Origin of the sequence: Streptomyces mutabilis (assembly GCF_046628145.1) — a bacterium.
GTDB classification, from domain to species: Bacteria; Actinomycetota; Actinomycetes; order Streptomycetales; family Streptomycetaceae; genus Streptomyces; species Streptomyces mutabilis.
In genome coordinates this window covers 4,471,476-4,918,492 of record NZ_CP176874.1, presented here as the reverse complement: position 1 = coordinate 4,918,492, position 447,017 = coordinate 4,471,476, and the positions used below count along the sequence as shown (strand labels likewise).

Annotated in this window: 421 protein-coding genes, 4 tRNA genes, 5 pseudogenes and 3 riboswitches (2 of these 433 cut by a window edge); of the genes and pseudogenes, 144 read left to right on the top strand and 286 right to left on the bottom strand. The window is 71.6% G+C overall.

Annotation, left to right across the window (positions count from 1 at the left end):
* Positions 1 to 497, bottom strand: partial view of a restriction endonuclease gene (locus tag ACLIN4_RS22310; protein ID WP_411576774.1) — the beginning only. It extends 1,564 nt beyond the left edge of the window; the window shows 497 of its 2,061 coding nt (coding positions 1–497); the start codon lies at positions 495 to 497; the stop codon falls past the left edge of the window.
* 176 nt (positions 498 to 673) lie between these two features.
* Between ACLIN4_RS22310 and ACLIN4_RS22305 the strand changes: the two genes are divergently transcribed.
* On the top strand, positions 674 to 1,348 hold the full coding sequence (locus ACLIN4_RS22305; protein ID WP_107479865.1) for a hypothetical protein: 675 nt from the start codon (positions 674 to 676) through the stop codon (positions 1,346 to 1,348).
* Positions 1,349 to 1,363: 15 nt separating this feature from the next.
* Here ACLIN4_RS22305 and ACLIN4_RS22300 read toward each other — a convergent pair whose 3' ends face one another.
* Positions 1,364 to 1,954 (bottom strand): TetR/AcrR family transcriptional regulator, encoded by a 591-nt coding sequence (locus tag ACLIN4_RS22300; RefSeq protein WP_107479866.1) that lies wholly within the window; start codon positions 1,952 to 1,954, stop codon positions 1,364 to 1,366.
* 162 nt (positions 1,955 to 2,116) lie between these two features.
* On the opposite strand from ACLIN4_RS22300, the gene ACLIN4_RS22295 reads away from it, so the two are divergent.
* The gene (locus ACLIN4_RS22295; protein ID WP_289904404.1) at positions 2,117 to 3,172 is read left to right on the top strand and encodes an aldo/keto reductase; all 1,056 of its coding nucleotides are present in this window, start codon (positions 2,117 to 2,119) and stop codon (positions 3,170 to 3,172) included.
* Here the strand turns inward: ACLIN4_RS22295 and ACLIN4_RS22290 are convergent.
* Entirely contained in the window at positions 3,156 to 3,971 is an 816-nt protein-coding gene (locus ACLIN4_RS22290) for an SDR family oxidoreductase (protein ID WP_100045987.1), read from the bottom strand. The genes ACLIN4_RS22295 and ACLIN4_RS22290 overlap by 17 nt on opposite strands.
* 144 nt (positions 3,972 to 4,115) lie before the next feature.
* A complete protein-coding gene (locus ACLIN4_RS22285; RefSeq protein WP_107479867.1) occupies positions 4,116 to 5,156 on the bottom strand; it encodes an NAD(P)-dependent alcohol dehydrogenase in 1,041 nt (346 codons plus the stop codon).
* 169 nt (positions 5,157 to 5,325) lie between these two features.
* Between ACLIN4_RS22285 and ACLIN4_RS22280 the strand changes: the two genes are divergently transcribed.
* The gene (locus ACLIN4_RS22280) at positions 5,326 to 6,219 is read left to right on the top strand and encodes a helix-turn-helix domain-containing protein (protein WP_289904407.1); all 894 of its coding nucleotides are present in this window, start codon (positions 5,326 to 5,328) and stop codon (positions 6,217 to 6,219) included.
* A 167-nt stretch (positions 6,220 to 6,386) separates the two neighbouring features.
* Here ACLIN4_RS22280 and ACLIN4_RS22275 read toward each other — a convergent pair whose 3' ends face one another.
* Both ACLIN4_RS22275 and ACLIN4_RS22270 read right to left on the bottom strand, forming a co-directional pair.
* Positions 6,387 to 7,631: a L,D-transpeptidase gene (locus tag ACLIN4_RS22275; RefSeq protein WP_100046007.1), complete on the bottom strand. Its 1,245-nt coding sequence runs from the start codon at positions 7,629 to 7,631 to the stop codon at positions 6,387 to 6,389.
* 232 nt (positions 7,632 to 7,863) lie between these two features.
* Entirely contained in the window at positions 7,864 to 8,217 is a 354-nt protein-coding gene (locus ACLIN4_RS22270; RefSeq protein ID WP_107479154.1) for a hypothetical protein, read from the bottom strand.
* Between the two features lie 109 nt (positions 8,218 to 8,326).
* Here ACLIN4_RS22270 and ACLIN4_RS22265 point away from each other — a divergent pair, with 109 nt between their 5' ends.
* Positions 8,327 to 8,644, top strand: a complete 318-nt coding sequence (locus ACLIN4_RS22265; protein ID WP_107479155.1) for a hypothetical protein — start codon at positions 8,327 to 8,329, stop codon at positions 8,642 to 8,644.
* A 90-nt stretch (positions 8,645 to 8,734) separates the two neighbouring features.
* Here the strand turns inward: ACLIN4_RS22265 and hutH are convergent, their stop codons facing one another.
* The 3 genes from hutH to ACLIN4_RS22250 all read right to left on the bottom strand — a co-directional run bounded on the left by hutH (position 8,735) and on the right by ACLIN4_RS22250 (position 12,391).
* Positions 8,735 to 10,273, bottom strand: coding sequence for a histidine ammonia-lyase (gene hutH, locus ACLIN4_RS22260; protein ID WP_411576773.1), 1,539 nt, complete (start codon positions 10,271 to 10,273; stop codon positions 8,735 to 8,737).
* A 93-nt stretch (positions 10,274 to 10,366) separates the two neighbouring features.
* The gene (locus ACLIN4_RS22255) at positions 10,367 to 11,515 is read right to left on the bottom strand and encodes a diguanylate cyclase domain-containing protein (protein ID WP_269955348.1); all 1,149 of its coding nucleotides are present in this window, start codon (positions 11,513 to 11,515) and stop codon (positions 10,367 to 10,369) included.
* A gap of 75 nt (positions 11,516 to 11,590) precedes the next feature.
* Positions 11,591 to 12,391, bottom strand: a complete 801-nt coding sequence (locus tag ACLIN4_RS22250; RefSeq protein ID WP_100045992.1) for an enoyl-CoA hydratase/isomerase family protein — start codon at positions 12,389 to 12,391, stop codon at positions 11,591 to 11,593.
* A gap of 225 nt (positions 12,392 to 12,616) precedes the next feature.
* On the opposite strand from ACLIN4_RS22250, the gene ACLIN4_RS22245 reads away from it, so the two are divergent.
* The gene (locus ACLIN4_RS22245) at positions 12,617 to 13,309 is read left to right on the top strand and encodes a hypothetical protein (RefSeq protein ID WP_411576145.1); all 693 of its coding nucleotides are present in this window, start codon (positions 12,617 to 12,619) and stop codon (positions 13,307 to 13,309) included.
* A gap of 168 nt (positions 13,310 to 13,477) precedes the next feature.
* Here ACLIN4_RS22245 and ACLIN4_RS22240 read toward each other — a convergent pair whose 3' ends face one another.
* Together ACLIN4_RS22240 and ACLIN4_RS22235 are read right to left on the bottom strand one after the other, a co-directional pair.
* The gene (locus ACLIN4_RS22240) at positions 13,478 to 14,620 is read right to left on the bottom strand and encodes an adenylate/guanylate cyclase domain-containing protein (protein ID WP_107480385.1); all 1,143 of its coding nucleotides are present in this window, start codon (positions 14,618 to 14,620) and stop codon (positions 13,478 to 13,480) included.
* A gap of 114 nt (positions 14,621 to 14,734) precedes the next feature.
* Positions 14,735 to 15,604, bottom strand: a complete 870-nt coding sequence (locus ACLIN4_RS22235) for a biotin--[acetyl-CoA-carboxylase] ligase (RefSeq protein ID WP_107480386.1) — start codon at positions 15,602 to 15,604, stop codon at positions 14,735 to 14,737.
* Positions 15,605 to 15,714: 110 nt separating this feature from the next.
* Between ACLIN4_RS22235 and ACLIN4_RS22230 the strand changes: the two genes are divergently transcribed.
* The 4 genes from ACLIN4_RS22230 to ACLIN4_RS22215 all read left to right on the top strand — a co-directional run bounded on the left by ACLIN4_RS22230 (position 15,715) and on the right by ACLIN4_RS22215 (position 18,414).
* Positions 15,715 to 17,307: an acyl-CoA carboxylase subunit beta gene (locus ACLIN4_RS22230; RefSeq protein WP_107480387.1), complete on the top strand. Its 1,593-nt coding sequence runs from the start codon at positions 15,715 to 15,717 to the stop codon at positions 17,305 to 17,307.
* A 9-nt stretch (positions 17,308 to 17,316) separates the two neighbouring features.
* Positions 17,317 to 17,523, top strand: a complete 207-nt coding sequence (locus tag ACLIN4_RS22225) for an acyl-CoA carboxylase epsilon subunit (RefSeq protein ID WP_269955342.1) — start codon at positions 17,317 to 17,319, stop codon at positions 17,521 to 17,523.
* A gap of 109 nt (positions 17,524 to 17,632) precedes the next feature.
* Positions 17,633 to 17,761 carry a morphogenic membrane protein MmpB gene (gene mmpB / locus ACLIN4_RS22220; RefSeq protein WP_100045997.1) on the top strand — a complete coding sequence of 43 codons (129 nt, stop codon included), beginning with the start codon at positions 17,633 to 17,635 and terminating at the stop codon, positions 17,759 to 17,761.
* A 32-nt stretch (positions 17,762 to 17,793) separates the two neighbouring features.
* On the top strand, positions 17,794 to 18,414 hold the full coding sequence (locus ACLIN4_RS22215; protein ID WP_100045998.1) for a nucleoside triphosphate pyrophosphatase: 621 nt from the start codon (positions 17,794 to 17,796) through the stop codon (positions 18,412 to 18,414).
* On the opposite strand, the gene ACLIN4_RS22210 is transcribed toward ACLIN4_RS22215, so the two are convergent.
* Positions 18,383 to 18,862: a hypothetical protein gene (locus ACLIN4_RS22210; protein ID WP_107480478.1), complete on the bottom strand. Its 480-nt coding sequence runs from the start codon at positions 18,860 to 18,862 to the stop codon at positions 18,383 to 18,385. The genes ACLIN4_RS22215 and ACLIN4_RS22210 overlap by 32 nt on opposite strands.
* 374 nt (positions 18,863 to 19,236) lie before the next feature.
* On the opposite strand from ACLIN4_RS22210, the gene ACLIN4_RS22205 reads away from it, so the two are divergent.
* Positions 19,237 to 21,009, top strand: a complete 1,773-nt coding sequence (locus tag ACLIN4_RS22205) for an acetyl/propionyl/methylcrotonyl-CoA carboxylase subunit alpha (protein WP_100046000.1) — start codon at positions 19,237 to 19,239, stop codon at positions 21,007 to 21,009.
* A gap of 102 nt (positions 21,010 to 21,111) precedes the next feature.
* Here ACLIN4_RS22205 and ACLIN4_RS22200 read toward each other — a convergent pair whose 3' ends face one another.
* Both ACLIN4_RS22200 and ACLIN4_RS22195 read right to left on the bottom strand, forming a co-directional pair.
* Positions 21,112 to 22,089: a DeoR/GlpR family DNA-binding transcription regulator gene (locus ACLIN4_RS22200; RefSeq protein ID WP_289904433.1), complete on the bottom strand. Its 978-nt coding sequence runs from the start codon at positions 22,087 to 22,089 to the stop codon at positions 21,112 to 21,114.
* 179 nt (positions 22,090 to 22,268) lie between these two features.
* Entirely contained in the window at positions 22,269 to 23,717 is a 1,449-nt protein-coding gene (locus ACLIN4_RS22195; RefSeq protein ID WP_179342813.1) for an NAD(P)H-quinone dehydrogenase, read from the bottom strand.
* Positions 23,718 to 23,788: 71 nt separating this feature from the next.
* Between ACLIN4_RS22195 and ACLIN4_RS22190 the strand changes: the two genes are divergently transcribed.
* The 4 genes from ACLIN4_RS22190 to ACLIN4_RS22175 all read left to right on the top strand — a co-directional run bounded on the left by ACLIN4_RS22190 (position 23,789) and on the right by ACLIN4_RS22175 (position 28,751).
* Complete coding sequence (locus ACLIN4_RS22190) at positions 23,789 to 24,226, top strand: gamma-glutamylcyclotransferase (protein ID WP_100046002.1); 438 nt, start codon at positions 23,789 to 23,791, stop codon at positions 24,224 to 24,226.
* Positions 24,227 to 24,319: 93 nt separating this feature from the next.
* Positions 24,320 to 25,144, top strand: coding sequence for a purine-nucleoside phosphorylase (locus tag ACLIN4_RS22185; protein WP_381911743.1), 825 nt, complete (start codon positions 24,320 to 24,322; stop codon positions 25,142 to 25,144).
* A 540-nt stretch (positions 25,145 to 25,684) separates the two neighbouring features.
* Entirely contained in the window at positions 25,685 to 27,346 is a 1,662-nt protein-coding gene (locus tag ACLIN4_RS22180) for a phospho-sugar mutase (protein ID WP_411576772.1), read from the top strand.
* 169 nt (positions 27,347 to 27,515) lie between these two features.
* Positions 27,516 to 28,751 carry a hypothetical protein gene (locus ACLIN4_RS22175; RefSeq protein ID WP_411576144.1) on the top strand — a complete coding sequence of 412 codons (1,236 nt, stop codon included), beginning with the start codon at positions 27,516 to 27,518 and terminating at the stop codon, positions 28,749 to 28,751.
* Positions 28,752 to 28,826: 75 nt separating this feature from the next.
* Here the strand turns inward: ACLIN4_RS22175 and ACLIN4_RS22170 are convergent, their stop codons facing one another.
* The gene (locus tag ACLIN4_RS22170; protein WP_107480252.1) at positions 28,827 to 29,528 is read right to left on the bottom strand and encodes a PH domain-containing protein; all 702 of its coding nucleotides are present in this window, start codon (positions 29,526 to 29,528) and stop codon (positions 28,827 to 28,829) included.
* 173 nt (positions 29,529 to 29,701) lie between these two features.
* On the opposite strand from ACLIN4_RS22170, the gene deoC reads away from it, so the two are divergent.
* From deoC to ACLIN4_RS22155, 3 genes are read left to right on the top strand one after another with little or no spacing between them, the layout of a single operon-like run.
* Positions 29,702 to 30,667 (top strand): deoxyribose-phosphate aldolase, encoded by a 966-nt coding sequence (deoC, locus tag ACLIN4_RS22165; protein ID WP_411576143.1) that lies wholly within the window; start codon positions 29,702 to 29,704, stop codon positions 30,665 to 30,667.
* Between the two features lie 5 nt (positions 30,668 to 30,672).
* Positions 30,673 to 32,109, top strand: coding sequence for an aldehyde dehydrogenase family protein (locus ACLIN4_RS22160; RefSeq protein WP_107480251.1), 1,437 nt, complete (start codon positions 30,673 to 30,675; stop codon positions 32,107 to 32,109).
* Complete coding sequence (locus tag ACLIN4_RS22155; protein ID WP_107480250.1) at positions 32,102 to 32,995, top strand: aldehyde dehydrogenase family protein; 894 nt, start codon at positions 32,102 to 32,104, stop codon at positions 32,993 to 32,995. The genes ACLIN4_RS22160 and ACLIN4_RS22155 overlap by 8 nt, the downstream gene beginning before the upstream one ends.
* A 92-nt stretch (positions 32,996 to 33,087) precedes the next feature.
* Here the strand turns inward: ACLIN4_RS22155 and ACLIN4_RS22150 are convergent, their stop codons facing one another.
* Positions 33,088 to 33,492 carry a hypothetical protein gene (locus tag ACLIN4_RS22150; protein ID WP_107480249.1) on the bottom strand — a complete coding sequence of 135 codons (405 nt, stop codon included), beginning with the start codon at positions 33,490 to 33,492 and terminating at the stop codon, positions 33,088 to 33,090.
* A gap of 191 nt (positions 33,493 to 33,683) precedes the next feature.
* Between ACLIN4_RS22150 and ACLIN4_RS22145 the strand changes: the two genes are divergently transcribed.
* Entirely contained in the window at positions 33,684 to 34,286 is a 603-nt protein-coding gene (locus ACLIN4_RS22145; RefSeq protein ID WP_411576771.1) for a uridine kinase family protein, read from the top strand.
* Between the two features lie 243 nt (positions 34,287 to 34,529).
* On the opposite strand, the gene ACLIN4_RS22140 is transcribed toward ACLIN4_RS22145, so the two are convergent.
* Positions 34,530 to 35,285 (bottom strand): SigE family RNA polymerase sigma factor, encoded by a 756-nt coding sequence (locus tag ACLIN4_RS22140; protein ID WP_100046688.1) that lies wholly within the window; start codon positions 35,283 to 35,285, stop codon positions 34,530 to 34,532.
* Between the two features lie 245 nt (positions 35,286 to 35,530).
* On the opposite strand from ACLIN4_RS22140, the gene afsQ1 reads away from it, so the two are divergent.
* The 5 genes from afsQ1 to ACLIN4_RS22115 all read left to right on the top strand — a co-directional run bounded on the left by afsQ1 (position 35,531) and on the right by ACLIN4_RS22115 (position 39,489).
* Positions 35,531 to 36,208: a two-component system response regulator AfsQ1 gene (gene afsQ1, locus ACLIN4_RS22135; RefSeq protein WP_029394402.1), complete on the top strand. Its 678-nt coding sequence runs from the start codon at positions 35,531 to 35,533 to the stop codon at positions 36,206 to 36,208.
* Positions 36,205 to 37,854, top strand: a complete 1,650-nt coding sequence (locus ACLIN4_RS22130) for a sensor histidine kinase (protein WP_107478722.1) — start codon at positions 36,205 to 36,207, stop codon at positions 37,852 to 37,854. The genes afsQ1 and ACLIN4_RS22130 overlap by 4 nt, the downstream gene beginning before the upstream one ends.
* Entirely contained in the window at positions 37,854 to 38,474 is a 621-nt protein-coding gene (locus ACLIN4_RS22125; RefSeq protein WP_107478721.1) for a hypothetical protein, read from the top strand. Before ACLIN4_RS22130 ends, ACLIN4_RS22125 begins: the two co-directional genes overlap by 1 nt.
* A 163-nt stretch (positions 38,475 to 38,637) precedes the next feature.
* A complete protein-coding gene (locus tag ACLIN4_RS22120) occupies positions 38,638 to 39,189 on the top strand; it encodes a VanZ family protein (protein ID WP_289904458.1) in 552 nt (183 codons plus the stop codon).
* A gap of 96 nt (positions 39,190 to 39,285) precedes the next feature.
* Positions 39,286 to 39,489 (top strand): PspC domain-containing protein, encoded by a 204-nt coding sequence (locus tag ACLIN4_RS22115; protein ID WP_100046691.1) that lies wholly within the window; start codon positions 39,286 to 39,288, stop codon positions 39,487 to 39,489.
* An 89-nt stretch (positions 39,490 to 39,578) separates the two neighbouring features.
* On the opposite strand, the gene ACLIN4_RS22110 is transcribed toward ACLIN4_RS22115, so the two are convergent.
* Together ACLIN4_RS22110 and ACLIN4_RS22105 are read right to left on the bottom strand one after the other, a co-directional pair.
* Complete coding sequence (locus ACLIN4_RS22110) at positions 39,579 to 39,947, bottom strand: ATP-binding protein (RefSeq protein ID WP_107478719.1); 369 nt, start codon at positions 39,945 to 39,947, stop codon at positions 39,579 to 39,581.
* 138 nt (positions 39,948 to 40,085) lie between these two features.
* A complete protein-coding gene (locus ACLIN4_RS22105; RefSeq protein WP_411576142.1) occupies positions 40,086 to 41,255 on the bottom strand; it encodes an adenosine deaminase in 1,170 nt (389 codons plus the stop codon).
* 154 nt (positions 41,256 to 41,409) lie between these two features.
* On the opposite strand from ACLIN4_RS22105, the gene ACLIN4_RS22100 reads away from it, so the two are divergent.
* A complete protein-coding gene (locus ACLIN4_RS22100; protein WP_100046694.1) occupies positions 41,410 to 42,171 on the top strand; it encodes an alpha/beta hydrolase in 762 nt (253 codons plus the stop codon).
* Positions 42,172 to 42,203: 32 nt separating this feature from the next.
* Here the strand turns inward: ACLIN4_RS22100 and ACLIN4_RS22095 are convergent, their stop codons facing one another.
* Positions 42,204 to 43,157, bottom strand: coding sequence for a LysR family transcriptional regulator (locus tag ACLIN4_RS22095; RefSeq protein ID WP_100046695.1), 954 nt, complete (start codon positions 43,155 to 43,157; stop codon positions 42,204 to 42,206).
* 63 nt (positions 43,158 to 43,220) lie between these two features.
* Here ACLIN4_RS22095 and ACLIN4_RS22090 point away from each other — a divergent pair, with 63 nt between their 5' ends.
* Positions 43,221 to 44,522 (top strand): MFS transporter, encoded by a 1,302-nt coding sequence (locus ACLIN4_RS22090; RefSeq protein ID WP_107478718.1) that lies wholly within the window; start codon positions 43,221 to 43,223, stop codon positions 44,520 to 44,522.
* A gap of 123 nt (positions 44,523 to 44,645) precedes the next feature.
* Positions 44,646 to 45,650 (top strand): sigma-70 family RNA polymerase sigma factor, encoded by a 1,005-nt coding sequence (locus ACLIN4_RS22085; protein WP_100046697.1) that lies wholly within the window; start codon positions 44,646 to 44,648, stop codon positions 45,648 to 45,650.
* Here the strand turns inward: ACLIN4_RS22085 and ACLIN4_RS22080 are convergent.
* On the bottom strand, positions 45,543 to 45,929 hold the full coding sequence (locus ACLIN4_RS22080) for an STAS domain-containing protein (RefSeq protein ID WP_100046698.1): 387 nt from the start codon (positions 45,927 to 45,929) through the stop codon (positions 45,543 to 45,545). The two genes, ACLIN4_RS22085 and ACLIN4_RS22080, sit on opposite strands and share 108 nt — an antisense overlap.
* Positions 45,930 to 46,055: 126 nt before the next feature.
* On the opposite strand from ACLIN4_RS22080, the gene ACLIN4_RS22075 reads away from it, so the two are divergent.
* Positions 46,056 to 46,976 (top strand): AEC family transporter, encoded by a 921-nt coding sequence (locus tag ACLIN4_RS22075; RefSeq protein WP_100046699.1) that lies wholly within the window; start codon positions 46,056 to 46,058, stop codon positions 46,974 to 46,976.
* Positions 46,977 to 47,249: 273 nt separating this feature from the next.
* Here the strand turns inward: ACLIN4_RS22075 and ACLIN4_RS22070 are convergent, their stop codons facing one another.
* The 14 genes from ACLIN4_RS22070 to ACLIN4_RS22005 all read right to left on the bottom strand — a co-directional run bounded on the left by ACLIN4_RS22070 (position 47,250) and on the right by ACLIN4_RS22005 (position 64,389).
* Positions 47,250 to 48,533 carry a thymidine phosphorylase gene (locus tag ACLIN4_RS22070; RefSeq protein ID WP_107478717.1) on the bottom strand — a complete coding sequence of 428 codons (1,284 nt, stop codon included), beginning with the start codon at positions 48,531 to 48,533 and terminating at the stop codon, positions 47,250 to 47,252.
* A 30-nt stretch (positions 48,534 to 48,563) separates the two neighbouring features.
* The gene (locus ACLIN4_RS22065) at positions 48,564 to 48,956 is read right to left on the bottom strand and encodes a cytidine deaminase (RefSeq protein WP_019330083.1); all 393 of its coding nucleotides are present in this window, start codon (positions 48,954 to 48,956) and stop codon (positions 48,564 to 48,566) included.
* Entirely contained in the window at positions 48,953 to 50,218 is a 1,266-nt protein-coding gene (locus tag ACLIN4_RS22060; RefSeq protein ID WP_107478716.1) for an ABC transporter permease, read from the bottom strand. Before ACLIN4_RS22060 ends, ACLIN4_RS22065 begins: the two co-directional genes overlap by 4 nt.
* On the bottom strand, positions 50,215 to 51,339 hold the full coding sequence (locus tag ACLIN4_RS22055; protein WP_019330081.1) for an ABC transporter permease: 1,125 nt from the start codon (positions 51,337 to 51,339) through the stop codon (positions 50,215 to 50,217). Before ACLIN4_RS22055 ends, ACLIN4_RS22060 begins: the two co-directional genes overlap by 4 nt.
* Positions 51,339 to 52,898: an ABC transporter ATP-binding protein gene (locus ACLIN4_RS22050; protein ID WP_100046702.1), complete on the bottom strand. Its 1,560-nt coding sequence runs from the start codon at positions 52,896 to 52,898 to the stop codon at positions 51,339 to 51,341. Before ACLIN4_RS22050 ends, ACLIN4_RS22055 begins: the two co-directional genes overlap by 1 nt.
* A gap of 223 nt (positions 52,899 to 53,121) precedes the next feature.
* Positions 53,122 to 54,168 carry a BMP family lipoprotein gene (locus ACLIN4_RS22045; protein ID WP_100046703.1) on the bottom strand — a complete coding sequence of 349 codons (1,047 nt, stop codon included), beginning with the start codon at positions 54,166 to 54,168 and terminating at the stop codon, positions 53,122 to 53,124.
* A gap of 274 nt (positions 54,169 to 54,442) precedes the next feature.
* A complete protein-coding gene (locus ACLIN4_RS22040; RefSeq protein WP_107478715.1) occupies positions 54,443 to 55,495 on the bottom strand; it encodes a BMP family lipoprotein in 1,053 nt (350 codons plus the stop codon).
* Between the two features lie 273 nt (positions 55,496 to 55,768).
* Complete coding sequence (locus tag ACLIN4_RS22035; protein ID WP_100046705.1) at positions 55,769 to 57,004, bottom strand: M20 family metallopeptidase; 1,236 nt, start codon at positions 57,002 to 57,004, stop codon at positions 55,769 to 55,771.
* A gap of 309 nt (positions 57,005 to 57,313) precedes the next feature.
* Positions 57,314 to 57,694: a hypothetical protein gene (locus tag ACLIN4_RS22030; RefSeq protein ID WP_381911768.1), complete on the bottom strand. Its 381-nt coding sequence runs from the start codon at positions 57,692 to 57,694 to the stop codon at positions 57,314 to 57,316.
* 43 nt (positions 57,695 to 57,737) lie between these two features.
* Entirely contained in the window at positions 57,738 to 59,456 is a 1,719-nt protein-coding gene (locus ACLIN4_RS22025; protein ID WP_411576141.1) for a hypothetical protein, read from the bottom strand.
* A gap of 174 nt (positions 59,457 to 59,630) precedes the next feature.
* Positions 59,631 to 60,698: a hypothetical protein gene (locus ACLIN4_RS22020; protein ID WP_100046708.1), complete on the bottom strand. Its 1,068-nt coding sequence runs from the start codon at positions 60,696 to 60,698 to the stop codon at positions 59,631 to 59,633.
* A 52-nt stretch (positions 60,699 to 60,750) separates the two neighbouring features.
* On the bottom strand, positions 60,751 to 61,689 hold the full coding sequence (locus ACLIN4_RS22015; RefSeq protein WP_289904489.1) for an N-acetylneuraminate synthase family protein: 939 nt from the start codon (positions 61,687 to 61,689) through the stop codon (positions 60,751 to 60,753).
* A 13-nt stretch (positions 61,690 to 61,702) separates the two neighbouring features.
* On the bottom strand, positions 61,703 to 62,962 hold the full coding sequence (locus tag ACLIN4_RS22010) for an N-acylneuraminate cytidylyltransferase (protein WP_289904492.1): 1,260 nt from the start codon (positions 62,960 to 62,962) through the stop codon (positions 61,703 to 61,705).
* Between the two features lie 77 nt (positions 62,963 to 63,039).
* The gene (locus ACLIN4_RS22005; protein WP_289904494.1) at positions 63,040 to 64,389 is read right to left on the bottom strand and encodes a DUF6716 putative glycosyltransferase; all 1,350 of its coding nucleotides are present in this window, start codon (positions 64,387 to 64,389) and stop codon (positions 63,040 to 63,042) included.
* A 198-nt stretch (positions 64,390 to 64,587) separates the two neighbouring features.
* Here ACLIN4_RS22005 and ACLIN4_RS22000 point away from each other — a divergent pair, with 198 nt between their 5' ends.
* The 6 genes from ACLIN4_RS22000 (at position 64,588) to ACLIN4_RS21975 (ending at position 73,152) form a co-directional block, all read left to right on the top strand.
* Positions 64,588 to 65,577 (top strand): glycosyltransferase family 2 protein, encoded by a 990-nt coding sequence (locus ACLIN4_RS22000; RefSeq protein ID WP_219182728.1) that lies wholly within the window; start codon positions 64,588 to 64,590, stop codon positions 65,575 to 65,577.
* Entirely contained in the window at positions 65,574 to 66,908 is a 1,335-nt protein-coding gene (locus ACLIN4_RS21995) for a polysialyltransferase family glycosyltransferase (protein ID WP_381938901.1), read from the top strand. The genes ACLIN4_RS22000 and ACLIN4_RS21995 overlap by 4 nt, the downstream gene beginning before the upstream one ends.
* 299 nt (positions 66,909 to 67,207) lie before the next feature.
* Positions 67,208 to 68,473: a hypothetical protein gene (locus ACLIN4_RS21990; RefSeq protein WP_411576140.1), complete on the top strand. Its 1,266-nt coding sequence runs from the start codon at positions 67,208 to 67,210 to the stop codon at positions 68,471 to 68,473.
* Positions 68,470 to 70,704, top strand: coding sequence for a polysaccharide pyruvyl transferase family protein (locus tag ACLIN4_RS21985; RefSeq protein WP_411576139.1), 2,235 nt, complete (start codon positions 68,470 to 68,472; stop codon positions 70,702 to 70,704). The genes ACLIN4_RS21990 and ACLIN4_RS21985 overlap by 4 nt, the downstream gene beginning before the upstream one ends.
* Positions 70,705 to 70,827: 123 nt before the next feature.
* Entirely contained in the window at positions 70,828 to 71,793 is a 966-nt protein-coding gene (locus ACLIN4_RS21980) for a glycosyltransferase family 2 protein (protein WP_289904511.1), read from the top strand.
* Between the two features lie 3 nt (positions 71,794 to 71,796).
* Positions 71,797 to 73,152, top strand: a complete 1,356-nt coding sequence (locus tag ACLIN4_RS21975; RefSeq protein ID WP_107480169.1) for a polysialyltransferase family glycosyltransferase — start codon at positions 71,797 to 71,799, stop codon at positions 73,150 to 73,152.
* Positions 73,153 to 73,238: 86 nt separating this feature from the next.
* Here the strand turns inward: ACLIN4_RS21975 and ACLIN4_RS21970 are convergent, their stop codons facing one another.
* Complete coding sequence (locus ACLIN4_RS21970) at positions 73,239 to 74,330, bottom strand: acyltransferase (RefSeq protein WP_100046716.1); 1,092 nt, start codon at positions 74,328 to 74,330, stop codon at positions 73,239 to 73,241.
* Positions 74,331 to 74,710: 380 nt separating this feature from the next.
* Here ACLIN4_RS21970 and ACLIN4_RS21965 point away from each other — a divergent pair, with 380 nt between their 5' ends.
* The 3 genes from ACLIN4_RS21965 (at position 74,711) to ACLIN4_RS21955 (ending at position 77,874) form a co-directional block, all read left to right on the top strand.
* A complete protein-coding gene (locus ACLIN4_RS21965) occupies positions 74,711 to 75,607 on the top strand; it encodes a class I SAM-dependent methyltransferase (protein ID WP_289904517.1) in 897 nt (298 codons plus the stop codon).
* Positions 75,608 to 75,652: 45 nt separating this feature from the next.
* On the top strand, positions 75,653 to 76,795 hold the full coding sequence (locus ACLIN4_RS21960; protein ID WP_411576138.1) for an acyltransferase family protein: 1,143 nt from the start codon (positions 75,653 to 75,655) through the stop codon (positions 76,793 to 76,795).
* Between the two features lie 77 nt (positions 76,796 to 76,872).
* Complete coding sequence (locus ACLIN4_RS21955; protein WP_307652213.1) at positions 76,873 to 77,874, top strand: class I SAM-dependent methyltransferase; 1,002 nt, start codon at positions 76,873 to 76,875, stop codon at positions 77,872 to 77,874.
* On the opposite strand, the gene ACLIN4_RS21950 is transcribed toward ACLIN4_RS21955, so the two are convergent.
* The gene (locus ACLIN4_RS21950; RefSeq protein WP_107480181.1) at positions 77,859 to 78,509 is read right to left on the bottom strand and encodes a TetR/AcrR family transcriptional regulator; all 651 of its coding nucleotides are present in this window, start codon (positions 78,507 to 78,509) and stop codon (positions 77,859 to 77,861) included. The two genes, ACLIN4_RS21955 and ACLIN4_RS21950, sit on opposite strands and share 16 nt — an antisense overlap.
* Before the next feature lie 71 nt (positions 78,510 to 78,580).
* On the opposite strand from ACLIN4_RS21950, the gene ACLIN4_RS21945 reads away from it, so the two are divergent.
* A complete protein-coding gene (locus ACLIN4_RS21945) occupies positions 78,581 to 80,005 on the top strand; it encodes an FAD-dependent oxidoreductase (protein WP_411576137.1) in 1,425 nt (474 codons plus the stop codon).
* A gap of 34 nt (positions 80,006 to 80,039) precedes the next feature.
* On the opposite strand, the pseudogene ACLIN4_RS21940 reads toward ACLIN4_RS21945, so the two are convergent.
* Positions 80,040 to 81,619 (bottom strand): annotated as a pseudogene (locus tag ACLIN4_RS21940) (methylmalonyl-CoA mutase).
* 267 nt (positions 81,620 to 81,886) lie between these two features.
* Here ACLIN4_RS21940 and ACLIN4_RS21935 point away from each other — a divergent pair.
* Positions 81,887 to 82,789 carry a L,D-transpeptidase family protein gene (locus ACLIN4_RS21935; protein WP_411576770.1) on the top strand — a complete coding sequence of 301 codons (903 nt, stop codon included), beginning with the start codon at positions 81,887 to 81,889 and terminating at the stop codon, positions 82,787 to 82,789.
* A gap of 155 nt (positions 82,790 to 82,944) precedes the next feature.
* Here the strand turns inward: ACLIN4_RS21935 and ACLIN4_RS21930 are convergent, their stop codons facing one another.
* The 8 genes from ACLIN4_RS21930 to ACLIN4_RS21895 form a co-directional block, all read right to left on the bottom strand.
* Entirely contained in the window at positions 82,945 to 84,153 is a 1,209-nt protein-coding gene (locus ACLIN4_RS21930) for a hypothetical protein (protein ID WP_289904525.1), read from the bottom strand.
* Positions 84,153 to 84,815, bottom strand: coding sequence for an RNA polymerase sigma factor (locus ACLIN4_RS21925; protein WP_100049393.1), 663 nt, complete (start codon positions 84,813 to 84,815; stop codon positions 84,153 to 84,155). Before ACLIN4_RS21925 ends, ACLIN4_RS21930 begins: the two co-directional genes overlap by 1 nt.
* Positions 84,816 to 85,481: 666 nt before the next feature.
* Positions 85,482 to 86,402 carry a hypothetical protein gene (locus ACLIN4_RS21920; protein ID WP_411576136.1) on the bottom strand — a complete coding sequence of 307 codons (921 nt, stop codon included), beginning with the start codon at positions 86,400 to 86,402 and terminating at the stop codon, positions 85,482 to 85,484.
* Between the two features lie 50 nt (positions 86,403 to 86,452).
* Positions 86,453 to 87,070 carry an RNA polymerase sigma factor gene (locus ACLIN4_RS21915; protein WP_107480570.1) on the bottom strand — a complete coding sequence of 206 codons (618 nt, stop codon included), beginning with the start codon at positions 87,068 to 87,070 and terminating at the stop codon, positions 86,453 to 86,455.
* Between the two features lie 150 nt (positions 87,071 to 87,220).
* Positions 87,221 to 87,616 (bottom strand): hypothetical protein, encoded by a 396-nt coding sequence (locus ACLIN4_RS21910; RefSeq protein ID WP_373420376.1) that lies wholly within the window; start codon positions 87,614 to 87,616, stop codon positions 87,221 to 87,223.
* A gap of 266 nt (positions 87,617 to 87,882) precedes the next feature.
* Positions 87,883 to 88,449 carry a hypothetical protein gene (locus ACLIN4_RS21905; protein ID WP_307652218.1) on the bottom strand — a complete coding sequence of 189 codons (567 nt, stop codon included), beginning with the start codon at positions 88,447 to 88,449 and terminating at the stop codon, positions 87,883 to 87,885.
* A gap of 86 nt (positions 88,450 to 88,535) precedes the next feature.
* On the bottom strand, positions 88,536 to 89,117 hold the full coding sequence (locus tag ACLIN4_RS21900) for a hypothetical protein (protein ID WP_289904536.1): 582 nt from the start codon (positions 89,115 to 89,117) through the stop codon (positions 88,536 to 88,538).
* Between the two features lie 248 nt (positions 89,118 to 89,365).
* Entirely contained in the window at positions 89,366 to 90,931 is a 1,566-nt protein-coding gene (locus ACLIN4_RS21895; protein ID WP_411576135.1) for a beta-N-acetylhexosaminidase, read from the bottom strand.
* 281 nt (positions 90,932 to 91,212) lie between these two features.
* Between ACLIN4_RS21895 and ACLIN4_RS21890 the strand changes: the two genes are divergently transcribed.
* From ACLIN4_RS21890 to ACLIN4_RS21870, 5 genes are all read left to right on the top strand, one after another.
* Positions 91,213 to 91,707 (top strand): 2-oxo-4-hydroxy-4-carboxy-5-ureidoimidazoline decarboxylase, encoded by a 495-nt coding sequence (locus tag ACLIN4_RS21890; protein WP_107479641.1) that lies wholly within the window; start codon positions 91,213 to 91,215, stop codon positions 91,705 to 91,707.
* A 262-nt stretch (positions 91,708 to 91,969) separates the two neighbouring features.
* Positions 91,970 to 92,350 carry a succinate dehydrogenase, cytochrome b556 subunit gene (gene sdhC / locus ACLIN4_RS21885; RefSeq protein WP_043380764.1) on the top strand — a complete coding sequence of 127 codons (381 nt, stop codon included), beginning with the start codon at positions 91,970 to 91,972 and terminating at the stop codon, positions 92,348 to 92,350.
* Positions 92,351 to 92,355: 5 nt separating this feature from the next.
* Positions 92,356 to 92,844 carry a succinate dehydrogenase hydrophobic membrane anchor subunit gene (locus ACLIN4_RS21880; protein ID WP_055418225.1) on the top strand — a complete coding sequence of 163 codons (489 nt, stop codon included), beginning with the start codon at positions 92,356 to 92,358 and terminating at the stop codon, positions 92,842 to 92,844.
* 19 nt (positions 92,845 to 92,863) lie between these two features.
* Positions 92,864 to 94,618 carry a succinate dehydrogenase flavoprotein subunit gene (gene sdhA / locus ACLIN4_RS21875; protein WP_100048779.1) on the top strand — a complete coding sequence of 585 codons (1,755 nt, stop codon included), beginning with the start codon at positions 92,864 to 92,866 and terminating at the stop codon, positions 94,616 to 94,618.
* Entirely contained in the window at positions 94,618 to 95,391 is a 774-nt protein-coding gene (locus ACLIN4_RS21870; protein ID WP_029394386.1) for a succinate dehydrogenase iron-sulfur subunit, read from the top strand. Before sdhA ends, ACLIN4_RS21870 begins: the two co-directional genes overlap by 1 nt.
* 82 nt (positions 95,392 to 95,473) lie before the next feature.
* On the opposite strand, the gene ACLIN4_RS21865 is transcribed toward ACLIN4_RS21870, so the two are convergent.
* The 3 genes from ACLIN4_RS21865 to ACLIN4_RS21855 all read right to left on the bottom strand — a co-directional run bounded on the left by ACLIN4_RS21865 (position 95,474) and on the right by ACLIN4_RS21855 (position 96,833).
* A complete protein-coding gene (locus tag ACLIN4_RS21865) occupies positions 95,474 to 95,740 on the bottom strand; it encodes a TM2 domain-containing protein (RefSeq protein WP_031018284.1) in 267 nt (88 codons plus the stop codon).
* 234 nt (positions 95,741 to 95,974) lie between these two features.
* Positions 95,975 to 96,394 (bottom strand): DUF2752 domain-containing protein, encoded by a 420-nt coding sequence (locus ACLIN4_RS21860; RefSeq protein ID WP_355561732.1) that lies wholly within the window; start codon positions 96,392 to 96,394, stop codon positions 95,975 to 95,977.
* Entirely contained in the window at positions 96,387 to 96,833 is a 447-nt protein-coding gene (locus ACLIN4_RS21855; protein ID WP_107479644.1) for a TM2 domain-containing protein, read from the bottom strand. The genes ACLIN4_RS21860 and ACLIN4_RS21855 overlap by 8 nt, the downstream gene beginning before the upstream one ends.
* Before the next feature lie 168 nt (positions 96,834 to 97,001).
* Here ACLIN4_RS21855 and ACLIN4_RS21850 point away from each other — a divergent pair, with 168 nt between their 5' ends.
* The 4 genes from ACLIN4_RS21850 (at position 97,002) to ACLIN4_RS21835 (ending at position 99,178) form a co-directional block, all read left to right on the top strand.
* Entirely contained in the window at positions 97,002 to 97,412 is a 411-nt protein-coding gene (locus ACLIN4_RS21850; protein ID WP_043380779.1) for a VOC family protein, read from the top strand.
* 95 nt (positions 97,413 to 97,507) lie between these two features.
* A complete protein-coding gene (locus ACLIN4_RS21845; RefSeq protein WP_107479648.1) occupies positions 97,508 to 97,915 on the top strand; it encodes a hypothetical protein in 408 nt (135 codons plus the stop codon).
* Between the two features lie 4 nt (positions 97,916 to 97,919).
* Positions 97,920 to 98,405, top strand: coding sequence for a thiol-disulfide oxidoreductase DCC family protein (locus tag ACLIN4_RS21840; RefSeq protein WP_411576134.1), 486 nt, complete (start codon positions 97,920 to 97,922; stop codon positions 98,403 to 98,405).
* An 11-nt stretch (positions 98,406 to 98,416) separates the two neighbouring features.
* Positions 98,417 to 99,178, top strand: coding sequence for a TetR/AcrR family transcriptional regulator (locus ACLIN4_RS21835; RefSeq protein ID WP_411576133.1), 762 nt, complete (start codon positions 98,417 to 98,419; stop codon positions 99,176 to 99,178).
* On the opposite strand, the gene ACLIN4_RS21830 is transcribed toward ACLIN4_RS21835, so the two are convergent.
* Positions 99,169 to 100,524 (bottom strand): metallophosphoesterase, encoded by a 1,356-nt coding sequence (locus ACLIN4_RS21830; RefSeq protein ID WP_107479646.1) that lies wholly within the window; start codon positions 100,522 to 100,524, stop codon positions 99,169 to 99,171. The genes ACLIN4_RS21835 and ACLIN4_RS21830 overlap by 10 nt on opposite strands.
* A 36-nt stretch (positions 100,525 to 100,560) precedes the next feature.
* Complete coding sequence (locus tag ACLIN4_RS21825) at positions 100,561 to 100,800, bottom strand: SCO4848 family membrane protein (RefSeq protein WP_107479647.1); 240 nt, start codon at positions 100,798 to 100,800, stop codon at positions 100,561 to 100,563.
* Between the two features lie 91 nt (positions 100,801 to 100,891).
* On the opposite strand from ACLIN4_RS21825, the gene ACLIN4_RS21820 reads away from it, so the two are divergent.
* The gene (locus tag ACLIN4_RS21820) at positions 100,892 to 102,184 is read left to right on the top strand and encodes a D-alanyl-D-alanine carboxypeptidase family protein (RefSeq protein ID WP_411576132.1); all 1,293 of its coding nucleotides are present in this window, start codon (positions 100,892 to 100,894) and stop codon (positions 102,182 to 102,184) included.
* Here the strand turns inward: ACLIN4_RS21820 and ACLIN4_RS21815 are convergent.
* The 4 genes from ACLIN4_RS21815 to ACLIN4_RS21800 are packed head-to-tail and all read right to left on the bottom strand — an operon-like array spanning position 102,132 to position 104,986.
* Positions 102,132 to 103,067, bottom strand: coding sequence for a YihY/virulence factor BrkB family protein (locus ACLIN4_RS21815; RefSeq protein WP_289904571.1), 936 nt, complete (start codon positions 103,065 to 103,067; stop codon positions 102,132 to 102,134). The genes ACLIN4_RS21820 and ACLIN4_RS21815 overlap by 53 nt on opposite strands.
* On the bottom strand, positions 103,055 to 103,543 hold the full coding sequence (locus ACLIN4_RS21810) for a GtrA family protein (RefSeq protein ID WP_107478353.1): 489 nt from the start codon (positions 103,541 to 103,543) through the stop codon (positions 103,055 to 103,057). The genes ACLIN4_RS21815 and ACLIN4_RS21810 overlap by 13 nt, the downstream gene beginning before the upstream one ends.
* Entirely contained in the window at positions 103,537 to 104,487 is a 951-nt protein-coding gene (locus tag ACLIN4_RS21805) for a decaprenyl-phosphate phosphoribosyltransferase (RefSeq protein ID WP_107478352.1), read from the bottom strand. Before ACLIN4_RS21805 ends, ACLIN4_RS21810 begins: the two co-directional genes overlap by 7 nt.
* Positions 104,480 to 104,986 (bottom strand): phosphatase PAP2 family protein, encoded by a 507-nt coding sequence (locus ACLIN4_RS21800; protein WP_100046867.1) that lies wholly within the window; start codon positions 104,984 to 104,986, stop codon positions 104,480 to 104,482. The genes ACLIN4_RS21805 and ACLIN4_RS21800 overlap by 8 nt, the downstream gene beginning before the upstream one ends.
* Positions 104,987 to 105,119: 133 nt before the next feature.
* On the opposite strand from ACLIN4_RS21800, the gene ACLIN4_RS21795 reads away from it, so the two are divergent.
* Both ACLIN4_RS21795 and ACLIN4_RS21790 read left to right on the top strand, forming a co-directional pair.
* Positions 105,120 to 106,511, top strand: a complete 1,392-nt coding sequence (locus ACLIN4_RS21795; protein ID WP_307652222.1) for an FAD-binding protein — start codon at positions 105,120 to 105,122, stop codon at positions 106,509 to 106,511.
* A gap of 19 nt (positions 106,512 to 106,530) precedes the next feature.
* Positions 106,531 to 107,286, top strand: a complete 756-nt coding sequence (locus ACLIN4_RS21790) for a decaprenylphospho-beta-D-erythro-pentofuranosid-2-ulose 2-reductase (RefSeq protein ID WP_100046865.1) — start codon at positions 106,531 to 106,533, stop codon at positions 107,284 to 107,286.
* Between the two features lie 4 nt (positions 107,287 to 107,290).
* Here the strand turns inward: ACLIN4_RS21790 and ACLIN4_RS21785 are convergent, their stop codons facing one another.
* The 6 genes from ACLIN4_RS21785 to ACLIN4_RS21760 form a co-directional block, all read right to left on the bottom strand.
* Positions 107,291 to 107,869 (bottom strand): 2'-5' RNA ligase family protein, encoded by a 579-nt coding sequence (locus ACLIN4_RS21785; protein WP_100046864.1) that lies wholly within the window; start codon positions 107,867 to 107,869, stop codon positions 107,291 to 107,293.
* Between the two features lie 186 nt (positions 107,870 to 108,055).
* Entirely contained in the window at positions 108,056 to 109,069 is a 1,014-nt protein-coding gene (gene trpS / locus ACLIN4_RS21780) for a tryptophan--tRNA ligase (RefSeq protein WP_100046873.1), read from the bottom strand.
* 53 nt (positions 109,070 to 109,122) lie between these two features.
* Positions 109,123 to 110,568 carry a glycine hydroxymethyltransferase gene (locus tag ACLIN4_RS21775; protein ID WP_289904579.1) on the bottom strand — a complete coding sequence of 482 codons (1,446 nt, stop codon included), beginning with the start codon at positions 110,566 to 110,568 and terminating at the stop codon, positions 109,123 to 109,125.
* Positions 110,569 to 110,594: 26 nt separating this feature from the next.
* A riboswitch (ZMP/ZTP riboswitch) is annotated at positions 110,595 to 110,681 on the bottom strand.
* Between the two features lie 59 nt (positions 110,682 to 110,740).
* Complete coding sequence (locus ACLIN4_RS21770) at positions 110,741 to 111,925, bottom strand: glutathionylspermidine synthase family protein (RefSeq protein WP_107478348.1); 1,185 nt, start codon at positions 111,923 to 111,925, stop codon at positions 110,741 to 110,743.
* A gap of 10 nt (positions 111,926 to 111,935) precedes the next feature.
* Positions 111,936 to 112,295 (bottom strand): hypothetical protein, encoded by a 360-nt coding sequence (locus ACLIN4_RS21765; RefSeq protein ID WP_411576131.1) that lies wholly within the window; start codon positions 112,293 to 112,295, stop codon positions 111,936 to 111,938.
* A 76-nt stretch (positions 112,296 to 112,371) separates the two neighbouring features.
* On the bottom strand, positions 112,372 to 113,763 hold the full coding sequence (locus ACLIN4_RS21760; RefSeq protein WP_307652224.1) for a PLP-dependent aminotransferase family protein: 1,392 nt from the start codon (positions 113,761 to 113,763) through the stop codon (positions 112,372 to 112,374).
* A gap of 47 nt (positions 113,764 to 113,810) precedes the next feature.
* On the opposite strand from ACLIN4_RS21760, the gene ACLIN4_RS21755 reads away from it, so the two are divergent.
* The gene (locus tag ACLIN4_RS21755) at positions 113,811 to 114,323 is read left to right on the top strand and encodes a carboxymuconolactone decarboxylase family protein (protein WP_100046860.1); all 513 of its coding nucleotides are present in this window, start codon (positions 113,811 to 113,813) and stop codon (positions 114,321 to 114,323) included.
* Positions 114,320 to 115,063, top strand: coding sequence for an isocitrate lyase/PEP mutase family protein (locus tag ACLIN4_RS21750; RefSeq protein ID WP_107478347.1), 744 nt, complete (start codon positions 114,320 to 114,322; stop codon positions 115,061 to 115,063). The genes ACLIN4_RS21755 and ACLIN4_RS21750 overlap by 4 nt, the downstream gene beginning before the upstream one ends.
* A gap of 3 nt (positions 115,064 to 115,066) precedes the next feature.
* Here the strand turns inward: ACLIN4_RS21750 and ACLIN4_RS21745 are convergent, their stop codons facing one another.
* The 9 genes from ACLIN4_RS21745 to ACLIN4_RS21705 all read right to left on the bottom strand — a co-directional run bounded on the left by ACLIN4_RS21745 (position 115,067) and on the right by ACLIN4_RS21705 (position 126,951).
* Positions 115,067 to 116,023, bottom strand: a complete 957-nt coding sequence (locus ACLIN4_RS21745) for an ABC transporter substrate-binding protein (protein ID WP_290013968.1) — start codon at positions 116,021 to 116,023, stop codon at positions 115,067 to 115,069.
* Position 116,024: 1 nt separating this feature from the next.
* Complete coding sequence (locus ACLIN4_RS21740; RefSeq protein WP_107478345.1) at positions 116,025 to 117,968, bottom strand: ABC transporter permease; 1,944 nt, start codon at positions 117,966 to 117,968, stop codon at positions 116,025 to 116,027.
* Positions 117,968 to 119,101 carry a quaternary amine ABC transporter ATP-binding protein gene (locus ACLIN4_RS21735; protein ID WP_290013969.1) on the bottom strand — a complete coding sequence of 378 codons (1,134 nt, stop codon included), beginning with the start codon at positions 119,099 to 119,101 and terminating at the stop codon, positions 117,968 to 117,970. The genes ACLIN4_RS21740 and ACLIN4_RS21735 overlap by 1 nt, the downstream gene beginning before the upstream one ends.
* Entirely contained in the window at positions 119,098 to 120,630 is a 1,533-nt protein-coding gene (locus ACLIN4_RS21730) for a GMC family oxidoreductase (protein WP_107478343.1), read from the bottom strand. The genes ACLIN4_RS21735 and ACLIN4_RS21730 overlap by 4 nt, the downstream gene beginning before the upstream one ends.
* Positions 120,631 to 120,712: 82 nt before the next feature.
* Positions 120,713 to 122,242: an aldehyde dehydrogenase family protein gene (locus tag ACLIN4_RS21725; RefSeq protein ID WP_307652225.1), complete on the bottom strand. Its 1,530-nt coding sequence runs from the start codon at positions 122,240 to 122,242 to the stop codon at positions 120,713 to 120,715.
* A 234-nt stretch (positions 122,243 to 122,476) separates the two neighbouring features.
* On the bottom strand, positions 122,477 to 123,466 hold the full coding sequence (locus tag ACLIN4_RS21720) for a malate dehydrogenase (protein ID WP_411576130.1): 990 nt from the start codon (positions 123,464 to 123,466) through the stop codon (positions 122,477 to 122,479).
* A gap of 362 nt (positions 123,467 to 123,828) precedes the next feature.
* A complete protein-coding gene (locus ACLIN4_RS21715; protein WP_290013970.1) occupies positions 123,829 to 125,112 on the bottom strand; it encodes a helix-turn-helix domain-containing protein in 1,284 nt (427 codons plus the stop codon).
* A gap of 392 nt (positions 125,113 to 125,504) precedes the next feature.
* Positions 125,505 to 125,942 (bottom strand): DUF3017 domain-containing protein, encoded by a 438-nt coding sequence (locus ACLIN4_RS21710; RefSeq protein ID WP_290013995.1) that lies wholly within the window; start codon positions 125,940 to 125,942, stop codon positions 125,505 to 125,507.
* A 154-nt stretch (positions 125,943 to 126,096) separates the two neighbouring features.
* A complete protein-coding gene (locus ACLIN4_RS21705; RefSeq protein WP_100046852.1) occupies positions 126,097 to 126,951 on the bottom strand; it encodes a bifunctional methylenetetrahydrofolate dehydrogenase/methenyltetrahydrofolate cyclohydrolase in 855 nt (284 codons plus the stop codon).
* A 272-nt stretch (positions 126,952 to 127,223) separates the two neighbouring features.
* Here ACLIN4_RS21705 and ACLIN4_RS21700 point away from each other — a divergent pair, with 272 nt between their 5' ends.
* The 4 genes from ACLIN4_RS21700 (at position 127,224) to ACLIN4_RS21685 (ending at position 130,808) form a co-directional block, all read left to right on the top strand.
* The gene (locus ACLIN4_RS21700) at positions 127,224 to 127,805 is read left to right on the top strand and encodes a hypothetical protein (RefSeq protein WP_100046851.1); all 582 of its coding nucleotides are present in this window, start codon (positions 127,224 to 127,226) and stop codon (positions 127,803 to 127,805) included.
* Between the two features lie 126 nt (positions 127,806 to 127,931).
* Positions 127,932 to 128,678: an FHA domain-containing protein gene (locus ACLIN4_RS21695; protein WP_179342514.1), complete on the top strand. Its 747-nt coding sequence runs from the start codon at positions 127,932 to 127,934 to the stop codon at positions 128,676 to 128,678.
* Positions 128,675 to 130,240 (top strand): protein kinase domain-containing protein, encoded by a 1,566-nt coding sequence (locus ACLIN4_RS21690; protein ID WP_411576129.1) that lies wholly within the window; start codon positions 128,675 to 128,677, stop codon positions 130,238 to 130,240. Before ACLIN4_RS21695 ends, ACLIN4_RS21690 begins: the two co-directional genes overlap by 4 nt.
* Positions 130,241 to 130,337: 97 nt before the next feature.
* On the top strand, positions 130,338 to 130,808 hold the full coding sequence (locus ACLIN4_RS21685) for a hypothetical protein (protein WP_100046849.1): 471 nt from the start codon (positions 130,338 to 130,340) through the stop codon (positions 130,806 to 130,808).
* A gap of 122 nt (positions 130,809 to 130,930) precedes the next feature.
* Here ACLIN4_RS21685 and ACLIN4_RS21680 read toward each other — a convergent pair whose 3' ends face one another.
* Complete coding sequence (locus ACLIN4_RS21680; protein WP_290013973.1) at positions 130,931 to 131,944, bottom strand: helix-turn-helix domain-containing protein; 1,014 nt, start codon at positions 131,942 to 131,944, stop codon at positions 130,931 to 130,933.
* Between the two features lie 250 nt (positions 131,945 to 132,194).
* On the opposite strand from ACLIN4_RS21680, the gene ACLIN4_RS21675 reads away from it, so the two are divergent.
* Together ACLIN4_RS21675 and ACLIN4_RS21670 are read left to right on the top strand one after the other, a co-directional pair.
* Complete coding sequence (locus tag ACLIN4_RS21675) at positions 132,195 to 133,127, top strand: hypothetical protein (protein ID WP_411576128.1); 933 nt, start codon at positions 132,195 to 132,197, stop codon at positions 133,125 to 133,127.
* A gap of 113 nt (positions 133,128 to 133,240) precedes the next feature.
* Positions 133,241 to 133,693 (top strand): peptidase inhibitor family I36 protein, encoded by a 453-nt coding sequence (locus ACLIN4_RS21670; RefSeq protein WP_107480260.1) that lies wholly within the window; start codon positions 133,241 to 133,243, stop codon positions 133,691 to 133,693.
* A 92-nt stretch (positions 133,694 to 133,785) separates the two neighbouring features.
* Here the strand turns inward: ACLIN4_RS21670 and purH are convergent, their stop codons facing one another.
* Positions 133,786 to 135,357, bottom strand: a complete 1,572-nt coding sequence (purH, locus tag ACLIN4_RS21665) for a bifunctional phosphoribosylaminoimidazolecarboxamide formyltransferase/IMP cyclohydrolase (RefSeq protein WP_289904608.1) — start codon at positions 135,355 to 135,357, stop codon at positions 133,786 to 133,788.
* The gene (gene purN / locus ACLIN4_RS21660) at positions 135,354 to 135,992 is read right to left on the bottom strand and encodes a phosphoribosylglycinamide formyltransferase (RefSeq protein WP_289904610.1); all 639 of its coding nucleotides are present in this window, start codon (positions 135,990 to 135,992) and stop codon (positions 135,354 to 135,356) included. The genes purH and purN overlap by 4 nt, the downstream gene beginning before the upstream one ends.
* A gap of 300 nt (positions 135,993 to 136,292) precedes the next feature.
* Here purN and ACLIN4_RS21655 point away from each other — a divergent pair, with 300 nt between their 5' ends.
* The gene (locus ACLIN4_RS21655) at positions 136,293 to 137,105 is read left to right on the top strand and encodes a hypothetical protein (RefSeq protein ID WP_289904613.1); all 813 of its coding nucleotides are present in this window, start codon (positions 136,293 to 136,295) and stop codon (positions 137,103 to 137,105) included.
* A 312-nt stretch (positions 137,106 to 137,417) separates the two neighbouring features.
* On the opposite strand, the gene ACLIN4_RS21650 is transcribed toward ACLIN4_RS21655, so the two are convergent.
* The gene (locus tag ACLIN4_RS21650; RefSeq protein ID WP_411576127.1) at positions 137,418 to 139,133 is read right to left on the bottom strand and encodes a DUF6350 family protein; all 1,716 of its coding nucleotides are present in this window, start codon (positions 139,131 to 139,133) and stop codon (positions 137,418 to 137,420) included.
* Positions 139,134 to 139,229: 96 nt separating this feature from the next.
* On the opposite strand from ACLIN4_RS21650, the gene ACLIN4_RS21645 reads away from it, so the two are divergent.
* The gene (locus tag ACLIN4_RS21645; RefSeq protein ID WP_307652228.1) at positions 139,230 to 140,717 is read left to right on the top strand and encodes a helix-turn-helix domain-containing protein; all 1,488 of its coding nucleotides are present in this window, start codon (positions 139,230 to 139,232) and stop codon (positions 140,715 to 140,717) included.
* 108 nt (positions 140,718 to 140,825) lie between these two features.
* On the opposite strand, the gene sucD is transcribed toward ACLIN4_RS21645, so the two are convergent.
* The 6 genes and pseudogenes from sucD to ACLIN4_RS21615 all read right to left on the bottom strand — a co-directional run bounded on the left by sucD (position 140,826) and on the right by ACLIN4_RS21615 (position 150,363).
* A complete protein-coding gene (gene sucD / locus ACLIN4_RS21640) occupies positions 140,826 to 141,710 on the bottom strand; it encodes a succinate--CoA ligase subunit alpha (protein ID WP_073724911.1) in 885 nt (294 codons plus the stop codon).
* 28 nt (positions 141,711 to 141,738) lie between these two features.
* A complete protein-coding gene (gene sucC, locus ACLIN4_RS21635; RefSeq protein ID WP_100045435.1) occupies positions 141,739 to 142,920 on the bottom strand; it encodes an ADP-forming succinate--CoA ligase subunit beta in 1,182 nt (393 codons plus the stop codon).
* A gap of 744 nt (positions 142,921 to 143,664) precedes the next feature.
* Entirely contained in the window at positions 143,665 to 144,807 is a 1,143-nt protein-coding gene (locus tag ACLIN4_RS21630; RefSeq protein ID WP_411576126.1) for a hypothetical protein, read from the bottom strand.
* Between the two features lie 223 nt (positions 144,808 to 145,030).
* Entirely contained in the window at positions 145,031 to 146,200 is a 1,170-nt protein-coding gene (locus ACLIN4_RS21625; RefSeq protein WP_289904628.1) for a vWA domain-containing protein, read from the bottom strand.
* A gap of 359 nt (positions 146,201 to 146,559) precedes the next feature.
* A pseudogene (locus ACLIN4_RS21620) lies at positions 146,560 to 148,986 on the bottom strand (DUF5682 family protein); the annotation flags it as partial.
* Between the two features lie 237 nt (positions 148,987 to 149,223).
* Positions 149,224 to 150,363 (bottom strand): ATP-binding protein, encoded by a 1,140-nt coding sequence (locus ACLIN4_RS21615; protein WP_107480150.1) that lies wholly within the window; start codon positions 150,361 to 150,363, stop codon positions 149,224 to 149,226.
* Between the two features lie 131 nt (positions 150,364 to 150,494).
* On the opposite strand from ACLIN4_RS21615, the gene ACLIN4_RS21610 reads away from it, so the two are divergent.
* Positions 150,495 to 151,850 (top strand): SWIM zinc finger family protein, encoded by a 1,356-nt coding sequence (locus ACLIN4_RS21610; RefSeq protein WP_381938852.1) that lies wholly within the window; start codon positions 150,495 to 150,497, stop codon positions 151,848 to 151,850.
* A gap of 34 nt (positions 151,851 to 151,884) precedes the next feature.
* Positions 151,885 to 153,525 carry a DUF5691 domain-containing protein gene (locus ACLIN4_RS21605; RefSeq protein WP_289904633.1) on the top strand — a complete coding sequence of 547 codons (1,641 nt, stop codon included), beginning with the start codon at positions 151,885 to 151,887 and terminating at the stop codon, positions 153,523 to 153,525.
* Positions 153,526 to 153,821: 296 nt separating this feature from the next.
* Here ACLIN4_RS21605 and ACLIN4_RS21600 read toward each other — a convergent pair whose 3' ends face one another.
* A complete protein-coding gene (locus tag ACLIN4_RS21600; protein WP_019329998.1) occupies positions 153,822 to 154,238 on the bottom strand; it encodes a cobalamin B12-binding domain-containing protein in 417 nt (138 codons plus the stop codon).
* A gap of 432 nt (positions 154,239 to 154,670) precedes the next feature.
* Between ACLIN4_RS21600 and ACLIN4_RS21595 the strand changes: the two genes are divergently transcribed.
* Together ACLIN4_RS21595 and ACLIN4_RS21590 are read left to right on the top strand one after the other, a co-directional pair.
* Positions 154,671 to 155,618 (top strand): esterase/lipase family protein, encoded by a 948-nt coding sequence (locus ACLIN4_RS21595; RefSeq protein ID WP_289904645.1) that lies wholly within the window; start codon positions 154,671 to 154,673, stop codon positions 155,616 to 155,618.
* Between the two features lie 271 nt (positions 155,619 to 155,889).
* Positions 155,890 to 157,491, top strand: a complete 1,602-nt coding sequence (locus ACLIN4_RS21590) for a M23 family metallopeptidase (RefSeq protein ID WP_411576125.1) — start codon at positions 155,890 to 155,892, stop codon at positions 157,489 to 157,491.
* Positions 157,492 to 157,574: 83 nt separating this feature from the next.
* Here ACLIN4_RS21590 and pcrA read toward each other — a convergent pair whose 3' ends face one another.
* Positions 157,575 to 160,064, bottom strand: a complete 2,490-nt coding sequence (pcrA, locus tag ACLIN4_RS21585; RefSeq protein ID WP_411576124.1) for a DNA helicase PcrA — start codon at positions 160,062 to 160,064, stop codon at positions 157,575 to 157,577.
* A gap of 231 nt (positions 160,065 to 160,295) precedes the next feature.
* Positions 160,296 to 160,479: riboswitch (cyclic di-AMP (ydaO/yuaA leader) on the top strand.
* Between the two features lie 6 nt (positions 160,480 to 160,485).
* Between pcrA and ACLIN4_RS21580 the strand changes: the two genes are divergently transcribed.
* Both ACLIN4_RS21580 and ACLIN4_RS21575 read left to right on the top strand, forming a co-directional pair.
* On the top strand, positions 160,486 to 161,673 hold the full coding sequence (locus tag ACLIN4_RS21580; RefSeq protein ID WP_107479575.1) for a C40 family peptidase: 1,188 nt from the start codon (positions 160,486 to 160,488) through the stop codon (positions 161,671 to 161,673).
* Between the two features lie 27 nt (positions 161,674 to 161,700).
* The gene (locus ACLIN4_RS21575; RefSeq protein ID WP_289904652.1) at positions 161,701 to 162,729 is read left to right on the top strand and encodes a tellurite resistance/C4-dicarboxylate transporter family protein; all 1,029 of its coding nucleotides are present in this window, start codon (positions 161,701 to 161,703) and stop codon (positions 162,727 to 162,729) included.
* Here the strand turns inward: ACLIN4_RS21575 and ACLIN4_RS21570 are convergent.
* Positions 162,707 to 163,060: a hypothetical protein gene (locus ACLIN4_RS21570; protein ID WP_107479573.1), complete on the bottom strand. Its 354-nt coding sequence runs from the start codon at positions 163,058 to 163,060 to the stop codon at positions 162,707 to 162,709. The genes ACLIN4_RS21575 and ACLIN4_RS21570 overlap by 23 nt on opposite strands.
* A 308-nt stretch (positions 163,061 to 163,368) precedes the next feature.
* Here ACLIN4_RS21570 and ACLIN4_RS21565 point away from each other — a divergent pair, with 308 nt between their 5' ends.
* A complete protein-coding gene (locus ACLIN4_RS21565) occupies positions 163,369 to 164,424 on the top strand; it encodes a C40 family peptidase (protein WP_307652235.1) in 1,056 nt (351 codons plus the stop codon).
* Between the two features lie 57 nt (positions 164,425 to 164,481).
* Here the strand turns inward: ACLIN4_RS21565 and ACLIN4_RS21560 are convergent, their stop codons facing one another.
* Together ACLIN4_RS21560 and ACLIN4_RS21555 are read right to left on the bottom strand one after the other, a co-directional pair.
* Positions 164,482 to 165,228 carry a LuxR C-terminal-related transcriptional regulator gene (locus tag ACLIN4_RS21560; protein ID WP_043380887.1) on the bottom strand — a complete coding sequence of 249 codons (747 nt, stop codon included), beginning with the start codon at positions 165,226 to 165,228 and terminating at the stop codon, positions 164,482 to 164,484.
* Positions 165,225 to 166,517, bottom strand: a complete 1,293-nt coding sequence (locus ACLIN4_RS21555; protein ID WP_100045447.1) for an ATP-binding protein — start codon at positions 166,515 to 166,517, stop codon at positions 165,225 to 165,227. The genes ACLIN4_RS21560 and ACLIN4_RS21555 overlap by 4 nt, the downstream gene beginning before the upstream one ends.
* Positions 166,518 to 166,697: 180 nt before the next feature.
* On the opposite strand from ACLIN4_RS21555, the gene ACLIN4_RS21550 reads away from it, so the two are divergent.
* The 3 genes from ACLIN4_RS21550 (at position 166,698) to ACLIN4_RS21540 (ending at position 169,169) form a co-directional block, all read left to right on the top strand.
* Positions 166,698 to 168,188 (top strand): PspC domain-containing protein, encoded by a 1,491-nt coding sequence (locus ACLIN4_RS21550; RefSeq protein WP_381911856.1) that lies wholly within the window; start codon positions 166,698 to 166,700, stop codon positions 168,186 to 168,188.
* Positions 168,175 to 168,417 (top strand): hypothetical protein, encoded by a 243-nt coding sequence (locus ACLIN4_RS21545; RefSeq protein ID WP_100045423.1) that lies wholly within the window; start codon positions 168,175 to 168,177, stop codon positions 168,415 to 168,417. Before ACLIN4_RS21550 ends, ACLIN4_RS21545 begins: the two co-directional genes overlap by 14 nt.
* Before the next feature lie 221 nt (positions 168,418 to 168,638).
* Positions 168,639 to 169,169, top strand: coding sequence for a DoxX family membrane protein (locus ACLIN4_RS21540; protein ID WP_179342590.1), 531 nt, complete (start codon positions 168,639 to 168,641; stop codon positions 169,167 to 169,169).
* A gap of 53 nt (positions 169,170 to 169,222) precedes the next feature.
* Here ACLIN4_RS21540 and ACLIN4_RS21535 read toward each other — a convergent pair whose 3' ends face one another.
* Both ACLIN4_RS21535 and ACLIN4_RS21530 read right to left on the bottom strand, forming a co-directional pair.
* Positions 169,223 to 170,518, bottom strand: a complete 1,296-nt coding sequence (locus ACLIN4_RS21535) for a hypothetical protein (RefSeq protein ID WP_411576123.1) — start codon at positions 170,516 to 170,518, stop codon at positions 169,223 to 169,225.
* A 401-nt stretch (positions 170,519 to 170,919) separates the two neighbouring features.
* A complete protein-coding gene (locus ACLIN4_RS21530) occupies positions 170,920 to 171,723 on the bottom strand; it encodes a class II aldolase/adducin family protein (protein ID WP_100045420.1) in 804 nt (267 codons plus the stop codon).
* 192 nt (positions 171,724 to 171,915) lie between these two features.
* On the opposite strand from ACLIN4_RS21530, the gene ACLIN4_RS21525 reads away from it, so the two are divergent.
* Complete coding sequence (locus ACLIN4_RS21525) at positions 171,916 to 172,416, top strand: pyridoxamine 5'-phosphate oxidase family protein (protein ID WP_411576122.1); 501 nt, start codon at positions 171,916 to 171,918, stop codon at positions 172,414 to 172,416.
* A 3-nt stretch (positions 172,417 to 172,419) separates the two neighbouring features.
* On the opposite strand, the gene guaA is transcribed toward ACLIN4_RS21525, so the two are convergent.
* Positions 172,420 to 174,000 (bottom strand): glutamine-hydrolyzing GMP synthase, encoded by a 1,581-nt coding sequence (guaA, locus tag ACLIN4_RS21520; RefSeq protein ID WP_100045417.1) that lies wholly within the window; start codon positions 173,998 to 174,000, stop codon positions 172,420 to 172,422.
* Between the two features lie 347 nt (positions 174,001 to 174,347).
* Here guaA and ACLIN4_RS21515 point away from each other — a divergent pair, with 347 nt between their 5' ends.
* A complete protein-coding gene (locus tag ACLIN4_RS21515; RefSeq protein ID WP_107478915.1) occupies positions 174,348 to 174,680 on the top strand; it encodes a chorismate mutase in 333 nt (110 codons plus the stop codon).
* Between the two features lie 658 nt (positions 174,681 to 175,338).
* A complete protein-coding gene (locus ACLIN4_RS21510; RefSeq protein WP_382088913.1) occupies positions 175,339 to 176,424 on the top strand; it encodes an LAETG motif-containing sortase-dependent surface protein in 1,086 nt (361 codons plus the stop codon).
* 85 nt (positions 176,425 to 176,509) lie between these two features.
* On the opposite strand, the gene ACLIN4_RS21505 is transcribed toward ACLIN4_RS21510, so the two are convergent.
* From ACLIN4_RS21505 to ACLIN4_RS21465, 9 genes are all read right to left on the bottom strand, one after another.
* Positions 176,510 to 178,327 carry a GMC family oxidoreductase N-terminal domain-containing protein gene (locus tag ACLIN4_RS21505; RefSeq protein ID WP_289904672.1) on the bottom strand — a complete coding sequence of 606 codons (1,818 nt, stop codon included), beginning with the start codon at positions 178,325 to 178,327 and terminating at the stop codon, positions 176,510 to 176,512.
* A 38-nt stretch (positions 178,328 to 178,365) separates the two neighbouring features.
* Positions 178,366 to 179,979 carry a succinic semialdehyde dehydrogenase gene (locus tag ACLIN4_RS21500; RefSeq protein ID WP_100045413.1) on the bottom strand — a complete coding sequence of 538 codons (1,614 nt, stop codon included), beginning with the start codon at positions 179,977 to 179,979 and terminating at the stop codon, positions 178,366 to 178,368.
* Between the two features lie 112 nt (positions 179,980 to 180,091).
* Positions 180,092 to 180,955 (bottom strand): protein kinase domain-containing protein, encoded by an 864-nt coding sequence (locus ACLIN4_RS21495; RefSeq protein ID WP_354671066.1) that lies wholly within the window; start codon positions 180,953 to 180,955, stop codon positions 180,092 to 180,094.
* The gene (locus ACLIN4_RS21490) at positions 180,955 to 182,655 is read right to left on the bottom strand and encodes a serine/threonine-protein kinase (RefSeq protein ID WP_289904676.1); all 1,701 of its coding nucleotides are present in this window, start codon (positions 182,653 to 182,655) and stop codon (positions 180,955 to 180,957) included. The genes ACLIN4_RS21495 and ACLIN4_RS21490 overlap by 1 nt, the downstream gene beginning before the upstream one ends.
* A gap of 81 nt (positions 182,656 to 182,736) precedes the next feature.
* The gene (locus ACLIN4_RS21485) at positions 182,737 to 183,822 is read right to left on the bottom strand and encodes a serine/threonine-protein kinase (protein ID WP_107478920.1); all 1,086 of its coding nucleotides are present in this window, start codon (positions 183,820 to 183,822) and stop codon (positions 182,737 to 182,739) included.
* Positions 183,823 to 183,942: 120 nt separating this feature from the next.
* Positions 183,943 to 185,643 carry a serine/threonine-protein kinase gene (locus tag ACLIN4_RS21480; protein WP_289904680.1) on the bottom strand — a complete coding sequence of 567 codons (1,701 nt, stop codon included), beginning with the start codon at positions 185,641 to 185,643 and terminating at the stop codon, positions 183,943 to 183,945.
* Between the two features lie 156 nt (positions 185,644 to 185,799).
* On the bottom strand, positions 185,800 to 188,526 hold the full coding sequence (locus ACLIN4_RS21475; RefSeq protein ID WP_411576121.1) for a protein kinase: 2,727 nt from the start codon (positions 188,524 to 188,526) through the stop codon (positions 185,800 to 185,802).
* A gap of 151 nt (positions 188,527 to 188,677) precedes the next feature.
* Positions 188,678 to 190,783 carry a serine/threonine-protein kinase gene (locus ACLIN4_RS21470; protein WP_411576769.1) on the bottom strand — a complete coding sequence of 702 codons (2,106 nt, stop codon included), beginning with the start codon at positions 190,781 to 190,783 and terminating at the stop codon, positions 188,678 to 188,680.
* 159 nt (positions 190,784 to 190,942) lie between these two features.
* Positions 190,943 to 192,649: a glycerol-3-phosphate dehydrogenase/oxidase gene (locus tag ACLIN4_RS21465; RefSeq protein ID WP_107478888.1), complete on the bottom strand. Its 1,707-nt coding sequence runs from the start codon at positions 192,647 to 192,649 to the stop codon at positions 190,943 to 190,945.
* A gap of 317 nt (positions 192,650 to 192,966) precedes the next feature.
* Here ACLIN4_RS21465 and ACLIN4_RS21460 point away from each other — a divergent pair, with 317 nt between their 5' ends.
* Positions 192,967 to 194,175, top strand: a complete 1,209-nt coding sequence (locus tag ACLIN4_RS21460; protein WP_289904683.1) for a nucleotide sugar dehydrogenase — start codon at positions 192,967 to 192,969, stop codon at positions 194,173 to 194,175.
* Between the two features lie 67 nt (positions 194,176 to 194,242).
* Here the strand turns inward: ACLIN4_RS21460 and ACLIN4_RS21455 are convergent, their stop codons facing one another.
* The 4 genes from ACLIN4_RS21455 to ACLIN4_RS21440 all read right to left on the bottom strand — a co-directional run bounded on the left by ACLIN4_RS21455 (position 194,243) and on the right by ACLIN4_RS21440 (position 198,599).
* The gene (locus tag ACLIN4_RS21455; protein WP_100049447.1) at positions 194,243 to 195,367 is read right to left on the bottom strand and encodes a GuaB3 family IMP dehydrogenase-related protein; all 1,125 of its coding nucleotides are present in this window, start codon (positions 195,365 to 195,367) and stop codon (positions 194,243 to 194,245) included.
* 105 nt (positions 195,368 to 195,472) lie between these two features.
* Positions 195,473 to 196,981 (bottom strand): IMP dehydrogenase, encoded by a 1,509-nt coding sequence (gene guaB / locus ACLIN4_RS21450; protein WP_100049446.1) that lies wholly within the window; start codon positions 196,979 to 196,981, stop codon positions 195,473 to 195,475.
* A gap of 139 nt (positions 196,982 to 197,120) precedes the next feature.
* Complete coding sequence (locus ACLIN4_RS21445) at positions 197,121 to 197,708, bottom strand: sigma-70 family RNA polymerase sigma factor (protein WP_019329587.1); 588 nt, start codon at positions 197,706 to 197,708, stop codon at positions 197,121 to 197,123.
* A gap of 279 nt (positions 197,709 to 197,987) precedes the next feature.
* Positions 197,988 to 198,599 (bottom strand): response regulator transcription factor, encoded by a 612-nt coding sequence (locus ACLIN4_RS21440; RefSeq protein ID WP_003948568.1) that lies wholly within the window; start codon positions 198,597 to 198,599, stop codon positions 197,988 to 197,990.
* Between the two features lie 389 nt (positions 198,600 to 198,988).
* On the opposite strand from ACLIN4_RS21440, the gene ACLIN4_RS21435 reads away from it, so the two are divergent.
* A complete protein-coding gene (locus ACLIN4_RS21435) occupies positions 198,989 to 199,327 on the top strand; it encodes a WhiB family transcriptional regulator (RefSeq protein WP_100049329.1) in 339 nt (112 codons plus the stop codon).
* A gap of 63 nt (positions 199,328 to 199,390) precedes the next feature.
* Here ACLIN4_RS21435 and ACLIN4_RS21430 read toward each other — a convergent pair whose 3' ends face one another.
* Positions 199,391 to 200,311: a LysR family transcriptional regulator gene (locus ACLIN4_RS21430; RefSeq protein WP_289905995.1), complete on the bottom strand. Its 921-nt coding sequence runs from the start codon at positions 200,309 to 200,311 to the stop codon at positions 199,391 to 199,393.
* Positions 200,312 to 200,392: 81 nt separating this feature from the next.
* Between ACLIN4_RS21430 and ACLIN4_RS21425 the strand changes: the two genes are divergently transcribed.
* Both ACLIN4_RS21425 and ACLIN4_RS21420 read left to right on the top strand, forming a co-directional pair.
* Positions 200,393 to 201,061, top strand: a complete 669-nt coding sequence (locus ACLIN4_RS21425; protein WP_411576120.1) for an MOSC domain-containing protein — start codon at positions 200,393 to 200,395, stop codon at positions 201,059 to 201,061.
* 97 nt (positions 201,062 to 201,158) lie between these two features.
* Complete coding sequence (locus ACLIN4_RS21420; RefSeq protein ID WP_100049326.1) at positions 201,159 to 201,932, top strand: SDR family NAD(P)-dependent oxidoreductase; 774 nt, start codon at positions 201,159 to 201,161, stop codon at positions 201,930 to 201,932.
* A gap of 18 nt (positions 201,933 to 201,950) precedes the next feature.
* On the opposite strand, the gene ACLIN4_RS21415 is transcribed toward ACLIN4_RS21420, so the two are convergent.
* The 5 genes from ACLIN4_RS21415 to ACLIN4_RS21395 form a co-directional block, all read right to left on the bottom strand.
* Positions 201,951 to 202,193, bottom strand: a complete 243-nt coding sequence (locus tag ACLIN4_RS21415; RefSeq protein WP_100049325.1) for a cold-shock protein — start codon at positions 202,191 to 202,193, stop codon at positions 201,951 to 201,953.
* Between the two features lie 150 nt (positions 202,194 to 202,343).
* Positions 202,344 to 203,969: a chaperonin GroEL gene (groL, locus tag ACLIN4_RS21410; RefSeq protein WP_100049324.1), complete on the bottom strand. Its 1,626-nt coding sequence runs from the start codon at positions 203,967 to 203,969 to the stop codon at positions 202,344 to 202,346.
* Positions 203,970 to 204,089: 120 nt separating this feature from the next.
* Entirely contained in the window at positions 204,090 to 204,398 is a 309-nt protein-coding gene (gene groES, locus ACLIN4_RS21405; RefSeq protein ID WP_019329594.1) for a co-chaperone GroES, read from the bottom strand.
* A 245-nt stretch (positions 204,399 to 204,643) separates the two neighbouring features.
* Positions 204,644 to 205,363, bottom strand: coding sequence for a polysaccharide deacetylase family protein (locus tag ACLIN4_RS21400; RefSeq protein ID WP_269958166.1), 720 nt, complete (start codon positions 205,361 to 205,363; stop codon positions 204,644 to 204,646).
* The gene (locus ACLIN4_RS21395; RefSeq protein WP_289906002.1) at positions 205,360 to 206,301 is read right to left on the bottom strand and encodes a polysaccharide deacetylase family protein; all 942 of its coding nucleotides are present in this window, start codon (positions 206,299 to 206,301) and stop codon (positions 205,360 to 205,362) included. The genes ACLIN4_RS21400 and ACLIN4_RS21395 overlap by 4 nt, the downstream gene beginning before the upstream one ends.
* Before the next feature lie 90 nt (positions 206,302 to 206,391).
* On the opposite strand from ACLIN4_RS21395, the gene ACLIN4_RS21390 reads away from it, so the two are divergent.
* Positions 206,392 to 207,567: a THUMP-like domain-containing protein gene (locus ACLIN4_RS21390; protein ID WP_411576119.1), complete on the top strand. Its 1,176-nt coding sequence runs from the start codon at positions 206,392 to 206,394 to the stop codon at positions 207,565 to 207,567.
* Here the strand turns inward: ACLIN4_RS21390 and ACLIN4_RS21385 are convergent.
* The 4 genes from ACLIN4_RS21385 to ACLIN4_RS21370 form a co-directional block, all read right to left on the bottom strand.
* The gene (locus ACLIN4_RS21385) at positions 207,564 to 208,850 is read right to left on the bottom strand and encodes an RNA polymerase sigma factor (RefSeq protein ID WP_382052171.1); all 1,287 of its coding nucleotides are present in this window, start codon (positions 208,848 to 208,850) and stop codon (positions 207,564 to 207,566) included. The two genes, ACLIN4_RS21390 and ACLIN4_RS21385, sit on opposite strands and share 4 nt — an antisense overlap.
* Before the next feature lie 46 nt (positions 208,851 to 208,896).
* Entirely contained in the window at positions 208,897 to 209,253 is a 357-nt protein-coding gene (locus tag ACLIN4_RS21380) for a YciI family protein (RefSeq protein WP_107478883.1), read from the bottom strand.
* Between the two features lie 121 nt (positions 209,254 to 209,374).
* A complete protein-coding gene (locus tag ACLIN4_RS21375) occupies positions 209,375 to 210,412 on the bottom strand; it encodes an LCP family protein (RefSeq protein WP_411576118.1) in 1,038 nt (345 codons plus the stop codon).
* A gap of 175 nt (positions 210,413 to 210,587) precedes the next feature.
* Positions 210,588 to 211,640 carry a LacI family DNA-binding transcriptional regulator gene (locus tag ACLIN4_RS21370; RefSeq protein WP_100049630.1) on the bottom strand — a complete coding sequence of 351 codons (1,053 nt, stop codon included), beginning with the start codon at positions 211,638 to 211,640 and terminating at the stop codon, positions 210,588 to 210,590.
* A gap of 425 nt (positions 211,641 to 212,065) precedes the next feature.
* Here ACLIN4_RS21370 and ACLIN4_RS21365 point away from each other — a divergent pair, with 425 nt between their 5' ends.
* Positions 212,066 to 212,584: a hypothetical protein gene (locus ACLIN4_RS21365; protein WP_411576117.1), complete on the top strand. Its 519-nt coding sequence runs from the start codon at positions 212,066 to 212,068 to the stop codon at positions 212,582 to 212,584.
* Here the strand turns inward: ACLIN4_RS21365 and ACLIN4_RS21360 are convergent.
* From ACLIN4_RS21360 to tsaB, 4 genes are read right to left on the bottom strand one after another with little or no spacing between them, the layout of a single operon-like run.
* Positions 212,535 to 212,792 carry a hypothetical protein gene (locus ACLIN4_RS21360; RefSeq protein WP_100049632.1) on the bottom strand — a complete coding sequence of 86 codons (258 nt, stop codon included), beginning with the start codon at positions 212,790 to 212,792 and terminating at the stop codon, positions 212,535 to 212,537. The genes ACLIN4_RS21365 and ACLIN4_RS21360 overlap by 50 nt on opposite strands.
* Complete coding sequence (gene tsaD / locus ACLIN4_RS21355) at positions 212,789 to 213,892, bottom strand: tRNA (adenosine(37)-N6)-threonylcarbamoyltransferase complex transferase subunit TsaD (RefSeq protein ID WP_100049633.1); 1,104 nt, start codon at positions 213,890 to 213,892, stop codon at positions 212,789 to 212,791. The genes ACLIN4_RS21360 and tsaD overlap by 4 nt, the downstream gene beginning before the upstream one ends.
* On the bottom strand, positions 213,885 to 214,370 hold the full coding sequence (rimI, locus tag ACLIN4_RS21350; protein ID WP_411576768.1) for a ribosomal protein S18-alanine N-acetyltransferase: 486 nt from the start codon (positions 214,368 to 214,370) through the stop codon (positions 213,885 to 213,887). Before rimI ends, tsaD begins: the two co-directional genes overlap by 8 nt.
* Positions 214,371 to 214,414: 44 nt before the next feature.
* Positions 214,415 to 215,068, bottom strand: coding sequence for a tRNA (adenosine(37)-N6)-threonylcarbamoyltransferase complex dimerization subunit type 1 TsaB (gene tsaB / locus ACLIN4_RS21345; RefSeq protein ID WP_107480424.1), 654 nt, complete (start codon positions 215,066 to 215,068; stop codon positions 214,415 to 214,417).
* A 212-nt stretch (positions 215,069 to 215,280) separates the two neighbouring features.
* Here tsaB and ACLIN4_RS21340 point away from each other — a divergent pair, with 212 nt between their 5' ends.
* The gene (locus ACLIN4_RS21340; RefSeq protein WP_107480423.1) at positions 215,281 to 215,835 is read left to right on the top strand and encodes a hypothetical protein; all 555 of its coding nucleotides are present in this window, start codon (positions 215,281 to 215,283) and stop codon (positions 215,833 to 215,835) included.
* A 50-nt stretch (positions 215,836 to 215,885) separates the two neighbouring features.
* On the opposite strand, the gene ACLIN4_RS21335 is transcribed toward ACLIN4_RS21340, so the two are convergent.
* The 4 genes and pseudogenes from ACLIN4_RS21335 to alr form a co-directional block, all read right to left on the bottom strand.
* Positions 215,886 to 216,044: a hypothetical protein gene (locus ACLIN4_RS21335; protein ID WP_179342810.1), complete on the bottom strand. Its 159-nt coding sequence runs from the start codon at positions 216,042 to 216,044 to the stop codon at positions 215,886 to 215,888.
* A gap of 145 nt (positions 216,045 to 216,189) precedes the next feature.
* A complete protein-coding gene (gene tsaE, locus ACLIN4_RS21330; RefSeq protein ID WP_107489179.1) occupies positions 216,190 to 216,723 on the bottom strand; it encodes a tRNA (adenosine(37)-N6)-threonylcarbamoyltransferase complex ATPase subunit type 1 TsaE in 534 nt (177 codons plus the stop codon).
* Positions 216,692 to 217,996 (bottom strand): annotated as a pseudogene (locus ACLIN4_RS21325) (alpha/beta fold hydrolase); the annotation flags it as partial. The pseudogene ACLIN4_RS21325 and the gene tsaE, both read right to left, overlap by 32 nt.
* 240 nt (positions 217,997 to 218,236) lie before the next feature.
* Entirely contained in the window at positions 218,237 to 219,403 is a 1,167-nt protein-coding gene (gene alr / locus ACLIN4_RS21320; protein WP_107480440.1) for an alanine racemase, read from the bottom strand.
* Between the two features lie 63 nt (positions 219,404 to 219,466).
* On the opposite strand from alr, the gene ACLIN4_RS21315 reads away from it, so the two are divergent.
* Positions 219,467 to 219,838 carry a holo-ACP synthase gene (locus tag ACLIN4_RS21315; RefSeq protein ID WP_100049488.1) on the top strand — a complete coding sequence of 124 codons (372 nt, stop codon included), beginning with the start codon at positions 219,467 to 219,469 and terminating at the stop codon, positions 219,836 to 219,838.
* Between the two features lie 267 nt (positions 219,839 to 220,105).
* Here the strand turns inward: ACLIN4_RS21315 and ACLIN4_RS21310 are convergent, their stop codons facing one another.
* Positions 220,106 to 220,708, bottom strand: a complete 603-nt coding sequence (locus tag ACLIN4_RS21310) for a helix-turn-helix domain-containing protein (RefSeq protein ID WP_100049487.1) — start codon at positions 220,706 to 220,708, stop codon at positions 220,106 to 220,108.
* A 70-nt stretch (positions 220,709 to 220,778) separates the two neighbouring features.
* Between ACLIN4_RS21310 and ACLIN4_RS21305 the strand changes: the two genes are divergently transcribed.
* Both ACLIN4_RS21305 and ACLIN4_RS21300 read left to right on the top strand, forming a co-directional pair.
* Positions 220,779 to 222,245, top strand: a complete 1,467-nt coding sequence (locus ACLIN4_RS21305; RefSeq protein ID WP_411576116.1) for an NAD(P)H-hydrate dehydratase — start codon at positions 220,779 to 220,781, stop codon at positions 222,243 to 222,245.
* Positions 222,246 to 222,314: 69 nt separating this feature from the next.
* A complete protein-coding gene (locus ACLIN4_RS21300; protein ID WP_411576115.1) occupies positions 222,315 to 222,782 on the top strand; it encodes an ASCH domain-containing protein in 468 nt (155 codons plus the stop codon).
* Position 222,783: 1 nt separating this feature from the next.
* Here the strand turns inward: ACLIN4_RS21300 and glmS are convergent, their stop codons facing one another.
* The gene (gene glmS, locus ACLIN4_RS21295; RefSeq protein ID WP_100049484.1) at positions 222,784 to 224,631 is read right to left on the bottom strand and encodes a glutamine--fructose-6-phosphate transaminase (isomerizing); all 1,848 of its coding nucleotides are present in this window, start codon (positions 224,629 to 224,631) and stop codon (positions 222,784 to 222,786) included.
* A gap of 100 nt (positions 224,632 to 224,731) precedes the next feature.
* Positions 224,732 to 225,544, bottom strand: coding sequence for a hypothetical protein (locus ACLIN4_RS21290; RefSeq protein WP_382085858.1), 813 nt, complete (start codon positions 225,542 to 225,544; stop codon positions 224,732 to 224,734).
* A 248-nt stretch (positions 225,545 to 225,792) separates the two neighbouring features.
* Between ACLIN4_RS21290 and coaA the strand changes: the two genes are divergently transcribed.
* Together coaA and ACLIN4_RS21280 are read left to right on the top strand one after the other, a co-directional pair.
* Positions 225,793 to 226,761, top strand: coding sequence for a type I pantothenate kinase (coaA, locus tag ACLIN4_RS21285; protein WP_373420277.1), 969 nt, complete (start codon positions 225,793 to 225,795; stop codon positions 226,759 to 226,761).
* 31 nt (positions 226,762 to 226,792) lie between these two features.
* Complete coding sequence (locus ACLIN4_RS21280) at positions 226,793 to 227,734, top strand: DUF389 domain-containing protein (RefSeq protein WP_381911921.1); 942 nt, start codon at positions 226,793 to 226,795, stop codon at positions 227,732 to 227,734.
* An 85-nt stretch (positions 227,735 to 227,819) separates the two neighbouring features.
* Here the strand turns inward: ACLIN4_RS21280 and glmM are convergent, their stop codons facing one another.
* From glmM to ACLIN4_RS21260, 4 genes are all read right to left on the bottom strand, one after another.
* Entirely contained in the window at positions 227,820 to 229,178 is a 1,359-nt protein-coding gene (glmM, locus tag ACLIN4_RS21275) for a phosphoglucosamine mutase (RefSeq protein WP_107477118.1), read from the bottom strand.
* A 210-nt stretch (positions 229,179 to 229,388) separates the two neighbouring features.
* On the bottom strand, positions 229,389 to 229,901 hold the full coding sequence (gene rpsI, locus ACLIN4_RS21270) for a 30S ribosomal protein S9 (protein ID WP_043380984.1): 513 nt from the start codon (positions 229,899 to 229,901) through the stop codon (positions 229,389 to 229,391).
* A 42-nt stretch (positions 229,902 to 229,943) separates the two neighbouring features.
* The gene (rplM, locus tag ACLIN4_RS21265; protein ID WP_043380986.1) at positions 229,944 to 230,387 is read right to left on the bottom strand and encodes a 50S ribosomal protein L13; all 444 of its coding nucleotides are present in this window, start codon (positions 230,385 to 230,387) and stop codon (positions 229,944 to 229,946) included.
* Positions 230,388 to 230,594: 207 nt separating this feature from the next.
* Entirely contained in the window at positions 230,595 to 231,803 is a 1,209-nt protein-coding gene (locus tag ACLIN4_RS21260; RefSeq protein WP_289906035.1) for a glycosyltransferase 87 family protein, read from the bottom strand.
* 74 nt (positions 231,804 to 231,877) lie between these two features.
* Here ACLIN4_RS21260 and ACLIN4_RS21255 point away from each other — a divergent pair, with 74 nt between their 5' ends.
* Positions 231,878 to 232,774 (top strand): hypothetical protein, encoded by an 897-nt coding sequence (locus tag ACLIN4_RS21255; RefSeq protein WP_100044844.1) that lies wholly within the window; start codon positions 231,878 to 231,880, stop codon positions 232,772 to 232,774.
* 12 nt (positions 232,775 to 232,786) lie between these two features.
* On the opposite strand, the gene ACLIN4_RS21250 is transcribed toward ACLIN4_RS21255, so the two are convergent.
* Positions 232,787 to 234,163: a cellulose binding domain-containing protein gene (locus tag ACLIN4_RS21250; RefSeq protein ID WP_289906040.1), complete on the bottom strand. Its 1,377-nt coding sequence runs from the start codon at positions 234,161 to 234,163 to the stop codon at positions 232,787 to 232,789.
* A gap of 505 nt (positions 234,164 to 234,668) precedes the next feature.
* Between ACLIN4_RS21250 and ACLIN4_RS21245 the strand changes: the two genes are divergently transcribed.
* Positions 234,669 to 235,751, top strand: coding sequence for a glycosyltransferase family 2 protein (locus tag ACLIN4_RS21245; protein WP_107477115.1), 1,083 nt, complete (start codon positions 234,669 to 234,671; stop codon positions 235,749 to 235,751).
* 3 nt (positions 235,752 to 235,754) lie between these two features.
* The gene (locus tag ACLIN4_RS21240; protein WP_107477114.1) at positions 235,755 to 235,961 is read left to right on the top strand and encodes a hypothetical protein; all 207 of its coding nucleotides are present in this window, start codon (positions 235,755 to 235,757) and stop codon (positions 235,959 to 235,961) included.
* A gap of 75 nt (positions 235,962 to 236,036) precedes the next feature.
* Here ACLIN4_RS21240 and ACLIN4_RS21235 read toward each other — a convergent pair whose 3' ends face one another.
* From ACLIN4_RS21235 to ACLIN4_RS21065, 35 genes and pseudogenes are all read right to left on the bottom strand, one after another.
* Positions 236,037 to 237,545 (bottom strand): polysaccharide deacetylase family protein, encoded by a 1,509-nt coding sequence (locus ACLIN4_RS21235; RefSeq protein ID WP_289906046.1) that lies wholly within the window; start codon positions 237,543 to 237,545, stop codon positions 236,037 to 236,039.
* A gap of 220 nt (positions 237,546 to 237,765) precedes the next feature.
* Positions 237,766 to 238,623, bottom strand: coding sequence for a tRNA pseudouridine(38-40) synthase TruA (gene truA / locus ACLIN4_RS21230; protein ID WP_107477112.1), 858 nt, complete (start codon positions 238,621 to 238,623; stop codon positions 237,766 to 237,768).
* Between the two features lie 140 nt (positions 238,624 to 238,763).
* Entirely contained in the window at positions 238,764 to 239,270 is a 507-nt protein-coding gene (gene rplQ, locus ACLIN4_RS21225; RefSeq protein ID WP_290014290.1) for a 50S ribosomal protein L17, read from the bottom strand.
* Positions 239,271 to 239,428: 158 nt separating this feature from the next.
* The gene (locus tag ACLIN4_RS21220; RefSeq protein WP_003966937.1) at positions 239,429 to 240,451 is read right to left on the bottom strand and encodes a DNA-directed RNA polymerase subunit alpha; all 1,023 of its coding nucleotides are present in this window, start codon (positions 240,449 to 240,451) and stop codon (positions 239,429 to 239,431) included.
* Between the two features lie 115 nt (positions 240,452 to 240,566).
* Positions 240,567 to 240,971, bottom strand: a complete 405-nt coding sequence (rpsK, locus tag ACLIN4_RS21215; protein ID WP_003948617.1) for a 30S ribosomal protein S11 — start codon at positions 240,969 to 240,971, stop codon at positions 240,567 to 240,569.
* A 66-nt stretch (positions 240,972 to 241,037) separates the two neighbouring features.
* Positions 241,038 to 241,418 (bottom strand): 30S ribosomal protein S13, encoded by a 381-nt coding sequence (rpsM, locus tag ACLIN4_RS21210; protein ID WP_004984507.1) that lies wholly within the window; start codon positions 241,416 to 241,418, stop codon positions 241,038 to 241,040.
* A gap of 188 nt (positions 241,419 to 241,606) precedes the next feature.
* Positions 241,607 to 241,720, bottom strand: coding sequence for a 50S ribosomal protein L36 (rpmJ, locus tag ACLIN4_RS21205; protein WP_003974245.1), 114 nt, complete (start codon positions 241,718 to 241,720; stop codon positions 241,607 to 241,609).
* A 69-nt stretch (positions 241,721 to 241,789) separates the two neighbouring features.
* Complete coding sequence (gene infA / locus ACLIN4_RS21200) at positions 241,790 to 242,011, bottom strand: translation initiation factor IF-1 (RefSeq protein ID WP_003948620.1); 222 nt, start codon at positions 242,009 to 242,011, stop codon at positions 241,790 to 241,792.
* 150 nt (positions 242,012 to 242,161) lie between these two features.
* Positions 242,162 to 242,998 (bottom strand): type I methionyl aminopeptidase, encoded by an 837-nt coding sequence (map, locus tag ACLIN4_RS21195; RefSeq protein ID WP_191884731.1) that lies wholly within the window; start codon positions 242,996 to 242,998, stop codon positions 242,162 to 242,164.
* A 127-nt stretch (positions 242,999 to 243,125) separates the two neighbouring features.
* On the bottom strand, positions 243,126 to 243,779 hold the full coding sequence (locus ACLIN4_RS21190; protein WP_100044800.1) for an adenylate kinase: 654 nt from the start codon (positions 243,777 to 243,779) through the stop codon (positions 243,126 to 243,128).
* Complete coding sequence (gene secY, locus ACLIN4_RS21185; RefSeq protein WP_043381009.1) at positions 243,779 to 245,092, bottom strand: preprotein translocase subunit SecY; 1,314 nt, start codon at positions 245,090 to 245,092, stop codon at positions 243,779 to 243,781. Before secY ends, ACLIN4_RS21190 begins: the two co-directional genes overlap by 1 nt.
* A 241-nt stretch (positions 245,093 to 245,333) precedes the next feature.
* On the bottom strand, positions 245,334 to 245,789 hold the full coding sequence (gene rplO, locus ACLIN4_RS21180; protein ID WP_100044801.1) for a 50S ribosomal protein L15: 456 nt from the start codon (positions 245,787 to 245,789) through the stop codon (positions 245,334 to 245,336).
* A gap of 2 nt (positions 245,790 to 245,791) precedes the next feature.
* Positions 245,792 to 245,974, bottom strand: a complete 183-nt coding sequence (gene rpmD / locus ACLIN4_RS21175; protein ID WP_003974250.1) for a 50S ribosomal protein L30 — start codon at positions 245,972 to 245,974, stop codon at positions 245,792 to 245,794.
* A gap of 2 nt (positions 245,975 to 245,976) precedes the next feature.
* The gene (rpsE, locus tag ACLIN4_RS21170) at positions 245,977 to 246,582 is read right to left on the bottom strand and encodes a 30S ribosomal protein S5 (protein WP_004927232.1); all 606 of its coding nucleotides are present in this window, start codon (positions 246,580 to 246,582) and stop codon (positions 245,977 to 245,979) included.
* Between the two features lie 43 nt (positions 246,583 to 246,625).
* A complete protein-coding gene (rplR, locus tag ACLIN4_RS21165) occupies positions 246,626 to 247,009 on the bottom strand; it encodes a 50S ribosomal protein L18 (protein WP_043381015.1) in 384 nt (127 codons plus the stop codon).
* Between the two features lie 3 nt (positions 247,010 to 247,012).
* Positions 247,013 to 247,552 carry a 50S ribosomal protein L6 gene (gene rplF / locus ACLIN4_RS21160; protein WP_100044802.1) on the bottom strand — a complete coding sequence of 180 codons (540 nt, stop codon included), beginning with the start codon at positions 247,550 to 247,552 and terminating at the stop codon, positions 247,013 to 247,015.
* Between the two features lie 24 nt (positions 247,553 to 247,576).
* Positions 247,577 to 247,975, bottom strand: a complete 399-nt coding sequence (gene rpsH, locus ACLIN4_RS21155) for a 30S ribosomal protein S8 (protein WP_007384075.1) — start codon at positions 247,973 to 247,975, stop codon at positions 247,577 to 247,579.
* 209 nt (positions 247,976 to 248,184) lie between these two features.
* Entirely contained in the window at positions 248,185 to 248,370 is a 186-nt protein-coding gene (locus ACLIN4_RS21150) for a type Z 30S ribosomal protein S14 (protein ID WP_003948630.1), read from the bottom strand.
* Between the two features lie 5 nt (positions 248,371 to 248,375).
* Positions 248,376 to 248,933: a 50S ribosomal protein L5 gene (rplE, locus tag ACLIN4_RS21145; RefSeq protein WP_019329632.1), complete on the bottom strand. Its 558-nt coding sequence runs from the start codon at positions 248,931 to 248,933 to the stop codon at positions 248,376 to 248,378.
* Complete coding sequence (rplX, locus tag ACLIN4_RS21140) at positions 248,933 to 249,256, bottom strand: 50S ribosomal protein L24 (protein ID WP_003992365.1); 324 nt, start codon at positions 249,254 to 249,256, stop codon at positions 248,933 to 248,935. Before rplX ends, rplE begins: the two co-directional genes overlap by 1 nt.
* A gap of 2 nt (positions 249,257 to 249,258) precedes the next feature.
* A complete protein-coding gene (gene rplN, locus ACLIN4_RS21135; RefSeq protein ID WP_003974257.1) occupies positions 249,259 to 249,627 on the bottom strand; it encodes a 50S ribosomal protein L14 in 369 nt (122 codons plus the stop codon).
* Between the two features lie 98 nt (positions 249,628 to 249,725).
* Entirely contained in the window at positions 249,726 to 250,013 is a 288-nt protein-coding gene (gene rpsQ / locus ACLIN4_RS21130; RefSeq protein WP_019329634.1) for a 30S ribosomal protein S17, read from the bottom strand.
* Positions 250,013 to 250,237, bottom strand: a complete 225-nt coding sequence (gene rpmC, locus ACLIN4_RS21125) for a 50S ribosomal protein L29 (RefSeq protein ID WP_003974259.1) — start codon at positions 250,235 to 250,237, stop codon at positions 250,013 to 250,015. The genes rpsQ and rpmC overlap by 1 nt, the downstream gene beginning before the upstream one ends.
* Positions 250,237 to 250,656 (bottom strand): 50S ribosomal protein L16, encoded by a 420-nt coding sequence (rplP, locus tag ACLIN4_RS21120; RefSeq protein WP_019329635.1) that lies wholly within the window; start codon positions 250,654 to 250,656, stop codon positions 250,237 to 250,239. The genes rpmC and rplP overlap by 1 nt, the downstream gene beginning before the upstream one ends.
* A 5-nt stretch (positions 250,657 to 250,661) precedes the next feature.
* Positions 250,662 to 251,492 carry a 30S ribosomal protein S3 gene (gene rpsC / locus ACLIN4_RS21115; protein WP_019329636.1) on the bottom strand — a complete coding sequence of 277 codons (831 nt, stop codon included), beginning with the start codon at positions 251,490 to 251,492 and terminating at the stop codon, positions 250,662 to 250,664.
* Positions 251,492 to 251,839, bottom strand: coding sequence for a 50S ribosomal protein L22 (gene rplV, locus ACLIN4_RS21110; protein WP_019329637.1), 348 nt, complete (start codon positions 251,837 to 251,839; stop codon positions 251,492 to 251,494). Before rplV ends, rpsC begins: the two co-directional genes overlap by 1 nt.
* Before the next feature lie 44 nt (positions 251,840 to 251,883).
* Positions 251,884 to 252,165: a 30S ribosomal protein S19 gene (gene rpsS, locus ACLIN4_RS21105; protein ID WP_003974263.1), complete on the bottom strand. Its 282-nt coding sequence runs from the start codon at positions 252,163 to 252,165 to the stop codon at positions 251,884 to 251,886.
* Positions 252,166 to 252,177: 12 nt separating this feature from the next.
* Positions 252,178 to 253,014 carry a 50S ribosomal protein L2 gene (gene rplB, locus ACLIN4_RS21100; protein ID WP_019329639.1) on the bottom strand — a complete coding sequence of 279 codons (837 nt, stop codon included), beginning with the start codon at positions 253,012 to 253,014 and terminating at the stop codon, positions 252,178 to 252,180.
* A 40-nt stretch (positions 253,015 to 253,054) separates the two neighbouring features.
* Positions 253,055 to 253,474: a 50S ribosomal protein L23 gene (rplW, locus tag ACLIN4_RS21095; RefSeq protein WP_107477109.1), complete on the bottom strand. Its 420-nt coding sequence runs from the start codon at positions 253,472 to 253,474 to the stop codon at positions 253,055 to 253,057.
* Complete coding sequence (gene rplD / locus ACLIN4_RS21090) at positions 253,474 to 254,130, bottom strand: 50S ribosomal protein L4 (protein WP_043381026.1); 657 nt, start codon at positions 254,128 to 254,130, stop codon at positions 253,474 to 253,476. Before rplD ends, rplW begins: the two co-directional genes overlap by 1 nt.
* A gap of 8 nt (positions 254,131 to 254,138) precedes the next feature.
* Positions 254,139 to 254,783: a 50S ribosomal protein L3 gene (gene rplC, locus ACLIN4_RS21085; protein WP_219184289.1), complete on the bottom strand. Its 645-nt coding sequence runs from the start codon at positions 254,781 to 254,783 to the stop codon at positions 254,139 to 254,141.
* A gap of 16 nt (positions 254,784 to 254,799) precedes the next feature.
* Entirely contained in the window at positions 254,800 to 255,108 is a 309-nt protein-coding gene (rpsJ, locus tag ACLIN4_RS21080) for a 30S ribosomal protein S10 (RefSeq protein ID WP_003948644.1), read from the bottom strand.
* A gap of 419 nt (positions 255,109 to 255,527) precedes the next feature.
* Positions 255,528 to 255,851 (bottom strand): hypothetical protein, encoded by a 324-nt coding sequence (locus ACLIN4_RS21075; protein ID WP_289906591.1) that lies wholly within the window; start codon positions 255,849 to 255,851, stop codon positions 255,528 to 255,530.
* Positions 255,852 to 256,059: 208 nt separating this feature from the next.
* Positions 256,060 to 256,395: a hypothetical protein gene (locus ACLIN4_RS21070; protein WP_381911942.1), complete on the bottom strand. Its 336-nt coding sequence runs from the start codon at positions 256,393 to 256,395 to the stop codon at positions 256,060 to 256,062.
* A 17-nt stretch (positions 256,396 to 256,412) separates the two neighbouring features.
* A pseudogene (locus tag ACLIN4_RS21065) lies at positions 256,413 to 256,771 on the bottom strand (hypothetical protein).
* A gap of 508 nt (positions 256,772 to 257,279) precedes the next feature.
* Between ACLIN4_RS21065 and ACLIN4_RS21060 the strand changes: the two are divergent.
* Together ACLIN4_RS21060 and ACLIN4_RS21055 are read left to right on the top strand one after the other, a co-directional pair.
* Positions 257,280 to 257,639 carry a MerR family transcriptional regulator gene (locus ACLIN4_RS21060; protein ID WP_100044805.1) on the top strand — a complete coding sequence of 120 codons (360 nt, stop codon included), beginning with the start codon at positions 257,280 to 257,282 and terminating at the stop codon, positions 257,637 to 257,639.
* A gap of 49 nt (positions 257,640 to 257,688) precedes the next feature.
* Positions 257,689 to 258,048, top strand: a complete 360-nt coding sequence (locus ACLIN4_RS21055; RefSeq protein WP_107477103.1) for a hypothetical protein — start codon at positions 257,689 to 257,691, stop codon at positions 258,046 to 258,048.
* Positions 258,049 to 258,128: 80 nt separating this feature from the next.
* Here ACLIN4_RS21055 and ACLIN4_RS21050 read toward each other — a convergent pair whose 3' ends face one another.
* The 6 genes from ACLIN4_RS21050 to ACLIN4_RS21025 form a co-directional block, all read right to left on the bottom strand.
* Positions 258,129 to 258,416: a CBS domain-containing protein gene (locus tag ACLIN4_RS21050; protein WP_100044807.1), complete on the bottom strand. Its 288-nt coding sequence runs from the start codon at positions 258,414 to 258,416 to the stop codon at positions 258,129 to 258,131.
* An 83-nt stretch (positions 258,417 to 258,499) separates the two neighbouring features.
* Positions 258,500 to 259,990, bottom strand: coding sequence for a DEAD/DEAH box helicase (locus tag ACLIN4_RS21045; RefSeq protein WP_290012751.1), 1,491 nt, complete (start codon positions 259,988 to 259,990; stop codon positions 258,500 to 258,502).
* A 229-nt stretch (positions 259,991 to 260,219) separates the two neighbouring features.
* Complete coding sequence (locus ACLIN4_RS21040; RefSeq protein ID WP_100044809.1) at positions 260,220 to 260,423, bottom strand: cold-shock protein; 204 nt, start codon at positions 260,421 to 260,423, stop codon at positions 260,220 to 260,222.
* Positions 260,424 to 260,692: 269 nt separating this feature from the next.
* Positions 260,693 to 262,051: an NADP-specific glutamate dehydrogenase gene (gene gdhA / locus ACLIN4_RS21035; RefSeq protein ID WP_411576114.1), complete on the bottom strand. Its 1,359-nt coding sequence runs from the start codon at positions 262,049 to 262,051 to the stop codon at positions 260,693 to 260,695.
* A 272-nt stretch (positions 262,052 to 262,323) separates the two neighbouring features.
* Positions 262,324 to 262,533 carry a 4-oxalocrotonate tautomerase family protein gene (locus ACLIN4_RS21030; RefSeq protein WP_100044811.1) on the bottom strand — a complete coding sequence of 70 codons (210 nt, stop codon included), beginning with the start codon at positions 262,531 to 262,533 and terminating at the stop codon, positions 262,324 to 262,326.
* A 1-nt stretch (position 262,534) separates the two neighbouring features.
* On the bottom strand, positions 262,535 to 263,305 hold the full coding sequence (locus tag ACLIN4_RS21025; protein WP_107479375.1) for an SDR family oxidoreductase: 771 nt from the start codon (positions 263,303 to 263,305) through the stop codon (positions 262,535 to 262,537).
* 77 nt (positions 263,306 to 263,382) lie between these two features.
* Between ACLIN4_RS21025 and ACLIN4_RS21020 the strand changes: the two genes are divergently transcribed.
* On the top strand, positions 263,383 to 264,288 hold the full coding sequence (locus ACLIN4_RS21020; protein WP_179342643.1) for a helix-turn-helix transcriptional regulator: 906 nt from the start codon (positions 263,383 to 263,385) through the stop codon (positions 264,286 to 264,288).
* Here the strand turns inward: ACLIN4_RS21020 and ACLIN4_RS21015 are convergent.
* Positions 264,236 to 264,451 carry a DUF397 domain-containing protein gene (locus tag ACLIN4_RS21015; RefSeq protein WP_107479373.1) on the bottom strand — a complete coding sequence of 72 codons (216 nt, stop codon included), beginning with the start codon at positions 264,449 to 264,451 and terminating at the stop codon, positions 264,236 to 264,238. The two genes, ACLIN4_RS21020 and ACLIN4_RS21015, sit on opposite strands and share 53 nt — an antisense overlap.
* A gap of 311 nt (positions 264,452 to 264,762) precedes the next feature.
* On the opposite strand from ACLIN4_RS21015, the gene ACLIN4_RS21010 reads away from it, so the two are divergent.
* The 5 genes from ACLIN4_RS21010 (at position 264,763) to ACLIN4_RS20990 (ending at position 268,928) form a co-directional block, all read left to right on the top strand.
* Positions 264,763 to 265,692 (top strand): helix-turn-helix domain-containing protein, encoded by a 930-nt coding sequence (locus ACLIN4_RS21010; RefSeq protein WP_290012752.1) that lies wholly within the window; start codon positions 264,763 to 264,765, stop codon positions 265,690 to 265,692.
* 109 nt (positions 265,693 to 265,801) lie between these two features.
* Positions 265,802 to 266,149, top strand: coding sequence for a hypothetical protein (locus tag ACLIN4_RS21005; protein ID WP_107479379.1), 348 nt, complete (start codon positions 265,802 to 265,804; stop codon positions 266,147 to 266,149).
* Entirely contained in the window at positions 266,146 to 266,403 is a 258-nt protein-coding gene (locus ACLIN4_RS21000) for a hypothetical protein (RefSeq protein WP_107479371.1), read from the top strand. Before ACLIN4_RS21005 ends, ACLIN4_RS21000 begins: the two co-directional genes overlap by 4 nt.
* 76 nt (positions 266,404 to 266,479) lie before the next feature.
* Positions 266,480 to 267,427, top strand: coding sequence for a LysR family transcriptional regulator (locus tag ACLIN4_RS20995; RefSeq protein WP_100044817.1), 948 nt, complete (start codon positions 266,480 to 266,482; stop codon positions 267,425 to 267,427).
* 115 nt (positions 267,428 to 267,542) lie between these two features.
* Positions 267,543 to 268,928 (top strand): carbohydrate-binding protein, encoded by a 1,386-nt coding sequence (locus tag ACLIN4_RS20990; protein ID WP_411576113.1) that lies wholly within the window; start codon positions 267,543 to 267,545, stop codon positions 268,926 to 268,928.
* Positions 268,929 to 269,063: 135 nt separating this feature from the next.
* Here the strand turns inward: ACLIN4_RS20990 and ACLIN4_RS20985 are convergent, their stop codons facing one another.
* The 3 genes from ACLIN4_RS20985 to ACLIN4_RS20975 form a co-directional block, all read right to left on the bottom strand.
* A complete protein-coding gene (locus ACLIN4_RS20985) occupies positions 269,064 to 270,257 on the bottom strand; it encodes a hypothetical protein (protein ID WP_107479370.1) in 1,194 nt (397 codons plus the stop codon).
* 232 nt (positions 270,258 to 270,489) lie between these two features.
* Positions 270,490 to 271,152, bottom strand: a complete 663-nt coding sequence (locus ACLIN4_RS20980) for a response regulator (RefSeq protein WP_307652254.1) — start codon at positions 271,150 to 271,152, stop codon at positions 270,490 to 270,492.
* Positions 271,122 to 272,519: a sensor histidine kinase gene (locus ACLIN4_RS20975; protein ID WP_411576112.1), complete on the bottom strand. Its 1,398-nt coding sequence runs from the start codon at positions 272,517 to 272,519 to the stop codon at positions 271,122 to 271,124. Before ACLIN4_RS20975 ends, ACLIN4_RS20980 begins: the two co-directional genes overlap by 31 nt.
* Before the next feature lie 180 nt (positions 272,520 to 272,699).
* Between ACLIN4_RS20975 and ACLIN4_RS20970 the strand changes: the two genes are divergently transcribed.
* Positions 272,700 to 273,446, top strand: coding sequence for an ABC transporter ATP-binding protein (locus ACLIN4_RS20970; RefSeq protein ID WP_290012758.1), 747 nt, complete (start codon positions 272,700 to 272,702; stop codon positions 273,444 to 273,446).
* Positions 273,440 to 275,902, top strand: a complete 2,463-nt coding sequence (locus tag ACLIN4_RS20965; protein WP_411576111.1) for an FtsX-like permease family protein — start codon at positions 273,440 to 273,442, stop codon at positions 275,900 to 275,902. Before ACLIN4_RS20970 ends, ACLIN4_RS20965 begins: the two co-directional genes overlap by 7 nt.
* Positions 275,903 to 275,923: 21 nt before the next feature.
* Here the strand turns inward: ACLIN4_RS20965 and ACLIN4_RS20960 are convergent, their stop codons facing one another.
* The 6 genes from ACLIN4_RS20960 to ACLIN4_RS20935 form a co-directional block, all read right to left on the bottom strand.
* Entirely contained in the window at positions 275,924 to 276,430 is a 507-nt protein-coding gene (locus ACLIN4_RS20960) for a hypothetical protein (protein ID WP_411576110.1), read from the bottom strand.
* A gap of 118 nt (positions 276,431 to 276,548) precedes the next feature.
* A complete protein-coding gene (gene tuf, locus ACLIN4_RS20955; protein WP_043381065.1) occupies positions 276,549 to 277,742 on the bottom strand; it encodes an elongation factor Tu in 1,194 nt (397 codons plus the stop codon).
* Between the two features lie 172 nt (positions 277,743 to 277,914).
* Entirely contained in the window at positions 277,915 to 280,041 is a 2,127-nt protein-coding gene (gene fusA / locus ACLIN4_RS20950) for an elongation factor G (protein ID WP_100044823.1), read from the bottom strand.
* Between the two features lie 39 nt (positions 280,042 to 280,080).
* Positions 280,081 to 280,551, bottom strand: a complete 471-nt coding sequence (gene rpsG / locus ACLIN4_RS20945) for a 30S ribosomal protein S7 (RefSeq protein WP_003974303.1) — start codon at positions 280,549 to 280,551, stop codon at positions 280,081 to 280,083.
* Positions 280,552 to 280,553: 2 nt separating this feature from the next.
* Positions 280,554 to 280,925 carry a 30S ribosomal protein S12 gene (gene rpsL, locus ACLIN4_RS20940; protein WP_003948652.1) on the bottom strand — a complete coding sequence of 124 codons (372 nt, stop codon included), beginning with the start codon at positions 280,923 to 280,925 and terminating at the stop codon, positions 280,554 to 280,556.
* Between the two features lie 288 nt (positions 280,926 to 281,213).
* Positions 281,214 to 282,230 (bottom strand): glycosyltransferase family 2 protein, encoded by a 1,017-nt coding sequence (locus tag ACLIN4_RS20935; RefSeq protein ID WP_107478459.1) that lies wholly within the window; start codon positions 282,228 to 282,230, stop codon positions 281,214 to 281,216.
* Between the two features lie 101 nt (positions 282,231 to 282,331).
* Between ACLIN4_RS20935 and ACLIN4_RS20930 the strand changes: the two genes are divergently transcribed.
* A complete protein-coding gene (locus ACLIN4_RS20930) occupies positions 282,332 to 283,636 on the top strand; it encodes a glycosyltransferase family 39 protein (protein WP_179342530.1) in 1,305 nt (434 codons plus the stop codon).
* 75 nt (positions 283,637 to 283,711) lie between these two features.
* Here ACLIN4_RS20930 and ACLIN4_RS20925 read toward each other — a convergent pair whose 3' ends face one another.
* The 11 genes from ACLIN4_RS20925 to ACLIN4_RS20875 form a co-directional block, all read right to left on the bottom strand.
* Positions 283,712 to 287,611, bottom strand: coding sequence for a DNA-directed RNA polymerase subunit beta' (locus ACLIN4_RS20925; RefSeq protein WP_100044826.1), 3,900 nt, complete (start codon positions 287,609 to 287,611; stop codon positions 283,712 to 283,714).
* A 110-nt stretch (positions 287,612 to 287,721) separates the two neighbouring features.
* Positions 287,722 to 291,207: a DNA-directed RNA polymerase subunit beta gene (gene rpoB / locus ACLIN4_RS20920; protein ID WP_043381080.1), complete on the bottom strand. Its 3,486-nt coding sequence runs from the start codon at positions 291,205 to 291,207 to the stop codon at positions 287,722 to 287,724.
* Between the two features lie 588 nt (positions 291,208 to 291,795).
* On the bottom strand, positions 291,796 to 292,185 hold the full coding sequence (gene rplL, locus ACLIN4_RS20915; protein WP_100044827.1) for a 50S ribosomal protein L7/L12: 390 nt from the start codon (positions 292,183 to 292,185) through the stop codon (positions 291,796 to 291,798).
* A gap of 115 nt (positions 292,186 to 292,300) precedes the next feature.
* On the bottom strand, positions 292,301 to 292,831 hold the full coding sequence (gene rplJ, locus ACLIN4_RS20910; protein WP_019329679.1) for a 50S ribosomal protein L10: 531 nt from the start codon (positions 292,829 to 292,831) through the stop codon (positions 292,301 to 292,303).
* A 314-nt stretch (positions 292,832 to 293,145) separates the two neighbouring features.
* Complete coding sequence (locus ACLIN4_RS20905; protein ID WP_107478457.1) at positions 293,146 to 293,994, bottom strand: DUF1396 domain-containing protein; 849 nt, start codon at positions 293,992 to 293,994, stop codon at positions 293,146 to 293,148.
* Positions 293,995 to 294,120: 126 nt separating this feature from the next.
* On the bottom strand, positions 294,121 to 294,915 hold the full coding sequence (locus ACLIN4_RS20900; protein WP_411576109.1) for a hypothetical protein: 795 nt from the start codon (positions 294,913 to 294,915) through the stop codon (positions 294,121 to 294,123).
* Between the two features lie 146 nt (positions 294,916 to 295,061).
* The gene (rplA, locus tag ACLIN4_RS20895) at positions 295,062 to 295,787 is read right to left on the bottom strand and encodes a 50S ribosomal protein L1 (protein ID WP_100044830.1); all 726 of its coding nucleotides are present in this window, start codon (positions 295,785 to 295,787) and stop codon (positions 295,062 to 295,064) included.
* An 81-nt stretch (positions 295,788 to 295,868) separates the two neighbouring features.
* Positions 295,869 to 296,303, bottom strand: a complete 435-nt coding sequence (rplK, locus tag ACLIN4_RS20890) for a 50S ribosomal protein L11 (RefSeq protein WP_006130605.1) — start codon at positions 296,301 to 296,303, stop codon at positions 295,869 to 295,871.
* Positions 296,304 to 296,485: 182 nt separating this feature from the next.
* Positions 296,486 to 297,355 (bottom strand): transcription termination/antitermination protein NusG, encoded by an 870-nt coding sequence (gene nusG, locus ACLIN4_RS20885; RefSeq protein WP_289906732.1) that lies wholly within the window; start codon positions 297,353 to 297,355, stop codon positions 296,486 to 296,488.
* Positions 297,356 to 297,435: 80 nt separating this feature from the next.
* Complete coding sequence (secE, locus tag ACLIN4_RS20880) at positions 297,436 to 297,723, bottom strand: preprotein translocase subunit SecE (RefSeq protein ID WP_043381098.1); 288 nt, start codon at positions 297,721 to 297,723, stop codon at positions 297,436 to 297,438.
* Between the two features lie 108 nt (positions 297,724 to 297,831).
* Positions 297,832 to 297,904 (bottom strand) — tRNA-Trp (locus ACLIN4_RS20875).
* A gap of 225 nt (positions 297,905 to 298,129) precedes the next feature.
* Here ACLIN4_RS20875 and ACLIN4_RS20870 point away from each other — a divergent pair.
* A complete protein-coding gene (locus tag ACLIN4_RS20870) occupies positions 298,130 to 299,356 on the top strand; it encodes a pyridoxal phosphate-dependent aminotransferase (RefSeq protein WP_100044832.1) in 1,227 nt (408 codons plus the stop codon).
* A 129-nt stretch (positions 299,357 to 299,485) separates the two neighbouring features.
* Complete coding sequence (locus ACLIN4_RS20865) at positions 299,486 to 300,517, top strand: adenosine deaminase (protein ID WP_411576108.1); 1,032 nt, start codon at positions 299,486 to 299,488, stop codon at positions 300,515 to 300,517.
* A gap of 298 nt (positions 300,518 to 300,815) precedes the next feature.
* Here the strand turns inward: ACLIN4_RS20865 and ACLIN4_RS20860 are convergent, their stop codons facing one another.
* Entirely contained in the window at positions 300,816 to 301,424 is a 609-nt protein-coding gene (locus ACLIN4_RS20860) for a TetR/AcrR family transcriptional regulator (RefSeq protein WP_100044834.1), read from the bottom strand.
* 102 nt (positions 301,425 to 301,526) lie between these two features.
* Between ACLIN4_RS20860 and ACLIN4_RS20855 the strand changes: the two genes are divergently transcribed.
* Complete coding sequence (locus ACLIN4_RS20855) at positions 301,527 to 302,159, top strand: NAD(P)-dependent oxidoreductase (protein WP_100044848.1); 633 nt, start codon at positions 301,527 to 301,529, stop codon at positions 302,157 to 302,159.
* A 67-nt stretch (positions 302,160 to 302,226) separates the two neighbouring features.
* Here the strand turns inward: ACLIN4_RS20855 and ACLIN4_RS20850 are convergent, their stop codons facing one another.
* The 9 genes from ACLIN4_RS20850 to ACLIN4_RS20810 all read right to left on the bottom strand — a co-directional run bounded on the left by ACLIN4_RS20850 (position 302,227) and on the right by ACLIN4_RS20810 (position 307,596).
* Complete coding sequence (locus tag ACLIN4_RS20850) at positions 302,227 to 303,282, bottom strand: UDP-N-acetylmuramate dehydrogenase (protein ID WP_411576107.1); 1,056 nt, start codon at positions 303,280 to 303,282, stop codon at positions 302,227 to 302,229.
* An 80-nt stretch (positions 303,283 to 303,362) separates the two neighbouring features.
* Positions 303,363 to 303,743, bottom strand: a complete 381-nt coding sequence (locus tag ACLIN4_RS20845) for a DUF3291 domain-containing protein (protein WP_289906739.1) — start codon at positions 303,741 to 303,743, stop codon at positions 303,363 to 303,365.
* A gap of 30 nt (positions 303,744 to 303,773) precedes the next feature.
* Positions 303,774 to 305,297: a DHA2 family efflux MFS transporter permease subunit gene (locus ACLIN4_RS20840; RefSeq protein WP_411576106.1), complete on the bottom strand. Its 1,524-nt coding sequence runs from the start codon at positions 305,295 to 305,297 to the stop codon at positions 303,774 to 303,776.
* Between the two features lie 117 nt (positions 305,298 to 305,414).
* Positions 305,415 to 305,990: a TetR/AcrR family transcriptional regulator gene (locus ACLIN4_RS20835; RefSeq protein ID WP_411576105.1), complete on the bottom strand. Its 576-nt coding sequence runs from the start codon at positions 305,988 to 305,990 to the stop codon at positions 305,415 to 305,417.
* 106 nt (positions 305,991 to 306,096) lie between these two features.
* On the bottom strand, positions 306,097 to 306,525 hold the full coding sequence (locus ACLIN4_RS20830) for a MaoC family dehydratase (protein WP_100044839.1): 429 nt from the start codon (positions 306,523 to 306,525) through the stop codon (positions 306,097 to 306,099).
* An 8-nt stretch (positions 306,526 to 306,533) separates the two neighbouring features.
* On the bottom strand, positions 306,534 to 306,986 hold the full coding sequence (locus ACLIN4_RS20825) for a MaoC family dehydratase N-terminal domain-containing protein (RefSeq protein WP_100044840.1): 453 nt from the start codon (positions 306,984 to 306,986) through the stop codon (positions 306,534 to 306,536).
* A gap of 162 nt (positions 306,987 to 307,148) precedes the next feature.
* Positions 307,149 to 307,313, bottom strand: a complete 165-nt coding sequence (rpmG, locus tag ACLIN4_RS20820; protein WP_003948671.1) for a 50S ribosomal protein L33 — start codon at positions 307,311 to 307,313, stop codon at positions 307,149 to 307,151.
* 91 nt (positions 307,314 to 307,404) lie between these two features.
* Positions 307,405 to 307,477, bottom strand: a tRNA-Met gene (locus ACLIN4_RS20815).
* 46 nt (positions 307,478 to 307,523) lie between these two features.
* Positions 307,524 to 307,596: transfer RNA gene (locus tag ACLIN4_RS20810), tRNA-Thr, on the bottom strand.
* A 211-nt stretch (positions 307,597 to 307,807) separates the two neighbouring features.
* On the opposite strand from ACLIN4_RS20810, the gene ACLIN4_RS20805 reads away from it, so the two are divergent.
* Positions 307,808 to 309,073: an amidohydrolase family protein gene (locus ACLIN4_RS20805; protein ID WP_411576104.1), complete on the top strand. Its 1,266-nt coding sequence runs from the start codon at positions 307,808 to 307,810 to the stop codon at positions 309,071 to 309,073.
* A gap of 184 nt (positions 309,074 to 309,257) precedes the next feature.
* Entirely contained in the window at positions 309,258 to 309,914 is a 657-nt protein-coding gene (locus tag ACLIN4_RS20800; protein ID WP_411576103.1) for an NAD(P)H-binding protein, read from the top strand.
* A 180-nt stretch (positions 309,915 to 310,094) separates the two neighbouring features.
* Here the strand turns inward: ACLIN4_RS20800 and ACLIN4_RS20795 are convergent, their stop codons facing one another.
* Both ACLIN4_RS20795 and ACLIN4_RS20790 read right to left on the bottom strand, forming a co-directional pair.
* Positions 310,095 to 310,313 carry a hypothetical protein gene (locus ACLIN4_RS20795; protein WP_100044843.1) on the bottom strand — a complete coding sequence of 73 codons (219 nt, stop codon included), beginning with the start codon at positions 310,311 to 310,313 and terminating at the stop codon, positions 310,095 to 310,097.
* Positions 310,314 to 310,417: 104 nt separating this feature from the next.
* Positions 310,418 to 310,499: transfer RNA gene (locus ACLIN4_RS20790), tRNA-Tyr, on the bottom strand.
* Between the two features lie 236 nt (positions 310,500 to 310,735).
* Between ACLIN4_RS20790 and ACLIN4_RS20785 the strand changes: the two genes are divergently transcribed.
* A complete protein-coding gene (locus tag ACLIN4_RS20785; RefSeq protein WP_043381130.1) occupies positions 310,736 to 311,224 on the top strand; it encodes a YajQ family cyclic di-GMP-binding protein in 489 nt (162 codons plus the stop codon).
* A 79-nt stretch (positions 311,225 to 311,303) separates the two neighbouring features.
* Here ACLIN4_RS20785 and ACLIN4_RS20780 read toward each other — a convergent pair whose 3' ends face one another.
* The 13 genes from ACLIN4_RS20780 to ACLIN4_RS20720 all read right to left on the bottom strand — a co-directional run bounded on the left by ACLIN4_RS20780 (position 311,304) and on the right by ACLIN4_RS20720 (position 323,733).
* Positions 311,304 to 311,570 carry a GlsB/YeaQ/YmgE family stress response membrane protein gene (locus ACLIN4_RS20780; protein ID WP_043381134.1) on the bottom strand — a complete coding sequence of 89 codons (267 nt, stop codon included), beginning with the start codon at positions 311,568 to 311,570 and terminating at the stop codon, positions 311,304 to 311,306.
* Positions 311,571 to 311,779: 209 nt separating this feature from the next.
* Positions 311,780 to 312,196 (bottom strand): YccF domain-containing protein, encoded by a 417-nt coding sequence (locus ACLIN4_RS20775; protein WP_381911976.1) that lies wholly within the window; start codon positions 312,194 to 312,196, stop codon positions 311,780 to 311,782.
* Positions 312,193 to 313,056 carry a zinc metalloprotease HtpX gene (gene htpX, locus ACLIN4_RS20770; protein ID WP_100048946.1) on the bottom strand — a complete coding sequence of 288 codons (864 nt, stop codon included), beginning with the start codon at positions 313,054 to 313,056 and terminating at the stop codon, positions 312,193 to 312,195. The genes ACLIN4_RS20775 and htpX overlap by 4 nt, the downstream gene beginning before the upstream one ends.
* A gap of 302 nt (positions 313,057 to 313,358) precedes the next feature.
* On the bottom strand, positions 313,359 to 314,906 hold the full coding sequence (locus ACLIN4_RS20765) for an NADH-quinone oxidoreductase subunit N (RefSeq protein WP_289906825.1): 1,548 nt from the start codon (positions 314,904 to 314,906) through the stop codon (positions 313,359 to 313,361).
* Positions 314,903 to 316,477, bottom strand: coding sequence for a complex I subunit 4 family protein (locus ACLIN4_RS20760; RefSeq protein WP_289906827.1), 1,575 nt, complete (start codon positions 316,475 to 316,477; stop codon positions 314,903 to 314,905). Before ACLIN4_RS20760 ends, ACLIN4_RS20765 begins: the two co-directional genes overlap by 4 nt.
* Before the next feature lie 6 nt (positions 316,478 to 316,483).
* Positions 316,484 to 318,478 (bottom strand): NADH-quinone oxidoreductase subunit L, encoded by a 1,995-nt coding sequence (locus tag ACLIN4_RS20755; RefSeq protein WP_307652283.1) that lies wholly within the window; start codon positions 318,476 to 318,478, stop codon positions 316,484 to 316,486.
* Positions 318,475 to 318,864, bottom strand: a complete 390-nt coding sequence (nuoK, locus tag ACLIN4_RS20750; RefSeq protein ID WP_100048950.1) for an NADH-quinone oxidoreductase subunit NuoK — start codon at positions 318,862 to 318,864, stop codon at positions 318,475 to 318,477. The genes ACLIN4_RS20755 and nuoK (ACLIN4_RS20750) overlap by 4 nt, the downstream gene beginning before the upstream one ends.
* Entirely contained in the window at positions 318,864 to 319,562 is a 699-nt protein-coding gene (locus ACLIN4_RS20745) for an NADH-quinone oxidoreductase subunit J (protein WP_411576102.1), read from the bottom strand. The genes nuoK (ACLIN4_RS20750) and ACLIN4_RS20745 overlap by 1 nt, the downstream gene beginning before the upstream one ends.
* On the bottom strand, positions 319,559 to 320,314 hold the full coding sequence (locus ACLIN4_RS20740; protein ID WP_381911981.1) for a 4Fe-4S binding protein: 756 nt from the start codon (positions 320,312 to 320,314) through the stop codon (positions 319,559 to 319,561). Before ACLIN4_RS20740 ends, ACLIN4_RS20745 begins: the two co-directional genes overlap by 4 nt.
* Before the next feature lie 2 nt (positions 320,315 to 320,316).
* Entirely contained in the window at positions 320,317 to 321,285 is a 969-nt protein-coding gene (locus ACLIN4_RS20735; RefSeq protein WP_100048951.1) for a complex I subunit 1/NuoH family protein, read from the bottom strand.
* The gene (locus tag ACLIN4_RS20730) at positions 321,282 to 322,625 is read right to left on the bottom strand and encodes an NADH-quinone oxidoreductase subunit C (RefSeq protein ID WP_411576101.1); all 1,344 of its coding nucleotides are present in this window, start codon (positions 322,623 to 322,625) and stop codon (positions 321,282 to 321,284) included. The genes ACLIN4_RS20735 and ACLIN4_RS20730 overlap by 4 nt, the downstream gene beginning before the upstream one ends.
* A complete protein-coding gene (locus ACLIN4_RS20725; RefSeq protein WP_179342675.1) occupies positions 322,622 to 323,290 on the bottom strand; it encodes an NADH-quinone oxidoreductase subunit B in 669 nt (222 codons plus the stop codon). The genes ACLIN4_RS20730 and ACLIN4_RS20725 overlap by 4 nt, the downstream gene beginning before the upstream one ends.
* A complete protein-coding gene (locus ACLIN4_RS20720) occupies positions 323,281 to 323,733 on the bottom strand; it encodes an NADH-quinone oxidoreductase subunit A (protein WP_373420344.1) in 453 nt (150 codons plus the stop codon). The genes ACLIN4_RS20725 and ACLIN4_RS20720 overlap by 10 nt, the downstream gene beginning before the upstream one ends.
* 271 nt (positions 323,734 to 324,004) lie before the next feature.
* Between ACLIN4_RS20720 and ACLIN4_RS20715 the strand changes: the two genes are divergently transcribed.
* The 7 genes from ACLIN4_RS20715 (at position 324,005) to rarD (ending at position 333,397) form a co-directional block, all read left to right on the top strand.
* Positions 324,005 to 325,249, top strand: a complete 1,245-nt coding sequence (locus tag ACLIN4_RS20715; protein WP_290012784.1) for a sensor histidine kinase — start codon at positions 324,005 to 324,007, stop codon at positions 325,247 to 325,249.
* A gap of 150 nt (positions 325,250 to 325,399) precedes the next feature.
* Complete coding sequence (locus ACLIN4_RS20710; protein WP_289906842.1) at positions 325,400 to 326,770, top strand: sensor histidine kinase; 1,371 nt, start codon at positions 325,400 to 325,402, stop codon at positions 326,768 to 326,770.
* A 421-nt stretch (positions 326,771 to 327,191) separates the two neighbouring features.
* Positions 327,192 to 327,851: a response regulator transcription factor gene (locus ACLIN4_RS20705; protein ID WP_289907232.1), complete on the top strand. Its 660-nt coding sequence runs from the start codon at positions 327,192 to 327,194 to the stop codon at positions 327,849 to 327,851.
* Positions 327,852 to 328,160: 309 nt separating this feature from the next.
* Positions 328,161 to 330,089 (top strand): 2-oxoacid:acceptor oxidoreductase subunit alpha, encoded by a 1,929-nt coding sequence (locus ACLIN4_RS20700; RefSeq protein ID WP_411576100.1) that lies wholly within the window; start codon positions 328,161 to 328,163, stop codon positions 330,087 to 330,089.
* Positions 330,082 to 331,140, top strand: coding sequence for a 2-oxoacid:ferredoxin oxidoreductase subunit beta (locus ACLIN4_RS20695; protein WP_290012788.1), 1,059 nt, complete (start codon positions 330,082 to 330,084; stop codon positions 331,138 to 331,140). The genes ACLIN4_RS20700 and ACLIN4_RS20695 overlap by 8 nt, the downstream gene beginning before the upstream one ends.
* A gap of 207 nt (positions 331,141 to 331,347) precedes the next feature.
* Positions 331,348 to 332,202, top strand: a complete 855-nt coding sequence (locus ACLIN4_RS20690; protein ID WP_411576099.1) for an SDR family oxidoreductase — start codon at positions 331,348 to 331,350, stop codon at positions 332,200 to 332,202.
* Positions 332,203 to 332,338: 136 nt separating this feature from the next.
* The gene (gene rarD, locus ACLIN4_RS20685) at positions 332,339 to 333,397 is read left to right on the top strand and encodes an EamA family transporter RarD (RefSeq protein ID WP_107480072.1); all 1,059 of its coding nucleotides are present in this window, start codon (positions 332,339 to 332,341) and stop codon (positions 333,395 to 333,397) included.
* A 43-nt stretch (positions 333,398 to 333,440) separates the two neighbouring features.
* Here rarD and ACLIN4_RS20680 read toward each other — a convergent pair whose 3' ends face one another.
* Entirely contained in the window at positions 333,441 to 334,064 is a 624-nt protein-coding gene (locus tag ACLIN4_RS20680; RefSeq protein WP_179342753.1) for a CGNR zinc finger domain-containing protein, read from the bottom strand.
* A 21-nt stretch (positions 334,065 to 334,085) separates the two neighbouring features.
* Here ACLIN4_RS20680 and ACLIN4_RS20675 point away from each other — a divergent pair, with 21 nt between their 5' ends.
* Together ACLIN4_RS20675 and ACLIN4_RS20670 are read left to right on the top strand one after the other, a co-directional pair.
* Positions 334,086 to 334,556, top strand: a complete 471-nt coding sequence (locus tag ACLIN4_RS20675; protein WP_107480067.1) for a VOC family protein — start codon at positions 334,086 to 334,088, stop codon at positions 334,554 to 334,556.
* Between the two features lie 176 nt (positions 334,557 to 334,732).
* Entirely contained in the window at positions 334,733 to 335,707 is a 975-nt protein-coding gene (locus ACLIN4_RS20670; protein WP_307652291.1) for a M28 family metallopeptidase, read from the top strand.
* 30 nt (positions 335,708 to 335,737) lie between these two features.
* Here the strand turns inward: ACLIN4_RS20670 and ACLIN4_RS20665 are convergent, their stop codons facing one another.
* From ACLIN4_RS20665 to ACLIN4_RS20645, 5 genes are all read right to left on the bottom strand, one after another.
* Complete coding sequence (locus ACLIN4_RS20665; RefSeq protein WP_307652292.1) at positions 335,738 to 337,147, bottom strand: tetratricopeptide repeat protein; 1,410 nt, start codon at positions 337,145 to 337,147, stop codon at positions 335,738 to 335,740.
* 313 nt (positions 337,148 to 337,460) lie between these two features.
* On the bottom strand, positions 337,461 to 338,342 hold the full coding sequence (locus ACLIN4_RS20660) for an ABC transporter permease (RefSeq protein ID WP_307652293.1): 882 nt from the start codon (positions 338,340 to 338,342) through the stop codon (positions 337,461 to 337,463).
* Positions 338,329 to 339,375: an ABC transporter ATP-binding protein gene (locus ACLIN4_RS20655; RefSeq protein ID WP_290012790.1), complete on the bottom strand. Its 1,047-nt coding sequence runs from the start codon at positions 339,373 to 339,375 to the stop codon at positions 338,329 to 338,331. The genes ACLIN4_RS20660 and ACLIN4_RS20655 overlap by 14 nt, the downstream gene beginning before the upstream one ends.
* 40 nt (positions 339,376 to 339,415) lie before the next feature.
* Positions 339,416 to 340,639, bottom strand: coding sequence for a LolA family protein (locus tag ACLIN4_RS20650; RefSeq protein WP_307652294.1), 1,224 nt, complete (start codon positions 340,637 to 340,639; stop codon positions 339,416 to 339,418).
* Positions 340,640 to 341,041: 402 nt separating this feature from the next.
* Positions 341,042 to 342,052 carry a polyprenyl synthetase family protein gene (locus ACLIN4_RS20645; protein WP_043381182.1) on the bottom strand — a complete coding sequence of 337 codons (1,011 nt, stop codon included), beginning with the start codon at positions 342,050 to 342,052 and terminating at the stop codon, positions 341,042 to 341,044.
* Between the two features lie 807 nt (positions 342,053 to 342,859).
* Positions 342,860 to 343,027, top strand: a riboswitch (cyclic di-AMP (ydaO/yuaA leader).
* 4 nt (positions 343,028 to 343,031) lie between these two features.
* On the opposite strand from ACLIN4_RS20645, the gene ACLIN4_RS20640 reads away from it, so the two are divergent.
* On the top strand, positions 343,032 to 343,523 hold the full coding sequence (locus ACLIN4_RS20640; RefSeq protein WP_107479949.1) for a transglycosylase SLT domain-containing protein: 492 nt from the start codon (positions 343,032 to 343,034) through the stop codon (positions 343,521 to 343,523).
* A gap of 16 nt (positions 343,524 to 343,539) precedes the next feature.
* On the opposite strand, the gene ACLIN4_RS20635 is transcribed toward ACLIN4_RS20640, so the two are convergent.
* Positions 343,540 to 344,349, bottom strand: a complete 810-nt coding sequence (locus ACLIN4_RS20635; protein WP_290012792.1) for an HAD family hydrolase — start codon at positions 344,347 to 344,349, stop codon at positions 343,540 to 343,542.
* Positions 344,350 to 344,607: 258 nt separating this feature from the next.
* Here ACLIN4_RS20635 and ACLIN4_RS20630 point away from each other — a divergent pair, with 258 nt between their 5' ends.
* The 3 genes from ACLIN4_RS20630 (at position 344,608) to ACLIN4_RS20620 (ending at position 347,961) form a co-directional block, all read left to right on the top strand.
* Entirely contained in the window at positions 344,608 to 345,678 is a 1,071-nt protein-coding gene (locus tag ACLIN4_RS20630; RefSeq protein ID WP_373420359.1) for a GNAT family N-acetyltransferase, read from the top strand.
* A gap of 40 nt (positions 345,679 to 345,718) precedes the next feature.
* Positions 345,719 to 347,086, top strand: a complete 1,368-nt coding sequence (locus ACLIN4_RS20625) for a glycosyltransferase (RefSeq protein WP_290012793.1) — start codon at positions 345,719 to 345,721, stop codon at positions 347,084 to 347,086.
* 119 nt (positions 347,087 to 347,205) lie between these two features.
* The gene (locus ACLIN4_RS20620) at positions 347,206 to 347,961 is read left to right on the top strand and encodes a polysaccharide deacetylase family protein (RefSeq protein WP_107479907.1); all 756 of its coding nucleotides are present in this window, start codon (positions 347,206 to 347,208) and stop codon (positions 347,959 to 347,961) included.
* A gap of 10 nt (positions 347,962 to 347,971) precedes the next feature.
* Here ACLIN4_RS20620 and ACLIN4_RS20615 read toward each other — a convergent pair whose 3' ends face one another.
* From ACLIN4_RS20615 to ACLIN4_RS20595, 5 genes are all read right to left on the bottom strand, one after another.
* Positions 347,972 to 349,111, bottom strand: a complete 1,140-nt coding sequence (locus ACLIN4_RS20615) for a glycosyl hydrolase (protein WP_289906862.1) — start codon at positions 349,109 to 349,111, stop codon at positions 347,972 to 347,974.
* Positions 349,108 to 349,704, bottom strand: a complete 597-nt coding sequence (locus tag ACLIN4_RS20610) for a hypothetical protein (protein ID WP_307652296.1) — start codon at positions 349,702 to 349,704, stop codon at positions 349,108 to 349,110. Before ACLIN4_RS20610 ends, ACLIN4_RS20615 begins: the two co-directional genes overlap by 4 nt.
* A gap of 18 nt (positions 349,705 to 349,722) precedes the next feature.
* A complete protein-coding gene (locus ACLIN4_RS20605) occupies positions 349,723 to 351,555 on the bottom strand; it encodes a glycosyltransferase (RefSeq protein ID WP_107479908.1) in 1,833 nt (610 codons plus the stop codon).
* Positions 351,556 to 352,126: 571 nt separating this feature from the next.
* Positions 352,127 to 354,742, bottom strand: coding sequence for a lipopolysaccharide biosynthesis protein (locus ACLIN4_RS20600; protein ID WP_411576098.1), 2,616 nt, complete (start codon positions 354,740 to 354,742; stop codon positions 352,127 to 352,129).
* Positions 354,735 to 355,976 (bottom strand): DegT/DnrJ/EryC1/StrS family aminotransferase, encoded by a 1,242-nt coding sequence (locus ACLIN4_RS20595; protein ID WP_290012797.1) that lies wholly within the window; start codon positions 355,974 to 355,976, stop codon positions 354,735 to 354,737. The genes ACLIN4_RS20600 and ACLIN4_RS20595 overlap by 8 nt, the downstream gene beginning before the upstream one ends.
* 405 nt (positions 355,977 to 356,381) lie before the next feature.
* Here ACLIN4_RS20595 and fahA point away from each other — a divergent pair, with 405 nt between their 5' ends.
* The gene (gene fahA / locus ACLIN4_RS20590; RefSeq protein WP_307652299.1) at positions 356,382 to 357,614 is read left to right on the top strand and encodes a fumarylacetoacetase; all 1,233 of its coding nucleotides are present in this window, start codon (positions 356,382 to 356,384) and stop codon (positions 357,612 to 357,614) included.
* A 358-nt stretch (positions 357,615 to 357,972) separates the two neighbouring features.
* Positions 357,973 to 358,911: a M56 family metallopeptidase gene (locus ACLIN4_RS20585; protein WP_307652300.1), complete on the top strand. Its 939-nt coding sequence runs from the start codon at positions 357,973 to 357,975 to the stop codon at positions 358,909 to 358,911.
* A gap of 79 nt (positions 358,912 to 358,990) precedes the next feature.
* On the opposite strand, the gene recQ is transcribed toward ACLIN4_RS20585, so the two are convergent.
* A complete protein-coding gene (recQ, locus tag ACLIN4_RS20580) occupies positions 358,991 to 361,006 on the bottom strand; it encodes a DNA helicase RecQ (protein ID WP_381915089.1) in 2,016 nt (671 codons plus the stop codon).
* Between the two features lie 260 nt (positions 361,007 to 361,266).
* On the opposite strand from recQ, the gene ACLIN4_RS20575 reads away from it, so the two are divergent.
* On the top strand, positions 361,267 to 361,866 hold the full coding sequence (locus ACLIN4_RS20575; protein ID WP_289907234.1) for a Uma2 family endonuclease: 600 nt from the start codon (positions 361,267 to 361,269) through the stop codon (positions 361,864 to 361,866).
* 77 nt (positions 361,867 to 361,943) lie between these two features.
* Here the strand turns inward: ACLIN4_RS20575 and nuoN are convergent, their stop codons facing one another.
* The 14 genes from nuoN to ACLIN4_RS20505 are packed head-to-tail and all read right to left on the bottom strand — an operon-like array spanning position 361,944 to position 378,025.
* Positions 361,944 to 363,602: an NADH-quinone oxidoreductase subunit NuoN gene (gene nuoN / locus ACLIN4_RS20570; RefSeq protein ID WP_307652301.1), complete on the bottom strand. Its 1,659-nt coding sequence runs from the start codon at positions 363,600 to 363,602 to the stop codon at positions 361,944 to 361,946.
* Positions 363,599 to 365,170 carry an NADH-quinone oxidoreductase subunit M gene (locus ACLIN4_RS20565; protein ID WP_073725304.1) on the bottom strand — a complete coding sequence of 524 codons (1,572 nt, stop codon included), beginning with the start codon at positions 365,168 to 365,170 and terminating at the stop codon, positions 363,599 to 363,601. The genes nuoN and ACLIN4_RS20565 overlap by 4 nt, the downstream gene beginning before the upstream one ends.
* Positions 365,171 to 365,175: 5 nt before the next feature.
* Positions 365,176 to 367,140, bottom strand: a complete 1,965-nt coding sequence (gene nuoL / locus ACLIN4_RS20560) for an NADH-quinone oxidoreductase subunit L (protein ID WP_307652302.1) — start codon at positions 367,138 to 367,140, stop codon at positions 365,176 to 365,178.
* 11 nt (positions 367,141 to 367,151) lie between these two features.
* Positions 367,152 to 367,451 carry an NADH-quinone oxidoreductase subunit NuoK gene (gene nuoK, locus ACLIN4_RS20555; RefSeq protein ID WP_004927567.1) on the bottom strand — a complete coding sequence of 100 codons (300 nt, stop codon included), beginning with the start codon at positions 367,449 to 367,451 and terminating at the stop codon, positions 367,152 to 367,154.
* Entirely contained in the window at positions 367,448 to 368,305 is an 858-nt protein-coding gene (locus ACLIN4_RS20550) for an NADH-quinone oxidoreductase subunit J (RefSeq protein WP_107478276.1), read from the bottom strand. The genes nuoK (ACLIN4_RS20555) and ACLIN4_RS20550 overlap by 4 nt, the downstream gene beginning before the upstream one ends.
* Positions 368,302 to 368,943 (bottom strand): NADH-quinone oxidoreductase subunit NuoI, encoded by a 642-nt coding sequence (gene nuoI / locus ACLIN4_RS20545; protein ID WP_100046791.1) that lies wholly within the window; start codon positions 368,941 to 368,943, stop codon positions 368,302 to 368,304. The genes ACLIN4_RS20550 and nuoI overlap by 4 nt, the downstream gene beginning before the upstream one ends.
* Positions 368,936 to 370,312 carry an NADH-quinone oxidoreductase subunit NuoH gene (gene nuoH, locus ACLIN4_RS20540; RefSeq protein ID WP_107478275.1) on the bottom strand — a complete coding sequence of 459 codons (1,377 nt, stop codon included), beginning with the start codon at positions 370,310 to 370,312 and terminating at the stop codon, positions 368,936 to 368,938. The genes nuoI and nuoH overlap by 8 nt, the downstream gene beginning before the upstream one ends.
* Positions 370,309 to 372,813, bottom strand: coding sequence for an NADH-quinone oxidoreductase subunit G (locus tag ACLIN4_RS20535; protein ID WP_107478274.1), 2,505 nt, complete (start codon positions 372,811 to 372,813; stop codon positions 370,309 to 370,311). Before ACLIN4_RS20535 ends, nuoH begins: the two co-directional genes overlap by 4 nt.
* A complete protein-coding gene (gene nuoF / locus ACLIN4_RS20530; RefSeq protein ID WP_289906901.1) occupies positions 372,810 to 374,162 on the bottom strand; it encodes an NADH-quinone oxidoreductase subunit NuoF in 1,353 nt (450 codons plus the stop codon). The genes ACLIN4_RS20535 and nuoF overlap by 4 nt, the downstream gene beginning before the upstream one ends.
* Positions 374,159 to 375,031, bottom strand: coding sequence for an NADH-quinone oxidoreductase subunit NuoE (gene nuoE / locus ACLIN4_RS20525; protein ID WP_107478273.1), 873 nt, complete (start codon positions 375,029 to 375,031; stop codon positions 374,159 to 374,161). The genes nuoF and nuoE overlap by 4 nt, the downstream gene beginning before the upstream one ends.
* Positions 375,028 to 376,350 carry an NADH-quinone oxidoreductase subunit D gene (locus tag ACLIN4_RS20520; protein ID WP_100046796.1) on the bottom strand — a complete coding sequence of 441 codons (1,323 nt, stop codon included), beginning with the start codon at positions 376,348 to 376,350 and terminating at the stop codon, positions 375,028 to 375,030. The genes nuoE and ACLIN4_RS20520 overlap by 4 nt, the downstream gene beginning before the upstream one ends.
* The gene (locus tag ACLIN4_RS20515) at positions 376,347 to 377,102 is read right to left on the bottom strand and encodes an NADH-quinone oxidoreductase subunit C (protein ID WP_100046797.1); all 756 of its coding nucleotides are present in this window, start codon (positions 377,100 to 377,102) and stop codon (positions 376,347 to 376,349) included. The genes ACLIN4_RS20520 and ACLIN4_RS20515 overlap by 4 nt, the downstream gene beginning before the upstream one ends.
* Positions 377,099 to 377,653, bottom strand: a complete 555-nt coding sequence (locus tag ACLIN4_RS20510) for a NuoB/complex I 20 kDa subunit family protein (RefSeq protein ID WP_018528252.1) — start codon at positions 377,651 to 377,653, stop codon at positions 377,099 to 377,101. Before ACLIN4_RS20510 ends, ACLIN4_RS20515 begins: the two co-directional genes overlap by 4 nt.
* Positions 377,654 to 377,665: 12 nt before the next feature.
* A complete protein-coding gene (locus ACLIN4_RS20505) occupies positions 377,666 to 378,025 on the bottom strand; it encodes an NADH-quinone oxidoreductase subunit A (RefSeq protein ID WP_003974383.1) in 360 nt (119 codons plus the stop codon).
* A gap of 765 nt (positions 378,026 to 378,790) precedes the next feature.
* Here ACLIN4_RS20505 and ACLIN4_RS20500 point away from each other — a divergent pair.
* Together ACLIN4_RS20500 and def are read left to right on the top strand one after the other, a co-directional pair.
* On the top strand, positions 378,791 to 379,621 hold the full coding sequence (locus ACLIN4_RS20500) for a C40 family peptidase (RefSeq protein ID WP_107478272.1): 831 nt from the start codon (positions 378,791 to 378,793) through the stop codon (positions 379,619 to 379,621).
* Between the two features lie 147 nt (positions 379,622 to 379,768).
* Positions 379,769 to 380,404, top strand: a complete 636-nt coding sequence (gene def, locus ACLIN4_RS20495; protein ID WP_107478271.1) for a peptide deformylase — start codon at positions 379,769 to 379,771, stop codon at positions 380,402 to 380,404.
* Positions 380,405 to 380,494: 90 nt separating this feature from the next.
* Here the strand turns inward: def and ACLIN4_RS20490 are convergent, their stop codons facing one another.
* Positions 380,495 to 381,787 carry a geranylgeranyl reductase family protein gene (locus tag ACLIN4_RS20490; protein ID WP_289906961.1) on the bottom strand — a complete coding sequence of 431 codons (1,293 nt, stop codon included), beginning with the start codon at positions 381,785 to 381,787 and terminating at the stop codon, positions 380,495 to 380,497.
* 97 nt (positions 381,788 to 381,884) lie between these two features.
* Here ACLIN4_RS20490 and ACLIN4_RS20485 point away from each other — a divergent pair, with 97 nt between their 5' ends.
* Positions 381,885 to 382,400: a GNAT family N-acetyltransferase gene (locus ACLIN4_RS20485; RefSeq protein WP_100046800.1), complete on the top strand. Its 516-nt coding sequence runs from the start codon at positions 381,885 to 381,887 to the stop codon at positions 382,398 to 382,400.
* Between the two features lie 67 nt (positions 382,401 to 382,467).
* Here ACLIN4_RS20485 and ACLIN4_RS20480 read toward each other — a convergent pair whose 3' ends face one another.
* The 4 genes from ACLIN4_RS20480 to ACLIN4_RS20465 are packed head-to-tail and all read right to left on the bottom strand — an operon-like array spanning position 382,468 to position 387,082.
* On the bottom strand, positions 382,468 to 383,163 hold the full coding sequence (locus ACLIN4_RS20480; protein WP_100046801.1) for a demethylmenaquinone methyltransferase: 696 nt from the start codon (positions 383,161 to 383,163) through the stop codon (positions 382,468 to 382,470).
* Between the two features lie 43 nt (positions 383,164 to 383,206).
* Positions 383,207 to 384,379, bottom strand: coding sequence for an acyltransferase family protein (locus tag ACLIN4_RS20475; protein WP_411576097.1), 1,173 nt, complete (start codon positions 384,377 to 384,379; stop codon positions 383,207 to 383,209).
* On the bottom strand, positions 384,379 to 386,619 hold the full coding sequence (locus tag ACLIN4_RS20470) for a bifunctional polysaccharide deacetylase/glycosyltransferase family 2 protein (RefSeq protein WP_411576096.1): 2,241 nt from the start codon (positions 386,617 to 386,619) through the stop codon (positions 384,379 to 384,381). The genes ACLIN4_RS20475 and ACLIN4_RS20470 overlap by 1 nt, the downstream gene beginning before the upstream one ends.
* Positions 386,620 to 386,638: 19 nt before the next feature.
* Entirely contained in the window at positions 386,639 to 387,082 is a 444-nt protein-coding gene (locus tag ACLIN4_RS20465; protein ID WP_411576095.1) for a hypothetical protein, read from the bottom strand.
* Positions 387,083 to 387,266: 184 nt separating this feature from the next.
* Between ACLIN4_RS20465 and ACLIN4_RS20460 the strand changes: the two genes are divergently transcribed.
* On the top strand, positions 387,267 to 388,289 hold the full coding sequence (locus ACLIN4_RS20460; protein ID WP_381915108.1) for a chitinase: 1,023 nt from the start codon (positions 387,267 to 387,269) through the stop codon (positions 388,287 to 388,289).
* 105 nt (positions 388,290 to 388,394) lie between these two features.
* On the opposite strand, the gene ACLIN4_RS20455 is transcribed toward ACLIN4_RS20460, so the two are convergent.
* From ACLIN4_RS20455 to ACLIN4_RS20440, 4 genes are all read right to left on the bottom strand, one after another.
* A complete protein-coding gene (locus ACLIN4_RS20455) occupies positions 388,395 to 388,994 on the bottom strand; it encodes a hypothetical protein (RefSeq protein ID WP_107476938.1) in 600 nt (199 codons plus the stop codon).
* A 7-nt stretch (positions 388,995 to 389,001) separates the two neighbouring features.
* Entirely contained in the window at positions 389,002 to 390,201 is a 1,200-nt protein-coding gene (gene mqnC, locus ACLIN4_RS20450) for a cyclic dehypoxanthinyl futalosine synthase (RefSeq protein WP_107476937.1), read from the bottom strand.
* Positions 390,202 to 390,279: 78 nt separating this feature from the next.
* Positions 390,280 to 391,017 (bottom strand): prepilin peptidase, encoded by a 738-nt coding sequence (locus ACLIN4_RS20445; RefSeq protein ID WP_307652307.1) that lies wholly within the window; start codon positions 391,015 to 391,017, stop codon positions 390,280 to 390,282.
* Positions 391,014 to 394,013, bottom strand: a complete 3,000-nt coding sequence (locus ACLIN4_RS20440) for a BTAD domain-containing putative transcriptional regulator (protein ID WP_411576094.1) — start codon at positions 394,011 to 394,013, stop codon at positions 391,014 to 391,016. The genes ACLIN4_RS20445 and ACLIN4_RS20440 overlap by 4 nt, the downstream gene beginning before the upstream one ends.
* A 283-nt stretch (positions 394,014 to 394,296) precedes the next feature.
* On the opposite strand from ACLIN4_RS20440, the gene ACLIN4_RS20435 reads away from it, so the two are divergent.
* Together ACLIN4_RS20435 and ACLIN4_RS20430 are read left to right on the top strand one after the other, a co-directional pair.
* On the top strand, positions 394,297 to 394,947 hold the full coding sequence (locus tag ACLIN4_RS20435) for a hypothetical protein (protein ID WP_107476935.1): 651 nt from the start codon (positions 394,297 to 394,299) through the stop codon (positions 394,945 to 394,947).
* Positions 394,947 to 396,014, top strand: coding sequence for a hypothetical protein (locus ACLIN4_RS20430; protein WP_107476942.1), 1,068 nt, complete (start codon positions 394,947 to 394,949; stop codon positions 396,012 to 396,014). The genes ACLIN4_RS20435 and ACLIN4_RS20430 overlap by 1 nt, the downstream gene beginning before the upstream one ends.
* Positions 396,015 to 396,146: 132 nt before the next feature.
* Here the strand turns inward: ACLIN4_RS20430 and ACLIN4_RS20425 are convergent, their stop codons facing one another.
* Complete coding sequence (locus ACLIN4_RS20425; RefSeq protein ID WP_100045596.1) at positions 396,147 to 396,572, bottom strand: ATP-binding protein; 426 nt, start codon at positions 396,570 to 396,572, stop codon at positions 396,147 to 396,149.
* A gap of 215 nt (positions 396,573 to 396,787) precedes the next feature.
* Here ACLIN4_RS20425 and ACLIN4_RS20420 point away from each other — a divergent pair, with 215 nt between their 5' ends.
* The 7 genes from ACLIN4_RS20420 to ACLIN4_RS20390 all read left to right on the top strand — a co-directional run bounded on the left by ACLIN4_RS20420 (position 396,788) and on the right by ACLIN4_RS20390 (position 402,079).
* Complete coding sequence (locus tag ACLIN4_RS20420) at positions 396,788 to 397,639, top strand: helix-turn-helix domain-containing protein (protein WP_289906986.1); 852 nt, start codon at positions 396,788 to 396,790, stop codon at positions 397,637 to 397,639.
* A gap of 10 nt (positions 397,640 to 397,649) precedes the next feature.
* Complete coding sequence (locus ACLIN4_RS20415; RefSeq protein WP_107476933.1) at positions 397,650 to 397,841, top strand: DUF397 domain-containing protein; 192 nt, start codon at positions 397,650 to 397,652, stop codon at positions 397,839 to 397,841.
* Between the two features lie 112 nt (positions 397,842 to 397,953).
* Entirely contained in the window at positions 397,954 to 399,543 is a 1,590-nt protein-coding gene (locus ACLIN4_RS20410) for a putative adhesin (protein WP_411576093.1), read from the top strand.
* Between the two features lie 13 nt (positions 399,544 to 399,556).
* Positions 399,557 to 399,973, top strand: coding sequence for a DUF4279 domain-containing protein (locus ACLIN4_RS20405; RefSeq protein WP_411576092.1), 417 nt, complete (start codon positions 399,557 to 399,559; stop codon positions 399,971 to 399,973).
* Between the two features lie 662 nt (positions 399,974 to 400,635).
* Entirely contained in the window at positions 400,636 to 401,094 is a 459-nt protein-coding gene (locus ACLIN4_RS20400) for a hypothetical protein (protein ID WP_235787180.1), read from the top strand.
* Positions 401,095 to 401,113: 19 nt separating this feature from the next.
* Positions 401,114 to 401,449, top strand: coding sequence for a hypothetical protein (locus ACLIN4_RS20395; RefSeq protein WP_107476930.1), 336 nt, complete (start codon positions 401,114 to 401,116; stop codon positions 401,447 to 401,449).
* Positions 401,450 to 401,647: 198 nt separating this feature from the next.
* Positions 401,648 to 402,079: a hypothetical protein gene (locus ACLIN4_RS20390; RefSeq protein WP_411576091.1), complete on the top strand. Its 432-nt coding sequence runs from the start codon at positions 401,648 to 401,650 to the stop codon at positions 402,077 to 402,079.
* Between the two features lie 24 nt (positions 402,080 to 402,103).
* On the opposite strand, the gene ACLIN4_RS20385 is transcribed toward ACLIN4_RS20390, so the two are convergent.
* From ACLIN4_RS20385 to ACLIN4_RS20335, 11 genes are all read right to left on the bottom strand, one after another.
* Complete coding sequence (locus tag ACLIN4_RS20385) at positions 402,104 to 403,141, bottom strand: hypothetical protein (protein ID WP_411576090.1); 1,038 nt, start codon at positions 403,139 to 403,141, stop codon at positions 402,104 to 402,106.
* Positions 403,138 to 403,803, bottom strand: coding sequence for a hypothetical protein (locus ACLIN4_RS20380; RefSeq protein WP_411576089.1), 666 nt, complete (start codon positions 403,801 to 403,803; stop codon positions 403,138 to 403,140). Before ACLIN4_RS20380 ends, ACLIN4_RS20385 begins: the two co-directional genes overlap by 4 nt.
* A 64-nt stretch (positions 403,804 to 403,867) precedes the next feature.
* Positions 403,868 to 404,329: a TadE/TadG family type IV pilus assembly protein gene (locus ACLIN4_RS20375; protein ID WP_289906997.1), complete on the bottom strand. Its 462-nt coding sequence runs from the start codon at positions 404,327 to 404,329 to the stop codon at positions 403,868 to 403,870.
* A complete protein-coding gene (locus tag ACLIN4_RS20370) occupies positions 404,326 to 404,775 on the bottom strand; it encodes a TadE/TadG family type IV pilus assembly protein (protein ID WP_289906999.1) in 450 nt (149 codons plus the stop codon). The genes ACLIN4_RS20375 and ACLIN4_RS20370 overlap by 4 nt, the downstream gene beginning before the upstream one ends.
* Complete coding sequence (locus tag ACLIN4_RS20365) at positions 404,776 to 405,237, bottom strand: TadE family protein (protein ID WP_107476925.1); 462 nt, start codon at positions 405,235 to 405,237, stop codon at positions 404,776 to 404,778.
* 31 nt (positions 405,238 to 405,268) lie between these two features.
* Positions 405,269 to 405,529, bottom strand: a complete 261-nt coding sequence (locus tag ACLIN4_RS20360; RefSeq protein ID WP_290012826.1) for a hypothetical protein — start codon at positions 405,527 to 405,529, stop codon at positions 405,269 to 405,271.
* A gap of 117 nt (positions 405,530 to 405,646) precedes the next feature.
* On the bottom strand, positions 405,647 to 406,570 hold the full coding sequence (locus ACLIN4_RS20355) for a type II secretion system F family protein (protein ID WP_179342333.1): 924 nt from the start codon (positions 406,568 to 406,570) through the stop codon (positions 405,647 to 405,649).
* Positions 406,567 to 407,625: a type II secretion system F family protein gene (locus ACLIN4_RS20350; protein WP_107476941.1), complete on the bottom strand. Its 1,059-nt coding sequence runs from the start codon at positions 407,623 to 407,625 to the stop codon at positions 406,567 to 406,569. The genes ACLIN4_RS20355 and ACLIN4_RS20350 overlap by 4 nt, the downstream gene beginning before the upstream one ends.
* Positions 407,626 to 407,630: 5 nt before the next feature.
* The gene (locus tag ACLIN4_RS20345; RefSeq protein ID WP_043381296.1) at positions 407,631 to 408,938 is read right to left on the bottom strand and encodes a CpaF family protein; all 1,308 of its coding nucleotides are present in this window, start codon (positions 408,936 to 408,938) and stop codon (positions 407,631 to 407,633) included.
* Entirely contained in the window at positions 408,935 to 409,792 is an 858-nt protein-coding gene (locus ACLIN4_RS20340; protein ID WP_100045604.1) for a hypothetical protein, read from the bottom strand. The genes ACLIN4_RS20345 and ACLIN4_RS20340 overlap by 4 nt, the downstream gene beginning before the upstream one ends.
* Before the next feature lie 17 nt (positions 409,793 to 409,809).
* A complete protein-coding gene (locus tag ACLIN4_RS20335; protein ID WP_107476924.1) occupies positions 409,810 to 410,529 on the bottom strand; it encodes a hypothetical protein in 720 nt (239 codons plus the stop codon).
* 465 nt (positions 410,530 to 410,994) lie between these two features.
* Between ACLIN4_RS20335 and ACLIN4_RS20330 the strand changes: the two genes are divergently transcribed.
* The 3 genes from ACLIN4_RS20330 to ACLIN4_RS20320 all read left to right on the top strand — a co-directional run bounded on the left by ACLIN4_RS20330 (position 410,995) and on the right by ACLIN4_RS20320 (position 414,748).
* Positions 410,995 to 411,960, top strand: coding sequence for a hypothetical protein (locus ACLIN4_RS20330; RefSeq protein WP_289907008.1), 966 nt, complete (start codon positions 410,995 to 410,997; stop codon positions 411,958 to 411,960).
* 277 nt (positions 411,961 to 412,237) lie between these two features.
* Positions 412,238 to 414,463 (top strand): hypothetical protein, encoded by a 2,226-nt coding sequence (locus ACLIN4_RS20325; RefSeq protein ID WP_411576767.1) that lies wholly within the window; start codon positions 412,238 to 412,240, stop codon positions 414,461 to 414,463.
* Positions 414,464 to 414,547: 84 nt separating this feature from the next.
* Positions 414,548 to 414,748, top strand: a complete 201-nt coding sequence (locus ACLIN4_RS20320; RefSeq protein WP_043381307.1) for an SCO3870 family protein — start codon at positions 414,548 to 414,550, stop codon at positions 414,746 to 414,748.
* Between the two features lie 41 nt (positions 414,749 to 414,789).
* Here the strand turns inward: ACLIN4_RS20320 and ACLIN4_RS20315 are convergent, their stop codons facing one another.
* Positions 414,790 to 415,350, bottom strand: a complete 561-nt coding sequence (locus ACLIN4_RS20315; protein WP_411576088.1) for a hypothetical protein — start codon at positions 415,348 to 415,350, stop codon at positions 414,790 to 414,792.
* A 332-nt stretch (positions 415,351 to 415,682) separates the two neighbouring features.
* Here ACLIN4_RS20315 and ACLIN4_RS20310 point away from each other — a divergent pair, with 332 nt between their 5' ends.
* Entirely contained in the window at positions 415,683 to 416,375 is a 693-nt protein-coding gene (locus ACLIN4_RS20310) for a hypothetical protein (RefSeq protein WP_411576087.1), read from the top strand.
* Between the two features lie 80 nt (positions 416,376 to 416,455).
* On the opposite strand, the pseudogene ACLIN4_RS20305 reads toward ACLIN4_RS20310, so the two are convergent.
* The 12 genes and pseudogenes from ACLIN4_RS20305 to ACLIN4_RS20250 form a co-directional block, all read right to left on the bottom strand.
* Positions 416,456 to 416,524 (bottom strand): annotated as a pseudogene (locus ACLIN4_RS20305) (transcriptional regulator); the annotation flags it as partial.
* A 292-nt stretch (positions 416,525 to 416,816) separates the two neighbouring features.
* Entirely contained in the window at positions 416,817 to 417,410 is a 594-nt protein-coding gene (locus ACLIN4_RS20300; RefSeq protein WP_289907015.1) for a hypothetical protein, read from the bottom strand.
* Positions 417,403 to 418,047 carry a hypothetical protein gene (locus ACLIN4_RS20295; RefSeq protein ID WP_290012831.1) on the bottom strand — a complete coding sequence of 215 codons (645 nt, stop codon included), beginning with the start codon at positions 418,045 to 418,047 and terminating at the stop codon, positions 417,403 to 417,405. The genes ACLIN4_RS20300 and ACLIN4_RS20295 overlap by 8 nt, the downstream gene beginning before the upstream one ends.
* 32 nt (positions 418,048 to 418,079) lie before the next feature.
* Positions 418,080 to 419,300 (bottom strand): hypothetical protein, encoded by a 1,221-nt coding sequence (locus tag ACLIN4_RS20290; RefSeq protein WP_411576086.1) that lies wholly within the window; start codon positions 419,298 to 419,300, stop codon positions 418,080 to 418,082.
* 163 nt (positions 419,301 to 419,463) lie between these two features.
* Positions 419,464 to 420,981, bottom strand: a complete 1,518-nt coding sequence (locus ACLIN4_RS20285; protein WP_411576085.1) for a putative T7SS-secreted protein — start codon at positions 420,979 to 420,981, stop codon at positions 419,464 to 419,466.
* Positions 420,978 to 421,301, bottom strand: a complete 324-nt coding sequence (locus ACLIN4_RS20280; protein WP_289907023.1) for a hypothetical protein — start codon at positions 421,299 to 421,301, stop codon at positions 420,978 to 420,980. Before ACLIN4_RS20280 ends, ACLIN4_RS20285 begins: the two co-directional genes overlap by 4 nt.
* Before the next feature lie 21 nt (positions 421,302 to 421,322).
* Positions 421,323 to 421,982, bottom strand: a complete 660-nt coding sequence (locus ACLIN4_RS20275; RefSeq protein ID WP_290012835.1) for a hypothetical protein — start codon at positions 421,980 to 421,982, stop codon at positions 421,323 to 421,325.
* Positions 421,979 to 422,665: a hypothetical protein gene (locus tag ACLIN4_RS20270; RefSeq protein ID WP_290012836.1), complete on the bottom strand. Its 687-nt coding sequence runs from the start codon at positions 422,663 to 422,665 to the stop codon at positions 421,979 to 421,981. Before ACLIN4_RS20270 ends, ACLIN4_RS20275 begins: the two co-directional genes overlap by 4 nt.
* Complete coding sequence (locus ACLIN4_RS20265) at positions 422,662 to 423,009, bottom strand: hypothetical protein (protein ID WP_289907029.1); 348 nt, start codon at positions 423,007 to 423,009, stop codon at positions 422,662 to 422,664. The genes ACLIN4_RS20270 and ACLIN4_RS20265 overlap by 4 nt, the downstream gene beginning before the upstream one ends.
* Before the next feature lie 117 nt (positions 423,010 to 423,126).
* Complete coding sequence (locus ACLIN4_RS20260) at positions 423,127 to 424,419, bottom strand: putative T7SS-secreted protein (RefSeq protein ID WP_289907030.1); 1,293 nt, start codon at positions 424,417 to 424,419, stop codon at positions 423,127 to 423,129.
* 3 nt (positions 424,420 to 424,422) lie between these two features.
* Entirely contained in the window at positions 424,423 to 424,737 is a 315-nt protein-coding gene (locus ACLIN4_RS20255; protein ID WP_289907031.1) for a hypothetical protein, read from the bottom strand.
* A 151-nt stretch (positions 424,738 to 424,888) separates the two neighbouring features.
* Positions 424,889 to 425,188 (bottom strand): WXG100 family type VII secretion target, encoded by a 300-nt coding sequence (locus ACLIN4_RS20250; RefSeq protein WP_261699441.1) that lies wholly within the window; start codon positions 425,186 to 425,188, stop codon positions 424,889 to 424,891.
* Positions 425,189 to 425,470: 282 nt separating this feature from the next.
* Here ACLIN4_RS20250 and ACLIN4_RS20245 point away from each other — a divergent pair, with 282 nt between their 5' ends.
* Positions 425,471 to 430,117, top strand: a complete 4,647-nt coding sequence (locus tag ACLIN4_RS20245; protein ID WP_411576084.1) for an FtsK/SpoIIIE domain-containing protein — start codon at positions 425,471 to 425,473, stop codon at positions 430,115 to 430,117.
* Positions 430,118 to 430,186: 69 nt separating this feature from the next.
* Here ACLIN4_RS20245 and ACLIN4_RS20240 read toward each other — a convergent pair whose 3' ends face one another.
* The 3 genes from ACLIN4_RS20240 to ACLIN4_RS20230 all read right to left on the bottom strand — a co-directional run bounded on the left by ACLIN4_RS20240 (position 430,187) and on the right by ACLIN4_RS20230 (position 435,225).
* On the bottom strand, positions 430,187 to 432,508 hold the full coding sequence (locus ACLIN4_RS20240; protein WP_411576083.1) for a protein kinase domain-containing protein: 2,322 nt from the start codon (positions 432,506 to 432,508) through the stop codon (positions 430,187 to 430,189).
* Positions 432,509 to 432,645: 137 nt separating this feature from the next.
* The gene (locus ACLIN4_RS20235; protein WP_381941899.1) at positions 432,646 to 434,301 is read right to left on the bottom strand and encodes a serine/threonine-protein kinase; all 1,656 of its coding nucleotides are present in this window, start codon (positions 434,299 to 434,301) and stop codon (positions 432,646 to 432,648) included.
* A gap of 75 nt (positions 434,302 to 434,376) precedes the next feature.
* Positions 434,377 to 435,225, bottom strand: coding sequence for a menaquinone biosynthetic enzyme MqnA/MqnD family protein (locus ACLIN4_RS20230; RefSeq protein ID WP_107476908.1), 849 nt, complete (start codon positions 435,223 to 435,225; stop codon positions 434,377 to 434,379).
* Positions 435,226 to 435,517: 292 nt separating this feature from the next.
* On the opposite strand from ACLIN4_RS20230, the gene ACLIN4_RS20225 reads away from it, so the two are divergent.
* Together ACLIN4_RS20225 and ACLIN4_RS20220 are read left to right on the top strand one after the other, a co-directional pair.
* Positions 435,518 to 435,721 (top strand): cold-shock protein, encoded by a 204-nt coding sequence (locus ACLIN4_RS20225; protein WP_004984723.1) that lies wholly within the window; start codon positions 435,518 to 435,520, stop codon positions 435,719 to 435,721.
* Between the two features lie 216 nt (positions 435,722 to 435,937).
* Entirely contained in the window at positions 435,938 to 436,582 is a 645-nt protein-coding gene (locus ACLIN4_RS20220; protein ID WP_411576082.1) for a class I SAM-dependent methyltransferase, read from the top strand.
* 11 nt (positions 436,583 to 436,593) lie between these two features.
* Here ACLIN4_RS20220 and ACLIN4_RS20215 read toward each other — a convergent pair whose 3' ends face one another.
* Both ACLIN4_RS20215 and ACLIN4_RS20210 read right to left on the bottom strand, forming a co-directional pair.
* Positions 436,594 to 438,525 (bottom strand): AMP-dependent synthetase/ligase, encoded by a 1,932-nt coding sequence (locus tag ACLIN4_RS20215; protein ID WP_289907062.1) that lies wholly within the window; start codon positions 438,523 to 438,525, stop codon positions 436,594 to 436,596.
* Positions 438,526 to 438,762: 237 nt separating this feature from the next.
* Positions 438,763 to 440,049, bottom strand: coding sequence for an acetyl-CoA C-acetyltransferase (locus ACLIN4_RS20210; protein ID WP_107479044.1), 1,287 nt, complete (start codon positions 440,047 to 440,049; stop codon positions 438,763 to 438,765).
* A gap of 94 nt (positions 440,050 to 440,143) precedes the next feature.
* Between ACLIN4_RS20210 and ACLIN4_RS20205 the strand changes: the two genes are divergently transcribed.
* Together ACLIN4_RS20205 and ACLIN4_RS20200 are read left to right on the top strand one after the other, a co-directional pair.
* Positions 440,144 to 441,442 (top strand): 3-oxoacyl-ACP reductase, encoded by a 1,299-nt coding sequence (locus tag ACLIN4_RS20205; RefSeq protein WP_411576081.1) that lies wholly within the window; start codon positions 440,144 to 440,146, stop codon positions 441,440 to 441,442.
* Positions 441,442 to 442,353 (top strand): MaoC family dehydratase, encoded by a 912-nt coding sequence (locus tag ACLIN4_RS20200; protein ID WP_411576080.1) that lies wholly within the window; start codon positions 441,442 to 441,444, stop codon positions 442,351 to 442,353. The genes ACLIN4_RS20205 and ACLIN4_RS20200 overlap by 1 nt, the downstream gene beginning before the upstream one ends.
* Here the strand turns inward: ACLIN4_RS20200 and ACLIN4_RS20195 are convergent.
* Together ACLIN4_RS20195 and ACLIN4_RS20190 are read right to left on the bottom strand one after the other, a co-directional pair.
* The gene (locus tag ACLIN4_RS20195; RefSeq protein ID WP_411576079.1) at positions 442,341 to 443,045 is read right to left on the bottom strand and encodes a TetR/AcrR family transcriptional regulator; all 705 of its coding nucleotides are present in this window, start codon (positions 443,043 to 443,045) and stop codon (positions 442,341 to 442,343) included. The two genes, ACLIN4_RS20200 and ACLIN4_RS20195, sit on opposite strands and share 13 nt — an antisense overlap.
* A gap of 31 nt (positions 443,046 to 443,076) precedes the next feature.
* Positions 443,077 to 443,661 carry a TetR/AcrR family transcriptional regulator gene (locus tag ACLIN4_RS20190; RefSeq protein WP_411576078.1) on the bottom strand — a complete coding sequence of 195 codons (585 nt, stop codon included), beginning with the start codon at positions 443,659 to 443,661 and terminating at the stop codon, positions 443,077 to 443,079.
* Between the two features lie 70 nt (positions 443,662 to 443,731).
* On the opposite strand from ACLIN4_RS20190, the gene ACLIN4_RS20185 reads away from it, so the two are divergent.
* The gene (locus ACLIN4_RS20185) at positions 443,732 to 444,625 is read left to right on the top strand and encodes an NADP-dependent oxidoreductase (protein ID WP_107479041.1); all 894 of its coding nucleotides are present in this window, start codon (positions 443,732 to 443,734) and stop codon (positions 444,623 to 444,625) included.
* Between the two features lie 129 nt (positions 444,626 to 444,754).
* Here the strand turns inward: ACLIN4_RS20185 and ACLIN4_RS20180 are convergent, their stop codons facing one another.
* The 4 genes from ACLIN4_RS20180 to ACLIN4_RS20165 all read right to left on the bottom strand — a co-directional run.
* Entirely contained in the window at positions 444,755 to 446,020 is a 1,266-nt protein-coding gene (locus ACLIN4_RS20180; RefSeq protein WP_107479047.1) for a dicarboxylate/amino acid:cation symporter, read from the bottom strand.
* Positions 446,021 to 446,159: 139 nt separating this feature from the next.
* A complete protein-coding gene (locus ACLIN4_RS20175; protein ID WP_333482840.1) occupies positions 446,160 to 446,261 on the bottom strand; it encodes a putative leader peptide in 102 nt (33 codons plus the stop codon).
* A 153-nt stretch (positions 446,262 to 446,414) separates the two neighbouring features.
* A complete protein-coding gene (locus ACLIN4_RS20170; RefSeq protein WP_100049070.1) occupies positions 446,415 to 446,714 on the bottom strand; it encodes a DUF4229 domain-containing protein in 300 nt (99 codons plus the stop codon).
* A gap of 82 nt (positions 446,715 to 446,796) precedes the next feature.
* Positions 446,797 to 447,017, bottom strand: the end of a protein-coding gene (locus ACLIN4_RS20165) for a GNAT family N-acetyltransferase (RefSeq protein WP_100049069.1). 304 nt of this gene lie beyond the right edge of the window; the window shows 221 of its 525 coding nt (coding positions 305–525); the start codon falls outside the window, past its right edge — the gene reads right to left on this strand; the stop codon is at positions 446,797 to 446,799.

Below are 447,017 nucleotides of genomic sequence, written 5' to 3'. Positions count from 1 at the left end.
TCGGCCCACTGCTGGTACTGACGTCGGTACGCCGCCAGCTCCCGCTGTCGGTGGGCCTCCGCTGCCTGAGCCGCCTGCCAGTCCCTCTCGAAGCGCGCTCGCGCTTCCGCCTGGGCCTGTGCCCGGCGGTTCGCCGTCCAGCCGGTCTGCGTCTGGTAGCGGCTGAAGTCCGGCATGGGCACTGGCTGCGCCAACGGGCCCGGCGCGAAGGGCTGGACTTCCTCGGACCGCATGAGCGAGGCCGCTCGGAACGCCGGAGCCTGGCAGCCCGAGGCCAGAAGACCCTGCAGCGAGGTGACCCGGGCGTCCAATTCTTCGGTACGCCGCAGAGCCTCTGCTTGCCTGTACTCGCGGTGACTCCGGTCAGCTCGGCGTCGATAGGCCCGCGCCTGCTGTTCCTGCTGCCTCCGCCGTCTGGCTTCGGCTTCCATCTGCCGCTGCTGCTGCCGCTGCACTTCGGCCCAGACGCCGACAAAACCAGTAGACCGACGACTCATGCGCTGCATGCCCTCCCCAAGGCACTGGCTGTCCCCACAACCAGTCGTAACCAGACGACTCTAGCCAGCAATCACTGTCTCGCCCATCCAGTCGTTGAAGAAAGCACGATCGGTCCGCCCCCGCAGGTGGAGATCCAGGGCGCGGGTCCGCTCACCCAGGCGTGGATCATGGACCCATGACGAAGGGGACGAAGAACGTGGCGCCGGTCGAGCAGCCGGTGCGGGAGCCGGAACTCACCGCCCACCAGCGGTCGCTGCGGGACCAGCTTCTCGCGGCGCCGATGGTGGCCGCGCCCAGGCCCTGGCGACCCGTCTTCGAGTACCGGTACGGCGTTCCCGTGGGCGGCTTGCTCGGGATCGGGTTCGCGACGCATCCCGGCACCGGCCGTGATCTGGTCATGGTCGTCTCGCAGGACGGGCACGGTCTCTTCGACGCCGTCACCGGCGAGAAGATCGCCAGAGACCGCGACCCCGATCCCGATCCCGAGCACAGCACGCCCGGCGGCGTCGCCGACCTGTCGTGCCCCGGGCTGGGGCCGGTCGCCGGGAGCCGCGTGCGCATCACGGGGCTCTACGGCGGCGGGCTGCACGCCACCACCGAGGACGGCTGGTCCCTGGACGTGGTCGCCCCTGCCTGGCCGAACGAGCGCGTCCTGCTGTCCCGTGGCGGCGGCTTCCACACCGGCCCGCACGGAGAGCGGTGGTGGCACATCTTCCACTCGCGCCACTCCACATTCCGCGCCGCCGGCTTCTCCCCCTCCGGCCGTACGATCGCCGTGGCCACGAGCAGCGACCTCTCGCTGTGGACGCGGGAGACGGACACCGGCCGACGTGACGGTGCCGGGTCCTGACGCTCGGCGCCCGGGTCACTCCGTTCGCCGCACCCCCGTGACGAGCACACCCACCAGCCGCCGGGCGTCGTAGCGCGGGTCGTTCTCCGCGCCGATGCAGAGGTTGCCGACGCCGCGCATGAGTTCGTAGGCGGACAGGTCGGAGCGGATCTCGCCGGCGGTGGCCGCGGCGTCGAGGAGGTCGGTGCACACCGGCACGAGGCGGTCGAGGAAGTAGGCGTGCAGCGTCTCGAAGCCGGCGTTGTCGGACTGGAGTACGCCGGCGAGGCCGTGCTTGGTGACCAGGAAGTCGACGAAGAGGTCGATCCACCGCGCGAGGGCGGTGTAGGGGGTCGGGCTGCTCGCCAGCAGTTCGGGGCCGGCCGCGGCGCAGGCCTCCACCTGGTGCCGGTAGACGCCGATGATGAGGTCGGCCCGCGTCGGGAAGTGCCGGTAGATCGTGGCCGTACCGACGCCCGCCTCGGCCGCGATGTCGCGGACCGGCGCCTCCACGCCGGACCTCACGAAGACCGCGGCGGCCGCGTCCAGGAGGGTCTTCTGGTTGCGCCGGGCGTCCGCGCGTCTGGGACGGTCCGTACGCCCCTCGGTCTCGTCGCCGTCCACCATCGCGTCGTTCCCTCCACAGACCGGCATTGCTAAACGGGACACCGTTCCGTATCGTCAAACGGGACGGCGTTCCGGTTGCCCATGATGCCAGAGCCCGGGGCCGTCGTGCCACGCCGTGCGCCCGTGCGCACCGCTCCCTTCCCTCGACGGAGGAACACGATCATGCAGTACCGCACCTTGGGCCGCACCGGTGTCCAGGTCAGCTCCCTCGCGCTCGGTGCCATGAACTTCGGCGCCATCGGACGCACCACCCAGGACGAGGCCACCGCCATCGTCGACGCCGCCCTGGAGGCCGGGGTCAACGTCATCGACACCGCCGACATGTACGGCCGGGGCGAGTCGGAGGAGATGGTCGGCAAGGCCGTCGCCGGTCGCCGGGACGACATCGTGCTGGCGACCAAGGCGGTCATGCCCATGAGCGAGGACCGCAACCACCGGGGCGCCTCGCGCCGCTGGCTGGTCACCGCGCTGGACAACAGCCTGCGCCGCCTCGGCGTCGATCACGTCGACCTCTACCAGATCCACCGGTGGGACCCGGAGACCGGCGACGAGGAGACCCTGTCGGCACTGACCGATCTTCAGCGCGCGGGGAAGATCCGCTACTTCGGCTCCTCGACCTTCCCCGCGTACCGCATCGTGCAGGCGCAGTGGGCCGCCCGCGAGCACCGCCTGAGCCGCTACGTCACCGAGCAGCCCAGCTACTCCGTCCTCCAGCGCGGTATCGAGGGCGACGTGCTGCCCGTGAGCGAGCAGTACGGGCTCGGGGTGCTGGTGTGGAGCCCGCTGGCGTCGGGCTGGCTGTCGGGCGCGGTGCGGGCGGGCAGGGAGATCACCACCCATCGGTCGGCGGTCATGCCGGAGCGTTTCGACCCCTCGCTGCCCGCCAACCGGGCCCGGCTCGACGCCGTCGAGCGGCTGGCCCGGGTCGCCGACGAGGCCGGCCTGACCCTGATCCAGCTGGCCCTCGGCTTCGTGACCGCCCACCCCGCCGTGACCGCCGCCCTCATCGGCCCCCGCACCCTGGACCACCTGCACGCGCAGCTCGCCGCCGCCGACACCGTCCTCCCCGACGACGTGCTGGACGCGATCGACGAGATCGTCGCGCCCGGCACCGACCTGGCGGCGCACGAGAAGTTCGACACCCCGCCCGCGCTGCTCGACCCGGCGTTGCGGCGCCGTCGGGCCCCGGTCCCGGCCGGGCTCACGGGCGGGCGGTAGCCGCCGCCTCCGTCGCCTGTCCGGCCCGCTCGGCCAGGAACTGCTCCCACGTCCGCCGGCCCACCTGCGCGCCGTCCAGCGTGAGGTTGGCGCCCGCGCGGTAGGCGCGGCCCGCCTTGCCGGGGATGCGGACCGGCAGGTGGGGGCGCCGGCGCCTGCCGTGCAGGGTCAGGTAGGGGCGGACCAGGGCGGCCAGGTCGTGGACCTCGGGGCCGGTCAGGTCGGGGACCCGGCCGGACGGGGCCGCGAGGGCCAGTTCGGCCAGGCGGGCGGCGACCTCGCGGGAGTCGACGGGCTGGAGGCGCAGGCCGCCGGGGACGGGGAGGAACGGCAGCTTGGTCATCTTCTCGATCATGGTCAGCGTCAGCTCGTGGAACTGGGCCGCCCTCAGCACCGTCCAGCCGATGCCCGAGCCGGCGATGGCCCGCTCCGACTCCAGCTTGGTGCGCAGCCAGGCCAGCGGGACGCCGTCCGCGCCGACGACCGAGATGTACACGATGTGCCGTACTCCCGCGCCGACGGCGGCGCTCACCAGGGCGCGGGTCGCCTTGTCGTCGCCCTTGGGGCCGCCCGCCAGGTGCAGGACGGTGTGCACGCCGGCGACGGCGGCCTCGACGCCCTCACCGGTGAGGAGGTCGCCGGTGACGTAGGTGATGCCGTCCGCGTCGGGGCGGGGGCGGCGGGTGAGGATCCGCACCTCGTGGCCGGCCGCCCTCAGCAGCGGGACGACGTGGCTGCCGAGGGTGCCCGTGCCGCCGGTGACCAGGAGGGGGGTGGTGGGGGTCGAGGGGTGCGTCATGACTACTGCTCCCGGGGTCATGGCGCCCGGGGGAGCGGGTACTGATCCGCCCCGCCCGGACGTCCGCCGTGTGTGTCCGTGGCGGTATGACCCGGGGCGGGGCGGGAGTGTGACAGGGAGGGAGGGAAATTCTTCCCGGTCGGGTCAGATCGTCGCGGTGTCGATCACGAAGCGGTACCGCACGTCGCTCGCCAGGACCCGCTCGTACGCCTCGTTGATCTCCGACGCGGCGATCAGCTCGATCTCGGCGCCGATGCCGTGCTCGGCGCAGAAGTCCAGCATCTCCTGGGTCTCGGCGATGCCGCCGATCATGGAGCCGGCGAGGGTCTTGTTGCCGCCGATGAGCGAGAACAGGTTCAGGGCGACCGGCTCCTCGGGGGCGCCGACGTTCACCAGGGCGCCGCCGGTCTTGAGCAGGCCGAGGTAGGAGCCGAAGTCCAGCGGCGCGGAGACCGTGGAGAGGATCACGTCGAAGGTGCCCGCGAGCTCCTGGAAGGTCTGCTCGTCGCTGGTCGCGTAGTAGTGGTCGGCGCCCATCTTCAGGCCGTCGTCCTTCTTGCGCAGCGACTGCGACAGCACGGTGACCTCGGCGCCCATCGCGTGGGCGATCTTGACGCCCATGTGGCCGAGGCCGCCCAGGCCGATCACGGCGACCTTCTTGCCCGGGCCGGCGCCCCAGTGCTTGAGCGGGGAGTACGTGGTGATGCCCGCGCACAGCAGCGGCGCGGCCACGTCGAGCGACAGCCCGTCGGGGATGCGGACGGTGAAGGCCTCGGCGACGACGACCTTCTGCGAGTAGCCGCCGTAGGTGGGCTCACCGTCGTAGCCGACGGCGTTGTACGTGCCGACGCTGCCCTTGAGGCAGTGCTGCTCCATGCCGGCCTTGCAGTTCTCGCACTCGCGGCAGGAGTCGACGAGGCAGCCGACGCCGACCCGGTCGCCGACCTTGAACTTGGTGACGCCGGGGCCGACGGCCTCGACGACACCGGCGATCTCGTGCCCGGGGACCATCGGGAAGATGGCCTCGCCCCAGCCCTCGCGGGCCTGGTGGATGTCGGAGTGGCAGATGCCGGCGAACTTGATGTCGATCAGGACGTCGTGCTCGCCCACCTCGCGCCGCTCGATGGTGGTGCGCTCCAGCGGAGCCTTGGCGGCGGGTGCTGCGTACGCGGCGACAGTGGTCATGCCGGGTTCTCCGGAATTCTCTTGGCATTGACTGGGTGATGCCTCCACCCTGCCTGCGGCCTGCGGTTTCACCCAGACCACGCCTTTGCGTACGACCGGCGTGCGTACCACTGGCGGGGACAGGCTCGTGTGCGTACGACCGGGAATACGTCCGGCGATACTGGGACACATGGATGGACAGCTGGACCGGCGTGCCGAACTGAGCGAGTTCCTGCGCACCCGCAGGGCCCGCCTGAAGCCGGAGGACGTGGGGCTGCCGTCCTTCGGGCGGCACCGCCGGGTGCCGGGGCTGCGGCGGGAGGAGCTGGCGCAGCTGGCCGGGGTGTCGGTGGCGTACTACACGCGCCTGGAGCAGGGCAACGGGCGGAACGTGTCGGCGGAGGTCCTGGACGCGATCGCCCGCGCGCTCAGACTGTCCGACGCCGAGCAGGCCCACCTGACGCACCTGGCGAGGCCGAAGCAGCAGCGCAGGCGCGCCACGGGGTCGCGGGCACAGCAGCCGGTGCGGGTGGCGCTGCACCAGTTGCTGGAGTCGATCGACACGGTCCCGGCGTACGTCTCGGGCCGGCGCTCGGAGATCCTCGCCTGGAACCGGATGGCGGCGGCCCTCTTCGGCGACTGGGGCAGGCTGCCCGCCGAGGAGCGGAACTGGGCGCGGCTGGTGTTCCTGAATCCGGACTACCGCGAGCTGTTCGTGGACTGGGACCAGAAGGCGTACGACATGGTCAGCTTCCTGCGGATGGACGCGGGCCGGCACCCGGACGATCCGCGGCTGTCCGCGCTGGTGGGCGAGCTGTCCGTGAAGAGCGAGGAGTTCCGGCGGCTGTGGGCCACGCACGACGTCAAGGAGAAGAGCCACGGCGTCAAGCGGATGCGGCACCCGCTGGTCGGTGAACTGACCCTGTCCTTCGAGACGTTCCGCCTGGTCGACGACGACGAGCAGGCGTTCGTGACGTACCACGCCGAGCCGGGCTCGCCGTCGGCGGAGGCGCTGCGGCTGCTGGCGAGCTGGGGGACGGACGCGGCGGCCGCGCGGCCCGCGGCGGCCCCGCCGCAGCCCTGAGGCGACGGCCGGCACCGGTCGGGCGTGCGGCCGGGGAGCCGGGCGAACGGCGGGCGCCCGCCGCCCCGTTGCGCGGGGTGGCGGGCGCCTGTGCGAAGCCCTGACCGAACCGGGCGGAAGTCCTCCCGGGAAGCCGGAAGTACTCCCGTACCGCCGGGAGTTCGGCGTCAGACCGCCGAACCCGCCTTCCACTGGGCCCAGTCCATGTTCCAGCCGTTGAGGCCGTTGTCCGGGGCGATGGTCTTGTCGCCGGTGTTCTGGACGACGACCACGTCGCCGATCATGGAGTTGTCGTAGAACCAGGCGCCCGGCGTGTTCGGGTCGTCGGCGCCCTGGGCGTCGGCCAGGCCGACGCAGCCGTGGCTGGTGTTGGCCTTGCCGAAGATGCCCTTGCCCCAGTAGTTGCCGTGGATGAAGGTGCCGGAGGTGCTCAGGCGCATGGCGTGGGGCACGTCCTTGATGTCGTACTCACCCTTGCCGTCGTCGTCGGTGAAGCCCACCGTCGAGCCGTCCATCCGGGTCTCCTTGTACTTCTCGGAGATCACCATCTGGCCTTCGTAGGTCTTGTTCTCGGGGGAGCCGGCGGAGATCGGGATGGTCTTGACGGTCTTGCCGTCCTGCGTGACCTTCATCTGCTTGGTCTTCGCGTCGACGTAGGAGACCTGGTTGCGGCCGATCTTGAAGGTGACCGTCTTCTGCTGGACGCCGTAGACGCCCTCGGCGCCCTCGACCCCGTCGAGCGCCAGCTTGAGGGTGACGGTCGAGCCCTCCTGCCAGTAGTCCTGGGGGCGGCAGTCCATGCGCTGGGTGCTGAACCAGTGGCAGGCGACCTCCTGGCCGCTGCTGGTGTTGACCGTGATGCCCTTCTGGACGGCGGCCTTGTCGGTGATCTGCTTGTCGAAGTTGATCGACACGGGCATGCCCACGCCGACGGTGGTGCCGTCGTCCGGGGTGAAGGTGCCGATGAAGCTGTTCTTCGGGGAGACCGTGGTGAACGACGCGTTCTCGTGCGCGGCGCGGCCGTCGGAGTCCTGCGCGGTCGCCGTGATCTGGTACTTGGTGGCCCGCTCCAGCTGACCGGCGGGCTTCCAGCTGGTCTTGTCGGCGGATATCTGGCCCTCGACCACGGTGCCGTCGGTGGCGGTCATCTTGACCTCGGTGAGCGTGCCCTTGCTCACGGTGACGGCGGCGGAGTTGTTGATGGAGGCGTTGTCGGAGCCGTCCCCGGGCGTGATCTTGATCTGGGCCTCGGACGACTTCTTCGCCGCGGCCTCGTCGGCCTCGGCCTGCGAGGTCCTGCCGTCCCCGCCGGAGGTGCCGGCGTCGCTACTGGAACATGCCGAGAGCACCAGCACACCGCCGAGCAGTGCGGACGCGGCCACCATGCCCTTGCGCCGCTTACCGTCCGTCATCACACGCTTCTCCATCGTCGCCGATTCCCGTAACCCCGAGATTCCCCGTCAAGAACTTTCAACGCTACGACCGGTTCGTCCCGTTCCACATCGCTCTCCGGTGTGGGGCATACCACGTTTCCGCTCAGGCGGGGCGGCCTGCCGCGGTACGGGGGCGGTCCGTGCGCACCGTGAGACGACGAAACCCCGGACGGCGGTTGCCGCCCGGGGTCGGGAATTTCCCCACGCGGCGTCAGCCGACCTTCATTTCATCGTCTTCCGGGTCGTTCTCGTCGCCATCATCCTCGTCGAGGTCCCATTCGGGCGAGTCGGGGTCGTAGTCGATCTGCTCACTGCTCCAGGACGCCTGCTGGAGTTCCACTCCGGGCACCTCGCCCACCAGGTCGAACGGGTCGACGAGGTAGGCCAGGGCCTCCGCGGTGTCGTCCGTCACAGCCTGCTCGGCGTGGGCCCGTTCGGCGTCGGAGAGGTCGGCGTCGCCGGCGAGTGCCTGGAGCGCGGCCCCGGTGACGGCCTGCTCGTCGTCGACCTCGAGGACGAGGTCGACGCGAACCCGTACAAAACGAGATGTCTCTGGAGTGCTCATGCCCGGAGCGTAAGGCCGACCGCGCCCGTGACTTTCCTGTGACCCGCGACTTTCACTAACATCTGCCCACACGGCCAATTCGCCAGCGCCACAAGGGGATCGATATTCCGTGTCATCCGCTCGCCGTCCGTTGCTGACCGCCGCCGCCGCGGGTGGTCTGCTGTGCGCCCTGTGGTTCGTCCCGTCCGCGAACGCGACCCCGGACACACCGGTGCTCGCGTCCGCCGCCGCGAGCCCGTCCCCGCAGGTCACCGCACAGGCCAGAGCCGCGTCCACGGGCACGGCGACCACCGGAGAGGACACCGCCCGCCTGGCCGACACCGGAAGCTTCGACAGCACGCCGTACGTCGTCGGCGGCGCCCTCTGCCTCGGGCTCGGCGTCGGCTTCGTCGGGTACTCGGTGCGCCGGGAGCGCCTTGATTTTTAGACACTTGACGTTGTTTCCGCATTCTTGAACCAGTGAGGCGCGGAGGGCCCCGTCGTCCCGACAGGGTCCCTCCGCGCCTCGCGGGTCGGGTCAGCGCAGCGGCCCGGTGACCGTCTCCGCCGCCGCGACCAGGCGCCCGTCGCGCACGAACGCGTCGGCCGCGGCGAGGTCGGGTGCCAGGAAGCGGTCCGGGCCGGGACCCTCCACGCCCGCCGCCCGTGCGGCGTCGATGACGGCTCGGGAGGCCGGGGCCGGGGTCAGGCCCTCGCGGAGCTGGATGGCGCGCGTGGCGGCGTACAGCTCGACGGCGATCACGCGGGTGAGGTTGTCGACCGCGGTGCGCAGCTTCCGCGCCGCCGACCAGCCCATGGACACGTGGTCCTCCTGCATCGCGGAGGACGGGATGGAGTCCGCCGAGGCCGGTACGGCCAGCCGCTTCAACTCGCTGACCAGGGCGGCCTGCGTGTACTGGGCGATCATCAGTCCGGAGTCGACGCCGGCGTCGTCCGCGAGGAACGGCGGCAGACCGTGGCTGCGGTTCTTGTCCAGCAGCCGGTCGGTGCGCCGCTCGGCGATGGAGCCGAGGTCGGCGGCGGCGACGGCGAGGAAGTCCAGGACGTAGGCGACCGGGGCGCCGTGGAAGTTGCCGTTGGACTCCACGCGTCCGTCGGGGAGGACGACCGGGTTGTCCACGGCCGCCGCCAGCTCCCGCTCGGCGACCAGGCCGGCGTGGGCCATGGTGTCGCGTCCGGCGCCGGCGACCTGCGGGGCGCAGCGCACGGAGTACGCGTCCTGGACGCGGGGGGCGTCGTCCTGGTGGTGGCCGGTGAGGCCCGAGCCCTTGAGCACGGCGGCCATGTTGGCGGCGCTGGCGGCCTGCCCGGGGTGCGGGCGGATGGCGTGCAGCTCGGGGGCGAGCACCTTGTCGGTGCCGAGCAGGGCCTCCATGGTCAGCGCGGCGGTGATGTCGGCGCTCTTGTAGAGGGTGTCGAGGTCGGCGAGGGCCATGACCAGCATGCCGAGCATGCCGTCGGTGCCGTTGAGGAGGGCGAGGCCCTCCTTCTCGCGCAGCTCGACCGGGGCGATCCCGTGCTCGGCGAGCAGTTCACCGGCGGGCCGCACGATGCCGTCGGGGCCCTCGGCGTCCCCCTCGCCCATGAGGGTGAGGGCGCAGTGCGAGAGCGGGGCGAGGTCGCCGGAGCAGCCGAGGGAGCCGTACTCGTGCACGACCGGGGTGATCCCGGCGTTGAGCACGTCGGCCATGGTCTGCGCGACCTCGGGTCGGACGCCGGTGTGCCCGGAGCAGACGGTCTTCAGCCGCAGGAACATCAGCGCGCGGACCACCTCCCGCTCGACGCGCGGGCCCATCCCGGCGGCGTGCGAGCGGACGATGTTGCGCTGGAGCTGCGCCCGCAGGTCGGGGCTGATGTGCCGGGTCGCCAGGGCGCCGAAGCCGGTGCTGACGCCGTACACGGGGTCCGGCTTGGCGGCCAGCGCGTCCACGATCTCGCGGGCCGCGGCGAGGGCCGCCACCGCCTCCTCGGAAAGCTCGATCCGGGCGCCGGCGCGCGCCACGGCGAGGACGTCGGACGCGGTGACCCCGGACGTCCCCACCACCACAGTGTGCATATCCATATTCAGGAGCGTACGCAGTGAATTCGATGATGTCACGAGGGGGTACGTCACGGATGCGTGCGGCTTGCGCCCCTTACCGGCGCCAGGTCACGGCGAGTGCCGGCCGCGGAACCGCCTGCGCTCCCCGTCCTCCTCCCGGGACGGCTCGTCCGCCAGCCGCACCACGGGGTCGTCGGGCCCCTCGCGCCCCGCGACGACCGGCCCGGCCGCCCGTTCCGCCTTGGCACGGTACTGGGCGGCGTCCGCGAGCCGGAACAGCCGGCGGGCGGAGCGCACCGGACCCACGGGGTCCTCCGTGGACGCGACCCCGCAGGCCACACCGTCGCCGAGCTCCAGCTCGGCCGCCCGCCGGCACAGCTCCTCGGCGGCCTTGGCCACCGCGTCGGCCGGCGGCCCCACCGCGAGCAGGCAGAACTCGTCCCCGCCGAGCCGTGCCGCGAGCGCCCCCGGCAGCATCGCCCCGCACAGGGACAGCACCGAACCGAAACGTTCCAGCAGCCGGTCGCCGACGGCATGCCCGTGTGTGTCGTTGACCCGTTTCAGGCCGTTCAGATCGCAGACGACGAGACTGACGACGACGTGTTCCGCGCGGTGCCGCTCGACGGCCTCGTCCAGCGCGGCGTCGACGGCGCGGCGGTTGGCCAGTCCGGTGAGCGCGTCCGTGTAGGCGAGGCGCCGGACCTCCTCCAGCCGCTCGGTCTGCGCGATCCCGGCGGCCACCACCGAGGCCAGCACGGTGGCGAAGTCGGCGTCCGCCCGCTCGAAGACCCGCTCCCCCACCGGCCGGGCCACGTACAGCTCCCCCCAGGCGCGGCCGTGCAGCACGATCGGCGCGACCACGCAGCAGCCGCGCCCCCGGCGGCGCAGGGCGGCGACCCGCTGGTGGACGTACCCGGGGCGTCCGGCGGCAGGACCCTCGGCCGTCTCCACCCAGGCGTCGGGCTCACCGCCGCCGGCCCAGCGCTCGTGCAGGAACTCGGTGATCTCCGCGAACTGGTGCACCGGGTAGGACTCGTCCTCGGGGAACTCCTCCTCGCCCTCGGCCAGCTCGCCCACGTTCACCAGGACCCGGAGCCGGCCCAGTTCGCGCTCCCACACCGACAGCGCCGCGAAGCTGCCGCCCAGCGCCAGGCACCCGCCGAGGGCCGCCGCCCGCCACGCCTCCTGCGTGCTCTGCGCGGCGGCCATGCCCTGCGCCAGCGCCACCACGGCCGTGAGCCGCCTGTCCTCACCCATCACTCCAGGCTAGGGAGATTCAGGGAGAAACGGGATTCAAACAGGGCGAACGGGGGCGCCCATCACGCGGCGGCCTCACTCCCCCGGCCAGCGCGGCGCCCGCTTCTCGTTGAACGCCGCGACACCCTCCGCCCGGTCACCGGAGAAGGCCACCGACCGCCACGCCGCGTCCTCGACCTCGAGGCCGGCCCGCAGGTCCAGCCCGTGTCCGAGCCGCAGCGCCCGCTTGGCCGCCCGCAGCCCCACGGGCGAGTTCGCCGCCATCCGGGAGGCCAGTTCCAGCGCCTCCTCCCGGTCCCGGCCCTCGTCCACGAGCTGGTCCACGAGCCCCAGCTCCCGTGCCTCGGCGGCCTCCACCCGCCGCGCCGTGAACACCAGCTCGGCGGCGCGCGCCGCCCCCACCCGGCGCGGCAGCAGCTGCGTGCCGCCACCGCCGGGGATCACGCCGACGGACACCTCGGGCAGCCCGACCACCGCCGTGGGGTCGGCCACGATCACGTCGCAGGACAGCGCCAGCTCGAAGCCCCCGCCCAGCGCGAACCCGTGCACGGCCGCCACCGTCGGCACCGGCAGCTCCAGCACCGCGGTGTACGCGCCGCGCGTCACCGGGCGCTGCCGCAGCAGGTCGGCGTCGGAGAAGGAGTTGCGCTCCTTGAGGTCGGCGCCGACGCAGAACGCCCGCTCGTGGGTGGAGGTCAGCACCACGACCCGTACACTCGGGTCGCCGCCCAGGGCCGCGCAGGCCGCGCCGATGGACCGGGCCATGGCGGTCGACACGGCGTTCATGGCCTTCGGCCGGTCGAGCGCGAGCTCCGCGACATGCCCGTCCCCGTGCCGCCGCACCAGGACGAACTCTCCGAACCGCTCCTCGCTCATGACACCCTCCGGTTAACGCGGGTTAACAACTCGACGGCCCGATCATCGCAGGCGGACCCGCTCCGGGAAAGGCCGGGCACGCCCGCTCGCCCGCATCGCCCCCGGCACCGCCCCGCCCACCCGTTCGAGTGACATCGGGCCGACCGCCGTATCCCGGCCGCCGCCGGCGCGTAGCGTCGCTCCGCCACGGCGCAGGGGGGCGCGTGCGCGCATCGGGGAGGGCCCATGACGACGACCGGTACGACCGGTACCACCACGTCCGGTACGGCGACGAGGCCGCGGCACTCGTGGGACCACCGGGGGCGGCACCGCCGCCCCCGCCCCCGCCCCCGCACGGCGCTGCTGACCACCGGCGGCCTCGCCCTGGCGGCCGGCGCCCTGAGCCTCGTACGCCTGCTGCCCGACACCGGCGGCACGGACGCGGAGGGGTTCCGCGCGGACGCCGGGCCGCGCGTCGAGACGGGCGCGGGGCGGGACACCGCCACGGACCGGGCCCCGGCGCCTGCCGCCACGCGCACCGCCGGTTCACCGGAGGCGAGCCCGTCGGCGACCTCGGCCCTGGGCGGTCTGGGCGGATCTCCGGAGCCGGGCCTGCCACCGGGCCCGTCCGCCGAGGGCCCCTCGGACGCGCTCCGGCCCTCCTCGACAGCCGTCCCGGAGACCCCGGACCGGCACGGCCCGGATCCGGACGCCGCGCGGCCGGACGCCCGGACTCCGGCCACGCGCGCTCCGCGGTCACCGCGGCCACCGGAGCCGCCTCCGGGCGCCAGCACTCCCCCGGGCGCCGGTGCTCCCGCACCACCCCCGAGCCGCGGTACGCCACCGCCGTCCCCCGCACCGGCCCCGGAACCCGATGACCCGGGCCTGTGCGTGCCGATCATCGGCCTCTGCGTGGGCCTGCTCGGCGACGACGGCTGAGGCGGTCCGTGCCGCCCCTGGGCAGGGCGGCACCGCACGGGACGGCTCGGCACACAGCAGCCCGGCACGGGACGGGCCCGGCACACGACGGGCCCGGCACACAGCGGGCCCGGCACACAGCGGGCCCGGCACACAGCGTCTGCCGCAGGACGCCCTGGTCAGGGAGCCCTAGGACTCCCCGCCGTCCCCCCGCCGCGTGAGCAGCCACGGCTCGACCACGCCGAGGCCGCGCACCGGCCGCTGCCACATCGGCTGGAGCGCGAAGCGGTACGCCGGCGGCTCCTCGCCCTCCTTCTCGGCCGTGGCGGCCTCCTCGGCCGCCGCCGCCTCCGAGGCGGGGGCGTCCCGGGTCCGGACCAGCTCCTCGGCGAGGGCGGAGTCGACGAGGACGGCGTCGCGGGGGGCTATCGACGTGAGCCGCGAAGCGAGGTTGACGGTCGTGCCGAAGACGTCGCCCATCCGGGTGGTCACCGTGCCGAAGGCTATGCCGACGCGCAGTTCCGGCATGGTCTCGTCGTTCGCCATCGTCTCGACGAGGAGCAGCGCGATCTCGGCGGCGGTGCCGGCGTCGTCGGCGGCGTAGAGCACCTCGTCGCCGAGGGTCTTGATCAGGCGCCCGCCGCGCGCGGCGACCAGGTCGGCGGCGGTGGTCTCGAAGGCCTCGACCAGCTCGCCGAGCTCCTCCTCCTCCATCCGGCGGGTCAGCCGCGTGAAGCCGACCAGGTCCGCGAAGCCGACCGCGAGCCGCCGGTCGACCATCTCCTCGTCGTCCCCGGCCTGGACGACCCGGCCGGCCGACGCGGCGAGCTGGCGCCGCCAGACGTAGACCAGGAACTCCTGCAGCTCGGGCAGGAGCAGCTCGACGATCGGGTACGTCACCTCGGTGCGTGTCATCCCGGGCTCGGGCGGCTCGGTCAGTCCCTCCAGGAAGGAGTCGATCTGCCACTCCGCCAACCGGGCGGTGGTCTGCCCGGTGGACCGCGCCACCTGCACCGCCATCGCCTCGCTGAGCAGCCCCGCCTCCACCAGGCCGGCGAGCCGCCGCAGGGCGAGGACGTCCGCCTCGGTGAGCGCCCTGGCCTGGCCTATGTCGGCGAAGCCCATGGCACGCCAGAAACGGGAGGCCAGCTCCATGGAGACGCCCGCGCTGCGGGCGGCCTGGAAGGGGGTGTAGCGGCGCTCGGCGCCCAGGATGAGCCCTTCCAGGCGCAGTGCGAGCGGGTCCTCGCCGGAGTCGGCGGAGTCCGGGCCGGGCTCGGGGTCCACCCGGCCGTCCCCGTCCGCGCCGGAGCCCGTGTCGTCGACGGTCACGCCTGCTGCCCTTCCGATCTGCCGCGGTCAGGTTCGACCGGCCCCAACTTTACGTCAGGTGTGCCCCAGCTCACTCCCGCTCGGCCCGCGCACCGCGCCCGCCCGGGGCCGCCCTCACGCCAACCGCAAGTGCACGATGTCCCCCGCTCCCACCGGCTCCTGCACGCCCGCCGCCGTGGCCAGCACCAGCCGCCCGTCCCCGTCCACGGCGACCGCCTCACCCACCAGCGACCGGTCGCCCGGGAGCTCCGCCCGCACCATCCGCCCGAGCGTCGCGCACCCGGCGGCGTAGGTCTCCTGGAGCCCGCTGACCTCCGGGTCGCCCTCGGCCTCCCGCCACCGCCCGTACCAGTCCTCCAGGGAGCGCAGCACGCCCCGCAGCAGCGGGTCCCGGTCGGTGTTCGCGGCTCCGGCCAGCGCCAGCGAACCGGCGCGGGGGACCGGCAGCTCGTCCGCCCGGAGGCTGACGTTGATGCCGACGCCGATGACGACCCCGTCGTCGCCGGCCCGCTCGGCGAGGATGCCGCCCGCCTTGCGCTCCTCGTCGCCGACGGTGACGAGGAGGTCGTTGGGCCACTTCAGGGCCGTGTCCACACCCGCGACGCGGGACAGCCCGGTCGCCACCGCGACACCGGTGAGCAGCGGCAGCCAGCCCCAGCGCTGCACGGGCACCTCGGCGGGCCGCAGCAGTACGGAGAAGAAGAGACCGGAGCGCGGCGGCGCCGACCACTGCCGGTCCAGCCGCCCCCGCGCGGCGGTCTGCTCCTCGGCGACCAGCACGGAACCCTCGTCCGCCTCGCCCGCGGCGGCACGGGCCACGAGGTCGGTGTTGGTGGACCCCGTGCGCTGCACCACGTCCACCCGCCGCCACAGCCCGCCCTCCCGCACGAGCCCTCGGCGCAGGGCCGTGGTGGCGAGGGGCGGCCGGCTCAGGTCGGACCACGGGTTGTTGCTGGAGGAGCCAGAGGCATCTGGGGGCGTCATGCAACCCACCCTAGGTGTGGGAAACACCGCACTGCCGATCGGAAGACCCCCTACTACTCTACGAACGAGTAACCGTCCCCCCTTTTGAGCAGGCAGGGAGCCGCATCCCGATGTCCGAGCCGGAAGAGCAGCAGCCCGACATCCACACGACCGCGGGCAAGCTCGCGGACCTGAGGCGCCGTATCGAGGAAGCGACGCACGCCGGTTCGGAACGCGCCGTGGAAAAGCAGCACGCCAAGGGCAAGCTGACGGCCCGTGAGCGCATCGACCTCCTCCTCGACGAGGGCTCCTTCGTCGAGCTGGACGAGTTCGCCCGGCACCGCTCCACCAACTTCGGCCTGGACGCCAACCGCCCCTACGGCGACGGCGTCGTGACCGGCTACGGCACCGTGGACGGCCGCCCGGTCGCCGTCTTCTCCCAGGACTTCACCGTCTTCGGCGGCGCGCTGGGCGAGGTCTACGGCCAGAAGATCGTCAAGGTGATGGACTTCGCGCTGAAGACCGGCTGCCCGGTCATCGGGATCAACGACTCCGGCGGCGCCCGCATCCAGGAGGGCGTGGCCTCCCTGGGGGCGTACGGCGAGATCTTCCGCCGCAACACCCACGCCTCCGGCGTGATCCCGCAGATCAGCCTGGTCGTCGGCCCGTGCGCGGGCGGCGCGGTCTACTCGCCCGCGATCACCGACTTCACGGTGATGGTCGATCAGACCAGCCACATGTTCATCACCGGCCCCGACGTCATCAAGACGGTCACCGGCGAGGACGTCGGCTTCGAGGAGCTGGGCGGCGCCCGCACCCACAACTCCACGTCGGGCGTGGCCCACCACATGGCCGGCGACGAGAAGGACGCCATCGAGTACGTCAAGCAGCTGCTGTCGTACCTGCCGTCCAACAACCTCTCCGAGCCCCCGGCCTTCCCGGAGGAGGCGGACCTCGAGGTCACGGACGAGGACCGCGAGCTGGACACGATCGTCCCCGACTCGGCGAACCAGCCGTACGACATGCACGCCGTCATCGAGCACGTCCTCGACGACGCCGAGTTCTTCGAGACGCAGCCGCTGTTCGCGCCGAACATCGTCACCGGTTTCGGCCGGGTCGAGGGCCGCCCGGTCGGCATCGTCGCCAACCAGCCGATGCAGTTCGCCGGGTGCCTGGACATCACCGCCTCCGAGAAGGCGGCCCGCTTCGTGCGCACCTGCGACGCCTTCAACGTGCCCGTGCTGACCTTCGTGGACGTCCCCGGCTTCCTGCCGGGCGTGGACCAGGAGCACGACGGCATCATCCGCCGCGGCGCCAAGCTGATCTTCGCCTACGCCGAGGCCACCGTCCCGCTCATCACGGTCATCACCCGCAAGGCCTTCGGCGGCGCCTACGACGTCATGGGCTCCAAGCACCTGGGCGCCGACCTCAACCTGGCCTGGCCCACCGCCCAGATCGCCGTCATGGGCGCCCAGGGCGCGGTCAACATCCTGCACCGCCGCACCATCGCCGACGCGGGTGACGACGCCGAGGCCACCCGCGCCCGTCTGATCCAGGAGTACGAGGACGCCCTCCTCAACCCCTACGTCGCGGCCGAGCGCGGCTACGTCGACGCGGTGATCATGCCGTCCGACACCCGCCGCCACATCGTCCGCGGCCTGCGTCAGCTGCGCACCAAGCGGGAATCCCTTCCTCCGAAGAAGCACGGCAACATCCCCCTGTAAGGAGCCGTTGTGATCAAGGTCGTACGGGGCAACCCCACTCCGGAGGAGCTGGCCGCCGCCCTGGCGGTGGTCCGCGCCCGCGCCGCGACGGCGGCCGCCGAGCCGTCCGGCGCCGAGGGCCCGCGCGACGCGTGGTCCGACCCGTCCCGCATCGCGGCGGCCCGCCTGCCCCACCCGGGCCCGGCGTCATGGGGCCGCACTTACTGGCCGAGCTGAGGCGGACGCCCTCAGGGGCGCGGGAACCGCGCACGGAGGGACAACGGGGGCGCCCATTTGAGTACCGCTACTCAGGCGCCCCCTGCCGCTGAAGCCCCACGCTGGAGGCATGCTGTGGTCCGACCCCGAGAACGAGCCGCCCGAAGAGCTGCGCGACATGCAGCACATGCTGCGGCGGCTGAGCGTCCTCCTGGCCACGGCCATGCTGCTGGCGATGATCGTGATCGGCCTGAGATGAGCCGCCCCCGCACCGGTGGCTAACCTGACCGCATGACCGCTCAGCGCCGCAGGCGACTCGTCCTCGCCTCCCAGTCCCCGGCCCGGCTCGGCCTGCTCCGTCAGGCCGGCCTCGTCCCCGAAGTACTCGTCAGCGGCGTCGACGAGGACGCCGTCACCGCGCCCACGCCGGCCGAGCTGGCCCTGGCCCTCGCCGAGGCGAAGGCCTCCGTCGTGGCCGCCAAGCCCGAGGTCCACGGCGCCCTGGTGATCGGCTGCGACTCGGTGCTCGACCTCGACGGGCAGGCCCTCGGCAAGCCGGCGGACGCCGAGGAGGCCACCGCCCGCTGGAAGGCGATGCGCGGCCGGGCGGGCACGCTCCAGACCGGCCACTGCGTCTGGGACACCGCCTCCGGCCGCCACGTCTCGGCCACCGCCTCCACCGTCGTCCGCTTCGGCGAGCCGACCGACGAGGAGATCGCCGCCTACGTGGCCTCCGGCGAGCCGCTGTACGTCGCCGGGGCCTTCACCCTGGACGGCCGCTCGGCCCCCTTCATCGACGGCATCGAGGGCGACCACGGGAACGTGATCGGCCTCAGCCTGCCCCTGCTCCGGCGTCTGCTGGCCGAGCTCGGGGTCGGCATCACGGAGTTGTGGGCGCCGGCGGAGGGCTGACCGGGGAACCGTCGCCGGGCGTGCCGTCGTCGGGCCGGACGGCGGCGGCCTCCTCACGGGCGTCGTAGGTCATCAGCAGGAGCACGATGAGGCCGAGGACGAGGACCATGGCCAGGAAGGCGTGCCAGCCGACCAGGCCCCAGGAGAACGCGCCGAGCAGCCCGTGCACCACGGCCGCGCTGATCAGCAGGATCCGGCCGAGGCCCGCGGGCGCCCGGTCGCGCACCGCCACCAGCAGGGCGACCAGCCCGCACAGCGCGAAGTAGAGCCCGAAGACAACTCCGCCGATCTTCGAGGACACGGACATCATGTCCGGGTCGAGACCGGCCAGGGACATGTCCTGCCGGTCGACGACGACCGCGAGGAACCAGTTGAGCGCCGCGACACCGACCGCCTCCGCGAAGAGTACGACCGCCACGGTCCACGCCACCGGCCTGCGCACTGTCACCGGTCCCCACCCACTTTCGACCGCTGCCGCACACGGCAGCTGTTACCCCAAGTACGTTCGAGACATCCAGAACGCTACTCACGGGTAAACCTGGGGACAAGGGGTCTGCGACAGGCAAAGAATCATTGGGCCATTCGTAGGGACTCCACAAAGAAACGGAGTGGCCCGCAGCACCCTCTTACAGAGACCTTGCCCACACCGTGGGGCTAGGGTTTCCCCGAGGAGTCCTGCGTATCGCGGTACGACAAGGACTTTCGCGGGTCGAGCGGGCCTCGAATCACGCTCCGTGTGGGCAAGCTCACCATTGGGGACGGGTCGAAGTGCCGTGTCGGCAGTCCCTAAACTCGGCTTGTTTCAAGGAGGGAGCCTCAATCGTGCGCAAGGTGCTCATCGCCAACCGTGGCGAAATCGCTGTCCGCGTGGCCCGGGCCTGCCGGGACGCCGGGATCGCGAGCGTGGCCGTCTACGCGGACCCGGACCGGGACGCTCTGCATGTCCGCGTCGCTGATGAGGCGTTCGCCCTGGGTGGTGACACCCCCGCCGCCAGCTACCTGGACATCTCCAAGGTCCTCAAGGCCGCGCGGGAGTCGGGCGCGGACGCCATCCACCCCGGCTACGGCTTCCTCTCGGAGAACGCCGAGTTCGCGCAGGCGGTGCTGGACGCGGGTCTGATCTGGATCGGCCCGCCGCCGCAGGCCATCCGTGACCTGGGTGACAAGGTCGCGGCCAGGCACATCGCCCAGCGGGCCGGTGCCCCGCTGGTCGCCGGCACCCCGGACCCGGTCTCGGGTTCGGAGGAGGTCGTGGCGTTCGCGAAGGAACACGGCCTGCCGATCGCGATCAAGGCGGCCTTCGGCGGCGGCGGACGCGGCCTGAAGGTCGCCCGCACCCTCGAAGAGGTCCCCGAGCTGTACGACTCCGCCGTGCGCGAGGCGGTGGCCGCGTTCGGCCGCGGGGAGTGCTTCGTCGAGCGCTACCTGGACAAGCCCCGGCACGTGGAGACGCAGTGCCTGGCCGACCAGCACGGCAACGTGGTCGTCGTCTCCACCCGTGACTGCTCGCTCCAGCGCCGCCACCAGAAGCTGGTGGAGGAGGCCCCGGCGCCGTTCCTGTCCCAGGAGCAGTTGGCCGAGCTGTACGCGTCGTCGAAGGCGATCCTGAAGGAGGCCGGCTACGTCGGCGCCGGCACCGTGGAGTTCCTGGTCGGCGCGGACGGCACGATCTCCTTCCTGGAGGTCAACACCCGCCTCCAGGTCGAGCACCCGGTCACCGAGGAGGTCGCCGGCATCGACCTGGTGCGGGAGATGTTCCGCATCGCCGACGGCGAGAAGCTCGGCTACGACGACCCAGTGCTGCGCGGCCACTCCTTCGAGTTCCGCATCAACGGCGAGGACCCGGGCCGCAACTTCCTCCCGGCCCCCGGCACGGTGACCACGTTCGCCCCGCCGACCGGTCCCGGTGTCCGCCTGGACGCCGGCGTCGAGTCCGGCAGCGTCATCGGTCCGGCCTGGGACTCCCTGCTCGCCAAGCTCATCGTCACCGGCCGCACCCGCAAGGAGGCCCTCCAGCGCGCCGCCCGCGCCCTGGAGGAGTTCACCGTGGAGGGCATGGCCACCGCCATCCCCTTCCACCGCGCGGTCGTCACCGACCCGGCCTTCGCGCCCGAGCTGACCGGCTCCAGCGACCCGTTCACGGTCCACACCCGCTGGATCGAGACGGAGTTCGTCAACGAGATCAAGCCCTTCACCGCCCCCGCCGACGCGGAGACGGACGAGGACGCGGGCCGCGAGACCGTGGTCGTCGAGGTCGGCGGCAAGCGCCTGGAGGTCTCCCTCCCGTCCTCGCTCGGCATGTCCCTGGCCCGCACCGGCCTGGCGGCCGGCGCCAAGCCCAAGCGCCGCGCGGCGAAGAAGTCCGGCCCCGCGGCCTCCGGCGACACCCTCGCCTCGCCGATGCAGGGCACCATCGTCAAGATCGCCGTGGAAGAGGGCCAGGAGGTCCAGGAGGGCGACCTGATCGTCGTCCTGGAGGCCATGAAGATGGAACAGCCCATCAACGCCCACAAGGCCGGCACCATCAAGGGCCTGGGCGCCGAGGTCGGCGCTTCCGTCACCTCGGGTGCCGCGATCTGCGAGATCAAGGACTGATCACCCGCACCACACGATGACGGGGCGCCCGGCGGACACCGACCACTCGGTCCGCCGGGCGCCCCGTCATCGCTGCCGGGGAGGCGGCGAACCGTCGGCGGCTCAGCGTCGGCGCAGATCCGCGACGCGCGCCCGTTCCGCACCGGCGTTCTGATCGCTCAGGGCCGCGGCCGACCGCAACCCCGCGGCGGCACCCGGGACCTGACGGCGTGGCCCCGGAAGCGGCACGTCCCGACGCTGCTGACGCGCCGGGACGGATTCACCCCCGGAGGGCCCCGAGGCCCCCGTCGCACCTCCGGACGCCCCCGCCACGGCGATCTGCACGCCCTGGTCCGCCAGGGCCTGGAGCTCGGTGGCGCAGCGGTCGTCGTGGGCGGGCGGTTCGTCCGTGACCAGGCGGGTGATCACGTCCGTCGGCACGGTCTGGAACATGGTGTCCGTGCCCAGCTTGGAGTGGTCGGCGAGTACCACCACCTCGGCGGCCGCCTGCACCAGTGCGCGGTCGACGGACGCCGACAGCATGTTGGACGTGGACAGCCCCCGCTCCGCCGTCAGCCCGCTCCCGGACAGGAAGGCCTTGGACACCCGCAGCCCTTGGAGGGACTGCTCGGCGCCCGATCCGACCAGGGCGTAGTTGGACCCCCGGAGCGTGCCTCCGGTCATCACGACCTCGACCCGGTTGGCGTGGGCGAGGGCCTGGGCGACCAGCAGCGAGTTGGTGACGACGGTCAGCCCGGGCACCCGCGCGAGCCGGCGCGCCAGCTCCTGCGTCGTGGTCCCCGCCCCCACCACGATGGCCTCGCCCTCTTCGACGAAGCCCGCGGCGAGGTCGGCGATGGCCGTCTTCTCGGCGGTCGCGAGATGTGACTTCTGCGGAAAGCCGGATTCCCGCGTGAACCCGCCCGGCAATACCGCACCGCCGTGCCGGCGGTCGAGGAGTCCTTCTGCCTCCAGTGCGCGCACGTCCCGCCGTACGGTCACTTCGGAGGTCTGGACGACGCGGGCGAGCTCACGGAGCGACACGGCCCCGTTCGCTCGCACCATTTCGAGGATCAATTGGCGACGTTCTGCAGCGAACACGAAACTGACAGTAACCCCAACGACCGTCTGCTTTCAGCAGTATGCGCCGAATAACAGAAGTTGTTCGCACAGCAGAGGCGGAAGTGGTATACGCGCCTACCCCGGCCGCCTATGCCGCCCGCAAGGGCCACAACTCCCCGTGACCGGCGGGGATTCGGTTCACGCCGCGACGGCGGACGCTAGCCTTCCCCGCCGGCCTTGCGCGTGTGCAGCTGCCGTGCCACCTCCGCGATCGACCCCGAAAGGGACGGGTACACGGTGAAGGCGTTCGCGATCTGTTCGACCGTCAGGTTGTTGTCGACCGCGATCGAGATGGGATGGATGAGCTCGGAGGCGCGCGGCGCCACGACCACACCGCCCACGACGATCTCGGTACCGGGCCGGCAGAAGATCTTGACGAAGCCGTCCCGGATGCCCTGCATCTTGGCGCGCGGGTTGCGCAGCAGCGGCAGCTTCACCACGCGGGCGTCGATCTTGCCGGCGTCGACGTCGGCCTGCGAGTAACCGACGGTGGCGATCTCGGGGTCGGTGAAGACGTTGGCGGAGACGGTCTTCAGGTTCAGCGGCGTGACCGCGTCCCCGAGGAAGTGGTACATCGCGATCCGCCCCTGCATGGCGGCCACCGAGGCGAGGGCGAAGACGCCGGTGACGTCACCGGCGGCGTACACGCCGGGGGCCGAGGTCCGCGACACCCGGTCGGTGCGGATGTGCCCGGAGTCCTTGAGCTTGACCCCGGCCTCCTCCAGCCCCATCCCCTCGGTGTTGGGGATGGCGCCGACGGCCATCAGGCAGTGCGACCCGGTGATGACCCGCCCGTCGGCGAGCGTCACCTCCACCCGGTCGCCCACCCGCTTGGCGGACTGGGCCCGGGACCGCGACATGACGTTCATCCCGCGCCGCCGGAACACGTCCTCCAGCACGGCGGCGGCGTCGGGGTCCTCCCCGGGCAGCACCCGGTCCCGCGACGACACGAGCGTGACCCGCGAGCCGAGCGCCTGGTAGGCACCGGCGAACTCGGCGCCGGTCACACCGGACCCGACCACGATCAGCTCTTCCGGCAGCTCGTCCAGGTCGTAGACCTGGGTCCAGTTCAGGATGCGCTCACCGTCGGGCCGCGCGTCCGGCAGCTCGCGGGGGTGACCGCCGGTCGCGATCAGCACCGCGTCCGCGGTGAGCGTCTCCTCGCTCCCGTCGGCGGCCCGCACCACGACCTTCCGCGAGCCGTCGAGGGCCTGCATGCCCTCCAGCCGCCCACGCCCGCGCATCACCCGCGCACCGGCGCGCGTCACGGAGGCGGTGATGTCGTGCGACTGAGCGAGCGCGAGCCGCTTCACACGCCGGTTGACCTTGCCCAGATCGACTCCGACCACCCGGGCTGCCTGCTCCATGGGCGGGGTGTCGTCGGCGACGATGATCCCCAGCTCCTCGTAGGACGAGTCGAAGGTGGTCATCACCTCAGCCGTGGCGATGAGGGTCTTGGACGGCACGCAGTCGGTCAGCACCGACGCCCCGCCCAGACCGTCGCAGTCGACGACGGTCACCTCCGCGCCGAGCTGAGCGGCCACCAGCGCCGCTTCGTATCCGCCGGGTCCGCCACCAATGATCACGATCCGAGTCACGTACTCCATTGTCCCGCACCCTTCAACGTGGGGCCGCCCGGGGGCGCCGTCGTTACAGGAACGGCGCGTACCCTCTCCCCATGTCGCTCTACGCCGCGTACGCCGGCAACCTCGACGCGCGGTTGATGACCCGCCGCGCCCCGCACTCGCCGCTGCGCGCGACCGGCTGGCTGAACGGGTGGCGGCTGACCTTCGGGGGCGAGCACATGGGCTGGGAGGGCGCGCTGGCGACCCTCGTGGAGGACCCGATCTCCCAGGTCTTCGTCTCCCTCTACGACATCGCCCCGATGGACGAGGACTCCCTCGACCGCTGGGAGGGCGTGGGCCTGGACATCTACCGCCGCACCCGCGTGCGCGTACACACCCTGGACGGCGAGGAGAAGGCGTGGACGTACGTCCTGAACGCCTACGAGGGCGGCCTGCCCTCCGCCCGCTACCTGGGCGAGGTGGCGGACGCCGCCGAATCGGCCGGCGCGCCCCACGACTACGTCATGGAACTCCGCAAGCGCCCCTGCTGAACGCCCTCTCGTCGAAATCAACAAACCAACAATCCGAATCCCGTGACCTCCATCATCTACGCGCGTAGGCGTAAACCGGCTACCCTCTTCGGCGTGAACGCATCTCTTCTTCCGGACGACATCCAGGGCGACCCCTACGCCGCCGCCGACGCCGCCGCGGCCCGCCTGCGCGAACTCACCGGCGCCGAGACCCACGACGTCGCCCTCGTGATGGGCTCCGGCTGGGCACCGGCCGTGGACGCCCTGGGCGCCCCCGAGACCGAGTTCCAGGTCACCGACCTGCCGGGCTTCCCCGAGCCCGCGGTGCAGGGGCACGGCGGCAAGATCCGCTCGTACGCCCTCGGCGACAAGCGCGCGCTGGTCTTCCTGGGCCGCACCCACTACTACGAGGGCCACGGCGTGGCCGCCGTCTCCCACGGCGTCCGCACGGCGGTCGCCGCCGGCGCCAAGACGGTGGTCCTGACCAACGGCTGCGGCGGCCTGCGCGAGGGCATGCGCCCCGGCCAGCCGGTCCTGATCAGCGACCACATCAACCTCACCGCCACCTCCCCCATCGTCGGCGCGAACTTCGTCGACCTCACCGACCTGTACTCCCCGCGCCTGCGGGCCCTGTGCAAGGAGGTCGACCCCACGCTGGAGGAGGGCGTCTACGCCCAGTTCCCCGGCCCGCACTACGAGACGCCGGCCGAGATCCGCATGGCCCGCGTGATCGGGGCCGACCTGGTGGGCATGTCGACGGTCCTGGAGGCGATCGCGGCCCGCGAGGCCGGTGCGGAGGTGCTGGGCATCTCGCTGGTGACCAACCTCGCGGCGGGCATGACGGGGGAGCCCCTGAACCACGAGGAGGTCCTCCAGGCGGGCCGCGACTCCGCCGCGCGGATGGGGGCACTGCTGACGCAGGTGCTGGGGCGCCTGTAACCGGGGCTTCTCCGCCCCGGCGTCTCCCTGCGCACCCGGCGTGGGCGGGGGTGGGTGTCGCGGCTCGGCGCTGCGGGGTGCCGCTGCGCCCACCCTCCCCACTCTCGGCTTCGCTCGAGTGGGGGACCCCCATCGCCCCAGCGGCACGACTGCCCGCAGCTACGTGAGACGGCGGCACCCGCGTGGACGGAAAGCCGCGTACGGCGGGAAGGGGACGTGTCGGGGGGTGTCCGCCCGCAGCGGTTGGCGCGTCCGCGCCGTTCACCCCCGTAGCCGACCGATTCCGCGCCGTTCCGAGGACGGACACCCCCCGGCGCGGCCCCGACCCACCGCACAACCGAACGCGCTACCCGCACCCCCACCGAACCCGCACAGGCCGCCGCAGGCACCCCGCGCCCCCACCGAACCCGCAGCGGCGCCACAGGCACCCCAGACACCCACCCGCACAGGCCGCCGCAGGCACCCCCGCCCACCGCCGGAGGCACCCCGCACAGGCCGCCGCAGGCACCCGCCCCACCCCCACCACAGACACACGAGAGGCTGACCGACGTGCACGACGACGACCTCCTCGCACGGGCCAAGGCATGGCTGGCCGAGGACCCCGACGCGGACACCCGCGCCGAACTCGCCACGCTCATCGACACCGAGGACCACGCGGAGCTCACCGCGCGCTTCTCCGGCACCCTCCAGTTCGGCACCGCCGGCCTGCGCGGCGAACTCGGTGCCGGCCCCCTGCGCATGAACCGCGCCGTCGTCATCCGCGCCGCCGCCGGCCTCGCCGCGTACCTCAAGAAGCAGGGTCACGACAACGGCCTGGTCGTCATCGGCTACGACGCCCGCCACAAGTCGGAGGACTTCGCCCGCGACACCGCCGCCGTCATGACCGGCGCCGGACTCCGCGCCGCCGTGCTCCCCCGCCCGCTCCCCACCCCGGTCCTCGCGTTCGCCATCCGCCACCTCGGCGCCGTCGCCGGCGTGGAGGTCACTGCCAGCCACAACCCGCCCCGCGACAACGGCTACAAGGTGTACCTCGGCGACGGCTCCCAGATCGTGCCCCCGGCCGACGCCGACATCGCCGCCGAGATCGACGCCGTACGCTCCCTGAACGACGTGCCCCGCCCCACCACCGGCTGGCAGACCCTCGGCGACGACGTCCTCGACGCCTACCTCGCCCGCACGGACGCCGTCCTCGCCCCCGACTCCCCCCGCACCGCCCGCACCGTCTACACGGCGATGCACGGCGTCGGCAAGGACACCCTCCTCGCCGCCTTCGCCCGGGCCGGCTTCCCCACCCCCGCCCTCGTCACCGAGCAGGCCGACCCCGACCCGGACTTCCCGACCGTCGCCTTCCCCAACCCGGAAGAGCCCGGCGCGATGGACCTCGCCTTCGCGAAGGCCCGCGAGACGACCCCGGCCCCCGACCTGGTCATCGCCAACGACCCCGACGCCGACCGCCTCGCCGTCGCCGTCCCCACCCCCGGAGGGACCGGCACCGACTGGCGCATGCTCCGCGGCGACGAGGTCGGCGCCCTCCTCGCCGCCCACCTGGTCACCCGCGGAGCGCACGGCACGTTCGCCGAGTCGATCGTCTCCTCCTCCCTCCTCGGCCGCATCGCCGAGAAGGCGCACCTCCCCTACGAGGAGACCCTCACCGGCTTCAAGTGGATCGCCCGCGTCGACGGCATCCGCTACGGCTACGAGGAAGCCCTCGGCTACTGCGTCGACCCGGAGGGCGTCCGCGACAAGGACGGCATCACCGCGGCCCTCCTGATCACGGAGCTGGCGTCCACCCTCAAGGAGGAGGGCCGCACCCTCCTCGACCTCCTCGACGACATCGCGGTCGAGCACGGCCTGCACGCCACCGACCAGCTCTCGGTCCGCGTCGAGGACCTCTCCCTGATCGCCGCCGCGATGCACCGCCTGCGCGAACAGCCCCCGACCCGCCTCGCCGGCCTGCCCGTCACGAACGCGGAGGACCTCACCCGGGGCACGGACACGCTCCCGCCCACGGACGGTCTGCGCTACACGCTCGACGGCGCCCGCGTGATCGTCCGCCCGAGCGGTACGGAGCCGAAGCTGAAGTGCTACCTGGAGGTGGTCGTCCCGGTCACGGCGCACGCCGACCTCCCTCAGGCCCGCGCAACGGCGCAGGACCTGCTGGCGGCCCTCAAGCGGGACCTGTCGGCAACGGCGGGCATCTGACCGCACGCCCCCGCCGGCCTCACCCGATCCCGATGGGGTGCCCCCACCCGGAGGCACCCCATCGGGTGATATCCCGCAGCTCATTGACGGACCCTCCCGCTACCCGGCCACCCCCCGGGCAACGGTGGAGCGGAAGAACCGCACCGCCAAGAGCCAGGGAGCAGCCGCCGTGTCCTCGACCGCGCCCAAGACCACCGCCGGCGGACACATCCCCGGCACCCGGCGCCCCCGGACTCCCGTCGCACCCGCCCCGCCCCCGAACCCGCAGGCCCGCGCCCGGCACCTCCTGCGCGCCGCCCTCGAGGCCGTACGGCATGCCGCCCCCGCCCTCGCCGCCTATCTCGCCGTACGCCTGACGGGTCTCGCGGTGCTCGCCTTCTGGGCGCCCCGCCGCCACCAGGACCTGTGGGTCAACCTGGCCGCGCAGTGGGACTCCGACTGGTACCTGGGCATCGCCGAACACGGCTACACCGACGAACTCGGCGCCACCCCGAACACCAACAACCTGGCGTTCTTCCCGCTCTACCCGGTCCTGGTGAAGGCGGTCGCGGTCCTCACCCCGGGCTCCCGCGCCTCCACGGGCCTCGGCCTGGCCGTCGTCGCCTCACTGGTCGCGGCGTGGGGGATCTTCGCGGTGGGCGACCGCCTGCACGGCCGCCGCGTCGGTGTCCTGCTGACCACGCTGTGGGCGGCGTTCCCGGTCGGCGCGGTGCAGTGGATGGGCTACACGGAGTCGCTGTTCACGGCGTGCGCGGCCTGGTCGCTGTACGCGGTGCTCACGGGCCGCTGGCTGTGGGCGGCCGGCTGCGCCGCGCTGGCGGGCCTGACCCGCCCGACCGGCATCGCGGTGGCCCTCGCGGTCACCGTGACGGCGCTGCTGCACCTCGCCCGGCACCGCACCCTGGCCCCGCGCGTCGTCGCGGCCGCGGCCCTCGCCCCGCTCGGCTGGTGCGCGTACCTCGCCTGGGTGGGGCTGCGGCTGGGCCGCTGGGACGGCTACTTCGCCGTGCAGCGGCTCTGGTACAACGAGCTGGACGGCGGCCTGCGCACCCTGCACCAGTTCCGGTGGCTGCTGTGGCGCGACCCCGCCCCGCAGCTGTTCCTGGTGGTGGTGACGCTCACGCTGATCGGGGCGGTGGTGCTGTTCGGCCTGTCGGCGTGGGACCGCCAGCCGGCCGCGCTGCTGGTCTACACGGGCGTGATGCTCGTGATCGTGCTGGGCAGCGGAGGCGTCTACTTCCCGCGCGCCCGCTTCCTGCTCCCGGCCTTCCCGCTGCTCCTGCCGCTGGCCCTGCACCTGTCCCGCGCCTCGCGGCGCCACCGTGCGCTGGTGCTGACGGCCGCGGTGCTGGGCTCGACGTACTGCGGGGCGTACATGCTCCTGGTCTGGTCGGCGGCCCCTTGACGCCCCCGCCGCGGTCGCCCCGGGTGCGGGACCGCCACCCGGACCGGGACCACCCCGCACCCGTCCCCGTGGCCGTCACCCGATGGCCAGCAGCACCGCCAGCAGCACCGCCCCGGCCACCACCGGCGCGAAGATCTCGTAGGCCCACCGCACCGTCACCTCGCCCTGCGAGGTCTTGGCCGGCTTCCGCGCCTCCAGCAGGTCGCGCAGTTCGTCCATGATCTTGTCGGCCTCGGCGCGCACCGGTCCGTCCGCCCCGGCAGCGGCCTCCGCGCCGCCGATGTCGGTCTGCGCCCCGGACTGTCCGAAGCCGCCGAGCGCGCGCCCACGCCCCCGGCCCGCCCCGGCGGTCCGCCGCGCCTCCTGCCGTGCGGCCTTCTTGCGGCCGCGCAGCGAGACGGGGATGGACCACAGCTGGTACTTGTCGCCGCCCTCGGTGACGACCTCGTTGGAGTAGGCCGACCGGAACGAGGCGACCTGCCCCCAGGGCACCACGACCACGCGGAAGGGGTTGCGCACGCGCAGCCGGTCGTCGTTGGCGAAGACGGCGGGCCGCACGGTGTAGGCGAGGACCAGCGGTACGAGGAACAGCAGCGCCGCGAGCGCCAGCCAGGGCGTGCGCCCCTCCCCGGCGACCACGGCGTCGATACCGAGCCAGAGGGCGAGGGCGAGCAGCAGGACGCCACCGGCGATGCCGGCGGGCGAGCGGTAGACCCGGTCCTTGGACACGGGTACCGGCGGCTGCGGCGACGGTGACTGGGGCTCCGGGGTCGTCATGCTGCCGATTGTGCCCGACGCCCCGGACGGCGCTCATGGGCGGTGCCGGTCGACACCCGCGGACCGGCGCACACCCCCGCACCCCCGCCGCGCACAACGGTGCCGCCCCCCCCCTGAACAACCGCACGGGGCTGTACAGCCGCTACGCGCGTAGATATGCTCGCCTGGTGACCATGCCCACCACTGCATCCGCTGCACCCGCACACGGACTCGCCGACGTCACCGCGTCCGACAGCACGCTGCGCCGCTTCCTCCACGGGCTGCCCGGCGTCGACGCGGTCGGCCTGGAGGCGCGCGCCGCCTCGCTCGGCACCCGTTCGATCAAGACCACCGCGAAGGCGTACGCCCTCGACCTCGCCATCTCGATGGTCGACCTGACGACGCTGGAAGGCGCGGACACCCCGGGCAAGGTCCGGGCGCTCGGCGTGAAGGCGGTCCGCCCCGACCCGACCGACCGCACCGCCCCGGCCACGGCAGCCGTCTGCGTCTACCCCGACATGGTGCCCGCCGCCAAGGAGGCCGTCGCCGGTTCGGACGTCAAGGTCGCCTCGGTGGCCACCGCGTTCCCGGCGGGCCGCGCCTCGATGGCCGTCAAGCTGGCCGACGTGCGCGAGGCCGTGGCGGCGGGCGCCGACGAGGTCGACATGGTCATCGACCGCGGCGCGTTCCTCGCGGGGAACTACATGAAGGTGTACGACGAGATCACCGCCGTACGCGAGGCCTGCGGCACGTCCGCCCGCCTGAAGGTCATCTTCGAGACCGGCGAGCTGTCGACGTACGACAACATCCGCCGCGCGAGCTGGCTCGGCATGCTGGCCGGGGCCGACTTCATCAAGACCTCCACCGGCAAGGTCGCGGTCAACGCCACGCCCGCCAACACCCTCCTGATGCTGGAGGCGGTCCGCGACTTCCGCGCGCAGACCGGCGTCCAGGTCGGCGTGAAGCCGGCCGGCGGCATCCGCACCGCCAAGGACGCGATCAAGTTCCTGGTCCTGGTCAACGAGACCGCGGGCGAGGACTGGCTGGACAACCACTGGTTCCGCTTCGGCGCCTCCTCGCTGCTGAACGACCTGCTGATGCAGCGCCAGAAGCTGGCCACCGGCCGCTACTCCGGTCCCGACTACGTGACGGTGGACTGATCACCATGGCACCTGTTTTCGAGTACGCACCGGCGCCCGAGTCCCGCGCGGTCGTCGACATCGCCGCGTCCTACGGCCTGTTCATCGACGGCGAGTTCACCGAGGCCGCCGACGGCAAGGTCTTCAAGACCGTCTCCCCCTCCACGGAGGAGGTCCTCGCCGAGGTCGCCGAGGCCGGCGAGGCGGACGTCGACCGCGCGGTGAAGGCCGCGCGCAAGGCCTTCGAGAAGTGGTCGGCGCTCCCCGGCTCCGAGCGCGCGAAGTACCTCTTCCGCATCGCCCGGATCATCCAGGAGCGCAGCCGCGAGCTGGCCGTCCTGGAGACCCTGGACAACGGCAAGCCGATCAAGGAGACCCGCGACGCGGACCTCCCCCTGGTCGCCGCGCACTTCTTCTACTACGCGGGCTGGGCCGACAAGCTCGACCACGCCGGCTTCGGCGCGAACCCGCGCCCGCTCGGCGTCGCCGGCCAGGTCATCCCGTGGAACTTCCCGCTCCTGATGCTGGCGTGGAAGATCGCCCCGGCGCTCGCGACGGGCAACACGGTGGTGCTGAAGCCCGCCGAGACGACCCCCCTCTCCGCCCTGTTCTTCGCGGACATCTGCCGTCAGGCGGGCCTGCCCAAGGGCGTCGTCAACATCGTCACCGGCGACGGCCGCACCGGCGCCGCGCTGATCGCCCACCCCGACGTGAACAAGGTCGCCTTCACCGGCTCCACGGCCGTCGGCAAGGAGATCGCGCGCACGGTCGCGGGCACCCGCAAGAAGCTGACGCTCGAACTGGGCGGCAAGGGCGCCAACATCGTCTTCGACGACGCCCCGATCGACCAGGCCGTCGAGGGCATCGTCAACGGCATCTTCTTCAACCAGGGCCAGGTCTGCTGCGCGGGCTCCCGCCTCCTGGTCCAGGAGTCGATCCACGACGAGCTGCTGGACTCCCTCAAGCGCAGGCTCTCCACCCTGCGCCTCGGCGACCCGCTGGACAAGAACACCGACATCGGCGCGATCAACTCCGCCGAGCAGCTGGCCCGGATCACCGCGCTCGCCGACCAGGGCGAGGCGGAGGGCGCCGAGCGCTGGTCCCCGGCCTGCGAACTCCCGGAGAACGGCTACTGGTTCGCCCCGACGCTCTTCACGAACGTCACCCAGGCGCACACGGTCGCCCGCGACGAGATCTTCGGCCCGGTGCTGTCCGTCCTGACCTTCCGCACGCCGGACGAGGCGGTCGCCAAGGCCAACAACACGCCGTACGGCCTGTCGGCGGGCATCTGGACGGAGAAGGGCTCGCGCATCCTGGCGGTCGCGAACAAGCTGCGCGCGGGCGTGATCTGGTCCAACACGTTCAACAAGTTCGACCCGACCTCGCCGTTCGGCGGTTACAAGGAGTCGGGCTTCGGCCGCGAGGGCGGCCGCCACGGCCTGGAGGCGTACCTCGATGTCTGACCGACTCAGTGTCTTCAAGACCTACAAGCTGTACGTGGGCGGGAAGTTCCCGCGTTCCGAGAGCGGCCGGGTGTACGAGGTGACCGACGCAAAGGGCAAGTGGCTGGCGAACGCCCCGCTCTCCTCCCGCAAGGACGCCCGTGACGCGGTGGTCGCCGCGCGCAAGGCGTTCGGCGCGTGGTCGGGCGCGACGGCGTACAACCGCGGCCAGATCCTGTACCGGATCGCGGAGATGCTGGAGGGCCGGCGCGACCAGTACGTCGCGGAGGTCGCCGACGCCGAGGGCCTGTCGAAGTCGAAGGCGGCGGCGCAGGTCGACGCCGCGATCGACCGCTGGGTCTGGTACGCGGGCTGGACCGACAAGATCGCCCAGGTGGTCGGCGGCGGCAACCCGGTCGCGGGGCCGTTCTTCAACCTCTCCTCCCCCGAGCCGACCGGTGTCGTCGCCGTCCTCGCCCCGCAGGAGTCGTCGCTGCTGGGCCTGGTCTCGGTCGTCGCCCCGGTCATCGCGACCGGCAACACGGCGGTCGTGGTCGCGTCGGAGAAGTCGCCCCTGCCCGCCCTCTCCCTGGGCGAGGTCCTGGCCACCTCCGACCTTCCCGGCGGCGTGGTCAACGTCCTGTCCGGCCGCACGGCGGAGATCGCCGCCCCGCTCGCCGCGCACCAGGACGTCAACGCGATCGACCTCACCGGCGCCGACGAGACGCTGGCGAAGGAGCTGGAGATCGCGGCGGCGGACAACCTCAAGCGCGTCCTGCGTCCACAGCCTGTGGGCGACGCGGACTGGTCGGCGACGCCGGGTATCGACCGCATGACGGCGTTCCTGGAGACGAAGACGGTCTGGCACCCGACGGGCGCGCTGGGCGCGTCCGGCTCCTCCTACTGAGGCGCCGCGGGACACGCACCGCCCCACGGGACGAGCCGCGCCCTCCCTCCGTCCGGGGAAGGCGCGGCTCTCGGCGTTCGGAGGCGGGACGGTCAGCGCAACAGCTCCGTCGCCTGTCCCACCACCGGCACGGAGCCGACCGACCGCGCCTGCGCCACCGGCCCGGTCAGGGCCGTGGAGGTCAGCGGCTGGAAGTCGGCGACCTTGGTGCCCACGCCGTTGTCGAGAGGGTCGACGCCGGTGCCGGCCAGGGGGTTGGGCTTGAGATCGGCGGCCGGCCCGGTGACGTGGCCGACCGTGCCGGTCAGGGCCCGGAGGCCGGCCTGCGGGTCGATGTCACCCAGCGAGGCGGGCAGGGTGGGCGCCGGGCCGGCGACCGTCTCGCCGCTGTCCGCGGAGGCCGTCGCGGCGCCTGCCGCCAGGGCCGCCCCGGCGGTCGCGAGGGCGATCAGGGCGCGCTGGGCGTGCGGGGTGCGGGGGTACGCGTGTCGGGCCATCGCTGCTGCCACCTCTTGGTGTGGGGTGCTCGGACTACCGTGGTAACAGCGCGGAAGGTGAACAGGTCACCGCGCAGCGTCATCGCGGTGTGACGCGCACTGCAAAGTCGTCCCGCCGGGTCGTACGGCGGCCGTTCGATGCCTCAGACTGGTGTCCCGTGACCTCCCATCCGCCCATACCGACGCGAGTCGTGCTGCTCTGCGGCCCTTCCGGCTCCGGCAAGTCCCTCCTCGCCGCCCACTCCGGTCTTCCGGTGCTGCGGCTCGACGACTTCTACAAAGAGGGCACCGACCCGACGCTGCCGTTGACGCCGCAGAGCTCCGACATCGACTGGGACCACCCGGGCTCGTGGGACGCGGACGCCGCCGTCGCCGCGATCACGGAGCTGTGCCGGGCGGGCCGTGCACAGGTGCCCGTCTACGACATCTCGCGCAGCGCCCGCACCGGCGAGGAGACGGTCGACATCGGGCGGACCCCGCTGTTCCTCGCGGAGGGGATCTTCGCCGCCGAACTCGTGGCGCGCTGCCGGGAACTGGGCGTCCTGGCCGACGCGCTGTGTCTGAGCCGCGGTCCGGTGACGACCTTCCGCCGCCGTCTCGTGCGGGATCTGCGGGAGAACCGCAAGTCGGTGCCGTTCCTGCTGCGCCGCGGCTGGCGGCTGATGCGGCAGGAGCGGTCCGTCATCGCACGGCAGACGGCCCTGGGCGCGTACGCCTGCGACCGGGACGAGGCGATGGGCCGGCTGGCGGCCGCGGCGGCGGGGCGGTGCGCCACGGTGCGTACGGCGGCGTGAAGCGGCCTGCCGCGCACCCCGGACACGCGAGAGCGGGACTGGACGGACCCCCCGGCCCTCCAGTCCCGCTCTCTTCCTGCTCCCCCGTGTCCCCCGTTCCCCCCGTGCTGTTCCCCCGTGTCCCCCCGTTGTTCCCCCGTGGTGCTTCCCCGTGAGTAAGAGCCCGGTCCCCTCCCCCTGATACACCCCGGCTCGAACTTTTTTCACGGGTTCCGGCGGAGGTCCCCCCGGACCTCCCGACCTTCAGGCGACGAGTTCGCCGAAGGCGTCCTCCCGGTCACGGCCGAAGCTGAGGACCTCGTCCTCGCGCAGCCGGCGGAGCGACCGCCAGATGCTGGACTTCACCGTGCCGACACTGATGCCGAGGATGTCCGCGATCTCCGGGTCCGTGCGGCCCTCGTAGTAGCGCAGGACCAGCATGGTGCGCTGGAGTTCGGGCAGCCGGGCCAGCGCCTGCCACAGGACGGTGCGCAGCTCGGTGCCGCGCATCGCGTCCGTGTCGCCGGGCGTCTCCGGCAGTTCCTCGGTCGGGTACTCGTTGAGCTTGCGGCGCCGCCAGGCGCTGATGTGCAGGTTGGTCATGGTGCGGCGGAGGTATCCGCCGACCGCCGCCTTGTCACTGATCCGGTCCCACGCCCGGTACGTCGAGAACAGCGCGCTCTGCAGCAGGTCCTCGGCCTCGAAGCGGTCGCCGGTGAGGTGGTAGGCGGTGGCGTACAGGGAGGCGCGGCGCTCCTGGACGTAGGCGGTGAACTCCGCCTCCGACAGCGAGCGGCGCTCCCCCTCTGCCTCCCCGTACGCCGTTCCCCCGTGCGGTCCCCCCTGGGTTCCCCCCTTGGCGGCGTCCACCACCGTCATGTAGGTGGTGTGCTGCCGCCCGGTGCCGCGAGCGCACCCCCGCCCGCTCACGGCACCGGACTTCTCTGCGGACCGGTGTGTGTGCACGTCGTGCAGACGCGTGACCACTGCGCTGGTGCTGGTGCCGTGCAGCGTGTTCATCTCGCGCCCCCCGTCGTGGACTTCCGGTGTTCGACTTCGGTACTGCGTCTTGCGTCCTGCTGTGTTGCCTGTGCCGAAAAGCTTGCCGGGGCGACTTCATGGCCGTGTCCGCCGACTGTCACAGACCTGTCACAGGGCTCCGTCACGGGTGCGGCACGGTTCCTTCACAGGGTCCGGCGGCAGGGTCGGTGCCGTTGTGGACCCACAGGTCGAACCGCACCCCCTCCATGGGCCAGAATGAGCCCGTGCCTTCCCTGTTGCTGATCGAGGACGACGACGCCATCCGCACGGCCCTGGAGCTCTCACTGACGCGCCAGGGTCACCGGGTGGCCACCGCTGCTAGCGGTGAGGACGGTCTGAAGCTGCTGCGCGAGCAGCGGCCGGACCTGATCGTGCTGGACGTGATGCTGCCCGGCATCGACGGGTTCGAGGTGTGCCGGCGCATCCGGCGCACCGACCAGCTGCCGATCATCCTGCTGACCGCGCGCAACGACGACATCGACGTGGTCGTCGGTCTCGAGTCGGGCGCCGACGACTACGTGGTCAAACCCGTCCAGGGCCGGGTGCTGGACGCCCGGATCCGGGCCGTGCTGCGGCGCGGGGAGCGGGAGTCCAGCGACTCGGCGAGCTTCGGCAGCCTGGTCATCGACCGTTCCGCGATGACCGTGACGAAGAACGGGGAGGACCTCCAGCTCACGCCGACCGAGCTGCGGCTGCTGCTCGAACTGAGCCGGCGGCCGGGACAGGCCCTGTCCCGGCAACAGTTGCTGCGGCTGGTGTGGGAGCACGACTACCTGGGCGACTCCCGGCTGGTGGACGCCTGCGTGCAGCGGCTGCGCGCCAAGGTCGAGGACGTGCCGTCGTCCCCGACCCTGATCCGTACCGTGCGGGGTGTCGGCTACCGGCTGGATCCGCCTCAGTGACACAGGAACACCAGGGGGGTTCACGCGGCTGGGCCGCGGCTCGCAAGGGAGTCTGGGCCGGGCTGCGCTTCACCAGCCTGCGTCTCAGGCTCGTCCTCGTCTTCGGTCTGGTCGCGCTCACCGCGGCCGTCTCCGCGTCCGGCATCGCCTACTGGCTGAACCGGGAGGCGGTGCTCACCCGCACCCAGGACGCCGTGCTGCGGGGCTTCGAGCAGGAGATGCAGAACCGCGCCGGCGCGCTGCCGGAGAACCCCTCGCAGGACGAGTTGCAGCACACCGCGGGGCAGATGGCCAACAGCAGCCAGCGGTTCAGCGTGCTGCTGGTCGCCGAGAACTCCGACGGGAAGACCGTGTACGGCAGTTCCGGCGGGCTGGGCGGCTTCTCGCTGGCCGACGTGCCCGAGTCGCTGCGCACCGCGGTGAACAAGGAGCAGAAGGTCACCTCGGCCAACAAGCACCCGTACCACCTGTACTGGCAGCGGATCACCGAGGACGACACCCCTTACCTCGTGGCCGGGACGAAGGTGATCGGCGGCGGGCCGACCGGCTACATGCTCAAGACGCTGGAGCCGGAGGCCAAGGACCTGAACTCGCTCGCCTGGTCGCTGGGGATCGCCACCGGGCTCGCCCTGCTCGGCTCCGCGCTGCTCGCCCAGGCGCTGGCGACGACCGTGCTCAAGCCGGTGCACCGGCTGGGGGTGGCGGCGCGGCGCCTCGGCGAGGGCAAGCTGGACACCCGGCTGCGGGTGTCCGGCACCGACGAACTGGCCGATCTGTCCCGGACGTTCAACAGCGCCGCCGAGAACCTGGAGAAGCGGGTGGCGGACATGGCGGGCCGGGAGCAGGCGTCGCGGCGCTTCGTGGCGGACATGAGCCATGAGCTGCGTACGCCGCTGACGGCGATCACGGCCGTGACGGAGGTGCTGGAGGAGGAGCTGGAGTTCGAGGGCGGCGGCTTCGACCCGATGATCGAGCCCGCGGTCCGGCTCGTGGTGAGCGAGACGCGGCGGCTCAACGACCTCGTGGAGAACCTGATGGAGGTCACCCGCTTCGACGCGGGCACGGCCCGGCTGGTCCTGGACGACGTGGACGTGGCCGACCAGATCACCGCCTGCATCGACGCCCGCGCCTGGTTGGACGCCGTCGACCTGGACGCCGAGCGCGGCATCCACGCCCGGCTCGACCCGCGCCGCCTGGACGTGATCCTGGCCAACCTGATCGGCAACGCGCTCAAGCACGGCGGGTCGCCGGTGCGGGTGTCGGTGGCGCGGGCGGACGACGAGGTCGTCATCCGGGTGCGGGACCACGGGCCGGGCATCCCCGAGGACGTCCTGCCGCACGTCTTCGACCGCTTCTACAAGGCGAGCGCCTCCCGGCCGCGCTCCGAGGGCAGCGGGCTCGGCCTGTCCATCGCCCTGGAGAACGCGCACATCCACGGCGGTGAGATCACCGCCGAGAACCACCCCGAGGGGGGCGCGGTGTTCGTGCTGCGGCTGCCGCAGGACCCGTCGCCGCCGACGGACGGGGACGAGGACGGGGCGGACGGCGGGGGCGCCGACGGTTCCGCCGGTTCCTCGGGCTCCCCGGGCTCCCCGGGGTCCCAGGGAGACGAGGCCAAGGGCAAGGACGCGAAGGGACAGGTCTGATGACCGTACGCCGCCTGCCGGTCCGTCCGGGGCCGGCCGTGCTGGGTGTGCTGGCGCTGCTGCTCACCGGGTGCGGCATCCGGGCCACGGAGGTGCCCACCGACTTCGGTCCGGCGCCGTCGCGGGTGCGCTGCTCGCTCGCCGAACCGGACGTGTCCGAGCGGGCCGCCTCGGGTGTGCCGGTTCAGGTGTTCCTGCTGTGCGGTTCGTCGCTGGTGGCCGTGGACCGGACGATGCAGGTGCCGGACACCGCGGCGGACTCCGGGCGGCGGGCGCTGGTGGCGCAGGGACTGCTCGACGAACTGGCGCAGCCGCCGTCGGCCGCGGAGAAGCAGGCCGGTTACACCACGGACGTGCACGGCGAGGTCGCGGTGACCGGCCCGCGCACCGGCGACCCCGAGGACACGCTGCGGCTGAGCACCGCCCCCGACGACCTCACCTCGTACGCGCTGGCCCAGCTCGTGTGCACCTTCTCCGACTCGGCGGCGGCCGAGGGCGACGGCTCCGTCATCCTGGCCGGCCCCTCCGACGCGCCCGCGCGCCGCTACTCCTGCACGGACGAGGTCCGGGCCCGGCCGGGCAGCAACGAGCCGCCGTCCACCGAGGTCACCGACGGCTGACGGGCGGGAGCGCCACCGGGGCCCGTAGTAGGGCGCCGGGCCCCCTCCCGTCCGGTCGAGGGCGTGGGCCCGGGGCCGTGCGGCGTGGGCCGTGTGGCGCAAGCCTCACCCTTGCGTGGGAGGGGCCGGAACCGCGCGCGGCGGCGGCCGCGTCTAGGGGGGCGTGCAGCGTCATGGGTTCCTCGGCGGCAGCGCCACGCTCCGCATCCGTGTGACAGGAAGTGTTCTCCTGGTCGCACATCTCGCGTTCGTCGCCTGGTACACGCTGCGGCCGCTGGACGTCCCCTGGGTGCTGCCGCCGAACCTTCAGCCCTTCGACGGGATCCGCGCCGATCTGGCGCTGGGCTGGCCCGCGGCGGCGCGGGCCATCGGCGGGTCGATGGCGCTGCTGGCGCCACTGGGCGTGCTGCTGCCGGTGGCGGGGGGCCGGCTGACCGTCTCGCCGCTGGGCTCGCTGCTGCGCACCACGGCCGCGGGGGCCCTGTTGTCGCTGGGCATCGAGCTGCTTCAGACCGGGGTGCCCGGCCAGGTCGTCGATGTCGACTCACTGCTGCTGAACACGGCCGGCGTGGCCCTCGCGCACCTCGCCGTCGTCCCCGCGGGCCGTGCCCGGCTCCGTCGCGGGTCCGAGCGGGGGCGGCGGGAGGACGTCCCCCAGGAGGAGCCCACTCAGGGTCGGACCCCGACGATTCCCAGGGTCGGTATCGCCCCGTAGAGCGACGCTTTGTTCCGTTCGTCTCCGTAGCGTGGAGGGCAGATGAAGGGGAAGCCGACCAGGCAGACCCCGCCACACGCAGACGAAGGAGCCGCGATGTCCCGCCTCGCCCGCCCCACCAACGGCCGCATGATCGGCGGAGTGTGCGCCGCGCTGGCCCGGCGCTTCGGCACCTCCACCACCACGATGCGGGTGATCTTCCTGGTCTCCTGCCTGCTGCCCGGTCCGCAGTTCCTGCTCTACCTCGCTCTGTGGATCCTGCTGCCGTCCGAGGAGAAGGCGGCGCGCACGGCCTGGTAGGCCGTCACACGCACCTCCCTCCGGTACGCCGAAGGGGCGCACCCGGGGACACCGGGTGCGCCCCTTCCGGCGCGTCGGGAGGGCGCGGGTCAGCCGCCGAGCGGGATGCCGTTGACCGGCAGGCCCTGGGTGGGCAGGCCCTGGGCCGGCAGACCGCCGAGAAGTCCGGCGACCGGCTTGGTCGGGTTGTCGGCGAGCTGCTGCTCGACGACCTTCTCGACGAACGGCGGCGCGGAGGTCAGACCCGTGTTGGAGAGGTGGCGGCCCTGCTCCACGACGTTGGCCACGCCGGGTGCCACCTGGGAGACGGCGTCGGCCGGGAGCGTCCGAGCGACGGAGTCCACCGTCTTGGTGGCGTCCGGGAGCTCCGGGGCCGCGGTGGCCGCGCCCGCGCCGGCGGCGGCGAAGGCGGCGCCGAGGGCGGCGACACCGAGGGTCTTGGCAGCAGACTGCTTCATGAAATGCGTCCTCGAATGGAATGACGGGGATGTGAGCGGTCCTCGACCGTAAACACGCACCGCGTCCGGCGGCAAACATCGAAATGCGGACGGATTGTGAAAGCCCGCCCGCATTTCCGTATTACCGTCCCCGTTCCATCAGCCCTTCTCCTCGACAAAACCGCTGGTGGAAGCCGTCTGCTGGAACAGCCATTCGGACTTCAACTCGGCATATCCGGGCTTGATGACGTCATTGATCATGGCCAGTCGTTCATCGAAAGGGATGAACGCTGATTTCATCGCATTGACGGAGAACCACTGCATGTCGTCGAGCGTGTAACCGAACGCGTCGACAAGGTGCTCGAATTCACGGCTCATGCTGGTGTGGGACATCAGCCGGTTGTCCGTGTTCACCGTGGCACGGAAGTGCAGCCGGCGCAGCAGGCCGATCGGGTGCTCGGCGTACGAGTCGGCCGCGCCGGTCTGGAGGTTGGAGCTGGGGCACAGCTCCAGGGGGATGCGCTTGTCCCGGACGTAGGAGGCGAGCCGGCCGAGCTTGACCGTGCCGTCCTCGTGGACCTGGATGTCGTCGATGATGCGCACGCCGTGTCCGAGCCGGTCGGCGCCGCACCACTGAAGCGCCTGCCAGATGGACGGCAGGCCGAAGGCCTCACCCGCGTGAATGGTGAAATGGTTGTTCTCACGCTTGAGGTACTCGAAGGCGTCGAGGTGCCGGGTGGGCGGGTAGCCGGCCTCCGCGCCCGCGATGTCGAAGCCGACGACTCCGAGATCGCGGTAGCGGTTGGCGAGTTCCGCGATCTCCAGGGCGCGCGCGGCGTGCCGCATGGCGGTGAGCAGGGCGCCGACGCGGATGCGGTGGCCGCTGACGCGTGCGCGCCGCTCGCCCTCCCGGAAGCCCTCGTTGACGGCCACGACGACCTCCTCGAGGCTGAGCCCGCCCTCCAGGTGCTGCTCGGGGGCGTAGCGCACCTCGGCGTAGACGACGCCGTCCTCGGCGAGGTCCTCGGCGCACTCGGCGGCGACCCGGACCAGGGCGTCGCGGGTCTGCATGACGCCGACGGTGTGGGAGAAGGTCTCCAGGTAGCGCTCCAGCGAACCGGAGTCGGCGGCCTGGCGGAACCAGGTGCCGAGCCGGTCGGCGTCGGTCTCCGGGAGCTTCGAGTAGCCCGTGGCCCGGGCGAGTTCGACGACCGTGCCGGGACGCAGCCCGCCGTCGAGGTGGTCGTGCAGCAGAACCTTCGGCGCCCGGCGGATGTGGTCCGGCGTCGGAGTCCTCGCGCTGGTCTTCGCGGTGCTCTGGCTCGTCATTTCCGCACTCTAACTCCTACGCGCGTAGAGCACCGGGCGAACGCACGGACCCGCGGAACGCGCCGTGCGGGGCCGGGGTTTACGGATGCGTCGATATGTAACGGTGACTGCGAGGACGGGTGGCGTACACCCGGTCTTCTGAGAATGTTCTGCCATGGCACAGCAAGCGACGCCGGTCCGTCGGGCCCGGCTGGGGCGAACGCTCGGTCCGGAGCGGACGGCGGTGAGCGGGGTGGTGCTGCTGCTCCCCGGCGGGGACGAGGTCTCCGGCCGCAGACCGTCTCCGTTGCTGGCGGCGGCTTCCGTGCGCGCGCTCGGGCGCCGGCTCGCGCGCGCGGGGCGGGACGAGGGCCTGGCCGCGCACGTCGTGCACTACCGCTACCGCGGCTGGAACGGTGCGGAGGCCCACCTCGCCCGCGACGCCGACTGGGCCGCCGAGGAGGCCGTACGGCGCTACGGCGACGTGCCCGTCTGTCTGGCCGGCATCGGCATGGGCGGACGGGCCGCGCTGCGCGCTGGCGGGCACGAGGCCGTCAACTCCGTGCTGGCGATCGCCCCTTGGCTGCCCGACGAGGACATGGCCGCACCCCCCGAACCGGTGAAGCAGCTCGCCGGGCGTCAGGTGCTGATCGTGCACGGCACCAACGACGAACGCAGCGACCCCGAGCTGTCGTTCCGGCTGGCCTCCCGGGCGAAGAAGGCCAACCGCGCGGTGTGCCGGTTCGAGGTCCACTCCGACGGTCACGGTCTGCGCCACTACCGGGACGAAGTCGCCGCGCTGGCCGAGGATTTCGTGATGGGCGCGCTCTTCGGGCTGCCCTTCTCGCGTCCGGTGGAGGACGCGCTGGCGGCTCCCCCGCCGCTGGGGCTGCGGATGCCGTTGGCGGTGGGGTTCGGTAAGTCGTTGCGGCGGTAGGTCCGTGGTCGGTCGCGGCGGCACGGCGGCGATCAGTTCGGCAGGAGGTGCCCCCTCCTCGACAGCAGGAACTTCTTGAAGGCCGCCACCGGAGGCGTGTCCGTGCGTCCCGCCAGCCAGGCCACGCCGATCTCCCGGGCGGCGCGCGGCGCGGTGACCGTCAGTTCCACCACGCCGGGCCGGGGCACCGCGGGCGGCGGCAGGAGCGCGACGCCGAGACCGGCGGCGACCAGGCCGCGCAGGGTCTCCGCCTCCTCGCCCTCGAAGGCCACCCGCGGCCGGAAACCGGCCTCCTTGCACAGGGCGTCGGTGATGCGGCGCAGGCCGTAGCCGGGCTCCAGGGTCACGAAGTTCTCGTCGGCGGCCTCGGCGAGGCGGATGCGCCGCCGGCCGGCCAGGCGATGGTCGGCCGGCACGACCAGCCGCAGCTTCTGCTCGTCCAGGCGGCGGGTGACCAGGTCGGGGGCGTCCGGGACGGGGGACGTCAGGCACAGGTCGAGTTCGCCGGCGCGCAGCCGCTCCAGCATCGCCTCGGCGTAGTTCTGCACGAGGCTGAAGCGGACCCGGGGGTGGTCGGCGCGGAAGGCGTGCAGCAGGCCGGGTACGGTCTCGGCGCCCATGGTGTGCAGGAAGCCGAAGGCGACCTTGCCGGTGGCCGGGTCGGCGTCCGCGCGGACCTCCTCGGCGGCCCGCTCGACCTCGGCGAGGGCGCGTTCGACGGAGCCGAGGAAGGTGCGGCCGGCGACGGTCAGCGCGAGGGTGCGGCCGCGGCGGACGAACAGGTCGACACCCAGGTCCGCCTCGAGGCGGACGAGGGCCCGGGAGAGCGTCGACTGGGGGACGTTCATCTCCTGCGCCGCCCGGGTGACGTGCTCGGTACGGGCCACGCCCGCGAAGTGCGCGAGGCGGGGCGCGAGCAACATCACGATGTCTTCCGTGTCACCGGACGATGACAGACGCGTCCGTGAGCTCTGCTGATGCACCATGGGAACGATTATGGCCGTTCCATGCATTGGACGGATGAGTCAGCGGCTCCTTACGGTCACGGTATGACTCCCGCCGATACCGGGGCGTCCACCACCGTGGGCGCCGCTGCCTCCGTCTCCACCCCCGACGTCCCGGGCACACCCGACGTCTCCGACTCGCGCACGGCCCCGGGCGGCCCCGGCTACCGCCGCATGAGCCTCGCCCTCTTCCTCGCGGGCGTCGCGACCTTCGCCCTGCTCTACTCCACCCAGGCGCTGCTGCCGCTGATCTCCGGCGACATGGGCGTCACGGCGAGCGACGCGAGCTGGACGGTGGCCGCCGCGACCGGCGGCCTGGCGGTGTTCGTGCTGCCGATGAGCGCCCTGTCCGAGCGGTTCGGACGCCGTACGGTCATGACGGCGTCACTGGCGGTCGCGGTGACCGTCGGGCTGCTGGTCCCCTTCGCCCCGTCGCTGCCGGCGCTGGTCGCGCTGCGCGCGGTGCAGGGCGCGGCGCTGGCGGGGCTGCCCGCATCGGCGACCGCGTACCTCGCGGAGGAGGTCACCCCGCGTGCTCTGGTGACGGCGATCGGCCTGTTCGTCGCGGGCAACAGCGTCGGCGGGATGAGCGGCCGGGTCATCACCGGCTGGGTCGCCCAGGAGTGGGGCTGGCGGGTCGCCGTCGGCGTGATCGGCGTCGTGGCGGTGGCGTGCGCGGTGGCCTTCCGGATGCTGCTGCCGGCGCCGAAGCACTTCACGCCGGGCTCACTGCGCCCGCGCGTCCTGGCCCGCACGGTCCGCGACCACCTCTCCGACCCGCTGCTGCGCCGCCTGTACGCGATCGGCGCGCTGTTCATGACGGTGTTCGGCGGCGTCTACACGGTGATCGGCTATCGCCTGACGGAGGCCCCGTTCTCGCTCCCGCAGGGCGTCATCGGCTCGATCTTCCTGGTCTACCTGGTGGGCACGGTCTCGGCGTCGACGGCGGGCCGCCTGGTGGGACGCCTGGGCCGGCGCGGGGCGCTGTACCTGGGCGGCGGCACGACGGCGGCGGGCCTGCTGCTGTCGCTCGCCCCGTCCCTGCCGCTGGTCCTGCTGGGCCTGGTGCTGATCACGGCGGGCTTCTTCGCCGGGCACGCGGTGGCGTCCTCGGCGGTGAGCCGGACGGCCACGCACGGCCGGGCGCAGGCCTCGGCCCTGTACCAGTCCGCGTACTACATCGGCTCCAGCGCGGGCAGCACGGTCGGCGCGATGGCCTTCCACTCGGGCGGCTGGGCCGGGACGGTCGGCGTCGGTCTGCTGGCGGTGCTGGGCGTCGTGGCGATCACGGTGGCCGGGTCGCTGGCGGCGCGGCGTACGGGCGGGGGCGTGCCGGCGCGGGCCTGAGGCCCACCTTCCTCACCTGCGGGTTTCTCGACTGCACAGGCCATTGTCAGTCCCCTGCGGTAGCTTCCGAAGTGCGAGGCGCGAAGACGCGCACGACGGGAACGCCACAGGGGTGGGTGGACGATGACCAACGGCACCGTGACGACGGAGCTGGATGCCGCGCTGGAGAAGCACCGGGTCGAGCTGACGGGGTACTGCTACCGGATGCTCGGCTCCTCCTTCGAGGCCGAGGACGCGGTCCAGGACACCCTGGTCCGCGCCTGGCGGAGCTACGACAAGTTCGAGGGCCGCTCCAGCCTCCGCTCCTGGCTCTACCGGATCGCGACCAACGTGTGCCTGGACATGCTGACCGCGGGCAACAAACGGGCCCGGCCGATGGACCTGACGGAATCGACGCCGCTCGCCCAGGCCGCCCTGTCCCCCCGCCCGGACAACACCTGGCTGGAGCCGATGCCCGACGCCCGCGTGCTGCCCTCGACCGCCGACCCGGCCGAGGCCGCCGTCGCCAAGGAGTCGGTGCGCCTCGCCTTCATGGCCGCGCTCCAGCAGCTGCCGCCCAAGCAGCGGGCGGTGCTGATCCTTCGCGAGGTGCTGGCGTGGCGGGCGAGCGAGGTCGCCGAGCTGCTCGGCACCACGGTCGCCTCCGTCAACAGCGCCCTGCAGCGCGCCCGCGCGACCCTCGCCGAGCGGGAGGAGCGGGGTGACACGGCGGCGGTCTCCGACCCGCTGGACGAGGAGCAGCAGAAGCTCCTGGAGCGCTATGTCGCGGCCTTCGAGGGCTACGACATGACGGCGCTGACGGCGCTGCTGCACGAGGACGCGGTCATGACGATGCCGCCGTTCGACCTGTGGCTGGCCGGCCCGGCGGACATCACCGGCTTCATGACGACCCTGGGCGCCGCGTGCGCGAACTCGCGGCTGGTGCCGGTCAACGCCAACGGGCTGCCGGCGTTCGCGCACTACAAGCCGGACCCGGAGGCGGGCGGCTACGCGCCGTGGGCCGTGCAGGTGCTGGAGATCTCAGACGGCCGCATCACCGGGTTCCACTGCTTCCTCGACACCAAGCGGTGGTTCCCGCTGTTCGACCTGCCGCTCCGTCTCGAAGCGGAGGCCGACGAGGTCGAGTAGGGCGTGCAGCGCGGGGTCGGGGTCGCGCAGCCGGATGCGGCCCCCGGCCCGGCGGGCGGTGAGTTCCAGGCGGGCCAGCAGGTCGACGACGGCGAGCCCCGGCGGTCCCAGCCCGCCGACGTCGCAGACGACCACCCCGGCCCGGGTGCTTTCCAGCAGCGCGCGCACCTCGTCGCAGAGCCGGGGTGTCTCCCCTCGGGAGACGGGCCCCGGCAGCACGAGTACGGCGGGTGTCACGGCGTCCACGTGCGGTAGACCGGGGGTGCACCGGGAACTCATCGGTGCCCGCCATCAGAGATCACATTGACGTGCGCACACCCTCCCCCGGAGGGTTTGCTGTATGCCCCACGCATCCCCTCCCCCCGCCCCGCTGTTCCCGCTCCCTCCGCTCGGCGGGGAGGTGCCGTGCAAGGGGTGCTGACCGGCTTCGCGGTCATCGCGGTCGTCATCGCCGTGGGGTACGTACTGGGGGTGCGGGGACATCTGGGCCCGCAGGGACGTGAGGTCCTGACCAAGCTCGCCTTCCACGTGGCCTCCCCCGCCCTGCTGTTCACCACCCTGGCGACGGCCGACCTGTCGGTGGTCTTCTCCAGCCGTCTGCTGGTCACGGCACTGTCCACGGCGGCGGTGGCCGGGGTGTTCGTCGCGGTGGGTGTGGCACGGCGCTGGGGCGCGGGCCGCACCACGATCGGCGCGCTCTGCTCCGGCTACGTCAACTCCGGCAACCTCGGCATCCCGATCGCCGTGTACGTCCTGGGCGACGCCTCGCTGGTGGCGCCGGTGCTGCTGTTCCAGCTGGTGCTGGTGACTCCGGTGGCGGTGACGATCCTGGACCTGTCCGGAGGGGGCGGGAAGGGCCCGCTGTGGCGGCGGCTGCTGACGCCGGTGCGCAATCCGATAGCCGTCGGCTCGCTGGCGGGCGTCGCGGTGGCGGCGAGCGGGCTGCGCGTGCCGGCCCCGGTGATGGACCCGCTGACCCTGATCGGCAACATGTCGGTCCCGGCGGTCCTGCTGGCCTTCGGCATCGGCCTGTGCGGCTCCACGATGCCGCTGCGGGGCGTGGAACGGCGGCCCGTGCTGCTGGCGGTGGCGCTGAAGACGGTGGGGCAGCCGGCGGTGGCCTGGGCGCTGGCGTCCGGGGTCTTCGGACTGCGGGGCGCCCAACTGCTCGACGTGGTGGTGACGTCGGCACTGCCCGCGGCTCAGAACCTGTACACGTACGCGTCGACGTACGGGGTGGGCGAGCGGCTGGCCCGGGACGCGATCCTGGTGTCGACGGTGGTCTCGGTGCCGGTGCTGGTGGGGGTGGCGGCGGTGCTGGGGTGAGTCAGCGTCCAGGGAACTCACAGGTGTGCAGCGTGCACCCGAAGGGAGCCGGCAACACGACCTGATCGCCCACTTCCCCTGCTGAGGCCTTGGACGATCTCCACCTTGCAGCCCTTCGGGGCCCCTGTTCGACGCCAGACCCAGACGGTCTCGTCCCACACGTTGCCGGCCAGGATGTAGTCACCCCCGAATTCCGCATCCCGTCAGTGAACATGCCGAACGGGACCGGTGGCGGTCCACCGGTCCCGTTCACCCGATCGAGGAAACCCCTGGTCAGGCGATACGTTCCAGCACCACCGGCGAGGCGGTGAAGTCCGTGCCCGCCGGAGCCACGTCGTAGGAACCCTCCACCGCCGCGAGCGCGTACTCGAAGCGGTCCGGGGTGTCGGTGTGGAGGGTCAGGAGGGGCTGGCCCTCGGTGACCGTGTCGCCGGGCTTGGCGTGGAGTTCGACGCCCGCCGCGGCCTGCACCGGGTCCTCCTTGCGGGCGCGGCCCGCGCCCAGGCGCCAGGCGGCGACGCCGATGTCGTAGGCGTCGAGGCGGGTCAGGACGCCGGAGGCGCCCGCCTTGACGACGTGCTGCTCCTTCGACGTGGGGAGCGGGGCGTCCGGGTCGCCGCCCTGGGCGGCGATCATGCGGCGCCAGACGTCCATCGCGGAGCCGTCGGCGAGGGCCTTCGCCGGGTCGGCGTCGGGCAGGCCCGCCGCGTCCAGCATCTCCCGGGCCAGGGCCAGGGTCAGCTCGACCACGTCGGACGGGCCGCCACCGGCCAGGACCTCGACCGACTCGCGGACCTCCAGGGCGTTGCCCGCGGTGAGACCGAGGGGGGTGGCCATGTCCGTGAGGAGCGCTACCGTCTTCACGCCGTGGTCCGTGCCGAGGCCGACCATCGTGGAGGCCAGCTCGCGGGCGTCCTCGATCGTCTTCATGAAGGCGCCCGAGCCCACCTTCACGTCCAGGACCAGGGAGCCGGTGCCCTCGGCGATCTTCTTGGACATGATGGAGGAGGCGATCAGCGGGATCGCCTCGACCGTGCCGGTCACGTCGCGCAGGGCGTACAGCTTCTTGTCGGCGGGGGCGAGGCCGTCACCGGCCGCGCAGATCACCGCGCCCACCCCGTCCAGGACGTTCAGCATCTCCTCGTTGGAGAGGAGGGCGCGCCAGCCGGGGATCGACTCCAGCTTGTCCAGGGTGCCGCCGGTGTGGCCGAGGCCGCGACCGGAGAGCTGCGGGACGGCCGCGCCGCAGGCCGCCACGAGGGGCGCCAGCGGCAGGGTGATCTTGTCGCCGACGCCGCCCGTGGAGTGCTTGTCGGCGGTGGGGCGGGACAGGGTCGAGAAGTCCATGCGCTCGCCGGAGGCGATCATCGCGGCGGTCCAGCGGGCGATCTCGCCGCGGTTCATGCCGTTGAGCAGGATCGCCATCGCGAGCGAGGACATCTGCTCGTCGGCCACCGCGCCGCGCGTGTAGGCGTCGATGACCCAGTCGATCTGCTCGTCGCTGAGTTCGCCGCGGTCACGCTTGGTGCGGATGACGGAGATGACGTCCATGGCCATACCTGGCTTTCCTTACGGGGGTGCGGGGGGTTACTTGGTGAGGTGGTCGGGGCCGAAGGCCTGCGGGAGCATCCGGGACAGCGGGAGAATCCCCTCCGGCGTCTCCAGCAGCAGCTCCGGGCCGCCGAACTCGTACAGCAGCTGCCGGCAGCGGCCGCACGGGACGAGGACCGCCCCGTGGCCGTCGACGCAGACGAAGTGCGTCAGCCGGCCGCCGCCGGTCAGCTGGAGCTGGGAGACGAGCCCGCACTCGGCGCACAGGCCGATGCCGTAGCTGGCGTTCTCGACGTTGCAGCCGGTGACGGTGCGGCCGTCGTCGACCAGGGCGGCGGCGCCGACGGCGTACCCGGAGTACGGGGCGTAGGCGCGGGCCATCGCCTCGCGGGCCGCGGTGCGCAGCGCGCCCCAGTCGACGTCCGTCACTTGCCCTGTCCCTTCCGGTACTGCATGCCGTTCGCCTTCGGCATCCGCAACCGCTGTGCGGACAGCGCGAGGACGACGAGGGTGACGACGTACGGCGTGGCGGAGACGACCTGGTTGGGGACGTCGTCCGTGCCGGCGTACCAGGCGAAGACCAGGGCGCCGACGAGGACCGTGATCGCGGCCTTGACGTACTTCTTGCGGATCGCGAGCCAGATGGCGCCGGCGATCAGCAGCAGCGCGCCGAGCAGCAGCAGGGCGTGCACGTTGGCGGAGCCGCCGCGCAGGTTGAGGCTGTCGGTGTAGCCGAAGAGGCCGGCGCCGATGGCGAGGCCGCCCGGCATCCAGTTGCCGAAGATCATGGCCGCGAGACCGATGTAGCCGCGGCCGCTGGTCTGGCCCTCCAGGTAGAAGGGGTTGGCGACGATGGAGAGGAAGACGCCGCCGAGGCCGGCCAGGCCGCCGGAGATGATCACGGCGAGGTACTTGTACTTGTAGACGTTGACGCCGAGGGACTCGGCGGCGACCGGGTTCTCGCCGCAGGAGCGCAGGCGGAGGCCGAACGGGGTGCGCCACAGGATGTACCAGCTGGCCGGGATCAGCGCGACGGCGATCAGGGTCAGCCAGGACACGTGGGTGACCAGGCCGCCGAGCAGGCCGGCGATGTCGGAGACGAAGAACCAGTGCTGGTCGTTGAGGCTCTTCAGGCCGTCGGAGAGGCCCGGCACCGAGAAGTGGCCCAGCGAGTCGACCGGCGGGGACTGCTTGGCGGAGCCTCCCTGGTGGCCCTCGAAGGCGAGCGGGGCCAGGTAGCGGGTGGCGCCGAGGGCGAGGATGTTGATGGCCACGCCGGAGACGATGTGGTTGACGTTGAAGGTGATCGTCACGATGGCGTGCAGCAGGCCGCCGAGGCAGCCGCCGATGATGCCGACCAGGACGCCGGTCCACGGGCCCCACTGGAAGCCGGCCCAGGCACCGAACCAGGTGCCGAGGATCATCATGCCCTCGAGGCCGATGTTGACGACGCCCGCGCGCTCGGCCCACAGACCGCCGAGACCGGCGAGGCCGATCGGCACGGCGAGCTGGAGCGCGGTGGACATCTGACTGACGTTGGTGATGCCGTTGGCGCCGGTGATCAGGCGGACGATGGAGGTCAGTGCCAGGGCACCGGCGATGATCAGCAGCAGGACGGGCAGCGAGATCCGGCGGCCGGCCGGGGCCCCGTGCTCCAGCGTGGGCTGGTTGAGGTCGGTTGCGGTGGTCATCGGCCAGCCACCTCCTTCTTGGTGTTGTCGGTGGCGCCGAGGACGTGACCGGCGGCCAGCTCCGCGCCGACACGGCGCTGCTGGCGGCGCAGGCCCCACTCGCGGACGGCCTCGTAGGAGACGACGACCGAGAGGACGATCAGGCCCTGCATGATGACCGCGATCTCCTTGTCGTAGCCGTGGAAGTCCAGCTCGGGGCTGGCCTTGTCGAGCCAGGCCCACAGCAGGGCGGCGAAGGCGATGCCGACGGGGCTGTTGCGGCCGAGCAGGGCGATGCCGATGCCGAGGAAGCCGATGCCGGTGGGGAAGTTGAGGCTGTAGGTGTGGGTGTCGCCGAGGAGGATCGGCAGGCCCGCGAGGCCGGCGAGGCCGCCGGAGATCAGCATGGCGGTCAGGACCATGCGCTTGGGGTCGACACCGCTGGCCGCGGCGGCCGACTCGGAGGCGCCGGAGGCGCGCAGGTCGAAGCCGAAGCGGGTGCGGTTGAGGACGACCCAGTAGCCGATGCCGAGGAGGACGGCGAGGATCACCAGTCCGTAGATCTCGCCGGCCGCGCCCATGTCGATGCCGGGGATCCAGCCGGACTCGTGCATCTCGCCGGTGGTGTTGTTGTTGCCGATCTTGACGCCGAAGACGTCCGGCAGCCACAGGTAGCCGATGACGGAGGTCGCGATGGCGTTCAGCATGATCGTCGCGACGACCTCGCTGACGCCGCGGGTGACCTTGAGGACGCCGGCGATGCCGGACCAGAAGGCGCCGGTGAGGACGGCGGTCAGCAGGAGGAGCGGGATCTGGAGGAAGGCGGGGAGGTTCGCGTGGGCGCCGACGATGGCGGCCATCATGGCGGCGAGCTGGTACTGGCCGTCGACGCCGATGTTGAACAGGTTCATCCGGAAGCCGATGGCCACCGCGAGGGCCGCGATGTAGTACATCGACGCCTGGTTGATGATCAGGACCTGGATGTCGGAGAACCCGGCCTGCTCGAACATCAGGGCGAACGGTTCGACCGGGTTCTTGCCCGAGGCGATCAGGACGATCGCGCTGAGCACGAAGGCCACGGCGAGCGCGATGACCGGTCCGGCCACCGCGAGGAGCACGCGCTCCTTGTCGAACTTCTTCATCAGCGGGCCTCGTCTTCCGCGCCCGTGCCGCCGTCGGCCGGGGTCTCTTCGTGTTCGAGATGTCCGGAGGCGGCGCCGGTCATCGCCGAGCCCAGCTCCTCGGGGGTGATGGTGGCCGGGTCGGCGTCCGCGACCAGCTTGCCGTCGTAGATCACCCGGAGGGTGTCGGACAGGCCGATCAGCTCGTCCAGGTCGGCGGAGATCAGCAGCACGGCCAGGCCCTCGCGGCGGGCCTCGCGGATGTGGTCCCAGATCGCGGCCTGCGCGCCGACGTCCACACCGCGGGTGGGGTGGGCGGCGATGAGGAAGCGCGGCTTGTGGCTCATCTCGCGGCCGACGATCAGCTTCTGCTGGTTGCCGCCGGACAGGGAGGCGGCGGTGACGTCGATGCCGGGGGTGCGGACGTCGTACGTCTCGACGATGCGGCGGGTGTCCTCCTGGGAGCCCTTCGGGTCCAGCCAGACGCCCTTGCTGTTGGGCTTCTCGGTGACGTGGCCGAGGATGCGGTTCTCCCAGAGGGGTGCCTCCAGGAGCAGTCCGTGGCGGTGGCGGTCCTCGGGGATGTAGCCGACACCCTGCTCGCGGCGCTTGCGGGTGGGCAGCGCGGTGATGTCCTCGTCGAGGAAGCGGATGGTGCCGGAGTCGGCGTGGCGCAGGCCGATGAGCGCGTCGACCAGCTCGGTCTGGCCGTTGCCCTCGACGCCGGCGATGCCCAGCACCTCGCCGGCGTGGATGGTGAAGGAGATGTCGTCGAGCAGGGCCTTGCCGCCGGGGGCCGCGAGGCGCAGCTTGTCGACGGTGAGGACCTCGCGGTCGGTGACCGTGGACTCGGCGGTCTCGGGGGTGGGCAGCTCGCTGCCGACCATCAGCTCGGCGAGCTGGCGCGGGGTGGTCTCGGCGGGGACGGCGGTGCCGACCGTCGTACCGCGCCGGATGACGGTGATGTCGTCGGCGACCGAGAGGACCTCGCCCAGCTTGTGGGAGATGAAGATGACGGACAGGCCCTCGGCCTTCAGTTCGCGCAGGTTGTCGAAGAGCGCGTCGACCTCCTGCGGGACCAGGACGGCGGTGGGCTCGTCGAGGATCAGCGTGCGGGCGCCGCGGTAGAGGACCTTGAGGATCTCCACGCGCTGGCGGGCGGCGACGCCGAGTTCCTCGACGAGGACGTCGGGGCGCACGCCGAGGCCGTACCGCTCGGAGATCTCCTTGATCTTCCGGCGGGCCTTGGCACCGATGCCGTACAGCTTCTCGCTGCCGAGGACCACGTTCTCGAGGACGGTGAGGTTGTCGGCGAGCATGAAGTGCTGGTGGACCATGCCGATGCCGCGGGCGATGGCGTCGGCGGGCGAGGAGAAGCTCACCTGCTCGCCGTCGATCGCGATGGTGCCCTCGTCCGGCTTCTGCATGCCGTAGAGGATCTTCATCAGGGTCGACTTGCCCGCGCCGTTCTCACCGACGAGGGCGTGGACGGTGCCCTTGCGGACGGTCAGGTGGATGTCGTGGTTGGCCACGACGCCGGGGAAACGCTTGGTGATCCCGGCGAGCTCGACGGCGGTCACCGATCCGTTGACCGCCGCTTCGGCCGGAGGGCTGCTGGACGCGTTGATGGCGCACTCTCCATGGGGACGGGGGCCGTCTACGCGCGTAGCGCCCCTACGGCATCTAAAAGCGGCGGCGGCACATCGACACGACGGGGTACGAGGAGGGGACCCGGAGGTTCCTCCCCGTACCCCGTCGAGCGGTGCGACCACCGCGGTTACACGCTGTTCGAGGTGTTGCTGCTCAGCTGCTCTTGACCTTGATCTCGCCGCTGACGATCTTCTCCTTGGCCGTCTCGATGGCTGCCTGGAGTTCGGCGTTGTCCGCGAACTTCGGGTTGGAGTTCGAGAGGCCGACCTCGCCGGACTTCAGATCGCCCCGAACGATACCGGTCTCGGGCTTGCCGTCCTCGACCGACTTCGCGAGGTTGTACACGGCCTTCGCGACGTCCTTCGTGGCCGAAGTCAGGATCCAGTCCTTGTACTTCGCGAGGGCTTCCTGCTTGTACTGGTCGGAGTCGACGCCGATCGCCCACACCTTGTTGGCGGCGGCGGCCTCGATGACGCCCTGACCGGAGAGACCGGCGGCCGCGTAGACGACGTCGGCCTTCTTCTCGATCTGGCCCTCGGCGGCGGTCTTGCCCTTGTCGGGGCTGGAGAAGCCGCCCTCCTCCGCGGTCTGCGTCAGGTACTGCGAGACGACCTTGACCTTGGGGTTGGTGTCCTTGACGCCCTGCTCGTAGCCGGCCTGGAACTTGTGGATCAGCGGGATGTCCACGCCGCCCACGAAGCCGACCGTGTTGGTCTTGGTGCTCTTGGCGGCGGCGACACCGGCGAGGTAGGAGGCCTGCTCCTCGTTGAAGACGAGGTCGGCCACGTTCTTCGCCTCGATCGTGGCGTCGTCCACGATGCCGAAGGTGGTGTCCGGGTACTTCTCGGCGGCGCTCTTCAGCGCGGCGGCGTACGCGTAGCCGACGCCGACGACCGGGTTGTAGCCCTGCTTGGCCAGCGAGACCAGGCGCTGCTCCTTGTCGGCGTCGGTCTCGCCGTCGGTGGGCTCGACGTCGGCGGTCTCGTAGCCGAACTCCTTCTTCGCCTGCTCCAGGCCCGCATACGCGGCGTCGTTGAAGGACTGGTCGCCCTTGCCGCCGACGTCGTAGGCGATGGCGAGACCCTTGTCGCCCTTGGACTCCGACCCGGAGGAGGTCGAGGTGCCGCCGCAGGCGGAGAGGGCGAGGGCCAGGGAGGCGGTCGCTGCGCCTGCGACCGTGATCCGGGAAATCCGGCGCATGTCTGGTGCTCCTGTCGTACAAGCGCCGGGGACGGTTCGGGCACGGCGCTGGCTTCGCCGCAGATTAACGCGCGTAGACCTGCCTGAAAACCCCTTCTGTCCTTCTTGTTATCCGCCCGTGAGCAAGGCGGTGCGGGCGGAGGTACGGGGCTTGCCGGACGCAAACGGGGGGTGGCGGAGGGTGACGCCGGGGCGGCCGTCGCGGGCATGCCGAAGCGGGCGGGCGCCTCCCGGCACCCGCCCGCTTCATCCGGTTCTGTACGGGCCTGCGGGACTACTCGGTCTTCACCTTGATGGAGCCGGAGATGATGCCGTCCTTGGCCTTGGCGACGGCTTCCGTCAGGCCCGGGACCTCGGCGTACTTCGGGTTGGCGTCGGACAGGCCCACACCGTCGGACTTCAGGTCGAAGGTCTGGACGCCGGTCAGCGGTTTGCCGTCCTCGACCGACTTGGCCAGGGCGAACACGGCGCCGTCGATGTCCTTGAGGGCGGAGGTCAGGATGTAGTCCTTGTACGCCGCCAGGGCTTCCTGCTCGTACTGGTCGGAGTCGACGCCGATCGCCCAGACCTTCGCCTTCGCGGCGGCCTCGATCACGCCCTGCCCGGACAGGCCGGCCGCCTGGTACACGACGTCGGCCTTCTTCTCGATCTGCCCCTCGGCGGCGGCGCGGCCCTTGTCGGGGCTGGAGAAGCCGCCCTCCTCCGCGGTCTGCGTCAGGTACTGCGAGACGACCTTGACCTCGGGCTTGGTGTCCTTGACGCCCTGCTCGTAGCCGGCCTCGAACTTGTGGATCAGCGGGACGTCGACACCGCCGACGAAACCGACGACGTTGGTCTTGGTGGCCTTGGCCGCCGCGACGCCGGCCAGGTAGGAGGCCTCGTTCTCGGCGAAGACGAGGGACGCGACGTTCTTGCCCTCGACCACCGAGTCCACGATGCCGAAGGTGGTGTCCGGGTACTTCTCGGCGATGGCCTTCATCGCCGGTCCGTAGGCGAAGCCGACGCCGATGACCGGGTTGTAGCCCTGCTTGGCGAGCGAGGCGAGGCGCTGCTCCTTGTCGGCGTCGGTCTCGCCCTCGGTGGGCTCGATGGCGGCCGTCTTGTAGCCGAACTCCTTCTCCGCCTTCTCGAGGCCCGCGTGGGCGGCGTCGTTGAAGGACTGGTCGCCCTCGCCGCCGATGTCGTAGGCGATGGCGAGGCCCTTGTCGTCCTTGCCGCCCTCGTCACCGCTGTTGCTTTCGCCGCTGGTGCCGCCGCAGGCCGTGGCGGCGAGTGCGAGCGACGCGACCCCCACCGCGGCGCGGGTCAGTCTCGATATCCGACGCATCTGAAGTTCCCCATTCTCCAAAGCCCCGCAGCGGGTGCTCGGTTCGGCGCACATTAACGCGCGTAGAAACTCCTGGGAACGGGGTTCCGCAGCGCCGTTATCCATTCGTGCCGCTGGCCGGTTACGGCCCTGTGAACGACCGGAACGAACGGGAGCGAACGGTGTGTGCGGGCATGCCGCGCGACCTCGTGCGCTTGTGCATCAGGCTGCTCCCGGCCCGCCGGGGCCGCAAGCCGGCGGGCGGGGACGGCGGGCGGCGGGCCGGGCCGACGGCTAGACCGCGTCGATCAGCGCGGCGGCGGTGAACATCTCGACGCCGACGGTGATGGCGTGCTCGTCCACGTCGAAGTCGCCCTGGTGCAGGTCGCGGATCACGCGCTCGCCGGGCGGGCGGACGCCGAGGCGGGCCATGGCGCCGGGCACGTGCTCCAGGTACCAGGAGAAGTCCTCGCCGCCGAGGCTCTGCTCGGTGGACTCGACGGAGTCCGTGCCGCGCCGGGCGACCATGGCGGCCTGGAGCAGTTCGGTGCTGGTGACCTCGTTGACGACGGGGGGCACGCCGCGGACGTAGGTGATCTCGGACTTGGCCCGGTAGAGGTTGGCGATCTCGTCGATGGCGCCGACCACCAGGTCGGGGGCCTGCCGCCAGGCGTCGAGGTCGAGGCAGCGCACGGTCCCGGCGAGTTCGGCGTGCTGCGGGATGACGTTCGGGGCGTGGCCGGACTCGATCCGTCCCCAGGTCAGCGCGAGTCCGCTGCGGCTGTCGACGCGCCGGGCGACGAGCGGGGGCACGTCGGTGACGACGCGCGCGGCGGCGGTGACCAGGTCGGTGGTGAGGTGCGGGCGGGCGGTGTGGCCGCCGGGGCCGTTGAGGGCGATCTCCAGCCGGTCGCAGGCGGAGGTGATGGGGCCGACCCTGAGCCCGATCCGCCCTGCGTCCACCCGGGGGTCGCAGTGCACCGCGAGGATGCGGCGCACCCCGTCGAGCGCGCCGCCCTCGATGGCGTCGGCGGCACCACCGGGCAGCACCTCCTCCGCCGGCTGGAAGAGCAGCCGCACGGGCCGGGGCAGCAGGCCCTGCTCGTGCAGCTCGGCGAGCACCAGCCCGGTGCCGAGGACGACGGTGGTGTGGACGTCGTGGCCGCAGGCGTGGGCGCGGTCGGGCACGCGCGAGCGGTACTCGCACTCGCTCTTGGTGTCCGGGATGGGCAGGGCGTCGATGTCGGCCCGCAGGGCGAGCATGCGGGGGCCGCCGGCCCACTGCCCCGAGTCGGTGTTGGTGCCGATGTCGCAGACGAGCCCGGTTCCGATGGGAAGCACGCGCGGCTTGAGGCCGGCCCGCTCGAGCCGTTCCTTGATCGCGGCGGTGGTGCGGAACTCCTGGTTGCCCAGCTCGGGGTGCATGTGCAGGTCGCGGCGGAAGGCCACGAGCTCCGCGCGCAGCCCCTCGGGCAGCGCGCCGGGAAGCACGGCTTCCCCGGGAAGGTCGGCCTCGGACTCTGGGGACATCAGTTGCTTCACCCTCTGAAGGGTAGGACGCCCGGCCTGTCGCATGGCCCACGATCAACAAAAATTCAGCCCGTTAGGGGAAGAAACTCCGGCCGTCCTACGCATAGCTCTCGACTCGTTTGGGTAAACTCGCCCGCCTTCCGACCGAGCCGATCATGAGATCCACCGGAGTCGACGACACGGCCCGCTCCCCGGCACCCGTCCTGTCTTAGCGCGTACCACGCCCGGCCCGGCCCACGCGTCCGCGTTCACCGGCCGGGCGGCCCGCCGGTGCCGGCGGGCCGTCCGGCGCCTCGGCCCTCCTGCTCCTCAGCCCAGGAGGGCGCGCACGGCGGTGACGAGTTGGTCGGCGGCCTGGGCGAGCGCGCCGGTGCCGGCGAGGCACAGGGCGAGTTCGCGCACGCGGTCGGTGAGGGCGGGCCGGCCGGTGGCCGGGAGACCGGCCGACAGTTCGCCCTCGATCACGGCGAGGGCTTCCTCGGCGGTCTGCCGCTGGGCCGGTGTGACGCCGTCCGCCGGGCCCGCCTCGGCGAGGAGGGCGCGGAGCCGCGTGACCAGGGCGCCCACGTCCTGCTCGGTCCCGCCTCCGTGGGCCGCGCGGGCGCCCGCGCCGGCGGCCAGGGCGGAACCGGAGACGCCGGCGTTGCCGCCGATGACGATGCCGTGGTTGATGCCGCCGGGTTCGCTCACGGTGAGACTCCTCTGCGGTGCGGTGTGTGCGTGGTGAGGGGGATCAGGGCGTGGTGGCGGCGCCCTGACGGACGCGGGAGGCGGCGCCGGTCTGCGCACCGGGGCCGGTGGCGGCCTGGGCGCCGGGGCCTGCCGCGACGGCACCGTGCATGGTGCCGCCCGTCATGATGACGCCGTTGTTGAGGATGACGCTCCGGCGCTCCTCCAGTTCTGAGGTGTCGAGGCCGTGTTCCGCGAGCAGTTCGCCGAGGTCGGCGAGGAGCCGCAGCTCGATGCGGCGGGCGGCGCGCTGGACGTCGATGCGCTGGAAGTAGTTCGTGTACTCCCCCGAGTCGGCGTGCTCGCGCAGGCCGGTGCGCGCGCCGAAGTCGTACCGCCGGTCGTGGGCGATGACGTCCTGAAGGTGTTCCTCGCGGCGGCCCTCCGCGCGGGCGGCGAGAAGGCGGCCCAGCGGTCGGGCGACGGGGCCGCCGAGGCTTTCGTGCATCGCGGAGAGCGCGGCGGCGGCGATCCGCGGGGTGTCGTCGCCGTGGTGCCGTTCGGTGAGGCGGTCCACCTCCTGGTAGGCGCCGCGGACCGGGGTGAGGACCGACGCGGCGCTGTTGAGGTGGAGGGTCCCGGAGACGACGACGGCCTGTACGTGCACGGTGAGCACGATCTCGGCGTCCCACATCCGCACCTGGGCGCACACGCAGTGCCGTACGGGGCCGTCGACGCGTCCCCGCGCGGCTTCCACGACCGGGGCCTTCGCGTGCCGGGCCGGTCGGGACGTCAGGCGGGTGCCCGCGCCGTCCTCCGGCCAGAAGACGGAACGTGAGAAGGGTTCGGGCCCGTCGAGTTCGGTTCCGTCGACGTACAGCCGTTCCTCGACCAGGAGACCGGCGACGCCCCGCGGTTCGCTGCCGAGGCCGGCCAGGCCGTCGCGCAGGGCGACGACGAGCTCGTCCGTGGTGAGGGGGGCGGACGGCGCGGCGCCGGGGGCGGGCCGCAGCCGCAGGTCGAGGGACCAGGAGGTGAGCTCGGTGCCGGAACCCGTGAAGGGCCGGTAGCCGCTGTGGATGACGAGATTGTCGTCGTCGTGGGGAACGGCCGCGGTGTCCCGGGGCGGGGCGGGCGCCGGTGCGCCGGGCACGAGTTCGCGGGACGCGGTGTCCCACACCTCCTTCTGCTGCCGCCAGGCCGCCCACCACGGCACACCCGTCAGCAGGACCGCGGTGCACAGCAGCGCCGGCCAGAAGCCGGCGGGGCCCCACGGGCCCACCTGGGTCTGGGCGTACGCGCACAGTGCGGTGCCCACGGCGCTGAAGAGGCCGGCGGTGGCGAGACCGCCGGTCGCGTCCTCGACCCGCGGCGCACCGTCCTTGTCCCGGCGCAGGTCGTGCATGCCGGGCAGCCGCCGGACGCCGCCGCGCGTGCCGGCGGAGATCTTGGAGAGGAGGACGCGGGCGACGGCTGCGGCCGGCACGCAGAGCAGACCGGCCAGCCAGGCGGCGGAGACCACCAGGTCGCGGGTGTGCACGGCGGCGAGGGCGCGACGGGCGTGGTCGAGCAGCAGCCGCTGGTCGACGCCGTGGGAAGGGGCGTGGGCGCGGTGCCGCTCCTGCTCCAGTTCCCGGACGACGGCGCGGGCGAAGGACTCGTCGACCCAGGTGCCCGCGCACATGTGCCGGGTGGGAGTGTTCCACAGGTCCGGCGCCGGGCCGGGCGGTCTGGGCGCGGGAACGGTCGGTGTGCGGTCCGTGGTGGCGGGTCGGTGCTCCATGTGGCCCCCGTGCTGCGTGTCGGGACGAGGTGTGTCCCGGACAACGAGGAGCTACGACCGCTGGGTGCGGGCCTGGGGAGCCCGGTGGATGGCCACCGGGGGCGCGGGCCCGGGGCCCGCGCGCCGTCCCTCGGGCGCGCCCGGTGCGTTGTGACCCGCCGTCGGTACGGGGAGCTACCCGGCGCCCGCCACCGCCGACAGCCGGTGGACGTCCCGGGCCGAGCCGGTCACGCCGTTCAGGAAGCCCCGGGCGCGCGGTGAGGCGTGCTGGGTGAGCCAGGCGGGGTCGATGTCGCAGACGGAGACGCGGACCTCGGTGCCGGCCAGGGCGAGGGGGAGGGTGTGGACGACCGTGGACGGGAAGCTGAGGATGGTGCGGCCGATCGGGCCGCGGCGGGCGATCAGTTCCAGGGGGAGGTCGGGACGGACGATCTCCAGGCCCGTTTCCACCGCCAGCCGGTGCAGCTTCTCGGTGCTCTCGCGGCGGTGGGCGAAGTAGCGGGCCGCGCCGTGGGTCCTCGCCAGGCCGCGTACGGCCTCCAGGTAGCGGTCGGCGTCGACCACGCCGGTCTCCACCAGCGAGGTGCCGACCATGTCGGCGCCCTTGGTGATGCGGGGCGGGCCGAAGCGGGCGCGGGTCCAGGCGAAGTCGTTGGCGGTGACGGTGACGCCGTCCGGGGTGTCCTCGATCGGCATGGAGGAGAAGACCGAGACCTGGCGGTCCTGGTTCGGGGTCAGGCGGTGCCGGGCGGAGCGGGAGACGGGGGCGAAGAGGAGGTCGCGCGGGCCGGGGCGGCTGCCCTTGCGGTGCCAGCGGACCAGGCGCTCGCCGTGGGCCAGTTGGGTGACGAACTCCATCGTGGCCGTGCCGTCGTCGACGACGACGAGGTCGTGGGCGCGGGTGATGGTCAGGAGCAGTTGTACGTAGCGGGAGAACGGGTCGCCCATGACGATCCGTTCGGCCTGGCGCAGGGCGCCGGCCAGGCCGCCCACCGTGCGGAAGGGGGCCGTGGCGCCGCCGCGCGCCTCCTCCCAGCGGATCTCGTGCCCTTCCCGCCGGGCCAGTTCCGCCATGCGGCGGAGCTGGCCCCGGGTCATCGGATCGACCGGGGACAGGACCACGAGGGTGAGCTCCGCGCCGGGTGCGCGGGTGTGCGCCCACTCCAGCACGTTCAGCAGTTGTACCGGGCTCTCGACGAAGGCGAGAGTGCGGGGGCCGGCGTTCCCGGCGCGGGGGCTCATCGGTGTGGGACCGTCCCGTGGTGAGGGCCTGGTGGGGGTGTCGGGCCGGGTGTCAGACGGTGACGGGCTCGCCCGCGGCGGCGGCGATCTCCGCCTCGGCGACGACGCCGGTGACGCGGCGGAGCTTCTTCATCGGGCCCAGCTCGGACTCGTAGACCTTCTTGACGCCGTCGCCGAGGGAGGCCTCGATGGTGCGGATGTCGCGCACCAGGCGGGTCAGGCCCTGCGGCTCGACGGAGGCGGCCTGGTCGGAGCCCCACATGGCGCGGTCGAGGGTGATGTGGCGCTCGACGAAGGTGGCGCCGAGGGCGACGGCGGCGAGGGTGGTCTGCAGGCCGGTCTCGTGGCCGGAGTAGCCGATCGGGACGTTCGGGTACTCCTGCTGGAGGGTGTTGATGACGCGGAGGTTCAGCTCCTCGGCCTGCGCCGGGTACGTCGACGTGGCGTGGCACATGAGGATGTTGTCGCTGCCCAGGACCTCGACCGCGTGGCGGATCTGCTTCGGCGTCGACATGCCGGTGGAGAGGATGATCGTCCGGCCCGTGGCGCGCAGGGCGCGCAGCAGCTCGTCGTCGGTCAGGGAGGCGGAGGCGACCTTGTGGGCGGGGACGTCGAACTTCTCCAGGAAGGCGACGGCTTCGGTGTCCCACGGGGAGGCGAACCAGTCGATGTTCTTCGACTTGCAGTACTCGTCGATCTGGCGGTACTCGTCCTCGCCGAACTCCACGCGGTGGCGGTAGTCGATGTACGTCATCCGGCCCCAGGGCGTGTCGCGCTCGATGTCCCACTGGTCACGCGGGGTGCAGATCTCCGGGGTGCGCTTCTGGAACTTGACCGCGTCGCAGCCGGCCTCGGCGGCGGCGTCGATCAGCTTGAACGCGTTCTCCAGCTCACCGTTGTGGTTGATGCCGATCTCGCCGGTGATGTACACGGGGCGGCCGGGGCCGGCCTCGCGGGTACCGAAGGTGCGGATGCGGGAGTTGGTGCTCATGACAGGGGGTTCCTTACTTGGACTGGGTGATCGTGGGGGATTCGAGGGAGTCGAGTGAGGGGCCGAGGATCCAGCTCGCGATCTCCCGGATCGCGCCGTCACCGCCGGGGACGGTGGTGACCGCACGGGCGGCGCCGCGTACGGCGTCGTGGGCGCTCGCGACCGCCACGGGCCAGCCGACGAGGGCGAAGCACGGGAGGTCGTTGACGTCGTTGCCGACGTAGAGCACGCGTTCGGGCGCGATGCCCTGCTCCTCGCACCACTGCTTGAGGGCGAGGTCCTTGCGGTCGATGCCGTGCAGCACGGGGAGCTTGAGCTTGCGTGCGCGGGCGGCGACGACCGGGTTCTGTTCCGTGGACAGGATGAGCATCGTCAGGCCGCTGCGGCGCAGGGCGGCGATGCCGAGCCCGTCGCCGCGGTGGACGGAGACGAACTCCCGTCCGTCGGAGTCGATCAGCACCCGGTCGTCGGTCTGGGTGCCGTCGAAGTCGAGGACGACCGCGTCGATGTCGGCGGCGGTCGGGAGGGCGCCGGGCCGGGCCGCGTCGAAGTGCGGTGCCAGGGCACGGGCGCGGGCCAGGTCGTGCGGGTCGTCGATCTCCAGGACGCGGGCCGGGTCGGTGCGGACCAGCTCGGTGCGGCCGAAGAAGCGGTGCCGGTGCTCGCGGAAGCCGGGTGCGGCCATCGCGTAGGCGGCGCCGGTCTCCAGCAGGTCCTGGGGGCGGTCCTGGCGGCGGGGGCGGTAGGACTTGTCGTGGTTGACGCCGTAGCCGCCCTCCTCCGGGCCGTCCTCGTCGGCGCCGTCGCGCCACACGAAGCCGTGGAACGGGGCCACGGTCACCGCGGTGTCCGCGCCGTTCTCGGCGACCGCGCCGGCCACCCCGTCGATGTCCTCGCGGACGATGAAGGGGCTGGTGCACTGCACGAGCAGCACCACGTCGACGGCGGCGCCGTGCAGGGCCTCGTGCGCGTCCATGGCGTGCAGGACGGCGGCCTCGGAGGTGGCCGTGTCACCGGCGATGGCGGCGGGCCGCAGCACGACCTCGGCGCCGGCCTCGCGGGCCACGGCGGCGATGGCCTGGTCGTCGGTGGAGACCACGACGTCCGTCACCAGCCGGGTGGCCAGGCACTCGCGCACCGCGCGGGCCACCAGGGGGACGCCGCCGACGGGGGCGAGGTTCTTCGCGGGCACGCCCTTGGAGCCGCCGCGCGCGGGGATCACCGCGAGCACTCGGCGCACCGAGGCGCCCCGGCCCGCTTCCGGGTTGGACATGGGGTCTGCTCCTTGCGCAGGTGACGCCGGTGACGCGGATGTCCGGGGAACCGCGGGGGTCCCGGGTATCGGCCCGCTCACAGCTCCCCCATCCGCCGGATCACCGGGGCGACGCGCTGGACGCCGTGGCGGTAGGCGCCGCGGGCGGCCCGGCGGACGACCTGGCGGACCGGGCCGGGTGCCTTGTCGGCGGCGGGGGCGCCCGGCAGCGGGGCGCCGTCGGGGGCGAGGTGGTGGCGGGCGAGGATGCCGGGGAGGTACCGGGGGGCGGTGACGGTGGTGTAGTACGGGGCGATCGGAGGCAGGCCGCCGGGCCGGCCGCGCAGGGCGGCGATGCGCTCCCTGGCCCGGTCGAAGGCGCTCTCGTAGGCGCCGCCCTCGGCCGCCACGCCCTGCCGGGCGACCCACTCGGCGTCGGGCACCGGGCGGTGGCCCTCGTCGAGCTGGTCCCAGGAGGCGAGGCAGCCGGAGCCGACGAAGTGGTGGTTGCCGAGCGTCTCGCGGACCCCGAGGTCGGTCAGTACGGCCGTGGGGATACGGCGGTGCAGGGACTCCAGCGCCGCCGTGGAGCTGATGGTGACCAGCAGGTCGGTGCGGTCGAGGACCTCGCCCATGTGCCCGTACACCAGGCGGAAGTTGGGCGGCGGGTCGGCCCGCTGCACCAGCTTCTGGTACGGCAGTTCCTCGATGTGCGTGGTGTGCTCGCCGGGCTTGGAGCGCAGCTTGAGCACGACTTCCCGCTCGGGGTGGCGGCGGGCGTGCCGGATCAGTCGTTCGAGGAGGTACACGCGGTCCCCGCGGTTGTCCGGCACCGAGGGCTGGGCGGCGAAGACCACCGTGTACGGGCGGTCGTCCCGGCCGGGCTCACCGGTGTAGGCGGCTCCGCCCAGGAAGGGCAGGGCGACCTCGGTCACCGCCGAGGCGTCGGCGCCGACCCCCTCGTACACCGCCCGGAAACGCTCCGCGTCCTGGCGGGAGTTGGCGAGGACGACGTCGGCGCCGTGGCGCAGCAGCAGGCCGTCGGCGAGCTTCTCGTAGACGACGCCGACGTAGCCGGTGACGACCACGGGCCGGTCGGCGCGGTCCTGCCAGACGCGTCCCAGGCCGTGCAGCATGGCCTGGACGCCGCCGCCGACCAGGGCGAGGACGAGGACGTCGTAGCTCTCCTCGCCCGTCGCGTCGCCCATCGCGCGCAGGAACTCGACGGCGGTCACCTCGCGGAGCGTGTCCGCGGTGACGCCGACTTCCCTGAGCTGGCGGGGGGTGGGGGTGGCTCGGCCGCGCAGGAGGTAGCCGTCGAGGTGGACGTCCGTGCTCCCGGGGGATTCGGGGGCGATGCGGCTCGCGGTGAGCGCGCCCCATTTCCACCGGGTGTCGGAGTCCGCCAGGACGGCGACTCGCAGGGCCTTCGTTGCACTTGCTGGCACGTCGTAGACGCTAGGAAGCCATTTCTAGGAACCGCCCAACCGGAATCCAACAAATGGTGAACAGCACATCGCCGAATGGAGAATCGGCTCGTCCGGTGTCCGGAAAAATGTTCGCTTCACTGCTTCGCCACGCCGCGTTCACCTCATATCAAGGTGCGGGTAAAGCCGAATGACGGGCCGCCGCATAACCTCGCCGACGTGCCCAAGCTCTCCGTCATCGTGCCGTTCTACAACGTGCGGCAATACGCACCAGACACCCTGCGGAGTCTGCTCGCCAACGCGCGGGACGACTTCGAGTTCATTCTCGTCGACGACTGTTCCACCGACGGGACCGTGGACCTCCTCGCCCGCGCCGAGCGCGAGCTGCCGGGGGCGGTGCTGGTCATACACGAGAAGAACGGCGGGCTGGCCACCGCCCGCAACACCGGCATCGACCGGGCGCGCGGCGAGTACGTCACCTTCCTGGACGGCGACGACTGGCTGGCGCCGGGCCACTGCGCCCGGCTGGTGGCCGCGATCGAGCGGCTGGGCGTCGACTTCGTGCGCACCGACCACGTGCAGTGCACGGGCCGGGCCCGCACCCTGCACCGGGTGCCGCACGGCCGCCGCAACGTGGCGCTGCGGCCCCGCGACGCGATCCTGCCCGCGCACCGGACGACCTCCGTCGACTACGCCTACGCGTGGGCGGGCGTCTACCACCGCCGGCTGGCCGAGAACGGCCTGCTGCGGTTCACCGACGGGCTGCGCACGGCCGAGGACCGGCCGTGGATCTGGAAGCTGCACCGGGAGGCGGAGTCGTTCGCCGTGACCGGGCTGCTCGGCGTCTTCTACCGGCGCGGGGTGGCGTCCTCGCTCACCCAGATCGGTGACGTCCGCCAGCTCGACTTCATCCGCGCCTTCGACGAGGTGCTCGCCGGGGCGGCCGGGGACCCGGACGCCGCGCGGCTGGTGCCGAAGGCGGTGCGCACGTACTGCGCGATCATCTCCCACCATCTCGGTTCCATCGAAAGGTTCGAGCCTGCCGTGGCCCGGAAACTGAAGGCGATGAGCGCGGCGGCGCTCGGACGGATGCCGCAGGACGCCCTCGACGAGGTGCTCGGCTCGATGGACGCCGAGCGCGCCACGCGGCTGCGCCGGCTGCGGCGCCGTGCGGGGGCGGCCCGGCGGGAAGCGGAGGCGGCGGCGTGACCACGCAGATCTTCCTGGCCTCGACGCTGTACGGCACCGCCACGCTCGCCGCGGCCCTGGACTCCGGCTGCTTCGACGCGGCCGACCGGCGGATCCTGCTGGTCTCCAACAACGCGGCGACGCCCGAGACGACGCCGTCCCTGGACGCGATGCCCGGGTTCGAGCAGCTGCGGGGCCGGTTCGACGACGTGCTGTCGTGGAACGAGACCGTCTTCCCCTTCCATCCCGGCGACTGGTCGCCCCGGCCGGGGGACGTGCCCCTGTGGGAGCGGCACCTGCGGCTGGCCTGGGGGCTCGGCGACGACGACGTGGCGCTGGCCGTGGAGTCGATCCAGGTGCACCCCGCTCTCGGTGTGGCGCAGATCTTCACCGACGCGCCCCTGACCGTCTACGCGGACGGCCTGATGAGCTACGGGCCCACCCGCACCAAGCTGGCCCCGCTGGTCGGCACGCGCGTGGAGCGCCTGCTCCACCTCGACCTGGTGCCGGGGCTCACGCCGCTGCTGCTGTCGGAGTTCGGCGTGGAGCGGGAGATCGTGCCGGCCGCGGCGTTCACGAAGGTGCTGGCCGGGCTGGCGGGCACCGGCGCCGGGCTGCCCGACGTCGAGGGGCCGGCGGTCCTGCTCGGCCAGTACCTGTCGGCGCTGGGCATCCTCTCCGCCGAGGAGGAGGAGCGGCTGCACGTGCGGATGCTGACGGGCGTCGCCGGCCTCGGGCACACCCGCGTCGTGTTCAAGCCGCACCCCACGGCACCGGCCCGCTTCACCCGCACCCTGGAGGAGGAGGCCGGCCGGCTCGGCGTCGACCTCACGGTGGTGGACACGCCCGTCCTCGCGGAGGTGCTGTTCCAGCGGACGCGTCCGGCGCTGGTGGTCGGCTGCTTCTCCACCGCGCTGCTCACCGCGTCCGCGCTGTACGGGCTGCCGGTCGCCCGGGTCGGCACCGACACGCTGCTGGACCGGCTGACGCCGTACGAGAACAGCAACCGCGTGCCCGCGACGATCGTGGACGCGCTGCTGCCGGACCTGTCCGACGCCGCCGCCGTCGCGGAGGGCCGGCCGGGCACGGACGCCGACGCCCTCGCCGCGCTGGTGCGGGCCGTCGGGTTCGCGATGCAGCCGAAGGTGCTGCCCGAGCTGCGTCCGGCGGCCGAGGAGTACCTGCGCGAGCACCTGGACGCGCGGACCCGGCGGTACTTCAAGAAGCGGCGGCTGACGTCGCTGGGGCTGCCCGGCGGGATCCCCGCACGCCTGGGCTTCCTGCCGCACAACTCGACGGCGCGCCGGGTGGTCCGGCGGGCCCGGGCCATCCGCCGCTCGATCCGGAGGTGAGGCCGGCGGGTGAACCCTCGCCGCCGGGCGCGACCGGCGGGTGAGCCGCCCGGGCGGTCGTACCGGTCACCCGTCCGGACGGTCGTACCGGTCATCCGCCCGGACGGTCGTACCGGTCATCCGCCCGGACGGTCGTACCGGTCATCCGCCCCCAAGCGGGCGTACCGGTCACCCGCCCGCCGGCGGCCGTACCCGTCACCCGCCCGCGGGCGAGTGTTCACCCGCCGTGCGCCGCGAAGCCACCCGCGGCCCGTCGCGCTGGGGCACATTCGGCCTCCGGTCGCAGAACGGTGGAGCGGATGACGAAGCCCCTGGCGGGATTGTTCAAGGCACGGCAGAAGGAGGCAGCCAGGCCGGCGCTGTACGCCCGGGGCCTGCGCCTGTGCGGCGAGCACCTGGCGGCGCGGGGTGCCGGGTCCACTCCCCCGCGAGCCCGGCTGACCGAGGCCATCGGCACGTTCGCCGCCTCCCTCGACGACCCGGCGGCCGACCCCTTCGACGCCCTGCTCCAGGTCGGCGAGCGCGCGCTGGAGGCCGGCGGGGAGGACGGACCCGGCCTCGCGCTCGGGGTCGCCGAGACGGCGAGCGGGATCCGGCAGCGGTCCAAAGGCGCCTGGCGGCTGCGCGGCCTGGCCCTGGACGCGCTGGGCCGCGACGACGAGGCGCTGGCCTGCTACGAGCGCTACGCCGCCCTGCTGCCGGACGGCCGGCCGGCCCCGGAGGTGGCCCGCAGGACGGACACCCTGCGGCGCCGCCGGGAGTGCCTGGACGCGGCGATCGCCCTGTTCCCGGAGACCGGCGGCCCGCTGCGCGAGCTGCTCGCCGGGCCCGGCGCGACCACCGCGGCCGTCGCCCCGCGGTTCGCCGCGTTCGTGCGGGCGCGGGTCGCCGAGCACGGGCCGGGCGACCCCGCCGTACGGCGCCTGCTGGCGCTCCACGGCGACTACCGGCGGCTCGTCGAGCGGGCCGGGATGCCCGACCCGCTGCTGGGCGGCACCACGCCGGTCGGCGTCGGCGGGCTGCGGAGCCTGGTCGCGGGGCGGACGGTGTGCGTGGTCGCCAACGCGGGCGACGTGGCCGCGAGCACCCTCGGCGCCGAGATCGACGCCTACGACCTGGTGGTGCGGTGCGACGCGTTCCGCGTGCGGCCCGAGGGCACCGGCGAGCGCACCGGCCTGCACGCCGTGACCCTGCGCGGGGACACCCCGTGGGACGGTCCGGCCTGGACGCGGCGGGCCGGCATCCGGCTGGTGTTCGGTGATCCGGCCGCAGCCTGGCGCCGCGCCACCCGGCAGCGGCTGGTGCCCGGAGCGCAGGAGCACGTCGGTGACGCCTCCCTGCGCCGGCCCCTGCACGACCCGGCGCTGCTGGGCGAGGACGCCTGGGGGACGGCGCCGACCACCGCGTTCACCGTCCTGAGGCTGCTGGACTTCCTGGACGCGTGCCCCCGCCTGGACCTCGTCGGCTTCACCCTGCCCGGCCGGCTGCGGCCGAGGGAGGCCGAGTGGGTCATGGACCGCGCCACGCACGTCGACGACCGCAAGATGAGGATCGCCCTGCGATGACCCACTCCTCCGCCCCCTCCGCGGACGACCGGAGCACCGTCACCGGCAGACGCCGGATCGCCTTCGCCGTCCACACCGACGAGGACGGCCTGTCGGACCTCCTCGTGCTGATACGCAGCCTGGTGCTGACCAACCCGGCGGTGTGCGAGGACTTCGTGGTCCTCCACCCGGGCCTGGCCGACGCCTCCTTCGACGCGCTGCGGCGGCTGCACCCGCGCGTCGTCACGCGTCGGGCGGAGGACCGCCGGGACGTCTTCCGGCTGGAGGGCTACGACACCGTCGTCGCCCTCGACCCGGGCATGGTCGTCGTCGGTGACCTCGGCGAACTGCTGCGGATGCGCCACGGGGTGGGCGCCGTCCAGCAGTTGCTGTGTGCCGGGGAGCCCGGGGAGCGGCGCGCCGTGCTGCCGGACGGCCTGTTCGTCGTCCAGCGCGCCGACGTGGACGACGCCCTGGCCGGCCGGCTCGCGGACGCCGCCGACGGGGATCTCGGCCCGGCGCTCGACGGCGTACTGGTCCCTCTCGACCCGCGGTACGACTTCCTCGCCCGCCGCCTCCACGACGACCTGCCGGTACCGGCGCACGTCGCCGTGGTGCGCTTCACCGGCCCGCCCGACGCGCCCGGGTACGGGCCGGCGACCGAGGCGCGGCGCCGCTTCGAGATGAGCGACGAGGAGTTCCGCGCCGCCTACTGCGCGCTGCCCGGCCGCAGGCACCCCGACCTGCTGGCGCACCTGGCCCCGCCCCTGCTGGCGGCCCGCCCCTCCCTGGACCTGGCCCGCACGGTCGCGGACGTGCACCGGCAGCAGGGCCGCTACGCCGAGGCCGTGGAGGTCCTCGCCCCGGTCGTCGGGGACCGCCTGGACGCGCCGCGCTGCCACGAGACCCTCGGCGTCTGCCTGATGGCGCTGTCCCGCTACGAGGAGGCCGAGGCGCACCTGCTGCTCGCGGCGGCCTCCCCCGACGTCGCCCCGCGCGCCTTCGCGCAGCTCGCCCGGCTGGCGTGGCTGTGCGGACGGGAGGACGAGGCGCACGCCTACGCCCGCGACGGCCTGGAGGCCGACCCCACCGACGCCGGCTGCCACAGCTGGTACGTGCGCACCCGGCCGGACGTGCCGGAGCCCCGACAGCCGGGTGACGCCGCCGACCGGCAGCTGGCGCACGTGGCGCTGTTCGCGGAGGGGCAGGAGAACGCCGGGGACAAGGTGCTGCCCGAGGCGGTGCGCATGTGCTTCGACAGCGACACCGGCCCGCGCCGCTGGTACCGGCAGCCGGTGCACCGGCTGGTCGACGAGGCCGCCCTGGAGCAACTGAACGCGCGGCGCGGGGTGATCGTGGGCGGCGGCGGGCTGTTCCTGCCGGACACCTCCCCCAACGGCAACAGCCACTGGCAGTGGAACGTCCCGGACGATCTCCTGGCCCGCCTCACCGCGCCGCTGGCGGTGTTCGCCGTCGGGTACAACGTCTTCGACGGGCAGCTCTACCGCCGGGGCCGGTTCGCCGAGAGCCTGCGGGTCCTGGTCGAGCGCTCGGCGTTCTTCGGGCTGCGCAACCACGGCTCGATCGACCGGGTCCGCGAGCTGCTGCCCGCCGGGCTGCGCGACCGGGTGCGCTACCAGCCCTGCCCGACCACGGTGGCCCGGCACCTCGCCCCGGACCGGTTCGCCTCGGTGGAGCGGTCCGACACGGTCCTGGTCAACTGCGCCTACGACCGCGCGGGCCTGCGCTTCGGGCACGACTACGGCCACTTCCTCGCCCAGATGGCCGGCGCGCTGCGCAGCCTGCGCGACCGGGCCGACGTACGGTACGCGGCCCACATGCCGGCCGACGAGAAGTTCGTGCACGACCTGCGGCGGGAGCACGGGCTGGCCCTGCCCGTCGAGCAGCTCTACGACCTGTCGAACGACGGCATCCGCGACCTGTACGGCCGCGCGCGCCTGGTGATCGGGATGCGCGGGCACGCCGGGATGATCCCCTTCGGCTGCGGGACCCCCATCCTGAGCCTCGTCTCCCATCCCAAGCTCGCCTACTTCCTCTCCGACATCGACCGCCGGGAGTGGGGACTGTCCGTGCACGACCGGGAGCTCGGCCCCCGGCTCGCGGAGCGGGCGGCGGCGGTCCTCGACGATCACGCGGCGGCGGTGGCGGACGTGCACGGCGCGCAGGAATTCCTGTGGAAGACCACTCGGTCGAACATCGAGGAACTGCGGAACACCTTCCGCATGGGGTGAGACACCAAGAATTCATGTCCGCTGCGAATGGAGTTCGCCTCCGCGCGTTCCGTGCGACACCGCCGGCTCCGGGCGCGTAGTTAGCCTGTTCCAATCCCCGACCTACGAGCGTGAGAGGCCCGCGTGCCGAAACTGTCCGTCGTCGTCCCCATGCACAATGTGGAAGCCTTCGCCGAGAGCACTCTGAGAAGTCTCGCCAACAACGCGGACCCGGACTTCGAGTTCCTCCTCGTCGACGACTGCTCCACGGACGCCACGTCATGGGCGATCGACCGCTGGGCGGAGTCACGCGCCGACACCCGGGTGATCCGGCACGAGACGAACATGGGCATCGCCCAGGCGCGCAACAGCGGGATCGACGCGGCCCGGGGCGACTTCGTCACGTTCCTCGACGGTGACGACTGGTACGGTCCGGGATACCTCGCCGAACTGGTCTCCTGGGCGGAGGAGTTGGACTGCGACTTCGCGCGCACCGACCACGTGCAGGCCACCGGGACCGAGCGGGTGATCCGGCGGCCCCCGGCCCCGGCCCGCAACACCGTGATGGACCCGCGCGACGGCATAGCGCCGCCCCACATGGAGACGATGGTCGACTACCCCTTCGTCTGGGCGGGGATCTACCGCCGGCACCTCTTCGACGACGGCGCGATGCGCTTCGCGACCGAACTGCGCACGGCCGAGGACCGGCTGTGGATCTGGCGCCTGCACCTGAAGGCCGCCTCGTACGCCTCCGTCGGTCTGCACGGGGTCTTCTACCGGCGGGGCGTGGCCACCTCCCTCACCCAGATCAAGGACGCCCGCCAGCTCGACTTCATCCCGGCCTACGACATGCTCCTGAAGGACCTGCTGGCGGACCCCGAGGCCGAGCGCTTCCTCCCGAAGGCCGTACGCACGTACTGCGCGATGATCGCCTTCCACCTCGGCAAGGTGGACGAGTACGAGACCTCGGCGGCCCAGCGGCTGCGGCGGGAGGCGCGGGACGCGCTGCACCGCATGCCCCAGCACGTGCTGGACGAGACCCTGCGCACCATCGACAAGACTCGGAGCAGGTTGCTCAGCCGCCTGCGTGACGGGCGGAAGGCTGCCTGATCCATGCCCCACAAGACCCAGATCTTCCAGGTCTCCACCCTGTACGGGGCGGCCACCCTCGCCGCGGCGCTCGACGCGGGCCTGTTCGGGCCGCGCGACGGGGCCCGGCGCATCCTGCTGGTCTCCAACAACGCGGCGATACCCGAGACCGCGCTGCGCCTCGACGAGATGCACGGGTACGAGCGAATATCCGGCCGGTTCGACTCCGTGGTCAGCTGGAACGAGGCGATCCGCCCGCACCACCCCAGCTCCTGGGGCCCGCGCGGCAACGACACGGCGCTGTGGCAGAAGGCGTTCCGGCTCGCCTGGGGCATCGGCGAACGCGAACTGATCGAGCTCGCCGTCGAGTCGATCCAGGTCAACCCGGCCCGCGCGCTGGCGGCGATCTTCTCCGAGGCGGCGCTGCACGTGTACGCCGACGGCCTGATGAGCTACGGCCCGACCCGCGAGAAGCTGCCGCTGACCCTCGCGCGCCGCATCCGGCGGCTGCTCCACCTCGACCTGATACCGGGTCTGAGGCCGCTGCTGCTGTCCGAGTTCGACGTCGAGCCCGAGGTCGTACCGGACGACGCGTTCCGCGCGGTGCTCGACGAGATATCCCGGGAGGCGGCGGACGACCCGCGGCTGGCGCCCGTGGTCCGGGAGAAGCCGACCGCCGTGCTGCTCGGCCAGTACCTGGCGGCGATCAACATCCTGAGCGCGGAGGAGGAAGAGGACCTCCACGTCCGCATGCTCACCGGGGCGGCGCGCGCCGGGCACCGCTCCGTGGTCTTCAAGCCCCACCCGACCGCCCCCGCCGGTTACACGGCGGCGCTGAGCAAGGCGGCGGCGGACGCGGGCGTGCGGCTCACCGTCCTGGACGCGCCGCTGCTGGCCGAGACGCTGTACGACCACTGCGCGCCCGAACTCGTCGTCGGCTGCTTCTCGACGGCGATGGTGACCGCCTCCGCCTACTACGACGTGCCCATCGCCCGGGTGGGGACCGCGCTGGTGATGGGGCGGCTCAAGCCCTACCCGAACAGCAACCGCGTGCCGCTGGCCGTCGTCGACCACCTGGTGCCCGACCTGGAGCGCGGGCAGAGCCCGGCCCTCGTCGAGGCGGCACCCGCGACCCTGTCGCCGCTGGTGCGGGCGATCGGCTTCTGCATGCAGCCCAAGACGTACGCGGAGCTGCGCGAGCCGACGGAGACCTGGCTGCGGGCCAACCTGGCGACCAGCCCCGGCTACTACTTCCCCGAGCTGCGGCTGACCGAGCTCGGTCTGCCCGGCAGCCGCCCGCAGCTGCGCGCGAAGCTCCAGGTGCGGCGGGCCCGTCGGGTGGTGCGCAGGGCGGTGCGGCGCGGCGCCGGGAAGAAGTGACGCGGTAGGACGGTGCCGGAAGCGACCCGGTAGGACGGTGCCGGCCCCCGCCACCAGGCGGGGGCCGGCCTTCGTGTGCCGTCTGCTCAGCCCAGCCAGCGGCCCAGCCGCAGCCGCGTCCACAGCAGGGCGGCGGCGAACGACAGGACGACCGTGGCCAGCGTGAGCCCGGCGAGCCCGCCCACCGCGGCCGGCCACCCGGCGTCCGCCGACACCAGGCGCGGGGCGACGGCCTCCAGGAACATCAGGTGCACCAGGTAGGCGCCGAAGGAGGCCCCGGCGAGCCTCCCCAGCAGCGGGCGGAACCGCTCGGGCACCCTGATCCGGTTGAGGGCCATCAGCAGCGTCCCCGCCAACAGCGCCACCACGAGCGAGGCGTACGGGCTCGGGAAGTGCACCCGGTGCTCGTACACCGCCACCGCCCCCCACGCGCACAGTCCGCCGGCCAGCCACACCAGGCGCCGCCCGCGGCCGGTGACCGCGGAGCCCGGCAGCGACAGCAGGACGGCGCCGGCGACCGCGTACACGATCTGGTAGACGCCGAACTGCCAGGCGAAGGGCGGGAGGCGGACGTCGAGGAGGCGCGCGAGGTCGCCGAGGAGGGTGGGGGCGAGCGCCAGGGCGAGCAGGGCGGCGCCCGCGCCCCAGGGCCGTTTGCCCGCCCGGACCAGGACGGCCACCGACAGCAGCAGGATCACCGGGACGTACGCGTACAGGTACCAGAGGTGGAAGGCCGGCCGCACCGAGCCGAACAGCGCGTCCCACGCGAGGTCGCGGGTGGGGTCGGAGTTGGCGTCCCGGATCCAGTCCCACGCCAGGTAGGCGACGGTCCACACGGCCATCGGCACGACGATGCGGGCCAGCCGCTTGCGGATCTGCCCGCCGTCCCGGGGCGGCGCCCCGCTCAGCACCACCCAGCCCGCGATCGCGAAGAACAGCGGCACGGCGCACCGGCTCAGCGCGTCCCCGGCGAGCGCGGTCCAGTAGACGGGCCCGCCCTCGGCGGGCGTGCGGTCCACGGCCTTCATCATCTCGCCCGCGGCGTGGCAGACGATGACCCCGACGGAGGCCAGGACCCGGACGAGGTCGATGTCGTACCGGTGCTCAGCCCGGGGGCGCGGGGCCGGTGTCTCCGCGGTGGCGGGGACGGGTGCGCGCGGGGACTCGGTGGCGGTCAAGGGCTCGGCGGCGATGGGTGGTCACTCCCGGACAGTACGCGCGGGCCCGCCGGTTCTCCGGCCGGGCGAGGGGATCGAAGGCCCGCGCCGCGCGCACCCGCAGCCGCGGCGCCCGCGCGGCGCACATCGGTGCAGGCTACGAGGGCGCCGGGCGCGGCCGGAAGCCGTCCCGCGTGAACAATGGCCACGCGCGCATGACCTTCCGGTGAACTCCGGGTGCCTCCATCGTCCCGTCACACGGCGTTCGGCAGAAGTTCCCCCGGCCGCCCGTTCGACAGCTCCGCTTCCGGTCGTGACCTCCCTAGTCTGGCCCCATCCACCCCACTGGCGTTCCGCGTACTCACACGTTCACCTCCGTGACGGATTGAGGTCGTTGCCCCATGAACAGCCGCTCCCTGCTCCGCAGTCCGGCCTCCCGGCGTCTGCTGCGTCCCGTGGCCGACCTCATCGACCAGCGCATCGACCGGCGTGTCGAGCGAGAGGTCCGCTCGGCGGTCCGGGAGGCCTCGGCGCACCGGCTCAGCAACGAGCTGCTGCTCGGCTCCCCCGGGCGCGGCCTCTCCCGCGTGGTGTCCGACGGCCCGCTGAAGCGCCTGCACGCCGAGGTCGCCGCCCTGGCCGGCGACCGTGACGCGGCGGTCCGCAACGTCGCCACCGCCTACCGGCTGCTCGTGGCGCTGGAGTCGCTGGGCGTGGGCCGGGTCGCGGGCGGCACCATGAACATCTGCGGCAAGCTCGGCACGATCCCGCTCCTCGACCCGCCGAACGACGAGATCCTGGAGATAGGGACGCTGTACGGCATGTTCTCCACCGGACTGCTCCGGATGATGGAGCGCGACGGCCGCAGCCCGAGCCTGACCATCGTCGACCCCTTCGCCGGCGTCCAGCTCCAGCCGGGCACCACCCCGCGCCCCGACCCGACGGGCACCCCGGTCGACGAGCACGCCGTGCGCACCAACCTCGCCCTCGCCGGTCCGGCGGGCACGGCGGCGCGGATCCGGCGCGGCTACTCCGAGGACCCCGGGACCCGGGCCGCGGTCTCCGACCGCGCGTACGGCGTGATCGTCGTCGACGGCGACCACTCGGCCGAGGGCGTCCGCCAGGACCTCCAGTGGGCCGAGGAGATCGCCGCGCCGGGCGCGGTGGTCGTCCTGGACGACTTCGGCGACCCCAACTGGCCGGGCGTCAAGGAGGCCCTCGACGAGCACCTGAAGGACGACACGCGCCTCACCTACCTGGGCAAGGCGGCCCACTCCGCCTTCCTGCGGGCGTCCTGAACACCCACGTACGACCGGGCCGGCACGGCCGAAGGAGCAGCAGCGGTGACCGAGGCGGTCGTGAGCGCGCCGGTGGCGCGCCCCGGCGCGGACAGCGCTCCCGCCCCGGCGCGGGCGACGCGGGCGAAGGGCGCGCCCGGCCGGCTGCGCGCCCTCGACGGGCTGCGGCTGGTGGCCGCGCTGATGGTGGCGGCGTACCACTACGGCGGTCGCGGCGGGGCGGTCGCCGAGGCCTGGGGCGGTTCGCCGGCCCGCCAGTTCCCGACGCTGCACGGCTTCTTCGCCTACGGCTGCCTCGGGGTGCAGATCTTCTTCGTGATCAGCGGGTTCGTCATCTGCATGAGCGGCTGGGGCCGCTCCGTGGCCTCGTACTGCGCCTCCCGCGCCGCCCGGCTGCTGCCCGCCTACTGGGTGGCGGTCGTCCTGGTGACGGCGGTGTTCGCGCTGCCGGTGGTGGCCTACGACGCGGTCTCGCCGAGCGACGCGCTGGTCAACCTGACCATGCTCCAGCAGCCGTTGGGTGCGGACCGGGTGCTGGGGGTGTGCTGGACCCTGTGGGTCGAGGTCCGCTTCTACGCGCTGTTCGCCCTGTGCGTGGTCCTGCCCGGCGCGAACCGCAAGCGGGTCGTGGTGTTCTGCGCCGGCTGGCTGCTGGCCTCGGCGCTCGCCGAGGCCGCGCACGAGCCGCTGCTCGACCTGGTGCTGATGCCGGAGTACGCCCCGTTCTTCGTCGGCGGCATCGGCCTGTACCTCGTCCACCGCGACCGGCGGGACGCCCACGCGTGGGGGATCGTGGCCGCCGGTTTCCTGGTCGGGCAGCACTACGCGGTACGTGAGTTGTGGAACGCCGCCGATCCGGACGCCTTCGCCCACCGGACGTCCCTCGGCATCGTCCTCGTCGTCGCCGCCGGGTTCGCGGCGGTCGCGGCGATCGCGCTGGGGCTGCTGGACCGGGTGACCTGGCACGGGCTGACGGTGGCCGGGGCGTTGACGTACCCGTTCTACCTGGTGCACGAGCACCTCGGGTGGGTGGTGATCCACGCGCTGCACCGCGGTCTGGGGGTGCCGTCGGCGGTGACCCTCGGGCTGACGGCCGCCGCGATGCTGGCGCTGGCGTGGCTGCTGCACCGGTACGTCGAGAGACCGCTGGCGCCGAGGATACGGAGGGTGCTCGTCCGGAAGCGTTGAGCGATTCGTGCGATTTTCCTTCCACCGGATTGCGCGTGCCCGCTCCATTTCAGGCGTCGAGAAGGCATCCTCCCTGCATGGCCACTGCGCAAGAGACGCACAAGTACCCCGGCGACCTGAACGACGTACCCGGCTGGTTCTGGCCGCTCGACCAGGTTCTGTTCTCCTGGTTCCTGGAGCGTCAGGAGCGGCAGGGCACCCGGGGCGACCTGCTCGAACTGGGCGCCTACATGGGCAAGAGCGCGATCCTGCTGGGGCACCATCTGCGGGACGGCGAGACCCTCACGGTCTGCGACCTGTTCGGGACCGAGCCGCCGGACGCGGCCAACCGGGCGGAGGCGGCGAAGTCGTACTCCACGCTCACCCGGCAGGCCTTCGAGCGGAACTACCTCTCCTTCCACGACGCGCTGCCGACGATCGTCCAGGACGTCAGCTCCACGATCACCGACGAGGTCGCACCCGGCACCTGCCGCTTCGCCCACATCGACGCCTCGCACCTGTACGAGCACGTGCACGGGGACATCGGCGCCGCCCGGGACCTGCTGCTGCCCGACGGCATCGTGGTCCTCGACGACTTCCGCAGCGAGCACACCCCGGGCGTCGCCGTCGCCGCGTGGGAGGCGGTGCTCAACCGGGGGCTGCGGCCCGTCTGCCTGAGCAGCCAGAAGCTGTACGGCACCTGGGGCGACCCGGAGCCGGTCCAGGAGGAGCTGCTGGCCGCCCTGCGCGAGCGCGACGACGTCGCCGTGACCGTGGAGCATGCCGCGGGACACCGGCTGGTCCGGGCCCGCGCCAAGGGGAAGCGGATGCAGCCTCCGTCGCTGCCGTCCTCACGGCACCCGGCGCCCGCGCCCGCACCGGCGGCCCCGACGCCTGCGCCGACGCCGCGAGCGCAGGCCCGGCCCGCGCAGGCACGCCCGCCCCGCCCGCGGACCCCTCGCGAGCGTGCCCGCCGGCTCGCCCTGGACGTGCTGCCGCCGGTCGTCACCCGCGCGGTGCGCCGGTACCGGGCGGCGCAGCGGGCGAAGGCGGGCGCCACGGCCCGGAACACCGGCGGTACGCCTCAGTCGAGGCCGTAGGTCGCCCCGATCCCCGCGATCACCAGGGCCAGCCCTTCCTCGAAGTGCCGGTCGTAGTCCGTGAAGATCTCCGCGCCCGCCTGAGCCGTCAAGGGATAGTCGGCCATCAGGCGGGCGCGTTCGTCCAGGTCGTAGCCCTCCCGGCGTTCGCCGGGCAACGGCTGCACGCCCTGTTCCTCGGTGACGAAGCCGAGGGTGAACGCATACGACGTCGTGGTCGCCCGCACCGCCTGCGCGAGAGTGAGTCCCGCGGCGGTGAACAGGCGCAGGCTGTCCTCCATCTGCTCGGCGTGCACCAGGCCGGTGAAGCGTGAGCCGCTGAACACCTTGGCGCCGTCGCGGTAGCCGAGCAGCGCCGCGCGCAGGCCCCGGTTGGCCTTGAGCAGCCGCTCCCGCCAGGTGTCGGCCGGGTCGAGGGGGGTCCCGGCGACCATCCGCCGGTACATCTCGGTGGCCATCTCGTCGAGCAGGGCCTGTTTGTCCTTGAAGTGCCAGTACAGAGCGGGCGCCTTGACGTCCAGCTCCCTGGCGATGGTGCGCAGGGTCAGTCCGTCGAGACCGACCTCGTTCAGCAGTTTCAGCGCCGTGTCCGCGACCCGTCGGCGGTCGAGGGGGGCGCGTCGTTCCGTACCCACGCTTGACAGCTTAACGGCGTTAAGTCCATTCTCGGAGCCAAGCAGCACTTAACACTGTTAAGGAGAATGTCATGGAAACGGTGCCGGACACGGACGTCCTGATCGTCGGCGCGGGCCCCACCGGTCTCGCCCTCGGGGTCGACCTGGCCCGGCGCGGGGTGGACGCGCTGGTCGTGGAGCGCGGGGCGGGGCTGTTCCCCGGCTCGCGCGGCAAGGGCATGCAGCCCCGCACGATGGAGGTCTTCGACGACCTCGGCGTCGTGGACGCGATCCACGCGGCGGGCGGGACCTACCCGGTGGGCATGATCTGGCAGAACGGGCAGCGGGTCGGCGAGCACCAGATGTTCGACCCGGCCGAGGTGAGCGAGGACTCGCCGTACAACGAGCCGTGGATGGTGCCGCAGTGGCGCACGCAGGAGATCCTGGCGGCGCGGCTGGCGGAGCTGGGCGGCACGGTCGCCTTCGGCCGTGAGGTCACCGGCGTCGAGCAGGACGCGGACGGCGTCACCGCGCACCTCGCCTCCGGCGGGGCGGTCCGCGCCCACTACCTGGTCGCCGCCGACGGCGGCCGGTCGGCGGTGCGCCGGGCCCTGGGCATCGGCATGCCCGGCGAGACCGTGGACCCGAGCCCGATGCTGGTGGCGGACGTGCGGATCAGCGGCCTGGACCGCGACCACTGGCACGTCTTCCCGCCCGCCGACGGCAGCCCGCACTTCCTCGCCGTCTGCCCGCTGGCCGGCACCGAGGACTTCCAGGTGGTCGCGCGGTTCCCCGAGGGCGCGGCGGTGGACCTCAGCGCGGACGGCATCCCGAAGGTGATCGCGGAGCGCTCGCACCTGGCCCCCGAGGACGTCACCGAGGTGCGCTGGGCCTCCGATTTCCGGCCGCGCGCGGCCCTCGCCGACCGGTTCCGGGCGGGCCGGGTCTTCCTCGCCGGGGACGCCGCGCACGTCCACTCACCGGCGGGCGGGCAAGGGCTGAACACCAGCGTCCAGGACGCCTACAACCTGGGCTGGAAGCTGGGCGCGGCGCTGACGGGCGCGGCCCCGGCCGGGCTCCTGGACAGCTACGAGGAGGAACGGCGCCCGATCGCCGCGCAGATGCTCGACCTGTCGACCGGCGTCCACCGCGGCGAGGTACGGCGCGGCGGGGCGACGCGGCAGCTGGGGCTGGGGTACCGGGACTCCTCCCTCACGGTGGAGACCCGGGCGACGGTCGCGGAGGGCGCGGTGCGGGCCGGGGACAGGGCGCCGGACGGGAGCGTGGACGGCGTACGGCTCTTCGACGCCTTCCGGGGGCCGCACTGGACGCTGCTGGCGCTGGGCGTGGACCTGCCCGGCGGTGTGGGAGCGTCGGTGCGGGTGGTGCGCGGGGCGGCGCACGGGGCGTACGGGGCGGGGGTGTTCCTGGTGCGGCCGGACGGGTATGTGGGGTGGGCCGGGGACACGCCGGAGGGCGTGGGCGGCTACCTGCGGCGGTTCGGGCTGGGCGGCTGAGGCCCGAACCGGGAGCCGCCCGGCTCAGCGGCCGCTAGAACGCATCCGAAGGCACATAAGTCCCCCAGACCTCCCGCAACGCGTTGCACACCTCGCCCACCGTCGCCCGGGCCCGCAGCGCGTCCTTCATCGGGTACAGGACGTTGTCCTCACCCTCGGCGGCCTTCTTCAGGGCCGCCAGTGCCGTGTCCACCGCCTGCTGGTCGCGCTCCGCGCGGAGCTTGGCCAGCCGCTCGGCCTGCTGGGCCTCGATGGCCGGGTCGACGCGCAGCGGCTCGTACGGCTCCTCCTCGTCGAGCTGGAAGCGGTTGACGCCGACCACGACCCGCTCGCCGGAGTCGGTCTCCTGGGCGATGCGGTAGGCGGAGCGCTCGATCTCGCTCTTCTGGAAGCCGTGCTCGATGGCGTTGACCGCGCCGCCCAGGTCCTCGACCTTGCCCATCAGCTCCAGCGCCGCCGCCTCGACGTCGTCGGTCATCTTCTCGACGACGTAGGAGCCGGCGAAGGGGTCGACGGTCGCCGTCACGTCCGTCTCGTAGGCGAGGACCTGCTGCGTGCGCAGGGCGAGCCGGGCCGACTTGTCGGTGGGCAGCGCGATGGCCTCGTCGAAGGAGTTGGTGTGCAGGGACTGGGTGCCGCCCAGGACCGCGCCGAGGCCCTGCACCGCGACGCGGACCAGGTTCACCTCGGGCTGCTGGGCGGTCAGCTGCACGCCGGCCGTCTGCGTGTGGAAGCGCAGCATCAGCGACTTGGGGTTCTTCGCGCCGAACTCCTCCTTCATCACCCGCGCCCAGATCCGGCGGGCCGCGCGGAACTTGGCGACCTCCTCCAGGATCGTCGTACGGGCCACGAAGAAGAAGGAGAGGCGGGGCGCGAAGTCGTCGACGTCCATGCCGGCCGCGACCGCCGTGCGCACGTACTCGATGCCGTCCGCGAGGGTGAAGGCGATCTCCTGCGCGGGAGAGGCGCCCGCCTCGGCCATGTGGTAGCCGGAGATCGAGATCGTGTTCCACTTCGGGATCTCGGCCTTGCAGTACTTGAAGATGTCCGCGATCAGGCGCAGCGACGGCTTGGGCGGGAAGATGTACGTGCCCCGCGCGATGTACTCCTTCAGCACGTCGTTCTGGATCGTGCCGGTGAGCTTGTCGGCGCTCACGCCCTGCTCCTCGGCGACGAGTTGGTAGAGCAGGAGCAGCAGGGAGGCGGGCGCGTTGATCGTCATGGACGTCGAGACCTTGTCCAGCGGAATTCCGCCGAACAGCACCCGCATGTCGTCGATGGAGTCGATCGCCACGCCGACCTTGCCGACCTCGCCGCTCGCGATCGGCGCGTCGGAGTCGTGGCCCATCTGAGTGGGCAGGTCGAAGGCGACCGACAGCCCCATCGTGCCGTTGGCGATGAGCTGCTTGTAGCGGGCGTTGGACTCCGTCGCCGTGCCGAAACCGGCGTACTGGCGCATCGTCCACGGACGGCCCGTGTACATCGTCGGGTACACGCCCGGGTGAAGGGGTACTTCCCCGGCTCGCCCAGCTTCTCGGCCGCGTCCCAGCCCTGGAGGTCGTCCGGCCCGTAGACCGGTTCGATGGGCAGTCCGGACTCCGACTCGCGCGCCATGGTGTGTTGCCTCCCGCTGAGCACATGTTCGAAAAGCTCGAACTACCCGTCAGTTACTCGCCAGTACAGACCGACCCTGTCGACGGACTGTATCGGCGCACGCACCACCCGTGGAGGGGCGCACGCTGGGACCTTGCTCACAACTTCGATGCGGTCCCGGTCACAACGATGCCGCGCCGTTCGCGGCGCGTCATCCGCGGGGAACATCTCAGGGGACGTCCGTACGGGGCGGTGAGACGGCGGGGGGTCGTGATGCGTACGACGGGCATGGGGTGCGTGGGCAGCACCAGGAGGGCGGTGGCCGTCGCGCTGGGGGGCGTGCTGGCGGTCGGCGGCTGCACCGTGCAGGGCACGGGCCCGGACGGCAAGGGGCGTGCGCCGGTGCACATAGACGTCACGAGCGCGCCGTCGAAGGAACCGAAGCAATCGGGGCAGCCGAAGACGCCGAAGGCCCCGAAGGCCCCGCAAGGGACGGACGGGCCGAAGGGTGCGCCGGCCGGTGACCGGTCCCCGAGCGCGCCGCCCGCCCCGACCGCGGGCCCGGTGCTGTGGCGGCCCGGCGACAGCGGCCGGGACGTGCGCGAACTCCAGGCCCGGCTGCGCCAGGTCGAGTGGCTGGTCGACGGCCCGACCGGGACGTACGACGACCTGACCGAGCGTGCGGTGAGCGGCTTCCAGGGCAAGCGCGGGCTGCCACGGACCGGCAGGACGGACACCGTCACCTGGCAGCGGCTGCTGGGGATGACGCGCGAGCCGGGCAAGTGGGAGCTGTACCTGATGGGCGGGCAGCCGGCCGCCGCACCCGACCCGCGCTGCCTCACCGGCCGGGTGCTGTGCGTGAGCAAGGCCAGCCGGACCCTGCGCTGGATGATCGACGGGCGGACCGTGTCGACGATGCCGGTGCGGTTCGGCTCGCAGTACACGCCGACCCGGGAGGGCGTGTTCCAGGTCTACTGGAAGTCCCGCCACCACGTCTCGACGCTCTACGACTCGGCCATGCCGTACGCGATGTTCTTCAGCGGCGGCCAGGCCGTGCACTACTCGGAGGACTTCGCCGTCCGGGGCTACGCGGGCGCCTCGCACGGCTGCGTCAACGTGCGGGACGAGGCCGCCATCGCGGAGCTGTACGCACAGGTGCGCAACGGCGACAAGGTCGTCGTGTACCGGTGAGGCGGGGACGGACGGAATGGGCGCGGGCGGGACCGGGGGAACGTGTCCCGCCCGCGCCGAGTGCACGAGCCGTAGGTACGGGGGGAACCCCGGCTCGGTGCGAAAGCCGATGACCAGTCGGCTCACTCATTACTGCGTCACGGCGGCCGAAAGTGTCACACCCTCGCCGAGGCAATTCCGTACGTCCCGGGAAAGCGCAGGTCAGAGGCGGTCACGGAGGTGATGTCACCGGTCGGGAGCGACACCTGCGGCCGATACGCCGACCACGGCCGGTCCGGGTGCGCCGGCACCGAGGGGCCGTGTGGGCGGTGGTGCTGTCCGGCGGGCGGGACTATGTGACCGCCGTCGTCGTCATCGCCCTTGCCGTCCTTGTCACCGCCGCCTTTTCCACCGCCCTTTCCGCCCTTGGATCCTTTGCCGTCCTGGCCACCGCCGTCGCCGCCCTTGTCCCCCTTGCTCCCCTTGTCCCCTTTGTTGCTCGCGTCCTTGCGGGGTTCGCGTTCCCGCGCCGCCTCACCGGCGTCGCCGTTCTCCCCGGCGTCCCGGCCGGTGTCGCGGTCCTGGACGGCGGTGCCGGGGTCGGCGAGCAGGTTCCGGCAGTACTTGCCGACCTTCGAGGAGCTCCCGGCGGCCTCCTCCAGGGCGCGCCTGCGGGCGTCGTCGAGTCCCCGGCCGGTCCGTACGTCCTGGCAGGCCGTGGCGAGGGCCTGCCGCCCTCCCCCGGAACCGCCGGTCCCCTGGTCCCCGGAGTCGGCGTCGCGGTCCTCGGCCGTGCCGTCCGCCGAATCGTCGCGGCCGGGCGCGCCGCTCGTGGGACCGCCGCCCGGCACCGAACCGCCCCGCTCGCCGGCCGGCGACGAGGGCGAGATGAGCGGACGGTCGGGGGACGCGGCGGCCGACACGGTGGCGGCGGGGTCCGGTGCGGCGTCGTCGAACGGCCGCGGCAGGACTCCGGTTCCGGCCGCGACCGCCACCCCGCCGACCATGCCGACGGTCAGCGCGGCGGCCAGCCCGAGGCGCAGCGGGCGGCCCCGGCGGGGGCGCCGGGCGCCTTCGCCACGCGGGCCGATGCGAATCAGCCCGGCGTCGGACGGCGGTACCGCGCCGGCGCGTCCGCGACCGGCCGGCGTCCCCGCCGCCTCGTCGGCCCGCTCGGCGCGCACCTTGCGGAATGCGGCCAGCGCGGCGGCCTCGCCGGGGAGTTCCCCGCTGGTCGGCACGGGCGGGGAGGCGAGCGCGCCCAGGGCCTCGACGAGCCGCTCGGCCCGTTCGCGGGCCGCGGGGTCGACAGCCTCAAGTGACTCTCCGCGCAGCAAGATCTCCGCCGTTTCGCGGTCCAGCCACCTGTCCTGCTCGTCGGCCATCACATGTCCTTCTGCGTCCGCGCACGCGTATGCGTCACACTCGCGGACGTCACCGTACGGCGGTGCGGTTCTCGCTGGGGCGGCAGGGCGTCGAGCCCGCCGCCCGATTCCGGATCGCCGCCGAGGAGTTCGGCCAGGCGCTTCAGACCGCGGTGCGCCGCCGTACGGACGGCACCCGGCCGCTTGCCCAGCGTCTCCGCGGCGCTCTTGGCGTCGAGGCCCACCACCACGCGCAGGACCACGGCCTCGGCCTGGTCCTGGGGCAACCGGGCGATGAGGGAGAGGGCGCGGCCGGTGGCCAGGGCCTCGATGGCCTCGCCCGCCGTGTCGGACTCGGCCGGTCTGCCGGTCAACTCGGTCTCGTCGCCGCCGATCGCGGGCCGGCGTCCCCGCATGCGGATGTGGTCCAGGGCGCGGTTGCGGGCGATGCGGGCGGCCCAGCCGCGGAACCGGTCGGCGTCGCCGTCGAACCGCTCCAGGTCACGGGCGATCTGCAGCCAGGCCTCGGACGCCACGTCCTCGGCGTCCGGGTCGCCCACCAGCGTCCGCACGTATCCCAGCAGTCGCGGATGCACCGCGCGGTACACAGTCCGGAACGCGGTCTCGTCCCCGTCCTGGGCCGCCCGCACCGCGGCGGTCAGCTCCGCGTCGTCCCCCAGCACCGAGCCTCTCTTTGCGCCTAAGCCGGCGCCGCTCTCGCGGACCGGGTACTCGCCGTCGTGTTCCCGATTGATGGTCGCGGTGGTCCACCGCTCACGTGATGGCGGAGGAGACCCCCGCTGATCGGCGCGAATGGCACGTTACGTCTTGAAACCGCCACTCGTCCATGTCCCCATCGCATAGCCGTACAAGATGCAACTAAGCCGTGACGCGGTGAGGTGTGACAGAAAACGCAGTGGCGGCGCTGTAGGGAGTACGGGCCGCCGCGCGGCCCGTGCCGCGCGACGGCCGGGGCCTCTCCTGTGGGGGGTGGCGGCCCCGGTCGTCTCCGGCGCCACTCACTCAGATCCGGGGCGCCGCAGAACACCGTCTGCCGCACAAGCACGGCGGCGTCCACGCGGATGTCGACCTGGGAATCGGCCAGGTCAAGCTGCACGAGGACGTTCCCCCGCTCAGCGTCGGCGACGTTCCCGTGCTCGGGCCGCAGCTGCGCGACAGGTCGCGCTCATGAACGAGGGTGCGACCGCGGGCGACTACGAACCTGCAACCCGAGGGAGCCGACGCCCTCCACCCGAAGGTGAACCGGCTCACCGAGGAGAGCGAGAACCAGTACTACGAGGGGCACTGACCGCCGCGGCGGCGGGACGGGCGGCTTTTCCCGGCCGGGCCTAGGGCTGTCCGCCCGTCCCGGAAGACAGGCCGGACCGCCCGGCGACGGTGCCGGCCGCCGCGCCGGCCGCCGCGCCGCCGCCCGCGTCCAGGCCGGTCCCGCCGACCGCGCCCGCTCCGTCGTCCCCGGCGTCCGCACCGCCGCCGGCCGTGCCCCCCATCGCACCGCCCGCCGCGTCCGCGGGTGCCCTCGACGGCGCCGGGGCGACCGAGGGGACCAGCCCCTCCGCGCCGTCCCCGGCGTCTTGCCGGGCGTCTTGCCGGGCGTCTTGGGCACGCACCTCGGCGCAGTGGGCGGCCACGTCCTCCTCCTCGCCGCCCGCCGCCGCGACGAGCCCTTCCCAGACCGCCGCGTCCAGCGCCTTGCCCCGCCCGTCCAGCCGCTGGAGGGCGCGGCATGCCTCCTCGGTCTCCTGGACGGGGGCCGGGCTGCCGGACCGAGCGGGGTCGTCCGGGGCCGCGGTGGCGGGAGGCGGTGCCGGGACGGGCCGGACCTCGACGCCGTCCGCGCCGTCCGCGCCCTGCCCGCGACCCCCGCCGTCCCCGGCCGTGGTGGCGGACGAACGCGGGTCGTCCGGTTGTGCTCTGTCGGCGGCGGAGCCCCCCGCGCCGATCGCGGCGTAGGCGACGCCGCCCAGGGTGAGGCTCGCCAGCAGCACGGACAGGGCGGTCTTCAGCGGGCGTCCGGCGCGCCGGCGCTCACGGGGGCGCCAGTCGTCCCGCCGGCGGGTGCGGGCCGCCCGGGCCGGTGCCGCGTCGCGGGCGGCGCGGAACGCGGCGACGGCCCGCCGTTCACCCTCGGGGTCGACGTGGACCCGCCGCAGGGCGGCGGCGATCAGGGCTTCCGCGCCGGGGGTGCCGTGGTGGCCGGGCCGGGGGCCGGCGCGGCCGGTGTCGCCGTCGCCGTGCTGCGCACCCATGTCCGCCTCCGTTCCCGCTCGGTCCGCCGGGCCCGTGCCGCCCGTGCCCGTCATGTCGACTCCCCCAGCGTCCTGGGCGCGTCATCCGTCACACCGTCGACACCCAGTTGGCGGGCCAGCCGCTTCAGCCCCCGGTACGTCGCCGTGCGCACCGCGCCCGGCCGCTTGCCGAGAACGCGCGCGGCGGCCGGCCCGTCCAGGCCGACGACGACCCTCAGCAGCACGGCCTCGGCCTGGTCGCGGGGCAGTCCCGAGATCAGGGTGAGGGCGGCCTCCGTGGACAGCGTCTCCAGCGCCTGGTCGTGCGTGGAGTGCGGGCCGGGCAGGTCCAGTACGTCCTGTTCCAGCGCCGCCGGCCGGGGACGGACCTTCTGGCGGCGCAGGTGGTCCAGTGCCCGGTGCCGGGCGATCGTCGCCGTCCAGCCCCGGAAGCCGGCCCCGTCACCTCGAAAACGGCGCAGGTCGCGAGCTATCTCCAGCCACGCGTCCGACGCGACGTCCTCGGCGTCGTCCCCGACCAGCCCGCGCAGGTAGCCCAACAGGCCGGGCTGCACGAGCCGGTAGGCGACCGCGAAGGCCGCCTCGTCACCATCCTGGGCCCGCGCGACGGCCGCGCCCAGTTCCCCGTCGTACGTCTGTACGCGGCGGGGTTCCCCTCGCTGGCCCAAGAACCGTCCTAGTCCGTACCGAGTCTTACGCGCGCCCGGTTGAGCCCGCCCCCAAGGTCATCAGCGTCGGCGCGCACGGAAGTGTCACAGGCGGCGGTCCCGGCGCGGCCCGCACCGCGCTCGCGGGGCCGCGCCCGCCGTCACCTCATCTCATCCGCCCGCCGTCGCGTCGCGGCACAGCAGCCGCAGGGAGCCGTGACCGGCGAAGCAGCGGCGGGCCTCGTCGATCGGGTCCCACAGACGGCCGTCGGGAGTGCGGACCCAGTGGTCACCACCGGTCGCCCACCACTCGCCGCCCGCCTGACGCACGATCACCTCGCCGCCGTAGGCGCCGAGCCCGCGCAGCACGGTCTCCACGGCGGCGTACGGCGCTCCTTCGCGCCGGATGCCGTCGATGACCCGGTCGACGCGCCACAGGCTCTGCGCCGAGTAGTCCAGGCGCAGCCGGGCGCCCTCGCGCAGCACGGCCGCCGCGTCGGCCGCCCACCGCACCGGCTTGGCGGCGGCCGCCGGCCGGGTCGTCGATTCGCTGGTCACAGTCGTCACACGCGCTGTCGTCACATGGGCTAGAGCGCCACCGGGCGACGATTCGTCACACGAATCCGCCGCCCGTTCCGCAACCACCGCAGGACCGCCCCAGCTCCCCCACGACCCCCGCAACGCCGCCGCGCGTCCCCCGCAGGACGGTCACAGGTGGGCGGGAGCGGACCTCTCCCCAGGTCCCGCGGTGGGCGCGCCCCCGGGGCCGGGTTGCCGCGTCGGTGACGGCGCCGGCGGTGGAGCGGGGGTCAGCGCCGGCGGTGGAGCGGGGGTCAGCCCCGGCCGCGGGCGCGGCGGGAGACCACCGCGCGCAGTACCCGGCGGCCCTCCGTGGAGATCTCCAGGGCGCGACGCAGCCCGGCCGGGCCGTTGCCGGTGAGCGCGTCCAGGACGGTGAGCTGGCGGCGCAGTTCGGCGGCGACGAGCGGGGACAGCCCGTCCGCGCCGTCCTCGCGGCGGACGCCGTCCCCGAGGGCGGCGGCGTCCGTCGCGGGGTCGAGGAGCCGGTGGATGCGGAGCGAGGCGGCGGAGCAGGCGTCGGCCCACGCCCGCAGCCCGGCCCCCGAGCACTCGGCCGGCGCCGCGGCCAGCATCCGGCGGGCCAGCACCACGGACTCGTCCTCGCCGGTCGCGTCGGGACCGGCGAGTGCGTCGCGCACCCGGTCCAGTTCCCGCGCCCAGCCGGGCCCGGCCGGAGCGTCGTCGGCGAGGGCCGCCCACAGGGGCCGCAGGACCTCGTCGCCGCCGTCGAGCAGAGGGACGCAGCGATCCAAACAAGCCAGTCCACTCCCGGCGAGTCCGCGTGCGTCGGCCCGCGCGATCAGTTCCACCAGGCTCATCCGGTGCCTCCCTTTTCTGCCGTTCCGCCCCGTTCACGACCACGGAGCCCGCACTTCCCCTTACTGCGCGCGACGGCCCGGGAGTGTCACAGCGGCACCACGCCCAGCCGGTCGAGGAACCGGAAGAAGAGCTTTTCGGCCACCGGGTCACCGGCGGCACCACCAGCGGCTCCGGCCTCGGAGTCCGCCTCGGGACCGGCCTCGGAGTCCGCCTCGGAACCGACGCCCGGGTCGGCCGCCAGCACCTCCGTCAGCTCCCCGGCGCTCGCGGTGCGCCCGGCCTCGGCGGCCCAGGCGACGGCGCGCTCGGCGGCGTCGCGGGGCTCGAGGAAGTAGTCCTCCAGGGTGAGCCCCTCCTGCTCCGCGCCGAGGTACCCGGCCATCGCGGACCGCGCCAGGCAGGTCGTCCACGCGCCGCTCTCGGGCGCCGCCGCTTCCACGACCACGCAGTCGCTGTCCATGACGTACCCGAAGAGCGCGGGCGCGCCGGTCTGCCCGGCGAGGTCGTTCATGTTCCCGACGTCCCCGTCGCCGCCCGGGAACTCCCACACCTGCCAGCCGTCCGGCGCGGACTGGCGCAGGGTCATCTCCGCGGCGCCCGACAGCGCGTCCAGCTCCGTGAGAGGCCGCTCGGCGCGGCCCACGACGAAATACCCCCAGTAGCCCATGTTCCGGCTCCCCCCGGCGTGTCCGTTTCGGCTCGTCAAAAGACCACCACAGCCGTACGGGAGTTCGCAGCCGTATCGGACAATCTCGTGCCGGACTCTCGGCCGGGCACCGGGGCGGGGTCGCCCGAGCATCGGCTCCGCCGTCGTCCGAGCGCCGGGACCGCCGTCGTCCGAGCGCCGGGACCGCGGTTGCCCGAGCGCCGGAGCCGCCGTCGCCCGAGCGGTCGGTCGCGCGGTCGGTCGCGCGGTCAGTCGAGCCGGTTCGCCAGCGCCTTGAAGTCGGCCCAGGACAGCTCCGGCTCGCCCGGGTCCCACAGCTTCTGGACCGTCGCCGCCAACGGCAGCCGGATGCCGTCGGCGACCTGCGCCTGGGTCTGGGCGCTCGGGATGTCGCCCCAGACCGCGAAGCTGCCGCCCAGTATCTGGTCGTCGTACTTGGCGTCGACGGCCGTCGTGCCCCGGATCACGCGCGGGGTCCACTGCTCGTAGATGCGCTCGCCGGTCGGGTAGACGAAGGTCTGCGGCTCGCCGAGCACGTAGTAGAGGAACTCGTCGTTGTAGTTGATGACCTCGCGGCCCGCGCTCAGGTACTCGGTCGGCTGCCGGGCGCCGATCTCCTTGCCGGTCCAGTAGGCGACCTTGATCTCCTTCAGCGGCTCGACGGACGTGTCCTTGAAGAAGCCGTCGTTCCAGGCGCGCGGGGTGCGGTCGTGGGCCATGACCGTCTCGGCGCGGCCGTTGAGCCAGCCGGTGGTGAGGTCGGCGACGGTGCCGCCGGAGCCGTACGCCTCGCGGGCGGCGGCGGCCAGGTCCGGGTAGGACGCCTCGGGGTCGGGCACGACGAGCGCCTGGTACTCGTCGGCGCCCAGGTGGAACTGCGACCCGGGGAAGAGGTCGGCGTACTCGTTCAGCAGATCGTCGACGATCTCGGCGGCCTCCGGCTTGGAGATGTCGATCGCGCCGCGCGTGGGCGTGCCCCGCGCGTTGCGCAGCTGGAGGTCGGGGTGGGCGGCGATCACGGCGCCCAGGTGGCCGGGCGAGTCGATCTCGGGGACGACGGTGATGTGGCGCGAGGCGGCGAGGTCGATGATCTCCTTGACCTCGGCCTTGGTGAGGTGGTCCTCGGAGACGACCTCGGGGTGCGAGTCGGACTCGATGCGGAAGGCCTGGTCGTCGGAGAAGTGCAGGCCCAGCTCGTTGAACTTCAGGTCGCCGAGCTCGCGTATCCGGTCCTTGATCCAGTCGGCGTCGTAGTGCTTGCGGGCTATGTCGAGCATGAACCCGCGCCGTTCCTTGGCCGGCTCGTCCTTCACCTCACCCTCGGGCGCGGTGCCGCCGCCGTCCACGGCCTGCTTCAGGGTCCGGGTGCCGTAGTAGACGCCCGCCTCGGCCGGCCCGGTGACGGTGACGCGTCCGTCGCGCACCGTCATGGTGTACGACTCCGGGTCCGCGCCCTTGTCCTGCCTGACGTCCAGCAGCAGGTCCCCGGCGCGCTCGTCGTCCTTCTCCCCCGCGTACGTCAGTCCCAGCTCGCCCGCGATCAGGCGCCCCTCGTCGGCGAGGGAGGCGTCGGCGACGACCACACGGTGGTCCTCGGCCGGCTGCCAGCCGGGGCCGCGCGCCGGGGTGTGCTCGCGGACCGCCGGTATCGTGCGCGGCTCCTGGGACAGTGGGTAGGAGCGGCTGGGGCTGGGGGCCGCGGCGTTCTCGGAGGAGCGGGCGGCCGGTGCTCCCGGCCCGCCGTCCCCGTCCCCGTCGGTGGCCCAGAGGCCGACTCCCACGCCGAGGGCGGCGACCACCGTGCCGGCGATCACAGCCCGCTGTCTCACCTTGTGCGCCGGCGTCCGGCGTCCGTACTGGCTCACAGCGCCAACCTAGGGCCGCGAGCCGCACCATGCGTCCACCACATGTTCTGAAACTCTCCCGTTCAGGTGAAATTCGGGCACCGGTCGGACACGCCATGCCGTCACTCGATAACGTGACGCCACTTCCTTCGCACAATCCCCTGCCGACACACACGTGACGCCCACAAGGATCCACGCCGCCTGTGCACCGTCTCCCAGACCTCCCCGGCCGAGTGGCCATACCGGTACCGGTGCAAACACGCGCCACACCGGTAACGCCGTCATCCCTGGAGCGCTTCAACGCCGCGCCCGCCGAGGAAGCCGTCGCCACGCTCCTGACCTGCCTGAACAGCCACCACTGGGCCCACCGCCTCGCCTCCCACCGCCCCTACCCCGACCTCCCGTCCCTCCTGGCGGCCGCGGACGAGGCGTCGTACGACCTCCCCCCTGACGACCTGACGAAGGCGCTGGCCGCGGAGAGCCTCCCGCCCCTCCCGGAGGACACCTACGCGGCGGCCCACACGGCCCTGAACGCGGCGTACGCCGCGTACGAGGCCAGATTCGGACACGTGTTCGTCATCTGCGTGGAGGGGCTGAGCGCCCACGAGGCCCTGGACCGCGTACTGGCAGGCATCCGGTCACGATTGGCCAACGATGCGGACGAGGAACGCCTCGTGGCGGCCGACGAACTCCGGCACCTGGCAAGGGCGCGGCTGATCAGCCTCCTCAGGAGCGCGGGAGCCTGACATCAGCGGCTCCGCCGTGCGGGCGCGACCAGCCACTGACGACCCACACCCGGCATACAGGACAAACCCCCACCCCGGTGGCCGCCCCCGCACCCGACCCACTGCTCCTTTGAGTGCAACTTTGATCACACAGGCAGGCCCCCCGTAAGCGCCGCAGGCAACCGTCGCTACGATGCTGGGGGCCGGTGGACCGTACCCGGCCGGGCCCGACCGACAAGGAAAGCCGGCGCGGCCCCAATCCCCGCTCCCGGAGGAAACTTCCGTGCCGGCTGGAACGCTGTACCGCGGCCGGGAAGGAATGTGGTCCTGGGTGGCTCACCGAGTCACCGGCGTCCTCATTTTCTTCTTCCTGTTCGTTCACGTGCTGGACACCGCTCTCGTCCGTGTGTCCCCCGAGGCCTACGACACCGTCGTGGCCACGTACAAGACGCCGATCGTCGCGCTGCTGGAATACGGCCTCGTCGCCGCCATCCTGTTCCACGCGCTCAACGGCCTGCGTGTCATCGCCGTCGACTTCTGGATCAAGGGCGCCCGCTACCAGAAGCAGATGCTCTGGACCGTTGTCGGCCTGTGGGTCGTGCTGATGCTCGGGGCGATCTACCCCGTCCTCGGCCACGCCGCTCGTGAACTGTTCGGGAGCTGACGCACATGTCGACCACTGAAACCACCGCCTCCGGCATCGGCCCCGTCGAGGGCGCCGGCGCCTCCGTCTACTCCGTGGACAACCCGGCGCCGCTGATCGAGCCGCCCCGCAAGCGGACCAAGAAGTCCCCGAAGTCCACGCGCGGCAACTTCGAGATGGCCGCGTGGCTCTTCATGCGCCTGTCCGGCGTCGTGCTGGTCGTCCTGGTCATCGGCCACCTGCTCATCCAGCTGGTGCTGGACGGCGGCGTCTCCAAGATCGGCTTCGCCTTCGTGGCCGGCCGCTGGGCCTCGCCGTTCTGGCAGGTCTGGGACCTGCTGATGCTCTGGCTCGCGATGCTGCACGGCGCGAACGGCCTGCGCACGGTCATCAACGACTACGCGGAGCGCCCGAACACCCGGCTGTGGCTCAAGGGCCTGCTCTACACCGCCACGGTGTTCACCATCCTGCTGGGCACGCTGGTGATCTTCACCTTCGACCCGAACATCCGCTAGGCACGGGGCTGCGAAAATCATGAAGGTACACAAGTACGACACCGTCATCGTCGGCGCCGGTGGCGCCGGCATGCGCGCGGCCATCGAGTCGACCAAGCGCAGCCGCACCGCCGTGCTGACGAAGCTCTACCCCACCCGCTCCCACACGGGCGCCGCGCAGGGCGGCATGGCCGCCGCGCTGGCCAACGTGGAGGAGGACAACTGGGAGTGGCACACCTTCGACACGGTCAAGGGCGGTGACTACCTGGTCGACCAGGACGCCGCCGAGATCCTGGCGAAGGAGGCCATCGACTCGGTCCTCGACCTGGAGAAGATGGGCCTGCCGTTCAACCGGACGCCGAACGGCACGATCGACCAGCGCCGCTTCGGCGGTCACTCCCGCAACCACGGTGAGGCGCCGGTCCGCCGCTCCTGCTACGCGGCCGACCGCACCGGTCACATGATCCTCCAGACGCTGTACCAGAACTGCGTCAAGGAGGGCGTGGAGTTCTTCAACGAGTTCTACGTCCTGGACCAGCTGATCACCGAGGTCGACGGCGTCAAGAAGTCCGCCGGTGTGGTGGCCTACGAGCTGGCGACCGGCGAGATCCACGTCTTCCAGGCGAAGTCCGTGATCTACGCCTCCGGCGGCACCGGCAAGTTCTTCAAGGTGACGTCCAACGCGCACACGCTGACCGGTGACGGCCAGGCGGCCGTGTACCGGCGCGGGCTGCCGCTGGAGGACATGGAGTTCTTCCAGTTCCACCCGACCGGCATCTGGCGCATGGGCATCCTGCTGACGGAGGGCGCCCGCGGTGAGGGCGGCATCCTCCGCAACAAGGACGGCGAGCGCTTCATGGAGAAGTACGCGCCGGTCATGAAGGACCTCGCCTCCCGTGACGTCGTCTCGCGCTCCATCTACACGGAGATCCGCGAGGGCCGCGGCTGCGGTCCCGAGGGCGACCACGTCTACCTGGACCTCACCCACCTCCCGCCGGAGCAGCTGGACGCCAAGCTGCCCGACATCACGGAGTTCGCGCGGACCTACCTCGGCATCGAGCCCTACACGGACCCGATCCCGATCCAGCCCACCGCGCACTACGCGATGGGCGGCATCCCGACCAACGTCGAGGGCGAGGTCCTCGCGGACAACACCACCGTCGTCCCGGGCCTGTACGCGGCCGGCGAGGTCGCCTGCGTGTCCGTGCACGGCGCCAACCGCCTGGGCACCAACTCGCTGCTGGACATCAACGTCTTCGGCAAGCGGGCCGGCATCGCCGCGGCGGAGTACGCCCAGAAGGCCGACTTCGTCGAGCTGCCGGAGAACCCGGAGTCCCTGGTCGTCGAGCAGATCGAGCGCCTGCGCTCCTCCACCGGCAACGAGCGGGTCTCGACGCTCCGCCGCGAGCTGCAGGAGTGCATGGACGCCAACGTCATGGTGTTCCGCACCGAGCAGACGATCAAGACGGCCGTCGAGAAGATCGGCGAGCTGCGCGCCCGCTACAAGAACGTGGCGATCCAGGACAAGGGCCGGCGCTTCAACACCGACCTGCTGGAGGCCGTCGAGCTGGGCAACCTGCTCGACCTGGCCGAGGTCATGGCGGTGTCCGCGCTCGCCCGCAAGGAGTCGCGGGGCGGTCACTACCGCGAGGACTTCCCCAACCGCGACGACGTCAACTTCATGCGCCACACCATGGCGTACCGCGAGGTGGGCGCCGACGGCACCGAGACCATCCGGCTCGACTACAAGCCGGTCGTCCAGACCCGCTACCAGCCGATGGAGCGTAAGTACTGATGGCTACCCCTGTCATGGAGAAGAGCGACAAGGCCCCCGAGCCCGGCTTCGCCGACTCCCCGTACATCACGGTCACCTTCCGCGTCCGGCGGTTCAACCCGGAGGTCTCGGCCGAGGCCACCTGGGAGGACTTCCAGCTGGAGATCGACCCGAAGGAGCGTGTCCTCGACGCGCTGCACAAGATCAAGTGGGACCTGGACGGAAGCCTCACCTTCCGCCGTTCCTGCGCGCACGGCATCTGCGGGTCGGACGCCATGCGGATCAACGGCAAGAACCGCCTCGCCTGCAAGACGCTGATCAAGGACATCAGCCCCGAGAAGCCGATCACGGTCGAGCCCATCAAGGGCCTGACGGTCCTCAAGGACCTGGTCGTCGACATGGAGCCGTTCTTCCAGGCGTACCGGGACGTGATGCCCTTCCTGATCACGAAGGACACCAACGAGCCGACGCGTGAGCGGCTGCAGTCCGCCGAGGACCGCGAGCGCTTCGACGACACGACCAAGTGCATCCTGTGCGCCGCGTGCACGTCCTCGTGCCCGGTGTTCTGGAACGACGGCCAGTACTTCGGCCCGGCCGCGATCGTCAACGCCCACCGCTTCATCTTCGACTCGCGTGACGAGGCCGGCGAGCAGCGGCTGGAGATCCTCAACGACCGCGACGGCGTCTGGCGCTGCCGTACGACCTTCAACTGCACGGACGCCTGCCCGCGCGGTATCGAGGTCACCAAGGCGATCGCGGAGGTGAAGCGGGCGCTGATCACGCGCCGCTTCTGACGCGTACGCGCCGAGCACACGGCCGAGGGCCCCGATCGGGACGATCGGGGCCCTCGGCCGTTCTACGGGGCCGTACGCGGCGTCAGCCGCGCAGCACGCGGCCTTCCTTGTCCGTGCGGTCCTTGCTGGTCAGGAAGAGGATGCCGTCGATCAGGGCCCAGAAGCCCAGGCCGCCGCAGGTGAGGAGCTGGGCGACGCCGACGCCGACGGAACCCACGTAGAAGCGGCCGATGCCCAGGCCGCCCAGGAATATCTGGAGCAGACCGGCGACGATCTTCGACTTGTCGGAGTACGGGCGACCCTGCGGGTCGAAGCCGTAGGGCGCGGCGGGGTTCGGGGGGACGGTCATGGTGGTGCTCCTGGGGAGAAGTGGGAACGCGCCGGGACGGACGGCCGCCCGGGGGCCAGGAAGGAACACCGCTGATCGCGCACGGAATTGCACGGCGGTCCACGTAGCGCCGTGGACGTCCCCCCTGTGCGAGGAGAGCTTAGAGAGACCGGTGGGGCCGGTGGGAGTGAATTCGAGCGAACGTTCCCATTCCGTGATCATACGCTCGTCAACCCGCGCCGTGCTTCCGGCGTCTCAGACGAGGTTGCGCACCACCGTCCACGCCACCGCCGCCAGCAGGATCAGCGCCTGGACCCACGGGGCGATCCGGGGCCGGTAGAAACGCCCGCGCAGGCCCTCCACGGTCCAGCGGCCCCACAGCGCCAGCGCGAACGGCGCGGCGAGCAGCAGGGCGCGGTTGTCCAGCCAGGCCGCGGCGAAGTGACCGTGCATCAGGTCATACGTCATGCGGGTGCCGCCGCAGGCCGGACAGAGCAGTCCGGTGACGTACCGGAACGGGCACTGGGGCAGGAGGTGGCCGGGCTCGTGCGGGTCGGTGAACCACAGGTACCCGGCGCCCGCGGCGCCCGCGGCGAGCACCGCGAGGGGCGCCGCCGCGGGATGCCATGACGGGCGCCGCCCCTCGGACGGTGCGGAACGGGCCGCGTCAGCCACGCAGGATCCGCCCCTGGGCGTCCGTGCGGTCGTTGCTGACGAGGTACATGATGCCGTCGATCAGCGCCCAGAAGCCGAGCCCGCCGCAGGTGAGGAGCTGGGCTATGCCCATGCCGACGTTGCCGACGTAGAAGCGGCCTATGCCGAACGTGCCGAGGAAGAGCTGGAGGATGCCGGCGACGATCTTGGACTTGTCGGAGTACGGGCGCCCGTAGGGGTCGTACCCGTAGGCCGCGTTGGGGTCGCCGGCGTAGTACCCGGGCGCCTGCTGGTAGGGGGCCTGGTGACCGCCCGCGGGCTGCTGGTAGCCGCCGGGAGGCTGCTGCTGGTAGCCACCCTGCGGGTAGCCGTAGGGGCCGGCCTGGCCGGTCGGGCCGGAGGCCGGGTTCGGGTAGCCGTAACCGGGCGGCTGGGACGGCTGTTGCGGCTGCTCGCTCACAGTGGTGTCACTCCTGGACGTTGCGGAAAACTGCCGGTCATATTGCAGGACTGTACGAACAAAGAGAAGTCGGGCCCCGGAAGCACCGGTCCGCCCCAACGAGTGACCCCGGCGCCACCCCGCCGTCTGTTGCGCCCACTTCACTCGCCGCACACCTAATGTGACGTCATGTCAGATCATGAGTCGTACGAACTGCTCGGGTTCGACAACGTGCTGCTGCCCGTCGGGGACCTCGGCGTGGCCGTCGACTTCTACGAGCGGGCCGGCTTCCCGGTCGCCTACCGGCTCGACGAGGCCGGGATCGCGCTGCTGAAGGTGGGGGTCGAGACGCCGGGCCTCCTGCTGCGCCTCGAGGAGGAGTTCGGGCGCCAGCCGCCGATGTGGCCCTCCGCGCGAGTGTGGCTGGAGGTGACGGACGCCCGCAAGGCGGCCCGCGAGCTGCGCGACGCCGGGGTGCCGCCGCTCGACGAGCCGTTCCCCGTCGCCACCGGCTGGACCGTCGAGTTCGCCGACCCGTGGGGGAACGTCATCGGCCTCACGGACTACAGCAAGCGGCCGGAGCTCGGCCGGCGGCCGTGACGCGGACCACCCCCCCCATCGAGTTGAACGTGTTCAAAAGCAGGTCTACAGTCAGCCCTGTCAGCGTTTTGAACGCGTTCAAGAAGGGGTGGGGCATGGACCGCACCGTCATCGCCTACGTCATCTACCTGGTCGTCAGCATCGGTCTGACCGTCTGGGTGGCCCGCACGCTCAGCCGCAACGGCCGGGTCTTCCTCGCCGACGTGCTGCACGGCAACGAGAAGCTCGCCGACGCCGTCAACCACCTCCTGGTGGTCGGCTTCTACCTGGTGAACCTCGGCTTCGTCGCCCTCTACCTGAGCGGCGACGAGACCATCGCCGACACCCGCGGCATCTTCGAGGCCCTGTCGACCAAGCTGGGCGTGGTGCTGCTGGTGCTCGGCGTGATGCACCTGGGCAACGTGTACGTGCTCAACAGGATCCGGCGGCGCGGGATGATGGAGCGGGAGCAGGTGCCGCCGGTCCCGCCGCAGGGCTGGGTGGCCCCGACGGCCGGGGCCTGAGCCGATGGCCCACGCCCCCGGGACGGCCGGCGCCCCCGTGCGCCGGCTCACCGTCCTCTACGACGCCGAGTGCTCCCTGTGCACCCACGTACGGGACTGGCTGCTGCGGCAGCCGCGGCTGGTCCCGCTGGACCTGGTCCCGGCCGGGTCGGACGAGGCCCGCCGGCGCTGTCCCGGCCTCGACCACGCGGCCACCCTCGACGAGGTCACCGCCGTGGGCGACGCCGGCCAGGTCTACCGGGGCGCCGCCGCCTGGGTCGTCGTCCTGTGGGCCCTGCGCGAGCACCGCGCGCTCGCCCACCGGCTCAGCACGCCCACCGGGGCGGCGCTGGCCCGCGGAGCCGTCCTCGCCGCCGCGAAATGGCGGGGCGGACAGCAGCGGTGGGGCGGTGGCGGATACCGCCGTACCGACGGGTGGGTCTACGAGCCGCGCCTCGGCTGGACGTACACCGGACCAGGCTGTGCCGACGGCGCCTGCGCCACTGACTAGGCTCTGGTCCCGTGCCCGCGAAGAACGACGGCCCCCACGACGGCGCCCACCCCAGCAAGTCCGAGCAGACCCGCGCGCTGATCCTGGAGACGGCCATGCGGCTGTTCCAGGAACGCGGCTACGACCGGACGACGATGCGGGCCATCGCCCAGGAGGCCGGGGTGTCCGTGGGCAACGCCTACTACTACTTCGCCGGCAAGGAGCACCTGATCCAGGGCTTCTACGACCGGATCGCCGCCGAGCACCAGGCAGCGGTCCGGGAGGTCCTGGCCCGCGAGAGCGACCTGGAGGCGCGGCTGGCGGGCGTGCTGAAGGTCTGGCTGGACATCGCGACGCCGTACCACGAGTTCGCGGTGCAGTTCTTCAAGAACGCCGCCGACCCCGACAGCCCGCTCAGCCCCTTCTCCCCGGAGTCGGAGCACGCGCGCGAGGAGGCCATCAGCATCCACCGCGCGGTGCTCTCCGGGGCGAAGACCAAGGTGCCCGAGGACCTGCGCGACATCCTGCCCGAGCTGATGTGGCTCTCGCAGATGGGCCTGGTCCTGTACTGGATCTTCGACCGTACGGAGGGCCGCGAGCGCAGCTACCGGCTCGCCGAGCGCGGCGCCCGGCTCACCGCGCGGGGCGTCGCGCTGGCCCGGTTCCGGGTGCTGCGCCCGCTGGTGCGCGAGGTGCACGAGCTGTTCACGGACTTCCTGCCGGGGATGACGAAGGCGCTGCCCGACCCCGCGAAGAAGCCGGCGACGCCGGAGGACGGCGCCGGTCAGGCCTGACGGGACGCCAGCTCGATGACCGTGATGTCCGACTCCGCCCCGACCCGCGTGGGCGGCCCCCAGGCGCCCGCGCCCCGGCTGACGTACAGCTGGGTGTCGCCGTAGCGCTCCAGGCCCGCCAGCGTCGGATTGGCGGCGCCCGCGATGAGGTTGCCGGGCCAGAGCTGGCCGCCGTGGGTGTGGCCGGAGAGCTGGAGATCGACGCCGTGGTCGACGGCGTCGTGGATCATCACCGGCTGGTGGGCGAGGAGCACGCAGGCGCGGGCGCGGTCCCGGTCGCCGAGGGCCTTGGCGTAGTCGGGGCCCTGGCCGTCGTCCTCGCCCGAGATGTCGTTGACCCCGGCGAGATCGAAGTGCGGCAGCTCGGTGCGGGCGTTCTCCAGCGGGATCAGGCCGAGCCGCCGCACCTCGGCGACCCACTGCTCGGCGCCGGAGAAGTACTCGTGGTTGCCGGTGACGAAGTACGCGCCGTGCCGGGCCTTCAGCCCGGCCAGCGGCGCCGCCGCCGGGCCGAGGTCCTTCACGCTGCCGTCCACCAGGTCGCCGACCACGGCGATCAGGTCGGGCTGCGTGGAGTTGATCGTGTCCACGACCTTCTGCGCGAAGCCCCGGCCGAGCACCGGACCGAGGTGGATGTCGCTGACCACGGCGATGCGGAAGCCGTGCGCCGCGCGCGGAAGCTTGGCCAGCGGAACGGTGACCCGCTTGACGCTCGGGCCGTTCAGGACGCCGTACGTCCCGTAGCCGACCGTCCCGACGGCCGCCGCGGCGGCGGCACCGGCGACGACACGGGAGACGAAGAGGCGGCGGGAGGGGAGGGCGAGGGGGCTCTCGGGCGTGGCGCCCGCGCCGTCGGGGCCGGAAGCACCGGGGCCGGCGGCTGCGTCCGGGGTGCCCGGGTGGCCGGTGCCGGGGTCCTGCGTCTCGGTGGTCCTGGGCGGGGCCGTCCCCGCCGGTATGCGCTCGGTGTCCGTGGCCGGGGCCCTGTGCGGCTCCGGCTCCGGCTCCGGGCGGCGGGCCGCCGCCCGGCGCTCCAGGAACCGCCTCAGCAGCGGCCGTACGACCTCACCGGCCAGCACGGCGAGCAGCAGGTAGATGGAGAGGGCGAGCCACAGGAAGCCCGGCCAGGCCAGGACCTGCTGGAGCCAGAAGGGGGCTCCCGTGCGCTCGGCGACAAGCGCGCCGACCGCCAGCACCCATCCCCCGGCGATCACCACCGCGCCGACGCGGCGCACGGGGCCGGGACCACGGGTCGTGTCACGGAACAGGCGCCGCCACACGTACCAGTTGGCCGTCGCGATGACGCCCACCACGGCCAGCGCGACGAGCGCGAAGACGACCACCATGCCGTCGATTCCCCTCAGTTGTGACGTCCGCGACGCCTATGACGTTCGGCGCAGTGCGCGCACCCCGCGCAACCCGATGACCCCCACGACCGTCCCCAATACGAAGGAGACGACGGCGAGCATCAGGTGCACCCAGAAGTACGCCGTGGGATCGCCGTCCTCGAACGCGAGCCCGCTGCTGTCCTTGATCAGATTTTTGACGAAAGTGATCCAGATGATCCAGCTCCACACCCCGAAAGCGAGCAGGAACCAGGAGACGGGGCGGCTGAGCTTCATGCCTTCAGTATCGCCGCCGCGTGTCCGGAACCGTGCGCGGGGTGGGGAGCGGGGTAGGAAGGCGTCGCCCGCGGGAGGTACGTTCTCGCTCGTGCCCGCACCCAAGAAGACCGTCAGGCGCTCCCTGCCGGTCACCGCCGCCGCCCTGACCGCGCTCGGTCTCCTCTCCCCCGCCGCGCTCGCCGCCCCCGGCCCCTCGACGAGTCCGTCGGCGAGTCCCTCCGCCACTCCCCCCGCCTCGATGTCGAGTGTGGGCGGCGCGCGCCTCGGCAGGCCAGGCACGCAGGTGGATCTGGCGGGCGGGGCGCCCGTGCTGCCGAAGGACCTCACCGCCCGCTCGTGGATCGTGGCCGACGCCGAGTCCGGTGACGTGCTCGCCGCGCACAACGCGCACTGGCGGCTGGCCCCGGCGAGCACGCTGAAGATGCTCTTCGCCGACACGCTGCTGCCGAAGTGGCCGAAGGCCACCGAGCACAAGGTCACCCCGGCCGACCTGGCGGGCATCGGGGCGGGCTCCAGCATGGTGGGCGTGAAGGAGGAGGAGACCTACACCGTCCACGACCTGTGGCTCGGGGTCTTCCTGCGCTCCGGCAACGACGCCGTGCACGTGCTGTCCGCGATGAACGGCGGAGTGGAGAAGACCGTCGCGGAGATGAACGCGCACGCCGAGGAACTCCAGGCCCTGGACACGACCGTGGTCACACCCGACGGCTACGACGCGCCGGGCCAGGTCTCCTCCGCGTACGACCTGACGCTGTTCGCCCGTTCCGGGCTCCAGAAGAAGGACTTCCGCGAGTACGCCTCGACGGTCCGCACCAAGTTCCCCGACGAGACCAAGAAGGACAAGAAGGGCAAGACGTCCCGCGACCCCTTCGAGATCCAGAACACCAACCGCCTGCTGGCCGGCGACTCCGACGTGGAGGTCTACCCGGGCATCGCGGGCGTGAAGAACGGCTACACCACCAACGCGGGCTACACCTTCACGGGCGTCGCCGAGCAGGGCGGCAAGGTCCTGCTCGTCACGGTGATGAATCCGGAGAAGGACGAGCACAACGAGGTCTACAAGGAAACCGCCCGCCTCTTCGACTGGGGCTTCAAAGCGGCCGGCAAGGTGAAGCCGGTGGGTGAGCTGGTCCCGCCGAGGAGCGCCGCGCAGGCGAGCCCCGAGCCGGGCGCCGGGCCCTCCGGGGAGGCGGGCGGCGCCGGCGAGGGCGCGGCGGGCACGCAGCCGGTGGCGGGCGCCACGGCCGCGGGCGGCTCCGGAGGCGTCGGCGTCGCGGCCGGCATCACCGCCGGGGTGCTGGTGCTCCTCGCGGGCGGGGCGTGGCTGATCAACCGGAGGTGGCCGCTGCCGGACCTGGTCCGTCGCCGGACGCGTCCGTGAGGCCCTGCTCGCCGCTCTCCTCCTCCCCGAGTTCCTGCTTCTTGCTCCCCGTCGCCGTCCAGGCGGCGCAGAACAGCACCAGCTTCGAGGTGAAGTTGATCCACAGGAGCAGGGCGACGGGGACACCGAAGGCGCCGTACATGCTCTTCGCGGCGACGCCCTGCATGTAGCCGCTCAGCAGCAGCTTCAGCAGCTCGAAGCCGATCGCGCCGATCAGCGCGGCCACCACCAGGCGGCGGCGCGCGGGGTGGACGCCGGGGAGCAGGGTGAGGACGTACAGGAGCAGCAGGAAGTCGGCGAGGACGGCGACGGCGAACGCCGCGACGTAGAGGAGCACGCTGCCGAAACCGCCGTCGAGGCCCGACTGCCGGACGATCCAGCCGACCAGCGCCGAGGCGACGGTGGAGATGGCGACGGTGACCAGGAGCGCACCGCCCAGACCGACGAGGACGCCCCCGTCCTTGGCCCGGTGCAGGAGGGGGTTCTCCTCCTCGTCGGGCAGCTCCCAGACGGCGCGCAGGCAGCCCCGGGTGGCGTCGACCCAGCCGATGCCGGTGAACAGCAGCAGGGCACCGGCGATGAGGCCGACGGTGCCGGCGTTGTCGATCAGGCCCTGGATGTTCAGCTGGTCCGAGATGCCGGGGACCTGCTCGGCGATCTTGTCCTGGAGCTCGTTCTGCTGGTCCTTGCTGAGCGTGGCGGCGGCGACGGCCGCGGCGAGGCTGAGCAGCGGGAAGAGCGCGACGAAGCTGGTGAAGGTCATCGCGGCCGCCAGGCGGGTCCACTTCACCCGGTCCAGTCGCTCGTAGGAGCGCCACGCGTGCGTGGTCATCAGCCGCGTCGCCCACGGCCCGACGACGGGGAGCTTCTTCAGCCAGTCCATGATCCGACCCTGCCCCCACTCGTCCCGGTCCATGATCCCGTCGTGCCACCGGTTCCGGCCCCGGTGCGGAAGACCAGTGTCCTAGTGCCCCAGAAACGCAGGATCGTGGCCAGGACCATGCCGATTCCGGCTCCGGAGATCGTGTCGGCGCGCTGCGAGGTGAGGCCGAGGCCGTAGTGGCTGACGGCCAGGCACAGCAGCTGTACGGCGGCTCCGGCGGCGTTGACCGCGAAGAAGACGGCGTACGGGCGCAGGCCCCGGGGGCGGGTGTGCCGGTAGGTGCCGAGCGCGTTGCCCGCGTACGCCACGGAGCAGCCGGCGACGAAGGAGAGGCTCTTCGCGGTGAGCGGGTCGAGGTCCGCCGGGCCGCGCAGGAGCGTGAAGAGGGCGAGGTCGACGGCGTAGGCGAGGAGGCCCGCGGCGGCGAAGCCGATCAGTTCGCGCCGCCGGGGTCCCTTGACGGTGCCGTCTACCAATTGGCCACCGCCAGGGCGTACATCGCCACCCACACCACGCCGATCAGGGCGAGCGCCCGGTCGCGCAGGACGACGTCCTCGGGTTCGCCCGCGGTGCCGCGGTCGGCGAAGACGGCGTAGCGCAGGACGGCGAGGATGAAGGCGACCATGGACAGCTGGCGCCAGGGCAGCACGCTGGTGTGCGGCACGCCGCCCTCCTCCATGGCCCACAGGCAGTAGCCGAGGACGGCGACGCCGGCCGCGAGCTGCCAGACGAAGCGGAGGTAGCCGGTGGTGTACTCGGTGAGCAGCGCGCGGGTGGCGCCCGCCTTCCCGGCCATCTGGACGGCCTCCGAGTAGCGCTTGGCGGAGACCATGAACAGCGCGCCGAAGCCGGTCGTGATGAGGAACCAGCGCGACAGCGGGATATCGAGCGCGAGTCCGCCGATCATCGCCCGCATCAGGAAGCCGGTGGTGACGACGGCGAGGTCGACGACCAGGACGTGCTTGAGGCTGATGCAGTACGCCAGTTGCATGGCGAGGTAGGCGGTCAGCAGCGCCGCGACCGCGGGCGGGCACAGCCACGCCGCGACGAGAGGCGCGCAGACGCCCAGGACACCCCCGACGGCGTACGCGACCGGGACCGGGACCTGTCCGGCGGCCACCGGGCGGTGCCGCTTGACCGGGTGGGCGCGGTCGGCCTCGGCGTCGCGGGCGTCGTTGACCAGGTAGACGGCGGCGGCGCAGGCGGTGAACAGGACGAAGACCAGGGCCAACCGGGTCAGGACGTCCGGGGCGAACAGCTCGCCGGCGGCGGCCGGGGCGGCGACGACCAGGACGTTCTTGACCCACTGGCGGGGTCGGGCGGTCCTCAGCAGGCCGGCCAGGAGCCCCTTGCCGCGGGGCTCGGCGGGCTCGGACGGCTGTTCCGGGGCGCGTTGCCGCAGTACGGCCGTGTCAGTCACGGGGACCTCCCCGCATCCAGTCGGCGCCGAGCCGGGCCGTGAGTGCGCCCAGGGCCGCGCCCGCCGCGACGTCCGAGGGGTAGTGGACGCCGACGACCAGCCGGGAGACGCACACCGCGGCGGCGAGCGGCCAGACGGCGTGCACGCCGAGCGCGCCGAAGGCGACGGCGGCCGCGGCGGCCGAGGTGGCGTGGGAGCTGGGGAAGGAGTGCCGGCCGGCGGTGCGCACCAGGGGCACGATGTGCGCGGGGCGCGGACGGCGCACGACCCGCTTCACGCCCATGCTGACGACGTGCGCGCCCGCGGTGAGGGCGGTGCCGCGCAGCCAGGCTCCGCGCCGCGGCCCGTCCACGGCGGCTCCGGCGAGGCCCGCCGCCAGCCACAGCGCCCCGTGCTCCCCGGCCCAGGACAGGGCACGCGCGGCGCCGGCCACGCGCGGGTCCGTGCCGCAGGCTCTGAGCGCCGTCACGATCCGGTGGTCCATGTCGAGGTCGTCCATGTGGACTCACTGTTCACGCCCGCGGCGCGGGAAGTCCGGCATGATCGAGCGACATACCATTAATCACCCGTTTCGGGGATGAGCCGGATGTTCCAGGACTAATCCCCCGTACCAGGGCGGTACGGTCGCCCGCATGTCCGCCGACACCGTTCCCGCCGCCGAAGGAGACCCCGGCACGACATGGGGTCCCGTCACCGGCTGGGGCCGCACCGCGCCCACCGCCGCCCGGCTGATCCGCCCCCGCACGTACCAGGAGGCCGCCGACGCCGTCCGGGAGTGCGGGGTCCGCGGCGGCATCGCGCGGGGCCTGGGGCGGGCGTACGGGGACGCGGCGCAGAACGCGGGCGGAGCCGTGCTCGACATGACGGGCCTGGACCGCGTCCACGCCATCGACGCCGACGGCGGCACCGTGCTGTGCGACGCCGGCGTCTCCCTGCACCGACTGATGGAGGTGCTGCTGCCGCTCGGCTGGTTCGTGCCGGTGACGCCCGGCACCCGCTACGTGACGGTCGGCGGGGCGATCGGCGCCGACATCCACGGCAAGAACCACCACGTGTCGGGGTCCTTCGCGCGGCACGTGCTCTCGTTCGAGCTGCTCACCGCCGACGGCCGGGTCCGCACCGTGGACCGGGGCACGCCGCTGTTCGACGCGACCGCCGGGGGCATGGGCCTGACCGGCGTGATCCTCACCGCGACCGTGCGGCTCCAGCCGGTCGAGACGGCGCTGATGTCGGTCGACACCGAGCGCGCCACCGACCTCGACGACCTGATGGCCCGCCTGACGGCCACGGACCACCGCTACCGCTACTCGGTCGCCTGGATCGACCTCCTCGCGCGCGGCGCGCGGACCGGCCGCGCGGTCCTCACGCGCGGCGACCACGCCCCGCTGGACGCGCTCCCCGAGCGCTCGCGCGCGCGACGGGACCCGCTGGCCTTCCGCACCTCCCGCCTCCCGGCAGCCCCCGACCTCGTCCCGGACGGCCTGCTGAGCCGGACGACGGTGGGCCTGTTCAACGAGCTCTGGTACCGCAAGGCGCCCCGCGTCAGCCGGGGCCGCCTTCAGCGGATCTCCACCTTCTTCCACCCCCTGGACGGCGTCCCGCACTGGAACCGCGTCTACGGCCGCGGCGGCTTCGTGCAGTACCAGTTCGTCGTCGGCCACGACCGGGCGGACGCTCTGCGCCGGATCGTGCGGCGCATCTCCGAGCACCGCTGCCCGTCCTTCCTGGCCGTCCTCAAGCGCTTCGGCGAGGCCGACCCGGGCTGGCTCTCCTTCCCCGTGCCCGGCTGGACGCTCGCCCTGGACGTCCCGGCGGGCCTGCCGGGCCTCGGGGCCTTCCTCGACGGCCTGGACGAGGAGGTCGCGCAGGCCGGCGGCCGGGTCTACCTCGCCAAGGACTCCCGGCTGCGGCCCGAACTGCTCGACGCGATGTACCCGCGCCTGGCCGACTTCCGCGCGCTGCGCGCGGAGCTGGACCCGCGCGGGGTGTTCGTGTCCGACCTGGCCCGCCGTCTCCATCTCTGAGCAATCTTCAGGAGCTGTCGTGAAGGACGCCTTCGGCATCCCCCAGTCCCTTCTCGTCCTCGGCGGTACGTCCGAGATCGCGCTCGCCACCGCGCGACGCCTGGTCGCCCGCCGCACCCGCACGGTGTGGCTGGCCGGCCGCCCCTCCCCCGCCCTGGACCGGTCCGCGCAGCAGCTGCGCGACCTGGGCGCCGAGGTCCGCACCGTCGCCTTCGACGCGCTCGAGCCCGAGTCCCACGAGGCGGCGCTCGGCAAGGTCTTCGCCGAGGGCGACATCGACATGGTGCTGCTCGCCTTCGGCGTCCTGGGCGACCAGGCGCACGACGAGCGGGAGCCGCTGAACGCCGTGCGGGTGGCGCAGACGAACTACACCGGCGCCGTCTCGGCGGGCCTGATCAGCGCCCGCGCGCTCCAAACCCAGGGCCACGGCTCACTGGTGGTGCTCTCCTCCGTGGCCGGCGAGCGGGCCCGCCGCGCCAACTTCATCTACGGCTCCAGCAAGGCGGGCCTGGACGCCTTCGCACAGGGCCTCGGCGACGCGCTGCACGGCACCGGCGTGCACGTCATGGTCGTACGCCCCGGGTTCGTGCGGTCGCGGATGACCGAGGGCATGGAGGAGGCGCCGCTCGCCACGACGCCCGAGGCGGTGGCCACGGCCATCGAGCTGGGGCTGCGGCGACGCTCGGAGACGGTGTGGGTGCCCGGCGCGCTGCGCGTGGTGATGTCGGCGCTGCGGCACCTGCCGCGGGGGGTGTTCCGGCGGCTGCCGGTGTAGGGCCCTAGCGGGTGGGCAGGGAGTCGCGTTCGACGCGGCCCGCCTGCGGGGGCACGGTGGCGCTGCCGAACGGGAACTCCCGCAGCTTGCGCCACACCCCGTCCGCGCCCTGCTCGTAGAGCGCGAAGCCGGTGCAGGGCCACTGGGCCTCGTAGTCGGACAGCTCCTCGTAGGCGCGGTCCATCGCCGCCTCGTCGATGCCGTGGGCCACGGTGACGTGCGGGTGGTACGGGAACTGCAGTTCGCGTGGGACCGGGCCGGAGGCGTCGCGGATCCGTTTCTGCAACCACGAGCAGGCCGCGCCGCCCTCGACCACCTGGACGTAGACCACGGGTGAGAGCGGGCGGAAGGTGCCGGTGCCGGACAGGCGCATCGGGAAGGGCCGGCCGCGCGCCGCGACCTCCGCGAGGTGCGCCTCGATCGACGGCAGCGCACCGCCGTCGACCTCGGTCGGCGGCAGCAGGGTGACATGCGTGGGGATACCGTGAGCGGCCGCGTCGCCGAAGCCCGCGCGCAGCTGCTGGAGCTTGCTGCCGTGTGGCTCCGGGACCGCGATCGACACGCCGATCGTTACGGTCCCCACGTCGTCTCCTGTCGTTACGCGTCACTCGTTGAGTGTCGCTGTGTCGGACACCCGGTTATCGACTGTACGGCCACGACCGTGCCCGGGGCAGGCGCAACCGGAGTGATGTGCAGCGCTACGGCGGCGTGCCGGGGCGCACGGGACGGGCTCGCGGCGCTGTGATCAGCACCGCGGGCGGTACCTCGGTCAGTGCTTGGCGGGCAGGAAGCCGACCATGTCGTACGCCCGGGCGAGGGTCTCCGCCGCGACGGAACGGGCCTTCTCCGCTCCCTTGGCGAGGATCGCGTCCAGGGTCTCCGGGTCGTCCAGGTACTGCTGGGTGCGGTCCCGGAAGGGGGTCACGAACTCGACCATGACCTCGGCCACGTCCGTCTTGAGGGCGCCGTAGCCCTTGCCCGCGTACTTCTCCTCCAGCTCGGTGATGTCGGCGCCGGTGAGCACCGAGTAGATGGAGAGGAGGTTGCTGACGCCCGGCTTGTTCTCCCGGTCGAAGCGGATCACGGTGTCCGTGTCGGTGACCGCGCTCTTGACCTTCTTCGCGGTGGCCTTGGGCTCGTCCAGGAGGTTGATGAGGCCCTTCGGCGTCGACGCCGACTTGCTCATCTTGATCGACGGGTCCTGGAGGTCGTAGATCTTCGCCGTCTCCTTGAGGATGTAGGCGGAGGGGACCGTGAAGGTGTCGCCGAAGCGGCCGTTGAAGCGCTCGGCCAGGTCGCGGGTCAGCTCGATGTGCTGGCGCTGGTCCTCGCCGACGGGGACCTCGTTGGCCTGGTAGAGCAGGATGTCCGCGACCTGGAGGACCGGGTAGGTGAACAGGCCGACGGAGGCGCGGTCGGCGCCCTGCTTGGCGGACTTGTCCTTGAACTGGGTCATGCGGGAGGCCTCGCCGAAGCCGGTGAGGCAGTTCATCACCCAGGCGAGCTGGGCGTGCTCGGGGACGTGGCTCTGGACGAAGAGCGTGCAGCGGTCCGGCTCCAGTCCGGCGGCCAGCAGCTGGGCGACGGCCAGGCGGGTGTTGGCGCGCAGTTCCTTCGGGTCCTGCGGGACCGTGATCGCGTGCAGGTCGACGACCATGTAGAACGCGTCGTGGGTCTCCTGGAGGGCCACCCACTGGCGCACGGCGCCGAGGTAGTTCCCGAGGTGGAACGAGCCGGCGGTGGGCTGGATACCGGAGAGCACGCGGGGTCGGTCATTCGCCATGTCCGTCATTCTCTCAGGTTCCACCGGCGGCTCGTTCCCCCGGTCGGCGACCGTCAGCCGAGGTCGATCTCCGGGTACAGCGGGAAGCCCGCCACCAGGTCCGTCGCCCGGCGGGAGATCTCGTCCGCGATCTTGGCGTCCAGGACGTGGGAGGCCTTCGAGGGGGCGCCCGACTTCGTGGTGCCCGGCTCGGTGGTGGTCAGGACGCGGTCGATCAGGCCCGCGACCTCGTCCATCTCCGCCGTGCCCAGGCCGCGCGTGGTGAGCGCGGGGGTGCCGATGCGGATGCCGGACGTGTACCAGGCACCGTTCGGGTCGGCGGGGATGGCGTTGCGGTTGGTGACGATGCCGGAGTCGAGGAGGGCGGCCTCGGCCTGGCGGCCGGTGAGGCCGTAGGAGGACGCCACGTCGATCAGGTTCAGGTGGTTGTCGGTGCCGCCGGTGACCAGGGTGGCGCCGCGCTTCATCAGGCCCTCGGCCAGGGCGCGGGCGTTGTCGACGATGCGCTGCGCGTAGTCCTGGAAGGCGGGCCGGCGGGCCTCGGCGAGGGCGACGGCCTTGGCGGCCATGACGTGCGGGAGCGGGCCGCCGAGGACCATCGGGCAGCCGCGGTCGACCTGGTCCTTGAGGGAGTCGTCGCACAGCACCATGCCGCCGCGCGGGCCGCGCAGGGACTTGTGGGTGGTGGTCGTCACGATCTGGGCGTGCGGGACGGGGTCGAAGTCGCCGGTGAGGACCTTGCCCGCGACGAGACCCGCGAAGTGGGCCATGTCGACCATGAGGGTGGCGCCGACCTCGTCGGCGATCTCGCGCATGATCCGGAAGTTCACCAGGCGCGGGTACGCGGAGTAGCCGGCGACGATGATCAGCGGCTGGAACTCGCGGGCCTGGGCGCGCAGGGCCTCGTAGTCGATGAGGCCGGTGGCCGGGTCGGTGCCGTAGGAGCGCTGGTCGAACATCTTGCCGGAGATGTTCGGGCGGAAGCCGTGGGTGAGGTGGCCGCCCGCGTCCAGGGACATGCCGAGCATCCGCTGGTTGCCGAAGGCCTGGCGCAGCTCGGCCCAGTCGGCGTCGGTGAGGTCGTTGACCTGGCGGGCGCCGGTCTTCTCCAGGAAGGGGACCTCGACGCGGGCGCCGAGGACGGCCCAGAAGGCGACGAGGTTGGCGTCGATGCCGGAGTGCGGCTGGACGTAGGCGTGGCGGGCGCCGAAGAGCTCGCGGGCGTGCTCGGCGGCCAGGGACTCGACGGTGTCGACGTTGCGGCAGCCGGCGTAGAAGCGGCGGCCGACGGTGCCCTCGGCGTACTTGTCGCTGAACCAGTTGCCCATGGTCAGCAGCGTCGCCGGGGAGGCGTAGTTCTCGGAGGCGATCAGCTTGAGCATCTCGCGCTGGTCGGCGACCTCCTGGCCGATCGCGTCGGCGACGCGGGGCTCGACGGTGCGGATGACGTCGAGGGCGGCTCGGTAGGCGGTGGACTCGGGGGACAGCTCTGCTGACATGGGGACCTCCGGACGTGGCGTTCTCACGGTACGGCCCAGGCGCACGGCACTCGTCGCTCGGGCCGCTCCCCGATGGTCGGTCCCATCCCAGCGCGCCAGTCACGGCCCACGGGCAGCCTACCGGGCGGCCCGGAGTGCCGGGCCGCGGCGTCCACCATGCGAGCGACGGTGATCAGAGGATCACGTGGGGCAGGAAGCGGGCGTACTCGTCCGTCACCAGGCCCGCGGACTCCCGGATGCCCAGGCCCGCCGACTCGTCCTCCACCACCCAGGCGCCGAGCACGACGCGGTTGCCGTCGAAGTCCGGGAGCGGGGCCAGCTCCTGGTAGCAGCACGGCTCGGTGCGCGCGGGGGCCTCGGTGCCGGGGCGGTGGACCGTGACGCCGGCGCCCTCGCGGCCGAGGAGGGGCTTGGCGACGTAGCCGGTGGTGCCGGCCAGCTCCCGGGGACCGTCGAGGTAGGCGGGGAGCAGGTTCGGGTGGCCGGGGTACAGCTCCCAGAGGATGGCGAGCAGGGCCTTGTTGCTGAGGAGCATCTTCCAGGCGGGCTCGATCCACAGGGTGGTGCCGGTGCCGCCGCCGTTGTCGAGGGTGTCCAGGACGTGGTCGGCGAAGCGGTCGGTGGTGAGCCACTCCCAGGGGTAGAGCTTGAAGATGCTGCGGATGAAACGCAGCTTGGTGTCGACGAAGCGACCGGAGAGGCGGTCCCAGCCGATCTCCTCCATGGAGATCCACTCGGTGGCCAGACCCGCCTGCTCGGCGGTCTCCTTGAGGTAGGCGACCGTCATCAGGTCCTCGCCCAGCTCGTCCGCCTCGGAGTTCGCGAAGTACAGCGGGCTGCCGGGCGGCAGGAGGGCGGCCTGCTTCTTCCAGGCGTCGATCAGGCGCTCGTGGAGGCTGTTCCACTGGTCGGCGCCGGGGAAGCGCTCCTCCATCCAGAACCACTGCGGGGAGGCGGCCTCCACCAGGGAGGTGGGGGTGTCCGCGTTGTACTCCAGGAGCTTGGCGGGCCCCGTGCCGTCGTAGCGCAGGTCGAAGCGGGCGTAGACGGAGGGGAGTTCGGCGCGGCGGTGCCAGGCCTCGGTGACCGCCCGGACCACGCGCGGGTCGGTGATGCCGAGGTCGGCGAAGCGGCCGTCGGTGACGATGTGCTCGGCCGCCGCCAGGCACATGCGGTGCAGTTCCTCGACGACCTCCTCCAGCGCCTCGACCTCGGGCAGGGAGAAGACGTAGTAGGCGCTCTCGTCCCAGTAGGGGCGCAGGGTGTCGTCGGGGTAGCGGGTCAGCGGGTAGACGCAGCCCTGCTCCTCCACGATCTGCTGCCAGCCGGGGCGGGGCTCCATGGTGCGGCGTTCCATGGTCCGGCCCTCAGCCGCCGCCGCTGCCGGAGCCGGAGCAGCCGAAGCCGCCGCGGTCGACGGCCTCGTCGCGGCTGAAGGTGCCGTAGTCGGCCCAGCCGTTGCTGACGTCGGCGTCGTAGTACCAGTCGGCGTCGCCGACGTCCTTGGAGCCCTTCTTCTTGCCGCCCTTGCCGTACGACCCACCGGACGAGCCCGACTTGCAGTTCTTGTCGGCGACGACCTTGTAGCCGTTGATGTAGTCGTAGCTGTCGCGGTCCACGCAGCGGCGGTCGGGGTCCGATCCGCACGCGCTCAGAGCCGCCGCGAGCACTCCCATGCCGCCGAGCACCACGGTGCTCGACCGCAGCCGCCGCCGGGTCTCCGCCATGTCCGTCTCTCCCCCGTTGTCCGCTTTCCGGTACGACAGTTGGGCCGATCGAGTGTACGGCCGTCGCCGGGGGACTCTACGGCAGCGAACGGCACAACGCGTCCAGAGCCCCCGCCCAGGCATGGTCCGGCGGAGTGCCGTAGCCGACGACGAGGGCGTCCAAGGGGGCGACGTCCGCCTCGGGGTGGCGGAAGGTGGACAGGCCGTGGACGGCGAGCCCGTGCCAGGCGGCGGCCCGGACCGCCTGCTGCTCGGTGCCGGGCGGCAGTCGGAGCACGGCGTGCAGTCCGGCGGCGATGCCGGTGACACGCACCTCGGGGGCGCGTTCGGCGAGGGCGGCGACCAGGGCGTCGCGGCGGCGCCGGTAGCGCAGTCGGGCGGCGCGGACGTGGCGGTCGTAGTCGCCGGAGGCGAGGAACTCCGCGAGGGTCAGCTGGTCGAGGACGCCGGGGGTGCGGCCCGCCATGGCGTCCATGGCGTCCGCGACCAGCGAGGGCGGCAGCACCAGCCAGCCCAGGCGCAGGCCGGGCGCGAGGGACTTGCTGGCGGTGCCGAGGTAGACGACGCGGTCGGGGTCGAGGCCCTGGAGCGCGCCGACGGGCTGGCGGTCGTAGCGGAACTCGCCGTCGTAGTCGTCCTCAAGGACCAGGCCGCCGGTGCGGCGGGCCCGGTCGATCAAGGCGGTGCGACGCTCGGGGAGCAGGGGCAGACCCATCGGGAACTGGTGGGAGGGGGTGAGGAGGACGGCCCCGGCGGTGGCCGGGTCGTCGTCGGGGGGACGGGTGCCGCCGTCGTCGAAGGGCAGCGGGGGTGTGGCGAGACCCGCGCGGGTGATCAGGCGGCGGTGGTGGGGCAGGCCGTAGGACTCGACGGCCACGGAGCGGGTGCCCCGGTGGCGCAGCAGGTCGGCGAGCAGGCCCAGGCCGCCGAGGAATCCGGAGCAGACGACGATGCGGTCGGGGTCGGCGTGCACGCCCCGGGCGCGGGAGAGGTAGCCGGCCAGCTCGGTGCGCAGTTCGACGCGGCCGCGGGGGTCGCCGTAGCCGAGGGCGCGGTCCGGGGCGGCGGTCAGGGCGCGGCGGGCGGCGCGCAGCCACTGGGGGCGGGGGAACGACGCGAGTTCGGGGGTGCCGGGGATCAGGTCGTAGGCGGGGCGGGCCGGTTCCCGGCGGTGGGGTGCGGGGTGCTGGTCGGGGGCGGCGGGGGTGCGGTCGGCGACGCGGGTGCCGGAGCCCTGGCGGGCGGCGAGCCAGCCCTCGGCGACGAGGTCGGCGTAGACCTCGGCGACGGTGTTGCGGGCGACGCCCAGGTCGGCGGCGAGGGAGCGGGAGGAGGGCAGCCGGGTGCCGGGCGCCAGTCGGCCGCTGCGGACGGCCTCGCGCAGGGCGTCGGTGAGGCCCCGGCGCAGTCCGGGGCCGGACCGGTCGAGATGCAGGTCCACACCGAAAGTGGCCCATGGTTTCGCCATGGGAATGGACCATACCCGTGGGCTGCCTCGCTCCTAGTCTCGAGGGCATGACGACGAACGAGAACATCACCGCGACGCCCGACGCCTTCGCGTCCGAGGAGGCCCCCCGACTGGAGTGGGCCAAGCACGCCCCCGAGGTCTGGAAGGCGATGCTCGGGCTGGAGAAGGCGGCGGGCCGGGGCCTGGACCCGAAGCTGAAGGAACTGGTCAAGATCCGCGCCTCGCAGCTCAACCACTGCGCCTTCTGCCTGGACATGCACGCCAAGGACGCCCTCGCGGCCGGTGAGAGCGTGGAGCGGATCGTGCAGCTCAGCGCCTGGGAGGAGTCGCGGCACTTCTACACGGAGAAGGAACTCGCGGCGATCGAGCTGACCGAGGCGGTCACCGTGCTGACGGACGGTTTCGTGCCGGACGACGTGTACGGGAGGGCCGCCAAGTTCTTCGACGAGACCGAGCTGGCCCACCTGATCGCCGCGATCACGGTGATCAACGCCTGGAACCGCTTCGGTGTGACGTGCCGGCTGGCGCCGGGCCACTACACGCCGGGGCAGCACGGATGACGGGCCGTACGGCTCGTGCCGCGGACCGTTTCCGGGCCCTGCACCACGGGCGGGCGCCCGGCGACCCCCTCGTCCTGCCGGGCCCCTGGGACGCGGTGAGCGCCCGGGTCTTCGCGGACGCCGGGTTCCCGGCGCTCGCGACGCCCAGCGCGGGCGTGGCGGCGTCCCTCGGGTACGAGGACGGGGCGACCCCGGCCGACGAGATGTTCGCGGCGGTCGCCCGGATCGTGCGGGCCGTGGACGTGCCGGTGTCGGCGGACGTCGAGGACGGGTACGGGCTGGCGCCGAAGGAGCTGGTGGAGCGGCTGCTGGAGACGGGCGCCGTGGGCTGCAACCTGGAGGACTCCACCGACGGGGTGCTCAAGGACCCGCGGGAGCACGCTCAGTGGCTGGCCGAGGTGCGGGCGGCGGCCGGGGACCGGCTGTTCGTCAACGCCCGGATCGACACCTTCATCAGGGGCGTCGGTGATCCGGAGGCGGCGATCGAGCGGGCCGCGCTGTACGTCGCGGCGGGTGCCGACTGCGTGTATCCGATCGGGGCCCCCGACGGCGTACTGCCGCTGCTGCGGTCCGGCATCCAGGGGCCGGTGAACGTCGGCGGGCGGCCCGGGGAGGGCCCCGCGTCCGCCGAGCTGCGCAGGCTCGGCGAACTCGGGGCCACCCGGATCACGTTCGGGCCGGGACTCCAGCGGCGCGCGGAGGGCGTGCTGCGGGAGATCGCGGCGGAACTGGCGGGGTGAGGGTCAGGGCAGCCACTGCTTCCAGACGGACTCGTGGCTGTCCACCCACTTCTTCGCCGCCTCCTCGGGCCGCATCTTCTGCTCGGCGATCATCAGCGAGACCTGGTTCTGGTCCTCGGTCGTCCACTTGAAGTTCTTCAGGAACCGAGCCGCGTCGCCGCCGTCCTTCGCGAAGTCGGCGTTCAGGTACTTCTGGAGCGGGGTGACCGGGTAGGCGCAGTCGACCTTCGCCGGGTCGGCGTCGCAGCCCTCCTTGTACGGCGGCAGCTTCACCTCCGTCATCGGGACCTTCTCGAACAGCCACTGGGGGGTGTACCAGTAGGTGAGGAAGGGCTTCTTCTCCTTGGCGAACTGCTTGATCTGGGTGATCTGGGCGGCCTCGGAGCCGGCGAAGACGACCTTGTAGTCCAGGTCCAGGTTCTCGACGAGGGCCTTGTCGTTGGTGACGTAGGACGGGGAGCCGTCCATCAGCTGGCCCTTGTCGCCGCTCTCGGCGGTGCGCAGCTGGTCGGCGTACTTGTTGAGGTTCTTCCAGTTCGTGACGTCCGGGTGCTGCTTCGCGAAGTACGTCGGGACGAACCAGCCGATGTGGCCGGTGACGCCGAGGTCGCCGCCGGCGGCGATGGTCTTCTTGTCCTGGACGTAGCGCTGTTCCTGCTCGGGGTGGCCCCAGTCCTCCAGGATGGCGTCGACCCGGCCCTGGCTCAGTGCGTCCCAGGCGGGGACCTCGTCGACCTGGACGGTGTCGACGCGGTAGCCCAGCTCGTGCTCCAGCAGGTACTGGGCGACGGCCACGTTGGCCTGGGCGCCGACCCAGGACTGCACGGACAGGGTGACGGTCTTGGCGCCCTGGGCGTTCGCGAACGGGGACGCCTGCTTGGTCATGTCGGCGGCGCCGCAGCCGGTGAGCAGCGTCAGCGCGGCCACGCCGGCGAGCGCGGAGGTGGTGCGCAGTCGCATGTCAGGCTCCCTTCCTCGGACGGCGGTCGGTGGGCTGGGTGACCCGGTCGAGCATCAGGCCGAGGCAGACGATCGCCGCGCCGGCCACCAGGCCGGTCGCCAGGTCGCCCTGCGCGAGGCCGAAGACCACCTGGTAGCCGAGGGCGCCGCCGCCGACCAGGCCGCCGATGATGACGACGGCGAGGACCAGGACGACGCCCTGGTTGACGGCGAGCAGCAGGGCCGGGCGGGCCAGTGGGAGCTGGACCTGGCGGAGCTGCTGGCCGCTGGTGGCGCCGAGCGAGCGGGCCGATTCCATGGCGGCCGGGTCCACCTGGCGCAGGCCCTGCGTGGTGATGCGGACGACGGCCGGGAGGGCGTAGACGACCGCGGCGGCCACGGCGGGCGCGCGGCCGACGCCGAACAGGGCGACGACCGGGATCAGGTACACGAACTGCGGCATCGTCTGGAAGACGTCCAGGACGGGCCGCAGCGCGCGCTCGACGCGGTCGCTGCGGGCGGCGGCGACGCCGGTCGCGAAGCCGATGACCAGGGTGACGGCTACGGCGGCGAGGACCTGGGAGAGCGTGTCCAGGGACGGTTTCCACACGCCGAGCACGCCGATCGCGGCCATGGCGAGGACGGCGGTGAGCGCGGTGCGCCAGGTGCCGATCAGCCAGGCCAGGGCGGCGACGACGAGGAGTACGGACCACCAGGGCAGCCACTGGAGGCCGTCCCGCAGCGGGTTGAGGACCCAGTTGGTGAAGTGGGCGGCCCAGTCGGCGGTGCCGCCGACGACGGGGACGCCGGAGTAGAGGTGGGCGGTCATCCAGTCGACGGCCCGGTTGACGGGCTCGGCGATGTCCAGCTCCCACCCGTCGGGCCACTCCAGGAGCCCGGCGAGGCGTCCGGCGACCGCGACGGCCGCGGCGGCGGCGAGGGCGTACAGCCAGGTCAGCGGGGACCTGCCGGACTCCCCGAGCCGCTCCCCCGCCGCGCCGGTGACGCGGTCCAGGACGACGGCGAGCAGCACGATCGGGATGCCGGCCGCGAGGGCCGCGCCCACGTCGACCGAGGCGAGGGCCTGGTAGACGCGGTCGCCGAGGCCGCCGGCGCCGATGACGGAGGCGATGACGGCCATGGAGAGCGCCATCATGATCGTCTGGTTGACGCCGAGGAGGAGTTCCTTGCGGGCCAGCGGGACGCGGGCGGTCAGCAGCCGCTGGCGGGCGGTGGTGCCGAGGGACTCGACGGCCTCCAGCACCTCCTTGTCGGCGCCGCGCAGGCCGAGCGAGGTGAGCCGGGCCATCGGCGGGGCGGCGTAGACGACGGTGGCCAGGACTGCGGCGGGGACGCCGATGCCGAAGACCAGGACGACGGGGAGGAGGTAGGCGAAGGCGGGCAGCACCTGCATGGTGTCCAGCACCGGGCGCAGGACGCGGTCCATCCGGTCGGACAGGCCGGCGGCCAGGCCCAGCAGGGCGCCGACGACGACCGACGCGAGGACGGCGACGACCATCAGCGCGAGGGTCTGCATGGTCGGCACCCACATGCCGAGCAGGCCGCACGCCAGGAACGCCACGGCGGTGCCGAGCGCCAGCTTCACGCCGGCCACGCGCCAGGCGACCAGGGCGCCGATCGCGGTGACCCCGGCCCAGCCGACGGCGAGGAGGGCGAGGTAGACGGCGCGTACGGCGATGACGACGACGTTGCTGACGTGGCCGAAGAAGTAGAGGAACAGCGGGTGGCTGTCCCGGTTGTCGATGATCCAGTCGCTGGCCTTGCCGAGCGGTTCGGAGACGTCGACGGTGAGGGCGGACGGCCAGGTGGCGCCGCCCCACTGGGTGACGGCGAGGGGGACGAGGATCGCGGCGGCGACCGCGAGGGTGAGGAGCTTGCGGACGGCGGGGTGGGTGAGGATGCCCGGCGGGGCGGTCTTCCGGGCCGGTGCGGTGATCGTCGCCATCAGACCGCCTCCTTGGGCAGCTCCGCCTCCTCGGGGAGGACGGCCGCCCCCTCGGGGCGTTCCTCGGGTGCGGCCGTCCCGGCGACGACACCGAGCAGCGCGTCCGCGTCGACCACGCCCAGGCAGCGGCCGTCGTCCATGACCCGGGCGGCCGAACCGGCGCGCGCGACGGCCTCGATGGCCTCCGAGACGGTGGCGTCGGGGCGCAGGGCCGGGCCCGTGCCCGCCTCGTCGGACGAGGTCGCGGGGCGCATCGCCGTGCGGACGGTGAGGACCTGCTCGCGCGGCACGTCGCGGACGAACTCCCGGACGTAGTCGTCGGCGGGCGAGCCGACGATCTCCTCCGGGGTGCCGAGCTGCACGACCCGCCCGTCCCGCATCAGGGCGATGCGGTCACCGAGCTTGAGGGCTTCCTGGAGGTCGTGGGTGATGAAGACCATCGTGCGGCCCTCCTCGCGGTGCAGCCGGACGACCTCCTCCTGCATGTCCCGCCGGATCAGCGGGTCGAGCGCGCTGAACGGCTCGTCGAAGAGCAGCACCTCGGGGTCGACGGCGAGCGCGCGGGCGAGGCCGACGCGCTGGCGCTGACCGCCGGAGAGCTGGCCGGGGCGGCGGTGCTCCAGGCCCTCCAGGCCGACCTTGGCGACGACGGCGGCGGCCCGCTCGCGGCGCTCGGCGCGGCCCATGCCCTGGACCTCCAGGCCGTAGGCGACGTTGTCGAGGACCGTGCGGTGCGGGAGCAGGCCGAAGTGCTGGAAGACCATGGCCGCGCGGTGGCGGCGCAGTTCGCGCAGCCGGGACTTGTCCATGGCGCGGACGTCCTCGCCGTCGATGGCGATGGACCCGGCCGTCGGCTCGATGAGCCGGGTCAGACAGCGCACGAGGGTGGACTTGCCGGAGCCGGACAGGCCCATGACGACGAAGACCTCGCCCTTGCGCACGTCGAAGGAGACGTCGCGGACGGCGGCCGTGCAGCCGGTACGGGAGCGCAGCTCGGCCGGGGTCAGGTCGATCAGCTCGGGGTCGGCGGGGACGCGGGCGGCCTTCGGGCCGAAGACCTTCCACAGGCCGTCCACGGAGAAGACCGGGGGACGCTCGGCCACGGCGTCGGTGTCGGTGACAGTGGTGCTCATCGGGCGTCACCACCGATCAGCTCGACGGCGCGCTCCCCGACCATGAGCACCCCGATCATCGGGTTCACGGCGGTCATCGTCGGGAAGACGGAGGCGTCGGCGATGCGGATGCCCTCCAGGCCGCGGACGCGCAGTTCGGGGTCGACGACGGCCGTCTCGTCGGTGGCGGCGCCCATCTTGCAGGTGCCCGCCGGGTGGTAGACGGTGTGGGCGACCTTGCGGGCGTACTCGCTCAGTTCCTCGTCGCCGGTGACGTCCGGGCCGGGGCACACCTCGCGCTTGAGCCAGCCGGCCAGCGGCTCGGACTTGGCGATCTCGCGGGCGATCTTGATGCCGTCGACGAGGGTGCGGCCGTCGTAGTCGTCCTCGTCGGTGAAGTAGCGGAAGTCCAGGGCGGGCTTCACGGACGGGTCCGCGCTGGTCAGGTACAGGCGGCCGCGGGACTTCGGCTTGGGGATGTTCGGGGTCATCGAGACGCCGAACTCGGGCCGCTCGTAGCCGAGGCGCTCCGGGTTGTCCGTGAACGGGATCTGGTAGAAGTGGAACATCAGGTCGGGGCCCGCGTGTCCGGGGTCGCGGCGCACGAACAGGCCGGCGTCGGAGTCCATCGCGGAGTTGTCCGGGATGGGGCCGTCGGTCTCCCACACGATCACCGATTCGGGGTGGTCGAGCAGGTTCTCGCCGACGCCGGGCAGGTCGTGCGCCACGGGTATGCCGAGGGCTTCGAGGTCCTCGCGGGGGCCGATGCCGGAGTGCATCAGCAGGCGCGGCGAGTCGACGGCGCCGGCGCACAGGACGACTTCGTTACGGGCCTTGACCAGGATCTCCTCGCCGTCCTTGGTGCGCACGTGGACGCCCTCGGCGCGGGTGCCGTCGAGCTGGAGCCTGTACGCCCAGGTCTCCAGCATGATCGTGAGGTTGGTGCGCTCGTCCATCACCGGGTGCAGGTACGCCACCGACGCCGACGAGCGCTTGTTGTTCTCGGGGTGGTAGGCGAGGTCGAAGAAGCCGACGCCCTCGGTGAAGGGCTTCTTGTTGAATCCCTCGATCCGGGGGACCTCCAGCGCCTTCTGCGCGGCGTCGACGAAGTCGCGGGCGATGGCGTTCCGGTCCTTCTCGTCGACCGGGACGATGTTGTTCTTCAGCCGGGCGAAGTACGCCTCCATCTGGACCGCGCCCCAGCCCTTGGCGCCGGCCGCCTCCCACTCGTCCCAGTCGGACGGCAGCGGCTTGAAGGCGATGAGGGTGTTGTGGGAGGAGCAGCCGCCGAGGACGCGGGCGCGGCTGTGCCGGATGTGCGAATTGCCGCGCGGCTGCTCGGTGGTGGGGTAGTCGTAGTCCAGCTCGCCGCCGAGCAGGCCCATCCAGCGGCGCAGGGTCAGCACGTCGTCGCGGCCGACGTCGCTCGGGCCGCCCTCGATGACGGCGACGGTGACGTCCGGGTTCTCGGTGAGGCGCGAGGCGATGACGGAGCCTGCCGTGCCGCCGCCGATGACGACGTAGTCGTATTCGTGAGTGGTCTCGGACATGGGGGTACTCCAGTGGGGCGAGCGGATGGTGCGGGGGGTGTGACGGGTGCGGGAGGGGGTGCGACGGATGCGGGGCGCTCGGTCAGCCGGCGAACCAGCGGACGGGCTTCGGTGCGAGGTTCTGGTAAACGTGCTTGCTCTCGCGGTACTCGGCAAGGCCCGCGGGGCCCAGTTCGCGGCCGACGCCGCTCTTGCCGAAGCCGCCCCACTCCGCCTGCGGCAGGTAGGGGTGGAAGTCGTTGATCCAGACGGTGCCGTGGCGCAGCCGGCCGGCGACCCGGCGGGCGCGGCCCGCGTCGGCGGTCCAGACGGCGCCGGCGAGGCCGTACTCGGTGTCGTTGGCGAGGGCGACGGCCTCGTCCTCGGTGCGGAAGGTCTCGACGGTGAGGACCGGCCCGAAGACCTCCTCGCGTACGACCCGCATCTCGCGGTGGCACTGGTCGAGAACGGTCGGCTCGTAGAAGTAGCCGCTCTCCGGACGCTCGGGGGACGGCTCGGGGCGCTTGCCGCCGCAGCGCACCACCGCGCCCTCGGCGAGGGCCGAGGCCACGTAGTCCTCGGTCTTGGCGCGCTGCTGCTCGGAGACGAGCGGGCCGCACTCGACACCGTCCTCGGTGCCGCGGCCGAGGCGGATCTTCGCCGCGCGGCGGGCGAGTTCGGCGACGAAGCGCTCGCGCACCGACTCCTCGATGATGAGCCGGCCGCCGGCGGAGCAGACCTGGCCGCTGTGGATGAAGGCGGCGTTGAGGGCCTGGTCGACAGCGGTGTCGAAGCCCTCCTCGGTCTCGCAGGCGTCGGCGAAGACCACGTTGGGGTTCTTGCCGCCGAGTTCGAGGGCGACCTTCTTGACGGTGACGGCGGCGGCCTGGGCGACCTTGGTGCCGCTGACCAGGCCGCCGGTGAAGGAGACCAGGTCGACGTCGGGGTGCTCGGCGAGCCGGGCGCCGACGGTGTGGCCGGGGCCGGTGACGATGTTGGCGACGCCGGTGGGGAGGCCGGCCTCGACCAGCAGGTCGATCAGGGCGATCGTGGTCATCGGCGTGATCTCGCTGGGCTTGATCACGAAGGTGTTGCCGGCGGCGAGCGCCGGGGCGATCTTCCAGCTGGCCTGGAGCAGCGGGTAGTTCCAGGGCGTGATCATCGCGCAGACGCCGACCGGCTCGTGCACGACGACGCTGTGGATGTCGGGCGAGCCCGCGTCGACGACCCGGCCGGGGGCCTCCCCGGCGACGAGGTCGGCGAAGTAGCGGAAGGCGTCGGCGACGCAGTCGATGTCGACGCGGCCCTCCTCGACGGTCTTGCCCGCGTCACGGCTCTCCAGCAGGCCCAGCTCCTCGCGGTCGCGCACGAGGAGGTCGGCGACGCGGCGCAGCAGGGCGGCGCGTTCGGCGACCGGGGTGTGCGGCCACTCGCCCGCGTCGAAGGCGCGCCGGGCGGCGGCCACCGCGAGGTCGGTGTCCTTCTCGTCGCCCTCGGCGACCACGGCGAAGGGCTGGGCGTCCGCGGGGTCGAGGACGTCGCGGGTGGCGCCGGAGGACGCCGCCAGCCACTCGCCGCCCGCGTGGATGGTGCGGTGACCGCGCTCGGCCCGGGTTTCCGTTCTGTTCGCCATGGTGGGAATGCCTTTCGTTCCTGATCAACCCCCCTGTGTCACACGCGTGTCACTCTCGGGGACCGTGAGCCCCTGCCCCACGGCTCGATATGCATGCCGAATCGGTGTCCGAAAGTGCGGCTCATCACTTGCAAAAGGGACGAATGACACGAAAACGGGCCCCGTTCCGGTCGGTACCGGAACGGGGCCCGTGCGGGGCCTGCGGGGCCGCGGGCGGCCCGGAACGCGGGTGGCTCAGATGAGGCCGAGGGCGCGGACCGCGTCGCGCTCCTCCGACAGCTCCTTGACGGAGGCGTCGATGCGGGCGCGGGAGAAGTCGTTGATCTCCAGGCCCTGGACGATCTCGTACTTGCCGTCCTTGCAGGTGACCGGGAAGGAGGAGATCAGGCCCTCCGGGACGCCGTAGGAGCCGTCCGAGGGGATGCCCATGGAGGCCCAGTCGCCGTCGGCGGTGCCGTTGACCCAGGTGTGGACGTGGTCGATGGCGGCGTTGGCGGCGGAGGCGGCCGACGAGGCGCCGCGGGCCTCGATGATGGCCGCGCCGCGCTTGGCGACGGTCGGGATGAAGTCGTCGGCCAGCCACTTCTCGTCGTTCACGGTCTCGGCGGCGTTCTTGCCGGCGATCGTGGCGTTGAAGATGTCCGGGTACTGGGTGGCGGAGTGGTTGCCCCAGATGGTCAGGCGCTTGATGTCGGTGACCGACGCGCCCGTCTTCTTCGCCAGCTGGGTCAGCGCGCGGTTGTGGTCCAGGCGGGTCATGGCGGTGAAGCGCTCGGCCGGTACGTCCGGGGCGGCGGCCTGGGCGATCAGGGCGTTGGTGTTGGCCGGGTTGCCGACGACGAGGACCTTGATGTCGTCCGCGGCGTGGTCGTTGATGGCCTTGCCCTGCGGCTTGAAGATGCCGCCGTTGGCCTCCAGGAGGTCACTGCGCTCCATGCCCTTGGTGCGGGGGCGGGCGCCGACGAGGAGGGCGACGTTGGCGCCGTCGAAGGCGACGTTCGGGTCGTCGGTGATCTCGATGCCCTGGAGCAGCGGGAACGCGCAGTCGTCCAGCTCCATCGCGGTGCCCGCGGCGGCGTTGAGCGCCGGGGTGATCTCCAGGAGGCGCAGCTTGACCGGCACGTCCGCGCCGAGCAGCTGGCCGGAGGCGATGCGGAAGAGCAGGGCGTAACCGATCTGGCCGGCCGCGCCGGTGACGGTGACGTTCACGGGAGTGCGAGTCATGGCGTTCTCCGTATGACAGCTGGCGGTGGGGCGTCCCGGCCCCGGGCGTTTGATCGATCTCTTGGTATCAAGAGATCCATCCAGCGGTCAGGCTATCGCGCCCGCGGTGCCCGGCACGTCCGGGTCGGTGTGGCCCGGCCCACAGGGCCACTGTCGGAGCATCCGACGCCCGAGGCACGGACATGAGGAGGCGGCCGCCTGTCCGGGAGAGGGGGGACGAAGGCGACCGCCGTTCGGGGATACCGTTGCCGGACTCCCGTGGGGGTACTTCTCGCGTGCCCGCCCCTACGCGGGCCATGCCTGCCGCGGGCGGACTTTCTCCGGGGACCGTCCCGGGGCGGACCCGTCCCCGGTCGCGCCGGTCACTCCGTGCAGCCCTTCTCGCCCGACGCCAGCGTCACGCACGCCTTGGCTTCGGCCGCGGACTTCACGGCCACCATCGGGGTGTAGGCGACGGTGTCGGTGGCCCCGGTGACCGCGCCCGTCTGCCGGTTCGCCCCGTCCGCGCTCACCTCGACCTCGGCGCCCTGGGCGGCCTGGGTGACGCGGGCCCACGCGGCGCCGCACGTCTTGCTGTAGCGGACCTCGACGGCGGCAGCGCCGACGGTGGCGGTCGCGGAGGTGGTCACCAGGTCGCCGCCGCAGCCCATCGTCTCCGGGTCCTTGCCGGTGCAGGCGTCACCGCTGCACTTCACGCCCGGGGGCAGGGCGGGGTCGGTGGTCACGGTGGCCGACGGGGAAGGCTTGGCGCCCTCGTTCTTCTCGCCTCCCTCCTCGTTCATGACGAAGAAGGCCCCCGCGATCACCACGAGCACGCCGACGACACCCGCGACGAACGTGGTCGCCCGCTTGCCGCCGCCCCCTGAGGAGCGGCCCCGGGCGCGGGAGCCGCCGCGCGGAGGCTCGCCGTGCGGGTCCGGGTACGTCTCGGAGGTGCCGCGACCGCTCGGTGCCGCGGCGGCCGGTGGCGTCGCGGCCGTCCCGTGGCCGGTGCCGGTCCTCCCCGCACGGTCGCCGGTCGGTGCCGGGCCCCGGTAACCGGCGATCCCCCACGAATTGCCGTCGCTCGCACCGCCGGACGACGGGGCGGAGGGTGCGCCGGGGGCGGCACCGCCGCGGACCGTGCCGACGGCCGAGTCGGGGCTGTCGGCGGCGGTCGGCTGCACGGGGACCGACGGCGGCAGCGTGGGCGCCACACCGGCCGGTCCGGCGACACCGGGCCAGGCCGGCGAGCCGCCACCGTGCCGGCCCGTACGGGTCCCCCGGCCGCTCCTGCTGCCGCTGCCCGATCTGGCCGCGGGCGTGCCCAGCTCGCCGAGCGCGGCGCGCGCCTGGGAGATCCGGATGGCCTCCATGGTCATGTCGTGGCGCATCTCCGAGCGGCTCCAGGCGCGCTCGGCCAACTCCCACATGGTGGTCAGGTGGACGGGATTGGTGCCCGTCACCTCGGCCAGGGCCACGATGGCGCCCTTCGGCGCCAGCAGCCGGCCGTTCAGGTACCGCTCCCAGGACGTCTTGCTGTAGCCCGTGGCGTCGGCCACCGACGCGATGCTCAGCTCACTGCGGTCCACGAGTCGGCGCAGCTGACTCGTGAACTCCTTGATCTGCGGATCGAGTTCCTCCGGCAAAGCCTTCCAACGAGGCATTGCTTCCCCCCTCTTACCCCCGGTGACGTGCTTTTCGTTCCCCCGCTTGGTCCTCTCGCGCGGCGTCCCGCACGGAGTCCCCGTTCTGGCTACCCACAGGGATGCGCCCGGTCAGGATCTCAGTTCCCGGGGTGGGGGCGCACAGGAGCACAGAGGCCCGCGAGCATGCACCGTCGCACGCCCAACGGTTCGTGGTCCAGTGTCCCACCGGCGTTCCCGTGCCCGGAACCGAACCCCGTTTTTCACGGGCCGCGTAGCGGAGTAGCGGAACGGTCACTTCCGTGCCACAGCGCCCTGACAGGCGTTGATCAGGGCCTTCGCCGTGCAGGAGGGTTGGTTCCGGCGGCGGCCCGTCCTTCCACGGGGGTGAGGACGGGCCGCCGTACCAACACTCAGCTCACGGTGAAGTGCAGGATGTCCTGCAGGAACGGGAGTTTGAGCACCGGCTTCGGCTGAACCATCAGCGCCAGCAGGGCGATGGTGAGGCCCAGGACGCCGTAGGTGGCGATGTCCGTGAAGCGCGAGCGTACGGCGAGCATGCCGACGCCGGACATCGCCCAGCGGAGCGCGGCGCCCACGAGCAGCGCGGCGCCGATCAGGAACGTCCCCCAGCGGAACACGTCCAGCGCGGTCAGCAGGAGCCCCAGGCCGACCAGCAGCGCCACGGTGAGCACGGGCCACTGCCGGGCGGGCGCCGGTGCGTCGCCGGCCGCGGCCCGGCCGCCGCCCTCGGGGCGCGCGGTGTCGCGGGTGAAGAGCGGGAACCGCCGGGTGGTCCGGCGCGGTTTGCCGTCGACGTCGGGCGCGCTGACGGGGTCGCGGACGGTGATGTCGTCCTCGGGCTCGGCGGTGTCCTCGGGCCCGGCGGTGTCGTCGGGCCCGGGGGGCTCGGAGTGCTCGGGCGCCTTCAGGTTCTCCGAGTGGGTCGGGCTCCCCGAGCGCCCCCCGGCTCCCGAGCGTCCCGAGCGCCCCGCATCGGTGTCCTCAGCCGGCACTGCGCTCCGCCGCCTCCACCACGTTCACGAGCAGCTGGGCCCGGGTCATGGGGCCGACGCCGCCGGGGTTCGGGGAGATCCAGGCGGCGACCTCGGCCACGCCGGGGTGGACGTCGCCCACGATCTTGCCCTCGGCGTTGCGCGAGACGCCGACGTCGAGGACGGCGGCGCCCGGCTTCACGTCCTCGGGGCGGACCAGGTGCGGGGAGCCGGCGGCGGCGACGACGATGTCCGCGCGCTTGAGGTGGGCGGACAGGTCCCGGGTGCCGGTGTGGCACTGGGTCACGGTGGCGTTCTCGCTGCGCCGGGTGAGCAGCAGCGGCATCGGCCGGCCGATGGTGACGCCGCGGCCGACGACCACGACCTCGGCACCCTTGATCTCCACGCCGTAGCGGCGGAGGAGGGTGAGGATGCCGTTGGGGGTGCAGGGCAGCGGCGCCGGCTCGTTCAGGACGAGGCGGCCGAGGTTCATCGGGTGCAGGCCGTCCGCGTCCTTGTCCGGGTCCATCAGTTCCAGGATGCGGTTCTCGTCGATGCCCTTGGGCAGCGGCAGCTGGACGATGTAGCCGGTGCAGGCCGGGTCCTCGTTCAGCTCGCGGACGACCGCCTCGATCTCCTCCTGCGTCGCCGTGGCCGGCAGCTCGCGCTGGATGGACGCGATGCCCACCTGGGCGCAGTCCCGGTGCTTGCCGGCGACGTACTTCTGGCTGCCGGGGTCGTCGCCGACCAGGACGGTGCCGAGGCCGGGCGTGACGCCCCTCTCCTTCAGCGCCGCCACGCGGGCGGTCAGTTCGGACTTGATCGCGGCTGCCGTGGCCTTGCCATCGAGAATCTGGGCGGTCATGCCCCCATCCTCGCGGATGACCGGCCCCGGGTTCCAATCCGGCCGTCCAACGGACACCGCGGGACGCGTCCGCCCGGATTCGCACATGATCGGCGTTGTTGCACTTGCACAACACATTGCGCCCGGACTGGACAAGCGAGAGACCGGTCAAGAACGATTGGGGAGCACAGTGCCGCGGGGCCGTACCGGGGGGACGAACCGCTACCAAGAACCTCCTCCGAGTCGCGCCACGCGTCGTCCCCGCACGTGACAGCGACGGAGGAAGTCCCGCCATGAGTTTCGGCGATCCGAACAACCCCTACGGTCCGCCGCAGGGCCAGCAGCCCGGATACGGCAACCAGCAGCCGCCCCAGGGCCAGCCCGGCTACGGCTACCCCCAGGGCCAGCAGCCCGGCTACGGCTACCCGTCGGCGCCGCCCGTCCAGCAGCCCTACGGCGGCGGCGCGCCCACCACCATGCCGGGCACCGTCAGTGCCGCCCGGGTCATGCTGTGGGTGATCGTCGGCCTCCAGGTGATCGGCACGGCCCTGTTCGCCATCTCGGCCGTGGCGGTCGACCAGGCCAAGGACGACCCCGCGTTCGAGGAACTGGCCGACTACCCGACCGGCGTGCTGTGGGCCATCGCGGTGCTCGCGCTGGCGTGGCTCGTCTGGGCGGCCGTCCTGGCGGTGAAGTTCAAGACGGGCGGCAACGGCCTGCGCGTCACCGCCCTGGTGTTCGGCATCCTCACCGCGGTCATCGCCGTGTACCCGTTCACCCTTTTCGGCATCATCCACCTGGTGCTCGGCATCCTCATCGCCGTGTTCGTCGGCAACTCCAACGGCGCCGCCTGGTTCAAGCGCCCGCGCTACTGACGCACCACGGGACGCTTTCGCGCCATTCCCGTCACAGGGCCGTGTCTCACCCGTACGAGGGGACACGGCCCTGGTGCGTCGCAATACCCTGACGCGGGTAGCCGTCAGGCACCGGGGAGACGCACCTTGTACAGCATCATCGTGGTACCTCCGCCGACCACGGAGGACGAACGCACCCGCACCCAGTTCCGGCTCGCACCCGGTGAGCGCCTGCCGTTCGGGCGGTCCGTGCCCGAGGGCGGCCTGCTGATCGGGCACGACGGGGTGTCCCGCAGAGCCGGTGAGATCACCGCCCACGGCACCTTCTGGACCCTGAGCAACCTCTCCGCCCACCAGACCTACGTGGTGGAGAACCCCGAGGGCGCCGGCGAGCACATCAAGGTCGCGCCGGGCCGGCTGGACGCCCCGGTGCCCTTCGAGTTCTCGCGGATCGTGCTGCCCGCCGCGGGCGACCTGCTACCCCTCGAAGTGTGGGCGCCGCGCCACGACTACCTGCGGGCCGAGGACGGCACCGACGGCGAACCGACCGCCCCGGCCTTCTCCGTCGACCGCACCAAGCGCTACTTCGCGGTGCTCGCCGCCCTCTGCGAGCCACGGCTTCGCGGGACGCCGCACGCGCCGCTGCCGACCGTCGAGCAGGTCGTCGAGCGGCTGCGCCCGGGCTGGCCGGCCGCGTCGCGCACGTCCGTGCAGTGGAACATCGACTACCTGGCGGTGAAGCTGCGGCTGAAGCCGGGCCCGGAGACGGCGGAGGCGGGCGCGCGGCTCAACGGCAAGAAGGAGTCCCTGGTGTCCATGGCGCTCCGCTTCGACCTGGTCCGGGAGGACGACCTCGTGGTCCTGACCGCGCCACCGCGCCGGGTACCCCGGTGACCGAGCCGTACGCCGTCCCCGTGCCGAAGGGCTACCGGGTCGGCGGCTGGGAGGTGCGCGCGCCGATCGCGACGGGCGCCTTCGGCAGCGTGTACGAGGCCCGCCGGGTCGGCGACGACGGGTCCGGGCTGCCGCCCACGGCCGCCCTGAAGTTCCTGCCCACCGGCACGGGCACGCCCCGCCAGCTGACGCACCTGCGGGAACTGGTCGACCGCGAGGTCGAGTTGCACCGCAGACTGCGGCGGCCCCGGCTGGTGCGGATGTACGAGACCCTCGTCGTCGACGATCCGGCCCGCCCCGCCCTCGACGGCGCCACCGTCCTCGTACTGGAGAAGGCGGAGGGCTCGCTGTCCGCGCTGCTGTCCGCCGTGCCCCGCCCGGCCGGCGGAACCGCGCTGATCGCCCAGATCTGCGAGGGCCTGGTCCAGCTGCACCGTGCCGGGTGGGTGCACGGGGACCTGAAGCCGGCCAACGTGCTGCTGATGAAGGACGGTTCGGTCCGGCTCGCCGACTTCAACATGGCCGCCGAACTGGAGGGCACCCACGCCTACACGCCCGCCTTCTCCACCCCCGACTACACCCCGCCCGAACTGCTCTGGTCGGAGATCGGCGAACGCGGCCGCCGCATCCGCCCCTCCGCCGACGTCTGGGCCTTCGGCGTCCTCGCCCACCTCGTGCTCACCGGCTCCTTCCCCCTGCCCGGCCCCACCCCGACCGCCCGCCGCGACGCCGCGGCCGCCTACGCGCGCGGCACCGAGGAACTGCGCCTGTCGCCCGAGCTGCCCGAGGCGTGGCGGGAGATCGTGCGCGCCTGTCTGACCCGGACGCACGCCGAACGCATCGGCACGGACGCCCTGTCACGGCGGGTGGCGGCTACCACCGGCAGTGGCACGGGCACCGTCGGGTCCCTCCTGCCGCGCCGCGCACGGTCCCGGCGGCTGGTCCTCACCGCGGCGGCCGCCACCGCGGCCGTCGCCGCGCTGGGGTACGGCATCACCGTCCGCGGCGACGGCGGCGGCCCCGGACCGGGGACCCCGGGCGCCGACGGCACCGCGACCAACGTCTCCGCCGCCTCCTACGGCGCCCGTGAACTGCGCACCGACAAGGGCGTGCCGGCGGCCTACCGTCTGCTGATCGTCGAGACGGCGCACGATTGCGATCGCAAGGAGGTCAGTCCGCCGCTGATCGCCGCCATGCTGAAGGTGGAGAGCGACTTCGACCCGGACCTCTCCGACCCCGCCAAGGACGAGTACGGCATCGCCCGCTGGACCCCGAAGGTGCTGCGCTGGTGGATGAACGAGGACGGCACCCCCGGCGAGACCGTCCCCGAGCCCCCGTTCCCGCCCGCCGAGTCCATCCCGGCGATGGGCCGCTACCTGTGCTGGATCACCCCGCGCCTCGACGCCGGCCTGCCGGGCGACCGCCGGGTGCTGGTCGCCGTGGCCTACCGGACGTCGTACGACAAGGTGAACGACGCGGGCGGAGTTCCCCCGAAGTACCGCGACTACGCCGACCGCGTCGCTCACCACCTCAAGGAGTACACGCCGCCGGGCAGGACGTGACCCTGAGAGTTGCGAGGTACCGCGCGGCGGGCGCCGCGGGCACGGTGTGCTCAGACCGCTCCGGCGGTACGACACCGACGTTCATGGGGGAACAACAGTGAACATCATCAAGCCCGCAGCGCTGCTCCTCGGGGCCTCGGCCCTGGTCGCCGCCTCCACGGTCGCGGCGACCGCCGACGACGCCCCGGGCGGCACCCGGGTGACCGCCCTGCAGCAGGCGGCCGACGAGGTGCTGGCCGACAACCCGAAGCCCCTGCACGTGACCGCCGACGCGGTGAAGTACGAGGGCCTGACCGTCACCGAGGCGCCCCGGACCAAGGGCGCCCAGGACCTGGCCTGCGGCTACGGCCACCTGTGCATGATCGTCAACGGCACCAAGTTCGACTTCTACAAGTGCCAGACCTGGAACCTCACCAACTGGACCGGCGACGGCCCGTTCACCAACAACCAGACGCCGGGCACGGTCGCCAAGTTCTTCAACAAGGACGGCAGCGTCCGCTGGACGTCGACGGCCTACCAGGCGGGCACGGCGACCTGGGACCCGATCTGGTCGCTGCGCCCCTGCTGACCCGCTCCGCGGAGCCTGCCCGGACGGCGGCCCCCGGCCTCCCCCCCCCTCAAGGGAGGAGGCCGGGGGCCGCCTCACGCCGGGCCCGGCCTTCCGACGGGGCGGCCGGCGGCCCGTCGGCGTCACGGCGTGCCGCGGGACCTCGTCAGGGCCGCCCGCAGCACGGACGCCCCCGTCGGTGTGAGGGTGTGCAGCACGGTCGCGCCGTGCCGCACGCTGGTGACGAGCCCCGCGTCCCGTAACGCGCCGGCGTGCCGACTGGCCGAGGACGCCGCCACCCCGGCGGCCCGGGCGATCTCACCGGTCGTGGCACCGGCCGCCACGGTGTGCAGGGTGACGGCCCGCGCCCGCCCGAGCAGGGCGGTCAGGGACACGGCGGGTGAGCCGGCCGGATGGCCCGGCGGCGGCGCGGACGGCTCGTGGATCAGTGGATAGATCATGGCCGGGGGCAGGGCGGGGTCGGCGAGGGTGACGGGCCGCTGCCAGTTGAAGTACGACGGGACCAGGAGCACTCCGCGACCGTTCAGACGCAGGTCCCGGTCGACGGCAGGGTGGTATTCGACGTGCAGGACGGAGCGTTCCCAGCGCATCGTGGGGCGGAGGCCGGCCAGCATGCCCTCGACGCCGCCGTCCATGAGCCCCCGGCAGCGGGCCGCCCGTTCGGCCTCGATGCGGGCGTGGATGACTTCCTCGTACGGGGCGATGGCGGCCTCGTAGTAGGCGCGCAGCACCCCCACCAGTTCCTTGCGGATCGACAACTCGCCCAGCCTCGGTGCCCACGAGGGTGCTCCTACGACCCGGTCGAGGTGGGCGACCTCCTTCAGGACCCGGCGCCGCGGCGTGGCCAGGATGCCTTCGAGTCCGGCCTCGAGGCCGTCGGCGGCGTGGGTGGGCGTGAGGAAGTCCGGGAAGTAGGCCGCTCGCGGGAACAGCGGCAGCAGCATGGTGCGGAGCGCGTGCTCCATCCCCATGTCGCGCAACCGTTGCCGGATGGTGCGGTACCACTCCGCGTAGGCCCAGCGGCCCTGCCGGGTCTGGAGGCGGTGGAGGCTGGTGGCAATCTCCCACAAGGGGTGCGGCGCGCTGGAGAGTCTGGTTCTGGCCAGGTCGGCATCGCCGAAATGGACGCGTAACATCTCGTTCCCCCGAACTGAGTTTTTACGGTCGATTGACTTTAACTTGGCATGCCCCTGATGCGGCTGCGAAAGTTCCCGGCCCTCGGCGTCAGGAGCGGTATCTCCACGCACGGAACATCTGGTTCCCCGACCCGGCCTGGGCTTTTGCACTGAACCGCAACGGCATGGCGGGGCGCAGCACCGCTGGGCGATCGTGGGACTCGTGCCGACCACGGGGGGTGGCACCGCGGCAGACGGGGGTTGCACCAGCATGAAGCGAGCGTTGGCCGCCGGCTGCGGCGGCGCGTTGATCACCGCGGTCGCGGCGACCGGATGCACGGTCGGAGTCAGTGGCCCGGCGGGTCCCACCGCGTCCGAGAGGGCCGAGGTGGCCGGAGGCCAGGGGCGCCGACTGACGGACGACGAGCGGATCCTGCTGCAGCGCGCGGAAGCAGTGCTCGTGAAGAAGTGCATGGAGCGCCACGGTTTCAAGTACTGGGTGGGCCCGCTGCCGACCGCCGACGAACTCAAGGGCGGCGGTTACGTGCTCACCGACGTCGGCTGGGCGAAGCGGCACGGTTACGGCAGCCGGCTCCAGGAGAGGCTCAAGGACGCCCAGCACCGCGACCGCAACCACGCGTACGCCGATTCACTCCCGGAGAAGGAACGTATCCGCTACGGCAAGGCTCTCGAAGGCGGCCCGTCGGCGGGGATGCTGACGGCCGAACTGCCCGGGGGCGGCACCGTGAGGACTCCTCGCGAAAGCTGTCAGACCGACGCCAAGGAACGGCTGTACGGCGACTTCGACCGGTGGTTCAAGGCCGAGAAGACCGCCACGAACCTCACCTCCGTCTACGTCACGGACCTCCTCCGGGACCGGCGCTTCGTCGGCGCCGTCGAGAAGTGGGCCGCGTGCATGCGCGACGCCGGCCACGCGTACGCCGACCCGCCGGCGGTACGGGAGGCGCTGCCGCGGCTCACCGAAGGACTGGACGCGGACCGGGCGTTCGCCACCGAGGTGCGGCTGGCGGTCGCCGAGGCCACCTGCGCCACCGAGACACCGCTCGCCGAGACGGCACGGGCGCTGGACGGCGAGTACCGCGAGAAGCGGCTCACCGAGTACGCCGACGACATCGCCGCCTACGAGCGGATGAGCCTCGCCGCCCTGGCCCGCGCCGAGGACGTCACCGGCTCGACCACCTGACGCCGCCCGGACGCCCGGACGCCCGGCGAGACCGTGCACCCCAGACTTCCGCAGCGCCTCGCCGCGGAGGAACGACCACCGCACCGGACCACCACACCAAGGAGCGATGCATCATGCGCAAGACTCTCGCCGCAGCCGCCACCCTCGGCCTCGCGACGCTCGGGGTCCTCGTCCCCGCGTCCGGCGCCCAGGCCTCCGCGGCGTGCGACAACGCCTGGCACAGCGCGGCGTCCGGGTACTTCTACGCGTACGACCACGACAACTGCAGCGGCCAGCTCGGCAGGGACGTCGACGACGACGCCCACTGGGCCGACAGCTCCGGTGCGTTCCAGGGCGGCGACAACGACGACGCCCAGTCACTCCTGCACAAGGGGACCTCCGGCATGGCCGTCAAGGTCTACCAGCACGCGAACTACGGCGGCGGCCACGCCTGCCTCGCGAAGTCCGAGTACTACATGAGCGACCTCTCCGGTCAGAAGTTCAGCAACGGCGCCTGGGTGAACCAGAGCATCAGCTCCCACAAGTGGGTCTGGCACGCGGACTGCGGCAAGTTCCTGGACTCCTGATCCGGCCCGCTTCCCGGGGCGCGTGACGCACGGGGGCACCGCCGGTCGTCGACCGGCGGTGCCCTCGCCTGTCCGGGTCAGCGCGCCGCGGCTCAGTGGAAGAAGTGCCGCGTGCCCGTGAAGTACATCGTCACGCCGGCCTTCTTCGCCGCCTCGACGACCAGCTCGTCGCGGACCGAGCCGCCGGGCTGGACCACCGCCTTCACGCCGGCCGCGGTGAGGATCTCCAGGCCGTCCGGGAAGGGGAAGAACGCGTCGGAGGCGGCGTACGCGCCCTGCGCGCGCTCGGCGCCCGCCCGCTCCACCGCGAGCTTCGCGGAGTCGACCCGGTTGACCTGGCCCATGCCGACGCCGACCGAGGCGCCGTCCTTGGCGAGGAGGATCGCGTTGGACTTGACGGCCCGGCACGCCTTCCAGGCGAAGGCCAGCTCGGCCAGCTCCGCCTCGGACAGCGCCTCGCCGGTGGCGAGGGTCCAGGTGGCCGGGTCGTCGCCCTCGGCCTGGAGGCGGTCGGTGACCTGGAGGAGGGCGCCGCCGTCGATGGGCTTGACCTCGACCGGGGCGGCGGGGGCCTCGGGGGCGCGCAGCACGCGGATGTTCTTCTTCTTGGTGAGGGCCTCGAGGGCGCCGTCCTCGTAGTCCGGCGCGACGATGACCTCGGTGAAGATCTCGGCGACCTGCTCGGCCATCTCCTTGGAGACCGGGCGGTTGACCGCGATCACGCCGCCGAACGCGGACAGCGGGTCGCAGGCGTGCGCCTTGCGGTGCGCCTCGGCGACGTCCGCGCCGACGGCGATGCCGCACGGGTTGGCGTGCTTGATGATCGCGACGCAGGGCTCGGCGTGGTCGTACGCGGCACGACGGGCGGCGTCCGTGTCCGTGTAGTTGTTGTACGACATCTCCTTGCCGTGCAGCTGCTCGGCCTGCGCGAGGCCGCCGCCCTCGGGGGAGGTGTAGAGCGCGGCGGGCTGGTGCGGGTTCTCGCCGTAGCGCAGGGTGTGGGCGCGCTCGTAGGTGGCGCCGAGGAAGTCGGGGAACGAGGAGTCGTCCACGGGGGCGTACTCGCTCGCGAACCAGGAGGCGACGGCCACGTCGTACGCGGCGGTGTGCTGGAAGGCCTCGGCGGCCAGCCGCTTGCGGGCGGCGAGGTCGAAGCCGCCGTCCTTGACCGCGGAGAGCACGTCGGCGTACCGGGCGGGGCTGGTGACGACCGCGACGGAGGGGTGGTTCTTGGCCGCGGCGCGGACCATCGAGGGGCCGCCGATGTCGATCTGCTCGACGCACTCGTCGGGGGTGGCGCCCGAGGCGACGGTCTCCCGGAACGGGTAGAGGTTGACCACGACCAGGTCGAACGGCGCCACGCCCAGCTCGTCGAGCTGCTGCCGGTGGCTGTCCAGGCGCAGGTCGGCGAGGATGCCGGCGTGCACCTTGGGGTGCAGGGTCTTGACCCGGCCGTCCAGGCACTCGGGGAAGCCGGTCAGCTCCTCGACCTTGGTGACGGGGACACCGGCGGCGGAGATGCGGCCGGCCGTGGAGCCGGTGGAGACGAGTTCGACGCCCGCCTCGTGGAGCCCGCGGGCGAGGTCCTCGAGCCCGGTCTTGTCGTAGACGCTGACGAGCGCGCGACGGATGGCCCGCTTGTTGCTCTCGGCGGTGGCGGTCACTGGATAACTACCTTTCGTCCCTCAATGCGATAGCCGTTGCGGGCGAGCCGCCCCACGACATCGACGAGCAGCCTTCGCTCGACTTCCTTGATGCGCTCGTGCAGAGCGCTCTCGTCGTCCTCGTCCCGGACCTCCACCACGCCCTGCGCGATGATCGGCCCGGTGTCGACGCCGTCGTCGACGAAGTGGACGGTGCAGCCGGTGACCCTGGCGCCGTACGCGAGCGCGTCCCGCACACCGTGGGCCCCCGGGAAACTGGGGAGGAGCGCGGGGTGGGTGTTGACGAACCGCCCGCCGAACCGCGCCAGGAACTCCTTCCCCACGATCTTCATGAACCCGGCCGAGACGACGAGGTCCGGCTCGTGGGCGGCGACGGCCTCGGCGAGCGCCGCGTCCCACTCCTCCCGGGTCCCGTAGTCCTTGACCTTCGTCACGAAGGTCGGCAGCCCGGCGCGCTCGGCGCGCGCGAGCCCCTCGATGCCGTCGCGGTCGGCGCCGACCGCGACGATCTCGGCTCCGTAGGTCTCGACGCCGGTGGCGGCGATCTCGTCGAGGAGCGCCTGGAGGTTGGTGCCGGATCCGGAGACCAGCACCACTAGGCGCTTGGCTCGCTGGGCCACGGGCTTGGCGGCCACGGTGGGGGCCTTTCTCGGGGGAGCGGGTCTTCACGGCCGTACGTTTTGTACGTTCATCCGTTTGTGTGGTCGTACGAATGCTTCGCGCCCCGGGATACGGGGAAGTCTACGAAGCGGCCGACCGTCAGCAACGATACCGGCACACCGGACGGCCCCCTCGGGACGGGGGCGTGGCCGGAAGGTAGCGTCTGCGTGGAGCCGGACCGGGAACGTGGCCCGCGTGCCACACGTTCACCGGTCGGGCCGACCAGTTCGCCCGTTCGTCACCGTCAAGATCGCCAAGGGGAAGACGCTCACTTGATGCCGGACCGCAGCCTGCGACTGCTCACGCTCCCCCAGCAGTCGGCGCAGCCAGGGGAGCGCAGCACCGTGTTGCTGCGGGAGCGTCCCTCCTCACCGCCCGACACCCCCTCGGACCGGAGGGACGGCGGCGGGCAGGACGGCGCCGACGACAAGAAGACCGACAGGGACAATCCGTTCGCCCCGCCCCCGGAGGGCACGCCGGACAGCCCCTGGCAGCCGCGGCACCCGTCGGGTGACGGTGACGGCCAGGGCTCTTCCGGTCCACAGGGCGGTGGCGGCCGTTCCCCGTGGGGCGGCCAGTGGAGCGACCGCCAGCCCGGCCGCTCCTCGGGCGGCTTCGGTGAGCGTCCCGGCGGTGCCGGTTCCGGCCCCGAGGGCCCGGGCGGCGGCACGGGTCCGCGCTGGGACCCGACGGACCCGGCCCAGCGCCGCGCCCGCTACGCCCTGCTGAGCGGCATGTGGGCCCTGTTCTTCGCCCTCTTCACCTGGCCGTACGTGGCCCTGCTGCTCGGCGCGCTCGCCCTCTACTGGGGCATCAGCGCCCTGCGCACCAAGCCGCGTGCCGCCTCCGACCCGGACACCCCGGCCCGGCCGGCCGAGCAGACCGGCCGCCCGCAGCGCACGGCGGCGATCAGCGGCCTGGTCACGTCCTCGCTCGCCATCCTGCTGGTCGCCGCGTCCTTCGGCGCCCAGCTGGTCTACAGCGACTACTACACCTGCCGCAACGACGCCCTCACCAACGAGGCGAAGCAGGCCTGCGACCGCCACCTGCCCGAGCAACTGCGGGATCTGCTGGGTACGGAGGGCTGAGAGCCGGGACGCCGGGCGACGGTGCTTCTGGGCTGCCACCACGGGACGCTCCGGGACGCCGGTGGCGGCGCTTCAGGCCGCGCACGGGACTGTTCCGGGACACCGGCCGGCAGCGCTTCAGGCTGCCGCCACGGGACGCTCCGGGACGCCGGGCGCGCTCCATTCAGCCCGTCCGGCGTTTGAGGACGAGGCCCGTTCAGGGCCGAAGCGGGGGTCTGGGGGCGGCAGCCCCCAGGGACGGGAAGGGCGGGGGCGGCGGGGGCGAAGGAAGCCCCCGCGGCACACGTCCGAGGCGGACCCACCGCTCACGGCTCACGGCGCCCGCGGCGGCCGGCGCCCAGGAGAGTCCACCGGCAGAAAATCATACGGCGAGTCGGCACCACCGCCACCAGCACGACCGCCACCTGCACCACCACCGCCGCCCCCGCCCCCGCCCCCGTCGTAGAGCCCGAACGACACAGCGTCCTCGTCGGCCTGCTCCCCTCCCGCTCCCCCGGCGCCCTCACGGCGCCCCCTGAACGGCGACGGCACCCACCCCCACCGCCGCGCACCCCCGTCACCACTCGCCACGCCCGCCCCCGGCGCCTCCGCCTCCTTCCCCCGCGCCGCCGTGGCAGCCCCCCACACCCGCCACACCCGCACCACCAGCGCCACCGGCACCGCCACCACCCCGATCCACCCCAGCACCGCTCCCCCGACCTGCCACCACACCGGCCCGAAGCGGGCGAGGGCGGCGCTCCCGAGCGGCCCGCCCGCCAACGCGGCCAGCAGGGCGACGAGCACCGCGCACAGCACGGCGGCCACGACGGCGGCGCCGACGGTCCGCCGCCAGGACCACACCGCGACGCCGTCGTCGCCCCCCGGCACCCGACGCACCCCCGGCACCACCTCCCCGCCCACGCCCGCCGTGGCCGCCCGTGCCGTGAACCACCCCACCACCGCCCCCGCCGCCAACGGCACCGCCCCGGCCGCCCAGTGCAGCGGCGTGCCCGGCCCCGCGTCCGGCACCGCCGCCAGCAGGGGAAACGGCGGCAACAACGCCGCCGGCGCGGAGGAGAACGGGTCCACGACATGACCGGTGCCGAGCACGAAGCCCGGCCCCAGGGCGTACGCCGCCGCCCACACCGCCGCGTTCGGCACCAGCGTCAGGCAGAGCAGCAGCACGGCGAACCGCCCCGCCCACCCCTCGGTCAACCGCAGGAACGCGTCCTGCGCGGCGGCTCCGTGCCAGACCAGTGACACCGCGAGCAGCAGCGCACCGCCCCCGACGAGCACCGCCGCACCGGCGCCCGCGGCGCGCGTGGCGGCGCCCAGGCGGGCGTCCGGCTCCACGATCAGCACCCGCAGGTTCCGGGGCAGCACCCGCAGCACCCGGCCCACCGGGCCGCCCGGACGGCCGAACGCCGTCCACACCCCGGCGCCCGCCGCGCCCATGGTGACCAGGGGCAGGCACAGCACCGTCCACCACCAAGAGGGCCGCAGCGCACCGTCGGCCGAGTACAGCACGACGGGCGTGGCGACGGCGAGGTAGCCGAGCACGACCCCCGTCCAGGCGTTGCGCGCGGAGACCGGCGGCGGCCCGGCATCCCGCGGGCCCCCGCCGCCAGGACGCCCGCCGGCCCCGGGCTTCACGCCCGCCCCCACGGCCACCCCCACGCCGTCCCCGGGGTCCGTGGCGTCCCGGGCCGCGCGGTGCAGCAGCCAGCCCGGCAGCAGGAGCAGCAACAGCGGGGTGACGCCCATGGGTGCGGGGGTGCCGGAGAGCGTGTCGGCACGGACCAGTTCGGCCCCGTGCGCCAGCACCCACAGCGCCGCGGCGACGTGCAGCGTGGCACCGGGTCCGTTGTCCGGGTACGGCGAACTGAACCAAAGCACCGTCACGAGCACGGCGCAGGAGGCCAGTCCCAGCCCCGCCGCGACCGCTCCGCCGAGGAGGCCGGCGGCCAGGCCGGGCGACCGGTCGCGCCAACGGGTGCGCAGCAGGGACAGCGGGGCTCGGCGAGCGGTCGTCTGCATCACGCCCGCCATGCTCCCAACGACACGCGCTTTACCGGCGTAACAGGCGAAGCCCCGCTGTGTCGCCCAATATATGTTTATGTACTTTTTCGTACGAAGGGGCACCCTGTGACACGGAGCCCCGCAACCCCGCTCCCTCCTCCCAAGGCACGCCGACGCCTGCGTGAGTCCGCCGCGCTGACGCAGGCTCAGCTCGCGGCGCGGATGGGTGTCACCCGCGAGACGGTACGTGCGTGGGAGTCCGGCCGCACCGCTCCCCGCGGCCGCAAACGGGAGGCGTACGCGAAGCTGCTGAACACCCTGGCCGAGGAGGCGGCGGCGCGGCGGGCCAGGCCGTCGCTCACACCGGAGCCGGACCGGAACGCGCGCCCGGAGCCGGAACAGGCGCCGGTGCCCGTCGTCGTGGCCGTCGGATCCGGTGGGCCGCGCGCCCCCGAGGAGGCCGCCGACAGCCTCGTACTCCCCGCGAAGCCGCTGGGCGAGTGTGAGCTGAGTCCGGGGCCGGAGCCGGAGGCCGAGTCGACGCCGGGTCCGACGCCGGGTCCGAGGCCGGATCAGGAGCCCGGACAGGAGCCCGGACAGGGGCCGGATCAGGGGTCGCAAGCGGAACCGGAATCAGCACCGGAAGCGGTATCGCTGTCGCAGTCGGAATCGGGGTCGGACCTGCAACGGGCCCCGGAACCCGCATCGGCGGCGGCGCTGAACCCCGAATCCGACCGGGGCCCGGCCCGGGACCCGGACCCGGCTCCAATCCCGGAACCGACCCCCGGCGCGGACCCACCGCAGCCCGGACCGGCCGTCCTGACTCCCGCTCAGGCCTTCGACGCGCTGTACGAGTTCAGCGCCCCGTCCCTCGTACGCCAGACCTACCTGCTGACCGGCCGCCGCGAACTGGCGCGCGAGTCGGTGGAGCGTGCCTTCCAGGTCGCCTGGGAACGCTGGCCCGAGGTGGCCCGCGACCGCGATCCGGTGGGCTGGGTGCGGGCGACGGCGTACGAGTACGCGCTCTCGCCCTGGCACCGGTTCCGGCTGCGCCACCGGCACCCCGAGCCGCCGCCCGCCGATCCCGGCGACCGCACGCTCCTGAACACCCTGCTCAGGCTTCCCCCGCCACACCGCCGCACGCTCCTGCTGTACGACGGTGTCGGTCTGGACCTGCCCGAGACCGCGGCGGAGACCGAGGCGAGCACCCCGGCGGCGGCGAACCGGCTGATGCGGGCCCGCGAGGCCCTCGCCGACCGGCTGCCCGAACTGGCCGACCCTCAGGTGCTGCACCGTCGGCTGGCCGAGCTGGCCTCGACCGAGCGGCTGCGGGCGTCCGAACCGCCGACGGTACGCAGGGGCAGCGAGCGCCGGGCGCGTTTCCTGACCCGGGCCGCGATCGCCTTCACGGTCGCCCTCATCGGGACCACGGCCCTGACCCTGCGCACGGCGCCCACGCACTACGAACCGCCGGTGTCCCCCGGGGAGACGGTGCGCGGGGTGCCGCCCAGGGTCGCGCCGGGACCGCTGTCGGACGAGCAGCTGGAGCTGCGGCAGAAGCTGCGGGACCAGTTGCAGGACGGGCCGGAACGGCTGGCGCCCCTCGTCGAATGACACCGCCCCGCCCCGACGACGCGACGCCGTACGCCGAGTGGGCCCGTCCCCTGACGAGGACGGGCCCACTCGGTGTGGTGCGCTGTGCGCTACGCGCACGGAAGGCGCTCAGCCGGCCAGGATCTCCCGGGCGAGCTTCGCCGTCTCGGTCGGCGTCTTGCCGACCTTGACGCCGGCGGCCTCCAGGGCCTCCTTCTTCGCCTGGGCGGTGCCGGACGAACCGGAGACGATGGCGCCGGCGTGGCCCATGGTCTTGCCCTCGGGCGCGGTGAAGCCCGCGACGTAGCCGACGACCGGCTTGGTCACGTTGGCCTTGATGAAGTCGGCCGCGCGCTCCTCGGCGTCGCCGCCGATCTCGCCGATCATGACGATCAGGTCGGTCTCGGGGTCGGCCTCGAACGCGGCGAGCGCGTCGATGTGCGTGGTGCCGATGATCGGGTCGCCACCGATGCCGACGGCGGTCGAGAAGCCGATGTCACGCAGCTCGTACATCATCTGGTACGTCAGCGTGCCGGACTTCGAGACCAGGCCGATGCGGCCCGGCTTGGTGATGTCGCCCGGGATGATGCCGACGTTGGACTGGCCCGGCGTGATGATGCCGGGGCAGTTCGGGCCGATGATCCGGGTCTTGTTGCCCTTCTTGCCCGCGTAGGCCCAGAAGGCGGCCGAGTCGTGCACGGCGATGCCCTCGGTGATCACGACGGCCAGCGGGATCTCGGCGTCGATGGCCTCGACGACGGCGTCCTTGGTGAACTTCTCCGGCACGAAGATGACGGAGACGTTGGCGCCGGTCTTCTCGATGGCCTCCTTGACGGTGCCGAAGACCGGTACCTCGTTGCCGTCGAAGTCCACGGACTGACCCGCCTTGCGCGGGTTGACGCCGCCCACGACGTTGGTGCCGTCGCCGAGCATGAGCTTGGTGTGCTTCATGCCGGTGGCGCCGGTCATGCCCTGGACGATGACCTTGCTGTCCTTGTTGAGCCAGATAGCCATGGTGTGTTGGTGTCCTCGTCCTGAGTGCTTACTTGGCGGCGTGGGCCAGCTCGGCGGCCTTGTCGGCCGCGCCGTCCATGGTGTCGACGCGCTGGACCAGCGGGTGGTTGGCGTCGGTGAGGATCTTGCGGCCCAGCTCGGCGTTGTTGCCGTCGAGGCGGACGACGAGCGGCTTCTCGACCTTCTCGCCGCGGTCCTCGAGGAGCTTCAGCGCCTGGACGATGCCGTTGGCGACCTCGTCGCAGGCGGTGATGCCGCCGAACACGTTGACGAACACGGAGCGGACGTCCGGGTCGCCGAGGATGATCTCCAGGCCGTTCGCCATGACCTGGGCGGAGGCACCGCCACCGATGTCCAGGAAGTTGGCGGGCTTGACGTTGCCGTGCTTCTCACCGGCGTACGCGACGACGTCGAGGGTGCTCATGACGAGACCCGCGCCGTTGCCGATGATGCCGACCTCGCCGTCGAGCTTGACGTAGTTGAGGTTCTTCTCCTTGGCGGCGGCCTCGAGCGGGTTGGCCGCGGCCTTGTCGTGGAGCTCCTCGAAGTCCGGGTGACGGAACTCGGCGTTGTCGTCGAGCGACACCTTGCCGTCGAGGGCGATGACGTCACCGGAGGCGACCTTGGCCAGCGGGTTGACCTCGACCAGGAGGGCGTCCTCCTTGATGAAGGTGTCCCACAGCTTGACCAGGATGTCGGCGACCTTGTCGGCGACCTCGGCCGGGAACTTCGCGGCCTCGACGATCTCGCGCGCCTTCTCGGGCGTCACGCCGTCGATCGCGTCGATCGGGGTCTTGGCGACGGCCTCCGGACGGGTGGCCGCCACCTCCTCGATCTCCACGCCGCCCTCGACGGAGGCGATGGAGAGGAAGGTGCGGTTGGCACGGTCGAGGAGGAAGGAGACGTAGTACTCCTCGACGATCTCGGGGGCGGTCTCGGCGATCATCACCTTGTGGACCGTGTGGCCCTTGATGTCCATGCCGAGGATGTCCGTCGCGCGGGCGACGGCCTCGTCCGCGGAGGCGGCCAGCTTCACGCCACCGGCCTTGCCACGACCACCGACCTTCACCTGCGCCTTGACGACGGACTTGCCGCCCAGACGCTCGGTGATCTCGCGCGCCGCCTCAGGCGTGTCGATGACTTCACCGGCCAGCACCGGTACATCGTGCTTGGCGAAGAGGTCCCTCGCCTGGTACTCGAACAGGTCCACGCGCTTCCGTCCCTATCAGTGATCTCGCGGTTCGTTGGATGCGTGGGCGTGCCGCGAAGGGCAACGTGACGTCCGCTGTGAGTCACAAGGGAGGCGCACACGGTGTCCGAGCGCGCGGCATGTCCGTCTCGCAGGTTATCGCCGCTTGCGGGGGGTCTCTAAATCGTGGGTCACACCTGAGCGGTGATGCCTGTCACATGATGCCGCGCTCACTGGCACGGGGTGCCTGGTGTGAGGGGGTGCGGGCGGGGCTCGACCGAGGTCGCAGGGTCCCGGAAACGGAGGGAAGGGCCTCACCGGGCTGGGGTTGACCCGGTGAGGCCGTGGAACGCCCCGGACGTCCGCGAGTGCGGCCGTCCGGGGTGCGGGCGGCCGGTCCCCACCCCAATGGGGATCGGCCGGCCCGGTCCGCGGGGCTGCGGCCCGACGGGGGCCGACGGATTTCGGCCGGACCGTCCGGGGCCGCGCGCTCCGCGAAGCCCGTTGGTCGTCTGACGTCCGTCCGATGTCCGGGCCGGTGGATCTCAGGCCCTGGCGGGATGCGGGCGTCAGACGGTGTCGCGCCACCGCGGTCGGCCACCGCGGTCGGCCACTCCGGTCGGCCGCTGAGGGCGGACCGGGACGTGCGACTGGGGCAGCGGCCTGCGGCGCCGCCCGTGGACGTGGATGAGAAGCGTCCGGACGGCGGGCAGACCTCTCCGCCTCCGCGCGGCGGGTCTGCGGTGGGGAAGGTCCCGCCCCTGGCTAGGCGGGAGAGACCGGAACGTCCCGGTACCGGTCCCGCGTCTCGGGCGCGTCGGCGCACACGAGGGCGCCGGGCACGAGTCGGAACGGAATCCGGTGATGCGGGGTGACCGCGTGTGCGTCACCGTGGCGGGCCGTGCCGTGGTCGGCACCGGTCCCGGTGCCCAGCGCGCCGTCGGGGTCGCCGGTGGGTGACCGGCGGGCGGGGGTGGGACCGGGGGTGGGCGTGGTCGCGCCGGACGCCGCCACGGTGCGGTCGGCGGCGACGTGCGCCGCCGTCCGGGCGGCGGACGCGACGGACGCCGGGCCGTAGACGGCGGTCGCCGAGGCTGCGGCTCCTCCGGTGGACCGGGCGTCGGGGACGCCTGCCGAGACCGTGGGGTCCTCCGAGGCACCGGACGCGTCGGCGGCGGCCGGCTCCGTGGTCGACGGCAGGGTCTGCGGGGACGGCGCGTCGGGCACCGTCCGACCGGGCAGACCGATCGGGGCGAGCAGATCGGGCAGGCCGGGCAGGTCGCTCAGACCGGATGGGCGGTCGGGCAGACCAGACGGGGGGTCGGTCAGGCGGGGCGGTGGGTCGGTCAGGCCGGGCAGGGTGGTCAGCGCCTCCAAGGGAGGCACCTTCGCCTGCGCGACCGTCCCGAGCCCGTCCGTCACCGTCTCCGCCAGATCCACGGGCCGCACGAGGCGGGTTTCGGCGGGCCGGACAAGGCGGGTCTCGGCGGACCCGGACCGGACGAGGCGGGATTCGGCGGGCCGCACGAGGCCGTCCTCCACCGGCCGCACGACACGGGCCTCCACGGATCGGACGACGCCCTCGATCACGGGACGGAGGCCGGGCTCGGGTACGACCGCCTCGGGTCCCCGGACGGCCGGGGAGTCCTGGCCGCTCCGCAGGCTCCGCGGGACGACCGGTTCCCGTCCTGTCGGCTCCCCCCGTCGGCGCTCCGGAGAGGCATCGACGACCTGCCCGGCGACGTCCCTCAGCGAGGGAACGCCCTCGGCGGCCTGCGCCCGCGCTCCGCAGAGCACCCCCAGCACGAACAACCCGCCCACCAGCAGCATCACGTGCAGCGCACGCCGCCCGGCCGCCGTGCGCATCATGCGCCGAGCGGCATCGGGCAGAACTGCTGACCAGATCAAGAGGGGAGATTCCTCCCGTGCGGCGGAACGGTTCGCGCGTCACACGGCACGCCGGGCGACGCGGGGCATCCAACAACACATCGACCGGCCGTATTCGTACGACCTATCGATACGACGCGCGATCCTCGCACGGGACTCTGTGGGCTACGCAAGCCTGGCCCGGACGAGGGCCCGTCATGTCCGTCATGACGGAGGGAATCGGGCCGCCCGGGTCGACAAGTCGTCACCCGGCGTCCGGTATCGGCAGGGCTCGCTTCTCGATCGCCGCCGCCATCACCTCCGGGAAGAGGTCGGGCGTGCAGGCGAAGGCCGGTGCGCCCAGCTCGGCGAGCGCCGCCGCGTGCTCCCGGTCGTACGCGGGCGCCCCCTCGTCCGACAGCGCCAGCAGCGTCACGAACTGCACGCCGGCCGCCTTCATCGCCGCGACCCGCTTGAGCATCTCGTTCCGTATACCTCCCTCGTACAGGTCGCTGATCAGCACGACCACCGTCTCCGCGGGCCGGGTGATCTGCGACTGGCAGTACGCCAGTGCGCGGTTGATGTCCGTACCGCCGCCGAGTTGCGTGCCGAAGAGCACGTCGACCGGGTCCTCGAGCTGGTCGGTGAGGTCGGCCACCGCCGTGTCGAAGACGACGAGCCGCGTGCTGATCGACCGCATGGAGGCGAGCACCGCCCCGAACACGGAGGCGTACACGACGGACGCCGCCATCGACCCCGACTGGTCGATGCAGAGGACGACCTCCTTCTTCACGGAGCGGGAGGCACGTCCGTAGCCGACGAGCCGCTCCGGCACGACCGTCCGGTACTCGGGGAGGTAGTGCTTGAGGTTGGCCGCGATCGTGCGGTTCCAGTCGATGTCGTGGTGGCGGGGCCTGCTGACGCGCGCACTGCGGTCCAGGGCACCGGTGAGGGCGGCGCGGGTACGGCCTGCGAGCCGCGCCTCCAGGTCCTCGACGACCTTGCGGACGACGGCGCGTGCCGTCTCCTTGGTCGTCTCCGGCATCGCCTTGTTGAGGGACAGCAGGGTGCCGACGAGGTGTACGTCGGCCTCCACGGCCTCGAGCATCTCCGGTTCCAGCAGGAGGGTGGCGAGACCCAGCCGGTCGATCGCGTCCCGCTGCATGACCTGGACGACGGAGGACGGGAAGTAGGTCCGTATGTCCCCGAGCCAGCGGGCCACGGCCGGCGCGGAGGCGCCCAGCCCCGCGGCACGGTCCCGTCCCTTCCGTGGTGCCGCCCCCTTCCCGTAGAGCGCGGTGAGCGCCCCGTCCATCGCGGCGTCCTGTCCGGAGAGCGCGTGGCCGGTGCCCTCGGCCTGGTCGCCGCCGAGCACGAGCCGCCACCGCCGCAGCCGTTCCTGCGCGGCCTCGACGTCCACAGGCTCGGTCGTCATGCGTCCACCCCCACCGTGTCGTTGCCGGCGCGGTCCTGAGGGACGGCGCCGGCGTCCACCTGCTCCACGGGCTCCGCCGGGCCCGCCCGGCACACTTGGCTCACTGGGCCCACTCGGTCTGTTCGGTCTGCTCGGTCGGCTCGGTCGGTTCGGTCGGCTCGGTCGGCTCGGTCGGCTCGGTCTGCCCAATCCGACAGGGCCACCCGATCCGACTGGCCCGATGGGTCCGTCCGGTCGGGTGGGCGCGTTCGGTCCGATGGGCGCGACTGGTCCGATGCGACCGACGGAACCGACAGGACCGATGGAACCGACGGGATCGTGCTGTCCGCCGGATACGCCCCGCCCGCCGCTTCCTCCACGCCCCCGTCGTCGAGGCCGAGCAACTGCCGGACCACCTGCAGCACCGCGTCGGCCCGCCCGGTGTCGAGGTCGGCCGCGAAGCCGGGTACGCCGGCGCCGGCCGCGGTCGCCGCACCCCGTCCCTCCGGTCCACGCCGGACCAGCTCGCCGATGCTGCGGCGGACTCCCGGCTCGTACGCCGAGAAGGTGCGCCTCAGCAGCGGCAGTACGTCCGTGAACGCCTCCGCCGGCACGCCGGTCAGCCACGCGTCGACCAGTGCGAGCAGCCGTTCGTCGTGGAGGAGCAGCATGCCGCCGCCCGAGCCGCCGCCGACGAAGCCCTCGATCCAGGCCGCGGCGTCCGCCGGACGGGTCCCCGGGGACAGCACCAGGCCCATGAGCCGCGCCGCTTCGTCCGGCGGAAGCTCTCCGTCGTCGAGCAGGAGCCGGACGGCGCGCCCCCGGACGACACCGGGCACGATGTCGCGTGCGGACAGGGTGCGCAGCACGTCCCGCCAGCGGGCTCGCAGGGCACCGTGGCCGGGCGCGGGCGTGTCGCCGAGCAGTCCCACCGCGCCGTGCACGGCGTCCACGTGCCGGCGCATCTCCTGGGCCGCATCGGCGTCCAGCGCGGCACAGGCCGGAGGGAGCCCCACGAAGATGCGCTCGGCGAGGCCCGCGGCGACCTCGGCCAGCGCACCGGTGCCGGTGCCGCGTACATCGCCGTAGCGCAGTGAACGGACGAGGGCCGGAAGGGCCTGGGCGAGGTGGCCGACGTCCGTGTCGAGCGCCGCGCGGTCGGCGAGTATCCGCATCACCGGGCCGAGCGCGTCCGGCAGTTCGGCCAGCAGGCAGCGTTCGGCGAGCGCGGTGACCTCGGCGAGGGTCTGTGCGGTGACGGCGTCCGCCTCCGCCCTGGCGGTCGCGGCGGCGAGCACGGTCGTGCCCCACACCCCGGCCTCGGCGACCCGCACCGACAGCTCCGGCTCCCACCGCAGTCGCCATGTCTCGCGGAACGTGCCCGTGCTGCCCCGTGAGGCGGCCGGCTCCCCCCAGCCGACGCCGAGCAGCCGCAGCCGGTGCAGCAGTCTGCTGCGCCCCGCGTCGGTCTCCTTGCGCAGGTCGAGCTCCAGCTCCCGCTCCACAGCCTCCGGCTTCAGCCGCAGCCGCCGCTGCAGGCGGGCCAGGTCCCGCTGCAGCGGCACCGCCGGCGCCCCGGCGGGCACCGCGCCCAGTACGTCGCCCACGACCAGGCGGTCGTGCACCAGGGCGAGCGGCACGTCCGAGCCCTCGCACATCACCGCGCGCACGGCCTCCGTCGTCTCGCTCAGTCCGGGCAGCGGGCGGCCGCGCATCACCGCGAGCGTCTCGGCCAGTCGCACCGCTTCGATGACGTGCGCCGAGGAGACGAGCCGGTCCTCCGCCCGGAGCAGCCCGGCCACCTTGGTCAGCCATCGCTCCACGGGCCGGTCCGGCGCGGTGAACAGGTGCCCGTACCAACCCGGCGACTCGATACCCGCCCCGTACCCGCCGGCCCGGGACAGCCTGCGGTGGGTCCAGGGCACCCAGGTCATCTCCACCTTCGTCCTGGGCAGCCCCTTCAGCAGCGCCCGGTCGGCGCCGACGGTGACCTTGCGCCGGAGAGCGGGCACGTGCCAGGCCCCGCACACCACGGCGACGCCCTGGGTGAACTCGCGCTGTGCCGCCCGTACCTGGAGCCGCATGTACGCCTCCCGCGCGAGGTCCCGGTCGGGTCCGCCGCCCTCCTCGGTCTCCCGCAGCGCGGTCATGGCCTCCTCGAGCGCGGTGAACGGTGCGAGCACGTCCCCGTCGCCCGCGCTCCGGTGCTCGACGGCGTCCTCCCACCAGAGCTCGGGATCGTCATAGCCGGCGGCCTCGGCGAGCGCGGCGAGCGGATCACCCCGGAGACCGGGGAGGACGGCACCGGACTCGTCCCCCTCACGAACTCCGGGCTCGCCCCCCTCGCCCGGCCCGTGTCCGTCCCCCTTGCCCGGCCCGTGTCCGTCCCCCTTGCCCGGCCCGTATCCGCTCCCCTTGCCCGAAGCCGACTCCTCCGGTTCGTCGGGCTCCGTCCCCTCCACCGCGCACTCCCCCGCCCGCCATGCCAGCGTGTGTGCCGCCGGCAGGTCGATGAAGCGGGCCGGTACGTCGTGCTCCAGGGCCCAGCGGACGGCCACCCACTCCGGGGAGAACTCGGCCAGCGGCCAGAAGGCCCAGCGGCCGGGTTCGTCCACGGCGTGGGCGAGGAGCGCGACCGGGGGACGCATGTCCTCGTCCGCGGCCAGCGGGATCAGCGCGTCGGCCTCGGGCGGCCCTTCGATCAGTACGATCCCCGGCCGGGCCGCCTCCAGCGCCGCCCGGACGGCCCGCGCCGATCCAGGCCCGTGATGGCGCACACCCAGCAGCAACGGCCCGCCACCGGCCACCGCGCCCCCGCGGGCCCCTCCACTCCCGCCCTCGCCACGCCCGTTCCCGCCCGGCAAGCCGCTCCCGGACCCACCCGGCAGGCCCCCACCGGCCCCGCCCTGTCGGCCGTTCCCGGAGCCGTCAGTGCCCGCCACACCGTCCCCCTCGCCTACGGGTCCAGGACGAGTCCTCGTCGTCCGCCGTGACACCGAGCACCGGAACGGCCGGTCGGGACAGCGTCCGGGTCCGCATGCCGCTCATACGCTCACCTCCCGGCACGCCCGGTAGAAGTCCTTCCAGCCGTCACGCTCCCGGACGACCGTCTCCAGGTACTCCTGCCAGATCACGCGGTCGGCGGCCGGGTCACGGACTACGGAGCCGAGGATGCCCGCTGCGACGTCACCGGGCCGGAGCACGCCGTCGCCGAAGTGGGCAGCCAGTGCCAGGCCGTTGGTCACCACGGAGATGGCCTCGGCCGTGGACAACGTGCCGCTGGGCGACTTCACCTTCGTGCGCCCGTCGCCCGTCAGTCCGTCGCGCAGCTCGCGGAAGACGGTGACGACACGGCGGATCTCGTCGATGCCGTCCGGTGCCGTCGGCAGGTCGAGGGAGCGGCCGATCTGGTCGACACGGCGCGAGACGATCTCGACCTCGGCCTCCGCGGTCTCGGGCAACGGCAGCACCACGGTGTTGAAACGCCGGCGCAGGGCGCTGGACAGGTCGTTGACTCCGCGGTCGCGGTCGTTGGCGGTGGCGATCAGATTGAATCCGCGGACCGCCTGCACCTCTTGGCCGAGCTCCGGTATCGGCAGGTTCTTCTCCGACAGGATCGTGATGAGTGTGTCCTGCACGTCGGCCGGAATGCGGGTCAGTTCCTCCACCCGGGCGGTCAGGCCCTCCGCCATGGCCCGCATGACGGGGCTGGGCACCAGGGCGTCGCGGCTGGGGCCGTGGGCGAGGAGACGCGCGTAGTTCCAGCCGTAGCGGATGGCCTCCTCGGGGGTACCGGCCGTGCCCTGCACCAGCAGGGTCGAGTCACCGCTGACGGCCGCGGCGAGGTGCTCGGATACCCAGGTCTTCGCGGTGCCGGGCACCCCGAGCAGGAGCAGGGCGCGATCGGTGGCGAGCGTGCTGACGGCCACTTCGACGATGCGGCGCGGGCCCACGTACTTCGGAGAGATCTCCGTGCCGTCGGGCAGGGTGCCGCCGAGCAGGTAGGTGGCGACTGCCCACGGCGACAGCTTCCAGCGGGGCGGGCGCGGGCGGTCGTCCTGCGCCGCCAGCGCGGCGAGTTCGGCCGCGAACGCGTTCTCGGCGTGCGGGCGCAAGGCCTCGGTGCCGGGTGCGGACCCGTCCCGACTCGGGTCGACGGATGTCGGTGCTACGGACACAGGCATGGCTGAATCCCCCTCCAGCTCGGCCGGTTCGATCTGCCGTCCACGGTGCACCACGCCACTGACAATCGCTCTGACCAGCCAAAACGCAAGCGCCGGCCCGATTGTCAGTGGCGGGATCTACCTTCGATGACATGACTCAGCAGGGGGTGCGCTGGACCGCGGACCAGGTGCTGGCACTGGCACCTGACGCCGCGTCACGCAAAGCGGGCGGCAGACTCGCCACGGCCGGCCCGTGGTCCGAGGTGGGGAGCTCCGACGAGGGGACGGTGTGGGGACTGTGCCAGGGCAGCGGCGGCAAGCCGTACCAGACGGTCGTCGACATCGCGGACGTGTCCGGGCCCGCGTACAAGTGCGGTTGTCCGAGTCACAAGTTCCCGTGCAAGCACGCGCTCGGGCTGTTGCTGCTCTGGGCGGGCGGAGACGGTGCGGTCCCGGCGGGTGAGCCGCCGCACTGGGTGGAGCAGTGGGTCTCCGGGCGACGCGCACGCGTGAAGGAGGGGACGACGGCAGGACCGCCCGGGTCCGCCGCTCGGTCCGGTGACCCGGCGGCGGCGCTGCGCCGCGCGGCACAGCGGGCCGAGCGGGTCACCGCGGGCGCGACGGAGCTGGAGCAACGCCTGTCGGACCTGCTGCGCGGCGGCCTGGCCGAAGCGGAGCAGGCGGGATACGCGCTGTGGGAGGAGACGGCGGCCCGCATGGTCGACGCCCAGGCTCCGGGCCTCGCCTCGCGCGTGCGGGAGTTGGGGTCGATTGCCTCGTCCGGTCCCGATTGGCCGGTCCGGCTGCTGGAGGAGTGCGCCCTGCTCCACCTCCTCGACCAGGGCTGGCTGCGGCGCGAGCGGCTGCCGGACGAGCTCGCGGCGACGGTCCGCACACGCGTCGGCCTGCCGTCGACGGCGGACGGCCCCCCGGTGCGGGACCACTGGCTGGTCCTCGCTCAGTACGACACCGCCGACGCCCGGCTGACGACCCGCCGCGTCTGGCTCTACGGCACGGAGACGGACCGCACGGCGCTCCTCCTCTCCTACGGCGCCGCGGGCCGGGCTCCGGAGCTGACGCTGCCCGTGGGGCTGTGCCTGGACGCGGAGCTGTCGGCGTATCCGGGCGACGGCCGACAGCGAGCGGCGCTGGGCAAACAGTTCGCGCCGCCCGCGCCCGCGGAGATACGTCCGAGAGGTGTGACGACGTCCCAGGCGGTCGCCCGTTACGGCAGGGCCCTCCGTGCCGACCCGTGGCTGGAGTCGGTGCCGGTGACGCTGGAAGGGGTCGTCCCGGTGCCGGACGGCGACGCCTGGCAGTTGGCGGACGCTGTCGGGGACACGGCGCTGCCTCTCACCCCGGCCGTCGGCAACCGCCCGGGGCTGTGGCGCCTCGTCGCCCTGTCCGGCGGTGCGCCCGTGAAGGTCTTCGGTGAGTGCGGCCACCGGGGGTTCACGCCTCTGACCGCTTGGCCGGACGGACCGGGCCGGGCGGTGTCGCTGCACTGACCCGCCCCACGCAACGGAACCGGAAGGGACCCGCATGACCAGGACGCCCGCGACCGCGACACCGGACGCCCCCGTGCAGACACCCGCGCCCAGCCTCTGGGAGGAGCTCGTCACCGCCGCGCTGCTCGGTACGGACCGGCGCACTCCCCGGGGCTGCGAGCCCGGGCCACGCGCACCGGCGGCACTGCTGGACGCGGCGGCCGCCGAGACCGTGCGCAGGCGCGCCGGACTGCGCCCGGCTCCCGCGGCCCGGCGTCCGGAGCCGGCTCCGGAGGACCCCCGTCCGCCCTTGCCGACCGCGGCCGCCCACCGGCTCACCACGCTGCTCGCCGACCGGCCCGGGCCGGCGGGCGGCGGGCGCCGAGGCACCGCGCCCGACCTGATGGAACTGCTGCCCCAGTGGCTGGCAGCGGCGAACGCCCGTGGTTTCGCGGCACCGCCCCAGACGATTCCGGCCCTGTTGGACGCGGCCCGGGGGCGCACGGACCTGCGTCCGGCGGCGCTGACGTTCGCGGGGCCCCGCGCCCTGTGGCTGGCCCGGCTGAATCCGGACTGGCGGTTCGCCCTGCGGTCGACGCCGGGCGGCGGCACCGCGCTGCCCGGCCCGGATGCCGCGGAGCGGGTACGGCGTCTGTGGGAGGAGGGCCTCTTCGCCGAGCGGGTGGCCCTGCTGGCGTCCCTGCGCGCCCGCGACCCCGCGGCAGCCCGGGCACTGCTGACCTCGACGTGGGCGACGGAGCGGGCCGAGGACCGGCTGATGTTCCTCGACTCGCTGCGGACCGGACTGGAGCCGGCGGACGAGCCGTTCCTGGAACAGGCGCTGACCGACCGCAGCCGCAACGTACGGGCGACGGCGGCGGAGTTGCTGTCGGCGCTGCCCGAGTCGGCGCTCGCCGCGCGCATGGCGGCGCGCGCCGTGACGTGCGTGTCCCTCGACCGCGCCCTGGATCCACCGGCGATCGCGGTCGAGGCTCCGCACGAGTGTGACGCGGCCATGGAGCGGGACGGCGTCACACCCAAACCGCCCTCGGGGCGGGGGGAACGGTCCTGGTGGTTCGGTCAGTTGGTGGAGGCGGCCCCGCTCGGGATCTGGTCGGCCCGGCTCGGCGGACGTACCCCCGAGGAGATCGTCGCCCTACCGGTGGCGGACGACTGGCGGAGCGATCTGCACGCCGCGTGGTGCCGGGCCGCGGTACGGCAGCGGAACGGGGCGTGGGCGAGGGCTCTGCTGGGCGCGCCCACGGCGCCCGAGGCCGGAGGGCCGGGAGCGGTGTCACTGGCCGAACGGGCCAAACTCCTCGGCACCCTGCGGGCCGGCGAACGGGCCGAGTGGGTCGCCGGGTTCATCGCGACGCACGGCCTGTCGGAGGCGTTCCAGCTGCTCGGAATGTGCGCTGTGCCGTGGGCACCGCCGCTCGGACGGGCGGTGGTCGACGCGCTCAACATCGCCCGGGACGCCGGGAGCTACCCCTGGAGCTTCAGCGGTGTCATGGGCCTGGCCGAACGCTGCCTCGATCCCTCGGAGGCAGGCCGCCTCGACGGCCTGCTGGCGATACCCGACGAACGGGAGGACGCGTCGCCGGGAGCCGGTGGGTACTGGGCGGAGGCGTTCCAGCGGCTCGTGACGACACTGCGGTTGCGTGCGGCGATGGCCGAGGAACTGGGGGCGGTGTAGCGGACAGGAGAGGTGCGGCGTCGACCGCCGGCCGGGCGACCGTAGCGGCCGGGTGCCCGCGCGACCGCGCCGCCGGGCGGTGGCGTCGCCCTGCCCACACCCTCACCGAACCGCCCTGGCCCACACCGCAGCGCGGACCGCCCTGCCCACACCACCTACCGCACCGACGGACCGGGCAAGGAGTCACACTGCCGCACCACACCACCGGCCCAGCGAGCGACCAGGCCACGCCGAGGGACGGCACCCGAGGACGGCACCACGGACCGGGCGGCCAGGCGGCCCGGGCGGTTATGCGGCTACGCCCCCGCCGGCTCCCGCACGTTGGCCCGTACCCAGTCCACGATCGACGCCGTCGTCGCGCCGGGGGTGAAGATCTCCGCGACGCCCTTCTCCTTCAGCGGGGCGATGTCCGCCTCCGGGATGATCCCGCCGCCGAAGACCAGGATGTCCGCCGCGTCGCGCTCCTTGAGCAGCTCGATCACGGCGGCGAAGAGCGTGTTGTGGGCGCCGGAGAGGATGGACAGCCCGATGGCGTCGGCGTCCTCCTGGATCGCGGTGTCCACGATCTGCTCGGGTGTCTGGTGGAGCCCGGTGTAGATGACCTCCATACCGGCGTCGCGCAACGCCCGCGCGATCACCTTGGCCCCGCGATCGTGGCCGTCGAGCCCCGGCTTGGCCACCACCACGCGGATCGGACCGGCTGCCACACCCATCACTGCCTCCATGAAGCGATTACATCCATCCGTACCGACAAGTACCGCACATCTCGCCGACGCGGACACCCCCGCACCACATCGTCCGGGGAAGTGAACGAACGTTATCGCCAGCATCCCGCAACCGGCAGTTTCGCGGTGGATACAGAGGGGGAAATCACACGGTGGGACACGTTCGCCGCGCACCGTCACAGGGCGCGGCGGCAATACGCGTACGGAGAGCCGCAGCGAGGGCAGGACCGGGCAGCAGCGGGCCTCGCAGCCGTATCAACGACACCACGGAGCTCACAGAGCACACGGGCACTGTGTGTCACTTCGGCACGCCCATTCAGGCACACCTCGCAAACATCATTGATCACTGGTGTCACGACTCTCCACGAGGGCACACGGGGGACAGAGGCGTCCCTGCGCGTGCCGACAGGAGGTCGGCCCATGAAGGTCACCACGGCAGCACTGCCCCTTCTCCCGCTCTGTCAGCGTCTCCTGCCAGGCCTCCCGGCACTGCCGGGGCTGCCAGGACTGACGAGCCTGGCGGGCCTCCCGGGTCGGTTGACCGGGCTCTCCATGACCCTCCTGAAGGCCAGCGCCCTGGAGGTCGCGATCCTCGCCGGGCATCTTCTGCTCTACCCCTCGGGGATCATCCAGGAGCGCCGCTCCGCCTCCGCCCTTCCGCCGGCGGAATCCGACGGCCCCCGAACCTCGCCCCCCGCTCCCCGGCTCCCCGCCCCCACCAGCCCCCCGGTCATCCTGCTGCACGGTTTCATCGACAACCGATCGGTCTTCCTGCTCCTGCGCCGCAGCCTGGCCCAGCACGGCAGACACCAGATCGAGTCGCTCAACTACTCCCCTCTGACCTGCGACATCCGCACCGCGGCCGAGCTGCTCGGACGACACGTGGAGGAGATCTGCGAGCGGACGGGCAGTGAGCGGGTCGACGTCGTCGGGCACAGCCTCGGCGGGCTGATCGCGCGGTACTACGTGCAGCGCCTCGGCGGAGACCTGCGCGTCCGGACACTCGTGACCCTCGGCACCCCGCACGCCGGCACCCGGGTGGTCCCCCTGGCCAACGCACACCCGATCGTGCGCCAGATGCGCCCCGGTTCCGCGGTGCTCGAGGAGCTGACCCTGCCCTCACCCGGTTGCCGCACGCAGTTCGTCAGCTTCTGGAGCGACCTGGACCGCGTGATGGACCCGCTCGAGACGGCCTGCCTGGACCACCCCGACCTGTCCGTACAGAACGTACGGGTGAGCGGCATCGGACACCTGGCGCTGCCCGTGCACCCGGCCGTGGCCACCGGCATCCGGGAGGCCCTCGACACCGTCGCGCCGCAGACGGGCGACGGGAGGGACGAACGCGCCGGCGGCCTGACGGTCGCCTGAGACACCGGAGGCCGCTGTCCCGTACGGCTCCCTGCCCGAGTCGGCCGACACAGAAGGTCGCGCACCCCGAAACTCTGCCGCCACCACCCGATCAGATTCGAACGCGCCTCGAACACAAAGCCAAACCCGTGCCCGCCGTCCCCCAAAACACGGCCGATTGCCCGTTTCCTGCGCTCGCGAAACCTGACGAAGATTGTCGTGCCCGTATACCGCCGGGTACAGTCGCCGCACTGCTCTGGCAGCCCCTGTTGTCGAGGCGAAAGAGAAGTTGGTGAACGACCGTCACCCGTCGGGGACCATGACCACCCCGGCTTCGGCTTCCGACGCCGATCCGGCGCAGTACGCGTCGTACGGCACAGGGGAGGCCCAGTACGGCGACCTCACCACGTACGGCGGCTACGACACCACTGGTTTTTCCACCGGCGGCACCGCCACGGCGACCTTCGACGCGGACCCCCTCTTCGGCAGCCTCCCGGGCCAGGACACCGGCACCTACGACACCACCGGTTCGTACGACGCCACCCAGTGGTCCACCGGCAGCGGGCAGGCGCCCGGCTACGACGCCTACGCGGCCCAGCACCACGCCGCCTACGACACCGGCGCCTACGACACGACCGCGTGGGCGGCCGAGTACCAGCAGTCCCCCGCCGTGCCGCCGCAGGCCGCGAGCGCCGATGCCACCGGGCAGTGGGACACGGGTGCCTGGGAACAGCCCGACCAGTCCGGCAATCCCGCCGACCGCACCCAGCAGTGGGACTGGGGCACGCAGACCTTCGAAACCGGCACCTTCGAGACCGGCACCTTCGAGACCGGCTCGTTCACGACCGGCACCTTCAACGCCGGTACGTTCGACACCGGTTCGTTCGACACCGGCGCCTACGACGCCACGCAGTGGAACTCGGCCGGCACCGCCCCGGAGACGCCCGAGGCACCTAAGGACTCCGCGCCCGACGCCGCACCGGCCACCGAGGAGACCGGCGCGAGCCCCGACTCACGCGACGACGAGTTGGCCGCCACCGGGGAACTCCCCGCCGTGACCGGCCTCCTGGAGGACCAGGAGGAGGTCGTCACCCCGGCCCCACACATCCCGGCCCCACGCGGGGCCTCCCGCAGCGGGGCGCGCTCCCGCCGCCGTCAGCCCGCCAAGCGCTCGGCGCTGATGACCATCGCCGTACCGTCGGCCTGCGTGATGAGCGTCGCGGGTATCGCGGCCGCCTCCGTCGGCAGCCTGAACGGCGACGACGGCACGGAGACCACGGCGTCCGCGGCGGACGCGGGCGAGGCGAAAGCGGCCCCGGTCAAGCCGTCGGCCGCCAACAACAAGCTGGACACCCAGCTCACCAGCCTCGCCGCCGGAGCCGACGACTTCGCCGACCGGGCCAGCCGCACCCAGGAGCGCATCGACCTCAAGGCCCAGCAGGCCGCCGAGAAGAGGCGGGCGGCGGAGGAGGCGGCCCGCAAGGAACGGTTGCGCCCGAAGTTCGCACTCCCCGTCCAGCAACACGGTCTCAGCGCGTACTACGGCCAGGCCGGCATCAACTGGATGTCCGTGCACAGCGGTATCGACTTCCCCGTTTCGTACGGCACGACGGTGATGGCCGCCACCGACGGCACGGTCCGCACGCAGTACAACTCCGCGTACGGCAACATGATGATCGTGACCGCGAAGGACGGCACGGAGACGTGGTACTGCCACCTCTCCAGCTACCAGGTGCCCTCCGGTACGACGGTGAAGGCCGGCGACGCGATCGCGTTCTCCGGCAACTCCGGCAACTCGACCGGTCCGCACCTGCACTTCGAGGTGCGCCCCTCGGGCGGTTCGGCCATCGACCCGCTCTCGTGGCTGCGCAGCCACGGCCTCAACCCGGCGTAGCGCAGTACCGTCTCAGCAGGCCGGCCGGGTCCGAGCCCTCCCGGCCCGACCCGTGCCCGCCTCTCCGGACCCTCAGCGCGCCCTCAGAGCTTCTCCACCGGCGCGTACCGCAGCAGCAGCCGCTTCGGCTTGGTGTCCCCGAAGTCGATCGTCGCCTCGGCGTTGCTCCCCGTGCCCTTGACCCCGACCACCGTGCCGAGACCGAACTGGTCGTGCGTGACGCGGTCGCCGACCGACAGCGACACCGTCGGCTGCTCGGCGGAAGCGGACCGGCGGGTGGCGAAACCGGACGCGCCCGACGCCGAGGAGCGGGAACGGGACGACGACAACGAGGCGGCCACCGCCGAGACCGGCGCGGAGGACGCGGGTCCGTTCGCCCCGGTCCGCTTCCACTCCAGGTGGGGCGCGGGGATCTCCTCCAGGAAGCGCGAGGGCGGGTTGTACGACGGCTGGCCCCAGGCGCTGCGCAGCGTGGACCGGGTCAGGTACAGCCGCTCACGGGCGCGGGTGATGCCGACGTACGCCAGGCGCCGTTCCTCCTCCAGCTCCTTGGTCTGGCCGAGGGCGCGCATGTGCGGGAAGACGCCGTCCTCCATGCCGGTGAGGAAGACGACCGGGAACTCCAGGCCCTTCGCGGTGTGCAGGGTCATCAGGGTGACGACGCCGTCGCCGTCCTCCTCGTCCGGGATCTGGTCGGAGTCGGCGACCAGCGCGACCTTCTCCAGGAAGTCGGCCAGCGTCCCGGCCTCCTCGCCCTCGGCCCGCTCCTGCTCGAACTCCAGGGCGACGGCCGCGAGTTCCTGGAGGTTCTCGATGCGGGTCTCGTCCTGGGGGTCGGTGGAGGTCTGCAGCTCGGCGAGGTAGCCGGTGCGTTCGAGGATCGCCTCCAGCACGGTGGCCGGTCCGGCGCCGGACTCGACGATCGTGCGGAGGTCCTCCATGAGCGTGTTGAACCGCTTGACGGCGTTGGCGGAGCGCGCGGCCATGCCGTACGCCTCGTCCACCCGCCTGAGCGCCTGCGGGAAGCTGATCTTCTCGCGCTGGGCGAGGGCGTCGATCATCGCCTCGGCGCGGTCGCCGATGCCGCGCTTGGGGACGTTGAGGATGCGGCGCAGCGGCACCGAGTCCTCGGGGTTGGCCAGGACCCGCAGGTAGGCCAGGACGTCCCGGACCTCCTTGCGCTCGTAGAAGCGGACGCCGCCGACGACCTTGTAGGGCAGGCCGACGCGGATGAAGACCTCTTCGAAGACACGGGACTGCGCGTTGGTGCGGTAGAAGACGGCGACGTCACCGGCCTTCGCCTCGCCCGCGTCCGTGAGGCGGTCTATCTCGTCGGCGACGAACTGGGCCTCGTCGTGCTCGGTGTCGGCGACGTACCCGGTGATCCGCGCGCCGCTGCCCTGGTTGGTCCACAGGTTCTTGGGGCGGCGGGACTCGTTGCGCTCGATGACCGCGTTGGCGGCGCTGAGGATGGTCTGGGTGGAGCGGTAGTTCTGCTCCAGCAGGATCGTGGTCGCGTCCGGGTAGTCCTCCTCGAACTGGAGGATGTTGCGGATGGTGGCGCCGCGGAAGGCGTAGATCGACTGGTCGGCGTCGCCCACCACGCACAGCTCGGCGGGCGGCACCTCGGCCTCGGGCGGCACGTCGACGGGGTGCTCCGAGGCCCCGCCGACCAGCTCGCGCACCAGGGCGTACTGGGCGTGGTTGGTGTCCTGGTACTCGTCGACCAGGACGTGCCGGAAGCGGCGACGGTAGTGCTCGGCGACGTCCGGGAAGGCGCGCAGCAGGTTGACCGTCGTCATGATCAGGTCGTCGAAGTCGAGGGCGTTGGCCTCGCGCAGCCGCGACTGGTACATGGCGTAGGCCTGCGCGAGGGTCTTCTCGAAGCCGTCGGCGGCCTGGGCGGCGAAGTCCTCCTCGTCGATCAGCTCGTTCTTCAGGTTCGAGATCTTGGCGCTGAAGGACTTGGGCGGGAAGCGCTTGGGGTCCAGGTCGAGGTCGCGGCAGACCAGGGCCATCAGGCGCTTGGAGTCGGCGGCGTCGTAGATCGAGAAGGACGAGGTGAAGCCGAGCCGCTTGGACTCGCGGCGCAGGATGCGGACGCAGGCGCTGTGGAAGGTCATCACCCACATCGCGTTGGCGCGCGGGCCGACGAGCTGCTCGACGCGCTCCTTCATCTCGCCCGCGGCCTTGTTGGTGAAGGTGATGGCGAGGATCTGGCCGGGGTGGACGCCGCGCTCGGCCAGCAGGTGGGCGATGCGGTGGGTGAGCACCCGGGTCTTGCCGGAGCCGGCACCGGCCACGATGAGCAGCGGGGAGCCGGAGTGGACGACGGCGGCGCGCTGGTTCTCGTTCAGCCCCTCCAGGAGCGCGGCCGGGTCCAGGGCGGGGCGCGGGGCGCCGTCCCGGTAGTACTGGTCCCGGTCCGGAGGCACGTCGAACTTCCCGCCGAACAGATCGTGCGGGACCGGCTCCGGCCCGTGCTCGTCCTCGGGCGGCGGCGGAGGTTCCTCCTCGTGACCGCGGGGGGTCTGGAGGCTCGCCAGGAAGCTGTCGTCAAAGAGGCTGCTCATCGCTCTCCGAGTCTAGGGCGCCCCACCGACAACCGGTCCCCGCCCCGGAAATCGGCCTCGATCACGCCATCGGACACGCCCCGCGACGGCCCGCGACACCGGGAGTGACCCTCCCACCGAAGGTCACGAAAATGTATCGGGCATATCACCCACCAACCTTCACAGCCGCCACACGAGTTGGCTACGGTGCGGGCAGGCCGCACGACCCCCTCCGGCGAACCTCGCCGGGCCGCGTGGCCTCCGCCGAGTCCGGCGTGCCCGCACGGCACCCGGAGCCGGGGACCCAACCGAGAACCTTGGGGTGAATCGGCACACACCGCCCTCCACGGGGCGGTCGAGCCGTAGGGCAACCCTTCCAGACCCACCCCGCCCGAACCCGACAGCTAACCCGGTAGGCGGATCTTCGGAAGGAGTCGCCTCCTTGGCGTCGCACCGCAAGCCGCGCTCCACGGGTACGCGCGTCGCAGGCATACGGACCCCCGCCCTCGCCACGGCGGCCCTCACCTCCGTGGCCCTGCTCTCCCAGACGGCGGACGCCACACCGTCGGACGACGGCAGACCGAGCCTCGAAGAGGTCGAGAAGAAGGTCGACGACCTCTACCGGCAGGCGGGTTCGGCGACCGAGAAGTACAACGCGGCCAAGGAGAAGACCGCCAAGCAGCGCAAGCGCGTCAACAACCTTCTCGACGACGTCGCCCAGCGCACCCAGAAGCTCAACGAGGCGCGCGAGGAGCTGGGGTCCTTCGCCTCCGCCCAGTACCGCACGGGCGCCGCGATCCCGCAGACCGCGACCTTCCTGCTCGCGGACTCGCCGCAGGACTACTTCGACCAGAACCAGCTGATGAGCCGGCTCACCGGCCGCCAGAAGGACGCGGTCGACGACTACGTCACGCAGCAGTCCGAGACGATGAAGAAGCGCCGGGAGGCCACGGAGAGCCTCGAGACGCTCACCGAGTCGCAGAACGACCTGAAGACGGCCAAGGCCACCGTCCAGAAGAAGCTCGCCACCGCGCGCGAGCTGCTGTCGGAGCTGACCGCCGAGGAGAAGGCGCGGCTCGCGGCGATCGAGAGGAAGAAGCAGGAGGAGGCCGCCCGCAAGGCCGCCGAGCTGGCGAAGCAGCAGGCCGCGGAGCGGGAGCGGCAGGAACGGGAGCAGGCAGCCCAGCGGGAGAGCGGAGCCGGCTCCGGGTCCGGCGGCTCTTCCGGAGGTACCGGTACGACGGAACCCTCCGCACCGGACGCCTCCTACGGCACCAAGGCCGAGAAGGCGCTCGCCTTCGCCCGCGCCCAGATCGGCAAGCCGTACGTCTGGGGCGCCACGGGCCCCGGCTCCTACGACTGCTCGGGCCTGACCCAGGCCGCCTGGAAGGCCGCGGACGTGACCCTGCCGCGCACCACCTACGACCAGGTGAACGCCGGCACGACCGTCCCCGTCTCCCAGGCACAACCCGGTGACCTGGTCTTCTTCTACGACGACCTCAGCCACGTCGGCCTCTACATCGGCAACGGCATGATGATCCACGCCCCGAAGCCGGGCGCGTACGTCCGCGAGGAGTCGATCTACTACGACGGCGAGGGGTCGATCCACAGCGTGGTGCGCCCGGCCTGACCCGCAACGCTCTCTAGCATCGGGTGCATGTCATCCGGCACCACTCCCGCCTCCCCCTACCCTCTGCGCGCCTGGTGGGCGCAGCGTCCGCCGGCGGCCGGTGCCGCGGTGATGGCGACCGGCATCCTGTCGGTCGGCCTGCACCTCACCGGCCACGAGGTCCTGTCCCGGATCGCCCTGGTCCTGGCCTGCGCCGCCTGGCTGACCCTGGCGGCGAACTTCGTCTACCTGCTCCTGGTCGAACGCGCGCAGTGGGTGACCCGGGCGGGGACGCCGGGCGCCCTCACCGCCGTGGCCGCCACGACCGTGCTCGGCACCCGCTTCTCGCTGCTGGACTGGGCACCGGTGGCGGCGGCGCTGCTGGCGCTGGCGGCGCTGCTGTGGCCGGGTCTGCTGTTCCTGGTCGTACAGCACTGGGGGCGCCGGATGCCCGGGGCGGTGTTCCTGGGCTGCGTGGCCACGGAAGGGCTCGCCGTGCTCGGCGCCACGCTCGCCGCGGCGACCTCGACGCCCTGGCTGGCGCACGCGTCCCTGGTGCCGTTCTGGCTGGGCATCGTGCTCTACCTGATCGCGCTGTTCCGCTTCGATCTCCGGCAGGTGGCCCGCGGCTCCGGGGACCACTGGGTGGCGGGCGGCGCGCTCGCCATCTCGGCCCTCGCCGGCGCCAAACTGCTCGCCGCCGCCGGGACGGGCATGTACCTGTGGAACGCGGACGACCAGGCCGTGCTGCACGACGTGACCGTCTTCCTGCTCGCCCTCGACCTGGCCTGGTACGCCGTCCTGCTCGCCGCCGAGATCGCGTGGCCGCGGTTCCGTTACGACGTACGCCGCTGGTCGACCGTCTTCCCGCTCGGCATGACGGCGGCGGCGACGCTGTCCGTCGCCGCCGCCGTCGACCTGCCGTGGCTGGACGCGCCCGGTCAGGCGCTGCTGTGGGTCGCGGTCGCCGCGTGGCTGGCGGTCGCGGCGGGGGCGGTCTTCCAGGCCCGGGCCGGGATGCGGTCAACGGGCACGGACGCGGGCCCGGCGGCCCTCAGGTCCACAGCACGGCGATGAAGACGTTCACCACGGTCAGCAGGCCCACCAGGCCGAACAGCGGCTTCTCCACCTTCTCGTCGTCACGCTTCACGTAGACGAGGCCGAGGATCACGATCAGCACGGCGAGCTTCACGCCGATCTTGATGTTGTCGACGGAGTGGTCCTGGGCCTGGTTGAGGCCGACCAGCGCCACTCCGGTGACCAGCATCGTCAGCGCACCGTGCAGCATCGCGGGAACGAAACGGGCCGTGCCCTGGCCCATCGCCTTCATCTGGGTCAGGAAGCCGCCCAGGAGCGACGCGATGCCGATGATGTGCAGACCGACGAAAACGTGGATGAGTACGTCCATGAGGCCGGAGCCTAATCAGGGGCCCGGACACGCTCCGACACCGGCCCACCCGGACGCGACCGCCTCGCACGGCGCTCCGGCGCACAGATGCGTGCCATAGCACCCCACCGCTCCCTCCCGCCCCAGATCCGGCGCTTCGGTCATCACCCTGCGTGAAGGCGACGGCCGCGGGGCGGGATCACGGTCACATACGGTCGCCCGTCGGCCCGGTATCGCCAGTTCCGCACAAGCCGTCACCGGGCCGTTACCGCCGCGCCTAGCGTCCTCCCCCAGGCAAGCCGAGCCGTACGGAAGGACGTGGATCGCAGGTGGGAGCGCACCGCAGGCCGCGACAGCGCATCACGGGTGGCGGGAGGGGCCGTACGGCGGCCACCATCACCCTCGCGGGGGCGGCCACCGCGACCGGCCTGGGCGGCGGCACCGGCCACGCCGCTCCGGAGCCGACGCCGGCGCAGGTCAAGGCGAAGGTGGACAAGCTCTACCAGGAGGCGGAGGTCGCCACCGAGAAGTACAACGGCGCGAAGGAGAAGGCGGACGCCGCCGAACGGCGCCTGGAGAAGCTGCGGGACGAGGCGGCCCGCAAGCAGGGCCGGCTGAACTCGACGCGCGAGGCCCTGGGTTCGGTCGCGGCGGCGCAGTACCGCAGCGGTGGCCTCGACCCGGCCCTGCGGCTCGCGCTCTCCGCCGACCCCGACCGGTACCTCGACGACGCCGCCCTCCTCGAGCGGGCGGGCAGCCGGCAGCAGGCCGCCGTGGGCCGGGCGCGCACGGACCTGCGGGAGATCGAGCAGCTGCGCGGCGCCGCACGCGTCGAGGTGACCTCGCTGACGTCGCGCCGGGCGGAGCTGAAACGTCACCGCGAAACCGTCACCGGCAAACTGGACGCGGCCCGCCGCCTGCTGTCACGCCTGACCGCCGAGGAACGCGCCCGCCTCGGCCACGGCACCGGTGACCGCGCCTCCCGCGCCTCCTCCGGCCCCCGGGACGGCCTCTCCGCCTCGGCCCAGGCACCCAACTCCCGCGCGGCGGCGGCCGTCACCTACGCCTACCGGAAACTCGGCAGCCCCTACGTCTGGGGCGCGACCGGCCCCGACGCCTTCGACTGCTCGGGCCTCACCCAGGCCGCCTACCGCGCCGCGGGCGTCTCCCTGCCCCGCACGACCTACGCCCAGATCGACGCCGGCCGCCGCGTCGCCCGCTCGGAACTGCTCCCCGGCGACCTGGTCTTCTTCTACTCCGGCATCAGCCACGTCGGCATCTACGTCGGCGACGGCAAGATGATCCACGCCCCGAACCCGTCGGCACCGGTGCGCGTGGCACCCGTGGACCAGATGCCGTTCGCGGGGGCTACGCGGGTGGTGTGAGGCCCCTGCCGACGGTGCCGACGTCCCCGCCGGACGGGACGGAGCGGCCGCGGGGGGTCAGACCAGCCGTCGTGCCGTCGCCCATCGGGTCAGCTCGTGCCGGTTGGACAGCTGGAGCTTGCGCAGGACCGCCGAGACGTGGGACTCGACCGTCTTCACCGAGATGTACAGCTGCTTGGCGATCTCCTTGTACGCGTAGCCGCGGGCGATCAGGCGCAGCACCTCACGCTCGCGCTGGGTGAGGCGGTCCATGTCCTCGTCGACCGGCGGGGCGTCGGTGGAGGCGAACGCGTCGAGGACGAACCCGGCCAGGCGCGGGGAGAAGACGGCGTCGCCCTCCTGGACGCGGAAGATGGAGTCGACCAGGTCCGTGCCGGTGATCGTCTTGGTCACATAGCCCCGGGCGCCGCCGCGGATCACGCCGATGACGTCCTCCGCCGCGTCCGAGACGGAGAGGGCGAGGAAGCGGACGGGCTGCTCGGTGTCGCTCATCAAGGGGGTGCAGCGGCGCAGTACTTCGACGCCGCCGCCGCCGGGGAGGTGGACGTCGAGGAGCACCACTTCGGGCCGGGTGGCGGTGATGACGGTGACGGCCTGGTCGACGTCGGCGGCCTCACCGACGACCTCCACACCGGTCTGCGCGGTCTGACCGATCTCGGCCTGGACGCCGGTGCGGAACATGCGGTGGTCGTCGACGAGCACCACGCGCACGTGACGCTCCCCCGTGCCCGCGTTCGCCGACTGTGCGGGCTCGGTCGCCTCTCCCGCTCCCGCCGTTCCGTTCGCCTCGGTCGGGTCGCTCATGACGTCTTCTCCGCCCTCTCCATCTCCAGCTCGACCTCCGTGCCGCCGTCCGGCACCGCGCGCAGCCGCGCCGTGCCGCCGTTGCGCTCCATGCGGCCGATGATCGATTCTCTGACACCCATGCGGTCGGCGGGTATCGAGTCGAGGTCGAAGCCGGGGCCGCGGTCCCGGACGGACACGAAGACCGTCCTGCCCTCGACTTCGGCGTAGACCTGAACGGCGCCGCCCTCGCCACCGTACTTGGCCGCGTTCACCATGGCCTCACGTCCGGCTTGCATCTGTGCCGCGATCCTCTCGTCGAGCGGGCAGTCGCCGACGACCACCACCTCGATGGGGACGCCGTGCTTGTCCTCCACCTCCGCCGCATTGCGCTTGACCGCCTCGGCGAGGGTGGTGGGCTCGTCGTCCTCGTCCTTGCCGTTGCCCTCCGGCTTGTAGAGCCAGGCGCGCAGGTCGCGCTCCTGGGCGCGGGCCAGGCGGCGCACCTCCCCGGCGTTCTCGGCGTTGCGCTGGATCAGGGTCAGGGTGTGCAGCACCGAGTCGTGGACGTGGGCGGCGACCTCGGCCCGCTCCTGCGCGCGGATGCGCATCAGCCGCTCCTCGGAGAGGTCCTGGGTCATGCGGACCAGGTACGGACCGGCGAGGAGCGTTATGCCGACGAGGACGGCGAGCGCGGCCTGGAGCACGGAGCCGAGGTGGGCGGCGGACCCCTGGAGGACGAAGATGCCGGTGACGCCCGCCGTCACCAGCAGGACGCCGGCCACGGAACGCAGCAGGGTGACGGTCCGCCGGTGGCGCCCCACCTCGGCCCAGCGGGCCCGGCGGGCGTTGTCCGCCTGCCGCCAGACGAGGGCGACGCCGGCGCCGACGAGCACGGTCGGCCAGAGATAGGCCTTCGCACCGCCGCCGAGGTCCACGTTGCCCACGAAGACAAGGGCCACGACGACCATGAGAAGCAGGGCCACGATCTGGCCCTTGTCCGGCTTGCGGGCGACGAGTCTGCGGCGGCCGTCCGGCGAGGTCTCGGAGGTGACGAGGGACGGCGGCTTCTGGGAGTCGACGCCGCCGACGCCCAAGGGCACGAAGAACCAGAAGGCCGCGTACAGCAGCGCACCGAGCCCGTCGGCCATGAACAAACCGACGAAGGCGAAGCGCACCCAGATGACGGGCAGCCCGAGATGCCCGGCGAGCCCCCGCGCCACCCCGCCCAGCCAGCGTCCGTCGCTGCTGCGGTAGAGCTTGCGCGGCGGCCGCGGTTCGACGAGTGGCGCTGCTGCGGCTTCCGGCATGACATCGATGGTCACACGGCCCAGGGAGCCGGAGCATCAGGGTCGGTCCCCTAGACTCCCCTGATCTTCGGGCCGGCGTGTCCTCGAACGCTCCCCCGGCACCGGGTCAGGGCCGATATCAGGGTCCGACCAGGGTCGAACCGACTGCCGCCACGGCGTCGCGCCCGTCACCATGGACTCATGACAGATCACGAGCACGCCGCGACGGGTCCGGGACCCGGCCCCGGCCCGCGCCCTCCGCGGGGCGCCGGGCCGCAAGGTGCCGCGCCCGCCGCGGATGCCACGGGTGCCGCGGCAGGCCCGGGCGCCACCACCGGCACGGACACCACCGCCGGCGCGGGCGCCGGTGCCGCCACGGGTGTCATGTCCGACGCGGAGGCCGCCGGCGGCGATGTCCCCGGGCCGCCCCACAAGTTCCGGCGCGACCGGGAGCACAAGACGTTCGGCGGCGTGTGCGCCGGCCTCGGGCGTCAGTGCGACATGGACCCGGTGATCTTCCGGATCACCCTCGCGGTGCTCTCCGCGACCGGCGGCATCGGCCTCATCTTCTACGGCTTCGCCTGGCTCTTCGTCCCGTACGACGACGAGGACGAGAACGAGCTGCGCAAGCTGCTGACCGGCCGCGTCGACGGCCAGGCGCTGGCGGCCGTGCTGTTCGCCCTGGTCGGCTGCGGGGTCTTCCTGACCATGCTGAACAACGGCGGAGTGCTGACCTTCGCCGTGGTGCTCTCCCTCGTCCTCGCGGGTGCCGGGTACTGGTCACGGCACCGGCGCACGCCCGACCCCGACCCCCTGGCCACCCAGGCCGTCGCCGACGCCCCACCCGAGGCTCAAGCACCGCCGATCATGTACACCTGGCCCTCCTGGTGGCGCGAGCCCATAGTCAAGGACGGCACCCACGTCGGCGGGACCGGATATCTGTGGGGCCCGCCGGACTCCGAGGACCGTGACATCGCGGCGGCCGTCAACATCGGCCGCGGTGTCCCGGGCGACCGCGCCCCCGTGGGCGACCGGCGCCCGCGGCCCCCGCAGCCACGCGGCCCGCGCGGCATCGGCGGCTCGGTCTTCACCCTCGCCCTGCTGGCGGGCTTCTTCGGCACCCGCCTGACGTGGGACGAGCACCCGCTCGGCACCAGCCTGCAGACCGGCCTGGCCTGTGCCCTCGCCGTCTTCGGCATCGGCATCGCGATCAGCTCCTTCCTGGGGCGCACGGGAGCCGGTTCCGTCTTCCTTGCGGTCGTCACGGCCGGCCTGCTGGCCGGCTCCGCCGCCCTGCCCAAGGACGTCGGCACCGACTGGGTCCGCAAGACCTGGGAGCCCACGACGGCGACCGCCGTTCGCCAGCAGTACGACATCGGGGCCGGCAGCGGCACCCTGGATCTGTCCCGGCTGGATCTGGAAGAGGGGCAGACGGTGACCACCCGGGCCGACGTGGGGATGGGCCGAATACAGGTCGTGGTGCCGCAGGACGTGACCGTGCGGCTGAGCATCGAGGTGGGCGTGGGCGACATCCAGTTGCCCGGCGACGACAAGAAGGACGTGGACGTGGCACCGGGCAAGCACAAGGAGGTCACCCTGCCCCCCGCGACGGGCGGCAAGGACGCGGGCACTCTCGACCTCGACCTCCAGGTCGGCGTCGGCCAGGCGGAGGTGACCCGTGCTGCGTCATAGGTTCCAGCCCGGGCGCCTGGTCGCCGGCCTCTTCCTGACCCTTGCGGGCGTCATCTACGCCGGTGACGCGGGCGGTGCCTGGGAGACTCCGTGGTTCGTGGTGATCCCCGTCGTCATGGGCGGCCTCTGCCTCGCCGGAGCGGTCGGCGTCGTGGCCCGGTCCGCGCACCGGCGCCGGGGGACGCTCCGCGCGAAGGCGGACGAACCGCGGGCGGACCTGCCCGGCTGACGACCACCGTCCCGGCGTCACCCCGGCCCCGGCAAGGCGCCCCGCCCGGCCGACTCCACCGGCGCCGGGGAGGCGACGCGCGTGGGCGGGCCGCCGGGACGGCAGCTGTCGAAACCGACAGGAAGAAACCGGCCGAAGGAGGATTGAGCGGGGCTTCCGCGTCGTACGTATGGACTGATGAGGGGGTCTCGGCACGCGCGGGCGAGAGGCGGCTGGCAGTGATGACTCACGGTATGCGGACGGATGCGTACACCTCACACCCGGGCGGCGGCGGAGGCTGGCGGGACCACGCCACCCGCTACGCCCTCGTTCCTCTGCGGATCTTTCTGGGCGTCACGTTCATCTACGCCGGCCTCGACAAGCTCACCGACAGCGCCTTCATGAAGGACTCGGGCGCCGGTTCCGTCGGCGACATGATGCGGGCGGTCCGCGACTCCTCGGCCATCCCCTCCCTCGTCGACCTGGCCCTGAAGAGCCCCTCCGGCTTCGGTTACGCGATCGCCCTGGGCGAGCTGGCCGTCGGCATCGGCACGCTGCTCGGGCTGCTGACCCGTCTCGCCGCGCTCGGCGGCGCCCTGATCTCGCTCAGCCTCTGGCTGACCGTCAGTTGGGCCTCCGACCCGTACTACTACGGAAACGACCTTGCCTACCTCATGGCCTGGATCCCCCTCGTCCTGGCGGGCGCCCCGTTGCTGTCGCTGGATGCGGCACTGCGCTCCAGGCGGCACCGCGGGACGGGTGGGTACCGGTAGGAGCCGGCGGACGACGCCGGTGGGCGCACGGGTTCGGCGGGGGGCCGGCCTGGTCAGTCCGTCACGTCGATCGCGTACCGGTTGGTCTCCACTCCCGCGCTCGTGACCACCTGGACGTCCACCCGGCCCGGTTCGACGTCCGCCGGTACCGGGACCGTCAGCAGGTCGTCCGCGGGGTTGCTGAAGCCGCCGGTCACCGGCACCAGGGGGACGTGGACGTTGACCGCGCCGATGCGGACGACCATCCGGGAGAGGCGGTCCGCACGCTGGGCGCCCGGTGGTACGAAACCGGCGCCACGGATCTCGATGTCGTCGCCGGTGCGGATCGGCGCGTCCAGGTCGCCCGCCTCGCGGGCCCGGACCACGGAGAGGATCACGGGACGCCCGCCCTCCGCGTACTTGCCGGCCACGTAGGTCGCCGCCGACACCAGCACGACGACCGCCAGTCCCCACGGCAGGTCGGGCAGCTGGTCCGGGCGCCGGGCCAGCCGTACCGCCGCGAAGACCAGCGCGACCGCGCTGATCACGACGTACTGGATGTCGGCGAAGGTGCCGCGCCCGGCGTCGTCCGTCAGCAGGTCGGATGCGCGTGGCCGGTCCGCCCGCACCTTCTGCAGCCGCTGCGCCAGTACCCGCAGGCCGACCACCCGGCGCACCAGCACGGCGATCCCGCACACCACCGCGAGCACCGTCACGGCACCGGCCCCGCGGGTGAGTTCGAGCCCGGAGACCAGCGCGTCCCGCCGGGCGGGCCCCGAGGCCACCGCCAGCTGTCCGGCCAGGACGAGGACCGCGTACGCGACGAACAGCACCCAGGCCGCCGCCACGGCCCGGGACGTGGACAGGCGGTTGTCCTCACCGATCACCGGGGCCAGCGCCCCGCCCCGCGCCCGGTGGAACCACGAGGCCGCCGTCAGCGCGCCGGCCACGACCAGCGCCGCCGCGAGGCCCGCGGTGCGCGCCGCCGTCCAGCCGGTGCCGATGACGGTGAGCGACTGCACGAGGAGCAGCAGTACGACGCCGGCCCACACGGTGGCCGCCGTACGACGGCCGAGGCCCGCGAGCCACGCCTCGCCCTCGGCGCGACCGCGTTCGGCGACGACTTCCGCGGACTGGGTCAGCTCCTCGGAGACCCACTGCCGGGAGGCGGAGGCCGAGTGGGCCACCGCGGCCGGCAGCCCTTGACCGGCGGCGAACTCGTCGCGTCGCGACAGGAACGCGGCGACCGCCCGGCGGTGCCCCTCACGGGCGCCGTGCGGACAGTCCCCGCAGGTGCAGCCACCCCCGTGGACCGCCTCGTACGCGCCCTTGCCCGAGCCGCTCCCGTGTCTCGCCTCCTGCACCGCCACGCCCGACGCCCGCCTTCCCCGACCCCTGTGACAACCCGCGCGAACCGCGGTGAACCCAGCAACGACACCTGCACGGGGCGCCCACCGCGCCACCCGCGCCGGCCACCCCAAGTCCCATGGGACGACAGCGAATTGTGCCGCACAACGCACCCTGCGCGCCCGGCACCCCCACCCCCTCTGCCCAACGCGGGTGACACGCGGACCGCCATGTTGACCCGGCCCCGGGACCGGCCGCGAACCGCCTGCGGGAACCGGCCACGAACCGACTGCGGGAACCGGCCACGAACCCATCGCGGGGACCGGCCACGAACCGACTGCAGGAACCGGCCCCGAACCGGTTACAGGAACCGACCACGAACCGACTACAGGCACGCCCCCCAACCGCCTGCGGGCACCCGCCCTCAGTCGAAGAGATCCGGCTCGCCCCGGCTGATCTCCCGCCACAGCGGCTGGTAGTTGATCCACGCCACCAGATCGCCGCCGAGCTGCTCGCGGGTGGCCACCGCCTGCCGGTGTTCGATCAGCACCGGCCGGCCCGCCGCCCTCGCCGTCAGCTGCACCTGGCAGGACCGCTCCAGTGACAGGAACCACCAGGCCGCGGCGTCCACCGAGTCACCGACGGTGAGCAGCCCGTGGTTGCGCAGCACCAGTGCCTTTCCCGAACCGAGCACCCCGGCGATGCGCCGCCCTTCCTCAGCGTCGACCGTGACGCCGGAGTAGGTGTCGTACAGGGCGTGGTCCTCGTAGAAGGCGCAGCTCTCCTGCGTGATGGGGTCCAGCAGGTCGCCGAGGGCCGAGAGGGCGCGCCCGTGCACCGAGTGGCAGTGGGCCACCGCGACGACGTCCGGCCGGGCGGCGTGCACCTGGGCGTGGACGGTGAAGGCGGCCTGGTTCACGTGGTAGCGGCCCTCCACCACCTGGCCGTCGGAGTTGGCCAGCACCAGGTCGCTCACCGTGACGTGCCCGAACGGCATGCCGAACGGGTTGACCCAGAAGCAGTCGCTGTACTCGGGATCGCGGGCCGTGATGTGCCCGGAGACCCCGTCCTCGAACCCGTACCGGCCGAAGAGCCGCAGCGCGCCCGCGAGCCGTTCCTTGCGGTGCCGGCGCTCGTCCTCGACCGAGTCGTGCATCGGCGGCATCGCGAACCGCAGTCTGTCGGTGGGCAGCGGCGGGGGCGGGGTGGCCCCGGGCGTCCCGTGCATGTGTCTCTGTCCTTCGACGAGCGAGTCCGGCACCGGAGGTGCCCTACGCGTCGGGCACCGTAGTGCCGGGTGCCCCACGCGTCGGAAGTTACCGTCGGTGAGGCCGGGACGACAGCTTCCCGGCCGATACCGGGTCGATCCGCGGCCCGATACCGGACAGGGGGTGTCGGGTATCGGGTCCACACTCGACGTATGGCATCGAGCACCGCAACAGGCAGCACGACAGCGAACTGGTCCCGCTTCGCCACCGCCGAACCCGAGCTAGCCGCCACCGTCGAGGCGCGCTTCGGCGCCTACACCCACCACGTCCTCGCCACCCTGCGCAGGGACGGCTCGCCGCGCACCACCGGGCTGGAGGTGCGTTTCCTGGACGGCGAGCTGTGGCTCGGCATGATGCCGGGCTCGGTCAAGGCGCTCGACCTGCGCCGCGACCCGCGCTTCGCGCTGCAGGCGAACCCGGGGGACGGGACCGGGATGGGCGGCGGTGACGTGCGGATCGGCGGACGGGCGATCGAGGTCGAGGACTCCGCGACCCGGGCCCGGTACGTGAAAGAGGTGGAACCGCCGGAGCCGTTCCACCTCTTCCGTACCGAGCTGACGGAGGTCGTGCGGACCTACGTGGAGGACGACGCGCATCTCGTCGTCCAGGTCTGGCAGCCCGGAAAGCCCTTGCGCACCGTCAAGCGCACCTAGGGGCTACTCCCACTCGATCGTGCCCGGCGGCTTCGACGTCACGTCGAGGACGACGCGGTTGACGTCCTTGACCTCGTTGGTGATGCGGGTCGAGATCTTGGAGAGCACGTCGTACGGCAGCCGCGACCAGTCGGCCGTCATGGCGTCCTCGGAGGAGACGGGCCGCAGCACGATCGGGTGGCCGTAGGTGCGGCCGTCGCCCTGGACGCCGACGGAGCGGACGTCCGCGAGCAGCACCACCGGGCACTGCCAGATGTCGCGGTCGAGGCCCGCCGCGGTCAGCTCCTCGCGGGCGATGGCGTCGGCCTCACGGAGCAGGTCGAGCCGCTCCTTGGTGACCTCGCCGACGATGCGGATGCCGAGACCCGGGCCCGGGAAGGGCTGGCGCTGGACGATCTCGTCCGGCAGGCCCAGCTCCTGGCCGACCATCCGGACCTCGTCCTTGAACAGCTTGCGCAGCGGCTCGATGAGCTTGAACTCGAGGTCCTCGGGGAGCCCACCGACGTTGTGGTGCGACTTGATGTTGGCCGCGCCGGTGCCGCCGCCGGACTCGACGACGTCCGGGTAGAGGGTGCCCTGGACCAGGAACTCCACGGCCGGGCCCTCGTCGGCGATGATCTCGGCCTGGGCCTGCTCGAAGACCCGGATGAACTCGCGGCCGATGATCTTCCGCTTCTCCTCGGGGTCGGAGACCCCGGCCAGCGCCTTCAGGAACCGCTCGCTGGCGTCCACGACCTTCAGCTGCACGCCGGTCGCGGCGACGAAGTCCTTCTCGACCTGCTCGGTCTCACCCTTGCGCATCAGGCCGTGGTCGACGTAGACGCAGGTCAGCTGGGAGCCGATGGCCTTCTGGACGAGGGCGGCGGCGACCGCGGAGTCCACGCCGCCGGACAGGCCGCAGATGGCGCGCTTGTCGCCGACCTGCTCGCGGATGGCCGCGACCTGCTCCTCGATGACGTTGCCCGTGGTCCAGTCGGGGGCGAGACCCGCACCGCGGTACAGGAAGTGCTCCAGCACCTGCTGCCCGTGCGTGGAGTGCATCACCTCGGGGTGGTACTGGACGCCGTAGAGCTTCTTCTCGTCGTTCTCGAAGGCGGCGACCGGGACGACGTCCGTGGAGCCGGTGACGGTGAAGCCCTCGGGGGCGGCGGAGCAGGCGTCGCCGTGCGACATCCACACGGCCTGCTCGGCCGGGGTGCCCTCGAAGAGGGTGGAGGACGGCTTGGAGACCGTCAGGTCGGTGCGGCCGTACTCACGGGCGCCGGAGTTGTCGACGGTGCCGCCGAGGGTCTGCGCCATCAGCTGGAAGCCGTAGCACATGCCGAAGACGGGCACACCGGCCTCGAACAGGGCGCGGTCGACGGTCGGGGCGCCCGGCTCGTACACCGACGAGGGGCCACCGGAGAGGATGATGGCCGCCGGGTTCTTGGCGAGCATCTCGTCGACCGGCATGGAGCTCGGCACGACCTCGCTGTAGACCCGCGCCTCGCGGACGCGACGGGCGATGAGCTGGGCGTACTGCGCGCCGAAGTCGACGACCAGGACGGTGTCGGGGGCGGCGGCAGCGGGAGTCGCTGATGACACGGGGTGCCTTCCGGCGGTCGGGCGGGGGTCTTGTACTCCCGATTCTACCGAGGTGAGCAGGTGGCCCGTCCCGGCCGTGGTGCGCGGGCCGCCCCACGCACCACGTCTCACCATGCGAACCGCTTTGGACACGGAGCGTTCGGGGGGCATACTGGCGGCATGCTCACGCACCAGGCGTTCGTCTTTACCTATGGCAACCGGCCCACCGGCTGCCATGGTCGTGCTGCTTGAGCAACTGACAAGCGACTTCCCAGGCGCCCCGGGCCGACAAGGCCCGGGGCGCCTGTCGTTTCCGGTCCTGCCGAACCGGGGCACCGCCACCCACTCTGCGGCGAGGAGCCCACGACATGACCGTCACCACCGCACACACGACGACCGTGCACACCGCGACCGCGGACAGGACCGGCGCGGACAAGACCGGCGCCCGCACCCCCGAGGCCGCCGAGGTGATCACCGGCGCCCGGGAGCGCATCGACGCCCTCGACGACCGGATCATCGGGTTGATCCAGGAACGGATGGCCGTCTCCGCCGTCATCCAGCAGGCGCGGATCACCTCCGGCGGCCGGCGCGTGAACCTCTCCCGCGAGATGGAGGTCCTCGGCCACTACAGCGAGGCGCTGGGCAAGCCGGGTACGTCACTGGCGATGACACTGCTGGAGCTGTGCCGGGGCCGCGTCTGAACGCGTGTCCGTGCTCGCATCTGAGTTCGGGCGCCTTCTCACCCGTACGGCGCGTGACCGCCGCGCGGGACGCTTCGTTGGTCCCGGTGTCCGTGCCAGCCAGGGGCGGGCCCGAAAGAACCACGCGTGGCTCGCTGGGGCGATGAGACGTGCGGATCGTGCCGTACGTCGTGGGACCTCGCTCCAGGAAGTGACCGGACGGCAGGGGACAGCAGCCCGGTCACCCAAGAGAACGGCCGGCCCCGGGGACGCCCGGGGCCGGCCGACGGGAAACGTCCGGGCCCGGGACGTCCCCTCCCCCTCACAACCGCATGCACGACAGACCCGCGGCGCGACCCCCCCGGCGCCGCTCCGAGGCACCGGTGCCGCCCTGACGCCGGTGCTGACCGAGGAAGGGCCCCGCGGCCACGCCCCGCGGGGCCCTTCGCATGCCGGGCCCTCGCACGTGGGGCTCTCCGTTGCGGAGGACCTTCGCATGTGTGGCGCAGGACACATAAAGATTCCGTGAGTGCATGGGCAACCATTCACAGGCTTCGCTGATCAAACAGGCCGAACCGATCGAGCAGATCGGCCGAAGGGTCCACCGCGCCCACACGCGGAGGCCTCCTCAGAGCCCCGTACCGCCCGAGCGCGGTACGCCTGACTTCACGAGGTCTTCATGAAGCTTCGCCGCGCCATCGTGACCATGGCCGCGACGTCCGTCATCGCCCCGCTGGCACTGCTGTCGGCACCGGCCGCCTTCGCGACCGAGAGCCCCTCGCCGGCGGCGAGCGAAACGTCCGGAACCGGCACCACTGCCCCGGACGACCAGGCTTCTCCCACCGATGGGGAGACGTCTCCCACGGACGGGCAGAGCACGCCGTCCGACGCCGAGAGCACTCCCACCGACGAGGAGAGCACTCCCACCGACGCCCCGTCGACCCCGACCGACGGCGAGAGCACCCCCGGCTCGGGGACGACCGAGCCCGCGCCCTCGCCGTCGACGTCGGCGCCGACCGACGAGCCGACCGAGCCGGAGCTCCCCGAGGTCCCGGTCTGTGAGGAGATCGACGCCGACTACGCGGGTGCCAAGGTGTCCGCGGACATCAAGGGACTGCCGGGCAAGATCGTCGCCGGCGACGGCTACCACCCGTTCGAGCTCGTCGTCACCAACGAGTCGAAGACCGACGTCAAGGAGGTCGCCTTCTACGCCGAGGTGGAGAACTACGAGTTCGAGGACGAGTCCAAGTTCCTCAGCTCGTACGTCGACCTCGAGTTCAAGAACCCCGAGACCGGGGCCTGGGACCGCGTCGGTGACGACGACTGGGCCGGTGACTACTTCTTCTTCATGGAGAAGCTGAAGGCCAAGGCCACCCAGACCGTCGACATGAGGCTCAGCGTCGACGCCAAGGCCCCGGCCGGTGACGCCTACTCCTTCGCCTTCGGTGCCTACCTGGACGACATCGACGGCCAGGAGTGCATCGCCGCGGGCTGGAGCCAGTACGACTTCCAGATCCTGGCGTCCGGCTCCGGCAACCCGAACCCGGGCACCGCCAAGCCCAGCGACAAGGGTGACGACAAGGACGGCAAGATCTCGGTGAAGAAGCCGCAGGGCGACGTCTCGAAGCTGCCGACCGGCAGCCTCGCCGAGACCGGCTCCAGCTCGGCACTGCCGACGATCGGCCTCGTCGGCGGCCTCGCGGTCGTCGTCGGTGCCGGTGCCGTGTTCGTCGTCCGGCGTCGCAAGGCCGGTGCCCAGGCGTAACGCCTGACCGGCACGGCGTGCCGCAAGACGAGAAGGACCTGCGCTCGGAGGGGGGCGCAGGTCCTTCCCTTTGTCCCGCGGGCCGCTACTTCTTCGGCGGCACCGCCGGCATCCCGAGGAACGGCAGCCTCAGCGCGCCGAACGCCTCCGCCGGGACCGCCGGGGACTTGGGCTCGACGGGGGCCAGGCGCCGGTACTCCGTGCCCTGCGCCGGGCGCGGGTCCTCCTCGCCCTTGTTGGGCCAGTACGCCATCGCGCGCTCGGCCTGCGCCGTGATGGTCAGGGACGGGTTGACGCCCAGGTTCGCCGAGACCGCGGCGCCGTCGACGACGGAGATGCCGGGGTGGCCGTAGAGCCGGTGGTACGGATCGATGACGCCGGACTCGCGGGAGGCGCCGATCGGGCAGCCGCCCAGGAAGTGCGCGGTGAGCGGGGTGCCCATCAGTTCGCCGACGTTGGAGCCGGCGAAGCCGTTGATCTCGGCGGCGAGTGCGGAGGCGCCCTCGGTCGCGGCCTTGATCTGCTTGGGGTTGGGCGAGCCGTGGCCCTGGCGGGCGGTGAGCAGGCCCTTGCCGACGCCCGTCGGTTTCAGGTGCGTGGTCAGGGAGTTGTCCAGGGACTGCATCACCAGGCCGATGATGGTCCGCTCCGACCACTTGCGGTTGGAGAGCGAACGCAGGGCCAGCACGGGGTGCTTGGCCACGTGGCCCAGGAAGCCCAGGACGCGGGACGTGCCCGAGGCGGTGTGGCCGGCGTAGGGGACCTGGAGGATGGACAGGCCGCCCATGGAGTTGGAGCCCTTGCCGTAACGGACCGGCTCGATGTGGGTGTTGGCGTCCGGGTGGATCGACGAGGTGATGGCGACACCGCGCGTGAAGTCGGCGCGCGGCTCGCCGGTGGCCTTGCGGTAGCGCCGGTCGTCGGTCTGGGCGCCGACGAGGGCTTCGGAGTTGGTGCGGGTCAGCTCGCCGAGCCTGTCGGATATGTGCGGCAGCCGGCCGTTCGCCTTCATGCGGTGCAGCAGGGTCTGGGTGCCGTAGGTGCCGGCGGCGATGACGACGCGGCGGGCGGTGAAGGTGCGGCCGGCGCCCTTCTTCTTCCGGTCGGTGGGGAGGGTCGCCACGGCGAATCCGCCGCGCGAGTCCTCGGTGACCGACACGACCGATGTCATGGGGTGCACGACCGCGCCGGCCTTCTCGGCGAGGTACAGGTAGTTCTCGTTGAGGGTGTTCTTCGCGCCGTGCCGGCAGCCGGTCATGCACTCGCCGCACTCGTTGCACGCCTTGCGGTCGGGCCCCGCGCCGCCGAAGTAGGGGTCGGGCACCCGCTCGCCCGCCTTGGCCTTCACCGTGCCGTCGGCGTCCTCGCCGTCGCCGAAGAAGACGCCGACCGGCGCCATGTGGAAGGTGTCGCCGACCCCCATCCGCTGCGCGGCGGCCTTCAGGTGCACGTCGGAGGGGGTCATGGTCGGGTTGAGGCGGACGCCGAGCATGCGCTTGGCCTGGTCGTAGTACGGCGTCAGCTCGTCCTGCCAGTCGGTGATGTCACGCCACTGGGGGTCGTCGAAGAAGGGCTTCGGCGGTACGTAGAGGGTGTTGGCGTAGTTGAGGGAGCCGCCGCCGACGCCCGCGCCCGCCAGGACCATGACATTCCCGAGCAGGTGGATGCGCTGGATGCCGAACATGCCGAGCTTGGGGGCCCAGAGGTAGTTCTTGAGGTCCCAGGAGTTCTTCGGCAGCGACTCGCGGGTGAAGCGGCGGCCCGCTTCCAGGACGCCGACCCGGTATCCCTTCTCCGTCAGGCGGAGGGCGGAGACGGAGCCGCCGAAACCGGAACCCACGACGAGGACGTCGTAGTCGTACCCGTTCTCGTCCCGGGTCTGGACAGAGTTCTCCTGCGACACGTGCTCTCCTCGTTGAGAACGGGCGGTGGTGGGGTGGATCAGCGGAAGCGGAACGCCTTCATCAGCCGCAGGCTCCGGCTCATGAACGCCGCGTACTTCTCGTCGTCCATGCCGAGCGACGGCGCCATCGGCAGCAGCCTCTGGTGGGCGACCGTCTGGGCCTCGGTGTACTTGAGGATGCCCTCGGAGCCGTGCCGGCGGCCGAGGCCGGAGTCCTTCATGCCGCCCATGGGGGACTGGACGCTGCCGTAGGCGGGCGCGTACCCCTCGTTGATGTTGACGGTGCCGGTGCGCATCCGGGCGGCGACCTCGCGGCCGCGCCGGGCGTCCTTCGTCCAGACCGAGGAGTTCAGGCCGTACGGCGTGGAGTTGGCCTGCTCGACCGCCTCGTCCTCGGTCTTGAAGCGGTAGACGGACACCACCGGACCGAAGGTCTCCTCGGCGCACACGGTCATGGGGGCCGCGACGCCGTCGAGGATCGTCGGCTCGTAGAAGTACGGGCCGATGTCCGGGCGGGCGACGCCGCCGGCGACCAGCTTCGCGCCCCGCTCCACGGCGTCCGCCACGTGCGCCTTCACGGTCTGAAGCTGCCGCTCCCCCACCAGCGAGCCCATGTCGGCGCCGTAGGAGAGGGAGGTGCCGAGCCGCATGGCCTTGGTGCGGGCGGCGAAGCGGTCCAGGAAGGCGTCGGCGACCGACTCGTGGACGTAGAGCCGCTCGATGGAGATGCAGAGCTGGCCGGCCGAGGAGAAGCAGGCGCGTACGGCGCCCGCCGCGGCCTTCTCGATGTCGGCGTCCTCCAGCACCAGCATGGCGTTCTTGCCGCCGAGTTCGAGGGAGACGCCGACCAGGCGGGCGGCGGCACCCTGGGCGACCTCGCGGCCGGTGCGGGTGGAGCCGGTGAAGGAGACGTAGTCGGCGTGCCTGACGACCTCGGGGCCGACGACGGGGCCCTCGCCGAGGACGACCTGGAAGACCTCGGCGGGCAGGCCGGCCTCGATGAGCAGGTCACGGGCCCACAGGGCGGTCAGGCAGGTCTCGGTGTCGGGCTTCATGACGACCGCGTTGCCCGCGACGAAGGCGGGGAGCGCGTCACCGACGGACAGCTCCAGCGGGTAGTTCCACGGGGCGATCTGGCCGACCACGCCGCGCGGGTGGCGCAGCTCGGTGACCTTCGTGAGGGTCGGTACGGCGCCGGTGTGCCGCTTGGGGCGCAGGTACGCGGGGGCCTTGCGGCCGTAGTGCCGGGCGGCGACGGCGACGGCCTGGACCTCCTCGTGGGCGTGCAGGCGGGCCTTGCCGGTCTCCAGCTGGATGAGGTCGAGGACCTCGGCCTGCCGCTCCAGGACCAGGTCGTGGAAGCGGAGCAGGACGGCGGCGCGCTGCCGTACCGGCGTGCGCTCCCACACGGCCTGTGCGGCACGGGCCCGCTCGAAGGCGCCGGCCACGTCCTCGGGCGTCGACTCGGGCAGGTCGGCCAGCTTCTCCCCGGTGAAGGGCGTGTGGTTGGCGGTCCGCCCGGAGCCGGCCACGCCCTTGGTGAGCTGGGCGACCAGCTCGGGTGTGACCACGTCCGCAGCGGTGCGGGCGCCCGCCGGGCTGGGGGCGAGAGGGTTCGTGCCGGTGATTTCCGGGGCCTGCGCGTCCGTCATGAGCCGCAGGGTATGACGCCGCGACGGCTTTGTGTACCCGTCGGTAATCGGGATTCACCGAGTGCTCACATGGCGCCAGTGATCGCTGGCAACAAACGTGCTGATCAGGGCGTTATGCGGAAGGGTTGCAGCTGACCCCTTCGTTTCGCGGCGGGGCGGGCCGGAGGCCGCCGGCCACCTCCGCCAGCCCCTGCGCGACCTCCTGGGCGACTTCATCGGCGATGGCGCCCGCGTTCGGCCGCCGCCCGTCGTCCGCCGCCAGCAGACGTTCGACCAGCGGGCCGAGCGGTCCGGCCGCCGGCTGCTCCGCGACGGCGGTGCGCAGCAGGGTCCCCAGGGCCCGTAAGTCGGCTGCGGGCCCCCCGCCGGGCAGGGACTCCTCGCCCGCCGCGGGGCCCCGCGAGGGCCCGGCGCCCGGCACACGGCGCCGCGGGGGCCGCTCCCGCCTCGTACGGCCCCGCGGGGTCTCCTCCCCCGGGACGTGGGCCGTGCCGAAGCCGGTGAGCACGACCCGGCCGTGCGGGCCGAGCAGGACCCTGCCGGCGCTCACACCACGGTGCACGATGCCGACCGAGTGCGCGGCGCGCAGCGCGCCCAGGACCGCGTGGCCGACGCGGGCGGCCTCGGGCGCCGGCACCGGCCCGCGCCGCAGCGCCTCGTGCAGGGACTCGCCGCCGACCCACTCCATGACGATCCAGGGCGGTCCGCCGTCCCCGGCCGTCTCCTCCACCACGTCGTGGATGCGCACGGCGGCCGGGTGGTCGACGCGGGCGGCGGCACGCGCCTCGCGGGTGAGACGGTGGGCGGCCCGGCGGTATGCCTCGTCCGCCGGGTCCCCGGGCAGTACGGGCCGCTCGACGGCGACCTCGCGGCCCGCGGCCTCGTCGAACGCCCGCCAGACGCGGCCCGCGCCACCGGGGCCGACACGCTCCACCAGCCGGTACCGCTGCCCGACCAGCCGGTCCTGGACTTCCATCAGGGCTCTACGACCTCCCAGTTGGCGATCACCGTCCGGGCGATCTCGCGCCCCTCGTCGGCGAAGTAGCCCTTGCGCGGGTAGTCGATACGCACCCGGTACATGTCGCCGTTGGCGGCCCGGTAGTAGAGGATGTGGAGCTCACGCTCGCGGGGGTCCTGCGTGTCCGTGGTCGTGTACGCGATGACGTTCTCGGTGGCCTTCTCGCCCCGGTACTCGATCTCGCTCGGCTCGCCCCTCGGCGCGGGCTTCTCGGCGAAGTCCCAGGAGTACTCGCCGTCCTGGAGCATGTTCCAGTCCGACCAGGCCTGTGCCGCCGCGGCCTCCGGGATGTCCCCGTCCTGGTCGTCGGCCTTGATGTCACGTTCGAAGAAGACGGTGACCGCGCCGCTCGGGTCGGTGAACGTGACGTCGGTGCCGTCCCAGTCGTCGCCGTGCTCCTGCCTCACGAACGCCGTCGGCAGGCCGACGCTCACGCCGGTCTTCGCGCCGAGTCCGTACGTCTTCCACCCCTTCGGCAGCGGCCCCGCGAACGGATCCGCGATCACCAGGTACGACGCCGCGGCCGCCGCGACGACCGCCGCTCCCAGGGCCATCCACGCGTTGCGGCCCAGCCGTACGCCCCACTTGGACACGGCGCCGGAGGGCCCGCCCGGACCGTCCGCCCCGTCGCCCGGCACCACGCGGGTCGGCGCGGGCTCGGGCGGGTTCGCGGCGGCCTCCAGCAGGGCCCGGGTCCGGACGGCGTCCGGGCGGCGGGCCGGGTCCTTGTCGAGCAGGGCCGTGATGACCTCGGCGAGCGGGCCCTGCGCGGCGGCGGGCGGCGCGGGAGCGGCGTTGAGCACGGACTGCAGGGTGGCGGGGGTGTTGCTGCGGCGGAACGGCGAGACGCCCTCCGTCGCCGCGTACAGCACCACGCCCAGCGACCACAGGTCGCTGGCCGGGCCGGGGCGCCGGCCCAGCACCCGCTCCGGTGCGATGTACTCGGGCGAGCCGACGAATCCGCCGGTTTCGGTCAGGTCGGTGTCGCCCTCGATCCGGGCGATGCCGAAGTCGGTGAGGACGACCCGGTCGTGCCGGCCGAGCAGGACGTTGTCCGGCTTCACGTCCCGGTGCAGGACGCCGGCCGCGTGCGCGGCCTCCAGCGCGCCGAGCACCTGGAGACCGATCCTGGCCGCCTCGTGCGCGCCCAGGGTGCCCTCCTGCAACGCGTCGCCCAGCGAGCGGCCCCGGACCAGCTCCATCACGATCCAGGGCTGGTCGTCCACCACCGCCACGTCGTACACGTCGACCACGGCGGGGTGGTCGAGCCGGGCCGCCGCGCGGGCCTCGCGGCGCATCCGCTCGAAAGTGTTGGCGCGTTCGCGTTCGGGAAGATGGTCGGGCACGCGGGGTTCCTTGACCGCGACCTCGCGGTCCACGGTCTCGTCCTTCGCCCGCCACACCGTGCCCATGCCGCCGTGCCCGAGTTTGGCGATCAGCCGGTAGCGGCCGGCGATGAGGCGTCCGGCGCCCGGGTCCTGTGTGCCCGCGGGCCGGGGCGGCTCCTGCGGCCGCGCCTGGGCCTGCGGCGGCACGACCTGGGTGGGCGCCGCGTAAGGGTTGCCGGGATGGGGCACGGCAACGGGCGGCGCAGGTGGTTGCAGGCCGAAACTCGTGGGCTCGTCCGGCCCGTTGTGCGGTCCCCCGTCGCTGCTCATGGGTCCATCCATATCGCGCTGGACGCGTCCGCATCCACCACTCGTGCGCCGCGGTCACAGAGCCGTGACGCGGACTGCCGCTTATCTCCCGTTTGAGTGTGTTGCGGAGGGCGCGGAGGAGAACGGTGACGCGGAGGGTGACGCGGACTCGGTCGTCGGGGTCGCGGAGGCCGAACTCGGCGGCGCACCGCCCCCCTCGCCGTCCCCGTCGTCGAGCAGAGCCGCCGTCGTGACGCCCGCGCCGGCCGCCGCGAGGACCAGCAGCACCGAGGTGAGCACGGCCCGGGTCGCGCGCCGGGGCTCGCCCGTCCCGGGTGGCGCGGGCGTGCGACCGGTGGCCAGGAAGGCCCCCAGCATCCGTTCCGCCTCCGCCGCGTCCAGACGGCGCCGCGGGTCGCGTTCCAACAGGCCCTGGACGACCGGGAGGAGCGGCCCGGCCTCGGCGGGCGGGCGGATCTCCTCGGTGACCACGGCGTGCAGGACGCCGCCCAGCGAGTCCCGGTGGAAGGGCGAGGCGCCGCTGAGCACCGCGCACAGCAGCACGCCCACCGACCACAGGTCGGACTCCGGCCCGGTCCCGGCGCCCGACATCCGCTCGGGCGCGGTGTACTCGGGGGAGCCGACGAAGGAGCCGGTCTCGGTGAGGGTGGTGGAACCGGCGACCTGGGCGACGCCGAAGTCGGTGAGCACGACCCGGCCGTCGTCGGACACCAACACGTTCGACGGCTTCACGTCCCGGTGCAGGATGCCGGCCGTGTGCGCGGTGCGCAGCGCGTCGAGCAGGGCGATGCCGATGCGGGCGGCCTCGGCGGCGCCGAGCGGGCCGTGGCTGAGCACGCGGTCGGCGAGCGAGCCGCCGTCGACCAGCTCCATGACCATGTACGCGCGTTCGTCGTCCTCGACGACGTCGTGCACCACGATGATGTGCGGGTGGCTGAGCTGTGCGACCGCGCGGGCCTCGCGCAGGGTGCGCTCCCGGCGTCGCCGGGCCTCGGCCGCGGAGAGCGTCTCGTCCAGCGGGAGCGCCTTCACGGCCACCTCGCGGCCGAGCAGCTGGTCGGTGGCCCGCCACACGATGCCCATGCCGCCGCGGCCGAGCCGCTCATGGAGCCGGTAACGGCCCGCGATGACACGCCCGCCCGCCTCCTCGGTCACCATGCGTCCCATCATGCCCCACCGGACGCATCGGCTCCGGGCAGCCGTGACCAGGGTGGCCGACAACCGACGGACGTCCGAACGCCGTTGCGACGACTTCCGGCCACCACCGCGTCCGTCATCCGGCGCGGGTCAGGCGGTCTTCTCCTGCCAGCTCTGCAGCACCGTGCGGAACTGCTGCCGCGTGGTCTCCCAGTCGTCGACGGGTCCCGACATGTTCAGGGCGTACTCGACACCGTCCCGGGACATGTACGTCTGCGACACGGCGCGGCGGGGTCCGGGGAAGGCGGTGTCCTTGGCCAGCGCGGTCCAGGTGTACTCCCAGCGGGCGCAGTCGCGGTCGCGGTAGTCGGCGCGTTCCAGGACGACGCGCCGGTAGTCGACCAGCCGCTGGAGCTGCACCTCCAGGTCCAGCTGGTGCGCGTACGGGTCGTTGTAGTCGGGAGCGGCGTCGACGGAGATACGCAGGACGTGTTCGCCGCCGTCGGGGGTGTAGTCGATCTGCCGGAGTTCGCCGCTGTCGCCGCCGAAGTCCGTGCGCTTCCAGTCCTCGGGCAGGTGAAGGCTGAAACCCAGCGGGTCGTCGCGGCGGACCCAGTCGGCCGGAACGGCGCCACCGGAGCCCGTGTCGTCCGTGGCGGACGAGGAGGCGGAGGGTGAGTGCGCGGGGGCCGGGCCGGCCGACGAGCCGCCGTCGTCCCGCTGTTGCAGCACCACGGCGGTGCCCGCGCCGATCAGGGCCGCCACGGCGACGACCAGGGCGACCGTGCGCAGGCGACGGCGGCGCCGGGGAGCGGCGCTCGCCGGCGGGTGCCCCACCGCCGTGGGCCCGGTGGGCACGGGGCCCGTCCCGGGGTGCCCCGGCGGCACCGGGCCGACGGCCGTCGGGCCGGTCGTCGTCCGGTACGGCGTCGCGGCGGACCCGCCCGCCGGTCCCGTCGCCCCCGGGTGGACCGTGCCGTCCTGCCGCGAAGGGCCCGAGTACTGCGTCGGCACGTACGCCTGGGCGGATCTCGGCCGGCGGCCCTCCGCCGCCTCCGCGAGCATCTGCTCGGCCTCGGTCACGTCGGGGCGCGTGGCCGGATCCTTGCGCAGCAGGGCGTCGATGACGGGCGCGAGCGGTCCGGCGTACCGGGGCTCTGTGGCCTCCTCCTCGACGACCGCCTGCATGGTGGTGAGGGGTGAGGTGCGGCGGAAGGGCGACCTGCCCTCCACCGCCGTGTACAGCGTCGCGCCCAGCGCCCACAGGTCGGAGGCGGGGCCGGGGTCGTGGCCGCGGACGCGCTCGGGGGCCAGGTAGTCGACGGAGCCGACGACCTCTCCGGTCCGTGTGATGGTGGAGTCGCCCTCTATCTGCGCGATGCCGAAGTCGGTGAGCAGCACACGGCCGTCGTCGGCGAGCAGCACGTTGCCGGGCTTGACGTCACGGTGCAGCACGCCCGCGGCGTGCGCGGCGCGCAGGGCCCGCAGGACCCACAGGCCGATCCGCGCCGCCTCCCGCGGCTCGACCCGCTCCTCCTCCTTGACCGCGTCGGCCAGTGAGCGGCCCTCGACCAGCTCCATCACGATCCAGGGCCGGCCGTCGTGCTCGAGTACGTCGTGCACGGTGACGACGGCCGAGTGGTTGATCCGCGCGGCGGCCCGCGCTTCCCCCCGGGTGCGCGCCAGCAGTATCGCCTGGTCGCTCTCGGAGACGTAGAGCGCGGCGGTCAGCTCCTTGATGGCGACGACCCGGTGCAGCACCTCGTCGTGTGCGCGCCACACCCGGCCCATGCCGCCACTGCCGATGGCGTCGCCGAGCCGGTAACGGCCCGCGACGAGCCGGCCCTGCATCTGATTCACGTTGCCCCGCAATTGGTCTGGTCAGGGCCAGACTAGGGACCGGTCACCCCGCGGGGAACGGGTGGGGTGGCATGGAAACCGGTCTGTGACGGTTGTCGCTTTCCGCGTCGCGGCGCAACCATGGGGCCGCGCGCGGCCCCTGAGTGGTCATCCGGTGAACTGATAACTGGACGAAGCCTGTTCGAACAGCCGGGTCACCTCGTCCCGCTCCGCCGCCGGGCCGCGGACCTGGACCACGTGGTATCGCCCGTCGACGAGCATCGCGAGGTTGCGCACGTACAGCTCGCCGTCGGCGCCGGTCCAGGTGAACTGGCCCTCGGCCATGGTCCGTCCGCCGACCTCGATGGTTCGCAGCCCGCTGGAGGTGGCCCAGCTGGAGGCGCGGTACGACGCCAACTCCGGCTCGGTGTCGCGCTGGTAGGCCATCGGGTCGTCACCGAACTCGGACGCCCGGTCCCGGCCCGGTACGACGATCAGCTCGAAGTCGCCCTTGCTGTAGACGACCTGCCCGCTGCCGTTGCGGGGCGTGCGGTCCCAGCCCTCGGCGACGGCGACGCGGAAACCCTCGGCGTCCTTGCGCAGGGTGAACCCGTCGGCCACGGCGGGGTCGTTGCTCTGCGTCTCGGTGGAACCCGACTCCGTCCGGGAGGGGCTGGGGTCGCTCTTCGGGGGCGTCTTCTCCGGCCGGGGCTCGCTCCCGCCGTCCGGGGACTGCCCGGGCGGCGCCTGGCTCACCTCGCCGGCCGCGCCCGTGCGGTCGGTGCCGCCGGCGCCGCTGGTGTCGCTCTTCGGCATGAAGAGCATGGCGTAGGCGATCGCCCCGCCCAGGGCGAGCAGTATCAGCAGGAGCAGGGTGCGGCCGAGGCTGCGCGGCGAACGGGCCGCCTCCCGCCGGTCCCGTTTGTGCCGCCCGTGGTGCGCGGGCAGGCCGGCGCGCCGCTTGCGCACCAGTTCGCCCCGGCGGCGGACGATGGGCAGCCGGCTGGTCTCGGCGGGCGGGGCGGAGACGACGTGGAGTCCGGCCTCCGGTTCGGGCGCCGACCTGACGAGGGAGCGCAGCCAGCCGCGCAGTTCCTCGAAGTCGATGCGCTCGGTGGGGTCCTGACGCAGCAGCGACTCGACGACCGGTCGCAGTGGTCCGCACTCCTCGGCGAACGCCGGCGGCTCCGCGCACACGATCTGCACCAGCTCGGCGGTGGACTCCTCCGGGTAGGGCGCGTGCCCCTGCACGGCGCGGAAGAGCAGCGCGCCCAGCGCCCACAGGTCGGTGGCGGGGCCGATGGGCGCGGCGAGCTGCCAGTTCTCGTGCACCGGCCCGGCCTGTTCCGGCGCCCAGCGCTCGGTCACCGGTCCGACCACGGCCATCCGGGTCTGCCGTGCCCGTTCGGCGGCGAGCGCGGTGGCCGGGCCGCGCCGGGCGGGGGTACGGGCGACCGGGTCGTCCCAGTGGCCGTGCGCGGGGGCCGTGTCCTGCTGCGGGGCGGCGGGCGGGGCGTGCCCGGCCGCCGGGGAGGCGGCGGCCGGATCGCCGGTGGGGCGGGGGGCGGCACCGTGCCAGGAGGTCGTGCCCACGCCGTAGGGGTCGGTGATCTGTCCCGGCGGGGCGGCCCGGCCGACCGTGTCGGCGGGCCGGGGGGCGGCGGGGTGAGGACCGGAGGTGCGGGGGGCGGGCCCTGCGTCGCGGTCGACAGGGTGGGACCCGTCCGGTGCGTACGAGGGTCGCCCCCGGTCGGCTTCGGGGCGGGCCCCCGGTTCCGTGCCGGTGCCCGCGCCGACGGCGTGGGGAGGCCGGTCGGGGCCGTTGTCGGCGGCGGGGCGGGCGCCGGGCAGGGCCGCGCGGCCGTTCCGCCCCTCCTGGACGCGGGCGGCGGCCCGGGCACCCGCGCGGTACGCGGCGATGGCTCCGGCGCGCGCGGCGCGGACGTCCTCGCTGGTCGCCGGCGGTGCGGGGGCGAGCCCGGAGGCGGCGCCGCCGGGACCCTGGGGTACGGGCAGTCCGCCCACGTCACGGGCCTCGATGGCGGCCCGCCGGGCGGCCTCGGGGTCGGTAGTGCCGGGTCCGTAGCTCCCGGACCGCGCACCCTGCGGGCCGACGCCGGTCGCCCGGGGGCCAGCGGCGTCACGGGCCCCGGGCACCAGAGCGCCCGCGCCGGCAGCACCGGGCCCCCCGGTCTCCGCGCCGCCACCCCGTCCGAAGGTCCCGTCGGGAGCGACCGCGGCGCCCCCGCCCTCCTCGACGTCGGGGGCGGGCACCGGGTCGTACCCGCACAGCGCCTCCTCCGCCGCCCCGACCGCGAGGCCGGTCAGCATCACGCGCCCGTCGTCGCAGACGAGTACCGTGCGCGCGGTGATGTTGCGGTGCACCCAGCCGTACGTGTGCAGCACTCGCAGCGCCAGCAGGATGTCGGAGGCCACCTCGGCCGCCCGGTAGGGGGTCAGCGGCTGCTCGGCGAGCAGGGCGGCCAGCGGCCTCGCGGCCACCAGTTCGCTGACGATCCACAGGGAACCGCCCTCGGCGAACACGTCGAAGACCTGGTCGAGGCGTGGGTGGTCGGGTACGGCGGCCGCGGCCTGCGCCGCCTCGACGGCACGGCGTACGACCGGATCGGCGGGCTTGCGGGAGCCCTGGCGCGCGGCCGCCGAACGGCCGCCCGCGTGCCGGAAGCCGCCGTCGCGGGCGGTGAATCCGTCGGGCAGGCCGTCCGCGTCGAGCACCTCCGCCTCGACGACCTCGGGCAACGGCACCTGCCTGACCAGGACTTCCTGACCGCTGTAGGTGTCGAAGGCCCGGGTCTCGGTGAGTTCGTACTCGTCGGACGGCGGCAGCGGCAGGCGGTAGCGGTCGGCGAGTACCCGTCCCGCATAGTCGTCCACGTCGCCACCCCCGGCAGCCGTCGGTCAATTCCGTTCGCACGGCGGGCCGTTCCGGCTGCGTACGGTCCGCAAGCACTCACGATACGTGCCGGAGGCAACCCGCAAAGAGGGGATGCCAGATATCGGACCGCTCAAACCCGGACCGGCCGGTTCAGGACTTGGGTTCGAAGGTCTTCGTCAGCGTCTGCCACGTGTCCCGGCGCAGGTCGCTGTCCCAGGCGTCGGCCTCGGCGGTGTACATCAGCGCGTAGCCCTGGTGGTCGTTGACGACGAAGCCCCGGTCCACGGTGCGGTACTCGGTACCGCCGTCCGTGTAGGTGAACTCCCAGTCGGCCGCGTTCCAGCCGCGGTAGCCCACCTTCTCGATGCGGATCTTCTTGTACTGGGAGCGGACCATGTACCGCTCCTGGTTCTTCCAGTCGGCGACCGGGTCGCCCTTGGGCGTCGACGTCCAGGCGACGAGCAGCTTCTGGCCGTCGGGGCCGGTGAAACGGTCCCCCGCGGAACCCGTGCTCCGGAACTTCCAGCCGTCGGGCAGTCCGATGGAGTAGCCCTGGTCGCCCTGGTGGGTGGCCGCCGCGCCCTCGTCGGCCTTCCCGGCGTCGCCCGATCCGGCGCCGTCCGACCCGGTGTCGCCGGACGCGCTCGCGCCGGAGTCCGGCGCGCCGGCCGAGGACCCGTCCGTGGCCTCCTCGGAGGCGGAGCCGTCGGTGCGGGCCCCGCCCTCGTCGTCCTGCTCGGTGTCGCCGCTCGCCCCCGCGGTGGCGACGGTCCTGTCACCGTTCCCGTCCTGGGCGCCCTTCTCGTCGTCGCCGCCGAGCGTGAGGGCCAGGACGGTGCCGAGCACGGCCAGCGCCACGACCACCGCGATGATGATCAGCGTCCGGCGCGGTACCACGTCGGTGAGCGGCGCCCGGGGCGCGGGCCGGGGCGGCAGGTCCGGGGGCGGCACGACGGGCCAGCCGGAGCTGCGGGTGCCCGCGGGCGCGTTCGCCGCCCCGGTGCCGGCACCCGTACCCGGCCGGGCTCCGGACACCGCACCCGCACCGACGCCCGAGCCCGCACCGGAGCCCGACCCGTCACGGACACCGGCGCCCGGCGCACCGGCCGGCGCCGACGCGCTGGCGGCCGTCCCGCCGGACGCCGACGCGGCGGCCGAACCGGCGGCGCCCGACGCGGCCCGGCCGGCGCCGCCCTGCTTGGCGCGGGAGGCGGCCGCGGCACCGACGGCCCCGGCCCCGACGGCGGCCTTGCGCACGGAACGCAGCGCTCCGCGCAGCCGCTCCCCGGCTTCCTCGCCGCGCTTGCCCCCCGCACCCGAGGGACCGCCCCCGCGGTTGCGCTCGTCCGGCTGGGCGGGCAGCGGCACGACCTTGGTGGCGTCGGCCGGCTCGTCCGCCGGCTCCGGGGCGTGGATGACCTTGTTGAGCAGCGCACGGGCGCCCGCGTCGTCGAGCCGCTGGGCGGGGTCCTTGTTGAGCAGCCCGAAGATGACGTCCCGCAGCGGGCCGGCGTTCTTCGGCTCCTCCAGACTCTCCGTCATCACGGCGGTGAGCGTGGCGATGGCGGAGCCCTTGTCGTAGGGCGGGGTGCCCTCGACCGCCGCGTACAGCAGTCCGCCGAGCGACCACAGGTCGGCGGCCGGGCCGGGCTTGTGGCCGCGGGCGCGTTCCGGGGAGATGTAGGAGGGGGCGCCGACGAGCATGCCGGTGGAGGTGATCGACGGATCGCCCTCGACCTGGGCGATGCCGAAGTCGGTGAGCACGACCCGGCCGTCCTCGGCGATCAGCACGTTGGACGGCTTCACGTCGCGGTGCAGGATGCCCTCGCGGTGCGCCGAGCGCAGCACGTCGAGGATGGCGAGACCCACCTCGGCGGCGCGCCTCGGCTCCAGCAGGCCGTCCTCGCGAATGGCCTCGGCGAGCGACTTGCCCTCGACGAGTTCCATCACGATCCAGGGACGGTCGTCCTCCTCGACGACGTCGTAGACCGTGACGGCGCTGTTGTTACGGATCCGCGCGATCGCCTTGGCCTCACGCAGCGTGCGCGTGATCAGGCGCCGCTTCTCCTCCTCGTCGATGTTCCCCGGGAACCGCAGCTCCTTGACGGCGACCGTGCGTCCGAGGGTCTCGTCCTCGGCGCGCCACACCGTCCCCATGCCGCCGCGGCCGAGCACGTCTCCCAGCCGGTACCGCCCGGCGAGGAGACGTGCGCTCTTGTCCGTACGGGATGTCCCCGCCCGCTCCGCCTCCGACATGCGTCCCCTCATGCAACCCGCCCTGACAGAGCCTTCATTGTCTCTCACCCGACAAGTGCTCGACGCCCAGGGTGCCTCTCGGGGCGGCGCGGCTCGGGGGCGGGCGGCCGTGGGGCTACGGGGCGGGCTGACCTCCTGTCACACCCGCCCCGGCGGCCCCTACCTCGGCACGATGTCGGGGGCGCCCAGCCGCGCCGCGTCGGCCGTCAGGTCGTCGGGCTGGCGCTGCGACTCCCGCTCGGCCTCGACCCGCTTCTCGTAGTGCTGGACCTCCCGTTCGATCTGGTCCTTGTCCCAGCCGAGCACCGGCGCCATCAGTTCGGCGGCCTCGCGGGCGCTGCGGGTGCCCCGGTCGAAGGTCTCGATGGAGATGCGGGTGCGCCGGGTCAGTACGTCGTCCAGGTGCCGCGCGCCCTCGTGGGAGGCGGCGTAGACGACCTCGGCGCGCAGGTAGTCGTCGGCGGCGTGCAGGGGTTCGCCGAGGGAGGGGTCCGCGGCGATCAGCTCCAGCACCTCCTCCGTCATGGCGCCGTACCGGTTCAGCAGGTGCTCGACGCGCACGACGTGCAGGCCGGTGCGCGCGGCGACCCGCTTCCGCGCGTTCCACAGCGCGCGGTACCCCTCGGCGCCGAGCAGCGGCGTGTCCTCGGTGACGCAGTCGGCCACCCGCAGGTCGAGCCCGTGCACCGCCTCGTCCACGGCGTCCTTGGCCATCACCCGGTACGTCGTGTACTTGCCGCCCGCGACGACGACCAGGCCGGGCACCGGGTGGGCGACGGTGTGCTCGCGCGACAGCTTGCTGGTGGCGTCGGACTCACCGGCCAGCAGCGGGCGCAGCCCTGCGTACACGCCCTCGACGTCGTCGCGCGTGAGCGGCACGTGGAGCACGGAGTTGACGTGCTCCAGGAGGTAGTCGATGTCGGCGCTGGAGGCGGCCGGGTGGGCCTTGTCCAGGTCCCAGTCGGTGTCCGTGGTGCCGATGATCCAGTGCCGGCCCCAGGGGATGACGAACAGCACGGACTTCTCGGTGCGCAGGATCAGCCCGGTGGTGGAGTGGATGCGGTCCTTGGGGACGACCAGGTGGATGCCCTTGGAGGCCCGGACGTGGAACTGTCCGCGCTCGCCGACCATCGACTGGGTGTCGTCCGTCCACACCCCGGTCGCGTTCACGATCTGCTTGGCGCGGATCTCGTACTCCCCGCCCGCCTCGACGTCCTGCACGCGCGCGCCGACCACGCGCTCGCCCTCGCGGACGAAGGATGTCACCCGGGCCCGGTTGGCGACGTGGGCGCCGTACGCGGCCGCCGTGCGCACCAGCGTCGTCACGAACCGGGCGTCGTCCATCTGGGCGTCGTAGTACTGGAGCGCGCCGACCAGCGCGTCCTTCTTCAACGCGGGCGCCACCCGCAGGGCGTGACGTCGGCTCAGGTGCCGGTGCATCGGCAGGCCCCGGCCGTGTCCGCGGGCCATCGACATCGCGTCGTAGAGGGCGACGCCCGAGCCGGCGTAGAGCCGCTCCCAGCCCTTGTGCTGCAAGGGGTACAGGAAGGGCACGGGCTTCACGAGGTGCGGTGCGAGCCGCTCCAGGAGCAGGCCGCGCTCCTTCAGCGCCTCCCGTACGAGCACGAAGTCGAGCATCTCCAGGTAGCGCAGGCCGCCGTGGATCAGCTTGCTGGACCTGCTGGAGGTGCCCGACGCCCAGTCCCGGGCCTCGACCAGGCCGGTGGACAGGCCACGCGTCACCGCGTCGAGCGCGGTGCCCGCGCCGACCACGCCCGCGCCCACCACCAGAACGTCCAGCTCGCGCTCGGCCATGGCCGCGAGCGACTCGGCGCGCTGCGCCGGCCCCAGTGTCGCTGTCCTCACTGCTGCCTCCCGCTGTCGGTCGCGTCGGCCGCACCCGTCGGGCGAAGCCCGGTTCCTGGTACCCACCATGCCCAGATTCTGACCGGCTCGCCCGACATCGGCCGTCGGACGGCCCCAGCCTGTGGACAACAGAACCTGTGGACAACATGCCTGTGGACAACCTCCCCACCGCTCCCCCTCGACACTCGCCGAAACCAGGCCGACCAATCCCACAAATCGGTCATATTTACTCCTAGTCTGACGTTGTGCTCGCCCATCCTGTCCACCGGGCTTGCGCACCTGTCCCGCTTCGGCTACTGGGAAGGACGGCCCACGCCATGCCCGCAGATCTCGCCGTCATCGGACTCGGCCCGTACGGCCTGCCCCTGGCCCAGGCCGCCGTCGCCGCGGGCATCCCCACCCTCGGCTACCGCACCGGCCCCGAGGCCGACCCGCTCACGCCCGCCGAGGTGCGCCGGATGCTCGCGACGGGCTTCCGCACCCCCGCCACGCCGGCCGAGCTGGGCCGCGTCCGCACCGCCGTCATCTGCGCGCCCACCCCGCCCTCTGCGGACGGCGGCCTGGACCTCACCCAGGTGGAGGCAGCCGCCCGCACCCTCGCCGACCACATGCGCCCGCACACCACGGTCATCCTGGAGTCACCCGTGCGGCCCGGGACGACGGAGGAGTTCCTGCGCCCGGTCCTGGAGCGGGGCTCGGGGCTGCGCGCCGGCCGCGACTTCCACCTCGCGTACTCCCCCAGCCGCGTCGACCCCGGCAACCGCGACTTCACACCGGCCAACACCCCGAAGGTCATCGGCGGCCTCACCCCCGCCTGCACCGAGTCCGCCGCCGCCTTCTACGGCCGCCTCACCGACAAGGTGGTCCGCGCCCGCGGCCCCCGCGAGGCGGAGACGGTCCAGCTCCTGGAGACCAATTTCCGGCACGTCAACATCGCCCTGGTCAACGAGATGGCCGTCCTCTGCGACGACCTCGGCGTCGACCTGTGGGACGTGCTGCGCTGCGCGGAGACCAAGCCCTTCGGCTTCCACGCCTTCCGCCCCGGCCCCGGTGTCGGCGGCCACTCCGTCCCCCAGGACCTGACCGGCCGGGCCCCCCACAGCCTGCGCATGGTGGAGCTGGCCCAGCAGGTCAACGGCCAGATGCCCCGCTACGTCGTCCAGCGGGCCGCCGCCCTCCTCAACGAGCACGGCAAGTCCGCGCGCGGCGCCCGCGTCCTCCTCCTCGGCGTCACCTACAAGGCCGACCTCGCCGACCAGCAGGCCACCCCGGCCGAGGAGATCGCGACCCGCCTGATGTCCATGGGCGCCGCGGTCAGCTACCACGACCCGCACATCCCGTCCTGGAACGTCGCCGACCGCCCCGTCCCCCGCGCCGACTCCCTCTACGAGGCCGCCGCCGACGCCGACCTGACGATCCTCCTCCAGCAGCACCGCACGTACGACCTCCAGGGCCTGTCGGTGAAGGCCCAGCTGCTGCTGGACACGCGGGGGGCCACGCCCACGGGGGCGGCGCACCGGCTCTGACCGCGACGCGCACACGCGAGGGGCCCGGAGCAGACGCTCCGGGCCCCTCGGTACCGCGTACGGGTGACTACCGCCGGTGCTGCGAGTCCGCCACCGTCACCTCGACGCGCTGGAACTCCTTGAGTTCGCTGTATCCGGTCGTGGCCATCGCCCGGCGCAGGGCGCCGAAGAAGTTCATCGAGCCGTCGGGGGTGTGGGACGGGCCGGTGAGGATCTCCTCGATGGTGCCGACCGTGCCGAGGTCGACCTTCTTGCCGCGCGGCAGCTCCTCGTTGACCGCCTCCATGCCCCAGTGGTTGCCCTTGCCGGGCGCGTCGGTGGCGCGGGCCAGCGGGGAGCCCATCATCACGGAGTCGGCGCCGCAGGCGATCGCCTTGGGCAGGTCGCCGGACCAGCCGACGCCGCCGTCGGCGATGACGTGCACGTACCGGCCGCCGGACTCGTCCATGTAGTCCCGGCGGGCCGCCGCCACGTCCGCCACGGCCGTGGCCATGGGCACCTGGATGCCCAGCACGTTGCGCGTGGTGTGGGCGGCGCCGCCGCCGAAGCCGACGAGGACGCCCGCCGCGCCGGTGCGCATCAGGTGCAGGGCGGCGGTGTAGGTGGCGCAGCCGCCGACGATGACCGGGACGTCCAGCTCGTAGATGAACTGCTTCAGGTTCAGCGGCTCGTGCGAACCGGAGACGTGCTCGGCCGAGACCGTGGTGCCGCGGATGACGAAGATGTCGACGCCCGCGTCCACGACCGCCTTGGAGAACTCGGCGGTGCGCTGCGGGGAGAGCGCGGCGGCGGTGACCACGCCCGAGTCGCGCACCTCCTTGATGCGCCGCCCGATCAGCTCCTCCTTGATGGGAGCCGCGTAGATCTCCTGGAGGCGGCGGGTCGCGTTGTCCGGGTCGAGACCGGCGATCTCGTCGAGCAGCGGCTGCGGGTCCTCGTGCCGGGTCCAGAGCCCTTCCAGGTTCAGGACGCCCAGGCCGCCCAGCTCGCCGATGCGGATGGCGGTGGCCGGGGAGACTACCGAGTCCATGGGAGCGGCCAGGAACGGCAGCTCGAAGCGGTAGGCGTCGATCTGCCAGGCGATCGAGACCTCCTTCGGGTCCCGGGTACGGCGGCTGGGGACGACGGCGATGTCGTCGAAGGCGTACGCCCGGCGGCCGCGCTTGCCGCGCCCGATCTCGATCTCAGTCACGTCTGTGGCCTTTCCCTGATGCGTTGCAGCGCCTTCCAGTATCCCCGACGGGCACACCGAGGGCGGCCCCGGATGCTCCCGGGGCCGCCCTGGAAGGCCTTCTGCCTACTTGCTGCGGCTGTAGTTCGGTGCCTCGACCGTCATCTGGATGTCGTGCGGGTGGCTCTCCTTGAGGCCGGCGGAGGTGATCCGCACGAACCGGCCGTTGTCCTGGAGCTGGGGCACGGTCCGGCCGCCGACGTAGAACATCGACTGGCGCAGGCCGCCGACCAGCTGGTGGACGACCGAGGAGAGCGGGCCGCGGTAGGGCACCTGGCCCTCGATGCCCTCGGGGACCAGCTGCTCGTCGGAGGCGACGCCCTCCTGGAAGTAGCGGTCCTTGGAGAACGACTTGCGGTCGCCGCGGGTCTGCATGGCGCCCAGCGAGCCCATGCCGCGGTACGACTTGAACTGCTTGCCGTTGATGAACAGCAGCTCGCCCGGCGACTCCTCGCAGCCCGCGAGCAGCGAGCCCAGCATCACCGTGTCGGCGCCCGCGACCAGGGCCTTGGCGATGTCGCCGGAGTACTGGAGGCCGCCGTCGCCGATGACCGGGATTCCGGCCTCCTTGGCGGCGAGCGATGCCTCGTAGATGGCGGTGACCTGCGGGACGCCGATGCCGGCGACGACGCGGGTGGTGCAGATGGAGCCGGGGCCGACGCCGACCTTGATGCCGTCCACGCCGGCGTCGATGAGGGCCTGGGCGCCGTCGCGGGTGGCGATGTTGCCGCCGATGACGTCGACGCCGGAGGAGTTCGACTTGATCTTGGCGACCATGTCGCCGACCAGGCGGGAGTGGCCGTGCGCGGTGTCGACGACGATGAAGTCGACGCCCGCCTCGATCAGCGCCTGGGCGCGCTCGAAGGCGTCACCGGCGACACCGACCGCGGCACCGACCAGCAGCCGGCCCTCGCCGTCCTTGGCGGCGTTGGGGTACTTCTCGGCCTTGACGAAGTCCTTGACCGTGATCAGGCCCTTGAGGACGCCGTTGTCGTCGACCAGCGGCAGCTTCTCGATCTTGTGGCGGCGCAGCAGCTCCATGGCGTCCGCGCCGGAGATGCCGACCTTGCCGGTGACCAGCGGCATCGGCGTCATGACCTCGCGCACCTGCCGGGAGCGGTCGGTCTCGAAGGCCATGTCGCGGTTGGTGACGATGCCGAGCAGCTTCTTGTTGCCGTCGGTGACCGGGACGCCGCTGATGCGGAACTTGGCGCACAGCGCGTCGGCCTCGCCGAGGGTGGCGTCCGGGTGGATGGTGATGGGGTCGGCCACCATGCCCGACTCGGAGCGCTTGACCAGGTCGACCTGGTTGGCCTGGTCCTCGATGGACAGGTTGCGGTGGAGAACGCCGACGCCGCCCTGGCGGGCCATCGCGATCGCCATGCGCGACTCGGTGACCTTGTCCATGGCGGCGGACAGCAGCGGGATGTTCACCCGCACGTTCTTGGAGACGTACGAGGCGGTGTCGATCTCGTCGGGTGCCATGTCCGACGGGCCCGGCAGCAGCAGCACGTCGTCGTAGGTCAGCCCGAGCGTCGCGAATTTCTCGGGCACTCCGTCGACGTTGGCAGTCATGACACCTTCCCCAAATGGCCTTGATCGGTGCGGATGTCCATGCTAACGGGAACTGGAGGTGGCTCATTCCACGATCAAGGACCCGTCCGACCTTCGTAGTTTCGTACGGACACCGGACACCGCCCGTTCACCCCCGGCGCTACTGCTCCGCCAGGGCCCGCAGGCGGCTCAGCGCCCGGTGCTGGGCGACCCGGACGGCGCCGGGTGACATTCCCAACATCTGCCCGGTCTCCTCGGCCGTGAGGCCCACGGCGATGCGCAGCAGGAGCAGCTCGCGCTGGTTCTCGGGCAGGTTGGCCAGGAGTTTCTTGGCCCAGGCGGCGTCGCTGTTGAGCAGCGCACGCTCCTCCGGGCCGAGGGAGTCGTCCGGCCGCTCCGGCATCTCGTCGGACGGGACGGCCGTCGAGCCGGGGTGCCGCATCGCCGCGCGCTGGAGGTCGGCGACCTTGTGGGCGGCGATGGCGAAGACGAACGCCTCGAAGGGGCGGCCGGTGTCCTTGTAGCGGGGCAGCGCGAGCAGCACCGCGACGCAGACCTCCTGGGCGAGATCCTCGACGAAGTGCCGGGCGTCGCCGGGCAGGCGGGACAGACGCGTGCGGCAGTAGCGCAGCGCCAAGGGATGGACATGGGCGAGCAGGTCGTGCGTGGCCTGCTCGTCCCCGTCGACGGCGCGGTGCACGAGCCCGCCGACCGTCCCTTGATCAGGGGCCGCCTCGTCGTCACGCATCGGTCCATGGTGCCTTGCGGCCGTCCGATCCGTGGCGTCGCGCCCGTTGTTGTGCACCGAAGCGTTATGAGCAGGTGCGCCGGAACTCATCCCCTGCGCCCTCCCCTCCCGCTCGACCGACTCGTCCCCGAGGAACTCCACACCTCAAGGATGCGTCATCCGCGCCGAAACGAGCAGCGGGCACCCGGCGGGTCGCCTTGTCACCCCCGCTCACCTCGCGATAAGCGGGGATCGCCGCTTCCCCGACGGGCCCTTTCGGACTCCCTCGCACGGGGTGCCCTAGCGGACCAGGCCCCACCGGAAGCCGAGCGCCACCGCGTGTGCCCGGTCCGAGGCGCCGAGCTTCTTGAAGAGCCGCCGGGCGTGGGTCTTGACGGTGTCCTCGGAGAGGAACAGCTCACGGCCGATCTCCGCGTTGGAGCGGCCGTGGCTCATGCCCTCCAGCACCTGGATCTCACGCGCGGTGAGCGTGGGCGCGGCACCCATCTCGGCCGAGCGCAGCCGGCGCGGGGCGAGCCGCCAGGTCGGGTCGGCGAGGGCCTGCGTGACCGTGGCGCGCAGCTCGGCGCGCGAGGCGTCCTTGTGCAGGTAGCCGCGGGCACCGGCGGCGACCGCGAGGGCCACGCCGTCCAGGTCCTCGGCGACGGTGAGCATGATGATGCGCGCGCCGGGGTCGGCGGACAGCAGCCGCCGGACGGTCTCGACGCCGCCCAGGCCGGGCATGCGCACGTCCATAAGGATCAGGTCCGAGCGGTCGGCGCCCCAGCGGCGGAGGACTTCCTCGCCGTTGGCGGCCGTCGTCACGCGCTCGACGCCGGGCACGGTCGCGACCGCGCGGCGAAGCGCCTCTCGGGCAAGCGGGGAGTCGTCGCAGACGAGGACGGAAGTCATGGCCGTCCTCCGCAGCTGATGCGCGTCACGTTGAGCCTCCAGGCTGGTACGAAATCGTCACCTGTGCGGTCGACCGTCCCGGACGCCCGCCCGAGCACTTGTTCCTTCAACCGCCTCCGCACTCTCAACGACGGTCACTCGAAAGAGTTACGGGGCCGTGTGTCGTCTTCGGCACTCTACGTGAGGGGTCGGCCACGCAGCAGACATGCGCGTGGGACCCGCCCCGTTTCATCACATCCGATGCCCCATTTAGCCGCTTTTCTTCCACTTCGCTGGTGTCTGAGGCTAGATTCGCAATGAGTCATATTTTCATCTCCTTAGATCGTAGTTGTACGGTCGTGGATGCTGGCATCCCGCATCTACCCATATCGGCTACAAGGGGTCACGCAATGGCAGATTTCTCCCGCCTTCCAGGACCGAACGCGGACCTGTGGGACTGGCAGCTCCTGGCTGCGTGCCGCGGGGTGGACAGCTCGCTCTTCTTCCACCCGGAGGGCGAACGGGGAGCGGCGCGGAGTGCTCGCGAGAACTCGGCCAAGGAGGTCTGCATGAGGTGCCCGGTCCGCGCCGAGTGCGCGGCGCACGCGCTGGCGGTGCGCGAGCCGTACGGCGTGTGGGGCGGCCTGACCGAGGACGAGCGCGAGGAGCTCATGGGACGGGCCCGCAACCGCCTGGTGGCGGCGACGGCATCGGCGACGGCCGGCGGGGAGGCGGCCGCGCATCACTGAAGGAACGTTTCTCTAGAACATGGACGCGGAGGCGAGAACACGGGCGCCGAGGTGCGCCCGCCCTCAGCGCGACGCCGACTGGCGCGCCCCCGCCCGGGCCAGCTCGTCGAGCGTCGCCTTCACCGCCGGCACCTGTCCCAGGTCGGGCAGGGTGAGCGCGACGATCTCCCGCCGCACCGCCGGCTCCAGCGCCACCGTGCGCACACCCCGGGGCCGTACGGACTCGACGGCGAGCTGGGGCAGCACGGCCACGCCCAGGCCGGCCCCGACCAGGCCCACGACGGCCGGGTAGTCGTCGGTGGCGAAGTCGATGCGGGGCGTGAAGCCGGCGCCCTCGCAGACCTCGACCAGTTGGCTCCGGCAGCGCGGGCAGCCCGCGATCCAGGGCTCCCGGGCCAGCTCCCCGATGGCCACCGACCCCGTGGGCTCCGTGTGCGCGAGCCGGTGCCCCTCCGGGACCAGCGCCACCAGCCGGTCGGTGAGCAGCGGCCGTACGACGAGGTCGTCCCACTCCTCCGCGCCGGCCGCCCCCTCGTAGCGAAAGGCCAGCGCCACGTCGCAGTCGCCCTCGCGCAGCAGCTCGACGGACCTCGGCGGCTCGGCCTCCTCCAGGGACACCCGGGTGCCGGGATGCGCGGCACGCAGTGCGGCCAGGGCAGTCGGGACGAGGGTGGAGCTGCCGCTGGGGAAGGAGACCAGGCGGACCCGCCCCGCGCGCAGCCCGGCGATGGCGGCGACCTCCTCCTCGGCGGCGGTCAGCCCGGCGATGATCCCGGCGGCGTGCCGCACCAGCGCCTCTCCGGCTTGGGTGAGCCGCATCTCCCGGCCGGTGCGCACGAGCAGGGGCGTGCCGACGGAGGCCTCCAGGGCCTTCATCTGCTGGCTGACGGCGGGCTGGGTGCAGCCCAGCTCGCGCCCGGCGGCGGAGAAGGAACCGGTCGATGCCACGGCGCGCAGCACGCGGAGATGACGAGCCTCGATCACACGGTCGAGGATAAGCGACCCTTTGACCGGATGCCGAATAATGCGTCGACGCTTTGATGAGGATTGTCCTACCGTTCGGCCATGAAGCTTCTCTCTGTGAATCTCGGCCGCGCGAAATCGGTGCCGTACACGGACCACCCCGAGGGCGTCACCGGCATCGACAAGCAGCCCACGGACGGGGCCGTACGGGTGACGGCGCCCGGGCCGAAGGGCACCGGGGCGAGCGGGCTGGCCGGGGACACGGTCTGCGACACCCGTCACCACGGCGGCCCCGACCAGGCGGTCTACGCGATGGCGCGCGAGGATCTGGACGACTGGGAGCGCGAGCTGGGCCGCCCGCTGCCGAACGGCTCCTTCGGCGAGAACCTCACCACGACGGGCGTGGACGTCTGCGGCGCCCTGATCGGCGAGCGCTGGCGCGTGGGCACCGACCTGATCCTGGAGGTCACCTCCGGCCGCATCCCCTGCCGCACCTTCCAGGGCCACCTGGGCGAGGAGCGGTGGGTGAAGCGGTTCACGGAGAAGGGGGTGTCGGGGGCGTACCTGCGGGTGATCGAGCCCGGGGAGATACGGGAGGGCGACCCGGTCGAGGTCGTCCACCGGCCCGCCCACGAGGTGACCGTGGCCCTGCAGTTCCGGGCGGTGACGACCGAACGGGAGCTGCTGCCCCGGCTGCTCGCGGCGGGCGGTGCGCTGCACCCGGAGGCGCTGGCGACGGCGCGGAAGTACGTGGCGGGGCAGGCCCCCTGACCGTGTCTCACCAGGTGCTGGTCACCGGTTCCTCACGATCGGCGATCACGATGTGAGCGAAGCGGACGTGCTCGGTCCGGACCCATAACCTTGCGCCATGACAACGGCATTGATTACGGGATCGACGGCGGGCATCGGTGCCGCGTTCGCGCGGCGGCTGGCGGCGGACGGACACGACCTGGTGCTGGTCGCCCGCGACACCAAGCGGCTGCGCGAACAGGCGACCGAGCTGCACGACCGGCACGGCATCGAGGCGGAGGTGCTGACGGCCGACCTGGCGACGGACGCCGGGATCGACGCGGTGGCCGCCCGGCTGGGCGAGCGCAGGAACCCCGTCGACCTGCTGGTCAACAACGCCGGCTTCGGCAACAAGGGCCGCTTCCTCGAGGTCTCGATGGCCGACGAGCTGACCATGCTCAAGGTGCACTGCGAGGCGGTACTGCGGCTGACCTCGGCGGCGACGGAGTCGATGCGGGAGCGGGGGCGCGGCGGGGTCGTCAACGTCGCCTCGGTCGCCGCCTTCGTCCCGCGCGGCACGTACGGCGCCTCCAAGGCGTGGGTCGTGCAGTTCACCCAGGGCGTGGCGAAGGACCTGGCCGGCAGCGGGGTGCGCCTGATGGCCCTGTGCCCCGGCTTCGTGCGCACGGAGTTCCACGCGCGGGCCGGGATGGGCACGGACAACATTCCGGGCTGGATGTGGCTCGACGCGGACAAGGTGGTCGCGGCGGCGCTGGGCGATCTGGCGCGCGGGAAGTCCCTGTCGATCCCCGATCCCCGCTACAAGGCGCTGATGGGGGCGGCGAAGCTGGTGCCGCGGGGGGTGCTGGGCGGGATCACCTCGCGGACGGGGCGGAAGTACGGGCCGCGGTAGGGGTGGGGCGGGGAGGGCTCAGGAGTCCTCGGGCCAGACGCACACGGCCCGCCACCGGTACCCGTCCTGTTCGGCCCGCTCGGCGGTGAACGTGACGGACCGGCCCGGGATCAGCTCACGGAAGCCGTCGGCCTCGACGGCCGAGAAGTGCGCCCACACCCTCTCCTCGAGAACCTCGGCCGCGAGCACGCCCCATCCCTCTTCGCGGTGCCACTCCAGCACACGTCCCGTGAGTACCTCGTCCGGCGTGGTTTCGGACATCTTCTCGCCTTCTCCCTTTCGCCGGTCGGAGCCGCCCGGCAACAAGCCGGGCGGGGCGGACGGGGCCCCGACGCCCCGCCGAACGCACGGTGCCCGGCACCCCCGCAGGGGCGCCGGGCACCGTCGGCTCAGCTCAGCTCAGCGCTGCGCTCAGTGGGCGTGGCCGTGGCCGTGGCCCGCGGCGGCCGGCTCTTCCTCTTCCTTCTTCTCGACGACCAGGGTCTCGGTCGTCAGGAGGAGGGAGGCGATGGAGGCGGCGTTCTCCAGGGCGGAGCGGGTGACCTTCACCGGGTCGATGACGCCGGCCTTGACCAGGTCGCCGTACTCGCCGGTGGCGGCGTTGAAGCCCTGGCCCTTGTCGAGCTCGGCGACCTTGGAGGTGATGACGTAGCCCTCCAGGCCGGCGTTCTCGGCGATCCAGCGCAGCGGCTCGACGGCGGCGCGGCGGACGACCGCGACACCGGTGGCCTCGTCGCCGGTCTTGCCGAGGTTGCCCTCGAGGACCTTGACGGCGTGGACCAGCGCGGAGCCACCACCGGAGACGATGCCCTCCTCGACCGCGGCGCGGGTCGCGGAGATGGCGTCCTCCAGACGGTGCTTGCGCTCCTTCAGCTCCACCTCGGTGGCGGCGCCGACCTTGATCACGCACACGCCGCCGGCCAGCTTCGCGAGGCGCTCCTGGAGCTTCTCGCGGTCCCAGTCGGAGTCGGTGGACTCGATCTCGGCCTTGATCTGGGCGACGCGGCCCTCGACCTCGTCGCGCTTGCCGGCACCGTCGACGATCGTGGTGTCGTCCTTGGTGACGGTGATGCGGCGGGCGGTGCCGAGCACCTCGAGGCCGACCTGGTCGAGCTTGAGGCCGACCTCCTCGGAGATGACGGTGGCGCCGGTGAGGACGGCCATGTCCTGGAGCATCGCCTTGCGGCGGTCGCCGAAGCCCGGGGCCTTCACCGCGACGGCGTTGAAGGTGCCGCGGATCTTGTTGACGACCAGGGTCGACAGGGCCTCGCCCTCGACGTCCTCGGCGATGATCAGCAGCGGCTTCGAGGAGTTGGTCTGGATGACCTTCTCCAGCAGCGGCAGCATGTCGGCGATGGAGGAGATCTTGCCCTGGTTGATGAGGATGTACGGGTCCTCGAGGACGGCCTCCATGCGCTCCTGGTCCGTCACGAAGTACGGCGACAGGTAGCCCTTGTCGAAGGCCATGCCCTCGGTGAAGTCCAGCTCCAGACCGAAGGTGTTGGACTCCTCGACGGTGATGACACCGTCCTTGCCGACCTTGTCCATGGCCTCGGCGATCAGCTCGCCGACCTGCTGGTCCTGGGCGGACAGCGCGGCCACGGCGGCGATGTCGGACTTCTCGTCGATCGGGCGGGCGGTGGCGAGAAGGTCTTCCGACACGGCGGCGACGGCCGCGTCGATGCCCTTCTTCAGCAGCGCCGGGGAAGCACCGGCGGCGACGTTCTTCAGGCCCTCGCGGACCAGCGCCTGGGCCAGGACGGTGGCGGTGGTGGTGCCGTCACCCGCGATGTCGTTGGTCTTGGTCGCCACCTCCTTCACCAGCTGGGCGCCGAGGTTCTCGTACGGGTCCTCGACCTCGACCTCGCGGGCGATGGTGACGCCGTCGTTGGTGATGGTCGGGGCGCCGAACTTCTTGTCGATGACGACGTTGCGGCCCTTGGGGCCGATCGTCACCTTCACCGTGTCGGCAAGCTTGTTGACGCCGCGCTCGAGGGCGCGACGGGCGTCCTCGTCGAACTTCAGGATCTTCGCCATGGGAGCGTGAGCCCTCTTCCGGAAATCTTGGGGTTATACGGCAACTGCGCCCCCGACGCCCGGCTTTTTAAGGTCGCGGGAGCCAGGGGCGCAGCTGGAAAGCAAGGTGCTTCGGGTGAACTACTTCTCGACGATCGCGAGCACGTCGCGGGCCGAGAGGACGAGGTACTCCTCGCCGTTGTACTTCACCTCGGTGCCGCCGTACTTGCTGTAGAGCACGACGTCGCCGACGCTGACGTCGAGCGGAAGACGGTTGCCGTCCTCGAAGCGGCCCGGGCCCACGGCCAGGACGACGCCCTCCTGGGGCTTCTCCTTGGCGGTGTCCGGAATGACCAGGCCCGAAGCCGTGGTCTGCTCGGCGTCGAGCGGCTGGACCACGATGCGGTCCTCGAGCGGCTTGATGGCAACCTTGGAGCTGGCGGTCGTCACGATCCGACCTCCCCCTTCGGAGATCTCACGGGGTTAACTGTCTGAGGTGGCGACCAGGTCGATCCGTCGTCGCGGGTGCCGGACCTGCCCGTCGCTGTGTTGGCACTCTCCAGGGGGGAGTGCCAGACCCGAGACTATGACCGCGATTAGCACTCGGTCAAGCGGAGTGCCAATGCCGACGGCGCGTCGGCGGGGTTTCGTCCGAACGCCGGTCCGTGGAGGCGCCCCGCGCCGGCGCCGGGAAGTCAGAGGTAGTCCCCCAGCCGCCCCACCCGCAGCCCCTGCTCCTCGATCGTCTCCAGCAGGGCCTCCGTGCGCGCGCTCAGGCCCGTGCCCGTCGGGTGGTCCGGGTCGACGGCCACGATGTCGCCGGGGTGCAGGCGGTGGTCGCCGCGGGTGTAGGTGAGGCCGCCGTCGGCGCTCAGGGCCGCCCGCCACAGCACGACGGCCGTGATGCCGCAGTCGGCGGCGGCGCGCAGGGTGGTGGTGTCGTACGTGCCGTAGGGCGGGCGGAAGAGGTGGGAGCGGACGCCGAAGCGGGACCTGAGCTTGGTCTGCTGGCCGCAGATCTCGGCGCGCTGGCCGGCGTAGGGCAGACCGCGCAGGGAGCGGTGGTCGAGGGTGTGGTTGTGCAGGCTCGCGCCGACCGAGCGCAGCCGGGCGAAGTGGCCGTACGCCGGTCCGGCGACCGTGTCGGTGAGGAACAGGGTGACCGGGAGGCGGTGCGCGCGGACGAAGTCGGCGAAGTGCGGGTCGCGCTCGGCGCTGTCGTCGAAGGTGAGGAAGACGACCGGGTCGGTGGTGCGGACGTGGTCCACGACGGGCGGCAGGCTCTGCCCCCGGTCGCTGCCCTGGGCGGGCTCCCCGCCCGCCGGAGGCTGCGCGGACCCGGCGAACTGGGCGCATCCGGTGAGCAGTACGGCGGCCAGGGCGGCCCCGGCCGGCCGCAGCCGCCCCCGCCTCACAGGTAGTCCTCCAGCCGGGCCACGGCGTATCCCTCGGCGGTGACCTTGTCGAGGAACTCGCGGACCATGTCGCGCATGGTGCCGCCCCAGTCGCCCTCGCCCCGGAAGTGGGTGAGCACGATGTCGCCGGGATGGATCTCCCGGTCCCACTCGCGGTAGTCCCAGTGGTCGGCGAAGACCTCCTCGTTCCAGATGGGGGCGTACTCGATGCCGCATGCCTTGGCGGCGCGCAGGGTGTCGCGGTTGTAGTTGCCGTAGGGAGGGCGGAAGACGGTCGGGCGCTTGCCGTAGCGCTTCTCGATCACGTCCTGCATGCCGCAGATCTCGCGCTTCTGCTCGGAGTAGGACAGGCCCGGCAGGTAGGGGTGGTTCAGGGTGTGGTTGTTGAGGGTGACGCCGCGGTCCTGCATCTCCTTGAAGTAGCCGTAGTCCTCCTTGACCAGGTAGTCACTGAGGAAGGCCGTGTACGGGATCTTCAGCTCGCTCATCATCCGCAGGAACGCCGGGTCCTTCTCGGCGCCGTCGTCGATGGTGAGGAAGACGATCTTCTCCTTGGTGGGGATCGAGGTGAAGACCGGCGGGAGGTTCGCCTGGCCGGTCACCTCGAAGCCGTCGCGGGTCTTGATCTCCGGCTTCTTCGCGGGGGGCGGCGGGGCGGCCAGCGGGACCTTCTTCAGCTTCCAGCGCTCGGCGGCGGCGACCCGGGCGGCGTGCACCGCGCCCAGCTTGGACGCGTAGGCGTCCAGGGCGCGGGCCGGGGGCGCCTGGAGGGGCTGCCGGCCGGCGGCGCCGCGCACCTCGGAGGCGTCCTGCGCACAGCCGGAGGCGAGGGCGGCGACGGCGAGGACGGCGACGCCGCCGCGCGTCCGGAGCCTCGCGGACGGCGCCCGATACGCCCTGAACACCCGGCTCTTGTCATTTTGTACGACTACTCGCATGGTGCGGGATCCTCGCAGTCCCCGGACCCCGAACCCGGCCCGACACCGCACCGGAGGCACACCATCCACCGACTGGCCCACAATGTTCCGGTGAACGACCTCGACGCCCTCCTCGCCCTGCTCACCCCCGAGGGCCGCGCCCTCCTCGACGAGGTGCGCGACACCGACCCGGCACGGGAGCTGGCGGTCGCGACCCGGTTGCGGCGCACGCACCCCGCGGAGCTGGTCTCGGCGGCGCTCGGGCAGGCGCGGCTGCGGCAGCAGGCGGTGGCGAAGTTCGGGGCCGAGGACGCCGGGCGGATGCTCTTCACGCCCAACGGGGTCGAGCAGTCGACGCGGGCGAGCGTGGCGGCGTACCGGGCGGAGCGCCTCAAGGACCTGGGCGTGACCTCCGTCGCCGACCTGTGCTGCGGGATCGGCGGCGACGCGGTGGCGCTGGCCCGCGCGGGCATCCGGGTGCTGGCGGTCGACCGGGATCCGGCGACGGCCGCGGCGGCCCGTGCCAACGCCGAGGCGCTGGGGCTGGGCGAGCTGATCGAGGTGCGCGAGGCGGATGTGACGGAGGTGGACACGGGCGGGTACGACGCCGTGTTCGTCGATCCCGCGCGGCGGGGCGGACGAGGCCGGATCTTCGATCCGGAGGCGTACTCGCCGCCGCTGTCCTGGGCCGTCGAGGCCGCCCGCAAGGCTCCGCTCGGCGCCGCGCTGAAGGTCGCACCGGGCATTCCGCACGAGGCGGTGCCCGAGGACGCCGAGGCCGAGTGGATCTCCGACGGCGGGGACGTGAAGGAGGCGGTGCTGTGGTTCGGCACCGCGCCGGGGGCGGTGCGGGCCACGCTGCTGCCGGGCCCCCGCACCCTGCTCGGCACCGGCCTGCCCGACCCGGAGGTCCGCGCGCCCGGCCGGTACCTGTACGAGCCGGACGGCGCCGTCGTCCGCGCCCATCTGGTCGCCGAGGTCGCCGAGCAGGTCGACGGCGGGCTGCTGGACGCGACGATCGCGTACGTCACCTCGGACGAACTGCGGCCGACGTCCTACGCCACGGCGTACGAGATCACCGACCGGATGCCGTTCAACGTCAAGAAGCTGAAGGCGCTGCTGAGGGAGCGCGAGGTCGGCACCCTGACGGTGAAGAAGCGCGGCTCGGCGGTCGAGCCGGAGGAACTGCGGCGGAAGGTAAAGCCGCAGGGGCCGAACGCGGCGACCGTGTTCATGACCCGGGTGGCGGGGGCGCCGACGATGCTGATCGGGCACCCCGTCCGCTAGGCGGTGTCCGTCTCCCGCACCCGGCGCAACAGGAGCACGCGTTCGCGTTCGTTGCGGGCCAGGGACGCGGCCCGTTCGAACTCCGTGCGGGCCTCGGCCCCGCGGCCCAGGCGGAGCAGGAGGTCGCCGCGGACGCTGGGGAGCAGGTGGTAGTCGCGCAGGGCGGGTTCCTCGGCGAGGGCGTCCACGAGGGCGAGCGCCGGGGCCGGGCCCTCGGCCATCGACACGGCGACCGCGCGGTTGAGTTCGACGACCGGTGACGGGGCGCGGGCCGCGAGCAGGCCGTAGAGCGCGGCGATGCGCGGCCAGTCGGTCTCCTCGTACGTGTACGCCGTCGCGTGGCAGGCGGCGATCGCGGCCTGGAGGACGTACGGGCCGGGCACGCCGGAGGTCCTGGTGGCGTGGGCGTGGTCGAGGGCGGTGACGCCGCGGGTGATGAGCAGGCGGTTCCAGCGGCGGCGGTTCTGGTCCTCGAGCAGGACCGGAGTGCCGTCGGGGCCGGTGCGGGCGGCGGTGCGGGACGCCTGGAACTCCAGCAGGGCGGTCAGGCCGTGGACCTCGGGCTCCTTCGGCATCAGGGCGGACAGTACGCGGGCCAGGCGCAGGGCGTCCTCGCACAGGCCGGGGCGGAGCCAGTCGTCGCCGGCGGTGGCGGCGTAGCCCTCGTTGAAGATCAGATAGATGACCTCCAGGACCGAGCCGAGGCGGGCCGCGCGGTCCGGGCCGTAGGGCACCTCGAAGGCGATGTTCTTGCGGGCCAGGGTGCGTTTGGCGCGCACGATGCGCTGCGCGACCGTCGGTTCCGGGACGAGGAAGGCGCGGGCGATCTCGGGGGTGGTCAGGCCGCCGAGCAGGCGGAGGGTGAGGGCGATGCGGGCCTCGGCGGGCAGCACCGGGTGGCAGGCGGTGAAGACCAGGCGCAGCAGGTCGTCGTCGATGTCCTCCGGGTCGGCGGGCTCCTCGGGCGGCGGCGTGGCGGCGGGCAGAGCGCGGGTGATCTCCGCGAGCTTGCGGGCGTAGTTCTCGCGGCGCCGGATCAGGTCGACGGCGCGGCGCCGGGCGGAGGCCATGAGCCAGGCGCCCGGATTGTCGGGCACGCCGTCCCGGGGCCACTGTTCCAGGGCCGCGACCATCGCGTCCTGCGTGAGTTCCTCGGCGATGCCGACGTCCCGGACCAGGCGGGCGACGCCGGCGATGACGCGCGGGGACTCCAGGCGGAAGACCGTCTCGATGGCCTCTGCGGGCTCGGGGGCACCGGCGGGCTCGGTGGGCTGTGGTTCCACAGCCCACCATGCAACAGCCCTGGGGCCTACGGCGCAAAGCGCGGGCTCAGCCCTCCATCAGCTCCCGCACCTCGCAGGTCACCGTCCAGTGCTCCTCGTGCACCTTGAGGAAGCGCTTGGTCCACTCGACCGCCTCCGCCTTGTCCTTCGCCTGGAGGAGCGAGTAGCCGCCGATGACCTCCTTGGACTCGGTGAACGGCCCGTCGGTGACGGACAGCTGCCCGCCCTCGTAGTGGACGCGGGTGCCCTGGGCGGTCGGGGTCAGCCCGGCGGTGTCGAGCAGGACGCCGGCCTTCGTCATCTCCTCCATCAGCCTCTCCATGCGCTGCACCAGCTCGGGGCTGGGGCCGCCGGAGAGGGCGTCGTTCTCCTCGATCCGGATCAGCGACAGGAAGCGGGGCATGGTGACTCCTCGGGTGGGTCGGGGGCCGGGTCCGTCCCGGCCTCTCACCCGTGCGTCGAACGGGCGGGGCGTGGATCGACAGCTGCCCCGGGCTTTTTTCGGATTTCCTCCGGGACTTCTCTCAGCGCAGCGATTCCCACAGCTCACCGGCGTCCGGCTCCAGGGCCACCACCCGGTTGACGTCCCAGGGGGCCGGTACGACGGGCATCGTGACGGTGCGTACGTCGTCCGCCGACAGGTCGCCCAGGCTGCGGCCGAGGCTCGTCAGCTCGCCCAGCGAGTCCAGGCCGGTGTCGGTGGTGAGGCTGCCGGTGACCGCGTCGGCGACCTGGTAGAGCCGGGTGGGGTCGGTGAGCAGGTCGGTGCCGGAGATCTGCTCCAGCAGGGCCTTGACCAGCTTGTGCTGGAGTTCTATGCGGGCGAGGTCGCTGCGGCCCTCCAGGCCGTACCGGGTGCGGGCGAGGCCCAGGGCTTCGGTGCCGTCGAGGTGGTGGGTGCCGGCGTCCAGGTGCAGGTGGCTCTTGTCGTCGTCGATGTCCACGTCCGTGGTGACCGTGACCCCGCCGAGCGCGTCGACCAGCTCGGCGAAACCGGCGAAGTCGATCTCCATGTAGTGGTCCATGCGGACACCGGTCATCGACTCGACGGTCTTGACCGCGCAGACCGGCCCGCCCAGCGCGTAGGCGGTGTTAAACATGGCGCCGCTCGCCTCCCGGGTCGAACCGCCGGACGGCAGCGGGCAGGAAGGACGGTCGACGAGCGTGTCGCGGGGGATGCTGACGACGGTGGCGGCGGTCCGGCCGGCGTCGAGGTGGACGACCATCGCCGTGTCCGAGCGGGCGCCCTCGCTGTCGCCGCCGCCGAGTTCCCGGTTCTCCTCGCCGCCGCGCGAGTCGGAGCCGAGGACCAGGATGTTCAGGGCGCCGGTGGGCACCGGGGACGCGGAGGACGAGGCGGAGGGGACGGTGACCGGCCTCGCCGGGCGGTCGTCGCCGAGCGCGCCGTCAATGTCGACGCTCTTGATGTTGTCGTTGAGGTGCCAGTAGGCCCAGCCCGCCGCGGCGGCCCCGAGCAGCAGGGCACCGACCAGGGCGAGACCGGCGGCCCGCAGCCCTTTCGACCGCCCGCTCGTCCCACCCGGCCCGCCCCGCCCCGCCATGCGTCCGCCCCCGCTCGTGCCGGTCCCATTCGCGTCCCCACCCGAATGCCCTATCGACAGGAACATACGTCTGAATTGTTGAAAGCAGGAACAGGCGGGACGGCATTCTGCGGGAATTCTCAGACTTCGAAGCCCGTCGAATGTTTCGGTGAGGGGCGGTGGCCGGCCCCGGGCGTCAGGCCGTCGGAGGCGCCGCCGTGCTGCTGCGCACCTCCAGGCTGGTGGCCAGCTCCACCCGGGTCGCCGCCGCCGAGCCGTCGTCGCGCCCGAGGTCCAGGACCAGCCGGGCCGCCGCCTCGGCCATCTCCATCAGCGGCTGCCGTACGGTCGTCAGCGGCGGGCCCACCCAGCGCGCCACCGGCAGGTCGTCGAACCCGACCACGCTCAGGTCCTGCGGGATGCGCAGCCCCAGCTCGCGCGCGGCCTCGTACAGTCCGAGCGCCTGGAGGTCGTTGCCGGCGAAGACGGCGGTCGGCCGGTCGGGGCGGCGCAGCAGCTCCAGGCCCTGGCGGTAGCCGGCCTCGTGGTGGAAGTCCCCGGTGACGATCAGGCCCGGGTCGACCGGCAGCCCGGCCGTCTCCAGGGCGGCCCGGTAGCCGTCGACGCGGGCGCGGCTGCACATCATCCGGGTGGGTCCGCTGATCGCGCCGATGCGGGTGTGGCCGAGGTCGACCAGGTGCCGGGTGGCGGCGAGTCCGCCCTGCCAGTTGGTGGCGCCGATGGAGGGCACGTCGGCGCCCGGGTCACCGGCCGGGTCCATCACCACGAACGGGATGGAGCGGCTGGTGAGCAGGGCCCGCTGGGACTCGTCGAGGCCGGACAGGACGAGGATCACGCCGTGCGGGCGGCGGGCGGCGACCTGGTCGGCCCAGCTGCGGCCGGGGGTGAGGCGTCCCGCGCTCTCCGAGAGCACGACGCTGAGCCCCGCGTCCCGCGCCACGTTCTCCACCCCGCGGATGACCTCCATCGCCCAGGCACTCTCCAGCTCGTGGAAGACCAGGTCGATCAGGGGCGAGCGGGTCGCCTCGGCCCGCCTGCGCCGGTAGCCGTGGGTGCGCAGCAGTTCCTCCACGCGGGAGCGGGTCGCGGGGGCGACGTCGGCGCGGCCGTTGAGGACCTTCGAAACAGTCGGCGCCGACACACCGGCCTCGCGCGCGATCTCGGCGAGGGTCGCGGTCTGCGCGGGGCGCCTCTGCGTCCGGGTTTCGGCGGGCTGCGGGGATGTCATGGTGGCGATCGTAACCCTGCGGGCCCTTGCGACGTACCCCCCGGACGGCCGGGGATCACCGGAACATTCGCCCCATGCGTCGAAACGTTCGACATCCGGGTGGCCCCGGGTGTCCGGCTGTCGGCGTCCGGATCGGAACCCGGCGTGGGGTGAGGCCGACGGGGCGGCCTTCCCGTTCACGCCGGCCCCTCGGTGTTCACCGGCTGTTCGGGCACGAGCGGGTGGTCCGGCCGGAGAGCTGAGACTACGGTCGGCGGGGCCCGGCGCGCGCGTGCGCCGCACGGGGCCGTGCGGCAGCTCGGAAGCGGATGGACCGGCGGCCGTACTGCGACACAAAAGACACACTGGGACGCAGGGCACGCACTGCGACACAGGGGACGCCGACGGCCCGAGGCCGCCGCGCCGGGCGCACGGGGGGGCGCGCGATGGACCGGATCCTGTACCACGAGACGAGAGCCACCGGAGCGGCGCTGGCCGCCACCGCCGTCTGCGCGGTGGCGGGTGGCGCCGTGCACGGGTTCGACCCGTTGCCCGCGGGAGACGCAGGCAGGTTCCCCTTGTGGTTGCTCGGGCTCGTGGTGCTGTCGGTGCTCGTGGAACTGGTCGTGGAGGTACGGCGTTTCCGCAAGGCCGTTCCCCTGGCCGGCGGCGTGGAACCGCCGCCGGACGAGCCGCTGCGCGAGCGCCTCTTCCTCCCGGGCCTCTTCGCCTTCATGGCCGTGCCGACACTGGTGGCGGCCCTCGTGTGGGGGACGTGGCCCGCGCTGTTCCCGCTGGCGTCCGCCGCTCACTGGGGGACGCAGGCCCTGCTCGTCACCGTCTGGGAGCGCCGGAACGGCAGGCTGCTGTGGCGGAAGCCCACGATGGGCGACGTGGGCCTCGCGACCTCCCCGCTCAGTCCGCGGCCACCGACTCGAACCGCCACCGGTGCACCGCCCGGGTGACCAGACCGGCGTCCGGCTCCGGCAGTTCCGGCAGCTCGGCGTCGTAGGCGGCGTCCCACCAGGTGATGACGAGGACCCGGTCCTGCGGGGCACGCAGGGTCTCCCGGCGGACCGGGGCGTCGGCGAGCGTCTGTGCCCGCGCCCAGGCGAGCAGTTCCTCGCCCCGGCCGGGCACCGCCCGCGCCTCCCACATCAGCGCGACGGTCACGAGTACAGGTTCTCCTTGCTGACCTCGTGCACGTGGTCGTGGCCGTGCGTGTGCCCCAGCCCCGGCACGTGCGGGTCGGTCACCGGCAGCGACGAGTCGGCCGACAGGTCCCAGTCGGAGGCGGCCCGGTTCCGGGCGACCATCTCGGCGCCGAGCGCGGCCACCATCGCGCCGTTGTCCGTGCACAGCTTGGGACGCGGCACGCGCAGCCGGATGCCGGCCGCCTCGCAGCGCTCCTGGGCGAGCGCCCGCAGCCGGGAGTTGGCGGCCACGCCGCCGCCGATCATCAGGTGGTCGACGCCCTGGTCCTTGCAGGCCCGCACGGCCTTGCGGGTGAGCACGTCCACGACCGCCTCCTGGAAGGACGCCGACACGTCGCGCACCGGCACCTCCTCCCCCGCCGCCCGCTTGGCCTCGATCCAGCGGGCCACGGCCGTCTTCAGGCCGGAGAAGGAGAAGTCGTACGCCGGGTCGCGCGGGCCGGTGAGGCCGCGCGGGAAGGCGATCGCGTTCGGGTCGCCCTCGCGGGCGTAGCGGTCGATGACCGGGCCGCCGGGGAAGCCCAGATTCAGCACGCGGGCGATCTTGTCGAAGGCCTCGCCGGCCGCGTCGTCGATGGTGGCGCCCATCGGGCGGACGTCGGAGGTGATGTCGGAGGAGAGCAGAAGCGACGAGTGGCCGCCGGAGACCAGCAGGGCCATCGTCGGTTCGGGCAGCGGGCCGTGCTCCAGCTGGTCGACGCAGATGTGCGAGGCGAGGTGGTTGACGCCGTAGAGGGGCTTGCCGAGGGCGTAGGCGTACGCCTTGGCCGCCGAGACGCCGACCAGCAGGGCGCCCGCGAGGCCGGGACCGGCGGTGACCGCGATGCCGTCGAGGTCCCGCGCGCTCACCCCCGCCTCCTTCAGGGCGCGGTCGATGGTGGGGACCATGGCCTCCAGGTGGGCGCGGCTCGCCACCTCGGGGACGACGCCGCCGAAGCGGGCGTGCTCGTCGACGCTGGACGCGACGGCGTCGGCCAGCAGGGTGGTGCCCCGGACGACACCGACACCGGTCTCGTCGCAGGAGGTCTCGATCCCCAGGACCAGAGGTTCGTCAGGCATGGTTGTCGGTTCCTCGTTCGGTTCCCGGCAGGGAGGTGGAAGGGTCGGTCAGGCGCATCACCAGGGCGTCCACGTTCCCCGGCTGGTAGTAGCCGCGTCTGAAGCCGATGGGCTCGAAGCCGAAGCGCTCGTACAGCCGCTGGGCGCGGGTGTTGTCGACCCGGCACTCCAGCAGCACCTCGGTGCACTCGAAGGCGGTGGCCGCCCGCAGCAGCTCGGTCAGCAGCCGGGCGCCGAGGCCGGTGCCCCAGTGGTCGCGGGCGACGGCGATGGTCTGCACGTCGGCCTGCTCGCCGGAGGTGACCAGGCCCGCGTAGCCGACGACCCGTCCGTCCGTCTCGGCGACCACGTACCGCCGGGACGCGCCGGGGCCGCGCGCGTGGGCCAGCTCGGACCAGAACATGCCGCGCGACCAGGCGTCCTCCGGGAACAGCTCCCGTTCCATCAGCAGGACGGGGTCGATGTCCCACCAGCGCATCTCGCGCAGCACGACGGTCGCGGGCCCGGCAGTGGCTGACTCGGTCACTTGGGGGTGACCACCTTGTAGTTCTTGGGCACCTGGGCGTCGGGCCGGCGCAGGTACAGCGGCCGGGGCGCGGGCAGTTCCTCGCCCGCCGCGAGCTTCTCGGCGGCCAGGGACGCCAGGGCGGCGGCGGACACGTGCTCCGGCTCGTGCGCCTTCGGGAAGGTGTCCGGGTACAGCAGCGCGCCCGCGCCGACGGCCGGGAGCCCGGCGACCTGCTCGGCGATGTCGGCGGGGCGGTCCACCGCCGGGTCGGTGAGGCGGGTGCGGGAGTCGGCGTACCGGGCCCAGTAGACCTCCTTGCGGCGGGCGTCGGTCGCCACCACGAAGGGTCCCTCCAGGTCGGCGGCGTAGGCGAGGCCGTCCAGCGTGCACACGCCGTGCACGGGCACGCCGAGCGCGAGCCCGAAGGTGTCCGCGGTCATCAGGCCGACGCGCAGCCCGGTGTAGGGGCCGGGGCCGATGCCGGCGACGATGCCGGTGACGGCGTCGAGGCGCAGTCCGGCCTCGGCGAGCACGCGGTCGACGGCCGGCAGCAGCAGCTCACCGTGGCGGCGTGCGTCCACCTGGCTCGACGAGGCGATGACGTCCGTACCGTCGTGCAGCGCGACGGTCACGGCGGGCGTGGCGGTATCCAGAGCGAGCAAGAGCACGCAAACAGCCTACGGCGCCGCGGGGCCCGTGTCGGACGCCCGGTGGGCGGCGGACCGCGGGCGGCGGTGATGCGCGCCGGGACCGCGTCGGCGCGCGCACCCGTCGGCGGACCTCACCGTGTCGCGCAGCGCGGTCATACGGTCACGTACTGCTACCTTCGCCGGTGACGGACGCACGGACGCACGACGTACGACGACGAGGTGGTCGCCCAGTGGCAAGCAGCAGCGCCGGTGTCGTCGCCGGGCTCACGGCGGCGGCGCTGGCCACGATCGGGTACCTCGCCCACCAGGCGTCGGTCGCCGCCCCGCACGACCCCGGCCGGGCCCACGCGACCAGCTCGCCCGCCCCCGGCGCCTCCAAGGCCCCCCGCGACCGGCTGCATCCGGACGCCCTGCCCGCGGGGACCGGAAGGGGTGAACGGGTGGTGTACTCGGTGGACGACGACCGGGTGTGGCTGGTCGGCGCGGACAACCGGGTCCGGCGCACCTTCAGGGTCACGCCCAGCACGGTCGACCCGGCGCCGGGCACCTACGCGGTCACGTCCCGTTCCAACCGGGTCACCGGCTCCGACGGCATCCCGGTCGAGCACGTCGTGCGCTTCACCAGCGTCGACGGCGTGGTCATCGGGTTCAGCGCGGCCGTGGACGGCTCGATGGCGAAGCCCGACCCGGACGAGCGCACCGGCGGCATCCGGGAGACCCGGGCGGACGGCGACGCGATGTGGGAGTTCGCGACGATCGGGCAGCAGGTCGTCGTCGTTCGCTGAGTCCCGGAATCCGCCTCGGCGACCGCGAACTCAGGCGCTCTCCGGCGATCTCAGGCGGCCTCGCGGTGCTCCCGGACCGGTCGGCGGGTCTCCGGCTCGGGTGCGCGCGGCGGCGTCGAGATCGCCTTCGCGGCGGCGCAGGACGCGAGCAGGTCGTACATGGACACACGGGTGGGCGCGGGCCCCGGCTGCGGCTCGGTCTCGGACATGGACGCCTCCTGATGGTCGGGGGCGGGCGTGGTTAGGCATGCCTAACCACGAGCTGGATACCATGTGACCACGCGCAAGACCCGGAACGCAATATCTTGCCGACGTCTTGTCGGGACGACCCGCGAGCGGCGCGGGGCCCGCGGGTCAGACCGCGAGCACGCCCAGGTCGGCTGTGGTCCAGCGCTCGCCGATGCCCGTCAGCGTCACGTGCCGCACCTCGTCGGTGGTGTCGCCCACGGCCCGGTGGATCCGCACCTGCAACCGGTCGTCGGTCAGCTCCTCGACCTTGCCCTCGCCCCACTCCACGACGATCACCGAGTCGGGCAGCGAGACGTCGAGGTCGAGGTCCTCCATCTCGTCCAGACCGCCGGAGAGCCGGTAGGCGTCGACGTGGACGAGCGGCGGGCCGTCGCCGAGGGAGGGGTGCACGCGGGCGATCACGAAGGTCGGGGAGGTGACGGCGCCGCGCACGCCCATGCCCTCGCCGAGCCCGCGGGTCAGCGTCGTCTTGCCCGCGCCCAGCTCCCCGCTGAGCATCAGCAGGTCACCGGCGCGCAGCACTTTGGCGAGCCTGCGGCCCAGCTCCCGCATCTGCTCCGGGGAGGTGACGGTGATCTCGACGGCGGGGGTGGGCTCGGAGGGCCCGGCCGGGCCCTGCGGTGCTGCTGGTGCTTCCATAGGCATCCACGGTAGCCGCTGCCGGCGCGACGGCCCGCCCGAGCCGCCGCCCTCACACGACCGCGCCGCGCGCCGCCTCCTGCGCTCGTGCGAGCAGGTCGGCGAGCCGGTCGGTGACCAGTTCCGGATGCTCCAGCATCACCAGGTGCCCCGCGTCGGGCACCAGCACCAGTTCGGCGTCCGGCAGCAGGTCGGCGATCGCCTCGCTGTGCTCGCTCGGCGTCACCAGGTCCCGCACCCCGGCCAGCACGAGCACGGGCAGGTCGGCGAAGCGGGCGAGGGCCCCGGTCTTGTCGTGGTCGTTGAAGGCCGGGTAGTACTCGGCCACCACGTCGATCGGCGTCGACTCGATCATCCGCTCGGCGAACCGCGCCACGGCCGGGTCGACGTCCCGGGACGCGAACGAGTACCGCTTGATGATCCCGGCGAACAGGTCCGCCGTCGCCCGCCGCCCCTTCTCCACCAGCTCGGCCCGCTGCCCCAGCGCCTTCAGCACGCCCGGCAGCACCCGCCGCACCGCGTTGACACCGGCCACGGGCAGCCCGAAGTTCACCTCGCCGAGCCGCCCGGAGGACGTGCCGACCAGGGCGACGCCGACGACCCGCTCGCGGATCAGGTCGGGGAACGCGTCGGCCAGGGCCATCACGGTCATGCCGCCCATGGAGTGCCCGACCAGCACGATCGGGCCCTCGGGGGCGGCCGCGTCGATGACGGCCTTCAGGTCGCGGCCCAGCTCGTCGATGGTGACCGGCCGGTCGTCCCGCACCTGGGCCACGCCCCGCCCGGACCGGCCGTGGCTGCGCTGGTCCCAGTGCACGGTGCGGACGACGCCCCTGAGGGCCGCCCGCTGGAAGTGCCAGGAGTCCTGGTTGAGGCAGTACCCGTGGCTGAAGACGACGGTCACGGGGGCGGGCTCCTTGCGGCCGAACAGCCGCCGGCGGCGCCGGGTGAGCGCGGACTCCGTCTCCGGCTCGACGTCGTCGACCTCGTAGTACAGCTCGGTGCCGTCGTCGGCGTACGCCCTGCCGGGGGTGCCGCGCAGTCCGCCGTAGGGCCCCGCCGAGTCGAGGGCGAGCCGCGCCTTCTGGCGCATGCCGCGGCCGACGGTCAGCCGCTCTATCGCCACGCCCGCCGCGGCACCCGCCGCGACCACGCCTATCGCGACGCCTGCGATGCCGGTCGCCCGGCGCCAGCCGCCGGCGGCGGCCTCGGTGGCGGCCTCCGTGGCGGAGACGACGGCCGACGCGACGGCCTCCGCGTTGCTCTCGCTCACGTACACCGCTCCTCTTCGCCGGGCCCGCCGGGCTGCCGTGCGGATACCCGCTGGTCGTCGGTTCACCTGTGACACGCGCGTCGTGCGCGTCACGTCGTGGACGGGCGCGTCACCCGTTCACGTCACCCGTTCACGTCACTCGTTCACGTCATCCGGGCCGAGCCGTCCGTTCACGCCACCCGCCCGAGCCGTCCGTTCGCGTCGTCCGTCCGGGTCGTCCGTTCACGTCGTCGGTTCGAGTCACTCGTTCACGTAGACGCGCGGAACGCGTGTTCCGATCCGGGTGACGATCTCGTACGCGATGGTGCCCGCCGCCTGCGCCCAGTCCTCGGCGGTGGGCTCCCCGCGGTCGCCGGGCCCGAACAGCACCGCCTCGGCGCCCGGCTCGAGCCGCTCCCCGCCCAGGTCGACGACGAACTGGTCCATCGCGATCCGCCCCGCGACCGTGCGCCACTTGCCGCCGACCAGGACCGGCCCGGCGGACGAGGCGTGGCGCGGGATGCCGTCCGCGTAGCCGAGGGGGACGAGGCCGAGGGTGGTCTCGCCCGGGGTGGCGTAGTGGTGCCCGTAGCTGACGCCGTGGCCGCCGGGGACCTGCTTGACCAGGGCCAGCGAGGCGGACAGCGTCATCACGGGGCGCAGTCCGAAGTCGGCGGGGGTGCCGATCTCGGGGCTGGGCGAGACGCCGTACATCGCGATGCCGGGGCGTACGAGGTCGAAGTGGGTCTCGGGGAGGGTGAGCGTGGCCGGCGAGTTGGCGATGTGCCGGACCTCGGGGCGTACGCCCTGCTGCTCCGCGTACGCCGTCATCTCCCGGAAGCGGGTGAGCTGCGCGGCGATGGAGGGGTGCCCGGGCTCGTCGGCGCAGGCGAAGTGCGACCAGAGCCCGGTGACGCGCAGCAGCCCCTCGGCCTCGGCCCGCAGGGCCTCGCGGACCAGTTCCTCCCAGTCCGCGCCGGGCTGGCAGCCGCCCCGCCCGAGCCCGGTGTCGGCCTTGAGCTGCACCCGCGCGGGGACCTCGGCCCGCCGTGCCGCCCCGACGGCCTCCGCCAGGGCCCACATGCCGCTGACGGACACGTCGAGTCCGGCCTCGACGGCCTCGCGCCAGGGGCCGCCCGGCGTCCACAGCCAGCACATGATCCGCAGGTCCTGCGGCAACGCCGGGTCCGCGCGCAGCGCGAGGGCCTCCTGCGGGGTGGCGGTACCGAGCCAGGTCGCGCCCGCCGCGACGGCCGCGCGGGCGCACTCGGTGGCGCCGTGGCCGTAGGCGTCGGCCTTGACCACGGCCATGAGAGCCGCCCCGGGGGCCCGTTCGCGCAGGGCGCGGACGTTGGCCCGCAGGGCGGCCAGATCGATCTCGGCCCGGGCCCGCGCCTCCGCGTCCCACCGAGCAGCTGTCTCACTCATCGTGCCCCCAGTCTCTCAGAGCACCCGCCGCCCGCTCCGCCCTCAGTCGTTAGGGTGCCCGGCATGAGCATCATCGGGGTCGGGATCGACGTGGCCGAGATCGAGCGGTTCGGCGCGTCGCTGCAACGCACGCCGGCCTTGGCGCGGCGGCTCTTCGTGGAGAGCGAGTTGCTGCTGCCCGGCGGTGAGCGCCGGGGCGTCGCCTCGCTCGCCGCCCGGTTCGCGGCGAAGGAGGCGCTGGCGAAGGCGCTCGGCGCGCCCGCCGGGCTGCACTGGACGGACGCGGAGGTGTACGTCGAGGACAGCGGGCAGCCGCGACTGCGGGTGACGGGGACGGTGGCGGCGCGGGCGGCGGAGCTCGGGGTGGCGTCGTGGCACGTGTCGATGAGCCACGACGCGGGGGTGGCCTCGGCGGTGGTGATCGCGGAAGGGTAGGCCGGCCGCAGACCGGTGAGGCCGGTTGCCTGTCGGCCGGCCCCGGAGCGGTGGGGTCGGTTCCGTGCCGGCCGGACCCGGAGCGGTGGGATCGGTTCCGTGCCGGCCGGACCCGGGCCGGTGGGGTCAGTTCTGCGCCGGCCGGACCCGGGCCGGTGAGGTCAGTTCTGCGCCGGCCGGACCCGGGCCCGGTGGGGTCAGTTCTGCGTCGACCGGCCCCGGGCCGGTGAGGTCAGTTCTGCGCCGGCCGGACCCGGGCCGGTGGGGTCAGTTCTGCGTCGGCTGGACCCGGATGTGCATGCGTTCGCCCTGCGCGCCGTACAGGGCGATCCATTCCACGGGCCGGTCCCCCGCGTTGGCGATGCCGTGCGGGACGCGCGTGTCGAACTCCGCCGTCTCACCGGCCGTCAGGACCAGGTCGTGGTCGCCGAGGGCGAGGAGCAGGCGGCCGGAGAGGACGTAGATCCACTCGTGGCCCTCGTGCGAGCCCTGCTCGGGCCGCGGGGTCCACTCGGTGCGGGCGACCGCGGGCGCGGGCAGGATCTGCTTGTACGCGTGCAGCCCGTCGTTGGGGTTGCGGGTGAGCGGGACCCAGGTCTGGCCGTGCCGGGTGAACGGGCGCGGGTGGACGCGGGGGTCGCCGGTGCGGGAGCCGACCAGTTCGTCCAGGGGCAGGCGGTGCGCCCTGGCCAGCGGCAGCAGGTGCCGCAGCCCCGGCTCGCGCTGCCCCGACTCCAGCCGGGACAGCGTGGACACGGAGATGCCGGTGGCGGCGCCGAGCTGGGCCAGCGTGAGACCGCGGGCCTGCCGGATGGCGCGCAGGCGGGCCCCCAGCGAGGTCATCACCTGTGCCGTCTCGTCGTCACCCATGGGACAACTGTCCCCCATCGCGGACGGCGGGACCGTGCGTGTTCACCGCGTACGGGGAAGACTCGACGGCATGCGGACTGCGTACGGCGTGGAGATGGTCAGGACGGCCGAACGGGAGCTGATGGCACGGCTCCCCGAGGGGGCTTTGATGCAACGGGCGGCGGCCGGGCTCGCCGCCGCCTGCGCCCAGGTGCTCGGGCGGGTGGCCGGCCGGGTCTACGGCAGCCGGGTGGTGCTGCTGGTCGGCAGCGGGGACAACGGCGGCGACGCCCTGTACGCCGGGGCCCGCCTCGCCCGGCGGGGAGCGGGGGTGACGGCGGTGCTGCTCACGCCGGAGCGCGCGCACGGCGGGGGGCTGACGGCGTTGCGCCGGGCGGGCGGGCAGGTCGCGGAGGCCGGCGGCGGGAGCGCCGGGGAGCTGATCGGGCGGGCCGACCTGGTCGTCGACGGCATCGTGGGGATCGGCGGCAAGGGCGGGCTGCGGGAGGCCGCGGTACCGCTCGCCGACGCGGCGGCGCGGTCGCGGGCCCCCGTCGTCGCGGTGGACCTGCCGAGCGGGGTCGACGCGGACACCGGGCAGGTGCACGGGGCGGCCGTACGGGCCGACCTGACGGTGACGTTCGGGGCGCACAAGCCGGGGCTGCTGGTCGATCCGGCGCGGGAGTACGCGGGGTCGGTGCGGCTGGTGGACATCGGGCTGCCGCTGCCGGACGACGCGGCCGAGCTGGAGGCGTTGCAGCACGCGGACGTGGCACGGCTGCTGCCGGTGCCGGGTGCGGAGAGCGACAAGTACCGGCGGGGGGTCGTGGGCATCGCCGCCGGGTCGGCGCGCTACCCGGGCGCGGCCGTGCTCGCCGTCGCCGGGGCGCTGCGGGGCGGGGCCGGGGCGGTGCGGTACGTCGGCCCGGCCGGGGACGCGGTGCTCGCCCGCTACCCCGAGACGCTCGTGTCGGACCAGGGGCCGCAGCGGGCGGGACGCGTGCAGGCGTGGGTCGTCGGGCCGGGGGCCGGTGACAACGCCGGGACCGTGGCCGAGGTGCTGGCCGCGGAGGTGCCGGTGCTGATCGACGCGGACGGGCTGCGGCTGGCGGACGCCGACGCGGTGCGGCGACGTACGGCACCGACTCTGATGACGCCGCACGCCGGGGAGGCGGCGGCACTGCTCGGGGTGGCCCGCGAGGAGGTCGAGGGGGCGCGGCTGGCCTCGGCGCGGGAGCTGGCGGGGCGGTACGGGGCGACGGTGCTGCTGAAGGGGTCGACGACGGTGGTGGCCGGGGCGGAGGGCGGGCCGGTGCGGGTCAACCCGACGGGGACGTCGTGGCTCGCGACGGCGGGCAGCGGGGACGTGCTGTCCGGGCTCGCGGGGTCGCTGCTGGCGGCGGGGCTGTCGGCGCGGGACGCGGGGAGTGCCGGGGCGTATCTGCACGGGCTGGCGGGGCGGTTCGCGGCGGACGGGGCGCCGGTGGGGGCGCACGAGGTCGCGGAGGCGGTGGGGAGGGCTTGGCGGGATGTGCGGGGGGCCGGGCACGGGGTTTGAGCGAGGGCTCGGTGCGAGGCGGCGTCGAGTGGGGGCCACGGCTCGGGAGCGCGTCATTACTGTTCTGCCATGACGCCTGACTCCGCCTCGGCCTTCTCGCACATCGACACCGACACGCTGCCCAGAGTTGAGTTCGCGTTCCCCGGCCCCCTGCGCGACCAGCTCGTCGCGGCGATCCTCGACGGGTCCAAGACCTCCACGACCGGCCTCGCCGTCGAGTACGAGCGGGACGGGGAGCCGCTGCCCGAGGCGGGGCAGCGGTCGGTGGTCGTCGGCTCGGACGATCGGCCGGTCGCCGTCATCGAGGTGACCGGGGTCCGCGTCGTCCCGCTGGCCCGGGTGGACCTCGCCCACGCGATGGACGAGGGCGAGGGGTACACCAGCGTGGCCGAATGGCGGGCCGGGCACGAGCGGTTCTGGCACAGCGCGGAGATGCGCGCCGCCCTGGACGACCCCGGATTCGCGGTGGACGACGAGACGCAGGCGGTGCTGGAGCGCTTCCGTCTCGTCGCCGACCTGCGTCACGCGGACCGGTAGGTCACTCCACCGTCACCGACTTCGCGAGGTTCCGCGGCTGGTCCACCTCGTTGCCCCGGGCCGTCGCCAGTTCGCAGGCGAAGACCTGGAGCGGGACCGTCGCCACCAGCGGCTGGAGGAGCGTCGGCGTGGCCGGGATGCGGACGAGGTGGTCGGCGTAGGGCACGACCGTCTCGTCGCCCTCCTCGGCGATGACGATGGTGCGGGCGCCCCGGGCCCGGATCTCCTGGATGTTGGACACGATCTTGTCGTGGATGACCGAACGCCCGCGCGGGGACGGCACGACCACGACGACCGGCAGGTCCTCCTCGATCAGCGCGATCGGCCCGTGCTTCAGCTCGCCCGCCGCGAAGCCCTCGGCGTGCATGTACGCCAGCTCCTTGAGCTTCAGGGCGCCTTCGAGGGCGACCGGGTGGCCGACGTGCCGGCCCAGGAACAGCACCGTGTTCTTGTGGGCCAGGGAACGCGCCAGTTCCCGCACGGGCTCCATGGTCTCCAGGACCTGCTCGACGGCGCCGGAGATCCGGGACAGGTCGCGGACGACGTCGCGGATCTCGTCCCCGTACTTCGTGCCCCGCACCTGTCCGAGGTAGAGGGCGACCAGGTAGCAGGCGACCAGCTGGGTGAGGAAGGCCTTGGTGGAGGCGACCGCGACCTCGGGGCCGGCGTGCGTGTAGAGCACGGCGTCGGACTCGCGCGGGATCGTGGAGCCGTTGGTGTTGCAGATGGCCAGCACCTTGGCGCCCTGTTCACGGGCGTGGCGCAGGGCCATGAGGGTGTCCATCGTCTCGCCGGACTGGGAGATCGCGACGACCAGGGTCTGCTGGTCCAGGATCGGGTCCCGGTAGCGGAACTCGCTGGCCAGCTCCACCTCGCAGGGGACGCGCGTCCAGTGCTCGATGGCGTACTTGGCGATCAGCCCGGCGTGGAAGGCCGTGCCGCACGCGACGATGACGACCTTGTCGACCTCCCGGAGCACCCCGGCGGGAATGCGCACCTCGTCCAGGCTGAGCGTGCCGGAGCCGTCGATGCGGCCGAGCAGGGTGTCGGCGACCGCCTTCGGCTGCTCGGCGATCTCCTTGAGCATGAAGTAGTCGTACCCGGCCTTCTCGGCGGCCGAGGCGTCCCAGTCGACGTGGTAGGAGCGGACGTCGGCCGGGGTGCCGTCGAAGCCGGTGACCGTGACGCCGTCCCGGCGCAGCTCCACGACCTGGTCCTGGCCCAGTTCGATGGCGTCCCGGGTGTGCGCGATGAAGGCGGCCACGTCCGAGGCGAGGAAGGACTCGCCCTCCCCGACGCCCACCACGAGCGGCGAGTTGCGGCGCGCGCCCACGACCACGTCCGGCTGGTCCGCGTGAACCGCGACCAGCGTGAACGCGCCCTCCAGACGCCGGCACACCAGCCGCATCGCCTCGGCGAGGTCGGCGCAGGCGGAGAACTCCTCGGCGAGCAGGTGGGCGACGACCTCGGTGTCGGTCTCGGAGGCCAGCGTGTGGCCGCGCTCCTCCAGTTCGGCCCGCAGCGGCGCGAAGTTCTCGATGATGCCGTTGTGGACCACGGCCACCCGGCCCGCGTTGTCGAGGTGCGGGTGGGCGTTGGCGTCGGTCGGCGCGCCGTGCGTGGCCCAGCGGGTGTGACCGATGCCGGTCACGGCGCTCGGCAGTGGTCGCTCGGCCAGTTCCTTGTCCAGGTTGACGAGCTTCCCGGCGCGCTTGGCGGTGGCGAGGCCACCGTCCGCGAGCACGGCGACGCCCGCCGAGTCGTATCCCCGGTACTCGAGTCGCTTCAGCCCGGCCATCACGACGTCGAGCGCCGACTGTGACCCCACGTATCCCACGATTCCGCACATGACCGGCAGCCTACGATCAGTTTCGATCGCGAACCGGCCTTCCCGTGCCCGAAATCGGAAATTCCCACCGGGGTACGAACGCCTCCGACGGGCCCCGGCGTCAGCCGAGCTTGGCGATCTGCGCGTCGATGACGGCCGCGGGGACCTCGAAGTCCGCACCGGTCGCCATGGAGGAGAGGTTGGCGGCACTGAAGGAGGCGATCGTGGCGCCCTTGCGGACCACGACGACCTTCATGGGCGCGTTGGCGTCCTTGCCGATGTCCACCCCGAGGGTGACCGCGAAGCCCTCGTCCCCGCCCTTGGGAGCGGCGGTCGTGGTGACTTCGGCGATCCGCAGCTTGTCGCTGCCCACGCTCGCGGTGAAACCGCCGGCGCACTGCTCGACGGCGGCCTTCAGCTCCGTCAGCGCCTGCCCGGCGCCACCGTCCGCATAGGAGGCGACGTTCAGCCTGACCATGTCCACGCTGATCTCGGTCATGTCCTGACCGTCAGGGCCCGAGCCCTCGGACTCGGTCTCCGTCTGGCCCGTCCAGGAGCGCTTCACGTCCGCCGCCGGCTCGCCCTGGGCCACCGCGGCCTGGGCGTGGGCGAGCGGCAGACATGCCTTGCCGTCCGTCGAGACCTGGTCCTTGGCGATGTCCTCGTCCGCCGGGATCTCGCTGGTGACCTCACCGTTCTCGACGTCCGCCTGGGCGAGGGCGACCTTCTCCAGCTCGGCGGCGGTCAGCGCGTCGCCCGCCGGGGCCGAGTCGCCGGCGTTGCCCCCATCCGCCGGCGCGGACCGGTCCGCCTTGGCCTTGTCACCCTCGGCCGCACCGTCGTCATCGGACGATCCGCCACAGGCGGTGGCGAGCAGGGCGAGGACGGCGGCGGAGGCCGCCAGAGCGGTGCGGCGGACAGCGGTCGATCTCACGTCGGCACTCTTTCATCGGGACGATGTCGGATTGCGTCCGGGACTGTCGGAAAAGGCAGACGCGTTCCGCTCGGGGTTGCGCACGCTACACACGGCAATCGCACCTGTGATCGATAACCGGCCATCCGTACCCGCCCGTAACTTCCACGGAGTCGTCGGTCACGGCGTTCCGGCCGACGTGACACACCCCACCTGCCGCCCTGTTCGAACTCCGTTAACAATGGACTGTGATCTCTCCGGTCTCCTCGATGCCCCGGAGCGCCCACCGGCAACGGCCGGAGGCGACTCCCTACGTCGACCTCACCCGCCCCGAGTGGAGCGCGCTGCGCGACAAGACGCCGCTGCCGCTGACCGCCGAGGAGGTGGAGAAGCTGCGCGGTCTCGGCGACGTCATCGACCTCGACGAGGTGCGGGACATCTACCTCCCGCTGTCCCGGCTGCTCAACCTCTACGTCGGCGCCACCGACGGCCTGCGCGGCGCGCTGAACACCTTCCTCGGCGAGCAGGGCTCCCAGTCCGGCACCCCCTTCGTCATAGGGGTCGCCGGCTCGGTCGCCGTCGGCAAGTCCACCGTCGCCCGCCTGCTCCAGGCGCTGCTCTCCCGCTGGCCGGAGCACCCGCGCGTGGAACTGGTCACCACCGACGGCTTCCTGCTGCCCACGAAGGAGCTGGAGGCCCGCGGCCTGATGTCGCGGAAAGGTTTCCCCGAGTCCTACGACCGCCGGGCCCTGACCCGCTTCGTCGCCGACATCAAGGCGGGCAAGGCCGAGGTGACCGCCCCGGTCTACTCCCACCTCATCTACGACATCGTCCCGGACCAGAAGCTCGTCGTCCGCCGCCCGGACATCCTGATCGTCGAGGGCCTGAACGTCCTGCAGCCCGCGCTGCCCGGCAAGGACGGCCGCACCAGGGTCGGACTCGCCGACTACTTCGACTTCAGCGTGTACGTCGACGCCCGCACCGAGGACATCGAGCAGTGGTACCTCAGCCGCTTCCGCAAGCTGCGCGATACCGCCTTCCAGAACCCGTCCTCGTACTTCCGCAAGTACACCCAGGTGTCGGAGGAGGAGGCCCTCGACTACGCCCGCACCACCTGGCGCACCATCAACAAGCCCAACCTGGTGGAGAACGTGGCGCCCACCCGCGGCCGGGCCACCCTGATCCTGCGCAAGGGCCCCGACCACAAGGTGCAGCGGCTGAGCCTGCGCAAACTGTGACGGCGCCCGTCCCAGCCGGTACAAATACCGGATGCTGCATCTGCGCCTGATCACCCCGGCCGACCGCACCGACGAGGTGGTCCACCTGATCGAGGGGACGGTCGGCACCACGCACCTGGTCGTCCTGCCGGGCGCGGCCCGCGATCCCGTGGGCGACGTCGTCATGTGCGACGTCGCCCGGGAGGCGGGCGACGCGCTCATCAACCGGCTCCGGTCGCTGGGCATCGACAGCTGCGGCGCCATCACCGCGGAGAACATCGACCTGTCACTGTCCGAGCGCGCCGACAAGGCCGAGAAGGACGCGCCGGGCGAGCCCGCCGACGCGGTGCTGTGGGAGCAGTTGGAGGAGGCGACGCACGAGGAGTCGACCCTCTCCATCACCTACATCGCCTTCATCACGCTCGCCACGATGATCGCGGCCTGCGGTGTGGTGCTGGACAACGCGATCCTGATCGTGGGCGCGATGGCGGTCGGCCCGGAGTTCGGCCCGCTGGCCGGCATCTGCACGGCGATCGTGCAGCGCGCCCCGCGGCTGGCGCTTCGCTCGGCGATCGCGCTGCTGGTGGGGTTCGCTGTGGCGATGGCAGTGACGGTGGCGTTCAGCTGGGTGATGGACGCCTTCGACCTCTTCAGCGAGAGCAAGCTGGAAGCCGACCGCCCCAATACCGGTTTCGTCTACGCCCCGGACTGGTTCTCGTTCGTGGTGGCGATCCTCGCCGGCGCCGCGGGGACCCTCTCCCTGACATCCGCCAAGTCGGGTGCTCTGGTCGGTGTCGCCATCTCGGTGACGACCGTGCCGGCCGCCGCGAACGCGGCCGTGGCGCTCTTCTACGGCGACGCCCACCAAGCCTGGCGCTCGACCGAGCAGCTGCTGTTGAACCTGGCCGCCATCATCCTTGCCGGAACCCTGACCCTGCTGATCCAGAAGGCACTGTGGGCGACACAACGACGCCGGATGGTGAAACCCACCTAGGGGCGCGGGGAACTGCACGCCGGGCCACGACGAACCCGCGGCCCGCACCGCACCGAACCCCCGCCCCGAACCCGGCCCCCGGAAACTACCCGAGCGCCGACTTCACCGAATCGGCCAGCCGCCCCGCGACGGCCCGGGCCTGCTCGATGTCCGCCGCCTCGACCATCACCCGTACGAGCGGCTCGGTCCCGGAGGGACGCAGCAGCACCCGCCCGGTGCTCCCCAGCTCCCGCTCGGCCTCGGAGACCGCCGCGGCCAGCTCGGCGGAGCTGGTCACCCGGGACTTGTCCACGTCCGGCACATTGATCAGCACCTGCGGCAGCCGCTCCATGACGGACGCCAGGTCCTGGAGCGTACGGCCCGTCTGCGCGACCCGCGCCGCCAGCATCAGGCCGGTCAGCGTGCCGTCGCCGGTGGTGGCGTGGTCGAGGATGATGACGTGGCCGGACTGCTCGCCACCGAGGGCGTAGCCGTGCTCCTTCATCTCCTCCAGGACGTACCGGTCGCCGACGCCGGTCTGCGCGAACCGGATGCCCTCGCGCTCCATGGCCAGCTTGAAGCCCAGGTTGGACATGACGGTCGCGACGACGGTGTCGGACCGCAGCGCGTCCCGCTCCCGCATCGCCAGCGCCAGCACGGCGAGGATCTGGTCGCCGTCCACCTCCGCGCCGGTGTGGTCCACGGCCAGGCAGCGGTCGGCGTCACCGTCGTGGGCGATGCCCAGGTCGGCGCCGTGCTCGACGACGGCGGCCTTGAGCAGGTCGAGGTGGGTGGAGCCGCAGCCGTCGTTGATGTTGAGGCCGTCCGGCACGGCACCGATGGTGACGACCTCGGCCCCGGCCCGCGCGAACGCCTCGGGCGAGACCCGGTGGGCGGCGCCGTGCGCCTCGTCGAGGACGATCTTCAGCCCGTCGAGGCGGTTGGGCAGGACACCGACGAGGTGCGCGACGTACTGGTCGAGCCCCTGGTCGTAGTCGCGGACGCGGCCGACGCCGGCGCCGGTCGGGCGGTCCCAGGGGGCGCCGGTGCGGTGCTCGGCGTAGACGGACTCGATGCGGTCCTCCAGCTCGTCGGCGAGCTTGTGGCCGCCGCGGGCGAAGAACTTGATGCCGTTGTCGGGCATGGCGTTGTGGCTCGCGGAGAGCATCACGCCGAGGTCGGCGCCGAGCGCGCCGGTCAGGTGGGCGACCGCGGGCGTCGGCAGCACGCCGACCCGCAGCACGTCCACGCCGGCGCTGGCCAGGCCCGCGACCACGGCGGCTTCCAGGAACTCCCCGGAGGCGCGCGGGTCCCGCCCGACCACGGCGGTCGGCCGGTGCCCGGCGAAGGTGCCCGCCTCGGCCAGTACGTGCGCCGCGGCGACGGAGAGTCCGAGCGCCAGCTCGGCCGTCAGATCCGCGTTGGCGACGCCGCGCACGCCGTCCGTGCCGAAGAGTCGTCCCACTTGTCCTCCTGAGGAAGCGTCACGGACGGGAGCGCTGCCGGTACGGCCCACGCAGCCGGCTCCCGTCGTCCCGGGCACACCGCCCGGTCATCCGATCACATGAGCCTTAGAACGTCTTGTGCCGTTATACGCCCAACGGCGGGGATAAACGAATGCCCCGGCAGCACAGTGGCGTGCCGCCGGGGCGTTCGGAGTACAGGCAGGCGCGGCTTAGCGCTTGCTGTACTGCGGAGCCTTGCGGGCCTTCTTCAGACCGGCCTTCTTGCGCTCGACCGCACGGTCGTCGCGCTTGAGGAAGCCGGCCTTCTTCAGCGGGCCGCGGTTGTTGTCGACGTCGGCCTCGTTCAGGGCGCGGGCGACACCGAGACGGAGCGCACCGGCCTGGCCGGAGACACCGCCACCGGCGATGCGGGCGATGACGTCGTAACGGTCGTCCAGCTCGAGCACCTTGAAGGGCTCGTTGACTTCCTGCTGGTGCACCTTGTTCGGGAAGTAGTCCTCGAGGGTGCGGCCGTTGATCTTCCACTTGCCGGTGCCCGGGACGATCCGGACACGGGCGATGGCGTTCTTGCGACGGCCCAGGCCGGCGGCCGGCTGGGGCTCGCCGAAGGCGGAGGCCATGGACTCCGAGGTGTACTCACCCTCGACGGGGACCTCGGACTCGGTGGTGTAGCTGTCGATGTCGATCTCTTCGAGCGGCTGCTCGGCAGTGGTCTCGGCCACGATGCTCCTCAGATTCTCTTCAGTCTTAGGGGGTGGCCGGACTTACTGCGCGACCTGGGTGATCTCGAACGGCTGCGGCTGCTGCGCGCCGTGCGGGTGCTGGTCACCCTTGTAGACCTTCAGCTTCGAGAGCATCTGACGGCCCAGGGAGTTCTTGGGGAGCATGCCCTTGATGGCCTTCTCCACGGCCTTCTCCGGGTTCTTGTCCAGCAGCTCGTCGTAGCGCACCGAGCGCAGACCGCCCGGGTAGCCGGAGTGGCGGTACGCCATCTTCTGGGTCCGCTTGTTGCCGGAGAGGTGCACCTTGTCGGCGTTGATGATGATGACGAAGTCACCAGCGTCGACGTGCGGCGCGTAGATCGGCTTGTGCTTGCCACGCAGCAGGGTGGCGGCGGTCGTGGCGAGACGACCCAGGACGACGTCCTGAGCGTCGATGACGTGCCACTGGCGCGTCACATCGCCGGGCTTGGGGCTGTACGTACGCACGGTTCGTAGCCTTCGCTTCTTCAGTGAATGGTCCTGACAAGGTCACCGAAGACGATCACGACAGCCCTGACCGCACCGCGGTGACGCAAACCGCGTGCTGGTCGCTGGTCATCGGTCCCGGTGGACCGGTGTAAGGGCCCCTCACGTGAGAATGAGCAAGCCAATACACATACGACTGTGCAGCGTACCCGGGGTGGCACAGCCTGGTCAAAACGGAGCCGCCGCGACCTGAGCGGGCTCCGCCCCGGGCCCGGTGCGCAGGCCGTCACCGCCGCTCGCCTCCGCCCCGCCCCGGGCCTGCCGGGCGACCGTCACCGCCAGCACACACAGCGTGAACGCGTCCCTGAAGGCCCGCCGCTTCTCCGACTCCAGCCAGGGCCAGGTCACCCCCGGCACCTGGGGCACCAGGGAGATCCAGAACCAGACCACGCGGGCCGCCGACCCGGCGTACGGCAGTCCGGCGAGCAGCAGCGGGAGGACGACCAGGAGGTAGTGGTCGTAGGAGGGCCGGGAGACGAGGAACGCCGCGAGCATCAGGCCGGCGCCGGTCTCCGCGAGCCGCAGCGGCCCGGGGTCAGCGCGGCGCCAGCGGACGTACGCGCACAGCACCCCGGCCCCGGCCGCCGCCACCGCGAGGCCCTGGGCGAGCGCCTCCGGCACCCCGAGCCGGGGCAGCACGGCCGCCGGGGACGCCTCGTACAGCCGGACGAAGCCGTCGTCGCCGTGCAGGAGGAAGGGCAGGGTGCGGGTGAAGAAGCCGGCCGGGTCGGGCATCAGCAGCGCCGCCGCCCCGGAGGCGAGCGCGGGCAGGGCCACCGCCGCCGTCAGCGCCCGCCACCGCCCGGCGAACAGGAAGAGGAGGACGACGGGCGCGAGCAGCGGCTTGAGGGCCACGGCCGCGCCGATGGCCACCCCCGCCGCCGTCCACCGCCCCCGGCTCGCCAGCAGCAGGGACAGGGGCAGGGCCACCGCCGCCGTCACCGTCCAGTTGCCGAGGCGCACCAGGTGCCCGAACGGAGCGAAACCCGCCGCGAGCCCGGTGAGCCCGAGGACCGCGAGCCGGCTGCCGAGCGGCACCCGGTGCAGCCGCAGCGCGCACGCCCAGCCCACCGCCAGCAGGACCGTCACCGCGCACGGCACGAGCCACCGCAGCACCGCCGGGGGCAGCATCGCCTGCGGGGCGGCGGCCAGGACCGCGCTCGGGAGGTAGAGGAAGTGCGGATCGTCGTACGGGGAGCCGCCGGCCAGCCAGGCGCGGGCGGCCCGCACGACGATCGCGTTGTCCATCCCCCCGTCCGAGGTCACGCGCGCCGCGTGTCCCGCGCACGCCGCCAGCACCGCCACGAGCACCGCCCACAGGGGCCCGCCCGCCGGTCGCACCAACCAGCCGGAGATGTCGCTTTTGCCCGTCCGCATGGACGGAACGCTAGGCGCTGAGAGGCTCCGGGAGCCGCACCAGCACGCCGCACAGCCCGTCTAAGATGCCGCCCATGAGCTTTGGGCAGGGGGGACCTCAGTCGCAGTGGGATCCCTGGAAACCGCAATCGCAGCAGCCGTCCCAGCAGCCCTGGAACAGTGGCCAGGGCGACAACACCCCTGACTGGGCCGCCCTCGCCGAGGCCTCCGAGGCCCGCGCCAAGCGCCGCCGGCTGCTCTTCATCGGCGGCGGCGCCCTGGCCACCGTGGCCGTCGCCACCGCCGTCGCCGTGGCCGTGGTCTCGGCCAACGGCTCCGGGCAGGCGTCGGACGGCCCCTCCTCCCAGCTCCCCGCGACCGCGGACATACCCAGCGCGTCGGCCACCGCCCCCTCGTTCGCGCCGACCAGCGCGCCCCCGCCGCTGGACCCGAAGGACTTCGTCTCCAGCGTCAAGAAGGACAAGGCCCCGCTCAGCCCCGACCTGCTCTTCCCCGGCACCCAGCTCACCATGGGCGAGACGGTCTACAAGAAGGGCCCGACGGCGGACACCCGCACCTGCGGCTCCGCCGCCCAGAAGACGCTGCCGAAGGTCCTCACCGACAACGGCTGCACCCGCATGATGCGGGTCACCTACACCCAGGGGGACGTGGCGGTGACGGTCGGCGTGGCCGTCTTCGACACCGAGGCGCAGGCCGCGAAGGCCAAGCAGCAGGCCGACAAGAAGAGCATCATCCGCTCCCTGTCGGGCGGCGGCGTGAAGTCCTTCTGCACCGGCGCCGTCTGCCGCTCCACGACCAACTCCTACGGCCGCTACGCCTACTTCACCGTCGCGGGCTTCACCGACGGCAAGGACGTGACGGAGAAGACCACGGAGGTGTTCAAGGCGGGCGACGACCTGGCCGAGTTCGCCTTCCGCCAGATCCGGCGGCGCGGCGAGGCCCAGGCCTCGGCGGCGGCCGAGGCGGGCTGAGGCACCGACTCGTCAGTCGCTTCCCGCGAGCGTGTTCACGTGCCTCGTGCCCGCGGCGGCGAAGCCGGCCACGGCCTTCGCCGCGTCGTCCGGGGAGACGGCCTGGCCGGACCTGAAGTACACCCAGTCGACCTTCATCTCCCAGGACCGCTCCCCCTTGAAGGGGAGGTCGATGAACCAGTTGCTGAAGTTGACGCTCATCGCCTCGCGCGGGAGGTACGACTTCCCACTGGTGAACAGCACCTCGCCGTCCACCGAGTAGGTGACCTTGCCGTCGGCCGCGGTCATGGCCAGGGTGTGCCAGCCGCCGAGCTTCAGCTGATGGGGCCTGGTGACCCGGTCGCCCTCGTCGCTGCTGCGCCAGCTGGTGGTGTCGAGGATCGGGCCGTAGCGACCCCAGCCGCCGTTCGCCATGTACTCGAAGTCGAGTTCGCTGTACTTCTCCGACTTGTGGTCCGGCGAGATGGCGAAGACGGACTGGGAGACGTGATCGCCGTCCTCGCCGCTCACCGGCTCGTCGGTGAAGTACACGCGGGCGACGAACGTGCCCTCGCGGAACACCGGACGCGCGGTGTGGAACTCGGACTGCACCGTCCCCTTCTTCGTGCCGTCGGTACGGGCCTCCAGTCGCAGCGCCTGCCCGCCGTCGTCCTTCTCGCCGGCCGGGAACGTGACCCCCTTCGCCGACCACGAGTCATCGACGCCCGGTCCGCCCGCGCCGCTGCGCACCACCCAGCCGTTGGCGGCGAGCGACGGATCCTCGGGGCCCGCGTAGGCGAAGTCGTCGAAGAGGAGGCCGGCGGGCGGCCGAACCGCTTCGGCGAGGGACCCCGCGTTCGCGGACCGCCCGGATCCCGTGGTCTCGCCGCCCGGCCCTTCGCCCCACACCTGGACCCCGTCCAGGTAGGCCGTGACCCGCTCGGACTCCTGGTACGACGTCTTCTCCGCGTCGAACGAGTAGTCGTCCGACTGGTCCAGCTTCTCGTCGTCGACGCGGTACAGCTGGAGCCCGATCGCCTGGGTCGTCCCGCCGGGCTTCAGGGTGCGGGCCTCCCCCGTGAAGCCGATCTCCAGGTAGCGGTCGGCCTTCGGGCCGGCCTTCTGCGCGGCGGCCGTCCGCAGGGTGACCGTGGAGCAGTCGAGCGACGTCTGCACGCAGTTGGCCGCGAACCGGGCACCGTCGTCGGCGGTGTAGTGGTACCGGACGGTGACGTCGGCGAGGTCCACCGCCTTGCCGGACGTGTTGATGACTTCCAGCCAGGGCTTGGCGGCGTCCGTCACCGTCGGACCTTCGGTGCGGTAGCGGACGGTCAGGGCCGCGGAGTCGTCCCCGTCCGACGGCCACCACCGGTAGGCGGCCGCGCCGGCGGCGGCCAGGAGGACCACCACGGACGTGAAGATGACGAAGCTTCGCCCTTTACCAGACGATTTACCGCGATGGGACATGAAATACCCCAGATTCCATGGCTGGTTGACCTGCGAATCTTAGGCACATGCACACCGGACTCTCACAACCCGTCCCAACTCGTCACGCACGTGACCTTATTCACTCCGACATCGCACAACCCCTGACGTAATTGCCTGAATTGACTGGATTCATGATCCGGTAAAGGACATCTCCGGACGAAGGCATTGTCCAAATTGCGCCACATACCCCCACTCGTGGACGCGCGCTCAAACTTTCAACAGCCGGACATGCTTGCGGTATCTTCACAAGCGCGTTCGCACGGCCCGCAAAGAGTGGGTCTGTCGCCTAAAAGAAGAACAGGGTGGGGGGATCGCCTTGTCCATCATCGACACGGGCCAAAACCGGGCTGAGTCGCAGCCCGCGGCCCGGAGCCGTCACCGAAGAGGCCGCGGCGGGAGCGTCCGCGCCGCCCCCACCACGACCTCCATGGTCTACGAGACCGTCGTCCTGGTTCCCGCGAGGAACGAGGAGGTCGGAGTCTTCACCTCTCTCGAGTCGCTGGCCAAGCAGACCCGCCGGCCCGACCTGATCGTCGTGGTGGTCAACAACTCCACCGACCGCACCGAGGACTACGCGCTCCAGTTCGCCGAGGACGAGAGCACGCCGCCGACCGTCGTGCTGAACTTCCCGGACAACCCCCACAAGAAGGCCGGCGCCCTCAACTACGGCCTGAGCTGGCTCAGGCAGGCCGTCGGCGGCCGTCTCAACGGCCGTGTGGGCCACATCCTCGTCATGGACGCCGACACCGAACTGCACTCCCGGTTCATCGAGCGCGCCCGCAACGTCCTATCGACCGACCCCGAGATCGGCGGCGTCAGCGCGGCCTGCCTCGGCCGTACCGACCTGTGGCGCAACCCCTGGCAGCGGTTCCTGCTCGGCATGCAGATCATCGAGTACGGCCGGGCGGCGACCTCGCGCTTCCGCAAGGACGTCCACACCATGTCGGGCGCCGGCTCCTTCTACCGGGCCGAGGCCCTTCAGGGCCTGATCGACTGGCGCGGCGAGGTGTTCTGGGAGGACCACCGCAACCTCGTCGAGGACTACGAGACCACGCTGGCGCTCAAGGAGTCCGGCTGGAAGGTCACGGCCAACCAGCTCTGCATCGCGTACACCGACCTCATGCCCACCCTGCGCGAGCTGGTCCAGCAGCGCGAGCGGTGGAGCCGGGGCACCGTGGACGCACTGCGCCGCCGTGGCTGGACCAAGTTCACCTGGCACTCCATCATCACGATGATCCTGGGCCTGTTCGGCTTCTCGTACATCTTCATCTGGGGCGCCCGCCAGCTCCTCGCCGCGGCCCAGTACAGCCTGAACACGCACCCGCTGCTGTGGGCCCTGCTCGCCTTCTGGATCATCTATCCCGCGCTGCGGGTACGGACCCTGGGCTGGAAGGCGATGCTCGTCGAGGCCCTGCTCATCCCCGAGCTGGTCTACACCGTCGTACGGGCCTACTGGCTCGTGTCATCCATTCTCAAGTCCTACGTGACGCGTGTGTCCGCCTGGAAGTAGAAAATGAACACCCTCAGAGGCCTCGGGGCCTGCGCGGTCCTCGCGGGCATCGCCTACACCGTCACGAAGGTCACCCAGGTCGAGATCGTCGTCATCGGCTTCACGTGCCTGGCCGTCATCCTCACCATCCTGGGCTGGATACTCTCCGTCAAGCGGAGCCGGCATGACCGCCGGGCGGCCGGCGGCGGCAGGCGGGCGCGCCGCTCCTGACCGCACGCCGCACGCCGCACGCGTTCGAACGCCGGGGGCGCCGCACGGATTCTGTGCGGCGCCCCCGGCCTCGTGTCAGGCGTAGTACGCCATCGCCTCCTGCACCGTCAGTACCTCGATGCCCCGCTTGTCGATCTCGCGCATCAGGCGGTCGAGGCCCTCGGTGCTCAGTTCCGTGTTCTGCGTGGGAACACCCTCGACGATCCGGTGCAGACACAGGATCAGCCAGTCGCCGCCGCGCGCACAGCGGTCCAGCGCGCCACCCGCCTCGATCACGTCGGCGAGCGTCTCACCACCGATCTTCTTCCCGTCGTTGATCCCCGTCAGCGCCTTGAGCCGGTACGGCATCGCCGGGGCGAAGCTCTCGGTCGTCTCGGAGATGATGGACCGCGCGGTGGTGAAGTGCCGGGCGGCCAGCAGGTCGACGGGCACACCGTCGCGGGTCTTCCCGAACGCCCCGTGCGGGTAGGCGAAGTGCTCGCTGGTGAAGCCATGTCCGACCAGCCACTCGCGCAGCTTGCGGAAGTCCTCGTCGACCTCCTCCGCGGCGAGTTCCGGGTAGCTCGCGTCGTGCGCCTCGAGCGAGTAGGCGTGTCCCGCCATCTCCCAGCCGGAGGAGTCCTGCAGGGAACGCATCTGTCCGATGCCCATGAAGGGTTCGGTGCCGATCGCGCCGGCGATGTTGTAGAGCGTGCCGGGCATCCCGTACCGGTCCATGACCGGGCGGGCGAGACCGTGCACCGACTCGTGCGAGTCGTCGAAGGTGATCGAGACGACGCCCTTGGGGAAGACGTCCGTGGTGTCCGGCACCACCTCGACGGCCTGGAGGCGGTAGGTGACCGGCCCCTTCCCGTCGTCGTACACGGCGAACGACATGTCCGTGAAGCCCGACCGGACCGACGGCTCACCGCGCGACGACAGCTTCCTCGTGCCGTCCGCGCCGGTGACGTCCGCCCACTGCAGGTGGACGGTGACCCAGTCCCCCGACTGCACGTAGTTGGTGCCCTCGGCCGAGTGGTAGTGGAAGGTCCAGCTGAAGTGGTTCGCCAGTTCCCGGCTGCCCACGTAGAACTCCATCCGGTCCAGGTGAGCCACGTCCTCCACCTGGAAGAGGAGACGGATCATCTTCCCCTCGAGGTCGATCGGTTCCATGCCGGTACGGCGTACGAAGGACTGGACACCGTCACCGCGCGTGGTGACCCGGCACGAGCGGTCGCCCCGGGTGAAGACCTCGGTGTCCGCACCGGCGGACCCGACGCCCTCACCGCCGGGCGACCACTCGTGCCCGTCCTGGAACTGCTCGCTCCAGGTAGCCCTCCGGTACCGCGGGCGGCGCCCGGTCGGGGCGTACGTCGGTGGGGTCAGATTCTCCAGACGCCCGCCCACACCGAGATCGACGGCTCCGGTGCCGCTCTCGGCCGACGCGGGCAGGATCAGGTCCTTGCCCGCCACGCCCGCGGCCACGCCGCCGGCCGTGAGCAGACCGCCGAGCCCCATCAGGCCGAGGGCCGAACGCCGGCCCACCTTCGCCCTGGAATCCCGTTCGGCGGCCGCCGAGGCCGAGTGCTTTCTGGCTCTGGACAATGTGACTCCCCCTCGCAGCTGGCCCGGCCGCACGCGACAGCACCGGACGGCCGCTCCCCATGGGCGCGTCCGGTGTGCAGGACAGATGTCAGGACAGAAGTCGTGGCGGCCCGACGGCCTCGCCGTCCTTCGGCATCCCACCGGCCAGAACTCCGGGGGACGACGGGAACGAGGCATCGTCGAACGTCAGTCTAGCGGGGGCACATCCGCACCAGTGGGTTCAGCAGCAACCGCTCCCCGGCAGCGTCCTCCTGTTCCGCGCCTCCCTGTTCCGGGCCGCCAGCAGCTCGTCGGCCGGGTAGCCGACCTCCTCCAGCGTCAGCCCGTGCGGCCGTACGACGTGCACCGCCGAGTCCCGTACGCCGGCGGCCAGCACCTTGGCGGGCCAGTCGGGCGTGCGGTGGCCGTCCCCGACGAAGAGCAACGCGCCGATCAGCGAGCGCACCATGTTGTGGCAGAAGGCGTCGGCCCGCACGGTGGCGGTGATGATCCCGTCGTCCGCCCCGCGCACCAGGCTCAGCTCCTGGAGGGTCCGGATGGTGGTGGCGCCCTCACGCTTCTTGCAGTACGCGGCGAAGTCGTGCTCCCCCAGCAGTCCGCGGGCGGCCTCGTTCATGGCGTCCACGTCGAGCGGCCAGTCGTGCCACAGGACGTGGCCGCGCAGCAGCGGGTCGACGCCGCCGGGGTTGTCCGTGACCCGGTAGGCGTAGCGCCGCCAGATCGCGGAGAACCGGGCGTTGAAACCGCTGGGTGCCTCGCGCAGGGCCCAGACCCGCACGTCCCTGGGCAGCCGCCCGGCGAGCCGCTTGAGCAGCTTCACGTGGTGCTCGGCCCACACCTCCCGCGGCAGGTCGACGTGCGCCACCTGCCCCCGGGCGTGCACACCCGCGTCGGTCCGCCCCGCCACGGTCAGCTCGTACGTCTCCTTGGACCTGGTGACGGTCCGCAGCGCGTCCTCGATCTCCCCCTGCACGGTCCGCCGCCCGCCGGCCTGCTTGGCCCAGCCGGAGAACTCACTCCCGTCATACGAGAGATCCAGCCGCACCCGCACGAACCCGGCCTCTACTTCGTCACTCACCCGGAGATCCTCTCACCAAAGAAAAACGGGCCCGCCCCTCGAAAGGAACGGACCCGCAACGCCCTGAAGGGGCGCGGGGAACTGCGCGAACAACCACGACGAAAGCCGCGGCCTCGATCGCACAGCCACCCGGCAGACGCTTACGCGTCCTTCGACTCCTCGGCCGCGGCCTCGTTGTCGGCCTTGGCCGTGTCGACCTTGGTCTCCTCGGCAGCCGGAGCGGCCTCGGCGTCCTTGGCGGCACGCTTGGTGGCGGCCTCGGCCTCACCCGTGGCCTGCTGCGCCACGGTCAGCGCCTCGACCAGCTCGATGACGGCCATGGGCGCGTTGTCGCCACGGCGGTTACCGATCTTGGTGATCCGGGTGTAGCCACCGGGACGGTTCTCGTAGCGCGGGCCGATCTCGGTGAAGAGCGTGTGGACGATGCTCTTGTCCGTGATCACCTGGAGCACCTGACGGCGGTTGTGAAGGTCGCCCTTCTTCGCCTTGGTGACCAGACGCTCGGCGTACGGACGCAGCTTGCGCGCCTTCGCCTCGGTGGTCGTGATCCTGCCGTGCTCGAAGAGGCTCTTCGCGAGGTTCGCGAGGAGCAGCTTCTCGTGCGCGGCGCTGCCGCCCAGACGGGCACCCTTGGTGGGCTTCGGCATGATGTTTCTCCTAGGTGTCTGCCCCGGCCGTATCAGGTACCGGGGTCAGTATCCGAGCAGGCGGTCGCCTGTCGGAGATCCGGGGCGGCCCCGAAGGGGCGCCCCGGAAGGGCACGGGGCGGTGTCGCACCCGCGTACGGACCGGAAGGCCCGAGCTCTCAGTACTGCTCGGTCTCCACGAAGCCCGCGTCCGCGTCGTCGTCGGCGCCGAAGGCGTCGGCCGCGGCGGTCGGGTCGAACCCGGGAGGCGAGTCCTTCAGCGCAAGCCCCATACCCGCGAGCTTGGCCTTGACCTCGTCGATGGACTTCGCACCGAAGTTGCGGATGTCGAGCAGGTCCGCCTCGGAACGGGCCACGAGCTCACCCACGGAGTGGATGCCCTCGCGCTTGAGGCAGTTGTACGACCGAACGGTGAGCTCCAGCTCCTCGATCGGCAGCGCCAGGTCGGCGGCCAGGGCGGCGTCCGTGGGGGACGGGCCCATGTCGATGCCCTCGGCGTCGATGTTCAGCTCGCGGGCGAGACCGAACAGCTCGACCAGCGTCTTGCCGGCGGAGGCCATGGCGTCGCGCGGACGCATCGCCTGCTTGGTCTCGACGTCGACGATCAGCTTGTCGAAGTCGGTGCGCTGCTCGACACGCGTGGCCTCGACCTTGTACGTGACCTTGAGGACCGGCGAGTAGATCGAGTCGACCGGGATGCGCCCGATCTCCTGACCGACCTGCTTGTTCTGCACGGCGGAGACGTAGCCGCGACCGCGCTCGACGGTCAGCTCCATCTCCAGCTTGCCCTTGCCGTTGAGCGTGGCGAGGACGAGGTCGGGGTTGTGCACCTCGACACCGGCCGGGGGCGCGATGTCGGCGGCGGTGACCAGACCCGGGCCCTGCTTGCGCAGGTACATCACGACGGGCTCGTCGTGCTCCGAGGAGACGACCAGCTGCTTGATGTTGAGGATCAGGTCGGTGACGTCCTCCTTGACGCCCGGCACGGTGGTGAACTCGTGCAGGACACCGTCGATGCGGATGCTGGTGACAGCAGCGCCGGGGATCGACGAGAGGAGGGTGCGGCGGAGGGAGTTGCCGAGGGTGTAGCCGAAGCCCGGCTCCAGCGGCTCGATGACGAACCGGGAGCGGAACTCGTCGACGACCTCTTCGGTCAACGAGGGACGCTGAGCGATCAGCATGTGGTGATCCTTCAGTCAGGGGCGCCCGCTATTTGACGCCCGACTAGTACTGCAAGGGTACGGGCGATACGACCCGGAAGAGCCGTACCGCCCGGAAAACCCTGGTGAAGCGAGATCAGACGCGACGACGCTTCGGCGGACGGCAGCCGTTGTGCGGGGTGGGCGTGACGTCCTGGATGGAGCCGACCTCGAGGCCGGTCGCCTGCAGGGAGCGGATGGCGGTCTCACGACCGGAACCCGGGCCCTTGACGAAGACGTCGACCTTGCGCATGCCGTGCTCCTGGGCGCGGCGGGCAGCCGACTCGGCGGCCATCTGCGCGGCGAACGGCGTGGACTTCCGGGAGCCCTTGAAGCCGACGTGGCCGGCGGAGGCCCAGGAGATCACGTTGCCGGTCGGGTCCGTGATGGACACGATCGTGTTGTTGAACGTGCTCTTGATGTGCGCGTGGCCGTGAGCGACGTTCTTCTTTTCCTTGCGGCGCACCTTCTTGGCAGCGCCCTGACGACCCTTGGGGGGCATCTATAACTCCTACGGGAGGTGGTCGGTCCTACAGCGAAGACCGCTGGACGGCGAGTCCGCTGCGGACTACTTCTTGCCCGGCTTCTTCTTGCCGGCGATGGCGCGACGCGGGCCCTTGCGGGTACGGGCGTTCGTGCTGGTGCGCTGACCGCGGACGGGCAGACCGCGACGGTGACGGAGACCCTGGTAGGTACCGATCTCGACCTTGCGGCGGATGTCGGCCTGGATCTCGCGACGGAGGTCACCCTCGGTCTTGATGTTGTTGTCGACGTACTCGCGGATCGCGACGAGCTGCTCCTCGGAGAGGTCGCGAACACGGGTGTTCGGGTCCACGCCGGTGGCAGCGAGCGTCTGCTGCGAGAGGGTCCGGCCGATGCCGAACACGTAGGTGAGGGCGATCTCCACGCGCTTTTCGCGCGGGATGTCAACACCGGAAACGCGTGCCATTCAATGGCTCCAGTTGATTGTCGGAGGTCTTCCACAGAACCGGATCCCGGCCGCCGTATGAGGTACGGATCGGGTCCCCGGCCTCCGAACCGGGGGTGTCGGGCACCTGGGCGCCCGGGTCCTGCGTATGAACATATTCAGCTCGCGTCGCGCGAAGTCCTGCGAATCGCGGAGGGAACGGTCCGGCGTCAGCCCTGGCGCTGCTTGTGGCGCGGGTTGTCGCAGATGACCATGACCCGGCCGTGACGGCGGATCACCCTGCACTTGTCGCAGATCTTCTTGACGCTCGGCTTGACCTTCATGGGATGTGAGGTTCTCCGGGTCAGTTGCCGGCGGTCCCACGCACAGGGTGCGCGGGGCGTGGGCAAGATCTACTTGTACCGGTAGACGATCCGGCCACGGGTCAGGTCGTACGGAGACAGCTCCACCACGACCCGGTCGTCAGGGAGGATGCGGATGTAGTGCATGCGCATCTTGCCGCTGATGTGTGCCAGGACCTGGTGGCCGTTCTGGAGCTCCACCTTGAACATGGCGTTCGGAAGAGACTCGACGACAGTGCCTTCGATCTCGATGGCACCTTGCTTCTTGGCCACGCTTCGCCCTTCGAATCGACTACCTTGATCGACTCCCGTGCGATGTAGCGGTCGCATGCGGACATGCGGGTGCACCAGAGCCGACGAGTCAGTCTACGTCAGCGAACCCGGAAAGGCGAAACGGAGAAGTCTGCCCCGGGTGCCTGATCGTTATGCGAGGGGGTCGGGAGCGGCGGTGATGCCCAGCTCCGCCAGCTTCGCCCTGCCGCCGTCGACCGCCGTCAGGACCAGCGGGCCCTGCTCCGTCAGGGCCACCGAGTGCTCCCAGTGGGAGGACCAGGTGCCGTCCGTCGTGATGACCGTCCAGTCGTCCTCGAGGACCTCCGTGCGCGGGGTGCCGAGGGAGACCATGGGCTCGATGGCCAGGCAGAAGCCGGGGACCAGCTTGGGGCCCTTGCCGCGCTTGCGGTCGACGTAGTTCAGCAGGTGCGGGTCCATGTGCATCTCGGTGCCGATGCCGTGGCCGCCGTAGTCCTCGATGATCCCGTACTTGCCGCCGCCGGGCTTCGGCTGGCGGCGGATGTACGTCTCGATGGCCCGGGAGACGTCCACGAGCCGGTTGCCCTGCTTCATGGCCGCGATGCCCGCCCACATCGACTCCTCGGTCACCCGGGAGAGCTCGACCAGCTCCGGGGAGTGACCGGAGCCCACGAAGGCCGTGTAGGCGGCGTCGCCGTGCCAGCCGTCGATGATCGCGCCGCAGTCGATGGAGATGACGTCGCCGTCCTTGAGGACCACGTCGTCGGAGGGGATGCCGTGGACGACGACCTCGTTCACGGAGGTGCAGATGGTCGCCGGGAAACCGCCGTAGCCGAGGAAGTTCGGCTTGGCGTTGTGCTCGGCGAGCACCTTGCGGGCGACCTGGTCCAGGTCCTTGGTCGTGGCGCCGGGGACGGCGGCCTCGCGGGTGGCCGCGTGGATGGCGGCGACGACCAGCCCCGCCTCACGCATCTTGGCGATCTGCTCGGGGCTCTTGATCTGCACCATGGGGACTGCGGCCTTTCTGGACCGGAGGGGACGGAAACGCTTCCAACGATACGGGCGGTGACCTCCGCACCCACAACTCAGCCGCGGCCCCCGAGCCAGGGACCGCGGCTGCAGCCGGGAGGAAGAACTACTGGTCGCGCTTGAGCGCCTCCAGCGCGCGGCCCGTGACCTCGTTCACCGGTCCCGTCGCCGCGATGGTGACCACCAGGCCCTGGGCCTTGTAGTAGTCGATGATCGGCTCGGTCTGCGTGTGGTAGACCTCGAGCCGCTTGCGGACCGTCTCCTCGGAGTCGTCGTCCCGCTGGTACAGCTCGCCGCCGCAGACGTCGCAGACGCCTTCCTGCTTCGGCGGCGTGTACGTCACGTGGAAGACGTGCGACGAGTCGTTGCGGCAGACGCGCCGGCCGGCGATCCGCTTGACGACCTCGTCCTCGGGAGCCTCGAGGTCCAGCACCGCGTCGAGCTTCATGTCCTCGGTCTCGAGCAGCTCGTCCAGCGCCTCGGCCTGCGACACGTTGCGCGGGAAGCCGTCCAGCAGGAAGCCGCCCTCGGCGTCGGGCTGCTCCATGCGGTCCTTCGCCATGGCGATGGTGACCTCGTCCGGTACGAGGTTGCCGGCGTCCATGTAGGACTTCGCGAGCTTGCCCAGCTCGGTCTGCTGGCTGATGTTCGCGCGGAACAGGTCGCCCGTGGAGATGTGCGGGATGTGCAGCGTCTCGGCAAGGCGGGTGGCCTGCGTACCCTTCCCAGCACCCGGCGGCCCGACGAGGACGATTCGCATCAGCGGAGGAACCCTTCGTAATTGCGCTGCTGGAGCTGGCTCTCGATCTGCTTCACCGTCTCGAGACCGACACCCACGATGATCAGGATGCTGGTCCCGCCGAACGGGAAGTTCTGGTTTGCCCCGAAACCGGCCAACGCCATTGTCGGTACGAGAGAGATCAGGCCCAGATACAGCGAACCCGGCCAGGTGATCCGGTTGAGTACGTAGCTCAGATACTCAGCGGTCGGTCGGCCAGCCCGGATGCCCGGGATGAACCCACCATACTTCTTCATGTTGTCCGCGACTTCCTCGGGGTTGAACGAGATCGCCACGTAGAAGAAGGCGAAGAACACGATCAGGAGGAAGTACAGGACGATGTGCGGCGCGGCCTCGGGGTCGGCCAGGTTCTTCTGGATCCACACGGCCCAGCCCGCCTGCGAGCCGGAGAACTGGACGATCAGCGCCGGGATGTAGAGCAGCGACGAGGCGAAGATGACGGGGATGATGCCCGCCTGGTTCACCTTGAGCGGGATGTACGTCGAGGTACCGCCGTAGGAGCGGCGGCCGATCATGCGCTTCGCGTACTGCACCGGGATGCGGCGCTGGGCCTGCTCCACGAAGACCACCAGGCCCACCATGACGAAGCCCACCAGCATGACGATGCCGAACTCGATCCAGCCGCCCGCCAGGTCGCCCTCCTGCTTGATGGCCCACAGGGCGGAGGGGAAGGTCGCGGCGATCGAGATGAACATCAGGATCGACATGCCGTTGCCGATGCCGCGGTCGGTGATCAGCTCGCCGAGCCACATGACGACGGCCGTACCGGCGGTCATGGTGATGACCATGACGATGGTGGTGAAGATGGCCTGGTCGGGCACGATCTGACCGGCGACGGTGCAGCCGGAGAACAGGGCGCCGCTGCGGGCGGTGGCGACGAGGCCGGTGCCCTGGAGGATGGCGAGGGCGATGGTCAGGTAGCGGGTGTACTGCGTGATCTTCGCCGTGCCGGCCTGGCCCTCCTTCTTCAGGGCCTCCAGGCGCGGGATCACCACGGTCAGCAGCTGCAGAATGATGCTCGCCGTGATGTACGGCATGATGCCGAGCGCGAAGACCGTGATCTGCAGCAGGGCGCCACCGCTGAACATGTTGACCAGGCCGAAGAGGCCCTGGTTGCCGGACGCCTGGTCCACGCACTCCTGGACGTTCTTGTAGTCGACGCCTGGGATGGGGATGTGGGTACCGAGCCGGTAGACCACGATGATGCCGAGCGTGAAGAGCAGCTTCTTGCGCAGGTCGGGCGTCTTGAACGCCCGGGCGAACGCGGTGAGCACGGTGCCTCCTGCGACCCCCGCGCTACTGCGTCAAGGGTGACGGTCTTGAGGTTCGACTGACGACAAAGTAAGTAACGGTCAACTGCCGCCCAGGGTGCCCCATGTGACGCACCCGTGAAAGAGGGCAGCGCAGGCCACCTTACCGGCGGGAGCACTTCCCTTGGAACGACCAACCGGGGATACCCCTTTTGTGGGGCATCCCCGGTTGGGATCGCTCATGTCATCGACACGCCTGAGTGGTTCAGACGAGCTCGGTGACGGTACCGCCGGCGGCGGTGATCTTCTCCTTGGCGGAACCGGAGACGGCGTCGACCGTCACCTGCAGCGCCACGGAGACCTCGCCCTGGCCGAGGACCTTGACGAGGCTGTTCTTGCGAACGGCACCCTTGGCCACCAGGCCCTCGACGGTGACCTCGCCACCCTCGGGGTACAGCGCGGCCAGCTTGTCGAGGTTCACGACCTGGTACTCGGTCTTGAACGGGTTCTTGAAGCCCTTCAGCTTCGGAAGACGCATGTGGAGGGGCATCTGGCCACCCTCGAAGCGCTCCGGAACCTGGTAACGGGCCTTCGTACCCTTCGTACCACGACCGGCCGTCTTACCCTTCGACGCCTCACCACGACCGACACGGGTCTTGGCGGTCTTGGCGCCCGGGGCGGGACGGAGGTTGTGGATCTTGAGCGGGTTCTGCTCACCCATGATCAGTCGACCTCCTCGACCGTCACGAGGTGGCGGACGGTGTGCACCATGCCGCGGAACTCGGGGCGGTCCTCCTTGACGACCTGCGTGTTGATCCCCTTGAGACCAAGGGAGCGCAGGGTGTCACGGTGGTTCTGCTTGCTGCCGATGTAGGACTTGACCTGCGTAATCTTGAGCTGCGCCATGATTACGCACCCGCCCCGGCACGCGCACGGAGAAGAGCCGCGGGGGCGACGTCCTCGAGCGGCAGACCACGGCGGGCCGCGATCTCCTCGGGACGCTGCAGGCCCTTGAGGGCCTCCACGGTCGCGTGCACGATGTTGATCTGGTTGTCGGAGCCGAGCGACTTCGACAGCACGTCGTGGATACCGGCGCACTCGAGCACGGCGCGCACCGGACCACCGGCGATAACACCGGTACCGGGGGACGCGGGCTTGAGCAGCACGACGCCGGCAGCCTTCTCACCCTGGATGGGGTGCGGGATGGTGCCCTGGATGCGGGGGACCTTGAAGAAGTGCTTCTTGGCCTCCTCAACGCCCTTGGCGATGGCGGCCGGCACCTCCTTGGCCTTGCCGTATCCGACACCCACGGTGCCGTCACCGTCGCCCACCACGACCAGCGCGGTGAAGCTGAAGCGACGACCACCCTTCACAACCTTGGCGACACGGTTGATCGCGACGACGCGCTCAACGTAAGCGGTCTTCTCGGCGGCAGCTGCGCCGCCGTCACGGCCCTTCCGGTCCCGCCGCTCGCCGCCACCGGCACCGCCACCGCGGCGCTGGGGTCCAGCCATTGGAATTACCTCTCTCTGTTTCCGCTAGCGATACGGAACCGGCTCAGAACTTCAGTCCGGCTTCGCGGGCGGCGTCCGCCAGGGCGGCGATGCGCCCGGCGTACTGGTTACCACCACGGTCGAACACGACGGCCTCGACACCGGCGGCCTTGGCGCGCTCGGCGACCAGGGCACCGACCTGCTTGGCCTGCGCGGACTTGTCCGCCTCGCCACCGCGGATCGAGGAGTCCAGGGTGGACGCCGACGCGAGGGTGTGACCCTTCAGGTCGTCGATCACCTGGGCCACGATGTGGCGGTTCGAGCGAGTAACGACCAGACGCGGACGCTCCGCCGTACCCGAGAGATTCTTGCGAATCCGGATGTGACGGCGCTTGATCGCGGCGCGCTTGTAGGCGTCGCCCTTGAGGATCTTCTGCCCGTATGCCATGGCTTACTTACCCGCCTTTCCGACCTTGCGGCGGATGACTTCGCCCTCGTACTTGACGCCCTTGGCCTTGTACGGGTCGGGCTTGCGCAGCTTGCGGATGTTGGCCGCAACCTCGCCGACCTTCTGCTTGTCGATGCCCTCGACCGAGAAGCGGGTCGGGGACTCCACCTTGAAGGTGATGCCCTCGGGGGCCTCGACGGTGATCGGGTGGCTGTAACCGAGGGAGAACTCCAGGTTCGAACCCTTGGCGACAACGCGGTAACCGACACCGCTGATCTCGAGCTTCTTCACGTAACCCTGGGTCACGCCGGTGATCATGTTCGCCACCAGCGTGCGGGACAGGCCGTGCAGGGCCTTGCTCTGACGCTCGTCGTTGGGGCGGGTGACGTTCAGAACGCCGTCCTCACCCTTGGCGATGTCGATCGGCGCCACGACGGTGTGGGTCAGCGAACCCTTGGGGCCCTTGACCGCGACCGTACGGCCGTCGATGGTGACGTCCACGCCGGCGGGAACCGCGATGGGGAGCTTGCCGATGCGCGACATAGCTGTTTCCTCCGTTCCCTTCCGCTACCAGACGTAGGCGAGGACTTCCCCACCCACGCCCTTCTTGCCGGCCTGCTTGTCGGTGAGGAGCCCGTGCGACGTGGAGATGATCGCCACGCCGAGGCCACCCAGCACCTTGGGCAGGTTGGTGGACTTCGCGTACACCCGGAGACCGGGCTTGGAGATCCGCTTGATGCCCGCGATGGAGCGCTCACGGTTCGGGCCGAACTTCAGCTCGAGGACGAGGTTCTTGCCGACCTCGGCGTCCTCGACCTTCCAGCCCGTGATGAAGCCCTCCTGCTGGAGGATCTCCGCGATGTGAGACTTGATCTTGGACGCCGGCATCGTCACGGAGTCGTGGTACGCCGAGTTCGCGTTCCGCAGACGCGTAAGCATGTCTGCGATCGGATCAGTCATGGTCATGAATTGGCCTTCGGCCTCTCTCGCCGGGGTTTCCTGGTGCGCCATCCCTCTCCCCGATCCGAGACGGGACGGGTGCGGCGCGGTGGACCTACGGCGTAGTAAGTCGTACGGGCGGCAGACGCCCAACCCCACAAGCCTAAGGCATGTGAGGACGGGCCCCTGCCGACCCAGATGCTTACCGAGAGTCTGAATAACCCGGGATTACCGGATTACCAGGAGCTCTTGGTCACGCCCGGCAGCTCGCCACGGTGAGCCATCTCACGAAGGCACACGCGGCACAGGCCGAACTTGCGGTAGACGGAGTGCGGGCGGCCGCAGCGCTGGCAGCGGGTGTAGCCACGCACACCGAACTTGGGCTTGCGAGCAGCCTTAGCGATCAGAGCCTTCTTCGCCATCTCGCTCACGCCTCCTTGAACGGGAAGCCGAGGTGACGAAGGAGCGCGCGGCCCTCAGCGTCGTTGGTCGCCGTGGTGACCACGGTGATGTCCATACCCCGGACGCGGTCGATCTTGTCCTGGTCGATCTCGTGGAACATGACCTGCTCCGTGAGACCGAAGGTGTAGTTGCCACGGCCGTCGAACTGCTTGGGGGACAGGCCGCGGAAGTCGCGGATGCGCGGCAGCGCGAGCGACAGGGTGCGGTCCAGGAACTCCCACATGCGGTCGCCACGGAGCGTGACGTGGGCACCGATCGGCTGACCCTCACGCAGCTTGAACTGCGCGATGGACTTGCGGGCCTTGGTGACGGCCGGCTTCTGACCGGTGATCGTGGTGAGGTCACGGATGGCGCCCTCGATCAGCTTGGAGTCGCGGGCGGCGTCGCCCACACCCATGTTGACCACGATCTTGACGAGGCCCGGAACCTGCATGACGTTCTCGTACGAGAACTCCTCACGCAGCTTGCCGGCGATCTCCTCGCGGTACTTCGTCTTCAGACGCGGAGTGGTGGTGGTAGCCATCAGATGTCCTCACCCGTCCGCTTGGCAACGCGGATCTTGTTGCCCTCGTCGTCGAAGCGGTAACCGACGCGCGTGACGACCTTGTTGCCGTCCTTCTCCACGACCAGCTGGACGTTGGAGACGTGGATCGGGGCCTCGGTGGTCACGATGCCGCCGGCCTGCGAACCGCGAGCGGTCGGCCCGGCCTTGGTGTGCTTCTTGACCCGGTTGACACCCTCGACCAGGACGCGGTCCTCACGGGGGAAGGCCGCGATGACCTTGCCCTGCTTGCCCTTGTCCTTACCGGTGATGACCTGGACCAGGTCGCCCTTCTTGATCTTCATGCTCACAGCACCTCCGGCGCGAGGGAGATGATCTTCATGAACTTCTTCTCGCGCAGCTCACGGCCGACGGGGCCGAAGATACGGGTGCCGCGGGGGTCGCCGTCGTTCTTCAGAATGACGGCGGCGTTCTCGTCGAAGCGGATGTACGAGCCATCCGGACGGCGACGCTCCTTGACGGTGCGAACGATGACCGCCTTGACGACGTCACCCTTCTTCACGTTGCCACCGGGGATCGCGTCCTTGACGGTGGCGACGATGACGTCACCGATGCCCGCGTAGCGGCGACCGGAGCCACCGAGCACACGGATGGTGAGAATTTCCTTCGCACCCGTGTTGTCGGCGACGCGCAGTCGCGACTCCTGCTGGATCACGTCTATCTCCTGATTGTCTGCCGGTTCCCGGCAGGGGCCTCAGTACGAGGACCCCTGCCGAGCCTGGCGGAACTGACCTGCGGGGTTGGCCGCAGGAATTACTTGGCCTTCTCGAGGATCTCGACGACGCGCCAGCGCTTCGTCGCGGACAGCGGCCGGGTCTCCATGAGGAGGACGCGGTCGCCGACACCGGCGGCGTTCTGCTCGTCGTGGGCCTTGAGCTTCTCGGTACGGCGGATGACCTTGCCGTACAGCGCGTGCTTGACGCGGTCCTCGACGGCGACGACGACGGTCTTGTCCATCTTGTCGCTGACGACCAGACCCTCACGGGTCTTGCGGAAGCCGCGGGCGGCCTTCGTCTCTTCAGTCACGTTGCTCTCGCTCATCAGGCGCTCTCCACCGTCTCGATGCCCAGCTCGCGCTCACGCATCAGGGTGTAGATCCGCGCGATGTCCTTACGGACGGCCTTCAGCCGGCCGTGGTTCTCGAGCTGACCCGTGGCCGCCTGGAAGCGGAGGTTGAACAGCTCTTCCTTGGCCTCGCGGAGCTTCGCGAGAAGCTCCTCGTTGCCCAGCTCGCGCAGCTCGGACGCCTTGGTACCGGCCGACATCACGCTTCACCTGCCTCGCGCTTGACGATCCGGCACTTCATCGGCAGCTTGTGGGCCGCACGAGTCAGCGCCTCACGGGCGATCTTCTCGTTGGGGTAGGACAGCTCGAACATGACCCGACCCGGGTGCACGTTCGCGATCCACCACTCCGGAGAACCCTTACCGGAACCCATGCGGGTCTCGGCCGGCTTCTTCGTGAGCGGACGGTCCGGGTAGATGTTGATCCAGACCTTGCCACCACGCTTGATGTGGCGGGTCATCGCGATACGGGCCGCCTCGATCTGGCGGTTGGTCACGTACGCCGGCGTGAGGGCCTGGATGCCGTACTCGCCGAACGCAACCTGCGTACCGCCCTTGGCCAGACCACGGCGCTTCGGGTGGTGCTGCTTGCGGTGCTTGACCCTACGGGGGATCAGCATGACGGTCAGGCCTCCGTTCCGGTGCTCTCAGCCGGAGCGGCAGCGGCGGGCGCCTCGGCCTTGGGGGCCTCGGCGGCCGGAGCCGACTGCTGCTGCGGCTTGCGCCCGCGACGCTCGCCACCGCGGCCACCACGGGCCGGGCGGTCGTTGCCACCACGTGCCGGGCGGTTGCCCGCACGGGCGGCGGCGTTCTCGGCGCGGACCTCGGCGATGTTCTTGACGTCGCCCTTGTAGATCCAGACCTTCACACCGATGCGGCCGAAGGTCGTCTTGGCCTCGAAGAAGCCGTAGTCCACGTTCGCGCGGAGCGTGTGCAGGGGCACACGGCCCTCGCGGTAGAACTCCGAGCGGGACATCTCGGCGCCGCCGAGGCGGCCACCGCACTGGATCTTGATGCCCTTGGCGCCGGCCTTCATCGCCGACTGCATGCTCTTGCGCATGGCACGGCGGAAGGAGACGCGGGAGGAGAGCTGCTCGGCGACGGCCTGGGCAACCAGCTGAGCGTCGGTCTCGGGGTTCTTGACCTCGAGGATGTTCAGCTGGACCTGCTTGCCGGTGAGCTTCTCGAGGTCACCGCGGATGCGGTCGGCCTCGGCGCCGCGGCGGCCGATGACGATGCCCGGACGAGCGGTGTGGATGTCCACACGCACGCGGTCACGGGTGCGCTCGATCTCGACCTTGGAGATGCCGGCGCGCTCCATGCCGGACGTCATCATCCGACGGATGGCGACGTCTTCCTTGACGTAGTCCTTGTACAGCTTGTCGGCGTACCAACGCGACTTGAAGTCGGTCGTGACACCGAGCCGGAACCCGTGCGGGTTTACCTTCTGGCCCATTACCGGGTTCCTTCCTTGCTGCTGACGACCACGGTGATGTGGCTGGTCCGCTTGCGGATCCGGTAGGCGCGGCCCTGGGCGCGCGGACGGAACCGCTTCAGGGTCGGGCCCTCGTCGACGTAGGCCTCGGAGATGTAGAGGCTGTCGGCGTCGGTGTGGTCGTAGTTGTGCGCGGCGTTGGCAATGGCGCTGTCCAGCACCTTGCCCACCGGCACGCTCGCGGCCTGCGGGGCGAAACGCAGGACCGCCTGAGCCTCCGTGGCATCCATGCCACGGATGAGGTCCACCACGCGGCGGGCCTTCATGGGCGTGACGCGGATGTACCGCGCCTGGGCCCTGGCTTCCATGGTTGTCCCTTCAGTGTTTGTCATGGTCTTTCACACCCCGCTGACTAGCGGCGCTTCGACTTCCGGTCGTCCTTGACGTGACCCCGGAAGGTGCGCGTCGGCGAGAACTCGCCGAGCTTGTGGCCGACCATGGACTCGGTGACAAACACCGGGATGTGGGTCTTGCCGTTGTGCACCGCGATCGTGTGGCCGAGCATCGCCGGGACGATCATCGAGCGACGGGACCAGGTCTTGATGACGTTCTTGGTACCGGCTTCGTTCTGCGTGTCCACCTTCTTGATCAGGTGGTCGTCGACGAAGGGTCCCTTCTTCAAGCTACGAGGCATCTCAACCCGTCCTTAGCGCTTCTTGTTCGTCTTGCGGCGGCGGACGATGTACTTGTTCGACGCCTTCTTGGGCGAACGAGTACGGCCTTCCTTCTTGCCCCACGGGGACACGGGGTGACGACCACCGGAGGTCCGGCCCTCACCACCACCGTGCGGGTGGTCCACCGGGTTCATGACCACACCACGGACGGTCGGGCGAACGCCCAGCCACCGCTTGCGACCCGCCTTGCCCCAGTTGATGTTGCTCTGCTCGGCGTTGCCGACCTCGCCGACGGTGGCGCGGCAGCGCACGTCGACCAGGCGGATCTCTCCGGACGGCATGCGCAGGTGGGCCATCTGGCCCTCCTTCGCGAGCAGCTGCACGGAGGCACCGGCGGAGCGGGCGAACTTGGCACCGCCACCGGGACGGAGCTCGATCGCGTGGATCGTGGTACCGACCGGGATGTTGCGGAGGGCCAGGTTGTTGCCCGGCTTGATGTCGGCCCCGGGACCGTTCTCGACGCGGTCACCCTGCTGCAGGTTGCGCGGGGCGAGGATGTAGCGCTTCTCGCCGTCGGCGTAGTGCAGCAGCGCGATGCGCGCGGTGCGGTTGGGGTCGTACTCGATGTGCGCGACCTTCGCCGGCACGCCGTCCTTGTCGTGACGACGGAAGTCGATCACGCGGTAGGCGCGCTTGTGTCCGCCACCCTGGTGGCGAACGGTCACACGACCGGCGTTGTTACGGCCGCCCTTGCTGTGCAGCGGGCGGACCAGCGACTTCTCCGGCGTGGACCGCGTGACCTCGACGAAGTCGGCGACGGAGGAGCCACGGCGGCCCGGCGTCGTCGGCTTGTACTTGCGGATTCCCATTTCTCAGTCCTCGTCCGATTCCGGACGATCCGGACCTCCGTCAGGAGGTCGGACCGCCGAAGATGTCGATACGGTCGCCCTCGGCAAGGGTCACGATCGCGCGCTTGCTGTCGGCACGCTTGCCGAAGCCCGTGCGGGTCCGCTTGCGCTTGCCCTGGCGGTTGATCGTGTTGACCCCGGTGACCTTGACCGAGAAGACCGCCTGGACGGCCTCCTTGATCTCGGTCTTGTTGGAGCCCGGCGCGACGATGAACGTGTACTTGTTCTCGTCGAGGAGCGCGTAGCTCTTCTCGGACACGACCGGCTTCAGCAGGACGTCACGGGGGTCCGTGAACGACTTGCTCGCCGGGGTGACGACGGTGTTCTTGCCTTCGGCGGCGTGCCGACGCGCCTTCTTGACGCGCGCTTCCTTGGCCTTCTTCGCGGCCTTGGAGGCGATGGCGGGGTGACGGATGGCCATCAGGCCTCGCTCCCTTCGGTGTCATTGGCCTTCGGGCCGGACACGAAGGACTCGAAGGCGGCCTGGGTGAAGACCACGTCGTCCGAGACGAGAACGTCGTACGTGTTCAGCTGGCCCGGCTCCAGGATGTGGATCTGGGGCAGGTTGCGGGCGGACAGCCACGCGGCCTCGTCGGCGCGGTCGACGACCAGGAGCAGGTTCTTGCGCTCCGAGATCTTGCCGAACAGCGTCCGGGCGGCCTTCGTCGACGGGCTGTCGCCCTCGACGACGCCGGAGACGACGTGGATGCGGTTGTGGCGGGCCCGGTCGGTGAGGGCGTGGCGCAGGGCCGCGGCCTTCATCTTCTTCGGGGTGCGCTGCGAGTAGTCGCGCGGCACGGGACCGTGCACGACGCCACCACCGGCGAACTGCGGCGCGCGGGTCGAGCCCTGACGGGCGCGGCCGGTGCCCTTCTGGCGGTACGGCTTCTTGCCACCGCCGCGGACTTCGCCACGGGTCTTGGTCTTGTGCGTGCCCTGACGGGCAGCGGCCAGCTGCGCGACGACGACCTGGTGGATCAGCGGGATGCTGACCTTCTCAACGTCGAAGATCTCCGCGGGGAGCTCGACGGTGCCGGCCTTGTCGCCCGCCGGCGAAAGGATGTCAACAGTGCTCATCGGTTACCTCAGGCCCCCTTGGCCGCGGTGCGGACCAGGACGAGGCCGCCGTTCGGACCGGGAACCGCGCCCTTGATGAGCAGCAGACCCTTCTCCGCGTCAACGGCGTGGACGGTCAGGTTCTGGGTGGTGACCCGCTCGTTGCCCATACGGCCGGCCATGCGGAGGCCCTTGAACACGCGGCCCGGGGTGGCGCAGCCACCGATGGAACCGGGCGAGCGGTGCTTGCGCTGGGTGCCGTGTCCGGCGCCGAGGCCCTTGAAGTTGTGACGCTTCATGACACCGGCGAAGCCCTTGCCCTTGCTCTTGCCGGTCACGTCCACCTTGATGCCGGCCTCGAAGACCTCGGCGGTGACTTCCTGGCCGAGCGTGTACTCGGAGGCGTCGGCCGTGCGGATCTCGACGAGGTGGCGGCGGGGGGTGACGTCGGCCTTGGCGAAGTGGCCCTTGAGGGGCTTGTTCACCTTGCGCGGGTCGATCTCGCCGAACGCGATCTGGACGGACTCGTAGCCGTCGACGTCGTTCGTGCGGACCTGGGTGACGACGTTGGGGCCGGCCTTGACGACGGTGACCGGAACAACACGGTTGTTCTCGTCCCACACCTGCGTCATGCCGAGCTTCTCGCCCAGGATGCCCTTGATCTGCTTGTTCATCTTCAGATCACCGGCCTCAGAGCTTGATCTCGATGTCGACACCGGCCGGGAGGTCGAGTCGCATCAGAGAGTCAACGGTCTTGGGGGTCGGGTCGAGGATGTCGATCAGGCGCTTGTGCGTGCGCATCTCGAAGTGCTCGCGCGAGTCCTTGTACTTGTGCGGCGACTTGATGACGCAGTACACGTTCTTCTCAGTGGGCAGCGGCACCGGGCCCGCGACCGACGCACCAGTACGCGTCACCGTCTCGACGATCTTCTTCGCCGAGCTGTCGATGACCTCGTGGTCGTAGGCCTTGAGCCGGATGCGGATCTTCTGTCCCGCCATGGCTACTTCGTAGTCCTGTCTCTCGTAACGCTCTGGTACCCGGCGGTTCCTTGCAGTCCCGCTCCCCCTCCGACCCACGCGGTCGGGCGTGTCGCACTCTCGCTGACACAGATGTCCCTTGTTCGAACATCCCTGCTCTGGGAGGTGCGGGCCCTTCCGGTACCGCGGACCGGGGGCGAGAGGCCCACCGGGCGCCTGGCCGGTACCCCGCTGACACTTCCCGGAAGATTCCCGTACGTCCGCCCCTGATCAGGGACGACGAGTACTGTGGGACTCGCTTCCGGTCCTCCCGGCGGGAGGCGCGCAGCATCGGCACTCGACCGAGCAACCCCGCTAGTCTGCCATACGGGGCGTGTCGCTGGCCAATCGAAGCGGATGACTGTACCCCACGTGATCACGGGGTACACCTCGCGGCGTCTTCAGCTCGCCTGCTTCAGGAATCGCTCGAACTCGGCCAGCGCATGCTCCAGGTCCTCGCGGCCCGCGTCGTCCGCCGGAAGCAGAGGCAGATGCTCCCCGGCGAACCGCTTCGCGGCCGCGTGGACGGCGGCGGCGACCGCCTCGGCGGGCGAGCGGTCCACGAGCACCCCCTGGTACGACGTCTCGACCGAGCCGTCACCCGTCCGTGTGAAGGCGAGCGAGAACGAGGAATCGACCGCGGCCGAGCTGTACGAGCGCTCCTTGCCGGAGAGGAATCGACGCAGGCCGTCGAGGAGCAGCGTCACGGACAGGTAGGTCATCATCGCCCCGTCCGGGCCACGGTCGCGCGGGCTGACCGCTCCCCGCACCGCCCGACGACGCGGGGAGTCGCTTGCTCCAAGGAGCAGGTGAGCGCCAGTCCGATCGCGGCCGTGCCGAGGTGCTGCGCGCGGCGTTGGTATGCGGCATCCCACTCTTCGGGATCGTCCAGGGCCGGCAGACCTTCGCCGGTCTGCCGGTTCCAGTCGGGCATCAATTTTCCGCCGACGTCCAGAACGGCGAGTCCTTCGCGGGGGCCGGGTGGACCGGCAGCCGGGAGAAGTCGATGTGCGCATCGGCGTCCGGGTCGCCGGTCGGGAGACGGTCGTGCTCGTCCGGGCCGTAGTAGGCGGGCAGGGCCCAGAATTCCGGGTGCTCGTGGCACATGAGGTCCGGGTACGGGCCGATCTCCAGGTTTGCGTACTGTCTGTTGATCCTCGCGACAGCCTCCGGGCGGGAAGTGCCGCAGCGTTCGACGAGTACGTCCGCCATCTCCCGGAAGTACTCCAACATGCCCTCGTCCAGGTCGAGTACGAACTCCTCGGTCACGGGCTTCGCCTCTCTCCTCAGCCCACGAACCGGAACGTCGACGTGATCGCGTCGAAGATGTCGAAGAAGGAGACGGCGAGGTCGAGGACCTGGCTGCTGCCCGCGACCAGGGCGACCTCGCCCTCCTGGCCGGGGACGGGGATGTACGTCTGCATCAGGACGGCGCGGACCGTGCGGTCGAGGGCGTCGCCGGGGACCGGGATGCCCTCGACGCCCTGGGTGCGGGCGGCCGGGCCCACGCCGGCGATGTCGACCGTCGTCACCTTGCGCCAGGAGTCGCCGGGCTTCTTCGTACGTCGAACTCCCACCAGGTCTCCGGGACCTTGATCCGGAATCCACCGCGCTCGACGGTCAGTGCCTCCGTGTAACGGGCCATGTCGTGCCCGGCCTCCCCGTTCGGTGCTCGATCAGCTGCTGCGCCATCGTCCCACTGGTCGAATAGTCCGGCACAGGGCCCTGCCCTGCCCCGCCCGGACAGGCTCCAGGGCAGATAATCGTTCACTCGTTTGGTCGGAAATCTGTTGTGGCTGATGTAGACATTCGGCAGTCGTCGGGGTTACCGTTGGGGTGTAGACGAGAAGTCCGTGAGGCGCGGCAGAGACGAACTGCCCGCATGCAGCACCGACAGGTACAACTACGAGAGAAGAAGGAGGAGGACGCCATCAGGATCGCCCGGTCGAGAACACTCTCACCGGGTACCGCAGGCCCCGGAACGGAAGGTGGTCCCACGGTCACGCATCCGCGATCCCTCAGAAGGCCGGCCGTGCAGTAGGCCGGCGGATGGTGTTACAAATCCTCGGGGCCTTGGTGCCGTACGGCACCAAGGCCCCTCGACGCATTTCCCGACTCGGTTCCCCCGACGCAGTTCCCCGACAGAGGTGCAGATGACCGCAGACACACCGCTCGACCGCATCGACGACGACGACTACCCCGCGTACACCATGGGGCGGGCGGCCGAGATGCTGGGGACGACCCCTGCCTTTCTGCGGGCCCTCGGCGAGGCCCGGCTGATCACGCCGCTGCGCTCCGAGGGCGGGCACCGCCGCTACTCCCGCTACCAGCTCCGCATCGCCGCGCGCGCCCGGGAGATGGTCGACCAGGGAACCGCGATCGAGGCGGCTTGCCGCATCATCATCCTGGAGGACCAGCTCGAAGAGGCCCGGCGCATCAACGACGAGCTGCGACGCGGCCAGGCCGGGGCCGCCTCCGGCGGCAGGACGGGGAGTGCCCGTACCGCCGAGTAGCCCCCGCCGCCTCCCGGCCGGCTCACTCGGACCGGTACATTGCGGTCTCATGCCGAAGCCTGACGAGCTGATCGTTGACATCGCCGCCCTTGTGGAGTCCGGGCGGAGCAGTCGGATGTCCCTGACCGTGGTCACCGACGGTGCCGTGATCACCGGTCGCCTGGCCCCCGAAGCAGTGTGGCGGCAGCGGGTGTCCGAAGTACTGACGGGCTCCACGGACCTGGCCGAGTTCTCCGCCGTCTTCGACGCCCCCGCGCGCGAGGACGGGCCACCCACCCACCTGCACTTCCACGTCGCCCGGATCCTCCAGGGGACGATGGGCATCCCCGAGACCGGCGGCATGTACCGCGTGGCGATCGAGGACGTCAGTGCCTGGACCGTGGGGGATTTCAGCTACTCCGACCAGTGACCGCGTCCGCGCCGGATCATGGCGCGGCAAAGGGTGAGGGCCCACCGGCAGACCGGTGGGCCCTCACTGCTTTCCGCCGCTCAGAGGGACGCGCAGGACCCGGCGATGTCGCGCAGGCGGACCCGGTCCGTGTACCCGGAGCCGTCGCGCACGGCGGTGAGCCGGTCCCGGGTGACCAGGCCGGTGCGTCGGCCGTCCTCGTCACGGATGACGAGGTGAGCCGTGCGGGCGGCGGTCATGACGGCCAGTGCCACCTCGACCGTCATGTCGTCCCAGACCTGGGGCCCGGTCGTGTCCACGGCGTCGGTGACCGTCCTGGGCGCGGTGCGGGCGCGTGTGGAGCCGGGGTGCGTCTGGAGCAACGTCAAGAAGTGCCTCCTGCGGAGTTGGGTCGGCGTTCCGGTCGGGGCCGTGCAGGGCCCCGGGGCCCTGCCGGGCCTCGGGGCGGTTCTCAGGCCGCGGCGTCGGTGGCGGAGCGCCGTGCGGGCGCTCGCCGGGCCGCCGCGGCGGGACCGCGCCGGCCGCGGGAGGCGGGGCGCCGCTTGGGGCGCTCCACGACCGGTGCGGTGATGACGACCGGGACGCCGGAGGGGGCCTGGGCGCCGGTGATTCGGTGCAGGGCCTCCGCGCCGGCGCGGACCTGGGTGGTCTGCGGGACGATCCCGGCCGTCGCCATGAGGCGCGTCATGGCGCGGCGCTGGTTCGGGGTGACCAGGGTGACCACGCTGCCCGACTCTCCGGCGCGGGCCGTGCGGCCACCGCGGTGGAGGTAGTCCTTGTGGTCGGTCGGGGGGTCGACGTTGACGACGAGGTCCAGGCTGTCGACGTGGATGCCGCGGGCGGCGACGTTGGTCGCGACCAGCACGGTGACGTGCCCGGTCTTGAACTGCGTCAGCGTACGGGTGCGCTGCGGCTGCGACTTGCCGCCGTGCAGCGCGGCGGCCCGTACCCCGCTGCTGAGCAGGTGCTCGGTGAGGCGGTCGACCGCGTGCTTGGTGTCCAGGAACATGAGCACCCGGCCGTCGCGGGCGGCGATCTCGGTGGTGGCCGCGTGCTTGTCGGCGCCGTGGACGTGCAGCACGTGGTGCTCCATCGTCGTGACGGCGCCCGCCGAGGGGTCGACGGAGTGCACGACGGGGTCGCTCAGGTAGCGGCGCACGAGCAGGTCGACGTTGCGGTCGAGGGTGGCGGAGAACAGCATCCGCTGGCCGTCGCCGCGCACCTGGTCGAGCAGTGCGGTGACCTGCGGCATGAAGCCCATGTCGGCCATCTGGTCGGCCTCGTCGAGGACGGTGATCCTGACCTGGTCCAGCCGGCAGTCGCCGCGCTCGATGAGGTCCTTGAGGCGTCCGGGGGTGGCGACGACGATCTCGGCGCCGCCGCGCAGCGCCGACGCCTGCCTGCCGATGGGCATCCCGCCGACCACCGTGGCCAGCCGCAGCCTCACGGAGCGGGCGTACGGGGTGAGGGCGTCGGTGACCTGCTGCGCCAGCTCGCGCGTCGGTACGAGGACCAGCCCCAGCGGCTGCCGGGGCTCGGCCCGCCGCCCGGCCGTGCGGGCCAGCAGGGCCAGCCCGAAGGCGAGGGTCTTGCCGGAACCGGTGCGGCCCCGGCCGAGGACGTCGCGGCCGGCCAGGGAGTTCGGCAGGGTCGCGGCCTGGATCGGGAACGGGACGGTCACGCCCTGCACGCCGAGTGCGGCCAGCAGCTCCGCGGGCATGTCCAGTTCGGCGAAGTCCGCCGCGGCGGGCAGCGCCGGGGTGATGGTCTCGGGGAGGGCGAACTCGCCCTGGGGCGCGGGCCGGCGGCCCCGGCCTCGATCGCGGCTCGGCCCGGCGGAACGGCTCGGGGTCGGAGATCCGAATCGCCTGCCGTTCCGGCCCGGGACGGCGGCGCCGTTCCGGGTGCGGGCGGAACGGTCGTTCGTGCGTGTGCGGTTCATGCTGAACCTTCCTCGATACGGCACGTATCAAGGAATTCCCGCAGCAGAAGCGCACGGAGAATCGCAAGAACGAGCCGAATGGAACGGGAATCCCTCTTAGTGAGTCCGTGGATTCCGCGTAGTCGCTCCGCAGCGGTATTCACCGCGAAACATGAATGCAGCTGGGGCCCGCACCCCGAGGGATGCGGGCCCCAGCTACGAAGTGCGCGCCCGGAGGCGCGCCGAAAAATCAGGCGATGACGATGTTCTCGGCCGTCGGGCCCTTCTGGCCCTGCGCGATGTCAAAGCTCACCTTCTGGCCTTCGAGCAGCTCGCGGAAGCCCTGGGCGGCGATGTTCGAGTAGTGGGCGAACACATCGGCGCCGCCACCGTCCTGCTCGATGAAGCCGAAACCCTTTTCCGCGTTGAACCACTTCACGGTGCCAGTAGCCATGTCTTGCTCTCCTTCGGGGCAGTGCATCGGCGTCCGCACTTTACGGACGCCGTGTCGCCGCGATGATCACCCCGACCGGAAAAGAAGACCGGTGTCAAAAAACTTCGGGAACCACAACTGCAACTGATAACGACAGTAGCACGTTGTGGCGGCCCGTGCATGCTCCGCAATTTCACTCCGGTGCGGGCGACAGGGAAACTGTGCGCCCGTTCCGTAAAATCCTCACCCCGCGGGTACAGATTTACGGGTGCCGGAATTCGACGAATTCGTCAGATGACACCCTGCGCCAGCATCGCGTCCGCCACGCGCTCGAAGCCCGCGATGTTCGCGCCGGTGACGTAGTCGCCGGGGGCGTCGTAGCGCTCGGCGGTCTCGTGGCAGGTGGTGTGGATGTCGTTCATGATGCGGGTCAGCTCCTCCTCGACGCGCGCCGCCGTCCAGGACGTACGGGCGTGGTTCTGCGCCATCTCCAGGGCGCTGACCGCGACGCCGCCCGCGTTGGCGGCCTTGCCGGGGCCGAAGGCGACGCCGGCCTTCTGGAGGAGGTGGACGGCCTCGGGGGTGGCCGGCATGTTGGCGCCCTCGGAGACCGCCTTGACGCCGTTGCGGATCAGGGTCGCGGCGTCGTTCTCGTCGAGTTCGTTCTGCGTGGCCGACGGGAGGGCGATGTCCGCCGGGACGTCCCAGACGCTGCCGCCCGGCACGAAGCGTGCGGAGGAGCCGCGGCGCTCGGCGTACGCGTCGACCCGGCCGCGCTCGACCTCCTTGATCTGCTTGAGCAGGTCGAGGTCGATGCCCTTCTCGTCGACGACGTAGCCGGAGGAGTCCGAGCAGGTGACGGCGTTCGCGCCGAGGGCGGCCAGCTTCTCGATCGTGTAGATCGCGACGTTGCCCGAGCCGGACACGACCGCCGTCTGGCCCTCCAGGTCCTCACCGCGCTCGCGCAGCATCGCCGCCGCGAAGAGCACGTTGCCGTAGCCCGTCGCCTCCGGACGGATCAGCGAGCCGCCCCAGCCCTGGCCCTTGCCGGTGAGGACGCCGGCCTCCCAGCGGTTGGTGATGCGGCGGTACTGGCCGAAGAGGTAGCCGATCTCCCGGCCGCCGACGCCGATGTCACCGGCCGGGACGTCGGTGTGCTCACCGATGTGCCGGTACAGCTCCGTCATGAACGACTGGCAGAACCGCATGACCTCCGCGTCGCTGCGCCCGTGCGGGTCGAAGTCGCTGCCGCCCTTGCCGCCGCCGATGCCGAGGCCGGTCAGGGCGTTCTTGAAGATCTGCTCGAAGCCCAGGAACTTGATGACGCCCAGGTTCACGGACGGGTGGAAGCGCAGACCGCCCTTGTACGGGCCCAGGGCGCTGTTGAACTCCACGCGGAAGCCCCGGTTGACGTGGACGCGGCCCTGGTCGTCCTGCCACGGCACCCGGAACATGACCTGGCGCTCCGGCTCGACCAGCCGTTCGATGAGGCCGGGTTCGGCGTACTCGGGACGGGCCGCGACGACCGGCGCGAGCGTTTCCAGGACCTCGTGGGCGGCCTGGTGGAACTCGGGCTGGGCCGGGTTGCGGTGTTCGATCTCCTTGAGGAGCTGGTCGAGCCTGGTCTGCGTCTCGCGTCGGGTCGTCACAAGGGTCCTTTCTGGCACGGCTGACACCGGAGACCGGGGGCCTGGCACGGGGGCCAGGAGCCGGGGGCCGGGGAAGGCCACGGTCCGGTCGGTCCGGTGATGGGCGCTCGGCGCCGTTGCCGCGCGCGGGACACTTCAGTGTTACGCCCATGTAAACGTCCTGGCCAGCACTCGGTGTCCCGCGCGACCACTATGTGAGACCGCGCTTCCGTGTATCGGGGGTTTTCATGACGTATGCGACGAAGGTCACCTGGGCTGCTCGGGCCGCTCCGTCACGCGTCGCCGTTCAGCATCGCAGCCGTGAGGACGTTCCCCGCGACGCCCCACCCGCCGTCGGCGACCTCGTCGACCAGCACGACGGTGGTGGGGCGGGCGCGCTCGCCGTAGATCTCCGCGTAGAGGTCGGTGGTGCGTTCGACGATCTTCCGCTTGTCCTCCGGGGTGAGGGTGCCCTCGGGGACCTTGAAGTGGGCGAAGGGCATCTCAGATCATCCCCCCGTTGGCGCGCAGGACCTGGCCGTTCACCCAGTGACCTGCGGGGCTGGAAAGGAAGGCGACGACCTCGGCGATGTCCTCCGGGGTGCCCAGCCGCTCCAGGGGCGGCGTCTTCGCCAGCTGGTCGATCTGTTCTTCGGTCTTGCCGCTGAGGAACAGGTCCGTGGCCGTGGGACCGGGGGCGACCGCGTTCACGGTGATGTCCCGTCCGCGCAGTTCACGGGCGAGGATCAGGGTCATCGCCTCCACCGCGCCCTTGCTCGCCGCGTACGCCCCGTAGGTGGGGAACTGCGTCCCGACGACGGAGGTCGAGAAGCCCACGAAGGAGCCGCCGGTGCGCAGACGCCGGGCCGCCTCCCGGGCGACCACGAAGGTCCCCCGGATGTTGGTGCGGTGCATGGCGTCCAGGGCGTCCAGGTCCAGGTCGGCGATCGGGGACAGGGCCATGCGGCCGGCCGAGTTCACGACGACGTCGACGCCGCCGTACTCCGCCTCCGCCCGGTCGAACAGGGCGGCGACCTCCTTCTCCTCCGCCACGTCCGCCGGTACGGCGATCGCCCGCCCGCCGGCCCCGGTGATCGCCGCCACCGTCTCCTCGGCGGACGTCGTGTCCCGGGCGTAGTTCACGACGACGGCCAGGCCGTCCCGGGCGAGCTTCTCTGAGACGGCGCGGCCGATGCCGCGTGATCCGCCGGTGACGACGGCGACGCGCGTGTCCGCCGGTGCGGGTGTGTCGGGTGTGTTCTGGTGCGTGGTCATGCGTCCACGATGCGCCCGGCCGCCCTGCGCAACCAGGGGATGCCATCCCCTGGGTCACGGCCCCCGCCCGGCACACAATGGACGGCATGAGCGCTGTGAAGTACGCCGAGCTGGGAGCGTTCCTGCGGTCGCGGCGGGAGCGCATCCGCCCGGCCGACGTCGGGCTCCCGGCCGGGCCGCGCCGCCGGGTCCCGGGGCTGCGCCGCGAGGAGGTCGCCCAGCTCGCGGGCGCGTCGGTGGACTACTACAACGAACTGGAGCGCGGGGCCGGATCGCAGCCGTCCGAGCAGATGATCGCCGCGCTGGCGAGGGCGCTGCGGCTCTCCGCCGACGAGCGGGACTACCTGTACCGGCTGGCGGACCGGCCGGTGCCCGTGCAGGGCGGGGCCGCCTCGCACGTGCACCCGGGCATGCTCGACCTGCTCGGGCGGATGCCCTCGACCCCGGCGCAGGTGATCACCGACCTGCACATCACCCTCGTACAGAATCCGCTGGCCGTGGCGCTGGTCGGGGACCAGTCCGGGTTCCGGGGGCCCCGGGCCAGCTTCGTCCACCGGTGGTTCACCGAGCCCGACACGCGGCTCCTGTATCCGGAGGCCGACCACGAGAGCCAGTCCCGCGCCCTCGTCGCCGACCTGCGGGCCGCGGCGGCGCGGAGGGACGCGAAGGACGCCGAGGTCGGCTCGATGATCCGTACGCTGCTCGCCGTCTCCCCCGAGTTCGCCGCGCTGTGGGCCGACCACGACGTGGCCTTCCGGCGGGACGACCGCAAGCGGATCGTCCATCCCACGATCGGCGTCATCGAGGTCAACTGCCTCAACCTCTTCAGCGAGGACGGGCGGCAGCGGCTGCTCTGGTTCACACCGGCCGTGGGGACGGAGAGCGCGGGGTTGCTGGAGCTGCTGGGGGTGGTGGGGACGCAGGAGGTGGTCAGCGCCGCTCCGACGCGTACGGGAGGAAGGTCGTCCAGGCGGTCGGGGTGAGGGCCAGGCGGGGGCCGCCCTCTACGTGCTTGGAGTCGCGGACGTGGATGGTGCCGGGGGTCGTCGCGATCTCGACGCAGGAGTTCCCGTCCGTACCGCTGCTGTAGCTGCTCTTGAACCACACCAGTTCAGAGGCGTCCCTGGTGGAGGCCTTGCGGGTCATGTTTCTCCCAGCACTCGTTCACGGTGTGGGCGGAACTGCGGTGCGGGTCACCGGAACCCAGCTTCTGAGGTTTCGGTGCCGTCGGCGCCCTACCGAGGAAAGAACCGGGGGAGAAAGAACCCCACCAAGCCCCACCCCTCCGCCCGAGGCGCGCGATCACTCACGCGGGTGAACATCGCCGCCTCGACTGGATTTCCGAGCCCTCGACTCCCCTACGCTCAGCGCACACAACCGAAGAAAGACATCGGCCCCCGCCGGGACGGCAATCCCAGTGCGAGGGCCTGACCACCAAGGAAGAAGAGACCTTCCCGATGGGTACCCAAAACCCTAGCGCGCCCCCGCGCGCCCAGTCAGCCTCTGCCGCCAACCCGACCCGTACGCGTCACCACGGCGGCGGCATCGTCCACGAGAACACCCGCCACACCGCCCGCTTCGTGGTGATCGGCAACCACCTGGTCCAGCACAAGGAGCTGTCGCTCCTGGCGATCGGCCTCGCCTGCCACATCCAGTCGCTGCCCACGGGCGCGGGCGCCGACATCAAGTCACTCACCGCCCGCTTCCCCGAGGGCCCGACCCGCATCGCCGCCGCCCTGCGCGAGCTGGAGACGCACGGCTACCTGCGCCGCGAACGCGTCCGCACGCCCACCGGCCGCATCGTCACCCGCACGGTCTCCTGCAACCAGCCGGGCAACCGGCCGGGCCACCGGCCGAAGGCGCCCCACCGTGAGGCGGCCGACACCGGATGCCCCGACCGCCGGCCCGCACGACCGGCGACGACGGACCGGCCCTCCAGGCCCCGCGAGCCGCGCCCGCGCAAGGCGCTCCCCGCCGTGCCGCAGCCCGACTGCAAGGTCCCCGGCCTCCTCCGGACGGCCGTCGACCTCCTGACCGACCTGCGCCGACACGACTCCCGGCTGCTGCTCTCCACCGCCGACACCCCCCACCTGGCCCCCGGCGTCGCCGCCTGGCTGGAACGGGACGTCCTCCCCAGCGCCGTACGCCGCGCCCTCACCGCCGGCCTGCCGGACGAACCCCTGCACCGCCCGGCCGCCCTCCTGGCCCACCGCCTCGCCGACCGGCTCCCGCCCCCGGCACCGTTCCGTGCCCCGGCGCCGCCGCCACCGGCCAGACTCCCGCTCCACAACTGCGACGGCTGCGACCGCGGCTTCCGCGCCCCGGAGCCGGGCCTGTGCCGCGACTGCCGTACGACGGCGGCCCCGGGCGGGGGCGTCCCCGCCTGATGTCCCTCTCATCCTCGCTGACCAGGAGAAACACCTCACGATGTTCGCGTCTCAGTACCCCAATCGCCCCGGACGGCTACCCTGGCCAGTGCACTCCCGGGAGGTCTCCATGAGCACGCAGGCCGATCACGGGCACGGGTTGGTCCCCCGCCCCGAGCAGACGCCGGACGCTTTGCGGGCCGCGCTTGCCGCCGTCGATCCGAAGCGCCTTCCGGAGATGCAGCGGACCAAGGACGAAGCCTTCGCCAAGGCCGTGGAGTGGCAGTCGCTCAGCCCCGTGCGGAGCTGGGTGCTGACCTGGGCCCGCGACATCGAGATCGCGCGACGGCCCGACCTCGCTGCCCGACACACCCATGCCAAGAACAACCTGGAACACGAGGACGCGGACGTTGCCCGGGAGGCGCTGCGAGAGCTGAGTGCCGTACTGGACGAAGCGATGAAGGCTGTTCACGCTTGAGCTGGGCCTGGGAGTACGCCTTCGGCGCGGAGGAAGCCGCCCGTACAGCGCCGACCGCCTTCCTCACCGAGGTGGAACGCAAGGCCGCCGAGCTGGTCAGAGCGGCAGAAGCGCAGTATCTGCACGGTCGCTCGCACACAGGGGGCGACCCAAAGGGCGGGGACATCACGGTTCCCGGCGGCATGTTCACCTATCAGATCGTCGTGCGGGCCGAACGCGTCTACGTCGTGCAGATCACCCACCTGGGCTTCTAAAACCTCACGCGAGCTGACCGTCACAGGTCCGGACCAACCTCTTGCCCCCGCCCCTCCCCCGTCGCAAGCTCCCCTCATGGAGCTGGAGTTGCGGCATCTCAGGACGGTCCGGGCCATCGCCGACGCCGGCAGCCTCACCAGGGCGGCGACGGTCCTAGGTCTCGCGCAGCCCGCGTTGAGCGCACAGCTCAAGCGGATCGAACGGGCCCTGGGCGGAGCACTGTTCGAGCGGGGCCGGCACGGAGTGCGGGCCACCGCGCTGGGGGAACTGGTACTGGAGCGGAGCCGGATCGTGCTGCCCGCGGTGACCGAGTTGCAGCAGGAGGCGACGCGGTTCGCGCGAGCGCCGCGTACCGCGCGGCACCTGCGGCTGGGCGGGACGCACGGGCCGCTGCTGGGTGCGCTGGTGGACCGGCTGGCGGACGTGGTGCCGGACGCCCGGATGACGACCTGTACGTCGTGGTCGGAGCGGGAGTTGGCCGAGCAACTGGCCGAGGGGCGGCTGGACTTCGCGCTCGCCGGGACGTGCGGTTCCGCCGCGCCGCCCGGTGCGGCGGGGCTGGTGTGGCGGGAGGTCGCCGTCGACCCGGTGTTCGTGATGGTGCCCGAGCGGCACCCGCTCGCCCGGCGGGCCGAGGTGGACCTGACCGAGCTGGCGGACGAGGAGTGGGCCTGCGTGCCCGGTGACGGCTGCTTCGGCGACTGCTTCACCGCCGCCTGCGCCCGCGCCGGGTTCACGCCGCGCCGCATGTACGAGACGGACACCGCCTCGCTGGTGCACCTGGTGCAGGTGGGGCGGGCGGTCGGGCTGTGCCGGGCGACCTTCCCGACCACGCCCGGCATCGTCACCCGGCCGCTCACCGGCACGCCGCTGGCCTGGCGGCACCTGCTGGGCTGGCACGCGGTGACGGGGCGGGCGGACACCGCCGCGACCGTGCTGGCGCAGGCCCGCATGGCGCACGCGGGGGTGGCGGCGAGCAGCGACAGCTACACCGAGTGGATGGCGGCGCACCGGGTGCCCTGACAGGCCTGTGCGAGCTTCCATAACGCCGGGGAGAGGGCCGGCCGACGTCTTACGGCATCCGGTCGGCCCTCCCTACGGTTTCGGCACCTCCCCACCGAAACCGAGGAGATCCCCCATGCCACCCATCCCCCACCGTCACCGGCACACCAGAGCCGTGGGCGCCGCCGTCGTCGCGACGGCCGCCCTGCTCGTGGCCGGGCTCAGCGGCTCCGCGAGCGCCGGGACGGCCCCCGACGCGACGGCCCCCACCGCGGCACAGACCCTGCGCACCGACGCCGCACCGCCCGCCCTGCTCCGGGCCATGGAGCGTGACCTCGGCCTCGACCGGCGGCAGGCCGAGCGCCGTCTCGCCAACGAGGCCGACGCGGGTGCCGTCGCGGGCCGGCTCCGCGCCGTGCTCGGCGACGACTTCGCGGGCGCGTGGGTGCGGGGCGCCGAGTCCGGCACGCTGACCGTGGCGACGACCGACGCGGCCGACGTCGCGGCGATCGAGGCGCAGGGCGCCGTGGCGAAGGTCGTACGGCACTCGCTCGCCGACCTGGACGCGGCCAAGTCCCGCCTCGACCGGGCCGCCGCGGGGCGGGACGGGGACGCCGCCGACGCGCCGGTCCGGTACGTCGACGTACGGACGAACACGGTCACCGTGCAGGCCGTACGGCCGTCCGCCGCCCGGGCCCTCCTCGACGCGGCCGGGATCGACGCCGGGCTCGCGCGCGTCGAGAAGACGGCCGAGAAGCCGCGTCCGCTGTACGACCTGCGGGGCGGCGAGGCGTACTACATCAACAACAGCGGGCGCTGCTCGATCGGCTTCCCCGTCACCAAGGGCAGCCAGGAGGGCTTCGCCACGGCCGGTCACTGCGGGCGGACCGGGGCGAGCACCACCGGGTACAACCGGGTGGCGCAGGGCACCTTCCAGGGCTCGATCTTCCCGGGCCGGGACATGGCGTGGGTGGCGGTCAACTCCAACTGGCGGGCGACCCCGTACGTCAGCGGCGCCGGCGGCCAGAACGTCCAGGTCACCGGGTCCACCCAGGCGCCGGTCGGGGCGTCCGTGTGCCGTTCCGGCTCCACCACCGGCTGGCACTGCGGCACCGTCCAGCAGCACAACACCAGCGTGACCTACCCCGAGGGCACCATCACCGGCGTCACCCGCACCACGGTGTGCGCCGAGCCCGGCGACTCGGGCGGCTCGTACATCTCCGGCAGCCAGGCGCAGGGCGTCACCTCGGGCGGCTCCGGTGACTGCCGCAGCGGCGGCACGACGTTCTTCCAGCCGATCAACCCGCTGCTCCAGAACTACGGCCTCACCCTGAAGACCACCGACGACGGCGGCCCCGAGGAGCCACCGCCCGGTGAGGGCGGCACCTGGGCGGCCGGCACCGTCTACCAGCCGGGCGACACGGTGACGTACGGCGGCGCCGCCTACCGCTGCATTCAGGGGCACCAGGCCCACGCGGGCTGGGAACCGCCGAACGTTCCGGCGCTGTGGCAGCGCGTGTGAACGGCTGAGTGACCCACGGGGGACGGCCCCCTGGGACGGCCCGCGGGGGGTACGGCCCACGGGGGACGACGGGGACGGGCCCGGGCGCGCGAAGGGAGAGCGCCCGGGCCCGGTCACGTCGGTCACGACCGGCGGTCAGGTGCGGGTGACCTTGCCGCACTCTTCCGACTCGGTGCCCGTGAGGGGCTTGCTGCGGTCGTACGGGTCCGTCAGGGGCCCGGTGGCCGGGTCACCGCCGGCCGCGTCGTCGCCGAACCCGGGGTGCAGATAGCCGTCGTCGACGCCGCAGGCGGTGTTCCCGTGCTCGGAGAAGTACTTCTCCACCAGCAGCCTGCCCTCGGTCACGTTCCATCGCGCCGGGTCGTTCAGCGTCAGGGTGAGCACACGCCGGACGATCGTGCGCGCCACCCGCCCGTCGTCCCCCTGGGCCCGTACCAGCGGGTAGACGAAGGTGTAGTCCGCGTCGACCTTCACGACGCCCTTCTCCCCGGCGGACAGCTCCATGCGGCCCCGGACCTTGACGACGTCCCCGGCGAGGCGGACCTCGTCCGGGTCGAAGCGGGTGAACATCCGCAGCGGGTCGTGGTCCTCGTCCGGCTCCCGCAGGGACCGGCGCAGCCTCGGCAGCAGTTCCGGCTGCTTCGGGTCCAGGACCGCCAGGGCCTCCTCCGGCCACTCCCCGCGCAGTACGGCGGGGTCCAGGTTGGCGGCGACCAGCAGATCCTTGGTGCGGCGCAGAGCGAACGCCACGTCCTTCTCGCTCATCCCGGACAGCGCCTTCGCCTCCGGTACCTCGATGGCGTCGGCACCCTCGGCCCACTGCTCGGCCGGGGAGCCGCGGAAGGGGTGCTCGCGGGTGGCCCGTCCGGACCGGGCGGGGTCCGCGGGAGCGCCGGTCGGCTGCGCGGACTCGGCGGCAAGCGGTCCGTCCGAGCCGTCCTCGCCACCGGGGAACAGGTCCGTCACCAGCGAGGGGCGTACGGCGACGACCGCGAGCAGCGCCAGCACCAGTACGCCGACGACCGCGCCCACGCGGCGCCGGCGGGAGCCGCCGTTTCCGAGCCGCGTCGCCGGGCCCGTACGCCAGCCGGGCGGGGAGGCGTGCGGCGGGCCCTGCTCACCACGCTTGCGGCCGCCCTGGGCGCGCCGCGCGGCCTCGTCCTCCTCGCGCAGGCGCCGGGCCACCATCCGCGCACGGGCGGAGGGCTCCTTGGGAGCGGCTGCGCCACCGCCCTCGGTGGCCTCCCGCAGGAAGGACTCCAGTTGCTCGTCCGAGAGGGACGGGGCCGGGTCGTCGTCGGGGCGGTCGGGAGGCGGGACGGTACTCACGGACTCACTTTCCGGGTGACGGGGGCGGGTGACGGGTGATCAGGGGCAGCACGGGGCCGGGCTCGCGGCGATCAATCGTGCCGCCCTGCGGAGGAGAAGTGCACAGCTGTGCGGGATTCGTGACCGAACCCGTACACGCCCCGCTCCCGCCCTCCGTCCTCCGCCCTCCGCCCTCCGCCCTCCGCCTTCCGCCCTCGGTCCGCTGCCCGTCGCCCGTCGCCCGTCGCCCGCGTCACGCCCGCAGGAACGCCAGCACCGCCAGCACCCTGCGGTGCGTGTCGTCCGCCGGGGGCAGGTCCAGCTTGGCCAGGATGCTGCCGATGTGCTTGCCCACGGCCGCCTCGGAGACGACGAGCCGGCGGGCGATGGCCCCGTTGGACCTGCCCTCCGCGATCAGCGCCAGCACCTCCCGCTCGCGCGGACTGAGCCGGGCCAGGGGGTCCCGGCGGCGGCGCAGCAACTGGCGTACCACCTCCGGGTCGACGACCGTGCCGCCGTCCGCCACCTCGGCCAGCGCATCGACGAACTCCTCGACCTGGCCGACGCGGTCCTTGAGCAGGTAGCCGACGCCGGTGCCGTCGCCGGAGTCCAGCAACTCGGCGGCGTAGGACCGCTGTACGTACTGGCTGAGGACGAGGACGGGCAGGCCGGGGCGCCGCTCCCGCAGCCCCACCGCCGCGCGCAGGCCCTCGTCCTGGAAGCCGGGCGGCATGCGCACGTCGGTGACGACGACGTCCGGGGCGTGCTCCGCGACGGCCGCCACCAGCGCCTCCGCGTCCCCCACCGACGCCACGACCTCGTGCCCGAAGCGGGTGAGCAGGCTCGTCAGGCCGTCCCGCAGCAGGACACTGTCCTCGGCCAGTACTACGCGAAGGGTTCGGTCGTCCACTCGCAAGGGATCTCCACGCGCAACAGGGTCGGTCCGCCCGGCGGGCTGGACAGCGAGATTCTGCCATCCAGGACCGACACCCGGTCGGCGAGTCCGGTCAGGCCGCTGCCCGCACGGGCCTCCGCATCGACATCGGCACCGGGATCGGGATCGGGATCGGCATCCGCACCGGCACCGGCACCGGCACCGGGCTCGGCAGCACCGACCCGGGCACGGTCCTCGGCGCCGCCCCGGCCGTTGTCGCGGATCTCCAGGCGCAGCCGTCCGTCGCGGTGTCCGCCGGTCACCTCCGCACGGTCGGCGCCGCTGTGCTTCGCCACGTTGGCGAGGGCTTCGCAGACCACGAAGTAGGCGGCGGCCTCGACGGCCCGGGGCAGGCGGCCCGGCAGCTCCAGGCTTACGTCCACGGGGACGGCGGAGCGGTCGGCGGCGTCCTCCACGGCCGCCGCCAGGCCGTGGTCGGCGAGCACCTTCGGGTGGATGCCGTGGATCAGCTCGCGCAGCTCCTCCAGGGCCCGGCCCGCCTCCCCGTGGGCCTTGGCCAGCTGGTCGGCGAGCGGGCCGGGCGGCGCGTCGAGGCGGGCCAGGCCCAGGGTCATCGTCAGGGCGACCAGGCGCTGCTGGGCGCCGTCGTGCAGGTCGCGTTCGATGCGGCGGCGCTCGGCCTCGAAGGCGTCCACCAACCGGACGCGGGAGCGGGTGAGTTCGACGACGCGGGCGTCCAGGGCCGCCTCGCGCGGAGTGCCCAGGAGTACGCGGGCGAGGGCGGCCCGTGCGCCCGCCGCCAGGCCCAGCGCGTAGGCGCCCAGGACGAGCAGCAGCAGTCCCAGCACCGCCGCGCCGAACGCCGTCGGCCAGGTGGTGACCGTCCACTGCTTGAGCACCTTCGCCTCCTCGCCGTCCCCGACGGTCGCCATCAGCAGGGGCGTGGCGAGGGTGGCGAGCGGGAGGGCCAGGGCCGCGGTGACGACGAGGGCGTCCAGCGGCCAGAGAACGGTGGCGAACAGCAGGGCGTGGCCCAGGTCCCGCCAGCTCGCGGGCTCGCGCAGGCGGGTGGTGAGCCAGGGCCAGGGGCCGTAGGCGGTGGGCTGCCGCCGGGGCCGGTCGGGTGCGGGGGCGCGGTCGGCAAGGCGCAGCCGGAGCCGTTCCAGCCGGGCCACGGGAAGACCCGCGAGGGCGGTGAGCACCAGGAGCGGGAGTCCCACCACGACGACGGAGAGGACTCCCCCGACGGTCACCACGACCACCAGCCCCACCAGGGTCACGGCACCGGCGGACGCGCCGGTCAGCAGATAGGCGGCCGCGCGCCAGGGCCACGCCGACAGCAGGAAGCCGGGGGCGGACATGGCCTGCCACACGTTTCGGGGACGCATGCCGATCACCGTAGGACCGCGGTGCGCGGCGCGGCCATCGGCCTGGGCCGAGGAACGGGGGTAGGGCCTGCCATACCCCCGTTCTCGCCCCTGCCGCACTGCGCCGGGGCGGCCCCGCGCGGTTTCGTGAGGGCACCGATCAAGACACCGGGCTGACCGGTGCCCGACGAGTGGGGACAGATGACCGACCACACGATCCACGCGATCCGACTGAGCTCCGTCAGCAGGCGGTACGGCGCGGGCGACAGCGCGGTGACGGCTCTGGACGAGGTCTCCCTCGCCTTCCCGCGGGGCACCTTCACCGCCGTCATGGGCCCCTCGGGCTCGGGCAAGTCGACGCTGCTCCAGTGCGCCGCCGGCCTGGACCGGCCCACGTCGGGGTCGGTGGTCGTCGGCGGCACGGAGCTGACGGGGCTGAGCGAGCGGAGGCTGACCCTGCTGCGGCGCGAGCGCATCGGCTTCGTCTTCCAGGCGTTCAACCTGCTGCCCTCGCTGACCGCGGCGCAGAACGTGGCCCTCCCCCTGCGCCTGGCCGGCCGCCGCCCCTCCCGGTCCCGGGTCCGCGAGGCGCTCGCCCAGGTCGGTCTCGCCGACCGAGCCCGGCACCGGCCCGCCGAGTTGTCCGGCGGCCAGCAGCAACGCGTCGCGCTGGCCCGCGCCCTGATCACCCGGCCCGAGGTGCTGTTCGGCGACGAGCCGACCGGTGCCCTGGACTCGCGGACCGGACGGGAGGTGCTGGCCCTGCTGCGCGGCATGGTCGACCGCGAGGGCCAGACGGTCGTCATGGTCACGCACGATCCGGTGGCCGCCGCCCGCGCCGACCGCGTGGTCTTCCTCGTCGACGGCCGGCCGGCGGGCGAGCTGACCGGGGCGGACGCCGACGCCATCGCCACCCGCATGACCCGGCTGGAGGCCGCCCCGTGCTGACCGTCACCCTGCACACCCTGCGCACCCGCTGGGCCACCCTCGTCGGCAGTTTCGTCGCCCTGTCCCTGGGGGTCGCACTGCTCACGGTGACGGGACTGGCGCTCGCCTCCTCGCTGGACGCTCCCGGCCGCGCACCGGAACGGTTCGCCGCCGCGCGGGTCGTGGTGCGGGGGCAGGACGCACTGCGGGTGCCCACGCCGGTCGGCGACCGCACGGAGAGGCTCGCCCGGCCGCGTGCCGTGCCCGCCGGGACGGTCGCGGAGCTGCGGCGGCTCGGCCGGGTCGTCGAGGACCGGTCCTTCGCCGTACGGGCCGAGCGCGGGCCGGGGGACCTCGTGGGCCACCCGTGGTCGACCGCCGCGTTCGCCCCGTACGGGATCGACGCGGGCCGCGCGCCGCGCGCCGCCGGCGAGGTCGTCGTCACCGGCGACTGGGCCGCGCCCGGCGAACGGCTCCGCACGGACCGGGGCGTCGTGGAGGTCGTGGGCACCGTGCCCGACCGCGGTTTCGAGAACGCCGTCTTCTACACCGACGCCGAGGCCGCCCGGCTCTCCCCCGTCAGCCTCCAACTCGTGGTCGACGCGGACACCTCGGCGGTGCGGGACGCGGTGCGCGGCAGCGCGGGCGTGCGGGTGCTCACCGGCGACGAACGCCGGTACGCCGACGCCGACCCCGAGCGGGACAGCGAGGCGATGACCGCGATGAACGCCCTGTTCGGCACGGCCGGCGGCGTCTCCGCCTTCGTGTCGGCGTTCGTCGTGGCGTCCACCTTCGCCTTCGCGGTGGCGCAGCGGCGGCGGGAGTTCGGGCTGCTGCGCACCGCCGGGGCGACGCCCGGACAGGTCCGCCGGACGGTTCTGGCCGAGGGGCTGGCGGTGGGGGCGGTCGCCTCGGCGGCCGGCTGCGCGCTCGGTTCGTACGGTGCCCCGCACCTGGCCGCGTGGGTCGTCGACGAGGGCCTGGCACCGGCGTGGTTCAGCATCGGCGACCACACCTGGCCGTACCACACGGCCTTCTGGACGGGGCTGCTCGTCGCCCTGTGCGGCGCGGTCACGGCGTCCTGGCGGGCCGGCCGGACCGGTCCGGCGCAGGCACTGCGCGAGGTGTCCGTGGACACCCGGACCATGACCCGGGGGCGGTGGCTGTCCGGCGGGGGCCTGCTGCTGACCGCGCTGGTGACGCTCGGCATCGCACTGGCCGGCGATCCCGGAGACCTGCTGCACCGCAAGACGTACGTGACCCGGCCCATGCTGCTGATCACCGCCGTCGCGTTGCTCGCCCCCGTCGTGGTGCGCCCGCTGACCCGGCTGCTGGCCTGGCTGCCCGCCCGGCTGCCGGGCGCGGCGGGGATGCTGGTGCGGGAGAACGCCGCCGCCGGGGTGCGCCGCACGGCGGCCGTCGCGGCGCCGGTGCTGGTGACGGTCGCTCTGGCCGGGTCGCTGCTCGGCGCCACCGCGACGCTGAACAAGGCCGGCGCGACCGAGACGCGCGAGCGGACCACCGCCGACTTCGTGGTCGAGGCGCCGGGTGACGGCGGCTTCGACGCGGAGACCGTCGACCGGCTGCGCGCGGTGCCGGGAGCGGCCACGGTCTCCCCGGCCTCCTCGACCGCCGTGTACGTCCTGGAGGAGGGCGTGGCGCTGGTCAGGTCCGACGCGCGGGCCGTCGCCGACCCCGCGGCACTGTCGGCCACCGCCCGGCTGCCGCTCGCGGCGGGCAGGGCGACCGACCTCGACGACGGCTCGATCATCGTCAACGAGGAGTGGGAACGGCACTCCGTCGGCGAGAGCGTGCGGGTGTGGCTCGGCGACGGCACGGAGCGGAAGCTGCGCATCGCCGCCGTGATGACCACCGGAACGGGTGACAACGGCGCCTACGTCACCTCCGCCAACGCCCCGGGCGTCCCGGTCGACCGGGTCGACGTCACCGTCGCGGCCGGCGCCGACGCCGGTGCGGTGGCCGACGGGCTGCGCGACGCGGTGGGGCCGTCCGGCGGTCAGGTGTCGAGCAGGGACGAGTGGGTCGCGGCCGCCTCCCCACAGACCAACGGCACGACCCGGGCGGGCCTCCTCCTGGTCCTCGGCATCGCCCTGCTCTACACCGGGATCTCCCTGGTCAACACCATGGTCATGGCCACTTCCGACCGGACGCGCGACCTGGCCGTGCTGCGGCTGGCGGGGGCCACCAGATGGCAGGTGCTGAGGCTGGTCGGCGCGGAGTCGCTGACGGTCGTCGTGGTCGGCGCGGTCCTGGGTCTGGTCGTGGCCGTGCTCAATCTGGCCGGAATGTGGGCGGCGCTACGCCTCCTGTCGGTGCACAGCGCCCCCGACCTGCCCTGGACGCCCCTGGCCGGCGTCGTCGCGACCTGCGCGGTACTCGCCGTCACCGCCTCGGTGATCCCGGCGGGCCTGGCCCTGCGACGCCACGCGGCGGAATCGGCGGGAGTACGGGAGTGACCCCTGACCCACCCCAGGGCTTCAGCTTCCCTCGGACTCGAACACCTCCGCCGCCGTAGAGGCAGTGATCGCCCGCGTCAACCAGACGTCCAACACCTCCACGTCGGAACACCCCACGATGCGCGCACGCTCCCCCTCCGACAACGAGACACCCCGCCGGTCGAGCAACAGCAGAAGAGCACCGGCACGCCCCTCGGCACGCCCCTCGGCCCGCCCCTCCGCCCTGAGGCTCTGCGCAGTCTCCGACTGAAAGAAGGAAAGGTCGGCGGCCATGATCTGCCTCCAGAGGTCCGCGGCCGGCGTCTTGCCGAGGCCTTGTTCCGTGAGCTCGATGAAGATGCTTGCCGTGTTCTCGTCGTGGGCCGTCAGGCCTTTCAAGGCCGATGCCAGCGCTTGCAGTATGGCACCGGCGTCAGGATCCCGGCGGTGCAGCGCTGTGGACAGGACGGTCAGCGGGATGTCACGCGCCGCCTCGTCGGGGGGCTGTCGATCACGGGCAGCTGGTCCGGCCCGAGGACCAGTCTCCACCCCCGTGATTGACGCCCCCCCGCCGGCAACGCGAAAGGGACCCGCACGACCGAAGTCGTACGGGCCCCTTCCCAGGCATCAGCCCATGTCAGGTCATCGGACCGACAAGCAAGCGGACTTACTTGTTGATCTTGGTGACCTGGCCGGCGCCGACCGTCCGGCCACCCTCGCGGATGGCGAACTTCAGGCCCTCTTCCATGGCGACGGGCTGGATGAGCTCCACCTTCATCTCGGTGTTGTCACCCGGCATGACCATCTCGGTGCCCTCGGGGAGGGTCACGACGCCGGTCACGTCCGTCGTACGGAAGTAGAACTGCGGACGGTAGTTGTTGAAGAACGGCGTGTGGCGGCCACCCTCGTCCTTGGACAGGATGTAGGCCTGCGCCTCGAACTCGGTGTGCGGGGTGACCGAGCCCGGCTTGATGATGACCTGGCCGCGCTCGACGTCCTCGCGCTTGATGCCGCGGAGCAGCAGACCGACGTTCTCACCGGCCTGGCCCTCGTCGAGGAGCTTCCGGAACATCTCGATGCCGGTGACCGTGGTGGTGGTCTTCTCCTGCTTGATGCCGATGATGTCGACGGTCTCGTTGACCTTGAGGACACCACGCTCGATGCGGCCGGTGACGACCGTACCGCGACCGGTGATGGTGAAGACGTCCTCGATCGGCATCAGGAACGGCTTGTCGACGTCGCGCTCGGGCTCCGGGATGGCCTCGTCCACGGCCTTCATGAGCTCGAGGACCGAGTTGCCCCACTCCTTGTCGCCCTCGAGGGCCTTCAGAGCGGAGACCTTGACGACGGGAACGTCGTCGCCCGGGAACTCGTACTCGGAGAGGAGCTCACGCACCTCGAGCTCGACGAGCTCCAGGATCTCCTCGTCGTCCACCATGTCGGCCTTGTTCAGGGCGACGACGATGTACGGAACGCCGACCTGGCGGGCCAGGAGCACGTGCTCCTTGGTCTGCGGCATCGGGCCGTCGGTGGCGGCGACCACGAGGATGGCGCCGTCCATCTGCGCCGCACCCGTGATCATGTTCTTGATGTAGTCCGCGTGACCGGGGCAGTCGACGTGGGCGTAGTGACGCGACTCGGTCTGGTACTCGACGTGCGCGATGGAGATGGTGATACCGCGCTGGCGCTCTTCGGGAGCCTTGTCGATCTGGTCGAAGGCCGAGGCCTCGTTCAGGTCCGGGTACGCGTCGTGCAGCACCTTGGTAATGGCGGCCGTGAGGGTCGTCTTACCGTGGTCGATGTGACCGATGGTGCCGATGTTGACGTGCGGCTTAGTCCGCTCGAACTTCGCCTTCGCCACTGGGGTCCTCCTGTGGAGTGGTTCTGTACGCCTTACTCATCGGCGCCAGGTGATCTTTGCTGGGAAACCCGGGCCAGGGGGCATTCCGCCGGGTTGGCGGCGGAATGCCTCTTGCAGGCTCCGGGGTCAAGCCTAAAGCGTGTGAACGGGGTCCGTTAAACGGAGTAGCCCGTTACTCGCCCTTGGCCTTCGCGATGATCTCCTCGGCGACGTTCCGGGGAACCTCGGCGTAGGAGTCGAACTGCATCGAGTAGCTTGCGCGACCCGACGTCTTGCTGCGGAGGTCGCCGACGTAGCCGAACATCTCCGACAGGGGCACGAGGCCCTTGACGACGCGGGCGCCCGCACGCTCCTCCATGGCCTGGATCTGGCCACGGCGGGAGTTGATGTCGCCGATGACCTCACCCATGTAGTCCTCGGGCGTGGTGACCTCGACGGCCATCATCGGCTCCAGGAGCACGGGCGAAGCCTTGCGCGCGGCCTCCTTGAAGGCCTGCGAACCGGCGATCTTGAAGGCGAGCTCGGAGGAGTCGACCTCGTGGTAGCCACCGTCGATGAGCGTGACGCGAACGCCCGTCATCTCGTAGCCGGCCAGGATGCCGAACTGCATGGCCTCCTGCGCACCGGCGTCCACCGAAGGGATGTACTCCTTCGGGATGCGGCCACCGGTCACCTTGTTCACGAACTCGTACGAGGCGTCGCCGCCCTCGATCGGCTCGATCGCGATCTGCACCTTGGCGAACTGACCGGTACCACCGGTCTGCTTCTTGTGGGTGTAGTCCACGCGCTCGACGGTCTTGCGGATCGTCTCACGGTACGCGACCTGCGGCTTGCCGACGTTGGCCTCGACCTTGAACTCGCGCTTCATCCGGTCGACCAGCACCTCGAGGTGAAGCTCGCCCATACCGCCGATGACGGTCTGGCCGGTCTCCTCGTTGGTGTGCACCTGGAAGGAGGGGTCCTCCTCCGCGAGACGCTGGATGGCGACACCCAGCTTCTCCTGGTCGCCCTTGGACTTGGGCTCGATCGCGACCTCGATGACCGGCGCCGGGAAGTCCATGGACTCCAGGATGACCGGGTTCTTGTCGTCGGACAGCGTCTCACCGGTGGTGGTCTGCTTCAGGCCCATGACGGCGACGATGTCGCCGGCGCCCACCGACTCGATCTCCTCACGCTTGTTGGCGTGCATGCGGTAGATCTTGCCGATGCGCTCCTTCTTGCCCTTGACGGAGTTCAGCACCGCGGTGCCGGACTCCAGGCGGCCCGAGTAGACCCGGACGAAGGTGAGCTTGCCGAGGTGCGGGTCGCTCATGATCTTGAACGCCAGCGCGGCCAGCGGCTCGTCCTCGGACGGCTTGCGCTTGATGACGACCTCGGGGTCCTTGACGTCCTGGCCCTCGATGGCCTCGACGTCGAGCGGGGTCGGCAGGTAGCGCACGACCGCGTCGAGCAGGGGCTGGACGCCCTTGTTCTTGAACGCGGTGCCGCAGAACACCGGGGTGACGGTGGTGTCGTCGGACTTGCCGGTCGCGATGGTGATGCGACGGATCGCGGCGTACAGCTGCTCCTCGGTGGGCTCCTGGCCCTCCAGGAACAGCTCCATGATCTCTTCGTCGTTCTCCGCGACGGCCTCGACCAGCTTGCCGCGCCACTCCTCGGCGGCCTCGGTGTGCGTGGCCGGGATGTCGACGGTGTCGTACATCTCGCCCTTGGCCGCGTCGGCGGACCACACGAGCGCCTTCATGCGGACGAGGTCCACGACGCCCTGGAAGTCGGCCTCGGCACCGATCGGGAGCTGCATGACGAGCGGCTGGGCGCCCAGGCGGTCCGAGATCATGTCCACGCAGCGGTGGAACTCGGCGCCGGTACGGTCCAGCTTGTTGACGAAGCAGATGCGCGGCACGCCGTAACGGTCGGCCTGACGCCACACCGTCTCGGACTGCGGCTCCACACCGGCGACACCGTCGAACACGGTCACGGCACCGTCGAGCACACGCAGGGAACGCTCCACCTCGACGGTGAAGTCGACGTGCCCCGGGGTGTCGATGATGTTGATCGTGTAGTCGTTGTCCTCGAGCGGCCAGTGGCAGGTGGTGGCAGCGGACGTGATCGTGATGCCACGCTCCTGCTCCTGCTCCATCCAGTCCATCGTGGCGGCGCCGTCGTGGACCTCACCGATCTTGTACGACACACCCGTGTAGAACAGGATCCGCTCGGTGGTGGTCGTCTTGCCCGCGTCGATGTGGGCCATGATCCCGATGTTGCGGACCTTGGCCAGGTCAAGTGAAGTGGTAGCCATAAGGCTTCAGTCTTCTCTCGGTCTCGATGTGGGTAGCGACTACCAGCGGTAGTGCGCGAAGGCCTTGTTGGACTCGGCCATCTTGTGCGTGTCCTCGCGCTTCTTCACAGCGGCACCCAGGCCGTTGGAGGCGTCGAGGAGCTCGTTGAGCAGACGCTCGGTCATGGTCTTCTCGCGACGGGCGCGGGAGTAACCGACCAGCCAGCGCAGCGCGAGGGTGTTGGCGCGACCGGGCTTGACCTCGATCGGCACCTGGTACGTCGCACCACCGACACGGCGGGACTTGACCTCGAGGGTCGGCTTGATGTTCTCGAGAGCGCGCTTCAGCGTGATGACCGGATCGTTGCCGGTCTTCTCGCGCAGGCCCTCCATGGCGCCGTAGACGATGCGCTCGGCGGTGGAGCGCTTGCCGTTCAGCAGCACCTTGTTGATCAGGGAGGTCACCAGAGGAGAACCGTAGACCGGGTCGATGATGACCGGGCGCTTCGGGGCGGGGCCCTTACGAGGCATTCTTACTTCTCCTTCTTGGCGCCGTAGCGGCTGCGAGCCTGCTTGCGGTTCTTCACACCCTGGGTGTCAAGCGAACCGCGGATGATCTTGTAGCGAACACCCGGCAGGTCCTTCACACGGCCGCCGCGCACGAGCACGATGGAGTGCTCCTGCAGGTTGTGCCCCTCACCCGGAATGTAAGCGGTGACCTCGATCCCGCTGGTCAGACGCACACGCGCGACCTTACGCAGGGCCGAGTTCGGCTTCTTCGGGGTGGTCGTGAACACACGCGTGCAGACGCCACGGCGCTGAGGGGAACCCTCGAGTGCGGGCGTCTTGTTCTTCTCGACCTTGTCCTGCCGGCCCTTGCGGACCAGCTGCTGGATCGTAGGCACTACTTCTCCGGTTTCTGTGTGCCGAATGGTGAAGCTAACCTGGAACGTCACCGACCCACGCGGTCGGGTGTGTCGAAGCCGCGAAACCCTGCCGCAAGGCGGAGGACAGGCGCGGATTGCGGTGGCCGGTCACGACCCCCATTGCGGTTGAAGGCACGCACGAGGGCCAGGGCACACCCCAGGCACAAGGTCTGAGCGTACCTACCGCACTCGCTGCGGTCAAAACAAATGGGCGGGACCGGCAGCGACGCCCGGACTGCCCCGTTTTCTCCCGTTCGGCTCCGGGGCTCAGGACCTGGGCGCGGGCACCCTCACCCCGGTCTCCTCGCACTCCCCGGCCTTCGTCGGCGCCGCCGTGTCGTGCCGGACGAAGTACGTCGGCCGGTTCTGCACCGCCGTGTAGATGCGCCCGACGTACTCCCCGAGCAGACCGACGCAGATCAGCTGCACGGCGCCGATGAACACGATGCCGGTGAACAGGGAGGTCCAGCCCGGCACCGTCCGGCCCAGCGCGAAGGCGGTCAGGGTGTAGACCAGCAGGCCCAGGCAGACCAGGAAGGCACCGGCACCCAGCCAGGTGGCGATGCGCAGCGGGGCGGCGGAGAAGCCCGTGACGCTGTCGACCGCGAGCCGGATCATCCGGCCCAGCGGGTACTTCGTGCGCCCGGCGGTGCGCGGGGCACGCTCGTACGTCACCTGGCCGCTCGGGAAGCCCAGCCAGGGCACGAGGAGGCGGTAGACCCGCTGCTGGTCCGGCAGCGCCTTCAGGGCCTCCACGGCGGCGCGGCTGAGCAGCCGGAAGTCACCGGCCTGCGCGGTGACCGACGGGCCCGCCAGGCGCCGCATCAGGCGGTAGTACACGCCGGCCGTCCAGCGCTTGAAGCCGGTGTCGCTGCTGCGGTCGGCACGGACGCCGTAGACGATGTCGAGGCCCTCGGCGCGGGCCAGTGCCAGCATCTCCGGGATCTTCTCCGGCGGGTCCTGGAGGTCGGCGTCGAGGCTGACGACGTAGGCGCCCGCCGCCCGGTCCAGACCGGCGGTCAGCGCCGCCTGGTGGCCGGAATTGCGCCGCAGCGCGACCACGCGCAGCTCCGGCCAGCCCAGCCGGAAGGCGGCGAGCAGCTCCGCCGTGCGGTCCACGCTGCCGTCGTCCACCGCGACGACCTCGTGCGCGACGCCCAGCGCGTCGAGGACCGGCCGCACCCTGCTGACCAGCGCGGGCAGCACCTCTTCCTCGTTGTACATCGGAATGACGACCGACAGCTCGACCGGCTCCTGCCGTTCCGCGTCCGGTTCCTCGGGCACCGCGCCTCCCCTCCCCCGAACACTGAGCACAGATGTGCGACTCTTGTGCGATCTTATGGCAGCAATTGACGCTTGAGGGCGGACCGAGGGGGATGACAGCCATGGACACGGCTGCCGACGACACGGTGACCGACGGGTCGCGCGGCGCCCGGGAAGGGCTGCCCGACGACTCCCGCAAGGAGCGCCCTCCGCGCGACCTGCGGACCTGGCTCCCGCCCCTGCCGGACGCCGCCCGCCCCTACCTGCCCGCGCTCGCCCTGTACGCCGTCACGAAGCTCGTCGGCCTCGCGGTGTTCGCCTCCCTGCTGGAGTACGCCGGGGACTACAAGGGCAAGAACCCGCGCTTCGGCGGCGGTGCCCACTGGTGGGACGTCCTGGCCACCTGGGACGGGTGGTGGTACCTCCAGGTCGCCGAACACGGCTACAGCCCCTCCCTGGTGCGGCTCGGCGGCGACGGCCTCTTCACGGTCCAGCAGAACTCGGTCGCCTTCTTCCCGCTCTACCCGGCGCTGATCCGCATGGTCTCGGAGACCACGGGCCTCGGCCTGTACGGCTCGGGCATCCTCGTCTCCGTCGTCTTCTCGTTCGTCGCCGCCGCGGGCATCTTCGCCGTGGTCCGCCTGATCGCCGGGGCCCGCGCCGGCACCGTCGCCGCCGGGCTGTGGGCCGTCGCTCCCGGGGCCGGCGTCGAGTGGGCGGTCTACTCCGAGTCCCTGTTCGTCGCCATCGCCGCCTGGGCCTGCTACGCCGTGATGACCAAGCGCTGGGTCGCGGCGGGCCTGCTCGCCTTCACCGCGGGACTGAACCGCCCCACCTCCGCCGTCCTCATCGGCGCCGTGGGGCTCGCCGCGCTGGTGACCGTCGCGCGCCCGTCCGGCCGGCGCGAGCACGGGGTACGGGGCCCGGTCTACGCCATGGTCGTGGCGCCCCTGGGCCTGCTCGGCTACATCGCCTGGGTCGGCTACAGCACCGGCGAGGCCACCGCGTACTTCACCCTCCAGCGCGAGGGCTGGGCGCACTTCTTCGACTACGGCGCCTACACCCTGGACGTGCTGCGCAACCTCGCGGTGGGCAAGGGCGACTACGTCTTCGCCTTCTCCACCCCTGACCTGCTCTCCCTCCAGCTGGTCCTGGCGCTGCCCTTCCTCATCGCCCTGATGCTGCGCAAGAAGCCCCCGCTGGTCCTGGTCGCGTACACCCTGGCGACGATCATCACGGTCCTGGGCACCCAGCAGATGTTCGGCAACACCATGCGCTACCTGCTGCCGGCCTTCCCGCTGCTCCTGGCCCCGGCCGCGGCCCTGGCCCGCCTCAAGCTCCCGAGCCTGGCGGTCTTCTTCACCACGGCCGCGCTCGCCTCCGGCTGGTACGCGCACTACGTCATCTTCGAGCTGGGCGTGCCGTAGACCCGTCCCGCACACACGCCGAAGGGCGGCCACCCACTCGGGGTGACCGCCCTTCGGTCGTATCAAGCTGCTCGCTTACTGGTTGTACGGACCGTAGTCGTAGTCCTCCAGCGGAACGGCCTGGCCGGAGCCCGTGCCGAACGGCGAGTAGTCGATGTCGTCGTAGCCGACGGCCGAGTACATCGCGGCCTTGGCCTCCTCGGTCGGCTCGACCCGGATGTTGCGGTAGCGGGACAGGCCCGTACCGGCCGGGATGAGCTTACCGATGATGACGTTCTCCTTGAGGCCGATGAGGCTGTCGGACTTGGCGTTGATCGCCGCGTCCGTCAGGACTCGGGTCGTCTCCTGGAAGGAGGCGGCCGACAGCCAGGATTCCGTCGCCAGCGAGGCCTTGGTGATACCCATCAGCTGCGGACGACCGGAGGCCGGGTGACCGCCCTCCTGGACCACACGACGGTTCTCGGTCTCGAACTTCGACCGCTCGACCAGCTCGCCGGGCAGCAGCTCGGCGTCGCCGGACTCGATGATCGTCACGCGGCGCAGCATCTGCCGGATGATGATCTCGATGTGCTTGTCGTGGATCGACACGCCCTGCGAGTTGTAGACCTTCTGGACCTCGCCGACCAGGTGGACCTGGACGGCACGCTGACCCAGGATGCGCAGCACGTCGTGCGGGTTGGTAGCACCCACGGTGAGCTTCTGGCCCACCTCGACGTGGTCGCCCTCGGAGACCAGCAGACGGGCACGCTTCGAGATCGGGAACGCCGTCTCGTCGCTGCCGTCGTCCGGGGTGACGACGATCTTCTTGGTCTTCTCGGTCTCCTCGATCCGGACGCGGCCGGAGGCCTCGGAGATCGGGGCGACACCCTTCGGGGTACGGGCCTCGAAGAGCTCGACGACACGCGGCAGACCCTGGGTGATGTCGTCACCGGCCACACCACCGGTGTGGAAGGTACGCATCGTCAGCTGGGTACCGGGCTCACCGATGGACTGGGCGGCGATGATGCCGACCGCCTCACCGATGTCGACCAGCTTGCCGGTGGCCAGCGAGCGGCCGTAGCACATGGCGCAGGTGCCGACCTGGGACTCGCAGGTCAGGATCGAGCGGGTCTTGACCTCCTCGACACCGTGGCGCACCAGCTGGTCGATGAGCACGTCACCGAGGTCGACGTTGGCCGGCGCGATGACCTTGCCGTCGATGACGACGTCCTCGGCGAGCATGCGGGCGTAGACGCTGGTCTCGACGTCGTCCGTCTTGCGCAGGACGCCGTCGGCGCCGCGCTCGGCGATCCGCAGCCGCAGACCGCGCTCGGTGCCGCAGTCCTCCTCGCGAATGATGACGTCCTGGGAGACGTCGACCAGACGACGCGTGAGGTAACCCGAGTCGGCGGTACGCAGAGCGGTGTCCGCCAGACCCTTACGGGCACCGTGCGTGGAGATGAAGTACTCCAGCACGGACAGACCCTCACGGAACGACGCCTTGATCGGACGCGGGATCGTCTCGTTCTTCGCGTTCGACACCAGACCACGCATACCGGCGATCTGACGCATCTGCATCATGTTGCCTCGTGCACCCGAGTTCACCATCATGAAGATCGGGTTGGTCTTCGGGAAGTTGTCGTTCATCGCCTCGGCGACCTCGTTGGTCGCCTTGGTCCAGATCGCGATGAGCTCCTGCGTGCGCTCGTCCTTGGTGATCAGACCGCGCTCGTACTGCTTCTGGACCTTCTCGTCCTGCGCCTCGTAGCCGCGGACGATCTCCTTCTTCGCCTCGGGAACGACGACGTCGGAGATGGCCACGGTCACGCCGGAACGGGTGGCCCAGAAGAAGCCGGCCGCCTTCAGGTTGTCGAGCGTCGCCGCCACGATGACCTTCGGGTAGCGCTCGGCAAGGTCGTTGACGATCTCGGAGAGCTGCTTCTTGCCGACCTCGTAGTCGACGAAGGGGTAGTCCTCGGGCAGCAGCTCGTTGAAGAGCGCGCGGCCCAGCGTGGTCTTCAGGGTGAAGGTGTCACCCTGCTGCCACTCCGGCTCACCCTCCTCGCGGGCCGGGGGCTCCCAGCCGCGGGGCGGGATGGTGCCCACCGGGAAGCGGATGTCGACCTTCGACTGGAGCGACAGGTCGCCCGCGTCGAACGCCATGATCGCCTCGGCGGCGGAGCCGAAGGCACGGCCCTCGCCCTTGAGGTCGCGGCCCTCGCCGTCGGTGGTGAGGAAGAACAGACCGAGGACCATGTCCTGGGTCGGCATCGTCACCGGACGGCCGTCGGCCGGCTTGAGGATGTTGTTCGAGGACAGCATCAGGATGCGGGCCTCGGCCTGCGCCTCCGCGGAGAGCGGCAGGTGGACGGCCATCTGGTCACCGTCGAAGTCCGCGTTGAACGCGGTGCAGACGAGCGGGTGGATCTGGATAGCCTTGCCCTCGACCAGCTGCGGCTCGAAGGCCTGGATGCCGAGGCGGTGCAGCGTGGGCGCACGGTTCAGCAGAACCGGGTGCTCCGCGATGACCTCTTCCAGCACGTCGTACACGACCGTGCGGCCGCGCTCGACCATGCGCTTGGCGCTCTTGATGTTCTGCGCGTGGTTCAGGTCGACCAGGCGCTTCATCACGAACGGCTTGAAGAGCTCCAGCGCCATGGCCTTGGGCAGACCGCACTGGTGCAGCTTCAGCTGCGGGCCGACGACGATGACGGAACGCGCGGAGTAGTCCACACGCTTACCGAGCAGGTTCTGACGGAAACGACCCTGCTTGCCCTTGAGCATGTCGCTCAGGGACTTCAGCGGGCGGTTGCCCGGACCGGTCACCGGGCGACCACGACGACCGTTGTCGAAGAGGGCGTCCACGGCCTCCTGGAGCATGCGCTTCTCGTTGTTCACGATGATCTCGGGCGCGCCGAGGTCGAGAAGCCGCTTCAGGCGGTTGTTGCGGTTGATCACGCGGCGGTACAGGTCGTTCAGGTCGGAGGTCGCGAAGCGGCCACCGTCCAGCTGCACCATCGGACGCAGGTCCGGCGGGATGACCGGCACGCAGTCCAGCACCATGCCCTTGGGGCTGTTGCTGGTCTGCAGGAACGCGGAGACGACCTTGAGGCGCTTGAGCGCACGGGTCTTCTTCTGGCCCTTGCCGGTGCGGATGATCTCGCGGAGGCGCTCGGCCTCCTCGTCGAGGTCGAAGGACTCCAGGCGCTTCTGCAGCGCGGCGGCGCCCATCGAGCCGTCGAAGTAGGTGCCGAAGCGGTCGCGCAGCTCGCGGTAGAGCAGCTCGTCGCCCTCCAGGTCCTGGACCTTGAGGTTCTTGAACCGGTTCCACACCTCGTCGAGGCGGTCGATCTCGCGCTGCGCACGGTCGCGCAGCTGCTTCATCTCACGCTCGGCACCCTCGCGCACCTTGCGGCGCACGTCGGCCTTGGCGCCCTCGGCCTCCAGCTCGGCGAGGTCCGTCTCGAGCTTCTTGGCGCGGGCTTCCAGGTCGGCGTCGCGACGGTTCTCGATCTGCTGGCGCTCGACGGAGACGTGGGCCTCCAGCGACGGCAGGTCGCGGGTGCGGCGCTCCTCGTCCACGTACGTGATCATGTACGCGGCGAAGTAGATGACCTTCTCGAGGTCCTTCGGGGCGAGGTCGAGCAGGTAACCCAGCCGCGACGGAACGCCCTTGAAGTACCAGATGTGGGTGACGGGAGCGGCCAGCTCGATGTGGCCCATCCGCTCACGGCGCACCTTGGCGCGCGTGACCTCGACGCCACAGCGCTCACAGATGATGCCCTTGAAGCGGACGCGCTTGTACTTGCCGCAGTAGCACTCCCAGTCCCGGGTCGGACCGAAGATCTTCTCGCAGAAGAGTCCGTCCTTTTCGGGCTTGAGGGTGCGGTAGTTGATGGTCTCGGGCTTCTTGACCTCGCCGTGGCTCCACTGACGGATGTCGTCAGCGGTGGCCAGACCGATCCGGAGCTCGTCGAAGAAGTTGACGTCGAGCACTATGCGTCAATCCCTCTCAGGGTTGTAAGTCTTGGGGTCTGATACGGGGGTCCTGGGGCCGGCCGGAGGCTCAGGGATCTTCATCGCTGAACCTCCGGACCGGACTCCCGTCAGACCTCTTCGACGCTGCTCGGCTCGCGCCGGGACAGGTCGATGCCGAGCTCCTCCGCTGCGCGGAAGACGTCCTCGTCGGTGTCACGCATCTCGATGGACATACCGTCGCTGGACAGCACCTCCACGTTGAGGCACAGGGACTGCATCTCCTTGATGAGCACCTTGAAGGACTCGGGGATGCCGGGCTCAGGGATGTTCTCGCCCTTGACGATGGCCTCGTAGACCTTCACGCGGCCGGTCACGTCGTCGGACTTGATGGTCAGCAGCTCCTGGAGGGCGTAGGCCGCTCCGTACGCCTCGAGTGCCCACACCTCCATCTCGCCGAACCGCTGGCCACCGAACTGGGCCTTACCACCCAGCGGCTGCTGGGTGATCATCGAGTACGGGCCGGTCGACCGGGCGTGCAGCTTGTCGTCGACCAGGTGGTGCAGCTTGAGGATGTACATGTACCCGACCGAGATCGGGTCCGGGAACGGCTCACCGCTGCGGCCGTCGAACAGCCGGGCCTTGCCGGACGGGAGCACCATGCGCTCGCCGTCGCGGTTCGGGATGGTGTGCTCCAGCAGACCGGCGAGCTCGTCCTCACGCGCACCGTCGAAGACCGGCGTGGCCACGTTGGTACGCGGCTCCACCTTGTCGGCGCCGATGTTCTGGAGGCGCTGCGCCCACTCGTCCGCGAGACCGGAGACGTCCCAGCCCTGGCTGGCGAGCCAGCCGAGGTGGATCTCCAGGACCTGTCCCGGGTTCATTCGGGACGGGACACCCAGCGGGTTGAGGATGATGTCGACCGGCGTGCCGTCCTCCAGGAACGGCATGTCCTCGATCGGGTTGATCTTGGAGATGACGCCCTTGTTGCCGTGACGGCCGGCGAGCTTGTCACCGTCGGTGATCTTGCGCTTCTGCGCGACGTAGACGCGGACCAGCTGGTTCACGCCCGGCGGCAGCTCGTCGCCCTCTTCGCGGTCGAAGACGCGGACGCCGATGACCTTGCCGATCTCACCGTGCGGCACCTTCAGGGAGGTGTCGCGGACCTCGCGCGCCTTCTCACCGAAGATCGCGCGGAGCAGGCGCTCCTCCGGGGTCAGCTCGGTCTCACCCTTGGGCGTGACCTTGCCGACGAGGATGTCGCCGGCGACGACCTCGGCACCGATGCGGATGATGCCGCGCTCGTCGAGGTCGGCGAGGACCTCCTCGGAGACGTTCGGGATGTCCCGGGTGATCTCCTCGGGGCCGAGCTTGGTGTCACGGGCGTCGACCTCGTGCTCCTCGATGTGGATCGAGGAGAGGACGTCGTCCTGCACGAGGCGCTGCGACAGGATGATCGCGTCCTCGTAGTTGTGACCCTCCCACGGCATGAAGGCGACCAGCAGGTTCTTGCCGAGCGCCATCTCGCCGTTCTCGGTGGCCGGACCGTCGGCGAGGACCTGGCCCTCGATGACGCGGTCGCCCTCGGAGACGATGACCTTCTGGTTGACCGAGGTGCCCTGGTTGGACCGGGAGAACTTGGCCAGGCGGTACGTGATGTACGTGCCGTCGTCGTTGGTGGTGGTGATGTAGTCCGCGGAGACCTCCTGGACCACACCCGCCTTCTCGGCCTTGACCACGTCGCCGGCGTCGGCGGCGGAGCGGTACTCCATGCCGGTGCCGACCAGCGGGGACTCGCTCTTGATGAGCGGCACCGCCTGACGCATCATGTTCGCGCCCATGAGGGCACGGTTGGCGTCGTCGTGCTCGAGGAACGGGATCATGGCGGTCGCGACCGACACCATCTGGCGCGGCGAGACGTCCATGTAGTCGACGTCGTCACCGGGGACGTAGTCGACCTCGCCGCCACGACGGCGGACCAGGACGCGGGCCTCGGCGAACCGCATGTCGTCGTTGAGCGTGGCGTTGGCCTGCGCGATGACGAAGCGGTCCTCCTCGTCGGCGGTCAGGTAGTCCACCTCGTCGGTGACCTGGCCGTCGACGACCTTGCGGTACGGCGTCTCGATGAAACCGAACGGGTTGATCCGGCCGTACGAGGCGAGCGAGCCGATCAGACCGATGTTCGGGCCTTCGGGCGTCTCGATCGGGCACATGCGGCCGTAGTGCGACGGGTGGACGTCACGGACCTCGAAGCCGGCCCGCTCACGGGAGAGACCACCCGGGCCGAGGGCGTTCAGACGACGCTTGTGCGTCAGCCCCGACAGCGGGTTGTTCTGGTCCATGAACTGGGACAGCTGGCTGGTGCCGAAAAACTCCTTGATGGAGGCGACGACCGGCCGGATGTTGATCAGGGTCTGCGGCGTGATCGCCTCGACGTCCTGGGTGGTCATGCGCTCGCGCACGACACGCTCCATACGGGCGAGACCCGTACGGACCTGGTTCTGGATCAGCTCGCCGACGTTGCGGATGCGGCGGTTGCCGAAGTGGTCGATGTCGTCGGTCTCGACGACGATCTCCCGGCCCGACTCGCCGACCGTCTCGGTCTCACCGGCGTGCAGCTTCACCAGGTACTTGATGGTGGCGATGATGTCGTCGGTGGTCAGAACGCCGGCGTCCAGGGGCTCGTCGGCGCCGAGCTTCTTGTTGACCTTGTAGCGGCCGACCTTGGCGAGGTCGTAGCGCTTCGGGTTGAAGTACAGGTTCTCAAGAAGCGTCTGCGCGGCCTCACGCGTGGGGGGCTCGCCCGGACGCAGCTTGCGGTAGATGTCGAGCAGCGCGTCGTCCTGGCCCTGGGTGTGGTCCTTCTCCAGGGTGGCGCGCATGGACTCGTACTCGCCGAACTCCTCGAGGATCTGCTCGGTGGTCCACCCGAGCGCCTTGAGCAGGACGGTCACGGACTGCTTGCGCTTGCGGTCGATGCGGACACCGACCATGTCGCGCTTGTCGATCTCCATCTCCAGCCAGGCACCCCGGGACGGGATGATCTTGGCGGAGAAGATGTCCTTGTCGGACGTCTTGTCGATCGAGGAGTCGAAGTAGACGCCCGGCGAACGGACGAGCTGCGACACGACGACACGCTCGGTGCCGTTGATGACGAAAGTGCCCTTGTTGGTCATGAGCGGGAAGTCGCCCATGAAGACCGTCTGGGACTTGATCTCGCCGGTCTCGTTGTTGGTGAACTCGGCGGTGACGAAGAGCGGGGCCGCGTACGTGAAGTCACGGTCCTTGCACTCGTCGATGCTGTTCTTGGGGGGCTCGAAGCGGTGGTCGCGGAACGTCAGCGACATCGACCCGGAGAAGTCCTCGATCGGCGAGATCTCCTCGAAGATCTCTTCCAGACCGGACTTGGTGGGGACGTCCTGACCGGACTCCAGAGCCGACTCGACGCGAGCCTTCCAGGCGTCGTTGCCGAGGAGCCAGTCGAAGCTCTCGGTTTGCAGCGCGAGAAGGTTCGGAACCTCGAGGGGCTCCTTGATCTTTGCAAAGGAGATGCGCAGCGGGGCGGTGCTGGCAGCGTTGTTCGTATTCGCGGTCGAGGCATTGCGCGAGGCGGCCAAGAGGGGGTCCTTCCGAGGGCTCGGACTCACTACGCGCGTACCGGCCCCTCTTCCTCACACGAAGACAGGGGGTGCCTTTTGTGGCTGAAGAGCCAGGTCAGGCATGCTCTGGTCGTCAGTGCTCGGGCGAGGGCAGACCCCTGGTGACGGGCAGGGGGCAGCTAACAGGCAGCGCAAAGGGTCAGTGTAGCCACTTGGCACACTGATGTCCAGTGCGGTTCTCGGGGACCGTGTTCGCTCCTCGTTGTTCTCACCACCTGTGCGGCAAGGCCTCGCCCTCAACGCACCCAGATACTGCCCTCTTCGCCGTCGATCCATGCCTCGGATTCGGATCCTTTGACGACGCCCTGAGAATTGCGCGCTGCGTGCGGTTCGTCAAGGCCCCCCTTGGCCCGAACCGGTTGCCTCCAGCGGCTCTCAGGGCCCCGGAGACGGCACGACGAAGATCACCATACTCTTCGCCGCGACGCGCGCAAGGCAGCCACCGCCGGACCCCCGGCACGCCGAAGAGCGACCACCCGGATGGATGATCGCTCTTCGGTGCTACGGCGTTACAGACCCTGACGGATCCGTGGTGCCGGTGCGGTCTTACTTGACCTCGACGGAGGCGCCGGCGCCCTTGAGGGACTCGGCGGCCTTGTCAGCGGCCTCCTTGTTGACCTTCTCGAGGACCGGCTTCGGGGTGCCGTCGACGAGGTCCTTGGCCTCCTTCAGACCCAGGGAGGTCAGCTCACGCACGACCTTGATGACCTGGATCTTCTTGTCACCGGCGCCGGTGAGGATGACGTCGAACTCGTCCTTCTCCTCGGCGGCCTCGGCGGCGCCGCCACCAGCGGCACCACCGGCGACGACGACCGGCGCGGCAGCGGCGGCGGTGACGTCGAACTTCTCCTCGAAGGCCTTCACGAACTCGGAGAGCTCGATGAGGGTCATCTCCTCGAACTGGGCGAGGAGGTCTTCCTGGCTGAGCTTCGCCATGATGGCGGTCCTTCCACTAATTCGGCAGGTGCCGGGTGTACGGGGTGAGGCGGGCGTACGTCGGGCCCGCTGCGACCCGTGCCGCTAGGCGGCGTGGGTCAGAAAGCGAGCCGAATTACTCGGCACCGCCCTGCTCGTCCTGCTTGGCACGGAGCGCGTCCACGGTGCGGACGAGCTTCGACGGCAGCGCCTGGAAGACAGAGGCAGCCTGCGACTGCTTGCCCTTCATGGCACCGGCCAGCTTGGAGAGCAGAACCTCGCGGGACTCGAGGTCCGCAAGCTTCTTGATCTCGTCGGCGGACAGCGCCTTGCCGTCAAGGACACCGCCCTTGATGACGAGGTTCGGGTTTTCCTTGGCGAAGTCGCGCAGACCCTTCGCCGACTCCACCGGGTCACCGGTGACGAAGGCGACGGCCGTCGGACCAGCGAAGAGCTGGTCGTCGAGCGTGATCCCGGCCTCGTTGGCCGCAATCTTGGTCAGCGTGTTCTTCACCACGGCGTACTGGGCGTTCTCACCGAGCGACCGGCGCAGCGTCTTGAGCTGCGCCACGGTGAGACCGCGGTACTCGGTCAGCACGGCGGCGTTGGAGCTGCGGAACTTGTCCGTCAGCTCGGCAACCGCGGCAGCCTTTTCGGGCGTCGCCATAGAGCCTCGGCCTCCTTCCGGGTGATTCGGACCGCGCGGACCCGAAGGAGGACTGGGGAAACGAAACGCCCCGGCGCAGGCGCACGGGGCGTGACTCGACCGGTCGGCATCCGCACGGGGCGGGCACTCCGGGAGTTCATCCACAGTCACCTGCGCGGGTCGTCCGCAGTTCAGCGGATCCTTCGGCCACCGTGACTCTCGCGAGCACACGGCAACGACCAGCGGTCTTTGGCTTCGTCGAAGAGCGTACGTGAACGGGTCAGTGTCAAGCAAATCCGCCCGTACGGCGACCCGGGCGACGGGCCGCCGGCGGCTCAGCCCTGCTGGGCCTCCTGCATCATCTCGGCCAGGTCGACCGTGTCCTTCGCCGGCGGCGCGGCGACCTTCACGGGCTCGTTGATCCCGAGGAAGGTGATGGTCATGTCCAGCGGGCCCTTGTCGGCGTCGCCCCGCATCCGGAACTGCTTGGTCTGGTCGTCGCCGTCGACCCACATGTCCATCGTGAGCTTGTCGACGCCCATCTTCTCGTACTGCTCGAGGCTCTTCTGCCGCTTCTCCTGGGTCGCCTTGTCCTCGCCCTCGAGGGACTTCTCCAGGTCGGCGAGGGTGACGGTGCCCTTGTAGTGGGTGGTCTCGACACCTTCGACGGTCTCGGTGCCGACCTTCTCCACGTCCTTGGCGCCGGTGAGGAAGGTGGACTCCGTCGCCGGGTTCTTGTCGGCCTGGGAGGCTCCGCCCAGCTGGTTCAGCTCGTCGCCGGCGCCCATCGCGGCCAGGTCGAACTTGATCCAGCTCTTGCCGTCCATCTCCTTGGCCGCCGCGGCTCCGCCGCCGAGGTACATGGCCTTGTCGACGATCCGGATCTCCGCCTTGGCGTCGGCGCCCTGGTCGAGTGCGGTCATCTTCATGCTCATCGCGAGCGTGGGCTTGATCTGCATCTGGGCCTCGGCCTCGACCCGGCCCTCCTCGGGGGCCCGCCCCGTCATCCGGTAGCGGAGGGAGTCGATCTCCTCCGTGTTCTTGGCCGCCTTGGCGACGGCCGCCGCCGGCGTCATCTTCGGGGACTCTGCCGCCTCGTCCCCCTTGGAACAGCCGACCGCGCCGGCGGCGAGCAGCAGTGCGGCCAGTCCGGCGCCGACGGGCATGCGTACGGAAGTCTTCATGCGTTCCCCCCACGGGAATCAAGGAGCAAGGGAGACAGACGGTTTCTCCACACACGGAGATCGCTTCTCCACAGCAAGGACGCGAGCGTATCCGGAATGGTTCGAACCGTCTTGTGATTTGCGTGGTCAGCCGCCGCCCGGCGTCTGCCGCAGCAGCTCCGCGAAGTCCGCGGTGTCGGAGGCCGGCGGGCGCTCGACGGAGACGGCGACGCCGTAGTCGCTGTAGTAGGCGGTCTGGGTCAGCTCCCCGGTCTTCGTCCGTCCCCGCTCGACCTTCTTGACCAGCAGGTCCCGGTCGTCCACCCAGATGTCGACGGTCTCCTCGGTGGCGCCGTCCACGGTGCCGCTCCAGTGCGTGGTGCGCCGGCCCCGGGTCGTCTCCTCCCCCACCCTGCGTACGTCGCCGGAGGCCAGGAGTCGCTTCACCGTCCGGTCGGGCGTCGTCTCGCGCATGCCCTCCGCGAAACCGGCCGCACCGCTGCCGAGGTCCTCCAGGTCGGCGTACCCGTACTTGATCCAGTGTCTGCCGCCCACCCGGCCGGCGAACTCGTCGCCCATCCGGGCGTAGTACGCGTCGGGCAGGTAGCGGGCCTCCATGGCCGTGGTGCCCAGCCGGCGCATGGTCTCGGCGGTCGTCCCACCCGTGTAAGTGATCTTCAGGGTGCCGGTGAGACCGCCGTCCCAGCCGAGGGCTCCCGTGGCGTCCAGGGAGAGCTCGGTGCCCATGACGGTCGTGGACTCGACCCTCGCCGAACCCGCCCGCGCGGTGGCCCGCTCGACGGCGCGCAGGGGCTCGGCCGACGGGTCGGCGGACGCCCTGGAGTCGCTGGACCCGCCGGCGGAGGTGCAGGCCGTGACGCACGCCAGCGCGGCCGTCACCGCGATCGATACGGCCGTACGGCGTGCCGTCGTGCTTCTCATCAGCCCACCCCCTGTGCCCCGTGCGCCCCGTGCACGGGTCCTGCCCCGCACGTTAACGCAGGGCTGCGACACCCGTACGGAAAAGGGAACGGGCCCCGCACCTCGGAAGGTGCGGGGCCCGTGAACCGGTTGGGCGAGCCGTTGGCTCAGACCGCGGCCGGGTCCTCCTCGACGAGGAGGTTGCGGGTGCGGTTGGAGTCCAGCGGGATGCCGGGGCCCATCGTGGTGCTGAGGGCGGCCTTCTTGATGTAGCGGCCCTTGGCGGCCGACGGCTTCAGACGGAGGACTTCCTCCAGGGCCGCGGCGTAGTTCTCCACCAGCTTGGTGTCGTCGAACGACGTCTTGCCGATGATGAAGTGCAGGTTCGAGTGCTTGTCGACGCGGAACTCGATCTTGCCGCCCTTGATGTCGTTGACAGCCTTGGCGACGTCCGGGGTCACGGTGCCGGTCTTCGGGTTCGGCATGAGACCACGGGGACCGAGCACGCGGCCGAGGCGGCCGACCTTGCCCATGAGGTCCGGGGTGGCGACGACGGCGTCGAAGTCCAGACGGCCCTTCGACACCTCGTCGATCAGCTCGTCGGCGCCGACGATGTCGGCGCCCGCGGCACGCGCGGCCTCGGCACGGTCACCGGTCGCGAAGACCAGGACCCGGGCGGTCTTGCCGGTGCCGTGCGGGAGGTTCACGGTGCCACGGACCATCTGGTCGGCCTTGCGCGGGTCGACACCCAGGCGGAAGGCGACCTCGACGGTGCCGTCGAACTTGGTCGTGGAGGTCTCCTTGGCGAGACGGACGGCCTCGAGCGGGGCGTAGAGCTTGTCCCGGTCGATCTTGGCGTCCGCAGCGCGGAGAGACTTGCTGCGCTTGCTCACTACTGCTCCTGTTGGCTTCTTAGGAGTCGTGGTCCGGGCCGAGCAGGCCCTGCCACTTCTGCTGGCTTACGGGGGTGGAGGTCAGCCCTCGACCGTGACGCCCATGGAACGCGCGGTGCCGGCGATGATCTTCTCGGCGGCGTCCAGGTCGTTGGCGTTGAGGTCGGGCATCTTGGTGGTGGCGATCTCGCGGACCTGGTCACGCGTGATCTTCGCGACCTTGGTCTTGTGCGGCTCGCCGGAGCCCTTCTCCACGCCCGCGGCCTTGAGGATCATCTTCGCGGCCGGCGGGGTCTTGGTGATGAAGGTGAAGGAGCGGTCCTCGTAGACCGTGATCTCCACCGGGATGACCCAGCCACGCTGCGACTCGGTCGCGGCGTTGTAGGCCTTGCAGAACTCCATGATGTTGACGCCGTGCTGACCCAGCGCGGGGCCGACCGGCGGAGCCGGGTTGGCGGCACCGGCCTGGATCTGGAGCTTGATGAGCCCCGTGACCTTCTTCTTCTTGGGAGGCATAGCTCTCCGGGTCCTTTCGATTCGGGTCCTGCCCGCCTCCGGGGAACCACCCGGACACAGGCATACCGCACAACGATAACGGGTATGGATGTGCGGCCAAAAACCGAGCAGGTCAGACGGGCAGCCTGGGCCCGTCCGACCTGTTCGGAAGCTGTGCGCCAGAAGCCCTGGCCCTGGAAGGGCTAGTTCTTCTGGATCTGGTCGAAGCTGAGCTCGACCGGGGTCTCGCGGCCGAAGATCTCGACGAGGCCCTTGACCTTCTTCGAGTCGGCGTTGATCTCGTTGATCGTGGCCTGCAGCGTGGCGAACGGGCCGTCGGTGACGGTGACCGAGTCGCCGACCTCGAAGTCCAGGACCTGGACCTCGACCTTGCGCTGCGGAGCCGGCTTGCCCTCGGCCTCGGCGGCCTCGCGGGCGGCCTTCTCCTCGGCCTCGGGGGCGAGCATCTTGACGATCTCGTCCAGCGTCAGCGGGTACGGGTCGTAGGCGTTGCCGACGAAGCCGGTGACGCCCGGGGTGTTGCGGACGACGCCCCAGGACTCGTTGGTCAGGTCCATGCGGACCAGGACGTAACCCGGCAGCTTGTTCTGGCGGATCGTCTTGCGGTCGCCGTTCTTGATCTGGACGACCTCTTCCTGCGGCACCTCGGCCTGGAAGATGTAGTCCTCGACGTTGAGCGAGACGGCGCGCTGCTCGAGGTTGGTCTTCACGCGGTTCTCGTAACCGGCGTAGGTGTGGATCACGTACCACTCGCCGGGGAGGACGCGCAGCTCACGGCGGAGCGCCTCGATCGGGTCGAGCTCGGGCTCCTCGGCCTCCGCCTCGCCGGCCTCCGCTTCGGCCTCGTCGGCCGCCTCGGTGGGCTCGTCGGCCTCTTCGGTGGTCTCGTCCTGGGCCTCGACGGTCTCGTCCGCGTCCGCGGCGGCGTCGTCGGCAGCCTCGGTCTCGGCGGAGACCTGGGTGTCCTCGTTGTCGGCGCCCTCGACGGTGCCGAGCTCGTCCTCGACGGACTCGACCGGCTCGATGGCGTCGTTCACGTTCGGGTCAGACACGGTGGCTGCTTCTTCCTGGATACATAGGGGTGGAACACGCGAAAGGGGCGCCGGGTACCTCGGCGCCCTTCGCTCTCGACTCAGCCGAAGACGTACTTGGCGGCGTGAGAGAAGCCATAGTCAATCAGAGTCACCAGGCCGATCATGATGACCACGAAGATGATCACCACGGTGGTGTACGTCGACAGCTGGTTGCGAGTCGGCCAGACGACCTTGCGCAGCTCCGCGACGATCTGGCGGTAGAAGAGCGCCAGCCGCTTCAGCGGGCCCTTCTTGGCGCGCTTGCCGCCCTTGCGGGACTTCTTCTTGGAGTCCGGAGCCTCGTCCTCGGCATCAGGCATGTCGATGGAGCCCACGGCGTCCGTCACTCGTCCTCACCTGATTCCGGGTCGTGGCCGTGCCGCGCCCGGTCTGAGCCGCACGGCGGTGCATTGCTGTACGTACATGCGCACACATCCTGGCGAAGGTGTGTGTAGCAGGGCCGGAGGGACTTGAACCCCCAACCGCTGGTTTTGGAGACCAGTGCTCTACCAATTGAGCTACGACCCTTTGTGTGTCCCCAACGTACCGCATCCGCCCGGATGCTCGGTGTGCACCGGATGAGCGCGGGCCGCTGAAGGCCAACGAGGTGAGAGTGTACGTGCTCAACGGCCGGGCGTCGAACAGAAAGCGCGTCCGGACTGATGTTCAGGCCCCCGCCCGGTCCGGTGCCGGTCCTGTTCAGTCCGTGAAACCCCTGTGCCCGGGAAGTTTCCGGTCTGGAACGATGGCCCCATGAGCGCTGCAACCCCTCCCACCGAGCGCCGGGTCTCCGCCCGGGTCGGTGCGATCTCCGAGTCCGCCACCCTCGCCGTGGACGCCAAGGCCAAGGCCCTCAAGGCCGCCGGACGTCCGGTGATCGGCTTCGGCGCCGGTGAGCCCGACTTCCCGACCCCGGACTACATCGTCGAGGCCGCGATCGAGGCCTGCAAGAACCCGAAGTTCCACCGCTACACCCCGGCCGGCGGCCTGCCCGAGCTGAAGGCCGCGATCGCCGCGAAGACGCTGCGCGACTCGGGCTACGAGGTCGACCCGTCGCAGATCCTGGTCACCAACGGCGGCAAGCAGGCCATCTACGAGGCGTTCGCCGCGATCCTCGACCCGGGGGACGAGGTCATCGTCCCGGCGCCGTACTGGACGACGTACCCGGAGTCGATCCGGCTGGCCGGCGGTGTCCCGGTCGAGGTCGTCGCCGACGAGACCACCGGCTACCGCGTGAGCGTGGAGCAGCTGGAGGCCGCGCGCACCGAGAAGACGAAGGTCGTCCTCTTCGTGTCGCCGTCGAACCCGACGGGCTCCGTGTACACCGAGGCCGAGACCGAGGCGATCGGCAAGTGGGCCGTCGAGCACGGGCTGTGGGTGCTGACGGACGAGATCTACGAGCACCTCGTCTACGGCGACGCCTCCTCGGTGTCCATGCCGGCGGTCCTGCCCGAGCTGCGCGACAAGTGCATCGTGGTCAACGGCGTCGCCAAGACGTACGCGATGACCGGCTGGCGGGTCGGGTGGGTCATCGGCCCGAAGGACGTCGTCAAGGCCGCGACGAACCTCCAGTCGCACGCCACGTCCAACGTCTCCAACGTGGCCCAGGCGGCGGCGCTGGCCGCGGTCTCCGGCGACCTGGACGCCGTGGCGAAGATGCGGGAGGCCTTCGACCGGCGCCGCAGGACGATCGTGCGGATGCTCAACGAGATCGACGGCGTGCTGTGCCCGGAGCCGGAGGGCGCCTTCTACGCCTACCCGTCGGTGAAGGGGCTGCTCGGCAAGGAGATCCGCGGCAAGCGTCCGCAGGACACGGTGGAGCTGGCCGCGCTGATCCTGGAGGAGGCGGAGGTCGCGGTGGTGCCGGGTGAGGCGTTCGGTACGCCCGGGTACCTGCGGCTGTCGTACGCGCTCGGGGACGAGGACCTCGTCGAGGGTGTCTCGCGGATCCAGAAGCTGCTGGCGGAGGCGCGGGACTGACCGTTCCCCCTTCCGCAGGGCCATCACACATCAACGTTGAGGTGTGATGGCCCTGTTTGTTTGTGCGAGCAAGACCACGTACGGGGAAAGTGCTGTCGGGTCGGGCGTGTCGTGCGGCAGGATCACGGAATGGAGCGTGTACGTGATGTCTCTGAACTGCCGAAGGCCCATCTCCACCTGCACTTCACCGGGTCGATGCGGCCCACGACCCTGCTGGAACTGGCCGACAAGCACGGCGTGCGGCTGCCCGATTCGCTGACCGAGGCGCTGGAGCGCGGGGACTCGCCGAAGCTGCGGGCGACGGACGAGCGGGGCTGGTTCCGCTTCCAGCGGCTGTACGACGCGGCGCGGTCGTGCCTCCAGGAGCCGGAGGACATCCAGCGGCTGGTGCGGGAGGCCGCGGAGGAGGACCTGCGGGACGGATCGGGGTGGCTGGAGATCCAGGTCGACCCGACGTCGTACGCGCCCCGGCTGGGCGGGCTCATCCCGGCGCTGGAGATCATCCTGGACGCGGTGGAGACGACCGTTCGGGACACCGGGATCGGGATGCGGGTGCTGGTGGCCGCGAACCGGATGAAGCATCCGCTGGACGCGCGGACGCTGGCGCGGCTGGCCGTGCGGTACGCGGACCGGGGGGTCGTCGGGTTCGGGTTGTCGAACGACGAGCGGCGGGGGATGGCGCGGGACTTCGACCGGGCGTTCGCGATCGCGCGGGAGGGCGGGCTGCTGTCGGCTCCGCACGGGGGTGAACTGACCGGGCCCGCGTCGGTGCGGGACTGTCTGGACGACCTGGAGGCGGACCGGATCGGGCACGGGGTGCGGGCCGCGGAGGACCCACGGCTGCTGAAGCGGCTGGCCGACCGGCAGGTGACGTGCGAGGTGTGTCCGGCGTCGAACGTGGCGCTGGGGGTGTACGAGAAGCCGGAGGACGTGCCGCTGCGGACGCTGTTCGAGGCGGGGGTGCCGATGGCGCTGGGCGCGGACGATCCGCTGCTGTTCGGGGCGCGGCTGGCCGCGCAGTACGAGATCGCACGGGACCACCACGGGTTCACGGACGCGGAGCTGGCGGAACTGGCGCGGCAGTCGGTGCGGGGGTCGGCTGCGCCGGAGGAGGTGAAGGGGAAGCTGCTGGCGGGGGTGGACGAGTGGCTGGCGGGGTAGGGGGCGCCTGCGGCGGCCCGTGCGGGTTCGTGGCGGGGATGGGGATGCCCGCGGCGCAGCCAGGGGCAGTGGCCTGCCGCCGCAGCTGCGGACGTGGGTGCCGCCGCACCCGCGTAGCTGCGGGCAGTCGTGCCTCCCCCAGTGCCTTGACGGCCTGGGAGGTGCCCCCCCCCAGGGGCGGCACGGGTGGGCGGTGGGGGCACCTCCCGCTCGAGCGAAGCCGAGAGTGGGGGAGGCACCCCGCAACGCCGGGCCGCGCCACCCATCCCCCCGGGCGCGAAGAAGGCGCCGGGTGCCGTCACCCACCCACCCCGCCGATCCCCACCAGCACCGTCCGGACCAGTCGCCGCGCGAACGCGTCGGCCGGCGGCATATCGCCCTCCCTCGTCGCGTCGTACGCGAACGCCCGCTGCGCACAGGCGCCCAGCAGCAGCGACGCCGCCGCGAAGGTGTCCGCCTCGGCGCGCACCCGCCCCGCGGCCTGCTCGGCGCGCAGATAGGCGTCCAGGCCCGCGATCGGCAGGTGCGGACCGGTGCCCAGCTCCCGCATCGCCTCGTCGTGCCGTCGCTTCAGCTCCGTCTGGGCGTACAGCGACGCGGCGATCGGGAAGCTCTGCTCGTAGAAGAGCGCGGCCCGGTGGGCGATCTCCGTGAGGTTCTCCTCCAGCGAGGCCCGGCCCGGCTCGGCGGCAAGGCTCTGCAGCAGGGGGGCCAGCCGGGGCAGCCGCTCGGAGAGGACGCGGATGAACAGTTCCTCCTTGCTCGCGAAGTGCTTGTACAGCGCCGCCTCGGAGCAGTCCGCGCCCTTGGCGATCTCCTTGGTGGTGGTACGGGCGAGCCCGACGGAGAGCATCAGCTCGTGTGCGGCGTCCAGGATGCGTTCGCGAGCCGGCTTGGCGGTCGGCATGGCTGCTCCAGTCGGGGCTTGACGGTGGGTGAGTACTTACTCACGATAGGGGAGACGGGGTGAGTGAGTACTCACCCACCGAATCGTGGGATGGGGTCCGCCATGAAACTCACCGTCTTCGGTGCCACTGGAGGCATCGGCCAGGAGGTCGTCAGGCAGGCGCTCGGCGCGGGACACCACGTCACGGCCGTCGTACGGGACCCCGCGCGGCTGTCCGTGACCGGGGAGCGCCTGGAGGTGTTCCGCGCGGATCTGAGCGATTCGGCGTCGGTGCGTCCGGCGGTGGCCGGGCGGGACGCGGTGCTGTCCGGGCTCGGCGCGCGCAGCCGGAAGGACGCGGGCGTCGCGACCCGGCTGACCCGGACGGTGCTCGACGCGATGCGGGCCGAGGACGTGCGCCGGGTGCTGGTGGTCAGTGCCGCTCCGGTGGGGCCCGAGCCGCAGGACGCGGGGTGGTTGGACCGGGGGGTGCGCGGCATCGTGTCGGCGGTGCTGAGGGATGTGTACACCGACCTGCGCGCCATGGAGGAGGAGCTGGCGCGCAGCGGCACGGACTGGACGGCCGTCCGGCCACCGCGGCTGCAGGACAAGCCGCTCTCCGGCCGGTACCGGACGGTGGTCGGCGGTTTCCCGTCCAAGGGGCGTTTCGTCGGCCGCGCCGACGTCGCTCACGCCATGCTGGCGATGACCGAGGACGCGGGCACCGTGAAGCAGGGGGTGGGTGTGGCCTACTGAACGGCCCGGGTGGCCTGCTGGACGGCCCGGTCCGGCCTACTGGACGGTCCGGGGAGCGGGCCTACGGCTAGAGGCTGACGCCGACCGTCACCGGTTCGTTGACCAGCGTGACGCCGAAGGCCTCCCGGACCCCGGCGACGACCTCGCGGGCCAGGGCGAGCAGGTCCTCCGTGGTCGCCTCGCCGCGGTTGGTGAGGGCGAGGGTGTGCTTGGTGGAGATGCGGGCGGGGCCGATGCCGTAGCCCTTGGTGAATCCCGCCTTGTCGATCAGCCAGGCGGCGGAGGTCTTGATCCGGCCCTCGCCCGCGGGGAAGGCGGGTGGTTCCGCGGCGTCGCCGAGGCGGTCGGCCACGCGCGCGCGGAAGGCGGCGAACTCGTCGTCCGTGAGGATCGGGTTGGTGAAGAACGACCCGGCCGACCAGGTGTCGTGGTCCTCCGGGTCCAGGACCATGCCCTTGCCGGCCCGCAGCTTCAGCACGGTGTCGCGGGCGGTGGCCAGCGGCACCCGGTCCCCGGCTTCGACGCCGAGGGCGCGGGCGGTCTCGGCGTAACGGAGGGGCGCGGAGAGCCCGTCGGCGTCCTCCAGCTCGAAGCGGACGCGCAGGACCACGTACCGCTCGGGCTCGGCCTTGAAGCGGCTGTGACGGTAGGAGAAGGCGCAGTCGGCGTTGGTGAGGGTGACCGTCTCGCGGCTCCTGCGGTCGTACGCGGTGACCTCGGTGATCGTCGAGGAGACCTCCTGGCCGTACGCGCCGACGTTCTGGATGGGGGTCGCGCCCGCGGAGCCCGGGATGCCGGCCAGGCACTCGACGCCGGCGAGTCCGGCCTCGACGGTGCGGGCCACGGCGTCGGTCCAGATCTCACCGGCCGCGATGTCGAGCGTCGTGCCGTCGAGCAGGACGCCGCGCGTGGCGATGTGCAGGGCGGTGCCGTCGAAGCCCTTGTCGCCGATGACCAGATTGGACCCGCCGCCGATGAGCAGCAGGGGCGTACCGGTGTCGTCGGCCTCGCGGACGGCGGCGATCACCTCGGCGTCGGTGGTGGCCGTGATCAGGCGGGTCGCGGGGCCGCCCAGCCGGAAGGTGGTCAGCGGGGCGAGCGGGGCGTCGTGGAGTTCCTGCACGCGGTCAAGAGTACGAGACGGCACTGACAGGGATGGGCAGCGGGAAACGCCCCGGCCGGTCGGCCGGGGCGTTCCTCGGTTCAGGCGAGGCGCCTTCGTACGTCGGCCCAGTCCACGGGCAGGTCGTCGCTCGACGCCGGCCAGGAGGCGAACTTGGAGTCCCGCATCTGTGCGGACAGGCCGCGGGAGGTGGGCCCGTGGGTTCCGGAGCGGGCGAAGGCCTTGAGGGCCGCCGGCGACTCCCAGGCGGACAGGGTCCAGAAGGTGCGCTTGAACGGTTCGGCCTTGAGCGTGGCGCCGTACGCACCGGGCGCGGCCTTGACCTGCCGCCACACTCCCGGCGTACGGGCCAGGAACTTCAGCGCTCCCCACAGGGTGCGCGTCTCGAAGCGGGAGGCGAAGACGTGGACCTCCGTCCCCGGCGGCGGCTGGTTCGGCACGGTCCAGGGCAGGGTGGGCATGTCGAGCTCCTTTCGCGTCGTGCGAGCGGGTCAGCGGGTGGTCGCTTCGGCGGTGGGAAGGGGTGCCGGTTCGACGGCGGAAGCGGGTGCCGGTTCGACGGCGGGAACGGGTGCCGGTTCGGCGGGCGGCAGGGTCGCGGCGTGGCCCGTGGGTGTGTGCGCGTCGTGGCGGCGGGCCGGGATCAGCAAGGCCGCGACACCCGCGAGGACCACGACGGCGGCGCCCGCCGCCACCGCGGGCCGCAGCCCGTCGACGAAAGACTGCGCGGAGTCGTAGCTGCCCCGGGCGGCGAAGATCGAGGACATGACCGCGATGCCGAGCGCGCCGCCCACCTCGCGCAGGGCGTTGTTGGCGCCCGAGGCGATGCCCTGCTCCTCGGCGACGACGCTGGACATCACCAGGGCGGATGCCGGGGCGACGAACAGGGCCATGCCGATGCCGCTGACGATCAGGCCGGGCAGCTGGACGGCGTAGGAGGCGTCGGCCGTGACCACGGAGGCGAGGTAACCGAGGCCGGCCGCCTGCAGGAAGAGGCCGGCCGCGACGACCGGGCGTCCTCCGATCCGGTCCGAGAGGATGCCGGCGATCGGCGCGACCAGCATCGGCATGCCGGTCCAGGGCAGCATGCGCAGCCCCGCCTCGGTGGGCGTATAGCCGAGCACGCCCTGCATGTACTGGGCGAGCAGGAAGATCGAGCCGAACATCCCCAGGAACATCAGCAGGCTCGCCGCGTTGACGCCGGCGAAGGCACGGGAGCGGAACAGCCGCATCGGAAGCATGGGGTTCTTCGCCCGTGTGCTGTAGAGGACGAAGCCGACGAGCAGCGCGGCGCCGGCGAACAGGCTGGTCAGCACCACGGGGCCGGTCCAGCCGTCGACCGGCCCGCGGACCAGCCCGTAGACGATGCCGAAGAGTCCGCCGCTGGCGAGCAGTGTGCCGGGGACGTCCAGAGGGGCGCCCGTGCCGTGCGACTCGGCGAGGCGGAGGCGGGCGAGCGGCAGCAGGGCCAGGCCGAGCGGAACGTTCAGCCAGAAGATCCACTGCCAGGAGATGTGCTCGGTGAGGCTGCCGCCGACCAGCGGGCCGGAGGCGACGGCGAGCCCGTTGACGGCGCCCCAGATGCCGTACGCCATCCCGCGCCGTTCGGCGGGCACGGCGGCCGTCAGCAGGGTCAGCGTCAGCGGCATCATGATCGCCGCGCCGACGCCCTGCACCGCGCGGGCGGCGATGAGCGAGTCGAGGCCGGGTGCCATGGCCGCGGCGGCGGACGCGGCGGTGAAGACGGCGATGCCGACCAGGAAGAGCTTGCGGCGGCCGAAGCGGTCGCCGAGGGCCGCGCCGAACATCAGCAGCACGGCGAAGGTGAGCGTGTAGGCGCTCACGGTCCATTCGAGGTCGTGCAGCGCCCCGCCCAGGTCCTCGCGGATGGAGGGCAGGGCGGTGGTGACGACGAGGTTGTCCAGGGCCGCCATGAATCCGGCGACGCTGGTGATGACGAGGGCCCAGGCCGTTCCCCCACGGCGGGTGCCCGGTCGTGCGCCTTGCTGTGACATCTCTCCCCCAGAGGGTGTGCACTGCTGCGTCGGACTTCTCTTCCACGATCTATTTAGTTATTGCTGACTAACTTTCGCGGGCATACGGAAGGGCCGCCCCGCGCGGGCGCCGCGGACCTACGCCTTGTCGCCCTGGCCCGGCTTCGCCCGCGCCGAGAGGTAGAAGCCCTCCCAGACCCGGTGCTCCGGCGGGAAGCCCATGCCGGACAGGGCGTTGACGAGCATGCCGTACGCCATGAAGGTCGTCGTCTCGTTCACGTCGCCGCCGAGCGGCACATGGACGGCGTCGAAGATCTCCATCCAGCCCTTGCGCACCATCTCGCCGAACTCGTGGTCCCCGGCGGCCTCGGCCGCCGACACCGCCACATACGTCTGCAACTGCATCTGCAGCTTTTCGGGCTGCTCGGCGATCAGTCGCGTGTAGGCGTCCGCCATGGCGTGCAGCGCCTCTTCGCCGTGGAGGCCCTCCGAGGCCTCCACGAAGACCTGGCGCGTCTCCTGGAGACACCGCTGCGAAGCCGCCAGGAAGATCGCCTTCTTGCCCGGGAAGAGCCGGAAGAGGTACGGCTGGGAGACCCCCACCCGCTTGGCGATGGCCTCGGTGGACGTGCCGTAGTAGCCGCCCCGGGAGAACTCGCTCATCGCCGCGCGGATGACGCTCTCGCGCCGCTCCTCAGCGCTCATCCTGACCATGGAAGTAAGTTAGTACTCAATCACTAACTGCGTCAAGCGCCGACGGGACGCGGACACGCGTAAGGGGCGCACCTCCCTGGAGGCACGCCCCTTACGCCTCGGACCGTCAGGCGAGCCGCACGACCGCGCGGGACATGCCCAGCACCTTCTGGCCGGCACTGGTCGCCGTCAGGTCGACGCGGACGGTGTTGTCGTCGAGCTTGGCCGCGACCTTGGCGCTCACCTCGATGAGCGCACCCTTGTCGTCGTTGGGGACGACGACGGGCTTGGTGAAGCGGACGCCGTACTCGACGACCGAACCCGGGTCACCGGTCCAGTCGGTGACCACACGGATCGCCTCGGCCATGGTGAACATGCCGTGCGCGATCACGTCCGGGAGGCCGACCTCCTTGGCGAACTTCTCGTTCCAGTGGATGGGGTTGAAGTCGCCGGAGGCTCCCGCGTACCGGACCAGCGTGGCGCGGTCCACGGGGAAGCTCTGGGCGGGCAGCTCGGTGCCGACCTCGACGTCGGAGTAGGAGATCTTCGCCGTCATCGGAACGCTCACGCCTCCTCGGCCGCGCGGGCCACCAGTTTGATCCAGGTGGTCACGACGTGCTCCCCGGCCTCGTCGTGGACCTCACCGCGGATGTCCAGGATGTCGTTGCCCGCCATCGACTTGATCGCCTCGATGGTCGAGGTGACGCTCAGCCGGTCGCCGGCGCGCACGGGACGGGAGTAGGCGAACTTCTGGTCGCCGTGCACCACCCGGCTGTAGTCCAGGCCGAGCTGCGGGTCCGAGATGACCTGTCCGGCCGCCCGGAAGGTGACGGAGAACACGAAGGTCGGCGGCGCGATCACGTCCGGGTGGCCGAGCGCCTTCGCGGCCTCCGTGTCCGTGTACGCCGGGTTCGCGTCCCCCACCGCCTCCGCGAACTCACGGATCTTCTCCCGGCCCACCTCGTAGGGCTCGGTGGGCGGATAGGTCCGCCCCACGAAGGACTGGTCGAGCGCCATGGGCTCGGCACCTCCTGATGGTGTCTGTCGACCTGCTGGTGTCGGTGCTGCAGTCGACCTGCTGCTGTCGCCTGCTGCTGTCTGCTGCTGCCTGCTGCGGGTGACGAAACGACGTGAGGCCGCCCCCGGTGTTTCGGGGACGGCCTCACGTACGAGCCTGGTTTATCGCGTTTCGCGGTGCGCGGTGTGCGCGTTGCAACGCGGGCAGTGCTTCTTCATCTCCAGTCGGTCCGGGTTGTTACGCCGGTTCTTCTTGGTGATGTAGTTCCGCTCCTTGCACTCCACGCAGGCCAGCGTGATCTTCGGGCGGACGTCGGTGGCAGCCACGTGAGTGCACTCCTTGACGAACGGATTGATGGAATTAACGCAAGAAAGAGTAGCCGACTGAAGGACCGACCCCGCAATCGGCTACTGAGAGTAGCGGTGACCGGACTTGAACCGGTGACACAGCGATTATGAGCCGCTTGCTCTACCGACTGAGCTACACCGCTGCGATGCGATCGGGCCCCGCCTTGCGGCGGGAACCTCTCACACCAGAGCCCCAAAACGGAATCGAACCGTTGACCTTCTCCTTACCATGGAGACGCTCTGCCGACTGAGCTATTGGGGCGAGCGATGAAGACATTACACGGTCGCCCGCCGTTCGCCCAAATCCGTTTCGCCGCCCCTGCCCCGGCCCGTCCCGACCACCGGGGCGGACGGACCGCACCGGTACGACTATTGCGCTCCTCCGCGCCACGGGGTGATCACCGTCCTAGGCTCGACTCACTCTGCGTGATCTTGCGTCCCCCACTGCGCAGCCCCGAGCCCAGAGGAGCGCGATGCCCGACAGCCAGCCGCAGCCGTCCCCCTCGCCCTCCCCCTCGGGCTCCGCCGGCCCCGGCACGCTCCTGCTGACCGGGGCACGCCTCACCGACGGCCGGACCGTGGACGTACGCCTGCACGACGGCCGCATCGAGGCGGTCGGCACGGCCGGCAGCCTGGCGTCGGCCCGCGCCTGCGGCCCCGGAACCCGCGTCGACCTCGGCGGCTACCTGCTCCTGCCCGCCCCGGCCGACCCCCACGTCCACGGCGACACCGCGCTGACGGCGGAGACTCCCGGCCCCGCCTCCTGCGACCCGCAGGACGTCCAGCGCCGGGCCACCGAGGCCGCCCTGCTCCAGCTGGGGCACGGGGCGACCGCACTGCGGGCACACGTACGCGTGGGCGACGTAGCGGGACTCGGCTCGCTGACCGGCGTACTGCGGGCCCGGCGCTCGCTGCGCGGGCTGGCCGATCTGACCGCGGTGGCGATGCCGAGAGTGCTGACCGGGGCGGCCGGTGCGGACGGACTGGCGCTGCTGCGGGACGCGGTCAAGATGGGCGCGGACGTGGTGGGCGGGTGTCCGGACCTGGATCCCGATCCGGCGGGGTACGTCGAGGCGGTCCTCGAGGTCGCCGCCGAACACGGCTGCCCTGTCGACCTGCACACGGACGCCGCCGACCCGACACGGCTGGCCCGGCTGGCGGCGATGGCCGGCGGGCTGCGCCCCGGGGTCACCCTGGGCCCCTGCGACGGCCTGGGCCGGCTGCCGTCCGACGTGGCCGCCAGAGCGGCGGAACGCCTCGCGGCGGCCGGGGTGACCGTGGTGTGCCTGCCGCAGGGCCCCTGTGGGGCCGTGGAGGGCCGCGACGGCACGGCTCCGGTACGGCTGCTGCGGGCGGCCGGGGTGCGGGTCACCGCCGGGAGCGGTGCCCTGCGGGACGTGTCCAACCCGGTCGGACGCGGCGACCCCCTGGACGCGGCGTACCTGCTGGCCTCACGCCACGGGCTGCGTCCCGAGGACGCCTACGACGCGGTGAGCACGGCGGCGCGTACGGCCCTGGGCCTGCCCGAGGTACGGGTGGAGGCGGGCTTCCCGGCCGAACTCCTCGCGGTGCGCGGGGACCGGCTGGCAGGGGCGTTGTCCCTCGCGTACAGCCGGATCGTGGTCCACCGGGGGCACGTGGTGGCACGGACCAGTGCGGTACGCGAGTACGGCGACTCGGCGACCGCGACGGACCTGGGGCTGCCGCGGCAGGGGCGTGGGAGGCCTGGGAGGGCCTGACGGGCTGGGGCCGGAGGCCGTTGAGGGGCAAGGGCCGGGGAACGGCAGGTACGGCACAAGCGCCCCGATGCCACGCGTAAACGTGGAAACGTGGAGACGCGCGGACGGGCAGGGGCCGGGCGGCCGTTGGAACGCGGCGCAAGTCGTGCGGCGCGGGCGACCGTCGCGGCGTACGGTCGAAGACATGCGCATTGTCATCGCTGGTGGTCATGGTCAGATCGCGCTGCGGCTGGAGCGGTTGCTCTCCGCGCGCGGAGACGAGGTGGCGGGCATCATCCGCAAGGCCGAGCAGGCCGACGATCTGCGGGCGGCCGGTGCCGAACCGGTCGTCCTGGACCTGGAGTCGGCCTCGGTCGAGGAAGTGGCGGAGCGGCTGCGGGGCGCGGACGCGGCGGTCTTCGCCGCGGGCGCGGGCCCCGGGAGCGGGGCGAACCGCAAGGACACGGTGGACAAGGCGGCGGCGATCCTCTTCGCCGACGCGGCGGTCCGTGCGGGCGTACGGCGCTTCGTGGTCGTGTCCTCCATGGGCGCCGACCCGGAGCACCGGGGCGACGAGATCTTCGACGTGTACCTGCGCGCCAAGGGCGAGGCCGACGCGCACGTGCGTTCGCTGGACGGGCTGGACTGGACGATCCTGCGGCCCGGCCAACTGACGGACGACGCAGGTACCGGGCTGGTCCGTCTGGAGGCACAGACCGGCCGCGGACCCGTGCCGCGCGACGACGTGGCCGCCGTACTGGCGGAGCTGGTCGACACCCCTGCCACGGCCGGCCTGACCCTGGAGCTGATCGCGGGCTCGGCACCGGTGTCGGTGGCGGTGAAGTCGGTGGCCGGGAACTGAGGGTCTGAGGACGCGGTGCCGGCGCGTACGGGTCACGCGAGTGGCCGCGCGTACGGTCACGCCAGTGGCCACGCGCACGGTCACGCCAGTGGCCGCGCGCACGGTCACGCCAGTGGCCGCGCGTACGGTCACGTGGGTGGCCCCGCGTACGGTCGCGCGGTGCCGGCGCCTACCGGTCAGTCAGAACAGGGGCAGTTGCCCGGGGAAGTCGGGAACGACGTACCCGTCCAGGGACGGCTGCACCGCTCCGAGTTGCGCCGGCCGACGCGACCCGGGGCAGGAGACCAGCTCGCCGCTCCCCCGCACGCCGGGCGGGTCGTGACGCGCGTACCGCCCCGCGACGACGGCGATCTCACGACGGCACTCGGGACAGATTCTGCGGCGCGAGGACGGTGGCATGCCCCCAGTCTGCCCGGAACGCGCACACCTCTTCGGCACCGCACATGACGAAGGGCCCCGTGACCTGCTGTTCGGACAGGTCACGGGGCCCTTTCGTTCCCGTGTGGCGGCGCCAGGATTCGAACCTGGGAAGGCTGAGCCGGCAGATTTACAGTCTGCTCCCTTTGGCCGCTCGGGCACACCGCCGGGGTTTGCCGCCCTTCGAACCGCCTTTCGGCGGTGCTCCGTGGCAACGACGTAAACAATACCTGATGTGGAGGGGTGCTTCGCCACCCGATTGATCGCCACCCGGAGGACGGCGGGTGGCTAGGCTTGTCCGGATGCGGCCGGGGACCTCTGCGGAGCTCGGCGGCCGTTGACGCACGCCGGTACGGAGCCGATACGCGGCCCGACACGCACCCAGATACAAGGAGCCACAGGACATGGCCGACTCCAGTTTCGACATCGTCTCGAAGGTCGAGCGGCAGGAGGTCGACAACGCCCTCAACCAGGCCGCCAAGGAGATCTCGCAGCGCTACGACTTCAAGGGCGTGGGCGCCTCGATCTCGTGGTCCGGGGAGAAGATCCTCATGGAGGCCAACTCCGAGGACCGGGTGAATGCCATCCTCGACGTCTTCCAGTCCAAGCTGATCAAGCGCGGCATCTCGCTGAAGGCTCTGGACGCGGGCGAGCCCCAGCTCTCCGGCAAGGAGTACAAGATCTTCGCGTCGATCCAGGAGGGCATCTCCCAGGACAACGCGAAGAAGGTGGCCAAGCTCATCCGTGATGAGGGCCCGAAGGGTGTGAAGGCCCAGGTGCAGGGTGACGAGCTGCGGGTCTCGTCCAAGAGCCGGGACGACCTGCAGACCGTGATCGCCCTGCTGAAGAACCAGGACTTCGACTTCGCGCTGCAGTTCGTGAACTACCGGTGATCTGTTGAGCGGTCGTACCGGGAAGGGCGGGTGCCGACGGTGGGCCCGCCCTTTCGTATGCCCGCGGGTCCGGTCGGCGTCAGTCCCGTGAGTTGCCGAACAGGAGCCGGTAGGCGATCAGCAGCACCAGGGAACCGCCGATCGCAGCCGCCCACGTGGCTCCGTCGTAGAAGTCCTTGCTGACCGGGTGGTCCAGCCAGCGGGCCGATATCCAGCCGCCGATGAACGCGCCCGCGATGCCGATGAGGGTCGTGCCGACGAGCCCTCCCGGGTCGCGGCCCGGCAGCAGGAACTTTGCGATGGCCCCGGCCAACAGTCCCAGGATGATCCAGCTGATGACGGTCATACCCCGACCCTGCTCTCTCTTGCTGTGCCCGCGCTGTCCCTGTGCTGTGGGCTCGTCCTCCGCGCGTGATCGTGTCCTCTTGGAGGGAAGGACGTCGCGAACCCGCCCGGTGGTTTCGGTGATCGGTGGTCATGGGTTCATGGTGCGGGTCGCGACCGACATGCGGACGGGCCTGTGGACAACTCCGCGCCTGTGGACAACGGCGGCTCCTACCAGCCGGACCGCTGTGTGCCGGCGGTGGCCGTGAAGGGCTGGTCCGTCCGTACGATCTCGCGTCCCAGCGGGAGCAGGGAGACCGGGATCAGCTTGAAGTTGGCGATGCCGAGCGGGATGCCGATGATCGTGACGCACAGCGCGATGCCGGTGACGATGTGGCCGATGGCGAGCCACCAGCCGGCGAGGACCAGCCACAGCACGTTGCCGATGCAGGAGGGGGCTCCGGCGTCCCGGCGCTCGACCGCCGTGTACCCGAAGGGCCACAGGGCGTAGACGCCGATGCGGAATGCGGCTATGCCGAACGGGATGCCGATGATCGTGATGCAGAGCAGCGCGCCCGCGACCACGTAGGCGAGGAACAGCCAGAAGCCGCTGAGCACGAGCCAAATGACGTTGAGGATGGTCTTCACTGCTGACGACCTGCCATCTTTTCGAGTCGGGCGATTCGCTCCGCCATCGGCGGATGGGTGGAGAACATCTTCGAGAGGCCCTGCCCGGGGCGGAACGGGTTCGCGATCATCATGTGGCTCGCGGTCTCGATCCGGGGCTCCGGGGGCAGCGGGAGTTGCTTGGTGCCGAGTTCGAGTTTGCGCAGGGCCCCGGCCAGGGCGATCGGGTCTCCGGTGAGCTGGGCGCCGGATGCGTCCGCCTCGTACTCCCTGGAACGGCTGATCGCCAGTTGGATGACGGTGGCGGCGAGCGGACCGAGGAGCATGATGAGGAGCATGCCCAGCAAACCGGGTCCGTCATCGTCGTTGGAGCGGCCGATCGGGATCAGCCAGGCGAAGTTGACCAGGAACATGATCACCGAGGCGAGGGCGCCGGCGACGGAGGAGATGAGGATGTCCCGGTTGTAGACGTGGCTGAGCTCGTGGCCGATGACGCCGCGCAGTTCGCGCTCGTCGAGCAGGCGGAGGATGCCCTCGGTGCAGCACACGGCCGCGTTGCGCGGGTTGCGGCCGGTCGCGAAGGCGTTCGGCGCCTCCGTCGGTGAGATGTACAGGCGGGGCATGGGCTGGCGGGCCTGGGTGGAGAGCTCCCGCACCATGCGGTACAGCGCCGGGGCCTCGAACTCGCTGACCGGGCGGGCTCGCATCGCCCGCAGGGCGAGCTTGTCGCTGTTCCAGTACGCGTACGCGTTCGTGCCCAGGGCGACTAGGACGGCGACGACGAGCCCCGCTCGGCCGAAGAAGCTGCCGATGACGATGATGAGCGCGGACAGTCCCCCGAGGAGTACTGCGGTCCTGAGCCCGTTGTGCCGGCGGTGCACGGTACGCCCTCCAAGTGGTGCAGCAGGGGAACCCTTTGCTTGCTGGTGTCGCTCGCTGTGGTTGCTTCCTGGTCTCCGATGCCACCGGTGCCGTGGCATCACATCCAGTGGACCCTTCCGTACTGGTCAACGCCAGGCGAGGGCGCCCAGTTCCCCGGCGCCCGCGGCGGCGCGCGTGGTCCGTACGGGTGACGGGGGATCGCGGGCGGTACGCGCGCGTGGAGGCCGGGTGCCCGCACACGCGCGCGGCAGCCGTCGGCCCTTCGCGCGCGGCACCGTCGACTGCTCGCGCGCCTGACGGCTCAGAAGAGGCCGGTGTCGGCGAAGCGCAGGATCAGCTGGGGTGCGCCCGAGAGGGCGACGGCGGCGACCGCGGTCACGGTGATCGCGGCTGTGAGGGGGACGGGGAAGCGGTGTCCGGCTGCCCCTTCCTCGGGTGCCCGGAACAGCAGGGCCGTCCACTGGAGGTAGTAGAACAGCGCGATGACGACGTTGACCGCCATGACGACGGCCAGCCAGCCGAGCCCGGCGTCCACGGCCGCGGAGAACACGGTGACCTTGGCGAAGAGGCCGATGATGCCCGGCGGCAGTCCGGCGAGGCAGAGCAGGAAGAAGGCCAGGAGCAGGGCGGTGAGCGGGTTGGACGCGTACAGGCCGCGGTAGTCGGCGACGCGGTTCAGGGCCCGCGTGCGGCCCACCAGCGCGGCCACCGCGAAGGCGCCGAGGTTCACCGCGGCGTACATGAGGGCGTAGGCGACGGTGGAGCCGATCGAGCGTTCCGGTTCGTCGGAGTACGCGGCGGCGGCGATCGGCACCAGGAGGTAGCCGGCCTGCCCGACGGACGACCAGGCGAGCAGGCGTACCGCGCTGTACGCGCGCGTGGCCTGCTGGCGCAGGGCGCCGACGTTCCCGACGGTCATGGTGAGGGCCGCCAGCGCCGCGAGGGCCGGGCCCCAGACGTCGGCGTATGACGGGAGGGCGATGACCGTGACGAGGATCAGGCCGGAGAAGCCGACCGCCTTGCCGATCACGGACAGGTAGGCGGCGATCGGCAGGGGCGCGCCCACATAGGTGTCGGGCACCCAGAAGTGGAAGGGCACGGCGGCCGTCTTGAAGGCGAAGCCGACGAGGGTGAGGACGACGCCGGTCTGGGCGAGCGTGGTGAGCTGTCCGTCCACGTCCTGGATGCGTTCCGCCACCTGGGTGAGGTAGAGGGTGCCGGTGGAGGCGTACACGAAGCTGATGCCCATGAGACTGACCGCGGTCGCGGTGACCGAGGACAGGAAGAACTTCAGGGCCGCTTCGGAGGACCGGCGGTCGCCCTGACGCAGGCCCACGAGGGCGAACGCGGGCAGGGAGGCGACCTCCAAAGCGACGATGAGGGTCGCGAGGTCGCGGGAGGCGGGCAGGAGCGCGGCACCGGCCGCGGAGGAGAGCAGCAGGAACCAGAACTCGCCCTCGGGGAGTCCGCGGTCGGCGTCCTTCACGGCGGTGACCGAGAGCAGGGCGGTCACCAGGGCGCCGCCGAGCACCAGGAACTGGATGGCGAGGGTGAAGGTGTCCGCGGTGTAGCTGCAGACGTCGGCGTCGCCGGTCAGGCAGAACGTCGAGCGGTCGCCGTTCACCAGGGGCAGCAGCATCAGCGCGGAGGCGGCGAGTCCGGCGACCGAGATCCAGCCGAGCAGGGACTTGCGGGCGTCCTTGACGAACAGGTCGGTGACGAGGACGACGAGTCCGACGACCGCCGTGATGGTGGGCGGCGCGATGGCGAGCCAGTCGACGGACTGGACCAGGTTCTGGGCCAGTGGCTGCGACGCGGCCTCGGCGAGCGGCTGGGCCGGGGAGCTCATCGGGTGCCTCCTGAGAGGAGCTGCTGCACGGCCGGGTCGGTCAGCCCGAGGAGGGTCCTGGGCCACAGTCCGGCGACGACGGTGAGGGCGACGAGCGGCGTCCAGGCGGCGAACTCGTAGGTGCGTACGTCGGTGAGCTTCGGGGCTTCGCGCGGTACGGCGCCCATGCAGACGCGGCGGACCACGATCAGCATGTACGCGGCAGTCAGCAGCGTGCCGAACGCGGCGATCGCCATGAAGGTGAGGAAGGCGGGGCGGCTGAGGTCGTCGTGCGGGTCGAAGGCCCCGAACAGGGCCAGCATCTCGCCCCAGAAGCCGGCCAGACCGGGCAGGCCGAGCGAGGCGACCGCTGCGAAGGCGAGGAGGCCGCCGAGGCGCGGGGCCTTGCCGTACAGGGCGGCGCCGGTCTCCTCCGCGAGGGTGTCGAGGTCGGTGGTGCCCGTGCGGTCCTTGAGGGCGCCGACGACGAAGAAGAGCAGGCCGGTGATGAGGCCGTGGGCGATGTTGGCGAACAGGGCGCCGTTCACGCCGGTCGGGGTCATGGTGGCGATGCCGAGCAGGACGAAGCCCATGTGGCCGACGGAGGAGTAGGCGATGAGGCGCTTGAGGTCGCCCTTCGCGCCCTTCTTGGCGAGGGCCAGGCAGGCCAGGGAGCCGTAGATGATGCCGACGACCGCGAAGGCGGCGAGGTACGGCGCGAACGTGTGGAAGCCGTCCGGAGCGACCGGGAGGAGGATGCGGACGAACCCGTACGTACCCATCTTCAGCAGGACGCCGGCCAGCAGGACCGAGCCGACGGTCGGGGCGGCGGTGTGGGCGTCGGGCAACCAGCTGTGCAGCGGCCACATCGGGGTCTTGACCGCGAGCCCGATCCCGATCGCCAATACGGCGATGACCTGCACGGATGTGGTCAGCGACCGGCCGTTGTCAGTGGCGAGTGCCACCATGTCGAATGTGCCCGCCGTGATTCCGATCAGGAGCAGGCCGAGCAGCATGACGACGGAGCCGAGGAGGGTGTAGAGGATGAACTTCCAGGCCGCCCCGGCCCGTCCCTCGCCGCCCCAGCGGGCGATGAGGAAGTACATCGGGATGAGCACCATCTCGAAGGCGAGGAAGAACAGGATCAGGTCGAGGACGGCGAAGGTCGCGAGGGTGCCGGACTCGAGGACGAGCAGCAGTGCGACGAACGCCTTCGGGCTCGGGCCCGACGGCGTCTTGAAGTACGAGTAGAGCGCGCAGAGGAAGGTCAGCAGCGCGGTCAGGACCAGCAGGGGGAGGGAGATGCCGTCGATGCCGAGGTGGATGCGCACGTCGAGTGCGGGGATCCAGCTGATGTCGGTGCTGGCCTGCATCTTCGACGGTTGGTCGTGGTCGAAGCCGAGCACGAGGACGATCGCGGCGATGAGGACGGCGCCGGTGACGGTGACGCCGTGCCGCAGGACGGCCTGGTCGGGGGAGTTCCCCTTCAGCCCGGGCGGGGCCGGAAGGAGAGCGGCGGCGGCGCCGATGAGCGGGCCGACGACGACCAATGCCAGAAGGAACTGCATCACGGACTCGTTGATATCGATCACGCCTGCTCACGCTCCCGTGGCGACGAGGACGGCGGCGACCGCGAGGACGACGGTGCCGGCGAGCAGCGCGCTCACATAGGTCTGCACATTGCCGGTCTGGGCACGGCGTACGGCGGTCCCGAGCACACGCGCCAGCGTGCCCGCCCCCCGTACGTAGGTGTCGACGACCTCTCGGTCGAGGAACCGCACGAGACTCGCGCCGGCCATGACCGGGCGGACGAAGAGGGTCGTGTACACCGCGTCCAGGTGGAAGCCGACGGCCGCGTGCCGGTGCAGCGGGCCCAGCAGGAGCCGTCCGGGGTCCGACGGGTCGGGGGCGTAGGCGATGTCTCCGTAAGCCGGTTCGTGGCTGGCGATGGCCTCGGCCTCCACGAGCGCGGCGTCGCCCTCCGGGTGGGCCGCGACCGCGCCCAGCGGGGGGCGGGCCGCGAGCGCCGTGGTGTGGCGCCAGGCGGCGTAGGTGACGATGCCGCCGACCAGGGCCACGCCCGTGCCGAGCACGGAGGTGGTGAGGGTCGGGGTGAGGTCGTGGCCGTCGAACCAGTCGGGGAGGAGACGGAAGGCGAGCCCGCCGAGAGCGAGTGACGGGATCGCGAGCACCCAGAGCACGGCGTTCATGACCACCGGCTGCCGGCCGTGGTCGGGGGCCTCGGCGCCCCGTCCGCGGAAGGCCAGCAGCCACAGGCGCGTCGCGTACGCGGCGGTGAGCAGGGCGGTGACCAGGCCGGCGAGGAGGACGGTCCAGCCTGCGGCGCCGGGAGCATTCTCGGTGTGGCCGGTGGCGACGTGCTCCGCGACGACGAGGACGGACTCCTTGGAGAAGAAGCCGCTGAAGGGCGGGATCGCGGCGAGGGCGAGCAGCGCCACGGTCATCGTCCAGTAGGCGTCCGGGACGCGGTCGCGCAGGCCCCGCATGCGGGACATGGCGGCCAGCGAGTTGGTGCCGGCGGCGTGGATGATCACGCCGGCGGCGAGGAAGAGCAGCGCCTTGAAGGCGCCGTGGGTGAGGAGGTGGAAGACGGCGGCCCCGCGGTCGCCGGTGGCCAGGGCGCCGGTCATGTAGCCGAGCTGGCCGATGGTCGAGTAGGCGAGGACGCGTTTGATGTCGTCCTGGGCGAGCGCGGCGAGCGCCGAGCCGAGCATCGTGACGGCGGCCATGACGGCGAGGACGACCATCGCGGCCCGTGAGGCCTGGAAGAGCGGAAGGAGCCGGGCGACGAAGTAGACACCGGCGGCGACCATCGTCGCGGCGTGGATGAGCGCGGAGACGGGCGTCGGACCCGCCATCGCGTCGGGAAGCCAGGTGTGCAGCGGGAACTGCGCCGACTTGCCCGCCACACCGGCCAGGAGCAGCAGGGCGATCAGCGTGGGGTGGTCGAGCGAGCCGCTCGCGACCGCGCCGAGGATCTTGGTTATGCGGAAGGAGCCGGCCTCGGTGGCCAGCGCCAGCAGACCGATCAGGAAGGGGACGTCACCGAGCTTGGTCACCAGGAAGGCCTTGAGGGAGGCGGCACGGGCCTCCGAGGTCTCCCAGTAGTGGCCGACCAGGAAGTACGAGCAGATGCCCATGATCTCCCAGCCGACCAGCAGCACCATCAGGTCGCCGGAGTAGACGACGAGGAACATGGCGGAGGTGAAGAGGGAGACGAGAGCGGCGTACGAGGGGTAGCGCGGGTCGTCGCGCAGGTAGCCCGTCGAGTAGATCTGCACGCAGGTGGCGACGCAGCCGACCAGGACGGCGACCAGGGCCGCGAAGCCGTCGATGTGCAGGGCGAGTTCGACGGGGACCGAACCGGTGGGCGTCAGCTCGGTGACGGCGTCGACGGCACGGCCGCCGCCCTGACGGGCCGCCACCAGTACGGCGAGCACGAGCGCCGCCAGGGTCGGCAGCACGGCGAGCGGGCGGACGAAGCCGGGTGCCGAGCGGCCCAGCAGGAGTCCGGCGGCTGCCCCGAGGAACGGGAGGACGGGGACGAGTACGGCGAGGGTGGTCGTGGTCACGCGGTGGCCTCAGCCTTCTCGGCCGGTCCGGTCGCGGAGGCGCCGGTGCCGGGGGCCTCGCCGTCGGGGCCCTCGGCGGTGTCGCGGAGCTTGTCGATGTCGGCGGTGCCGCGGTTGCGGTGGACGGCGAGCACGATCGCCAGACCGATGCCGATCTCGGCGGCCGCGATGGCGATGGTGAACAGGGTCAGGGCCTGGCCGGAGTGCAGGGTCTCCTCGGCGGCCTTGCTGAGCCAGACGTCGAAGGCGACCAGGTTGAGGTTGACGGCGTTGAGCATCAGCTCGACCGACATCAGAACGAGGATCGCGTTGCGGCGGGCGAGGACGCCGTACAGGCCCGTGCAGAACAGGAGGACGGAGAGAACGGCTGGATAGGCGAGGTGCATCAGCGGACACCGCCCTTGCCGGAACCGTTCGGGCCGGTCGGCCGACCGGCTTCGGTCGAGGGGCCGGGCTCGGTCGCGTGGCCGGCTTCGGTCGAGGGGCCGGCTTCGGTCGCGTGGTTCGCCTTGGCCCTGCGGGAGAGGACGATGGCGCCGACCAGGGCGGCGAGGAGGAGGACCGAGAGGGCTTCGAAGGGGAGGACCCAGTTCTGGAACAGACTCGCTCCGGTGACGGCGGTGGAGCCGGCGGCCGGGCCGTCCAGGTCGATCCAGGTGGTGCGGAAGGCGTCGACGACGACCCACACCAGGGCCGCGGCGGCGGCCACGGCCACGGTGAGGGCGGCCCAGCGGTTGCCGGAATCGGCGTCCGGGGAGCGGCCGATGGGTGCTCTGGTGAGCATCAGGCCGAAGAGGATGAGGACCACGACGGCACCGACGTAGATGAGGACCTGTACCCAGGCGATGAACTCGGCGGTGAGGAGGAGGTACTCGACGGCGAGGCCCCCGAGGGCCACCACCAGCCACAGGGCGGCGTGGACCAGCTGCCGGGTGGTGACGGTGACGACGGCGGCACCGAAGGTGACCAGGCCGACGAGGAGGAACGCGATCTCGACGCCGGTCGGGGAGAGGAAGCCGTGCGATTCGGCGGCCGCGGTCGTGGAGTCCGCGGCGAGGTGACCGAGGGTCGCTGCGGGGGTCATTCCCGGCCCTCCTGTTCCGGTCGGTCCGGCTTCGGGCTCGGGTTCGGCTGGTTCTGATCCGGCCTCGAGTGGTCCGTGCGCGGCTGGTCCGTGCGCGGTTGGTCCGTGCGCGGCTGGTCCGTCTGCTGCTTGGAGTCGCCCATCGCGCGGGTGGGCCGTTCCGCTGCGCGGGCCTGGTCGTCGGCGTGCCGCTCGGTGGCCTGGGCCGGCTCCTGTCGGGCCGTCTCCTGCTGGGCCGCCAGTTTGTCGGCGGTCTTGCGGGCCGCGGCGAGTTCCTTCGGCTCCTCCGCGCCGGGATCGAGGGCGGGCGGCGCCGGCACCGTCCACATCCACTCGCGGAGCTTGTCGCGTTCGTGGGTGAGGTCGCGGATGTCGGTCTCGGAGTACTCGAACTCGGGGGACCAGAACAGGGCGTCGAAAGGACAGACCTCGATGCAGATACCGCAGTACATGCACAGCGAGAAGTCGATGGCGAAGCGGTCGAGGACGTTGCGGCTGCGGTCGCGCCCGCCCGGGGTCGCCGCCGGGACCGTCTCCTTGTGGGAGTCGATGTAGATGCACCAGTCCGGGCATTCGCGGGCGCAGAGCATGCAGACCGTGCAGTTCTCCTCGAACAGGCCGATCACGCCGCGCGTGCGGGGCGGGAGTTCGGGCTGGGCGTCCGGGTACTGCTCGGTGACGGTCTTCTTCGTCATCGTGCGGAGGGTGACGGCCAGGCCCTTGGCCAGACCCGAGCCGGGGATGGGGGGCATGGTTACTGGATCACCACCTTGACGATGCCGGTGAGGGCGATCTGGGCGAGGGAGAGCGGGACGAGGAGGGTCCAGGAGAGCCTCTGGAGCTGGTCCTCGCGCAGGCGCGGGTAGGTCACGCGCAGCCAGATCACCACGAAGGCGAGGACGGCCGTCTTCAGCAGGGTCCACACCCAGCCGAGGCCGTCGGCGCCCCAGGGGCCGTGCCAGCCGCCCAGGAACAGGACGGTGGTCAGGCCGCACAGAACGACGATTCCGGCGTACTCGGCGAGGAGGAACAGGGCGAAGCGCAGGCCGGTGTACTCGGTGTACGCGCCGAAGATGATCTCCGAGTCGGCGACCGGCATGTCGAACGGCGGGCGTTGGAGTTCGGCCAGCCCGGCGACGAAGAAGACGATCGCGCCCACGATCTGCCAGGGCAGCCACCACCACTCGAAGGCGTCGAGGATGCCGACGAGCGAGACGGTACCGGCCGCCATGGCCACCGAGGCCGCGGTGAGCAGCATCGGGAGTTCGTAGGCGAGGAGTTGGGCGGCGGTGCGCAGGCCGCCCAGGAGGGAGAACTTGTTGGCGGAGGACCAGCCCGCCATGAGCGAGCCCAGGACGCCCACGCCCATGACGGCGAGTACGAAGAAGATGCCCGCGTCGACGACCTGGCCGACCGCGCCCTCTCCGGGGCCGATGGGGATGGCCAGGAGGACCAGGAGGTACGGCAGCAGGGCCACGGCGGGGGCGAGTTGGAAGATGCGGCGGTCGGCGTCGGCCGGGACCACGTCCTCCTTCTGCGCGAACTTGACGCCGTCGGCGACGAGCTGGGCCCAGCCGTGGAAGCCGCCGGCGTACATCGGGCCGAGGCGGCCCTGCATGTGGGCCATCACCTTGTGCTCGGTCTGGCCGACGATCAGGGGGAAGGCGAGGAAGACGGCGAAGACGATCAGGAGGCGCAGGGTGACGTCGAGTGCGTCGTTCACTGCGGGCCTCCTGGGGGAGTCGGGCGGTTCTGATTCCGGGGCCGGTCCTGGTTCTCGTTCCGGTCCTGGTTCTCGTTGTTCTGCGAGTCCTGGGGGTCGTCGGAGTTCTGCGGCTCGTCCGAGGCGTTGGGCTCGTCCGAGGCGTTGGGCTCATCCGAGGTGCTGTCCGGTCGCCGTTCCGCGCCGTCGCCCGGCTCGGGCTCGGCGTTGTCGAAGGCAGGGCGGGCGTGGTGCCACGGGGCGTCCGGGCTGCGTGGGGTCGCGGGGGCCGTCGGCTTCGGGGCCGGGGCCGGTGCCTCGAGCCCCGGGGACGTGCCCGTGGGGTCGTCGGCGGGGCCGGGAGCCCGCGTGTCCGTGCCCGTGTCCCCCGTGCGGGCGTCGGAGGCGGCTCGCTGCGACGCCGAGCCCTCACCGGCGGTGCGCGCGCGTCGCGTCGGGGCGGCCGGTCCGGCGGCGGCCTGCCCGGTTCCCGTGCGCGCGTCGGTCTCCGTGGTGGGCTCGGCTTCCGGCGCGCCCGTCCGCTGGGACGCGGAACCCTCGCTCGCGCTGCGCGCCCGCCGGGGCGCCGGGGCGGCCTGACTGGCCGAGCCCTCCGCCGCCGTACGGGAACGACGAGGAGTCACCGGCGCGTCACCGCCGGACGCCGACTGACTGGCCGAGCCCTCCGCAGCCGTACGGGCACGGCGGACCGGGCGGTCACCCGCCGCGCGGGCCGGACGCTCCCCCGCCGCACGTCCCGCTCCTCGCGCGGGTCGGGCCGGAGCGGGAGGCAGCTGGCCCTTCAGCGGGCCCCACTCGTTGGGATCGGGGACGCCCGGCGGCAGCATCTGCCGGCGACGCGGACCGCCGTGGTCCGACTCACCGGGCTCCTTGGCCCCCGGCCAGGCCTTCGCGACGCGGGCGGCGAGGACGAAGTCCTTCCGCAGGGGATGGCCCTCGAAGCCCTCGGGCAGGAGCAGGTGGTCCAGCGCGGGGTGGTCCTCGAAGGCGACGCCGAACATCTCGTGGGTCTCGCGTTCGTGCCAGGCCGCGCCCGCGTAGACCGTGACGGCACTGGGCAGGACCGGGGACCCGTGCGGGACCGTCGTGCGCAGCAGCAGCCGGCGTACGGGTCCCAGCGCCACCACGTGAGCCGAGACGAGGAAGCCCGTGCCCGGTTCGTCGACCGCGCTCAGCCAGTCGAAGTAGGTGCAGCCCAGCCGGTCCCGCGCGGTCTCCAGCGCGGAGATCCAGGTCGACGGCGGCACGTCCACGGTCAGGACGTCGTACGACTCCTCGGCCGTGGCCTGTGTGCCGAAGAGTTCCGTGGCGTCGGCGGGCAGCCAGCCGACGGCGGTCATCGGGCCTCCCTCGACGAGTCCGAACCAGTTCCCGTTCCCGTTCCCGTGCCCGTACCGGCGTCCGACCCCGGCGGCCGTACCAGGCCGCTCTGCAGCGCGGCCGCCGACGGCCGGTGCGAGGTGCCGTACCGCTCCCCCAGTGACTCCCGCGCGATCTTCTCCTGGAGCTTGAGGATGCCCTGGAGCAGCGCCTCGGGGCGGGGCGGGCACCCGGGGACGTAGACGTCGACGGGGATGATCTGGTCGACGCCCTTCGTCACGGAGTAGGAGTCCCAGTAGGGGCCGCCGCAGTTGGAGCAGGCGCCGAAGGAGATGACGTACTTCGGCTCGGGCATCTGCTCGTACAGGCGCTTGACGGCCGGCGCCATCTTGTCGGTCACCGTGCCGGACACCACCATCAGGTCGGCCTGGCGGGGGCCCGGCGCGAAGGGGATGACGCCGAGCCGGATGAAGTCGTGGCGGGCCATCGACGCGGCGATGAACTCGATGGCGCAGCAGGCGAGGCCGAAGTTGAAGACCCAGAGGGAGTACCGGCGGCCCCAGTTCAGGACGACCTTCATCGGCTCGGGGGCGAGGCGTGCGAGGGCACCGAGCCGCTTGGGCTCGGGGAGCGGCACGGGCTCGGCAGGATTCCCGGCGGGATTCTCGGCAGGGTTCACGTCCATGACAGGACGCCCTTCTTGTATGCGTAGAGCAGGCCCACGGCGAGGAAGCCGAGGAAGACGAACATCTCCACGAGGGTCGTCGCTCCGTAACCAGGATCGGCGAAGACCGTCGCCCAGGGGAAGAGGAAGATCGAGTCGACCGCGAAGATGACGTAGAGGAACGCGTAGACGTAGTAGCGGACCTGCGTGTGGGCCCAGCCCTCGCCGACGGGATCGACGCCGCACTCGTACGTCAGCAGCTTCTCGGGCGTCGGGACCACGGGCCGCAGCAGGCGCCCGGCTCCGAAGGCGACGGCGACGAAGAGCACGCCGACGACGGCGAGCAACCCGACGACCGAGTAGGACTGGAAGTAGTCCGCCGCTAGGCCGACGGTCGCGTCGGCGACGCTGGTGTCGGCGACGGTGGCGTGGGGGGCGGTGGCGTGGATGGCGGTGGCGTGGATGGCGGTCTCCACGGGCACATCGCCGGCGGTCACGGCACCGGCGGTCGGTTCCGGCACGTCCGTCCTCGCTCCCTGCGCTTCCCGCGCTCCCGGTCGTGAACGCCGCTGTTCGACGATCTGTACGCACGGGAGTCTAGGGCCTGATAAAGAGACGGTAAGCAGCCCGTCACACCTTGGGACACGAGTGGGCTTCGGGGGTGGGGTTTTCCTCAGTGCATCCTGGCGGTCCACCTCATGGCGCGGCGTCGCGCCGCACGGCACGCTGACTCGTATGACCGAACGCCTCTCGACAACGACCCCGCGGGGGACCGCCGGCGCCGCGGCCGGTGACCGCCCGCCTCCGGCCCGTTTCGCCTACGACCGGCACACCTGGATGGAGATCGCCCACCTGCTGGCGAACTTCCCGGCGTCGCTGCTCGGATTCGTCTACGTCGTGACGATGCTCTCCATCGGGGTCGGGTTGACGGTCACGGTGATCGGGTTCCCGCTGCTGGCCGCGGGGCTGATGGGTGCGCGACAGCTGGGCAGGCTGGAGCGGGCCCGGGCCCGGGCCCTGCTCGGGGTGCGGGTGGACGAGCCGAGCCGGCTGCCGATGCGCGGCGGGGGCGGGTTCTTCCCCCGGTTGTGGATGGCGCTGAAGGACCCGGTGGGCTGGCGCACCGTCCTGTACGACTTCATACGGCTGCCCTGGGGCATCCTCACCTTCGTCGTCACGCTGACGTCGCTGTTCGTGCTGTGGCCGGTGCTGCCGTTCATCGCGCGGGGCCTGGCCAACGCGGACCGGGCGATGGTGCGCGGGCTGCTGTCCCCCTCCGACGAGCTGGAGCGGCGGATCGCCGAGCTGGAGTCGGACCGGGGGATCGTGGTGGACACGGCCGCGGCCGACCTGCGGCGCATCGAGCGCGACCTGCACGACGGGGCCCAGGCCCGCCTGGTCAACCTGGCCATGGGGCTGGGCCTGGCGAAGGAGAAGCTGCTGGAGGACCCCGACGCGGCGGCGGCCATGGTCGACGAGGCGCACGGCGAGGTGAAGCTGGCCCTCCAGGAGCTGCGGGACCTGGCCCGGGGCATCCACCCCGCGGTCCTGACCGACCGCGGCCTGGACGCGGCACTCTCCTCGGTCGCCTCACGCTGCACCGTGCCGGTCAGGGTGACCGTCGACCTCTCGGAGCGTCCGGCCGCGGCCATCGAGGGCATCGCCTACTTCACCGTCTCGGAGCTGCTGCAGAACGTCAGCAAGCACAGCCGGGCGAAGTCCGCCTCCGTGGAGGTGTGGCGGTCCTCGGACCGGCTGCTCATACAGGTGGGCGACGACGGCCGCGGGGGCGCGCGCCTCGACGGCGGTACGGGGATGAAGGGCCTGGCCGACCGGCTGACCTCGGTCGACGGTCTCTTCGTCGTCGACTCGCCGGAGGGCGGCCCGACGACGGTCACCGCCGAGCTGCCGTGGCGCGACCGCACCAACGCCGACACCGACGCCACCGCGCGCGCTTCCGGCGCCGCCCGCAGGCGCTGAAGGGGCGCGGCACAGGGGCCGGCACGTGCCCCGGAGGTGGGGAAAACCCCCCTCTCGAGACGCCGACGGGCTCCATGGTTCGCGGGCGTGCGGTCGAGGAGGGTGGAGTTACGACAGCACAGCCGTAGGACGAGGAGAAGGACGGCACCGATGGCCACGGATTACGGACACAGTTACGGGTTCGGGAGCGGGTCCGGCTTTCCCGAGGACACCGCCGAGCGGCGCCACCGGCTGCCGGCGGGGCTGCGGGCGCCGTTCGAGGCGCGCAGCTGGCGGGAGTTCGGCTATGTGCTGTTGAGCCTGCCGATCGGCATACTCCTCTTCACCTACGCCGTCACGATGGTGTCGCTGGGGGCGGGCCTGCTGGTGACGTTCCTGGGAGTGCCGGTGCTGGCGGCGGCGCTCGCCGGCCTGCGGGGGTTCGGCGCGATGGAGCGGGCGCGGGCCCGAGCCCTGCTGGGCCTGCGGGTGTCCGACCCGGAGCCGCTGCGGATGAAGAAGCAGGGCGCGATGGGCTGGATAGGGGCCGTCCTGAAGAGCGGCGTGTCCTGGCGGAGCCTGCTGTACGCGGTGCTGCAGTTCCCGTGGTCGGTGTTCTCGTTCGTCGTCGCCGTGAACGTCTGGGCGTTCGGGTGGGCCATGCTGACGTACCCGTTGTGGTTCTGGGTGTTCCCGATGTACGCCGGTCAGGACGGGCTCCAGCTCTACGGTGACGAGACACACCGGATCTACCTGGACAACCCGTTCGAGATCACCATGACCGCGCTGGTCGGCCTGCTGTTCACGCTGGCGACGCCGTGGATCGTCCGGGCACTGACGACGGTGGACCGGGTGATGGTGCACGGGCTGCTCGGACCGTCGCGGCTGGCCACCCGGGTGGTCGAGCTGGAGTCGGACCGCGGGGTCGTGGTCGACACGGCCGCGGCCGACCTGCGGCGCATCGAGCGCGACCTGCACGACGGGGCCCAGGCCCGCCTGGTCAACCTGGCCATGGATCTCGGGCTGGCCAAGGAGAAGCTGAAGGAGGACCCGCGGGCGGCGGCCGTCATGGTGGACGAGGCGCACGGCGAGGTGAAGACGGCGCTCCAGGAGCTGCGGGACCTGGCCCGGGGCATCCACCCCGCGGTCCTGACCGACCGCGGCCTGGACGCGGCGCTCTCCTCGGTCGCCTCGCGCTGCACCGTGCCGGTCAGGGTGGAGGTGGACCTGACGGAGCGGCCGGCGTCGGCGATCGAGGGCATCGCCTACTTCACCGTCTCGGAACTGCTGCAGAACGTCAGCAAGCACGCGCGGGCCACGGCGGCCTTCGTGGAGGTCTGGCGCGTGGAGAACCGGTTGATGCTCCAGGTCGTGGACAACGGCGTGGGCGGCGCGGACGTGTCGGCCGGGTCGGGGCTGGCCGGCCTGGCGGAACGGCTCGACGCCGTGGACGGGATCCTCGTGGTGGACTCGCCGGCCGGAGGCCCGACACGGGTGACGGCGGAACTGCCCTGGCGGAGCGAGCCGGTGACCGGCCACTGAATCGAGCCGGTGACCGGTGACCGGCCACTGGAACGCTCCGCGCGCCGCCCGGCACCGCACGTGCCGGGCGGCGCGCGGAGCCGTGTGGGGCGGGGCCGGGCGAGGCTGTGCCGGGCGGTGCGGTACGCGGGTGTGCCGGGCGGTGCGGTACGCGGGTGTGCCGGGCGGTGCGGTACGCGGGTGTGCCGGGCGGTACCGGACTGTGCCGGGCAGTGAGGGCATGATCGGAAACCGGCCGCCGGGCAGCCGGACCCCGCCCACCACCCGGCGCTTCCTCGCCCTCTTCCCGTTGCCCGAACGCATTCGGCCTCCGATGCTGGAATGCTGGTCCTGTCACACGGACGGGTTCGTGGACGCGGCGTGGGCCGCGCGGGCCGTGCGGTGGACGGGCTGTGGGGGGCCGAGGATCGTGGAGGACAGGGTGCGGGTGGTCATCGCCGAGGATTCAGTGCTGCTCAGAGAGGGGCTGACCCGGTTGCTGACCGACCGGGGGCACGAGGTCGTGGCCGGTGTCGGCGACGGTGACGCATTGATCAAGACCATTACCGAGCTGGACGCGCAGGGCGAGCTGCCGGACGTCGTGGTGGCGGACGTACGGATGCCGCCGACACACACCGACGAGGGCGTGCGCGCCTCGGTCCAGCTGCGCAAGGCACACCCCGGTCTCGGCGTGCTGGTGCTGTCCCAGTACGTGGAGGAGCGCTACGCGACGGAGCTGCTGGCCGGTTCCAGCCGGGGCGTCGGCTATCTGCTCAAGGACCGGGTGGCCGAGGTGCGGGAGTTCGTGGACGCGGTGGTCCGGGTGGCCGGGGGCGGTACAGCGCTGGACCCGGAGGTCGTCGCGCAGCTGCTCGGGCGCAGCCGCAAGCAGGACGTGCTCGCCGGGCTCACCCCGCGGGAGCGGGAGGTCCTGGGGCTCATGGCCGAGGGCCGGACGAACTCGGCGATCGCCAGGCAGCTGGTGGTGAGCGACGGGGCGGTGGAGAAGCACGTCAGCAACATCTTCCTGAAGCTGGGGCTGTCCCCGAGCGACGGTGATCACCGGCGGGTGCTCGCCGTCCTCACGTATCTCAATTCCTGACACCGGTCTCAATCCCTCACACCGGTCTCAATTCCTGACACAGGCAGCCCACGCCTCGGAAGCACCGGCCGGGCCGCCGACCCGGCCGGTCATCCGATGGAATGAGAAACCGAAGCACGGACCGGGAGCGTCCTCACAGGCGCCGGAGGGCAGGAAAACCGTGGGATATCGGGGTGGCGGGCCATCTCGTGGTCGTGTCCATCATGCGAATGTCCACCGGAAGTGAAGCCCCGCGGACGTAGGGTTGATCCTGGGATGGTCGGTGGGAGACCACTGGCCGGACAGCCGCCTCGAGGGAGGTCCAGTTCAGTGACCAGCCAGGTCAGCAGCCCAGCGGAGCAGGCCGACGGAACCGTCGTAGGAGAGCAGCGCAAACCGGCCGGGGCGAAGGATGTCCGCCGGCTGAACCGGGTGATCATCCGGTTCGCGGGAGACTCGGGTGACGGTATGCAGCTCACCGGTGACCGTTTCACCTCGGAGACCGCGTCGTTCGGCAATGACTTGTCGACGCTGCCGAACTTCCCGGCCGAGATCCGGGCGCCCGCCGGCACACTGCCGGGTGTCTCGTCCTTCCAGCTGCACTTCGCCGACCACGACATCCTCACCCCCGGTGACGCCCCGAACGTGCTGGTGGCGATGAACCCGGCGGCGCTGAAGGCGAACATCGGCGACATGCCCCGCGGTGCGGAGATCATCGTCAACACGGACGAGTTCACCAAGCGGGCCATGCAGAAGGTGGGATACGAGACCTCGCCGCTGGAGGACGGTTCCCTCGACGGTTACCACCTGCATCCGGTGCCGCTGACGACGCTGACCGTCGAGGCGCTCAAGGAGTTCGACCTCACCCGCAAGGAGGCCGAGCGCAGCAAGAACATGTTCGCGCTCGGGCTGCTGAGCTGGATGTACCACCGGCCCACGGAGGGCACGGAGAAGTTCCTGAAGTCGAAGTTCGCGAAGAAGCCGGACATCGCGGCGGCGAACATCGCCGCGTACCGGGCGGGCTGGAACTTCGGCGAGACCACGGAGGACTTCGCGGTCTCCTACGAGGTAGCGCCGGCGGCGAAGGCGTTCCCGCCGGGCACCTACCGCAACATCTCCGGGAACCTGGCCCTGTCCTACGGCCTGATCGCCGCCTCCCGCCAGGCCGACCTGCCGCTGTTCCTCGGTTCGTACCCGATCACGCCGGCCTCCGACATCCTGCACGAGCTGAGCCGGCACAAGAACTTCGGTGTGCGCACCTTCCAGGCCGAGGACGAGATCGCGGGGATCGGGGCGGCCCTGGGCGCGGCGTTCGGCGGTTCGCTGGCCGTGACGACGACGTCGGGCCCGGGTGTGGCGCTCAAGAGCGAGACGATCGGGCTCGCGGTCTCGCTGGAGCTGCCGCTGCTGGTCGTGGACATCCAGCGCGGCGGCCCGTCCACCGGCCTGCCCACCAAGACCGAGCAGGCCGACCTGTTGCAGGCGATGTACGGGCGCAACGGCGAGGCGCCGGTCCCGGTCGTCGCCCCCCGCACCCCGGCCGACTGCTTCGACGCCGCCCTGGAGGCCGCGCGGATCGCGCTGACCTACCGCACCCCGGTCTTCCTGCTGTCCGACGGCTACCTGGCCAACGGCAGCGAGCCGTGGCGCATCCCGGAGGCCGGCGAACTGTCGGACCTGACGGTGCAGTTCGCGCAAGGGCCGAACCACACGCTGGACGACGGCACCGAGGTCTTCTGGCCGTACAAGCGTGACCCGCACACCCTCGCCCGCCCCTGGGCCGTACCGGGCACGCCGGGCCTGGAGCACCGGATCGGGGGGATCGAGAAGCAGGACGGCACCGGGAACATCTCGTACGACCCGGCCAACCACGACTTCATGGTCCGCACCCGCCAGGCCAAGATCGACGGCATCACCGTCCCGGACATCGAGGTCGACGACCCGGACGGGGCGAAGACCCTGGTGCTCGGCTGGGGATCCACCTACGGGCCGATCACCGCGGCCGTGCGCCGGCTGCGCGCGGCCGGGGACGCGATCGCGCAGGCCCACCTGCGTCACCTCAATCCCTTCCCGCACAACCTCGGCGACGTGCTCAAGAAGTACGACAAGGTGGTGGTCCCCGAGATGAACCTCGGACAGCTCGCCACCCTCGTCCGGGCGAAGTACCTGGTCGACGCCGAGTCGTACAACCAGGTCAACGGCATGCCGTTCAAGGCGGAACAGCTCGCCACCGTCCTGAAGGAGACCATCGATGGCTGACGCCAACGCGCTGCTCCAGCTCGTGCCCAGGGCCGAGGGCAAGCAGTCCATGAAGGACTTCAAGTCCGATCAGGAAGTGCGCTGGTGCCCCGGCTGCGGTGACTACGCCATCCTCGCCGCCGTGCAGGGCTTCATGCCCCAGCTCGGCCTGGCGAAGGAGAACATCGTCTTCGTCTCCGGCATCGGCTGCTCCTCCCGCTTCCCGTACTACATGAACACCTACGGGATGCACTCCATCCACGGCCGCGCCCCCGCGATCGCCACCGGCCTCGCCGCCTCCCGCCGCGACCTGTCCGTCTGGGTCGTCACCGGCGACGGCGACGCCCTGTCCATCGGCGGCAACCACCTCATCCACGCCCTGCGCCGCAACGTCAACCTCAAGATCCTCCTCTTCAACAACCGGATCTACGGCCTGACGAAGGGGCAGTACTCCCCCACCTCCGAGGTCGGCAAGATCACCAAGTCGACGCCGATGGGATCGCTGGACGCCCCCTTCAACCCGGTCTCCCTCGCCCTCGGCGCCGAGGCGTCCTTCGTCGCCCGGACCGTGGACTCGGACCGCAAGCACCTCACCGAGGTCCTGCGCCAGGCCGCCGACCACCCGGGCACGGCCCTGGTCGAGATCTACCAGAACTGCAACATCTTCAACGACGGCGCCTTCGACGCCCTCAAGGACAAGCAGCAGGCCGAGGAAGCGGTGATCCGCCTGGAGCACGGGCAGCCGATCCGCTTCGGCGCCGACGGCGCGAAGGGCGTCGTGCGGGACGCGGGAACCGGTGACCTGAAGGTCGTCACCGTCACCCCGGACAACGAGGCGGACATCCTGGTCCACGACGCGCACGCCGCCTCCCCCACCACGGCCTTCGCCCTGTCCCGGCTCGCCGACCCCGACACCCTGCACCACACCCCCATCGGGGTCCTGCGGTCCGTCGACCGGCCCGTCTACGACACCCTCATGGCCGGCCAGCTCGACACCGCGATCGAACAGAACGGCAAGGGCGACCTGGCCGCGCTGTTCGCCGGCGGAGACACCTGGACCGTCGTCGGCTGAGGCCGAGACTGAGGCTGAGTCCGGCCGTGGTGCACGGCGTACGGAAGGGGCCCGGGCGTTCTGCCCGGGCCCCTTCCGTACGTCCGCCCTGATGGAGACCTGCGACTTACCTGTAGGTAAGTACCTTACTTCAAAGTGGGCACTTTCCCTTGGTTAGCGCACCGCCTAGGGTTAGTGGCACCGACCCCCACAAGGAGTACCGAAGCCATGAGCATCGTCGTCACCGGAGCCACCGGACACCTCGGCCGCCACGTCGTACAGCAGCTGCTGGAGAAGGTGCCGGCCGACCGGATCACCGCCGTCGTCCGCGACCGCGACAAGGTCGCCGACCTCGCCGCCCGCGGCGTACGGCTCGCGGTCGCCGATTACAACGCCCCCGAGACCTTCGACGGCCTGTTCGCGGCCGGCGACCGCGTGCTGCTGGTCTCCGGCAACGAGTTCGACAAGGGCCGCGTCGGCCAGCACACGGTCGTGATCGACGCGGCCAAGAGGGCGGGGGTCGCCCTGCTCGCCTACACCAGCGCCCCCAGCAGCCTCACGGCCACGCTCGCCGACGACCACCGGGCCACCGAGGAGGTACTGGTCGGTTCCGGCGTGCCCTACGTGCTGCTGCGCAACGGCTGGTACCACGAGAACTACACCGAGCAGCTCGCCCCGGTCCTGGAACACGGAGCCGTCGTGCAGGCGGCCGGCGAGGGACGCGTCTCCTCCGCCTCCCGCGCCGACTACGCGGCCGCCGCGGTCGCCGTCCTGACCGGCGAGGGCCACGAGAACAAGGCGTACGAGCTGGGCGGTGACGAGGCGTGGAGCTTCGCCGAGTACGCCGCCGAGCTGAGCCGGCAGACCGGCCGGGACATCGCCTACACCCCCGTCTCCACCGAGGCCTACACCGGCATCCTCACCGGCGTCGGGGTGCCCGCCCCGCTGGCCGAGGTCTTCGCGGGAGTGGACGCCGCCATCGAGAAGGGCGAGCTCGTCGTCTCCACCGGCGACCTGTCGCGGCTGACCGGCCGCCCGACCACACCGCTGGCCGAGGCCGTCGCCGCCGCGCTCAAGGGCTGACCTGCGCCGCAGGCCCCACAACACCCTCCTGTCATGACCGTATGCCGATACGGGCATGACAGGAAGCCGGGTACGGCGCTACCTTCGTCCTGGCATGCATCCGTCCCGGCATGCCGAGTGCGAGAAGGAGGTGCCCGTGGCCGGGTCGTCCAGGAGTGAGCAGCGCGTAGGCCTGCTGAACGGCTTCGCGGCGTACGGGATGTGGGGCCTGGTCCCACTGTTCTGGCCGTTGCTCAAGCCCGCGGGCGCCGGGGAGATCCTCGCCCACCGGATGGTGTGGTCCCTCGCGTTCGTCGCCGTCGCCCTGCTGGTCGTGCGGCGCTGGGCCTGGGCCGGGGAGCTGCTGCGGCAGCCGCGCAGGCTCGGTCTGGTCGCCGTGGCCGCGGCGGTCATCACCGTCAACTGGGGCGTCTACATCTGGGCTGTGAACAGCGGCCATGTCGTCGAGGCCTCGCTCGGGTACTTCATCAACCCGCTGGTCACCATCGCGATGGGCGTGCTGCTGCTGAAGGAGCGGTTGCGGCCCGTGCAGTGGGCGGCGGTCGGCACCGGCTTCGCGGCGGTGATCGTCCTGACCGTCGGCTACGGCAGGCCGCCGTGGATCTCCCTCTGCCTCGCCTTCTCCTTCGCCACGTACGGCCTGGTGAAGAAGAAGGTCAACCTCGGCGGCGTCGAGTCACTGGCCGCCGAGACGGCGATCCAGTTCCTTCCCGCGCTCGGCTACGTGCTGTGGCTGGGCGCGCAGGGCGAGTCGACGTTCACCTCCGAGGGCCTCGGGCACTCGGCGCTGCTGGCCGCGACCGGTCTGGTCACCGCCATCCCCCTGGTCTGCTTCGGCGCGGCGGCGATCCGCGTGCCGCTGTCCACGCTGGGGCTGTTGCAGTACCTCGCCCCGGTCTTCCAGTTCCTGCTCGGCATCCTCTACTTCGGCGAGGCCATGCCGCCCGAGCGCTGGGCCGGTTTCGCGCTGGTCTGGCTGGCGCTCTCCCTGCTCACCTGGGACGCCCTGCGCACGGCCCGCCGGAACGCCCGGGCGCTCAGGGCCGGACTGGACCGGGCGGGCGCCGGCGTGCCGCCGGCCAAGGGCGGGCCTGGGCGGGACTCAGGGATCGTGGCCTCCGGAGTGCCGGCTCCGGACTCCGCCGGGAACGGACAGAACGAACAACTCGACGCGCCGGCGGCGGGGAAGCCCTAACGCACCCCTCCCCTCCTCCGGCCGCCTCCCCGTCCGGCCTTCTTCAGTCCGCTCCGGGGGCCCGCCGGGCGCGGTGCGCCCTGGCCTTCTCGCGGTTGCCGCAGTGCTCCATCGCGCACCAGCGGCGGCGCCCGGGGCGTGAGGTGTCGACGAACAGCAACCGGCAGTCATGGGCGCCGCACTCGCGGATGCGGTGGGCGTACGGGCCGGTGAACAGTTCGATCGCGTCGCGCGCGACCGTCGACAGCAGGCGGCCCCCCGTGGCCCCGGGAGCCCAGCCGCGGGTGCCGTCGGCCTCGATACGGGCGGCGAGCGGCGGCTCGGCGGCTGCGGCGTTGACCGCGTCCAGGTGCTCGGGCCGCAACGGACGTCCGTGGGCGCGGTCCGCGGTGAGCAGGAAGAGGGCGTCTCGCAGGGTCCGGGCCCGCCGCACATCGGCCTGTTCCAGAACGAGGTCCAGCCCGTCCGGCAGCCGGCTGCGGTCCGCCCAGGCCGCCAGGTCCGCGGGCTCGTGCAGTACCTCCCAGCGCGCGTAGGCGCCCGGCCCGCCCGTGGTCAGCAACTCCAGGCAGAGCGCCCCCGGGTCGAAGCGGTACGGCTTGCCGTCGTACGACAGCAGCGTCAGTCCGGGGGACGGTTTCGGCGTTTTCGTTGCCCGCTCACTCACGTAACCACTATAACTGGTTACATGACATCGACTTCGGGGCCCGCCCCTCTGCACTTCAAGATCGTCATCGACGCTGCCGCACCCCACGCGCAGGCGGACTTCTGGGCCGCCGCCCTGCACTACGAGGTGGAGGACAACAGCGCGCTCATCGAGAAGCTGCTGGGCTTCGGGGCCGTACCGGCCGAGCTGACCGTCGAGTCCCACGGCCGGCGCGCCTGGCGGGACCTGGCCGCCGTACGGCACCCGGAAGACCCGTACCAGGAGGAGAGCGGCGCGGGACTGGGGCGGCGCCTGCTGTTCCAGCGGGTACCGGAGGCCAAGACCGGCAAGAACCGGGTCCACCTCGACGTGCACTCGGCCGAAGGGCGGCGCGAGGAGGAAGTGGCCCGACTGGAGGCACTGGGGGCGAGCGTGCTGCGGCAGGTGAAGGAGCCCGGCGGGGAGTGGGTGGTGATGGCGGACCCCGAGGGGAACGAATTCTGCGTGCACTAGGGGGACGGGGGCGATGCCTGGATGCGCGGCCGCGCGGCCACTTCTCTCCGGTATGCGCAACAGCGTGGCCGGATAGCGGTCTTGACGGGTGGTCAGTCCCGGCCACACCATCCAGGCACCCCATTCACAGCGGAGTCCGCTCCCCAGAGACTCCCCAGGAATCCGGAGCCCCCCACATGAAGCTCCCTCTTTCCAGGCGCGCGCTGACGGCCGGCGCCGTCGCCGTCGCCACACTGATAGCCGGCGGATCGGTGGCCGGTGCGGCACCCGCCGCCGGGCACCCCGCCGAGTCCACCGCCCCCGCTTCGGCGGCCGCCGCGCCCGACATCCCGATAGGCAACGTCAAGGCCCACCTGGCGCAACTGCAGTCGATCGCCACGGCGAACGGCGGCAACCGCGCCCACGGCCGTCCCGGCTACCAGGCCTCGCTCGACTACCTGAAGGCGAAGCTGGACGCGGCCGGGTTCACCACCACCGTCCAGCGGTTCACCGCGTCCGGCCGCACCGGCTACAACCTGATAGCCGACTGGCCCGGCGGCGACGCGAATCAGGTTGTCATGGCCGGGTCACATCTGGACAGCGTCTCCTCGGGTCCCGGAATCAACGACAACGGCTCCGGTTCGGCGGCCGTCCTGGAGACCGCGCTCGCCGTCGCACGATCGGGCCACCGACCCGCCAAGCACCTGCGTTTCGCCTGGTGGGGCGCCGAGGAGCTGGGGCTGGTCGGATCCCGCCACTACGTCAGCAACCTCGGCTCGGCCGGCCGCGCGAAGATCAGCGGCTACCTGAACTTCGACATGATCGGCTCGCCCAACCCCGGCTACTTCGTCTACGACGACGATCCCACCATCGAGAAGACCTTCAAGGACTACTTCGCCGGCCTCGGCATCTCGACGGAGATCGAGACCGAGGGCGACGGACGCTCCGACCACGCTCCCTTCAAGAACGCGGGCGTTCCCGTCGGCGGCCTCTTCAGCGGCGCCGACTACCGGAAGACGGCCGCGCAGGCCGCCAAGTGGGGCGGCACCGCGGGCCAGCCGTTCGACCGGTGCTACCACTCGTCGTGCGACACGACGGCCAACATCGACGACACGGCCCTGGACCGCAACAGCGACGCCATCGCGTACGCGATGTGGGAGCTGTCGCAGTAGGGCCGACGTCGGCCTCCGGGCAGGAACCGGTCAGCCGGCCTGGGCGCGAGCGGCTCGTTCGGTGAGGCGGCCCATACGGGTGCGGGCCGACGCCAGTTCCTCGGCGTCCTCGGCGGCCGGGCCGTCCTCGGCGGCGAGCTCGCTCCACAGGCCCACCAGGTCGTGACCGAGTTCCAGGCCGCGCGCCGGGTCGCGTACGGCGCGCCAGGCGGTGGCCGCGCTCTGGACGTTGCCGTACGTGGCCTCCGCGTCGCCCGCGCGGCGGTGGATCCGGGCCAGGTCCAGGGAGAGGCGGAACGCACGGTCGGGGTCGCCGGACAAGTAGGCGATGTAGGCGGTGAGTTCGCGGAGCCGGAGCACCTCGGGGTGCTCCGGCCCCAGCGTTTCGGAGGCGTCCGCCACGGCCTGCTCCGCCAGGGCGGCCGCGGCTTCCGTACGCCCTTCCTTGACGGCCTCGTTGATACGGGCCGTCGGCTCCGCGAGGAGCGCGGGGGTGGTGGCGTCACCGGGGGCGGTCAGCGGCTCGTCACCGAGCACGGCCTCGGCCACGGCGTCGAAGCCGCGGGCGGGGGTGGGGGTGGTCTTGGGACCGGGATCGGCATCGAGGCCGATGAGTGGACCGGGGGCGGCCACCGGAACAGGTGCCACCGGCTCACGGACCGCACCCGGCACAGGCGCCACCGGCTCACGGACCGTCCCCGGAACGGGCGCCATCGGCTCACGGGCGGCCATCGGAACGCCGGGGCCTGCCGCCTCGGGTCCGGCCGTCGCCTCGGGTCCGGCCGCCGCGGCGGCCCCGGTGCCGGCCCCAGTCGTGGGCGGGGCTCCCTCGCCTGCCGGACCGTCGGTCGCCGCGCCACCGTCCATCCGGGGCGGCGGCCCGAACTCCCCCGTCGGAGGAGCCACCGTGCCGGGCGCCACGGCCCTCTCCGCGGCCCCCGTCGCCCCGGGCAGGGCCCGCAGCGTGAAGGTCGGCGAGGAGTCGCCGGCCGGCGTCGGCTGCGGCTCGGGCACCGCCGACAGGCGGAACGTGGGGGCGGCGTCCCGCACCGGTGCCACCGAGCGCAGGACGTAAGTGGGCCGGTCCTGCCGTACGGCATGGTCCTCGGAAACCGTCGGCACCGGCTCCCCCGCGAGGTGGCTGGAGCCGTCCGGGTCGACCCGGAGCGGAACGGAACATCCGATGCGCTCGTCGTGGATCGTGGCGAGGACGGGGTGACCGGCGGCGACGGCGAGGCGGTGGAGGCGGTCGAGGACGGCGTTGTGGATCTCCTCGCCGGGCGCCGCGAAGACCGGTGAGCCGTCGACCGAAGCACTGCGCGCGCCGGAACCGGCCGAGGCGGCCTCCGGCACACGGACGTCGATCGGCGTCGCCGCAGGGCCGGGCGGTCGCTCGGCGCCGTCGTGTTCCCGTTGCCTGTCGCGGCCGAGTCGAGACATCGTTCCCCCACTCATCGGCGGCTTCCGTCGGCGGCTTCGTGCCCGTACCGTCCAGAGCCTGTCATGCCTGTCGTACACCTACCGTCGAGTTTCGCCGCTCGCCCGCGATTCTCACGTCACCGGGGTGTCACAGGCTCGTTCCAGCTGCAAGAGGCCCTCGGTGTCACGCGCCGGGGCGCCCTGAACGGCTCGCTCACCGGCGGGCCGCTCCCGGCAGGGGCGGCGTGGAAGCCACGTCGCCGCGGACGTCCGGCCCCGGCCTGCCGGCCACCGCCGGCGCCGCCGCACTCGCCCGGCGTCGCGCCGTCGGCCGTTACGCCGTGATGTCCTTCGCCGTGAACCGCGCCCACGCCGCCGAGCCGAAGACCGCCGCGTAGAGGGCCTGGAGGCCGAGGTTCCTGGTCAGGTCCTCCCAGTAGACCGGTTCGCGCATCAGGTCGGCGAAGGACAGCCAGTAGTGCGAGAAGAAGTACGGCTGGAGCGCGTCGAGCTGCGGGATCTGGTCGAGGATCTGGACGGTGATCAGCAGCCCGACGGTGGTCGCCATCGCCGCGATGCCGCTGCCGGTCAGGGTGGAGACGAACAGGCCGAGCGCCGCGACGCCGACGAGTGAGGCGGCGACGACGAGGGCGATCAGGAACGCGCGTCCCAGGCCCTGCGCGTAACCGATCCGGGTGCCGGAGATGGTGATCAGATCGCCGACCGGGAACAGCAGCGCCCCGACCGCGAGCGCCGAGACGGCGACCACCAGGGTCGCGGCGAGGCAGAAGGCGATCACGGTGGCGTACTTGGTGAGCAGCAGACGGGTGCGGCCCGCAGGTGCGACCAGGAGATAGCGGAGCGTGCCCGCGCTCGCCTCGCCGGCGATCGCGTCGCCCGCGACGACGCCCACGGCCATCGGCAGGAAGAACGGGAGGGTCGCGGCGAGCGCGGTGAAGACCAGGAACAGGCCGTTGTTGCTGATCTGCGAGATGAAGGCCGGTCCCTCGCCGCCGCCTCCCCCGCCGAGGGAGGAGCCGTCGCTCGTCTCGATCTTCACGGCGATGCCCACCAGGACCGGCACGGCGGCCAGCACACCCAGCAGGGCGAGGGTGCGCCAGCGCCGGAAGGTGATCGACAGTTCGCTGCGGAGCAGTCCGAAGGTCCACAGCGGGCTCGGGGTGCGCACCGGCCGCCGCGTCTCAGCCCGCGACATCGAAGCCCTCCCCGGTCAGCGCCACGAACGCGTCCTCCAGGGACGCCCTTTCCACCCCGAAGCCGCGGACCCGGACGCCGGCCGTGACCAGCGCGGTGTTCAGGTCGGCGAGGTCTCGGTCGGGTGGCTCCGCGGTCACCCGGTCCTCGGCGACGACCACGTCACCGGCCCCCTGCTCCTTGAGCACCCGGGCCGCGTCCGCCGCGTCCGGCGTGGTGACCACCAGCCGGCCGCGCGCCCCGGCCGACAGGTCGGCGACCGGGCCCTGGGTGATCAGCCGTCCCTGCGCCATCACGGCGGCGTGCGTGCACACCTGCTCGATCTCGTCCAGCAGGTGGGAGGAGAGGAAGACGGTGGTGCCGTCGGAGGCCAGTTCGCGCACCAGCGTGCGGATCTCGCGCATGCCCTGGGGGTCGAGTCCGTTGGTGGGCTCGTCCAGGACGAGCAGGCGGCGGGGCTGGAGCAACGCCGCGGCGAGCCCGAGGCGCTGCTTCATGCCGAGCGAGTACGCCTTCGCCTTCTTGCCGGCGGCGGCCGAGAGGCCCACGCGGTCGAGCGCCGCCGCGACGCGTTCGCGCCGGGTGCGCGGGTCGGCGCCCGGGTCGGCGGCGTCGTAGCGCAGCAGGTTGTCGCGGCCGGAGAGGAAGCCGTACAGGGCCGGGCCCTCGATGAGGGCGCCGACCCCGGGCAGTACGGCGCGGGCTTCGCGCGGCATCGGTCTGCCCAGTACGCGGGCGGTGCCCGAGGTCGGCTCGATCAGGCCCATCAGCATGCGGATGGTGGTGGTCTTGCCGGAGCCGTTGGGGCCGAGGAAGCCGAAGACGCTGCCCGCCGGGACGGTCAGGTCGAGACCGTCCACGGCGAGCTGCCCGCCGCGGTAGCGCTTGGTGAGCCCGCGGGTGGCGATGACCGCGTCGTCCGTGCTCCCCCGCTCCCGGTGCTCAGAGCGCCCTGGGGACTCCGAGCGCCCGGGGTGCTGCGGGCGCTCCGGGCTCTCCGGGCTCTCCCGCTCCGTGGCGGACGGTTCGGCCATCGGCTCCCTCTCCTCGTCGCTCCCCGCTCCGTGCCGGCGTCTACCGCGCCGCGTCGGCCGCCTTCACCAGCGCGTCCTTGGTGACGGCACCTGCGTAGATCTTGCCGTCGTCCGTGATCAGGGCGTTGACCAGGCGGGTCTTGAAGACCGTGCCGGAGCCGAAGTCGCCCTTGACCTGGTCGCCGAAGGAGCCGAGGAAGCCGCCGAGGTCACCGCCCGCGGAGGCCGTGGGCAGGCCCTGGCCGCCGGTGTCGAAGGTGGCGATCGAGTTCCAGCCCTCGCCGATGACCTTGAGGCCGTCCAGTTCCTCGGCCACGTCGCCGCCGGCCGCCTCGCGCTCGTGCTCCGGGGCCCCGGTCATCTCGTCGCCCTCGGTGACCTTCGCGCCCTTGGGCGGCGTGAAGTCGAAGGTCGACGCGTCCGGCTTCGCGAAGCTGACCTGGGTGAAGCCCGCGTCCACGACGGCGGCGCCGCCGCTTGTCGGGGTGAGCGTGAACTTCAGCGGCATGCCCGTCTTCGCGTCCACCGCGATGCTGACGGCGCCGACCGTGGAGCCCTCCTGCTTGGGCTTGATCACCAGTCGGTACGCGTCCCGGCCGGCCACCTGCGCGGTGCCGTCGACGGTCACGGAGGTGGTGTCGTCGACCGCCTTGAGGGCCTGGTCGGCGAAGTCCTTCGGCGTGGCCGGCGCCTCCTTCTCCGGCTGCCCGGCGGACTCGGAGGTGGTCGAGTGGTAGACCTCGTTGGACTTGCTGTCGTAGCCCCAGACGTCCTTGCCGTCGTGGATCAGGCTGTACTCGGCGGCGTTCTCCAGCAGCGAGAGCTTCTGCCGGTCGGGGCCGTCCGCCGCGACCCGCAGCGTGTGCGTGCCGGACACCAGCTCGGTGAGCTTGGCCGACGGGTCCGCGGCGGAGCCGTCCTCGTCACCGGCCGCGCCCGGCGTACCGGACATGCCGGACATGCCGGACATCAGGCCGCTTTCCAGGCCGCCGAGATCCGGCAGACCCAGATCCGTGGTGATCTTCACCGTGCCGGACAGCTGCTCGACATCCGACTTGGCGATCTTCTCTATGAGTTGTTCCGCCGTGACCTTCGGAAGGTCGGGGTCCCCGGAGTCGGCGATCGCGGGGACGAGCCCGATCGTCGCGGCCGCCACTCCCATCACCGCGACCGGGACGACGTACCGCGCGGCCCTGCGCCGTCCGGGGCGCAGGTCCTCGCCCTCCCCGGCGGTCCTGTTGTCGTCGGAATCGATCGGTGCCATCTGTGCCCTACCTCCGTCGTCGGCGGCGGCTGTCTCGCGACTTCGCACTCGTCGTCTCACCCGTGAGCCGCCATTCTCACCCGAATCGGTGAGGATTGGTGTTTTCCGTGGTGTCCATCTGACCAAATCGGCCGGGAAGAAGCGTCAGACCGCGGGCTCAACTCCGCGTACTCCTGCGGGATGACACGGACGGGCGGCGACTCCCCCGGCCCGTAGGGGGTGGGGTGCGACCCCCGCACCGGCGCGCCGCCCGGCGGTGCCGGGGCGTCGAGTACGCCGAGCATCCCGAGGCCCGGGGGCCCGGGGGCCCGGGGGCCCGGGTCATGATCCCGACGCAGAACACACCGGGTCGTGGCGGTGGCCACCACCACGACCGTGAGGCACGTCACTGAGACCGGACGTTCAGCCCGCCCGGTGCACCACGGCGTCGCACAGCTCCACCAGCGCGGACTTCGCCTCGCACTCCCGCAGCGGGGCCAGTGCCGCCCGGGCCTCCCTGGCGTACCGGACGGTGTCCTTGCGCGCCTGCTCCAGCGCGGGGTGGGCGCGCAGCAGGCGCAGCGCCTCGGCGTGCCGGGCGTCGTCACTCAGGTCGGAGTCGAGCAGCTCGGACAGCGCGACGTCCTCGGCGAGCCCCAGCCGTTCCGCGCGCTCGCGCAGCCGCAGCACCGGAAGGGTCGGGATGCCCTCGCGCAGGTCGGTCCCGGGCGTCTTGCCGGACTCGTGGGAGTCGGAGGCGATGTCCAGGACGTCGTCCGCGAGCTGGAAGGCGACGCCGAGCCGCTCGCCGTACTGGGTGAGCACGTCGACGACCGTCTCGTCGGCGCCGGACATCATCGCGCCGAACCGGCAGGAGACCGCCACCAGCGACCCCGTCTTGCCGCCCAGCACGTCCAGGTAGTGGTCGACCGGGTCCCGTCCGTCCTGGGGGCCGGCCGTCTCCAGAATCTGACCGGTGACGAGCCGCTCGAACGCCAGCGCCTGCACGCGGACCGCCTCGGGCCCGAGGTCGGCGAGGATCTGGGAGGCACGGGCGAAGAGGAAGTCGCCGGTGAGGACGGCGACCGAGTTGCCCCAGCGGGTGTTCGCGCTGGGCACTCCGCGACGCACGGCCGCCTCGTCCATCACGTCGTCGTGGTACAGGGTCGCGAGGTGGGTCAGCTCGACGACTACGGCCGAGGGCACGATGCCGGGGGCGTAGGGGTCGCCGAACTGTGCCGAGAGCATCACCAGCAGTGGCCGGAACCGTTTGCCACCGGCTCGCACCAGGTGCTGGGCGGCCTCCGTGATGAAGGGCACCTCGCTTTTGGTTGCCTCAAGCAACCCTTCCTCGACCGCAACCAATCCGGCCTGGACATCGGCTTCCAGAGCCTGGTCCCGCACGCTCAGCCCGAACGGCCCGACGACGGTCACGAGGGGTCTCCTGTCTGCTGGTGTCTACTGGCGATTACCTGGTTTGTCGATAGGTCGCTGCCACCACTCAAGTCAGCGTATCCGGTCACGTTTCGATCACCGCTAGCGCCCACCGTTACAGGCCGGTCGGTATCGGATCATGCGCCGTATGTTTTTGATCAGTCGATATGAGCAGATATTGATCGACATCGCCGCGACCGGAAGTCGCCACCGAAGATCACATCACCCCTCCCAACGCCCCGCACTCCGAGCGCGTCACCCACTCGGCCTCCCCTTCCTGAACGAGCGCCTGCCCGCGCGGCGAGCAGGCGAACACCGGACGGGGCGGCGGCCGGAAAGTCGGACGGAACGACGGACGGAGCAACGGGCGGAGCAACGGACGGAACAGCGAGCCCGACAACAGGCGACACGCCGAACGGGACACCCGCCGAGACCTGGAGCCAGCCGGCGGCAACCCGGCCGGCCACCGACCGACCTCGAACCCGACCTCGAAGCCGACCTCGAAGCCCTCCTAGCCTGCGGCCGATTGACTCACACTTGGCCCTAATGCCCGTTTTGACGCACTTATTGAATCCAGTGAGTTGGCTCACTTGGCGCCACCCGTAGGCAACCCGGCCGCCGACTGTGCCCTCCCTTTGTGCCGCAAGCCAGTTGAAGCTTGGCAGCCGCAAAGGATCAAGCACCCCAAATGCCCCAGACCAAGGTCAACAGGCGTGTTGGGTGATTCCTGCACTTGTTCCGGACATGTGCTCTCGCATACGTTCCCGGCCTGTCGGGCGGACGCCGAATCCTGCCACCGCCCGGACGCACAGTCATCCGCCAACACACTCGCCGGCAGGAGCGGGGGACCCAGGTAAGTCGCCGCACCGGTCACGACCGGAACGGCTAGGGGTGAAGCCGTGCCCGTCAGGGCCCGGCCGGGCACCTCCCCGCCCGAACCCGACAGCTCACCTCGCAGGCGTAAGGAGAGGGACTCAGCATGTCTGCCAACAGTCAGAACCGACACGCCCGTACCAGCCGCCTCGCCCGCAAGCTGGCCGTCGCCGGCACCGGTGCCGCGGTGCTCGCCCTGCCGCTGATCGGCGCCACCAGCGCCTCCGCGGCCACCCCGGCGGCCGCCACGACCGCCACCACGGCGGCGACGACGTACCCCGACAACCTCGACGGCTGGATCCGCGAGTCGCTCGACATCATGGCGCAGCACGGCATCCCCGGGTCGTACGAGGGCATCCACCGCAACATCATGCGGGAGTCCTCCGGCAACCCGCTCGCCATCAACAACTGGGACATCAACGCCATCAACGGCACCCCGTCCAAGGGCCTGCTCCAGGTGATCGACCCGACCTTCCAGGCGTACCACGTGCCCGGCACCTCCTGGGACCCGTACGACCCGGTCGCCAACATCACCGCGGCCTGCAACTACGCCGCCGACCGGTACGGCTCGATGGACAACGTCTTCGGCGCGTACTGAGCCGCGGCGAGCCGTACTACGAATCGCTGAAGATCCGTTCGAGGACGACGGCCACGCCGTCGTCCTCGTTCGTCGTGGTGACCTCGTCGGCGACCGCCTTGAGTTCGGGGTGGGCGCCGGCCATCGCGACGCCGTGGGCCGCCCAGTGGAACATGGGGATGTCGTTGGGCATGTCCCCGAAGGCGATGGTCCGCCGCCGGCTCACCCCCAGGCGTTCGGCGGCCAGCGCCAGCCCGGTCGCCTTGGTGATGCCGCACGGCTGGAGCTCCACCGTCCCCGGCCCGGACATGGTGACCGTGGCGAGGGAGCCGACCACCGCGCGCGCCGTCGCAGCCAACTCGTCGTCGGACAGGTCCGGGTGGCGCAGCAGCACCTTGCTGATCGGCTTGGCCCACAGCTCGTCGCGCCGGTCGACGCGCACCGCGGGCAGCGTCGGGTGGGGCATCAGGTACCCGGGCTCGATGAGCGTGAGGCCGTCGACGCCGTCCTGGTCGACCGCGGCGTACACCTGCCCGACCTCCGCCTCGATCTTGCCGAGCGCCGTTTCGGCCAGTTCCCGGTCCAGGGTGACCGACCACAGCATCCGGTGCGCGCCCGCGTCGTAGACCTGTGCGCCCTGACCGCACACCGCGAGCCCCGTGCAGCCGAGGCGTTCCAGGAGGGACCGCACGCGGGGCGCCGGCCGTCCCGTCACCACCAGGTGCCGCGCACCGGCGCCGGCCGCCCGGGCCAGCGCGGCCAGCGACCGGTCGGAGACGGTGTCGTCGCCGCGGAGCAGCGTGCCGTCGAGGTCGGTGGCGACGAGTGAATATGCGGTGCGGTCCATGATCAGAGAATACGGACGCCGCACCTGCCCGACTCACCCGCGACCACTTCCGAACGAGGAGGCGGCGAGTACGCCCGAGTACGCACGACGACGCCCGAACGTGTCCAAAACCTGGCACATCATCGGCTAAAGCCGGTTAAGGGCCTGTGCACCGGTTGGCAACAAGATGGCCCGCTACCTACCGGCCGGGCGGCCCCGGGGGTACCTTCCTTGTGTCCAGGGGGACTTGATCGGGGGGTCGGGTTGAACAGCGGACGTGTGCGTGTGCTCAGGCCTGAGGAGCTGGGCGAGGGGGAACGGGAACGCTGGCGGGAGCTGCGCGCCAAGTCGACGGCGCCACGCAATCCCTTCATGGAACCGGAGTTCACCGACGTCGTGGGCCGGGTACGGCCGCGGGCGCGGGTGGCGGTGGTGTACGACGGCGGCGAGGCGGCGGGTTTCCTGCCGCACGAGCGCGGGCCCCTGGGGCAGGGCCGCGCGATCGGGCTCGGGGTGTCCGACTGCCAGGGCGCGGTGCTGCGCCAGGACCTCGCCCCGGACACCCGCCAACTGCTGCGGGCCTGCTCCCTGTCCAGTTTCGCCTTCGACAACCTGGAGGCGGAGCAGGGGCTGTTCGTGCCGCACGCCGCGGAGGAGCACGCCACCTACGTCATCGACGTGGAACAGGGTTACGAGGCGTACGAGAACGTGCTGCGCGCGCAGTCGCCGAAGTTCCTGAAGACCACCCTGGCCAAGGAGCGCAGGCTCGGCCGCCAGGTCGGGGACGTGCGCTTCGTGTTCGACGAGCGTGATCCGGCCGCGCTGCGCACGCTCATGGGGTGGAAGTCGGCGCAGTACCGCAGGACGGGGCGCCGGGACCGGTTCGCCCAGGAGTGGATCACCCGGCTCGTCGCACGGCTGGCCGTGACGCGGGCGCCGGAGTGCACGGGCACCCTGTCGGTGCTCTACGCCGACGGCCGGCCCCTCGCCGCCCACTTCGGGCTGCGCTCGGCGACGGTCCTGGCGTGCTGGTTCCCGGCGTACGACCCGGACTTCGCGAAGTACTCGCCGGGGTTGATCCTGCACCTGCGGATGGCCGAGGCCGCCGCCGCCGAGGGCATCGGCATGCTCGACATGGGGCGGGGCCCGGCGGAGTACAAGGACTCGCTGAAGACCGGCGAACTGCCCGTGTACGAGGGCACGGCGACGCGTCCGGGCGCGGGCGCCGCGCTGCAATGGCTCGGGCGGGAACCGGTCCGCCGCGCGCACGGCTTCGTGCGCGCGAGGCCGCGGCTGGCGTCGCTGGCGGTACGGACGCTGCGGGGCGCGGCCCGGCTGCGGCGGTCATGACGGAGAGCGACACGGAGGGCAACCACGAGGGGGTGGGCGCATGGCCGGTGGGCGGCGTGCGCGGCAGGAGACACGGCGGGAGATAGAGCAGTTCCTGAGCATCGGGGCGGTGCAGGTCGCCGAGCTGGATCTGCCCGGTGCTCTGGGCGCGGAGGGCAAGGGGGGCACGGACACGGAAGGCGTTGAGCTGAGACCGGGGCCGGGCAGCGCACCGGTGACGTCCGGTGCGGTGTTCCTGCTGGTCAGACGGGCGGGGAGGCCCATCGGCACGGTACTCGGGCAGGTACCCGACGGCGCGGATCCCGTGGAGGTGCTGGCCGGACTCGCCCGGGAGCTGCCCCCGCAGGCGCCGTCGGAGCCGTTGCCCGTGCCGCCGTCCGCCAGTGTCGTGGTCGCCACGCGGGAACGCGCAGACCAGCTCGCCCGGGCCCTGGACTCGCTGCTCGCCCAGGACCACCCGGACTTCGAGATCGTCGTCGTCGACAACGCCCCCGTGACCGAGGAGACCCGGGAACTGGTCGAGCGGAAGTACGGCGAGCGGGTCCGGTACGTGTGCGAACCGGTGCCCGGACTGGCGATCGCGCACAACCGGGGGCTCGCGGCCGTACGCGGCCAGGTGGTCGCCTTCACCGACGACGACGTGGTCGCCGACCCGCGCTGGCTCACCGAGCTGACCGCGCCCTTCGCCGCCGACCCGGGTCTGGGCTGTGCCACGGGGCTGATCCTGCCCGCGCGGCTGCGCACCCCCGCCCAGGTGCTGCTGGAGAGCCACGGGGGCTTCGCGAAGGGGTTCACCCCGCGGACGTACGACCCGGCGCACCCGCCCGCCGACGAGCCGCTGTTCCCGTTCACCGCGGGCCGCTTCGGCTCCGGCGCCAACATGGCCTTCCGCACGGCGGTGCTGCGCTCGGTCGGCGGTTTCGACCCGGCGACCGGCGCGGGCACGCGCGCTCGGGGCGGCGACGACCTCTACGGGTTCGTCCGCGTCCTCGCCGAGGGGCGGCGGCTGCGCTACACGCCGAGCGCTCTGGTCTGGCACCACCACCGGGAGACCTGGCGCGACCTGGAGACTCAGGCGTACGGCTACGGCGCGGGCCTCACCGCGTACCTCACGGCGATCCTGGTGAACCGGCCCGCGCTGCTGCCGGCCTTCCTCGCGCGGGTACCGGGTGGGCTGGCGCACGCACGGGGGCTGACCGCCGTGCGCGCCACCGCTGCCGGTGACACGGAGGCCGCGGCGGAGACGGGGGCGGCGGCGGGGGCCGGGGCTCCGGGTGGGCACGACTCCCGTACGCATCCCTGGCCGCGGCGGCTGTCCCGGCTGCAGCGCCGGGGCATGCTGTACGGCCCCGTCGGCTATCTGCGCGCCCGCCGCGCCCTGCGTACGGTCGGGCTGGAGGCGCGGTGAGCGGGTCCGGGGGGCCGAGAGCGGCGGGGGGCCCGTCGGCGCGCCGGCGGGCGGGGGCCGGAGCAGTGGCACGCGGGGCGGGGGTCGGGCACATACCCGTCTTCCTCTACCACGCGGTGATGGACGACCCGCCCTCGTGGATCGCCGAGTTCACCGTCCGGCCGAAGGAGTTCGCCGCGCACCTCGACGCGATCGTCGACAGCGGCCGGACGCCCGTCACCATCAGCGCGCTCGCCGACCACCTCGCCGGGCGGGCACCGCTGCCGCCCCGGCCGGTGCTGCTCACCTTCGACGACGGCTTCGCCGACCTGCCCGGTCCCACCGCCGAGGCGCTGGCCGCGCGGGCGCTGACCGCCACCGCCTACCTCACCACCGGCGCCATCGCCCCGGGCGGCCGCAGCCTGCTGCCGCCCGCACCGATGATGACGCTGGACGCGGTGGCCGACCTGGAACGTTCCGGCATGGAGATCGGCAGCCACACCGTCACCCACGCCCAGCTCGACACCCTGTCCGCCAAGGACCTGGCGTACGAACTGCGCAGCTCCAAGGCGGTACTGGAGGACGCCCTCGGGCATCCGGTGCGCCACCTCGCCTACCCGCACGGCTACAACAGCGCGAAGGTGCGGTCGCTGTCGGCCCGCGCCGGGTACGAGACCGCCACCGCGGTGCGGCACGCGCTCAGTTCGGACCGCGACGAGCGGTACCGCATCGCGCGGCTCATCGTGCGGCAGAGCCACACGGTCGCCGACGTGACCGCGTGGCTGGCGGGAGAGGGCGCCCGGATCGCCCCCTACCGCGACGGTCCCAGGACGGTGGCGTGGCGCTGGTACCGGCGGGGCCGGGCCGTGGTCCGGGGGCCCGAGTTCGCGGGATGAGCGGGCCGGGTCATCCGAGCGGCTGGTTCAGGTGGGGGTCGGCGGCCGCCTTGCGCAGGCTGGCCCACGCCTGGTCGCCCGCGACGGCGAGATTGCAGTGCGGTCCCGGGTCGCGGTAGTTCCACTGGAGGGCCGCCTTGACGCCCTCCAGGTCCTTGAGCACCGCGGGCACCTGCGCGTACCAGTCCGCCTGCCGGTCCGGCCGCTTCGGGTCGGACGCGCTGCCGAACTCCGACAGCATCAGGGGCTTGTCGTCGGAGATGTTGGCGCGGATCCAGTCGTGGGTGGCGTGCTGGGTCTGGGCGAAACTCAGCCAGTCCGTCTTGTGGCAGAGGTAGTAGTTGTACTGGTTGTAGCCGATCCAGTCGACGTACTCGTCCCCCGGGTACATCTTCTCGAACAGGTCGGCGTGGTCCAGGTAGCCCGTGATGATCCAGGTCCACACGACGTTGTCGACGCCCAGCTCACGGAAGCGGTCGTGGATGTGCCGGTAGGCCCGGACGTAGTCGGCCGGGGTGCCGTTGTCGGGGGTACGGGTGTCCATCTCCAGGTCGAAGGAGAGGAACACCTTCTTCCCCGTGCGCTCCCCGTAGTCCTTGATGCGTCGCGCCTGGACGTCGACCACGGAGTCGTCCAGGTCACCGGCGGCGATCTGTTTCCAGGTCGGCTGCTGCTTCTTCGTGCCGCCCCACCACTTGCTCTCCCAGGACAGCAGCAGCATGCGGTCCTCGCCGACGCGCTGCTCCTGCTCGGTGAGGAGTTGTCCCTCCAGGCGGGTGTCCGTGACCGCGGACATGTCGTGGTACGTGTACACGATGTCGAGCCTGCGGCCGACGTTCTCCTCGTAGGCGTGCACCTTCTCGGCCAGGTCGGTCTTGTCGTGCGGCACGAAGGCGCCGAACCAGGCTCCGCAGGGCGGTTCGAGGAGTTCGGTGGGGCGGCACTTGGGATCGTCGGCCGGGTCGGCCGGGCCGGAGGCGTCGCGCAGGGCGAGCACCGCGACCAGGGCCGCGCAGGTGGCCGCGACGGAGGTGATCAGCAGTCGGCGCCGGCCCCGGCCCCCGCGGTCCCTGGGGGCCTTGGGCCGGCGGTGCTGTCCGGTCGTCGTCGAGTCCCCGGGCGTACGGCGCGCGGGACGGGCGAACCTCACAGAGTGGAACCCTTCCGTGTCCTCGGCGCCGCTCCCGGCGCCGTCCTGGGCATCGGGGAGGCACGCAGGCGCGGGCAGAACGCGGCCAGCGTGGTCAGCAGGGTGAGCGTCAGCAGGACACGGTCCCCGCTGAAGGCTTGCGCGGCTATCAGCACCGTGGCGACGAGCATCGCGGCGCCGACGCTGAGCAGGACGGCCAGCATCAGCCGTTCCAGCAGGTCGGAGTGGCGTTCGAAGCGGGCGCCCCGGCGTTCGACGGGGCCCTCCGCGCGGCGGGCCCGCAGCGCCGGGCCGCAGATGCCGACCAGGGCCGCGCCCGGACCGACGGCCAGGAAGGCGGCGACCGCCGCGCCGCGCAACGGCGAGCCGCCGGGCAGGGCGAGTGCGGCGAGCGCCAGCCAGCCGCCGAACGGGGGGAGCATGCGGATCACGAGGTCCTGCGGTGTCATGCCGTTCTGCGGTGCCGTGGCGGACTGCGGTGTCGTGGCGTTGTGCTGCGTCGGGGCGTTCTGTTGTGTCGTGGCATTCTGTTGTGTCGTGGCGTGCTGCTGCTTCATGGGGTTCTGCTGCGTCTTGGCGTTCTCTCGTGTCATCTTCTGGCCCGCCCTTCCTCAGCTCGCCGGTTTCAGGACGTAGAGCACGCCGGCGTCGTTCTCGGCGACCAGTTGGAACCTGGGTGACGAAGCCACGGACTCGCGGATGCGGTCCAACTGGGCCTTGTCCAGCTGGCCGTTCATCTCCGAGTTGGCCACCTGTCCCTGCGTGAGCAGGAAGTACGCGCGGGCCGGCGCCTCGACGGCGGCCATGTCGCGGGCCAGGACGGTGGCGGGGTCGCGGACGATCTCGTCGACGTGGCGCCGGTCGTCGTCGAGGAACCAGTAGTGGTCGACCCTCCAGTACTGCTCGTAGGCGAGCGGGTAGTTCCGGTTGGCGGCGACGACCATGGAGTCGTCGGGCGCCTGGCCGAAGAGCTGCTCGACGAGGGCGACCTCCCGGGGCGGGAAGTAGTTGACGCGGTCCTTGCCGGAGTAGCTCGGCACGAACGCCAGGGTCCCGGCGAGCAGCACGAGCAACGGCACCCACACGCCGTACCGCAGCGGTGGCAGCGAGGGCAGTGGGATGCGCCGCCGTCGTGCGGAGGTGGCCGGAGAGGCTCCCGCCGTCTCCCCCGCCGCGGCGTCGGCGGCCAGCGTGCGGACCTTGGGCAGCAGCGCGGCGGCGGCGAAGAAGGCGGCGCCGGGCATCATGAACATCAGTACCCGGAAGATCATCTCGCTGCCGTAGCTGCTCGCCACGAACATCGGCAACGGCGCCGCCGCGACCAGCAGCAAGGGCAGCGCCCGGTGCCGCAGCACCCGTTGGCGCAGCACGCCGGCCAGCGCCAGCAGCAGTACCGAACCCGACAGCAGCCGGGCCGCCCAGGAGGTCGCCACCGCACCGGTGCCCGTGGGCGTTGCTCCGTACCCTGTTTCGACGTTGGCGCCGACGTCACCGACGGACCGGATCATGTCCGGCAGCGCGGCGGACAGGAAGGGCAGCGCGGCCGTGAGGCACCAGGCCAGGAAGATCACGACCGTGGTGACCACCGGGACCCAGTCCCGGTGGCGGCGGGTGAGGGCCAGGGCGGCGAGCGTGACCACGAGCATGCCGGGCGTGAGCTGGTGCGAGACGACGATGGCGGTGACCAGCACGCTGAGCAGCACGGTCCACACGGCCTGCCCCTGCCTGCCGCGCCGCCCGCCGGAGCGGCCGTAGCGGCGCAGCACGACCGCGATGACGCCCAGGTGCAGGGCGAAGGCGATGGACTGCGGGGAGAAGTAGTCCTGGCCGACCCAGTTGCCGACGCAGAACAGCCACACGGCGGTCCAGATCAGCCGCCGGTCCTCTGTGAAGGTCCGGTAGATCAGCAGCAGCGGGAGCAGCAGCAGGACGCTGGAGACCAGGGGCCACCAGGCCATGTACATCGCGGCGTTGTCCACGCCCAGCAGCCGCACCAGCGCGGCCTGGGCGGCGAAGAAGCCGGGCCACTGGTCGTAGACGGCCATGTCGCCGAGCTGGTCCGCGCTCTGGAGGCTGCCGGACGTCAGCAGGTGGTCGATGACGGCGTCGTGCTTCCACGCCCACGCGTACAGCGGGGTCGGGTAGAGCAGGGCCTGGGTGGCCCGCTCCATCACCAGCAGGCCCAGGACGTACGCGAACGACCACGCGCCCGGGCGGCGCGGGTCGCGGACCGTGAACCAGAAGCCGGCGGTCAGCACGGCGAGACCGGCCCAGAAGGTGGGGTGCAGGGCGCTGACGAGGCCGAAGTCGTCCAGGGCGGACACGTCGGTGTGCCGTATCGCGTAACCCCACAGCGCGAGCGCGACGAGCAGGGGCAGGGCCGGCCAGGCGGCGGCCGCGCGGGCCGGCCAGGCGGCGGGGGTGAGGTCGGACAGATCCGTCACGGGCGGCTCGGTGGCGGAGCCGGAGGGCTCCGGGGTAGGGGGTCGGTGGGCGCGTGCCGGGTCCCGGTCCCGGGGGGGTGGACTCCCGGGCGGCGGACTCCCGACCCGGCCGGGCGGACACCTCCTGCGAGGTCCTGGTGGCCGTCTCCTGCGAGGCGCGGGGGGACGCCGTCGCTTCGTGGGCGTGTGCGTGACCGCGCTCGCGCCGTTGTTCCTCCTCGTGCTCTTCCTCGTGCTCGTGCTCGTGCTCGGACACGGTGGCGGTGGTCCCCGTCGCTCCGGCCGTTCCGGTCGTTCCGGTCGTTCCGGCCGCTCCGGCCGCTCCGGCCGCTCCGGTGGTCCTCTTGGTCCCGGCCGTCCCTGCCGTCCCGGCCGTCCCTGCCGTCCCTGCCGTCCCTGCCGTCCCTGCCGTCCGAGTAGCCTCTGCCCCCTCCGAGGGCGTCGTCGCGGGCTCCCTGTTCGACGCGTCCGGGTTTTCCTGCCCGGGCACGGGCTCTGGTACGGATCTCTCCCGTGGAGTTGCTGGCGGACGCACGACGGTTCCCCCCTGGCGATTCGGCTCTGTGCTTGATCAGTCCCTGGACATGCCGTTCGGTCTGGTGTGGTGCGGGGGCCGTGTCGTGTCCGTCGTGAGGGCGGGTCGGCGCAGCGACAGGAGCGGGACGGCCAGGACGAGCAGCAGGAGGAGCGGCGGCGCGAGAGGCGCGAGCTCCGCACGCCAGACCCAGCCCCCCACCGCGGCGAGATACACAACCCCCCAGCGCCCCTGCCACGACAGTCGGCCACCCGCCTTCGCGAGCAGCAGCCACAGCGGTACGAGACACAGCAACTGCAGGACGAGCGGCGCCCAGCGCAGCAGCGGGCCGGGCCCGTCGAGCCCTGCCGCTTCCGCCAGAAAACCGGCCGTCTCGGTATAGAACGCCCCACCGACCGCCTCCGGTTCCCGGCCGAGGGCGACGGGCGCCGCGTACAGGGTGAGTACGGCGGCACCCAGCGCGGTGCCGGGCAGCCACGGGTCGGTCGCGACGCACAACGTCACGGACGCCACGAACACCACGAGCAGCAGGGCCCCGGCGGCGAGGGCCGACAGGGGCAGTTCCCGCAGCAGCTCCCGTCCGGTGAGCTCGGCCTCCGTCACGCCGGCGCCCAGCCACGGCAGTTCCCTCGACGCAATCAGGAGGACGACGGTGGCGAGGCCGAGGAGCAGCCACAGTACGGGGCGCAGAAGCCGCTCCGGGACCGGCCCGATCCCGCCCTCGTCCTCGTCGTCGCCGAAGTCGGCGACGGACTCCCCGAACTCGGCGCGGGACCCGGCCTCGGGGGCAGGGGCGGCGACTGGACCGGAGTCCACCCCCAAGTCCGAGTGCACGTCGGGATCCGAGCGCACGTCGTTCGCGACGGACTTCGCGCCCCGGCCGGACGCGGCCGGACGCTCGGTGCCGGCCTCGGAAGCGGCACCGCCTTCGGCCGCGTGCTCTGCGCCAGGCGCGGACGCGGCATCGGTGTCCGACGCGGACACGGACTCGGCGTCCGGCGCGGACGCGGCATCGGCGTCCGGCGCGGACGCGGCATCGGCGTCGGAGTCACGTGGCCGCCGGACGATCACCGCGAGGGTGTCCGCCTCCAGGGCCTCCCGTTCGTAGCCGGGGCGCCCTATGAACAGGGCGACCGTGTCCTCGCGTGCCGCCTCGTCGGACTGTCCGTGCTCGTACGCCGCCCGCCGCGCCCAGCTCGTGCCGTACCCGGCGGTGGCGTTCAACCGGGCCCAGCGGGTGCCGTACGAGGTACCGGGCCCCGGATCCCGGCTGCCATTGAGCCCGGCGCCGCCGGGAACGGCGTCCGGTCCGCCGGCCCCTCCGGAACGACGCCCGCCCCCCTCGCCGCCCCGCAGAACGGCACGCAGCCCGGGCGCGCAGCCGAGGGCGACCACGGTCATGCCGCCCAGCACCGCCCAGCCGGCGCCCGCGATCCCGGCCGGCGTGAAGAGCACCGCAGCGCTGCCCAGCACGAGGACGCACATGGCGCCCTGCACGGCGGCGAGCATGCCGGTACGTCCCTGAACGCGCAGCACGCCGATGTACAGCTCGACCACGATGCGCGGCAGGGCCCCGACTGCGAGCAGCCGCAGCACCGTGGAGCCGTGCTCGGCGTAGCCCTCGTCGAAGGGCGCGAGGATCTGCGGGGCGAAGGCGACCAGGAAGAGGACGACCGGCACCAGCAGCAGCGTCATCCGGCGCAGCGCCCCGCGGACACCGTCGGCGAGGCGGCGCGGGTCGTGCGAGGCGTGTGCGGTGAGAGAGGAGGCCATGTTGATGGCCATGAACTCCATCGTGCCGCCGACGGTGTAGGCCACGTAGAAGTAGCCGTTCTCCGCGGCGCTGAAGTTGACCGCGACCATCACCGGCAGCAGGTTGATCATCGCCAGGCTGAACAGCGCGCCCAGCGAGTCCCCGGCCAGGAACCGCCCCATCTCACGGACCTTGGGCGGCTCCACGTCGTGGTCGGCGGCGGCCTGGCGCGGGATGAGCCGGCGGAAGATCAGCCAGCCGAGCGGCAGGGTGGAGAAGGCGATGGCCACGGCCCAGGACACGAAGATGCCGAGCACCGGCAGCGTGGTGGCGAAGACGGCGAGCAGGATCAGCTTGCCGACCGAGAACACGGCGTTCCCCGCGGGCACCCACTCCGCCTTGCGCAGCCCGGTCAGCACACCGTCCTGGAGGGTGAGCAGCGCCCAGGCCACGCAGGCCGCGACGAACAGGGCGCCCGCCTCCGCGGTGCCCAGCGGAGCGTACGAGGCGCCCCACAGGTCGAGGGTGAGCAGGAAGACGACCGCGGCCAGGGCGACGACCACGGAACTGGCCGCGTACGCGCGCCACACCAGTGGCCCGGTCGCCCGTCCGGCCCGCGGCACGAAACGGACGACGGCGCCGATCATCGTGGTCGCCGTGATGCTGGCGAGCAGCCTCATCGCGGCGATGGCGGCGGAGCCCTGGCCGACCGCCTCCTCCGAGTAGTAGCGGGCGGCCACCAGCCAGAAGCCCAGGCCGAGCACGGCGGAGACGCCGGTGCTGAGCATGAGGAAGTAGGCGTTCTTGAAGAGCGAGTCGCCGCCGTGCCCGCTGCCGGACGGCGCCGGGCCGCCACCCGCGGGTGCCGCGGCCGTCTCGTGCACCTGGGTCTCAGCCACCGGTGGGACCCAGCCCTTCCGGTACCTCGGCCGGCCCCACTCCGGACTCCTCCAGCGCCGCGATCACCGAACGGGCCCGCAGCGGGTCCACGGGCAGCGCGTGCCGCGCGAACCAGCGCGCGCCCTCGGGCGACGGGGACGGATCGGTGAACTCCGCGCCCGCGTAGTCGTCCAGCGGCGGGTCGTAGAGGTAGCCGACGACGATGCCGCGCCGGGCCAGCGCCCGGGCCGCCGCGTCCCGGTCCGCCACGAGCAGCGGTACTCGGAACAACGGCTGGACGGACGCTCCTGGTTGTCCGCCCGCCGGCTGTCCCCAGCGCGTCGACAGCAGCAGCTCCGTCCCCGAACGGCAGGCCGCGAGCACGTCGTCCAGCCGGTCGAGTCGCCGCCCGATGCGCCCGAGCCGGAACCGGCCGGCCCGCAACCGGTAGTCGTGCATGTCGACGCGGACCCAGGGGTCGTGAGCGTCCAGGTCGGGGGCCGAGGCGACCGCGCGGGCCAGCTCGTCCGGACGCAGCGGCATCCGGATCTCCTCGCGTTCCATCAGCCCCAGCAGCCGCATCGTGGCCCAGGCGGCCCGACGCAACCGCAGTCCGCGTACGGCGGCCTCGGCGTACGGCCGTACGGCGTAGGCGAGTTCGGCCGTCGTGCGGCGCGGCAGCAGCAGGTCGTCGCAGGCCTTCTCCAGCGCCTCGCGCAGCCCCGGGTCGGCGATCGCGAGGATGCCTCCGGCCTTGGCGCCGACGTGCTTGGACAGGCTGAAGACGGAGGCGTCGCCCCAGGCCCCGACCGGCCGTCCGCCGACCTCGCTGCCGATGGCGTGCGCGGCGTCCTCGAACAGCGGGATGCCCAGCGTGTCGCAGCGGGCCCGCAGCCCGGGTGCCGGGTCCGGGTTCCCGTACAGGTTCGTCGTCAGTACGGCGGACAGTGAACCCCACACGTCCTCGGGCACGGCATCGATGTCGATGGAGGCGTCCGACGGGTTCAACGGCGCCTGCACCGGCCGCAGTCCGGCCGCGAGCACGACGAAGAAGATGACGTCGTCGTTGACCGGCGACATCAGCACCCGGCCGCCCGGCGGGCACCAGTGACGCAGTGCCGCGTACAGCCCGAAACGGCACGACGGTACGTACACGCATTCCCGGCCGAGTCTGGCGCGCATGGTCTCTTCCAGCCGCTTCCTCGGCTGCGAACCATCCCGCACCGACCCCGGACCGGCCTCCCCAATGGCCATCCGCCCCCCTGGTGTGCCATCGAAAGCCCCCTCCCCGAGGCCTTCCGGCACCCGCCCAGAGTCACCCCGTTCGCACCGCTCCGTCAAGATTGCGTACCGGCCTGTGGACAACTTCCCGCACTCAAACGGAAGCGGAGCGCAACACTTCCCCGCGTTCACGCGGGCGTGCGCCGACTGCCGAGGCACCGTCCCACGGGCCACTCCCCCCGTCTCCCGCACCGGCCCCCGGGCCACTCCCCGCACGTCAGCACACCTGCGCACGCTCCCCCACGCCACGCACCGCTCCCTCCCGACACACTGCCCAAGACCGGTATGTCACCCGTAACGTGTGGCCCGGCCACGAACCACGTGGCACACCCGGCGCGCACGGCGCACATGGCGAGCACGAAAGCGAGGCAGCACCCGATGCCCCCCTTCGATGTCCCCGAGGGCGACCCCTTCGGCCCGCACAACCTCCCGTACGGCGTGTTCTCGATCCCCGGCACGCAGGACCGGACGGTGGGCGTCCGGCTCGGCGACCACGTCCTCGACGCCGGCGCGGCGGCCCACGCGCTCGGCTCGCCGTACGCCTCCCTGCTCGCGCGGCCCACCCTCAACCCGCTGCTGGCCGCCGGCCGCACCGCCTGGTCCGACGTACGGCGCGCCCTGACCGCCTGGGTGACCGTCCCCTCCCACCGCGAGACCCTCGAACCCCTCTTCCACCCCCTCTCGTCGGTGACCCTCCACCTGCCCTTCGAGGTCGCGGACTACGTCGACTTCTACGCCTCCGAGAACCACGCCCGGAACGTCGGCCGGATCTTCCGCCCCGACGCCGCCGACTCCCTCACCCCGAACTGGAAGCACCTCCCGATCGGTTACCACGGTCGCTCCGGCACGGTCGTGGTGTCCGGCACGGACGTCGTACGCCCGTGCGGGCAGCGCAAGGCCCCGACCGACGCCGCTCCCGTCTTCGGCCCGTCCGTCCGCCTGGACATCGAGGCCGAGGTCGGATTCGTGGTGGGCGTGCCGTCCGAGCCGGGCACCCCGGTGCCGCTCGGCGACTTCCGCGAGCACGTCTTCGGGCTGTGCCTCCTCAACGACTGGTCCGCGCGGGACGTACAGGCCTGGGAGTACGTCCCCCTCGGCCCGTTCCTCGGCAAGTCCTTCGCCACGTCGGTGTCGGCCTGGATCACGCCGCTGGACGCCCTGGAGGAGGCGCGGGTGGCGCCGCCGGAGCGCACCCACGAGCTGCTGCCCTACCTCGACGACACGGCCCCGGAGCAGGACGAACCCGGCGGCTACGACCTCCGGATCTCCGTCGCGATCAACGGCCACGTCGTCTCCGAACCGCCGTTCTCCACCATGTACTGGACGGCCGCCCAGCAGCTGGCCCACATGACCGTCAACGGTGCTTCGCTGCGCACCGGCGACCTCTACGGCTCCGGCACGGTGAGCGGACCGTCCGAACGGGAACGCGGGTCCCTGCTGGAGCTGACCTGGAACGGACGCGATCCGCTGGAACTCCCCGACGGCAAGCGGATGTTCCTCGAGGACGGCGACGTGGTGACCCTGTCGGCCTGGGCGCCGGGGCCGGACGGCGTCCGGGTGGGGCTCGGCGAGGTGACCGGACGGATCGCCGGACCGCGGACCGGGCGGTAGCCCCCGGGTCCGGGGCTCGTGCGGGCGGTGGCCACGGGGGGGCTCGTGCGGGCGGTGCTTGGGCACGGTGCTCGTGCGCGGTGCTCGTGCGGGCGGTGGCCACAGGGGCCGTGCTCGCAGGAGCGATGGACCCACGACTCACGCGAGTGGCGGCCGTACGACCCACCCGCCCCGATCCGTTGCCCGCCGGGCCTGACTCGCACCGCCCGTCACCGTCATACTGGCGTCGGGCGGTGTGCGCGGCACGTCCGCACCCGCGTCGGCGCTCCCACCTGGACCCGCCGAAGCCCAGGCGCCGCCCACCGCAACCGCACCACAGCCAGAGCCGCCCTTCCGACCAGGATCCGGAGCCCGTGGCATGACCCTCTGCCTGCTCCTGCTGTTCGTCGTCGCCGTGACCGCCGCGGTACCGGTGCCGCGCGCGCTGACCCGGTCCGCGTGGCCCGAACGGGATCCGGTGGTCGCGCTGTGGGTGTGGCAGTGCCTGGTCGCCACCGTCCTGCTGTGCTGTCTGACGGCGCTCGTCCTCGGGGCCGCCGCCGTCTTCGGCACCGTCCGCGCCCAGCTCTTCGCACCCGCGCCGCCCGCGGTGACCGCGGCGTACAACCTCTCCGCCGGCCCGCCCTGGGCCGCGGCCCTCACGCTGCTGCTGGCCGGTGGCGCCGCCTGGACGACCGCCATGCTCGGCCGCGAACTCGTCGAGGCGCGCCGGCGTCGCGCCCAGTCCCGCGCCCACCTGCGCGAGCGAGCCCCCGATCTGCCCGCCGGGCTCCCCACCGCCCGCGGCCCCCTCCTGGTCCTGGAGGACGAGTACCCGGACGCCTGGTGGATGCCCGGCAGCCCGCCCCAGCTGATCGTCACCACCGGCGCCCTGCAGCGTCTCACCGACCACCAGCTCGACGCCGTCCTCACCCACGAGCGCGGCCACGCACGCGCCCGCCACGACTGGCTGCTGCACCTGTCCACGGCCCTGGCCACCGGCTTCCCTCGAGTCCCCCTCTTCGCCCACTTCTGCGACCAGACCCACCGCCTGGTCGAACTGGCCGCCGACGACACCGCCTCCCGTCGCTGCGGTCACCTGACCACGGCACTGGCCCTGATCGAGCTGAACCAGCACCGCGGCGTCCTGTCCTGCGCCTCCAGCCACCGCCTCCTCGGCGAGCGGGTCGACCGCCTCCTGGAACCGCCGCCCCGCCTGACGCCGCGCCACCGGGCCCTGACCACGGCGACAGCCGCCCTCGTGCCCCTCCTCCCCCTGCTGATCACCTTCGCTCCGGGGCTGACCGCGCTGGCGTAGGGCAACCGACCAGCCCGGGGCGGGGCGGGAGCGGGCACGGGCTGTGACCGTCCGGTCGCCGACGCCCGCCGCGAGCTCCTTATATCCAGTCGTCCGGCTCGGGCTCCACCTCGGGCCAGTCGTCCGCTCCTGGGTCGGAGACGGAGCCGACCGACGGGCGGCCCGGGGCGGGCTCCGACACGGGCGCGGACACGGCGGCCGGTCCCTCCAGCCCGGCCAGTACGGCCAGCACACCCTCCCCGTACGTCGCCAGCTTCTTCTCGCCCACCCCGCTGATGCCCCCGAGCTGCCCGATCGAGGTGGGCCAGGCGGTGGCGATCTCCCGCAGTGTGGCGTCGTGGAAGATGACGTACGCCGGAACGCCCTGCTCCCGGGCCTGCTCCGCCCGCCAGGCGCGCAGCGCCTCGAAGGCCGGCAGCAGCTCCTGGGGCAGTTCGGCGACGGCGGCCTTCTGCTTGCGGTCGCTCCGTCCGCCGCCCGCCGCCCGTGCCGAGGCCGGCTTCTTGGGCTCCTTGCGCAACGGCACCTCGCGCTCCCGCCGCAGGACCGCGCCGCTGGCCTCGGTCAGCACCAGCGTGCCGTACTCGCCCTCGACGGCGAGCAGGCCCTGGGCCAGCAGTTGCCTGGCGACGCCACGCCACTCGCCTTCGGTCAGCTCCTCGCCGATGCCGAACACGGAGAGCTGGTCGTGATCGAACTGGATCACCTTGGCGGTGCGCTTGCCCAGCAGGATGTCGATGATCTGCCCCGCGCCGAACTTCTGGCCGCGCTCCCGCTTCAGCCGCACCACCGTCGACAGCACCTTCTGCGCCGCCACCGTGCCGTCCCAGGTCTCCGGCGGGGTGAGACAGGTGTCGCAGTTGCCGCAGCCGGCCGGGTCCGGGTCCTGGCCGAAATAGGCGAGGAGCTGGCCACGGCGGCACTGGGCGGTCTCGCACAGGGCGAGCATCGCGTCCAGGTGCGACTGGGCCCGTCGGCGGAACGCCTCGTCGCCCTCGCCGGACTGGATCAGCTTGCGCTGCTGTATGACGTCGTTGAGGCCGTACGCCATCCATGCCGTCGAGGGCAGCCCGTCCCGCCCCGCGCGGCCGGTCTCCTGGTAGTAGCCCTCCACCGACTTGGGGAGATCCAGGTGGGCGACGAACCGCACGTCCGGCTTGTCGATGCCCATGCCGAAGGCGATGGTCGCCACGACCACCAGGCCCTCCTCCCGCAGGAACCTGGACTGGTGCGCCGCGCGGGTGCCCGCGTCCAGGCCCGCGTGGTACGGCACCGCCTCGATGCCGTTGCGGGAGAGGAACTCGGCGGTCTTCTCGACGGAGTTGCGCGAGAGGCAGTAGACGATGCCCGCGTCGCCCGGGTGCTCCTCGCGCAGGAAGCTCAGGAGCTGCTTCTTGGGGTCGGTCTTGGGCACGATCCGGTACTGGATGTTGGGCCGGTCGAAGCTGGCCACGAAGTGCCGCGCCGTCGGCATGTTCAGCCGCTCGGTGATCTCACGGTGCGTGGCGTGCGTGGCCGTCGCCGTGAGCGCGAGGCGGGGCACGTCCGGCCAGCGCTCGCCGAGCAGGGACAGCGCGAGGTAGTCGGGGCGGAAGTCGTGGCCCCACTGCGAGACGCAGTGCGCCTCGTCGATCGCGAAGAGGGAGATCTTGCCCCGGGAGAGCAGGTCCAGGGTGCCCTCCAGCCGCAGCCGCTCGGGCGCCAGGTACAGCAGGTCCAGCTCGCCGGCGAGGAACTCGGCCTCCACCACGCGCCGCTCGTCGAAGTCCTGTGTGGAGTTCATGAACCCGGCCCGCACGCCGAGCGCCCGCAGCGCGTCCACCTGGTCCTGCATCAGCGCGATCAGCGGCGAGACCACGATGCCGGTGCCGGGCCGGACCAGGGACGGAATCTGGTAGCACAGCGACTTGCCGCCGCCGGTCGGCATGAGCACGACGGCGTCGCCGCCCGCGATCACGTGGTCGACGACCGCTTCCTGCTCGCCGCGGAAGGCCTCGTACCCGAAGACCCGGTGCAGGGTAGCCAGCGCCTCGCTGTCCAGCTCCCTCGCCTGTGCTGCCTCTGCCATCTCGCCGATCACGCCCGTCCCGCCCATCGCCTGGTCCCCCGTACGTCCTGCCTTGCCTACCCGGGCCTTCTGGTCCCGTCCTGTCCGTCTGGTCCGCCCTGTCCCGACCACTGCCTCAACGATAGGGGGCCGCGCCGACAGCGCCGGAGTTATCCACAGGCCGCACACCGTAGCGATCGCCACCCGCGTCAAGGACACAACAGTCGTTCACACGTTCGCGGGAGACCCGCCCGTTTCCGGCGGATAGTCTGATTGCACCCGCGAGACTCCGTCCCATGGGAGCACTGATGAGCGTCGCACCGAAGGCGTCCGCGCCCCACTGGCCGATCCCGCCGGAGGACGGCTGGACCGCGGACGACCTGGACCGGCTTCCGAACCTGCCTCCACATACGGAGCTGATCGACGGGAGCCTCGTCTTCGTCAGTCCGCAGACCGCCTTTCACGAACGAGCTGTCGACTTTCTCAAGTGGCAGCTCCAGTCACTGGCACCTGCCGAGTTCGAGGTCTTCCGTGAGTTCACGATCGATATCGACGTGCAGAACAGGCCTGAGCCGGACGTCATCGTGTTTCGCGCCGATGCCTGGACGGAGACCGCACAGACCCGGTTTCCCTCATCTGCTGTCCTTCTGGCAGTCGAGGTCGTATCCACCGACTCGATCTCCAGAGACCGCGAGACCAAGCCACTGAAGTACGCCAGGGCGAAGATCCCCCACTACTGGCGCGTGGAGAACGAGAACGGACATGCCGTGGTCCACGTCTTCGAGCTGGAGCCGACCACTGGCACCTACACAAGCATCGGCATCTTTCGTGAGCGTATGAAGCTGGACGCGCCCTTTCCCATGGAACTGGACCTGACCGCCCTCAAAGCACGGCCACGCGGCACATAGGGCACCGGCTTGCGCGGCAGCGGCCCGGCACCTCTGCGAGAGTGCCGGGCCGCTGCCGTAGAGACGCGAGCGCCGCGTCAGCGCACGAACACCCCCGCCTGCCCCGCCAGGTCCAGGAAGTACTGCGGCGCCACGCCGAGCACCACCGTGACCGCGACCCCGACGCCGATGGCCGTCATCGTCAGTGGCGACGGCACCGCGACGGTCGGGCCCTCCGGGCGCGGCTCGCTGAAGAACATCAGGACGATCACGCGGATGTAGAAGAACGCCGCGATCGCCGACGAGATCACGCCGATCACGACCAGCGGAGCCGCCCCGCCCTCCGCCGCCGCCTTGAACACGGCGAACTTGCCGGAGAATCCGGAGGTGAGCGGAATGCCCGCGAAGGCCAGCAGGAACACCGCGAACACGGCCGCCACCAGCGGCGACCTGCGTCCGAGCCCCGCCCACTTCGACAGGTGGGTCGCCTCGCCGCCCGCGTCGCGCACCAGCGTGACGACCGCGAAGGCGCCGATCGTCACGAAGCTGTACGCGGCCAGGTAGAAGAGGACGGACGAGATGCCCTCCGGCGTGGTCGCGATGACACCGGCGAGGATGAAGCCCGCGTGCGCGATCGACGAGTACGCCAGCAGCCGCTTGATGTCGGTCTGCGTGATCGCGACGATCGCGCCGGCCAGCATGGTGACGATCGCCACCGCCCACATCACCGGCCGCCAGTCCCAGCGCAGGCCGGGCAGGACGACGTAGAGGATGCGGAGCAGGGCCCCGAAGGCGGCCACCTTGGTCGCCGCCGCCATGAAGCCGGTCACCGGTGTCGGCGCGCCCTGGTAGACGTCCGGCGTCCACATGTGGAACGGCACCGCGCCCACCTTGAACAGCAGGCCCATGACGATCAGCGCGGCCCCGACGAGCAGCAGCGCGTCGTTGCCCATGGTGTCGGCGAGCGCCGGGGTGACGTTCTGCACGGTGCCGTCGACGACCGAGGCGATCGTGCCGTACGACATGGAGCCCGCGTAGCCGTAGAGCAGGGCGATGCCGAACAGGGTGAACGCGGAGGCGAACGCGCCGAGCAGGAAGTACTTGACCGCCGCCTCCTGCGACATCAGCCGCTTGCGACGGGCCAGCGCGCACAGCAGGTACAGCGGGAGGGAGAAGACCTCGAGGGCCACGAAGAGCGTCAGGAGGTCGTTGGCCGCCGGGAAGATCAGCATGCCGGCGACGGCGAAGAGGAGGAGCGGGAAGACCTCCGTCGTGGTGAAGCCGGCCTTGACCGCCTTCTGCTCGCTCTCGCTGCCCGGCACGGCCGCCGCCTGGGCGGCGAAGGAGTCGACGCGGTTGCCGTGCGCCTCCGGGTCGAGCCGCCGTTCGGCGAAGGTGAAGAGGCCGACCAGCGCCGCCAGCAGGATGGTGCCCTGGAGGAAGAGGGCCGGGCCGTCGACGGCGATGGCACCCATCGCGGCGATGCCCGCCTTGGTCGTGCCGTATCCGCCCGCCGCCAGCGCCACGACCGCGGCGAAGGCGGCGACGAGCGCGACGACGGACAGGAACATCTGCACGTAGTAGCGGGACCTGCGCGGCACGAAGGCCTCGATCAGGATGCCGATGATCGCCGCACCGATGACGATCAGGGTGGGCGAAAGCTGCCCGTACTCGATCTTCGGCGCGTCGATCTTGCCGATCGGTTCGGCCGCCGTCGCCGCCGTTGTCCACAGGCTGTGGACGGCTGTTGCGCTCACTTGGCCGCCTCCACCTCAGGCTGGGGGTCCTTCTTCTGTACGTCGGACATGGTCTGCTCCACCGCCGGGTTGACGATGTCCGTGAGGGGCTTCGGGAAGACGCCCAGGAAGATCAACAGAGCGACCAGCGGCGCCACGACCACCAGCTCCCGCACCCGCAGGTCGGGCATCGCCGACACCTCCGGCTTCACCGGGCCCGTCATCGTCCGCTGGTAGAGGACGAGGGTGTAGAGCGCGGCGAGCACGATGCCGAAGGTGGCGATGATGCCGATCACCGGATAGCGCGTGAACGTGCCGACCAGGACCAGGAACTCGCTGATGAACGGTGCCAGGCCCGGAAGCGAGAGGGTCGCCAGGCCGCCGATCAGGAAGGTGCCGGCGAGCACCGGGGCGACCTTCTGCACTCCCCCGTAGTCGGCGATGAGCCGCGAGCCGCGCCGCGAGATCAGGAAACCGGCGATCAGCATCAGGACGGCGGTCGAGATGCCGTGGTTGACCATGTAGAGCGTCGCGCCGGACTGGCCCTGGCTGGTCATCGCGAAGATGCCCATGATGATGAAGCCGAAGTGCGAGATCGACGCGTACGCGATCAGCCGCTTGATGTCGCGCTGGCCGACCGCGAGCAGTGCTCCGTAGATGATGCTGATGACCGCCAGTACCAGGATCACCGGCGTCGCCCACTTGCTCGCCTCCGGGAAGAGCTGGAGGCAGAAGCGGAGCATCGCGAAGGTGCCGACCTTGTCGACGACCGCCGTGATCAGCACGGCGACCGGCGCGGTGGACTCCTGCATGGCGTTGGGCAGCCAGGTGTGCAGCGGCCACAGCGGCGCCTTCACCGCGAAGGCGAAGAAGAAGCCGAGGAACAGCCACCGCTCGGTGCTGGTCGCCATCTCCAGCTCGCCGTTGGCCCTCGCCTGGGCGATCTCGGTGAGGGAGAAGTTCCCGGCGACCACGTAGAGGCCGATCACCGCGGCCAGCATGATCAGACCGCCGGCCAGGTTGTAGAGGAGGAACTTCACCGCCGCGTACGACCGCTGGGTCGCCGCCGTCTTCTCGCCGTGCTGGTGGGCCCGGTCCCCGAAGCCGCCGATGAGGAAGTACATCGGGATGAGCATGGCTTCGAAGAAGATGTAGAAGAGGAAGACGTCGGTGGCCTCGAAGGAGAGGATCACCATCGCCTCGACCAGCAGGATCAGGGCGAAGAAGCCCTGGGTCGGCCGCCACCGGCTGCTGCCGGTCTCCAACGGGTCGGCGTCGTGCCAGCCCGCGAGGATGATGAACGGGATCAGCAGGGCGGTCAGCGCGATCAGTGCCACCGCGATGCCGTCCACGCCCAGTTCGTAACGGACGCCGAAGTCCGCGATCCAGGAGTGCGACTCGGTGAGCTGGTAGCGGTCGCCGCCGGGGTCGAAGCGGACCAGTACCGCGATCGCCAGCGCGAGGGTGGCCAGCGAGAACAGCAGCGCGAGCCACTTGGCCGCGGTGCGTTTCGCGGCCGGTACGGCGGCCGTGGCGATGGCCCCGACGGCCGGGAGGGCCGCCGTGACTGTCAGCAGGGGAAAGGACATCGGTATCAGACCGCCCTCATCAGCAGGGTCGCGGCGACGAGGACCGCCGCACCGCCGAACATCGAGACCGCGTAACTGCGCGCGAACCCGTTCTGCAGCTTGCGCATCCGCCCGGACAGACCGCCGACCGAGGCCGCCGTGCCGTTGACGACGCCGTCGACCAGGGTGTGGTCGACGTAGACCAGCGAGCGCGTCAGGTGCTCACCGCCGCGGACCAGGACCACGTGGTTGAAGTCGTCCTGGAGCAGATCGCGCCGGGCGGCCCGGGTGAGCAGCGATCCGCGCGGGGCGACGGCCGGGACCGGACGCCGTCCGTACTGCGCCCAGGCCACCGCCACGCCGATCACCATCACGGCGACCGTGGAGATCGTGACCGTCAGGGCACTGATCGGCGCGTGCCCGTGGTCGTGCCCGGTGATGGGCTCCAGCCAGTGCACGAAGCGGTCGCCGATGCTGAAGAACGCGCCGCCGAACACCGAGCCGACGGCCAGCACGATCATCGGGATCGTCATGACCTTCGGGGACTCGTGCGGGTGCGGCGGGGTGTACTCGCCGCGCGTCTCGGCCGCGGGCTCGACATCGGGCTTCGCGGGCGACGGCGTGGGGGCGTTGCGCCAGCGCTCCTCGCCGAAGAACGTCATCAGCATCACGCGCGTCATGTAGTACGCGGTGATGGCCGCGCCCAGCAGGGCGCAGGCGCCGAGGATCCAGCCCTCGGTGCCGCCCTTGGCGAACGCCGACTCGATGATCTTGTCCTTGGAGAAGAAGCCGGACAGGCCCGGGAAGCCGATGATGGCGAGGTAGCCGAGGCCGAAGGTGATGAAGGTGACCGGCATGTACTTGCGCAGTCCGCCGTAGCGCCGCATGTCGACCTCGTCGTTCATGCCGTGCATGACGGAACCGGCGCCGAGGAACAGCCCGGCCTTGAAGAAGCCGTGCGTCACCAGGTGCATGATCGCGAAGACGTAGCCGATGGGGCCGAGACCGGCCGCCAGCACCATGTAGCCGATCTGCGACATGGTCGACCCGGCCAATGCCTTCTTGATGTCGTCCTTCGCGCAACCGACGATCGCACCGAACAGCAGCGTGACCGCGCCGACGATGGTGACGACCAGCTGCGCGTCGGGCGCGCCGTTGAAGATGGCGCCCGAGCGGACGATCAGGTACACGCCCGCGGTCACCATGGTCGCGGCGTGGATGAGGGCCGAGACCGGGGTCGGGCCCTCCATCGCGTCCCCGAGCCAGGACTGCAGCGGCACCTGGGCGGACTTGCCGCAGGCGGCGAGCAGCAGCATCAGGGCGATCGCGGTGAGCTTGCCCTCGCCGGCCTCGCCCGCGAGCCCGGCCTCCCCGTGGCCGCCGAGCACCGGCCCGAAGGCGAAGGTGCCGAACCACAGGAACATCAGCATGATCGCGATGGACAGGCCCATGTCGCCGACGCGGTTGACCAGGAAGGCCTTCTTCGCGGCGGTGGCGGCGCTGGGCTTGTGCTGCCAGAAGCCGATCAGCAGGTAGGAGGCGAGACCGACGCCCTCCCAGCCGACGTACAGCAGCAGGTAGTTGTCGGCGAGGACGAGGATCAGCATCGCCGCGAGGAACAGGTTCAGGTAGCCGAAGAAGCGGCGGCGGCGCTCGTCGTGCTCCATGTACCCGATCGAGTACAGGTGGATGAGCGAGCCGACGCCGGTGATCAGCAGCACGAACGTCATCGAGAGCTGGTCGAGCCGGAAGGCGACGTCGGCCTGGAAGCCCTCCACGGGGATCCAGCTGAACAGGTGCTGCGTCAGGGTGCGGTCCTCGGCGCCGGCACCGAGCATGTCGGCGAAGAGGACGACGCCGATCACGAAGGAGGCGGCCGCCAGCACCGTGCCGATCCAATGGCCTACGGCGTCCAGTCGGCGACCGCCGCACAGCAGGACCGCCGCTCCGAGCAAGGGCGCCGCCACCAGCAGCGCAATCAGGTTCTCCACGTTTCAGCCCCTTACAGCTTCATCAGGCTGGCGTCGTCGACCGAGGCCGAGTGGCGGGAACGGAACAGGGACACGATGATCGCGAGCCCGACCACGACCTCCGCGGCGGCGACGACCATCGTGAAGAAGGCGATGATCTGGCCGTCGAGGTTGCCGTGCATGCGGGAGAAGGCGACGAACGCGAGGTTGCAGGCGTTGAGCATCAGCTCGACGCACATGAACACCACGATCGCGTTGCGCCGGATCAGCACACCGGTGGCGCCGATCGTGAACAACAGGGCCGCGAGATAGAGGTAGTTGACCGGGTTCACTTCGGCGCCTCCTCGGACCGCTTGAAGGTGGCCGGCGCGACCGCCCCGCGCTCCAGGCGCTCCTCGGCACGCTGCTCCAGCGCCTTGAGGTCGCCCAGCGCGTCCGTCGACACGTCACGGATCTGGCCCCGCTCGCGCAGCGTCTTGCTGACGGTGAGCTCGGAGGGGGTGCCGTCGGGCAGCAGCCCCGCGATGTCGACCGCGTTGTGCCGGGCGTAGACGCCGGGCGCGGGCAGCGGCGGCAGGTACTTGCCCTCGCGGACGCGCTGCTCGGCCAGCTCCCGCTGGGTCTTGGCACGCTCGGTGCGCTCGCGGTGGGTGAGCACCATGGCGCCGACGGCGGCCGTGATGAGCAGGGCGCCGGTGATCTCGAAGGCGAAGACGTACTTGGTGAAGATGAGGGACGCGATGCCCTCCACGTTGCCGTTCGCGTTCGCCTGGCCGAGGCCGGTGAACTCGCTGACCGAGGCGTTGCCGATGCCGCCGATCAGCAGGATGCCGAAGCCGAGCCCGGACGCGAGGGCCAGCCAGCGCTGGCCCTTGATGGTCTCCTTCAGGGAGTCCGCCGCGGTGACGCCGACGAGCATCACCACGAACAGGAACAGCATCATGATCGCGCCGGTGTAGACGATGATCTGCACCACGCCGAGGAAGTAGGCGCCGTTGGCGAGGTAGAACACCGCCAGGATGATCATGGTCCCGGCGAGGCAGAGCGCGCTGTGCACGGCCCGCTTCATGAAAACGGTGCACAGGGCGCCGATCACCGCGACGGTGCCCAGGATCCAGAACTGGACGGCCTCTCCGGTGGAGGTGCCGGCGGAGAGAGTCGCCGCGGCGGCGAGCTGCGCGCTCATCGGCGGATCACCTCCTCGGACGCAGGCTCGGTGCCGCCGAAGGTCGAGTCGGCCTCCTGGACGACCTCTCCCTTGGAGTGGGCGACCTGCTGGACCGTCCCGGGCGCGGCCTCGGTGACCAGGCCCCGGTAGTAGTCCTGCTCGTCCGTGCCCGGGTAGATGGCGTGCGGCGAGTCGACCATGCCCTCCTCCAGGCCGGCGAGCAGCTGCTCCTTGGTGAAGATGAGGTTGGCGCGGCTGGAGTCGGCCAGCTCGAACTCGTTGGTCATCGTCAGCGCACGCGTGGGGCACGCTTCGATGCACAGGCCGCACAGGATGCAGCGGGCGTAGTTGATCTGGTAGACGCGGCCGTACCGCTCGCCCGGCGAGTAGCGCTCCTCGTCCGTGTTGTCCGCGCCCTCCACGTAGATGGCGTCGGCGGGACAGGCCCAGGCGCACAGCTCGCAGCCGACGCACTTCTCCAGGCCGTCCGGATGGCGGTTGAGCTGGTGCCGGCCGTGGAAGCGCGGAGCGGTGGTCTTCTTCTGCTCCGGGTACTGCTCGGTCAGCCGCTTCTTGAACATGGCCTTGAAGGTCACGCCGAAGCCGGCCACGGGGTTCAGGAAACCGGGGTCGGTCTCCTTGGGTTCCTCAGCCATCGGACGCCTCCTTTCCATCCGTAGATCCGCCCGAAGATCCGTCACTGTGAGTATCGGGTCCACCACTGACAATCAGCTCCCGCTCCCGGCGCGGACGGCGCCTGGGCACCGGCGGCAGCTCCTGTCCGGGCATCGGTGGGACGGGGAATCCGCCGGCCATCGGGTCGAAGGCGGCAGGCTCCTCGGCGGGCGGCTCGGCCTGCTTGCCCTTCTCGCGGTACATGTCGACGACGAAGGACAGCACCAGCAGGACCAGCACGCCGCCGCCGATGTAGAGGGCGATGTCGGTGAACTCGTAGTTCTCGTTCCTGAGGGCCCGCACGGTCGCCACGAGCATCAGCCAGACCAGGGAGACCGGGATGAGGACCTTCCAGCCGAGCTTCATCAGCTGGTCGTAGCGGACGCGCGGGAGCGTGCCGCGCAGCCAGATGAAGAAGAACAGCAGCAGCTGCACCTTGACCACGAACCAGAGCAGCGGCCACCAGCCGTGGTTGGCGCCCTCCCAGAAGGTGCTGACCGGCCACGGGGCCCGCCAGCCGCCGAGGAAGAGCGTGGTGGCGACCGCCGAGACCGTCACCATGTTCACGTACTCGGCGAGCATGAACATCGCGAACTTGATCGACGAGTACTCGGTGTTGAAGCCGCCCACCAGGTCACCCTCGGACTCCGGCATGTCGAACGGGGCGCGGTTGGTCTCGCCGACCATGGTGACGATGTAGAGGATGAAGGAGACCGGCAGCAGCACGATGTACCAGCGGTCGCCCTGCTGGGCGACGATCTCCGACGTCGACATCGACCCCGAGTAGAGGAACACCGAGGCGAACGCGGCGCCCATCGCGATCTCGTAGGAGATCATCTGCGCGCAGGAGCGCAGGCCGCCGAGGAGCGGGTACGTCGATCCGGAGCTCCAGCCGGCGAGCACGATGCCGTAGATGCCCACCGAGGCGACCGCCAGGATGAACAGCATCGCGATCGGCAGGTCGGTGAGCTGCATCGCGGTGCGGTGGCCGAAGATCGAGACCTCGTTGCCGGCCGGCCCGAAGGGGATCACCGCGATCGCCATGAAGGCCGGGATGGCCGCGACGATCGGCGCGAGGATGTACACCGCCTTGTCCGCGCGCTTGACGACGACGTCTTCCTTGAGCATCAGCTTGATGCCGTCGGCGAGCGACTGGAGCATCCCCCAGGGGCCGTGCCGGTTCGGACCGATGCGCAGCTGCATCCAGGCGACGACCTTGCGCTCCCACACGATGGAGAACAGCACGGTCACCATCAGGAAGGCGAAGCAGAAGACCGCCTTGATGACGACGAGCCACCAGGGATCGGTGCCGAACATCGAGAGGTCTTCAGCGGCGAGGTACGGGCTCATGCCTCCACCTCCTTGGGGGCCTCGCCGGCGAGCGTGGCCGGACCGATGCGGACGAGGGTTCCGGGCAGCACCCCGGCGCCGGAGGCGACGCCGGTGCCGGCCGAGTTCAGCGGGAGCCAGACCACCCGGTCGGGCATCTCGGTGACCTGGAGCGGGAATTCGACGACACCGGCGGGCCCGGTGACGGCCAGGAGGTCGCCGTCCTTGACGCCCGCCTCGGCTGCGGTGGCGGCCGACACGCGCGCGCGTGCGGCGTGCCGGGTGCCGGCCAGCGCCTCGTCGCCCTGTTGGAGGACGCCCTGGTCGAGCAGCAGCCGGTGCCCGGCCAGTACCGCCTCGCCGGCGGCCGGCCGGGGCAGCGCGCCCGCGGTGTACAGCGGTTCACCGGCCCGCGGTCCGTCCCAGGCGCCGAGCCGGTCGATCTCCGCGCGGGTGGTGCGCAGGTCCGGCAGCCCCAGGTGGACGTCCATGGCGTCGGCCAGCATCTGGAGGACGCGGGCGTCGCTCGGTGCGAGGCGGCGGGTCATCTGGTCGGGCTTGAGCGCCGCCTCGAAGAAGCGCACCCGGCCCTCCCAGTTCAGGAAGGTCCCGGCCTTCTCGGCGACCGCGGCGACCGGAAGGACGACGTCGGCCAGTGCGGTGACCTCGCTGGGCCGCATTTCCAGGGAGACCACGAAGCCCGCCTCGGCGAGTGCCGCACGCGCGCGTGCCGGATCGGGCAGGTCGGCGACCTCGACCCCGGCCACCAGCAGCGCCTGGAGTTCGCCGCGCGCGGCGGCCTCGACGATCTCGCCCGTGTCGCGGCCGTAGCGGTGCGGAAGGTCCGCCAGGCCCCAGACGGCGGCGACCTCCTCACGCGCGCGGGGATCGGTCGCCGGGCGCCCGCCCGGCAGCAGCGAGGGCAGGGCACCCGCCTCGATCGCGCCGCGCTCCCCGGCCCGGCGCGGGATCCACACCAGCCGGGCGCCGGTCGCGGTGGCGGTGCGCACGGCGGAGGTCAGGCCCCCGGCCACGGACGCCAGTCGCTCGCCGACGACGATCACGGCGCCCTCGGTGCGCAGGGCCTCTGCGGCCCGGGCCCCGTCGTCCTCCAGGCCGACCCCGCTCGCCAGGGCGTCCAGCCACTCGGTCTCGGTGCCGGGAGCGGCCGGGAGCAGGGTGCCACCGGCCTTCTCCAGACCCCGCGTGGCGTGCGTGGCCAGCGAGAAGACCTTCTGCCCGTGCTTGCGCCAGGCCTTGCGCAGCCTCAGGAAGACGCCGGGCGCCTCCTCCTCGGCCTCGAAACCGACCAGCAGCACGGCGGGCGCCTTCTCCAGCGCGGTGTACGTGACGCCCGTGCCGTCGAGGTCGCGGCCGCGTCCGGCGATCCGGGCGGCCAGGAAGTCGGCCTCCTCGGTGCTGTGCACGCGCGCGCGGAAGTCGATGTCGTTGGTGTCGAGCGCCACGCGCGCGAACTTGCTGTACGCGTAGGCGTCCTCGACCGTGAGCCGCCCGCCGGTCAGGACCCCGGTCCGGCCCTTCGAGGCGAGCAGCCCCTGTGCGGCGATCTGCAGGGCCTCCGGCCAGGAGGCGGGCTCCAGCTCGCCCTCGGCGTTGCGCACCAGGGGCGTCGTCAGCCGGTCCCGCTGCTGTGCGTACCGGAAGGCGAAGCGGCCCTTGTCGCAGATCCACTCCTCGTTGACCTCGGGGTCGTCGGCCGCCAGGCGCCGCATGACCTTGCCGCGCCGGTGGTCGGTGCGGGTCGCGCAGCCGCCGGAGCAGTGCTCGCACACGGACGGCGAGGAGATCAGGTCGAAGGGGCGGGAGCGGAACCGGTACGCCGCCGAGGTGAGCGCGCCGACCGGGCAGATCTGGATGGTGTTGCCGGAGAAGTACGACTCGAAGGGGTCGCCCTCGCCGGTGCCGACCTGCTGGAGCGCGCCCCGCTCGATCAGCTCGATCATCGGGTCGCCCGCGACCTGGTTGGAGAACCGGGTGCAGCGGGCGCACAGCACGCACCGCTCACGGTCGAGCAGCACCTGCGTGGAGATCGGCACCGGCTTCTCGTAGGTCCGCTTCTTTCCCTCGAAGCGGGACTCCGCCTGGCCGTGCGACATCGCCTGGTTCTGCAGCGGGCACTCGCCGCCCTTGTCGCAGACCGGGCAGTCCAGCGGGTGGTTGATGAGCAGCAGCTCCATCACACCGTGCTGGGCCTTCTCGGCGACGGGCGAGGTGAGGTGGGTCTTCACCACCATGCCGTCGGTGCAGGTGATGGTGCAGGAGGCCATGGGCTTGCGCTGGCCCTCGACCTCGACGATGCACTGGCGGCAGGCGCCGGCCGGGTCGAGGAGGGGGTGGTCGCAGAACCGGGGGATCTCGATGCCGAGCTGCTCGGCGGCCCGGATGACCAGGGTGCCCTTGGGCACGCTGATCTCGGCGCCGTCGATCGTCAGCGACACGAGGTCCTCGGGCGGGACCGCCGCCTCTCCCCCGCCGGAGGGAGCGCTGGTGGTCACAGTCATGCGTTCACCTCCGTACGGTGGTCGGCCCAGGCCGTCGACTTGGCCGGGTCGAAGGGACAGCCGCGGCCCGTGATGTGCTGCTCGTACTCCTCGCGGAAGTACTTGAGCGAGGAGAAGATCGGCGAGGCGGCACCGTCGCCGAGGGCGCAGAAGGACTTGCCGTTGATGTTGTCGGCGATGTCGTTCAGCTTGTCGAGATCGGCCATGGCGCCCTTGCCGGCCTCGATGTCGCGCAGCAGCTGCACGAGCCAGTACGTGCCCTCGCGGCACGGTGTGCACTTGCCGCAGGACTCGTGGGCGTAGAACTCGGTCCAGCGGGTGACGGCGCGCACGACGCAGGTCGTCTCGTCGAAGCACTGGAGCGCCTTGGTGCCGAGCATGGAACCGGCGGCGCCCACTCCTTCGTAGTCGAGGGGGACGTCGAGGTGCTCGTCGGTGAACATCGGCGTCGAGGAGCCGCCCGGGGTCCAGAACTTCAGCCGGTGGCCGGGCCGCATCCCGCCGCTCATGTCGAGGAGCTGGCGCAGCGTGATGCCGAGCGGGGCCTCGTACTGGCCGGGGCTCGCGACGTGGCCGCTGAGGGAGTAGAGCGTGAAGCCCGGGGACTTCTCGCTGCCCATCGACCTGAACCAGTCCTTGCCCTTGTTCAGGATCGCGGGAACCGACGCGATCGATTCGACGTTGTTCACCACAGTCGGGCACGCGTAGAGGCCCGCGACGGCAGGGAAGGGGGGACGGAGCCGCGGTTGACCCCGGCGGCCTTCGAGCGAGTCGAGCAGTGCGGTCTCCTCACCGCAGATGTACGCGCCCGCGCCCGCGTGCACGGTGAGTTCGAGGTCGAGTCCGCTGCCCAGGATGTTCTCGCCGAGGAAGCCGGCCGCGTAGGCCTCGCGCACGGCCTCGTGCAACCGCCGCAGCACCGGTACGACTTCACCACGCAGATAGATGAAGGCATGCGAAGACCTGATGGCGTAACACGCGATGACGATGCCCTCGATGAGGCTGTGCGGGTTCGCGAAGAGGAGCGGGATGTCCTTGCAGGTCCCCGGCTCCGACTCGTCGGCGTTGACAACTAGATAGTGAGGCTTGCCGTCTCCCTGGGGAATGAACTGCCACTTCATCCCCGTCGGGAACCCCGCGCCGCCGCGTCCGCGCAGACCCGAGTCCTTGACGTACGCGATCAGGTCGTCCGGCGACATCGCCAGCGCCTTGCGGAGCCCCTCGTACCCCTCGTGCCTCCGGTAGACGTCGAGAGTCCAGGACTCCTCCTCGTCCCAGAAGGCCGACAGCACGGGTGCGAGCAGCTTCTCCGGGCTGGTGCCCTTGATCTCGGCTGCCACGGTCATCACTCCCCCTCCTCGGCGGTAGGCCCTGCCGGGTTGGAAGGGTCGGATGCCGATGTGTCCTGCGGCGCGTCGTGCGAGCTCAGGTGTTCCGTCGGGGACGGGTCGTGCACGGCCCGGTCCTGCGGTGCGTCGTGCGGCCCGCCGTCCCGCGGGTGCACCACGCGCGCGGCGGACGCCTCGCCCTTGGCCAGCTTGAGTCCGGCCAGGGATGCGGGACCCGCGCTGCCGCCGGCCGCGACGGCGCCGTCCCGCTCGTCGGGGAAGCCCGCCAGGATCCGGGCGGTCTCCTTGAAGGTGCACAGCGGCGCACCGCGCGTGGGCGTCACCGGCCGTCCCGCGCGCAGGTCGTCCACGAGGCGCCTGACGCTCGCCGGGGTCTGGTTGTCGAAGAACTCCCAGTTGACCATCACGACGGGCGCGAAGTCGCAGGCCGCGTTGCACTCGATGTGCTCCAGGGTGACCTTGCCGTCCTCGGTGGTCTCGCCGTTGCCGACGCCCAGGTGCTCCTGGAGGGACTCGAAGATCGCGTCGCCGCCCATGACCGCGCACAGCGTGTTGGTGCAGACGCCGACCTGGTAGTCGCCGCTCGGCCTGCGCCGGTACATGGTGTAGAAGGTGGCGACGGCGGTGACCTCGGCCGTGGTCAGGCCCAGCACGTCCGCGCAGAACTGCATCCCGGTCCGCGTGACGTGCCCCTCCTCCGACTGCACGAGGTGCAGCAGGGGCAGGAGGGCGGACCGGGAGTCCGGGTAGCGGGCGATGATCTCGCGCGCGTCGGTCTCCAGCCGGGCCCGGACGTCGTCCGGGTAGGCGGGCGCGGGCAGTTCCGGCATGCCCAGGCTGATGCCCCGCTCCGAAGAAGAGGTGGTCACCGGTCGACGCCTCCCATCACGGGGTCGAGGGACGCCACGGCCACGATGACGTCGGCGACCTGGCCGCCCTCGCACATCGCGGCCATGGCCTGCAGGTTGGTGAAGGACGGGTCGCGGAAGTGGACCCGGAAGGGGCGGGTGCCGCCGTCGGAGACGACGTGCACCCCTAGCTCGCCCTTGGGCGATTCCACCGCCGCGTAGGTCTGGCCCGGCGGCACCCGGAAGCCCTCGGTGACCAGCTTGAAGTGGTGGATCAGGGCCTCCATGGAGGTGCCCATGATCTTCTTGATGTGGTCGAGGGAGTTGCCCAGTCCGTCCGGTCCCAGGGCGAGCTGGGCGGGCCAGGCGATCTTCTTGTCGCCGACCATGACCGGGCCGGGCTGGAGCCGGTCCAGGCACTGCTCGATGATCCGGAGCGACTGGCGCATCTCCTCCAGCCGGATCAGGAAGCGACCGTAGGCGTCACAGGTGTCGGCGGTCGGGACGTCGAAGTCGTACGTCTCGTAGCCGCAGTACGGCTGGGTCTTGCGCAGGTCGTGCGGCAGGCCGGTGGACCTGAGGACCGGGCCGGTGGCGCCGAGGGCCATGCAGCCGGCCAGGTCGAGGTAGCCGACGTCCTGCATACGGCCCTTGAAGATCGGGTTCCCGGTGGCGAGCTTGTCGTACTCCGGGAGGTTCTTCTTCATCTTCTTCACGAACTCGCGGATGTGGTCCACCGCGCCGGGCGGCAGGTCCTGGGCGAGCCCGCCCGGGCGGATGAACGCGTGGTTCATCCGCAGGCCGGTGATCAGCTCGTAGATGTCGAGAACGAGTTCACGATCGCGGAAGCCGTAGATCATGATCGTGGTGGCGCCGAGCTCCATGCCTCCCGTGGCGATGCACACCAGATGGGAGGAGAGCCGGTTCAGCTCCATCAGGAGCACCCGGATGACGGTGGCCCGGTCCGGGATCTCGTCCTCGATGCCGAGCAGCTTCTCGACTCCCAGGCAGTACGCCGTCTCGTTGAAGAACGACGTCAGGTAGTCCATGCGCGTCACGAACGTGGTGCCCTGCGTCCAGGTCCGGTACTCGAGGTTCTTCTCGATGCCGGTGTGCAGGTAGCCGATGCCGCAGCGGGCCTCGGTGACGGTCTCGCCGTCGATCTCCAGGATCAGGCGGAGCACGCCGTGGGTGGACGGGTGCTGCGGTCCCATGTTGACGACGATGCGCTCGTCGTCGGCGCGGGCCGCGGACTGGACGACCTCGTCCCAGTCGCCGCCGGTGACCGTGTAGACGGTGCCCTCGGTGGTCTCGCGAGGGGAGGCGTGCGAAGTGCTCATGAGTACGACCTCCGCTGGTCCGGAGCCGGGATCTGGGCGCCCTTGTACTCGACGGGGATGCCGCCGAGGGGGTAGTCCTTGCGCTGCGGAAAGCCCTGCCAGTCGTCCGGCATCATGATCCGCGTCAGCGCCGGGTGGCCGTCGAAGACGATGCCGAAGAAGTCGTACGTCTCGCGCTCGTGCCAGTCGTTCGTCGGATAGACCGAGAACAGCGACGGGATGTGCGGGTCGCTGTCGGGCGCGCTGACCTCGAGGCGGATCAGCCGGTTGTGGGTGATCGAGCGCAGGTGGTAGACGGCGTGCAGCTCGCGTCCCTTGTCGTTCGGGTAATGGACGCCGCTGACGCCGGTGCACAGCTCGAAGCGGAGGGCCGGGTCGTCGCGCAGGGTGCGGGCGACGCGGACCAGGTGCTCGCGCTCGATGTGGAAGGTCAGCTCGTCGCGGTCGACGACCGTCTTCTCGATGGCGTTCTCGGGCAGGAGCCCCTGCTCCTCCAGCGCGCCCTCGAGCTCGTCGGCGACCTCGTCGAACCATCCGCCGTAGGGCCGGCTCGCCGGGCCGGGGAGCCGGACGGAGCGGACCAGGCCGCCGTAGCCGGAGGTGTCGCCGCCGTTGTTGGCGCCGAACATGCCGCGCTGGACGCGGATCTCCTCGCCGCCCTGGCCGCGCTGGCCCGGGAGGTTCTCCGCGGACAGGTCCTTCTCCGGGTTCACCCCGTTCGCGTCACCCGCGGTGTTGTTCGCGTCGCTCACCGCAGCAGCCCCTTCATCTCGATCGTGGGCAGGGCCTTGAGCGCCGCCTCCTCCGCCTCGCGGGCCGCCTCCTCGGCGTTCACGCCGAGCTTGGAGCTCTGGATCTTCTGGTGGAGCTTGAGGATGGCGTCCATCAGCATCTCGGGCCGCGGCGGGCAGCCGGGCAGGTAGATGTCGACCGGGACGATGTGGTCGACGCCCTGGACGATCGCGTAGTTGTTGAACATGCCGCCCGAGGAGGCGCAGACCCCCATGGAGATCACCCATTTCGGGTTCGGCATCTGGTCGTAGACCTGCCGCAGCACCGGCGCCATCTTCTGGCTCACCCGGCCCGCGACGATCATCAGGTCCGCCTGCCGCGGCGATCCGCGGAAGACCTCCATGCCGAAGCGCGCCAGGTCGTAGCGGCCGGCGCCGGTGGTCATCATCTCGATGGCACAGCAGGCGAGGCCGAACGTGGCGGGGAAGACGGACGACTTGCGCACCCAGCCCGCGGCCTGCTCGACGGTGGTCAGCAGGAAGCCGCTCGGCAGTTTTTCTTCGAGTCCCATGTCAAAGGCCCCTCAGTCCCATTCCAGGCCGCCGCGCCGCCATACGTACGCGTACGCGACGAAGACGGTGAGCACGAAGAGCAGCATCTCCACGAGCCCGAAAATCCCCAGGGCGTCGAAGGTGACGGCCCAGGGGTAGAGGAAGACGATCTCGATATCGAAGATGATGAAGAGCATCGCCGTCAGGTAGTACTTGATGGGGAAGCGCCCGCCGCCGGCCGGCGTGGGGGTCGGCTCGATGCCGCACTCGTAGGCCTCGAGCTTCGCCCGGTTGTACCGCTTCGGACCGATCAGCGTGGCCATCACCACGGAGAAGATCGCAAAGCCTGCCCCGAGGGCTCCCAGTACGAGGATGGGCGCATACGCGTTCACCGCTCCTCGCTCCTCTCAGTCGGCACTGACTGCTGGCGGTTGCACTGGACTCACAGCCGCCCCAACAGCCCCACGAGCCCCGCTCGTCCCGGCGAAGATCGCGAACATGTGAAGCAGGTCACAAGCCCAACTGCCTCGCATCTTATGCCCGCCGCTCTGTGATCTGCGACACGGGGTATTGCACAAGCTTTGTGATCTCCACCACCTGACGAAGGATCATGAAGTCGGATGAGCGGTGATCTTCACACAAGAAGCGTTCAGGTGATCACTAGAGGTGACAATTTCGATCGTCACCGCTGGCCAGAGGGGGCGCATGGCGGGCGTCTCAATATCAAGATGCTTCCCTTGCATGCAAACTGGTGCTGGACGCGATCACTTGATAGAGGACCCGTTCACACATCAGAGGGAGGGCCGGGCGCGATGTGGACACGTGCACGCGTTCACGAGCACCCCGACGGCGACCGCGGGGCTCGGTCGCGCGCCGCGGACGCGGCCGACGAGGCAACCGTTCCGTGACCTGTGCCACATTCATGAGAGGCGGCTGAGAACCGGGCTTGGCCAACTGCTCCAACAAGTGGTAAGCGCGGGGCAATTCGGGCGTAACGATCAAAGACCGTGATCACAGGCTGGTCACGGCCCGCCCGCAATGTCCGTTAGGGCGTCAATACGGGGCGACACGCCCGGGATTCGAGGCTGGATTGAACAACTGTGGCACAGCCCACGTTTCTTGAAGGTATGGAGGAGCTCCTGATACCGGTTGTCCCTATGTCCCACACCGCTCACATACGCAGCCACCGGAAGCCCCGCCGCAGCGCGTCGACCATCGCGATGCGGGCCGGAGTTGCCGGTGGCGTCCTCAGCACCCTGGCAGTGGCCGGGGCGTCGGGTTCGGCCAACGCGGCCGAGCCGGTGACGCAGACCCTCGAACTGCCCACCCTGACGGCCGACCTGGCCGCTCAGGTCGCCCAGTCCGCGGACGTCACGCAGCAGGCGGCCGCGAGCTACGAGCTGCAGGCCGAGCGTGACGCGGCCGCCGCCAAGGCCGCCAAGCAGGCCGAGGCAGACCTCGCCGAGGCCAAGAAGAAGGCCGAGGAGGAGAAGAAGAAGAAGGCCGAGGAGGCCGCGCGCAAGGCGGCCGCCGAGCGCGCCTCCCGCACCGCCGAGCGCGCCACGCTGAGCGCCTCCGTGGACACCGGGTCCTCCGACAGCTCGGGCAGCAGCGTCAGCTCGTCCTCGGCCACCGGTTCGGCCGCCGCGGTCATCGCCTTCGTGCAGGCCCAGGTCGGCGACGCCTACGTCACCGGCGGCACCGGCCCCAACTCCTGGGACTGCTCCGGTCTCGTGCAGGCGGCCTTCAAGCAGGTCAACATCGACCTGCCGCGCGTTTCCCAGTCCCAGTCGACCGCCGGCACCCAGGTGAGCCTCGACAACCTCCAGCCGGGCGACATCCTGTACTGGGGCGGCGCGGGCAGCGCGTACCACGTGGGCGTCTACGTCGGCGACGGTATGTTCGTCGGCGCCCAGAACTCCTCCACCGGCGTCGTCCAGGCACCGCTGTCGTACGACCCGCCGAGCGGCGCGGTGCGGGTGCTGTAACGCCGGCGCACCACGAGCACGAACGACGCGGACACGTCCGCACGCGGGGCCGCAGCCACTCGGGGGCTGCGGCCCCGCGGTCGCTCCTGCCATGCTCGTGGCCGGGCCGGATCTCCACCGGCCCGTCCACGAGCCGAAGGAGAGACCATGCCCAGCGTGTTCGTACAGGGGCGGCCCACCGCCGCCTACCCCCCGCTCGCACCCCAGGCCCGGCGCGGGTCGGTGCGGCGGGTGACCGAGGTCGGCGAAGAGGTGCTGCACAAGCCCTGCCGGGACGTCACCGAGTTCGGGCCCGACCTCGCCGCGCTCATCGACGACATGTTCCGCACGATGTACGTCGCCGACGGCTGCGGCCTGGCGGCCAATCAGGTGGGGGTCGATCTGCGCCTGTTCGTGTACGACTGCCCCGACGACGACGGTGTCCGACATGTCGGGCACATCGTGAACCCGGTACTGGATTCCCTCGACCCGGCCGGGCGCCGGCTGCTGGACGAGGGCGAGGGGTGTCTGTCGGTGCCGGGCGCCGTCATGGCCGTGCCGCGGCCCGACCGGGCCGTCGTGCGGGGCCTCGACAAGGACGGCGAGCCGCTCGTCGTCGAGGGCACCGGCTACTTCGCACGCTGCCTCGCCCACGAGACCGACCACGTGAACGGTCAGGTGTACCTGGACCGGCTCTCCGCGCGCGACCGCAAGCGGGCGCTGCGGCAGTCGGCCGACCGGCGCGACGAGGTGCTCGCGCGCCGGGCGGCCAAGGCCAGGGCCCTCGAGGAGGCCGAGGGCTGATCGGGCCTGCTGCTCAGCCCGGATGCGCAGGCCGCTGCTCAGGCCGGATGCTCAGGCCCGATACTCAGGCCGGCAGCCCAGGCCCGATGCTCACGCCTTCGGCGCGACCTTGCTCAGTCCGTTGATGATGCGGTCCATCGCGTCGCCGCCCGTCGGGTCCGTCAGGTTGGCGAGCATCTTCAGGGTGAACTTCATCAGCAGCGGGTGGGTGAGGCCGCGCTGGGTCGCGATCTGCATGACCTTCGGGTTGCCGATGAGCTTCACGAAGGCGCGGCCCAGCGTGTAGTAGCCGCCGTAGGTGTCCTTGAGGACGCGCGGGTAACGCTGGAGCGCGATCTCCCGCTGGGCCGGCGTGGCCCGCGCGTGGGCCTGGGTGATGACGTCGGCGGCGATCTGGCCGGACTCCATGGCGTAGGCGATGCCCTCGCCATTGAAGGGGTTCACCAGGCCGCCGGCGTCGCCGACGAGCAGCAGGCCCTTGGTGTAGTGGGGCTGGCGGTTGAAGGCCATGGGCAGGGCCGCGCCGCGGATCGGGCCGGTCATGTTGTCGGGGGTGTAGCCCCAGTCCTCCGGCATGGAGGCGCACCAGGCCTTCAGCACCTCGCGCCAGTCCAGCTCCTTGAAGGAGTCCGAGGTGTTCAGCACCCCGAGTCCGACGTTCGAGGTGCCGTCGCCCATGCCGAAGATCCAGCCGTAGCCCGGCAGGAGGCGGTCCTGGGCGCCGCGGCGGTCCCACAGCTCCAGCCAGGACTCCAGGTAGTCGTCGTCGTGGCGGGGCGAGGTGAAGTACGTGCGGACCGCGACGCCCATCGGGCGGTCCTCGCGGCGGTGCAGGCCCATCGCCAGGGACAGCCGCGTGGAGTTGCCGTCGGCGGCCACCACCAGCGGCGCGTGGAAGGTGACCTCGCGCTTGTCCTCGCCCAGCTTGGCGTGGACGCCGGTGATGCGGCCGGTGCGGTCGTCGATGACGGGGGCGCCGACGTTGCAGCGCTCGTGGAGGCGGGCGCCGGCCTTCTGGGCCTGCCGGGCGAGCTGCTCGTCGAAGTCGTCGCGCTTGCGGACGAGTCCGTAGTCGGGGAAGGAGGCGAGATCCGGCCAGTCGAGCTGGAGGCGGGAGCCGCCGCCGATGATGCGCAGGCCCTTGTTGCGCAGCCAGCCGGCCTCCTCCGAGATGTCGATGCCCATGGCCACGAGCTGCTTGACCGCGCGGGGGGTCAGGCCGTCGCCGCAGACCTTCTCCCGGGGGAAGGCGGTCTTCTCCAGGAGCAGGACGTCGAGCCCCGCCTTGGCCAGGTGGTACGCGGTCGTGGAGCCGGCCGGCCCCGCGCCCACGACGATCACGTCGGCGGTGTTCTCGGAGAGTGGCTCAGTCTCGACGGTCACGGCGGGATCTCCCCAAGTTCGAAATCTGCGTGCCGACCGGCACTGGTCATGGGCAGTCTATTCAGCGACACCCACGACCCGGCTGAAGGGCTGCCCAGTGAACCGAGCTCTGCCCGTTGTACGGTTGCGCGTTCCCACGGACGAGGACGCGGTCGCCTGGCACCGGATCTTCGACGATCCGGACGTCATGGAGTTCCACGGCGGGAGGTCCGCGGAGCTGTCCGTCTACGAGGAGCTCACCGCCCGCCAGCGCCGGCACGACGCGGAGCGCGGCTTCTGCCTGTGGACCATGGTGGACGAGGAGGGCACGGTCATCGGCTTCACGGGCGCCCAGCCGTGGCCGCAGGACTGGGGCCCCAAGGGCGAGATCGAGATCGGCTGGCGCCTGGCGCGGGCGTACTGGGGCAAGGGGTACGTCACGGCGGCGGCCCGGCAGACGCTGGAGCGGGTGCGGGCCGCGGGCGTACCGGAGGTGGTCGCCATGGTCGACGCCCGCAACACCCGGTCCATCGCGGTCACGGAGCGGCTGGGCATGCGCCTCGCCGAGGTCTTCACCACCCCGGCCGCGCGGCGGCAGGGGCACTGCTACCGACTCCCGCTGCAAAGCCGGTGACTCACCGCCACCGACGGACCGGACGCGGGAGGGCCCGGCCGGGGAGGGCCGCCGTACTGCGCGGCCCTCAGCTCTCCTTGAACCCGCGGTGCAGCGCCACCACGCCGCCCGTCAGGTTCCGCCACGCCACCCTCGACCAGCCGGCCTTGCCCAGCCGCTCGGCGAGCGCCGGCTGGTCGGGCCAGGCGCGGATGGACTCGGCGAGGTAGACGTACGCGTCGGGGTTGGACGACACCGCGCGGGCCACCGGCGGCAGGGCGCGCATCAGGTACTCGGTGTAGACGGTGCGGAACGGCGTCCAGGTCGGGTGCGAGAACTCGCAGATGACGACCCGGCCGCCGGGCCGCGTCACCCGGTACATCTCGCGCAGCGCGGCGTCCGTGTCCTGCACGTTGCGCAGCCCGAAGGAGATGGTGACCGCGTCGAAGGTGTCGTCACGGAACGGCAGCCGGGTCGCGTCGCCCGCGGTGAACGGCAGCCAGGAATGTCGCTCCTTGCCGACCTGGAGCATGCCGAGGGAGAAGTCGCAGGGGACGACGTAGGCGCCGGTGCGGGCGAAGGGCAGGGAGGAGGTCGCCGTGCCCGCCGCGAGGTCCAGGACCTTCTGCGCGGGGCGGGCGTCGACGGCACGGGCGACCGCCTTGCGCCACGCCCGGTCCTGGCCGAGCGAGAGCACGGCGTTCGTCAGGTCGTACCGTTCCGCGACGTGGTCGAACATCGAGGCGACTTCGTGCGGCTGCTTGTTCAGGGAAGCGCGGGTCACGGGCCCATTGTTGCAGCACGCCTCCCTTCCGGCGCGGACGGGCTCACGGCAGCAGGCGCGGCCTCTTGCGCGCGGCGGCGTCCTCCACCCAGCCGAACAGCAGCACGAACACCGCGACCAGGGCCCAGCCCACCCCCAGCAGGAACCACTGGCTGCCCAGCGGCAGGTGCGCCTCGAAGGCGGGCACCTCCCAGAACCGGTCGATCAGCGGAACGGCCAGCACGAGGGCGAGTTCGTGCCAGAGGTAGATCGTCACCGCGCGGGCGTTGAAGACGGTCACCAGCCGGTCCAGCGGCCGGCACCGGGCGAGCCCCGCGAAGCCGAGCTCGAGCCGCGCCTTGGAGTACATCAGCAGCGTCACGAACCCGGCCGACCAGAATGCCTGGGCGAGCGGGATGTCGTCGAGGTCGTAGGTGCCGTACTCGCCCTGGTGCGCGAAGGCGTACCAGGCACCGCAGGAGAGCGCCGCGAGGGACAGGACGACGACCGCGGCCGGCTTGAGGCGGGCCAGCACGCCGTCGCGGTGCGCGAAGCCGAGCATCCAGCAGAACAGGTACGTCGCCAGGTCCAGCAGTCCGGTCCCGAAGCGGTTCTCCTGCGGCTGCCCGCCGTAGCCGAGCACCACGATCGGGGCCAGGGACAGCAGCAGCACCGGCACCGGGGCGAGCCGGAAGAGCCGCAGCAGCAGCGGTGAGAGCAGGACGAACCACAGGTAGGTCCGCAGGTACCAGAGGATCTCCCAGGCCTGCTCGCCCCACGCGCTGCCCGGCGGGTCGCCGAGCGGCACGATCCAGAAGACGATCTGCCACCCGGGCATCCAGCCGCGCACCAGCATCGCGCCCACCACGAACAGCCCCCAGCACCAGAACGGCGGGAGCAGGCGGCGCAGCCGGCCCCGGATCACCGCCGGGGCCGGCCGACTGCCGAGCGACCTGGCCATCAGGGTGCCGGCCAGGCCGAACATGACCCCCATGGAGGGGAAGACCAGCCCGGCCCAGGGCCAGCCGCAGACGTGGTACGCGACGACCCGGACCAGGGCCAGGGCGCGGAGGACGTCGAAGTAGCGGTCCCGGCCGCCGGCCGCGGGGGCCGGCGGCGCGGCGGGGGACGCCACCTGGGCCGGGAGAGAAGGTGCCCGGCCGGGTGCGGACGGCGCTGTGGCCGACGCGGACGGCGCCCGGTTCGGTACCGGGTCACCCTTGCGGTGCGCCCCCATCACCCGGCCCCCGTCGGCGTCCCCACCTCACCCGTCCGCTTCAGCTTCTGCCAGCGCAGCCGGCCACCGGTGAGGGCGGTGACGCAGGAGTGGATGAGGACGAGGTACATCATCTGCCGGTACGCGAGCTGCTGGAGCGGCATCATCAGCAGGTACCGGTACTTCTCCCGGTCGAGCCGGAAGGCGTACGCCGCGCACAGCAGCTGCACGCCGAGCACCGCCAGCCAGGCGAGCAGCGCCGACCGGAAGCCGACGAAGATCATCGAGTAGACGGTGAAGACGTCGATCAGCGGCGCGAAGACCGGCGTCACGACCTGGAAGAGCACGACGAGCGGCATGCCGACCCGCCCGAAGCGGCCCGAGGGCCCCTTGTCCTTCAGGGAGCCGCGGTGCTTCCACAGCGCCTGCATGGTGCCGTAGGACCAGCGGTAGCGCTGCGACCAGAGCTGCTTCAGCGAGCCCGGTGCCTCCGTCCAGGCCCGCGCGTGCTCCTGGTAGACGACCCGCCATCCGGCGCGGTGCAGGGCGATGGTGATGTCGGTGTCCTCGGCGAGGGTGTCGTCGCTCATGCCGCCGACCTCCAGGACCGCTTGCCGACGGAAGGCACCGATCGCGCCGGGGATGGTCGGCATGCAGCGCAGCAGGTCGTACATGCGCCGGTCGAGGTTGAAGCCCATCACGTACTCGATGTGCTGCCAGGCGCCGATGAGGGTGCGCCGGTTGCCGACCTTGGCGTTGCCCGCCACCGCGCCGACGGACGGGTCGGCGAAGGGCTGCACAAGATGCCGTACGGTGTCCGGCTCGAAGACGGTGTCGCCGTCCATCATCACGACGATGCCGTACCGGGCGTGCCGGACGCCGTTGTCGAGGGCGGCGGGCTTGCCCGCGTTGGCCTGCCGGATCACGCGGACGCCGGGCAGCCCCAGCGACTCTGCGATCTCGGCCGTGCCGTCCGTCGAACCGTCGTCCACGACGATGATCTCGATCGGATGGGTGCTGCGCGCCAGCGACCGGAGCGTGTTGGCGATGCACTCCTTCTCGTTGTACGCCGGGACGACCACGCTCACCGGGCCGGTGACGGGCGGCCCCCAGCTGAAACGGCGTCTGTTGCGCTGTCTGTGGTGGCGGCGGGCGAGGATCAGCATCATCCCGAACCGCCCCATGACGGCCACGCCCACGACCATGAGGCCGACCGAGAGCGCGGGCACCGTCCACTCGGCGACGGCGACGGCCGCGATGAGCGCCTTGCCCTCGTAGAGGGTGGTGCCGGTGGCCTTGTGGTGGGCGGCCTGGAGGCCGCCGTCGGTGCCGGAGGCCTGCGCCGGGGCCGCGGGCCCGTCGGTGGGCTGCTGCTCGGCCATGGCGCCGCTGATGGTGGTGAAGGTGTAGCCCTTCGCCTTCATCTTCTCGATGTACTCGGGCAGCGCCTCGATCGTCTGCGCACGGTCACCGCCCGCGTCGTGGAAGAGGACGGAGGCGCCCTCGCCGTCCTCCGGCGTCGCCCACTCGACGATCTTCGAGACGCCGGGCTGCTTCCAGTCGTCGCTGTCGGTGTCGATGAAGACGCTGGTGTAGCCCTCCTCGCCGAGCTTCTCGTAGACGGGCCAGCTGTAGTTGTCGATGGCGTCGGTCTCGGAGGAGTACGGCGCCCGGAACAGCGTCGTGGTGATGCCGGCCGCGCCCGCGAGGGCGAGCTGCGTCTGCTCGATCTCGCGCGTGACGCGGGAGTCGCTCTGGTAGGAGAGGTCGACGTGGGTGAAGGTGTGGACGCCCACCTCGTTGCCCTGCTCGACCAGGTCCTGAACGATGTCCGGGTAGCGCGAGACCATCGACCCGACCAGGAAGAACGTGCCGGGCACGTCGTACTCCTCGAGGATCTCCAGCACCTTGGGCGTCCAGGTGGGGTCCGGGCCGTCGTCGAAGGTCAGGGCGATCGTCTTGTCCGGGACGGAGAGGGTGGTGGCCTGCCCGCCGGGGAAGGTGAGGATCGGCCCGCCGTCGAGAACTTCGTCGGGGACGTCGCTCGCGCTGGCGCCGGTGCGTACGCGCTGGTCGCCGCCGACCTCCGCGCGCAGGTAGCCGTCGAGGAGCATCACGCAGGTCAGGGCGAGCAGGAGCAGCAGCGCGAGGAGCACCCGCGGCCGTTGCAGCGCGGCGGCGCGGCCTGCGGCCCGCTCGATGCGGGAGGGGGCGCGGCGGCGGCCCCGTGCGGGCGGGGAGGGGGGTGTGGGCGTGGTCATGGAGGTGGGGGTGTCCCGGTCAGTCGGTGGTGGCGGCGCTGGAGGCGGTGGCGGCGCTCGATGTGGCGGCTGCGCTGGAGGTGGCAGAGGGGGTGGCGGCGCCGGAGGGTGCGGTGGGCGCACCGGAGGGCGGCGCGCCCGTGGGCATGACGCCGCCCTGCGGGCCCGCGCCACCACCGCCGGGGCGGGGGCCGCCGCCGTTCTGCCCGCCCCCGAAGGGCAGCAGCGAGGACGGGCTCACCGAGGTGCCGATCCCCATGAAGGCCAGGCCCAGTACGGCCGCGTAGCCGACGCAGACCGCCCCGACCAGGAGACCCACCCGGCGCAGCAGCCGTGCGCGGCGTCCGGAGGTGTCGACGAACACGGGCCCCTCCGCGGACCCGCTGCCGCGTTTGCGGCGCCGGCCGCGCGCGGGCTTCTCACCGAGGGCGGCACGGGAATCGAAGGCAGGCTCGGAATGCATTCCCCGGACGCTAGGGAGCTTTGCCTGCCGCGAACTCGGACCGCGTTATGAGATCCCGGTGAAAAGCGCCGCAGCCTGTCCGCTCCCTGTGAGACGGCGGGAACCCGGCCCCTTTTCTCAGGAATTACCCAGCGACCCGTGGCAGGTTCACTCGTCCGACGACGAGAACGGGAGCGTGCTGCACATGAGGGCTTACCGGAAGGCGGCGGCCGGGTGCGCCCTGCTGTTCGCCCTGGCCACCGCGGGATGCGCCGGACCGGACGGCGGCACCGGCGACACGAACGGCACGGAGGACCGGGCCACCGCGGCACCGTCCGGGTCGTCCACACCGGTCACCGCCTACGCCCCCTACGTCAGCGCCACCACCGCCTCCGCCGACGACTCGGCGGGCTCCCCCGCGACGTACAACCTGGCGTTCGTCATCTCCTCCGGCGACGACTGCGTCCCGCGCTGGAACGGTGACCAGGACATCGACGACACCTCCGTCGCCTCGCGCATCGCGAAACTGAAGGAGTCCGGCGCCACCGTCCGCGTCTCCTTCGGCGGCGCCTCCGGCACGGAGCTGGCGGCTGCCTGCGCCAGCGCCTCCGACCTGGCGGACGCGTACGGCGCGGCCCTGGACGCGGCCGGTGCCACGCGGGCGGACTTCGACGTCGAGGGCGACGACCTGACCGACACGGACTCCGTCGCCCTGCGCTCGGAGGCGATCGCGCTGCTCCAGGAGGAACGCGACGGCCTGGAGGTCTCCTTCACCCTCCCGGTGATGCCCTCGGGCCTGGACTCCGACTCCCTGGCGCTGCTGGACTCCGCCAACGACCACGCCGTACAGGTCTCCGCGGTCAACCTCATGACCATGAACTACGGGGAGTCCTACGACGGCGACATGGGCGACTACGCCCTCGCCTCGGCGAAGGCCGCGCACGCGCAGCTCACGGAGGTCTTCGGCACCTCGGACGCGGACGCCTGGCGGGGCATGGCGCTCACCTCGATGCTCGGCGTCAACGACGTCGCCGGCGAGACCTTCACCCTCGCGGACGCGGCGGAGGTCCGCGCGTTCGCCGAGGAGAAGGGCATCGCCTGGGTGTCGGTGTGGGCCGCCTTCCGGGACAGGCAGTGCGCCGAGGACGCGTCGGCCGCCGACGCGCTCACCACGTGCAGCGGCGTGGAGCAGGAGGACGGGGCGTTCGGGGCGGCGTTCGGCGCGTAGGCCCGTCGCACGTTCGGCGCGTAGGTCTGTCGGGCGTTTCGGCGCGTAGGCCCGTCGGACGTTCGGCGCGTAGGCCCGTCGGACGAGCCCCGTGGGACCGCGCGCTCAGCGCCCCCGGTACACCAGACGACCGCCCACGACGGTGGCCACGCACGTGGACGCGCCGTCCCGCACGAGCGCGCCCCGGTCGGGCACGTCGAACACCGCGAACCGGGCGGGCTTCCCGGCGGCGAGCGCGGGAAGCAGCACCAGCGGGACCGGCGAGAAGGACGCGGGCCCGGGCAAGGTGGCCGGACGCGCCGCCACGGCGAGCCCCGCCCCGCGCACCGCGTCCAGCGCCGCGCGACTGCGCAGCTCACCGGCGACGGCGACCGTCCCGTGCGCCAGCATGCGCTGTACCCCTCGGCGTGCGCTGGCGCCCCGCGCTGACGGGTTCGCGCCGAGGAGTGCGAGCGCGCGCTCCCCGAAGATCGGCTCGGTGCCCAGCCGGTCCGCTTCGCGCGGGTCGGGGTGGTACGCCTGCTCCAGCAGTTCCGGCCCGTACACGTTGAGCAGTCCGGGCGTCAGGATGCCGGGCCACCGGCGCACCCGCGCCCGCGGGTGGTCGGCGACGAGTGCCTCGTACGGGCCGACGGCGGCGAGATGCGCGCCGTCGACCACGACGGCCGTCTCGGGCGAGGCTTCACAGGCGTGGATCGTGAGCACGACGGCCTCAGTTGGGGGCGAGCAGCTTCAGCTCGGGGTGGGCCGTGCCGCCCTCGATGGCGGTGGACGAGATGTGCGAGACGACGCGCTCGTCGACGGGGTCGTTCGCCGGGTCATCGTGCACGACGAGGTGCTCGTACGTCGTGGCCCGCTGCGCCGGGACGCGCCCCGCCTTGCGGATCAGGTCGATGATCTCCAGCCGGTTGGACCGGTGCTTGGCGCCCGCGGAGGAGACGACGTTCTCCTCCAGCATGATCGAGCCGAGGTCGTCGGCGCCGTAGTGCAGGGAGAGCTGGCCGACCTCCTTGCCGGTGGTCAGCCAGGAACCCTGGATGTGGGCGACGTTGTCGAGGAAGATCCGGGCGATGGCGATCATCCGCAGGTACTCGAAGAGCGTGGCCTGCGTACGGCCCTTCAGGTGGTTGTTCTCGGGCTGGTAGGTGTACGGGATGAAGGCGCGGAAGCCGCCGGTGCGGTCCTGCACGTCCCGGATCATGCGCAGGTGCTCGATGCGCTCGGCGTTGGTCTCGCCGGTGCCCATGAGCATGGTCGACGTCGACTCGACACCCAGGTTGTGGGCGATCTCCATGATCTCCAGCCACCGCTCGCCGGACTCCTTGAGCGGCGCGATGGCCTTGCGCGGACGCTCGGGCAGCAGCTCCGCCCCGGCCCCGGCGAAGGAGTCGAGCCCGGCGGCGTGGATGCGCTGGATCGCCTCCTCGACCGACACCTTCGAGATCCGCGCCATGTGCTCGACCTCGCTCGCCCCCAGGCTGTGGATGACCAGCTCGGGGAACTCCTTCTTGATGGCGGCGAAGTGCTTCTCGTAGTACTCGACGCCGTAGTCCGGGTGGTGGCCGCCCTGGAACATGATCTGGGTGCCGCCCAGCTCGACCGTCTCCGCGCAGCGGCGCAGGATGTCGTCGAGGTCGCGGCTCCAGCCCTTCTTGGTGTCCTTGGGGGCCGCGTAGAAGGCGCAGAACTTGCACGCCGTGACGCACACGTTCGTGTAGTTGATGTTGCGCTCGATGATGTACGTCGCGATGTGCTCGGTACCGGCGTACTTGCGCCTGCGCACGGCGTCGGCGGCGGCGCCCAGCGCGTGCAGCGGGGCGTCGCGGTAGAGGTCGAGCGCCTCTTCGGGGGTGATCCGCCCACCGGCGGCGGCGCGGTCGAGGATGGGCTGAAGGTCGGCCTTCTCGGTCACCGGCGTCCCTTTCGCAAGGTTCGTAAGGGTTGTGGACGGACCAGGCCAGCCTACGCCAGCCCTTTGCGGCGCTGATCCTCAGGCCGCGTAGGCGCCGGCGAGCACGCCGAGGAAGGCGCCCGCGATCAGGAACGGCCCGAACGGGATGGCCGTCTTGCGCCCCGCCCGGCGGGCGACGACGAGGGCGCCGCCGTAGAGCGCGCCGAGCAGGAACCCGGCGAAGGTGCCGAGCATGACCGTCGGCCAGCCGTACCAGCCGAGGACGGCCCCGGCGGTGAGGGCCAGCTTCACGTCGCCGAAGCCCATGCCGGCCGGGTTGATGAGGAACAGCACGCCGTAGCCGCCGCCGAGGGCGAGGGCGCCCAGCAGGGCGGTCGTCCACTCCCCCGCGTGCTCGGGCACGAGCGCGGTGACGCCGAGGAGGACGAGGGCGGCACCGGCGAGCGGCAGGGTGAGGGGGTCGGGCAGCCTGCGTACCCGCAGGTCGACGACGGCGAGCAGTACGCCCGCCGGTGCGAGCAGCAGCCAGACCGCCAGCTCCGGACGGGTCCCGGTGGCGGCGGCGAGGGCGGCGCAGACGAGGGCGGTGACGGTGGCGAGGGATGCGGTACGGGGGCCGTACGACGCCTCGCCGGTCGCGCACCGCGCGCACCGGGCCCGGCCGAGCCAGCCCGGGACCTCGTGCTCGTGCGGACACCGGTCGCGCCACGCCTCCCCCGAGGGGGCGGAGAACCGGTACGCGGCCCGCGGCAGCAGCGCCCCCGTCACCGCGCCCCAGAGCGCGGCGACGAGGACGACCGCGAGATCGACGCTCATCCGGCGGCGGCGACGCCCTCGCGCCAGGTCGGCAGCAGTTCGTCCAGCAGCGCCTCGGTGCGCGGCGGCACACCGCGCGCCCCGCTGCGGCCGACGAGGTCGGAGGCGAGGGCGTGGAGCCGGTCGGTGTCACCGGTGGTGTGTGTGGCGCGCAGCAGCTCGTGCCACAGGCGCTCGTCGGCGGGGGCGGTGCGCAGGGCCGCGTTCAGCGCCTCGATGGCCTTCTCCGCGCGGTTCTTCTCCAGGTGGAACTCGGAGAGCGCGAGGCCGGTGTCCGCGACGAGCAGCGGGAGCTGTGCGTCGATGATCTCGTGGGTGAGCCAGCGGTAGCGGCCCTCGGGCCGGTCGGCGAGCAGCGGTCCGCGCACCAGCACCAGCGCGTCGGTGAGCAGCCGCCCGCGCACCTGCCGGCTGCCGACGCCCCGCCCCTGCGTGGCCTCGTAGTAGAGGGAGCGCAGTACGTCGAGGTCGGAGACGACGGACTTGGCGAGTGTGAGCCGTCCGGTGGCGTCGGTGCTGAGCCGCGGGGTGCCGTCGGGGTCGGTGCCGAGCCAGGCCCGCAGCCGCTCCAGCAGCGCGTCGCGCACGTCCGCCGTCACGCCGCGCGGCCACAGCGCGGAGGACAGCACGCGCGGGTGGACGCCCTCGCGGTGCAGCAGCAGCAGCGCGAGCGCCTCGTGGAGCAGGGCGCTGCGCTCGCCGTCGGGCGCGTCCAGGCCGATGATCTCGTACGACCCGACGAGGCGGGCGTACACCGCGGGCCGCCCCTGCTCGCTGATGTCGACGAGGAAGGGCGGGGTGTTGGCCGTCCCGGACGCACCGCCGGGCCCGCCGGACCCACCCGGTCCGTGCTCCGGGTCGGCGGCCGTGAACAGCTCGACGACGGCCCGCTGCTGGGCGGCCGGCAGCGTCTGGGCCTCCAGCTCCAGTCCCAGCAGCGGCGCGAGCAGCTTGCCCTCGCCGGTGATCTGCATCTCCCAGGCGGCGCCCGGGAGGTCGGTGCCCTCGGTGCCGACGAGGTAGCCGATGCCGAGCCGACCGGCGTCGGCGGCGAGTTCGGCGAGGCGGAGGGCGTCCTCGTCGGAGGGCTGGGTCGCGAGCAGGACCAGGTGCGGGGCCCAACGCGTGTGCTGGGCGGGCCCGGTGCGGCCGGTGAGCACGGAGTCGTGCCCGGCGGCGCCGAGTGCGCCGCGCCGCTGCCGGGTCTCGGCCGACATGGTCTCGAAGAGGTCCTCGAACCCGTCGAGGTGCCGGATGCGGTTGGGGGCGAGCGGCGTGAGGTCGTCCCCGAACCCGACGAGCGTGATGGTCATGCGGTCCGACCAGCCGTTGGTGGCCAGTTCGGCGGCGACCGACGCGAACACGGCGGTCCGGTCGGCCTCGCTGCCGCCGAGCGAGACGATGCCGGGCACCGACTCCAGGTTCAGCAGGAGCCGGGAGTCGTCCATGGTGCCGAGGCTGACCAGCCCGGGGTACGGCGCGGCGGTGTCGACGTCCTCGTACCGCTCGGCGTCGGCGCGGGCCAGCAGCCAGAAGGTCTGGTCCTGCCCGAGCTGCCAGGGTGCCGGCGGCTTTCCGGCGGGCTGGGCGAGCTGGAGGTGCAGGTCGCCGTTGCCGCCCATCCAGGCCGCGTACACGACGGGCAACGGCCGCGACTCGGCGGCGAGTGCGGCGGCGAGCCCGCGCAGCGCCCGGTCCAGCAGGCGTACGCCCTCGGGGTCGGCGCCGACGAGCAGCGCGTCCTGCACGTCCTGGGCGTCACCGGTGGGCGTGGGCGGCTCCATGCCGCGCCGCCCGCCGACGCTGCCGAGCGCCGACTGCCACAGCGCCTGCCGGCGCCGGCGGCCGAGGGCGCCGAGGAGACCGGCGGCGAGGAGGGGGGCGGCGAGGAGTGCCTCGGGGAGACCGAAGGAGTGGTCCGCCGCCGCGGGGGTGGCGGCGTGGTCCTGGCCGGTGCTGGGGGCGGGAGTGGCGGGAGCGGCGGGCGCGGGTCGCTGCTCGGGAAGGGAGACCTGGGCGTTGTCGCCGCCGCCTCCGTGGGCGCCGGAACCGCCACCGCCCTGTGCGTGGTCGCCGGTCCGGGCGTAGTCGCTGATTTGCTGCTGCACCTGCTCGGAGACGTTCGGCGCCTCGTCGGGCATCTCGACCAGCTCGCCGCCGCGGGCGTCGCCGGGCATCTCCATGATCCAGCCGGGCCGGATGAGGCTGGCCTCGGACAGCTTGGACCCGTCCGGCTGCACGCGGTCCTTGTTGAGCTCGAAGATCTCCTTGTACCGGCGCCCGTCGCCGAGGTGCCGGTCGGCGATCTCCCAGAGGGAGTCGTGGTGACGGCCCTCGGGAGGCTGGATCCGGTAGTACTTCGTGTCGCCGTGCGCGGCCGAGCCGCCGTCGGCGCGGGCGGCGGCCTGACCGGCCTGCTCGGCGAGGGCGCTCGCCGTCCCGGCGGCCTGCTCCTGCTGCTGCGCGAAGATCCCCGGCGTCTGCTGCGCCGCCGCCACGGAGGGCTTCTGGTTCCCCTCCATGCTCTGCCCGAGCTGCGACAGCCCCGGCGTGAGGCTGGCCGCGGTGGCGCCGACGAGCAGCAGCGCGGCGACGAGCTGCCGGGCCAGCAGCTGACTGGGCCCGGCCCCCGGCACCCGCCCCGGCACGCCGACGCCGGACAGCGCGGCCTTGACCTCGACGAGCACGCAGGCGGTGAACTGCGCCCAGGCGAACCAGACGACGACGGTCAGGATGTGCAGGAAGGTCTGGACGGTGATCTCACGCTGCAACCAGTCGAGGCTGGGCGCCCCGTCGGGCAGCGGCCAGCCGATCTGCGTGGCCAGCGCGAGGGGCACCCCGACGACCAGCACGAGCAGCACGACGAAGGCGAGGAACGCCTTGACGAAGTCCCCGAACGACCGCCGCCGCACCCGCACCGGCTGCGGTGTCCGGTTCCTCGGTGCCGCCGAGGGAGCCGTCGAGCTTGATGAGCTTGAGGTGCGGCGTCGCGGCATGGGCGGAGTCCTGGGTCGTGGGCCGTGTCGGAGAAGGGCGGCGGGAGCGTCCGGTATGAGGGATGTGCTGAGCCTACAGAGATCTTATGGACTACCGCCGACAGCGTCGAAGGCCCGCGTGAGCGGGCCACCGCAACATCCGTCCGCTTGACACCCTTTGCCCCGTAACGCCGTCAACCCCTTCACCGCCCCCACACAATCCCCAGAAACCGCCCAGGTCCCCTGCACCACCCCCTGATAGCTTCGTTCCCTCTCGCAACGCCGTACCCCGGGGGGAACAACCGTGGCCCGCAGCGCCCTCACCATCACCGCAGCCACCTTCACCGCGACGGCGGCACTGCTCCTGACCGCGTGCGGAGGGGGCGGGGACGACTCGTCGTCGGAGGACATCAAGGGGGCGGACACAGGGGCGGGCAGTTCCTCGCCGTCGGCGTCCGCGTCTGCGGCTGCAGGCGCCGGGCGTCCGGAAATCAAGCTTCCGAGCAGCTTCCGGCTCACCTTCGAGAACTGGACGGCCGACGACCCCGCCCGGCAGGCAGTCCTGAACGATGGCAAGGAACAACTCCGGGCGGGCTACGCGGCCATCATCGCCGACAACCCGGACAGTGAGGCGCTCGCCTTCTACGACACCGAAGCCGGCCTCTCCCAGGACCGCGAGTGGATCAAGTCGTACACGGACAAGGGACTGACCGTCATCGGTGAGCTGCCGGTGTTCGAACCGGAGGCGACGCTCTTCGCGAAGGAGACCAAGGCGCAGCTGAGGTACTGCACGGACGAGAGCGAAGCACGCACCAAGAACCGCAAGACGGGCAAGGTCGAGGCCAACCCTCCCGGCACCGACCCGAAGGTCGCCTACACGGTGACGATGCAGAAGAACGACCAGGGCGTGTGGCAGGCGGTGTCCACGGAGTCGAAGAGGGGCGGGTGCTCCTGATGCGCTGGCAGACGAAGTTCCTGGCGGGAACGCTGGCTCCGGTCATCACGCTCGTTCTCACCAGTACGTCGGCGCAGGCGTTCGGTGGCGGAGGCACCAAGGACGAGACCAGCGGCAGTACGGACGGCAAGGGGTCGCTGTCGTCCTCCGTCTCCAGCATTCGCATCACGTACGTCAGCGGTGGGGACGGCGGCGGCGAGCAGGGCAACCTCACCGCCATCGATCCCGACTGGGAGCCTCCCGCTTGCTGGTACGAACCCGCATTCACGCCCGAGCAGCTCAAGAAGTTCGTCGAAACGGACGGTGGGGGCGACGTCGGTATCCATGAATCGTGGTTCGGCGAGGAGTTGTGGACCGACCACTATCGCGACGGCAAGCCGGCGGACAACTTCGACCTGCACAAACCCACGAACAGCGTCGCCGACGGCTACAAGGACTACAACCTCGGCAAGAAGGGCTACTTCTGGCGAGGCGTGGCGCCCGACGACTCGGACCCTGAGTCCTGGGACTGCGGCCGCATCATGTTCTGGGTCGACGCGAACCAGATCCCGGACGACCCGCACGCACCCACCCCGGAGATGCTCGCCGACTACGCGTACAACAAGGTGAAGATCCCGAAGACAGAGGTGGATCTGAAGCCTCAAACCAAGTCCACCGTGAACCTCCCCACCTGGGTCTGGCTCGACAAGGGCACCTTCAAGGAGGTCAAGGTCCGTGCCGAGCTGCCAAACACGGGCCTGTGGGCCGAGACCACCGCCAAGCCGGTCGCCCTCCACCTGGAGCCCGGCACCGACGATGCCGAGACCTTCCCCGCCTCCGGCGAGTGCGAGATCAACGCCGACGGCTCCATCGGCACGCCGTACACGAAGGGCAAGGCCGACGAGACCCCGCCCTGCGGCATCCGCTACCTCCGCGCCTCGAACGGCGAGCCGTACCAGCTGAAGGCGTCGGTCACCTGGGAGATCTCCTGGGAAGGATCGGGCGGCACCGCGGGCGACCTCCCGGACGGCACCTTCGAGACGACACAGGACATGCAGGTCCAGGAGATCCAGTCCATCAACCGCTGAACGACCCTCGGCCCGCTCCGCGGTCATCTCCTTGGCTCGGGAATCCGCCAGGCACGATCCGATGAGCTGCCCGGACACCGCCGCACTCTCGGCGTCGACAGTCCGCAGAGCGAAAGCCGACGGCTCAACGCCCTACGCCGCGACGAGGTCGCACCACACGTACTTGCCCCGGTTGGCTCCCCTGGCCAGCGGCTGCCACCCCCACACGTCGGCGCACGCCCGCACCAGCGCGAGCCCCCGCCCCTCCTCCGCCTCCGCGAGCGACGCCCACTTCCCCGGCGGCTCGGGCGGTTCGGGGTCGGCGTCCCACGCCCCCACCCGCAGCACGCCGGCCGCCCACCGCACCCGCAGCGCGGCGGGTCCCTTGGTGTGGCGTACGGCGTTGGAGACCAGCTCGGCAGCGATCAGTTCGGCGGTGTCCACGAGGCGGATGAGGCCGTGCATGGTGAGGATGAGCCGGAGGGTGCGGCGGGAGACGGTGACTGCGCGCAGGTCGTTCGGGATGTAGAGGGTGTACTCCCAGGGGGCGGCCGGGTCGGCCGGTCGGGTTTCGGGCATGGGTGAACTCCGGTCGGGTGGGAGGGAAGCGGCCGGTGGCATCGCCGCCTCGCCAGGGCATGACGAAGCGGTGCACTTCCGACCTCGGAAGTAGCGCCGCGTATGCAGTACGCCACTGAACGTAGAGCAAAAATTTTTGCCCGCGCAAGCCGTTGCCCTAATCTGACCCTCGTAAGCGGTACATCGGTGGGTGAGTTGAGAGCCGGAGGGGACGCGTGGCACCAAGGAGCCGACCGACGGCGCGGCAGGTACGTCTGGGCACGGAACTGCGCAGACTGCGCGAGGCCGCCGGGCTGAAAGCCCGTGAGGTCGCCGGACTGCTCAGCTCGACTTCGGCTCAGATGAGTCAGGTCGAGGCCGGCTTCGCCGGAGTGAGCGAAGAGCGCGTGCGCCGATTGGCCGCCCACTACGCCTGTCCCGACGACGCCTTGGTCGATGCTCTCGTGGCGATGGCCACCAACCGCACCCACGGTTGGTGGGAGGAGTTCCAGGGCGTCCTTCCCCCGGTCTTCCTGGACGTCGCCGAAGTGGAACAGCATGCGACGTTCCTGCGCGAAGTCGTCATCACGCACGTGCCCGGACTGCTGCAGACCCCGGACTACGCCCGCGCGGTCTTCGGCTACATGGTCCCCGAGCTGCCCGACAGCGAGCTGACTCCGCGCGTCGAGCACCGGATGAAGCGCCGGGCAGTCATCGAGCGCGCCCCTGCTGTCCCGTACGAGACCATCGTCCACGAAGCCGCGCTGCGCATCCGCGTGGGCGACCGCGAGGTGACTCGCGCCCAACTGCACAGAATCCTGGAGGAGTCGGAGAGGGAGAACATCACGGTACGAGTCGTCCCCTTCGACACCGACCACTTCGCAGGTGCCAGCGCCGCCATGATGCACGTGGGCGGCCCGCTGCCCCGCCTGGACACCGTGCTGCGCGACTCCCCCAGCGGCACCGCCTTCCTGGACGCCGAATCTCAGCTCGACCGTTTCCGGAAGCTGTTCCGTAAAGTGGAAAAGGCTGCACTCGACCCCGCCCGGACGCGGGACTTCATCCATAACCTGGCGAAGGAACTGTGAGGCGCGACGCGTGACCGTCCCCATCGACTGGCAGAAGTCCTCCTACTCCGAGGGAGGCGACGGCAACACCTGCGTGGAGATAGCCCCACTCGCCACCCGCGTCGCGATACGTGACTCCAAGGACCCCTCCCAGGGCACAGTGACCGTCCCGTTCGAAGCCTTCACCGCGCTCGTCCGGAGCTTCAGGGCAGCCGCTCCCTGACCCCCTGTCCGCCTGTCCGCCTGTCCGCCTACTCCGCGACGATCCACTCGTGCGATAAGTTCATACGCACGTTCCAAGCGATAGGCATCGCGCGTGTACGGGGGAGAACACGGTGTCCCACAGGCCGACGGACTGGCACGTACTCGACCTGGAGAAGGACCCGACCCCGGGCGACCCGCAACGCATACGCAAACTCGCCGGCACGCTGCACGACTTCGCCGACGACGTGGCGGAGGCCCTCCGCGACCTCAAGGGCATAGCCAAGGAGGACGAGATCCTCTCTTGGGCGGGCAAGACGGCGGACGTGTTCGCCGAGGAGTTCGAGGACGTCCCGAAGAAGCTCCGGAAGCTGAAGAGGTCGTACGACCTGGCAGGCGACGCGCTGGCGAGCTTCTGGCCCGACCTCCAGGACGCCCAGGAGAAGGCCGACAAGGCCCTGCGCGACGGCCGTAAGGCGCGCGACGAACTCACCACCGCCCAGACGGCGTTGTCGGGAGCGAACGACTGGGTCCGCACCGCTACCGAGAAGGTGGACTCCTACGACCCCGCCAAGAACGGCGGCAAGGACATCCCCAAGCCCGACGAGGCCGACGTACGGCGTGCCACCCGCGACGCCCAGCACGCGAAGGCCCGCCAGGCCACGGCCGAGCGGAACGTCGAGAGCGCGAAGGACGCCCTGGACGCGGCCAGGAAGCTCGCCGCCCAGGCCAAGGGGCTGCGCGAGGACGCCGCGCGCCGGACGGTGACCAAGCTCCAGGAGGCGTCGGACGCCGGTATCCCGAACCGGCACTGGTGGGAGGAGATCGGCGACTGGGTCTCCGACCACTGGGACGAGATCGTCACCGTCTGCAAGTGGGTCGTCGCCGTCGTCGGGATCATCGTGATGATCGTGGGCGGCCCGCTGGGGTGGCTGGTGTTCGCGGCGGCCCTGGTCGTGATGGCCGACACGATAAGAAAAGTCATCAAAGGCGAGGCCGGCTGGGGCGACCTCCTATGGGCGGCACTGGATTGCATACCGGCGACCAAGGGCATCACGAGCCTGGCGAAGCTCGGCAAGCTGTGGAAGGCCGGCGGGCTGAAGGCGCTCGGCGCCGGGTTCATGGGAGGCATCGGCGGTGGCCTGAAGAACCTCGCCGGCGGACTGCGCGGCTTCGGTGCGGGGACCCGAAACATCTTCCGAGGCCTCGACGGATCATGGCTGGGCAAGGCGGCGTCGAGAGGTTCCGGGGGCCCGCTCCCCTCGATCGACCAGATCAAGCAGGCCCTGGTCCAGCTGAATCCGCAGCTCTCGAAGAAGGTCTACACGTCCGACCAGGGCCACTACTACGCGACTCGGGTCTTCCAGGGCGGAAGGACCGATGAGACGGTACTGGCTGGGCACGGCTTCCTGGAAGAGGGCGCGGGCACCATCCGGGTACCGGAAGGTACGTCCATGTCGTTCTACGTGGAACACGGCGACCGACTCGGCGGCCTGGACGGCCTCACCGTCGAGGCCGGGGTTTATCCGGGAGAGGCACTGCAAGTGGCTCGGTCCGGAGACGTCATTCCCAATTACACGCTGGCCGCCCCGGCAGGCAGCGGGGGTGGCTCCTTCAGCGTATTCGAGAACTCGGTCACCGTTGCTGAACGGACTAGGCTGAACGAGCTGCTCCAGCCCGGTATGGGGAACGTACACTGGGCGGCGTGCCGTGAGATCTTCTGAAGGAGCCGGGCGAATGCAGTGGGACCACGAGGAAGGCGCCTGGGCGGAAACGGGCGTGCAGTTGGTCGTCCGCAAGACCGACCTCGACCCTTCCCTCCTCGCAGAGGTGATCCGGACGCCCCCGACCTCGTTGTCCGTCCCGGACGCGGACAGCCGACGGGCCGGTCAGCCCCAGGAAGGCGTCTGGTCGCTGGCCGTGCACAAAAGGTACCCGGGAGGGGTGAACGAGCAATTCCTGGAACTGCTCGCACAAATCGAACCGTACTCCTCAGGAATCAATCACCTGGCCGCACAGGGATATGAGGTCACGATCAGTGTCACGGGCTTCGTGGGAAACGGCAGCAGCTTTACGCTGACTCCTGATGTGGTCTCCCGAATGGCCGCCCTGAACGTGCCGCTCACCGTTTCTCCGAGCACCAGTGACCGATAGCGAGAATGATGACGATCTCGGCCCCCTCGTGGGACAGCCCGACAGCGGCCCTGCTCATCTCCGGTGAGGACCTGGCCCCGCAGGACGTCACCCGAGCGCTCGGTATCACTCCGTCACTCACCCGTGAGCCAACGGTGGCTTCCCGCTTCCGTCCCGGCGAAGGAGTCTGGGCGCTCCAGGTCACCGCCCGACCCGATCAGGGCCTCGACAGTGCGCTGGACGAGTTGGCCGACCTCGTCTCCGGCAAGCTGCCGAGCATCCATTCGCTCAGGGAGTCCGGGCTGACGGTGCAGATCGACCTGAGCGGTCACGTGGACGGACGCGCCCGCGTCCCCGTCTCACCGCACAGTCTGTCGCGCGTGGCGGCGCTGGCCCTGCCGCTGTCCTTCACCACCGGCGCGGTCCCGGTCGAACGTTCTGAGGAGGCATGGGACTGGCTGCCCGAAGCAGACGGTTCTCACCGCACTCCCGCACCGGACCCCGACGAGGAAGCGAACCCCACAGCGGCGCCGGCGCCCGTCGGTGTGTCGCTGGCGGTCCCCGACTCGTGGTGGGAGTTCGACATCCGTCCGGAAGGCCGGGAGGCCACCATCCGTGGCCTCGTCGACGAGCGCGTCCGCGAGTTCCCCGACCTCGCCCCCTACCGCGCCGAACTGACCGCCATGCTCCGCAAGATGGCGAAGGACGCCCACGACTCCGGTGCGATCTACTTGGGCTGCATGGCCGAGAACTTCGACGGCGTGCCGCTCTCCGCGACCGTCACCGTCTCCGTGCTCGGTGCCAAGAACAAGCAGGGCGCCGCTCTGTCCACCGACCCCCGTGCCATCGCCGAGAGCCTGCGTACGATCACCCCTCGTCGTGAAGGGGACGCCTGGCGAACGGTCACGACCGTGGACCTGCCGGAGGTGGGCATGGCGGCGCGGACGTACGGCGTCGAGGACGTGCCCGTGGCCCAAGGTGACAGTCGTACGCTGCGCATGGTGCTGACCCAGACGTACATTCCCGTCCCGGGAACCACCGATCAGGTCGTCCTCGTCTCCGGGGCCAGCCCGGTGCTGGATCTCGCCGAGGCGTTCCACGACATCTTCGACGCGGTCACCAGCACCTTCCGTTTCGTCTGACTGTTGGGGGCTTCGGGCCATGGCCAAGGGCAAGAGCGACCTCGCGCTGCCGCTCTCCGAGATGGAGGACTACGGGCGCCGGCTGCGGTCGCTGAAGACGCGGCTGAACCACACCAAGAAGCTCTTCGAGTCGTACAAGGACGACATCGGCGACGGCAGCGTCAACGACGCCCTCGGCGACTTCGAGTCCAACTGGGAGGACGGCCGTGAGGACATCACCCAGCAGCTCGACGCCCTCGCCGACATGTCGGACGCAGTGGTCCGGGAGTTCAAGAAACTCGACGACGACCTCACCAAGAAGGTCAGCGGCTCCGTGAAGACGGAGGACAAGCGGGGCGGCGGTGGCGAGAAGTAGGCCGTCGGGGGCGGGCGCGCTGTCGGTGACGTCCGGCTCGACCTGCGCGACGTGGGCTTCCACGGGACGCGCACCGGCGACGGCTTCGTCCCGCTGGCCACCCATCTGGCTTCTCAGCGGCGCAGGCAGGGGATTGTGCCGCGAGAGGTCCGTTCGCGTACATCGGCCGACGACCTGAACCGACGTGAGGAGCCCTCAGTGGCCATCAGACCCGCCCGGGGCGAACGAACGGTCCGCACTGTCGGCTTCTTCACCGAACTCGCGCCCGGATGGGGCTTTCCGGCCGAGGGCTCCATCACGGACGCGGTGAGGGACTTCGGGGTGGCCGACGAGAGCCGAGTCGTCTCGTACCTTCGTGGAGGTGCCTGGATCTGGGCGGAGATGGGGGCGGAACGCGACGTGCTGGACCCTGAGGGCCCGACGCTGGTCAGCGCCGGGTCGCTCTGCACGGACGGGGCCTGGGTCTGGCGGGAGGACCTGTCGTATTACTTGGCCACGTATCACCTGGCGCTGCCCGACGACTTCGTCACTCGGGTCCGGGAGCTGGCCTATTCGCCTCCGGTGGTCCCGGAGAGCCGGCTCGTCGAGATCGCGACGCGGGATCTCGGGATATCCATGGACCAGGCGTAGTCGCTCGGCTTGATGGCCTGACCCTCAGCGGTTCACGGACTGGATCTCCTGCACCGTCACGTCCTGCGTGGCGCCGAACGTGCCCTCCGGGAGGTCGCCGCCCTCGCCCGTGGTGCTGGACCACGAGATCTTCCAGGTGACGGTGGCCTGCAAGGCGTACGCGCCGTCGGAGCCCGATGCGCGGAGGTAGGTGACGCCGCAAGGTGGGGTGTCGTTCGCCTTGCCGTCCGCGTACGGCTCGCCGATGCTGCCGTCTGCGTTGATCTCGCAGTCGCCCGATGCGGGGTAGGTACGGGCGTCACCCGTGCCCGGGTCGATGTGCAGGGAGACGGGCTCGGCGGTCGTGGTGGCGGACAGGCCCGTGCCGGGGAGGCTGGCGGTGACGGAGATCTTCTTGAACTTGGCCTTGTCGAGCCAGATCCAGGTGGGGAGGTTCACCTTTGTGGCTCCGGCCGGCTTGATTTCGATTTCCGTGCCGGGGACCGGGAGTTCGTCGTAGGCGTATTCGGCGAGCACTTGGGGGGTGAGGGCGAGGGGCTCGTCGGGCGTATCGCCGTTGTCGACCCAAAACGGAGGCTTGTCGCACGCCTGGGCTTCCGGTTCGTCTTCCCTGTTCGGGTTGGCCACGCCCGCCCAGAACATGCCCTCGCCCTGCTTATCGAGGTTGTAGTTCTTGTAGGGATCACCGTCCTTGAAGTACTCGTCGTACATGTCGGCGACCATGTTGCCAAGTCCGAACGGATTGAACTTCCGGAGGGCGTCAAGGGTGCCCTTCAGTTGTTTGGGGGAAAAGGCGGGCTCATACCAGCAGGCTGGCGGCGTCCAGTTGACGTCTCTAGAGGTCAGAGAACCCGTCTCGGTGGTGGTGGAACTCCCGTTGACCGTCGTCGTGACCTTCGTCTGGGCATAGAGCGTCTTGCCGCTTCGACCGCCCTGGCCACTTCCGCGTTGCTGATCGGTGCCGCCCCGGCCGCCAGCGGCGTAAGACGTCATCGGCACGGCTGTCAGAGCGAGCGCCAACACCGGCACAGCAAGACGGCGAAACCTGGACAGCCCGTTCACATGCACTTTTCGGCACCCGCCCCCGACGTCACCTTGGCCGACTGCCAGACGCCCTGATCGTTCTTCTCCAACCGTTCAGTCACGAAGGTGTAGTCGTCGGCCGACGCCGGGATCGACTTGTCCACCTTGCCGGTCTTGCGGTCCTTGGGGTACGTCTTGGTCCCGTCGATGCAGTAGGTGAGCGCCGCCGCCCCACCGTTGAGAAGCGTCACCTCGCGCTTGTAGTAGCGCGTTGTCCCCACGAAGCTGCGGTCGTTGTCATAGAATGACTGGATGTACTCGGCCGCCGACAGCAGTGCGGCGTCCTTGTTATAGAACTTGACCGCAGGTTGGGCTGCAGCCTGGTCACCGGTGATCGCGGCGTCGATGGCGGTCATGTTCCGCTCGTGGTCCGCCAACACGGCGTCCTTCTCATCGTCTCCGGTCTCACCGTCTTCGAAGACATCCTTCACACCTTGAGGCAGCCTGACCTCGGGCCTCCCGATACCGTCGTCCGAAGAGGACGGCGTCGGTGACGCCGACGCCGAAGCCCCCGTGTCCGCCCCCGCGATCTTGTCCTTGCCGGAGTCCTCGGAGTCCGAGCCGCCGCAGCCGGAGAGGAGCAGGGTGACCGCTGCCGTCAGGGCGGCGGCAGCGGTGGCGGTGGTCGGGCGTGTGCGCATGGGAGTCGTACCTCCGTTGGTGGGGGGGATGGAAGCGAGGGGCGGGAGGGTGGCGGCGGGTGGGTCAGCCCACCTCGTTCTCCGCCACCGCCTGCCCGTGGACGACCACGTCGCCGCCGTAGAACAGCCCCGTGAAGACCGGGGAGTAGGTGAGCTGGACCTCGACCTGCACCTGCGCGGCGTCGGCCACCACGCAGTGCGTCCCGGCGATGTCCGCGCCGGTCATGTTCATCTCGGCGGCGAAGGCCTTGACCCTCGCGTCGCAGTTCTCGTAGTTGATGGGGGCGGGGCCGCCCACGTCGTCGTAGAGGGCCTCGCGGTCGATGTCCTGGGCGGCGTACCGGGCGGCCTGCTCGGCGATGTCCGCGGCGCGTTCCCGCTTGGAGATGGACATGCCGCCGTCGATGACGAAGGCCGAGAGGGCGAGGAAGACCAGGGCGAAGATGATGACCGCGCCGGCGCCCGAGCCGCGGTCGTCCAGGTGGGCGCGCAGGTGGGCGAGCCGGACGCGTACGAGGGATCTCACGCCGTCCTCCGGTACGGGTCCAGCGGGGAGCTGAAGGTCGCCGAGAGGGTGGTGGGGATGTCGAGGCCGATCATCGCCAGGCCGCGCACCTCGCAGCTGACCTCCACCGTGAAGAGGGTGTCGGGCTCGAAGCCCGCGCTCTTCTGGACGACGGAGACCGGGCCGGAGCAGACGTCCGCGAGGTTGGCCTCGGCGGCCCTCTTCGCCTCGGCGATCGCCGTGCCGTGGTCCTTCTGGATCGAGCCCGCGCGGGCCGCGTCCCGGGCGGCGCCGTCGAGGGCGCCGCGGCCGTCGACCAGCTGGCCGAAGGCCACCAGGACGAGGATGAACAGGATCATCACCGGGGCGAGGATGACCACCTCGATGGTGGACAGGCCGGCGTCGTCCGGTGTCCGGCTGCGGTTCTCGGGCGCCGTCGGGCCGGGCGCGCGCAGGGTGCCCCGCATTCAGTTCCCCCCGTCCTCGACGAAGCGCTCCACCGGGCCCATCGACTCCGCGTGCACCGTCAGGTCCAGCCCCGGGAACACCGTCGGGATGCGGGCTGTGATCTCCACTCCGACCGTGTCCTGTTCCGGCTGGAGCATCTTCACGTCCGGTGCGATGACCAGTTGGGGGCCCAGTTGGCTGATGTAGCTGTCGACCACGTCCTGCGCCTCGCCGCGCCAGCCGCCGGGCTGGGCGTCGGCCGTCGCGCGGGCCTTGCGGGCACCGGCCTGGGCCGCCGCCTGTGCCACGTGGTCGGCGAAGAAGTACAGCCCGAACTGCACCGTCGCGAAGATCATGAAGAACAGGACCGGGGTGAGCAGTACGAACTCGATCGCGGTCATGCCGGAATCGCCGCGGGTGGCCACCGCCTCGCGCGCGGTCTCCACCCTGCGGCGCACCCGTCTCAGCATGCTCCCCGGCATCCCCGTCAACCCCGTTCGTCGCGTCGTGCGATCAGCAGGTGCTGCCCGCGTCCGCGCCCTTGATGCAGTCGCCGACCTTGTTCGCGCCCTCGCTGAGGGCGGCGTTGATGATGGCGGCCACGACGCCGACGATCGCCACGACGACCGCCGAGATGATGACCCACTCGACCGCCGACGCGCCGCGGTCCAGTTCGCCGGAGCGGGCGCGCTCCACGCGGGCCTTGAGGAAGGTGATCAGGAAGTCCACGGGCACGATGCCCGTGGTGCCGGTGCGGAAGTTCCGTCCGTTCATGGTGGGTTTCTGTCCTCTCGTATCAGTTTCTGGAAGCGAAGTCGCTCTGGAGCCTCTGAGGCCTGTGAGGTCTGTGAGGCTTGGAGCCGTTGGAGCCTCTGGAGCTGATAAACCGCGTCACACCTGAAACACCCGCATCGCCGCCGGATAGATCAGGAACACCAGGAACCCGGCGCACAGCAGGAGCTGGGCCACGAGCATCGACTGGGACTTCTCGCCCGCGCTGCCCTCGATCTCGGCGAGTTCGCGGTGCCGCATGGTCTCGGCGCGGGAGGCCAGGGACTCGCGGACCTTGGCGCCGTCGTCGGCCACCAGGGCGAGGGAGGCGGAGAGGTCCTTGAGTTCCTCGACGCCCAGGTCCTCACCGAGCTGGCCGAGCGCCTGCCACTGGCTGATGCCCGTGATGCGCGCGTCGGCCAGGGCGTTGCGGATGCGGTGGGTGGCCCAGCCGTCCGACACCTCCGCCGCCGCCATCAGCGCCTCGGGCAGACCGCGCCCGCCGGCCAGGCTCATGGAGACCAGGTCCAGGTACGCGCCGATCACGCGCCGCAGGTCACGGCGCTTCTCGGCGGCGTCCCGGCGTACCTCCAGGTCGGGGAGGAAGAAGAAGATCACCGCGCAGAGCAGGGCCAGCCAGACGGGGATGACCGGGCTGTCGTTGAAGCCGAGGGTCCACACGATCGCGAACAGGAACGGCCCGAAGAACAGGCCGCCCACCGCCAGCAGCGCCTTGGTCGCCAGGAACTTCTCCCAGCTGCGGTCCAGCACCGCCAGGTCCGCGCGCAGCGAGCGCTGCTCCCAGCCCTGCTGCAGGTACAGCTCGGCGACGCGGGCACCGACCTGGGCGCGCAGCGTGCCGAAGCGGCCGGTGTCCTTCGCCGTGCGCGACGACGATTCGTACGCCGCCCCGCGCGCCCGCATCGCGTCGATGCGGGCGACCTGCTGGATCGGGCTCTGCCTGCTCGGCATCAGGGCGCGGACCAGGGCGTAGATGCCCAGGCCGATGACCGCGCCGACCAGGACCGGCATCGTCAGGTTCATCGTCGTACCCCCTCGTCCCCAGACGCCTGCGACGGCTGGGACGGTTGCGGCAGGCGCTGCGCGGTCTGGCCCGGCTGGGCGGCCGCGTGCTGCGGCTGCCCCGGCGTGCGGGGGCGCACGAACCGGACGTCGGAGTTGTCCCGGACGAGGAAGCGCTCCGGGGTCTCGATGGTCGACAGCTTGCGCAGCCACCAGAAGCCCAGCGCGAACAGTCCGCACACGCAGGCCAGGACGAGCTGGCCGACGGGCGATCCGTACGGCTCGACGAAGTCCCGGTTGAAGATGGACAGGCCGAGGACGAAGAGGACCGACACCGCGACCACGATCTGGACGGAACGGCGGGTCGAGGCGCGCTGGGCCATCACGCGCTGGCGCATGTCGACCTCCTCGCGCGCCGACTTGGCGAGCGCGCCGAGGACCTGGCGCAGACCGGGACCGCGCAGCCGCGCGTTGAGGATCAGCGCGGCGACGATGATGTCGGCGGACGCGTCGTCGATCTCGTCGGCGAGGTGCTGGAGCGCGTCGGGCAGCGGGGTGCGCGAGCGCAGCCGGTCGACCAGGGCGTCCAGGTGCGGGCGGAGCACGGGCGCGGCGGCGCGGGCGGAGGCCGGGATGGCCTGCTCCAGGCCGACGGCGCCGGCGATGGTGTCGCGCAGGGACTCCGTCCAGGAGGCGAGGGCCTCCACCCGCTTCATGGCGGCGCGTTCTTCGGCGGCGCCGCCGAAGAGGCGGTCCCAGAAGAAGACGAGGACGCCGGCGGCGATGCCCAGGACCGCCCAGCGGGTGACGAGCAGGACGACGAGGCCGACGATGGCCGCGAGGGAACCGCGCTGACCGGCCCAGCGGATCAGTTCGTTGGCCCGCTCGGTGGCCTGGCGCTTCTCGTGCTCGGGCTTGGCGGGCAGGCCGCGTACGGCGAGCAGGAGCAGGGCGATGCCGCCGCCGACGGCGACGCCGCAGCCGAGGGCGTACAGGACGGTGGTGGAGAAGAGGCCGCCCATGGAGCCGAGGGAGTCGAGCGCGGCGAGAGTGGTGTGCGTGGTGTGCGTGGTCATGTCCGTCACCCCCACGTTCCGTTGGGCCGGTAGCCGTAGGCGATGAGTTCCTCCAGGCAGGCTATGGGGGCGTGCGGTACGACCCGGCCGTCGGGGGTCTCGGCGAAGACCTCGCTGGAGAGGACGCGTCCGTCGACGCCGTTGACCTCGCGGACGGAGGTGACCATGCGCTGGAGGCGTCCGCCGCTGTGGAAGTTGTTGCGCCGCTGGATGAAGACGACGAAGTTGACGGCGCCGGCCACCAGCATCTGGCTGGCCTCGATCGGCAGCCGTTCGGCGGCCTGGAGGGCGTACGTCGAGATGCGGTTGAAGACCTCGTGCGAGCTGTTGGCGTGGATCGTGGACAGCGAGCCGTCGTTGCCCTGCGACATCGCGTTGAGCATGGTCACGATCTCGTCGCCCAGCACCTCACCGACGATGACGCGGGAGGGGTTCATACGGAGGGACCGGCGGACCAGCTCCGCCATGCTGATGGTGCCCTGGCCCTCGGAGTTCGGCAGCCGCTCCTCGAAGGCCACCACGTTGGGGTGGAGGTCGGGGAAGGTGTCGAGGCCCAGCTCCAGGGCGCGCTCGACGGTGATCAGGCGCTCGTTGGGCGGGATCTCGTTGGCGAGGGCACGCAGCAGTGTCGTCTTGCCCGCGTTGGTCGCGCCCGCGATCATGATGTTCTTGCGGGCCCGGACCGCGCAGGCCAGGAAGTGGCCCAGCTCCGGGGTGAGGGTGCCGTTGCCGACCAGGTCGGAGATGAAGACCTTGCCCATGCGGGCGCGGCGGATGGACAGCGCCGGGCGCCGGGCGACGTCCATGACCGCAGACAGACGCGAACCGTCCGGCAGACGCAGGTCCAGCTGCGGGTTGGCGGAGTCGAAGGGGCGGGAGGAGAGGCCGGAGTAGGCGCCGAGGATCTGGATCAGCTCGATCAGTTCCTCGTCGGTCTCGGCGACCGGCTCGCCGCGCTCCTCGCGTCCGTCGGAGTAGCCGACGAAGACCTGGTCGCAGCCGTTGATGTCGATGTTCTCGACCTCGGGGTCGTCCAGCAGCGGCTGGAGCCGCCCCACGCCGAACAGCGCGGCGTGCACGGCGGCGGCGTACGCCTCCTCCGTCTCCGCGTCCAGCGGCGTGCGCCCGGCGTTGATCTCGGCGCGGGCGTACTCCTCCAGGATCTGTGCGATGACGGCGCGCGCGTACTGCCGCTCGTCCTCGGTGGACATCGGCGTGACGCCGCTGACCTGGTCCTGGCGACGCTGCTCGGCGATGCGGTCACCGGCGTCCTGCCGGAACCGCTTGACCAACGAGTGGTCGACAGCGGTCATCGGCCGGCCCCCGCATGGCCGTTCATGTCGGCGCCGGCGGGTCCGGTCGGTGCGGACCAGGCGGCGCCGAACTGCTGGTACAGGTCCGAGGTGACCTTGCGGGCGGAGCGGATGAGCAGCGACTTCTCCAGCCGGCCGCGCCTGCGCCCGGCCAACTGGTCGGCGCCGGCCGGGTCGTCGGCGATGGTGCCGACCACGCGGGCGCCGGTCTGGGCGGCCACCAGCATGTCGTTGACCTGGCCCGAGAGCTTGGCGGCGTTGTTGGTGTCGGCGACGAGGACGACGCCGATCAGCGGCATGCCGAGGCTCGCGGCACCGCGCGGGCCGCCGTGCAGCTTGTTGGACAGTGCGGCGGCGCGGTCGCGGACGCGGGCGATGGCCTCCGGCTCGGTACGGGAGATCAGCAGGACCAGCGCGGCGTGCGGGAACAGCTCCGTCGCCGGCGAGTCGCCGCTGATGCGGCCGCAGTCGGCGATGACGTCGGCGGGCGCGTTCGGGGAGTCGGCGAGGGAGGCGAAGGCACGGCCGAGGGTGGGCCACAGGCCCGCGAGACCGGCGGCCTGCTCGGAGATGCCGAGTCCGACGAGGACCTCGAGGCCGCCGCTGAGCGGCTGCACGTGGTCCCAGAGCTGGTCGGGCACGAGGCCGCGGCGCGCGGTCGCGGCGATCGAGAGCATGCCGGTGTTGGGGTTGAGCGGCCCGCCGTGCGCGGCGGCGGACCGGTACACCAGGTCGCCGCCCGCCGGGTCGGTCTCGGCGAGCAGGACGCGGCGCGGCCAGACCGCCGCGAGGGCGACGGCCGCGGTGGTGACGCCGGGGGAACCCTTGTCGGCGGCGAGGGCGATGAGGGCCATGGGTGGTTGGTCGCCTTCTACTTGCCGGGGACACGCACGATGGCGACCTCGCCGGCGGACGCCGCCGAGGCCAGGGCAGCCGCGTCGGCCTCGTCCACGAGGAGGGTGAGCGACTTGCTGCCGGTGCTGACGGTGGAGTCGCTGTCCTTCGTGACGATCTCCACGCGGGCCTCGGCGATGAGCGCGTTGGAGGAGGAGGACGACGACGATTCGTTGTCGGAGGCGTCCGAACTGCCGGCGCTCCGGGTACCGACGCGGTAGGCAGCCACGCTGTCGCCGCTCTTGATGTCCGAGGGGTACTGCCCCTCCTTGAGGGCCACACCGACGGACGCCTTGCCGGCGGGCAGCTTGGCCTCCTTGGCGAACATCTCGCCGACGACGACGGAACCCGCGGGGATCGCGGACACGGCCTTGTACGTCTTGATCGTGTCGAACTGTTCCCACTTGACGTAGTGGATACCGGGGTCGTCCGCGACCATCACCGAGGTCGAGTTGCTCTTGTTGATGGAGCCGCCCGCCGGGATGGGGGCCGTCACCTTGACGACCTCGACCCGGTCCCCGGCCCGCAGCACCAGCATCGTCGCACCCAGCGCGCCCAGCAGGATCAGCAGCACCGCCAGCGCGGCCAGCGCGGGTTTGCGCTCGCGGGGAGGGCTGGGAAGCCGGTCACCGACCGATGGCTGAACCGGAGCCGCGGAACGTCCCGCGCCCGCCCCCGTACGCTCCTGGATCTTCACGCAACCGCTCCCCGTACACCCAAGAAATTGTCTGCCGCGTACTCGCTCGAGCAGCAGTCACCGCTCAAGCAAGCGCAATCGTCTGTAAATTCGGACACTTCGCTCGTGTCCGCCCGACCGGTGGCGTCCCGGGACAACCCCTGACGCACCCGCCTGACCTGGGCGAATAGCCAGCAGCGAGGCGGGTGTCAAGCCATCGCACCGTATCAGCCGCACATAAGCCCCTCAAGGCTCGCCCGCCCCCTCGGGCCTCGCACCTCCCGCCGTTACCCGTCTGCAACTTCGTTGCAGCTCAACCCCTTTGAGAGCCGCCGGCCAGTCGCCCCTTCGACTGTGCGCGCGCGAATCCGACCGCACCTCGGCCGAACACCGTCCGCGTGCTGTTCGTCACCGTGCGGCCATGATGCCTGCACGATTCACTCACGAAGGCGCGGACGGCCCGTGCCATGATCTTCGCTCGGACCGGTGAACGATCGGCACAGCGCAGAGGGGGAGACGGTGGACCTGCTTCCGGTGAACGGTGCGGCCCTGGCCGCCGACACCAGAGTTCTGGCAGCGGTCCGGGCCATCAGCACGCGTCACGGCTTCGACTACACCGACGACACGGCGGTGACCGCGCTCCTCGCCGAGCGACGGCGGGCCCTGGAAGCGGAACAGCGTCGGCCGGCGGCGTGGCTCGGGGTGCTGGCGGTGACGGCCGGTCTGCTCCTTCCCTTCGTCGTTCCGATGGCCCCCGCGCTGACCGACCACCTCTTCGCCGCGCTCGGCGCCGCCGGGTCCCTGCTCGTCGTCGGCGTGGCACTGGTGGTGCACGCGCGCACCTGTTGGAAGCGCGCCCTGACCCACGGCCCGCTCGCCGGCTACCGCGAGGTCCTGGGCGTGGCCCGCGCGCACGGCGTTCCGCTGACGCACGTACCGGCGTGGCTGGAGGGCCGTTCGTCGACCGGGGGCGGGAAGGGCGCGGCGCCGATTCCGACGTACGAGACGGTCGAGCCGCTGTCGGACGACGCACTGCGCGACGAAGCGCTGCCGGGCCCGGCACCGTCCCAGGGTGCGGCCGAGCCCGTCACCGCCCAGGCCGCCGCCCCGGTCGCCGTACCGCCGAAACCCGAAGCCGTCCGGTCGTACGAGACGATGGCCGACGTCGGCGGCTGGCACGACGAAACGGGCTGTCTGCTGATCCTGGTCGGCGCGGGCGGCGCCATGTGGGCCGCCACTTCCGCCGAACCCGTCGGCTACGGCGCCCTCCTCCTCGTACCCCTCGCCGTGTACGTCTGGCTGGTCGGCCGTCGGCAGGGCAGGGAGAAGGAGCGGTTGCGGGAGGCGGCACTGGCCTACGTCCAGGAGGTCGCGGCAGCGCAGGCGGCCGGGGCCAAGGTGCCCGAGCTCTCCCCCGAGCTTCGCAAACTGACAGAAACACCGCACGCCTGACCGAGCACACCCGCTCTCGTATCTCTCCCACATCTCCCATCCCTCCCATCCCTCCCATCCCTCCCATCCCTCCCATCCCTCCCATCTCTTCCGTCCCTTCCATCTCCCCCCTCCCCCACACCCGCACTCCGCGACGCGAAGCTGCCGGCTGCGGTGGTGAAGGCGCAGAACGCCAAGCCGGGCCGAGGAAGGGCGGTTTCGCAGCAGCGAAGCCGTCAGTAGAGTGCCGCGGGCAGAAAACCCACGACCGGGGACGGGGGCACGGGGAGTGCGAGTGCTGACCACACTCAGGGCGACGGCTGGACGGCCGCCGACCGATCACACCGCGAGCGGCGTGCTCCGCCTGCTGCTCACCCTCTGCGGCCTAACCGCCCTCCTCCTCACCGCCGCGACCCTGGTGGCCGCACCGGCCCGCGCCGCCGACGCCCCCGCGGCGAGCCGTCCGCCCACCCAGGCCGCCCACCTGGCCGACCGCCTCCGCGAGAACCCGGTCCACATCACCGACCAGCTCCCCCGCGCGGTCCCCCGCTCCATGGCGCCCGACTTCGCCCGGCTCGCCGAACGCACCGGCGTACCGACGTACGTGCTCGTCCTGCCGGGCCAGGGCGGTTCCGTCGAGGACCTGCTGGGCGCGGTGCACGACCGGCTCGGGCGCGACGGGCTCTTCGTGCTCCTCGACGAGTCGGGAGTGAGGAAGGCGGCGGCCTACGGCGTACGCGCCCCCGCGGAGGCCGCCCGTACGACCACCGTCTTCGAACTCCCCTACGACGCGGGCCCGCTGCGCAGCTTCGAACGCTTCGTGGACGTAGTGGCGCAGGGCACCGAGAAGGCCGAGGCGCGGGCGGACGCGGCCCGCGAGAGCTTCCGGGAGGGCAACGAGCCGGAGGAGATGTACATCGGCCCGGCCGACCGCAGGAACCAGTCCTTCGTCACGGGCATCGCGCTGACCGGCGTACCGCTGACCATCCTGCTGTTGGCGCCGTGCGTACGGCGGGCCCGTCGCCGCTTCCCGCGAGCGACCCCGCTTCGCCCCGCCAAGGGCCGGACCGCCAAGGGCCGGACCGCCAAGGGTGTCGCTGCCACGGGTGTCGCTGCCACGGGTCGCCCGACCTCGCCCCGCACCGCCGCGGGCCGTTCCGTCCTGCGGCGCCTGCTCATCCCGGGCCTGGCCCTGGCCACCGCGGCGGCGATCGCGGTCACGGCTCCGCTCGTCTTCGACCAGACGAAACGCGGCGCCGCTCCCCTCCCCGGCCACGAGGAGATGACGGCACGGGTCGAGCGGGTCGCGGAGGGCCTGGCCCAGGACCCGGTCTACGTCGACCCTGAAAGCCCACCGGTACTGGACGAGGCCCAGCTGTCCCGGCTGCACGACCGCATCGAGCGGTTCGGGCGCTCGGAGGGCGGCGGGCCGGTGTACGTCACTGTCGTTCCGCACCTGCCGGAGGACGAGTCCGCCGGTGACGAGGAGCTGTTCGCGGCCGCGGTGCGGTCACAGCTGAGCAAGGCGGACGGGGTCGGCGAGGCGGACGGCGTGTACGTCGTCGCCGACCCGCTGGACGGCTACATCGATGTCTTCAACCACGGCCTGCGCCTGGACAGTCTGCGCCTTCTCTTCGACGTCCCCGAGTTCATCTCCTACGGGGACGACCGGTCGCACGAGGCCGACGACCACCTCCTGGGCGAGCGCCTCGACGCGCTGATGACCTACCTCGACGAGTCGCCGCGCACCGACGAGCCGGCCTCCTCCGGCGAACCTGCCCGCCCTGTCAGTCCCGAGGCGGAGAACAGCCTCCCGCCGCTCTACGCCACCGACTTCTGGCCGGGCCTGTTCGTCGGCGCCGTGGCGGCACTGCTGCTGCTCGGGCTGGTGGCGGGCGTCCTCGGGATCGTCGCGGCGGTCCTGCGTCGGCGCACTCCGCCGGTGCTGCGGACGCAGGCGCTGAAGCTGGCGGCACCGGCCAAGCCGTCCGAGGCGTACCTGCGCCGAACGGCTGGTACGGAACTCTCGGCGGCGGCAGACGCCCTCGCAGAGACCGACGGCGCCGGGTGGCAGGATCTCGCCCTCGCCTGGGAACGTTTCGACGCCGCGATGTTCCTCGTCGACGGTGACATCGAAGGCCTGAGCTCACCGGGTGGGCCGCGTACCGACCCGGCGACCCTCCTGGCCGTCATCATCCTCGCCCGCGGGGCCCGCAACGCCCTCGACGGCGACACCAACGACCGTTGCTGCGCCGTCAACCCGCTCCACGGCCCCTCGGCCGGCCGCCGCCACGTCCGCGTCCCCGCGCAGGGCAACCGCAGGCGCAGGCTGTCGCTGTGCCCGCTTTGCCTGGACGCGTCCACGAACGCACCGCACGAACTGCCCGAACGCATGCTGACCCTGCCGGGCCCGTCCGGCACCCGCGTGCCGTACGACGAACCGGCGGGCAGTCCCCTGTCCGTGCTCGGCGACGGGATCAACCGCCTGGCGGACAAGGTGAGGGAGACATCACCTGCCCGATGAGTTCGGGCCGCATCCCGGTCCGTGCCGTCTCGGCGCAGGTAGCCTCTGTGTGAGAGATCATCTCGTGGCTTGGAGGAAACACCCATGACGAAGGCCCCGTTTGTCGCGATGTCCGCCGCCACCGCCGCACTCGGAACCGCTCTCGGCTCCCTGGCACTTCAGCTGCGCGCGACCGGCCACGAGCAGTACGTGGACTCCGTGGCCACCTTCAGCATCCTGATGTACATCACCGCGGCCCTGGTCATGGTGACGTGGATCCGGGACGGCCGTCCGCACACGAACTGACCACCTGCTCCGACGCCCGCCGGAGGAGACCCCGGCCCCTCCTACCGCCCGGCGCCGGCGCGGCGACTCTTACCCTTGCCCTTCTTGCGCAGCTTCCGCAGCCGCGCCCGCTCCCGCGCACGCCGCTCTTCGACGACGGCGCGACGCCGACGGTAGTAGATCCAGCCCAGTCCACCCGCGACGGCGACATACGCGAACAATGCCGGCCCGGTCCCGGAGATGTACGCACAACCCGGCTCGTACGACCGGCAGTGCTTCCCCCGAAGGCCACTGCCCAGAAACACGACCGGCGCCACCGCGGCCAAGCCGCACACCACTCGGGCCACGACGCGCGCCACCCGCGACACCCCACTCGCGCGGGCCGCGTCGCGCCAGCCGTCGAACCGGCCCGACAGAACGCCCGCCCAACCGGCAAGACTGAGTAGTCCCAGCATGGCTCCGACCGCCCAGGAGCCACCGGGCACGTCGTACACGACCGGCGCGATGTGCCGCGAGAACCACCGCGTGCCCCCGATGGCGAAGAGGAGCACTGCCCCGCCCACCACGAAGCACACCAACAGCCCGACCGCATCCCGCTTCCGGACCGGGACGTCCTCTTCCACCTTCTCGCCGGCCGGAAGTTGTCTCCCACTCCGCATAGCGCCTCTCCTCCGCCGAAGACCTTTCCGAACCCCTTCAGCCCCGAGAGGCCCCTTGAGCCCCTTGAGAGCCGTTAATTCCTTGAGCGCTCCCAATCACGGGAGGACCCCGTGGACATTAATTCCGAGCTTGAGTCAATTCACCTTCCCTCCACGAACTTTTATTCTTTTGCGGCTCCGGAGCAGTCCCTAATCGGGTCCAGTCGGACACCCCTGTCGGCCATTGCTGCCTCCATCGAGAGACGTGAGAGACTACGGCGAAGCACGGCCACGTACGCAGTGCGGAGGGAATCGACTTGGCCAGCAGCACGGACCGAATGCTCCACAGTCGCCTCGGTGTCACCCCGGACGCGGGAGCTTGGTGTGAGATCGGCAAAATCCCCAAGCCTCCCCCAGATGTTCATCGCAATGCCGGAAATGGAGCACTTAGGTCCGGCTTGATCCGACCCCTGAGGCTGCTCGCTCTCGTACTCGCTTCCCCACTCCTGCTCATTCTTGGATTTCTACTCCTGCTCGCTTCTGGCGAAGAGGTGCTCAAGAAGTGGCTGGCGACTGGGGAGGAACGCGAGCGTCTCCGTATCGAAGACCTCGACGCCAAGCGGCGAGACACCGCCATAGTCGAACTCGGCTTGAACCAGACCTTCGACGGAGACTGGAACGGCGCAGCCGGCCAGTTCCTACTGCGTTGGTATGGCCATTCCTCCCATAACAAGCGGTATGTCGCGCTCTCCGAGGGCCGGATCTTGCTGGCCGCTCCGCCCAAGCGAGTCTCCTTCCGCGCGGAGAGCCGCATGGCAGTCGTCGCCGAACTCCCTACCGCCGAAGCCGAACTGGAAGACCCTCTCCCCGAGTACGAGAGCACCAAGCTGCTCCTCCGTTTCAAGGACGGCTCATGGATCGTCCTGACCACCGAGAAAATGCGCAGCAGCCTCCACAAACACTTGATGCGCCATCCTGCGAACCACGAGACGAAGTGCACCGGAACTTGAAGACGGGGGTGCGATGGAAGTTGATGCCTACATCGCCCCCCCGACTTACGCGGTCTGCGGGTACCGGTGAACAGCCCGGCTGGCGTCACGGTACGGGTGAGCAGGCCATCGTGCTCCAACGACGGTAGCGTCTGGGTCAGCATCTTCTGGCCGCGTCTGCGTGGGCGGCACCGGGCTGGCCCTTCTTGCCGGGCATGCTCGCCGCCCCGGAGTGGGCTCTTGTCATGGGCGTTGCCTATGCCGTGGAACTCCCAGCTCCGAAACTCGGGAGCTCGACGACACCGCGGCCCTGCGCTCGGAACGGGATGTAGCCGCCGACGCGGCGCAGGGCGTTGACGTCGCTCACCGTCGGGTCGAGTACTTCGTGCTGGTCCCGGACAGTGCCCCCGACCACAACCTCGCCTTCTCTACAATCCAGCCGGAATGCCTCGGCCGGGCTCGTCAGAGGTCCACTGTCAGCGTCTCCGCAATGCTGTCGGCGGCTGTCTCCATCTCCTCCGACACCCCCGGCACAGTCCAAGACATGAGCATCATCAGCGCAGACTCGGCACCGGTCGGCACAACCCCGTATGTCAGTGTTTCCATGAGAATTCCCGGCCTGCGACGTGAACGAGCACCGGAGGCGAAGTTCTGTCTGATGCGCACGGCAGGGCCGACCGGCAGGTCAGTGTGGGAGATCATCGGGGGACCGAAATCGTCGGCGCTGAAGGTCTCTGCCAGCCAGTCGAGAGTGATCTCAGGGACCGTTTCGTCGGGATGGATCAGGTCGACTTCCAGGGTCGCGAGAGCAAAGTCGAAGCCGTCGGGGTAAAGGGCGAAGGCGTAGAAGGGTTTGCGGCTTCGGCTGTCCTCGGCCCGGGACCGCAGATCCTTCCTCAAAGTCGTCTTGTCAATGTCGTAACCCTCCGCCTGGCTTCGGTCCCGAAGCTCCACCGCGGTGGTTTTCGACCAGCTCCGGACATCGTCCGACGGCTCGATCGGGAGCGCCACCCAGTCGCTTGGGGTCACGATTCCGACGGCACTGATGTCACTCACCGGTGTCATCACCGCCCATCCATGTCAGCGACCCCGCCACAGCGTCGAAGAGCTCAACCATGGCGTCGGCGATCTGTACCAGTGGCGTGGAGAAGGTCAAGAGCAAGTGGGTCTCGGTTCCTGGCACGGACAGTTGGTAGTCGAGGGTGAGCGAAGGCAGCGTTTCCTCGGCCTTCCCCGGTAGCCCAGCCGGCGGAGCTTGATCAGGCCCACCTGTTGCGCGACGAACGCGTACGGCTGTTCCCGCAGCGAGTTCGACGACCTCAACCTCCGCCTGCCCGTCAGACGCCAGCCGAGTGGCGACATCCTCAAGGCTCGTAGTGGTTCCGCTGGACGAGGCCGGCAAGAAGGTGACCAGAAGGGATGCCGGAATGGTCAAAGGTCCTGCTTGCTGCAGGCTGAGATAAAGCTCGATCCCGCCCTCACGAAATGCGGCGGTTGCCTGTGCCAGCAAGTCCTGCCTCAGTTGCCGCTTGATGTGCGGGACATTGTCCATGCCCTCGAACCGGCGGTTCACCAGGGCGTCGACCGAGCGTTCACGTCGCTCGGGGTCGATGTCCAGGCGGAACCACCCCTCAGGCAAGAGCAGGCGGTAATCAGCAGGCGGCCCTGTGCGGCTGCCGGGGGGTGTGTTCACTAGTACTCCGTTGTCCTTGACTCGTATCACGTCTAGCCCTGCGCCGCCTCGACCGTTCTGTCGTACGAGATACGGCTGACCAGCGCGCTCGCCACGGCGGGTCCCAGCGAGAACACGACGGTCAGAGCGGACAGCAAGCCCGCCAGAAACACCGGCACCACGTCGCTGAATAGCCCGAACAGCAGCACAGCGCTGAAGAACGGGAGAACCACGGGTTCGTTTGCACCGACGACCGAGCGGTACCAGCCGATTTGCTTACGAGCTGCCTTGCCCTCCATCGGTGACATCTTGCGGGCGTCGCCCGCGAGCTGGTGCCCCTGCCACCACGGTTGCACACCTCGTGACTTCTGATACTTCTGGTCCGAGACCGGCACCCCCAACGCTCCTACCAACGCCGCCCAGCCATCGCTTCCCTGCGGGCCCGCGAACCAGAAGCGCCACGGCAGCAGTGCCCGCGCTTCACCCTCTCTGTCCCGTACCTCGACGCCGAGCGGCTCCCCGGTCGCGGCATCGATCAACCGCACCAGTCGCGCCACCCCGTGTGCGCCAGCGCGCCCGAGCCAGCGTTCCTCACCGAGCGCATTGATCAGAACCAGGTCATGGGCAAGCACACCTACAGATGCGGTCCGCAAGAACCGCCTCGTCCCTCCGCACCCCGTCGCCGGGGACGGCGTGATCTCCGTCTTCTCGACATGGCGACGATGCCGTCTGTTGCGCCACCAAGCCCGGATTCGTACCACCGCATCAGCTGCCGGTAGAAGAAAAAGGGATCCCGCAGCGACCGGCAGGGCCCAGCTGAGCTCGGTAGCAAAGCCGATCACGAGAGCGATGAACCAGCCGAATAGTCCGACGCCTCTGGCCCAGGTGTGCCACCCAGGCAACTCGGCGTAGAGCGCCCTGTACGGCCTTCCCTCCCGGCCATCGTCCGGCACCCCCGAGGAAGAGAGGAACATCGGGCCCTCTTCCAGGGGAATGCCAAGTCTTTCAACGAGACCCCTCAGCCCAGTCCGGCTGAGGCAGTTGTGCGGCCGCAGGTCCAGGGCACCGATACTTGTCGCCTCGGGAAGCCACCCGGCAAGAGGCACGTGCAAGAGGTCACGCTCATCGTCGCCCTTGAAGACCAGGACACCCCAGCGGTCGGCCGGGCGCTTCTGCACGATCCCCCACACGTCTTCGGGCGGGAGGAAGACCACCCGCCGAATACCCCCGACGCCAACGGCATACCGACGTTCCTGGCAGCGGGCATCACGCACGACCAAGGACGATCCAGAGGCATACAGTCGAGCCCGACGTACCACGTGAGCGCTGTGCGGCCGCATTCCCGCTGGGCGTACCACCGGCTCGTCCGGTTGCCGCATCGCACCTCGTCCTGCCTGTTCAGACATCACTCGCCCACTCGCACACGGCTTGCCTCACTCACCCGTCACTCGTCGTCGTGGCGTCCTTGACCCCCGTAGCCGACCAGACTCCATCGTCCAGTGCCTGGCTCCCGACCAGGTCGCCGGCCAATCCGGTGATCTCCCCCTTGTCGAGAGCGTCGGTGACCGACGCGACCGCAGTCGAGCCCGCCCAGATGCGCGTCTGTGTCTGAAGCACGTCTGCCGCTCCTTTGACCGCACTATCAGCCTGCAGGGCGTCGGACATCGCGTCGATGCCCTTGGCTGCCTCGCCAATACCTGGGTCGCCCGGCCTGACTCCTGTCCATGTGTCTCCTTGGCCGAGCTTCCGAACGTTACTCCAACTCAAGTCTTTGACACCCTTGAGGCTGTCGATCGAATCCCGATAAATCAGCTTCGGGTTAAAAGCGTCCGCCACCCGCTGGGCGCCGGGGAACCATCCCTTCGGCGCATTGGCTCGAGCATCGGCGGCAGCCTTGCCGCGCACAGCGCCGCCACTTTCGGCGTTCGCCTTCTTCCACGCCTTGTTTTCGGCCCTCTTGAAGGCAGCCGTGCCACGCTTCGCTTTGACTCCTTGCATGGCTTTGTGGAAGGCGGCCGTCCGTCCAGTGCTCTGCGCCGCGGCCGACGCACCTTTTGCGCCCGCGAGGGCAGCACGACCGATGCCGAGCGTCGCGAGACCAACGACGTCGAGGGCGACATCGAACCAACTGCCTTTACCGGCCAGAGCTAGCAGGGTGTGACCCACAAGAGACACCAGAGTGGCGGCCAAGGCGATGGTGCCGAGAATTCCTGCGAGCGCCTGCCCGATGACCGGTATCCAGCCGACCATGAGCGCCAAGGTGCCACAGATGGTAGAGACCCAACCCGACACTTTGAGGACCTTCTCGATCCAGCCAGAGTTGTCGTTCACCCAGTCCTTGAACTTGTCCCAGGTGCCGTCCTTCAACCCATCGTTCTCGATGGCGTAACTGATGGCTTCACGGGCCCTCTTGGCGGCCCCGTCCCGGACCTCCTTGGCGACTTCCAGCGCCTTCCTGGCCCGTTCCAGGGCTGAAGCCGCCTCTTCCTGGCGCTTCTCCAGTTTCTTGCGCTCAGGATCGTCGTCAACCGTGTCCTTGGGCAGCTTGTCGATGGCGCCACCGCTCGCCTTGGCCTCACGGTCGGCGTCCTGGGCATCGCGCAGCGCCTTGTCAGCCATTTTCTGCGCACGGTGAAGTTCCGATGCGTACTCGGTGAAGCAGGCATCGCCCTCCATCACCTTCTCGCCCAGGGCATCAGCAGCGGCGTCGTAGCGTTTGTACGCCTTGCGCAGCTTCCCCCCGGCCTCTTCTGCCTGCTCCCGGAACTCCTTGGCCGCTTTGCTCTTCCACGCCTCAACCGACGAGAGCGCCTTGATCTCTTCCGCTTGCTTTTTGATGGACTCTGCTGTTTTTCGCAGATCTTTGCCGAGTCTGGCGATTTCCTCTGGGTCGCCCGGGATCGGATCCCCGGGCTCGCCGATGACCGCCCACTCGTCAGCTCTGGGACGCCTCACTTGGTTCCCCCGTCGGCACCCGGCTTCGTCTTGTCGGTTCCTCGAAGGGCCTCGGCAAGTTGGTGATCAATGTCCTCGTATGCTTTGGCCGCCGTGGAGAGGATCTTCGACAGCTTCTCCAGTTCTTCCATGAGACGCTCACGGTGGATCTTCCAGTTGTCGCCAAAGTCGTCGAAGACCTTGACCAATCCCTGGTCACCCAGTGTGCTCACGCCCAGCCCTTCCGCCGGGTTCGCACGGTTCTTGAAGTCACGGTGAATCTTGGAGAGAGCGCTGCCGCTCTCTTTGATACGCGCGATGTCGGCAGTCTGATCCGACATTGGCCCCCCTATGGCATACGGTCAGGTACTGCTGGCATTCCAAACATCCGCGTCCTCATCCGGGCTGACCCGGATGGTGCGGGCGAATTCGTCGATGTCGTCCAGATTCCGCAGGATGCGGCCGGCGTCGGGATCGGCCAAGATGATCAGGACATCCGCGGCTTCCGTGCCCTCCTCGTAGCGCCAGGCATAACGGAGGCCGACGTGCACCTCGTTGCTGTCTTCGTCCTGGTAGTAGCGCAGCACCCGCAAGCCGGTTCCCAGACATGGGGAGTCGAATTCCTCGACAATGGGGGGCTCGACGGTGTAGCTGGCGTCGGCATGGGTCAGCTCACGCAGTGCCGTTGTCCGGTCCTCCCCCTCCTCAATCTCCACTAGGTCGACGTACACGGGGAGCGGGATCTCCCGTGGGTGCGGGAGGTGGAGGAAGACCTCGAAGTCCGGATAGGCTGCCGGCGCCCTGATGGCGTACATCAACAGGATGTTGGTCAGCAGGTCGACTTCGCCCGGTTCTGGCTTCTCCGACGCGAAATCCTCCCAGAGGCCCTCGGCAAAGTAGCGAGCCCACGCCTCCGGCGTTTGCGCCTCCTCGACTTCCTCAAGTCCCGGTTCCGGCCACATAAGCGGGATGCGGATCCAAGGTGACAGCTCCATGGCGTGCTTGACGTTCAGCCAACTCATCTGTAGCTCCATTTGAACGTGGAGACCACCGCGTCGAACAACTCGACCAGCACGCCGGTGAACTCGCTGTCGATGTCGCCGTCCCCCGGTGTGGAGAAGTTGATGCTGATCCAGCGACCGGGATCGTCCGGCACGGGAATCACATAGTCGACCCGCTTGGTCAGCAGGGGGGACTGCTGTACGCCTTCGGGGGTAGAGCTCGGCTGCTCCTCGTCAAAGGCGGAGCGGTAGGCTCGGCGGACTGCGGGCGCCCCTGCCACATCAATCTTGGTCGACGCTCCGCCGGGGAGTTCCTCGTTGGCCAACTGCGCGATCACCGCCTGTACAGGGACCTGACGGTCCTGGCCGATCGGCATCTCGGCGACGATGAAGGAGGCCATGAGGAAGATGCCGCCGCGCGGGAGCACCGGAAGATAGAGGTCCAGGCCACCGCCCTTTCTTCTGGCCGTACGAACCAGCTTCTCCATGCGGCGACGCATGTCCAGTCGGAAGCGCATCGCGTCGTCCCGGGGAATGCCCTCCGGGACTTTCTCCATGTGCGAGAAGAGGACCCTTTCGAGGGCTTCCTTCGTGCCCTCACGCAAAGGGATGCGAACCCAGCCGGGTGGCAGGATGAGCTCATAGCCGCGGGGAGGGGCCTCCTCGCCAAGAAGATGCTGCTCTTCCGAGTCGGACGTACTCATACGCCAGCCCGCTTCTTGAGCTGCCAGTCACCCACCAGGATAGCCAGGCAGGAGAGAATTGGAATCACAGCCAGCCAGCTGTAACCGAGGGCTCCGATGATATTCCAGACCAGGTACATGACGGCAACGATTTTAATCGTCTGGGAGAAGTTGGCGCCGAGATGCGGGTTGCAGACAATTTTTCGATTCCTGAAGAACAGGAAAAGCATTAGCACTGGGGCGACCATAATGGGCCAGGCCACATAATCGTAGGTGAGCCAGCCCATCCCGCCGTATTCACTTCCAATGTCCTGGAAGGCAAGAGCCAGAATCGGCACCAATGTGCACACGGCAAGGAACTTCATGGCCCGTGATTCCTGTGGACTCTTTGCTGGGATTGTAGCCACTCTCTCCGCTCCCTCGGGTTCTGCTTTACGTGCTGCCACACTCGGACATTGGAGGTTAATTCGCACTCCGAGTGATCACCAACGACTCCCGACTTCACGCGTCAGGACGTCCTTTGCATCACCGTATTGCTCCCCGAATGGACCCTTCTCTCCGAGTTTGTCGCCTACGTCCACCACGGTGGCAGCGCCATAGTTCAGCCTGAACTTCAGCGCAGCCTTGCCCACTTGGTCGGCTGCCCTCACCACATCGGGATTCCCGCCGAACTCCGCGCGCATGGCCTTGGCGAACTTGGTTGCGCTGACGACCTCCGGATCACCGCCCACCAGGCGTTCGAGCGGCGCGGACCCGGGCCGTGTTTCCTTCGCCCCGATCTGGCGCAGCGCATCCTTCGCACGCACAGCCTTCGCGCCGCGGGTCGAGTCGGCGCCGTATCGCATGACGTTCCTGTCGAGCAGCTTGCGTAGATTCGCGTACCGCTGAAACCGTCCCGACCTGCTCGCACTCTTGAGCGCCGTCGTCGCGGACTTCACGCCCTTCATCGCGACGCTGCCGAATCCCAGCGTCGCCAGCGCGAAGACGTCCATGGCAACGTCCGCCCAACTCCCGTCACCGGAAAGGGCCAGCAACGTGTGCCCGGCGAGGACGAGCGACGTGAGACTGATGGTGGCCACCATGATGGCAGTCGCCACCCATCCGACGGGCGTGCAGAGGAGGGCGATAGCGCCAATGAGGGTCGCTGCATAACTCAGGATCTCAACGATGGATTTGATCGTATCCGCATGCTCGTGCACCCAGTCCTTGAAGTTCTCCCAGTCGCTGTCCTTGATGATGTCGGAAATGTCCTCGCCGATGTTCTTGGCATAAAGCTGGGCGCTGGAATTCCGATCGGATATGACCTGGTTGAGCTGCCTGTGGTATGAGGCCAGATGGCTGTTGGGGTCGGCCTCCGCCGGCGGCTCGTCACCGTTCTCCTTAGCCTCGGCTTCCTTTTTCTTCACCTCGGCAGCGTGTTCCTCGTCGGCCTGTTTCGCGGCGCGGAGGATGCCATCAGCCCGCTCCTGGAATCCCTCCAGTTTGTTGGCCCAATCACCGAGGTCACCGACGACACGTTCGTAGCGGGCTGCCGTCTCGCGGAAACGCTTTTCGAGATCGCCGGACTTCTCGCGGATCTTGTCGGCGTACTTGCCCTTCAGGGCGTCGCCGTCGGCGGCCTGACGCAGGATGCCGGCCTGTTCACGGAGGGTCGATGCGAGGTCCTTCATCCTGGTGACCTCGTCGCGGATGTCCTCTGGCTCACCGGGGATGGGATCTTTCTCCGCCAGCGGATGCCAGTCCACCGGCCGACGCCTGCCCTTGCCCGTACCCACCGGTTACTTCCCCCCGGTTGTGCCGTGTTTCTTCTCGGCCGCGTTCTTGAGATCGAGGTCCAGCTTGTCGAACGCTTTGAGCGAAGTATCTACTTGCTTGCCCAAATTCTCGACATTCTCGAGGAGCTCACGTCGATAGTTGTCCCAGTTGTTGACAAAATCGTCCATCTTGTCGGCGATGCTCTCATGGCCCCATATGTCACGAATGTCGGCACGGTGTTCTTCGATGCCTTTGAGGGATTTCTTGATGTCCTTCAGATTCTTCTTCGAAGATTCCAAGAGTTCGTAGTCGACCACCAAGCGGTCGTGCTCCCCCATGGGCCCCTCCATTTACACGTGCGAGGTCGGCAAGATCCGGTCGGGCCGGCTCACCCGACTCATCAGCCGGATCGCCACCGCGCCCGGGCGTGGTGGGCCACTGCGTGCACCCCACCGCACCCGGACGGCGTGGTGGCCGCCGTTGACGTCTCTAGCCCTTGGCCGTCTTCGCCAGCTGCTCGTCCAGGTCCTCGTACGCCTTCTTGGCGTTAGTAAGGAACTTGGACAGGCCCTCCAGGCCCTTGACGGTCTTGGCCGCGCCCTTGGTGAAGTCCTTGATGGACTCGTCGTAGGCGCCGGAGGCCTTCTGCGTGGTGAAGCCGTTGGCCACCAGTTCCTCGACGCCCTTTTCGATGGCCTTCAACATGTCTTCCATGTCGCCCATCGCCTTGATGAGGTCGGTGGCCTTCTTCTCCATCTCGGCGTATGTAAGGTCTGCGTCCTTGGCCATGACGGCTCTCCCTCCCGTTGGTCGCCGCAGGGCCTTCCCCCGTGGCTTGACTGACGCGGTCCGTCCGGTCGTCTGCCGACGGTCCGCATGAGCAAAGATCTTACGGGTGGGGCTGTTGGGACAACAGGGATGCCTGGCAAGGGAAGCGTGAACCAATGCGCACCCTGGCAGGCCCTGATGGCAGTGTGCATCCCGTTGCACAGGGGAAAGGTGCGGCGGCTAAGGTCGCTGCACTGTGTTCAGCGTTCCGGGGGCGGCCTCAGCCCAGCGAGGAGGACGAACGTGCGCCTGAGTCTGACCGTCGTCGACCCGATCGGCGGGGCCAGCGCCGATGTGGTGCTCGACGCCGATCCGGAGTCGTCGGTCGGCGACATCACTCGGGAGCTGGCGCGCCATGTCGGTGTCGCCGGTGGTGCGGAGATCATCCCCATCGGCGGGCGACCCGGCCCCGGCGGCGCACCGCAGGCCTTCGTCGACGGCTACGCCCTCGATCCCGACGCCAACATCGTCGGCTCACCGCTGCGCGAGGGCGCTGTCGTCAGCCTGCACGATCCGGCCGGCTGCGTTCCCGGTGAGCCGGCCGGTGTCGTGGAGTTCCGCGTGGCAGGCGGTCCCGCCGCCGGTGTCGTGCACCGGCTGGGCGTCGGCCGGTACGACATCGGCAGCGGTCCCGCCGCGCACATCCGCATCGACGATCCCGAACTCGCGGCCCGCGCGGCCACTTTGTCCATCGCCATGGACGGCACCTGCGACGTCATCCTTCACGGCGTCGAGAGCAAGAGCACCGGGGACGAGGAGGAGAAGAAGGAGAAGAAGAAGCGGAAGGGCAAGGGCAAGGAGGAGGAGAAGGGAGAGGAGAAGGGGCGCGACAGCAATCACCCCCGCCTCGACGGCGACGACTTCGACGGTGGCCCCTGGCCCCTCGGCTCCCAGCTCGCCCTCCGCAACACGCTTCTGGAGATCGACGCCTACTCCCCTCCCAACGCGGCCCTGAAGTGGTCGGAGGACGGAGCCGGGCTCGACTACAACCGGCCTCCGCGACTGCGCCCGGCAGAGCGCGAGACCCACTTCCGGCTGCCTGCTCCGCCCAGGGACTACGAGGCCCGCCCGCTGCCCTGGCTGATGGCTCTGTTCCCGCTGGTCGGAGCGGTCGTATCCGTCATGATCTTCGGGCGCTGGTACTACATGATCATGGCTCTGCTGAGCCCGGTCATGCTCTTCGGCAACTACTTCATGGACAAGAAGCACGGGCGCAAGTCCCATGCGCAGCAGGTCAAGGAGTACAAGGAGACCAAGGAGCGGATCGAGAAGGACGCCCAGGAGGCGCTGCGGCTGGAGCGGCTCGAGCGGCGCAGCACCATTCCCGATCCCGCCTCCGTGCTCGCCTTCGGCACCGGTCCCCGTACCCGGTTGTGGGAGAGGCGGCGCACGGACGCCGACCACCTGCTCCTTCGGGTCGGCACCGGCCGGGTGCCGTCCGAGGTCGTGCTCGACGATCCGGAGCAGGACGATCACAAGCGTCAGGTCACCTGGGACATCGAGGACTCGCCCGTCGCACTGCCTTTGAAGGACCTGGGCGTCATAGGTATCGCGGGGCCCGGCGACTCGGCGCAGGCGCTCGCGAGATGGGCCGTTGCGCAGACCGCGGTGCTGCACAGCCCGATGGACGTCCAGTTCTGCGTGCTCACCGAGAACAACGCGCAGCCGCGCTGGGACTGGGTGCGCTGGCTCCCGCACGCCCGCCCCGCGAGCGGGCAGGACGTCAACGTGCTGGTGGGGACGGACTCCGAGACCGTCAGCGCCCGGGTCGGTGAGCTGACGCAGTTGCTCGACGCCAGGCAGAAGGCCCTGAAGGAGAACAACCGCAGTGGAGCCGGTCCCGCCTTCGCCGACCCGGACATCGTCGTCGTATGGGACGGGTCGCGTCGGTTGAGGTCGCTGCCGGGCGTCGTACGACTCCTGCGGGAAGGGCCTGCGGTCGCCATGTACGCGATCTGCCTGGACGAGGAAGAACGCTTCCTGCCCGGCGAGTGCCAGGCCTTCGTCGTCGCCGAGCCGCTGCGTCACAGCGACACCGTCAACGCTCGGCCCGGCAGCTCCCCCGCGGCCGCCGCCGGTGGCTTCCCCTCCTTCCATGCCTGGCACCAAGGCGCCCAACAGACCCAGCAGGCCGCCGAGCGGGCTCCCGAACTGCGGCTGCGCGTCGAGCAGACCGGCGCCCGGCGCAGGTCCGGTGTACGGCCCGACTTCGTCTCCCCCGCCTGGTGCGCCCGGCTGTCCCGGGCGCTGTCGCCGCTGCGCGACATCAGTGGCGAGACCGAGGACTCCGCGCTTCCGTCCTCGAGTCGGCTCCTCGACGTGCTCCAGTTGGAGCCCCCGACGCGCGACGACGTCGCCGCGCGCTGGCGCATGGGCGGCCAGTCCACCATGGCGGTCATCGGTGAGTCGTACGACGGTCCCTTCGGCATCGACATCCGGCGGGACGGTCCGCACGGACTCATCGCCGGTACGACCGGTTCGGGTAAGTCGGAGCTGCTCCAGACCATCGTGGCCGCGCTCGCCGTCGCCAACACGCCGGAGAACATGACGTTCGTCCTCGTCGACTACAAGGGCGGGTCCGCCTTCAAGGACTGCGTCAAACTCCCGCACACCGTCGGCATGGTCACCGACCTCGACGCGCACCTCGTCGAACGCGCCCTGGAATCGCTGGGCGCGGAGCTGAAGCGGCGCGAGCACATCCTCGCCGCCGCCGACGCCAAGGACATCGAGGACTATCAGGACCTGGTGCGCCGGGACCCGTCCCACGAGCCCGTGCCGCGACTGCTCATCGTCATCGACGAGTTCGCGTCCATGGTGCGTGACCTGCCCGACTTCGTGACCGGCCTCGTCAACATCGCCCAGCGAGGCCGCTCCCTCGGCATCCACCTCCTGCTGGCCACACAGCGACCGAGTGGTGTCGTGTCGCCCGAGATCCGCGCCAACACCAACCTGCGGATCGCCCTGCGCGTGACCGACGCCGGTGAGTCGACCGATGTCATCGACGCTCCCGACGCCGGTCACATCGCCAAGAGCACGCCGGGTCGCGCGTACGTCCGTCTGGGCCACGCCTCCCTCATCCCCTTCCAGTCCGGCCGCGTCGGTGGCCGCCGCCCGGGTGCCGCCGATCCGGCGGCGCTCGCCCCGTGGGTCGGGCAGCTCTCCTGGCAGGACCTGGGGCGGGCCGGGCTCGCCAAACCCAAGTCCGAGGCCAGGGAGGACGACGAGATCACCGATCTCAAGGTCCTGGTGGACGCCATCCGGGAGGCCAACGCGGCCCTCGGCATTCCGGCCCAGCACTCTCCGTGGCTGCCCGCCCTGGACGAATCGCTGCTGTTGGACGACATTCCGCAGGTGACCAGCCAGGGGCCGCTGCCGGCTGCCCCGTACGGCATCGCGGACCTGCCGGCCGACCAGGCCCGCCGCCCGGTGGTCGTCGACTTCGCCACGTTCGGCCACCTGCTCATCGCCGGTGGTCCGCGCAGCGGCCGCTCGCAGGTGCTGCGTACCGTCGCGGGCTCCCTGGCCCGCACCCTGTCGAGCGCTGACGTCCATCTGTACGGCATCGACTGCGGCAACGGTGCCCTGAACGCGCTGACCCGGCTGCCGCATTGCGGCGCGGTCGTCAGCCGTAATCAGCAGGAGCGGGTCATCCGGCTCTTCAACCGGCTCACCGGCGAAGTCTCCCGGCGGCAGGATCTGCTGGCGGAGAAGGGCTATGCCGACATCGGGGAGCAGCGAGCCGCCGCGGCCGAGGACGAGCGGCTGCCTCACATCGTGGTCTTCCTCGACCGCTGGGAGGGCTGGCTGCCCACGCTCGGTGAGTACAACCACGGCGACCTCACCGACCAGGTGATGGCGATGATGCGCGAGGGCGCGAGCGTCGGCCTGCACCTGGTGATCACCGGTGACCGTCAGCTGCTGACGGGGCGGATCTCCTCCCTCACCGAGGACAAGTACGGTCTGCGCCTCGCGGACCGCGGTGACTTCTCGTTGCTGGACATCAACGCGCGCAAGATCCCCGAGGAGATCCCGCCCGGCCGCGGCTTCGCGAGCGGGACGGCGACCGAGACCCAGTTCGCCCTGCTCGCCGAGGACACCACCGGTCAGGGTCAGGCTGCCGCGCTCGTCGCGATCGGCGAGGCGGCGACCGCCCGGGACGCCGGGCTGCCGCGCTCCCGGCGCCCGTTCCGCGTCGACGTCCTGCCCAGCCGGATCTCCTTCGCCGATGCCTGGGCCATGCGCGACCCGGCGGCGAGCGCCTCCCCGCTGTGGACGCTGGTGGGCGTCGGCGGCGACGAGCTGACCGCCTTCGGTCCCGACCTCGCCCAAGGTGTCCCGGCGTTCGTGATCGGCGGACCCGCGAAGTCCGGGCGCAGCACGGTGCTGCTGAACGTCGCACGCTCCTACCTCGCCCAGGGCGTACGGCTGATCCTGGCGGCGCCTCGCCCGTCCCCGCTGCGTGATCTGGAGGGGACGGAGGGCGTCCTGAAGGTCTTCACCGGCCGGGACATCGACGAGGACGAGATGGAGGAACTCGTCGAGTCGGCCAGTCCCGAGCAGCCGATCGTCGTTCTGGTCGACGACGCCGAGGTGCACGACGACTGCGACGCCGAGGACATCTTCAAGCGCATCGTCGAACGCGGCGTGGAGGAGGGCCTGGCCGTCGTCATCGCCGGTGACGAGGAGGAGATCTGCGACGGCTTCTCCGGTTGGCAGGTCGACATGAAGAAGGCCCGCCGCGGCATCCTGCTGTCTCCGCAGGACAGCTCCGCGGGCGAGCTGATCGGCATCCGTACCAACCGGAGCATGGTCGGCGGCCAGATCACTCCGGGCAAGGGCATGCTCCACCTGGGCAGCGGGGAGCACATGACGGTCACGACACCGATGTGACGGGCACCGGCCGCCCGGGAAGGACGACGGGCCGCGGGACCGAGGGGTTCCTGCGGCCCGTCGCCCTCGCTACACCGCCGGCAGCGCGTAGATCGCGTGGCCGTGCGTCGCCATCAGCCGGTTGCCCGCGAGGGCGAGCTGCCACGGCTCGCCGACGGCCTTGCTGTCGGTGTACGTCCAGCGGAGCTTGCCCGTCCTCGTCTCCAGGGCGACGATGCCGCCGTCGACGGAGCCGGTGGCGCCGTACAGGGTCGAGCCCACGCGGAGGAACGACTCCGGGCCCTCGACCTCCAGTTCGTCGCAGAGCCAGGTCCGCTTGCCGGTCTTGACGTCGACGGCCCACACGCCGTCGTCGTGGTCGCTGACGTAGAGCACGCCGTCGAAGACCGTCGGGTTGTCGAAGCCGCGGCGGCCGGCCGGATCGAGGGTCCAGACGGTGCGGCCCTTCTCCACGTCGACGGCCTCCAGTTCGTCTCCCGGGAGGAAGACGAGGCCGTTCGCGACCGTGGGCTTCCAGGACCACTCGTCGCCGATCTTCCGGGTCCACACCTGGCCGCCGGTGGCGGTGTCCCGGACGGTGAGGTTGAGGTTCGAGTCGGCGTAGACCAGGTACTTGCCCGAGGCGGTGCCCTGGACGTCGTAGTCCTTCGTGCCCCAGTCCCGGTGCTGGACCCACGCGGTCTTTCCCGTGGTGTGGCTGATGGCCGCGACGGCCGTGCGGTACTCGGTGGCGCTCTTCGACTGACCGTGGTCTTTCGCCGTGACGTAGACGTTCTTGTCGTCGATGGCGATCGTGTCCTCGACGGACAGTTGCTTGCCGAGGCGGCTGCGCCAGGCCTCTTCGCCGGTCTTGACGTCGTAGGCGACCAAGGCGCCCTTGTAGTCGCCGTCGGCGAGGAACACCTTGCCGTCGTGGAAGAGGAGCTGGGCTCCGGGCCGGCAGATGCCCGCCTGGGTCCAGCGGGCCTTGCCGGTCCGGACGTCGTAGGCCACGAGCGGGTCGCCGCTGACCAGGAGCAGTCCGTCGTGGGTGAGGAGCGGTACGCGTGTGCTTGTGCTGTCCTTCTGGGCCGACTTGTGCCACAGCGGCTGCGGGGCCACCCCGGCGGGCGGGGTCGTGAAGTTCTCGTCCGCGGGCTGGGCCGAACCGCCCTTGCCCGGCGCGTCCGTCGCCTCGTCGGAGGCGCCGTCCCCGTCCCCGGAGGCGAGCAACCACCCGCCGCCGGCTCCGGCCACCGCGACGGCCGCCGCGGCGCCGAACGCCAGGCCGAGCGCCCGCCGCCGGGAGCGGGCCGGCGCCGGCGCCCCGCCCGCGCCGACCTGCACCGTGCCGGGGAAGGGGGTGCCGTACCCAGGGGACGGTGCCGGCGTACCACCGGGCGGCGTGCCGTATCCGGCCGACGGCGTACCGGTCGGCGGTGTCCCGGTCGGCATCGCCGGCGCCGGACCGAACGCGGACGCGGCCTGCGTCGGCGGGACGTTCGGGGATGCCTCGGGTGCCTCCAGGTCCAGAATCCCCGCGGCGTGGGTCGCGATCGTCGAGGCCACCGCCGACGGCAGCCAGTCGTGCAGGGCGGCGTCGATGCCCTGCCCGGCCAGCGCGGTCACGATCTCCGTGGGCGCCGGACGCTGCGCCGGGTCCTTCATGAGGCAGGCGCGGATCAGCCCCAGCAGGGACGGGGGTACGCCCGTGAGGTCGGCCTCGCCGTGCACGACCTGGTAGAGCAGCGAGGCGTGCGAGGCGGTGCCGTCGCCGAAGACGCCGCGCCCGGTCGCCGCGAAGGCGAGCACGGAGCCCAGCGAGAACACGTCGCCCGCCGTGCCGATGTCCTTGCCCAACGCCTGCTCCGGCGACATGTAACCGGGAGAGCCGACCACGACGCCCGTCTGGGTCATCCGGCTGCCGTCCACGGCTCGCGCGATGCCGAAGTCGATGAGGCGTGGCCCGTCGGCCGCCAGCAGGACGTTGGACGGCTTGAGGTCGCGGTGGATCAGGCCCGCCGCGTGGATGTCCTGGAGGGCGGCGGCGAGTCCGGCGGCCAGCGCGCGGACCGTGCGCTCCGGCAGCGCTCCGTGGGCCGCGACCACATCCGTCAGGTCGGGGCCGAGGACGTACGACGTGGCGAGCCACGGCAGCGGCGCGTCCGGATCGGCGTCCACGACGGGCGCGGTGAACCGGCCGGAGACCGCCCTCGCGATCTCGACCTCGTGCCGGAAGCGGGCCCGGAAGTCGCCGTCCGCCGCGAGGTCGGGGCGGACCACCTTCACGGCGACCGTACGGCCGCCGGGCGACCGGGCCAGGTAGACGCGTCCCATGCCACCGGCGCCCAGTCTGCGCAGCAGGCGGTAGGTGCCCAACTCCCGCGGATCGTCCGCTTGCAGTGTGTCCATGGCCGGCCTTCCCCGTCCTGACGCCTCGTCGAACACCTCTCTCCCGTGCCGGTGTTCGCTGTCGCAGACACAGTAATGACAGGGGCGACAGAGGCGGTTGCAGGGGGACGACCGGCGGACCACTCGGCCCGGTCCGGCTACTCGACCTTCGACAACCGCGCCTTCGGCCGCCCCGAGTCCTCGCTGTCCGACGCGTACTGGAGGTCGTCGCCGACCGGGGTGAGGCGGACGGTGTGGAGGGCCTGGTTGCAGACGTCGCGGTTGCCCTCGGCTCCCACGGCGCCGGTGACGATCTCCTTCTGCGTGACCTTCTTCAGGGTCAGTACGTCGTCGCAGGTGCCGCCGAAGATGTCGGTGTGGCGCAGGGTGCCCAGCTTCTCGCCCACCGCGGCCTCGCGGACGGTCAGGCGGAAGGTGCCCAGGGGCAGGTTGCCCTCGACGGCGACGGCCTGGCCCTCCCAGGTGCCGACGTAGCGTTCGGGTACGGCGACCGGATCGGCCGGCGAGTGGGTGGCGGTGTCTGAGCCGCCGGGGGTCGTCTTGCCGCCCTCGCCGGGCAGCAGATCGAGGACGAACACCGAGCCGACCGTCACCGCCGCCATCGCCCCGGCCACCGCGAGGGCCACCGTGCAGCTGAGCCGGCGGCCCCGGCCGCCCGCGCCCGCCTGCGTGGAGGTGGCCGCGACGGAGACGGAGAGCCTGCCGGGAGCGTGATCGCCCTCGCGCGGGGCCGGTACGTCCGCGGCCGGCGCCGTCGGCGGGGGCATCACCGGCGGGGGGCCGAAGACACCGGGCGCCACCGCGCCACCCGCGCCGCCCTCCCCGGCCGTGACCGACGGCCGGCTGAAGCCCACCGGGCCCGACACCGGCCCCGACGACGACCCGGGCTCCGCCTCCGCCGCCTCCAGGTTCAGCAGCCGCACGGCGCTCCGGCTGACCCGTTCCACCAGCGGACCCGGCAGCCAGCCGCCAGAGATCAGGCGGGCCGCGCCCTCGGGGGCGAGGCGCCGGGCCACCTCGCCGGGGGCCGGACGGGCGGACGGGTCCTTGGCCAGGCAGGCGGCGACCAGATCCCGCAGCTGCCCGTCGAGGGTGCCGAGCCGCGGCTCCTCGTGGACGACCTTGTAGAGGAGCGCGGCCGAGGAGTCGCCGGGGAAGGGCGGCTCGCCCGTGGCCGCGTACGCGAGGACCGCGCCCAGGGAGAAGACGTCCGCCGCGGCCGTGACGCCCTTGCCGAGGATCTGCTCGGGGGACATGTAGCCGGGGGAGCCGATCGAGACGCCCGTCGAGGTCAGGGACGCGGTGCCGTCCGTGGCGCGGGCGATGCCGAAGTCGATCAGGAGGGGGCCGTCGAGGGTGAGCAGGACGTTCGACGGCTTCACGTCACGGTGGACCAGGCCCAGGTCGTGCACCGCGGCCAGCGCCTCGCCGAGGCCCGCGCCGAGCGCCCGTACCGAGTGGGCCGGCAGCGGGCCGCCGTCCGTGACCGCCGCGGTGAGGGACGGGCCGGCCGCGTAGGCCGTGGCGACCCACGGGACGCGGGCGTCCGGGTCCGCGTCGAGCACGGGGGCCGTCCAGGCGCCGCCGACCCGCCGCGCGGCCTGCACCTCACGCCGGAACCGGGCGCGGAACTCCTCGTCCAGCGCGAAGTGCGGGTGCACGATCTTCACGGCGACCGTGCGCCCGCCGGCGCTGCGGCCCAGGTAGACCCGGCCCATGCCGCCGGAGCCCAGCCGGCCGAGGAGCCGGTAGGGCCCCACGGTGGTGGGTTCGTCGGCTTCGAGCGGCTGCATGGCGTCCACCCCTCCCCCGTACGCCAGTACCTGGGAGCAGGGTAGTGGGCCGCCCCGGGAAGGCCCCCGCGCGCGTCAGGGCCGGAGCAGTTCCACCCGCACGTCCGCCGGGAAGCCGGTCGTCGGGCCCACCCGTCGGGCGAACTCGGTGACCGCTTCGAGCTGCGGGCCGCCGAAGCGGAAGTCGAGGGTGGTGAAGTACTTCGCGAGGGTCTCCTCGTCGAAGGCCTCCCAGCGGGCCGCCTGCTCGGCGACCTTGTCGACCTCCTCCAGGGAGAGGTTGCGGGAGGCGAGGAAGGCCTCGTGCACCTTGCGGGTAAGCTCCGGCTCGCGCTCCGCGTAGTCCTTGCGCGCCGCCCAGACCGCGAAGACGAACGGCAGGCCCGTCCACTCCTTCCACAGCGCGCCCAGGTCGTGCACGGCCAGGCCGTAGCGCGGGCCGTCGATCATGTTCGCGCGCAGCGCCGCGTCGCCGATGAGGACGGCCGCGTCGGCCTCCTGCATCATCAGGCTCAGGTCGGGCGGGCAGGTGTAGTAGTCGGGCTGGACCCCGAAGCGCTCGGCGAGCAGGAGCTGGGCGAGGCGGACGGAGGTGCGCGAGGTGGAGCCGAGGGCGACGCGGGCGCCGTCCAGCTTCTCCAGCGGCACCTGCGAGACGATCACGCACGACATCACCGGGCCGTCGCAGCCGACGGCGATGTCGGGGAAGGCGACGAGATCGTCGGCGTTCTTGAGGAATTCGACCAGGGTGACGGGACCGATGTCGAGGTCGCCCTGCACCAGCTGCTCGCTGAGCTTCTCCGGGGTGTCCTTCGTGAGCTCGAAGTCGAGGAGCGTGCCTGTTCTCGCGAGCCCCCAGTACAGGGGCAGGCAGTTCAGGAACTGGATGTGGCCGACGCGCGGCCGGGTGCGAGAATTGTCCACATCGCGAGGCTAGCCCTCCCCCGGTTTCCGCCCGTGGCCGACCCCCGGCGTCAGCCGAACGGCCGGATGGTTCAAACATTCGGGTGAAGTGATCTTGGCCTCTGTTGCGCCAGGGGGCCTGCGTGCTAGGCTCACAGCAAGTTGCAGTTTGGTTTCCCTTGCAGTACAGAGCCTGCGGAGCATGTGACCGCGGGCTCTCGTCGTTCTCAGACGTATGCAGTTGTGCGGCATTCAAAGTCTTCACACTTGCTGGTTCTGGAGCAGGGCAACCCTTTGAGCCCAAGGAGGGCTTATGGCTACCGGAACCGTGAAGTGGTTCAACGCCGAAAAGGGCTTTGGTTTCATCGCCCAGGAAGGCGGCGGCCCCGACGTCTTCGTCCACTACTCCGCGATCAACGCGACCGGATTCCGGTCCCTCGAGGAGAACCAGCAGGTGTCCTTCGACGTCACGCAGGGTCCGAAGGGCCCGCAGGCGGAGAATGTCACTCCTGTCTGATCGACAGCAGTACCCAAGGAGCCCCGCGCCGGTTTCGGCGACGGGGCTCCTGCCCTTTCCGGGGGTCCGGTGGGCTCCTTCCTGAATTCTCGGTGAATTCCGCCGCCGGTCGGCCGCTGCCGCCGGTGCCGTTGCCGCCGTTGCCGCCGCTGCCGCTGCCGCCGTTGCCGCTGCCGCCGGTCGGCCGCTGTCAGTGGCAGGCCCTAGGGTCCCGCCATGACCCACGACACCGGCTTCCTGGACACCACCCGGACCTTCTACGACACCATCGCCGAGGACTACGCCGGCCTGCACCGCGCCACGGGCGCCGGCACGCCGCTGGACCGGGCGCTGATGGGCGCCTTCGCCGAGCTGGTGGGACCGGAGGGAGAGGTGGCCGACCTGGGCTGCGGGCCCGGCCGGGTCACCGCCCACCTGGCCTCGCTCGGCCTGCGGGTCTTCGGCCTCGACCTGTCCCCCGCCATGCTCGCGATCGCGCGCCGCGAGCACCCGGACCTGCGGTTCGAGCAGGGCTCCATGCTGGATCTCGACCTGCCCGACGGGGCCCTCGCGGGGGCCGTCTCCTGGTACTCCTCGATCCACACGCCGTGGGAGCGGCTGCCGGACCTCTTCGGGGAGGTGCGGCGCGTGCTGGCGCCCGGCGGGCACTTCCTGCTCGCCTTCCAGGTCGGTGACGAGCCGATGCACCTCGACCGCCCCTTCGGCCACCCGGTCGCCCTGCACTTCGAGCGGCGGCAGCCCGAACCGGTGGCGGAGCTGCTGGAGCGGGCCGGGTTCACGGTGCTGTCGCGGACCGTGCGCGTGCAGGAGGAGGACACGTCGGCGAAGGTGCCGCAGGCCTGCCTCATCGCCCGCCGCTGAGCGCACGGCGTTCACGGGTTGTCGTACAGCGCCTCCACCGCGTCCGCGAAGTCCCGCATGATCGCGTCGCGCCGGAGTTTCATCGAGGGCGTCAGATGGCCGTCCCACTCGGTGAAGTCCCTCGGCAGGACGGCGAAGCGGCGGATGGACTCCGGGCGGGAGACGAGCTTGTTGGCCTCGTCGACGGCGCGCTGGAGGACCGCGTGCAGCTCCTCGTCGTCGACGAGCAGCTCCGGCGGAACCGGGTGCTTGCCGTTCATGCGGCGCCAGTGGTCGAGGCCGGCGGGGTCGAGGGTGAAGAGGGCGGAGACGTAGGGGCGGCGGTCGCCCAGGACGATGCACTGGGAGATCAGGGGGTGTGAGCGCAGCCAGTCCTCCAGGGGCGCCGGGGCCACGCTCTTGCCGCCCGCGGTGATCAGCAGCTCCTTCTTCCGACCGGTGATGGTCAGGTACCCCTCGTCGTCCAGGCTGCCGATGTCGCCGGTGGCGAACCAGCCGTCGGGGGCGGCCTGGACGACGCCGCCCGCCTGGGGGTCCCAGTAGCCGTGCAGGACCTGCTCGCCGGCGACCAGGATCTCGCCGTCGGCGGCTATGCGGATGCGGGTGCCGGGCAGCGGCCAGCCGACCGTGCCGAGGCGCGGCTTGAGCGGCGGGGTGACCGTCGCGGCGCCCGTGGTCTCGGTGAGGCCGTAGCCCTCGAAGATCTCGATGCCGGCCCCGGCGTAGAAGGCGGCCAGGCGGCGGCCGAGCGGGGAGCCGCCGCAGATGGCGTACCGGACCCTGCCGCCCATGGCGGCGCGGATCTTGCGGTAGACGAGGGGGTCGTAGAAGGAGCGGGCGGTCTTCAGGCCGCGGCCCGGGCCGTGGCCCGTGCCCGTCTGGCGGGCCTCCATGGCCTCGCCGTAGCGCTCCGCCACGGTGGCGGCGCGGTCGAAGGCGGAGGCCCGGCCGCCGGACTCGGCCTTGGCGCGGGCGCTGTTGAAGACCTTCTCCAGCATGTACGGGATGGTGAGCAGGCAGGTCGGGCGGAAGGCGGCCAGGTCGGGGAGCAGTTCCTGCGCCTTGAGGCTGGGTGCGTGGCCGAGGCGGACCCGGGCGCGGACGCAGGCCACGGCGACCATGCGGCCGAAGACGTGGGACATGGGGAGGAAGAGCAGGATCGAGGGTTCCTCGCCCGTCTTCGCCTTGAAGACGGGGTAGAGCAGCTCGATGGCGTTGTCGACCTCGGCGAAGAAGTTGCCGTGGGTGAGCGCGCAGCCCTTGGGGCGGCCGGTGGTGCCGGAGGTGTAGATCAGGGTGGCGAGGGTGGACGGGCTCAGCATGCCGCGGCGTACGTCCACCTCGGCGTCCGGCACCCGCTCGCCCAGCTCCGCCAGCCGCTCCACGTGCCCCTTGTCCATGACCCACAGGTGCTTGAGGTCGGGGATGCGGTCGAGTTCGGGGCCGAGGGCCGCGGCCTGCGCGGTGGTCTCGGTGACCAGGGTGACCGCGCCGGAGTCCTGGAGGATCCAGCGGGTCTGGAAGAGGGAGGAGGTCGGGTAGACGGGGACGGTGACCAGGCCGGCGGCCCAGGCGGCGAAGTCGAGCAGCGTCCACTCGTAGGTGGTGCGGGCCATGATGGCGATGCGGTCGCCCGGGGTCAGGCCCTCGGAGATCATGCCCTTGGCCACCGCCAGCACCTGCGCCGCGAACTCCCCGGCCGTCACGTCGGCCCAGTTCCCCTCCGGTGACCTGCGGCTGAGAACCACCTGGCCGGGAACCGCCGCCGCGTTGTCGAAGGGCAGGTCGGCGAGGGAGCCGCGCCGCACCGGCGGGGCGAAGGGGGGTACGTACGCCTCCCGCACGGTCCCGTCCAGCCGCCGTGTCTCGGGCGCCACCAGGGTGGGGCCGGGCGAGTCGGCGTAGGCGGCGGATGCGGCGAAGGAGGGAAGCGGGGTGGACACGGGCGGCTCCTGGAAGGTGCAGCGGCGGCACTGCTCTGCGGGCGACCGCGCGGTCGGCGGTGCTCTGCTGCATGACGTACGTGCCTCGCGCGCCGAGGCGTTCATCGCCGGGTCCGCGGTGGTGGGTTACCGGCGGTCAGTTTGGGGATCGTACGGTTCTTCCGTGGGGAGTCGGTGCGGGTTCGGGGACGGCCCTGCGCCGGGGGTGTGCAGTCTTGGGGGTTACCTGCCAGTAAGTCACGTTCGTTCCAGTATGGCCGTGACACCCTGACCGCCCGCCGCGCAGACCGAGATCAGCCCGCGTCCCGGGCCCCCGCGTTCGGCGAGCAGCCGGGCCAGCGTCGCCACGATGCGGGCGCCGGTCGCGGCGAAGGGGTGGCCGGTGGCGAGCGAGGAGCCGGCCACGTTCAGGCGGGCGCGGTCCACCGGGGCCAGGCCCCGCTTCTCCCAGGCGGCGAGCGTGGCCAGCACCTGCGACGCGAACGCCTCGTGGATCTCCACCAGATCGAAGTCCTCGATGCCGAGCCCGGCCCGCTCCAGCATGCGCGGCACGGCGTGCGCCGGGGCCATCAGCAGGCCGTCCTCGCCGCCCGCCACGTCGCCGCCGACGAAATCGACGGCCGCCGTCTCGTACGCGGTCAGATACGCCAGCGGTTCCAGCCCTCGCGCCTCGGCCCACTCCTCGCTCGCCAGCAGCACCGTGGCCGCGCCGTCCGTCAGGGGGGTCGAGTTGCCCGCCGTCATCGTGGGGCCGGGGGCGTCGAGGCCGAACACCGGTTTCAGCGTGGCCAGTTTCTCCACCGTCGAGCCGGGGCGCAGGTTCTGGTCGCGGGCCAGACCCCGGAAGGGGACCACAAGGTCCTGGAAGAAGCCGCGTTCGTAGGCCGCGGCCAGCCGCCGGTGACTGCTGGCCGCCAGCTCGTCCTGGGCCTCGCGGGTGATGCCCCAGGCCCGCGCGGTGACCGCGGCGTGCTCGCCCATCGACAGGCCGGTGCGCGGCTCGGCGTTGCGCGGGATGTCGGGGACCAGGTGGGCCGGGCGGATCTTCGCCAGCGCCTTGGCCCGGCCGCCGAGGGACTTGGCCCTGCGCGCCTCCAACAGGATGCGGCGCAGCCGGTCGTTGACGCCGAGCGGCGCGTCGCTGGCCGTGTCGGCGCCGCCCGCGACGGCCGACTCGGTCTGGCCGAGGGCGATCTTGTTGGCGGCGGCGATCACGGCCTGGAGTCCGGTGCCGCAGGCCTGCTGGACGTCGTACGCGGGGGTGCGCGGGTCCAGTGCGGAGCCGAGGACCGTCTCGCGGGCGAGGTTGAAGTCGCGGCTGTGCTTGAGGACCGCGCCGGCCACGAACTCGCCGACCGCGCCCGGTTCCGTCAGGCCGTGGCGCTCGGCCAGGCCGTCGAGGGCCGCGGTGAGCATCTCCTGGTTGGAGGCGGTGGCGTACGGCCCGTCGGAGCGGGCGAAGGGGACGCGCGCACCGCCGATGATCGCGACGCGGCGCGCCCGGGGCGGCTCCAGAGGGCTCATCTCGACCTGCTCCTCACCCGTGACATAGGCTTACCTCCGGTAACCTTACTCCAGAGTAAGCAAAGCGCCTACGCAGCCGTTGGGGAGACAGGACATGGCCGACCGCTATCTCAGCTTCACCGGCACCGCACCCGGCCGTTTCCTCACCCGCCGCCTCGGCCTGCCGCAGCCCGCGGAACTGCGGCGCGACGCCCTCGACGGCGGGCTGCTGCACCTGACGGCCGGCCGGACGCACCTCGACCTCGCGCCCGTACTGGGCCGGGCCGGCCTCGCCCCGGACGACGACGGGCGTCCCGCCGCCGTCGTCCTCGACGCCACCGGCGTCCGCGACGTCGACGCCCTCGCCGAGGTGCACGCCGCGCTCCACCCCGTCGTACGGTCCGTCGCCGTGAGCGGCCGGGTGGTGGTGCTCGGTGCCCCGCTCGACCCCGAGGACCACCACCAGGCCGCCGCGCAACAGGCGTTGGAGGGCTTCACCCGCTCGCTGGGCAAGGAGATCGGCCGCGGCAGGACGGTCAACCTGATCCGGCTCACCGACGCGTCCGCCGCCGAGTCCACGCTCCGCTTCCTCCTCTCCCCCGCCTCCGCCTACGTCAGCGGCCAGGTGATCGAGGTCGGCCCCGCGGCCGACTCCCCGGCGGCCGTCCCCGACGACCCCGAACACCCCCTCGCCGGGCGCACCGCGCTGGTCACCGGCGCCGCGCGCGGCATCGGCGCGGCGGTCGCCGGGACGCTCGCCGGGCAGGGCGCCCGGGTCGTGGTCCTCGACGTGCCGCAGGCCGAACGGGAGGCGCGCGGGCTCGCCGAACGCCTCGGCGGCACCTGCCTGGCCCTCGACATCACGGCCGCCGACGCGGGCGAACGCATCGCCGCCGCCGTGCCCGGCGGGCTCGACGTCCTGATCCACAACGCGGGCGTCACCCGCGACCGACGCCTGGTCAACATGCCCGCCGACCGCTGGAGTTCCGTGCTCGACGTCAACCTCGCGAGCGTCCTGCGCACCACGGACGCGCTGCTCGCGGCGGGTGCGGTCAACCGGGGCGGCCGGATCGTGGCGACGGCCTCGATCGCGGGGCTCGCGGGCAACGCGGGACAGACCAACTACGGCGCGAGCAAGGCGGGGATCGTCGGCATGGTCCGCTCGCTCGCGCCGCGCGCGCTGACGGAACACGGGGTGACGGTGAACGCGGTGGCGCCGGGCTTCATCGAGACGAAGATGACGGCGGCGGTCCCCCTGTTCATCCGCGAGGCCGGCCGACGCATGAACTCCCTCGCCCAGGGCGGCCTGCCGGCCGACGTCGCCGAGACCACCGCCTGGCTCGCCCACCCGGCCTCGGGCTCGGTCAACGGCCAGGTCGTGCGGGTCTGCGGCCAGAGCCTGCTGGGGGCGTGATGACCGTTCCGACCGCCTCGACCGGCACGCTCACCGGCGTTCCGTCCCTGCCGCCGCTCCTCCTGCGCGGCGCCCTGCTCTCGCCCCTCAAGCGCCCCCGCCCGGACGCGGACTTCCCCCGTACCCGGCTGGTGCTGCCCGGCCTGCGCGTGGACCTCGCGCGGCTGGCGGCGTACGAGAGGGTGTGCGGGTTCCCGACCGGCGCCGACGCGCTGCCCGTGACCTACCCGCACGTACTGGGCTTCCCCGTCGCCATGCGCCTGATGAGCGGCCGGGCCTTCCCGCTGCCGCTGCTCGGGCTGGTCCACACGTCGATCGGCATCACCCGGCGGGCCGCCCTGCCCGCGACCGGGGAGTACGAACTCACCGCGTACGTCGAGGGCCTGTCCCCGCACCGGCGCGGCACCGAGGCCCGTGTGGTGACGGAGCTGCGGGCCGGGGGGCGGGCCGAGCCCGTGTGGGAGTCGCGCAGCACCTACCTGGCGAGGCACCGGGTGGACGGGAGCGCGACGCCGCGGGACGGCGAACCGTCCGCCGCGGGCACGCCGGCTCACGGCCCGGCCGCCGCGGACGCCGGCCCCCTGCCCGTCCGGGCCGAGTGGCGCATCGCCGGCGACGTCGGGCGGCGCTACGGTGCCGCCTCCGGCGACCGCAACCCGATCCACCTGCACCCCCTCACCGCCCGTTTGTTCGGCTTCCCGCGGGCCATCGCGCACGGCATGTGGACCGTGGCCCGGTGCCTCGCCGAGCACGGGACGCCGGACGCGGCCGTGGTGCGGGCGGAGTTCCGGGCGCCGGTGCTCCTGCCGGGGACGGTGGCGTACGGGGCCGGGGACGGGAGGTTCGAGCTTCGCGGCGGCGACGGACGGCGGCAGCACCTGTGCGGTGAGGTCGTGCCCTACCCGGCCTGAGCCGCCGGTACCGACGGGGCCACCGGCTCCTGCTCCGGGTCCGCCTCGGGGTCCTCAGGCGCCACCCAGGGCCGGCCCGCCATCAGGTCGCCCAGGCCCGCCCAGGCGAAGTTCATCAGGGTCGCCGCCGCCTGCTTGGCGGTGACGCCCTCGGTGGCGCCGGCCCAGTCGGCGAGCGACTCGGCCGCTCCGACCAGCGCCTCGGCGAGTCCCGCGACCTCGCCCTCGGCCAGGTGCGGGCGGCGGTGCGCGTCCCGTGCGGCGGCGGCGATCAGCTGCGTCACGAAGGCCACGATGTCCTCGCGCATCGCGGCGACCTCGGCGGCGAACCGCTCGCCGTGGGTGCGGGCGTGGAGGTGCAGCACCCGCCAGGCGTCCGGGTTCCGCGCGGTGTGGGTGAAGAACGCCCGAAGCCCCGACCAGAGTTGTCCGTCGGCCGGGAGCCCCGGACACACGCCTGCCCGCACCGCCTCGGTCAGGGCCCGGGCCTCGCGTCGGATGCAGGCGCTGAACAGGTCGTCCTTGGAGTTCAGGTACAGGTACACCAGCGGCTTGGAGACACCCGCCAGTTCGGCGATCTCGTCCATCGACGCCGCCATGTACCCGCGTTGTCCGAAGATCCGCACGGCGGCGTCCAGCATCTGCTGCTCACGGACCGCCCGCGGCATCCGCTTGGTCTTCCCAGCACCCATGCGCATCAGCGTACGGTCCGCGCGGCGGTGATCAGGACGTCCGCGCTCCGGCGGCCTCCCAGGCCGCCTCGATCATCCGGAAGATCTCGTCCACCGCCGCCCGGGGGTCGTCCGCCTCACGGGCCAGCGCGCGGGCGTCGACCACGAACCTCGCGATCGCCCGGCAGGCCGTCGTGGTCCCCGGCAGTCCGAGATCGGCGGCGAGGGCCGCCGCCAGCGAGTCCGCGTGGCGCGCCATCATCGACTCCTCGTACTGCCGCAGCGCGGGTGACGCGTCGATCATGCGCCAGACCGGGGCGGCGCCGGGCGCCGCGCAGTGCGCCACCAGGGCCTGGACCTCGCGGCGCAGCGCGGACACCAGCGGCTCGTCCGGTGCCCGGCCGGTGACCGCCTCGGTGAGGCGCCGCTCGAAGTCCGGGTCCCGCTCGAACACCAGGGCCTCTTTGGAGGCGAAGTGGGCGAAGAGCGTGGTGACGGCGACATCCGCCTCCGCGGCCACGTCACGGATGCCCACCGCGTCGTATCCACGTTCCAGGAAGAGCCGCAGGGCGGTGTCGGCGATCTTCTGACGGGTCGCGGCCTTCTTGCGCTCACGGCGTCCGGTCGGCACGGTCATGCGCCAACGCTACCAGGTAGGAATCCACAACCGTTCCAAAACACTAACCGTTAGTGTTAGGTTCGGCGGCATGAAGAAAGTGAGCTTCGCCGAGTTCGGCGGCCCGGACGTTCTGGAACTCCTGGATGCCGAGGAGCCCCACGCGGGCCCCGGTCAGATACGCATCGCGGTGCGGGCGGCAGGGGTGAACCCCGTCGACTGGAGACTCCGTGAGGGCCAGGTCCTGGGGGCCCATCCGCTGCGGCTGCCCGCCGGTGTCGGGCTGGATGCCGCCGGGGTGGTGGACGAGGTCGGCGAGGGCGTCGACGGGGTCGCGGTGGGCGACCCGGTGTTCGGCGAGGGCTTCGACACCTACGCCGAGTTCGCCGTGCTGTCGGCCTGGGCCCGTATGCCCGAGGGCCTGACGTTCGAGGAGGCGGCCGGATATCCGTCCGTGGTGGAGACCGCGCTGCGCGTCATCCGCGAGGTCGGTGTGCGGCCCGGGCAGACGCTGCTCGTGAGCGGCGCGTCCGGGGGAGTCGGATCGGCGGTGCTGCAGATCGCCCGCGACCGGGGCATCACGGTGATCGGCACGGCCGGCGCCGCGAACCAGGACTACCTGCGGGACCTGGGCGCCGTTCCCACGACCTACGGCGAGGGCTGGGTCGAGCGGGTGCGCAGGCTCGGGCACGTCGACGCGGCTCTCGACCTGGCCGGCTCGGGAGTGATCCGCGAGCTCGTCGAGCTGACCGGGGACCCGCGGAGGGTGGTCTCCATCGCCGACCTCGGCGCGCCGGAGCACGGCGTCCGGTTCTCCGGCGTTGCCGGGAGCGTGCCGGACGCGCTCGCCGAGGCCGTCGACCTGATCGCGCGGGGCAGGCTCCACATCCCGGTCGAGAAGGCGTACCCGCTCGCCGATGCCGCGGCGGCGCACATCGACAGCCAGGCGGGGCACACGCGCGGGCGCCGGGTCCTGATCGTCTGAGGGACGCGGCACGGGCGCGAGAAGCGGGCTGTCCCCCTGCCGGAGCGGGTTCGCTCCGGCAGGGGGACAGCCCTTGGTCGTCCTGGTCGTCCCGCTCGTGCCGATGGCGCGCGGGAGGCCGGTCGGCGATCAGGCGGCGACGGCCACCGGCTGCGGGTCGTCCGCGTCGACGGGCGTCGCGGCGACGCTGTTGAACTTGTCGCGGTCGAGGATGTTCTCCCGGGCCGCCACGATCAGCGGGGCCACGACCTGGCCGGCCACGTTGGTCGCCGTGCGCATCATGTCCAGGATCGGGTCGATCGCGAGGAGCAGACCGACGCCCTCCATGGGCAGGCCCAGCGTGGACAGGGTCAGGGTCAGCATCACCGTGGCACCGGTGAGGCCGGCCGTGGCGGCGGAGCCGACCACCGAGACGAAGGCGATCAGGAGGTAGTCGCCGACGCCGAGGTCGATGCCGAAGATCTGCGCGACGAAGATCGCGGCGATCGCCGGGTAGATCGCGGCGCAGCCGTCCATCTTGGTCGTCGCACCGAAGGGCACCGCGAAGGACGCGTACTCCTTCGGGACACCGAGGCGCTCGGTGACCTTCTGGGTCAGCGGCATGGTGCCGACGGACGAGCGGGAGACGAAGGCCAGCTGGATCGCGGGCCAGGCGCCCTTGAAGAACTGCAGCGGGTTGACCTTGGCGACGGTGGCGAGCAGCACCGGGTAGACCACGAACAGCACGATCGCGCAGCCGACGTAGATGTCGGCGGTGAAGGTGGCGTACTTGCCGATGAGGTCCCAGCCGTAGGTGGCGATGGCCTTGCCGATGAGGCCGATCGTGCCGATCGGGGCGAGGCGGATGACCCACCACAGGGCCTTCTGGAGGAGTTCGAGGACCGACTCGCTCAGGTTGAGGATCGGCTGGGCCTTCTCGCCGAGCTGGAGGGCGGCGATACCGGCGACGGCGGCCATGAAGACGATCTGCAGGACGTTCAGCTCGGTGAACGGCGTGATGACGTCGGTCGGCACGATGCCGGTCAGGAAGTCGAGCCAGGAACCGGTGTGCTCGGGCTTGGCGCCGTCGGCCGGGGTGAGGCCGGTGCCGGCGCCGGGGTTGGTGACCAGGCCGATGGCCAGGCCGATGGCGACCGCGATCAGCGACGTGACCATGAACCACAGAAGGGTGCGGGACGCCAGGCGGGCCGCGTTGTTGACCTTCCGCAGGTTGGTGATCGACACCAGGATCGCGAAGAAGACGAGCGGGGCGACGGCCAGCTTCAGCAGGCCGATGAAGATGTCACCGACCTTCTCCAGGGTGGTGACCAGCCAGGATATGTCCTGGCTGCGGGCCAGCCAGCCCAGCAGCACACCGAGGACGAGACCGGCGAGTATCTGGGCCCAGAAGGGCATTTTGAAGGACTTCTTGGCCGGGGACCCGGCGGAAGGCTTCGCGGGCGATGAAGAGGACACGGACGGACTCCGTAGGGGGACGGGACGCGGGGACGGACGCGCAGGGCTGACGTGGAGAACGACGGGATGAGGGGGAACGTCAGGGGCGACAGTTCGCGGACGCGCACCGACAGAGGTCCACGTGCAGGCGCGCCACGAGCCCGAGGCTCGGGGGTGTGTGGGGCGCGGCTGCGTGCTTCATGCACACGACTTTAACACCTGTGCTTTGAGACCCCCAAAGCCTCACTTTGACAGGCAAGACGGGCTCAGCGCCCGTAAAACGCAGATCGCCCCGGTTTCCTGTGAAACGAGGAAACCGGGGCGTACGAGTGTGACGGACTGTCTGTGACGGACGTTACGAGGTCTGCCCCTGCGCCCGCGCCGTGTCGTCGGCGATGTCCTCCTGGCCGCGATTGGCGTCCAGGTTGGCCTTCATGCGGTCGACTCGGTTCACGACCTGCACCGAGGCCCGGTCCCGCTCCTTGCGCAGCGCCACGTAGCTGATGGGGGCGGAGATCAGCAGGGCGAGCAGGATGATCCACATGCCGTTGGAGTCGCCGAGACCGCGCGGGAACACGCCGACGTAGACGAGCCCCCAGACGGCCACGAGGCAGCCGACGAAGATCCCGAGGCGCATCAGCGTGTAGCGGAGCATCTCAATCCACTCTTCCGTTTCTGGCACAAAGAGGCACTGTCCAGTGAAACATGCCGGGCTTCGGCCCTTGCACGGGGGTCGGTCAGGTCAGCGGCAGCAGCATGAAGACGTCGTCCCGGTCGTCGCCGGGCGCGACCCGGATCGCGCCGGGCACCCGGCCGACCTCCTTGTAGCCGCAGGACTCGTAGAACCGCTCCAGGCCGAGGCCGCCCCGGCAGGTGAGCCGGATCGCCTCGATGCCGTCGAGGGTGCGGGCCGCGTCCGCGGCGGCGGCCATCAGGTCCCGGCCGTACCCCCGGCCCT

What these genes read in the sequence shown, in the direction of transcription:
- rplJ (WP_019329679.1), bottom strand. Translation starts at nt 292,831, where the DNA reads ATGGCGACGCCCGAAAAGGCTGCCGCGGTTGCCGAGCTGACGGACAAG.
- ACLIN4_RS20445 (WP_307652307.1), bottom strand. Translation starts at nt 391,017, where the DNA reads ATGAGCGTCGATCTCGCGGTCGTCCTCGTCGCCGCGCTCTGGGGCGCG.
- ACLIN4_RS22215 (WP_100045998.1), top strand. Translation starts at nt 17,794, where the DNA reads ATGACCGCTCAGCGCCGCAGGCGACTCGTCCTCGCCTCCCAGTCCCCG.
- ACLIN4_RS21740 (WP_107478345.1), bottom strand. Translation starts at nt 117,968, where the DNA reads ATGGCGACGATCACCGCACCGGCCCGGAAGACCGCCCCGCCGGGCATC.
- rpsM (WP_004984507.1), bottom strand. Translation starts at nt 241,418, where the DNA reads ATGGCACGCGTTTCCGGTGTTGACATCCCGCGCGAAAAGCGCGTGGAG.
- ACLIN4_RS21935 (WP_411576770.1), top strand. Translation starts at nt 81,887, where the DNA reads ATGGGGTGCGTGGGCAGCACCAGGAGGGCGGTGGCCGTCGCGCTGGGG.
- ACLIN4_RS22025 (WP_411576141.1), bottom strand. Translation starts at nt 59,456, where the DNA reads ATGGAGCACCGACCCGCCACCACGGACCGCACACCGACCGTTCCCGCG.
- ACLIN4_RS21595 (WP_289904645.1), top strand. Translation starts at nt 154,671, where the DNA reads ATGAAGGTCACCACGGCAGCACTGCCCCTTCTCCCGCTCTGTCAGCGT.
- ACLIN4_RS21760 (WP_307652224.1), bottom strand. Translation starts at nt 113,763, where the DNA reads ATGGCGAAACCATGGGCCACTTTCGGTGTGGACCTGCATCTCGACCGG.
- rpsQ (WP_019329634.1), bottom strand. Translation starts at nt 250,013, where the DNA reads ATGAGCGAGAGCAACGTGACTGAAGAGACGAAGGCCGCCCGCGGCTTC.
- ACLIN4_RS20625 (WP_290012793.1), top strand. Translation starts at nt 345,719, where the DNA reads ATGGCCGGTGGGCGGCGTGCGCGGCAGGAGACACGGCGGGAGATAGAG.
- ACLIN4_RS20905 (WP_107478457.1), bottom strand. Translation starts at nt 293,994, where the DNA reads ATGAAGACTTCCGTACGCATGCCCGTCGGCGCCGGACTGGCCGCACTG.
- tsaD (WP_100049633.1), bottom strand. Translation starts at nt 213,892, where the DNA reads ATGCCTGACGAACCTCTGGTCCTGGGGATCGAGACCTCCTGCGACGAG.
- ACLIN4_RS22295 (WP_289904404.1), top strand. Translation starts at nt 2,117, where the DNA reads ATGCAGTACCGCACCTTGGGCCGCACCGGTGTCCAGGTCAGCTCCCTC.
- ACLIN4_RS20765 (WP_289906825.1), bottom strand. Translation starts at nt 314,906, where the DNA reads ATGAGCTCCCCGGCCCAGCCGCTCGCCGAGGCCGCGTCGCAGCCACTG.
- ACLIN4_RS21650 (WP_411576127.1), bottom strand. Translation starts at nt 139,133, where the DNA reads ATGGCGGGCGTGATGCAGACGACCGCTCGCCGAGCCCCGCTGTCCCTG.
- ACLIN4_RS21920 (WP_411576136.1), bottom strand. Translation starts at nt 86,402, where the DNA reads ATGGGTGCGCAGCACGGCGACGGCGACACCGGCCGCGCCGGCCCCCGG.
- ACLIN4_RS22015 (WP_289904489.1), bottom strand. Translation starts at nt 61,689, where the DNA reads ATGAGCACCAACTCCCGCATCCGCACCTTCGGTACCCGCGAGGCCGGC.
- ACLIN4_RS20870 (WP_100044832.1), top strand. Translation starts at nt 298,130, where the DNA reads ATGAGCGCTGCAACCCCTCCCACCGAGCGCCGGGTCTCCGCCCGGGTC.
- ACLIN4_RS22245 (WP_411576145.1), top strand. Translation starts at nt 12,617, where the DNA reads ATGACGACGACCGGTACGACCGGTACCACCACGTCCGGTACGGCGACG.
- ACLIN4_RS21905 (WP_307652218.1), bottom strand. Translation starts at nt 88,449, where the DNA reads ATGAGCCTGGTGGAACTGATCGCGCGGGCCGACGCACGCGGACTCGCC.
- ACLIN4_RS22110 (WP_107478719.1), bottom strand. Translation starts at nt 39,947, where the DNA reads ATGAAGCAGTCTGCTGCCAAGACCCTCGGTGTCGCCGCCCTCGGCGCC.
- ACLIN4_RS22160 (WP_107480251.1), top strand. Translation starts at nt 30,673, where the DNA reads ATGGCACCTGTTTTCGAGTACGCACCGGCGCCCGAGTCCCGCGCGGTC.
- ACLIN4_RS20585 (WP_307652300.1), top strand. Translation starts at nt 357,973, where the DNA reads ATGACCCTCTGCCTGCTCCTGCTGTTCGTCGTCGCCGTGACCGCCGCG.
- ACLIN4_RS21425 (WP_411576120.1), top strand. Translation starts at nt 200,393, where the DNA reads ATGAAGCTTCTCTCTGTGAATCTCGGCCGCGCGAAATCGGTGCCGTAC.
- ACLIN4_RS21610 (WP_381938852.1), top strand. Translation starts at nt 150,495, where the DNA reads ATGACTCAGCAGGGGGTGCGCTGGACCGCGGACCAGGTGCTGGCACTG.
- rpsK (WP_003948617.1), bottom strand. Translation starts at nt 240,971, where the DNA reads ATGCCCCCCAAGGGTCGTCAGGGCGCTGCCAAGAAGGTGCGCCGCAAG.
- ACLIN4_RS21700 (WP_100046851.1), top strand. Translation starts at nt 127,224, where the DNA reads ATGAGTTTCGGCGATCCGAACAACCCCTACGGTCCGCCGCAGGGCCAG.
- ACLIN4_RS21765 (WP_411576131.1), bottom strand. Translation starts at nt 112,295, where the DNA reads ATGGCGGAGACCCGGCGGCGGCTGCGGTCGAGCACCGTGGTGCTCGGC.
- rplQ (WP_290014290.1), bottom strand. Translation starts at nt 239,270, where the DNA reads ATGCCGAAGCCCACCAAGGGTGCCCGTCTGGGCGGCAGCGCCGCGCAC.
- ACLIN4_RS22195 (WP_179342813.1), bottom strand. Translation starts at nt 23,717, where the DNA reads ATGGAGTACGTGACTCGGATCGTGATCATTGGTGGCGGACCCGGCGGA.
- ACLIN4_RS22230 (WP_107480387.1), top strand. Translation starts at nt 15,715, where the DNA reads ATGTCCGAGCCGGAAGAGCAGCAGCCCGACATCCACACGACCGCGGGC.
- ACLIN4_RS21625 (WP_289904628.1), bottom strand. Translation starts at nt 146,200, where the DNA reads ATGACGACCGAGCCTGTGGACGTCGAGGCCGCGCAGGAACGGCTGCGG.
- rplK (WP_006130605.1), bottom strand. Translation starts at nt 296,303, where the DNA reads ATGCCTCCCAAGAAGAAGAAGGTCACGGGGCTCATCAAGCTCCAGATC.
- ACLIN4_RS21025 (WP_107479375.1), bottom strand. Translation starts at nt 263,305, where the DNA reads ATGACCACGCACCAGAACACACCCGACACACCCGCACCGGCGGACACG.
- ACLIN4_RS21300 (WP_411576115.1), top strand. Translation starts at nt 222,315, where the DNA reads ATGACGCCTGACTCCGCCTCGGCCTTCTCGCACATCGACACCGACACG.
- ACLIN4_RS21735 (WP_290013969.1), bottom strand. Translation starts at nt 119,101, where the DNA reads ATGAGCACCACTGTCACCGACACCGACGCCGTGGCCGAGCGTCCCCCG.
- ACLIN4_RS21260 (WP_289906035.1), bottom strand. Translation starts at nt 231,803, where the DNA reads ATGCGGACGGGCAAAAGCGACATCTCCGGCTGGTTGGTGCGACCGGCG.
- ACLIN4_RS20725 (WP_179342675.1), bottom strand. Translation starts at nt 323,290, where the DNA reads ATGGACGTGAACCCTGCCGAGAATCCCGCCGGGAATCCTGCCGAGCCC.
- rplX (WP_003992365.1), bottom strand. Translation starts at nt 249,256, where the DNA reads ATGAAGATCAAGAAGGGCGACCTGGTCCAGGTCATCACCGGTAAGGAC.
- ACLIN4_RS21315 (WP_100049488.1), top strand. Translation starts at nt 219,467, where the DNA reads ATGAGCATCATCGGGGTCGGGATCGACGTGGCCGAGATCGAGCGGTTC.
- rplR (WP_043381015.1), bottom strand. Translation starts at nt 247,009, where the DNA reads ATGGCATACGGGCAGAAGATCCTCAAGGGCGACGCCTACAAGCGCGCC.
- ACLIN4_RS20255 (WP_289907031.1), bottom strand. Translation starts at nt 424,737, where the DNA reads ATGGGGGAGCACGACCGCTTGGTGGTCGACTACGAACTCTTGGAATCT.
- def (WP_107478271.1), top strand. Translation starts at nt 379,769, where the DNA reads ATGCCCAGCGTGTTCGTACAGGGGCGGCCCACCGCCGCCTACCCCCCG.
- ACLIN4_RS21460 (WP_289904683.1), top strand. Translation starts at nt 192,967, where the DNA reads ATGCCCGCAGATCTCGCCGTCATCGGACTCGGCCCGTACGGCCTGCCC.
- rplO (WP_100044801.1), bottom strand. Translation starts at nt 245,789, where the DNA reads ATGGGTGAGCAGAACCCGCTCAAGATCCACAACCTCCGTCCCGCCCCG.
- ACLIN4_RS21190 (WP_100044800.1), bottom strand. Translation starts at nt 243,779, where the DNA reads ATGCGAATCGTCCTCGTCGGGCCGCCGGGTGCTGGGAAGGGTACGCAG.
- ACLIN4_RS21880 (WP_055418225.1), top strand. Translation starts at nt 92,356, where the DNA reads ATGTCGACCACTGAAACCACCGCCTCCGGCATCGGCCCCGTCGAGGGC.
- ACLIN4_RS20715 (WP_290012784.1), top strand. Translation starts at nt 324,005, where the DNA reads ATGACCGAACGCCTCTCGACAACGACCCCGCGGGGGACCGCCGGCGCC.
- ACLIN4_RS21600 (WP_019329998.1), bottom strand. Translation starts at nt 154,238, where the DNA reads ATGGGTGTGGCAGCCGGTCCGATCCGCGTGGTGGTGGCCAAGCCGGGG.
- ACLIN4_RS21495 (WP_354671066.1), bottom strand. Translation starts at nt 180,955, where the DNA reads ATGGAAGTCCAGGACCGGCTGGTCGGGCAGCGGTACCGGCTGGTGGAG.
- rpsH (WP_007384075.1), bottom strand. Translation starts at nt 247,975, where the DNA reads ATGACCATGACTGATCCGATCGCAGACATGCTTACGCGTCTGCGGAAC.
- ACLIN4_RS20405 (WP_411576092.1), top strand. Translation starts at nt 399,557, where the DNA reads ATGCAGTGGGACCACGAGGAAGGCGCCTGGGCGGAAACGGGCGTGCAG.
- ACLIN4_RS22115 (WP_100046691.1), top strand. Translation starts at nt 39,286, where the DNA reads ATGTCCCGCCTCGCCCGCCCCACCAACGGCCGCATGATCGGCGGAGTG.
- ACLIN4_RS20805 (WP_411576104.1), top strand. Translation starts at nt 307,808, where the DNA reads ATGCCCGACAGCCAGCCGCAGCCGTCCCCCTCGCCCTCCCCCTCGGGC.
- rimI (WP_411576768.1), bottom strand. Translation starts at nt 214,370, where the DNA reads ATGCGCTGGTGGGACATCGACCCCGTCCTGCTGATGGAACGGGAGCTG.
- ACLIN4_RS20745 (WP_411576102.1), bottom strand. Translation starts at nt 319,562, where the DNA reads ATGACCCCCGCAGCGACCCTCGGTCACCTCGCCGCGGACTCCACGACC.
- ACLIN4_RS20855 (WP_100044848.1), top strand. Translation starts at nt 301,527, where the DNA reads ATGAAACTCACCGTCTTCGGTGCCACTGGAGGCATCGGCCAGGAGGTC.
- ACLIN4_RS20265 (WP_289907029.1), bottom strand. Translation starts at nt 423,009, where the DNA reads ATGAAGTTCCTTGCCGTGTGCACATTGGTGCCGATTCTGGCTCTTGCC.
- ACLIN4_RS20355 (WP_179342333.1), bottom strand. Translation starts at nt 406,570, where the DNA reads ATGAACCTGACGATGCCGGTCCTGGTCGGCGCGGTCATCGGCCTGGGC.
- ACLIN4_RS21870 (WP_029394386.1), top strand. Translation starts at nt 94,618, where the DNA reads ATGGCTACCCCTGTCATGGAGAAGAGCGACAAGGCCCCCGAGCCCGGC.
- ACLIN4_RS21490 (WP_289904676.1), bottom strand. Translation starts at nt 182,655, where the DNA reads ATGAGCAGCGACGGGGGACCGCACAACGGGCCGGACGAGCCCACGAGT.
- ACLIN4_RS21380 (WP_107478883.1), bottom strand. Translation starts at nt 209,253, where the DNA reads ATGCCCCGCTTCCTGTCGCTGATCCGGATCGAGGAGAACGACGCCCTC.
- ACLIN4_RS21245 (WP_107477115.1), top strand. Translation starts at nt 234,669, where the DNA reads ATGGTCTACGAGACCGTCGTCCTGGTTCCCGCGAGGAACGAGGAGGTC.
- ACLIN4_RS21030 (WP_100044811.1), bottom strand. Translation starts at nt 262,533, where the DNA reads ATGCCCTTCGCCCACTTCAAGGTCCCCGAGGGCACCCTCACCCCGGAG.
- ACLIN4_RS21900 (WP_289904536.1), bottom strand. Translation starts at nt 89,117, where the DNA reads ATGGGCTACTGGGGGTATTTCGTCGTGGGCCGCGCCGAGCGGCCTCTC.
- glmS (WP_100049484.1), bottom strand. Translation starts at nt 224,631, where the DNA reads ATGTGCGGAATCGTGGGATACGTGGGGTCACAGTCGGCGCTCGACGTC.
- ACLIN4_RS20240 (WP_411576083.1), bottom strand. Translation starts at nt 432,508, where the DNA reads ATGGACACACTGCAAGCGGACGATCCGCGGGAGTTGGGCACCTACCGC.
- ACLIN4_RS22155 (WP_107480250.1), top strand. Translation starts at nt 32,102, where the DNA reads ATGTCTGACCGACTCAGTGTCTTCAAGACCTACAAGCTGTACGTGGGC.
- ACLIN4_RS20840 (WP_411576106.1), bottom strand. Translation starts at nt 305,297, where the DNA reads ATGTCACAGCAAGGCGCACGACCGGGCACCCGCCGTGGGGGAACGGCC.
- rpsG (WP_003974303.1), bottom strand. Translation starts at nt 280,551, where the DNA reads ATGCCTCGTAAGGGCCCCGCCCCGAAGCGCCCGGTCATCATCGACCCG.
- ACLIN4_RS20360 (WP_290012826.1), bottom strand. Translation starts at nt 405,529, where the DNA reads ATGAACGGACGGAACTTCCGCACCGGCACCACGGGCATCGTGCCCGTG.
- ACLIN4_RS21750 (WP_107478347.1), top strand. Translation starts at nt 114,320, where the DNA reads ATGACGGGCCGTACGGCTCGTGCCGCGGACCGTTTCCGGGCCCTGCAC.
- ACLIN4_RS22305 (WP_107479865.1), top strand. Translation starts at nt 674, where the DNA reads ATGACGAAGGGGACGAAGAACGTGGCGCCGGTCGAGCAGCCGGTGCGG.
- ACLIN4_RS21605 (WP_289904633.1), top strand. Translation starts at nt 151,885, where the DNA reads ATGACCAGGACGCCCGCGACCGCGACACCGGACGCCCCCGTGCAGACA.
- ACLIN4_RS22255 (WP_269955348.1), bottom strand. Translation starts at nt 11,515, where the DNA reads ATGGGTGAGGACAGGCGGCTCACGGCCGTGGTGGCGCTGGCGCAGGGC.
- ACLIN4_RS21720 (WP_411576130.1), bottom strand. Translation starts at nt 123,466, where the DNA reads ATGACTCGCACTCCCGTGAACGTCACCGTCACCGGCGCGGCCGGCCAG.
- ACLIN4_RS21560 (WP_043380887.1), bottom strand. Translation starts at nt 165,228, where the DNA reads ATGAGCGACCCGACCGAGGCGAACGGAACGGCGGGAGCGGGAGAGGCG.
- ACLIN4_RS20825 (WP_100044840.1), bottom strand. Translation starts at nt 306,986, where the DNA reads ATGGCGCTCGACCAGTCCTTCGTGGGGCGGACCTATCCGCCCACCGAG.
- ACLIN4_RS21770 (WP_107478348.1), bottom strand. Translation starts at nt 111,925, where the DNA reads ATGGAACGCCGCACCATGGAGCCCCGCCCCGGCTGGCAGCAGATCGTG.
- ACLIN4_RS22150 (WP_107480249.1), bottom strand. Translation starts at nt 33,492, where the DNA reads ATGGCCCGACACGCGTACCCCCGCACCCCGCACGCCCAGCGCGCCCTG.
- rplB (WP_019329639.1), bottom strand. Translation starts at nt 253,014, where the DNA reads ATGGGAATCCGCAAGTACAAGCCGACGACGCCGGGCCGCCGTGGCTCC.
- ACLIN4_RS20225 (WP_004984723.1), top strand. Translation starts at nt 435,518, where the DNA reads ATGGCTACCGGAACCGTGAAGTGGTTCAACGCCGAAAAGGGCTTTGGT.
- ACLIN4_RS21795 (WP_307652222.1), top strand. Translation starts at nt 105,120, where the DNA reads ATGTCCGCCGACACCGTTCCCGCCGCCGAAGGAGACCCCGGCACGACA.
- ACLIN4_RS21705 (WP_100046852.1), bottom strand. Translation starts at nt 126,951, where the DNA reads ATGACCGCCCAGATTCTCGATGGCAAGGCCACGGCAGCCGCGATCAAG.
- ACLIN4_RS21480 (WP_289904680.1), bottom strand. Translation starts at nt 185,643, where the DNA reads ATGCAGGGCCGGCTCGTCGCGGGCCGTTACCGGCTCGGCGACGCCATC.
- ACLIN4_RS21060 (WP_100044805.1), top strand. Translation starts at nt 257,280, where the DNA reads ATGACCGCAGACACACCGCTCGACCGCATCGACGACGACGACTACCCC.
- ACLIN4_RS20340 (WP_100045604.1), bottom strand. Translation starts at nt 409,792, where the DNA reads ATGGCCCTCATCGCCCTCGCCGCCGACAAGGGTTCCCCCGGCGTCACC.
- ACLIN4_RS20900 (WP_411576109.1), bottom strand. Translation starts at nt 294,915, where the DNA reads ATGAGAAGCACGACGGCACGCCGTACGGCCGTATCGATCGCGGTGACG.
- ACLIN4_RS21730 (WP_107478343.1), bottom strand. Translation starts at nt 120,630, where the DNA reads ATGTCCGAGACCACTCACGAATACGACTACGTCGTCATCGGCGGCGGC.
- rpsJ (WP_003948644.1), bottom strand. Translation starts at nt 255,108, where the DNA reads ATGGCGGGACAGAAGATCCGCATCCGGCTCAAGGCCTACGACCACGAG.
- ACLIN4_RS22140 (WP_100046688.1), bottom strand. Translation starts at nt 35,285, where the DNA reads ATGAACACGCTGCACGGCACCAGCACCAGCGCAGTGGTCACGCGTCTG.
- ACLIN4_RS20860 (WP_100044834.1), bottom strand. Translation starts at nt 301,424, where the DNA reads ATGCCGACCGCCAAGCCGGCTCGCGAACGCATCCTGGACGCCGCACAC.
- ACLIN4_RS21725 (WP_307652225.1), bottom strand. Translation starts at nt 122,242, where the DNA reads ATGGCGAACAGAACGGAAACCCGGGCCGAGCGCGGTCACCGCACCATC.
- ACLIN4_RS20670 (WP_307652291.1), top strand. Translation starts at nt 334,733, where the DNA reads ATGAAGCTCCCTCTTTCCAGGCGCGCGCTGACGGCCGGCGCCGTCGCC.
- ACLIN4_RS21010 (WP_290012752.1), top strand. Translation starts at nt 264,763, where the DNA reads ATGGGTACCCAAAACCCTAGCGCGCCCCCGCGCGCCCAGTCAGCCTCT.
- ACLIN4_RS20210 (WP_107479044.1), bottom strand. Translation starts at nt 440,049, where the DNA reads ATGAGCCCTCTGGAGCCGCCCCGGGCGCGCCGCGTCGCGATCATCGGC.
- ACLIN4_RS20835 (WP_411576105.1), bottom strand. Translation starts at nt 305,990, where the DNA reads ATGGTCAGGATGAGCGCTGAGGAGCGGCGCGAGAGCGTCATCCGCGCG.
- ACLIN4_RS22190 (WP_100046002.1), top strand. Translation starts at nt 23,789, where the DNA reads ATGTCGCTCTACGCCGCGTACGCCGGCAACCTCGACGCGCGGTTGATG.
- ACLIN4_RS20425 (WP_100045596.1), bottom strand. Translation starts at nt 396,572, where the DNA reads ATGCCCGAAACCCGACCGGCCGACCCGGCCGCCCCCTGGGAGTACACC.
- ACLIN4_RS21435 (WP_100049329.1), top strand. Translation starts at nt 198,989, where the DNA reads ATGGCAGATTTCTCCCGCCTTCCAGGACCGAACGCGGACCTGTGGGAC.
- ACLIN4_RS20270 (WP_290012836.1), bottom strand. Translation starts at nt 422,665, where the DNA reads ATGAGTACGTCCGACTCGGAAGAGCAGCATCTTCTTGGCGAGGAGGCC.
- ACLIN4_RS20470 (WP_411576096.1), bottom strand. Translation starts at nt 386,619, where the DNA reads ATGACCACGCCCACACCCCCCTCCCCGCCCGCACGGGGCCGCCGCCGC.
- guaB (WP_100049446.1), bottom strand. Translation starts at nt 196,981, where the DNA reads ATGACTGCCAACGTCGACGGAGTGCCCGAGAAATTCGCGACGCTCGGG.
- ACLIN4_RS22045 (WP_100046703.1), bottom strand. Translation starts at nt 54,168, where the DNA reads ATGCGCCGGATTTCCCGGATCACGGTCGCAGGCGCAGCGACCGCCTCC.
- ACLIN4_RS21675 (WP_411576128.1), top strand. Translation starts at nt 132,195, where the DNA reads ATGAAGCGAGCGTTGGCCGCCGGCTGCGGCGGCGCGTTGATCACCGCG.
- ACLIN4_RS21280 (WP_381911921.1), top strand. Translation starts at nt 226,793, where the DNA reads ATGCTGCATCTGCGCCTGATCACCCCGGCCGACCGCACCGACGAGGTG.
- ACLIN4_RS21800 (WP_100046867.1), bottom strand. Translation starts at nt 104,986, where the DNA reads ATGGACGACCTCGACATGGACCACCGGATCGTGACGGCGCTCAGAGCC.
- rplL (WP_100044827.1), bottom strand. Translation starts at nt 292,185, where the DNA reads ATGGCGAAGCTCAGCCAGGAAGACCTCCTCGCCCAGTTCGAGGAGATG.
- ACLIN4_RS21550 (WP_381911856.1), top strand. Translation starts at nt 166,698, where the DNA reads ATGACAGATCACGAGCACGCCGCGACGGGTCCGGGACCCGGCCCCGGC.
- ACLIN4_RS20830 (WP_100044839.1), bottom strand. Translation starts at nt 306,525, where the DNA reads ATGACGGCGAAGATCTCCTACTCCGACGTCGAGGTCGGCACCGAGCTG.
- deoC (WP_411576143.1), top strand. Translation starts at nt 29,702, where the DNA reads ATGCCCACCACTGCATCCGCTGCACCCGCACACGGACTCGCCGACGTC.
- ACLIN4_RS21510 (WP_382088913.1), top strand. Translation starts at nt 175,339, where the DNA reads ATGAAGCTTCGCCGCGCCATCGTGACCATGGCCGCGACGTCCGTCATC.
- ACLIN4_RS21825 (WP_107479647.1), bottom strand. Translation starts at nt 100,800, where the DNA reads ATGAAGCTCAGCCGCCCCGTCTCCTGGTTCCTGCTCGCTTTCGGGGTG.
- nuoH (WP_107478275.1), bottom strand. Translation starts at nt 370,312, where the DNA reads ATGAGCCCGTACCTCGCCGCTGAAGACCTCTCGATGTTCGGCACCGAT.
- hutH (WP_411576773.1), bottom strand. Translation starts at nt 10,273, where the DNA reads ATGCACACTGTGGTGGTGGGGACGTCCGGGGTCACCGCGTCCGACGTC.
- ACLIN4_RS22095 (WP_100046695.1), bottom strand. Translation starts at nt 43,157, where the DNA reads ATGGTGCATCAGCAGAGCTCACGGACGCGTCTGTCATCGTCCGGTGAC.
- ACLIN4_RS21015 (WP_107479373.1), bottom strand. Translation starts at nt 264,451, where the DNA reads ATGACCCGCAAGGCCTCCACCAGGGACGCCTCTGAACTGGTGTGGTTC.
- ACLIN4_RS20465 (WP_411576095.1), bottom strand. Translation starts at nt 387,082, where the DNA reads ATGCATTCCGAGCCTGCCTTCGATTCCCGTGCCGCCCTCGGTGAGAAG.
- sucD (WP_073724911.1), bottom strand. Translation starts at nt 141,710, where the DNA reads ATGGCTATCTGGCTCAACAAGGACAGCAAGGTCATCGTCCAGGGCATG.
- ACLIN4_RS21575 (WP_289904652.1), top strand. Translation starts at nt 161,701, where the DNA reads ATGTCATCCGGCACCACTCCCGCCTCCCCCTACCCTCTGCGCGCCTGG.
- ACLIN4_RS20475 (WP_411576097.1), bottom strand. Translation starts at nt 384,379, where the DNA reads ATGGGGGCGCACCGCAAGGGTGACCCGGTACCGAACCGGGCGCCGTCC.
- coaA (WP_373420277.1), top strand. Translation starts at nt 225,793, where the DNA reads ATGCCCCGGAGCGCCCACCGGCAACGGCCGGAGGCGACTCCCTACGTC.
- alr (WP_107480440.1), bottom strand. Translation starts at nt 219,403, where the DNA reads ATGAGTGAGACAGCTGCTCGGTGGGACGCGGAGGCGCGGGCCCGGGCC.
- rpsC (WP_019329636.1), bottom strand. Translation starts at nt 251,492, where the DNA reads ATGGGCCAGAAGGTAAACCCGCACGGGTTCCGGCTCGGTGTCACGACC.
- ACLIN4_RS20350 (WP_107476941.1), bottom strand. Translation starts at nt 407,625, where the DNA reads ATGACCACGCACACCACGCACACCACTCTCGCCGCGCTCGACTCCCTC.
- fusA (WP_100044823.1), bottom strand. Translation starts at nt 280,041, where the DNA reads ATGGCTACCACTTCACTTGACCTGGCCAAGGTCCGCAACATCGGGATC.
- ACLIN4_RS20655 (WP_290012790.1), bottom strand. Translation starts at nt 339,375, where the DNA reads ATGGCCGAACCGTCCGCCACGGAGCGGGAGAGCCCGGAGAGCCCGGAG.
- ACLIN4_RS21485 (WP_107478920.1), bottom strand. Translation starts at nt 183,822, where the DNA reads ATGGGACGCATGGTGACCGAGGAGGCGGGCGGGCGTGTCATCGCGGGC.
- groL (WP_100049324.1), bottom strand. Translation starts at nt 203,969, where the DNA reads ATGGCGAAGATCCTGAAGTTCGACGAGGACGCCCGTCGCGCCCTCGAG.
- rpmD (WP_003974250.1), bottom strand. Translation starts at nt 245,974, where the DNA reads ATGGCGCAGCTCAAGATTACGCAGGTCAAGTCCTACATCGGCAGCAAG.
- ACLIN4_RS22070 (WP_107478717.1), bottom strand. Translation starts at nt 48,533, where the DNA reads ATGGCCATGGACGTCATCTCCGTCATCCGCACCAAGCGTGACCGCGGC.
- ACLIN4_RS20930 (WP_179342530.1), top strand. Translation starts at nt 282,332, where the DNA reads ATGGACACGGCTGCCGACGACACGGTGACCGACGGGTCGCGCGGCGCC.
- ACLIN4_RS21655 (WP_289904613.1), top strand. Translation starts at nt 136,293, where the DNA reads ATGCCGGACCGCAGCCTGCGACTGCTCACGCTCCCCCAGCAGTCGGCG.
- ACLIN4_RS20785 (WP_043381130.1), top strand. Translation starts at nt 310,736, where the DNA reads ATGGCCGACTCCAGTTTCGACATCGTCTCGAAGGTCGAGCGGCAGGAG.
- pcrA (WP_411576124.1), bottom strand. Translation starts at nt 160,064, where the DNA reads ATGAGCAGCCTCTTTGACGACAGCTTCCTGGCGAGCCTCCAGACCCCC.
- ACLIN4_RS20640 (WP_107479949.1), top strand. Translation starts at nt 343,032, where the DNA reads ATGTCTGCCAACAGTCAGAACCGACACGCCCGTACCAGCCGCCTCGCC.
- rpmC (WP_003974259.1), bottom strand. Translation starts at nt 250,237, where the DNA reads ATGTCGGCCGGTACCAAGGCGTCCGAGCTGCGCGAGCTGGGCAACGAG.
- nuoK (WP_100048950.1), bottom strand. Translation starts at nt 318,864, where the DNA reads ATGCACCTCGCCTATCCAGCCGTTCTCTCCGTCCTCCTGTTCTGCACG.
- ACLIN4_RS20535 (WP_107478274.1), bottom strand. Translation starts at nt 372,813, where the DNA reads ATGACTGTGACCACCAGCGCTCCCTCCGGCGGGGGAGAGGCGGCGGTC.
- ACLIN4_RS20730 (WP_411576101.1), bottom strand. Translation starts at nt 322,625, where the DNA reads ATGACCGCCGTCGGCTGGCTGCCCGCCGACGCCACGGAACTCTTCGGC.
- ACLIN4_RS21445 (WP_019329587.1), bottom strand. Translation starts at nt 197,708, where the DNA reads ATGCGTGACGACGAGGCGGCCCCTGATCAAGGGACGGTCGGCGGGCTC.
- ACLIN4_RS21370 (WP_100049630.1), bottom strand. Translation starts at nt 211,640, where the DNA reads ATGACATCCCCGCAGCCCGCCGAAACCCGGACGCAGAGGCGCCCCGCG.
- ACLIN4_RS21415 (WP_100049325.1), bottom strand. Translation starts at nt 202,193, where the DNA reads ATGTCCGAAACCACGCCGGACGAGGTACTCACGGGACGTGTGCTGGAG.
- ACLIN4_RS21985 (WP_411576139.1), top strand. Translation starts at nt 68,470, where the DNA reads ATGACCCACTCCTCCGCCCCCTCCGCGGACGACCGGAGCACCGTCACC.
- ACLIN4_RS21470 (WP_411576769.1), bottom strand. Translation starts at nt 190,783, where the DNA reads ATGTCGGAGGCGGAGCGGGCGGGGACATCCCGTACGGACAAGAGCGCA.
- ACLIN4_RS21990 (WP_411576140.1), top strand. Translation starts at nt 67,208, where the DNA reads ATGACGAAGCCCCTGGCGGGATTGTTCAAGGCACGGCAGAAGGAGGCA.
- ACLIN4_RS22300 (WP_107479866.1), bottom strand. Translation starts at nt 1,954, where the DNA reads ATGGTGGACGGCGACGAGACCGAGGGGCGTACGGACCGTCCCAGACGC.
- rplW (WP_107477109.1), bottom strand. Translation starts at nt 253,474, where the DNA reads ATGGCCATCCGTCACCCCGCCATCGCCTCCAAGGCCGCGAAGAAGGCC.
- ACLIN4_RS20970 (WP_290012758.1), top strand. Translation starts at nt 272,700, where the DNA reads ATGACCGACCACACGATCCACGCGATCCGACTGAGCTCCGTCAGCAGG.
- rpmJ (WP_003974245.1), bottom strand. Translation starts at nt 241,720, where the DNA reads ATGAAGGTCAAGCCGAGCGTCAAGAAGATCTGCGACAAGTGCAGGGTG.
- ACLIN4_RS20195 (WP_411576079.1), bottom strand. Translation starts at nt 443,045, where the DNA reads ATGGGTGCTGGGAAGACCAAGCGGATGCCGCGGGCGGTCCGTGAGCAG.
- ACLIN4_RS22010 (WP_289904492.1), bottom strand. Translation starts at nt 62,962, where the DNA reads ATGTCCAACCCGGAAGCGGGCCGGGGCGCCTCGGTGCGCCGAGTGCTC.
- mmpB (WP_100045997.1), top strand. Translation starts at nt 17,633, where the DNA reads ATGCTGTGGTCCGACCCCGAGAACGAGCCGCCCGAAGAGCTGCGCGAC.
- ACLIN4_RS21540 (WP_179342590.1), top strand. Translation starts at nt 168,639, where the DNA reads ATGACTCACGGTATGCGGACGGATGCGTACACCTCACACCCGGGCGGC.
- ACLIN4_RS20520 (WP_100046796.1), bottom strand. Translation starts at nt 376,350, where the DNA reads ATGAGCACTTCGCACGCCTCCCCTCGCGAGACCACCGAGGGCACCGTC.
- ACLIN4_RS21755 (WP_100046860.1), top strand. Translation starts at nt 113,811, where the DNA reads ATGACGACGAACGAGAACATCACCGCGACGCCCGACGCCTTCGCGTCC.
- ACLIN4_RS22060 (WP_107478716.1), bottom strand. Translation starts at nt 50,218, where the DNA reads ATGACCACCGCAACCGACCTCAACCAGCCCACGCTGGAGCACGGGGCC.
- ACLIN4_RS22170 (WP_107480252.1), bottom strand. Translation starts at nt 29,528, where the DNA reads ATGACGACCCCGGAGCCCCAGTCACCGTCGCCGCAGCCGCCGGTACCC.
- ACLIN4_RS21975 (WP_107480169.1), top strand. Translation starts at nt 71,797, where the DNA reads ATGCCCCACAAGACCCAGATCTTCCAGGTCTCCACCCTGTACGGGGCG.
- ACLIN4_RS21830 (WP_107479646.1), bottom strand. Translation starts at nt 100,524, where the DNA reads ATGGTGGTCGTCTTCGCGCTCGTCGCGCTGGCCGTGGTGGGCGTCATC.
- ACLIN4_RS20665 (WP_307652292.1), bottom strand. Translation starts at nt 337,147, where the DNA reads ATGTCTCGACTCGGCCGCGACAGGCAACGGGAACACGACGGCGCCGAG.
- ACLIN4_RS20275 (WP_290012835.1), bottom strand. Translation starts at nt 421,982, where the DNA reads ATGAGTTGGCTGAACGTCAAGCACGCCATGGAGCTGTCACCTTGGATC.
- ACLIN4_RS22085 (WP_100046697.1), top strand. Translation starts at nt 44,646, where the DNA reads ATGACCAACGGCACCGTGACGACGGAGCTGGATGCCGCGCTGGAGAAG.
- rpsE (WP_004927232.1), bottom strand. Translation starts at nt 246,582, where the DNA reads ATGGCTGGACCCCAGCGCCGCGGTGGCGGTGCCGGTGGCGGCGAGCGG.
- rplP (WP_019329635.1), bottom strand. Translation starts at nt 250,656, where the DNA reads ATGCTGATCCCCCGTAGGGTCAAGCACCGCAAGCAGCACCACCCGAAG.
- ACLIN4_RS21945 (WP_411576137.1), top strand. Translation starts at nt 78,581, where the DNA reads ATGGAAACGGTGCCGGACACGGACGTCCTGATCGTCGGCGCGGGCCCC.
- ACLIN4_RS21310 (WP_100049487.1), bottom strand. Translation starts at nt 220,708, where the DNA reads ATGGGTGACGACGAGACGGCACAGGTGATGACCTCGCTGGGGGCCCGC.
- ACLIN4_RS22090 (WP_107478718.1), top strand. Translation starts at nt 43,221, where the DNA reads ATGACTCCCGCCGATACCGGGGCGTCCACCACCGTGGGCGCCGCTGCC.
- ACLIN4_RS20610 (WP_307652296.1), bottom strand. Translation starts at nt 349,704, where the DNA reads ATGACACGAGAGAACGCCAAGACGCAGCAGAACCCCATGAAGCAGCAG.
- ACLIN4_RS21220 (WP_003966937.1), bottom strand. Translation starts at nt 240,451, where the DNA reads ATGCTGATCGCTCAGCGTCCCTCGTTGACCGAAGAGGTCGTCGACGAG.
- rplD (WP_043381026.1), bottom strand. Translation starts at nt 254,130, where the DNA reads ATGAGCACTGTTGACATCCTTTCGCCGGCGGGCGACAAGGCCGGCACC.
- ACLIN4_RS21515 (WP_107478915.1), top strand. Translation starts at nt 174,348, where the DNA reads ATGACCGTCACCACCGCACACACGACGACCGTGCACACCGCGACCGCG.
- ACLIN4_RS21365 (WP_411576117.1), top strand. Translation starts at nt 212,066, where the DNA reads ATGGACCGGATCCTGTACCACGAGACGAGAGCCACCGGAGCGGCGCTG.
- ACLIN4_RS21240 (WP_107477114.1), top strand. Translation starts at nt 235,755, where the DNA reads ATGAACACCCTCAGAGGCCTCGGGGCCTGCGCGGTCCTCGCGGGCATC.
- ACLIN4_RS21045 (WP_290012751.1), bottom strand. Translation starts at nt 259,990, where the DNA reads ATGAACCGCACACGCACGAACGACCGTTCCGCCCGCACCCGGAACGGC.
- ACLIN4_RS20365 (WP_107476925.1), bottom strand. Translation starts at nt 405,237, where the DNA reads ATGCCGGGGAGCATGCTGAGACGGGTGCGCCGCAGGGTGGAGACCGCG.
- ACLIN4_RS22100 (WP_100046694.1), top strand. Translation starts at nt 41,410, where the DNA reads ATGGCACAGCAAGCGACGCCGGTCCGTCGGGCCCGGCTGGGGCGAACG.
- ACLIN4_RS21775 (WP_289904579.1), bottom strand. Translation starts at nt 110,568, where the DNA reads ATGTCAGCAGAGCTGTCCCCCGAGTCCACCGCCTACCGAGCCGCCCTC.
- ACLIN4_RS22020 (WP_100046708.1), bottom strand. Translation starts at nt 60,698, where the DNA reads ATGAGCCCCCGCGCCGGGAACGCCGGCCCCCGCACTCTCGCCTTCGTC.
- ACLIN4_RS20460 (WP_381915108.1), top strand. Translation starts at nt 387,267, where the DNA reads ATGAGGGCTTACCGGAAGGCGGCGGCCGGGTGCGCCCTGCTGTTCGCC.
- ACLIN4_RS22035 (WP_100046705.1), bottom strand. Translation starts at nt 57,004, where the DNA reads ATGTCCCCAGAGTCCGAGGCCGACCTTCCCGGGGAAGCCGTGCTTCCC.
- map (WP_191884731.1), bottom strand. Translation starts at nt 242,998, where the DNA reads ATGGTGCAGATCAAGAGCCCCGAGCAGATCGCCAAGATGCGTGAGGCG.
- ACLIN4_RS21005 (WP_107479379.1), top strand. Translation starts at nt 265,802, where the DNA reads ATGAGCACGCAGGCCGATCACGGGCACGGGTTGGTCCCCCGCCCCGAG.
- ACLIN4_RS21040 (WP_100044809.1), bottom strand. Translation starts at nt 260,423, where the DNA reads ATGGCTACTGGCACCGTGAAGTGGTTCAACGCGGAAAAGGGTTTCGGC.
- ACLIN4_RS21440 (WP_003948568.1), bottom strand. Translation starts at nt 198,599, where the DNA reads ATGACTTCCGTCCTCGTCTGCGACGACTCCCCGCTTGCCCGAGAGGCG.
- ACLIN4_RS20795 (WP_100044843.1), bottom strand. Translation starts at nt 310,313, where the DNA reads ATGCCACCGTCCTCGCGCCGCAGAATCTGTCCCGAGTGCCGTCGTGAG.
- ACLIN4_RS21570 (WP_107479573.1), bottom strand. Translation starts at nt 163,060, where the DNA reads ATGGACGTACTCATCCACGTTTTCGTCGGTCTGCACATCATCGGCATC.
- ACLIN4_RS20675 (WP_107480067.1), top strand. Translation starts at nt 334,086, where the DNA reads ATGACATCGACTTCGGGGCCCGCCCCTCTGCACTTCAAGATCGTCATC.
- ACLIN4_RS21335 (WP_179342810.1), bottom strand. Translation starts at nt 216,044, where the DNA reads ATGTCCGAGACCGAGCCGCAGCCGGGGCCCGCGCCCACCCGTGTGTCC.
- ACLIN4_RS20565 (WP_073725304.1), bottom strand. Translation starts at nt 365,170, where the DNA reads ATGTCCTTTCCCCTGCTGACAGTCACGGCGGCCCTCCCGGCCGTCGGG.
- ACLIN4_RS20180 (WP_107479047.1), bottom strand. Translation starts at nt 446,020, where the DNA reads ATGCCCTTCTGGGCCCAGATACTCGCCGGTCTCGTCCTCGGTGTGCTG.
- ACLIN4_RS20510 (WP_018528252.1), bottom strand. Translation starts at nt 377,653, where the DNA reads ATGGGACTCGAAGAAAAACTGCCGAGCGGCTTCCTGCTGACCACCGTC.
- rplE (WP_019329632.1), bottom strand. Translation starts at nt 248,933, where the DNA reads ATGGCTACCACCACCACTCCGCGTCTGAAGACGAAGTACCGCGAGGAG.
- ACLIN4_RS20400 (WP_235787180.1), top strand. Translation starts at nt 400,636, where the DNA reads ATGCTCCGCAAGATGGCGAAGGACGCCCACGACTCCGGTGCGATCTAC.
- ACLIN4_RS20175 (WP_333482840.1), bottom strand. Translation starts at nt 446,261, where the DNA reads ATGAAGCACGCAGCCGCGCCCCACACACCCCCGAGCCTCGGGCTCGTG.
- ACLIN4_RS20380 (WP_411576089.1), bottom strand. Translation starts at nt 403,803, where the DNA reads ATGCGCACACGCCCGACCACCGCCACCGCTGCCGCCGCCCTGACGGCA.
- ACLIN4_RS20635 (WP_290012792.1), bottom strand. Translation starts at nt 344,349, where the DNA reads ATGGACCGCACCGCATATTCACTCGTCGCCACCGACCTCGACGGCACG.
- ACLIN4_RS21965 (WP_289904517.1), top strand. Translation starts at nt 74,711, where the DNA reads ATGAACAGCCGCTCCCTGCTCCGCAGTCCGGCCTCCCGGCGTCTGCTG.
- ACLIN4_RS22055 (WP_019330081.1), bottom strand. Translation starts at nt 51,339, where the DNA reads ATGAAGAAGTTCGACAAGGAGCGCGTGCTCCTCGCGGTGGCCGGACCG.
- ACLIN4_RS22250 (WP_100045992.1), bottom strand. Translation starts at nt 12,391, where the DNA reads ATGAGCGAGGAGCGGTTCGGAGAGTTCGTCCTGGTGCGGCGGCACGGG.
- ACLIN4_RS20660 (WP_307652293.1), bottom strand. Translation starts at nt 338,342, where the DNA reads ATGTCGCGGGCTGAGACGCGGCGGCCGGTGCGCACCCCGAGCCCGCTG.
- ACLIN4_RS20280 (WP_289907023.1), bottom strand. Translation starts at nt 421,301, where the DNA reads ATGTCGGATCAGACTGCCGACATCGCGCGTATCAAAGAGAGCGGCAGC.
- nuoI (WP_100046791.1), bottom strand. Translation starts at nt 368,943, where the DNA reads ATGGCTGAGGAACCCAAGGAGACCGACCCCGGTTTCCTGAACCCCGTG.
- ACLIN4_RS20220 (WP_411576082.1), top strand. Translation starts at nt 435,938, where the DNA reads ATGACCCACGACACCGGCTTCCTGGACACCACCCGGACCTTCTACGAC.
- ACLIN4_RS20440 (WP_411576094.1), bottom strand. Translation starts at nt 394,013, where the DNA reads ATGCCGCGACGCCGCACCTCAAGCTCATCAAGCTCGACGGCTCCCTCG.
- rplC (WP_219184289.1), bottom strand. Translation starts at nt 254,783, where the DNA reads ATGAACAAGCAGATCAAGGGCATCCTGGGCGAGAAGCTCGGCATGACG.
- ACLIN4_RS21815 (WP_289904571.1), bottom strand. Translation starts at nt 103,067, where the DNA reads ATGGACTGGCTGAAGAAGCTCCCCGTCGTCGGGCCGTGGGCGACGCGG.
- ACLIN4_RS21375 (WP_411576118.1), bottom strand. Translation starts at nt 210,412, where the DNA reads ATGGCGGGGCGGGGCGGGCCGGGTGGGACGAGCGGGCGGTCGAAAGGG.
- sdhA (WP_100048779.1), top strand. Translation starts at nt 92,864, where the DNA reads ATGAAGGTACACAAGTACGACACCGTCATCGTCGGCGCCGGTGGCGCC.
- rplF (WP_100044802.1), bottom strand. Translation starts at nt 247,552, where the DNA reads ATGTCGCGCATCGGCAAGCTCCCCATCGCGGTTCCCGCCGGCGTGGAC.
- ACLIN4_RS21865 (WP_031018284.1), bottom strand. Translation starts at nt 95,740, where the DNA reads ATGACCGTCCCCCCGAACCCCGCCGCGCCCTACGGCTTCGACCCGCAG.
- ACLIN4_RS22270 (WP_107479154.1), bottom strand. Translation starts at nt 8,217, where the DNA reads ATGAGCACTCCAGAGACATCTCGTTTTGTACGGGTTCGCGTCGACCTC.
- ACLIN4_RS21670 (WP_107480260.1), top strand. Translation starts at nt 133,241, where the DNA reads ATGCGCAAGACTCTCGCCGCAGCCGCCACCCTCGGCCTCGCGACGCTC.
- ACLIN4_RS22125 (WP_107478721.1), top strand. Translation starts at nt 37,854, where the DNA reads ATGACCGTACGCCGCCTGCCGGTCCGTCCGGGGCCGGCCGTGCTGGGT.
- ACLIN4_RS21840 (WP_411576134.1), top strand. Translation starts at nt 97,920, where the DNA reads ATGGCCCACGCCCCCGGGACGGCCGGCGCCCCCGTGCGCCGGCTCACC.
- ACLIN4_RS21395 (WP_289906002.1), bottom strand. Translation starts at nt 206,301, where the DNA reads ATGCGAGTAGTCGTACAAAATGACAAGAGCCGGGTGTTCAGGGCGTAT.
- ACLIN4_RS20595 (WP_290012797.1), bottom strand. Translation starts at nt 355,976, where the DNA reads ATGGCCATTGGGGAGGCCGGTCCGGGGTCGGTGCGGGATGGTTCGCAG.
- ACLIN4_RS22040 (WP_107478715.1), bottom strand. Translation starts at nt 55,495, where the DNA reads ATGCGTCGGATATCGAGACTGACCCGCGCCGCGGTGGGGGTCGCGTCG.
- ACLIN4_RS20320 (WP_043381307.1), top strand. Translation starts at nt 414,548, where the DNA reads ATGACGAAGGCCCCGTTTGTCGCGATGTCCGCCGCCACCGCCGCACTC.
- ACLIN4_RS21075 (WP_289906591.1), bottom strand. Translation starts at nt 255,851, where the DNA reads ATGATGACCTACCTGTCCGTGACGCTGCTCCTCGACGGCCTGCGTCGA.
- ACLIN4_RS21955 (WP_307652213.1), top strand. Translation starts at nt 76,873, where the DNA reads ATGGCCACTGCGCAAGAGACGCACAAGTACCCCGGCGACCTGAACGAC.
- ACLIN4_RS21500 (WP_100045413.1), bottom strand. Translation starts at nt 179,979, where the DNA reads ATGACGGACGCGCAGGCCCCGGAAATCACCGGCACGAACCCTCTCGCC.
- ACLIN4_RS20695 (WP_290012788.1), top strand. Translation starts at nt 330,082, where the DNA reads ATGGCTGACGCCAACGCGCTGCTCCAGCTCGTGCCCAGGGCCGAGGGC.
- ACLIN4_RS20690 (WP_411576099.1), top strand. Translation starts at nt 331,348, where the DNA reads ATGAGCATCGTCGTCACCGGAGCCACCGGACACCTCGGCCGCCACGTC.
- fahA (WP_307652299.1), top strand. Translation starts at nt 356,382, where the DNA reads ATGCCCCCCTTCGATGTCCCCGAGGGCGACCCCTTCGGCCCGCACAAC.
- ACLIN4_RS20990 (WP_411576113.1), top strand. Translation starts at nt 267,543, where the DNA reads ATGCCACCCATCCCCCACCGTCACCGGCACACCAGAGCCGTGGGCGCC.
- ACLIN4_RS21055 (WP_107477103.1), top strand. Translation starts at nt 257,689, where the DNA reads ATGCCGAAGCCTGACGAGCTGATCGTTGACATCGCCGCCCTTGTGGAG.
- ACLIN4_RS20370 (WP_289906999.1), bottom strand. Translation starts at nt 404,775, where the DNA reads ATGCGGGGCACCCTGCGCGCGCCCGGCCCGACGGCGCCCGAGAACCGC.
- ACLIN4_RS20395 (WP_107476930.1), top strand. Translation starts at nt 401,114, where the DNA reads ATGGCCAAGGGCAAGAGCGACCTCGCGCTGCCGCTCTCCGAGATGGAG.
- ACLIN4_RS20500 (WP_107478272.1), top strand. Translation starts at nt 378,791, where the DNA reads ATGTCCCACACCGCTCACATACGCAGCCACCGGAAGCCCCGCCGCAGC.
- ACLIN4_RS21420 (WP_100049326.1), top strand. Translation starts at nt 201,159, where the DNA reads ATGACAACGGCATTGATTACGGGATCGACGGCGGGCATCGGTGCCGCG.
- ACLIN4_RS20185 (WP_107479041.1), top strand. Translation starts at nt 443,732, where the DNA reads ATGAAGAAAGTGAGCTTCGCCGAGTTCGGCGGCCCGGACGTTCTGGAA.
- ACLIN4_RS20190 (WP_411576078.1), bottom strand. Translation starts at nt 443,661, where the DNA reads ATGACCGTGCCGACCGGACGCCGTGAGCGCAAGAAGGCCGCGACCCGT.
- ACLIN4_RS21530 (WP_100045420.1), bottom strand. Translation starts at nt 171,723, where the DNA reads ATGCACGGGACGCCCGGGGCCACCCCGCCCCCGCCGCTGCCCACCGAC.
- ACLIN4_RS21150 (WP_003948630.1), bottom strand. Translation starts at nt 248,370, where the DNA reads ATGGCGAAGAAGGCTCTGATCGCTAAGGCTGCTCGCAAGCCCAAGTTC.
- ACLIN4_RS20650 (WP_307652294.1), bottom strand. Translation starts at nt 340,639, where the DNA reads ATGGCACCGATCGATTCCGACGACAACAGGACCGCCGGGGAGGGCGAG.
- recQ (WP_381915089.1), bottom strand. Translation starts at nt 361,006, where the DNA reads ATGGGCGGGACGGGCGTGATCGGCGAGATGGCAGAGGCAGCACAGGCG.
- ACLIN4_RS20430 (WP_107476942.1), top strand. Translation starts at nt 394,947, where the DNA reads ATGCGCTGGCAGACGAAGTTCCTGGCGGGAACGCTGGCTCCGGTCATC.
- ACLIN4_RS22275 (WP_100046007.1), bottom strand. Translation starts at nt 7,631, where the DNA reads ATGACGGACGGTAAGCGGCGCAAGGGCATGGTGGCCGCGTCCGCACTG.
- ACLIN4_RS21850 (WP_043380779.1), top strand. Translation starts at nt 97,002, where the DNA reads ATGTCAGATCATGAGTCGTACGAACTGCTCGGGTTCGACAACGTGCTG.
- ACLIN4_RS20345 (WP_043381296.1), bottom strand. Translation starts at nt 408,938, where the DNA reads ATGACCGCTGTCGACCACTCGTTGGTCAAGCGGTTCCGGCAGGACGCC.
- ACLIN4_RS21525 (WP_411576122.1), top strand. Translation starts at nt 171,916, where the DNA reads ATGGCATCGAGCACCGCAACAGGCAGCACGACAGCGAACTGGTCCCGC.
- ACLIN4_RS20170 (WP_100049070.1), bottom strand. Translation starts at nt 446,714, where the DNA reads ATGCTCCGCTACACGCTGATGCGCCTCGGGATCTTCGTCGGCTGCCTC.
- ACLIN4_RS22105 (WP_411576142.1), bottom strand. Translation starts at nt 41,255, where the DNA reads ATGACGAGCCAGAGCACCGCGAAGACCAGCGCGAGGACTCCGACGCCG.
- ACLIN4_RS20620 (WP_107479907.1), top strand. Translation starts at nt 347,206, where the DNA reads ATGGACGACCCGCCCTCGTGGATCGCCGAGTTCACCGTCCGGCCGAAG.
- ACLIN4_RS20865 (WP_411576108.1), top strand. Translation starts at nt 299,486, where the DNA reads ATGGAGCGTGTACGTGATGTCTCTGAACTGCCGAAGGCCCATCTCCAC.
- ACLIN4_RS22285 (WP_107479867.1), bottom strand. Translation starts at nt 5,156, where the DNA reads ATGACCACTGTCGCCGCGTACGCAGCACCCGCCGCCAAGGCTCCGCTG.
- ACLIN4_RS20800 (WP_411576103.1), top strand. Translation starts at nt 309,258, where the DNA reads ATGCGCATTGTCATCGCTGGTGGTCATGGTCAGATCGCGCTGCGGCTG.
- ACLIN4_RS21305 (WP_411576116.1), top strand. Translation starts at nt 220,779, where the DNA reads ATGCGGACTGCGTACGGCGTGGAGATGGTCAGGACGGCCGAACGGGAG.
- ACLIN4_RS20235 (WP_381941899.1), bottom strand. Translation starts at nt 434,301, where the DNA reads ATGCAGCCGCTCGAAGCCGACGAACCCACCACCGTGGGGCCCTACCGG.
- rplV (WP_019329637.1), bottom strand. Translation starts at nt 251,839, where the DNA reads ATGGAAGCCAGGGCCCAGGCGCGGTACATCCGCGTCACGCCCATGAAG.
- ACLIN4_RS20995 (WP_100044817.1), top strand. Translation starts at nt 266,480, where the DNA reads ATGGAGCTGGAGTTGCGGCATCTCAGGACGGTCCGGGCCATCGCCGAC.
- ACLIN4_RS21745 (WP_290013968.1), bottom strand. Translation starts at nt 116,023, where the DNA reads ATGCGACTGCGCACCACCTCCGCGCTCGCCGGCGTGGCCGCGCTGACG.
- ACLIN4_RS20780 (WP_043381134.1), bottom strand. Translation starts at nt 311,570, where the DNA reads ATGACCGTCATCAGCTGGATCATCCTGGGACTGTTGGCCGGGGCCATC.
- ACLIN4_RS21255 (WP_100044844.1), top strand. Translation starts at nt 231,878, where the DNA reads ATGAGCTTTGGGCAGGGGGGACCTCAGTCGCAGTGGGATCCCTGGAAA.
- ACLIN4_RS20200 (WP_411576080.1), top strand. Translation starts at nt 441,442, where the DNA reads ATGACCGTTCCGACCGCCTCGACCGGCACGCTCACCGGCGTTCCGTCC.
- ACLIN4_RS22235 (WP_107480386.1), bottom strand. Translation starts at nt 15,604, where the DNA reads ATGACGCCCCCAGATGCCTCTGGCTCCTCCAGCAACAACCCGTGGTCC.
- ACLIN4_RS21715 (WP_290013970.1), bottom strand. Translation starts at nt 125,112, where the DNA reads ATGCCTCGTTGGAAGGCTTTGCCGGAGGAACTCGATCCGCAGATCAAG.
- ACLIN4_RS22080 (WP_100046698.1), bottom strand. Translation starts at nt 45,929, where the DNA reads ATGAGTTCCCGGTGCACCCCCGGTCTACCGCACGTGGACGCCGTGACA.
- ACLIN4_RS20575 (WP_289907234.1), top strand. Translation starts at nt 361,267, where the DNA reads ATGAGCGTCGCACCGAAGGCGTCCGCGCCCCACTGGCCGATCCCGCCG.
- ACLIN4_RS20975 (WP_411576112.1), bottom strand. Translation starts at nt 272,519, where the DNA reads ATGCGTCCCCGAAACGTGTGGCAGGCCATGTCCGCCCCCGGCTTCCTG.
- ACLIN4_RS21680 (WP_290013973.1), bottom strand. Translation starts at nt 131,944, where the DNA reads ATGTTACGCGTCCATTTCGGCGATGCCGACCTGGCCAGAACCAGACTC.
- rpsS (WP_003974263.1), bottom strand. Translation starts at nt 252,165, where the DNA reads ATGCCTCGTAGCTTGAAGAAGGGACCCTTCGTCGACGACCACCTGATC.
- ACLIN4_RS20550 (WP_107478276.1), bottom strand. Translation starts at nt 368,305, where the DNA reads ATGAGCGCGCAGCTCGCCGCCGCGGCGACTCTCTCCGCCGGCACCTCC.
- ACLIN4_RS21555 (WP_100045447.1), bottom strand. Translation starts at nt 166,517, where the DNA reads ATGCCGGAAGCCGCAGCAGCGCCACTCGTCGAACCGCGGCCGCCGCGC.
- trpS (WP_100046873.1), bottom strand. Translation starts at nt 109,069, where the DNA reads ATGGCGAATGACCGACCCCGCGTGCTCTCCGGTATCCAGCCCACCGCC.
- ACLIN4_RS22290 (WP_100045987.1), bottom strand. Translation starts at nt 3,971, where the DNA reads ATGACGCACCCCTCGACCCCCACCACCCCCCTCCTGGTCACCGGCGGC.
- tsaE (WP_107489179.1), bottom strand. Translation starts at nt 216,723, where the DNA reads ATGGAAGCACCAGCAGCACCGCAGGGCCCGGCCGGGCCCTCCGAGCCC.
- ACLIN4_RS20710 (WP_289906842.1), top strand. Translation starts at nt 325,400, where the DNA reads ATGGCCACGGATTACGGACACAGTTACGGGTTCGGGAGCGGGTCCGGC.
- ACLIN4_RS20205 (WP_411576081.1), top strand. Translation starts at nt 440,144, where the DNA reads ATGGCCGACCGCTATCTCAGCTTCACCGGCACCGCACCCGGCCGTTTC.
- ACLIN4_RS21020 (WP_179342643.1), top strand. Translation starts at nt 263,383, where the DNA reads ATGGACGGCATGAGCGCTGTGAAGTACGCCGAGCTGGGAGCGTTCCTG.
- ACLIN4_RS20845 (WP_289906739.1), bottom strand. Translation starts at nt 303,743, where the DNA reads ATGCCCACCCTGCCCTGGACCGTGCCGAACCAGCCGCCGCCGGGGACG.
- ACLIN4_RS21615 (WP_107480150.1), bottom strand. Translation starts at nt 150,363, where the DNA reads ATGCCTGTGTCCGTAGCACCGACATCCGTCGACCCGAGTCGGGACGGG.
- ACLIN4_RS21930 (WP_289904525.1), bottom strand. Translation starts at nt 84,153, where the DNA reads ATGGCCGACGAGCAGGACAGGTGGCTGGACCGCGAAACGGCGGAGATC.
- ACLIN4_RS20740 (WP_381911981.1), bottom strand. Translation starts at nt 320,314, where the DNA reads ATGCCCCCCATCCCCGGCTCGGGTCTGGCCAAGGGCCTGGCCGTCACC.
- ACLIN4_RS21845 (WP_107479648.1), top strand. Translation starts at nt 97,508, where the DNA reads ATGGACCGCACCGTCATCGCCTACGTCATCTACCTGGTCGTCAGCATC.
- ACLIN4_RS22280 (WP_289904407.1), top strand. Translation starts at nt 5,326, where the DNA reads ATGGATGGACAGCTGGACCGGCGTGCCGAACTGAGCGAGTTCCTGCGC.
- ACLIN4_RS20250 (WP_261699441.1), bottom strand. Translation starts at nt 425,188, where the DNA reads ATGGCCAAGGACGCAGACCTTACATACGCCGAGATGGAGAAGAAGGCC.